This is a genomic window from Enterobacter cloacae complex sp. 2021EL-01169 (assembly GCF_020733125.1).
GTDB classification, from domain to species: domain Bacteria; phylum Pseudomonadota; class Gammaproteobacteria; order Enterobacterales; family Enterobacteriaceae; genus Enterobacter; species Enterobacter roggenkampii.
This window is the reverse complement of record NZ_JAJFTC010000001.1, coordinates 978257-1334500: the sequence shown is the minus strand read 5'-3', so window position 1 is coordinate 1334500 and position 356244 is coordinate 978257. Positions and strand designations below refer to the sequence as shown.

The 356244-nt window shown below is 55.3% G+C and carries 348 protein-coding genes, 9 pseudogenes and 1 other annotated feature (1 of these 358 running past the window's edge); of the genes and pseudogenes, 147 read left to right on the top strand and 210 right to left on the bottom strand.

The window, feature by feature from the left end:
• Window positions 1-363: 363 nt before the first annotated feature.
• The 4 genes from LLF79_RS06305 (at window position 364) to LLF79_RS06290 (ending at window position 3664) form a co-directional block, all read left to right on the top strand.
• Complete coding sequence (locus LLF79_RS06305) at window positions 364-1401, top strand: aldo/keto reductase (RefSeq protein ID WP_227879263.1); 1038 nt, start codon at window positions 364-366, stop codon at window positions 1399-1401.
• A 195-nt stretch (window positions 1402-1596) separates the two neighbouring features.
• On the top strand, window positions 1597-2550 hold the full coding sequence (locus LLF79_RS06300) for a LysR family transcriptional regulator (RefSeq protein WP_227879262.1): 954 nt from the start codon (window positions 1597-1599) through the stop codon (window positions 2548-2550).
• A 34-nt stretch (window positions 2551-2584) separates the two neighbouring features.
• On the top strand, window positions 2585-3079 hold the full coding sequence (locus LLF79_RS06295) for a hypothetical protein (RefSeq protein WP_227879261.1): 495 nt from the start codon (window positions 2585-2587) through the stop codon (window positions 3077-3079).
• Between the two features lie 15 nt (window positions 3080-3094).
• Window positions 3095-3664 (top strand): hypothetical protein, encoded by a 570-nt coding sequence (locus tag LLF79_RS06290; protein WP_008503225.1) that lies wholly within the window; start codon window positions 3095-3097, stop codon window positions 3662-3664.
• A gap of 41 nt (window positions 3665-3705) precedes the next feature.
• Here LLF79_RS06290 and silA read toward each other — a convergent pair whose 3' ends face one another.
• The 4 genes from silA to LLF79_RS06270 are packed head-to-tail and all read right to left on the bottom strand — an operon-like array spanning window position 3706 to window position 9868.
• Window positions 3706-6846 carry a Cu(+)/Ag(+) efflux RND transporter permease subunit SilA gene (silA, locus tag LLF79_RS06285; protein WP_227879274.1) on the bottom strand — a complete coding sequence of 1047 codons (3141 nt, stop codon included), beginning with the start codon at window positions 6844-6846 and terminating at the stop codon, window positions 3706-3708.
• A gap of 10 nt (window positions 6847-6856) precedes the next feature.
• Entirely contained in the window at window positions 6857-8104 is a 1248-nt protein-coding gene (locus LLF79_RS06280) for an efflux RND transporter periplasmic adaptor subunit (RefSeq protein ID WP_227879260.1), read from the bottom strand.
• A gap of 11 nt (window positions 8105-8115) precedes the next feature.
• Entirely contained in the window at window positions 8116-8454 is a 339-nt protein-coding gene (gene cusF / locus LLF79_RS06275; protein ID WP_227879259.1) for a cation efflux system protein CusF, read from the bottom strand.
• Between the two features lie 28 nt (window positions 8455-8482).
• Window positions 8483-9868 (bottom strand): efflux transporter outer membrane subunit, encoded by a 1386-nt coding sequence (locus LLF79_RS06270; RefSeq protein WP_227879258.1) that lies wholly within the window; start codon window positions 9866-9868, stop codon window positions 8483-8485.
• A gap of 162 nt (window positions 9869-10030) precedes the next feature.
• On the opposite strand from LLF79_RS06270, the gene LLF79_RS06265 reads away from it, so the two are divergent.
• Together LLF79_RS06265 and LLF79_RS06260 are read left to right on the top strand one after the other, a co-directional pair.
• Complete coding sequence (locus tag LLF79_RS06265) at window positions 10031-10714, top strand: copper/silver response regulator transcription factor (protein WP_008503517.1); 684 nt, start codon at window positions 10031-10033, stop codon at window positions 10712-10714.
• Entirely contained in the window at window positions 10704-12158 is a 1455-nt protein-coding gene (locus LLF79_RS06260) for a Cu(+)/Ag(+) sensor histidine kinase (protein ID WP_227879257.1), read from the top strand. Before LLF79_RS06265 ends, LLF79_RS06260 begins: the two co-directional genes overlap by 11 nt.
• A 3-nt stretch (window positions 12159-12161) precedes the next feature.
• On the opposite strand, the gene LLF79_RS06255 is transcribed toward LLF79_RS06260, so the two are convergent.
• On the bottom strand, window positions 12162-13067 hold the full coding sequence (locus tag LLF79_RS06255) for a LysR family transcriptional regulator (protein WP_126287921.1): 906 nt from the start codon (window positions 13065-13067) through the stop codon (window positions 12162-12164).
• 117 nt (window positions 13068-13184) lie between these two features.
• Here LLF79_RS06255 and LLF79_RS06250 point away from each other — a divergent pair, with 117 nt between their 5' ends.
• The gene (locus tag LLF79_RS06250; protein WP_227879256.1) at window positions 13185-14600 is read left to right on the top strand and encodes an MFS transporter; all 1416 of its coding nucleotides are present in this window, start codon (window positions 13185-13187) and stop codon (window positions 14598-14600) included.
• A 46-nt stretch (window positions 14601-14646) separates the two neighbouring features.
• Here LLF79_RS06250 and LLF79_RS06245 read toward each other — a convergent pair whose 3' ends face one another.
• The 3 genes from LLF79_RS06245 to LLF79_RS06235 are packed head-to-tail and all read right to left on the bottom strand — an operon-like array spanning window position 14647 to window position 17357.
• On the bottom strand, window positions 14647-15642 hold the full coding sequence (locus LLF79_RS06245; protein ID WP_227879255.1) for a DUF2891 domain-containing protein: 996 nt from the start codon (window positions 15640-15642) through the stop codon (window positions 14647-14649).
• 9 nt (window positions 15643-15651) lie between these two features.
• Window positions 15652-16638: a DUF979 domain-containing protein gene (locus LLF79_RS06240; protein WP_021240144.1), complete on the bottom strand. Its 987-nt coding sequence runs from the start codon at window positions 16636-16638 to the stop codon at window positions 15652-15654.
• Window positions 16635-17357: a DUF969 domain-containing protein gene (locus LLF79_RS06235; RefSeq protein WP_021240145.1), complete on the bottom strand. Its 723-nt coding sequence runs from the start codon at window positions 17355-17357 to the stop codon at window positions 16635-16637. The genes LLF79_RS06240 and LLF79_RS06235 overlap by 4 nt, the downstream gene beginning before the upstream one ends.
• 200 nt (window positions 17358-17557) lie before the next feature.
• Here LLF79_RS06235 and LLF79_RS06230 point away from each other — a divergent pair, with 200 nt between their 5' ends.
• Complete coding sequence (locus LLF79_RS06230) at window positions 17558-18103, top strand: winged helix DNA-binding protein (RefSeq protein ID WP_021240146.1); 546 nt, start codon at window positions 17558-17560, stop codon at window positions 18101-18103.
• Here the strand turns inward: LLF79_RS06230 and glgX are convergent, their stop codons facing one another.
• The 3 genes from glgX to treZ are packed head-to-tail and all read right to left on the bottom strand — an operon-like array spanning window position 18104 to window position 24447.
• Window positions 18104-20179, bottom strand: coding sequence for a glycogen debranching protein GlgX (gene glgX, locus LLF79_RS06225; protein ID WP_227879254.1), 2076 nt, complete (start codon window positions 20177-20179; stop codon window positions 18104-18106).
• 15 nt (window positions 20180-20194) lie between these two features.
• A complete protein-coding gene (gene treY / locus LLF79_RS06220) occupies window positions 20195-22663 on the bottom strand; it encodes a malto-oligosyltrehalose synthase (protein ID WP_227879253.1) in 2469 nt (822 codons plus the stop codon).
• Window positions 22660-24447: a malto-oligosyltrehalose trehalohydrolase gene (gene treZ / locus LLF79_RS06215; protein ID WP_227879252.1), complete on the bottom strand. Its 1788-nt coding sequence runs from the start codon at window positions 24445-24447 to the stop codon at window positions 22660-22662. Before treZ ends, treY begins: the two co-directional genes overlap by 4 nt.
• A gap of 132 nt (window positions 24448-24579) precedes the next feature.
• Between treZ and LLF79_RS06210 the strand changes: the two genes are divergently transcribed.
• The 4 genes from LLF79_RS06210 to LLF79_RS06195 all read left to right on the top strand — a co-directional run bounded on the left by LLF79_RS06210 (window position 24580) and on the right by LLF79_RS06195 (window position 27997).
• Window positions 24580-25107, top strand: coding sequence for an N-acetyltransferase (locus tag LLF79_RS06210; protein ID WP_008501660.1), 528 nt, complete (start codon window positions 24580-24582; stop codon window positions 25105-25107).
• A gap of 99 nt (window positions 25108-25206) precedes the next feature.
• Window positions 25207-25956 (top strand): 5'-nucleotidase, lipoprotein e(P4) family, encoded by a 750-nt coding sequence (locus tag LLF79_RS06205; protein WP_255642576.1) that lies wholly within the window; start codon window positions 25207-25209, stop codon window positions 25954-25956.
• 141 nt (window positions 25957-26097) lie between these two features.
• Window positions 26098-27084 (top strand): MBL fold metallo-hydrolase, encoded by a 987-nt coding sequence (locus tag LLF79_RS06200; protein WP_008501663.1) that lies wholly within the window; start codon window positions 26098-26100, stop codon window positions 27082-27084.
• Window position 27085: 1 nt separating this feature from the next.
• The gene (locus LLF79_RS06195; protein ID WP_227879250.1) at window positions 27086-27997 is read left to right on the top strand and encodes a LysR family transcriptional regulator; all 912 of its coding nucleotides are present in this window, start codon (window positions 27086-27088) and stop codon (window positions 27995-27997) included.
• On the opposite strand, the gene LLF79_RS06190 is transcribed toward LLF79_RS06195, so the two are convergent.
• Window positions 27988-28872 (bottom strand): LysR substrate-binding domain-containing protein, encoded by an 885-nt coding sequence (locus tag LLF79_RS06190; protein ID WP_044596458.1) that lies wholly within the window; start codon window positions 28870-28872, stop codon window positions 27988-27990. The genes LLF79_RS06195 and LLF79_RS06190 overlap by 10 nt on opposite strands.
• A gap of 113 nt (window positions 28873-28985) precedes the next feature.
• On the opposite strand from LLF79_RS06190, the gene LLF79_RS06185 reads away from it, so the two are divergent.
• Window positions 28986-30476 (top strand): UbiD family decarboxylase, encoded by a 1491-nt coding sequence (locus LLF79_RS06185; protein ID WP_008501666.1) that lies wholly within the window; start codon window positions 28986-28988, stop codon window positions 30474-30476.
• Between the two features lie 25 nt (window positions 30477-30501).
• Here LLF79_RS06185 and LLF79_RS06180 read toward each other — a convergent pair whose 3' ends face one another.
• From LLF79_RS06180 to opgC, 5 genes are read right to left on the bottom strand one after another with little or no spacing between them, the layout of a single operon-like run.
• A complete protein-coding gene (locus LLF79_RS06180; RefSeq protein ID WP_070532108.1) occupies window positions 30502-30927 on the bottom strand; it encodes an ATP-binding protein in 426 nt (141 codons plus the stop codon).
• Window positions 30928-31266 carry an STAS domain-containing protein gene (locus tag LLF79_RS06175; RefSeq protein ID WP_023292380.1) on the bottom strand — a complete coding sequence of 113 codons (339 nt, stop codon included), beginning with the start codon at window positions 31264-31266 and terminating at the stop codon, window positions 30928-30930.
• Window positions 31256-32470, bottom strand: coding sequence for a PP2C family protein-serine/threonine phosphatase (locus tag LLF79_RS06170; RefSeq protein WP_227879249.1), 1215 nt, complete (start codon window positions 32468-32470; stop codon window positions 31256-31258). Before LLF79_RS06170 ends, LLF79_RS06175 begins: the two co-directional genes overlap by 11 nt.
• A 9-nt stretch (window positions 32471-32479) precedes the next feature.
• Complete coding sequence (locus tag LLF79_RS06165) at window positions 32480-33379, bottom strand: hypothetical protein (protein ID WP_227879248.1); 900 nt, start codon at window positions 33377-33379, stop codon at window positions 32480-32482.
• Between the two features lie 11 nt (window positions 33380-33390).
• A complete protein-coding gene (gene opgC, locus LLF79_RS06160) occupies window positions 33391-34608 on the bottom strand; it encodes an OpgC domain-containing protein (protein WP_023327506.1) in 1218 nt (405 codons plus the stop codon).
• A 281-nt stretch (window positions 34609-34889) separates the two neighbouring features.
• Between opgC and LLF79_RS06155 the strand changes: the two genes are divergently transcribed.
• From LLF79_RS06155 to LLF79_RS06115, 9 genes are all read left to right on the top strand, one after another.
• A complete protein-coding gene (locus LLF79_RS06155) occupies window positions 34890-36707 on the top strand; it encodes a glycosyltransferase (RefSeq protein ID WP_023344169.1) in 1818 nt (605 codons plus the stop codon).
• A complete protein-coding gene (locus tag LLF79_RS06150) occupies window positions 36704-38023 on the top strand; it encodes a DUF3131 domain-containing protein (protein WP_023292377.1) in 1320 nt (439 codons plus the stop codon). The genes LLF79_RS06155 and LLF79_RS06150 overlap by 4 nt, the downstream gene beginning before the upstream one ends.
• Window positions 38020-39567 (top strand): DUF3131 domain-containing protein, encoded by a 1548-nt coding sequence (locus tag LLF79_RS06145; protein ID WP_008501674.1) that lies wholly within the window; start codon window positions 38020-38022, stop codon window positions 39565-39567. The genes LLF79_RS06150 and LLF79_RS06145 overlap by 4 nt, the downstream gene beginning before the upstream one ends.
• Window positions 39552-40946 (top strand): DUF3131 domain-containing protein, encoded by a 1395-nt coding sequence (locus LLF79_RS06140; RefSeq protein ID WP_163341928.1) that lies wholly within the window; start codon window positions 39552-39554, stop codon window positions 40944-40946. The genes LLF79_RS06145 and LLF79_RS06140 overlap by 16 nt, the downstream gene beginning before the upstream one ends.
• Window positions 40943-41368 (top strand): globin, encoded by a 426-nt coding sequence (locus tag LLF79_RS06135; protein WP_008501676.1) that lies wholly within the window; start codon window positions 40943-40945, stop codon window positions 41366-41368. The genes LLF79_RS06140 and LLF79_RS06135 overlap by 4 nt, the downstream gene beginning before the upstream one ends.
• A gap of 10 nt (window positions 41369-41378) precedes the next feature.
• Entirely contained in the window at window positions 41379-44045 is a 2667-nt protein-coding gene (locus tag LLF79_RS06130) for a response regulator (RefSeq protein WP_227879247.1), read from the top strand.
• Window positions 44042-46216: a glycoside hydrolase family 2 TIM barrel-domain containing protein gene (locus LLF79_RS06125; RefSeq protein ID WP_094942678.1), complete on the top strand. Its 2175-nt coding sequence runs from the start codon at window positions 44042-44044 to the stop codon at window positions 46214-46216. Before LLF79_RS06130 ends, LLF79_RS06125 begins: the two co-directional genes overlap by 4 nt.
• Before the next feature lie 94 nt (window positions 46217-46310).
• Entirely contained in the window at window positions 46311-46598 is a 288-nt protein-coding gene (locus tag LLF79_RS06120) for a VF530 family DNA-binding protein (protein WP_023292372.1), read from the top strand.
• A gap of 7 nt (window positions 46599-46605) precedes the next feature.
• Window positions 46606-47898 (top strand): glycoside hydrolase family 10 protein, encoded by a 1293-nt coding sequence (locus tag LLF79_RS06115; protein WP_055321371.1) that lies wholly within the window; start codon window positions 46606-46608, stop codon window positions 47896-47898.
• Window positions 47899-47936: 38 nt separating this feature from the next.
• On the opposite strand, the gene dsbG is transcribed toward LLF79_RS06115, so the two are convergent.
• The 6 genes from dsbG to LLF79_RS06085 form a co-directional block, all read right to left on the bottom strand.
• Window positions 47937-48695 carry a thiol:disulfide interchange protein DsbG gene (gene dsbG / locus LLF79_RS06110; RefSeq protein ID WP_023292371.1) on the bottom strand — a complete coding sequence of 253 codons (759 nt, stop codon included), beginning with the start codon at window positions 48693-48695 and terminating at the stop codon, window positions 47937-47939.
• Between the two features lie 41 nt (window positions 48696-48736).
• On the bottom strand, window positions 48737-49348 hold the full coding sequence (locus tag LLF79_RS06105; RefSeq protein WP_023292370.1) for a DsbA family protein: 612 nt from the start codon (window positions 49346-49348) through the stop codon (window positions 48737-48739).
• A 7-nt stretch (window positions 49349-49355) separates the two neighbouring features.
• Window positions 49356-51380 (bottom strand): protein-disulfide reductase DsbD, encoded by a 2025-nt coding sequence (locus LLF79_RS06100; protein ID WP_219999112.1) that lies wholly within the window; start codon window positions 51378-51380, stop codon window positions 49356-49358.
• Window positions 51381-51428: 48 nt separating this feature from the next.
• Window positions 51429-51797 carry a hypothetical protein gene (locus tag LLF79_RS06095; RefSeq protein ID WP_039266435.1) on the bottom strand — a complete coding sequence of 123 codons (369 nt, stop codon included), beginning with the start codon at window positions 51795-51797 and terminating at the stop codon, window positions 51429-51431.
• Window positions 51798-51884: 87 nt separating this feature from the next.
• On the bottom strand, window positions 51885-52445 hold the full coding sequence (locus tag LLF79_RS06090) for an RNA polymerase sigma factor (protein ID WP_039266436.1): 561 nt from the start codon (window positions 52443-52445) through the stop codon (window positions 51885-51887).
• 5 nt (window positions 52446-52450) lie between these two features.
• Window positions 52451-52870 (bottom strand): hypothetical protein, encoded by a 420-nt coding sequence (locus LLF79_RS06085; RefSeq protein ID WP_227879246.1) that lies wholly within the window; start codon window positions 52868-52870, stop codon window positions 52451-52453.
• Window positions 52871-53281: 411 nt separating this feature from the next.
• On the opposite strand from LLF79_RS06085, the gene LLF79_RS06080 reads away from it, so the two are divergent.
• Entirely contained in the window at window positions 53282-54478 is a 1197-nt protein-coding gene (locus tag LLF79_RS06080) for a hypothetical protein (RefSeq protein ID WP_227879245.1), read from the top strand.
• Between the two features lie 137 nt (window positions 54479-54615).
• Here LLF79_RS06080 and LLF79_RS06075 read toward each other — a convergent pair whose 3' ends face one another.
• From LLF79_RS06075 to LLF79_RS06040, 8 genes are all read right to left on the bottom strand, one after another.
• Window positions 54616-56166 (bottom strand): methyl-accepting chemotaxis protein, encoded by a 1551-nt coding sequence (locus tag LLF79_RS06075; RefSeq protein ID WP_227879244.1) that lies wholly within the window; start codon window positions 56164-56166, stop codon window positions 54616-54618.
• A gap of 98 nt (window positions 56167-56264) precedes the next feature.
• Entirely contained in the window at window positions 56265-57272 is a 1008-nt protein-coding gene (locus LLF79_RS06070) for a LacI family DNA-binding transcriptional regulator (RefSeq protein ID WP_059363062.1), read from the bottom strand.
• Between the two features lie 28 nt (window positions 57273-57300).
• Window positions 57301-58707 (bottom strand): sucrose-6-phosphate hydrolase, encoded by a 1407-nt coding sequence (locus LLF79_RS06065; RefSeq protein WP_227879243.1) that lies wholly within the window; start codon window positions 58705-58707, stop codon window positions 57301-57303.
• Window positions 58707-60077 carry a sucrose-specific PTS transporter subunit IIBC gene (locus tag LLF79_RS06060; protein WP_008501693.1) on the bottom strand — a complete coding sequence of 457 codons (1371 nt, stop codon included), beginning with the start codon at window positions 60075-60077 and terminating at the stop codon, window positions 58707-58709. The genes LLF79_RS06065 and LLF79_RS06060 overlap by 1 nt, the downstream gene beginning before the upstream one ends.
• Window positions 60078-60143: 66 nt before the next feature.
• Window positions 60144-61661: a carbohydrate porin gene (locus LLF79_RS06055; RefSeq protein WP_227879242.1), complete on the bottom strand. Its 1518-nt coding sequence runs from the start codon at window positions 61659-61661 to the stop codon at window positions 60144-60146.
• A gap of 172 nt (window positions 61662-61833) precedes the next feature.
• Complete coding sequence (locus LLF79_RS06050; protein WP_045415829.1) at window positions 61834-62724, bottom strand: aminoimidazole riboside kinase; 891 nt, start codon at window positions 62722-62724, stop codon at window positions 61834-61836.
• Between the two features lie 88 nt (window positions 62725-62812).
• Window positions 62813-64024 (bottom strand): diguanylate phosphodiesterase, encoded by a 1212-nt coding sequence (locus tag LLF79_RS06045; RefSeq protein ID WP_227879241.1) that lies wholly within the window; start codon window positions 64022-64024, stop codon window positions 62813-62815.
• Window positions 64025-64119: 95 nt separating this feature from the next.
• The gene (locus LLF79_RS06040) at window positions 64120-65601 is read right to left on the bottom strand and encodes a carboxylesterase (protein ID WP_227879240.1); all 1482 of its coding nucleotides are present in this window, start codon (window positions 65599-65601) and stop codon (window positions 64120-64122) included.
• Between the two features lie 266 nt (window positions 65602-65867).
• Here LLF79_RS06040 and LLF79_RS06035 point away from each other — a divergent pair, with 266 nt between their 5' ends.
• From LLF79_RS06035 to LLF79_RS06005, 7 genes are read left to right on the top strand one after another with little or no spacing between them, the layout of a single operon-like run.
• Window positions 65868-66722: a MurR/RpiR family transcriptional regulator gene (locus tag LLF79_RS06035; RefSeq protein WP_045410261.1), complete on the top strand. Its 855-nt coding sequence runs from the start codon at window positions 65868-65870 to the stop codon at window positions 66720-66722.
• 12 nt (window positions 66723-66734) lie between these two features.
• Entirely contained in the window at window positions 66735-67310 is a 576-nt protein-coding gene (ddpX, locus tag LLF79_RS06030; protein ID WP_063435428.1) for a D-alanyl-D-alanine dipeptidase, read from the top strand.
• Between the two features lie 15 nt (window positions 67311-67325).
• Window positions 67326-68858, top strand: a complete 1533-nt coding sequence (locus LLF79_RS06025; protein WP_045333803.1) for an ABC transporter substrate-binding protein — start codon at window positions 67326-67328, stop codon at window positions 68856-68858.
• 22 nt (window positions 68859-68880) lie between these two features.
• Window positions 68881-69903 (top strand): ABC transporter permease, encoded by a 1023-nt coding sequence (locus tag LLF79_RS06020; protein WP_032663482.1) that lies wholly within the window; start codon window positions 68881-68883, stop codon window positions 69901-69903.
• The gene (gene ddpC / locus LLF79_RS06015; protein WP_227879239.1) at window positions 69900-70793 is read left to right on the top strand and encodes a D,D-dipeptide ABC transporter permease; all 894 of its coding nucleotides are present in this window, start codon (window positions 69900-69902) and stop codon (window positions 70791-70793) included. Before LLF79_RS06020 ends, ddpC begins: the two co-directional genes overlap by 4 nt.
• A complete protein-coding gene (locus tag LLF79_RS06010; protein WP_227879238.1) occupies window positions 70793-71779 on the top strand; it encodes an ABC transporter ATP-binding protein in 987 nt (328 codons plus the stop codon). Before ddpC ends, LLF79_RS06010 begins: the two co-directional genes overlap by 1 nt.
• Window positions 71772-72701 carry an ABC transporter ATP-binding protein gene (locus tag LLF79_RS06005; RefSeq protein ID WP_008501705.1) on the top strand — a complete coding sequence of 310 codons (930 nt, stop codon included), beginning with the start codon at window positions 71772-71774 and terminating at the stop codon, window positions 72699-72701. The genes LLF79_RS06010 and LLF79_RS06005 overlap by 8 nt, the downstream gene beginning before the upstream one ends.
• Here LLF79_RS06005 and LLF79_RS06000 read toward each other — a convergent pair.
• Window positions 72698-73447, bottom strand: a complete 750-nt coding sequence (locus tag LLF79_RS06000; RefSeq protein ID WP_021240182.1) for an SDR family NAD(P)-dependent oxidoreductase — start codon at window positions 73445-73447, stop codon at window positions 72698-72700. The genes LLF79_RS06005 and LLF79_RS06000 overlap by 4 nt on opposite strands.
• Before the next feature lie 116 nt (window positions 73448-73563).
• Here LLF79_RS06000 and LLF79_RS05995 point away from each other — a divergent pair, with 116 nt between their 5' ends.
• Complete coding sequence (locus LLF79_RS05995) at window positions 73564-74469, top strand: LysR family transcriptional regulator (protein WP_044596480.1); 906 nt, start codon at window positions 73564-73566, stop codon at window positions 74467-74469.
• A 23-nt stretch (window positions 74470-74492) separates the two neighbouring features.
• Here the strand turns inward: LLF79_RS05995 and LLF79_RS05990 are convergent, their stop codons facing one another.
• Window positions 74493-74921: an OsmC family protein gene (locus tag LLF79_RS05990; protein ID WP_008501708.1), complete on the bottom strand. Its 429-nt coding sequence runs from the start codon at window positions 74919-74921 to the stop codon at window positions 74493-74495.
• Between the two features lie 115 nt (window positions 74922-75036).
• Here LLF79_RS05990 and LLF79_RS05985 point away from each other — a divergent pair, with 115 nt between their 5' ends.
• A complete protein-coding gene (locus LLF79_RS05985; protein WP_045352519.1) occupies window positions 75037-75996 on the top strand; it encodes a hypothetical protein in 960 nt (319 codons plus the stop codon).
• A 19-nt stretch (window positions 75997-76015) separates the two neighbouring features.
• Here the strand turns inward: LLF79_RS05985 and LLF79_RS05980 are convergent, their stop codons facing one another.
• Window positions 76016-76891 carry a LysR family transcriptional regulator gene (locus LLF79_RS05980; protein ID WP_032651913.1) on the bottom strand — a complete coding sequence of 292 codons (876 nt, stop codon included), beginning with the start codon at window positions 76889-76891 and terminating at the stop codon, window positions 76016-76018.
• Window positions 76892-77001: 110 nt separating this feature from the next.
• Here LLF79_RS05980 and LLF79_RS05975 point away from each other — a divergent pair, with 110 nt between their 5' ends.
• The 12 genes from LLF79_RS05975 (at window position 77002) to LLF79_RS05920 (ending at window position 90970) form a co-directional block, all read left to right on the top strand.
• On the top strand, window positions 77002-77853 hold the full coding sequence (locus LLF79_RS05975) for a Vmh family MBL fold metallo-hydrolase (protein WP_023292348.1): 852 nt from the start codon (window positions 77002-77004) through the stop codon (window positions 77851-77853).
• 231 nt (window positions 77854-78084) lie between these two features.
• On the top strand, window positions 78085-78300 hold the full coding sequence (gene bdm / locus LLF79_RS05970) for a biofilm-dependent modulation protein (protein WP_013096534.1): 216 nt from the start codon (window positions 78085-78087) through the stop codon (window positions 78298-78300).
• A gap of 95 nt (window positions 78301-78395) precedes the next feature.
• On the top strand, window positions 78396-78533 hold the full coding sequence (gene sra, locus LLF79_RS05965) for a stationary-phase-induced ribosome-associated protein (RefSeq protein WP_008501714.1): 138 nt from the start codon (window positions 78396-78398) through the stop codon (window positions 78531-78533).
• A 176-nt stretch (window positions 78534-78709) separates the two neighbouring features.
• Entirely contained in the window at window positions 78710-80407 is a 1698-nt protein-coding gene (locus LLF79_RS05960) for an NAD-dependent malic enzyme (protein ID WP_008501715.1), read from the top strand.
• Window positions 80408-80788: 381 nt separating this feature from the next.
• Window positions 80789-82498: an ABC-F family ATP-binding cassette domain-containing protein gene (locus tag LLF79_RS05955; protein WP_227879237.1), complete on the top strand. Its 1710-nt coding sequence runs from the start codon at window positions 80789-80791 to the stop codon at window positions 82496-82498.
• Between the two features lie 197 nt (window positions 82499-82695).
• Window positions 82696-83706, top strand: coding sequence for an alcohol dehydrogenase AdhP (adhP, locus tag LLF79_RS05950; protein ID WP_008501719.1), 1011 nt, complete (start codon window positions 82696-82698; stop codon window positions 83704-83706).
• Between the two features lie 149 nt (window positions 83707-83855).
• Window positions 83856-85475 (top strand): TIGR04028 family ABC transporter substrate-binding protein, encoded by a 1620-nt coding sequence (locus LLF79_RS05945; RefSeq protein ID WP_227879236.1) that lies wholly within the window; start codon window positions 83856-83858, stop codon window positions 85473-85475.
• Window positions 85476-85485: 10 nt separating this feature from the next.
• The gene (locus LLF79_RS05940; RefSeq protein ID WP_227879235.1) at window positions 85486-86430 is read left to right on the top strand and encodes an ABC transporter permease; all 945 of its coding nucleotides are present in this window, start codon (window positions 85486-85488) and stop codon (window positions 86428-86430) included.
• A complete protein-coding gene (locus LLF79_RS05935) occupies window positions 86427-87278 on the top strand; it encodes an ABC transporter permease (protein ID WP_227879234.1) in 852 nt (283 codons plus the stop codon). Before LLF79_RS05940 ends, LLF79_RS05935 begins: the two co-directional genes overlap by 4 nt.
• The gene (locus LLF79_RS05930; protein ID WP_227879233.1) at window positions 87275-88882 is read left to right on the top strand and encodes an ABC transporter ATP-binding protein; all 1608 of its coding nucleotides are present in this window, start codon (window positions 87275-87277) and stop codon (window positions 88880-88882) included. The genes LLF79_RS05935 and LLF79_RS05930 overlap by 4 nt, the downstream gene beginning before the upstream one ends.
• On the top strand, window positions 88879-89868 hold the full coding sequence (locus tag LLF79_RS05925; protein WP_227879232.1) for a putative FMN-dependent luciferase-like monooxygenase: 990 nt from the start codon (window positions 88879-88881) through the stop codon (window positions 89866-89868). Before LLF79_RS05930 ends, LLF79_RS05925 begins: the two co-directional genes overlap by 4 nt.
• Window positions 89869-89878: 10 nt before the next feature.
• Window positions 89879-90970: an alkylhydroperoxidase domain protein gene (locus LLF79_RS05920; RefSeq protein ID WP_023327543.1), complete on the top strand. Its 1092-nt coding sequence runs from the start codon at window positions 89879-89881 to the stop codon at window positions 90968-90970.
• A 6-nt stretch (window positions 90971-90976) separates the two neighbouring features.
• On the opposite strand, the gene araJ is transcribed toward LLF79_RS05920, so the two are convergent.
• On the bottom strand, window positions 90977-92152 hold the full coding sequence (araJ, locus tag LLF79_RS05915; protein ID WP_227879231.1) for an MFS transporter AraJ: 1176 nt from the start codon (window positions 92150-92152) through the stop codon (window positions 90977-90979).
• Between the two features lie 165 nt (window positions 92153-92317).
• On the opposite strand from araJ, the gene ppk2 reads away from it, so the two are divergent.
• Window positions 92318-93136, top strand: a complete 819-nt coding sequence (ppk2, locus tag LLF79_RS05910; RefSeq protein ID WP_008501727.1) for a polyphosphate kinase 2 — start codon at window positions 92318-92320, stop codon at window positions 93134-93136.
• 58 nt (window positions 93137-93194) lie between these two features.
• On the opposite strand, the gene fdnI is transcribed toward ppk2, so the two are convergent.
• From fdnI to fdnG, 3 genes are read right to left on the bottom strand one after another with little or no spacing between them, the layout of a single operon-like run.
• Complete coding sequence (gene fdnI, locus LLF79_RS05905; protein ID WP_008501728.1) at window positions 93195-93851, bottom strand: formate dehydrogenase-N subunit gamma; 657 nt, start codon at window positions 93849-93851, stop codon at window positions 93195-93197.
• Window positions 93844-94728, bottom strand: a complete 885-nt coding sequence (gene fdxH, locus LLF79_RS05900; protein ID WP_227879230.1) for a formate dehydrogenase subunit beta — start codon at window positions 94726-94728, stop codon at window positions 93844-93846. Before fdxH ends, fdnI begins: the two co-directional genes overlap by 8 nt.
• An 11-nt stretch (window positions 94729-94739) precedes the next feature.
• Complete coding sequence (fdnG, locus tag LLF79_RS05895) at window positions 94740-97787, bottom strand: formate dehydrogenase-N subunit alpha (protein ID WP_227879229.1); 3048 nt, start codon at window positions 97785-97787, stop codon at window positions 94740-94742.
• 221 nt (window positions 97788-98008) lie between these two features.
• Here fdnG and yddG point away from each other — a divergent pair, with 221 nt between their 5' ends.
• Window positions 98009-98887: an aromatic amino acid DMT transporter YddG gene (gene yddG / locus LLF79_RS05890; RefSeq protein ID WP_023292335.1), complete on the top strand. Its 879-nt coding sequence runs from the start codon at window positions 98009-98011 to the stop codon at window positions 98885-98887.
• Window positions 98888-99515: 628 nt separating this feature from the next.
• Window positions 99516-100625 (top strand): porin OmpC, encoded by a 1110-nt coding sequence (locus tag LLF79_RS05885; protein WP_023327550.1) that lies wholly within the window; start codon window positions 99516-99518, stop codon window positions 100623-100625.
• 52 nt (window positions 100626-100677) lie between these two features.
• On the opposite strand, the gene LLF79_RS05880 is transcribed toward LLF79_RS05885, so the two are convergent.
• Window positions 100678-101622, bottom strand: a complete 945-nt coding sequence (locus tag LLF79_RS05880; RefSeq protein ID WP_008501734.1) for a LysR substrate-binding domain-containing protein — start codon at window positions 101620-101622, stop codon at window positions 100678-100680.
• 170 nt (window positions 101623-101792) lie between these two features.
• On the opposite strand from LLF79_RS05880, the gene LLF79_RS05875 reads away from it, so the two are divergent.
• From LLF79_RS05875 to LLF79_RS05845, 7 genes are read left to right on the top strand one after another with little or no spacing between them, the layout of a single operon-like run.
• Window positions 101793-102743 (top strand): branched-chain amino acid ABC transporter permease, encoded by a 951-nt coding sequence (locus LLF79_RS05875; RefSeq protein ID WP_044596495.1) that lies wholly within the window; start codon window positions 101793-101795, stop codon window positions 102741-102743.
• A gap of 8 nt (window positions 102744-102751) precedes the next feature.
• Window positions 102752-103858 carry a branched-chain amino acid ABC transporter permease gene (locus LLF79_RS05870; RefSeq protein WP_227879228.1) on the top strand — a complete coding sequence of 369 codons (1107 nt, stop codon included), beginning with the start codon at window positions 102752-102754 and terminating at the stop codon, window positions 103856-103858.
• The gene (locus tag LLF79_RS05865; RefSeq protein WP_227879227.1) at window positions 103855-104622 is read left to right on the top strand and encodes an ABC transporter ATP-binding protein; all 768 of its coding nucleotides are present in this window, start codon (window positions 103855-103857) and stop codon (window positions 104620-104622) included. Before LLF79_RS05870 ends, LLF79_RS05865 begins: the two co-directional genes overlap by 4 nt.
• Complete coding sequence (locus LLF79_RS05860) at window positions 104615-105334, top strand: ABC transporter ATP-binding protein (protein ID WP_227879226.1); 720 nt, start codon at window positions 104615-104617, stop codon at window positions 105332-105334. Before LLF79_RS05865 ends, LLF79_RS05860 begins: the two co-directional genes overlap by 8 nt.
• 28 nt (window positions 105335-105362) lie before the next feature.
• Window positions 105363-106520, top strand: coding sequence for a branched-chain amino acid ABC transporter substrate-binding protein (locus LLF79_RS05855; RefSeq protein WP_087449383.1), 1158 nt, complete (start codon window positions 105363-105365; stop codon window positions 106518-106520).
• Between the two features lie 17 nt (window positions 106521-106537).
• Window positions 106538-107020, top strand: coding sequence for an L-2-amino-thiazoline-4-carboxylic acid hydrolase (locus LLF79_RS05850; protein WP_023619185.1), 483 nt, complete (start codon window positions 106538-106540; stop codon window positions 107018-107020).
• On the top strand, window positions 107017-108243 hold the full coding sequence (locus tag LLF79_RS05845) for a Zn-dependent hydrolase (RefSeq protein WP_227879225.1): 1227 nt from the start codon (window positions 107017-107019) through the stop codon (window positions 108241-108243). Before LLF79_RS05850 ends, LLF79_RS05845 begins: the two co-directional genes overlap by 4 nt.
• A 66-nt stretch (window positions 108244-108309) precedes the next feature.
• On the opposite strand, the gene LLF79_RS05840 is transcribed toward LLF79_RS05845, so the two are convergent.
• Window positions 108310-109797: an MFS transporter gene (locus tag LLF79_RS05840; RefSeq protein ID WP_227879224.1), complete on the bottom strand. Its 1488-nt coding sequence runs from the start codon at window positions 109795-109797 to the stop codon at window positions 108310-108312.
• Between the two features lie 117 nt (window positions 109798-109914).
• Between LLF79_RS05840 and LLF79_RS05835 the strand changes: the two genes are divergently transcribed.
• From LLF79_RS05835 to narI, 6 genes are all read left to right on the top strand, one after another.
• Entirely contained in the window at window positions 109915-110490 is a 576-nt protein-coding gene (locus tag LLF79_RS05835; RefSeq protein WP_196095871.1) for a TetR family transcriptional regulator, read from the top strand.
• A 207-nt stretch (window positions 110491-110697) separates the two neighbouring features.
• Window positions 110698-112086 (top strand): NarK family nitrate/nitrite MFS transporter, encoded by a 1389-nt coding sequence (locus LLF79_RS05830; RefSeq protein ID WP_100122076.1) that lies wholly within the window; start codon window positions 110698-110700, stop codon window positions 112084-112086.
• Window positions 112087-112113: 27 nt separating this feature from the next.
• Window positions 112114-115854: a nitrate reductase subunit alpha gene (locus LLF79_RS05825; RefSeq protein WP_227879223.1), complete on the top strand. Its 3741-nt coding sequence runs from the start codon at window positions 112114-112116 to the stop codon at window positions 115852-115854.
• Window positions 115851-117395 (top strand): nitrate reductase subunit beta, encoded by a 1545-nt coding sequence (narH, locus tag LLF79_RS05820; RefSeq protein WP_008501747.1) that lies wholly within the window; start codon window positions 115851-115853, stop codon window positions 117393-117395. The genes LLF79_RS05825 and narH overlap by 4 nt, the downstream gene beginning before the upstream one ends.
• Complete coding sequence (gene narW, locus LLF79_RS05815) at window positions 117395-118090, top strand: nitrate reductase molybdenum cofactor assembly chaperone (RefSeq protein WP_008501748.1); 696 nt, start codon at window positions 117395-117397, stop codon at window positions 118088-118090. Before narH ends, narW begins: the two co-directional genes overlap by 1 nt.
• Window positions 118087-118767 (top strand): respiratory nitrate reductase subunit gamma, encoded by a 681-nt coding sequence (gene narI, locus LLF79_RS05810; RefSeq protein ID WP_014883923.1) that lies wholly within the window; start codon window positions 118087-118089, stop codon window positions 118765-118767. The genes narW and narI overlap by 4 nt, the downstream gene beginning before the upstream one ends.
• An 86-nt stretch (window positions 118768-118853) precedes the next feature.
• On the opposite strand, the gene LLF79_RS05805 is transcribed toward narI, so the two are convergent.
• Together LLF79_RS05805 and nhoA are read right to left on the bottom strand one after the other, a co-directional pair.
• On the bottom strand, window positions 118854-119303 hold the full coding sequence (locus tag LLF79_RS05805) for a hypothetical protein (RefSeq protein WP_008501750.1): 450 nt from the start codon (window positions 119301-119303) through the stop codon (window positions 118854-118856).
• Between the two features lie 94 nt (window positions 119304-119397).
• The gene (gene nhoA, locus LLF79_RS05800; protein ID WP_206805115.1) at window positions 119398-120243 is read right to left on the bottom strand and encodes an N-hydroxyarylamine O-acetyltransferase; all 846 of its coding nucleotides are present in this window, start codon (window positions 120241-120243) and stop codon (window positions 119398-119400) included.
• A gap of 108 nt (window positions 120244-120351) precedes the next feature.
• Between nhoA and LLF79_RS05795 the strand changes: the two genes are divergently transcribed.
• The gene (locus LLF79_RS05795) at window positions 120352-120924 is read left to right on the top strand and encodes a flavin reductase family protein (protein ID WP_227879222.1); all 573 of its coding nucleotides are present in this window, start codon (window positions 120352-120354) and stop codon (window positions 120922-120924) included.
• Between the two features lie 35 nt (window positions 120925-120959).
• On the opposite strand, the gene fusA is transcribed toward LLF79_RS05795, so the two are convergent.
• On the bottom strand, window positions 120960-123059 hold the full coding sequence (gene fusA / locus LLF79_RS05790; protein ID WP_045333880.1) for an elongation factor G: 2100 nt from the start codon (window positions 123057-123059) through the stop codon (window positions 120960-120962).
• A gap of 160 nt (window positions 123060-123219) precedes the next feature.
• Between fusA and LLF79_RS05785 the strand changes: the two genes are divergently transcribed.
• The gene (locus LLF79_RS05785; RefSeq protein WP_008501755.1) at window positions 123220-123519 is read left to right on the top strand and encodes a helix-turn-helix transcriptional regulator; all 300 of its coding nucleotides are present in this window, start codon (window positions 123220-123222) and stop codon (window positions 123517-123519) included.
• On the opposite strand, the gene LLF79_RS05780 is transcribed toward LLF79_RS05785, so the two are convergent.
• Both LLF79_RS05780 and LLF79_RS05775 read right to left on the bottom strand, forming a co-directional pair.
• Window positions 123512-124153, bottom strand: coding sequence for a helix-turn-helix domain-containing protein (locus LLF79_RS05780; RefSeq protein ID WP_025910919.1), 642 nt, complete (start codon window positions 124151-124153; stop codon window positions 123512-123514). The two genes, LLF79_RS05785 and LLF79_RS05780, sit on opposite strands and share 8 nt — an antisense overlap.
• Before the next feature lie 121 nt (window positions 124154-124274).
• On the bottom strand, window positions 124275-125606 hold the full coding sequence (locus LLF79_RS05775) for a 2-hydroxycarboxylate transporter family protein (protein ID WP_023292316.1): 1332 nt from the start codon (window positions 125604-125606) through the stop codon (window positions 124275-124277).
• A gap of 415 nt (window positions 125607-126021) precedes the next feature.
• Between LLF79_RS05775 and LLF79_RS05770 the strand changes: the two genes are divergently transcribed.
• Window positions 126022-127707, top strand: coding sequence for an NAD-dependent malic enzyme (locus LLF79_RS05770; RefSeq protein WP_227879221.1), 1686 nt, complete (start codon window positions 126022-126024; stop codon window positions 127705-127707).
• Between the two features lie 44 nt (window positions 127708-127751).
• Here the strand turns inward: LLF79_RS05770 and LLF79_RS05765 are convergent, their stop codons facing one another.
• From LLF79_RS05765 to LLF79_RS05715, 11 genes and pseudogenes are all read right to left on the bottom strand, one after another.
• Window positions 127752-128753, bottom strand: a complete 1002-nt coding sequence (locus tag LLF79_RS05765; RefSeq protein ID WP_213802092.1) for a Kdo(2)-lipid IV(A) acyltransferase — start codon at window positions 128751-128753, stop codon at window positions 127752-127754.
• A 184-nt stretch (window positions 128754-128937) separates the two neighbouring features.
• The gene (gene pptA / locus LLF79_RS05760) at window positions 128938-129168 is read right to left on the bottom strand and encodes a tautomerase PptA (protein ID WP_008501760.1); all 231 of its coding nucleotides are present in this window, start codon (window positions 129166-129168) and stop codon (window positions 128938-128940) included.
• Between the two features lie 37 nt (window positions 129169-129205).
• Complete coding sequence (locus tag LLF79_RS05755; protein ID WP_227879220.1) at window positions 129206-129823, bottom strand: glutathione S-transferase family protein; 618 nt, start codon at window positions 129821-129823, stop codon at window positions 129206-129208.
• Between the two features lie 41 nt (window positions 129824-129864).
• Window positions 129865-130752 carry an ABC transporter substrate-binding protein gene (locus tag LLF79_RS05750; protein ID WP_213802095.1) on the bottom strand — a complete coding sequence of 296 codons (888 nt, stop codon included), beginning with the start codon at window positions 130750-130752 and terminating at the stop codon, window positions 129865-129867.
• 9 nt (window positions 130753-130761) lie between these two features.
• Window positions 130762-131535 (bottom strand): amino acid ABC transporter ATP-binding protein, encoded by a 774-nt coding sequence (locus LLF79_RS05745; protein ID WP_025910909.1) that lies wholly within the window; start codon window positions 131533-131535, stop codon window positions 130762-130764.
• Window positions 131519-132445 (bottom strand): amino acid ABC transporter permease, encoded by a 927-nt coding sequence (locus tag LLF79_RS05740; protein WP_023327573.1) that lies wholly within the window; start codon window positions 132443-132445, stop codon window positions 131519-131521. The genes LLF79_RS05745 and LLF79_RS05740 overlap by 17 nt, the downstream gene beginning before the upstream one ends.
• A gap of 9 nt (window positions 132446-132454) precedes the next feature.
• Window positions 132455-132964, bottom strand: coding sequence for a GNAT family N-acetyltransferase (locus LLF79_RS05735; RefSeq protein WP_008501765.1), 510 nt, complete (start codon window positions 132962-132964; stop codon window positions 132455-132457).
• A 9-nt stretch (window positions 132965-132973) separates the two neighbouring features.
• Window positions 132974-135237 (bottom strand): annotated as a pseudogene (locus LLF79_RS05730) (NtaA/DmoA family FMN-dependent monooxygenase).
• 16 nt (window positions 135238-135253) lie between these two features.
• Complete coding sequence (locus LLF79_RS05725) at window positions 135254-136375, bottom strand: amidohydrolase (protein ID WP_032674874.1); 1122 nt, start codon at window positions 136373-136375, stop codon at window positions 135254-135256.
• Window positions 136372-137373, bottom strand: a complete 1002-nt coding sequence (locus tag LLF79_RS05720; RefSeq protein WP_179367223.1) for an LLM class flavin-dependent oxidoreductase — start codon at window positions 137371-137373, stop codon at window positions 136372-136374. The genes LLF79_RS05725 and LLF79_RS05720 overlap by 4 nt, the downstream gene beginning before the upstream one ends.
• Before the next feature lie 110 nt (window positions 137374-137483).
• On the bottom strand, window positions 137484-138023 hold the full coding sequence (locus LLF79_RS05715) for an AAA family ATPase (protein WP_025910896.1): 540 nt from the start codon (window positions 138021-138023) through the stop codon (window positions 137484-137486).
• 341 nt (window positions 138024-138364) lie between these two features.
• On the opposite strand from LLF79_RS05715, the gene LLF79_RS05710 reads away from it, so the two are divergent.
• Window positions 138365-139900, top strand: coding sequence for a methyl-accepting chemotaxis protein (locus LLF79_RS05710; RefSeq protein WP_123922355.1), 1536 nt, complete (start codon window positions 138365-138367; stop codon window positions 139898-139900).
• On the opposite strand, the gene LLF79_RS05705 is transcribed toward LLF79_RS05710, so the two are convergent.
• Entirely contained in the window at window positions 139897-140295 is a 399-nt protein-coding gene (locus tag LLF79_RS05705) for a cupin domain-containing protein (RefSeq protein WP_021240234.1), read from the bottom strand. The two genes, LLF79_RS05710 and LLF79_RS05705, sit on opposite strands and share 4 nt — an antisense overlap.
• Window positions 140296-140403: 108 nt before the next feature.
• Here LLF79_RS05705 and LLF79_RS05700 point away from each other — a divergent pair, with 108 nt between their 5' ends.
• The gene (locus LLF79_RS05700) at window positions 140404-141318 is read left to right on the top strand and encodes a LysR family transcriptional regulator (protein WP_008501773.1); all 915 of its coding nucleotides are present in this window, start codon (window positions 140404-140406) and stop codon (window positions 141316-141318) included.
• Between the two features lie 304 nt (window positions 141319-141622).
• A complete protein-coding gene (gene ansP / locus LLF79_RS05695; RefSeq protein ID WP_008501774.1) occupies window positions 141623-143119 on the top strand; it encodes an L-asparagine permease in 1497 nt (498 codons plus the stop codon).
• A 92-nt stretch (window positions 143120-143211) separates the two neighbouring features.
• Here ansP and LLF79_RS05690 read toward each other — a convergent pair whose 3' ends face one another.
• Complete coding sequence (locus tag LLF79_RS05690; protein WP_039266490.1) at window positions 143212-144273, bottom strand: YncE family protein; 1062 nt, start codon at window positions 144271-144273, stop codon at window positions 143212-143214.
• A gap of 241 nt (window positions 144274-144514) precedes the next feature.
• Between LLF79_RS05690 and pqqU the strand changes: the two genes are divergently transcribed.
• Window positions 144515-146629, top strand: a complete 2115-nt coding sequence (gene pqqU, locus LLF79_RS05685) for a TonB-dependent receptor PqqU (protein ID WP_227879219.1) — start codon at window positions 144515-144517, stop codon at window positions 146627-146629.
• A gap of 119 nt (window positions 146630-146748) precedes the next feature.
• Here pqqU and LLF79_RS05680 read toward each other — a convergent pair whose 3' ends face one another.
• The 3 genes from LLF79_RS05680 to LLF79_RS05670 form a co-directional block, all read right to left on the bottom strand.
• Entirely contained in the window at window positions 146749-147417 is a 669-nt protein-coding gene (locus LLF79_RS05680; RefSeq protein ID WP_021240238.1) for a GntR family transcriptional regulator, read from the bottom strand.
• Between the two features lie 255 nt (window positions 147418-147672).
• Window positions 147673-148713: an NADP-dependent oxidoreductase gene (locus LLF79_RS05675; RefSeq protein ID WP_227879218.1), complete on the bottom strand. Its 1041-nt coding sequence runs from the start codon at window positions 148711-148713 to the stop codon at window positions 147673-147675.
• Between the two features lie 65 nt (window positions 148714-148778).
• Window positions 148779-149354, bottom strand: a complete 576-nt coding sequence (locus LLF79_RS05670) for a helix-turn-helix domain-containing protein (RefSeq protein ID WP_008501301.1) — start codon at window positions 149352-149354, stop codon at window positions 148779-148781.
• A gap of 148 nt (window positions 149355-149502) precedes the next feature.
• On the opposite strand from LLF79_RS05670, the gene LLF79_RS05665 reads away from it, so the two are divergent.
• A complete protein-coding gene (locus LLF79_RS05665) occupies window positions 149503-150021 on the top strand; it encodes a GNAT family N-acetyltransferase (RefSeq protein ID WP_023292298.1) in 519 nt (172 codons plus the stop codon).
• The gene (locus LLF79_RS05660; protein WP_163342191.1) at window positions 150018-150467 is read left to right on the top strand and encodes a DMT family transporter; all 450 of its coding nucleotides are present in this window, start codon (window positions 150018-150020) and stop codon (window positions 150465-150467) included. Before LLF79_RS05665 ends, LLF79_RS05660 begins: the two co-directional genes overlap by 4 nt.
• A gap of 3 nt (window positions 150468-150470) precedes the next feature.
• On the opposite strand, the gene LLF79_RS05655 is transcribed toward LLF79_RS05660, so the two are convergent.
• Together LLF79_RS05655 and LLF79_RS05650 are read right to left on the bottom strand one after the other, a co-directional pair.
• The gene (locus LLF79_RS05655) at window positions 150471-150704 is read right to left on the bottom strand and encodes a YdcY family protein (RefSeq protein WP_023292296.1); all 234 of its coding nucleotides are present in this window, start codon (window positions 150702-150704) and stop codon (window positions 150471-150473) included.
• Window positions 150705-150804: 100 nt separating this feature from the next.
• A complete protein-coding gene (locus tag LLF79_RS05650; protein WP_106105830.1) occupies window positions 150805-152403 on the bottom strand; it encodes an ABC transporter substrate-binding protein in 1599 nt (532 codons plus the stop codon).
• Between the two features lie 283 nt (window positions 152404-152686).
• Between LLF79_RS05650 and LLF79_RS05645 the strand changes: the two genes are divergently transcribed.
• The 3 genes from LLF79_RS05645 to LLF79_RS05635 are packed head-to-tail and all read left to right on the top strand — an operon-like array spanning window position 152687 to window position 159196.
• Window positions 152687-154036 carry an SrfA family protein gene (locus LLF79_RS05645; RefSeq protein ID WP_206805131.1) on the top strand — a complete coding sequence of 450 codons (1350 nt, stop codon included), beginning with the start codon at window positions 152687-152689 and terminating at the stop codon, window positions 154034-154036.
• A gap of 4 nt (window positions 154037-154040) precedes the next feature.
• Window positions 154041-157022, top strand: a complete 2982-nt coding sequence (locus tag LLF79_RS05640) for a virulence factor SrfB (RefSeq protein ID WP_206805133.1) — start codon at window positions 154041-154043, stop codon at window positions 157020-157022.
• Window positions 157019-159196, top strand: a complete 2178-nt coding sequence (locus tag LLF79_RS05635; protein WP_227879217.1) for a virulence factor SrfC family protein — start codon at window positions 157019-157021, stop codon at window positions 159194-159196. The genes LLF79_RS05640 and LLF79_RS05635 overlap by 4 nt, the downstream gene beginning before the upstream one ends.
• 70 nt (window positions 159197-159266) lie before the next feature.
• On the opposite strand, the gene LLF79_RS05630 is transcribed toward LLF79_RS05635, so the two are convergent.
• From LLF79_RS05630 to LLF79_RS05590, 9 genes are all read right to left on the bottom strand, one after another.
• Window positions 159267-160022, bottom strand: coding sequence for an alpha/beta fold hydrolase (locus tag LLF79_RS05630; protein WP_044596531.1), 756 nt, complete (start codon window positions 160020-160022; stop codon window positions 159267-159269).
• Window positions 160023-160108: 86 nt separating this feature from the next.
• On the bottom strand, window positions 160109-160282 hold the full coding sequence (locus tag LLF79_RS05625) for a GhoT/OrtT family toxin (RefSeq protein ID WP_013096478.1): 174 nt from the start codon (window positions 160280-160282) through the stop codon (window positions 160109-160111).
• A 183-nt stretch (window positions 160283-160465) separates the two neighbouring features.
• Window positions 160466-161890: an aminobutyraldehyde dehydrogenase gene (patD, locus tag LLF79_RS05620; RefSeq protein ID WP_021240249.1), complete on the bottom strand. Its 1425-nt coding sequence runs from the start codon at window positions 161888-161890 to the stop codon at window positions 160466-160468.
• A gap of 24 nt (window positions 161891-161914) precedes the next feature.
• Window positions 161915-162721, bottom strand: a complete 807-nt coding sequence (locus LLF79_RS05615; protein ID WP_227879216.1) for an ABC transporter permease — start codon at window positions 162719-162721, stop codon at window positions 161915-161917.
• Window positions 162711-163655, bottom strand: a complete 945-nt coding sequence (locus tag LLF79_RS05610; protein WP_023292289.1) for an ABC transporter permease — start codon at window positions 163653-163655, stop codon at window positions 162711-162713. Before LLF79_RS05610 ends, LLF79_RS05615 begins: the two co-directional genes overlap by 11 nt.
• A 1-nt stretch (window position 163656) precedes the next feature.
• A complete protein-coding gene (locus LLF79_RS05605; protein WP_023344245.1) occupies window positions 163657-164670 on the bottom strand; it encodes an ABC transporter ATP-binding protein in 1014 nt (337 codons plus the stop codon).
• 17 nt (window positions 164671-164687) lie between these two features.
• Window positions 164688-165833: a putative ABC transporter substrate-binding protein YdcS gene (gene ydcS / locus LLF79_RS05600; protein ID WP_023344246.1), complete on the bottom strand. Its 1146-nt coding sequence runs from the start codon at window positions 165831-165833 to the stop codon at window positions 164688-164690.
• A 271-nt stretch (window positions 165834-166104) separates the two neighbouring features.
• Window positions 166105-167514, bottom strand: a complete 1410-nt coding sequence (locus LLF79_RS05595) for a PLP-dependent aminotransferase family protein (RefSeq protein WP_021240253.1) — start codon at window positions 167512-167514, stop codon at window positions 166105-166107.
• Between the two features lie 82 nt (window positions 167515-167596).
• Window positions 167597-167785, bottom strand: coding sequence for a hypothetical protein (locus LLF79_RS05590; protein ID WP_008501286.1), 189 nt, complete (start codon window positions 167783-167785; stop codon window positions 167597-167599).
• A 459-nt stretch (window positions 167786-168244) separates the two neighbouring features.
• Here LLF79_RS05590 and LLF79_RS05585 point away from each other — a divergent pair, with 459 nt between their 5' ends.
• The 6 genes from LLF79_RS05585 (at window position 168245) to hslJ (ending at window position 172331) form a co-directional block, all read left to right on the top strand.
• Complete coding sequence (locus LLF79_RS05585) at window positions 168245-168616, top strand: hypothetical protein (RefSeq protein ID WP_227879215.1); 372 nt, start codon at window positions 168245-168247, stop codon at window positions 168614-168616.
• Window positions 168613-169107 carry a YbjP/YqhG family protein gene (locus LLF79_RS05580; RefSeq protein ID WP_227879214.1) on the top strand — a complete coding sequence of 165 codons (495 nt, stop codon included), beginning with the start codon at window positions 168613-168615 and terminating at the stop codon, window positions 169105-169107. The genes LLF79_RS05585 and LLF79_RS05580 overlap by 4 nt, the downstream gene beginning before the upstream one ends.
• 121 nt (window positions 169108-169228) lie before the next feature.
• Window positions 169229-170629 (top strand): cytochrome ubiquinol oxidase subunit I, encoded by a 1401-nt coding sequence (locus tag LLF79_RS05575; protein ID WP_008501285.1) that lies wholly within the window; start codon window positions 169229-169231, stop codon window positions 170627-170629.
• Entirely contained in the window at window positions 170629-171639 is a 1011-nt protein-coding gene (gene cydB / locus LLF79_RS05570; protein ID WP_032652069.1) for a cytochrome d ubiquinol oxidase subunit II, read from the top strand. The genes LLF79_RS05575 and cydB overlap by 1 nt, the downstream gene beginning before the upstream one ends.
• Window positions 171639-171767, top strand: a complete 129-nt coding sequence (locus LLF79_RS05565; protein ID WP_008501283.1) for a DUF2474 domain-containing protein — start codon at window positions 171639-171641, stop codon at window positions 171765-171767. The genes cydB and LLF79_RS05565 overlap by 1 nt, the downstream gene beginning before the upstream one ends.
• Before the next feature lie 126 nt (window positions 171768-171893).
• Window positions 171894-172331 carry a heat shock protein HslJ gene (gene hslJ, locus LLF79_RS05560; protein WP_008501282.1) on the top strand — a complete coding sequence of 146 codons (438 nt, stop codon included), beginning with the start codon at window positions 171894-171896 and terminating at the stop codon, window positions 172329-172331.
• On the opposite strand, the gene LLF79_RS05555 is transcribed toward hslJ, so the two are convergent.
• Window positions 172332-172598, bottom strand: a complete 267-nt coding sequence (locus LLF79_RS05555) for a DUF333 domain-containing protein (protein WP_008501281.1) — start codon at window positions 172596-172598, stop codon at window positions 172332-172334.
• Window positions 172599-172870: 272 nt separating this feature from the next.
• On the opposite strand from LLF79_RS05555, the gene nifJ reads away from it, so the two are divergent.
• A complete protein-coding gene (gene nifJ / locus LLF79_RS05550; protein WP_227879213.1) occupies window positions 172871-176395 on the top strand; it encodes a pyruvate:ferredoxin (flavodoxin) oxidoreductase in 3525 nt (1174 codons plus the stop codon).
• A 388-nt stretch (window positions 176396-176783) separates the two neighbouring features.
• On the top strand, window positions 176784-177893 hold the full coding sequence (gene ompC, locus LLF79_RS05545) for a porin OmpC (RefSeq protein ID WP_227879212.1): 1110 nt from the start codon (window positions 176784-176786) through the stop codon (window positions 177891-177893).
• 338 nt (window positions 177894-178231) lie between these two features.
• On the opposite strand, the gene LLF79_RS05540 is transcribed toward ompC, so the two are convergent.
• The 7 genes from LLF79_RS05540 to LLF79_RS05510 all read right to left on the bottom strand — a co-directional run bounded on the left by LLF79_RS05540 (window position 178232) and on the right by LLF79_RS05510 (window position 182051).
• Window positions 178232-178309 carry a hypothetical protein gene (locus LLF79_RS05540; protein ID WP_223239581.1) on the bottom strand — a complete coding sequence of 26 codons (78 nt, stop codon included), beginning with the start codon at window positions 178307-178309 and terminating at the stop codon, window positions 178232-178234.
• 68 nt (window positions 178310-178377) lie between these two features.
• The gene (locus LLF79_RS05535; protein ID WP_008501278.1) at window positions 178378-178800 is read right to left on the bottom strand and encodes a GFA family protein; all 423 of its coding nucleotides are present in this window, start codon (window positions 178798-178800) and stop codon (window positions 178378-178380) included.
• Window positions 178801-178802: 2 nt separating this feature from the next.
• On the bottom strand, window positions 178803-179000 hold the full coding sequence (locus tag LLF79_RS05530) for a hypothetical protein (RefSeq protein ID WP_008501277.1): 198 nt from the start codon (window positions 178998-179000) through the stop codon (window positions 178803-178805).
• Between the two features lie 39 nt (window positions 179001-179039).
• A complete protein-coding gene (locus LLF79_RS05525; protein WP_021240258.1) occupies window positions 179040-179489 on the bottom strand; it encodes a hypothetical protein in 450 nt (149 codons plus the stop codon).
• A 177-nt stretch (window positions 179490-179666) separates the two neighbouring features.
• Window positions 179667-180020: a DUF1294 domain-containing protein gene (locus LLF79_RS05520; RefSeq protein WP_021240259.1), complete on the bottom strand. Its 354-nt coding sequence runs from the start codon at window positions 180018-180020 to the stop codon at window positions 179667-179669.
• Window positions 180021-180115: 95 nt separating this feature from the next.
• Window positions 180116-181639, bottom strand: coding sequence for a cyclic diguanylate phosphodiesterase (locus LLF79_RS05515; RefSeq protein WP_227879211.1), 1524 nt, complete (start codon window positions 181637-181639; stop codon window positions 180116-180118).
• A 202-nt stretch (window positions 181640-181841) separates the two neighbouring features.
• Entirely contained in the window at window positions 181842-182051 is a 210-nt protein-coding gene (locus LLF79_RS05510; protein WP_126287803.1) for a hypothetical protein, read from the bottom strand.
• 288 nt (window positions 182052-182339) lie between these two features.
• On the opposite strand from LLF79_RS05510, the gene LLF79_RS05505 reads away from it, so the two are divergent.
• The gene (locus LLF79_RS05505) at window positions 182340-182750 is read left to right on the top strand and encodes an ASCH domain-containing protein (protein WP_021240261.1); all 411 of its coding nucleotides are present in this window, start codon (window positions 182340-182342) and stop codon (window positions 182748-182750) included.
• Between the two features lie 33 nt (window positions 182751-182783).
• Here LLF79_RS05505 and LLF79_RS05500 read toward each other — a convergent pair whose 3' ends face one another.
• Window positions 182784-183299: a GNAT family N-acetyltransferase gene (locus LLF79_RS05500; protein ID WP_065102470.1), complete on the bottom strand. Its 516-nt coding sequence runs from the start codon at window positions 183297-183299 to the stop codon at window positions 182784-182786.
• A gap of 286 nt (window positions 183300-183585) precedes the next feature.
• Between LLF79_RS05500 and LLF79_RS05495 the strand changes: the two genes are divergently transcribed.
• Window positions 183586-183954, top strand: a complete 369-nt coding sequence (locus LLF79_RS05495; RefSeq protein WP_084832007.1) for a hypothetical protein — start codon at window positions 183586-183588, stop codon at window positions 183952-183954.
• 54 nt (window positions 183955-184008) lie between these two features.
• Window positions 184009-184251 (top strand): annotated as a pseudogene (locus LLF79_RS05490) (transposase); the annotation flags it as partial.
• On the opposite strand, the gene LLF79_RS05485 reads toward LLF79_RS05490, so the two are convergent.
• Window positions 184216-184932: a YnfC family lipoprotein gene (locus tag LLF79_RS05485; RefSeq protein ID WP_204624892.1), complete on the bottom strand. Its 717-nt coding sequence runs from the start codon at window positions 184930-184932 to the stop codon at window positions 184216-184218. The pseudogene LLF79_RS05490 and the gene LLF79_RS05485 overlap by 36 nt on opposite strands.
• Window positions 184933-185083: 151 nt before the next feature.
• Here LLF79_RS05485 and LLF79_RS27035 point away from each other — a divergent pair.
• Both LLF79_RS27035 and LLF79_RS05480 read left to right on the top strand, forming a co-directional pair.
• Window positions 185084-185173 (top strand): annotated as a pseudogene (locus tag LLF79_RS27035) (hypothetical protein); the annotation flags it as partial.
• A 313-nt stretch (window positions 185174-185486) separates the two neighbouring features.
• The gene (locus LLF79_RS05480; protein WP_227879210.1) at window positions 185487-186161 is read left to right on the top strand and encodes an SOS response-associated peptidase; all 675 of its coding nucleotides are present in this window, start codon (window positions 185487-185489) and stop codon (window positions 186159-186161) included.
• A gap of 51 nt (window positions 186162-186212) precedes the next feature.
• Here the strand turns inward: LLF79_RS05480 and cspF are convergent, their stop codons facing one another.
• The gene (gene cspF, locus LLF79_RS05475; RefSeq protein WP_227879209.1) at window positions 186213-186425 is read right to left on the bottom strand and encodes a cold shock-like protein CspF; all 213 of its coding nucleotides are present in this window, start codon (window positions 186423-186425) and stop codon (window positions 186213-186215) included.
• Window positions 186426-186712: 287 nt separating this feature from the next.
• Between cspF and LLF79_RS05470 the strand changes: the two genes are divergently transcribed.
• Entirely contained in the window at window positions 186713-186931 is a 219-nt protein-coding gene (locus LLF79_RS05470) for a cold shock domain-containing protein (protein WP_045370991.1), read from the top strand.
• Window positions 186932-187179: 248 nt separating this feature from the next.
• Here LLF79_RS05470 and LLF79_RS05465 read toward each other — a convergent pair whose 3' ends face one another.
• A complete protein-coding gene (locus LLF79_RS05465) occupies window positions 187180-187344 on the bottom strand; it encodes a YnfU family zinc-binding protein (protein WP_214581253.1) in 165 nt (54 codons plus the stop codon).
• Window positions 187345-187492: 148 nt separating this feature from the next.
• Between LLF79_RS05465 and LLF79_RS05460 the strand changes: the two genes are divergently transcribed.
• Together LLF79_RS05460 and LLF79_RS05455 are read left to right on the top strand one after the other, a co-directional pair.
• Entirely contained in the window at window positions 187493-187720 is a 228-nt protein-coding gene (locus LLF79_RS05460; protein WP_025910815.1) for a hypothetical protein, read from the top strand.
• A 173-nt stretch (window positions 187721-187893) separates the two neighbouring features.
• Window positions 187894-188232 carry a hypothetical protein gene (locus LLF79_RS05455; RefSeq protein ID WP_126296580.1) on the top strand — a complete coding sequence of 113 codons (339 nt, stop codon included), beginning with the start codon at window positions 187894-187896 and terminating at the stop codon, window positions 188230-188232.
• A gap of 376 nt (window positions 188233-188608) precedes the next feature.
• Here the strand turns inward: LLF79_RS05455 and LLF79_RS05450 are convergent, their stop codons facing one another.
• The 12 genes from LLF79_RS05450 to LLF79_RS05395 form a co-directional block, all read right to left on the bottom strand.
• On the bottom strand, window positions 188609-189877 hold the full coding sequence (locus tag LLF79_RS05450) for a Y-family DNA polymerase (RefSeq protein ID WP_227879208.1): 1269 nt from the start codon (window positions 189875-189877) through the stop codon (window positions 188609-188611).
• A 2-nt stretch (window positions 189878-189879) separates the two neighbouring features.
• Window positions 189880-190299, bottom strand: a complete 420-nt coding sequence (locus tag LLF79_RS05445) for a translesion error-prone DNA polymerase V autoproteolytic subunit (RefSeq protein WP_020884462.1) — start codon at window positions 190297-190299, stop codon at window positions 189880-189882.
• Window positions 190300-190450: 151 nt separating this feature from the next.
• The gene (locus tag LLF79_RS05440) at window positions 190451-191848 is read right to left on the bottom strand and encodes a phage tail protein (RefSeq protein WP_227879207.1); all 1398 of its coding nucleotides are present in this window, start codon (window positions 191846-191848) and stop codon (window positions 190451-190453) included.
• Between the two features lie 61 nt (window positions 191849-191909).
• Window positions 191910-192143 carry a hypothetical protein gene (locus LLF79_RS05435; RefSeq protein ID WP_046092073.1) on the bottom strand — a complete coding sequence of 78 codons (234 nt, stop codon included), beginning with the start codon at window positions 192141-192143 and terminating at the stop codon, window positions 191910-191912.
• A 107-nt stretch (window positions 192144-192250) separates the two neighbouring features.
• Window positions 192251-192922: a hypothetical protein gene (locus LLF79_RS05430; protein WP_046092072.1), complete on the bottom strand. Its 672-nt coding sequence runs from the start codon at window positions 192920-192922 to the stop codon at window positions 192251-192253.
• Window positions 192923-193237 (bottom strand): hypothetical protein, encoded by a 315-nt coding sequence (locus LLF79_RS05425; protein ID WP_046092071.1) that lies wholly within the window; start codon window positions 193235-193237, stop codon window positions 192923-192925.
• A gap of 42 nt (window positions 193238-193279) precedes the next feature.
• Window positions 193280-196468 carry a host specificity protein J gene (locus LLF79_RS05420; protein WP_227879206.1) on the bottom strand — a complete coding sequence of 1063 codons (3189 nt, stop codon included), beginning with the start codon at window positions 196466-196468 and terminating at the stop codon, window positions 193280-193282.
• 53 nt (window positions 196469-196521) lie between these two features.
• Window positions 196522-197256, bottom strand: a complete 735-nt coding sequence (locus tag LLF79_RS05415; RefSeq protein ID WP_227879205.1) for a YnfC family lipoprotein — start codon at window positions 197254-197256, stop codon at window positions 196522-196524.
• Window positions 197257-197291: 35 nt separating this feature from the next.
• Window positions 197292-197882 carry a tail assembly protein gene (locus LLF79_RS05410; RefSeq protein ID WP_046092069.1) on the bottom strand — a complete coding sequence of 197 codons (591 nt, stop codon included), beginning with the start codon at window positions 197880-197882 and terminating at the stop codon, window positions 197292-197294.
• Window positions 197882-198604: a C40 family peptidase gene (locus tag LLF79_RS05405; RefSeq protein WP_227879204.1), complete on the bottom strand. Its 723-nt coding sequence runs from the start codon at window positions 198602-198604 to the stop codon at window positions 197882-197884. Before LLF79_RS05405 ends, LLF79_RS05410 begins: the two co-directional genes overlap by 1 nt.
• A 1-nt stretch (window position 198605) precedes the next feature.
• A complete protein-coding gene (locus LLF79_RS05400) occupies window positions 198606-199361 on the bottom strand; it encodes a phage minor tail protein L (protein ID WP_104948407.1) in 756 nt (251 codons plus the stop codon).
• Complete coding sequence (locus LLF79_RS05395) at window positions 199358-199705, bottom strand: phage tail protein (RefSeq protein ID WP_227879203.1); 348 nt, start codon at window positions 199703-199705, stop codon at window positions 199358-199360. Before LLF79_RS05395 ends, LLF79_RS05400 begins: the two co-directional genes overlap by 4 nt.
• Window positions 199706-200401: 696 nt before the next feature.
• Here LLF79_RS05395 and LLF79_RS05390 point away from each other — a divergent pair.
• A complete protein-coding gene (locus LLF79_RS05390) occupies window positions 200402-200662 on the top strand; it encodes a hypothetical protein (RefSeq protein ID WP_227879202.1) in 261 nt (86 codons plus the stop codon).
• A 64-nt stretch (window positions 200663-200726) separates the two neighbouring features.
• Here the strand turns inward: LLF79_RS05390 and LLF79_RS05385 are convergent, their stop codons facing one another.
• The 33 genes and pseudogenes from LLF79_RS05385 to LLF79_RS05225 form a co-directional block, all read right to left on the bottom strand.
• Entirely contained in the window at window positions 200727-203639 is a 2913-nt protein-coding gene (locus LLF79_RS05385; protein WP_227879201.1) for a phage tail tape measure protein, read from the bottom strand.
• A complete protein-coding gene (locus tag LLF79_RS05380; protein ID WP_309240678.1) occupies window positions 203639-203899 on the bottom strand; it encodes a DUF1799 domain-containing protein in 261 nt (86 codons plus the stop codon). The genes LLF79_RS05385 and LLF79_RS05380 overlap by 1 nt, the downstream gene beginning before the upstream one ends.
• Window positions 203900-203946: 47 nt before the next feature.
• Window positions 203947-204258, bottom strand: a complete 312-nt coding sequence (locus LLF79_RS05375) for a phage tail assembly chaperone (protein WP_023344275.1) — start codon at window positions 204256-204258, stop codon at window positions 203947-203949.
• 65 nt (window positions 204259-204323) lie between these two features.
• Window positions 204324-204995, bottom strand: a complete 672-nt coding sequence (locus LLF79_RS05370; RefSeq protein ID WP_096150918.1) for a phage tail protein — start codon at window positions 204993-204995, stop codon at window positions 204324-204326.
• 66 nt (window positions 204996-205061) lie between these two features.
• A complete protein-coding gene (locus LLF79_RS05365; RefSeq protein ID WP_227879200.1) occupies window positions 205062-205472 on the bottom strand; it encodes a DUF4128 domain-containing protein in 411 nt (136 codons plus the stop codon).
• Window positions 205469-206053, bottom strand: a complete 585-nt coding sequence (locus LLF79_RS05360) for a hypothetical protein (protein WP_227879199.1) — start codon at window positions 206051-206053, stop codon at window positions 205469-205471. The genes LLF79_RS05365 and LLF79_RS05360 overlap by 4 nt, the downstream gene beginning before the upstream one ends.
• Before the next feature lies 1 nt (window position 206054).
• Window positions 206055-206405 (bottom strand): hypothetical protein, encoded by a 351-nt coding sequence (locus LLF79_RS05355; RefSeq protein WP_227879198.1) that lies wholly within the window; start codon window positions 206403-206405, stop codon window positions 206055-206057.
• Window positions 206405-206887: a DnaT-like ssDNA-binding protein gene (locus LLF79_RS05350; RefSeq protein ID WP_070531243.1), complete on the bottom strand. Its 483-nt coding sequence runs from the start codon at window positions 206885-206887 to the stop codon at window positions 206405-206407. Before LLF79_RS05350 ends, LLF79_RS05355 begins: the two co-directional genes overlap by 1 nt.
• A gap of 36 nt (window positions 206888-206923) precedes the next feature.
• Window positions 206924-207151 carry an Ig-like domain-containing protein gene (locus LLF79_RS05345; RefSeq protein ID WP_375542340.1) on the bottom strand — a complete coding sequence of 76 codons (228 nt, stop codon included), beginning with the start codon at window positions 207149-207151 and terminating at the stop codon, window positions 206924-206926.
• Window positions 207152-207204: 53 nt separating this feature from the next.
• Window positions 207205-208158, bottom strand: coding sequence for a major capsid protein (locus tag LLF79_RS05340; protein ID WP_023344281.1), 954 nt, complete (start codon window positions 208156-208158; stop codon window positions 207205-207207).
• A gap of 11 nt (window positions 208159-208169) precedes the next feature.
• The gene (locus LLF79_RS05335) at window positions 208170-208940 is read right to left on the bottom strand and encodes a hypothetical protein (protein WP_227879197.1); all 771 of its coding nucleotides are present in this window, start codon (window positions 208938-208940) and stop codon (window positions 208170-208172) included.
• Between the two features lie 80 nt (window positions 208941-209020).
• Complete coding sequence (locus tag LLF79_RS05330; RefSeq protein WP_061098070.1) at window positions 209021-210118, bottom strand: phage minor head protein; 1098 nt, start codon at window positions 210116-210118, stop codon at window positions 209021-209023.
• Window position 210119: 1 nt separating this feature from the next.
• Window positions 210120-211508 carry a DUF4055 domain-containing protein gene (locus tag LLF79_RS05325; RefSeq protein ID WP_227879196.1) on the bottom strand — a complete coding sequence of 463 codons (1389 nt, stop codon included), beginning with the start codon at window positions 211506-211508 and terminating at the stop codon, window positions 210120-210122.
• A 1-nt stretch (window position 211509) separates the two neighbouring features.
• Window positions 211510-212817, bottom strand: a pseudogene (locus LLF79_RS05320) (terminase large subunit domain-containing protein).
• Window positions 212795-213793, bottom strand: coding sequence for a terminase small subunit (locus LLF79_RS05315; RefSeq protein WP_062729441.1), 999 nt, complete (start codon window positions 213791-213793; stop codon window positions 212795-212797). The pseudogene LLF79_RS05320 and the gene LLF79_RS05315 overlap by 23 nt, the downstream one beginning before the upstream one ends.
• Before the next feature lie 85 nt (window positions 213794-213878).
• Complete coding sequence (locus tag LLF79_RS05310; protein WP_227879195.1) at window positions 213879-214112, bottom strand: hypothetical protein; 234 nt, start codon at window positions 214110-214112, stop codon at window positions 213879-213881.
• A 203-nt stretch (window positions 214113-214315) separates the two neighbouring features.
• Window positions 214316-214573 (bottom strand): hypothetical protein, encoded by a 258-nt coding sequence (locus LLF79_RS05305; RefSeq protein ID WP_141237443.1) that lies wholly within the window; start codon window positions 214571-214573, stop codon window positions 214316-214318.
• A 100-nt stretch (window positions 214574-214673) separates the two neighbouring features.
• Entirely contained in the window at window positions 214674-215201 is a 528-nt protein-coding gene (locus LLF79_RS05300; protein WP_062729438.1) for a Rha family transcriptional regulator, read from the bottom strand.
• Window positions 215202-215490: 289 nt separating this feature from the next.
• Window positions 215491-215952 carry a lysis protein gene (locus LLF79_RS05295; RefSeq protein ID WP_227879194.1) on the bottom strand — a complete coding sequence of 154 codons (462 nt, stop codon included), beginning with the start codon at window positions 215950-215952 and terminating at the stop codon, window positions 215491-215493.
• 47 nt (window positions 215953-215999) lie between these two features.
• A pseudogene (locus tag LLF79_RS05290) lies at window positions 216000-216071 on the bottom strand (lysozyme); the annotation flags it as partial.
• Between the two features lie 2 nt (window positions 216072-216073).
• Window positions 216074-216289: pseudogene (locus LLF79_RS05285) on the bottom strand (terminase small subunit); the annotation flags it as partial.
• Window positions 216290-216739: 450 nt separating this feature from the next.
• On the bottom strand, window positions 216740-217153 hold the full coding sequence (locus tag LLF79_RS05280; RefSeq protein ID WP_127731159.1) for an Ivy family c-type lysozyme inhibitor: 414 nt from the start codon (window positions 217151-217153) through the stop codon (window positions 216740-216742).
• A 389-nt stretch (window positions 217154-217542) separates the two neighbouring features.
• On the bottom strand, window positions 217543-218061 hold the full coding sequence (locus tag LLF79_RS05275) for a hypothetical protein (protein WP_227879193.1): 519 nt from the start codon (window positions 218059-218061) through the stop codon (window positions 217543-217545).
• Window positions 218058-218594 carry a lysozyme gene (locus LLF79_RS05270; RefSeq protein ID WP_227879192.1) on the bottom strand — a complete coding sequence of 179 codons (537 nt, stop codon included), beginning with the start codon at window positions 218592-218594 and terminating at the stop codon, window positions 218058-218060. Before LLF79_RS05270 ends, LLF79_RS05275 begins: the two co-directional genes overlap by 4 nt.
• Complete coding sequence (locus LLF79_RS05265) at window positions 218594-218896, bottom strand: hypothetical protein (RefSeq protein WP_014832171.1); 303 nt, start codon at window positions 218894-218896, stop codon at window positions 218594-218596. Before LLF79_RS05265 ends, LLF79_RS05270 begins: the two co-directional genes overlap by 1 nt.
• Before the next feature lie 1081 nt (window positions 218897-219977).
• Entirely contained in the window at window positions 219978-220169 is a 192-nt protein-coding gene (locus LLF79_RS05260) for a hypothetical protein (RefSeq protein ID WP_047958756.1), read from the bottom strand.
• A gap of 193 nt (window positions 220170-220362) precedes the next feature.
• The gene (locus tag LLF79_RS05255; RefSeq protein WP_227879191.1) at window positions 220363-221196 is read right to left on the bottom strand and encodes an antitermination protein; all 834 of its coding nucleotides are present in this window, start codon (window positions 221194-221196) and stop codon (window positions 220363-220365) included.
• Complete coding sequence (gene rusA, locus LLF79_RS05250; protein ID WP_227879271.1) at window positions 221193-221555, bottom strand: crossover junction endodeoxyribonuclease RusA; 363 nt, start codon at window positions 221553-221555, stop codon at window positions 221193-221195. Before rusA ends, LLF79_RS05255 begins: the two co-directional genes overlap by 4 nt.
• Before the next feature lie 2 nt (window positions 221556-221557).
• Window positions 221558-221758 carry a hypothetical protein gene (locus tag LLF79_RS05245; protein ID WP_227879190.1) on the bottom strand — a complete coding sequence of 67 codons (201 nt, stop codon included), beginning with the start codon at window positions 221756-221758 and terminating at the stop codon, window positions 221558-221560.
• Window positions 221759-221762: 4 nt separating this feature from the next.
• Complete coding sequence (locus LLF79_RS05240) at window positions 221763-222365, bottom strand: DUF1367 family protein (protein ID WP_227879189.1); 603 nt, start codon at window positions 222363-222365, stop codon at window positions 221763-221765.
• 42 nt (window positions 222366-222407) lie between these two features.
• On the bottom strand, window positions 222408-222647 hold the full coding sequence (locus LLF79_RS05235) for a hypothetical protein (protein WP_227879188.1): 240 nt from the start codon (window positions 222645-222647) through the stop codon (window positions 222408-222410).
• 106 nt (window positions 222648-222753) lie between these two features.
• Window positions 222754-222978, bottom strand: a complete 225-nt coding sequence (locus LLF79_RS05230) for a DinI family protein (protein ID WP_014832176.1) — start codon at window positions 222976-222978, stop codon at window positions 222754-222756.
• A 366-nt stretch (window positions 222979-223344) separates the two neighbouring features.
• On the bottom strand, window positions 223345-223794 hold the full coding sequence (locus LLF79_RS05225) for a VOC family protein (RefSeq protein WP_227879187.1): 450 nt from the start codon (window positions 223792-223794) through the stop codon (window positions 223345-223347).
• A 487-nt stretch (window positions 223795-224281) separates the two neighbouring features.
• On the opposite strand from LLF79_RS05225, the gene LLF79_RS05220 reads away from it, so the two are divergent.
• The gene (locus tag LLF79_RS05220) at window positions 224282-225463 is read left to right on the top strand and encodes a diguanylate phosphodiesterase (RefSeq protein ID WP_023344298.1); all 1182 of its coding nucleotides are present in this window, start codon (window positions 224282-224284) and stop codon (window positions 225461-225463) included.
• Window positions 225464-225804: 341 nt separating this feature from the next.
• Here LLF79_RS05220 and LLF79_RS05215 read toward each other — a convergent pair whose 3' ends face one another.
• From LLF79_RS05215 to LLF79_RS05190, 6 genes are all read right to left on the bottom strand, one after another.
• Window positions 225805-226023 carry a hypothetical protein gene (locus tag LLF79_RS05215; RefSeq protein WP_014832178.1) on the bottom strand — a complete coding sequence of 73 codons (219 nt, stop codon included), beginning with the start codon at window positions 226021-226023 and terminating at the stop codon, window positions 225805-225807.
• A gap of 303 nt (window positions 226024-226326) precedes the next feature.
• Window positions 226327-226776, bottom strand: a complete 450-nt coding sequence (locus LLF79_RS05210) for a carboxymuconolactone decarboxylase family protein (RefSeq protein ID WP_014832179.1) — start codon at window positions 226774-226776, stop codon at window positions 226327-226329.
• Between the two features lie 276 nt (window positions 226777-227052).
• On the bottom strand, window positions 227053-227739 hold the full coding sequence (locus LLF79_RS05205) for a replication protein P (protein WP_227879186.1): 687 nt from the start codon (window positions 227737-227739) through the stop codon (window positions 227053-227055).
• Window positions 227736-228653: a replication protein gene (locus LLF79_RS05200; RefSeq protein ID WP_227879185.1), complete on the bottom strand. Its 918-nt coding sequence runs from the start codon at window positions 228651-228653 to the stop codon at window positions 227736-227738. Before LLF79_RS05200 ends, LLF79_RS05205 begins: the two co-directional genes overlap by 4 nt.
• 84 nt (window positions 228654-228737) lie before the next feature.
• On the bottom strand, window positions 228738-229289 hold the full coding sequence (locus tag LLF79_RS05195; RefSeq protein ID WP_227879184.1) for a toxin YdaT family protein: 552 nt from the start codon (window positions 229287-229289) through the stop codon (window positions 228738-228740).
• A gap of 2 nt (window positions 229290-229291) precedes the next feature.
• On the bottom strand, window positions 229292-229519 hold the full coding sequence (locus tag LLF79_RS05190) for a YdaS family helix-turn-helix protein (protein WP_096150114.1): 228 nt from the start codon (window positions 229517-229519) through the stop codon (window positions 229292-229294).
• 102 nt (window positions 229520-229621) lie between these two features.
• On the opposite strand from LLF79_RS05190, the gene LLF79_RS05185 reads away from it, so the two are divergent.
• The 10 genes and pseudogenes from LLF79_RS05185 to ttcA all read left to right on the top strand — a co-directional run bounded on the left by LLF79_RS05185 (window position 229622) and on the right by ttcA (window position 238734).
• Window positions 229622-230005, top strand: a complete 384-nt coding sequence (locus LLF79_RS05185; protein WP_227879183.1) for a helix-turn-helix domain-containing protein — start codon at window positions 229622-229624, stop codon at window positions 230003-230005.
• 78 nt (window positions 230006-230083) lie between these two features.
• Complete coding sequence (locus LLF79_RS05180; RefSeq protein WP_227879182.1) at window positions 230084-230941, top strand: hypothetical protein; 858 nt, start codon at window positions 230084-230086, stop codon at window positions 230939-230941.
• 324 nt (window positions 230942-231265) lie between these two features.
• Window positions 231266-231421, top strand: a pseudogene (locus LLF79_RS05175) (hypothetical protein); the annotation flags it as partial.
• Window positions 231414-231578, top strand: coding sequence for a YdaE family protein (locus LLF79_RS05170; protein ID WP_227879181.1), 165 nt, complete (start codon window positions 231414-231416; stop codon window positions 231576-231578). The pseudogene LLF79_RS05175 and the gene LLF79_RS05170, both read left to right, overlap by 8 nt.
• A gap of 140 nt (window positions 231579-231718) precedes the next feature.
• Window positions 231719-234856, top strand: a complete 3138-nt coding sequence (locus LLF79_RS05165) for a RecE family exodeoxyribonuclease (RefSeq protein WP_227879180.1) — start codon at window positions 231719-231721, stop codon at window positions 234854-234856.
• Window positions 234857-234865: 9 nt separating this feature from the next.
• Window positions 234866-235951 (top strand): RecT family recombinase, encoded by a 1086-nt coding sequence (locus LLF79_RS05160; RefSeq protein ID WP_227879179.1) that lies wholly within the window; start codon window positions 234866-234868, stop codon window positions 235949-235951.
• Window positions 235952-235989: 38 nt separating this feature from the next.
• The gene (locus LLF79_RS05155) at window positions 235990-236232 is read left to right on the top strand and encodes a DUF4060 family protein (protein ID WP_020882485.1); all 243 of its coding nucleotides are present in this window, start codon (window positions 235990-235992) and stop codon (window positions 236230-236232) included.
• Window positions 236233-236296: 64 nt separating this feature from the next.
• Complete coding sequence (gene xisR, locus LLF79_RS05150) at window positions 236297-236509, top strand: excisionase family protein (protein WP_014884030.1); 213 nt, start codon at window positions 236297-236299, stop codon at window positions 236507-236509.
• A 1-nt stretch (window position 236510) separates the two neighbouring features.
• Complete coding sequence (locus LLF79_RS05145; RefSeq protein ID WP_045371211.1) at window positions 236511-237749, top strand: site-specific integrase; 1239 nt, start codon at window positions 236511-236513, stop codon at window positions 237747-237749.
• 49 nt (window positions 237750-237798) lie between these two features.
• Window positions 237799-238734, top strand: coding sequence for a tRNA 2-thiocytidine(32) synthetase TtcA (gene ttcA, locus LLF79_RS05140; protein ID WP_023344312.1), 936 nt, complete (start codon window positions 237799-237801; stop codon window positions 238732-238734).
• A gap of 42 nt (window positions 238735-238776) precedes the next feature.
• Here the strand turns inward: ttcA and dbpA are convergent, their stop codons facing one another.
• The 4 genes and pseudogenes from dbpA to LLF79_RS05120 all read right to left on the bottom strand — a co-directional run bounded on the left by dbpA (window position 238777) and on the right by LLF79_RS05120 (window position 242889).
• Window positions 238777-240150, bottom strand: a complete 1374-nt coding sequence (dbpA, locus tag LLF79_RS05135; RefSeq protein ID WP_047745743.1) for an ATP-dependent RNA helicase DbpA — start codon at window positions 240148-240150, stop codon at window positions 238777-238779.
• 27 nt (window positions 240151-240177) lie between these two features.
• Window positions 240178-240342, bottom strand: coding sequence for a hypothetical protein (locus LLF79_RS05130; protein ID WP_304665500.1), 165 nt, complete (start codon window positions 240340-240342; stop codon window positions 240178-240180).
• Between the two features lie 291 nt (window positions 240343-240633).
• Window positions 240634-241617, bottom strand: coding sequence for a zinc transporter ZntB (zntB, locus tag LLF79_RS05125; RefSeq protein WP_023292275.1), 984 nt, complete (start codon window positions 241615-241617; stop codon window positions 240634-240636).
• Window positions 241618-241772: 155 nt separating this feature from the next.
• Window positions 241773-242889 (bottom strand): annotated as a pseudogene (locus LLF79_RS05120) (methyl-accepting chemotaxis protein).
• 457 nt (window positions 242890-243346) lie between these two features.
• Here LLF79_RS05120 and LLF79_RS05115 point away from each other — a divergent pair.
• The 4 genes from LLF79_RS05115 to LLF79_RS05100 all read left to right on the top strand — a co-directional run bounded on the left by LLF79_RS05115 (window position 243347) and on the right by LLF79_RS05100 (window position 247794).
• Window positions 243347-245470, top strand: a complete 2124-nt coding sequence (locus tag LLF79_RS05115; protein WP_227879178.1) for a bifunctional diguanylate cyclase/phosphodiesterase — start codon at window positions 243347-243349, stop codon at window positions 245468-245470.
• Window positions 245471-245562: 92 nt separating this feature from the next.
• Complete coding sequence (locus LLF79_RS05110; RefSeq protein ID WP_227879177.1) at window positions 245563-246798, top strand: sensor domain-containing diguanylate cyclase; 1236 nt, start codon at window positions 245563-245565, stop codon at window positions 246796-246798.
• A gap of 74 nt (window positions 246799-246872) precedes the next feature.
• A complete protein-coding gene (locus tag LLF79_RS05105) occupies window positions 246873-247013 on the top strand; it encodes an Ecr family regulatory small membrane protein (protein WP_059364481.1) in 141 nt (46 codons plus the stop codon).
• 217 nt (window positions 247014-247230) lie between these two features.
• Complete coding sequence (locus LLF79_RS05100) at window positions 247231-247794, top strand: DJ-1/PfpI family protein (RefSeq protein ID WP_008501260.1); 564 nt, start codon at window positions 247231-247233, stop codon at window positions 247792-247794.
• A gap of 89 nt (window positions 247795-247883) precedes the next feature.
• Here the strand turns inward: LLF79_RS05100 and LLF79_RS05095 are convergent, their stop codons facing one another.
• Window positions 247884-249500 carry an ABC transporter substrate-binding protein gene (locus LLF79_RS05095; protein WP_049122318.1) on the bottom strand — a complete coding sequence of 539 codons (1617 nt, stop codon included), beginning with the start codon at window positions 249498-249500 and terminating at the stop codon, window positions 247884-247886.
• Between the two features lie 185 nt (window positions 249501-249685).
• On the opposite strand from LLF79_RS05095, the gene mpaA reads away from it, so the two are divergent.
• Window positions 249686-250399: a murein tripeptide amidase MpaA gene (gene mpaA, locus LLF79_RS05090; RefSeq protein ID WP_227879176.1), complete on the top strand. Its 714-nt coding sequence runs from the start codon at window positions 249686-249688 to the stop codon at window positions 250397-250399.
• Here mpaA and ycjG read toward each other — a convergent pair.
• Window positions 250390-251355 carry an L-Ala-D/L-Glu epimerase gene (ycjG, locus tag LLF79_RS05085; protein ID WP_227879175.1) on the bottom strand — a complete coding sequence of 322 codons (966 nt, stop codon included), beginning with the start codon at window positions 251353-251355 and terminating at the stop codon, window positions 250390-250392. The two genes, mpaA and ycjG, sit on opposite strands and share 10 nt — an antisense overlap.
• 107 nt (window positions 251356-251462) lie before the next feature.
• Between ycjG and tpx the strand changes: the two genes are divergently transcribed.
• Both tpx and LLF79_RS05075 read left to right on the top strand, forming a co-directional pair.
• Window positions 251463-251969, top strand: coding sequence for a thiol peroxidase (gene tpx / locus LLF79_RS05080; RefSeq protein WP_008501256.1), 507 nt, complete (start codon window positions 251463-251465; stop codon window positions 251967-251969).
• Between the two features lie 275 nt (window positions 251970-252244).
• The gene (locus tag LLF79_RS05075; protein WP_227879174.1) at window positions 252245-253453 is read left to right on the top strand and encodes an aldose 1-epimerase family protein; all 1209 of its coding nucleotides are present in this window, start codon (window positions 252245-252247) and stop codon (window positions 253451-253453) included.
• Window positions 253454-253489: 36 nt separating this feature from the next.
• On the opposite strand, the gene tyrR is transcribed toward LLF79_RS05075, so the two are convergent.
• The 3 genes from tyrR to LLF79_RS05060 all read right to left on the bottom strand — a co-directional run bounded on the left by tyrR (window position 253490) and on the right by LLF79_RS05060 (window position 257590).
• The gene (gene tyrR / locus LLF79_RS05070) at window positions 253490-255031 is read right to left on the bottom strand and encodes a transcriptional regulator TyrR (protein ID WP_032652110.1); all 1542 of its coding nucleotides are present in this window, start codon (window positions 255029-255031) and stop codon (window positions 253490-253492) included.
• 112 nt (window positions 255032-255143) lie between these two features.
• On the bottom strand, window positions 255144-256196 hold the full coding sequence (locus tag LLF79_RS05065; RefSeq protein ID WP_227879173.1) for a YcjF family protein: 1053 nt from the start codon (window positions 256194-256196) through the stop codon (window positions 255144-255146).
• Entirely contained in the window at window positions 256193-257590 is a 1398-nt protein-coding gene (locus tag LLF79_RS05060) for a YcjX family protein (protein WP_227879172.1), read from the bottom strand. Before LLF79_RS05060 ends, LLF79_RS05065 begins: the two co-directional genes overlap by 4 nt.
• A gap of 155 nt (window positions 257591-257745) precedes the next feature.
• Here LLF79_RS05060 and LLF79_RS05055 point away from each other — a divergent pair, with 155 nt between their 5' ends.
• Window positions 257746-258756 (top strand): LacI family DNA-binding transcriptional regulator, encoded by a 1011-nt coding sequence (locus LLF79_RS05055; protein ID WP_008501251.1) that lies wholly within the window; start codon window positions 257746-257748, stop codon window positions 258754-258756.
• A gap of 35 nt (window positions 258757-258791) precedes the next feature.
• Here the strand turns inward: LLF79_RS05055 and LLF79_RS05050 are convergent, their stop codons facing one another.
• From LLF79_RS05050 to pspA, 15 genes are all read right to left on the bottom strand, one after another.
• Window positions 258792-259706 carry an OmpG family monomeric porin gene (locus tag LLF79_RS05050; RefSeq protein WP_227879171.1) on the bottom strand — a complete coding sequence of 305 codons (915 nt, stop codon included), beginning with the start codon at window positions 259704-259706 and terminating at the stop codon, window positions 258792-258794.
• Window positions 259707-259771: 65 nt separating this feature from the next.
• A complete protein-coding gene (locus LLF79_RS05045; protein ID WP_021240476.1) occupies window positions 259772-260854 on the bottom strand; it encodes an ABC transporter ATP-binding protein in 1083 nt (360 codons plus the stop codon).
• Window positions 260855-260867: 13 nt separating this feature from the next.
• Window positions 260868-261533: a beta-phosphoglucomutase gene (gene pgmB, locus LLF79_RS05040; protein ID WP_058653282.1), complete on the bottom strand. Its 666-nt coding sequence runs from the start codon at window positions 261531-261533 to the stop codon at window positions 260868-260870.
• Window positions 261523-263808 (bottom strand): glycoside hydrolase family 65 protein, encoded by a 2286-nt coding sequence (locus LLF79_RS05035; protein ID WP_227879170.1) that lies wholly within the window; start codon window positions 263806-263808, stop codon window positions 261523-261525. The genes pgmB and LLF79_RS05035 overlap by 11 nt, the downstream gene beginning before the upstream one ends.
• On the bottom strand, window positions 263802-264860 hold the full coding sequence (locus LLF79_RS05030; RefSeq protein WP_088728495.1) for a Gfo/Idh/MocA family protein: 1059 nt from the start codon (window positions 264858-264860) through the stop codon (window positions 263802-263804). Before LLF79_RS05030 ends, LLF79_RS05035 begins: the two co-directional genes overlap by 7 nt.
• Window positions 264861-264871: 11 nt before the next feature.
• Window positions 264872-265660 (bottom strand): sugar phosphate isomerase/epimerase, encoded by a 789-nt coding sequence (locus LLF79_RS05025; protein WP_021240278.1) that lies wholly within the window; start codon window positions 265658-265660, stop codon window positions 264872-264874.
• A gap of 17 nt (window positions 265661-265677) precedes the next feature.
• Entirely contained in the window at window positions 265678-266730 is a 1053-nt protein-coding gene (locus LLF79_RS05020) for a zinc-binding alcohol dehydrogenase (RefSeq protein WP_227879169.1), read from the bottom strand.
• Between the two features lie 28 nt (window positions 266731-266758).
• Entirely contained in the window at window positions 266759-267601 is an 843-nt protein-coding gene (locus LLF79_RS05015; protein WP_227879168.1) for a carbohydrate ABC transporter permease, read from the bottom strand.
• Window positions 267588-268469, bottom strand: a complete 882-nt coding sequence (locus tag LLF79_RS05010) for a carbohydrate ABC transporter permease (protein ID WP_008501242.1) — start codon at window positions 268467-268469, stop codon at window positions 267588-267590. Before LLF79_RS05010 ends, LLF79_RS05015 begins: the two co-directional genes overlap by 14 nt.
• Window positions 268470-268491: 22 nt before the next feature.
• The gene (locus tag LLF79_RS05005; RefSeq protein ID WP_227879167.1) at window positions 268492-269784 is read right to left on the bottom strand and encodes an ABC transporter substrate-binding protein; all 1293 of its coding nucleotides are present in this window, start codon (window positions 269782-269784) and stop codon (window positions 268492-268494) included.
• 14 nt (window positions 269785-269798) lie between these two features.
• Window positions 269799-271496, bottom strand: coding sequence for a sugar phosphorylase (locus LLF79_RS05000; RefSeq protein WP_255642574.1), 1698 nt, complete (start codon window positions 271494-271496; stop codon window positions 269799-269801).
• Window positions 271497-271692: 196 nt separating this feature from the next.
• A complete protein-coding gene (pspD, locus tag LLF79_RS04995) occupies window positions 271693-271917 on the bottom strand; it encodes a phage shock protein PspD (RefSeq protein WP_227879166.1) in 225 nt (74 codons plus the stop codon).
• Window positions 271918-271929: 12 nt separating this feature from the next.
• Window positions 271930-272289, bottom strand: a complete 360-nt coding sequence (gene pspC / locus LLF79_RS04990; protein ID WP_008501237.1) for an envelope stress response membrane protein PspC — start codon at window positions 272287-272289, stop codon at window positions 271930-271932.
• Complete coding sequence (pspB, locus tag LLF79_RS04985) at window positions 272289-272513, bottom strand: envelope stress response membrane protein PspB (RefSeq protein WP_008501236.1); 225 nt, start codon at window positions 272511-272513, stop codon at window positions 272289-272291. Before pspB ends, pspC begins: the two co-directional genes overlap by 1 nt.
• Before the next feature lie 49 nt (window positions 272514-272562).
• Window positions 272563-273231, bottom strand: coding sequence for a phage shock protein PspA (gene pspA / locus LLF79_RS04980; protein WP_021240283.1), 669 nt, complete (start codon window positions 273229-273231; stop codon window positions 272563-272565).
• A 166-nt stretch (window positions 273232-273397) separates the two neighbouring features.
• On the opposite strand from pspA, the gene pspF reads away from it, so the two are divergent.
• From pspF to LLF79_RS04935, 9 genes are all read left to right on the top strand, one after another.
• Window positions 273398-274375, top strand: coding sequence for a phage shock protein operon transcriptional activator (gene pspF / locus LLF79_RS04975; protein ID WP_070533063.1), 978 nt, complete (start codon window positions 273398-273400; stop codon window positions 274373-274375).
• Between the two features lie 76 nt (window positions 274376-274451).
• Window positions 274452-275333, top strand: a complete 882-nt coding sequence (locus LLF79_RS04970; protein WP_227879165.1) for a hypothetical protein — start codon at window positions 274452-274454, stop codon at window positions 275331-275333.
• A 91-nt stretch (window positions 275334-275424) separates the two neighbouring features.
• Window positions 275425-275640 (top strand): hypothetical protein, encoded by a 216-nt coding sequence (locus LLF79_RS04965; protein ID WP_139963448.1) that lies wholly within the window; start codon window positions 275425-275427, stop codon window positions 275638-275640.
• Between the two features lie 459 nt (window positions 275641-276099).
• Window positions 276100-277740 carry an ABC transporter substrate-binding protein SapA gene (sapA, locus tag LLF79_RS04960; protein ID WP_008501231.1) on the top strand — a complete coding sequence of 547 codons (1641 nt, stop codon included), beginning with the start codon at window positions 276100-276102 and terminating at the stop codon, window positions 277738-277740.
• On the top strand, window positions 277737-278702 hold the full coding sequence (sapB, locus tag LLF79_RS04955; protein WP_008501230.1) for a putrescine export ABC transporter permease SapB: 966 nt from the start codon (window positions 277737-277739) through the stop codon (window positions 278700-278702). The genes sapA and sapB overlap by 4 nt, the downstream gene beginning before the upstream one ends.
• Window positions 278689-279579, top strand: a complete 891-nt coding sequence (gene sapC, locus LLF79_RS04950; RefSeq protein ID WP_025913072.1) for a putrescine export ABC transporter permease SapC — start codon at window positions 278689-278691, stop codon at window positions 279577-279579. The genes sapB and sapC overlap by 14 nt, the downstream gene beginning before the upstream one ends.
• Window positions 279579-280571, top strand: a complete 993-nt coding sequence (gene sapD / locus LLF79_RS04945) for a putrescine export ABC transporter ATP-binding protein SapD (protein ID WP_008501228.1) — start codon at window positions 279579-279581, stop codon at window positions 280569-280571. Before sapC ends, sapD begins: the two co-directional genes overlap by 1 nt.
• Before the next feature lies 1 nt (window position 280572).
• Window positions 280573-281379: a putrescine export ABC transporter ATP-binding protein SapF gene (gene sapF / locus LLF79_RS04940; RefSeq protein ID WP_008501227.1), complete on the top strand. Its 807-nt coding sequence runs from the start codon at window positions 280573-280575 to the stop codon at window positions 281377-281379.
• Window positions 281380-281527: 148 nt separating this feature from the next.
• Window positions 281528-282469 (top strand): ATP-grasp fold amidoligase family protein, encoded by a 942-nt coding sequence (locus LLF79_RS04935; RefSeq protein ID WP_227879164.1) that lies wholly within the window; start codon window positions 281528-281530, stop codon window positions 282467-282469.
• Here LLF79_RS04935 and LLF79_RS04930 read toward each other — a convergent pair.
• Together LLF79_RS04930 and LLF79_RS04925 are read right to left on the bottom strand one after the other, a co-directional pair.
• Window positions 282450-283514, bottom strand: coding sequence for an ATP-binding protein (locus tag LLF79_RS04930; protein WP_021240288.1), 1065 nt, complete (start codon window positions 283512-283514; stop codon window positions 282450-282452). The two genes, LLF79_RS04935 and LLF79_RS04930, sit on opposite strands and share 20 nt — an antisense overlap.
• A pseudogene (locus LLF79_RS04925) lies at window positions 283511-284215 on the bottom strand (response regulator). The gene LLF79_RS04930 and the pseudogene LLF79_RS04925 overlap by 4 nt, the downstream one beginning before the upstream one ends.
• Before the next feature lie 271 nt (window positions 284216-284486).
• Here LLF79_RS04925 and LLF79_RS04920 point away from each other — a divergent pair.
• From LLF79_RS04920 to pdeR, 6 genes are all read left to right on the top strand, one after another.
• Window positions 284487-284873, top strand: coding sequence for a transporter (locus LLF79_RS04920; RefSeq protein WP_227879163.1), 387 nt, complete (start codon window positions 284487-284489; stop codon window positions 284871-284873).
• A gap of 95 nt (window positions 284874-284968) precedes the next feature.
• Window positions 284969-288064 carry a multidrug efflux RND transporter permease subunit gene (locus LLF79_RS04915; RefSeq protein ID WP_227879162.1) on the top strand — a complete coding sequence of 1032 codons (3096 nt, stop codon included), beginning with the start codon at window positions 284969-284971 and terminating at the stop codon, window positions 288062-288064.
• 270 nt (window positions 288065-288334) lie between these two features.
• A complete protein-coding gene (gene fabI, locus LLF79_RS04910; protein WP_003856831.1) occupies window positions 288335-289123 on the top strand; it encodes an enoyl-ACP reductase FabI in 789 nt (262 codons plus the stop codon).
• A gap of 158 nt (window positions 289124-289281) precedes the next feature.
• The gene (locus LLF79_RS04905; RefSeq protein ID WP_227879161.1) at window positions 289282-290268 is read left to right on the top strand and encodes a CMD domain-containing protein; all 987 of its coding nucleotides are present in this window, start codon (window positions 289282-289284) and stop codon (window positions 290266-290268) included.
• A gap of 88 nt (window positions 290269-290356) precedes the next feature.
• Window positions 290357-292291: an exoribonuclease II gene (locus LLF79_RS04900; protein WP_008501220.1), complete on the top strand. Its 1935-nt coding sequence runs from the start codon at window positions 290357-290359 to the stop codon at window positions 292289-292291.
• 323 nt (window positions 292292-292614) lie between these two features.
• Entirely contained in the window at window positions 292615-294606 is a 1992-nt protein-coding gene (gene pdeR, locus LLF79_RS04895) for a cyclic di-GMP phosphodiesterase (RefSeq protein ID WP_227879160.1), read from the top strand.
• Here the strand turns inward: pdeR and LLF79_RS04890 are convergent.
• Window positions 294603-295472, bottom strand: coding sequence for a crotonase/enoyl-CoA hydratase family protein (locus LLF79_RS04890; protein ID WP_227879159.1), 870 nt, complete (start codon window positions 295470-295472; stop codon window positions 294603-294605). The two genes, pdeR and LLF79_RS04890, sit on opposite strands and share 4 nt — an antisense overlap.
• 193 nt (window positions 295473-295665) lie before the next feature.
• Between LLF79_RS04890 and LLF79_RS04885 the strand changes: the two genes are divergently transcribed.
• The 3 genes from LLF79_RS04885 (at window position 295666) to osmB (ending at window position 297123) form a co-directional block, all read left to right on the top strand.
• Window positions 295666-295848 (top strand): hypothetical protein, encoded by a 183-nt coding sequence (locus LLF79_RS04885; protein WP_021240294.1) that lies wholly within the window; start codon window positions 295666-295668, stop codon window positions 295846-295848.
• Between the two features lie 44 nt (window positions 295849-295892).
• On the top strand, window positions 295893-296645 hold the full coding sequence (locus tag LLF79_RS04880) for a DNA-binding transcriptional regulator YciT (protein WP_021240295.1): 753 nt from the start codon (window positions 295893-295895) through the stop codon (window positions 296643-296645).
• A gap of 259 nt (window positions 296646-296904) precedes the next feature.
• Window positions 296905-297123, top strand: a complete 219-nt coding sequence (gene osmB, locus LLF79_RS04875) for an osmotically-inducible lipoprotein OsmB (RefSeq protein WP_008501216.1) — start codon at window positions 296905-296907, stop codon at window positions 297121-297123.
• A 105-nt stretch (window positions 297124-297228) separates the two neighbouring features.
• Here osmB and yciH read toward each other — a convergent pair whose 3' ends face one another.
• From yciH to pgpB, 5 genes are all read right to left on the bottom strand, one after another.
• Window positions 297229-297555, bottom strand: a complete 327-nt coding sequence (gene yciH, locus LLF79_RS04870; protein ID WP_008501215.1) for a stress response translation initiation inhibitor YciH — start codon at window positions 297553-297555, stop codon at window positions 297229-297231.
• Entirely contained in the window at window positions 297555-298292 is a 738-nt protein-coding gene (gene pyrF / locus LLF79_RS04865; protein ID WP_227879158.1) for an orotidine-5'-phosphate decarboxylase, read from the bottom strand. Before pyrF ends, yciH begins: the two co-directional genes overlap by 1 nt.
• Before the next feature lie 185 nt (window positions 298293-298477).
• Window positions 298478-299647 carry a lipopolysaccharide assembly protein LapB gene (gene lapB / locus LLF79_RS04860; protein ID WP_023617208.1) on the bottom strand — a complete coding sequence of 390 codons (1170 nt, stop codon included), beginning with the start codon at window positions 299645-299647 and terminating at the stop codon, window positions 298478-298480.
• Between the two features lie 6 nt (window positions 299648-299653).
• Complete coding sequence (locus LLF79_RS04855; protein WP_008501212.1) at window positions 299654-299962, bottom strand: LapA family protein; 309 nt, start codon at window positions 299960-299962, stop codon at window positions 299654-299656.
• A gap of 148 nt (window positions 299963-300110) precedes the next feature.
• On the bottom strand, window positions 300111-300878 hold the full coding sequence (gene pgpB / locus LLF79_RS04850; protein WP_227879157.1) for a phosphatidylglycerophosphatase B: 768 nt from the start codon (window positions 300876-300878) through the stop codon (window positions 300111-300113).
• 196 nt (window positions 300879-301074) lie between these two features.
• Here pgpB and ribA point away from each other — a divergent pair, with 196 nt between their 5' ends.
• Window positions 301075-301665, top strand: a complete 591-nt coding sequence (gene ribA / locus LLF79_RS04845) for a GTP cyclohydrolase II (RefSeq protein ID WP_008501210.1) — start codon at window positions 301075-301077, stop codon at window positions 301663-301665.
• A 183-nt stretch (window positions 301666-301848) separates the two neighbouring features.
• On the opposite strand, the gene acnA is transcribed toward ribA, so the two are convergent.
• From acnA to topA, 6 genes are all read right to left on the bottom strand, one after another.
• Window positions 301849-304524, bottom strand: coding sequence for an aconitate hydratase AcnA (gene acnA, locus LLF79_RS04840; RefSeq protein ID WP_227879156.1), 2676 nt, complete (start codon window positions 304522-304524; stop codon window positions 301849-301851).
• 161 nt (window positions 304525-304685) lie between these two features.
• A complete protein-coding gene (ymiC, locus tag LLF79_RS04835) occupies window positions 304686-304784 on the bottom strand; it encodes a small membrane protein YmiC (protein WP_032623144.1) in 99 nt (32 codons plus the stop codon).
• Window positions 304785-304921: 137 nt separating this feature from the next.
• On the bottom strand, window positions 304922-305092 hold the full coding sequence (locus LLF79_RS04830) for a hypothetical protein (protein WP_021240301.1): 171 nt from the start codon (window positions 305090-305092) through the stop codon (window positions 304922-304924).
• 2 nt (window positions 305093-305094) lie between these two features.
• Window positions 305095-305235: a YmiA family putative membrane protein gene (locus LLF79_RS04825; RefSeq protein WP_213374860.1), complete on the bottom strand. Its 141-nt coding sequence runs from the start codon at window positions 305233-305235 to the stop codon at window positions 305095-305097.
• 336 nt (window positions 305236-305571) lie between these two features.
• Window positions 305572-306546: an HTH-type transcriptional regulator CysB gene (gene cysB / locus LLF79_RS04820; RefSeq protein WP_008502814.1), complete on the bottom strand. Its 975-nt coding sequence runs from the start codon at window positions 306544-306546 to the stop codon at window positions 305572-305574.
• Window positions 306547-306733: 187 nt separating this feature from the next.
• Entirely contained in the window at window positions 306734-309331 is a 2598-nt protein-coding gene (gene topA / locus LLF79_RS04815) for a type I DNA topoisomerase (protein WP_227879155.1), read from the bottom strand.
• A 399-nt stretch (window positions 309332-309730) separates the two neighbouring features.
• Between topA and LLF79_RS04810 the strand changes: the two genes are divergently transcribed.
• Entirely contained in the window at window positions 309731-309982 is a 252-nt protein-coding gene (locus tag LLF79_RS04810) for a YciN family protein (protein WP_003856804.1), read from the top strand.
• Window positions 309983-310016: 34 nt separating this feature from the next.
• Here LLF79_RS04810 and sohB read toward each other — a convergent pair whose 3' ends face one another.
• Window positions 310017-311063: a protease SohB gene (gene sohB / locus LLF79_RS04805; protein ID WP_227879154.1), complete on the bottom strand. Its 1047-nt coding sequence runs from the start codon at window positions 311061-311063 to the stop codon at window positions 310017-310019.
• 251 nt (window positions 311064-311314) lie between these two features.
• Here sohB and LLF79_RS04800 point away from each other — a divergent pair, with 251 nt between their 5' ends.
• Entirely contained in the window at window positions 311315-312076 is a 762-nt protein-coding gene (locus LLF79_RS04800; RefSeq protein ID WP_227879153.1) for a YciK family oxidoreductase, read from the top strand.
• Window positions 312073-312663 carry a cob(I)yrinic acid a,c-diamide adenosyltransferase gene (cobO, locus tag LLF79_RS04795; protein WP_227879152.1) on the top strand — a complete coding sequence of 197 codons (591 nt, stop codon included), beginning with the start codon at window positions 312073-312075 and terminating at the stop codon, window positions 312661-312663. The genes LLF79_RS04800 and cobO overlap by 4 nt, the downstream gene beginning before the upstream one ends.
• Before the next feature lie 35 nt (window positions 312664-312698).
• Here the strand turns inward: cobO and rluB are convergent, their stop codons facing one another.
• The 3 genes from rluB to rnm all read right to left on the bottom strand — a co-directional run bounded on the left by rluB (window position 312699) and on the right by rnm (window position 315169).
• A complete protein-coding gene (gene rluB / locus LLF79_RS04790) occupies window positions 312699-313574 on the bottom strand; it encodes a 23S rRNA pseudouridine(2605) synthase RluB (protein WP_008502809.1) in 876 nt (291 codons plus the stop codon).
• 96 nt (window positions 313575-313670) lie between these two features.
• Window positions 313671-314291, bottom strand: a complete 621-nt coding sequence (locus tag LLF79_RS04785) for an L-threonylcarbamoyladenylate synthase (RefSeq protein WP_003856793.1) — start codon at window positions 314289-314291, stop codon at window positions 313671-313673.
• Window positions 314288-315169 (bottom strand): RNase AM, encoded by an 882-nt coding sequence (gene rnm, locus LLF79_RS04780; RefSeq protein ID WP_058653313.1) that lies wholly within the window; start codon window positions 315167-315169, stop codon window positions 314288-314290. Before rnm ends, LLF79_RS04785 begins: the two co-directional genes overlap by 4 nt.
• 139 nt (window positions 315170-315308) lie before the next feature.
• Between rnm and trpL the strand changes: the two genes are divergently transcribed.
• The 9 genes from trpL (at window position 315309) to LLF79_RS04735 (ending at window position 324069) form a co-directional block, all read left to right on the top strand.
• Window positions 315309-315353: a trp operon leader peptide gene (gene trpL, locus LLF79_RS27030; RefSeq protein ID WP_106993556.1), complete on the top strand. Its 45-nt coding sequence runs from the start codon at window positions 315309-315311 to the stop codon at window positions 315351-315353.
• Window positions 315330-315423, top strand: a sequence feature (Trp leader region). It overlaps the preceding gene by 24 nt.
• A gap of 25 nt (window positions 315424-315448) precedes the next feature.
• Window positions 315449-317011: an anthranilate synthase component 1 gene (locus LLF79_RS04770; protein WP_008502807.1), complete on the top strand. Its 1563-nt coding sequence runs from the start codon at window positions 315449-315451 to the stop codon at window positions 317009-317011.
• Window positions 317011-318606: a bifunctional anthranilate synthase glutamate amidotransferase component TrpG/anthranilate phosphoribosyltransferase TrpD gene (trpD, locus tag LLF79_RS04765; protein ID WP_069719055.1), complete on the top strand. Its 1596-nt coding sequence runs from the start codon at window positions 317011-317013 to the stop codon at window positions 318604-318606. The genes LLF79_RS04770 and trpD overlap by 1 nt, the downstream gene beginning before the upstream one ends.
• A gap of 3 nt (window positions 318607-318609) precedes the next feature.
• Window positions 318610-319968, top strand: a complete 1359-nt coding sequence (gene trpCF, locus LLF79_RS04760; RefSeq protein WP_008502805.1) for a bifunctional indole-3-glycerol-phosphate synthase TrpC/phosphoribosylanthranilate isomerase TrpF — start codon at window positions 318610-318612, stop codon at window positions 319966-319968.
• A 10-nt stretch (window positions 319969-319978) separates the two neighbouring features.
• The gene (gene trpB / locus LLF79_RS04755; RefSeq protein ID WP_008502804.1) at window positions 319979-321172 is read left to right on the top strand and encodes a tryptophan synthase subunit beta; all 1194 of its coding nucleotides are present in this window, start codon (window positions 319979-319981) and stop codon (window positions 321170-321172) included.
• Entirely contained in the window at window positions 321172-321981 is an 810-nt protein-coding gene (gene trpA, locus LLF79_RS04750; protein ID WP_045352391.1) for a tryptophan synthase subunit alpha, read from the top strand. Before trpB ends, trpA begins: the two co-directional genes overlap by 1 nt.
• Window positions 321982-322162: 181 nt before the next feature.
• Entirely contained in the window at window positions 322163-323374 is a 1212-nt protein-coding gene (gene yedE / locus LLF79_RS04745) for a selenium metabolism membrane protein YedE/FdhT (RefSeq protein WP_045352389.1), read from the top strand.
• On the top strand, window positions 323371-323604 hold the full coding sequence (yedF, locus tag LLF79_RS04740; protein WP_003856774.1) for a sulfurtransferase-like selenium metabolism protein YedF: 234 nt from the start codon (window positions 323371-323373) through the stop codon (window positions 323602-323604). Before yedE ends, yedF begins: the two co-directional genes overlap by 4 nt.
• Window positions 323605-323730: 126 nt before the next feature.
• Window positions 323731-324069, top strand: a complete 339-nt coding sequence (locus LLF79_RS04735; RefSeq protein ID WP_227879151.1) for a hypothetical protein — start codon at window positions 323731-323733, stop codon at window positions 324067-324069.
• A 46-nt stretch (window positions 324070-324115) separates the two neighbouring features.
• On the opposite strand, the gene ompW is transcribed toward LLF79_RS04735, so the two are convergent.
• Entirely contained in the window at window positions 324116-324748 is a 633-nt protein-coding gene (gene ompW / locus LLF79_RS04730) for an outer membrane protein OmpW (RefSeq protein ID WP_008502800.1), read from the bottom strand.
• A gap of 282 nt (window positions 324749-325030) precedes the next feature.
• Here ompW and LLF79_RS04725 point away from each other — a divergent pair, with 282 nt between their 5' ends.
• The 4 genes from LLF79_RS04725 to yciA all read left to right on the top strand — a co-directional run bounded on the left by LLF79_RS04725 (window position 325031) and on the right by yciA (window position 327300).
• A complete protein-coding gene (locus tag LLF79_RS04725) occupies window positions 325031-325435 on the top strand; it encodes a YkgJ family cysteine cluster protein (RefSeq protein WP_021240310.1) in 405 nt (134 codons plus the stop codon).
• A 25-nt stretch (window positions 325436-325460) separates the two neighbouring features.
• Window positions 325461-326204: a YciC family protein gene (locus tag LLF79_RS04720; RefSeq protein ID WP_023292236.1), complete on the top strand. Its 744-nt coding sequence runs from the start codon at window positions 325461-325463 to the stop codon at window positions 326202-326204.
• Between the two features lie 56 nt (window positions 326205-326260).
• The gene (locus tag LLF79_RS04715; protein ID WP_008502797.1) at window positions 326261-326800 is read left to right on the top strand and encodes a septation protein A; all 540 of its coding nucleotides are present in this window, start codon (window positions 326261-326263) and stop codon (window positions 326798-326800) included.
• A 104-nt stretch (window positions 326801-326904) separates the two neighbouring features.
• Entirely contained in the window at window positions 326905-327300 is a 396-nt protein-coding gene (gene yciA, locus LLF79_RS04710) for an acyl-CoA thioester hydrolase YciA (protein ID WP_008502796.1), read from the top strand.
• A gap of 38 nt (window positions 327301-327338) precedes the next feature.
• Here the strand turns inward: yciA and tonB are convergent, their stop codons facing one another.
• Window positions 327339-328061, bottom strand: coding sequence for a TonB system transport protein TonB (tonB, locus tag LLF79_RS04705; protein WP_023617069.1), 723 nt, complete (start codon window positions 328059-328061; stop codon window positions 327339-327341).
• A 220-nt stretch (window positions 328062-328281) separates the two neighbouring features.
• Here tonB and LLF79_RS04700 point away from each other — a divergent pair, with 220 nt between their 5' ends.
• Window positions 328282-328578, top strand: a complete 297-nt coding sequence (locus LLF79_RS04700; protein WP_008502794.1) for a YciI family protein — start codon at window positions 328282-328284, stop codon at window positions 328576-328578.
• Between the two features lie 39 nt (window positions 328579-328617).
• Here the strand turns inward: LLF79_RS04700 and LLF79_RS04695 are convergent, their stop codons facing one another.
• The 16 genes from LLF79_RS04695 to LLF79_RS04620 form a co-directional block, all read right to left on the bottom strand.
• Entirely contained in the window at window positions 328618-329571 is a 954-nt protein-coding gene (locus LLF79_RS04695) for a helix-turn-helix domain-containing GNAT family N-acetyltransferase (protein WP_045417965.1), read from the bottom strand.
• Window positions 329572-329791: 220 nt separating this feature from the next.
• Complete coding sequence (locus LLF79_RS04690; protein ID WP_227879150.1) at window positions 329792-330658, bottom strand: hypothetical protein; 867 nt, start codon at window positions 330656-330658, stop codon at window positions 329792-329794.
• A gap of 282 nt (window positions 330659-330940) precedes the next feature.
• Window positions 330941-331162, bottom strand: a complete 222-nt coding sequence (locus LLF79_RS04685) for a DNA-binding transcriptional regulator (RefSeq protein ID WP_149323800.1) — start codon at window positions 331160-331162, stop codon at window positions 330941-330943.
• A 76-nt stretch (window positions 331163-331238) separates the two neighbouring features.
• A complete protein-coding gene (locus LLF79_RS04680) occupies window positions 331239-332408 on the bottom strand; it encodes a phage late control D family protein (protein WP_227879149.1) in 1170 nt (389 codons plus the stop codon).
• Window positions 332405-332869, bottom strand: coding sequence for a phage tail protein (locus tag LLF79_RS04675; protein WP_227879148.1), 465 nt, complete (start codon window positions 332867-332869; stop codon window positions 332405-332407). Before LLF79_RS04675 ends, LLF79_RS04680 begins: the two co-directional genes overlap by 4 nt.
• A gap of 12 nt (window positions 332870-332881) precedes the next feature.
• Window positions 332882-335329 carry a phage tail tape measure protein gene (locus tag LLF79_RS04670; RefSeq protein WP_227879147.1) on the bottom strand — a complete coding sequence of 816 codons (2448 nt, stop codon included), beginning with the start codon at window positions 335327-335329 and terminating at the stop codon, window positions 332882-332884.
• The gene (locus LLF79_RS04665; RefSeq protein ID WP_240326290.1) at window positions 335319-335477 is read right to left on the bottom strand and encodes a GpE family phage tail protein; all 159 of its coding nucleotides are present in this window, start codon (window positions 335475-335477) and stop codon (window positions 335319-335321) included. The genes LLF79_RS04670 and LLF79_RS04665 overlap by 11 nt, the downstream gene beginning before the upstream one ends.
• Window positions 335474-335782 (bottom strand): phage tail assembly protein, encoded by a 309-nt coding sequence (locus LLF79_RS04660; protein WP_059290894.1) that lies wholly within the window; start codon window positions 335780-335782, stop codon window positions 335474-335476. The genes LLF79_RS04665 and LLF79_RS04660 overlap by 4 nt, the downstream gene beginning before the upstream one ends.
• 60 nt (window positions 335783-335842) lie before the next feature.
• Complete coding sequence (locus LLF79_RS04655; protein ID WP_023333115.1) at window positions 335843-336361, bottom strand: phage major tail tube protein; 519 nt, start codon at window positions 336359-336361, stop codon at window positions 335843-335845.
• A 12-nt stretch (window positions 336362-336373) separates the two neighbouring features.
• Window positions 336374-337567 carry a phage tail sheath protein gene (locus LLF79_RS04650; protein WP_227879146.1) on the bottom strand — a complete coding sequence of 398 codons (1194 nt, stop codon included), beginning with the start codon at window positions 337565-337567 and terminating at the stop codon, window positions 336374-336376.
• A gap of 123 nt (window positions 337568-337690) precedes the next feature.
• Window positions 337691-338287, bottom strand: a complete 597-nt coding sequence (locus LLF79_RS04645; protein ID WP_227879145.1) for a tail fiber assembly protein — start codon at window positions 338285-338287, stop codon at window positions 337691-337693.
• A complete protein-coding gene (locus LLF79_RS04640; protein ID WP_032652199.1) occupies window positions 338287-339273 on the bottom strand; it encodes a phage tail protein in 987 nt (328 codons plus the stop codon). The genes LLF79_RS04645 and LLF79_RS04640 overlap by 1 nt, the downstream gene beginning before the upstream one ends.
• Window positions 339270-339878 (bottom strand): phage tail protein I, encoded by a 609-nt coding sequence (locus LLF79_RS04635; RefSeq protein ID WP_227879144.1) that lies wholly within the window; start codon window positions 339876-339878, stop codon window positions 339270-339272. The genes LLF79_RS04640 and LLF79_RS04635 overlap by 4 nt, the downstream gene beginning before the upstream one ends.
• Window positions 339871-340779 (bottom strand): baseplate assembly protein, encoded by a 909-nt coding sequence (locus LLF79_RS04630; protein WP_032652203.1) that lies wholly within the window; start codon window positions 340777-340779, stop codon window positions 339871-339873. The genes LLF79_RS04635 and LLF79_RS04630 overlap by 8 nt, the downstream gene beginning before the upstream one ends.
• 6 nt (window positions 340780-340785) lie before the next feature.
• A complete protein-coding gene (locus LLF79_RS04625) occupies window positions 340786-341136 on the bottom strand; it encodes a GPW/gp25 family protein (RefSeq protein ID WP_000218498.1) in 351 nt (116 codons plus the stop codon).
• On the bottom strand, window positions 341133-341774 hold the full coding sequence (locus LLF79_RS04620; protein WP_032655471.1) for a phage baseplate assembly protein V: 642 nt from the start codon (window positions 341772-341774) through the stop codon (window positions 341133-341135). The genes LLF79_RS04625 and LLF79_RS04620 overlap by 4 nt, the downstream gene beginning before the upstream one ends.
• Before the next feature lie 190 nt (window positions 341775-341964).
• On the opposite strand from LLF79_RS04620, the gene LLF79_RS04615 reads away from it, so the two are divergent.
• Window positions 341965-343218, top strand: coding sequence for an HNH endonuclease (locus LLF79_RS04615; RefSeq protein ID WP_032652209.1), 1254 nt, complete (start codon window positions 341965-341967; stop codon window positions 343216-343218).
• A 66-nt stretch (window positions 343219-343284) separates the two neighbouring features.
• On the opposite strand, the gene LLF79_RS04610 is transcribed toward LLF79_RS04615, so the two are convergent.
• The 11 genes from LLF79_RS04610 to LLF79_RS04560 all read right to left on the bottom strand — a co-directional run bounded on the left by LLF79_RS04610 (window position 343285) and on the right by LLF79_RS04560 (window position 348998).
• The gene (locus LLF79_RS04610) at window positions 343285-343743 is read right to left on the bottom strand and encodes a phage virion morphogenesis protein (RefSeq protein ID WP_032652212.1); all 459 of its coding nucleotides are present in this window, start codon (window positions 343741-343743) and stop codon (window positions 343285-343287) included.
• Window positions 343736-344203 carry a phage tail protein gene (locus tag LLF79_RS04605; RefSeq protein WP_227879143.1) on the bottom strand — a complete coding sequence of 156 codons (468 nt, stop codon included), beginning with the start codon at window positions 344201-344203 and terminating at the stop codon, window positions 343736-343738. The genes LLF79_RS04610 and LLF79_RS04605 overlap by 8 nt, the downstream gene beginning before the upstream one ends.
• Window positions 344166-344411, bottom strand: a complete 246-nt coding sequence (lysC, locus tag LLF79_RS04600; RefSeq protein ID WP_074166796.1) for an Rz1-like lysis system protein LysC — start codon at window positions 344409-344411, stop codon at window positions 344166-344168. Before lysC ends, LLF79_RS04605 begins: the two co-directional genes overlap by 38 nt.
• Window positions 344299-344724 carry an Rz-like lysis system protein LysB gene (gene lysB / locus LLF79_RS04595; RefSeq protein ID WP_032652216.1) on the bottom strand — a complete coding sequence of 142 codons (426 nt, stop codon included), beginning with the start codon at window positions 344722-344724 and terminating at the stop codon, window positions 344299-344301. The genes lysC and lysB overlap by 113 nt, the downstream gene beginning before the upstream one ends.
• Window positions 344721-345230 carry a lysozyme gene (locus tag LLF79_RS04590; protein ID WP_227879142.1) on the bottom strand — a complete coding sequence of 170 codons (510 nt, stop codon included), beginning with the start codon at window positions 345228-345230 and terminating at the stop codon, window positions 344721-344723. Before LLF79_RS04590 ends, lysB begins: the two co-directional genes overlap by 4 nt.
• A complete protein-coding gene (locus LLF79_RS04585; RefSeq protein WP_032652221.1) occupies window positions 345214-345435 on the bottom strand; it encodes a hypothetical protein in 222 nt (73 codons plus the stop codon). Before LLF79_RS04585 ends, LLF79_RS04590 begins: the two co-directional genes overlap by 17 nt.
• Entirely contained in the window at window positions 345426-345629 is a 204-nt protein-coding gene (locus LLF79_RS04580; protein ID WP_023209074.1) for a tail protein X, read from the bottom strand. The genes LLF79_RS04585 and LLF79_RS04580 overlap by 10 nt, the downstream gene beginning before the upstream one ends.
• Window positions 345629-346135: a head completion/stabilization protein gene (locus LLF79_RS04575; RefSeq protein WP_047721322.1), complete on the bottom strand. Its 507-nt coding sequence runs from the start codon at window positions 346133-346135 to the stop codon at window positions 345629-345631. Before LLF79_RS04575 ends, LLF79_RS04580 begins: the two co-directional genes overlap by 1 nt.
• Window positions 346136-346234: 99 nt before the next feature.
• Window positions 346235-346990 carry a terminase endonuclease subunit gene (locus LLF79_RS04570; protein ID WP_227879141.1) on the bottom strand — a complete coding sequence of 252 codons (756 nt, stop codon included), beginning with the start codon at window positions 346988-346990 and terminating at the stop codon, window positions 346235-346237.
• Window positions 346991-346993: 3 nt separating this feature from the next.
• Window positions 346994-348088 carry a phage major capsid protein, P2 family gene (locus LLF79_RS04565; RefSeq protein WP_227879140.1) on the bottom strand — a complete coding sequence of 365 codons (1095 nt, stop codon included), beginning with the start codon at window positions 348086-348088 and terminating at the stop codon, window positions 346994-346996.
• Window positions 348089-348143: 55 nt separating this feature from the next.
• Entirely contained in the window at window positions 348144-348998 is an 855-nt protein-coding gene (locus tag LLF79_RS04560; RefSeq protein WP_032652229.1) for a GPO family capsid scaffolding protein, read from the bottom strand.
• Between the two features lie 166 nt (window positions 348999-349164).
• Between LLF79_RS04560 and LLF79_RS04555 the strand changes: the two genes are divergently transcribed.
• Together LLF79_RS04555 and LLF79_RS04550 are read left to right on the top strand one after the other, a co-directional pair.
• The gene (locus LLF79_RS04555) at window positions 349165-350934 is read left to right on the top strand and encodes a terminase ATPase subunit family protein (protein WP_227879139.1); all 1770 of its coding nucleotides are present in this window, start codon (window positions 349165-349167) and stop codon (window positions 350932-350934) included.
• A gap of 1 nt (window position 350935) precedes the next feature.
• Window positions 350936-351961 (top strand): phage portal protein, encoded by a 1026-nt coding sequence (locus LLF79_RS04550; protein ID WP_227879138.1) that lies wholly within the window; start codon window positions 350936-350938, stop codon window positions 351959-351961.
• Window positions 351962-352274: 313 nt separating this feature from the next.
• Here the strand turns inward: LLF79_RS04550 and LLF79_RS04545 are convergent, their stop codons facing one another.
• The 4 genes from LLF79_RS04545 to LLF79_RS04530 form a co-directional block, all read right to left on the bottom strand.
• A complete protein-coding gene (locus LLF79_RS04545) occupies window positions 352275-353339 on the bottom strand; it encodes a serine/threonine-protein kinase (protein ID WP_227879137.1) in 1065 nt (354 codons plus the stop codon).
• Window positions 353336-354400, bottom strand: coding sequence for a serine/threonine-protein kinase (locus LLF79_RS04540; RefSeq protein ID WP_227879136.1), 1065 nt, complete (start codon window positions 354398-354400; stop codon window positions 353336-353338). The genes LLF79_RS04545 and LLF79_RS04540 overlap by 4 nt, the downstream gene beginning before the upstream one ends.
• Entirely contained in the window at window positions 354393-355472 is a 1080-nt protein-coding gene (locus tag LLF79_RS04535; protein ID WP_227879135.1) for a PP2C family serine/threonine-protein phosphatase, read from the bottom strand. Before LLF79_RS04535 ends, LLF79_RS04540 begins: the two co-directional genes overlap by 8 nt.
• A gap of 312 nt (window positions 355473-355784) precedes the next feature.
• Window positions 355785-356244 carry the end of a replication endonuclease gene (locus LLF79_RS04530; protein ID WP_227879134.1) on the bottom strand. Its footprint extends 1835 nt past the window's final position, so the window shows 460 of its 2295 coding nt (coding positions 1836-2295); its start codon lies off the right edge, out of view; it ends in the stop codon at window positions 355785-355787.

Here is a 356244-nt window from a genome sequence, read left to right as displayed (position 1 = left end):
AGTAAACACTCCTGAGCTTTCTGCGCTCATGATATGCCTCCCGGTAGTTTAAACGGACCAGTGAAGCTTACCATAGCGCGGACATCTGAATTGAGCCACAGGCGGACATTACTATTGAGCCATTACAACGTTAGTGCGTATAATGTATATTATGTTAAATGATATCTGATAGCTAATCACGAGCCGATACATCAATCTGTTATTAATTCTGACCGCCCTCTCGCTTCTCGTCTTTCACTGTCGATAACGACGATTTGTGAAAAAAACTCAAAACACCATTCGATGGCGCATGCTGGTTCCCTTCATGTCAGTGCAATACCCTGTCACATACAGAATTGCTGGCAATAAAAGAAGGAACACCGAATGAAGTATGTGAATCTGGGTCGTAGCGGTTTGAAAGTCTCCCGTCTTTGTCTCGGTTGTATGAGCTATGGTGACCCCGAACGTTTGCCTCAACCCTGGTCCCTGGATGAAAAAGCGTCACGACCGCTCATTCATCAGGCGCTTGAAGCAGGCATTAATTTTTTTGATACCGCGAATATCTACTCGGGCGGAAGTTCTGAAGAGATCACAGGAAAAGCGCTGAAAGAAATGGCCAGACGCGACGAGATCGTTGTGGCGACAAAGACCTTCTTTCCGTGGCGCAACTCACCCAATACCGGGTTTCTTTCCCGCAAGGCCATTTTTCAGTCTATTGACGATAGCCTGATGCGCTTAGGTATGGATTATGTGGATCTCTTTCAGATTCACCGCTTTGACCACTCCACGCCTGTTGAAGAGACCATGGAGGCTCTGCATGACCTCGTTAAATCAGGAAAAGTACGTTACATCGGCGCATCATCTATGGAAGCCTGGCGCTTTGCAAAAATGCAGCATACTGCTGAGCGTAACGGCTGGACTAGATTTATCACGATGCAACCGCAATACAACCTGCTTTACCGGGAAGAAGAGCGCGAGATGCTGCCCCTGTGTGAAGACCAGGGCGTTGGAGTGATCCCCTGGAGTCCGATGGCGCGCGGCAGGCTTACGCGCGACTGGAGTGTCACGTCCCGACGAACGCAAAACGATGCCTTTGCATTAAAAATGTACGAGAACGCAGCCCTTCTGGATAAGCCCGTTATTGATGTTGTTGCCAGCATTGCTGAAAAGCACCATGTGCCAAGAGCCCATGTTGCACTTGCCTGGTTGCTATCAAAAACGGTCATCACAGCCCCGATCATTGGCGCGACCAAACCAGAACATCTTTCCACGGCTATCAGCGCACTGGACTTTTCACTTAGCGATGCTGAAATCACGGAACTCGAGGCACACTATCTGCCGCACCCCGTCGACGGGATCATTCCCCCGCTTCCTGATACGCCCCCTTCACTCACGCCGCCTTCAGCAATACAGAACCGTTAACACCCTTCCCTGGCCCGGCGTTGCCGGGTCTCATTATTTTCAAGAATAACGAAGCACACCGTTTTCAGTGAGAGGCGATGAGTGGATGGACTTGCGAAAAAAATTCAGCAACGGATTAGCGCTAATCGGTCTATGGTGTATATCATTTCCGTATCAACGCAGTCGGGCGTTAAGGCACAAGGAAAAGGATTCTGTATGCAAATAAGCAGAGCTGATGTTGCCGATCTCATTTATTTCATGGCTATTGCACGTCATCGCAGTTTCAGCCGTGCTGCCATTGAATTAGGTGTCAGTGCATCAGCGCTTAGTCATGCCCTGAAGGGACTGGAAACCCGGCTCGGGGTTCGCCTGCTTAATCGCACGACCAAGAGCGTCACCCCTACGGCAGCAGGTGAAGAACTGGTTCAGTCTGTCCTTCAGCCTTTCGACACGATAGAAGGCGCGCTTGAATCGCTTAACCGGTATCGTAATACCCCTACCGGACGTATCCGCATCAATGCTGCCGTTGAAGCTGCCAATCTTTTGCTTGCGCCGGTTATGCCCGCGTTTATGGATCGCTATCCCGATATTGAAATCGATATTGTGGCCAGCAACCGTATGGTTGACGTCACTGATGCGGGCTTCGATGCCGGTATCCGCTATGGTGGCACCGTCCCGGAAGACATGGTTGCCCGGCGTTTATCTGCCGATATTCGCTGGGTTATCGCCGCATCCCCAGACTACCTGGAACGTTACGGAACGCCTGAACATCCTGATGATTTATTACACCATCGCTGTATAAGCAATCGTCTCGGCGACGATCGGATTTATCGCTGGGAACTTGAGCGAGACGGCGAAACGTACCAAATCACTGTGCCAGGCTCTGTGACGGTCAATCAGGCTGAAACGGGCCTTGTGGCCGTCTTAGGCGGAGCCGGCCTAATGTACTTTCCGGAGCCTCTTGTTGCACCCTATGTGAAGGATGGACGACTCCGCCTGGTGCTTACGGAATGGTCCCCGCTGGAGGAAGGTTTTTATATCTATTATTCAAGCCGCCGGCAACTGCCGACCGGGCTTCGCCTTCTGATTGGTTACGCTTGTCATGGCGTTTGGTGCCGGTGCGGCAGTACCGTTTACCGCTGGCGGGTCTGGTGTGATTGCGGCGATTAGTCTGTCCGGTACACTGGCTACGGGAGCGCAATGCATGATTGGCGCGGGCCGTCTGCTGGCTATCCATAACGACCATGGTTCCGATGTTGCATGGCTTGACAGCCAGGACTGGTACGTTGCCACCACGACAGTTCTGGATGTCATTTCGCTTGCTGCGGCAGGAACCGCGCTAAGAGGTACTTTAGAAACGTACAAGCTGATGAAAGCGGTGTCTTCAAGTAAAGTTACCGCCTGGTTCCAGAGCCTGAGCCGTGCCGAACGTAAGCGCATCACGGAAGAGATTATTAAAGCGCAGAATCCAGGTATCTCCAGTGCCGGGGTAAAGGCCGCGATCCGCGCAGGTGTTTATCCGAAACGTTTCCCAAGCGAATCGTTACAAAAATCACTGCAGCGCGAGCTGATGAGTGCGGTCAACAACGCATCGGCCTTTGTGGGGAGCTCACTCACTGGGACTATCCGCAATCCACAAAATACCGTCCAGTCAGGACGCTATGTAGTAGGTGTGCTGCAATCATTTTTACCTAACTGAACGCTGAGTATTCAAATGTTTAAAGTTTTAACCCGTCGCCTGCAACACTGTAACGAGGTGGCTACCAGCATAAGCAATACCTCCCCGACACAGCTGCAACAGCTAAAGACTCAGTTGGCTGAAGAAATGGGCAAACCTGTGGGCCTACACACCATGGGTATTCCAGCGGCAATCAGTACTCTCGGGGTAATTGTCAGCTTCGCGATTCCTCAGCTGTGGTTGGGCTATGACGTACTCGCCGCACTCGGCCAGCCAGCCGAACGCGTATTCGTGTGGGTTGTGCTGATCGCCCTCCTGTTCGCAAGCATCAACGGCGTGACGATGTTTATGATTGGCAAAGGCAGCATGCGCGCCGTGCGGTTACATCTTACGCTGGCGGTGATGAGTCTGGTATTAACGGCAGCCTATTTGCTGGCCGCGCTGAGCGGTAGCGCTGCTCCGGGCGTCAGTCTGACCGCTGCGATGGTGAGTACTGTCATGCTGGGGCTTAGTGGCAGCTGCATCTTCTCTACCGCTTTCTATAAGATGCTGCTATTTACTCTGCATAACAGAGCCTGGCGCAAACTGATCAGCAAGGCGCGCTAAGCATTCATCCCGTAAAAACCCGCCGCTACCGGCGGGTTTTTTTATGGCTTTTTATGCCTGCGCAACCAAATTAACTTATACGCCGCAGGAATAATAAACAGCGACAGCAGCGGTGCCGTAATCATCCCGCCAATCATGGGCGCCGCTATCCGGCTCATGACTTCTGAGCCTGCCCCGGTCCCCCAGAGAATGGGCAGCAGACCGGCAATAATCACCGCGACGGTCATCGCCTTTGGCCGCACGCGCAGCACGGCGCCCTGATAAAGGGCGTCATCAAGCCCCTGTTCAGTGAACGTTTCGCGCTGGGACAGCGCCGGATGTGCTTCAACGGCATGACGCAAATACATCAGCATGACCACTCCAAACTCAGCTGCCACCCCGGTCAGGGCGATAAACCCGGTGCCGGTTGCCACGGACATATGGAAGCCCTGCCAGTACAGGAACCATATCCCGCCGACCAGCGCGAACGGCAGGCTCATCAGGATCAACAGGGCCTCATCCACGCGACGGAACGCCAGATAGAGCAGAACGAAAATGATCATCAGCGTCATCGGCACCATCAGCGTCAGTTTCTTGTTGGCGTGCTCAAGCAGTTCAAACTGCCCGGAGAATGACACGCTGGTACCCGGCCTGAGCTTCACGTTCTGGCTGATGGCCGTCTTAATGTCGTTCACCACCGACACCATATCCCTGCCGCGGGCATCGATATAAATCCAGCTCGCAGGCCGGGCATTCTCCGTTTTCAGCATCGTGGGGCCTGAAACAACGTTGATATCCGCCACATCACCCAGCGTAATCTGCTGTTTCATCGGCGTCAGGATCGGCATCTGCTTCAACGCGCTCGGGCTATTCCGGTAGTCCTGAGGATAACGAATATTAATCGGATAGCGGGCCACGCCTTCCACCGTTTCACCCACCGTCGCACCGCCGATGGCCGAGGAGACGAACAGCTGCACGTCGCCCACCGTCATTCCATAGCGGGAGGCTTTCTCCCGGTTGATATCGACATCGATGTAGCGCCCGCCTTCCAGACGTTCTGCCAGGGCAGACACCACGCCCGGCACCGTTTTGGCTACCGCTTCAATGCTTTGCGCCGTGGCGTCGATATCAGCCAGAACGGTACCAGACACCTTGATGCCAATCGGGCTTTTAATCCCGGTCGACAGCATATCAATGCGGTTGCGAATGGGCGGAACCCAGAGATTCGCAAGGCCAGGCAAACGAACGGTCTTATCAAGCTCCTCAACGATCTTGTCAATCGTCATCCCGGGACGCCACCGATCCTCAGGCTTAAGCTGAATGGTGGTTTCCACCATTTCGAGCGGCGCGGAATCCGTTGCCGTTTCGGCTTTGCCGGTCTTGCCGAAGACAGAGGCCACTTCAGGGACGGTTTTTATTAACTTGTCCGTGGTCTGTAAGAGCGCGGCCGCTTCTGCCGGAGAGATGCCGGGCAACGTTGACGGCATATACAGCAGATCGCCCTCATTAATCTTCGGCAGGAACTCGCCGCCCACCTGGCTCAGGGGCCAGATCACCGTGAAGATGGATAAGGCCGCAACCAGCAGGGTTGTTTTGGGCCAGTTGAGCACCCGAATCAGCAGCGGATGATAGGCGTTAATCAGCAGCCTGTTCAGCGGGTTACGACTCTCGGCGGGGATTTTACCCCGGATCCAGAATCCCATCAGAATGGGGATCACGATGATGGCCAGCGCGGCCGCTCCTGCCATGGCGTACGTTTTGGTGAAGGCCAGCGGACCAAACAGCCGCCCTTCCTGCCCCTCAAGGGTAAAGATGGGAATGAAGGATAAAGTGATGATCAGCAAGCTGATAAACAGCGCCGGTCCAACCTCTACAGAGGCGTTGGTAATCACCTTCCAGCGGGTGACGTTATCAATCTGCTCTCCCGGGTGCTGGTGATCCCACTCTTCCAGCCGCTTATGCGCGTTCTCAATCATCACGATGGCGGCATCCACCATCGCGCCGACGGCGATGGCAATGCCTCCCAGCGACATAATATTGGCGTTCAGCCCCTGGAAATGCATGACGATAAAGGCAATACACAGGCCAAGCGGCAGAGAGATAATCGCCACCAGCGCCGAGCGAATGTGCCAGAGGAACAGCGCGCAGACGATGGCCACCACGATAAACTCTTCGAGAAGTTTGCTGCTCAGGTTATCAATGGCCCGGTCGATGAGCTGGCTGCGATCGTAGGTGGTCACAATCTCAACGCCTTCCGGCAGGCTGGCCTTCAGCGTCTCCAGCTTGTCTTTTACCGCCGTAATGACCTCGCGCGCGTTTTTACCCGAACGCAGGATCACCACGCCGCCCGCCACTTCCCCCTTCCCGTTCAGCTCGGCAATACCACGGCGCATTTCCGGCCCCGCTTGTACGCGGGCAACATCACGCAGGTAAATCGGCACACCGTTCTCACCGGTTTTCAGGACGATGTGATTGAAATCATCGATGGTCTGCAGATAGCCGCTGGCCCGCACCATATATTCCGCTTCCGCGATTTCTACGGACGATCCCCCCGCTTCCTGATTAGACGATTCAAGGGCCTGCTTAACTTCCGGCAGGCTGACGCCGAACTGCGCCAGCTTTAACGGGTCAACCTGAATCTGATACTGCTTCACCACGCCGCCGACGGAGGCCACCTCAGCCACGTTCGGGATTGTTTTCAGCTCAAATTTCAGGAACCAGTCCTGCAATGATCGCAGCTCGGCGAGATCGTGTTTTCCGCTGCGGTCCACCAGCGCATACTCAAATATCCAGCCTACGCCCGTGGCGTCCGGGCCGATTTCGGAACTCACCCCGGCGGGGAGTTTGCCCTGAACCTGATTCAGGTACTCCAGCACGCGCGAGCGGGCCCAGTACAGATCGGTCCCGTCGTCAAAAATAACGTATACATACGAATCACCAAACTGTGAAAAACCGCGCACGGTCTTCGCGCCAGGAACAGACAGCATGGTGGTGGTGAGTGGATAGGTCACCTGGTTTTCAACAATCTGCGGGGCCTGGCCGGGATAGCTTGTTTTGATAATCACCTGAACGTCAGACAGATCGGGCAAGGCATCGACCGGGGTGTTGATGATGGTCCATGTCCCCCAGACGCTGAGAAACAGCGCGCCCATCATCACCAGGAAACGGTTGGCAACCGAACGCCGGATAATCCATTCAATCATCATCGTCTCCTTAATGGCCTGAATGCGCGTCGTCAGCGGCTTCAGCGTGGCGCATGCGCTCCAGCGCGCCGGTAATATTGGCCTCCGAGTCAATCAGAAACAGACCGCTGACCACCACCGACTCCCCCTCTTCCAGTCCGGTACCAATGCCGGACTGCTGCTGTGATTCATGCAGAACGTGGATCCTTTTCGGTACAAACTTCCCGTTCGCATCAACGGTAATAACGCGCTGTTCTTTCCCGGTATCGATAACGGCCTGAGACGGAATGAGCAACATTTCCTGACTTTGGGTATTCAGCTTCAGGTAGGCATTCATGCCCGGTTTCAGCAGTTCATCCTTGTTGGAGACCTGCAGGCGTACCTGCAGCGTACGGGTGGTTTGATCCACGCTCGGCAGAAGACGCCATTTTTCAACCGGGAAGGATTTATCCGGATAAGCCGGTACCGAAACAGTAAACTGCGAGGTATCTTTCAGCAGATAAGCAATGGATTCAGGGACCGCCGCGCCGATCCAGACCGGATCCATCCCCTGAATCTGCGCCACCACCTTCTCTTTGGAAATATTCATCCCGGTGCGCAGGTCAAAGGCCGTGATCACCCCGTCAATGGGCGCCTTGATGGTAAACCGGGTCTGGATAGTGCGGGTCGCACGCAGCCGCTGAATATCGTCATCCGGCATACCCGCCAGGCGCAGACGCTCCAGAACGCCTTTTATCTGCGTGGACGTTCCGCCGGTGCCGGAAAGCAGGAGGAACTCGCTCTGCGCTTCGACCCAGTCCGGAATGGTGATATCAACCAGCGGCGTGCCTTTTATCACCTTATCGCCAATCGTCAGCGAGTACACTTTCTCAACGAACCCTTCCGCACGCGCCTGCACAATGACAAACTGATAGTCGTTATAGCTGACGTTGGCCGGGATCGTCTGGGCATAATTCAGCTTTCCGCGCGTCACTTTTTGCGTTTTTAATCCCAGGTTCTGAACCTGGGTCGGATCGATACGGATACCGTCACTGTTTTTATCATTCTCATCGGCATATTTCGGCACCAGATCCATATCCATAAACGGTGATTTACCGGGCTTGTCGAATTTCACGTCGGGTTTCATCGGGTCATACCAGAAAAGCACCGTTCTTTCCGCAACGCTATTTGCTTTTTTTTCAGATGAATAAAGTGTCTGCCATGCCGTCACCGATATTAGCCCTCCGGCAATAAGGCTGCTGACTATCATGGCAGCGTATTTTATTTTTAATGAGGCCATGCCGTTTCTCGCTATTTAATGCTCTTGAGTAAAGAGAGATTGCCCTGCTGAACAAAGGAGAAATTCACGTGGCTGCCGACTTTTAAGGCAGTAATACTCGCGTCGGCCTGCATAAAAGTAAAACGCATGGTCATCGCGGGCCAGCCAATTTCCGGGATGGCTTCGTGAGAAATCGTCACTTTTTTATTCGTGAGATCAATATCCCTCACAATCCCAGTCCCGGTGATAACCTGCTCTGAGGCACCTTCGCTGGCGGCGCTCATCGCCTCGTGCTGATGAACCTCAGCCTGAAGACCGGCAGAAAACATAATGATTGCACCAAATACGACGGCGCTAAGTGAATTGCGCATGTTTAATATCCTTTTTAATTAAATGAGGTTATTCGGCCCAACCGCCGCCCAGCGCGGTGAAGAGGTTAATTTCATTAACCTGCCGGGCATAAATAAGGTCGAGAATATTTTGCTGCGTGGAAAACAGCGACCGTTCCGCGTCTAATACTTCGATATAGCTCACCGCACCGCTGGTATATAATCCTCTGGCCCGCTGCAGGGTAATGTTTAGCGAATCAAGATACCGTTCTTGCGCAGCAAGCTGCTGGTTGAGGCTGTCCCGCAGCGCGAGCGCGTCGGCAACCTGCCTGAAGGCAGCCTGTATTTTTTGTTCGTAATTCACAACCGACTGCTGCTGACGAATTTCAGCCAGCTTCAGGTTGGCCTTATTCCTGCCCGCATTAAAAATCGGAAGCTCAATTTTGGGGATGAAATTCCACATCCCACTGCCCGCGGTAAACAGGCTGGATAATTCCGTACTGCCTGTTGAAAGCCCGCTGGTCAGGGAAATTGACGGGAAGAAGGCGGCACGCGCGGCGCCGATATTCGCATCGGCCGCTTTAAGCTGATGCTCCGCCTCCATAATATCCGGGCGCTGCAGCAGTATCGCTGAAGAAAGATGGGGCGGGAGTTTTACCGGCGCAATATCGCGGGCGTTCATTCCGCTGTCGCCCGGCAATCCGCGATAGGTGCCGAGGAGCAACTGCAGAGCATTGTTGGCCTGCGCCAGCTCCCCCTCTCGTTTGGCAATCTCTGCCTGCGTGCTTTCGATCTGTCCCCGGGCCTGTTCCAGCGCCAGCACGTTGGTGCTCCCCGTCGCCAGCTGTTGCTCAACGAACGCATAAGACTGCCGGTAATTTTTCAGCGTTTCCCGCGCGATGCGCAGCTGTTTATACGCCAGCTGCTGGTTGAAGTAGCTCTGCGACACGTTAGAGACAAGCAGAATATGCACTGCGCGACGGGCCTCTTCGCTGGCGAAATAGTTTTGTCGGTCGGCCTCGCTCAGGTTCTTCAGCTTGCCGAAAAAGTCGAGTTCGTAGCTAAGCGCAAGACCGGCGTCGTACTGCCGTGAGGTCGGGTTGTCACTTTTTAGCCCACCGCTGTACGTGATACCCGCGGATCCATTCAACTGCGGATAACGATCCGCCTCCGTCACGTTGAACTGCGCCCGGGCCTCTTCAATCTTCAGGGCGGCCATTTTGATATCGCGGTTGTTTTTCAGGGCTTCTGTAATCAATCCAGCTACCTGAGGGTCGACGAAGAAGTTGCGCCAGCCGGTGTCCTGATACCCGGCCGCTGCGGGCGTCAGGCCGTTGCGCGAGAGCGAAAACTGCCGGGGTACCGGTGATGCCGGGCGCGGGTAGTCAGGCGCCAGCGAGACGCAGCCTGCCAGGATAAATACCGTAGTGATGCTGAGTCGTTTTAACAGGAACATAGCGGTTCAAATCAAGTCCAGAGGATTTTTAGGGCTACTCTACTGAACGCATCCTGTTTGACCGGTGACAGGATAATGACAATGCTGTCATTTATGGCGTAAGTCATTGTTAACGATCGCGGGCTCACTAGAATGTCATCAGCAGCCAGTCTGGGGAGCAAGATGAAAATACTGATCGTTGAAGACGAAATGAAAACCGGGGAATACCTCAGCAAAGGGCTGACGGAAGCGGGGTTTGTCGTGGACCATGCGGATAATGGCCTCACCGGGTACCACCTCGCCATGACCGCGGAATATGACCTGCTGATTCTGGATATCATGCTGCCCGACGTGAACGGCTGGGATATTGTCCGCATGCTTCGCTCTGCCGGTAAAGGGATGCCCATACTGCTTCTGACGGCTCTCGGTACGATTGAACATCGGGTTAAAGGGCTTGAGCTGGGCGCGGATGATTACCTGATTAAACCTTTCGCCTTTGCGGAGCTGCTCGCCCGGGTCAGGACGCTGCTAAGACGCGGAAATACGGTGATCGCGGAAAGCCAGCTTCAGGCGGCTGACCTGACGGTTGACCTTGTATCGAGGAAGGTCAGCCGGGCGGGCAATCGCATCCTGTTAACCAGCAAGGAGTTCAGCCTGCTGGAGTTTTTCATGCGTCATCAGGGCGAGGTGCTGCCCCGCTCCCTGATTGCCTCCCAGGTATGGGACATGAACTTTGACAGCGACACGAACGCAATAGATGTGGCGGTAAAGCGCCTGCGCGCAAAGATCGATAACGATTTTGAACCCAAGCTGATCCAGACGGTACGCGGCGTAGGCTATATGCTGGAGGTGCCGGATGCCCGTTAAGCCCCTCCGACGCCCGTTCTCGCTTGCGCTGCGGCTGAACTTTTTTATCAGCCTCTCCACCATACTGGCCTTCTTCGCCTTTACCTGGTTTATGCTGCATTCCGTTGAGAAGCACTTTGCCGAGCAGGATATCAGCGACTTACAGCAGATTAGCAGCGCAATGCACCGCATCCTCCAGTCTCCGGCCGATCCCGACCAAAAGAAAATCAGCAAGCTCAAAGAGTCGGTCGCCAGCTACCGCAACGTGGCCGTCCTGCTTCTGGATCCGCAGGGCAATACCCTGTTCAGCTCGGCGCAAGGCGCGGCATTGCGCCCGGCGATGAACACAGCGAACTTTAGCAAACACCGTCAGGCACAGGATGTGTTTCTCTGGACGGTAGAAGACCCGGTCAAGCCTATGCATGCCGGGTCCGACATGAAAATGGAAACGTACCGGATTATCGCCTCCTCAGGCAGGGCGACGCTGCAGGGCAAAACCCGGGACTACGTCATGCTGATCGGGCTCTCGATTAATTTTCATCTCCACTACCTTGAGGCGCTGAAGAAGAATCTTTTTGCCATTGCCGCGGCGATCAGCCTGCTGATTGTGCTGGTGATTCGTATCGCGGTGCGTCAGGGACACTTGCCCCTGCGTAACGTCAGCACCGCCATTAAAAATATCACCTCCGAAAATCTGGATGCGCGGCTGGAGCCGTCCCGCGTGCCCGTTGAGCTGGAACAGCTGGTGATCTCCTTCAACCATATGATTGGGAAAATTGAAGATGTCTTTACCCGGCAGGCGAATTTTTCCGCCGACATCGCGCATGAAATCAGGACGCCCATCACCAACCTGGTGACGCAAACGGAAATCGCGTTAAGTCAGAACCGCTCCCAGAAAGAGCTGGAAGATGTCCTCTACTCCAGCCTCGAAGAGTACAACCGGATGACCCGCATGGTCAGCGACATGCTCTTCCTGGCGCAGGCGGATAATAATCAGCTCATCCCGGATCGGGTGATGTTTGATTTAAGCGCTGAGGTGATGAAAGTCTTCGATTTCTTCGAAGCCTGGGCGGAAGAACGCCACGTCTCGCTGAAATTTAACGGGATGCCCTGCCTGATAGAAGGCGATCCGCAGATGTTCAGAAGAGCAATCAATAATCTGCTCTCCAACGCCCTGCGCTATACGCCGGAAGGGAAAGCGGTAACGGTCTCCATCAGAAAACGGGATAACGACGTTGAGCTGGTAACAGAAAACCCCGGCACGCCGATCCCACAGGCGCATCTGCCAAAGCTGTTTGACCGTTTTTATCGCGTCGATCCGTCCAGGCAGCGTAAGGGCGAAGGCAGCGGGATTGGGCTTGCCATCGTGAAGTCCATCGTCACCGCGCACCACGGAAAAGTCCGCGTGGAATCGGATGCGGTGTCGACGCGCTTCATCCTCACGGTGCCGGGGAAAGTGCTCTGAGCGTCAGCAAACCGCGCGGCACACTTCAAGGACCTTTTCCCTGAGCCAGCGATGCGCCGGATCCCGTTCCATGCGCGGATGCCACATCTGGGATACCGTAATAGTGCGGGTCTTAAAGGGCAGTTCAAAGACGTGCACGCGCTCGGTCATCGCCTGATTGAGCAGGTACAACGCCGGTACCATAGCAATCAGGTCGGAGGCCAGCGCTACGGATAACGCCGTCGGGAATCCAGGCACCACGCTGGCGATCTTTCGTTTCATCCCCCGCTCCGCCAGCGCGTCGTCCACAGACCCGTGTAACGCCCCATCAGGCGACGCCACCACATGGCCCCAGCCAACATAATCGTCAAGGCTGACCTCAGGCTGTGAAGAGAGCGGATGTCCCTTGCGCACCGCGCCAACAAACCGATCCTGAAAGAGCCTTTGCAGCCGTATTTCAGGCCCCATGTTGCTCTGCACGCCAATCTCCAGGTCGACAAGCCCCTCCCGTAAATAGCGCGACGTTTTTTCAGGTTTGGGAGCGAAGCGGATGCAGACCCCGGGCGCAACCCTCGCCACCGCGGCTATGAGCATAGGTCCAAACGCCACCACAAAACCGTCGTTGGCCCGAATAGTGAACAGCCGTTCAAGACTTTCCACCTTCAGCGTGTCGGTGGAGGGCTGCAGCACCGCCCTCGCCTCGTGCACGGCGCTTCTGGCGCGGTCCCGGGTGGCTTCGGCCCAGGGCGTCAGCACCATATGACGCCCGGCCCGCACCAGAATAGGATCGCCGGTCACCTCCCGCAGCCGGCTCAGGGTGCGGCTCATGGCGGAGGTGCTCAGGTTTAAACGTCGCGCCGCGCCCGCCACGCTGGCTTCGGCCAGCAGAACGTCGAGCGCAACCAGAAGGTTAAAGTCAGGATCGGACACGATGGCTCCTCAGATAAGGCGTTATATGCAACGATTAAGTGCAAATGCTGCGTCTTCCGCCCTGTATAGCGCATGATTATAGTTTCGTCATCACTATTCTTATCCGGAGTAACGACGATGACGCTATTTACCAACCAGCCCGGCGATGAAGGTTTACCCGGGCATGAACGCGCCCGGGTCCTGGCCGCCGTCATGACCACCACGCTGATGGGCGTCTTTGACGGCACCATGATCAACATCGCGCTCCCCTCTATGGCTAGAGCGATGCAGGTCCCCGCGAACGTTGCGGTCTGGTTCGCTAATGGTTATCTGCTGTCAGCGGCGATGACGCTGGCTATTTTCGCCGCGCTGGCGGCCCGCGTGGGCTATCGCCCGGTCTTTCTGAGCGGGCTTGCCACCTTTACGCTCACCTCGCTCGGCTGCGCGCTGGCAACAACGCCGGAAATGTTAACCGGGATGCGAATTCTGCAGGGCATCGGCGGGGCGGCGACCCTGAGTATCGCCCCGGCGATCCTGCGGTCCGTTTTTCCTGGCCGACTGCTGGGCCGTATTCTGGGGCTGCACGCCCTGCTTATCGCCTCCAGCACGGCGATTGCCCCGGTACTCGGTGGAACAATACTGGACGCCCTGAGCTGGCAATGGCTGTTCGCCATTAACCTTATTCCGGGCAGCATCGCCCTGCTGCTGGCGTGGCGGGCCTTGCCGCGGGAATCGGTTGCTGACAGACCGCCCTTTGATGCGCCGGGCGCCGTGCTCTCCGCCGTCCTGTTAGGTTCCGCGATCATGCTGGCCGACAGCCTTCAGCACGTGGCGCAACACATTAGTCTGCAGGCCGTCTGCTGGAGCGTTCTCGCGCTGGTTAGCGCCCTCGCCTTTACCTGGCGGATTCGGCGCGCGCAACATCCGTTACTGCCGCCGGTGATGTTCAGAAACGGGCGCTTCACCCTCGCCGCGCTGACCTCGCTGGCCTCGTTTGTCAGCCAGGGGATCACGTTTGTCGCGCTGCCGTTCCTGTTTCAGAGCGTGTATGGCTTCAGCCCGGTGGTGTCGGCGCTGCTGTTTACCCCATGGCCGATTGGCATCGTGCTGATCGCGCCGCACGCGGGTCGCTGGGCGGATACGATCTCCGCGCCGCTCATCTCGACCCTCGGGCTGATGGTCTTTGTCGGTGGGCTGGTCCTGCTGGCCACGTTGCCGGAGAATCCTTCCGTGTGGAATATCTGTCTGCGTAGCCTGGTCTGCGGGATGGGGTTTGGCTGCTTCCAGAGTCCCAATAATCGGGAAATGCTCGCTAACGTGGCGCGGGAACATGCCAGCTATGCCTCCGGCGTGTTGTCGATCGTCAGAACATTCGGACAGTGTCTCGGCGCCGCCGTGGTGGGGGTTCTGCTGGGAGCGGCGGCAGGATGGGACCATCAACATGCTATCCAGGTTGCACTGTGGTTAGCCGTCATCGCCTCGACGGGTTCGGTGGTATTTAGCCTGAGCAGGCTGCGCCCTGCGCGGTCTACAGGCAAGCGTTGCACAATGTAGGCCGGGTAAGCGCAGCGCCACCCGGCAAGAAAGACGGCGCGTTTGTTTACTCCAGCGCCAGCAGCGCAAAGCTCGCCAGCCAGTGCCCGCCGCTGTAGTGGCTGCCAACCACATGCTCGACGCTGGCGGCCAGATGTTTCGTCACCGCCTCGCGCAATGCCGGTTGCGCCGGGTGGCTGGCTGGAAGCGCTTTCGCAATGTGCTTCATACACCATGCGCGGCTGAGGTTTAACCCGTCCAGATGGGCAATTTTCGGGTCGGTACGATCGCTCACTTCCGCCGGGTTCATCAGTGCCGTAACGGCGCCCACCTCAGGCAGAAACGCGTCAAACCAGGCCGGGAAGCCCTCCGACACCTTGCTCATCAGCAGTGCCTCCGTCAGCGCGCCGGAAATATACTCGTCTCCGCCGGGCTCATAATGAGCCGGATAGCGCGTGTCGGCGAGATAAAACCGCTCAGCCGCCGCCAGAATTGCCTGCTCAAGCGCCTTATCGCCCACTGCGCGACCATAATCCAGCGCCAGCGCGAGGGCAAACGCGGTGTTGTAGTGCGTCCCGACGCGGATCGGATAGGTGAGCTTGCCGAGGTAGTCCACCAGCCGGTTGCGAATGTCCTGGGTGAGCGGCGCCAGCGTCTGGTACCAGCCTGCGGCCTGCGGCAGCGACGACTGTTTCAGCTCCTGGGCCAGCGCCAGCAGCCAGCCGTAGCCATACGGCCGCTCAAACGAGGCGCGGAACGGCGCGGTAAAATAGGCCAGCTCCCTCGCCACGTTCTCTTCGGTCAGGTGCTCGTCAAAAAGCGCGGCGATCGCGTCCCGGCACGGTAATTCTGGATAGAGGCGCACGCAGCGCAGCAGCAGCCAGTAACCGTGCACCGCCGAGTGCCAGTCAAAACAGCCGTAGAAAATGGGATGCAGCTCGCGCGGCGGCAGCACGTCACCATCATCATTCAGCAGGTGCATGATGTGGTTCGGGTATTCCTGACGCAAATAGGTCAAAGGCATGCGGGCAAACGCGTCGGCCTGATGTTGCGTTAATTCCATGACAGCTCCTTAGCGAAACACGAGGAAATACATTAAGAACACGTTCACCACCAGCAGGGTTAACGCGGTCGGGATCTGTATCTTGATCACCTGATATTTGTCTTTCAGCTCCAGCAGCGCGGCGGGAACGATATTGAAGTTCGCGGCCATCGGCGTCATCAGCGTGCCGCAGTAGCCTGCGTACATGCCAATCGCCAGCAGCGGCGCCGGGTTGCCGTGATGCACGTTGATCAGAAACGGCAAGGCGATCCCCGCACTCAGCACCGGGAAGGCCGCAAACGCATTCCCCATAATCATGGTAAAGAGCGCCATGCCCACGCAGTAAATCACCACCAGCATGAAGCGGTTATCCGGGTTCACAAACAGGCTCACCACCTTCTGCACCGAGTCACCCGTGTTGGCCACCACGAACACGCCGCCAAGCATGGCCAGCATCTGCGGCAGGATCACCGCCCAGCCGATGGTATCGACAAGACGGCGGGACTGACGAACGGCATGGAGCGGCGTGCCTTTGGTCAGCCACCAGCCGGTGAGGATCGCCGCGACGCAGGCCACGCACAGCGCCGCCAGGGTGAGCTGTTTCTGATCGAGCAGAAACACGCCGCCGACCGAAACGCCCTTCAGGAATAACGTGCCCAGCACCGTCACCACCGGGATCATCAGCGCCGGCAGGAACAGCCAGTTTTTAAGCCGATTTGACGATGCGACGCGCTCCTCCTCGGTGGACATTTTATAGTGCCCTTTCCCGACGAGACCAAAACCCGCCAGCAGCGCGATAACGATAACGCCGCCGCCGATAATCCGGTAAGCCAGCGATTTACCCAGCTCCTGGACCATCAGATCGCCAAACAGGAAGATCCCGCCAAACAAGAACCAGAACAGCGCGGTGGTAAAGCGCTTCGGGTTGGCGCGATCGCGCAGGGTCATGACAACCAGCAGCATTACGACAAAGCCAATCAGGTAGTACACGCGGTTAATGGTGATAAGCGTCATCATTGCGCGGCCTCCTGCGTACCCTGCTCTGCACGCCAGGCCATCACGTCGCGACGGATACTCGCATCGAGGCGCAGGAGGCGCGTCATATGAATAATTAATGCCGCAATGGCGGTCGGAATAGCCCACAGGCCGATATGCAGCGGTTCAATGCCCGGAATACCGTTCTCTTTCAGGAACGCGTCGATCAGCAGCACCGCCCCGAAGGCAATAAAGATATCTTCCCCAAAGAAGACCGCGATGTTGTCGCACGCGGCGGCGTGGGCTTTGATTTTGTCGCGGATGTGCTGCGGCAGTTCGCCGTATTCGTTCAGCGCCGCCCCTTCGGCCATCGGTGCCAGCAGCGGGCGCACCGTCTGGGCATGGCCGCCCAGCGACATCAGTCCCAGCGCGGCGGTGCCTTCACGGGCGACAAAGTAAAGCATCAGAATACGCGCCGAGGTGGCGCTGGCGATCTTCGCCACCCAGGCCTGGGCGCGCTCCTTAAGCCCGTAATATTCCAGCAGACCAATCACCGGCAGGATCAGGATGAAGGTGGCCAGCGATCGGCTATTGACGAACTTCTCGCCAAAGGTCTCCAGCAGCATCCCGAAATCCATGCCGACCAGCAGACCCGTCGCCAGCCCCGCCACCACGACCACCAGCAGCGGGTTGAAGCGCAGTGCAAAACCAATAACCACGATCGGTATCCCGATCAGCGGCAGCAGCGTAGTACCGTCCATAACGTTTACCCTATCGAAAGTGAGCGTTGCGCGCCGACGGCTATTTTTTTAATTTGCGGCGAGCGATGTTGTGTTTTGTTGGCAGGCTTCGCAAAACCTGCGCTAAAAAGCTATATCTGAACCTCAAAAACATGTAAACAAATTATCAATAAAATGTTCTTATTTTATCGATGAGTTTACATTTCTGGCTAAGGAACGTTATGACCTCAGAAAAGAGTGCTTCACCCGATCGCGACGATATCAACGAGGGCCGGATCGTCTCTTCCCGCCATCTGGTATCCGAGCGCTGCGCGGAGTTATCAGAGCTGGAATATGCGCTGATCATGACCGGCAACGCGTTTAACAAATGGATGGTGCGCTGCATGACGGCAGCCGGCGAGCCCGATATGGGCGCCTTTGACGTTTCGCTGCTGCATCACGTCAACCACCGCGACCGCAAGAAAAAGCTGGCCGATATCTGCTTCGTCCTCAACGTGGAAGACACCCACGTGGTGACTTATGCGCTGAAAAAGCTGGTCAAAGCAGGCTACGTGACGAGCGAGAAAGCGGGGAAAGAGCTCTTTTTCTCTACCACCGAGGAAGGGAAAGCGCTGTGCATGAAATACCGGGACGTGCGGGAGGCGTGTCTGATTGCGATCCACGCGGAGAGCGGCATTGCCGGGAAGTCGATTGGCGAGACCGCGCAGCTGTTACGCACGATCTCCTCCCTGTATGACACCGCCGCACGGGCGGCGGCGTCACTGTAACTAAGGACGGCGGAACAGCGTAATGCTCCGTCCGGCCAGCGCGTACTCAACGGTTTCGGTGATCGCTGTCCCGGTGGCGGCGTCATCCGCCGTAGACAGCTCCAGCACCCATCCCCCTTCGCCAAACTGCGGGATCTGGAACGGCACGGTGCCTTCAAACGGATTGAACAGCATCAGCACGTCGTGCCAGATGCCGTCCTCCTGCTGAAGATCCGGCCTGCTGATGGAGACCCCGAGCGTTGAGCCTTCATCCCACTGCTCGGCCTGCTGCGGACCGCCCCCGGCATTGAACCAGCGGATCTCCAGCCCGTCACGCCAGCTTTCACGGCGCAGCAGCGGCTGTTGCGCGCGAAGGGCAATGAGATGACGGGTAAACTCGCGCAGCGCGGCGTCGTTTTCGGAGAGCCCCTTCCAGTCGATCCACGAGATCTCACTGTCCTGGCAGTAGCCGTTATTGTTCCCCTTCTGCGTGCGGCCAAACTCGTCCCCCGCCAGCAGCATCGGCGTGCCGTGGGAGAACAGCAGCGTGGTGAGGAAGTTACGCTTCTGCCGTTCGCGGGTAGCAATAATATCCGGGTTCTCGGTTGGCCCTTCCTCGCCGTAGTTGTACGAGCGGTTATCGTTATGCCCGTCGTTATTGTCCTCGCCGTTGTCGGCGTTGTGCTTCTCGTTGTACGACACCAGGTCATTCAGCGTAAAGCCGTCGTGGGCGGTGATAAAGTTGACGCTGGCCCACGGGCGACGCCCACGCAGATCGTACAGATCGCCGGAGCCGAGAAGCCGCGCGGCAAAGTCCGTGGAGACGTTGTCCCCCTTCCAGTACTCGCGAACGGTGTCGCGGTATTTGTCGTTCCACTCCCCCCAGCCCGGCGGGAATCCGCCCACCTGATAGCCGCCGGGGCCAATATCCCAGGGTTCACCAATCAGCTTCAGTCGGGATAAGACCGGATCCTGGGTCATGGCGTCGAAAAAACCGCCGCGCGGGTCAAACCCTTCGGGCTCGCGGCCCAGGATCGTCCCGAGGTCGAAACGAAAACCGTCTATGTGCATTGATTCCGCCCAGTAGCGCAGGGAATCCATCACCATCTGCAACACGCGCGGGTGTGAGGTATTCACTGTATTCCCGGTACCGGTGTCGTTGATGTAGTACCGGTGCTGGTCCGGGAGCGTGCGGTAATAGCTGTAGTTATCAATCCCCTTAAACGAGAGCATCGGGCCAAGCTCGTTCCCTTCCGCCGTGTGGTTGTATACCACGTCCAGAATGACCTCGATGCCCGCGTCATGATAGGCGCGCACCATATCGCGAAAGCCCTGGATCCCCGCCGGGCCGTAGTAGCGCGACGCGGGGGCAAAAAAGCCCAGCGTGTTATAGCCCCAGAAGTTCTTCAGGCCGCGGTCGAGCAGGTGCTGGTCGTCCGGGAACCAGTGAACCGGCAGCAGCTCCACCGAGGTAATGCCCAGGCTTTTGATGTAGTCGACCGAGGCTTTGTGCCCCATCCCCTCAAACGTCCCGCGCAGCTCGGGCGGAATGGCCGGGTTCATCTGGGTAAAGCCTTTCACGTGGCTCTCATAGACAACGGTATGCGGCCAGGGGACGTTCGGCCGGTTGTTGTCCTGCCAGTCAAAGGCGTTCGGGTCGATAACCCTGCCTTTCGGCGTAAACGGCGCGCTGTCGCGGGTATCAAAGCTCAAATCCAGCTCGTCATGCCCCAGCTCATAGCCGAAATGGGCGTCGTTCCAGTCAATATCGCCCACCAGTTCGCGAGCGTAGGGGTCGATAAGCAGCTTATGCGGGTTAAAGCGATGACCATTTTCCGGGTCGTAGAGGCCGTAGACGCGATAGCCGTACAGCGCGCCCGGCTTCAGGTCAGGCACATAGCCGTGCCAGATCTCATGGGTATACTCCGGCAGCTCCAGCCGGGCGATTTCCGTTTTCCCTGACGGGTCAAACAGACAGAGCTCCACTCGTTCAGCGTGAGCGGAGAACAGCGCGAAGTTAACGCCCTTCCCGTCATAATTCGCCCCCAACTGCTGGCCATGACCGGCCCGAATTTCAAACGTTGTATCCTTTGCCATTTTCGTTCTCCACGATTATTCGCAGGTAAGCAGAACCAGTACACATCCCTTTTCTGACGTTAAATCCAGCGTCTTTTGCAGAATGCGGCTCTCACCGCTGAACAGATCCCGATAGCACTTCCCGGCCAGTTCGTCGGGTATCGCCACCGTGGTATTGACCCACAGCTGATGATTATCCGTGACGCCAAAAACCAGACGCGGCACGGCGACAATCAGCGCCTCCTCGTCCTTAACGCGCGCATAAACAATCAGGTTCTCCTCCCGCTCGCCGGTGACCTTAAGCGGCAGCCAGTCGCCGTAGCGGAAAAGCGCGTCGTAGTGCGGTCGAAGCCGCAGCAGCGTGGCGGTAACAAACTGTTTGACCCGTCCGTCCCGCCAGCAGGCCGGGTTGTCAAACACCCCGGCATCCGCCGCGCTGAGGTGTTGCACCAGGGCCGGAAAGTCAGGCTCGCGTCGGTTATCCGGGTCGACCAGGCTGAAGTTAAGCGCCTCGCTGCCCTGATAAATATCCGGCACGCCGGGCGCCGTCAGCTTGATCGCCGTCTGGCTGAGGCTGTTCATCAGCCCGGCGCGAATAAAGGGCTGCATCGCCTCGCTGAAATCGTGCAGGAACAGGCTATTGTCCGGCGAAAGCAGGTGCCGCGCGTAGCTCAACACCACGCTCTCGTAGCTCTCGTTGCTGTCGATCCAGTCGGTGCGCTGCTTCGCCTCGCGCAGCGCTTTTTCGAGGAAGCCGAGGAACCGCGTTTCGAGTGCTTTAAGCCCTTCAGCGTCGTCCGGTGACAGCGTGGCGGGCCAGACGCCCGCCAGCGCCTGGTAGATCATCCACGTATCGGCGGCGTTCGGCGCGGTACCGTCGTTGAGAAAACGCACCTGGGTCTGGTTCATCTGCCGCCAGCGGGTAAGGTTCTCGCCCCAGCGTTCCGGGGCTTCCGTCAGGGTGTAAAGGCGCGCCCGGGCATCTTCCCCGCGCTTGGTATCGTGCGTGGAGGTACCCAGCAGCGCGTCGGGCTGACGGGCCAGACGAATGCGCATCTCCTGGTGGAAGCGGGATAAGGAAAACGCGCGCGGCGTCGGGTCGGCCCCCACTTCATTGAGCGCAAGCTCAAGGTTGTGGCGAAAGAACAGCGTGTCTTCAACGGACTTCGCCATCAGTGGCCCGGTGAGCTGCTGGAAGCGGGTCCTGAACAGCGCGGCGCTCTCGCGGCATGCGTCCGGCAGGTCGCCGGTAAGAATGCGCACGATCAGGCTGAGCGCCGCTTCAGACGTCTCCACGCTGGCAACCACGCGGTTGAGCAGCGCCACGTCCGGCGGGGTTAACCCCTCGCGAGTGCCGTAGGTGCGGTAGACCGGAAACGCAATAAGCAGCTCGCGCAGCGCGTGGCGGATTTCCTCGCGCGGCAGCGCAACCTCATTGCGGCGGGCCAGATCCTCAGCAAGGTTTAGCAGCGTGGTGAATTCACCCTCGAAATTGCGATCGGTCATCAGGCCTTTGGCATCGCGCAGCTCCGCGTGGCGATCGACCGTCACGCCCAGCGTCTCGTCGTGGATTGTCTCCAGGCGCGAGAGGCTATCATCGTCGACCAGCACTTCCGCCAGCGAGGCGATAAACTCGTAGCCGGTGGTACCGGATACCGGCCAGTCAGCGGGGAGCTGTTCCCCTTTGGCGAGAATCTTTTCGACCGTGATGTAGCAGTCGGGCCCGGCGGCCTGCCGCAGGCGCTGCAGATAGCCCAGCGGATCCGCCAGGCCGTCGACATGGTCAATGCGCAGGCCGTCCACCACGCCCGCGTGGACCAGCTCAAGGATCAGCCGGTGCGTATCGTCGAAGACCGCATCATCCTCAACCCGAACGCCGACCAGCCCGGTGATCTCAAAGAAGCGCCGCCACGATAGCTGCTTCGGCGCCTCCCGCCAGGACATCAGCCGCCAGCTTTGCGCCTCGTGCAGCTCGGCAATGCTCTTCTCCTCGCTGTACGTGCCCGGGTTGAGCGGATACTCGGCGTCGTAGTAAACCAGCGCGGCCTTTTCCGTGACAGGGTCACGTTTTAGCGTGATGGCTCCCTTCTCCAGCTCCGCCTCAAAGGTATCGCCAAGAAACGGCAGCGTCAGCGGCCTCGGCCAGTCAATGTCAAAATAGTGCGCGTAGCGGCTTTGCTGGCCGTATTCAATCACGTCCCGCCACCAGAGGTTTTCCAGCGAGGTGGACATATGGTTCGGGACAATATCCAGAATCAGCCCCATACCGGCCTGCTTAAGCGCCGCGGCCATGCGGTCAAAGCCTTCCCGTCCGCCAATCGCGGGGTCGATTTCATTCGGATTGGTCACGTCATAGCCGTGGGTAGACCCCGTCGTGGCAGTGAACACGGGCGACGCGTAAAGGTGGCTGATGCCGAGGTCCTTCATATACGGCAGCAGCGCCACAACGCGGTCGAAGGTCATGCCGTTACGGAACTGAATACGGTACGTGGCGGAAGGGATCATAACGATGCTTCTCCATCAGCAAAGCGAACGACAATACCGTTCGGGGGTAAAACGTCGTTGACCTCCGGCCAGGCGAAGCGCGTCTCCCCCGCGAGCGCGGGCAGGTCGACGGGCTTCGTTCCAATGTTCAGCGCCAGAGAAAGCGTGCCTGACGGGAAGCGCCAGCTCACCGCCACCATGCCGGGCGCGGTCTTGAGCACATGGCCCTCAACGGCACCGCCCGGATGCAGAAGCGGAACGATATAGCGATGGCGCAGCGTCAACAGATGGCGCGTATAGCGCAGCCACGTTTTGCCCTCGTCGGTGGCGATTTTGTTCCAGTCGAGCTTTGAGCGGATAAACGTGTTCACGTCGTTCGGGTCCGGGACGGTTTCATCGTGCCCGGCATGGCCGGTGAACTCTTTCGCGCGCCCTTCCCGCACCGCCTTTGCCAGTTCGCCGTGAAAGTCGGTGAAGAACAGGAACGGGTGCGTTTCACCGTACTCCTCTCCCATAAACAGCAGCGGGATATGGGGGGAAAGCAGCAGCGCGGCCAGCAGTACCCGCGTCTTGTCGGCACCCGCCAGGGTGATAAGCCGCTCGCCCTGGGCGCGATTGCCGGTCTGATCGTGGTTTTGAATAAAATCGACGAAGAACTGCGGCGGCTGCGTGCGGCACTCCACCCCGCGGGATTCGCCGGTTTGCAGCGAAATCTCGCCCTGATAGACAAAGCCTTCCGCCAGCGCCCGGGCGAACTTTTTCTCCGGCTCAAAGGCAAAGTCCTGGTAATAGGCGTGCGTCTCACCGGTAGCAAACACGTGGGCAGCGTTGTGAAAATCATCGTTCCACTCGCCGGTAAACAGCGGCGTGTGGCCCTGTTCATCGCGCGGATGCAGAAAAATCACGTTGCGGCTGTCTTCCGTGGTCAGGTGAACGTGCCGGTGGGGGATCGCCTCGCGAATTTTTGCGGCAATCTCCTCGAGAATGTGCGTGTCCGAGCCGTCTTTAATCTGGTCGATGGCATCAAACCGCAGCCCGTCCAGACGGTACTCCGTCAGCCAGTAGAGCGGCGCGTCGGTCATGTACTGCCTCACCGGCTCGCGCTCGTAGGCGATGCCGTTGCCCCAGGGCGTCATCCGCTGTGCATCGAAAAACGCGGGCGACAGCAGAGGCAGATAGTTCCCCTCCGGGCCGAAGTGGTTGAGCACGATATCCAGCACCACGGAAAGCCCCAGCCCGTGCGCGGCGTCGATAAACGCGTGAAAATCCTCCGGCGTGCCGTACGCAGAGTGCGGGGCATACAGCAGCACCCCGTCGTACCCCCAGCCGCGGGAACCGCCAAACTGGGAGACGGGCATGACTTCAAGCTGGGTAATCCCCAGCTCCGCCAGATACGGCAGCTTGTCGATCGCCGCCCGGAAGGTGCCCTCCGGGGTAAACGTGCCGATGTGCAGTTCGTAAATGATCGTCTCTTCCCACGGCCGCCCTGCCCAGTCGCGGTTGACCGGCTGGTAACGCCGGGGATCGATCACGACTGAGGGGCCGTTAACGTCGCCCTTTTGCGCCCGCGAGGCGGGATCGGGCACCGCCGTGCCGTCCTGAAGAACAAACTGATATTCTGCACCGTGCCTGACGCCGGGGACGTCCGCCTGAAACCAGCCGTCGCCGGTTGCCGTCATCGGCACGTCGGTGGCGGCAAGACGTAGCGTAAGTTCTTTCTGTCCTTCTGCCCAGACGCGAAAACGTACAACGTCATCGGAAATAAACTCAGCACCCCACTGCTTTTGAAATGTCCTGAATTCCATTCATTGTCCTCGAATGACCCACATTTTACGCGGAACGAAGTACAAGCTTAGTTCAGGATTAAAAGTGCGTGAGCTCAGCGGATTTAACCGCTTCGTCTATTCTTTATGAAATAACTCACTAACGGGAATACTATGCAGATTCGAAAAGGACTCAATACCGACTTCGCTCGCCTTGAATGCTGTGACTTTTCTTTCACCATTAGCCACATTGCCCGGGAGCCGTTTATCCACTGTGATTTGCATATTGAAGCCGTGGCAGAGCCGTGGATAAAAACCTACGAACTCGACATTCAAACGCTTGAAAATCACTGCGTTAATCCGGACGCCATATTTCTTGTCGCGGAAACGGACGACGGTGAAATAGCCGGATTTATTACCGCGTCAGTCGGCTGGAACAAATTTATTTCAGTGGATTATATTGCCGTTGAGCGCACCAAACGCAGAACCGGCGCTGCGCATAAATTAATGGCCGCCGCGCACGTGTGGGCCCGCAGCGTAAACGCGCCGGGATTACGGCTTGAAACACAAAATGTGAACGTCTCTGCCTGCCTGTTTTACCGTCACTACGGATTTACCCTGGGCGGATACGATCGTTATCTCTACAACGCCCTACCGGAAAAAGACGAGGTCGCTCTGTTCTGGTATTACATGCTGGTCTAGCGGAAACACATTGCCACATCACGGTCATATTTCTGTCACTGAATTTCATTACGCTTTCGGGATTTTAACCACGGTGTTGAGGAAAGAAGTGTGAATTCAATGGCTAAGGCATTACTGCTGGCATTACCGGTTTTGAGTGCAACGGCAGCGGCGACGGCCGCGGAGCACGACCTGTGTGAACCGAAAGCGTACGAAATGGCGCTGCGCTATCAGCAGAAATCGGCAGAGATTATGGCCCTTCAGCTGCAAACCTATCGGTTTGCCACCGAGCGTTTCAACGAAAAGTTAAAGGATCTGAAAACGCCCGAAAATTACGCCGTGGTAATGGACCTGGATGAAACGGTACTGGATAACACCCCACTGCTGGTGCGCGACATGGAGCAGTGTCACGACTATACGAAATGGGACACCTGGAGCGACTGGGAGAAACAGGGAAAACCCGGCTTAGTTCCGGGGGCGAAAGCGTTTCTTGACCACGTGAATCAAAGCAAGGTCCGCATCTACTATGTCTCGGATCGTATGCAGGAAAACAAAGCCGACACGCTGAAGACGTTAAACGCTCTCGGCCTGCCGCAGGTATCTGACGAAAGCGTGCTGCTGGATACGGTCAGCAAGGAAGAGCGCCGTCAGAGCATCCTCAAAAAGCAGCAGATCGTGATGCTGTTCGGCGACAGCCTGCCGGATTTCGCCGTGCAGTTTAAAAACAAAAAGCCGAGCGAGCAGCAGCGTGAACTGGTTGAGGCCAGCGCGGAACACTTCGGCAACGACTGGATTGTGCTGCCTAATGCCGCTTATGGCTCATGGTCCAAAGCCACGCCGGACAGCTGGAACGCACCGCTGAAAAAATAATGTCTACGGGCCGGGAAAGCTATCGCGCGCCTTCCCGGCCCTTCAGTTTCCTATCCATCCCGTTTATAGGTCCTATCATTTCTGAGCAGGTTCTTATAATTTTACGGAGCAGTAAGATGAGCACTTTCAAAGGAGACTCGTATGCTTACCGTGAAAAAACTTGCTCTTTCCACGCTGATTTCCAGTTCACTTCTTTTCTACCCTGCGCTCCAGGCCTCTGCAGAAACGCCGCAGCACGTCGTTAAACAACCGGCGGGCGGTTACAGCGTGCAGGTCGGCGACGTGCTTGTCACCTCGTTTACCGACGGGACCGTCGCGCAGGATCTGCACAAGCTGCTGCGCCGGACAACGCCGCAAAACATTGATGCGCTGCTCGCAAAAAATTTCCAGACCAACCCGGCTGAGGTCTCCATCAACGCGTTTCTGATTGCGATACCCGGACATAAAATCCTGGTGGATACCGGCTCGGGCCAGCTCTTTGGTCCTGATACCGGCGGACGTCTGGTTGAGAGCCTCGCCACGCAGGGAATAAAACCCGAGGACATCACTGAAGTCCTGCTGACCCACGCCCACTCCGATCATGCGGGCGGCCTGGTGAAAGACGGCAAGGTAGTGTTCAGCAACGCGCGCGTTTTCGTTGGCAAACCGGACATCGACTTTTTCTTTAACGACGACAATCAAAAGAAAACCGGCTACGGCAAGAACTACTTCGACGTCGCGCAGAAGACCTTAAAACCCTACCTTGACGCGGGGAAAGTGGTGCCGTTTAGCGGCACATCGGAGATTCTTCCGGGGCTTACCGGCACGGTTCATCCCGGACACACGCCGGGTTCAGCCTTCTACACCCTGACAAGCAAAGGCGAGAAGATCACCTTTGTCGGCGACATCATTCACGCCGCGGCGGTCCAGTTCCCGCAGCCTGCGGTGACCATCACCTACGATGAAGATGAGAACAAAGCGGCAAGCGTACGCGAGCATGCGTTCGCTGACTTTGTGAAAAATAAGGACCTCATTGCCGCGCCCCATCTGCCTTTCCCGGGCATCGGCTATGTGACGAAAGGCGAGAAAGGCGGCTATGCCTGGGTCCCTGTGACCTATACCAACCGGGACGCCAGCAGCGCGAAATAAGATGACGCGGATATCTGACATGGACATAGACCTGCTCCTGACGCTGGATGCCCTGCTTCAGGACAGGAACATCACCCATGCGGCCGCGCGGCTGGGCATCAGCCAGCCCGCGCTCTCTGCCCGTCTCGCGCGTCTGCGCACGCTGTTTGGCGAACCGCTGTTCATTCCCTCCCCGCATGGGCGCGGGGTGTTACCCACGCCGCGCGCGGAAGCGCTCAGGCCGCAGGTGACAGGCGTGCTGCGCGGCATCAGCGCGATGTTTGCGCCCACCGCGTTTGACGCGCAAACCAGCAGCCGGACCTTTGTTATCGCGCTGCATGAAAACCCGGCGCTGATTCTCGGCACCGCGCTGCTTAACCAGGTGGGTACCGATGCTCCCGGTATTCGCCTGCGCTTCGCCCTGCCCGAGATGGCCGAACTGCCGCAGCAGCTGGAGAACGGCGATGTGGATCTCTACATCGGCGTGAGCGCGGGCGCCCATGACGGGTGGGTAAGGCGCAAACTCCTCGACGACGCGTTTGCCACCGCCCAGCGAAAAGGCCATCCGCGCGGAACGGGTGCGTTAGATCTGGAGATCTACTGCGCGCTTTCCCATCTGGTGGTGTCGTCGGCGGGCGATCCGTTTACCGGATTTGTCGACCAAACCCTCGCCGGGCTGGGCTATCAGCGACACGTTGCCATGTCCACCCAGAGCTACGCTATGGCGCCTGCGCTGGTTGCCGGTACCGACCTGGTGTGCACCCTGCCGGAACGGATGCTGAAGCAGTTCGCCAGCACGCTGGATCTCTTTGCACCACCGCTGCCGCTCCAGCCCATTACCATCAACATGTACTGGCACCCGAAAAACAGCCAGGATCCGGCGAACGCCTGGCTGCGCGAGCAGCTCCTGCGGGCAGCAGGACGTCAGGTGTGATCGAGCGTAACCAGAAACTTTTTTAGCACTTCTGAACGAATAATCCGGTGGCAAACCAGGGTGAGTTCGCTCTCCCGCAGCCGGTCAAGGATGTCCACGTAGACGACGTTCTCGACGCTCACCGCCTTTGCCGACGCGGGAAGCAGCGCCAGCCCAAACCCTGCCGAAACCAGGCTGATGACCGTGGGCACGTCGGTCGCGTTTTGCACCACGTCCGGCTGAAAGCCCGCCCCGCTGCAGGCGTCATAGAAGTACTGCTCCAGCCCCATTCCCTCCGGGTCGCGCAGGGAGATCCAATTTTCGTCTTTCACCGACGAAAGCGTCAGCGCGGCGGACCCGGCCAGCGGATGCTGACGATACAGCGCCAGCACCGTTTTCTCCGAGGCGAACGGGCGGCTTTGCAGATCGTCCGGCAGCGACGGCAGCGGCGCGCGGATGATGGCCACATCCAGCTGGTTGCTCTGCACGGCGGCGTAGAGCGTCTGCACGTTTCCCGTCATCAGCGACATGGTAATGGCGGGCCAGCGGCTGTGCATCTGGCGCAGCGCGGCGGGCAGCCTGCCGTCAAACATCGCGCTCGACACGCACCCGAGGTTTAACACACCCTGCTCGCCCCGTGCCGTTTGTCTGGCGTCCAGCACCGCCTGTTCGGTCAGCGAGATGGCAAGCCGGGCTTTCACGAGAAATGCTTCGCCCGCGGGCGTCAGGGTCAAGCGGCGGTTCGCCCGGCTGAAAAGCGTGACGCCTAAGCGTTCTTCCAGGGCCTTTATCTGCTGACTCAGCGCCGGCTGCGCCATGTTCAGACGCTCGGCGGCCCGGTGCATATGGAGCTCTTCGGCCACGACGATGAAGTGGCGCATCTGGCGAAACTGCACGAGACGACCTCCTGAATTGATATGAATTTACTTATCAATTTAACAGTAATGATGCAATTGATGCTATTGGTCATTGCCATAAAAATGGAGGTATTCAACCGAGGGAGGAAAATATGGAAAACCAGATTAACGATCTCCGCAGCGCCATCGCCTTACTGCAGCGCCACGAAGGGCAGTATATTGAAACCGATCGTCCGGTCGACCCCAACGCGGAGCTGGCGGGCGTCTACCGCCATATTGGCGCAGGCGGCACGGTCAAACGTCCGACCCGCACGGGCCCGGCGATGATGTTCAACAGCGTGAAGGGCTATCCGCACTCCCGCATCCTGGTGGGCATGCACGCCAGCCGCGAGCGCGCGGCGCTGCTGTTGGGCTGTGAGCCTTCGGAACTGGCAAAACACGTCGGCCAGGCGGTGAAAAAGCCGGTTGCGCCGGTTGTCGTTCCGGCCTCGCAGGCCCCCTGCCAGGAGCAGGTCTTTTACGCTGACGATCCTGACTTCGACCTGCGCAAGCTGCTTCCGGCCCCAACCAACACGCCGATTGATGCGGGTCCGTTCTTCTGTCTGGGGCTGGTGCTGGCAAGCGATCCGGAAGACAGCTCGCTGACGGATGTCACCATCCACCGCCTCTGCGTTCAGGAGCGCGACGAGCTTTCCATGTTCCTTGCCGCCGGGCGCCATATCGAAGTCTTCCGCAAAAAGGCGGAGGATGCCGGAAAACCGCTGCCGGTGACGATCAACATGGGTCTCGACCCCGCCATCTACATCGGCGCGTGCTTTGAGGCCCCCACCACGCCGTTTGGCTACAACGAGCTGGGCGTCGCCGGGGCGCTGCGCCAGCAGCCGGTTGAGCTGGTACAGGGCGTAGCGGTCAAAGAGAAAGCCATCGCGCGGGCGGAAATCATCATCGAAGGTGAACTGCTTCCGGGCGTGCGCGTGAGAGAGGATCAGCACACCAACACCGGCCACGCGATGCCGGAGTTCCCGGGCTACTGCGGCGAGGCGAATCCCTCCCTGCCGGTGATCAAAGTGAAAGCCGTGACCATGCGCAACCACGCGATCCTGCAGACGCTGGTGGGACCGGGGGAAGAACATACCACGCTGGCCGGACTGCCGACCGAGGCCAGCATCCGCAATGCCGTTGAGGAGGCTATTCCGGGCTTCCTGCAAAACGTCTATGCCCATACCGCGGGCGGCGGCAAGTTCCTCGGGATACTGCAGGTGAAAAAACGCCAGCCGTCAGACGAAGGACGTCAGGGCCAGGCGGCACTCATCGCCTTAGCCACCTATTCGGAGCTGAAGAACATTATTCTGGTCGACGAAGACGTGGATATTTTCGACAGCGACGACATCCTGTGGGCGATGACGACGCGCATGCAGGGCGATGTCAGCATCACCAATATTCCGGGGATCCGCGGCCACCAGCTGGATCCGTCCCAGTCGCCGGATTACAGCACCTCGATTCGCGGCAACGGCATTTCCTGCAAGACAATCTTCGACTGCACGGTGCCGTGGGCGCTGAAGGATCGCTTCGAGCGTGCGCCGTTTATGGAGGTTGACCCACGCCCGTGGGCGCCAGAGCTGTTTGCTGACAACACGAAATAGAAACAGCACGCGTATGGCCCGCAGGTCATACGCTGATTTTCTTTTCAAGCGTGGCAATATTTTCACCCGCCGCTCGCTCCACCGAGAAACGATCGACGCTCAGCAAAATGAGCATCAGCCCCCTGCCGCTCTCCAGCAGCGGTGAGATTTCACAAAAACGGTCTCGCCTGGCGGCCTCAAGCCGCGCCAGCGGGAACGCGTCGCCCGCGTCGGTAAAAACAATGCAGACGTCGCTGTCGCGGATATCGAAGCATACGCTGAATGCGCGCGTGGCATCCTCATGCAGCGCGTGCCGGATGATATTCGTCGCCACCTCACAGACGGCGAGATCGAGCGCGAAACGCCACTCATCATCTACGGGAAGCGCGCTCAGCCGCGCTTCCAGCCAGCCGGCCAGCGGCGTCAGGGAACCGAGCACCGCCGGAAATTCTGCCTGCACCGGCGTCTGCATCTACTGCCCCAGCTGCGCAAGCGCGCTGCTTTTGTCCGGATAGATGCGGAATATGCGGTCCATGCGGGTCAGGGTGAACATGTTCATGATCCCGGGGTTCAGGGAGCACAGCGCCATGTCGCCTTTCCCGTTCATCAGCTTAAACAACGACACCAGCATTCCCAGCCCGCTGCTGTCGATAAAATCCACTTTGCTGAAGTCGACAATCAAAGCCTTGCGATCGTCGCCAATTTCTTCCGTCACGGACGCTTTAAACGTCGCGGCAACGGAGGCATCCAGCCGCCGGACTGCGGGCGTGAGAATGTTGGCATGCGGTAGTCGTTCAGTGTTAATAATCATTCTGTTCTCCCTGACGCTCGATCACGAGCAGTGAAACGTCATCGGTTAAGGCGGTCGGTTCATCACGATTTGCGTTGCGCCAGCCGGTCAGGTGGTCACCGAACCGCGCCAGGAGCTGGTCAACCGGAAGTCGCGCATGGTCATGAAGCCAGCGTTCGAGACGCTGCGGGCCAAACTGCTCGCCGCTGACGTTCTCACACTCCGTAATACCGTCACTGAATAAGCATAAGCGATCCCCCGGATTGAGGGTAAACGCGACGTCCTCCCAGCTGAGGTCAGGCATCAGCCCGACCGGCGGGCCGCCGTTGCCCACGGACGTGACGGCGCTGTCTGCGTTCACAATGACGGGAGTAGGATGCCCGGCCTGACACAACACCCCTCGTCCGCTCTCGGGATCGATCACCCCGTAGATAATGGTGAAATAGCTGGTAATGTCGCTCTCTTCACTGCAAAAGCGGCTGTTCAGGATCCTGATCACCTCCGCAGGCGACTGAATGCCGCCCTGATCGGTAAACAAAAAACGGTCTACCACCCGGCCATGTAAGAACTGACGCGCCACCGAGAGGGACATCATCGCGGCCCCCACGCCGTGACCGGACACATCCACGCAATAGAACCCAATGTGAGAATCGAGTGGAAAAATATTGAACACATCGCCTGAGACCCACGCAGACGGCAAGAAAAGCCAGTCGGAAAAGTAGTTCCCAAAGCGTAAGCGGTGCGAAGGCAGCACGGAGTGCTGAACGCGCGCCGCGAGTTCAAGATCCTGTTCAATCTGGTGCAACGCTTCACTCAGGCGCTTGTTGTGCGCCGCGAGGGTCGCTTCCAGCGTTAAAATACGGACCCCGGCGTGCAGACGCGCCCGCAGTTCATCCTGCTCGACCGGCTTGCTTAAAAAATCATCGGCTCCGGCATCAAAGCCCTGCGTTAAATCCCCGGCATTTTCGCGTGCCGTGAGCAGAATGACATAGACGTAGTGGCCAAACTGACGGTTGCGGATGGTCTGACAGAGCGTGAGTCCGTCCATTTCCGGCATGTCCCAGTCGCTTATCACCATGCTGATCGGCTGGCTGGACAGTATTTCCAGCGCGGCGACGCCATTTTCCGCCTCGCTCACGATATACCCCCACTGGGTGAGCATTCGGGAGAGTAACCGACGATAAATCAGCGAATCTTCAACGATTAACACGTGCAGCGCCGACATACATCCCTCCTAAAGCGGTAAGAACCAGATGAGGCTCACGGTCCCTTCCCTGAATTTTGCATTCCCGTTGCCGTGCCCCGGATAGCGCGTTCCCGCATAGTTCGCGTACTGGATGGAGAACGAACCCGGCGTATAGCCGGCATAACCGAAGCTGTAGCTGTAATCGCCGTTCCAGGGCTGCTGCTGGCTGCTTTCCGGGAACCAGAATGCCGTCGCGCGAACGAAGAAATGTTGTTTGAAGGTGTAGCCGCAGCCGCCGAGCATGACGTTTTTATTTTTGCGGATGTCATCGCTGCTGAGGTCGTAGTAGCGCGGCACCCAGCTGTACCCGACCTGGCAAATGATGGAATCCCCTTTATTAATCAGGAGCGTGTTTTCGACCGGTTTCGGTAGCGAAAACTTGTAGGCCAGCGTGAAGGCGCCCTGTTCGAAATAGGTGTGTCGTCGGCTGCCCGATGTCCAGAAATGGTTATCGCCGTAGTTGCTGTAAACCAGACTGACGGTGTTGGCGTGCCAGTCATCGTAGCCGAAGCTGTAGCGAAAATCGGCGGTGTAGCGGCTGGTGTCTCTGACCGGCAGTCGGGACGTAATGTTGGCAAACCAGAAGCTGTAGGGGGAATACTGAAGGCTGAGATTCAGCGTCTGGTTAATCTTTTTCTTTTCCGTGGCGGTGTCTGAACTGTTAGGAATGCTCATCCACTGCTCTTTCAGTCCCGAGCTAAAGCTCAGCGCACCTGAGAATTTCTTGTCGTTACCCGAGAACAGGCGCCCCCAGCGGCTGGTAAAGACGCCAGCCTGAACAGGTTCACCGTTCTTATCGCGCAGGGATTCATTTTCACTGCTTTTCGCCGCCTCTGCGGCGGGGATCGCGGCGAGCAGCACGCCCGCCAGAAGCCATTTTTCGCGCATAACCGCCATCCTTAGTTAGGTATCCAGCGTGCGCCGACGTCGTATTTTGCCATCAGCCACAAAATACCCAGTGCCGCCGCATGCACTAACGTGTTCTCTATCCAGGCATGACGCCATAAGTCGAAGGTGATGAACTGGCTCACCAGCAGCACCACGTACACATGCAAAATAAAGGTATAAAGCGAGTGCTGGCCGAGCGGGATCAGGAACCATCCCAGCAGGCGATTGAGCGGCGTCCAGCAATACGTCAGCACCAGGTAGACGGTGACCATCAGGGCAATATCGTTTAACACCCTCACCGGGCCCAGCCCGTTCTTCGCCGCCCAGGTGTGATAAAACGAATTGAAGCTGTCAGGCGGGATGACGTGCATCAGCAGCGCGGGCGGCATAAACGGGTTGGTATGGTTCTGGGCGACAAATCCCAGCACCAGCGACACCATGACCAGCGCCACTACCACCCCTTTCCCCGGAGGCGTCCGGGCGAAAGAGAGCAGTTCGGCTTTATACCAGCCGCTGGCCATGCCCAGCACAAAGATGAACTGCCAGGCGAGCAGCGGGAAGGCAAATTCGAATTCCGACGGCGTCAGCCGAAGCGGCCAGCGCTGCCACAGGCTGTACACCAGCAGCGACAGCCCCAGCAGCCACCAGACTTTTCCTTTCTGCAGCATCCCCAAAAATAGCGGGCTGAGTAGCAGTAAAAAGATATACAGCCCCAGAATTTGCGTCTGATGAGGGCCAATCTGCAAATAGAGGATAATGTTGAACCAGGTCTCTTTAATTTGCGGCGTAACCGGATAAAGCGACCAGCTTTCACCCGAAAAACGGTCGGTAAAATGGGTGACCTCGAAAACGTTAATATGTGGAATATAGGCCAGAAGAATAAACGACACTATGATAATGATATTTACACGATATATTTTCCATGCCCTGAGATAAAGCCCCCAGGAAACCGTGAGCAAAACCACTTTTTGCAGACGCGCGCGGTTCAGCATGCCAAGCATAAACCCCGAGAGAATAACAAAACCTTCTGCACCGGTTGTTAACCCAAAACGCTCCCAGGAGAATATATTAAATACCGACATCACCTCCGTATGCGCCACGACCATCATGACGAGGGCAATGCCGCGCATAAAGTCGATTCTCAGGTCCCTGGCACCTGCAACGGCATACCGCCATGCTGTTGATTTAGCGTCATCTTCTTGCGCTACCGACGGCGCAACATGGCTCATAGGGTGTCCTTTGCCTGAAAACGAAAATTAAGGTCTAAATAAAGTAGATAGCCTAAAGGAATAGTAACCGCAATTTATCGACGGCCGATGAAACATCATTAAGCAGAATTTAAGCTGAATTAACCACCGCTAAATATTAATAAAAACGTGGCTGGACACTTTTATTCGGCGTTCTACACTTATCTTAAATCTTGTTTAATCGCTATTTTCTTTCGCTTTTGGGCAACTGTCTGCGCAGCAGAATGGGTCTGCATTTTCACGGAATCAGGAACGCCGGAACTATGGATTTTTATTTTTCCCGTTTTGAACATCGTCGTCCTCCGGAACCGTTAACAACACCGCGCTGGGTCATGTTCACCTGGCAGGTATTAGCGGTCGCGGCGCTTATTCTGGGTGCCAATTATATTTACTGGCGCTGGACCGCCTCCCTGAATACTGACGCATTATGGTATGCCATTCCGCTGGTCCTCGCCGAAACCCTGGCGTGGATTGGCACCGTGCTGTTTACCATCAATTTGTGGAAAGAACAGGATCCTCCTCAGAGTCCGCCGCCCGGCGAAATTAACGAATGCCTGTCGCCTGAGGAGGCCGTAGAGCCCCGTCCCGTCAAGGTGGATCTGTTCATTGCCACCTACTCGGAAGACACCGAGCTGGTCAGGCTGTCCATTCGCGATGCCCTGAAGATGACGTACCCGTTCCCGATTGACTACCGCATCCACGTGCTTGATGACGGCCGCCGCCCGGAGATGAAAGCCGTTTGCGAAGAGGAAGGCGTTAACTATATCACTCGCCAGACCAACATCGGCTTTAAGGCCGGCAACCTGCGCAACGGCCTTGAGCAAACCGACGGCGATTTTATTGTTATCTGCGACGCCGACACCCGGGTATTTCCCACCCTGCTCAGCCATACGCTGGGCTATTTTCGCGATCCGGACGTGGCCTGGGTACAGACGCCGCAGTGGTTCTTCGATCTTCCGGAAGGAGAAAACCTGTCGCGCTGGGGCCAGCGAAAAGCCGGAAAAGTGGGCTACGGTCTGGGCTGGCTGATTCAAAAGTGTGTTGGCCCGATCACGATTGGCCGCGACCCGTTTTTTAACGATCCGCGCATGTTCTATGACGTGATCCTGCGGCGGCGCAACTGGGCGAACGCGGCTTTCTGCTGCGGCGCAGCGTCCATTCACCGTCGAGAGGCGGTCATGCAGGCCGCGCTAAGAAGCTATGTCTGGTCCGTCGAAGAGGAGATCCATCGTCATACGCGCGACATTCGCGATGAGGAGACCCGGGACGCGCTGCAGAATGCAATGCGTCCGCACGTGGCGTTTGACACCGAGCTTACCCCCTACAAATTCCACGTTTCGGAAGATATTTACACCTCGGTGCTGCTGCACGGTGACGCCGCACGGCGCTGGCGCTCGGTTATGCATCCGCGGGTTGAGTCGAAGATGCTCTCTCCGCAGGATATGCTCACCTGGATGATCCAGCGCTTTAAGTACGCCGCCGGTTCGCTGGATATTTTGTTTCATGACAACATCTTCAGCCGTCGCCGCTTCAGGCTTTCACTCCCCCAGACGCTGATGTATGCCACCACCTTCTGGTCTTACATGGCCTGCGTGTGGAACACGGTGTTTTTGATTTCGCCCATTATCTATCTGTTCACCGGCATTCCGCCGGTGTCCGCCTGGTCGACGCCGTTCTATCTCCACTTTCTCCCTTTTTTTATCTTCTCTGAACTGGCGTTTATGTTCGGCACCTGGGGGATTTCGGCCTGGGACGGCAGGGCCTCTTACCTCTCCTTCTTTTCCATGAACCTGCGCGCGCTCAATACGGTGCTGCGGGGCGAACAGATCAAATTTCACGTCACGCCAAAAGAGCGGCAGACGGGCCGTTTTCTCTACCTGGTGAAGCCGCAGATTGCCATCGTGGTGCTGACCCTCGCGGGGCTTATCTGGGGCGGTATCCAGGTGGCGCGTGGACAGGTGGACGATCCCTCCGGCTACGTCATCAATATTTTCTGGGGAGGGGTGAACATCGCCGCCATGCTGCCGCTGATTTTCGCGGCCATGTGGACGCCCGCTGAAGAGGACGAGGTCACTCAATGAGGATACGTGATGCCCTGCTGCCCGCGCGCAGCTACCTCACCATTTTGCTCGGCTTCCTGATCGGCTTTGCCATTGTGGTCTGGGTGGAGAAACAGATGCCCACGCGCGTGGAAAGCAGCGGCGGCATCGCGCTCAGTAAAGATTTCCCGCCGCTGCCCACAACACGGGCGCTGACCTATGACGAAGCCATCTGGGCGCGGGTCGCCTGGCAATACTACGTCAATAATACCCAGCCAAACGGGCTGGCGAACGCCAGCGACGGTGAGCCCTGGCTGAGCCTCTGGAGCGTGGGAAGCTACCTCTTTGCGACCGCTGCCGCAGAGCAGCTCAATATCATTTCCGCCGATGAGTTTGACGAGAGGGTCAGCACCGCCGTGTTCACGCTGGGGCAACTGCCGCTCAATGACAAGGGTCTCCCCGCCGCCTATTACCATGCGGACACGCTCAAGATCCTGGGGAAACCTGACGCCTCCGCAATCGGTCTGAGCCGGCTGCTGACGGCATTACAGACCCTGCTGTGGCGCTATCCCCAGCACGCGGCGGCCATACGCGATTTGTTGAGCGTGTGGCGCACCGCGGCGCTGATTGAAAATAACACCCAAAGCCAGGCTGCGGTGCCGCTCCACCACTGGACGCTGGCCGACGATGAACAGCGGGACACTTTTGGCTACCGTCTCTATGCCAGCCATACGCTGCGCCTGATTGACAGCGCGGCAGGACTCGCGGTGACCAACCCGCCTGAAGGGCAAAAGATGATCGATCTGGATGGCGTAATGGTGCCCGATGAAGGGCTTCGCACGCCCTGGGGCAAGCAAACCTCGCTGATCAGTCTCCCCTATCTGTTAACCGGTCTTGAGCTGGGCTTTGATGCGCAGAGCGCTGAAATTGCGTGGCGGATTATGCAGATCCAGCAGCGGCGCCACGGCCTGCGCGCGCCAAAACCCCCCGTCAGCACGGATTATGCCGAGCCCGCGCCGGATTACGTTAACGATCTGCCGGACAGGCAGCCGGTACAGGCGCGCAACCTGCGCGACGAGGTGCCGGAGAAAGTGGCGATGACCTCCACCCGCACCGCGTTTGCCTGGTATGCCCTGTTCCGCAACAGCTGGAGCGAAGCGCTGCGCCAGCAGGTTCTGCCGCTTCAGGTGCCGGGTAAAGGCTGGCAGCGCGGGTTAAATCTCAACAACAGCGTCAATGCCGTCGTGGACGCCGATACCAATGCCATTGTGCTGGAAAGTCTGTCTTACATCGCGCATGGCCAGATGCTCTGTCTGGCCTGCCTCTACACATCCCCCTCAGCAGGAGCAACGCCATGAAGCCACGATCCCCGATCCTTTTCCACCTGCTCACGGGAATAACGATCTGCTGGCTGGCGCTATCGACCGTGCGTGCGGACACCGAGCTTCCTGCATCAGGTTACTCCCCGCGCAGCGGCGAGCTGACGGCCCGGGAGATGACCATCGCGAAAAACGCCTGGCAGTATTTCGTCACCAACTATCAGCCCACGACGGGCCTGGTGAATGCGGTCAACAAATATCCCTCCACCACCATGTGGGACAGCGCCTCCTATCTGGCCGCCCTGACGGCGGCGCGCGAGCTGGGGATCATTGATAAAGCGGAATTTGACCGCCGGATGCTGAAGTTTCTCGCCACGTTAAACACCCTGGTGCTGTTCCGCAACGAGCTGCCCAACAAGGCCTATAACACCATCAGCGGCCAGAAGGTGGACTACACCAACAAGCCCGGCGAAATTGGCTTCTCGGCGCTGGATATCGGGCGAATGCTGGTCTGGCTGAAAATCATCAAGGAGCGTTACCCGGAATACGGCAACAGCATTGATAACGTGGTGCTCGGCTGGGATTTCAGCCACGCGATCGACCCCTGCGGCACGCTGTACGGGGCCTATCTGGAGAACGGCCAGCCGAAGTACGTTCAGGAAGGTCGACTGGGCTATGAAGAGTACGGCGCGGCCGGTTTCCAGCTGTGGGGGTTCAATACCTGCAAAGCCAGCCGTCCGCAGCCTTACGAGTTGGCCGAGATCTACTGCGTGCTGGTCCCGTACGATACGCGCGACCCGCGCAACACGTCGCAGCATAACTACGTGGTGACGGAATCCTACCTGCTCTACGGGCTGGAGTTCGGCTTTGATAAACCGACCGACCGGGATAACGCCCCGCGCGACTACTCCCTGACGTGGATGAAAAACTTTGCCGACCGCGTTTATCAGGCTCAGGAGAACCGCTATACCATTACCGGCGTCCTGACCGCGCGCTCCGAGCACCAGCTCGATAAGGCCCCTTACTTCGTCTATGACACCGTCTTCAGCGACGGGTACAACTGGAACACCATTACCGATAAAGGCCAGTTCGTCCCTAACGCTGCCGCGATTTCGCTGAAGGCGGCGCTGGGCATGTGGGTGCTGTGGAACTCCCCCTATACTGACCGCCTGCTGAACACCATTGAGAATGCCAACGAAGAGGGAAAAGGCTACTACGAAGGGCTGTATGAAAACGGCGACGGCCCGATCAAAGAGTTCACCGCGAACAATAACGGCATCATGCTGGAGGCCCTGTTGTTCAAAAAAGAGGGAAAACTGCTGGCCTTCAATACCGACAACCCGAAGAGCAAGGATTTTGCCCCGTCTCTGTGGGATCGAAAGCTGCTCGATCAGTTTGAAGAGAACAACGCGCTGCGCAGCCGCCCGTTCCTTGCCAGCACCCCGGCCGTAAAAAGCTGGTGCGACCGGACCGGCGTCACGCAGCGTACAAAACCCGCCTGCCAGGCCTGTCAGTGCGCGTCATGCAGCGTGGACGAGCCCGTTAAACTGCCTCCGGTGACTGCGCAATGCTTAAAACCATAGCCAGAGGGCTTGCGGGATTACTCCTTGCAGGCGCGATCGTCTTTGCGCTGTTTGCCCATCAGGGCGCAGGCTGGCGCTGGCTCATCAGTGGCGGCTGGCACTCCAGCGCGCGTATTGCCGCCCTGACGCCGGAAGAGCAGACGTGGGCGGCGATCGCCTGGCGCTATTTCGTCAATAATACCCAGCCGCAAACCGGGCTGGTCAACGGCAGCGACAAACAGCCCCGCGTCACGCTCTGGCAAATGGGCGATACGCTTATCGCCCTGCTGGCGGCCAAAGAGCTGGGGCTGATTGAGGAGGCCGAGTATGACGCTCGCCTGACGCGGCTGATGGGCACCCTCAACCGCCTGATGCTGACCGAGGCCCGGACGCCGGGCCGACTCTATTCCAGCCAGACGGCGACGCCGATCGACTTTAGCGGCAAGCCCGTTAAAAATGGCTGGTCCGCGCGCGACATGGCGCGTCTGATGCTCGCCCTGCGCCTCACCGCAGAGCGGGAACCGCAGTACAGCGAATACCTGGATAAAATCATCCTGCGCTGGAATTTCTGTCCGGTTATCGATCGTGAAGGCGAACTGTGGTCATCTTCCCTGCAAAACGGCCAGCCGGTGGTACGCGAGGAGCTGCGCCTGGGCGAGAGCGAATATGCCGCAACGGCGTTTCAACTGTGGGGATTTTCCCCGGAGAAAGCGTTTACGCCCCCGGCGCACCACGTCATCATCGCCCAGCGGCGTCTGGCCGTCGATGCCCGGGATCCGCGCACCACGTGGCAGCCCTCTCTGATTACCACCCTTCCCTATATGCTGCCGGGCCTGGAGTTTGGCTGGGAGCCCGAAGGCGTTGCGGCCGATCGGCAAAAGCACCTGCGCAAGCAGGCCGAAAACGTTTGGCTGAGCCAAAAGACCCGCTGGGAGACCGATAAGATCCTGACGGCCAGGGCAGATTTCTCGCTCCCGCAGGCACCCTGGCATATCCAGGATACGGTCTGGGGAAATGGCTATGCCTGGAACTCTGTCGGTGACGATGGCCGGGACTACACCCGTTTCGCGCAGGTGTCGACCAAAGCGGTCTTTGCCCTGTGGGCCCTGTGGGACACCCCATACACCGACGTGCTGATGGCGGTGACAAAGCATCTTAACGATCCGCAAAAAGGCTGGTACGAAGGCCGCCAGGAAGCCACGGGCGATACTAACGCTGCGCTCACCCTTTCCACCAATGCCACGGTGCTGGAAGCCCTGTTCTTTAAACACAACGCGGGCCCCCTGTTTGACGCCCGCCGGGCTAAAAAAGAGAGCTACTTTACGCGCCGTGTGGCAGATGACTATACGCCCGTCGGGCACTGTCTACCGGGCGAAAATGCCGTAAGGAGGACGCCGTGAAATTTTACCGCGATCTGTTTGAATCCAGCCTGAACCGCGTCTTTCCGGATAATGATAAAACGGCGTTTTTTCAGACGTTCTATGACGCCTTCGTCCATATGTCACCCGAGACGGAGCAGCATTTTTCTCGCCTGCCGGATAGCGAGGGTCAGCAGACTCTGTTTAAGAGTTTCTTCGCCATGCTTGCGGTAGACGGCGCGTTAATCGTGCCTGATTTTCTCGAGCGCCTGGCACGGGAGCAAAGTGACGACGGTCTCCACCTCCCGCCGCGTTTTTTCGCCCTGTGGCGCGAAGCGATGTTGAACACCGTGAGCCTGCGCGATCCGCAGTGCGACGATGAGATCCTGACGGCCTGGGCCATGGCGATCGCGCCCGGGCTGGAATACCTGCGCCGACAGGCAGAACTGCACTACCGCGCGTAGGAGGATCACGATGAGCGCATTCACGTACGATCTTAACGCGCTGCCGGCCGCCGTCATGATTTATGACGCCGAGGAACGCCTGCAGGCCTGGAATCACAACGTGGCCCTTTTTTATCCGGTCATCACCCCGTGGCTGAAGGTGGGCACAACGCTGGCGTCGCTGGCGGAACGCTTTATCGACGCCGTTTACAACGTCGACCCTGGCCTTCGCCAGACGCTGCGCGAGTCGATCGTGCGCAACTGTCGGCAGGATAAACACTGCGAAGTGCGGCAGGCAGGCCAGCGGCGGATCTTCGTCCAGCACCAGCGCCTTGCGGACGGCGGCATTGTCAGCCTGCACAGCGATGTCACGGAGCTGGATGAAGCACAGCGGGCGCGTCATCTGCTGCATGACGATTTTCTGCTGACGGCGGAATCCATCCATATCGGGATCTGGGACTGGCAGGTGTCTGGCGACACGCTCCAGGTCAACGATACCCTGCTGGCCATGCTGGGCCAGTCGCGTACCCAGTGGCGATATCCGGTGCGTTTTCTGCTCAATCAGGTCCACGAGAACGATCGCGCTGCGCTGCGCAAGGCGCTGCACGCGTCGAAGCAGGATCATCGTCCGGTCTTTGAATGTGAAATTCGCGTGCATCACCCTACCGAAGGTCTGCGCTGGATGCTGCTCTCCGGCCAGGTGGTCACGCTCTCCATTGAGGGAAACGCCGAGCGCGTGATTGGCACGCTGCAGGATATTACGCGCCGCAAGGAGGCTGAAATTCAGGCGTTCGCCTCGGCCATTGAGGCACAAAAAGCCAATGAGGCAAAAAGCGCGTTCCTGGCGAATATGAGCCATGAAATTCGCACCCCCATGAACGGCATTATTGGCATGACCCAGCTGTGCCTCGATACGTCTCTCAGTGCCGATCAGCGCGATTACCTGACGCTGGTGATGAGTTCTGCCCAGTCTTTGCTGCATATCATCAACGACATTCTCGACTTTTCCCGTATCGAAGCCGGCAAAGTGGAGCTGGAGGCGGAGCCCGTCCCGGTCCGCCCCTTCATTCAGTCGCTCATTCGCCCCCACATGCCGGGGGCGAGCGAAAAAGGCATTGAGCTGCTGGTCGATATTGCGCCCGACGTTCCCGACGTGCTGCTGGTCGACGGCGCGCGGCTGCGCCAGATCCTGACCAATCTGCTGGGTAACGCGCTGAAATTTACCCATCAGGGGGAAATTATCCTGATTGTTGAGCCCGCGGATAGCGCGGATCGATGGCGTTTCCGGGTGTGCGACAGCGGCATTGGCATACCGGCAGATAAGCAGAAAGCCATTTTTGAAGCCTTCAGCCAGGCGGATAACTCAACCACCCGACGCTATGGCGGTACGGGGCTCGGGCTAACCATCTCTGCGCGACTGGTCGCGGCGATGGGCGGCGAATTAACGGTCTCCAGCGAGCCGGGGAAAGGCAGCGAATTTTCCTTCGTGCTACCGCTTGCGGCCCAGGCGCCCGGCCCGGAGGAACGCCGGCATAGCCATCGCTTTAACGGGGAACCCGTGCTGGTGGTTGATGATAACGCGACCAACCTGCGGCTATTGGCCGCCATGCTTAGCCAGATGGGGCTGAAACCCACCTGCGTTAATAACGCCAGCGAGGCCATCAACCGGGTTAAAACCGGAACGGCATGGCCCCTGATCCTGCTGGACGCGCAGATGCCGGATATGGACGGCGTGTCGCTGGCTCTCGAACTTTCGGTGCTGCCGCAGGTTGCTGAGAGCCGCATCATCATGCTGAGCTCCATGAGCCGACATTTTGATATCAATATGCTAAAGCGGATCGGTATCCAGAACTACCTGCATAAACCTATCGCCCAGAATGAATTGCATCAGGCGATTGCCGCGGCGTTTGAACGTGCACCAAAGACGGTGAGTGAAAGCGCGCCCGCGCCCACCTTCGCGCCGGACACGGCCGGGCTCAGGATCCTGCTTGCGGAAGATAATCTGGTCAACCAGAAGGTCGCCGCGCGCCTGCTTGAGCGGCTCGGGCACACCTGTCAGATCGTCGATAATGGCGTCGCACTGCTGGAACGCTGGCGGGCGGGCGTGTGGGACGTTTTGCTGATCGATCTTCAGATGCCAGAGATGGACGGTGAAACCGCCATTCGCCTGCTGCGTGAAGAAGAACGCGCCCGGCCCGGACCGGCGCAGCCCACCGTCGCCATGACGGCACACGCCATGCAGGGGGATAAAGAGCGCTGTCTTCAGATGGGGTTCGACGGCTACATTGCCAAACCCATCAGCCAGGAGCGTCTCGCTGAGGAGATTGCTCGCGTGCTCCCGCGCCACGATGACCCTTCCGCCTTCCCGGATGAAGCACGCCTGCTGAAGCAGTGCGCTGACGACCCTGCTCTGGTCCAGGAGCTGCTGGCCCTGTTTGGCGAAGGGCTGGAGGAGGCCATAAAGGCCATCACCCTGGCTATCGACAGCGACGATCGTGAAGCGCTGCGCCGCGCCGCCCACAAGCTGCGAGGAGAAGCCGTCACGCTGGATTTCGGGCGACTCGCCCGTCAGCTGCAGGCGCTCGAGAGCGAGGCGCACACGCTGGAGGGGCAACAGCTTGCGGCGCTAAACCAGCAGCTTCAAAAGGAATCGCTGCGCCTGATGGCGTGGCTCAACGCGCGCGGGGTAAACGCATGATCGCTCGCAACTGCGCGCTGCTCGTTGCCCTGTTGACCACCCATACGGTGGCGAACGCTGCGCCGGTCAGCTGGTCTCTGGCCGGAGAATGGCAGGTTCAGGATGCCAATGACACCGCACATCCTGCCGCATCAGGCTGGCGCCCGCTTCAGGTCCCCGCCAACTGGTACAGCGCCGGGTACGATCACCAGGGCGCGCTGTGGTACAAGCACGCGTTTTCCCTGCCCGTGCAGCCGCCCGACGTAATGAGCACCCTGGTGTTTGACGGCGTCGATTACCTGGCCGAGGTCACCCTGAACGGCCAGCCGCTGGGCCAGCATGAGGGCTATTTTCAGCGCTTTTCGCTGGATGCCAGTCAAGCGTTACAACGTCACAACCAGCTCGTGGTCAGGGTGGACAGCCCTTACGAAGATCCCACTAAGGTCTGGCCGCTGCATAAAACGGTCATGAAGGGGATCCTTAACCAGCATGACACCCGTCCCGGCGGGGCCTGGTCGGCGCAAGGACAGGACGCCAACTCGGGCGGCATCTGGGCACCGGTGAGGCTGCATCTTAGCCGGGGCGCCACCCTTGATGAGACCATCCTGCGACCAGACTGGTCACAGGGTCTGATGCACCCCGCGCTGAAAGCAGATATTCGCTATCGCGCGCTCGGTCAGGGCCCGGCGACCGTGCGGCTCACCGCCACGCCCGCCAACTTCAGCGGCAGGCGCTATCAGGCTGACTTTCCGGTTACCCTCGAAAGCGGCGCCCATTCCGTGCAGGTGACGCTGCCCATGCCGAAGGCAAAACTGTGGTGGCCCGTCGGCACGGGGAAACCCCACCTGTATACCATTCGCGTGGCATTGCGGGATGAGAACGGCCTGATGGACACGGCGGTCACCCGAACAGGGCTGCGCAAGATCGTCGAACAGCCCGACAATAAGGGCTGGCTCATTAACGACAGACGCCTTTTTATTAAAGGCAGTAATTACATCGGTTCCCCCTGGCTCAGCACCATGACGCGAGAAAAATACCGTCGCGATCTTCGTCTGGTGGAGGCCATGAACGCCAACGCCATACGCGTGCACGGACACGTTGCCGGACGTGCGCTGTATGACGTGGCCGATGAGATGGGCATGATGATCTGGCAGGATGTTCCGCTGCAGTGGGGCTACAACAACAGTGCGGCTTTCACGGAAAATGCGGTTCGACAGACGCGGGAGATGATCGAACAGTTTGGCAATTCCCCCGCCATCATCGTCTGGGGCGGGCATAACGAACCGCCGTGGAATTCGCCGTGGATGGAAAAACGCTTCCCGGACTGGAATAAAGATCTGAATCGCGCGCTCACGCAGCAGGTAGCGGATACGCTTGCCGAAGATACTTCGCGCATCGTGCATCGCTTTTCCGCCGTCGAGGAGCATTACTGGGCGGGCTGGTACTTCGGCACCGTACGCGACCTGCTGGCGCCAGCCAAAACGGGGATCATTACCGAGTTCGGCGCGCAGGCGCTTCCCCGCTTATCGACGCTAAAAACCATCATCCCGGCGGCGTCGCTCTGGCCAAAAACGACCGCCGCTGACGATCCCGGCTGGACCGTCTGGAAATACCATAATTTTCAGCCCTTCCAGACCTTTAAGTTTGCCGGTATTTCGCGTGGGGACAACATTCAGGCGATGATCCGCAATACTCAGGCGTACCAGTCGCAGCTGGTGGCCACGGCGGCAGAGAGCTACCGTCGACAGCGCTACCAGCCGGTGACGGCCCTGTTCCACTTCATGTTTGTGGAAACCTGGCCCTCCATCAACTGGGGCGTGGTGGACTACCTGCGTAAGCCTAAAGCCGGGTTTTACGCCTTAAAACGCGCCTACCAGCCTGTTTTGCCGTCCATTGAACCCGTCACGGCGCAGTGGCAATCCGGGGCGGCGGCGACCGTGCGTCTGTGGGCCATCAACGACACCTGGAAACCGTGCCGCGAATGCCGTCTGAGCTGGCGCATCACCCAGCGCGATAAGGTGCTGGCAAAAGGCACGACGACGATGACGATCGCTGCAGACTCGGGAACGATGATAAAAGCGGTCACGGCCACGCCCGTGGGCCAGGACGACGTGTCGATTCGGTTTACGATTAAAAACAGCGCGGGAAAAATTGTCGGCGAAAATCAGCGCACGGAGTCCGTTATAAGATGAGCGAGGGGAAAAGGAAAATTGCCGCTTCCCCTGCTTTCTTGTACCCTTTCAGCGTTTACCCCAATCCCCTAAAAATCGAGACTTCCGGACGCCTATGACTGCACATATTTCCAAAGATCCTTTGCATGGCGTAACGCTGGAGATGATGGTCAACGCCCTGGTGGCGAAATATGGCTGGAGCGAGTTGGGCGACCGCATCAAAATTAACTGTTTCAGAAAAGACCCCAGCGTTAAATCGAGCCTGAAATTTCTGCGCCGCACCCCGTGGGCGCGCGCGGAGGTTGAAGCCCTGTATCTGGACTCTCTCAGCGATGAGGGAAATACAGAGCAGGCGGCGCCCGCCTTTAATCCCTGGGCCAACAGCAGGATTATCAAGAGCTAATACGCAAATGACGCGACACGTAAAACGGATTGGTGCGCTGGCTGCCTGCGCACTTTTACTTGTAAGCTGCTCCTCAACACCACCCAAATCGCTGGTTACCCCTCTTCCCACCGTCAGCAAACCGACGCCGCAGGCAAACGCCCCGATGCGCGGGATCTGGCTGGCGACCGTCTCGCGTCTTGACTGGCCGCCGGTGGCCTCGGTGAATGGCCGCAGCGCGGACCAGCGCATCGCGATGCAAAAGCAGGCGCTGATCGCAAAGCTCGACAACCTTAAGCAGCTCGGCATCAACACGGTATTTTTCCAGGTGAAGCCGGACAGCACGGCGCTCTGGTCATCCAAAATTTTACCATGGTCAGATATGCTGACCGGCAACATCGGTGAGTATCCGGGATACGATCCGCTGCAGTTTATGCTCGATGAAGCGCACAAGCGCGGCCTGAAGGTCCATGCCTGGTTTAACCCCTATCGCGTGTCGACCAACACCAAACCGTCCACCATCGCCGCCCTGAACCGGACGTCATACCAGACGCCGTCCAGCGTTTATGTCCAGCACCCGGAATGGGTCCGCATCTCGGGTGACCGCTTTGTGCTCGACCCGGGCATTCCGGAGGTGCGCGACTGGATAACCAAAGTGGTGACCGAAGTGGTGGCGAACTACCCGGTAGACGGCGTGCAGTTTGATGATTACTTCTATGCCGAATCGCCGGGATCCGCGCTCAATGACGCGCAGAGCTGGCGGCAGTACGGCCAGGGGTTTGCCTCAAAAGCCGACTGGCGAAGACACAATACGCAGCAGCTGATTGTCCAGGTCTCCCGCGCGATCAAGCAGACAAAACCCAACGTGGAGTTTGGCGTCAGCCCGGCGGGCGTGTGGCGCAACCGCTCCTTTGACCCGGCAGGCTCCGACACCCGCGGTGCCGCGGCCTATGATGAATCCTACGCCGATACGCGTCAGTGGGTGCAGCAGGGCCTGCTGGACTACATCGCGCCGCAGATTTACTGGCCCTTCTCCCGGGATGCCGCACGCTACGACGTGCTGACCAGATGGTGGGCCGACGTGGTGAAGCCGACCCACACTCGCCTGTATATCGGTATTGCGTTCTACAAGGTTGGCGAGCCGTCGAAAAAAGAGCCGGACTGGACGGTTCAGGGCGGCGTGCCGGAGCTGAAAAAGCAGCTCGATCTCAACGATTCGCTGCCCAACGTCAACGGCACCATCCTGTTCCGGGAAGATTACCTGAACCAGCCGCAGACCCAGCAGGCGGTAAACTATCTCCGTGGACGCTGGGGTAGCTAAGTCACGAGCAGGCAGAAACGCCCGTTTCTGCCGGTTTTTTACGGCTTCGGCCCGAACATCGCCTCGAGCTGCTGCGCATCCGGCATCCCCACCACCTGCTGCAGCTCGTTTTCCGCATTCAGATAGTAAATTGCGGGCGTGGCGTTAGCGCCCAGGCTGTCCATCAGCGCCTGATTTTTCTGTAGGATCGCAACCGTTTCGCGGGAAGCCTCGCCTTCAGGCTTGGGCAGTTTTTTGCCGCCGGAAAGCTCGTATTCGCGCCAGGCCGAAACCGGATCTTTCGCATTCAGTATGGCGGCGGCGTTGCGCCCGCTGTTGGGGTTGAGGAACGCCACCAGCAGCGTATTGAGCTGCACCTTACCGGCCTTGACCCAAGGCTGCGCCTCGGACCAGAACTGCTTGCAGTACGGACAGAACGGATCGGCAAAGACAAAGACCTTGCGCGGGGCGCTATCCGCCCCTTCCTTCAGGGGATGCGCCGCGTTGAGGTTCTTCCACATCTCGCGTCCCATCGGGGCGTAGATCTCTTTCTGGAAGTAGCCCTCGCTGAGGTTCTTCCCTTTGTCATCATAAAGATAACCTGAGATCACGTGCTTGCCGTCCGGCGTGAGAAAGAGCGTCACGCCCATATCCTGATACTGCCCCAGCCAGGCTGGCGCCCCGCCCGGCGCATCCAGCTTCTTGATGATGTTGATCTGCTGCTGCTCGCTGAACTGCTTCACCACATCCGGTATGGCTTCAGCCGCCTGTACCAGCCCTGACGTCGCCAGCGCCGAAAGTAACAGTAATTTTTTCATTTCCCTCTCCGGTTTATCGGGGGCATTACGCCCCCTTCAGGTTAGCGGTTTTTCAGTGCTTCACTGACCATTTCGTCGAATTGTTCGAACGGCACCCAGCCGGGAAGCAGCCCCTCGCCGATAAGCGTGGCGGGCGTGCCCTGGATCCCCATTTTTTCCGCCACAATGAGGCTGCGCCTGATCGTCAGAAAACTCTCCTCGTCCGGCGTCGTCACGCTCACGCCCGCCCGCTTTTGCGCCTCCTGAATGCTGGCGTCATCGTGGTACCCCTTTTTCGCCATCAGGGTGTGGTTCAGCTTCATAAACTGCTCAGGATGCGCACGCCAGACGGTTAACGCGTCTCGTGCGGCGGTCAGCGAACTTTCCGAGCGGAAAGGTAAAAACTTAAAGACCACCGCCACGTCCGGATGTTTTTCGACAATCTTCTCCAGGTACGGATCGAATTTTTTACAGTACGGGCAGTTGTAGTCGGTAAACACCACCAGGGTGAGCTTTGGGTTTTTCGCGCCGATGCGCGGGGAGTTTGGATCGTTAAACAGGAAATCAGCGATCGTCTTCTGCGCGCGCTGCTCCTGGTCCGGCGTCAGCGGCTGCGCGGCGAATACCTGAAGCGGGGCCAGCAGGAGCAGAAGCGTAATAAGGAATTTTTTCATGACACAGTTAGCCTTTTGCGTTGTTCAGGGTGGTGACCAGGGTGCGCTTGTCCAGCAGCGGCGAGAGGATCTCGCCATCAGGCAGGCCGGGGCCATACACCGCGTTAAACGGAATGGCGTAGCGGTTTCGCTTCGCCAGAAAATCCGCGATAAACGCGGACGGCTGGCTCCAGTCCCCGCGCAGGGCCACCACGTCCGGCTGGCGCAGCGCGGCAATCACGTCCGGCTGACTGAGTACGCGGTGCTCGTTAACTTTGCACGTCACGCACCAGTCCGCGGAGATATCCACAAACACCCGTTTCCCCTGCGCCAGCGCGTTCTCGATAGCCTCTTCACTGAGCGGCTGCCACGGGATAGTCTGCGCAACGCTTTGTGCCGGAGCGTCAGGCGGCGCGTTAAGCAGACCGCGCACCTGATACCCGCCGAACGCCGACAGCGCGATGACCACCACCCAGAACAGCGGCGAAGATTTTTGCCCCTTTAGCGCAAACAGCACCAGCGCGACGGCAGTCAGCCCCAGCATCACGATCTGGCTGACCGCCTCGCCCAGATGCACGCTCAACAGCGTCGCCAGCCAGAGGCTGGAGGCCAGCATCATCAGGCCAAGGATGACCCTGAGCGTGTTCATCCAGCGGCCGGGTTTCGGCAGCAGCATGGCCGCTTTCGGCACCAGGGCAACGAACAGCCACGGCAGGCTCATGCCCACGCCGAGCATCAGGAAGATCAGCCACAGGGCGTGCAGCGGCGCGCCAAGGGCAAAGGCGACCGCCGTACCGAGGAACGGCGCGGAGCACGGCGTTGCCAGCAGCGTGGCGAACATCCCTTCGCAGAAGCTGCCGCCAATCCCCGATCCCCCTGCCGTCGCCAGCCGTCCTGCGGCGGCAGAAGGGAGCAGCATCTCAAACGCCCCAAACAGGTTCAGCGCAAACAGGAAGGTCACGGCAACCATCAGGCCGATAAACCACGGGTTCTGGAACTGAATGCCCCACCCCAGCGACGCTCCGGCCAGCTTCAGCGCGGTGACCATCCCGGCCAGCAGCATAAAGGAGGAGAGGATCCCGGCGCTGGTGGCGAGGAAGCGCAGCCGGATGGCGCGCCTGTCCGATCCCGCCTGCAGGATGCTGTTAAGCTTCATGCCCATTACCGGCAGCACGCAGGGCATCAGGTTGAGGATCAGCCCGCCTAATAACGCAAAGAGCACCATTTTTCCCGTCCCGTCCGGCACGGAGGTCTCTTCGGGCGTTGCCCCAACGATCATGGTGGTTTGCTGCGCCCGATCGCCGTTGGTCAGCACAAACGACAGCCTTTTGCCTGCCAGCGAAGCGGGTTTATCGCCCCATTCGTCGGTCACGGGCACCGCCACCCGAAGCGCAGTGCCGTCGTGTTTAATGACCGGCTCGCCGGGCAGAATATCGCCCTCCAGCGGGTCAAAGTAGATCCCCGGATTATCCCATTTTCCGTCCGTCGTCCCCGTCACAACCAGGTTACCGTCAGAAAGCCAGGCGGAAAGATCCGACGACACACCTGATGAGTCCGGCACGGCGCGCATCGCTTGCTCGAAGGCGCTGCGGAAATCCTGATCCACCGGCTGGGTAAAATCGAGATGCAGCGGGTAGTCCGTCAGCAGGCAGACGTTGCTGCACGTGGAGAGCGTGAGCGTCCCGTCGAGCGTGTCGCCCTTCACCCCGTCGAGAACGATCGGGATAGTGACCTTATCGTGATAGCCCTGCGTCGTCATGCCGGAGATATCGAAACGCGACGGTACCGGCCAGGACCAGCTGTCCGTTACGCCGTCCGGCCAGCTGATTTTCGGGGCCACGCCGCCCTCGCCCGGCGATCGCCAGTAGGTTTTCCAGCCGGGCTTTAGCTCAACGGTGAGCAGGCCTTTAACGTGCGTTTGTTCCCTCTCCGCCTGAAAGCGGATGCGGGCGTGATCGTTTTGTGGGGAGACCAGCCAGCCGGTGTCCGCCGCATGGACAATGCCGATGCAGGACAGCCACAGGAAGACGAATCCCCTGAAGAGGTTAACCATGTTGTACTCCGTGAACAGTGAAAAATTATCGTGCGGTGACGATGTTTTTCATTCACGGAAAACGCAGTTTTTCAGGTGTATTCGGGGAGGCGGTGCCTGAACGGGCTGTTCCGCCGGAGCCAGTGCCCGCCCTTGCGTAAACAGCTGCAGCAGCGCGAAGAAGATAATAATGGCCGGCAGCGCACCGTCGAAGAACAGCGGCTGGGCGCAGAGAAGCGAGTGCGCGCCTAGCTGACAGGGCGATGGCCCGGACTGCTCGGTGCTGGTTTGCGTTGGGGCATCTGCACTCAGCGAAATCTGCGGATCCAGTCCCTGTAAAAAATGGTTGAGCATCACCGCACGCTGCACGAGGCAAAGCGCCATCGCGAGACAGGTGATAATCAAAAGCCATTTTCCGAGGAGCTGACGGTTGCGCATAACATTCCAGAGTGACAAGACGCCCCGATCATAAACGATAGTGATGAATCTACAAGTGCCGGAAGTGTAAGGTTTTGTCTGTCGCCGCTATTCGCCCGTCAGCGCGTCATAGACGTCCCGCAGCCGCGTACGCAGAAACAGCACCGCCTTGTGCTTGCGGGATAACAGCGCCTGTTCGCTGGCGCCGGTCTCGTCTGCCAGCATTTTAATGCTGTAGCCGTGGAGCTCGGTCTTTTCAAATACCTCCCGCTGCGGCGGCGGGAGTTCTGACAGCGCCTGGCCCAGCTCTTCCCACAGCAGCGTCTTGAGGTACTCCTCCTCCGGCGTGTGCGGTACGCCGAACAGGGTTTCGGCCAGCTCGTCTTCCGGAAAACCCTCGTCGTCATCGCCCGTAAAATAGCCGGAGAGCGACACCTCGCGCTTCTTACGCGCCCGGTCGGTCATCTCGTTACGCGCCGCGCGGAACAGCCAGGCGGCAACGTTTTCGACCGGCTGCTCCACTTTCATCAGCTGATACGTCACTTCCTGCAAAATGTCGTCGGCATCATCGCGCACGGACGTCCGTCCGCGAATGAAGGCTTTCAGCCGGGCGCGACAGGCGTTTAGCGCCGACATCAGCATGGATCCGCCCGCCTCCCCGGCTTTCATCTCGCTCACTCCGCGTCCGGCGCTTTTGGCGTAGCGTCATCGCGCTTATCGTCACGATGGTCGTGCCAGCCGCAGTGACCGCGTCCGTGGCGACCAAACCCTTCGCGACGCTGCTGAATAAACGCCTCACGCTGTTCGGGCGTCATGTTCATCCAGCGCTCGTGCATGCGGCGGTGCGCGCCAAACATCCCGGGGCGGAAACCTAAGCCGCCAAACAGAATGCGGCTCAGCACCAGAATGCCCAGCGCCTGCCAGAATCCAATGGCCTTCACGCCCAGGATGGTCGGGAGCAAGGCGTTCCACAGGGACATCACCAGCAGGCCGAGCACGATGAAAATCACCGCGCCGATGACTAATCCCTTGCCCATACGGTGGCGACCGAATCCGCGCCCGTGACCTCTGCCGTGCATTTCAAAATCTCTCATGGTGTTTACCTCGTTTACAGTAATTGATTATGGCGTGTGATGAGGTAGACGGATGAGGGAGGGAAATATTGCTGGGGGGAATGAAAAATTTTGAGTGATGACGCAACTCCTCCCTCGCTGAGATCGATGTACATCATGATGTTGCAGATGCAGATGGGGTTAAGGAACGTGCATTATTTTTTACAACGAATGTAGCTTATCTATACTGAGAGAATTCATCCGATGAGTATCTCACTAGATGCATTCGAGTTTGATAACAACTCAAACAACAGTATTTCAATATATTAGAGCAACAAAATCAATCCTCATATTAAAAGTAGTTTGACAGGAAATTTCAACCCCACTCTTGCGAACTGAGTTACAGATGTTTAAAATGTCATATTCAACATAAAATCAACCGGAAAGATTTGTATGTTTGACTCAATAGTGCTAAACCGCTCAATAGATGGACCGGCATTGACGATTGGTGAGATTGCCGAGACGTTATTATTCTATCAAAATATTCATATTGTAATGGACACATCAACCGTTCTTAATCTTATAAGAGAAATTGGTCACCATAATGTAATTAAACTTATATCGTTACCTGATGTTAAAACCACATTCATTGAAGAATTTGTTGGTGTTTATGGTGAGGACACTTATAATGGAAGGCAGTACTCTTTAATAAGTGCGTACTTTTCCGGCAGTGAAACCGATGGTGAACTGAAAAGCTGGAAAAAAAGATTAGCGAACATGGTTTCACGCCAAGGTTATAGCAAAAATGAGTCTGATAATTTTGTTGAAAGGTTCAAAAACTACGTATCAGTGAAAAAACTTTCCAGCGATCATTTTATTAAAGGCGGGATTATATCAGCAGCACGTGAAGATTTAAATGATGATGACTTTGTATCCTCTGCTGCGCGCTTAATAACTGCTGATTTGCTATCTACAGAATCCTTATCTAATGATTATTTCTACAAAATACATCCAACTGGAGATTCCTTCCAAATCTCTACAAATATAGATTTTGATAAAATTAACAAACTTAATGCAGCCAAGATATCTGAAATGGGTGAAACAAATCCAGCAAGCATAGCGGCTGGAATATTGAGCGCGTCATATGCCCTTATACTTGCAGCTCATTACGGTGGAGATTTCCATACATCAAACACAAATTCAAAAATCATACAATATAAAAACAAGCAAATACTATCCAGAACAAACAAAAATAGAAATGAAATTAGCATTTTTAATGAGATCCTATTAAAGGACTGCCCAAATATATCCTCCATCATAAATAGCAAAGAAAGAACATTTGAGGAGTTTTTAGAACTACTTTCACAAGCCAAAAAGTTTAAAGTTTGGCTTAAGGGGAGCTCACCTGATAAAAACTTACTATCAAATTATCTTGAAGATATAGCTAAGACAGGTTGGCTTGGCAGTGGATATGGGAAAATAATTCGCTACATCGTAAGCACTGGCGCAGGATTAATTGGCCCAACAACTGGTCTGGCAGTATCGGCTTTCGATAGTTTTATATTAGATAGACTTAGTACTGGTTGGAAACCGAATCAATTTATAACTTCAAAACTAAAGCCATTTGTTGATACTTACAATGACTTTTAAAAATAAAATGCGGTTAGAGTTGCGGCTGTAGCATTGGGAAATGGTCGACCAGTAGTAAACCGTGAAGCCTTCTCTGGCACGCCCTTTCCTATCATACCAGACATTAAAAAGGCTCCCTGCGGAGCCCCCTTATTCAATCAAGCCTGCACCGGCAAACTAAAACTCGAAATACTCCGCGAAAGCTGCTGCGCCTGCTCTTCCAGCGAAGCCGCTGCCGCCGCGGACTGCTGCACCAGCGCGGCGTTCTGCTGTGTCACGCCGTCCATCTCGGTCACCGCCTGCCCGACCTGACTGATCCCGCGGCTCTGCTCTTCGGAGGCGACGGAGATCTGCTCCATCAGCGTATTCACTTTATTCACTGACGAAATGATCGAATCAATCACCTCGCCCGAGCGGCTGACCAACTCCGCACCGTTTTTCACGCTGGAAACCGACTGCGCGATCAGGCTTTCGATGTCTTTCGCCGCCACCGCGCTTTTCTGCGCCAGAGTGCGCACTTCGCTGGCTACGACCGCAAAGCCGCGTCCCTGCGTACCGGCGCGCGCCGCTTCAACCGCCGCGTTCAGCGCCAGGATGTTGGTCTGGAAGGCGATGCTGTTAATCACGCTGGTGATGTCTTCAATGCGCTTCGAGTTCGCCGCGATGGTATTCATCGTGTCGATGACTTCACGGGTTACCGCTTCACCGGTGTGGGCATTTTTCACCGCGTCCTGCACCAGCTTCCCGGCCTGATACACATTATCGGTATTGTTCGCCACCGTCGCGCTCAGCTCTTCCATGCTCGCTGCCGTCTGGGTCAACGCGGAAGCCTGCTGCTCGGTGCGTGACGCCAGGTCGATATTCCCGGAGGCAATCTCCTGGGCGGCGTGCGTCACGGTATGACTCGCATCGCGCACCTGGGCGATGGTCGCCAGCAGCGCCTGTCGCATCTGCTCCATCGAGCCCATCAGATGGTCGATTTCGTTGCCTGTACTCCCCTTCACCGGCACCGGAATGTCCAGCTTGCCTGCCGCAATCTGGCTGCAGTGCTCGCGCGCCAGGTTGATCGGCGCAAAGACAAAGCGCTTCATCAGCAGGCTAACGGCGATAATCACCACCACAAACAGGCTGGCGATAGCAGCAACGATCGCCAGGCCAGAGACGAAGCTACTGCTCGCATCTTCGTTCAGGCTTTTGGCGTATTTCTGGTGGACGGAAAGGACCTGGTCGAGAACGATCTCGTACTGGCGGTCGAGGCGGGAGACTTCCGGGATGAGCGCGTTAAATTTGGCGACATCGTGCGCCTCGGCGGCATCGATCAGCGGCGCCAGCCCCTGGTTGCGGTAGTTCTGCCAGGCGTCCTGATAGGCAGTCACCAGCGGCGCTTCATCGCTCAGACGCGGCGACGCCATAAAGGCCGCAAAGGCGTGGTCCGCTTTGGTCAGCGCCTCTTTCACGGCGGTCAGCTTTGCAGCGCCGTCCGCCGCGTTGCCCGCTTCCACCATCTTCACATACTCCATCACCCGCACGCGCAGCGTACGGCTGTGGTTGATGGGGTCAATAATGGACAGCACAACCTGGATCTCTTTGTTGACGTTATCCAGGGAATTATTACTTTTAATGATGAGGCCAACGCTGGTGACGGTGCTGACAACAAAGAAGAAAAGCAGCGAGAACAGGACAATCAGGGACGACTTTTTCAACGACATAAACCAATACCTCAAGGAGAATTATTCCTTATGGTTATCGGCCATTCCAAAACTTAAATTAATTAAAGTTATTGATGTATCGGTCCGGGCTATATTGCTCACTTATAGCGCCGCTGCAGGGTGGCCGCCAGCTTGCGTTGCAACGGTTCAGGAGCCTCTCCCTCGATCAGTTTGCTAATCAAATCAAAGCAGTGCCACGCCAGCTGTCGGTTATCCTGGCGGATGGTATCCACCGGGATCGTCAGCGAATCGTAGAGATAGTGATCGTCAAAACTGGCTAACCTGATATCGCTTTGCAGCAGGTTATGCTGGCCCATATAGCGCAGCACCCCTTCCAGCAGCCCGCAGGCGGCGGCGAAGAGCGCTTTCGGCGGACGCCCCAGGCGGGCGCAGAGTTCAGCAAACATCTCGTAACCGGAGCTCGGGTGATAGTTGCCGTGAATGATCCACTCGGGGCGCAGCGCCACACCGGCCTCACGCAGCCCTTGCTTAAAGCCTTCCAGGCGGTCGCGCGTCGGGGATAAACGGGGCTGGCCGCCGAGGAAGTAGAATTCATCAGGGTGCTGGCGCGCAATGTCCGCCACCAGTTCGGTCGTCGGGGTGATGGAATCGGTGATCACCAGCGGCAGCGCGCTGTCGTTGATGTGGCGGTCAAACAGGACCACCGGCAGCTGCTCGCTCAGCTTATGGTAGTCCGCGTCGTTGAGCATGCTGGAGGCCACAATCAGCCCGTCCACCTGACGCGCTACCATGTTGTTCACCACCACCGTCTCCTGCCCCGGGTTTTCATCGCTGCAGGAGATCAGCAGCTGCACGCCTGCCTCGCGGCACAGCGTTTCCAGCTCGTGAGAAAAGACGGCAAAACCGTAGTTGGTGATCTCCGGGACCACCAGACCAATGGTGTGGCTGCGGTTATCGCGCAGCGACCGGGCGTGAATGCTGGGCTGATAGTGGTGCTCTTTTGCAATTGCCAGCACGCGCTCGCGCGTCTCTTCCGCCACGCGAAGCTCTTTGCTGCGACCGTTCAGGACCAGGCTGGCGGTGGCTTTTGACACCCCCGCCAGCTCCGCGATGTCTTTAATGGTGACGCGTTTTGTTTTTCTCACAACGACTTAGATCCGGCTGCCAAAACCCTCATTCTATCATGCAGGCGCGCAGCGACCAGTAGCGTAATGTGATATCGGACGCACCTTCGAATCGCACCCGGGCCGGATGGTCAGGAAAATAGCGGCTGCTCATCACCCCTTCGCCGTGGTTAATGAAGATTTCAACGCTGGAGCGGTCGCACAGGACGCGCAAATGACGGACGTCGCCCTGCCAGTAGCGGGTCAGGGTTTCACCGGTTTTCAGGCTCGCGCGTTCAAGACGTATACCCTGCTCATCGACCATGAGACGCAGCGCGCCGCCAAAATCGACATTCACCTGCGATGCGCTCAGCTCAAACTCCAGACGCGTCGCGTCCAGTTCGGGCGCGTCGCTGGCGCGCCCCTGCCAGTGCTGCTCATCTTCACGCAGCGCCGCCAGCTCGCGCGCCGGGGTTTGCCAGAGCCGGCCGTCGCGGAAGCGCAATTCTCGCGGGCAGGTCATCTGGTGCATCCAGCCGTGCGCCTGCGTGGGCTGAAGCATTTCTTCCCCGTCCGGTACGCCCATCCAGCCGATCAGGATGCGGCGTCCGTCTTCCGCCAGCGTGGTTTGCGGGGCGTAGAATTCAAACCCCGCGTCCAGCTCGTGCAGCTCGCCGTGATCGAACGTCGCGCGGGCATAGTCAAACGCCCCGCTCATCCAGGTGGCCGGATAGGTATTGAGGTAGCGATGCGGCTCGCGCGCCAGCCCCTGCGGGCAGCAGATCAGGACGTGCGTCCCGTCGAGGGCAAACAGGTCCGGACACTCCCACATATAGCCCGCGTCCGTCAGGCCGTTAACCCCGTGACCGGCGATCTCCCCGCAGGATGTCCAGGCGTGCAAATCGGCTGATTTAAACAGCAGCACCTTGCCGCGCTTCTGCACATCCTGCGCGCCGAGCACCATGTACCACATCCCCTCGTGCTGCCACACCTTCGGGTCGCGCACGTGGCCGGTGTAGCCTTCCGGCAGCGCCAGCACCGGCCCCAGCTTCGTAAAGGTCCCGTCCGGCTGCTCCACGGCCAGGCACTGCCAGGCGGTGCGGCTGCCGTCATCGAACTTGACGTTGCCGGTGTAGCACAGGGTCAGTACGCCCTGGTTATTCACGGCGCTACCGGAGTAGCAGCCGTTGCGGTCATACGCTTCGTCGGGCATGAGCGCCAGCGGCTCATGCTGCCAGTGCACCAGGTCCGCCGAACTCCAGTGCCCCCAGCACTTAAAGCGATGCTCGCAGTCCAGCGGGTTCCACTGATAGAACAGGTGATAGCGGCCAGCAAACCAGATAAACCCGTTCGGGTCGTTCATCAGCCCCGTCACCGGCGCGGCGTGCCATTGCGGATAATGGCTGTCCGCCAGCGCCCGCGGCTGACCTGTCATAACGGCCTGCAGGATCGCAGGCCAGCGGGAAGGTAACGTCATTATTCAGAGTCCGTTTTATATTTCAGCAGCAGTGAGACGGTAAACGCCACGCCGAAGGCAATCACCATGCCGATAATATAGTTCAGCAGCGAGCTGGCCTGCACGATGGCCATGCCCGGAATGGCGGTCAGCCCGACGGCGGTCATGTACACGTGCACGGAGACCACCCAGGCCCCGCCCACCGCACCGCCGATTAGCGCGGCGATAAACGGCTTAACGAAGCGCAGGTTGATACCAAAAATGGCCGCTTCGGTGATGCCCAGCATTGCAGAGAACGCCGACGGCAGGGTAATGGCTTTGATTTTGGCATCTTTGGTTTTGAACCACACCGCCAGACAGGCGCCACCCTGCGCCACGTTCGCCATGGCCCAGATCGGCAGCAGGAAGTTAACGCCAATCGACGGATTCCCCAGCAGCCCGGCTTCAATCGCGTGGAAGCTGTGGTGAATACCGGTGATCACAATCACCGAGTAAAGTCCGCCGAACAGCAGCCCGGCGAGCCAGCCCGCGTGGGCGATCAGCGTGCTCAGAATAAAGGAGATACCGTCCCCCAGAGCGCGCCCCGCCGGGCCGATAATCAGCAAGGCGATAAAGCCGGAGATGACGACGGTAAGGAACGGCGTCAGGATCAGGTCTAACGCATCCGGGATCGCGCGGCGCAGGTTTTTTTCCACGATGCTCATGAACCAGACGGCCAGCAGCACCGGGAATACCGTGCCCTGATAGCCAATCATCGCAATCTCAAGGCCGAAGAAGTTCATGGTGTGGAAGCCCGACGCCACGCCCCAGGCGTTGGTCAGCGCCGGGTGGGTCAGAATCCCACCCAGCGTCGCGCCGAGGTACGGGTTACCGCCAAATTCGCGCGCGGCGGTAAAGCCAATCAGAATAGGCAGAATGATAAACGCCGCCGAGCTGCACATGTCCAGCATGATGTAGAGGGCGTTATCCGCATTGACCCAGCCGTAGGTTTTCACCATGCCGAGCAGACCCATCAGCAGACCGGACGCCACAATCGCGGGAATGATCGGCACAAAGATGTTGGAGAGTAAGCGGGCAATGCGCTGGAACGGGTTCAGCTTGCGCGCCGCCAGATCCGCGGCTTCCGATTTGCTGGATTCGCTAATTCCCGCCGCCTGAATAAATGCGGCGTACACCTTGTTGACCACGCCCGTGCCAAAAATCACCTGCATCTGCCCGGCGTTACGGAAGCAGCCTTTCACGCCGTCGACCTTGCCGATGGCCTGCTGATCCGCCAGCGCGTCATCAACCAGCACCAGACGAAGACGCGTTGCGCAGTGCGCCGCGCTGGCGATGTTTTCCTTGCCACCGAGCAGCGGAATAAGCTCGCGGGCGATTTGATTAAAATCCATAGATACCTCTGCCTGACTTCTTTTTATGATGTGCGAAACGCTCCCGCCAGGCGGGAGCGTGATGGGTTAAAACCAGGTTTCCATCTGGACCCCAAAGTTCCATTCCCCGCCGGCGTTGAAGCCGCTGCTGCCAAAGGCATCATCGCTGGCGTAATTATCCAGTTTACTGCTCCAGTCCATCCAGGTGGCAAACAGGCGCAGTTCAGGACGGCTGAAGAAATCGCCGATTTTGCTCGCTTTTAACGTCGGCGCAAAGGTCAGCTTGTAGAAACTGCCGTTCACGGCGTTGCGGTCCTTATAGCCCTCCGGGTTTAAATCCATGTACTGGTAGCTTCCCTCAAACGCCAGCGCGAAATTCTGGGTGACCTCTTTGATCAGGCGGGTATTGAGCGTTATCCACTCATAGCTATCGCCCTTGACGTAGCGATCTTTACTGCTCTGTGCCAGAACGGCGGGCGCAACGCTCCAGCCACCGCCGATTGGCGTGACACCGTAACTTGCGAAGCGCCAGGTATCCGCCTCAGACAGCAGCGCGCCGTCGGAGCCGATGCTTTTTACCTCCGCCCCCAGCCCGTGACCATAAAGCAGCGCCGTTTTGGCGGTCCCTTCACGCAGGCCGTAGAAGCTCTCATTGTGCAAGCCTACCAGGGCATGAACGCCGTGATTGGCGGCATCCGTTTTAATCAGATCGCCGTTAGTGTCTTTACGGTCGTCGTTATCCTTCGCCCGCAGCCCGCTCACCATCAGCTGGAACGGGCCGGCGAAGTGGTTCATGCTGAGGATATAGTTCTGAACGTTGTTGTCGGTCTGCTCCACGCTGCCGAAGTTGCGGCCGTAAATGGAGAAGTTGCTGCGCAGCGAATCGTTCCACTTCACGTCGTAAACGCCGCCGCCGGTACCGGCCAGGAACACCACGTCGGAATCCAGCCAGTGGATGTCAAAGTTGTCGCGGTCGAAGCGTTTACCCGCCCAGAAGGTGCTGCCCTTCAGCGCGCCGGTAAAATCAGGCAGGTTGCCCAGCTCCGCGAAGGCCTGACGAATATTGAGGTCGCTGGTATCGGCAGACCAGTCGTTATAGGTTCTCTGACCGTCGGCCAGCATCGCCTTGAAGCGCGTGGTCGCCCCGTTATCCAGGGTTTGCTTGTGCTCCAGGTTCAGCTCGACGTAGGTGTCGGCTTCGTTACCCAGACGCCCCACCGCACCGCCGGTTTCACCGGCTGGGGTCAGGTAAGGGCCGCTTTTGCTGCTGGAGGCGGCATCGTTCATCAGCAGGCCAGAGCGGGCATAGCCGTGGAACTCAAACCCGCCGGTCTGATCCGCCTTCTTCTCCAGCGCGGTGGTGCGCTGCGCCACCTCCTGGGTTGTCGTTTGCGCCTGCTGCTGAGCGGCAACCAGCTGCTGCGTTTTTTGTTCTGCTGCCGCAGCGCGCTTCTCAGCCACCTGCGCGCGCGTTTCCGCGTCCTGAAGGCGCTGCTCCATCGCGGCAAGACGCGCTTCAATACTGGATATATCCGTCTGGGCAAAAACAGAGGTACTTCCGGCCAGCATGCCTATCATCACGGCAAGTCTGCGTTTTTTATACATTTTGTCGCATCCCTAAAAGAAGTCATTAAACGTGCTAAATTGCTAAACCGGTTTAGGTTGCTGATACTAAACCTGTGAATTTTGGATCGGCAATCTTTTTTGCTAAACCGATTTAGTAAGTGTGATCGAGGCGACAATTCAGGCCGCCGGATGGCGGCCAGGAGAGGAGAAATTACAGGTCGTGCTGCCAGGGCAACGCGGTCATCGCCCCTTTGGCGGTGGTGGCCAGCGCGCCGCAGCGCTGGGCGAGCGCAATAACCGGCGTCAGGTCCTGTCCGGCGGCTAGCCCGTAGAGCAGCCCCGCCACAAAGGCATCGCCCGCACCGGTCGTATCGACGCACTGCACAGGCGTTGCCGGGTAGTGTTTTACGCTACCTTCATGCCACGCGGTTACGCCCGCTTTTCCCTGGGTAACCAGCACCAGACGCGCCGGGCAGCGCTGCATCAGCACCTCCAGACCAACGTTGACCTCCGCGCTGCCGGTGAAAAAGGCCAGCTCTTCTACCGAAAGTTTCACCACGTCGGCGCTTTGCAGGGCCTGCTCCAGGCAGCCATGCAGTGCGTTCTCATCCGGCCAGAGGTCCGGGCGAATATTGGGGTCGAAGCTGACGTAACCGCCCGCCTCACGAATGGCGGCCATCGCCTGAAACGTCGCAGTCCGGCTCGGCTCGGCGCTTAAGGCGATGGAGCAGACGTGCAGCCACTCCCCGGCGCTGAACGTCGGCAGGTCGTCGGGTTCGAGAAACAGATCGGCGCTTGGGCGCACCATGAAGGTAAACGAGCGCTCGCCGTGGTCGTCGAGATCGACCACCACCGTTGAGGTGCGGTGCGCCGGGTCAAGGCGCATCCACGTCACGTCAACCCGCTCGTCAGCGAGCGTTTTCGCCATAAAGCGCCCGAAAGGATCGTCGCCAACCCTGCCGATAAAGGCGCTCTGGCCGCCCAGCCGGGCAATACCGACCGCGACGTTCGCCGGCGCGCCGCCGGGACACTGCAGTAATCGACCTTCTCCAGCGGGCAGCAAATCCACTACCGCATCGCCAAGTACCCAGATTTTCTTCATGTGATCCTCGTAGCTAAACCATATTAAACCGTTTTAGCTATTTAAGCACAGGCCGGGCAAAGGGGAAATAACGGGAGGGAAAATTGGCTTACCGCACCAGATGCGGCCAGTGGATATCGCCGACGCCATTAAGCTGCGGCCGGGCAAACAGGAATCCCTGAAAGCGGCGGATCCCGGCCGATTCGAGCCAGCACCACTCCTCAATTTTCTCGATGCCTTCGGCCACCAGGGTGATTTCAAGATCGGAGCAGCAGCTGATGATGGAGCGCACAATCGCCTGTTTTGGGCCGCTCAGGTGGATGTTGCTGACAATCTCACGGTCGATTTTAATTTTGTCCGGCTGGAAGCGGGTCAGCAGCGAAAGCCCGGCATAGCCCGAGCCAAAATCATCGATCGCCAGGCCAATCCCCTCGCCGCGAAGCTGCTTGATGGCGCTGTTAAACTGGTTGAGCCCGGAGATCATCTCGTTTTCAGTGACTTCAATGACCATCTGCTCCGGCTGAAGGCCATGTTTTTTAATCTGATCGACCAGAAATTCCACCGCGCCTGGGACATTTACCAGCGACATGGGCAGCAGGTTGACCGCGATTTTATGGCTACCAATGCCCAGCTTTTCCGCCAGCGCAAAGGCATAGGCTTTTGTCTGGAGATCGACTTCGTAGACGTTGTCCGGGTCGACGGTGCTGAAGAAATGCTCCGGGCTGCCGCCGTCGTTGCCGCGGATAAGCGCCTCAAGGGAGCTGATTTTCCCTTCCGAGGGCTCGACAATAGGCTGCAGCGCAAACTGACAGGTTTGCCCGGCAATCAGGCCCAGATGTTCGCCAAAGGGAAGCGCTTCGGTCGAGAGCGTCCATTTGTCTGCCGTGTAGCGTGCCCCCGACGGGGCCGGACGTTTACCGGTTATGAAGGTCTGAATAAATTTGAACACCCGATCGTCGGAGGTCAGATAGCTGTCCAGCTTGCTGTAGCGCAGCACCGACTGCAGCACCTCTTTCGGCGACTGCGTTTGCAGGTCGAACAGCAGCATACCGACGTTTTCGAAGCGTCTGCGCGGACCATAGTCCCGCAGCAGTTCTACTACCCCGCTGTGCCGCTTGTCCTCACGGATGGTATGGAAAAGTTTGACCACACTCTCTTCCGACCCTTCGAGGATCTGCAGAACGTCGTTGCCTTTAGCAAGGAGGACGCCGGTAATGTCCAGTTTTACGTTGCGGCCCCTGGCGCGCTCCACCAGCTCCCGCAGTTCGGTGGACGGGCGGGATAAATTCAAGTGGCTTCGGTAGATCAGCGTCGTCAGCACAAAAAGGGGTTCCAGTGATAAAGAGAGGTGCCTTGAAGCTACTATGTAACATACTTAATCAATGCGACCTAACATATTCACGCCACAAGGGAACATTACTTTTTCTGGTCCCCGATCCGGCTGTTAATCCTCTCCTGCATATAGTCGTAGAACGGGTTCGAGGTGACCCGCATAAGCGCCTCTTTACCGACGCTCAACACGGACGTCTCTCCCCACAGCGCAATCGTCCCCAGGCTGATGCCATATCGGTTTTTCACGCGTGGTTCACGACCATAGAGATCGTCATCCGGCGGGAACGGCACCGCAACGTGCGACAGGGAATAAACATCCTGCGGCCAGGACTGGGCAAGCGGCACGACCGTCTCCTGCGTGCTGCCTGCCGGCGTGATTTTCGCCACCGTCGAGAAACTGTGCTCGCCGGCATTGGTGAGAATCGTGACACCGTAACGCCGCTGCGCGACCGGCAGCAGCGCCGTGGTGGCCGTCCAGGGCGACGGTTTAAAGAGCGGGCGGAAGCTCGCCGCCTGGTTGATATCAAACACTACCAGCTCGCTGCCGTTTGCCGGAAGCTGGTCAAACAGGCCGCTGACCACCGCGCGGGTACTGACCGTGGAGTCCATCACCGACTGGAACGCCAGCACCGGCGGCAAATTCGCCAGCCTGTTTTCCCGCGCCTCACGGCCAATCTGCTCCTGCAGGGCCTTCGTCAGCAGCCACGACTGGCGGGCGGCGTTCACCGGGAACGAGTTATATTTATACGGATTATATTCCGGGGAGATATTCAGCCAGGCCGCTTTGGCAAACGGCGGCAGCAGCGCCGGTAGCCCGGCGAATCCGGCGAACCGCGCAAAGGACGTCACGCCGATCATCGGTGAGAGCAGGATCATCTGTTGAGGCTTACGCAGCGCAGGGTCTTCCAGCGCATCGAGGGCATACTTCATCGCCAGCGCCCCGCCGTTGGAGTAGCCCACCAGATGCAGCGGCACGTTATTCCCCGTCAGGCGCGTGGCTTCCCGCACGGCAAGCCGCGTCGCTGCCAGCCACATTTCCCAGTCCACGTCCGTCAGCGCGCCGGGCGCGGTGCCGTGTCCGGGAATACGCGGGACCACGGCCACAAAGCCGTGCTGCTGATAGTTCACGGCAAGGTGCCTGACGCTGTAAGGCGAATCGGTCAGGCCGTGCAGCAGCACCACCGCGCCGCGGGGCTTCCCGGCAGGCATCAGCACAAAGGAGCGGTTGGCATCGGGGGCAAACTGGCCGGGCCACACCAGGCTCTGGCGGTAGTAGCGGTTTAACGGAGTTTGATCCTCGCCCGCTGTTTTCGCCGTCACCGCGTTATCCAGATCGGTGAAAATCGCCTTTTCACGGGCGAGGTACCCGGCGAAATCGGCGTTATCCAGCTCGCGCACGGACATCTCATCTGCCCGCCAGGTGTGCCACGGGTGCAGTTCCGGCCCCTGCTGCGAGAGATAGACCCGCACCGCCAGCAGGACGACCAGGACGATTCCCACGACCATCCCTGTTTTCTTTGCAAGCGCCACCAGGCGCACGCTGACTCGCCAGGGCCAATTCGCCATGCCGGGATCCCTTTTATGTTCACTGTCTTTCTATCTTATCAAAAATGTGAACGGGCTGACGTATTCACCAAATTCATCCCTGCCAGGTCAGCCAGTGCACCAAAAGTGAACTACGCTGCACAAATGTTGATCATTGGTTAACCAAATATTGCATGAAGTTTATTGCGCAGCGGGTTTTCGCCCGCCTGTGAACATGGCACGCGTCATGCATTGTTAACCCGGTAACACATATTCAGCTTTTGACAGCCTGTTAACAGCGAGGCGGTATGACGACGAAACCCGAGATGTTAAGCCGTATCGAGGCGACCTTCAGCCAGCTCACGCCCAGCGAAAAGCGGGTCGGAAGCTGGCTGCTGGCGCACGCCGCGCAAATCCCGTTTGAAACGGCGGAGAGCGTCGGGCTGGCGAGCGGGACCAGCGGGATCACCGTCGGACGCTTCCTGCGCAAGCTGGGATATCGCAACCTGGAGGATGCCAAAAAGAGCCTGCGCGATCCGTACCAGCCCTGGGGCATGAACGAGCGCCTCGACTCCTGGCAGCAGCAGCGCCCCCTGCCCAACCGCCTTCAGCACGCCCTGTCGCTGGAAGTGGACGCCATCACGCAGGTGTATCAGCTGGCGCAAACGGACGCTTTTCGTCAGGTGGTGCACCATCTGGCCCACGCGGACGCGGTCTTTGTGCTGGGGATCCAGTCCACGCGCGGGATCGCCAACGCCTTCTTCAGCCACCTTGAATACCTCCGCCCGCGCGTGAGCTATTCAGAGGGTGCATCCGGCAGCTGGGTGGAATCCCTTAACTCCGGGTTTGCGCACCCTTATGTCGTGCTGACCGATACGCGCACCTACTCCACGATGGCGCGCCAGTACTGCCGCGTCGCGAGCGAGAAAGGCATTCCGCTGGCCTTAATCACCGACATCTGGTGCCCGTGGGCGCGGGATTATCCGATTGATTTACTGCAGGTGAAAACCGATACCGGTCATTTCTGGGATTCACTTGCCCCTGTGAGCTGTTTGTTCAACCTGCTGCTGTCGGGCGTGGTGGAAGCGCTGGGCGATGCGCTCCCGGCGCGCCTGGCGGTAAACCGACAATTACAACAAGAGTTTGGTCAATTCGAACGCTAAAGGAGCGGAGCTATGCCCGTAGAAAGTGAACTGATTGATGTGGCGAAGACGTTCCCCACGCTGCATATCGATCTGAAGTACGCCACCGCCGACAACATCACAGGCCGCCCGATCTATCAGGAGGCGCTGTGCCTGCTGCATACCGATGCCGCTACCGCGCTGGCAAAAGCCATCAGCATTGCCACGCTGGCCGGGCTGAAGCTGGTGGTCTACGACGCCTATCGCCCGCAGCAGGCGCAGGCCCAGCTGTGGGAGGCCTGCCCGAACCCGGAATATGTGGTCGACGTGGCTATTGGCTCTAACCACAGCCGCGGCACGGCCATCGACGTCACGCTGATGGACGAGCATAACGTCGTGCTGGATATGGGCGCCGGTTTTGACGAAATGCATGACCGCTCGCATCCGTATCACCCTTCCGTGCCGCCCCACGCCCAGCGCAACCGTCTGCTGTTGAACGCCATCATGTTCGGCGGCGGTTTTGTCGGGATCGGCAGCGAATGGTGGCACTTCGAACTGCCGAACGCCGCCAGCTACCCGCTGCTTGATGACCGTTTTGCCTGTTTTCCCCTGACGCACACCCCTCTTTAAACCTGGAGCACTGCCATGAAAACATCGCTTCTCTCGACCGTCATTGCCGCCACGCTGGCCCTGAGTGCACCGCTGGCGCTGGCCGCCGTTCCGAAAGACATGCTGGCAATCGGTAAAGCCGCCGACCCGCAAACGCTCGACCCTGCCATCACCATCGATAACAACGACTGGACCGTCACCTATCCGTCCTACCAGCGTCTGGTCAAGTACAAGCCCGGCTCAACCGAGGTGGAAGGCGATCTGTCGACGGGCTGGAAGGCGTCCGACGACCAGAAAGAGTGGACCTTTACCCTGGCGGATAACGCCAAATTCTCCGACGGCACGCCGGTCACCGCCGAGGCGGTCAAACTCTCCTTTGAGCGCCTGCTGAAGCTCGGCCAGGGGCCGTCTGAGGCCTTCCCGAAAGATCTGAAAGTGGAGGCCGTTGATGAGCACACGGTGAAATTCACCCTCAGCCAGCCGTTCGCGCCTTTCCTCTACACCCTGGCGAACGACGGCGCCTCCATCATTAACCCGACGGTGCTGAAGGCCAATGCCGCGGACGACGCGCGCGGCTTTCTGGCGCAAAACACCGCTGGCTCCGGGCCGTTTATGTTGAAGAGCTGGCAGAAAGGCCAGCAGCTGGTGCTTGTGCCAAACCCGCACTGGTCGGGCGACAAGCCGCACTTCAAGCGCGTCTCGGTGAAAATTATCGGTGAGAGCGCGTCGCGCCGTCTGCAGCTTTCCCGCGGCGATCTGGACATTGCCGACTCCCTGCCGGTCGATCAGCTGGCGGCCCTGAAGCAGGAAGGCAAAGTCGCCGTCGCCGAATACCCGTCTCTGCGCGTGACCTATCTCTACCTCAACAACAGCAAAGCGCCGCTCAATCAGGTGGATTTACGCCGCGCGGTCTCCTGGGCGACGGACTATGAGGGGATGGTGAAAGGCATTCTGAGCGGCAACGGCAAGCAGATGCGCGGCCCGATCCCGGAAGGCATGTGGGGCTTTGACGCCACGGCCATGCAGTACAGCTTCGACGAAGCCAAAGCTAAAGCAGCCCTGGAGAAGGTCAAAGACAAGCCCGCCAGCCTGACCTTCCTCTACTCGGACAACGATCCAAACTGGGAGCCTATCGCCCTTTCGACTCAGGCCAGCCTCGGCAAGATCGGCATTAACGTCAAGCTGGAGAAACTGGCCAACGCCACCATGCGCGACCGCGTCGGCAAAGGCGATTACGACATCGCCATCGGCAACTGGAGCCCGGATTTTGCCGACCCGTACATGTTTATGAACTACTGGTTCGAATCGGACAAGAAAGGTCTGCCGGGCAACCGTTCGTTCTATGAGAACAAAGAGGTCGATTCCCTGCTGCAGGCCGCGCTGAAAACCACGGACCAGGCGGAACGCACCAAAGATTACCAGCAGGCGCAAAAGGTGGTCATCGACGAGGCGGCCTACGTTTATCTGTTCCAGAAGAACTACCAGCTGGCGATGAACAAAGAGGTCAAAGGCTTCACCTTTAATCCGATGCTCGAGCAGGTGTTTAACATCGCCACCATGAGCAAGTAACCGTTTCGCCGGGGGAAAGCGTATGACGTTCTGGAGCATCGTGCGCCAGCGCTGCTGGGGGTTACTCCTGGTGGTGGCCGGTGTCTGTATTATCACTTTTATTATTTCACATCTGATCCCCGGCGATCCGGCCCGTCTGCTGGCCGGCGACCGCGCCAGCGACGACATCGTGCAGAACATTCGCCAGCAGCTGGGGCTGGATCAGCCGCTCTACGTTCAGTTTGGCCGCTACGTGGACGCCCTGGCCCACGGTGATTTAGGCACCTCTATCCGTACCGGACGCCCGGTTGCGGAAGACCTGAAGGCCTTTTTCCCCGCCACGCTGGAGCTGGCCTTTTGTTCCCTCCTGCTGGCGCTGGTCATCGGCGTGCCGCTGGGGGTTTTATCGGCGGTGTACCGCAACCGCTGGCTGGATCACCTGGTGCGTTTAATGGCGATGACCGGGATCTCCACCCCGGCCTTCTGGCTTGGGCTGGGCGTCATTGTGCTGTTCTACGGGCACCTGCAAATCCTGCCGGGCGGCGGCAGGCTGGACGACTGGCTCGATCCGCCGACGCACGTCACCGGCTTTTATCTGCTGGACGCGCTGCTGGAAGGCAACGGCGAGGTCTTTTTCAATGCGCTGCAGCACCTGATTTTACCCTCGCTGACGCTGGCATTTGTGCATCTCGGTATCGTGGCGCGTCAGGTCCGTTCCGCGATGCTGGAGCAGCTTAGCGAGGACTACATCCGCACGGCACGCGCCAGCGGCCTGCCCGGCTGGTATATCGTCCTGCGCTACGCCCTGCCGAATGCGATGATCCCGTCGATTACCGTGCTCGGGCTGGCGCTGGGGGATCTGCTGTACGGCGCCGTGCTGACCGAAACCGTCTTTGCCTGGCCGGGCATGGGCGCCTGGGTGGTGACGTCCATTCAGGCGCTCGATTTCCCTGCCGTGATGGGCTTTGCCGTCGTTGTTTCGCTGGCCTACGTGCTGGTTAATCTGGTGGTCGATCTGCTTTACCTGTGGATTGACCCGCGAATCGGGCGCGGAGGTGCCGAATGATGTTAACGCAGGAAACGCCCGTCCCGGTGAAAACCGCCAGACAACGCGTCAACTGGGCAAAGCTGTTCTGGAAGCTGCGCCAAAGTCCGCTCACGATGGTTGGCGGCGTCATTATGCTGGTGATGCTTTTCATTATGGTGGCCGCACCGTGGATCGTGCCGCACGACCCGAACGCGCTGGATCTGACCGCGCGCCTGCAGGCGCCGTCCGCGCAGCACTGGTTTGGTACCGACGAGGTGGGCCGCGATCTGTTCAGCCGCGTGCTGGCGGGCAGCCAGCAGTCCATTACCGCCGGGCTGGCGGTGGTGGTAATTGCGGGCGGCATCGGTTCGCTGCTGGGCTGTCTGTCCGGCGTGCTGGGCGGGCGCGGCGACGCCGTCATCATGCGGGTGATGGACATTATGCTCTCGATACCTTCCCTGGTGCTGACCATGGCGCTGGCCGCCGCGCTCGGGCCAAGCCTGTTTAACGCCATGCTGGCGATTGCGATTGTCCGCATTCCGTTTTACGTCCGCCTGGCGCGCGGCCAAACCCTGGTGGTGCGCCAGTTTACCTACGTGCAGGCGGCCCGCACCTTTGGCGCATCCCGCTGGCATGTGATCCGCTGGCATATCCTGCGCAACGCCCTGCCGCCGCTGATTGTGCAGGCGTCGCTGGACATCGGCAGCGCCATCCTGATGGCCGCCACGCTGGGGTTTATTGGCCTGGGCGCGCAGCAGCCGACCGCCGAATGGGGCGCGATGGTGGCCGTCGGCCGTAACTACGTTCTGGACCAGTGGTGGTACTGCGCGTTTCCCGGAGCGGCGATTTTGATTACCGCCGTGGGCTTTAACCTGTTTGGGGATGGCATCCGCGATCTGCTGGATCCGAAGTCAGGAGGTAAACAGTGATGACCGATCCGGTTCTCAAGATTGAAGACCTGCATCTGAGCTTCCCGATTTTCCGCGGCGAGGTCCACGCGCTGAACCACGTCTCGCTGGAGATCGGCAGGGGTGAAATTGTCGGCGTGGTGGGCGAATCCGGTTCGGGTAAATCCGTGACCGCCATGCTCGCCATGCGTCTGCTGCCGGAAGGCAGCTACCGCATTCATCATGGTCAGGTGAAATTACTCGGCGAAAATGTCCTGACGGCGTCCGAGAAACAGCTTCGCCAGTGGCGCGGTGCAAAGGTCGCGATGATTTTTCAGGAGCCCATGACCGCCCTCAACCCGACGCGGCGGATTGGCAAACAGATGGTAGAGGTGATCCGCCAGCATCAACCGCTTTCCCGGCGTGAGGCGCAGCAGAAGGCGATTACCCTGCTGGAAGAGATGCAAATCCCGGACGCGAAAGCGGTCATGGCGCGCTATCCGTTTGAACTCTCCGGCGGCATGCGCCAGCGGGTGATGATTGCCCTTGCCTTCTCCTGCGAGCCGGAGCTGATCGTCGCCGACGAACCAACCACGGCGCTGGACGTCACCGTTCAGCTGCAGGTGCTGCGCCTGCTGAAGCACAAGGCGCGGGCCAGCGGCACCTCGGTGCTGTTTATCAGCCACGATATGGCCGTGGTGTCACAGCTCTGCGACAGAGTGTATGTAATGTATGCGGGCAGCGTGATCGAGAGCGGAACCACGCAAACGCTGATCCACCAGCCCGTGCATCCCTACTCTATTGGTCTGCTGCAGTGCGCGCCGGAAAACGGCCAGCCGCGCACCCCGCTTCCCGCCATCCCCGGCACGGTGCCCAACCTCAGCCAGCTTCCGCAGGGATGCGCATTCCGCGAGCGCTGCTTTGCCGCCGGGGCGAAATGCAGCGAAACGCCGCGCTTAGCGCCCACTGGCGCAGAGGGCCAACAGGCCGCCTGCTGGTATCCACAACGGGAGAAAGCCCATGTCTGATGTACTGCTGGAACTGGATAGCGTGCACGTGAACTTTGCGGCGCGCAAAAACTGGCTGGGCCGCGTGACGGAACGGGTCCATGCGCTCAACGGGCTCGACCTTGAGATCCGTCGGGGAGAAACGCTTGGCATTGTCGGGGAATCCGGCTGCGGGAAAAGCACGCTCGCCCAGCTGCTGATGGGCATGCTTAAGCCCAGCACCGGCGCCTGCCAGCGGGCGCACCACGCGGGCGGCATGCAGATGGTGTTTCAGGATCCGCTCTCCTCGCTTGACCCGCGCCTGCCGGTCTGGCGAATCATCACCGAGCCGGTGTGGGTGCAAAAGCGCAGCAGCGAGCGCGACCGCCGCCAGCTGGCTGAAAACCTGGCGCTGCAGGTGGGCATTCGCCCGGAATATCTCGACCGGCTTCCGCACGCCTTCTCCGGCGGGCAGCGCCAGCGCATTGCCATCGCCCGGGCGCTCTCGTCCGATCCGGATATCATCGTGCTCGATGAACCCACCAGCGCGCTGGATATTTCCGTGCAGGCGCAGATCCTCAACCTGCTGGTGACGCTACAACAGCAGCGTAATCTGACCTACGTGTTGATCTCACATAACGTCTCGGTGGTCCGGCACATGAGCGACCGCGTGGCGGTGATGTACCTTGGGCAGATTGTGGAGCTGGGCAGCGCCGCGCAGGTGCTTGGCGAGCCGCGCCATCCTTACACCCGCCTGCTGCTCGATTCGGTTCCGCGCACCGGTGAACCGCTGGATGAAACGCTGGCGTTACGCAAAACCGAGCTTCCCGGCAACCGCCGTCTGCCCGAAGGCTGTTTTTTCCGCGACCGATGCCCGATGGCCGCGCAGGGGTGCGAGCGTCCTCAGCCGTTACAGCCCTCTCGCGAGGGCCGTGACGTCCGCTGCTGGCGCAGTCTGGGTTAGATTTGCGCCATGCCGCCGTCCACGAACAGCTCGGTGGCGTTAATAAAGCTGGCCGCATCGGAGGCCAGAAACGCCACCGCTTTACCCACCTCACCCGGCGCGCCTAAACGGCCCAGCGGCACCTGAGCGGCCAGCGCGTCGTACAGCCCCTGGCGGTGTTCTTCCGGCACGAGGTCGCCGAGGCCAGGCGTTTTGATTGGGCCCGGGCTTACCACGTTGACGCGGATCCCGCGGCCCTGCAAATCCAGCGCCCAGGAGCGGGCAAAGTTGCGCACGGCGGCCTTGCTGGCGCTGTAGACGCTAAAGTTTGCCGTCCCCTTAATGGACACCGTCGAGCCGGTCAGAATAATCGAGGATCCGGCGGAGAGCAGCGGCAGCGCCTTCTGCACCGTGAACAGCACCCCGCGAACGTTAGTGCCGAAAATCCGGTCAAACTGCTCTTCGGTAATCGCGCCTAGCGGCAGCATATCGCCGCCACCCGCATTGGCGAACAGAATATCGAGGCGGCCTTCTTCTTTGGCTATCCGGGCATAGACCTCGTCCAGGTCCGACAGTTTTGACACGTCAGCGCGAATGCCCACTGCCGTTGAAGCGATTTCAGCCACCGCCGCGTCCAGCTCGGCCTGACGTCGTCCGGTGATGTACACCTTCGCGCCCTGTGCCGCCAGCTCCTGCGCCGTGGCAAGACCGATGCCGGTGCTGCCGCCGGTGACCAGTGCGATTTTTCCTGAGAGAGTCGTGTTCATGTCATTTACCTTTTGTTGGGTTTGCGTTGGACAAACTTTAGCCCTTGCGGGATTAGTGAAAAACCAGCAAAAATGAAAATGACTATTCACATACAGAAATAATCAGAGGGAGTCTCATGGATCAGCTCATGGCGATGCGCGCCTTTACCCGGGTGGTGGAAACCGGCAGCTTTACCCGCGCGGCGGACTCGCTGAACATGCCCATCGCCACGCTGAGCAAGCTGGTGAAATCGCTTGAGACGCACCTGGAGATACGCCTCCTGCACCGAACGACTCGCCGGGTGGTCGCGACGCCGGAAGGGATGGAATACTATGAAAAAGCGCTCAGGGTCTTGATAGATATCGAAGACATCGACACCGCGTTTCGCGTTTCCCGCGCGACGCCCAAAGGGCATTTGCGGGTTGACGTGGGCGGCTCCACCGCCCGGGACGTGCTCATCCCCCTGCTGCCGGATTTTATGCGGCGCTACCCGGATATCCGCATCGACCTTGGCGTGGCCGACCGGCCGGTCGATCTCATCAGCGGTAACGTAGACTGCGTGATCCGCGGCGGCCCGCTGGACGATTCGACCCTTATCGCTCGCCATATTGGTAACGCCGAAATGGTCACCTGCGCGACGCCGGGCTACCTGAAAAACCATGGCGTTCCAGCCTATCCACAGGAGCTGTGCAACGGCCACAAGCTCATTAGCTACCTCTCGCCCGTCACCGGGCGGGCGTTTCCCTTTCGCTTCAGGCGGCATGGCGAGGCGATGGAAATCAATATCCCCCATTATCTCGGCATAAATGAAAGTAATGCCCACCTGGCGGCGGCCGTGGCAGGATTGGGGATCGTGCAGACGTTTGAGTATTCGGCAAAGCCGTATTTACAGGCGGGAACGCTGGCGGCGATCCTGAGCGACTGGCGCCCTGCCGCCTATCCATTTCACGTGGTATACCCTCAGAATCGCCATCTGACGCACCGTCTGAAGGTGTTTATTGCCTGGCTGGCGGAGGTGTTTCCCGCCGCGCTGAAGGGATAGCCGGGCGCCAGCCCGGCTGAGGCTTAGTTAAGCGTATAGTCCAGCGTAATTTCGGCTTTCAGTAGCTGCGAAACCGGGCAGCCCGCTTTGGCTTTCTGAATAATACCGTCGAACTGCTGAGGGGCGATGCCGGGAACGGTCACCTTGCTCTTCAGGGCAACCTTGGTGATGGCAAAACCGCCGTCCGTTTTATCGAGGGAGACATCCGCGGTGGTATCAATGGCGTCGGCGGTATAGCCCGCTTCGCCGAGCATCAGCGACAGCGCCATCGAGAAGCAGGCCGCATGTGCCGCGCCGATAAGCTCTTCGGGGTTGGTCCCCTTTTCACCCTCAAAACGGGTATTAAAGCCATAAGGCTGTTGATTGAGAACGCCGCTCTCGGTGGAAACCGTTCCTTTACCGCGCTTAATGTCGCCAGACCAATGTGCCGAACCGTGCTTATGAATAGTCATTCTTGCTCTCCTTTTGGCTTACAAAGGGTTAAGTATAGACTACGCATCTGACTGCCCCTGGAACACAGACAATTCCGGGACTTACACCTGCTGTACCGACAAAAAGGATAAACCTATGGCGCTAAAAATCAGGATGGCCGTTGCGATCGCTACCCTCGCTCTATCGTTGTCTTTGCAGGCGAAAACGCCCGAGAACTTTATCTATACCAGCTCCGGCGAGCTCGACGCGGCGTTCCCGCTCGTTGTGCGAAGCGATATCGGCGGCGTACAGATCGTCTACAACTGGCGCGCGCTTGAGCCTGAGAAGGATCGCTACGATTTCTCGCGCATTGAACGGGATCTCGCGCGTCTTAAGGCTGCCAGGAAAAAGCTCTTCATCCAGATTCAGGACCGTTTCTTTGAGGCGGACGCCCGCTACGTGCCGGACTATCTGATGCACGATAAGCAATATGGTGGCGGGATTGCGCCGCAGTTCGATAACCCCGGCGAAGGCAAGCCGGTCGGTTCAGGCTGGGTGGCGCGTCAGTGGGATCCCGCGGTGCGCCAGCGCTACCAGGCGCTGCTGGCCGCCCTCGCGAAACGCTTTGATGGCGAGGTATATGGCGTAAACCTGCCTGAAACCGCCATCGATCTTGACGAAAAAAATCCGCCCGCCGGATTTACCTGCGACAGTTATTTTGCGGGAGAAATGGAAAACCTGGCCTTTGCGCGCAAGGCTTTTCAGAAATCACACGTGGTGCAATACGTGAACTTCTGGCCGTGCGAATGGGATAATGACCGCAACTACATGGGGCGTCTTTTTGCGTATGCCAGCGCCAACAATGTCGGCCTCGGTGGGCCGGACATTGTTCCCAACCGCAAGGCGCATATGAAGAATGCCTATCCTTTCTTCCATAAAAATAAACAGACGCTGCCGCTTATCGCCATGGCGGTTCAGGAACCGACCCTGACCTATAAGAACCCTGAGACCGGCAAGCCCTTCACCAAAGCAGAATTTGATCGGTTCGCGGAAAATTATCTCGGGGCGGATATTATTTTCTGGAGCACAGCCTCCCCCTGGCTAAAGGCTAAGTAAACGACGGCAAACGCCGCGCTCATGCCAGATAGCGGGCCAGCTCATCAAGGAACGCCCGCAGCGCGGCAGGCTGGTATTCCCGGGACTGATAAATACCATGGATGGCCAGCGGCTTCGGCTCCAGCGCCGCCAGTACCGGCACCAGCCATCCCTGCTCCAGCGCGGCACGCGCTTCACGCTCCGGCAGCATGGCGATACCGCAGTGCTTAATCGCCGCGTCCATCAGCAGCGAAGAGATGCTGGCGCTTAGGTTGCCGCTGACGGCCACGCTCAGGCTTTCGCCCTCCGGCGTCAGGAAGTGCCAGGACTGCCCGGCAAAAAAGCTGTAGTGCAGGCAGTTGTGCCGGGCTAGTTCTTCGGGGCTGCCAGGCGTGCCGTGCTGCGCCAGATAGTCCGGCGAGGCGCAAAGGACCGAGCGACACTCCCCCAGCCGACGGGCAATCATGCCGGGTTCAGGGTTATCGGTAATGCGTACGGCGACGTCAATGCGCTCTCCCACCAGGCTGACCGGATGGTTGTTCACATCCAGTTCGATGCGCAGCTGCGGGTAGCGCGAGAGCAGACCGGGCAGGACCGGCGCAATCAGGTGCATGGCGGTAAAGTGCGCGCAGGCCACCCGCAGGGTGCCAGACGGGAGATCTTTTTCCGACTGGCCTTCAATTTCCTGCGAGATCTGCGAGAGCGTCCGCGTTTTTTGCAGCACCTTTTCGCCTGCCGCGGTCAGCGTCAGCTTGCGCGTGGAGCGGTTTACCAGCCGCGTGCCCGCCCATTTCTCCATCTGTTCAAGGTAGCGGCTCACCATTGGGCGGGAAATACCCAGCGCCCGGGCCGCCGCGCTCAAACTTCCCAGCTCGCATATTCGGTTGTAAACCTGAGCGGCAATCACGCGATCCATATCAACTCCATCTGCTCGATTTATGAAACTAAGCATGTCTTGTTTCAGGAATTCTGGCAAATGCGAATTTCCGTACAATAGAGACATTCCTGAACAACAGAGACAACAGCATGAAATTCACTCACCTTGCCCTGCTTTCCACCCTTTTCACGCCGGCTGTTTTTGCCGCGCCGTTAAGCATTGATACCTATAACCCGCAGGAGAAAGGCATTTTCGCGGTCTCCTCCACGCTGGTCTCCGGCCCGAAAGAGGCGGTGCTGTTTGACGCGCAGTTCAGCGTGAAGGATGGCGAAGCGCTGGTAGAGAAAATTCGTCAAAGCGGTAAGACTCTGAACAAGATTGTGATCACCTCCGGCGATCCGGATTTCTATTTTGGCCTGCAGCCGCTGGTCAAAGCCTTCCCGAACGCCAAAGTGGTGGCCACGCAGCACGTGGTTGATCACATCAAGGCCACTAAAGACGCCAAGCTCGCCTTCTGGGGTCCGCAGATGAAAGACGGCGCGCCAACGGAGCTGGTCGTCCCGCAGGTTCTCGCCTCCACCACGTTTATGGTTGACGGGGAGAAGATCGACATCGAACAGCCTGACAGCTATGCGGCCTATGTATGGATCCCGTCCGCAAAGACCATCCTCGGCGGCACTGGCGTAGCCTGGGGGATTCACGTCTGGACGGCGGACACCCAGACAGCGGAAAGCCGTAAGCAGTGGCAGGAAACGCTGGTGAACATGGCGGCGCACAAACCCGAGCGCGTGATCCCGGGTCACTATCTGGGTACCCCGCCAGCCGGGACGGGTGCGATTGATTTTACCCGTGACTATCTCCAGCGCTTTGAAAAGGCCTTGTCCGTTCATAAAGATTCTGCGGGCGTCATCAGCACCCTGAAAAAACAGTATCCGAATCTGGCTGAAGAGAGCTCGCTGGAATTAAGCGCTAAGGTGAATACCGGCGAAATGAAGTGGTAATGTAAACGCTGCTCCTGCTATTTTTTCGAGATAGCAGGAGCACCGTCATAATATTCTCTCAGCGCCACGTCGATTTACCCCCCATTTCAAAAGCACACAAAAGCATACACTTATGTCATTTTTATTTCTAAGATGAATCTGAGCCACAACCGGGAAAATATTTGCCATTCTGTTTGTGAATTAAATTTTTTGCGAGCCGTACCATTAAACAGACAACGACACGGAGGCAGCATGTTTACTTATTACCCGGCAAATACCGCAGCAGCACAACCTGAACTCGTTAACGCGATTGCACAGGGTCTTCACGCCGAGCACGGTGCTGTGACTGAAGATGACATTTTGATGGAACTCACCAAGTGGGTGGAATCCACAGATAATGACATCCTCAGTGACATCTACCAGCAGACCATTAACTACGTCGTCAGCGGGCAAAACGCACCCTTGTAAAAAACTGCTAAGCTGGATCTGCAACCTAAGGGGTTACATTTCGTTTGCGTAAGCAAACTGGTCCTTAAAACTATCAACAGGATTGAGGAGTTAATATGAAATCGAACCGTCAGGCACGCCATATTCTGGGACTGAACTACAAGCTTTCTAATCAGCGCAAAGTGGTGATTGAAGGCGACCACGAAACCCAAGTCACTCACGCCACCGGCAGAAAACGCCACGCGGGCAAGTAAGTTCCAGACTGAGATCCAGAACACCATCGGTAATCCCGGTGGTGTTTTTGTTTATGTGTTGCGGTAATTAATATTTAGCTCCTTTATAATACCGCCGGACCGCACCCCATCGCACAGGCCAGAAAGATGACAAACAGCAGTGTCAGGGACGGATCTTCATAAAAAGAGTGAGTGACATGGACAACAAACTGAAAAAACATCGTTCCTTATACATCCCATACGCCGGACCGGTTTTACTCGAATTCCCCCTGCTCAACAAAGGCAGCGCCTTCAGCATGGAAGAGCGCAGCAGCTTTAACCTGCTGGGTTTACTGCCCGAAGTGGTTGAAACCATTGAAGAACAGGCAGAGCGCGCGTGGATCCAGTACCAGGGTTTCAAAACTGAAATCGACAAACACATCTACCTGCGCAACATTCAGGACACCAACGAAACCCTCTTCTATCGCCTGGTACAAAACCATCTTGAAGAGATGATGCCGGTGATCTACACCCCGACGGTGGGTGCCGCCTGCGAGCGTTTCTCCGAGATCTACCGTCGCTCCCGCGGGGTATTCATCTCTTATCAGAACCGTCACAACATGGACGATATTCTGCAGAACGTGCCGAACCACAACATTAAAGTAATTGTGGTGACCGACGGTGAACGTATTCTCGGCCTCGGCGACCAGGGCATCGGCGGGATGGGGATCCCTATCGGTAAACTCTCTTTGTATACCGCCTGCGGCGGCATCAGCCCGGCGTATACCCTGCCGGTGGTGCTGGACGTCGGCACCAACAACCAGCAGCTGCTCAACGACCCGCTCTATATGGGCTGGCGCCATCCGCGTATTACCGACGACGAGTACTATCAGTTTGTCGACGACTTCATCCAGGCCGTGAAGCACCGCTGGCCGGACGTGCTGCTGCAGTTCGAAGACTTCGCGCAGAAAAACGCGATGCCGCTGCTGAACCGCTATCGCGATGAGATCTGCTCCTTTAACGACGATATCCAGGGCACCGCGGCCGTGACGGTGGGTACGCTCATCGCCGCCAGCCGTGCGGCGGGAAGCCAGCTGAGCTATCAGAAAATCGTCTTCCTGGGCGCAGGCTCCGCGGGCTGCGGTATTGCCGAGCAGATTATCGCCCAGACCCAGCGCGAAGGGTTAAGCGAAGAGCTGGCCCGCTCCCGCGTCTTTATGGTGGACCGTTTCGGCCTGCTGACCGACGGCATGCCGAACCTGCTGCCGTTCCAGACCAAGCTGGTGCAGAAACGCGAAAACCTGAAAAACTGGGATACCGACAACGAAGTCCTTTCCCTGCTGGACGTGGTGCGCAACGTGAAGCCGGATATTCTGATCGGCGTTTCCGGGCAAACCGGTCTCTTCACCGAAGAGATTATTCGCGAGATGCACAAGCACTGCGAGCGCCCTATCGTGATGCCGCTGTCTAACCCGACGTCCCGCGTGGAGGCGACGCCACAAGACATCATCGCCTGGACCGAAGGTAACGCGCTGGTTGCCACCGGCAGCCCGTTCGATCCGGTGGTGTGGAAGGATAAAACCTATCCGATTGCCCAGTGCAACAACTCTTACATCTTCCCGGGCATTGGTTTGGGCGTTATCGCCTCCGGCGCGTCCCGCATCACCGATGAAATGCTGATGTCGGCGAGCGAGACCCTGGCGGGCCACTCGCCGCTGGTCAACGACGGCGAAGGTCTGGTTCTGCCCGAGCTGAAGGACATTCACAAGGTGTCGCGCGCTATCGCGTTTGCAGTGGGTAAAATGGCGCAGCAGCAGGGCGTGGCGGTGAAAACCTCTGCCGACGCGCTGCAGCAGGCCATCGACGACAACTTCTGGAAGCCTGAATACCGCAGCTATCGCCGTACGTCGATTTGATCCGCTCCGCCCGGTGGCGCTTCGCTTACCGGGCCTACGGGCTGGGTGTTTCCCTCTCCCTGTGGGAGAGGGTCAGGGTGAGGGCAACAAACCGCACCCTCGAATACCCACTAGCCAAACCCCTTTTCCCCCGCTACACTCCTTTCATCCATTAACCCACTGAATATATAAGGAGGCCAATTATGCTGTATCGTGAAATTTTCAATGTTTCACATACATTTGGTGATCGCACCCGCTCAAGCGTTATCGGTATCGTGCTGCGATAACTTCGGCTTGAGCGAAGACACCCCCCCCTGAAATCCCTTCTCTCGGGCTTACTGAGTTATCGTCAGCGATGTTTGACGAGGCATAAACATGCCTGTAACTCTTGGGTAAGCAACAATGAGCACTTTACTCACTGCACAATCTTTACGCGTTGATACGGCGTTTGGCACGCTCTTCGACTCACTCTCCTTTACGCTGAAAAAAGGCGACCGCATTGGCCTGCTGGGCGATAACGGCTGCGGCAAAAGTACGCTGCTGAAGGTGCTGGACGGCACGGATTCCCCTGCTGCCGGAACGGTAGCGCTGGCCGGGCATTGCCTGATGGCGCGCGTGGAGCAGCATCTCCCGGACGTTATTTTACCGCTCACCATGCTGGATGCCGTACTCGCACAGCTCCCTTTTGCTGAGCGCGATAGCCTGCGCTGGAAAGCCGAAACGCTGCTGGCAGGCATGGGCTTTACGCCGCAGGATATGGCGCTGCACTCCGCCACGCTGAGCGGCGGGCAGCACACCCGCCTGCTGCTGGCCCGGGCGCTGATTCACGAGCCGGACCTGCTCCTGCTGGATGAACCCAGCAACCACCTGGACCTCCCGACCATGCTCTGGCTGGAGCACTTTTTACAGACCTGGTCGGGCAGCTTTGTGCTGGTCTCGCATGACAGACAGCTGCTGGATGCCGTCACCAACGGCAGCTGGATCCTGCGCGATAAAACGCTGCACTACTTTGCCCTTCCCTGCACGGCGGCACGTCAGGCGCTGGAAGCCAAAGATGAGACCGACGCGCAGCGCCACAAGGCGGAGCAAAAGGAGATCGACCGCGTGACCGCCAGCGCCAAACGTCTGGCGACCTGGGGCAAGGTTTACGACAACGAAGACCTGGCCCGCAAAGCCAAACAGATGGAAAAACAGGTCGAACGGCTCAAAGAGAGCCAGACCGCGCTCACGGCGGGCAGCCCGTGGACGTTAACCCTGCGCGGCGACGCGCTGCGGGCTGACCGTCTGCTGGAGATGGAAAACCTCGGCGTCCCGCCCGCGCCTGGGCTACCGCCGCTCTTTAGCATCGAAACGGCGCGGCTGAAAAGCGGCGATCGCGTGGCGATTGCCGGTCGTAACGGCTGCGGTAAATCGTCGTTGATGAAGCTTATCTGGCGACATTTTTCCGATGAACCGGCGGACAGTGGGCTGAAAATCCATCCGCGCGTCTCGCCGGGCTACTACGACCAGACGTTGCATCAGCTGCCGGATGACGCCACGCTGCTCGACGCGCTGGAGCCTTTTGCACCGGATCCGCAGAACCGCAAAATGGCGCTCATCAGCGCCGGGTTCCCGTGGTCCCGCCATGGGCAGAAAGTCAGCACGCTCAGCGGCGGCGAACGCTCGCGCCTGCTGTTCGTGGGCCTGACGCTTGCCCGCTACAGCCTGCTGATGCTGGATGAGCCCACCAACCACCTGGACATGGAAGGCAAAGAGGCGCTGACGCACACCCTTCAGCAGTTCGAAGGCGGCGTGCTGCTGGTCAGCCATGACCGTCAGTTAATTAGCCAAAGCTGCAACCGTTTCTGGCTGATTGAGGACGGTACGCTGAGCGAATGGCACGATGCAGAAGCGGTGTTTGAGCGGCTGCGTGAACGCGCGGGGCTGGTGACAGCCACTGCGCCCGCTGTCGCCGCGACGGTTCACCCCTCGCCGCATGACGATCTGCTTGAGCGGCTGATCGCGCTGGAAACGCTGCTGGAAGACGATCTGGCGCGCAAGCCGAAGCATCAAAAGCCGCAGCTCCAGGCGCAATGGCGTAAAGAGATTGAGGAGATAGAAGCCCAGCTGTAAGTCTGCGCCCGGCGAGCGACTCGCCGGGCCAGCATTTTCCCCCCTTAATTATTAGAGGATCGCCGTATTCTTAATCTGAAATCGAATCAAATGATGACATTATGTTGCCGCAGCCTTGCATTACCAGGCTAATGTATTAATCCTTAAGGGGTATTACACCTGCTATGCAGATTCTTATCATGAACAAGGAGATACACATGAAGGCTGCTGTTGTCACTCAGGACCACCAGGTCAACGTCACCGAAAAAACCTTACGCCCGCTTAAGCATGGGGAAGCCCTGCTGAAGATGGAGTGCTGTGGCGTATGCCATACCGATCTTCACGTGAAGAACGGTGATTTTGGCGACAAGACCGGGGTTATCCTGGGCCATGAAGGAATTGGTATCGTGAAAGAAGTCGGCCCTGGCGTGAAGTCGCTGAAAGTCGGCGATCGCGCAAGCGTGGCCTGGTTCTTTGAAGGCTGCGGCCACTGCGAATACTGTAATTCCGGCAACGAAACCCTGTGCCGTGACGTGAAAAACGCCGGTTACTCCGTTGACGGCGGCATGGCGGAAGAGTGCATCGTCACCGCGGATTACGCGGTAAAAGTGCCGGACGGTCTGGATTCGGCGGCGGCCAGCAGCATTACCTGCGCTGGCGTGACCACCTACAAAGCGGTGAAGGTGTCGGGTATTAAACCGGGCCAGTGGATTGCGATTTACGGTCTCGGCGGGCTGGGCAACCTCGCGCTGCAGTACGCCAAAAACGTCTTTAACGCCAAAGTCATCGCCCTTGACGTGAACGACGAACAGCTGAAGCTGGCAGCCAGCATGGGCGCGGACCTCACCATCAACTCCCGCAGTGAAGATGCCGCTAAAATTGTGCAGGAAAAAACCGGCGGCGCGCATGCCGCAGTCGTCACTGCCGTCGCAAAAGCGGCCTTCAACTCGGCGGTAGATGCCGTGCGTGCCGGTGGCCGCGTGGTCGCCGTTGGCCTGCCGCCGGAAGCGATGAGCCTCGATATTCCGCGTCTGGTGCTGGACGGCATTCAGGTGGTGGGTTCGCTGGTTGGCACCCGCCAGGACCTGCAGGAAGCGTTCCAGTTCGCCGCTGAAGGTAAAGTGGTGCCGAAAGTAACGATGCGTCCGATCGAGGACATCAACGCCATCTTTAAAGAGATGGAACAGGGCCAGATCCGTGGCCGTATGGTGATTGACCTGCGTTCGTAATCACCCACCGTACATCGCCGCTCCTTACCGGGGCGGTTTTTTTATAGCCATTTTCCGGCAATCCTTATCTTAATTCCTTTGTTCCCTTGTTTTCCCCCGCGCCCGATGATGAATCCGACGCTAACAAGAAGATAACAAAGGAATTCACCATGCAAACCCCATTTCGTCTGCCGCTGCTGACGGCGCTGATTCTGACGACCACCGCAGCCTGGTCCGCCGATGCGCCGGTCAAAGGCGGCACGCTGATTTATCTGGAGCAACAGGCGCACACTAACCTCTATCCGCCCGCCGGCGGCTTCTACCCGAACGGCGGCATTCTGAACCAGATCACCGACAAACTGACGTGGCAAAATCCAAAGACGCTGCAGGTCGAACCGTGGGTGGCCGAAAGCTGGACCACCAACGCCGATAAAACCGAATACACCTTCAAAATTCGCCCGGGGATCACCTTCTCCGACGGCACGCCGCTGGACGCCAACGCCGTAGCAAAAAACTTTGATACCTACGGCTTAGGTAACAAGGCGCAGCGCCTGCCGGTGTCAGAAGTGATCAATAACTACGATCGCAGCGAAGTGGTCGACCCGCTGACCGTGAAGTTCTACTTCAAAAAACCGTCGCCGGGGTTCCTGCAGGGCACCGCCACGATTGGCTCGGGTCTGGTCTCGCTCAGCACGCTGAAGCGCAACTTTGAAGAGCTGGGTGACGCCCGGCATATCATCGGCTCTGGCCCGTTTGTGGTGAAGGACGAGAAGCTGGGGCGCGAAGTGACGCTGGAAGCCCGTAAGGACTACCAGTGGGGGCCAAAAAATCTGGCGCAACAGGGGCCAGCCAATCTTGATGGCATCAAGTTTATCGTGACTCAGGAAGACAGCGTGCGCGTCGGCGCCCTGCTGGCCGGTCAGGCCGACTTTATTCGCCAGGTGCAGGCGTATGACGAAAAGCAGGCGACAGACCAGGGCTATAAAATCTACGCCGCCCCAACGCGCGGGGTGAACGACAGCATCAGCTTCCGCCCGGATAACCCGCTGGTCTCCGATATTCGCGTGCGCCAGGCGCTGCTGCATGCCACGAATGCAAAACAGGTGGTTGAGACCCTCTTCTCGGCTAACTATCCGCAGGCGAAGTCGGTGATTGCCGATTCCGCCGCTGGCTTTGTCGATCTCAGCGACAAATTGTCCTTTGACCCGGCTAAAGCTAACCAGCTGCTGGACGAGGCGGGCTGGAAAGCGGGCAGCGACGGCATCCGCGCCAAAGACGGCCAGCGGCTGGCGCTAACGGTGTATGAATCCCTGCCGCAGCCGCAAAACAAAGAGGTGCTGCAGCTGGTTGCCCAGCATTGGCGTCAGGTGGGCGTGGCGCTGAGCGTGAAAGCCGGTGACGCAGGCAGCCGCACGCTGGATAACCTTGACCCGCTGAAAACCCCGTTAACCGTCTCCGAAGTAGGCCGCGCCGATCCTGACGTGGTGAAAAGCATGTTCTACCCCGCTAACCGCGACGCGCTGCTGCAAAAAGGCGGCTCCAGCGACAAGGTCAAAAGCTTCCGTGACGACAAGCTGAATGCGCTGCTGGTGGATATCTCCGCCGAAGTCGACCCGCAAAAACGCCTGCAGCTGACCGGCGATGCCCAGCGCTACCTGCTGGATAACGCCTACGTCATTCCGATTTTCGAGGAGCCGCAGGTCTTTGCCGGTGCGCCATGGCTGAAAGGCGTGAATTTTGAAGCGGTCGGCCGCCCGTCGTTCTACGGCGCGTGGCTTGAGAAACACTGAGGAGCTGACGATGCGCCACGCACTTCTTCAACGCTTTGGGCACGGGCTGCTGGTGCTGTGGGCCGCCTTTACCCTCTCGTTCGTGTTGCTCCAGGTGCTGCCGGGCGACGCGGTGCTGATTAAATTTCAGAACCCCGACCTGGGCTTAAGCCCGGCGCAAATCGAGGAGATGCGCGTGGCCTACGGCGCGGACAGCCCGCTGTGGCAGCAATACGGCCATACGCTGCTGGCGATGCTGCACGGGGATTTCGGCTATTCGTTACAGGCCGGGGTGCCGGTCAGCGAGCTGATTGCCAGCAATCTGCCGGATACCCTGAGCCTCGCCCTGCCCGCCTTTTTACTCGCGGTTCTGCTGGCGTTTGCGCTGGCCTTTGCGTCGCGTCTGCCGGGTCTGCGCTGGCTAAGTAATACCCTACAGTCGCTGCCGGTCCTGTTTATCTCCTTACCGACGTTCTGGCTGGGGATTGCCCTCATCCAGCTCTTTTCTTTCCAGCTGCGGCTGATCCCGGTGATTAACCCGACGCCGCTGCAGGGGTTGATCCTGCCGATCGTGACCGTCGCGATCCCGATCTCCGCCCCGCTGGCGCAAATCCTGATGCGCAGCCTGGACCAGGTGGCGACGCAGCCGTTTGTCGCCGTGGCCCGCGCCAGAGGGCTGAGTGAAACCGCCGTCCTGTGGCGCCACGTCACCGGCAACGCGCTGCTGCCGGTACTCAATATTGCCGGGCTGCTGCTGGGCGAGCTCATTGCCGGAGCGCTGATCACGGAAACCGTTTTTGGCCGCAGCGGGCTCGGGCAGCTGACCCAGCAGGCGGTAAATAACCAGGACATCGCCGTGCTTCAGGCGGTGGTGATGATTTCCGCCCTCGGCTTTGTCCTGATCAATCTGCTGGTGGACCTGCTGATGCCGCTGCTGGATCCCCGTCTGCAAACCGTTACCGGAGGTGCATCATGAGCCTGGTCGATTACGCTGCCGCGGCGCGAAAACGCGTTCCCGGCTGGCAGGGCATCGCGTGGCAGCCGGGACTGTGGCTGGCGTGGGCGGTGATTATTCTCGCGGTTTTTGCCGCCGTGGCGCCCGGCTTGTTAACCCACTACAGCCCGATTGAGGGCATCGCCGGAGCGCAACGTCTGGCGCCGCAGGCGGGCCACTGGCTCGGCACCGATCAGCTTGGCCGCGATGTTTACACCCGTATCGTGTACGGTGCGGCCCACTCCCTGAGCGCGGCGCTCGCTGCCGTCACGATGGGGCTGGTGGTGGGCACCGGTCTCGGGGTGATCGCCGGGGCGTTCGCAGGACGCGTCGAGTCTTTCCTGATGCGTTTTGTCGACGTGCTGTTGTCCATTCCGTCTCTGCTGCTCTCGCTGACGGTCATTATTCTGCTCGGGTTTGGCACCGTTAACGCCGCCATTGCCGTCGGCGTGGCCTCCATTGCCAGCTTCGCCCGCCTCGCGCGCGGTGAAGTGGTGCGCATCCGCCATACGGATTATGTCGAGGCGGCGTTCGGCAGCGGCGGGACGTTCCTGGCGGTGCTGTGGCGACACATCCTGCCCAACGCCTTAACCGCCGTCCTTGCCTTTGCCACGCTACAGTTTGGTCAGGCCATTCTGGCCCTGTCCACGCTGAGCTTTCTCGGCTACGGCACCCCGCCGCCCGTTCCGGAATGGGGCTTATTGATCGCCGAAGGGCGTAACTATCTCTCTACCGCCTGGTGGTTAACCACCTTCCCCGGCGTGGTCGTCATCGCCGTCGTGCTGGCCACCAACCGTATCAGCCAGCAGTTCAGCGGAGGCCTGAAATGACCGTACTCTCGGTAGAAAACCTGACCATCAGCTACCGTACCGCGCGCCGGTGGCGCGAGGTGGTGCATAACGTCAGCTTCGCCCTTCAGCGGGGGGAAATGCTGGCCTTTGTCGGCGAATCCGGTTCCGGCAAAACGACCACGGCGCAGGCGATCATCGGCCTGCTGGCGGATAACGCCCGTCGGGATGCGGGGAAAATCGTGCTCAACGGCGAGGAGATTAGCCGGTGGTCAGCGAAGCGACTCGATACCCTTCGCGGGGCGCGAATCAGCCTGGTTCCGCAGGATCCGGGTAATTCACTCAATCCGGTGAAGACGATCGGCGCGCAGGTCGGGGAAATTATTCAGCTGCACCAGAAGGTGACTCACGCCCAACGCGACGAGCAGGTGCTCGCCCTGCTGAAAAAGGTCGGCCTGAGCCACCCCGAACAGCGCATGACGCAGTATCCGCATCAGCTCTCCGGCGGGATGAAACAGCGCGTGCTGATTGCCATCGCCATTGCCCTGAGCCCGGACGTCATCATTGCCGATGAGCCCACCAGCGCGCTGGACGTGACGGTGCAAAAACGCATTCTCGACCTGCTGGATATCCTGCGCCGGGAATCGGGCACCGCCGTTCTGTTTGTCACCCACGATCTGGCCCTGGCCGCCCAGCGCGCGGACAGGCTGCTGGTGTTTCGCAACGGTGAGGTTCAGGAGCATGGCGACACCGCCGATATCGTCCGCACGCCGCAGCACGCCTACACTCGTCAGCTGCTGAGCGATCTTCAGGGCCAGCGCCTGACCATCGCCCCGGTAGCCGGTCTCCCGCTCGCGTCACCGGCCATTCGCGCCCGCGCCATCAGCAAACGGTTCTCGCTGGGTAAAGGTCATCAGCTTCAGGCGTTGGATCGGGTGACGTTTGACGTCAGACGCGGCAGCACCCATGCGCTGGTCGGTGAGTCCGGCTCCGGGAAGACCACTCTCGCCCGTATTTTGCTGGGTTTTGAACAGGCGGATAACGGACAGGTCATTATTGATGACATTGATGCCACCGACCTCAACCGCGAGGCCCGCCGTCAGCTGCGCCAGAAGATCCAGTTTGTTTACCAGAACCCGTTCGCCTCTCTCGACCCGCGTCAGACGCTGTTCGAGATCATCGAAGAGCCCCTGAAGAACTTTTCTCGCCTCGCCAAGGCGGAGCGAAAGGCCCGGGTGGAGACGGTCGCGCAGCGGGTTGCCCTGCCCGTCGAACTCCTGACCCGCACCGCAAGGGAGCTTTCAGGCGGACAGCGCCAGCGCGTAGCCATCGCCCGGGCGCTGATCCTGGAACCGACCATTCTGGTGCTGGACGAAGCCACCTCCGCGCTGGACGTCACCGTCCAGGCGCAAATTCTGGCACTGCTTCAGCAGCTGCAGCAGCAGCTGGGATTAACCTACCTGTTCATCACGCACGATCTCTCTACCGTTCGCCGGATCGCCCACAGCGTCACGGTGCTGCGCAGCGGTCAGGTGGTCGAACACGGTGACGTCGAGACCTTATTCACGTCACCACAGAACGACTATACCCGCGAGCTGATTGCCGCCATTCCCCATTTTTCACCCGCTAAGGAGGAGTTCGCATGACGCGAAAACGCCTGGGATTTTTCACCCGCCTGCTTGACGACGCCACGCCGAAAGAGCGCTATCGACTGGCTACAGAACAGATCCGCCACGCTGAACGCCACGGTTTTGACAGCGCCTGGATTGCGCAGCACCACTTCCATGAGAATGAAGGCGGCCTGCCATCGCCGCTGTTGTTTCTGGCCCACGTTGCGGCGTATACCGAAACCATTCGGCTGGGCACGGCCATCATCACCCTTCCGATGGAAAACCCGCTGCGCGTGGCGGAAGATGCGGCGGTGCTGGATTTACTCGCCGATGGACGTATCGAAGTCGGCTTTGGTTCGGGCGGCACGCCGACCTCTTTCCTGCCGTTCGGACTGACGTTTGAACAGCGCGGCGCGGCCTTTGCCGACCATTTACATTTGATCCAGAGCGCCTGGCGCGGGGATTCGCTTACCCATCCGGATAACCACCTCTACCCGCCAGCGCCACAGCTGGCTGACAGGATCTGGATTGCCACCTTTTCCGTCGACGGCGCCGTTCGCGCCGCGCGGGCCGGACACGGTTTGATGCTCTCCCGCACGCAGCCGCGTCCGGCAGACCAGTTGGATCTCACGCTCGACGCGATCCAGAACCCGATTGTGGATGCCTACCTTGAGGCTCTGCCTGCCGGTATCGCACCGCGTATTCTGGCCTCCCGTACGGCATTCGTCGCCGACAGCGATGACTATGCGCTGAAGGTTGCGACGCCGGGTCTCACCAGACAGGCCCAGCAGCATCGCGCTGCCGGACACGCGGTTAAAGGTGACACCGTCACCGATTTTCGTCGCCAGTTCGACGCCCACATCGGTTCGCCCGAGACGGTGCTGCGTTCGCTGCAGGCCGATTCCGTTCTCCGGCGCGCCACGGACATCTCATTCCAGGTCCATTCGGTCGAGCCCACCCATCGAGACACGCTGCGCTCCATCGAACTGATCGCCGAACATATTGCCCCCCACATCCTTTGAGGAGACACCTATGTCATTAAGTCACGACATTCTCGCCGAGCTGGCGGAAATCAAACCCGGTTCCCCTCTGGCAGAGGCGCGCGCCACGCGGGACGCCGCCACGCGCCACGCCCAGGGCAGCTACGAAATCTTATTTACCCAGCAGGATAGCGATTTTGCGCTGGACGAGCGCTTCGCCGTCGCGGCAAAAGTTGCCAGGTGGCACAACGCGGAGGCGCTGGCCGCGCACTATGCGGGATTTGGCCTGGCAGACCCGACCTCAGACCGTCTGACCCCGGCGCTGAATTTCGCGCGCCTGCTGACCTTCTCCCCCGTCGAAGCCACGCCGACATCGTTAAGGGCGCTGACCCAGGCGGGTTGGAGCAAGGAAGGCATCGTGACGCTGGCGCAGCTTATCGCCTTTGTCAGCTTCCAGAGCCGACTGATTGCCGGGCTGCGGCTGCTGAACGACAGGCCCGTCGCCACAAGCGATGCGCCGGTGGCGGCGGGCGTCTGGCACACGACCGCCACCACGGCCACCGGAAAGGCGGCTCCCGTCGCCTTCACCCAGCAGGAGCTGGGCTGGGAGCCGTGGATCGCCGCCAAACCGCTGGCGGATTTTCGTGATGACGAGGTTGCGATCCTGGCGAAGTTTGGCCACACCGATTCCGACTATTTCCGCCTGCTGGGGCGCAACCTGCCGGTGCTTGAACAGCGCACGCTAACGGATAAAGGGATTTTTTATACGCCGGGGGGGTTGCCGCGCGCCGAGCGCGAGCTGGCGGCAACGGTCGCCAGTAAAATCAACGGCTGCATTTACTGCGCATCTGTCCATGCGCGGAAAGCCAGCCAGCTGTCTAAGGATGACGCGGCGGTAGAGGCCCTGCTGGCCGTGCGTCCGGGACAGTCCCTGAGCGAGGGGCAGTCTGCGCGCTGGCAGGCGGAGATTAATTTTGCGGCAGCGCTGTCGGTTACGCCGCCGGCCGCCACGCCGCTGCACCTTGCCGCGCTGGAAAAAGAGGGGCTGGACACCTTAGCCCAGCTTGATCTGGTGCAGTCCGCCGCGTTCTTCGCCTGGGCCAACCGCCTGATGCTGACCCTGGGCGAGCCCTGGCTTGCCTGACTTCCATCAGGCTAGCGCGCGAGCGTTAGCCTGAGCCTGCCTGGCCCGCAGGTAACCGTAGATCAGTAATGCACTCATGGCCGAGAACGAGAGTAACGCCGCAGGCAGCGTGACGTAGCGCCAGCTAAAGCCGAGGGTAATCATCATCCCGCCAAAGTACGCCCCGATCGCGCTGCCGAGATTAAACGCCATCTGCCCTCCGGCCGCCCCCAGCATCTCGCCGCCCTTCGCATTTTGCAGAAGCAAAATTTGCAGCGGTGCAGAGAGCGCGAACAGCCCGGCGCAGCAGATAAAGCCCATCACCAGCGAGGCCGTTTTCAGTTCGCCCAGGGCGAAAAGCAGCAGCAGCGAGGCGACAATCACCATGTCGGTAGTCGCCGCAATGCGCAGCGGGCTAAAGCGCCCCGAGAGATTGCCGCTCAGCAGATTGCCCAACACCATGCCAAGGCCCATCAGCATCATGATGATCGTCATCATGCCTTCGGAAAAGCCAGAAACGTTGACCATAAACGGCTTAACGAAGCTGAACCACGCGAACACACCGGCGTTACCAAACATGGTGGCGGCAAAAATCAGCCAGGGCTCCGGTTTCTTCAGGAACTGGAACTGCTCGGTCAGTTTAATTTCTGATTTGTCATGGATGTCCGGCACCCAGATCAGCACCGAGAGGATCACCAGCGCATCGAACAGGGCTATCAGGAAAAAGGTATAACGCCAGCTGAACTGGTGCCCCAGGCAGGTGCCGAGCGGCACACCCACCAGGTTGGCGACGGTCATTCCGGCGATCATCCCGGCCACCGCGACCGTCACCTTTCCCGGTGGCGCAATTTTGGAGAGGATTATCGCCCCGACGCCGAAAATGGCGCCGTGCGGAAAACCGGAAATCAGCCGCCCCAGCGCCAGCCAGAAATATGACGTAGAAAACGTAAACAGGGCATTGCCAACAGCGCACATCGCCACCAGAAACAACAGCGTGGTTTTTAACGAGAACTTGCCTGAGAAGAGCGCCACAATCGGGGCGCCAATCACCACGCCGAAGGCATAAAACGAGATCATATTCCCGGCGGAGGGAATCGAAATACCGGTGTCATGCGCCAGCTCGGTTAACACGCCCATGATGCCAAATTCAGCCATGCCCAGGCCAAATGTGCCAAGCGCCAACGAAAATATTGTCTTTTTCATACCTCAACCACGGGTTAATCACTCGCAGCGGGCATTATTGAATAATCTTGTATGGTGAGCCAGTTCAAATCAGATGGCTGACAGGTTAATCCATTAATTCAGGTGGATTACACTTCATAGTGCGGCCTCGCTTTTTCCGCACCGGACAACCTGAGGATGACAATCATGGGAAGCAAAAAGAAAACCCCTGTCGCTGTTGATGTCGTATCGAATGCACCGCTTAAGACCAAAGAGTATGAAAAAGAGCTCCGCCGCCTGCACGTCGAACTGGTTAAGCTCCAGCAGTGGGTCGTCGCCAAAGGGTTAAAAGTGTGTATTGTTTTTGAAGGACGCGATGGTGCTGGCAAAGGCGGCACCATTAAAGCGATCACCGAGCGCGTCAGCCCGCGCGTGTTTCGCGTTGTTGCGCTCCCTGCCCCAACGGAAAAAGAAAAAAGCCAGCTCTACTTCCAGCGCTATGTGCCCCACCTGCCTTCGGCGGGTGAAATCGTGATCTTCGATCGCAGCTGGTATAACCGCGCGGGCGTGGAACGAGTGATGGGGTTCTGCACGGAAGAACAGGCGGAGAAATTTTTAGACGGCGCGCCGGTCATGGAAAAAGCGATGGTCGATGCCGGGATTATCCTGCTGAAGTACTGGCTGGAGGTGACGCCGAAAGAGCAGGAGCGCCGCCTGCGCGACCGTATTAACGATGGGCGTAAGATCTGGAAGCTGTCGCCGATGGATATTAAATCCTTTAACCTCTGGGATGAGTATACCCTTGCGCGCGACGCCATGTTTGAAGCCACCGATACCGCCTGGGCGCCGTGGTTTGTGGCGCGTTCAGAGGATAAAAAACGCGTGCGCCTGAATATTATTTCGCATCTGCTTTCGCAGATCCCGTATAAAGAAATTCACGTCGACAAGGTGGATTTACCGAAGCGCAAAATCGGCAAGGTCAAACCCACGAAATACCCGTTCCGGTATGTGGAAGAGCGGTTCTGATTTGAAGAGTAGGCCCGCGCAAGCGCAGCGCCGCCGGGCAAAGCCGACGGCGCAGGTTTTACTTCATCCCTTCCGTACTTTCCTGTTTTGCTTCCAGTCGCTCCACGTCACGATACCAGCGCGGGTGGTGTTTCTGCGCCCAGCGGCGGCTCACCTTCCCTTCAATCATGCCTTTAATCGATCCTTTCACCCAGAACGCCATATACATATGGATCAGGATGGCGTGAATCAGAATGATGGCCGACGTCGCGTGGATCAGCAGCGCGTAGCGAATCACCTGTATCGGGAAGTAGTGTGCAAAATACGGACGCCAGATCATCACCCCGGTCACCAGCAGCACAAAAATCATGCTCATGATGGTCCAGAACATCATCTTCTGCCCGGCGTTGTATTTCCCCACCTTCGCGACTTTGTGCTCGTTACCCTTCAGGACTTCAACGATCCCTTTCACCCACGGGATATCCTGCTTGTCGGGAATATTGTGATGGACGAAGCGCACGAACATAAACATCAGCACCACGAAAATCAGCACGCCGAAGAACGGGTGCAGAATGCGCCCCATCTGCGGCGTACCGAAGGTTTCGGTCAGCCACTGCAGCGTCGGGAAGAAGAACGAAATTCCCGATACCGCCACCAGGAAGAAGCAGATCACTACCGTCCAGTGACAGGCGCGATCGACAAATTTGGTGCGCACTATCATTTTCGACTTACTCATGATGCTCCTCCTCGTCGTCATCCACCTCTTTGTTTGGCCCGATACCGATGTAGTGATAAATCAGCCCGGCAAAGGTGGTGATAAAGCCCGCCGCGGAGAGCGGCTTGAGCGCCCCTTTCCACAGGTTGATGGAAGTATCGATCGCCGGATCCTTCGGCAGATTGTGGTACAGCTCCGGCTGGTCGCTATGGTGCAGCACATACATCACGTGCGTACCGCCCACGCCCTGCGGGTTGTAAACGCCCGCTTTGTCGTAGCCCCGCGCTTTGAGCTTATCGACGCGTTCCTGCGCCACGTCCAGCATCTCTTTTTTGGTGCCGAAGTGAATGGCGCCGGTTGGACAGGTCTTCACGCAGGCAGGCTCCTGCCCGACGCTGACGCGGTCCACGCACAGGGTGCATTTGTATACCCGGTTATCCTCTTTATTGAGGCGCGGGATATTAAACGGACAGCCCGCGATGCAGTACCCGCAGCCGATGCAGTTGTCCTGCTGGAAATCGACGATCCCGTTGGCATACTGAATAATTGCCCCGGCAGACGGGCACGCCTTCAGGCAGCCCGGATCTTCACAGTGCATGCAGCCGTCTTTGCGGATGAGCCACTCCAGCCTGCCGTTCTGGTCGGTTTCGCTAAAGCGCATCACCGTCCAGGACTTGGCGCTCAGATCCGCCGGATTGTCGTACACCCCAACGCAGTGCCCCACCTCGTCGCGAATATCGTTCCACTCCGAACAGGCCACCTGACAGGCCTTACAGCCCACGCAGGAGGAGACGTCGATAAGCTTGGCGACCTCTGCCTTGTAGTCCCGTGCGCGAGGCGCGGGCGTTATCGGGTTGGTCGCGGAGCGTTTAATAATGTCTTGTGTTTCCATCGCCATTTAATCGCTCCTTACGCTTTCTCGATGTTGACCAGAAACGCTTTATACTCCGGCGTTTGCGAGTTGGAATCGCCGACGTTTGGCGTCAGGGTATTGGCGATGTAGCCTTTCTGCGCCACCCCTTCAAAGCCCCAGTGCAACGGGATACCGACGGTTTCCACCCGCTGGCCGTGCACGTTCAGCGACTGCAGGCGGCGGGTGACCACCGCCACCGCGCGGATAAAGCCGCGCTTGCTGCTCACCTTCACGCGGTCGCCGTTGGCAATGCCCTTCGCTTTAGCCAGCGTTTCGCTTATCTCCACAAACTGTTCCGGCTGCGCGATGGCGTTAAGCCGCGCGTGCTTGGTCCAGGTATGGAAATGCTCGGTCAGGCGGTAGGTCGTCCCTACGTACGGGAACTTGTCCTTTTTGCCCAGGCGCAGCACGTCCTCTTCGTAGATCCGAACCACCGGGCTGGAGACCACGTTCGGGTGCAGCGGGTTGGTGCCGAGCGGCGTTTCCATCGGCTCGTAGTGTTCCGGGAACGGCCCTTCCGCCAGCTTGTTGAGGGCAAACAGGCGCCCCAGCCCTTCCGGCTGCATGATAAACGGCCCGGTGTTGCTGCCCGGCGCGGCGGTGCTGTAGTCCGGGATGTCGTTCCCCGTCCACTTCGTCCCGTTCCACTGGATCAGCATGCGCTTCGGATCCCACGGCTTGCCGTTCACGTCGGCGGACGCACGGTTGTACAGCACGCGACGGTTCAGCGGCCATGCCCAAGCCCAGCCCAGCGTGTTGCCCAGGCCTGACGGGTCAGCGTTGTCGCGGTTGGCCATCTGGTTACCCTGCTCCGTCCAGCTGCCGGTGTAGATCCAGCAGGATGATGCCGTGGTACCGTCGTCACGCAGCAGCGCGAAGCTGTTCAGCAGCTGGCCTTTCTTCGCCACCAGATTGCCGTTCGCGTCATACAGATCCGCCAGCGCCACGCCGTTGTTCTCTTTCGCGACCTCTTCGGATTCAGGACGATCCGGCTGCTTGTAGTGCCAGCTCATCTTCAGCAGCGGCTCAGCGCCTTTGCCGCCTTCGGTGCGGTACATTTCGCGCAGGCGGTGGTAAATCCCGGCCAGGATCTCGCCGTCGTTACGCGCTTCGCCCGGGGCGTCCTGGCCTTTCCAGTGCCACTGCAGCCAGCGGCCGGAGTTGGCAATAGAGCCGTCCTCTTCCGCAAAGCAGGTGGACGGCAGGCGGAACACTTCGGTCTGAATCGAGGCCGGATCGACATCGTTCGACTCCCCGTGGTTCTGCCAGAAGGTGGAGGTCTCGGTCACCAGCGGATCGATAACCACCATGTACTTCAGCTTGCTCAGGCTGCGAACGACTTTGTTTTTGTCCGGGAAGGAGGCCACCGGGTTGAAGCCCTGGCAGATATACCCCGTGACGTCGCCCTTATCCATCATGTTGAAATACTTGATGACGTCATAAGCCTGATCCCACTTCGGCAGCCACTCAAAGCCCCAGTCGTTCTCTTTCTGCGCCGCATCGCCGTAGAAGGATCTCATCAGGCTGACGTAGAACTTCGGATAATTGCTCCAGTAGTTCACCTGATCCGGCAGCGTCGCTTTTGGCGTGTTCGCCGCCAGATAGCTTTGCAAATCTGTCTGTTTTTCAGACGGCAGCGTCAGATAGCCCGGCAGGCTGGTGGAGAGCAGACCGAGATCGGTCAGGCCCTGAATGTTTGAGTGGCCGCGCAGCGCGTTCACGCCGCCGCCTGCCATCCCCATGTTGCCGAGCAGCAGCTGGATCATCGCCATGGTGCGGATGTTCTGCGCGCCCACGGTGTGCTGCGTCCAGCCCAGCGCGTACAGGAACGTGGTGGTTCTGTCGGCGGCGCTGGTGGAAGCCAGCACTTCACACACCTTCAGGAAGTCTGCTTTCGGCGTGCCGCAGATGTTCTCCACGACGTCCGGCGTATAGCGGGAGACGTGCTGCTTCAGCAGGTTCCACACGCAGCGCGGATGCGTGAGCGTTTCATCGCGCATCGCATACCCGTTTTCATCGAACTGATAGTTCCAGGACGTTTTATCGTATTGACGTTTTTCGGCGTCATAGCCGCTAAACAGCCCGTCTTCGAAGGCAAAATCATCCCGCACCAGCAGGTTCGCGTTGGTGTAGTGCTTAACGTAGTCCGCGTTGATTTTGTTGTTTTCGATCAGGTACAGCAGCACGCCGGACAGGAACGTAATGTCCGTACCGGAGCGGATCGGCGCATAGATATCGGCCACCGATGCCGTACGCGTAAAGCGCGGATCGACGACGATAAGCGTCGCATCGTTGTTGTTTTTCGCTTCCATCGCCCAGCGGAACCCCACCGGATGGGCTTCAGCGGCGTTACCGCCCATCACCACCACGACGTTCGCGTTTTTGATATCAACCCAGTGGTTGGTCATCGCACCGCGACCAAATGTTGGAGCAAGACTTGCTACCGTTGGTCCGTGTCAGACGCGCGCCTGGTTGTCTACCGCCAGCATGCCGAGCGAGCGCACAAATTTTTGCGTCAGCATGCCGGTTTCATTACTGGCCGCCGAGGCGCATAGCATGCCGGTGGAAAGCCAGCGGTTGACCGTCACGCCCTGCGCGTTCTTTTCAATAAAGTTGGCGTCGCGGTCGGCTTTCATCAATTTCGCAATACGGGAGAAGGCCTCATCCCAGGAGATACGCTGCCATTTGTCGGAGCCCGGCGCGCGGTATTCGGGGTAGCGCAGGCGGTTTTCGCTGTGGACGTAGTCCAGCAGCCCCGCCCCTTTCGGGCATAACGCCCCGCGGCTCACCGGATGATCCGGATCCCCTTCAATGTGATAAATCGCTTCTCTGGCGTTCTTCGCGCCATCGCCCAGGCTATACATTAAAAGCCCACAACCCACGGAGCAGTATGTGCAGGTGTTACGGATCTCTTTGGCGCGCAGCAGTTTATAGTTGCGTGCCTGAGCCAGCGCCATTTTGGGAGCAAATCCCAGCATTGCGGCTGTTGTTCCGGCCATACCGCCCGCGCAGATTTTAAAAAATTGTCTGCGGCTGACGTCCATTGCTGTCCTCGTTATCTGAAAAGACTTCGCGCCGCAAACTAACAGCAAAGCCCCTGATTTTTTTGCGTCAAATCAAGGTCATCAGCCTTCCCCCCCTTAATAGTCACCTCCGCAACGTTTCATTACCCCTTTTTGATTAACGGCTTAAGAGAATAATTCACGACAGCGACAGGCGTAATGCGATACATTTTTCCTTTAGTTTTTATTGCGATGGCGAAGTAATGGACAGAAAGAGAGCAACGCTTATTGGGCTGGCGGCAATACTGCTATGGAGCACCATGGTCGGCCTTATTCGCAGCGTGAGTGAGGGATTGGGCCCTGTTGGCGGTGCCGCGATGATTTACACCCTCAGCGGATTACTGTGTCTGGTGACGGTAGGATTTCCTGATATCCGACGGTTTTCTCCCCGCTATCTTATTGCCGGCAGCGTTTTATTTGTCAGTTACGAAATATGTCTGGCGCTGTCGCTGGGCTATGCCGCAACGCGATCGCAGGCGATTGAAGTGGGCATGGTCAATTACCTTTGGCCGAGCCTGACGATCGTATTTGCGATTTTGTTCAACGGGCAAAAGTCTACCCTGTGGGTGATCCCCGGCTTGCTCATTTCGCTGCTGGGCGTGTGCTGGGTATTGGGCGGCGAAGAAGGATTACACCTTGAGGAAATAACCCGGAATGTCGTTTCCAGCCCTCTGAGCTATGCGCTGGCGTTTGCCGGGGCCTTTATCTGGGCCGCCTATTGCACCGTCACCAGCAAATTTGCGAAAGGGCAAAACGGCATCACCCTGTTTGTTTTGCTGACCGCGCTGAGTCTGTGGGTGAAATATGCCCTGAGCGATCAGCCCGACATGGTGTTCACGCTTCCGGTAGTAGTGAAGCTGGTTATGTGCGGTATCGCGCTTGGGTTTGGTTACGCCGCCTGGAATATTGGCATCCTGCACGGTAACGTCACGGTTCTGGCTGCCGTATCCTATTTTACCCCCGTGCTTTCTGCCGCGCTTGCCGCCGCGGTGCTAAGCTCCCCCCTGTCATTCTCGTTCTGGCAAGGCGCGCTGATGGTCTGCGCCGGGTCGTTGCTCTGCTGGTACGCCACACGAAAATAACGCTGCTCGACTGGCCGGGGGAATTTCAACCCGGCAACATAATTAACATAAATTTAAAATGTGATCAGACATCAGAATATTTATCATGATAATAGAGCATCTGTTTAAGTTCGGTTTATATTGAACGCCTTCTGTAAAGCCACCTGAAGCGAGTTGACACAAACTGACAACCCAATGAAATTAGTGAGTAATGAATATTAACGCTCAGGATAGCATGGCGTGCAATAATTCAGCTCTGACAGTTTTATGATAATATGCGGAATAGACGCTGAAAAATTAAATAACCCATTGTTTTTAAAGAAAAGCAGCAATACCACTCTCATTAAACCCTCGGAAATTGCGAAATTTAACGCGATAAACAAAAACCATCAGAAATTATAGTAAAAGCAATAATCCCACTGACTAAATAACTATTAATCGTATAAATTCCGACCACATTGTTTGAATAATCGCCTTCTCAGACGATCGAGATCACACTAATTGAAATTATCTCTAATATTTTGAAACTTATTATTGAAATAAGACTACGAGATTTTTAAGAATAGCATGCCATTGACGAACAGCCTCGTTTAGAAATCGTTCAAAGTGGTTCAGGAAATACCGAAAAAAATTATAAGGAACATTTAAGATGAAACTTAAATTAGTTGCAGTGGCAGTCACTTCCATGCTGGCAGCAGGCGTTGTTAACGCTGCCGAAATTTACAACAAAGACGGTAACAAACTGGATCTGTACGGTAAAGTGACAGGTCTGCACTATTTCTCTGATGATGCTGGCGCAGATGGCGATAAAACCTACATGCGTATCGGCTTCAAGGGTGAAACCCAGGTTAACGATCAGCTGTCCGGTTACGGCCAGTGGGAATACCAGATTCAGGGCAACAAGGACGAAGGCGACAACCAGTCCTGGACTCGTGTGGCGTTTGCAGGTCTGAAGTTCGCGGAAGCAGGTTCATTCGATTACGGTCGTAACTACGGCGTGATTTACGACGTGACCTCCTGGACTGACGTTCTGCCAGAATTCGGCGGTGACACCTACGGTGCCGACAACTTCCTGCAGTCTCGTGCTAACGGCGTGGCAACCTACCGTAACCAGGACTTCTTCGGTCTGGTTGACGGCCTGAACTTTGCTCTGCAGTATCAGGGTAAAAACGGCAGCGTAAGTGGTGAAAACACCAGCGGTCGCAGCCTGCTGAACCAGAACGGTGACGGCTATGGCGCATCCCTGACTTACGATCTGGGCGAAGGCTTCAGCGTAGGTGGTGCAATGTCCTCTTCCCGTCGTACCGCTGACCAGAATGCGGCTGGCGTATACGGTGAAGGCGACCGCGCAGAAGTGTACAGCGGCGGTGTGAAATACGACGCGAACAACATTTACCTCGCGGCGCAATACTCTCAGACCTACAATGCAACCCGTTTCGGTACCTCTAACAACAAGCGTACCGACATTTACGGCTTTGCAAATAAGGCGCAAAACTTCGAAGTTGTGGCCCAGTATCAGTTCGACTTTGGCCTGCGTCCGTCTATCGCTTACCTGCAGTCTAAAGGCAAAGACATCGAAAACTTCGGCGACCAGGATCTGGTGAAATACATCGATGTTGGCACGACCTATTATTTTAACAAAAACATGTCCACCTACGTGGATTACAAAATCAACCTGCTCGATGACAACACGTTCACTCGCCAGGCAGGCATCGGTACCGACAACATCGTAGCGCTGGGTCTGACCTACCAGTTCTAAATCTTGTCTCTCCTAAAGCCAGCTGAACAGCTGGCTTTTTTATCGCCCTCTTTTACCCGCCAGACGACTCCCCGCCCGCTGCCCGCCGCAGCCAGTTTTGCAGCAGCTTGCCGTCCTCGGTCATCTCTGAATCTGAGCGCACGCAGAGGTAGTAGTCGCGTCCGTCATCAATCGGTAGGTCAAAGATCTTCACCAGCTCGCCGCTCTCAAGATACGGCGCAATCAGCGGCTCCCGCATCAGCGCACACCCTAGACCCGCCTGTACGCCCGCCAGCGTCAGCAGACCGTCCTCAAACATTGGACCACTGCGGCGAACGGGACGCTTCACCCCCTGCTGTACAAACCACTGCGCCCACGTCGTGCGCTCCTCATCGTGCAGCAGCGGCATCTGCAGCAGTTGCTCAGGCGTGTCGATATGGCCGTGAATACGCAAAAACGCGCGGCTGCACACCGGCACCATCTGTCCGGAAATCAGCTTTTCACTCTGATAGCCCGCCCACTGGCCGTTGCCAAAACGAATCGACATATCCGACGCGTCGCTCAGATAGTTACGATGGTTGGCATACACCACGTTAATCTCGGTCTGCGGGTTGGCGCGCATAAACGCAGGCAAGCGCGGGATAAACCACCCCATACCAAAAAGCGGGATCAGGCTGATGGTGACCTGACGCGTTTGCGCCTGCTCCGCCAGATGCTCCGTCGCCTGGCGCAGCACGTTAAACGCCGCACGGATCGAGCGGTAATATTCCCGCCCGTGCTGGCTCAGCACCAGCCTGCGCCCCTGACGCTCCGTCAGCGGCATTTGCAGGTACCCTTCGAGCACCCTGAGCTGATGGCTGACGGCCGACGGAGAAATGTCCAGCTCCTGCGCGGCCAGCGTGACGCTGCCCAGCCGGGCGATGGCCTCAAAGGCACGCACAGCCCGAAGCGGCGGATCGTTTGCAAGGCGACTTTCTGCATACGCAGGCAGGCCAACCAATTGTTCTGTTTTATTCATATGTTGATTTCTTTAGGCTTTTCACCCAAAAACAGGTCTTCATTATATTTATATAAATCATAAAGATAGAACAATATCTATTTATCATAAGAAATAATAGATGCGTATTTTACAATTTAATTCATTTATTGGATGGTAGCCGCAGAACGGGCACTTTGCGGGTACAGACGTTGGATACACTCATACAACAACTGATCAACGGTGTGATGCTGGGAAGCATCTACGCGCTGATCGCGCTGGGCTATACCATGGTGTATGGCATTTTGCGCATTATTAACTTTGCTCACGGCGATATTCTGATGGTCGGCGCGCTCACCACGCTCTCCGCCAGTAACGCCCTGAATACCACTTTTCCGCATATGCCGCAGCTGTTGCAGCTCGGCGTTGCCCTGATGATTGCCATGGCCGTCTGCGCCCTGCTGGCGATGGCCGTGGAACGCTTTGCCTACCGTCGACTGCGCAACGCGCCGCGCCTCGCGCCGCTGATCTCGGGTATCGGCGTTTCGGTCCTGCTGCAAACCGTGGCGATGATTATCTGGACGCGCAACCCGCTGATGTTCCCGCAGATCCTGCCGATGGACCCTATCGGCGTCACGTCCGGCAGCGAAGCGCATCCTCCTGCCATCGTCACCGTCACCGGTATCGTCACCGTTGTCCTGGCGCTGGCGGTGATGACCGGGCTCTGGCTGCTGGTGGAATACACCCGTCTGGGGCGCGGCATGCGCGCCGTGGCGGAAAACCCGCGCGTGGCCACGCTGATGGGGGTTAACCCAAACGCCATCATCACCCTGACGTTTGCGATTGGCGGGGCGTTTGCCGCGCTGGCAGGCGTGATGATGGCCAGCAATTACGGTAACGCCAGCTTCTCGATGGGCTTTTTGCCCGGGATAAAAGCCTTTACCGCCGCCGTGCTGGGGGGCATTGGTAACATTCGTGGCGCCATGATTGGCGGCATCCTGCTCGGCATTATCGAAGCGCTGGGCGCAGGCTACCTGGGTGAACTGACCCACGGCGTATTTGGCAGCAACTATCAGGATGTCTTTGCCTTTATGGTGCTGATCCTGGTGCTGGTCTTCCGTCCGGCTGGCCTGCTGGGCGAGCGCGTGGCGAACAGGGCGTAAGGAATTCCATGACAACACTTCAACTCCAGACCCCGGCGACGACGCGCAAATTCTGGTCAGGCATGAGCCTGTTCTGCCTCGCGCTGCTGATTGCGCCCGTGGTGGCCACGCAGCTTGGCGGCAACTACTGGGTGCGCGTCATCGACTTCGCCCTGCTCTACATCATGCTGGCGCTCGGGCTTAACATTGTGGTGGGCTATACCGGCCTGCTGGACATGGGCTTTATCGCCTTTTACGCGGTCGGCGCCTACCTCGCGGCACTGATGGCTTCCCCGCACCTGCTGGAGGTGTTCCCGATCCTCGGCGTCTGGTTCCCGGAGGGGCTGCATACCTCGTATCTGCTCATTATTCCGCTGGCCGCCCTCGTCGCGGCCGTCTGCGGGATTTTACTCGGTGCTCCTACGCTCAAGCTGCGCGGGGACTACCTGGCGATAGTGACCCTCGGCTTTGGCGAAATTATCCGCATCCTGATGCGTAACCTCGACCGTCCGGTAAACATTACCAACGGCGCAAAGGGCATTACCGGGGTGGATACGCTGAACCTGTTCGGCCTGAAGTTCAGCGGCGTATACCACTGGTTTGGTTTCAAAGTGCCTGCCCTGTGGCTGTGGTACTACCTGCTGATGCTGGTCATTGTGGCGATTATTTTTGTCTGCCTGCGCCTGCAGCATTCCCGCATTGGTCGCGCCTGGCACGCCATCCGCGAGGATGAAGATGTGGCGCGCGCGATGGGCATCAACGTGCGTAACTATAAGCTGCTCGCCTTTGCGATGGGCGCCTCCTTTGGCGGCGTGGCGGGTGCGCTTTTCGGCGCGTTTCAGGGCTTTGTCTCCCCGGAATCCTTCACGTTACAGGAATCGATTGCCGTACTGGCGATGGTGGTGCTGGGCGGCATGGGGCACATTCCGGGCGTGATCCTGGGCGCGGTACTGCTTACCGCCCTGCCGGAACTGCTGCGCAGCCAGGCAGCGCCGGTGCAGCAGGCGCTGTTCGGTACGGTGCTGATTGACCCGGAAGTGCTGCGTCAGCTGTTTTACGGTCTGGCACTGGTACTGGTCATGCTGGTACGCCCGTCCGGGATCTGGCCGGTACGCCACAAGGAGGCGAAGGCATGAGCCTGTTAACCGTACGCAACATGACAAAACGCTTCGGTGGGCTGACTGCTGTAGATGACGTTTCGATAACCGTGAACAGAGGCGAGATCTACGGGCTGATCGGCCCCAACGGCGCAGGAAAAACCACCTGCTTTAACCTCATCACTGGCCTTTATCCGGCGGACAGCGGCGAGTTTTCGATAGCGGATAAGCCCTATTTCCCAAAACACATAGAGAAAGTGACCGCCGCCGGGATTGCCCGCACCTTCCAGAACGTGCGCCTCTTCAACGAGATGTCGGTACTGGAAAACGTGATGGTGGGCCGCCACGTACGCACCCGTAACGGCCTGTGGGCCGCGCTGAGCCGCCACAAACGCGCCCGCGAGGAAGAGAAGCAGACCCGCGAACTGGCCTGGCACTGGCTGGACTATACCGGCATTGCGCAGTTCGCCCACTATCGCGCCTGCGATCTGGCCTATGGTCATCAGCGTCGGCTTGAAATCGCCCGCGCGCTGGCAACGGATCCGCTGCTGCTGGCGCTGGATGAACCCGCTGCCGGGATGAACGCGGCGGAAAAAGTGGCGCTCGGCGAGCTGCTCATCCGCATTCGCGATGACGGCAAAACCCTGCTGATGATTGAGCATGACGTCAAGCTGGTGATGGGCATCTGCGACCGCCTGACGGTGCTTGATTACGGCAAAACGCTCGCCAGCGGCACGCCGGAAAGCGTGCGGCGCGACCCGGCAGTGGTCGCCGCCTGGCTTGGAGGTCACGCCCATGTCTGAATTACTGAAGGTGGAACGTCTGGACGTGCATTACGGCGGCATTCAGGGCGTACGCGATGTCTCCTTTACCCTGCGCGAGGGCGAACAGGCTACGCTGATCGGCGCGAACGGCGCGGGGAAAAGCTCCACCGTGCGCGCCATTACCGGGCTGGAAAGCTTTAGCGGCAGCATTGACTTCAACGGTAAAGCGGTACGTAAACAGAGCCCGGAGACCCTGCTTCGCGACGGGCTGGTGATGGTCCCGGAGGGCCGCGGGATCTTCTCCCGCATGACGGTGCTGGAAAACCTGCAGATGGGCGCCTGGCTCAGGCGTGACACTGTCACCGTCAGGCGCGAGATGAACGAAATTTTCGAGCGCTTCCCGCGTCTGGGCGAACGCCAGCATCAGCTTGCCGGGCTGCTGTCCGGCGGCGAGCAACAGCTGCTGGCCCTTAACCGCGCCCTGCTCAGCCGCCCGCGCCTGCTGATCCTCGACGAGCCGTCAATGGGCCTTGCCCCGAAGATGGTCGAGAACATTTTTGCCGTTATTGCCGGGCTGCGCGAGCGCGGCGTCGCCCTGCTGCTTATCGAACAAAACGCCCGGCTCGCGCTGGAGGTGACCGACAGCGCGTGGGTGATGGACAGCGGCAGCATTGTTCATCATGGCGAATCGACAGCGCTGCTCAACGACGACCAGATTGCACAGATTTATTTGGGTGAAATGCCCGTTTAAACACACCAGCCAACATCAGGGAAATACAATGAAAACAGTAAAAATCAGTGCGCTCAGCGCCGCTATTCTGCTCGGTGGTTTTGCCTCAACGTCCGCGTGGGCCGCCGACGGTGAAACCGTGGTCATCGGACTAGCAGGCCCGCTGACCGGCCCGTCTGCCCGTATCGGGAAAGATCTGGAGAACGGCGCGCAGCTGGCTATCGATGACATCAACAAGCAGCACCCGACCATCGGCGGCAAAGCGGTGACCTTCAAACTGCAGTCCGAAGACGATCAGTCCGACCCGCGCACTGCCGTAGCCGTCGCGCAGCGTCTGGTGGATAGCGGCGTGGCAGGCGTGGTCGGCCACTGGAACACCGGCACCAGCATTCCAGCAGCCCGCATTTATCACGATGCGGGTATTGCCCAGGTGGCGCCGGTCGCAACCGGTCATGCCTATACCCAGCAGGGTTTTGACACCAGCTTCCGCGTGATGGGCCACGACGATGACGGCGGTCAGCTCGCCGGTCAGTACGCGGTTAACACCCTGAAAGCCAAACGCATTGCGGTGATCGACGACCGTACCGCCTTCGGTCAGGGTCTGGCAGACCAGTTTATAAAATCGCTGGAAGCCCAGGGCGTGAAAATTGTCGATCGTCAGTACGTGGATGACAAAACGGTCGATTTCAGCGCCGTACTGACCGCCATCCGCAGTAAAAACGCCGATGTGATCTTCTTCGGCGGCGTCGACAGCCAGGCCGCACCGCTGGCGCGCCGCATCAAACAGCTGGGCATGAACGCCACGCTGATGGGCGCAGGCGGATTCGTCAGCCAGACGTTCCTCAAGCTGGCGCAGAAAGAAGGCGAAGGCGTTGTGGCGCTGGAGCCGGGTCTGCCCGTTGATCAGATGCCGGGTGGTAAAGCGTTCGAGCAGGCGTACCAGTCCCGCTACCACACCCATATCGAACTGCACGCCCCGTTCGCCTATGACGCCACCCGCGTGCTGGTGGCGGCGATGGAAAAAGCAGACTCCGTTGAGCCGTCCGACTATCTGCCCGCCCTGCGCGCCATCAGCTACTCCGGCGTCACCGGACAGATCGCGTTTGATAAAGAGGGCAACCTGAAATCGCCGTCGTTCACGGTCTATAAGGTTGTCGACGGCAAATGGCAGCCGCAGACCGTGCTGGGCGGCGCAAAAGCGAAGTAACGCAGCGAGGCAATGTGATGAGTGATAATAACGAGCTGGGCATTCTCGCCCGCCGCAAAATTGAAGCCGAAATTATTAAGCCAATTTATGAAATCCTGGTGCGCGAGATAGGGAAAGCCCGCGCCCAGGCGGTGATTGGTGAGGCCATTGAGCAAGCCGCGATTGATGCTGGCAAAGCGTTTGCCAGCAAAGAACCCAACGGCGCGAACATCAAGAGCTTTATCGCCCTGCAGTATCTGTGGGAGAAAGATAACGCCCTGGAGGTGAAGGTGATTGACGCCGACGACCAGCAGTACAACTACAACGTGACCCGCTGTCGCTACGCGGAGATGTACCACGAGATGGGGCTGGGCGAAATTGGTCACCTGCTCTCCTGCGCGCGCGATGAAAAATTCATCGTGGGCTATGCGCCCGACGTAGAGCTAACCCGCACCACCACCATTATGCAGGGCGGCGCGTGCTGTGATTTCCGCTACCGCAGCAGTAAGGACAAGCCATGATCCGCGTCAACGCCGAACGGCTGTGGTCAACGCTTGAGATGATGGCGCAGATCGGCGGTACGCCCGCCGGTGGCGTCACCCGTCTGGCACTGAGCGAGGAAGATCGGATTGCGCGTGACCTGCTTCGCGACTGGGCGCTGGACGCCGGTTTTACCTGTGACGTCGACAGCATGGGCAACATGTTTATCCGTCGTGCGGGGAAAAATCCGCAGCTTGCCCCGGTCTTGACCGGTTCGCACGTGGATACGCAGCCGCTGGGGGGCAACTACGACGGGGTTTACGGCGTGCTGGCCGGGCTGGAGCTGCTGCGAACGCTCAACGACCATCATATTGAGACGGAACGTGACGTTGTGCTGGTCAACTGGACCAACGAAGAAGGCGCGCGCTTCGCGCCAGCCATGCTCTCTTCTGGGGTCTGGACGGGGCAATTTAGCGAAGCGTACGCCCATGCCCGCGCGGATAGGGACGGTATCAGCGTGGGTGAAGCGCTGGAAAGCATCGGCTACCGGGGGGAAGCCCCTGCCCGCGCGTTTCCGGTTTACGCCTGCTACGAGCTGCACATCGAGCAGGGCCCGATTTTGGAAGACGAAGGTCTGGATATCGGGCTCGTCCGCGCGGCAATGGGCCAGCGCTGGTTCACCCTGACGCTGGACGGGTTTGCCGCCCACGCGGGCACCACGCCGATGCACAGCCGCCGCGACGCGCTGACCGCCTTCGCGGAGCTGGCGCTGAAGGTGGAGGAGATTGGCTATCGGCATGCGCCGGACGGACGGGCGACGATCGGTATGGCGCAGGTTACGCCAAACTCGCGCAACGTCGTGCCGTCTCGGGTGGTCTGCAGCGTGGAGTTTCGCCATCCGGCGCAGACGGCGCTGGAAGCCATGGAGGCAGCGCTGCATAAGGTGGCTGAAAGCCTGAGCCTGCGCGGGGTGGCGGCTGTCGTTGAGCGCATCTTTGACTACGCGCCCATCGCGTTTGATGCCGAATGTCTGGCCCGCACGGAGAAGGCCGTGGCGGAACTGGGCTACTCGGCGAAACCGATGGTCTCCGGCGCGGGACATGACGCCTGCTATGTCAGCAAAATTGCCCCTGCCAGCATGATTTTTATCCCCTGCGTGAAGGGCATCAGCCATAACGAAGCGGAAAGGATCCTGCCGGAGTGGTCGGAAAAAGGGGCAAACGTGCTGTTGCACAGCGTGTTGGCCGCGGCCCAGGAAAAATAAACCGGGTGGCGCGGCTCGGACAACCGCGCCCGTAGGCCCGGTAAGCGCAGCGCCACCGGGCGTGTTTTACCCCTTCGGCACCTTCGCCAGGCTGAACCAGATCCCCACTGCCAGCAACAGCAGCATTCCGCCTGCACTCCCCAGCGCCACGCTGTGAGAGGTAATAAAGGCGCTTTTCGCCGCCTCAATCACCGGCTCCGCGAGGGACGGCGTCAGTTCCTGCGCCACCTTCATCGCTTCACCAATCGATGACGAGGCTTTGTCGACGAGCGAGGCATGCAGCCCCTGCGGCAGCGCAATCGACGCCGAGAAGCTGCGGGTCAACAGCAGACCAAAAATGGCGATCCCCAGCCCGGCCCCCAGCTCATAGGACATGGTTTCAATGGCTCCGGCGGCAGCCGCCTTCTCTTTCGGCGCGGCCGCCATAATGGCCGAGGTCGAGGCCAGCAGCGCGCTGGCGGCACTGAAGCCGAGCAGCACCATCAGCCCCCACGCCTGCCACTGCTGCGTGCTGAAGTCGAGCGTCGACAGGCCGATAAAGCTGACCGCGCTCAGCCCCATGCCACCCGCAGCGACAATGCGTAGCCCCAGACAGCCCACCAGCACACCGGCAATCGGTCCGCTGAACCCGCTGGCCACCATTACCGGGAGCATAAACATGCCCGCCTCGAACGGCGTAAAGCCATGGACAAACTGCAGCTCCTGCGCCATCAGCAATTCAAAGCCCACCAGGGCGATCATCGCCGTCATCGCCATTACCACGCCGCTTAAAATGATGCGGTGACAGAACAGGCGCATGTCGATCATCGGCACGCGGGCGCGCAGCTGGATGCGCACAAAAATAAACAGCATCACGGCACCCGTCAGCAGGGTACACGCCACCAGCCACGGCGCCAGAGCGCCCTTAAGCGCGGTTTTGGCGCTGTAGACCAGCAGCAAAATCGCCACAATCAGCATGATGGCATGGCTGATATTCAGCGGCTGCTCCGGTCGGCCCTGCTGACGGGGGACAAAACGCGCGGCCAGCGACACCACCACCAGCACAATCGGTACGTTGATCAAAAACACCGATCCCCAGTAAAAATGCTCCAGCAGCATACCGCCAATCAGCGGGCCAAACGCTGCCCCGCCGGAACCGACCGCCGCCCAGACGCCGAGCGCGATGTTGCGATCTTTCGCGTCGGTAAAGAGCGTGCGGATCCCCGCCAGAGTGGCAGGAATGATCATGGCCGCACCAATCGCCAGCGAGGCGCGCGCCGCGATCAGCCACCCTGCTGAGGGAGCAAACGCTGCCGCCAGCGATGACAGGCCAAACAGCGTGCTGCCGATCATCAACAACCGTTTAAAACCGATGCGGTCACCCAGGGCGCCCATCGGCAGCACCATTCCCGCCATCACCAGCGAGTAAATATCGATGATCCACAATAATTCATTGCCGCTGGCGCCCAGCGTCATGCTCAATGTCGGCGCCGCTACGTGCAGCACCGTCGCGTCAATCGCCACCGGAATATACACCAGCACGATAATCACTAACGCTAACCACTGACGAAACATAAATTTCCTTTTCATCTCAAACCTGGACACATGTCCAGATTGCGATCCTACGTAAAGTTGAACGCGTGTCCAGCTTTTTGTTACACTCGTTTCATTCCTATTGAGAGTAGTGAAAAAATGCAATATTTGAGCAAGGAAGAGAGACGGGAAGCGATCCTGCAGGCCGCGATGCGCGTAGCGCTGGCCGAGGGGCTGGCAGCCATGACGGTACGGCGAATTGCCGCAGAAGCAGGCGTCGCGACCGGACAGGTCCACCACCACTTCGCCTCCGGCGGCGAGCTAAAATCGCTGGCCTTTGTGCGCGTGATCCGCGAGCTACTGGATGCCGACGTGGTGGGTGAAAACGCCAGCTGGCGGGAACGGCTGCACAGCATGCTCGGCAGTGTCGACGGCGGGCTTGAGCCTTACATTCGCCTCTGGCGGGAAGCTCAAATTCTCGCCAGCCGGGATCCTGAAATCAACGCGGCTTACGCCCTGACCATGGAGATGTGGCATCAGGAGACCGTGGCGATTATCCGCGCCGGGGCGGAGGCCAACGCCTTTACGCTTACCGATCGCGCGGAAAATATTGCCTGGCGATTGATCGGGCTGGTTTGTGGGCTTGATGGGATCACGATTTTAAATATGCCCGAAATGGACGATGCGGCGTTTAATAAGCATCTCGATAAACTTATCTCCCTCGAATTGGGTTAATACTCCCAACGGAGTATTATTTACCGCGAGTTTTACAATTAGTAACACATTAAGCGAACCCATATTTCCTTTCGAATCTCAGGGGTTCGCTTTTTTATCTATCCTTTCAGTTGTATCCAAAAACATCCAATAAACCAACCAGCGCACTCACATCTATCTAACTGTTTTCATTTGTTTTCTCTTCATTCTGGCGAGCAAGAGGGTGATATGTCACAACAAAGTGAGAAGAGTAATCCGCATCTGTTAAGTAACTGGAAACCGGAAAATGTGCAATTTTGGGAAAACAAAGGAAAACATATCGCGCGAAGAAACCTGTGGATTTCTGTCGCCTGTTTGCTGTTAGCATTTTGCGTCTGGATGTTATTTAGCGCCATTGCCGTCAATCTGAATAAAGTCGGATTTAATTTCACCACCGATCAACTTTTTATGCTAACGGCATTACCTTCTCTCTCCGGCGCGATATTGCGCGTCCCCTATTCGTTTATGGTACCCATATTTGGTGGACGATACTGGACGGTATTGAGTACCGTCATCCTGATCATTCCCTGCGTCTGGCTGGGGATTGCCATCCAGAACACCGCGACGCCTTACTGGATCTTTATCGTGATTGCCCTGCTCTGCGGCTTTGCAGGCGCCAACTTTGCCTCCAGCATGGGCAACATCAGCTTCTTCTTCCCCAAGGCAAAACAGGGTAGCGCGCTCGGTATTAACGGCGGGCTCGGCAACCTGGGCGTCAGCGTGATGCAGCTGGTCGCGCCGCTGGTGATCTTCCTGCCGATGTTTACCTTCCTCGGCGTGCACGGCGTACCGCAGGATGACGGTTCCACCCTGTGGCTGGCCAATGCGGCCTGGATCTGGGCGCCGCTGCTATTGCTGGCCACCCTTGCGGCCTTCTTTGGAATGAACGATATCGCCAGCTCTAAGGCCTCTATCGCCAGCCAGCTCCCGGTGCTGAAGCGCTTTCATCTCTGGCTGCTGAGCCTGCTCTATCTGGCGACCTTCGGCTCGTTTATCGGCTTCTCGGCGGGCTTTGCCATGCTGTCAAAAACCCAGTTTCCGGACGTCAACATTCTGCACCTCGCCTTCTTTGGCCCTCTAATCGGTGCGCTGGCGCGATCAGCGGGCGGGATGATCTCTGACAAACTGGGCGGCGTGCGGGTCACGCTGATTAACTTCGTTTTTATGGCCCTCTTCAGCGCCCTGATCTTCCTGACGCTCCCAGGCTCTGGCTCCGGCAGCTTCGTCGCGTTCTACCTGGTCTTTATGGGGCTGTTCCTCACCGCCGGGCTCGGCAGCGGGTCGACCTTCCAGATGATCGCGATTATTTTCCGCCAAATCACGCTCGACCGCGTCAAAAAGCAGGGCGGCACGGACGAGCAGGCGCAGCACGAAGCGGTGACAGAGACCGCCGCCGCGCTGGGCTTTATCTCCGCTATCGGCGCCGTTGGCGGGTTCTTCATTCCCAAAGCCTTTGGCACCTCGCTGGCAATGACCGGATCGCCGGTCGGCGCCATGAAGGTGTTCCTCGTGTTTTACATCGTCTGCGTGCTCGTTACCTGGCTGGTGTATGGCCGCAAATCCGCAAAACAAGAATAACTACACGTCCGAAGCAGGAGAAATGTCATGAGCAAACTGTTGGATCGCTTTCGTTATTTCAAAACAAAGGGGGACAGCTTCGCCAACGGGCACGGGCAGGTATATAACACCAACCGCGACTGGGAGGACGGCTACCGTCAGCGCTGGCAGTTCGACAAGATCGTGCGCTCCACCCACGGCGTGAACTGTACCGGTTCCTGCAGCTGGAAGATTTACGTTAAAAACGGCCTCGTGACCTGGGAAACCCAGCAGACCGACTATCCACGCACCCGCCCTGACCTGCCCAACCACGAGCCGCGCGGCTGCCCGCGTGGCGCAAGCTACTCGTGGTATCTCTATAGCGCCAACCGTCTTAAATACCCGCTGGTGCGCCGCAGGCTGATTGAGCTGTGGCGCGAGGCGCTGGCGCAGCATACCGATCCGGTGCTGGCCTGGGACGCCATCCAGAGCGATCCGCAAAAGGCGCAAAGCTACAGGAAGGCGCGGGGTAAAGGCGGGTTTATCCGCTCAAACTGGAAAGAGCTGAACCAGCTGATCGCCGCCGCCAACGTCTGGACCATCAAAAACTACGGCCCGGACCGCGTGGCCGGTTTTTCCCCTATTCCGGCGATGTCGATGGTCTCCTACGCCGCCGGCACGCGCTATCTTTCCCTGCTGGGCGGTACCTGCCTGAGTTTCTACGACTGGTACTGCGACCTGCCGCCGGCGTCGCCGATGACCTGGGGCGAGCAGACCGACGTGCCGGAGTCAGCCGACTGGTACAACTCCAGCTACATCATTGCCTGGGGCTCGAACGTGCCGCAGACCCGAACCCCGGACGCCCATTTCTTCACCGAGGTGCGCTACAAGGGCACCAAAACCGTCGCCATCACGCCGGACTTCTCGGAAGTCGCGAAGCTGAGCGACCAGTGGCTGTCCCCCAAACAGGGCACCGACAGCGCCCTCGCCATGGCGATGGGCCACGTGATCCTCAAAGAGTTCCACCTCGATAACCCGAGCGATTACTTCCTTAACTACTGCCGCCGCTATACCGATATGCCGATGCTGGTGCTGCTGGACGAGCAGGAGGACGGGCGCGTGGTGCCGGGACGTATGCTGCGCGCCTCGGACCTTGTCGACGGGCTGGGGGAAGCCAATAACCCGGAGTGGAAGACCGTCGCCTTTGACATTGCCGGAAACCTGGTGGTGCCAAACGGCTCCATCGGCTTCCGCTGGGGAGAAAAAGGCAAATGGAACCTGGAGCCACAGGCTGCGGGCCACGACACCGAACTGACGCTGTCGCTGCTCATTACCCACGACAGCGTGGCCGATGTCGCCTTCCCCTACTTTGGCGGCAACGAGAACCCGCATTTCCGCAGCGTGAAGCAGGAGCCGGTGCTGACGCGCCGCGTGCCTAGCAAAACCCTGACCCTCGCCGACGGCAGCGAGAAACGCGTGGTCAGCGTTTACGATCTGGTGCTGGCGAACTACGGTCTCGATCGCGGTCTGGAGGACAGCAACGCCGCAGAGAGCTATGACCAGGTCAAAGCCTATACCCCCGCCTGGGGCGAGCAGATCACCGGCGTGCCCGCCCGGCTGATTGAAAAAATCGCCCGCGAGTTTGCCGACACGGCGCACAAAACCCACGGCCGGTCGATGATCATTCTCGGTGCAGGGGTGAACCACTGGTACCACATGGACATGAACTACCGCGGGATGATCAACATGCTGGTCTTCTGCGGCTGCGTCGGGCAGAGCGGCGGCGGCTGGTCGCACTATGTCGGCCAGGAGAAGCTGCGCCCGCAAACCGGCTGGCTGCCGCTGGCCTTCGCGCTGGACTGGAACCGTCCGCCGCGCCAGATGAACAGCACCTCCTTCTTCTACAACCACGCCAGCCAGTGGCGCTACGAGAAGCTGACCGCGCAGGAGCTGCTCTCCCCGCTGGCGGACGCCTCGAGGTTCACCGGCCACCTGATTGATTTCAACGTCCGCGCCGAGCGCATGGGCTGGCTGCCGTCGGCGCCGCAGCTCAACCTCAACCCGCTGCACATAAAGGCCCGCGCGGACGCGGCGGGCATCACGCCGCAGGAGTACACCGTTCAGGCGTTAAAATCGGGCGATATCCGCTTCGCCTGCGAGCAGCCGGACAACGGCAAGAACCATCCGCGCAACCTGTTCGTCTGGCGCTCTAACCTGCTCGGCTCGTCCGGGAAAGGCCACGAGTACATGCTGAAATACCTGCTCGGCACCGAGAGCGGGATTCAGGGCGAGGATTTAGGCTCAACCGACGACGTGAAGCCTGAGGAAGTGGAGTGGCAGACCGCCGCCATTGAGGGCAAGCTCGACCTGCTGGTGACGCTCGACTTCCGCATGTCCAGCACCTGCCTGTTCTCGGATATCGTCCTGCCGACCGCCACCTGGTATGAAAAAGACGATATGAATACCTCGGACATGCATCCGTTTATTCACCCGCTCTCGGCCGCCGTCGACCCGGCGTGGGAGTCCCGCAGCGACTGGGAGATCTACAAGGGCATCGCCAACGTCTTCTCCGAGGTCTGCGTCGGGCATCTCGGCACCGAAACGGACGTGGTGCTACAGCCGCTACAGCACGACTCCCCCGCGGAGCTGTCGCAGCCGTTTGACATACAGGACTGGCGCAAAGGGGAATGCGATCTGATCCCCGGTAAAACGGCGCCGAACATCGCGGTCGTCGAGCGTAACTATCCGGAAACGTACGAACGCTTCACCGCTCTCGGCCCGCTAATGGACACGCTCGGCAACGGCGGGAAAGGCATATCGTGGAACACGCAGAACGAGGTTGATTTCCTCGGCAAGCTCAACTACGTCAAGCTCGACGGCCCGGCGAAAGGCCGCCCGCGCATTGAAACTGCCATTGACGCTTCAGAGGTGATCCTCGCCCTTGCGCCGGAAACCAACGGTCAGGTGGCGGTGAAGGCCTGGGAAGCGCTCGGCGAGCTGACCGGGCGCAATCACACCCATCTGGCGCTGAACAAGGAAGACGAGAAGATCCGCTACCGCGATATCCAGGCGCAGCCGCGTAAAATCATCTCCAGCCCGACCTGGTCCGGCCTGGAGAGCGAGCACGTCTCCTATAACGCGGGCTATACCAACGTTCACGAGCTGATCCCGTGGCGCACGCTGTCTGGCCGCCAGCAGCTGTATCAGGATCATCCCTGGATGCGCGCGTTCGGAGAGAGCCTGGTGGCCTATCGTCCACCGATTGACACCCGCAGCGTCACCCATATGCGCGAGATCCCGCCGAACGGCTTCCCGGAAAAAGCGCTCAATTTCCTGACGCCGCACCAGAAATGGGGCATTCACTCCACCTACAGCGAAAACCTGCTGATGCAGACCCTGTCGCGCGGCGGGCCGATTGTCTGGATCAGCGAAACCGACGCCCGCGAGCTGGGCATTGAGGACAACGACTGGATCGAGGCCTTCAACGCCAACGGCGCCCTCACCGCCCGCGCGGTGGTCAGCCAGCGCGTGCCGCCGGGCATGACCATGATGTACCACGCCCAGGAGCGCATCCTGAACATTCCGGGTTCCGAGGTGACCGGACGGCGCGGCGGGATCCACAACTCTGTCACCCGCGTCTGCCCGAAACCGACGCACATGATCGGCGGCTACGCCCAGCTGGCGTACAGCTTCAACTACTACGGCACCGTCGGCTCCAACCGCGACGAGTTCATCATGATCCGCAAAATGAAAAACATTAACTGGCTGGACGGCGAAGGTCGGGATCAGGTACAGGAGGCGAAAAAATGAAAATACGCTCACAGGTTGGCATGGTTCTGAATCTCGATAAATGCATCGGCTGCCACACCTGCTCGGTCACCTGCAAGAACGTCTGGACCGGGCGTGAAGGGATGGAATATGCGTGGTTCAACAACGTGGAGACCAAACCGGGGATCGGCTACCCGAAAAACTGGGAGGATCAGGAGGAGTGGCAAGGCGGCTGGATCCGCGGCATTCACGGCAAGCTGACCCCACGCCTCGGCGGCAAAATGGGGGTGCTGTCGAAGATTTTCGCCAACCCCGTTCTGCCGCAGATTGACGATTATTACGAACCCTTCACCTTTGACTATCAGGATCTGCACCGCGCCCCGGAGGGGGATCATCTCCCTACTGCCCGCCCCCGCTCGCTGATTGACGGCAAGCGGATGGACAAAATCGTCTGGGGGCCAAACTGGGAGGAGCTGCTGGGGGGCGAGTTCGAAAAACGCGCCCGCGACCGTAACTTCCAGAAGATCCAGAAGGAGATGTACGGCCAGTTCGAAAACACCTTCATGATGTACCTGCCGCGCCTGTGCGAGCACTGTCTCAACCCGAGCTGCGTGGCCACCTGCCCGAGCGGCGCGATCTACAAGCGCGAAGAGGACGGCATTGTGCTGATCGACCAGGACAAATGCCGCGGCTGGCGCCTGTGCATCAGCGGCTGTCCCTACAAGAAAATCTACTTCAACTGGAAGAGCGGCAAGTCAGAAAAATGCATCTTCTGCTACCCGCGCATTGAGTCCGGCCAGCCGACCGTCTGCTCGGAAACCTGCGTCGGGCGCATCCGCTACCTCGGGGTGCTGCTGTATGACGCGGACCGTATTGAAGAGGCGGCCAGCACAGAGCATGAAACCGATCTGTACGAGCGCCAGTGCGACGTGTTCCTCAACCCGAACGATCCGGCGGTCATTGAGGAAGCGCTGAAGCAGGGTATTCCGCAGAACGTGATTGACGCCGCCCAGCGTTCCCCGGTCTACAAAATGGCGATGGACTGGAAGCTGGCTCTGCCGCTGCACCCGGAATACCGCACCCTGCCGATGGTCTGGTACGTGCCGCCGCTGTCGCCGATCCAGTCCTACGCGGATGCGGGTGGCCTGCCGCAGAGCGACGGCGTTCTTCCCGCAGTCGAAAGCCTGCGCATTCCGGTGCAGTATCTGGCGAACATGCTCAGCGCGGGCGATACCGGCCCGGTGCTGCGCGCGCTGAAGCGCATGATGGCAATGCGTCACTACAAGCGTTCCCAGACCGTGGAAGGCGTGACCGATACCCGCGCCATTGAAGAGGTCGGCCTGACCGAAGCGCAGGTTGAGGAGATGTACCGCTATCTGGCGATTGCCAACTACGAAGACCGCTTCGTGATCCCGACCAGCCACCGCGAAATGGCGCGCGACGCCTTCCCGGAGAAAAACGGCTGCGGCTTCACCTTCGGCGACGGCTGCCACGGCTCCGATACGAAATTCAACCTCTTCAACAGCAGCCGCATCGACGCGATCAACATCACCGAGGTGCGCGAACATGGGGAGGGAGAGTAATGCAGATCCTCAAAATCATCGCGCTGCTGATCGAGTATCCCGATGAGACCCTGTGGGAAAACCGTGATGAAGCGCTTTCGTTAATTGCGCAGGACGCGCCCTTGCTGCTGCCGTTTGCCCGGCAGCACCTGAGCGCCCCGCTGCTGGATAAACAGGCCGAATGGTGCGAAGTGTTTGAGCGCGGTCGCGCGACGTCGCTGCTGCTGTTCGAGCACGTTCACGCCGAGTCCCGCGATCGCGGCCAGGCGATGGTCGACCTGATGAGCCAGTATGAGAAAGCGGGTCTTGAGCTGGACTGCCGCGAGCTGCCGGACTACCTGCCGCTCTACCTGGAATACCTGAGCATCGTATCCGATGACGAAGCGCGTGACGGGCTGCAAAACGTCGCACCAATTCTGGCGCTGATTGGCGGCCGCCTGAAACAGCGCGGCGTGGCGCACTATCAGCTGTTTGACGCTCTGCTGGCGCTGGCGGGAACGCGGCTTTCCAGCGACAGCGTGGCGAAACAGGTGTCCGGTGAAAAACGGGATGATACCCGTCAGGCGCTGGACGCCGTGTGGGAAGAGGAACAGGTGAAGTTTATCGAAGACAACGCCACATCGTGCGACAGCTCGCCGATGCAGCAATATCAACGACGCTTTAGCCAGGACGTCGCGCCGCAGTACGTGGACGTCAGCGCCGGAGGCCCAAAATGACACACTACCTGAACGTGTTTTTCTATGACATTTATCCGTACATCTGCGCCACCGTGTTTTTCCTCGGCAGCTGGTTGCGCTACGACTACGGACAGTACACCTGGCGCGCCTCGTCAAGCCAGATGCTCAGCAAGCGCGGGATGAACTGGGCCTCTAACCTGTTTCATATCGGGATTCTGGGGATCTTCTTCGGGCACCTGTTCGGCATGTTAACCCCGCACTGGATGTACGCCTGGTTTTTACCCGTCGCGGTTAAGCAGCAGTTGGCCATGATTGCGGGCGGAATTTGCGGCGTGCTGACGCTGATCGGCGGGTCGATGCTGCTGATTCGCCGCTTGTTCAACCAGCGGGTGCGTGCCACCTCCACCACACCGGATATCATCATTATGAGTATCCTGCTGATACAGTGCATCCTCGGGCTTTCAACCATTCCTTTCTCCGCGCAATATCCTGACGGAAGCGAGATGATGAAGCTGGTGGGCTGGGCGCAGGGGATCGTGACGTTTAAGGGCGGTTCATCAGAAATGCTGAGCGGCGTGGCGCCGATCTTCCGCGTGCATCTGGTGTTGGGGATGACGATCTTCCTCATCTTCCCCTTCACCCGCCTGGTGCACGTGTGGAGCGCGCCGTTTGAGTACTTTACGCGGCGGTATCAGGTGGTGAGATCGCGCCGTTGATTTGTCGGGTGGCGGCTACGCCTTACCCGACCTACGTTCACACGCATGTAGGCCCGGTCAGGTGTAGACGCCACCGGGCCGCAATGTCAGAACAAAGTACTTCCGCTGACGACTGAAATAACCAACAGCAGAAGCAACACTGCGACAATCAGACCAAAAGCCAGTAACGCCGCATGAAAAGCGAGCGTGGCCCCGGAAAAAAACAGTGCACCACTCACCCCCCATCTGTTCTCTTTGCGCATCCCAGCCGTGAAGGCAAGCCCTAATGCCACAACGGATAAAATGATTCCGCTATTGATAAGAATGCTGTCGATATCGAACGCTTTCTTTTTTGCCTCAACGACCGGCTGTTCTCCCTTTATGCCAGCAATGATCCCTTTTTTTACCGCCGAAACCTTTTCAGCCACAACAATTTCAAGCGCCGTCGACTTTGTCGAAAAAGGACCAAAGGTGAACTGCACTAATGAGAGAAGCAGTGCAATAACCCCGAGTAACATTCCCACTGAACTGAATTTATTCCGCAACAAGATTTCCATATCAGCATGCCTTTGACGATGTTTAAACTAACCTGCCGGGTGGCGGCCTGTGTTCGGTCACCCGTAGGCCCGGTAAGGCGTAGCCGCCACCGGGCTATTTCCCGGCCTGCGGATGCGTATCAAACCCCGCCATCACCGCCGTCAGCTCGGCCAGGGTAAAGCCGTGCTTCGGGTCATCAACGCCCAGGCCAAACCGCTCCTGCAGCAGCTTATACAGCGCCTCCGCATCCGGCAAATGGATCTGCTCCTCCACATGACCGTTCTGCCACTGGGTAAAGTTGAAGTTGGTCAGCGTCAGCTTGCCGCCGTCCGGCAGATGGCGGCACATCAGCAGATGATGGCGGAAATGCGACTGCGGCCAGTGCGCCGACCAGAAATTCCCCATCACGTAATCGCTGAAATACTGCATCGTCAGGTCAAAGTGGTACATCGACTGCCAGTGCTCGTGGTGGCGGTACTGCAGCACCCAGTCGTTGCCCTCGCTCAGCAGACGATACAGACCGTGCGGCGTTTCCTGCTCCTCGTTAGCGAGTAAACGAATCGGCGCCGTCAGCGTCTGGCCGCCAAACCCCACGTCCGCAATCCAGCGCTCACCGTTAAGCTCCACCAGCAGCAGGCGGTGCGTGCGCGGCGGCATTTGCGGCGGGCTCGCTAATACCACGCGTCCCAGCACGCTGCGCACCGTAAACCCGACTTCACGTAATACCCGCTCGAAAAGGCCGTTTTGCTCAAAGCAATATCCTCCGCGTCGCGCCGTCACCAGTTTGTCGACCAGGCATTGATCTTCAAGATGGATTTCCCGCGGCAGGACGACATCAATATTCTCAAAAGGGATCGCACAGTTGTGGTGTAAATGCAGCGCGCGCAGGGTTTCGATATCAACCCGTGTCGGTTGCGCCCACCCGATGCGGGCAAAATAGTCAGTCAGAAAGGGGGACATGCATCAGATTCCTTTGATTGTGATGTTCTGTTTATAAACTAATTTTACGCGCTCACTTTGATTTACGTGCTTTTTCGTCATACTCATCGTTACAGATGAGGAGATCCTATGAGCCACTTTCGCCCTGTTGAATTACGTCATGCCAGCCGCCTGCTGAACCACGGCCCTACCGTGCTGATTACCAGTCGTGATGAAGCGATAGACAGACGCAACGTAATGGCCGCCGCATGGTCCATGCCAGTTGAGTTTGAACCGCCGCGTATCGCAATAGTAGTAGATAAAAGTACCTGGTCGCGCGAGCTGATTGAGCGCAGCGGGAAGTTTGGCATCGTCATCCCCGGCGTGGCGGCGGCCAACTGGACATACGCGGTCGGTAGCGTCAGCGGGCGCGATGAAGACAAATTCAACTGCTACGGGATCCCGGTCGTGAACGGTCCTGAACTTGGCCTGCCGGTAATTGAAGAAAAATGCCTGGCGTGGATGGAGTGTCGGTTATTACCCGTCACCTCCACGGCAGAAAAATACGATACGCTGTTTGGGGAAGTGGTCTCGGCTGCAGCCGATGAACGCGCGTTTGTCGCCGGACGCTGGCAGTTTGACGGGGATAAGTTGAATACCCTGCATCATCTCGGCGCCGGGACGTTTGTGGCGAGCGGGAAGATGGTGAAGGCGCTGGATTGAGAAAACCCTCCCCCTATTGGGAGAGGGTGACCGTACTACTTCGCACGCCGTGCAATAATCTCATCCGCAACATTCCGCGGGGCTTCCGCAAAATGATGGAACTCCATCGTATACGTCGCGCGTCCCTGGGACATCGAGCGCAATGTCGTGGCATAACCAAACATCTCCGCCAGCGGCACGTCAGCGCGAATAATCTGGCTGCCGTACTGCTCTGCCATCCCCTGCACCATGCCGCGGCGGGAAGAGAGATCGCCCATGATGTTACCGGCGTACTCTTCCGGTGTTTCCACCTCCACGTGCATGATCGGCTCAAGGATCGCCGGATCCGCCCTGCGGGCGCCCTCTTTAAAGCCGAGGATCGCCGCCATGCGGAACGCCATCTCCGAGGAGTCGACGTCGTGATACGAGCCAAACGTCAGCGTCGCTTTGACATCGACGACCGGATAGCCCGCCAGCACGCCGCTGTTCATCGCTTCCCGCAGCCCTTTCTCAACGGAAGGGATATACTCGCGCGGCACCACGCCGCCCTTGGTGGCATCTTCAAATTTAAAACCACTTCCGGGCTCCAGCGGCTCCAGACTCAGGACCACATGGCCGTACTGGCCTTTACCGCCGGACTGTCGGACAAATTTGCCTTCGATGTCCTTCACCGTTTTACGCAGGGTTTCACGGTAGGTCACCTGCGGACGACCGATATTTGCCTCGACGCCAAACTCACGCTTCATGCGGTCGACGATAATCTCGAGGTGTAGCTCACCCATCCCGGAGATAATGGTCTGACCGGACTCTTCGTCAGTGTGCAGGCGGAAAGACGGATCTTCCGCCGCCAGACGCTGCAGCGCGATGCCCATTTTCTCCTGGTCGCCTTTGGTTTTCGGCTCAATCGCCAGCGAGATCACCGGGTCCGGGAACTCCATGCGTTCAAGCGTAATGACGGCGTTCGGATCGGTGAGCGTGTCGCCGGTGGTCACGTCTTTTAACCCGACACAGGCCGCGATATCCCCGGCGCGCAGTTCATCCACCTCGTGGCGATCGTTGGCATGCATCAGTACGATTCGCCCGATGCGCTCTTTCTTCCCTTTTACCGGGTTATACACCGCGTCGCCTTTACGCAGCACGCCAGAGTAGACGCGGATAAAGGTCAGCTGCCCGACGTACGGATCGCTCATCAGCTTGAACGCCAGCGCCGAGAACGGCTCATCATCGCTCGGGTGACGCTCCGCGTGCTGCCCTTTTTCATCCACGCCATCAATGGCCGGCACGTCCAGCGGCGACGGCATCAGCTCGATCACCGCATCGAGCATGCGCTGCACCCCTTTGTTTTTAAACGCGCTGCCGCAGAGCATCGGCTGGATTTCGCCCGATATGGTGCGAATACGCAGCCCTTTAATAATTTCCGCTTCCGTCAGGTCGCCGGTTTCCAGGTACTTGTCCATCAGTTCATCGCTGGCTTCCGCCGCCGCAGAGACCATTTTTTCGCGCCACTCTTGCGCGGTACTGGCTAAATCGTCCGGCACGGGCGCATAGGTAAACACCATGCCCTGCGTCGCATCGTCCCACAGAATGGTGCGCATTTTGATCAGATCCACCACGCCGGTGAAATGATCTTCGGCCCCCACCGGGATGACAATCGGCACCGGATTGGCCTTCAGGCGTTCCTGCATCATCCGCACGACGCGGAAGAAGTCGGCACCCGGACGGTCCATTTTGTTGACGAAGGCCAGACGCGGTACGTGATATTTATTGGCCTGACGCCAGACGGTTTCCGACTGCGGCTGCACGCCGCCCACGGAGTCATACACCATCACGGCACCGTCGAGGACGCGCATGGAACGTTCCACCTCAATGGTGAAATCCACGTGCCCCGGGGTGTCGATGATGTTAATCCGGTGCGGCTCATAGCCTCTGTCCATGCCTGGCCAGAAGCAGCTAACCGCCGCGGAGGTAATGGTGATCCCGCGCTCTTGCTCCTGCGCCATCCAGTCAGTGGTTGCCGCGCCATCGTGTACTTCACCCAGCTTGTGGCTCATCCCGGTATAAAACAGGATGCGCTCGGTGGTGGTGGTTTTACCGGCATCGATATGCGCGGAGATACCGATGTTGCGATAACGTTCGAGAGGGATGGGTCGGGGCATGATATTTCCTTAGTCAGTATGACGTGTTTGTGACGACCAGGATGGTCGTGCATTCGTTCGTTTGCTATAATAGTCCTATTGTACGAGTATTATCGAACTATTTTTTAAGGGTTGACCTATTGTTGATATAGCTCAATCTGACGCCATACGCAGGAAAACGATGATCCCTAACCACCCTGAAACTGAACAAATACTGCTGGAAAATGTGCTATTTGCCCTCGGCAACCCGCTCCGGCTATCGATTATTCGCCGGCTCGCCGACGGCAGCGAACTGAGCTGTAACGCGCTGCGCCCGGAGGACGTGGTGAAGTCCACGATGACCCATCACTGGCGCGTATTGCGCGACAGCGGGGTCATCTGGCAGCGTCCGCAGGGACGCGAAAACATGATTTCATTGCGACGAGACGATCTGGATACCCGTTTTCCGGGGCTGATGGCGATCCTGCTGCAGGTTAAGTAATTTGAGTCTCTTCCAGGCGATAGACCGGGACCTGCCGGGTTGTTTTGGTAAGCGTATCGAACACCTCGGCGTTGGACGTCACGATCCGCATCCCTGTTTTGCGTAACCGTTGTACATCAGCCGCGATGCGCTGAATGCCAAACCAGAAAAGCCCGTCAAGCGCGGTTACAGACAGCCCGTTGTCCAGCGCCAGTTTGAGGCGTTCCTTTGGCGCTTTCACCTGCTGGGCAATTTGCCGGTAAGACGCTTCCGTCGCGCCCGTGGCGTCACTGCGCTGGATCCGCGTCTTCAGGTGATAGGTAAACTCGTCAGGTATGCCGTCCAGATCCCGTTTAAGGCTGTAGACGCAGCCAAAGCGCTTGCCGTTAAAAAGAACATTTTTCTGACTGAGCTGAAGCTCTTTCCTGACGGCATCAATCAACTGGGGCGCACGGGTGAGAAGCAGCCTGAAGGGCAGCTCGAAGCTGGTGACGTAATCCACATTAAGCAACGCGAGGCGCAGCCGCTCCTCTGCACCGGCCTTTTGCTCACGACACTCCTCCAGAACCTCTGCCCACTGGCGCGTCAGGCGCTCCGGTTCGGCAGCTTCGGTCAGGAGATATTTTTCAATCTGATAATCAACTCTTCCGGTCATCGTGTGGTATCCCGTCGCTGTGGCTGCGGTAATTCTATACAGCGCGGTGAGTTTTATAAAGGACTGAACCGCAGCGATACGCTGTAAATGTCGTTGCGATTCAGTATCCTGCCGATTCGAATCAGTGCGCCATAATCCAGCCCATCAACAGCGTGGCGAAAATCACCGTTGAAGCACCGCCAATACGCGTCGCGATCTGCGCGAACGGCATAAGCGACATGCGGTTGGAGGCGGATAGAATGGCCACATCTCCCGTACCGCCCAGCCCACTGTGGCAGCAGGTCACAATCGCCGCTTCCACGGGATACATATTCAGACGCGACGCAATCACGTAGCCGCTCAGCGCCATCGCAATCACCACCGATCCGCATACCACTACATAGCCCACCGAGAAGACCGACACCACGCTTTCAAGCGGCACGTATAGCATCCCGAGGCCGATCATCAGCGGCCAGACCAGCGCAGCCGAAACGAATTTATAGCAGCTGTGCGCTCCCTGCTCCATTGAGGCTGGGATCACCCTGAAGTATTTACACAGGACGGCAATCAGGATCATCAGCACCGGGCCGGGAATATGGACCAGTTTTTCAAACAAACCTCCGACGATGAAAAACGCGCACACCATCAGCAATCCGCCGCCCATCAGATGAAAATCCGTCTGCTGAGCGCCAGGCGCCCCGGCGAACAGGCTGGCGTCGTCTTTACTCCGCGTGAGCATGCCGTTTCCCGAAAGCGAAGGACGTTTCGTCCCGAGACGCGCCAGCGAGCCGGCACAAATAATGGCGAAGATATTTCCGACGACCGCAGCGGGAGCCAGCTGCGCCACGTAGACGTCCGGCGTCTGCCCCAGTATGGCCGAATAGGCCAGAGACAGGGGCAAAATCCCCTCGCCAATTCCGCCGCCAATGATGGGCACAATGATAAAGAAGAACGTATGGTAAGGCGTAAACCCAAACAGCGTTCCCACAATAAGCCCGCTCAGCACGGCCATCAGTGTTCCCGCCACCAGCGGAACAAACATGCGCATCATGCCCTGGATCAGCAGCACCCGGTTCATCCCCAGGATGCTGCCGACCACCAGGCAGGCGATGACGAAATAGAGCAGATTCGCCTCCTTCATCAGCAGATGCACCGTATCAAGGGTTTGTTTCCCGAATGCGCCAAAATAGACCAGCACGGAAGGCACCATCAGACACAGGATCGCCGGGCCGCCGATGTCCTTCAGCACGGGGATTTGACGCCCCACTTTGGCAAACGCAAAGCCAAGGGTCATGATGACCGCCAGTCCGCCTATCATATTTTTCGGCAGCAGCCCTGCCCAGGCGGACGTCGCCACAATCGCGGCAATCCCGACGAACAGCATCAGCGGAACCGCGCCCACCTCGGTCGTGTTAAGCCCAAAAGCAAAACGCGAGGTCGACAGCGCGGAAGTCGGTACAGGATTATCTTTCATATAATCACCTGAAATTTGTGTTCGGATATACAGAGAAAGGAATAAGCGGAAAACTATTCCTGTTTCGAATAAATGTTCTTAAATAGAAAATAATGACTTTGGTAGCCTTTTCTCAAAAACAGGCTCAGCGTGAAATTAACATGGGCTTTCGAAGAGAAATGTGAACACAACAGCCCTTTCCTTTTAAATAATTTAATTCATTATTATGTAACTAAAGTTATTCATGGCGTTCAATGCAATTCTTTTGAAATTAATAAAACCAGAAATAATGTGACCCTTATCACTCCTGCTACGTTAGCTAAGCGCTAAATTAGCTCCCCAACAAAACACAGAAAACTCCGTGTCTTTATCATCCTTAAAGTCACTGTTTCTGCTCGTCTTATTTCTGTTTCGTTTAAATATTCAGGAGTTAACCATGTCTCGTAAAGACGTTCTGTACACGCCCTATAATGGCGCCGTACTGCTGGAAAATCCGTTATTAAATAAAGGCCTCGCCTTTATTAAGGAAGAACGGGATAATTTTAATCTGCATGGATTATTGCCGCATAACGTTGAAACCATTGAGGAGCAAACGGAGCGTGCCTGGGTGCAGTTCTGCCATTTTAAAAGCGATATTTCCCGCCATGTTTATTTGCGCAATATTCAGGATACCAATGAAACCCTCTTTTACAACCTCTTGCGTTCGCATCTGAAAGAGACGTTACCGATTATCTATACCCCGACGGTGGGTGAAGCCTGCGAGCATTTCTCCACGATTTATCGCCGCGCGCGCGGCTTGTTTATTTCATGGCCTAACCGCCACCGCATTGATGAGATGCTGCAAAGTTTCTCGCGCAACGACGTTCGGGTGATTGTGGTAACGGACGGAGAACGCATTTTAGGCCTCGGCGACCAGGGTATCGGCGGTATGGGCATACCGATTGGCAAGCTGTCGCTGTATACCGCCTGCGGAGGGATCCATCCGGCCTCCACCCTCCCGATTATGCTGGATGTCGGCACCAATAATCAGCAACACCTCGACGACCCGATGTACATGGGCTGGCGTCATCCGCGCATCAGCGACGATCAATACGCTGAATTTATGGATATGTTTATCAGCACGGTTAAAGCGCGCTGGCCCGACGTTCTCCTGCAGTTTGAAGACTTTGCACAGAAAAATGCCACCCGACTACTCCAGCGCTACCGCGATCAGCTGTGCTGCTTCAATGATGATATCCAGGGCACGGCAGCCGTCACCGCGGGGACGCTGATCGCAGCGGCCCACGCGGCGGGGACGCGCATTCGCGATCAGCGCGTGGTCTTCCTCGGCAGCGGCTCTGCGGGATGCGGGATCGCTGAAAAAATTGTCGCGCTGATGGTCGATGACGGCCTGAGCGAGTCGGAAGCCCGCAGCAGGATCTTCATGGTCGATCGCTTCGGCCTGCTGACCGACGACATGACCAACCTGCTCGATTTCCAGAAAAACCTGCTTACCGCGCGCGACGCCGTAAGCCGCTGGCAGGTAGACGCGAAGAATATTTCCCTGCTGGACGTGATGAAGAACGCACATCCAACGGTGATGATCGGCGTTTCAGGTCAGCCGGGGCTGTTCAGCGAAGAGATCGTCAAAGAGATGCATCGCCACTGCCCGCGCCCGATTATCATGCCGCTCTCGAACCCGACGTCGCGGGCGGAGGCCCAGCCGCAGGATCTCATCGCCTGGACCCAGGGAGCCGCGCTGGTGGCCACCGGCAGCCCGTTCGCCCCGGTATTCTGGGAGAATGCGCACTATGAGATTGCCCAGTGCAACAACGCCTATATCTTCCCGGGCCTTGGGCTTGGCGTGCTGGCCTGTAACGCTCGCCGGGTGACGGAAGAGATGCTGATGGCAGCAAGCCGCAGCCTGGCCGCGCAGTCTCCGCTCGTGACCACGGAAAGAGGAGGATTACTGCCGCCGGTAGATCAGATTGAAACGGTCTCACGCCAGATTGCCGTTGCCGTCGCCCGGGCCGCTATTGAACAAGGCGTGGCGCCAGCGTTAGATGATGAAACCCTGATGGCGCGTATCGAGAAAACCTGGTGGCAGGCGGACTATGCACCGTACCGCCGATCCGCGCTGTAGCGCCGGTCATGCCCTCACCGCAGGGTGAGGGCATCGCTGTGGTGTCAGTGCTGTACGCCTGAGCGGTCAGAAAAATCGCTGGCGGAGAGACTATCACCCCGAGGTGCCCCCTGCTTCAGACAGGCATACCGGTCAGGTACCCCTTCAGGACGGGTTTTGAAGCGACGGTGCAGCCACATATATTGTTCAGGCGCCATGCGTACGGCCTGCTCAATTGCCCTGTTCATCTGCGTCGCCACGGCTTCTTTATCGCCGCCCTGCAGCGCCTCGCTGATATCCTCCAGAATAATCAGCTCGTAACCGGTGCCATCCGCCCTGCGGCGCGGCACAAAGGGAATAACGGCAGGGTTAGCGCTTTTGACCAGCATATAGCTGCCCGCCGTCGTCGCGGCATCCGGCACCGCAAAGAACGGCACAAACACGCTGTTGGTTTTGCCATAGTCGTGATCCGGGGCGTACCACAAAATTTCATTCTGCTTCAGCGCGCGGATCATGCCCTTTAAATCATGGCGATCGAGCATGGTTTTGTTGGAGCGCAGGCGCCCGCGCGTCTGAAGCCAGTCCAGCAGAGCATTGTTATTAGGACGATAGACCCCGATACCGGGGTTAAGCATGCCAAATATCCGCGCGCCCAGCTCAAGCGTCAGAAAATGCATCCCTACCAGCACCACGCCTTTTCCCTGCGCCCTCGCCTTTTCCATGTGCTCATAACCCTGCACGGTAAAGCATTTCTTTACCCGCCACGCAGGCCAGAACCATGCCATTCCGGTTTCGATTACCCCCATTCCTACCGATTCAAAATTACGCTGCAGCAATGACTCGCGTTCATCCTTTTCCATCTCCGGGAAACAAAGTTCCAGGTTGCGGCGGGCAATCTCGACGCGGCGAGGCAGTAAGCGCATCGCCAGTCGACCCAGGCCATGACCGATTCTGAACAGAAGCGGATAAGGGAGCAGCATGATGAGCCACAGAGCCGCAATGCCGGCCCAGCTTAGCCAGTAACGGGGATGAAGAAAGGCGAATGAAAAACGGGGTAATTTTGTCATCAGAAAATTATCCTTTAACGTGTCTGTCCTTAATTGATTCTGTTGGAGATCTTTCCTAAGGATGAATAATATGCCAGTCAGAAACGTTAATTGTAGCGGATAAGACAAAACGCATTTTTATCGATTTTTGCGAAAAACGGGAAGTCGAGCCGGGAAGGATTTATCCGCTCCCCGGCAGAAGATCTTACATCGAATACCCGGGCTTCTTAATAAGCTCCTCCAGCTTCGGTCCAATTTCGGTATCCCAGACCTGCGCCTTCCAGTCTTCAGGCGCGATCTGCTTCAACGCCACCGACACGGAACTGTCTTTGCTGTTGAAATGGCGAATAATCACGTCAGCAATATCTGCCGCCAGGGCAGCTTTCTGTTCGTCGTTTAAATCACGGGGAAAACATTTAATATCTACGTGTGGCATGTGCAGGCTTCCGGTTGTGAATGTGGGTTCCACGTTATCAGATAATTTTGTTTGCCTTTAACACCTTGTGCAGTTCCGGTCGCTGGCATACGGCGTCCGCAATCGCCGTGAATTTAGGGGTATTTTCGGCAAACCAGGCGTGACGGGGCCCCCAGGTGCGCGCCACCGCAATATACACATCCAGCAGCGTCAGCCGTTCCCCCAGCGCAAACGGGGCAGCCTTAAGCTGGCTTTCGAACCACAAATAGAGGGATTTCCGGTATTCGATGCAGTTTTTCTGCAGCTGTTCCGGCGCATCCGGCACCCAGCGTTCGGGATAGTCTGCATAGGTAAACGTGGGATAGACGTTGGCTACGAACCAGATGAGCAAACGCTGAAACTGCTGACGCTCTGCCTGCCCCACGGGTGGAGCAAGATCGGGACATCTGTCGAGCACCATCAGGGCAATCGCCGCCGTTTCGGTCATGATGGCGCCATTTTCCAGCTCCAGCGTCGGCACCTGACACAGCGGATTGAGCTTGTGCAGCAATTCACGCTGCGGACCGGGCTGGTCAAACCCGTCCACGTTGATGAATTGATAAGGGATAACAGCCAGGGTCAGCATCACCTCACTGATTGCCGAGCCCCAGCCGGGTACGCCATAAAGTTTAATCATGTTGCCCCCTCAGGAGTGAAAATCCTAAGTGTAGAGCACCATTAGTAGGTTATCCCAGGCGGGTTGACCTCCGATTGCGTCACCGCTTCGCCCTGCTCGCCCCAGCGCGCCAGCACCTTCTGGTACTCTCCGCGCTCAATCGCGCCGTTCAGCGCGGCCTGCAGGGCATAAACCAGTTGATTGCCTTTTTTGGTCGTGGTGGCGACATAAGCTTTCTTCGGCCCTAAACCGACCACGCGGGTTTTGCCGGTGAGCGCCGCTTTCCAGGATGAAACCGACTGGGGGCCAAAGAACACATCCGCCCTGCCGGACTGGATATAGAGATTGCCCGAGGCATCGTCGTGAAGATAGACCGGCAGCGCAGGCGCCCGCCCCGCCTTTTTATTCTCTTCGTTCCAGCCCAGCAGGATACGCTCCTGATTGGTACCCGAGCCGACAATCACCCTTTTCCCGGCCAGATCTTCCGCGCTTTTGATTGACTGAATCTCGTTGGTGGATTTCACCGAAAATGCAAGCGAATCGACGCGGTAGGTCGCAAAATCAAACTTCTCTTTACGCTGTTCGGTCACCGCAATGTTCACCAGCGCCACGTCGTAGCGCCCGGAGGCGATCCCCAGCGGCCAGTCTTCCCACGCCGTCGGCACCAGCTTTAGCTTCAGCCCCAGGCTGCCCGCCAGCAGGCGGGCGATATCCGGGTCGCTGCCGATCCGCGTGCGGTTATCGCTGGCCAGCAGCGCCAGCGGCGGGGAGTTCAGCATCGAGACGGCGACCGTCAGCGTACCTGGCTCAACGAATTTATAACCGGAGGGGATCTTCGCCACGGCCTGCCGATCCACCGTCACCGGCAGCGGCTGCTCGTTGGCTTTCAGATCGATGCTGGCGTGGCTCGCCGTCGTAAAAAGCAGTCCTGCCAGAAGTCCATATTTCATCTGCGCTCCTTACAGCACTTTTGACAGGAACTGGCGCGTTCGCGCGTGCGACGGGCGGTTCAACACCGCGTCGCTGCTGCCCTGTTCCACGATTTTTCCGTCGACCATAAACACCACCTGATCCGCCACTTCCCGGGCAAAGCCGATCTCGTGAGTGACCACCACCAGCGTAGTGCCGGACCGGGCCAGTTTTTTGATTACGTCCAGCACTTCCCCTACCAGCTCCGGATCCAGCGCCGAGGTGGGTTCATCAAACAGCATCACGCGGGGACGTAACGCCAGCGCGCGGGCAATGGCAATGCGCTGCTGCTGGCCGCCGGAGAGATGGCGGGACCAGGCGTCGGCTTTATCCCGCAGCCCGACCACGTCCAGAAGGCTGTACGCGCTTTCCACCGCCTCTTTTTTGCTGAGCTTTTTATGCGCGATGGGCGCCTCAATCAGGTTTTCCAGCACCGTGAGATGGGGAAAGAGATTAAAGTTCTGGAACACATAGCCCACGTTGACGCGCTGTTTGAGGATCTCTTTCTCCTTCAGCTCGTAGAGCTTGTCGCCCTGACGACGGTAGCCAATGTAGTCCCCGTCGATCTGAATAAAGCCTTCGTCGACGCGCTCCAGGTGGTTTATGGTGCGCAGCAGCGTCGATTTTCCCGACCCGGACGGCCCGAGAATGACCGTCACGGACCCGGGCGGGATCTCAAGCGATACGTTGTCGAGCGCCTTATGGCGACCAAAATACTTGCTGACGCCGGTAATCGAGATATGTCCTTCAGGAGAGGCTTGCATGGATAGGCTCCTGTGCTGGCGTGGTGGTGACGGAACGGGTGCGACGGGCGGCACGGTTCTGATTAACCGCAGAGCGGCGTTCGCTGCGGGCAAGTGCGCGTTCAACACCGTACTGGATAGCGGACAGGACGGTGGTGATCGCCAGGTACCAGGCGGCACCGACCATCAGCAGCGGGATCACCTCCTGCGTGCGGTTGTAGATCATCTGGATGGTATAGAACAGCTCCGGCATCGCCAGGACGTAGACCATCGCCGTGCCCTTGGCGAGGCTGATGATTTCATTGAACCCCGACGGCAGGATGGTGCGCAGCGCCTGAGGCAAAATGATGCGCACCGTGCGGCGCCAGGCCGGCAGGCCGAGCGCGGCGGCGGCCTCATACTGCCCGTGATCGACCCCGAGGAAACCACCGCGAATGATCTCGGCGGTATAGGCGCTCTGCACCAGCGTTAGCCCCACCACGGCGGTAGAGAACTGCCCCAGCACGTTGATGGTTTCAAAGCTGCCCCAGGTGATGCCGGTGAACGGCACGCCGAGCGAGAGCGTGTCGTAGAGATAGGAAAAGTTGTACAGGATGATCAGCACGACGATCAGCGGCAGCGACCGAAACAGCCAGATATACGCCCACGCCAGGCTGCTCAGCAGCCAGGATGACGAGAGTCTCGCCAGCGCCAGCATGCCGCCAAACACCACGCTCAGCGCGGTGCCGATCAGCGTCAGCAGCAGGGTCTGCCCGACGCCTTCGAGGATCACCGGGTCGAAGAACCAGCGGGCGAACACCGCCCACTCCCAGCGCGGGTTAAAGGCGACTGACTGAATCACGACCGCCAGGACAAACAGCGCCACCGCGGCGCCGACGGCCCGCAGCGGATAACGCGCCGGGACCACCTTAATGGTTTCAACGTTGCTCATCGTCGTTCCTCATGCGGTTTTGCTGAACGCTTCACGTACCAGCGTTTTGGTAAAACGCAGCCGACCGTCAAACGGCGGCTGGCTATACTCTTCCGGATCGCGGTTCAGATCGAACTGCGGCTGATAGCCCTGACTGAGATAGAGCCTGACCGCCTCCGGCTGGCGAAAGCCGGTTGTCAGGTAGATCTGACTGTACCCTGCCAGCACCGCCCTGCGCTCAAGCTCCTGCACCACGCGCCCGGCAAGCCCCTGCTGACGCAGGGTTTTGTCCGTCCAGATGCGTTTGATTTCCGCGGTGCGTTCGTCGAAGGGTTTGTACGCGCCGGTGGCAATAATCTTCCCGTCGCGCTCCAGGACGATAAACAGCCCCTGCGGCGCTAAATACCACTCGGTGAGCTCCACTTCCGCGTCTTTAGAGAAGTAGTCCCCGTAGCGGGCCGCATATTCCCCGAACAGCCCCTCGATAATGGGCTGAAGTTCGGCGTCTTCCGGTGAAACATCACGAAATCGTTCGCTCATCACGCCTCCTTAATCGCCCAGGCCCGCCGGGTTCACTTCGGACTGCGGAATGCGCTCAACCCCTTCACCCCAGCGGTTCAGCACTTTGTCGTAATCGCCGTTTTTGATGACGCCGTTCAGCGCGGTTTGCACCGGCTCAACCAGCCCGCTGCCTTTTTTCAGCGTCACCGCGATGTGCGCCGCCTTCGGCCAGCCGCCGTCGACGCTGCCCACCAGTTTGGTTTTCCCGTTCAGCGCCGCTTTCCATGCGCCAATCACGTTCGGGCCAAAGTAGGCATCCGCGCGCCCGGACTGCAGCGCCAGGGTTTGGGCCGCATCGTCTTTGGTGTAGATCGGGGTAAAGGGCTTCAGTCCCTTCTTCAGGTTTTCAGCATTCCATGCCAGCAGAATGGCCTCCTGGTTGGTGCCGGAGCCCACGATAATCTTCAGCCCGGCGATGTCTTCCGCCTTCTGAAGCGATTTGATCGGGCTGGTCGATTTCACGTAGAAACCGAGGGAATCCTTACGGTAGGTGGCAAAATCAAACTTCTGTTTGCGCTCTTTAGTGACGGTGATGTTGCTGATGGCGGCATCGTATTTCCCGGACGCGACGCCCAGCGGCCAGTCTTCCCAGGAGGTGGGCACCACGTTCAGCTCCAGCCCAAGGCTGTCGGCCACCAGACGGGCGACGTCAACTTCACTCCCCAGCAGCGTTTTGTTGTCGTCGGAGAAGACCGTCAGCGGCGGCTGATTGAGTCCCGCCACCGCAACGGTAAATTTCCCCGGCACGGCAAAGCGATAGTCTTTCGGCAGCTGTGCCACCGCCTCGCTATTTTTCGCGGTGTTAATCGGCGTTTTATTGGCCTCGATGCTTACGCCGGTGCCGTTAATAGTGACGTTCTCTGCCCAGACGGCAGGGGTAAAGGCCAGCGCGAGCGCCAGAACAAGCGATGATTTCTGCATAGCGGGGTTCTCTTTTATTGTTGTGTGTACTGGTTTTTCGGTTGGTCTAAGCCAAGGCTTTCGCGCAGCGTGGTGCCCGGGTAGTCGGTACGGAACAGGCCGCGAGACTGCAGAATCGGTACCACCTGGTCAACAAAGCGCGGGAAGGTGTCCGGCGTACCGCCCTGAATGATGAAGCCGTCTGCGGCATAACCTTCAAACCAGGCCTGAAGACCGTCAGCCACCTCCTCTGGCGTGCCGGAAAAGCGCGGGCGCGGCGAAGCGGCTTCAAGCGCCACCTGACGCAGGGTTAAGCTGCGTTCGCGGGCGTTACGCTTGATTTCATCCGTGGTGCTGCGGAAGCTGTTTTTGCCTAAGTCGCCGATATCCGGGAACGGCTCGTCGAGCGGATACTGGCTGAAATCGTGATGTTCGAAATAACGCCCGAGGTAATTGAGGGCGTCATTAATCGACACCAGCGCCGCCGTGGTCTGGTACTGGTGTTCCACGTCATCGGCATCTTTCCCCACAATCACGCTAACGCCCTGGAAAATATGGAGATCCGACGCGCGGCGGCCGTTTGTTTCCAGCTGCTGTTTTACGTCCTGATAAAAGGCTTTTGCCTCGTCGAAGGTCTCGTGGTGGGTAAAAATGGCGTCGGCATGTTTCGCCGCCAGCTTTTTCCCGTCGTCCGACGCCCCGGCCTGAAAGACAATTGGTCGCCCCTGCGGCGTGCGGCCAATATTCAGCGGACCGGCGACCTGGAAGAAGTCACCGTGGTGATCGAGGGTATGCAGTTTGGCCGGGTCAAAAAACTGGCCGCTTTCTTTGTTGCGGATAAACGCGTCCCCTTCCCAGGAATCCCACAGCCCTTTCACCACGTCGAGATACTCATCGGCAATCCGGTAGCGCAGCGCATGCTCGGGGTGTTTTTCACGGGAAAAGTTCTTTGCTGACCCTTCCAGCGGCGAGGTCACCACGTTCCAGCCCGCGCGGCCATTGCTCAGGTGATCGAGGCTGGCGAACTGGCGCGCCGTGGTAAAGGGCTCGCTGTAGGAGGTGGATAGGGTTCCCACCAGCCCCAGGCGCGAGGTGATGCTGGCCAGTGCGGAAAGCACGGTTAACGGTTCAAACCGATTCAGAAAATGGGGGATCGATTTCTCGTTGATATAGAGACCATCGGCCACGAAGAGAAAATCGAGCTTCCCTTCCTCGGCCTTTAACGCCGTCGCTTTCACGAAGTCAAAGTTAATACTGGCGTCGGCAATCGCCGCAGGATGGCGCCAGGCGGACATATTCCCGGATGCACCATGCAGAATGGTGCCCAGCCGCAGTTGTCGGGTTGCTGACATCTTTACCTCTCCTGAATTAAACGTGTTGCAGGGCTTTTTCCGCAAGCTGTGCAAAATAGCGGGCGGCGGGCTCAATTAAGGCTTCATCGGGATTAAACGACGGATGATGTAAACCATACGGGCTGTTGCTGCCGATGCTGACAAACGCCCCCGGGATCTGCTGCAGATAGACCGCAAAATCCTCCCCGCCCATATGCAGTTCCGCGTGCCGGGTTTCATATCCGGCCTCACGCGCGACCGAGGTGGCGAAGTCGGCCCAGCGCTCGTCATTCACCAGCGCGGTAGGCCCGGCATACCAGGTGATATCAATCTGCGCGCTGAAGGCGCTGGCAAACCCGGCGGCGATTTCGCCCACGCGGGCTTTCACATTCTGCTGCACTTCCGTGCGATGGGTTCGCAACGTGCCTTCCAGCTCGACGCTTTCCGGCAGCACGTTCCAGGTGTTGCCGCCCGCAATGCGGGTGACGCTCAGCACCACCGAATCCAGCGTGTTGACGTTGCGGCTGGCGACGCTTTGCAGCGCCGTTACCAGCTGGCTTGCCAGCACGATGGCGTCGTTACCTTCATGAGGACGTGCGGCGTGCGCGCCTTTACCGGTAATGCGGATCACGAAGCGGTCGACGTTGGCGTAGAACGGCCCGCCGCGGGTGGCGAACTCACCGACCGGCAGGCCAGGCTCGTTGTGCATACCGAAAATCGCGCTGACATCGCGCAGCGCACCGGCCCGCACCATGCTCTTCGCACCGCCAAAGTTCTCTTCAGCAGGCTGAAACAGGATGCGCACCCGGCCGTTAAGCGAGGCCTCCCGCTCTTTCAGCTTTAACGCGGCGCCGAGGATGACGCTGGTGTGAATATCGTGTCCGCAGGCGTGCATCACCCCGGCATGCTGTGAGCTAAACGGTACGCCGCTGCGCTCCTCGATCGGCAGCGCGTCAATGTCGGCGCGCAGCGCAACCAGCCTGCTGCCCGTCCCGATTTCCGCCACCAGCCCGGTCGACAGATCGTAAGGCTGCGGGGCGATCCCGGCATTCGTCAGCCACTGGCGCAGGCGCGCGGTGGTTTCGACCTCCTGGCCGGACAGCTCCGGGTTCTGGTGCAGTTCGCGGCGCCAGGCAATCAGTTGTTCGCCAAAACTCATACGGTGACCTCCTTGTTAAGACGCGCCCCGGCAAGCAGACGCAGCGACGCGACGCGCGTAGCCCCCTCCGCCACCGGCGTGTCGATGATAAATTCGTCAATGCCCCACTGCTGGTGCAGCGCGTTGAGCTGTTCCACTACCGACTCAGCGGTGCCCGCCAGCAGCGACTGCGCCCGGCGTGCAATGCGCACCGGCTCACTGCCCGCCTGGCGCGCAAACGCGTAGGCCTGCTCTTCGCTGGCCACGGTGACACGCTGCCCGTTTGCCAGCTCAACGCCCCACACTTCGACCTTCTGCGCCAGCGCGTCTGCCTCGGCCTGCGTCGGCGCGACAATCGCCTGCACCGCCACTATCACGTCCCGCGCGCTGTTCTCACGCCAGGTCGATACCACCTCGCGCAGCAGGTTCGGGTCACCGTTCAGGTGTGCGGCAAACACAAAGTGCCAGTCGAGCCTGGCGGCCAGCAGCGCGCTTTCGGTACTCGCGCCCAGCAGGAAAGCCTCAGCAGGCAACGGCGGCAGCGGCGTGGCGCGGACGGCCTCTTCAATAGCGTGATGCTCAGGACGGATCCAGCGGTCGAGCTGGGCCAATTGTTCGGCGAAGCTGCCCTTTTCCTGTTGATTCAGGCCCTGCTGCAGCGCGCGGGTTGAGAGCGGTAATCCACCGGGGGCTTTCCCGACGCCGAGATCGACGCGGCCAGGCGCCAGCGCGGCCAGCACGTTGAAGTTCTCGGCGACTTTATAGGGGCTGTAGTGCTGAAGCATTACGCCGCCAGACCCGACGCGGATGCGCGTGGTTTGCCCGAGGATCCAGGCAATCAGCAGCTCCGGCGAGGGGCTGGCAAGCTGTGGGGTGTTGTGGTGTTCGGCAATCCAGAAGCGGTGATAGCCCAGATTTTCTGCCTGCTGCGCCAGCGCCAGGGTACGCGCCAGTGCATCGGCAGCCGTTTCGTTTTCAGCGATGGGGCTTTTATCCAGAATGCTGATTCGCCATGACATGTTGCGTTCTCGTTTGACTTAACATGTCGACATTATTAAAGGCGCATTTCACCTCTGAGAAACAATTAATTTACATTTGGTTTGCCGGAAAACAGATATATAAAACCCTGCTAAGAATAAGATTTTAAGGAGGCAATCAGCGTTTCCACCTGCTCCCGACGGGTAATGCGGACGAAGCGAATATGGCTATATTGCGGGTTTTGCAGGTCGGCTTCATAGCGCGTACGGTTATTACGCCAGGTTTTCATCGTCCAGATGATAATGGATTCTCTGCTGAAGAACGCGCGCCGGAAACTCTCTTTGTTTCCCGTTCCCGGCCAAAGCTCGTGTTTATGCCAGGCCCGCTTTATTGCTCGGGTGACGGCCTGCCAGAGGGTGCGGGTAAACCCGTAATCCACCCACACCACCACATCGACATCGCGCCATTTCAGCGGTCGCGTGCGGTTGTAGTTACCGTCGAGCACCCAGTCTGGCGAAGCCTGTAGCGCCTGCGCCAGCTTTGCCTGAAACTCGTCGTCCGGCGTGCCCTGCCAGTTAGCCTGCCAGTAGAGTCTGTCCATCTCGATACAGGGAATAGACAGCGCGGTCGCAATCTGCTTCGCCAGCGTGCTTTTTCCGCTCCCGCTGGTACCGATGACGTTAATTTTCACCTCAGCCTCCCTGTATTTACGAAAATGTGACCAAATGATAGCGTTTTCATCCTGTTAACGAAACGCTATTTCAGCATGACAATTTTTCCAGAGAGACGATCTCCCTCTTGCAGTTTGGCTTATGTCATTTATTTAAGCCGATTCAACATAACACCCAGTAAAATATTTTCAATTTTATTACATTCGACAACATTAACAGATTAAAAATAATGAATGCCGGGTATTTCGGAGAGTCTCAATTTCAGCGAGAATATATCCAGGCCGTTATTAAAATAATCATACTTATCTTGCCGGAGCGCTTTCCGGATTTTTTATTCTTGCACAACATCATGGAGTTACTCATGAGGCGTAACACCCCCGTTACACAAAACGAGTATTTACTTAACGCCGGTTCGACGTTAATGTCCACTACCGATATAAAAAGTCATATTACCTATGCTAACTCGGCTTTTATAGAAGCCAGCGGATATAAAGAAGAGCATCTTCTGGGGGAGCCGCATAACCTCATCCGCCATCCCGACATGCCTGCCGAAGCGTTTGGCGACATGTGGTTTACCCTCCAGCAGGGTGAGACCTGGACAGGTCTGGTGAAGAATCGTCGACATAATGGCGATCACTACTGGGTGCGGGCCAACGTGACGCCGGTCTGGCAGGGGGAATCCCTGACCGGCTATATTTCGGTGCGCAATATCCCCTCACGGGAAGAGATCGCGGCCAGTGAAAAACTGTATGCAAAAGTGCGTAATAACGAATTAAAACATCATCGTTTTTATAAAGGACTGTTCGTTCGGCGCGGTATATTTTCCTTTTTGTCGCTCTTTAAATGTCTCAGTACCGGAAAACGAATTCAGCTTGGTATTACTGCGACGGCGTTACTTTCCTGCCTGGCGATGTATTTATTCCGCGATCGTCTCGTTCAGGCCGCCACTCTGGTGCTGCTTTTTTCTGCGCTGTCCTGTTATCTCCATGCGCAGATCGCCCGGCCGTTAAAATCCATTGTTCAACAGATGCAGCGCGTGGTTTCAGGGCGTAAAACGGACTATTACCATTTTGACAGGATCGATGACATCGGGTTGATGATGCGCCTGGTGAATCAGTCTGGTTTAAACCTGAACTCGCTGGTTGATGATGTCGGGGCGCAAATCAGCGGTATTGGCACCATCAGCCAGCAGGTCGCGAAAGAAGGCGCGGCGCTGCAGGCGCGTTCTGAAGAAACCGCCGATTTCTTGCAGCAAACCGCATCTGCGGTGGAAGAGATCGCCAGCGCCGTGAAGCAGACGGCCGAAACCGCGAACGAGGCGATTCAGATGGCGGATCGCACCCGCGACAGCGCCCACTGCGGGGAAGCGATGATGAAAGAGACCATCGGTATGATGCAGTCCGTTTCGCAGGATAACGGCCAGATCGTCGATATTATTAGCGTTATCGATCGTATTGCCTTCCAGACCAATATTCTTGCGCTGAATGCCGCCGTGGAAGCGGCGCGCGCGGGTGAAGCCGGCCGCGGCTTTGCCGTGGTCGCGGCTGAGGTGCGCAATCTTGCGCAGCACTCCGCGACGGCGGCGAAAGAGATCAAAGCGCTGATCGAGAAAAACGTTGCCAGCGTCAACGCTGGCGTGGAGAAGGTGGGACAAACCGAATCACAGCTGACGGTTATGATCGACCATGTTCTGCAGGTTTCCACCCTGATTAAGGAGATTGGCCTCGCCACGCAGGAGCAAACCCAGGCGCTGACGCTCATCAACGCCTCCCTCTCCCGTATCGGCGCAATGACCCAGAGCAATACGGGGATGGTGGATAACGTCACTCACGCCGCGAATCACCTGACGCAGCGGACGACGCGCCTGCAGCAGGCGATTGCCGTTTTTGGCGGTTAGCCGTTCGGGTACTGCTCGTCGGTCACTTTTTCCAGCCATGTTACCGGGCTGCCGTTTACCGCTTCGGCGATGGCAAGATGCGTCATCGCCGTTTGCGCACTTGCGCCGTGCCAGTGCTTCACGCCGGGTGGGATCCAGGCGATATCGCCCTGATTCAGGATTTCCGCCTCTTCGCCCCACGCCTGTAGCCAGCCGCGACCCTGCGTCACAATCAGCGTTTGTCCCAGGGGATGCGTATGCCAGGCCGTGCGCGCGCCCGGCTCAAAGGTTACGGTTGCCCCGCCGACGCTGGCAGGTTCGGTCGCCTGAAAGGGCGCGTCAATGCGAACAGCCCCGGTGAACCAGGCTTCCGGTCCTCGTACTGAAGGTAATGAACCGCTGCGGATAATTTTCATCTTTTGCTCCTCGTTGACTGTTGCGTTAACAGTAGCGCAAAGCACTCCGCAGCATTAGGGTGCATAATCAGATAGGACACATGACTGAAACTCATAAATAGAACCGCGATGCTAAAAGATAATTTCAACGATCTGCTCTCCTTTATGGTGGTGGCCCGCGAGCGCAGCTTTACGCGCGCAGCGGCGCAGCTGGGCGTCTCGCAATCGGCACTGAGCCATGCGATGCGCAAGCTTGAAGCGCGATTAGACGTTCGCCTGTTAACCCGCACAACCCGCAGCGTGGTTCCGACACCCGCGGGTGAGCAGCTTTTTTCGCGCCTCAGCCCGCATCTGCTGGAGATCGAACAGGAACTCACGGCGCTTCGCAGCAGCCGCGACAAACCCGCAGGCGCTATCCGCATCGTCGCCGGCGAGCACGCGATGGACGCCGTCCTCTGGCCGGTACTGAAGGCTTTTATGCTGCAGTATCCTGACATTAACGTCGAAGTGACGGTCGACAATGGCCTGACAGATATCGTCGATGGCCGCTTCGACGCAGGGGTTCGCCTGGGTGAACAGGTGGCAAAAGACATGATTGCGGTGCGGATTGCGCCGGACATGCGCATGGCGGTTGTCGGCTCCCCGGATTACCTGGCTCGTTTTGGCGTGCCGCTCGTGCCGGAGCAGCTGGGTGAACACCGCTGTATCAATCTCCGCCTGCCCACCAGAGGGGGATTGTATGACTGGGAATTTGAGCGCGACGGGCGCGAGCTTCGCGTGCGGGTTGACGGACAGCTTACGCTGAATAACCTGTCGCAGCGCATCGACGCCGCGGAGAATGGTCTCGGATTAGCCTACGTGCCCGAGTCCTCGGTTCTGGACGCTCTGAATCAGGGACGGCTGGTCAGGGTCCTTGAATCGTGGTGCCCCACGTTTGAAGGATACCACCTCTATTATCCGAGCCGTCGGCAGCACACAACCGCGTTCAGGTTACTTCTCGATGCCCTGCAGCAGCAAAAATTTATACCATCTGGTAATAATTAAGAGAATCTGATGATTAAATAATCAACCCCACCATTGTTTTGACTAAAAACTCATCACGTTTCAGCGTGTTGTGATCCCCGTCTGCTCTGACCACACGATTTCCTTCGACGTGCATCACTTTCGGCACGGTTATATTTTGCGTCGCTTATGAATTGCAGGTAGGATGCCTCGCCATGTTTCGCCTTATCCATACGCAGAATGACTGGGAAGGCGACATGTGTTTGCGCAGAAGCAATCGTTTGTATTGCGCTCTGCCAGGCAGGACTATCACGATAATGGTTCAGACAGGCAAACAGGTAACTCAATGAAAACAAGCAATAAAAGCGCAGCCGATCATCACGCTGCTAAACGTCGCTGGTTGAACTCCCACGAAGAGGGCTACCACAAAGCGATGGGCAACCGTCAGGTTCAAATGATCGCCATCGGCGGCGCTATCGGAACGGGTCTGTTTTTAGGTGCGGGTGCACGTCTGCAGATGGCTGGCCCGGCTCTCGCCCTGGTCTATCTGGTGTGCGGGATCTTCTCTTTCTTCATTCTCCGCGCGCTGGGCGAGCTGGTACTGCATCGCCCTTCCAGCGGCAGCTTCGTCTCTTACGCCCGTGAATTCCTCGGTGAAAAAGCCGCTTACGTCGCGGGCTGGATGTACTTCGTCAACTGGGCGATGACCGGTATCGTCGACATCACCGCCGTTGCGCTGTATATGCACTACTGGGGCGCGTTTGGCGATGTGCCGCAGTGGGTCTTTGCGCTTGGCGCCCTGGCGATTGTCGGCACCATGAACATGATCGGCGTGAAGTGGTTCGCGGAGATGGAGTTCTGGTTTGCGCTGGTTAAAGTGCTGGCCATCGTGGTGTTCCTGGTCGTGGGTACCGTCTTCCTCGGCAGCGGTAAGCCGCTGGATGGCAATGCCACCGGCTTCCACCTGATAACCGATAACGGCGGATTCTTCCCGCACGGTCTGCTGCCTGCGCTGGTGCTGGTTCAGGGCGTCGTGTTCGCCTTCGCCTCCATCGAGCTGGTGGGCACCGCAGCAGGTGAATGTAAAGATCCGCAGACGATGGTGCCAAAAGCCATCAACAGCGTGATCTGGCGTATCGGTCTCTTCTACGTCGGCTCCGTGGTGCTGCTGGTGCTGCTGCTGCCGTGGAACGCCTATCAGGCGGGCCAGAGTCCATTCGTCACCTTCTTCTCGAAGCTGGGCGTGCCGTACGTGGGCAGCATCATGAACATCGTGGTCCTGACCGCAGCGCTCTCCAGCCTGAACTCCGGCCTCTACTCGACCGGCCGTATCCTGCGCTCCATGTCCATGGGCGGTTCTGCGCCGAAGTTCATGTCGAAGATGAGCAAGCAGCACGTGCCGTACGCCGGTATTCTGGCGACGCTGGTGGTCTATGTCTTCGGCGTGTTCCTGAACTATCTGGTGCCGTCTCAGGTATTCGAAATCGTTCTGAACGTGGCGGCACTGGGGATTATCGCGTCCTGGGGCTTTATCGTGGTCTGCCAGATGCGTCTGCGCAAGGCGATTAAAGAAGGCAAAGCCGCTGACGTCAGCTTTAAGCTGCCTGGCGCGCCGGTGACCTCCTGGCTCACCCTGCTCTTCCTGTTCAGCGTGCTGGTGCTAATGGCGTTCGACTACCCGAACGGCACCTACACCATCGCGACCATTCCGCTGCTGGCCGTGCTGCTGATTGCGGGCTGGTTCGGCGTGCGTAAACGCGTTCATGAAATTCACAGCACCGCGCCGGTTCATCCTGACGATGAAAAACACGACGCCCCGCTGGTAGAAGAAACCTCGCGTTAATAAAAAAGCCGGGTGGCGGCTTCGCCTTACCCGGCCTACATTTCATGGTTTTGTAGGCCCGGTAAGCGGCAGCGCCACCGGGCAATCCCATCTTACAGCGCGATACGCATCACATCGTCAGGCTGGGTAGCTTCCTGCTGGCGGGTAGATTTCTGTTTCACCGTCACGTACAGGGTTTTGCCATCCGCTGAAAGCGCCAGGCTGTTCGGGTAGACCGGCGTGTCGAAGGTTTTAGTGACCTTATACGATTTCGCGTCAATCACGCTTACCTTGCCGGCTTCACGGTGCGTCACGTAGGCTTCATTGCGGGCCGGGTTAAACAGGACCGCCAGGGATGCCGGCGCGGCGATTTTCTCGATCACGCTACCGTCTTTCAGGCTCACCACCAGCACTTCCGGCTGTTTTGAATCGGTCAGGAACGCGCGCTGACCGGCAGTGTCGAGGCTCAGGTTCAGGTAGAAGTGCTCTTTACCGTCATCCTGCACCTTTTTACGGGCAATAATTTTATTGCTGGCCGTATCAATCGTCACCAGTTCGCCGTCCGCATTCGTGGTGTACAGACGTTTCGCCTGCGCATCCAGCGCCAGGCCGGTGCTGTAGGTGCCCGTATTGGCAATGGTTTCTTTCAGCTTCAGCGTGGCGCCATCCACGACCCAAATCACGCTCTCTTTACCGACACCGGTAATGTAAATCGTGTTGCTCGCGTCATCTGCCACCAGCTGGCGCGGCTGCAGCGGTTTGACGGTTTCGCTGCGCTGACGCCCGTCCAGCACCAGTCGCCCTTTTACGTCACCCGTTTTTGCATCAATCGCGGTTACCGCGCCGTTGATCGTATTGCCGAACCACAGCGTTTGAGTCGCCTTGTCAAAGGTGGCGCCAAAAGGTTTCAGATCGCTATGGATTGCCTGCGTCACGTCCAGCGTGACCGGATCAAGACGGTAGACAACCCCGCCCTTGTCGGTTTTACGGCTTTGCGAGGTTGCCACCCACAGCGCATTCTCCTGCTGGCTCACGGCCATTTCATACGCCCCTTTGCCCACCGCTTTACGCAGTACCTCTTCGGCGGCATGCACCTGGAACGTCCCGGCAAGCAGTAAAGTGGCAGACAGCAGCGACAGGCTCAGACGCGGCGAGCACAGTTGACGTAAAGACATATCAATTCCTTTTCTGAAAAGTGGGGTTGGGCTGACATCACTTCCGGCAGACAACGTCATGGCATTGCCTTTTGATAATGAGAATAGTAATCATTAATGTGTTAAATGTGGAGTTTTTCTTTCCCGCTTCGCCTTCCATTAACGCAATGTGCGGTTATAGTTTTCAAAACTTTTACAAAACCTTTAACATATAAGGACATGTTCCATTTGGTTCGTTTATACACCACAACCGGTTTTATTCATGAAAATCATTTCTGCCCGTAAGGCTTCTCTCCCGCTGCTGCTGGTTCCTGTTATTTTTGCGCCGCTCACCGCCGTGAGCGCAGAGGAACAGACCATGATCGTCAGCGCCACGCCGCAAACCGTATCGGAGCTTGATACTCCGGCCGCGGTCAGCGTCGTCAATGGCGACGATATGCGCCAGGCCGCGCCCCGCATTAACCTGTCTGAATCCCTTGGTAGCGTACCCGGGCTGCAAATTCAGAACCGTCAAAACTACGCCCAGGATCTCCAGCTTTCGATGCGCGGATTTGGCGCCCGCTCAACCTTTGGGGTGCGCGGTATCCGTATGTACGTCGATGGTATTCCAGCCACCATGCCGGATGGACAGGGTCAGACCTCCAACATCGACCTTTCCAGCGTGGAGAGCGTTGAAGTGCTGCGCGGTCCCTTCTCTGCCCTGTACGGCAACGCCTCTGGCGGCGTAATCAACATCAACACCCAGACCGGGCAGCAGCCGCCGACCATTGAAGCCAGCAGCTATTACGGCAGTTACGGGACCTGGCGCTATGGCATGAAAGCCACCGGCGCGATGGGTGACGGCACCCACGCCGGGGACGTGGATTACACCGTCTCCACCACCCGCTTCACCACCAAAGGCTACCGCGACCACAGCGGCGCGCGTAAAAATCTCGCTAACGCCAAACTGGGTGTACGCATTGACGACGCCAGCAAGCTGACGCTGATTTTCAACAGCGTGGACATGAAGGCCAACGATCCGGGTGGACTGAATTACCAGGAGTGGCGGGACAACCCGCGTCAGTCGCAGCGCGGCGATCAGTACAACACCCGTAAGACCATCAAGCAGACCCAGGCCGGCCTGCGCTACGATCGCCAGCTCAGCGTTCAGGACGACCTGAGCGTGATGATGTACGCCGGCGAGCGTGAAATGACGCAGTACCAGTCGATTCCGTATCAGCCGCAGCTAAAAGCCACTCACTCCGGCGGGGTGATTGATATGCAGCGCCACTATCAGGGCGTGGACACTCGCTGGACACACCGCGGCGAGCTGCTGGTTCCGGTGACCTTCACCACCGGTCTGAACTACGAAAACATGAGCGAAGACCGTCGCGGATACGAGAACTTCGTGATGCGCAACGGCGTGCCGGACTACGGCGTCAAAGGCGATAAACGTCGTGACGAACGCAACCTGATGTGGAACGTCGATCCTTATCTGCAAACGAGCTGGCAGCTGACGCAGAAACTCTCTGTCGACGCGGGTGTCCGCTACAGTTCGGTCTGGTTTGATTCCAACGACCACTACGTTACGCCGGGCAACGGCGATGACAGCGGTGACGCGAGCTACCACAAGTGGCTCCCGGCGGGCGCCGTGAAGTATGCGGTGACGGATGCGTGGAACCTCTATGCTGCCGCAGGGCGTGGCTTTGAAACGCCAACCATCAACGAGCTCTCCTATCGCGCCGATAACCAGGGCGGTCTGAATATTGGCCTGAAGCCGTCCACGAATAATACGTATGAAGTGGGCAGCAAAACCCGAATCGGCAACGGCCTGCTGACGGCGGCGTTGTTCCGCACCGATACGGATGATGAGATCGTGGTGGACTCCAGTTCCGGCGGCCGTACAACCTATAAAAATGCCGGGAAAACCCGTCGTCAGGGTGTCGAAGTTTCCCTGGATCAGCAGTTCGCGGAGAACTGGAAGCTGAAGATGGCGTGGACGTACCTGGATGCCACCTACCGGACTAACGTCTGCAGCGACGCAGACTGTAACGGTAACCGTATGCCGGGGATTGCGCGCAACATGGGCTTCGCCTCGTTTGGCTGGCAGCCTGAGGAAGGCTGGTATGCGGGGACAGACGTGCGCTACATGAGCGATATCATGGCCGACGACGAAAACACCGCGAAAGCGCCGTCCTATACGGTAGTCGGGCTGAATACCGGGTATAAATTTAACTACGGCAACTGGGGAATGGACGTCTTTGGCCGCGTCGATAACCTGTTCGACAAAGAGTACGTGGGCTCGGTAATTGTCAACGAGTCCAACGGTCGTTATTACGAGCCTGCACCAGGCCGAAACTATGGCGTCGGGCTGTCGGTCTCTTATCGCTTCGAGTAAGCAAAAAGAAAAGTTTATTTTATAAATGAAATAACCCTCCTGATGGCATTAAGCCATCAGGAGTTATTCACCAGATAAATAATTAGCGGCGGTATATAGTCGCTCTAATAAATAATCTCTCAGTTAAAATATTGTCGCTGTAAAAGAGAATCTGCTTCATCAATCAACTTATCAATCGCCTTCTGGCTCGCATCAACATCTCTCCGCTCAAGGGCCGAAAGAAGCTCGTCATAGTGATACGTTGCCGTTTTGATGTCGTTAAGTTCGTGATGCAGGTAGTTCATGCAGGGCCCGATGCGGACCCATAGCTGTTCAATTAAGGCATTAAGCGTAGGCATTTCCGCATACTGATAAAGCGTAAACCTGAAGATACGATTCGCATGCAATGCCTGCTGAACATTCCCATTGCGCATGGCCTCATGGAAAGCCTCTGACATTTTGCGCAACGCCTCCAGCTTGCCGTCTGACATCTTCTGGCATGCTGCGGCGACCGCCATTGGCTCAAGCTGTTTTCTGATGGCGTTAATCTCGTTATAACGCTCCAGCGTCACTTCAGGGACCAGAAACGCCTGTGCGGGCGTGGCGTGAAGCGCGCCTGAGGAGACCAGGCGCAGCAGCGCTTCGCGGACCGGCGTAATACTGGTGCCTAATTTATCAGCAATCTCTTTCGTAATCAGTCGTGCTCCTGGTTTGAGAGAGCCTGTAATTAACGCCCCTTTCAAACTGTGTTCAACCTGCATGGTAAGGCTAACCCTTTGGGCTTTTTCTAAGTGATCCAAATCAAGCATGTGGAATTCCTGTAGCTAAAACTTAATGCTATTTTTAAACGCCAGTTTTAATAAAACGGCGCCGGTACGATATATCCTGTATCGTCATGCCTGGTGGTGGGAAGTACAAAAAACAGCAAAAAAAGTAAACGTCATTTTTTTTATCGTTTTCGGGCTCATCGGGGATGATGGCGCGAAAAGTCATGTCCAGTAATTAAAGACAATATATCGTATCTTCACAAATAAATATGGCGGGAAACCCCGCCATATTGCGCTTTATTTATTGTCACTCGCGACGCGAATCACGACTTTGCCGAAGTTTCGTCCTTCCAGCAGGCCAATGAGCGCCTCGGGGGCGTTTTCCAGCCCGTCCGTGACCTGTTCGCGATAGTGGATTTTTCCCTCCTGCACCCAGCGCCCCATCTCTTCCTGGAACTCATGGATGCGATGTCCATAGTCCTGGCCGATGATAAAGCCCTGCATCCGAATGCGTTTCTTGAGAAGGGTCGCCATCAGAAGCGGCAGGCGGTCTGGCCCGTCAGGCAAGCCCGTCGCGTTGTAGCCGCTCACCAGGCCACACACCGGCACGCGCGCGGAGGTGTTGAGCAGGGGCAGCACGGCGTCAAACACTTTCCCGCCGACGTTTTCATAGTAGACATCAATGCCGTTCGGGCAGGCCTGCTTGAGCTGGTCGGCAAAATCCGCGGCGTGGTGATCCAGACACAGGTCAAACCCGAGCACCTCAACGGCATGGCGGCATTTCTCTGGGCCACCGGCGATGCCGACCACCCGGCAACCTTTGATTTTGCCGATCTGCCCAACCGTCGCGCCCACCGGGCCGGTCGCCGCCGCCACCACCAGCGTTTCACCCGCTTTCGGTTGCCCGATATCCAGCAGCCCCATATAGGCGGTAAAGCCCGGCATACCCAGTACGCCCAGCGACCAGGAAGGATGCGACGGATTTTCGCCCAGCTTCACCAGGCCGCTGCCGTCCGAGAGTTCATACTCCTGCCAGCCGCTGTAGCCCAGCACCCACTCACCGGCTTTGTAGTCGGGATGGTTTGACTGCTCAACGCGGCTGACCGTTCCCCCCACCATCACCGCACCGAGCTCAACCGGCGGTGAATAGGATGGCGCGTCGCTCATGCGACCCCGCATATAAGGATCCAGCGACAGCCAGACGGTACGAAGCAGAAGCTGCCCCGCCCCTGGTTCCGGAACAGGCTGCGTTTCCAGACGAAAATTTTCCGCGACCGGTGCGCCCTGTGGACGAGAGGCCAGCACCCAGCGGCGGTTATGCGAAACAGAGTGATTCATCAGGATCTCCTTCTGGTACAAATGTCATTACAGCCTGGCTCACGTTCAGCGTTATCGCATTAGCATTACGAGCCAGACTGATTAAGCCGTACAACCAGATAGATGCAGGTTTCATTCGTCTCGTTGATGAACCGGCAGTCATTAGGCGGCCCCAGCTCAAGACAGTCTCCGGCGTGCATCTCGTGGCGCGTATCGCCCTCCTGAAACACCAGCTCACCGGACTGCAGCCAGATAAGCTGACGCGCCAGCGCGTAAGAAGAGGCCGGCATCGGAACGTCGCTGCCCGCAGGCAGTTCCACCTGAACAAGGTCGATGGGCAGATCGGTACGGGGAGAAACATGGCGGCGGAGGTAGTGCGTCTGCGGGTCGCGCCAGACGGGCTGATTTGCCAGGCGCAGCAGCTTGCCCTCCTGCATTTCGGCCCGGGCAATCAGCGTTGACATGCTGATGCCAAACGCGCCCGACAGGCGGGCAAGCAAGGTGGCTGTCGGGCTACTGTCCCCGCGCTCGATTTTATGGATCATGGCGCGGGAGACGCCTGCCCGGTCCGCCAGCTCGCTCAGGGACCACCCGCGAGACTCGCGTTCAAGGCGAATTCTCGCGCTAATCCGTTGATTCATTGTGTCTGTTATGGTGTTCATGACGTCATACTATAGTGTATGAACGGCAATTCAATGGGCTTTTGATAACAAAAAAATATGGCTTATGCCGTAGCGATCGGGCGATACAGTTGTGTAATATCGTAGCGATAACGTAACACTATAGTGAACAACACACAGAGGCTTCATCATGATCGTTCGTCATGCCTGCAAAGAAGACTGCGCTGCGATAGGAGAGATTTACAACCACGCGGTGCTGCACACTGCCGCAATCTGGAACGATAAAACCGTCGATACCGATAACCGAATCGCCTGGTTTGAGGCGCGCTCGCTTGCGGGCTATCCGGTTCTGGTGAGCGAGGAAGACGGCGTAATCACCGGCTACGCCTCTTTCGGCGACTGGCGCGCCTTTGACGGCTTCCGTCATACGGTTGAGCACTCGGTCTACGTCCACCCGGCCCATCAGGGCAAAGGGATTGGCCGCACGCTGATGAAGGCGCTGATTAACGAGGCCCGCGCCATCGGTAAACACGTGATGGTGGCCGGGATTGAAGCGCAAAACCATGCCTCGATTCATCTCCATGAAACGCTCGGCTTTGTGACGACGGGACAAATGCCGCAGGTGGGAACCAAGTTTGGCCGCTGGCTGGACTTAACCTTTATGCAGCTGCAGCTGGACGAGCGCAGCGACCCGGACGCGATCCCATGAATCAGTCACTGACGCTGGCGTTTCTGGTGGCGGCGGGCATTGGCCTGGTGGTGCAAAACACCCTGATGGTGCGTATCACCCAGTCCTCCTCCACCATTCTTATCGCGATGCTGCTGAATTCGCTGGTCGGCATCGTGCTGTTTGTCAGCATTCTGCTGCTGAAACAGGGCGTCGCCGGGTTCAGCGAGCTCGCCGCAACGGTGCGCTGGTGGACGATTATCCCGGGGCTGCTGGGGTCGTTTTTTGTGTTTGCCAGCATCAGCGGCTATCAGAACGTTGGCGCGGCGACGACCATCGCCGTACTGGTGGCAAGCCAGCTGATTGGCGGGCTGGTGCTGGACGTGCTGAGGAGCCAGGGCATCCCGCTGCGCGCCCTGATCGGCCCAGTGTGCGGCGCGGTGATGCTGGTGGTCGGGGCCTGGCTGGTGGCGCGACGCCAGTTTTGATGGTTACAGTATGGTGCCGCCTTTCGTCAGCTGTTCCTCACGCGCGTCCATCTCCTCTTTATGCTGCTTACCGTGGTGCGAAATCGCGGTGCGCAGACGCTGCTGCTGAGTGTAGCGCTCTTCACGGCTCAGCTCCGCATCATCGCTTAATTCAATCAGCAGTTCGTTCATGTGGGTAATCACGCTCTCTTCGATGGCGGCATCGACGCGGGCGATAACTTCGTTTAAATGTGACATTGTCACTCCTCGTTATGTGCCCGGTGGCGCTACGCTTACCGGGCCTACAGGTGCCAAATGTAGGCCGGGTAAGGCGGAGCCGCCACCCGGCTAAAAAGGCTTAGTTCAGCTTCGCTTTTGAGAAATCGCTGCCCATCAGGCTTACGCTGTACCCGGTCACGTTGCTGCGGGTCGCGTAGAACGTTTTCCCGTTTGCGAGCGCAATCCACGGTGCCTGCTGATAGAAAATCTCCTGCGCCTGGCCATAGAGCTTCGCGCGCTCGGCCGGGCTGCTGGTCAGCTTCGCTTTTTGTACCAGGGCATCATACCCCTTATCGCACCAGCGCGCGGCGTTTGAGCCGGTTTTAATGCTGTTGCAGCCGAGCAGTACATCGGCAAAGTTGTCCGGGTCGCCGTTGTCGGACATCCAGCCAAACAGCGCGGAGTCATGCTCGCCTTTACGCATTCCGGAGAGATATTCGCCCCACTCGTAAGAGACAATTTTGGCTTTAACGCCGACTTTCGCCCAGTCGCTCTGGATCATCTCCGCGATACGACGCGAATTCGGGTTATACGGACGCTGCACCGGCATTGACCACAGCGTGACTTCCGCGCCCTTCTCCAGACCCGCCTGCTTCAGCAGGGCTTTCGCTTTTTCAGGATCGTAGCTGTAGTCCTTCAGGTCTTTATTGAAGCCCAGCATATTTGGCGGGATCGGCGATTTTGCCACCGTGCCCGATCCCATAAAGACCGCATTAACGATGGCCTTCTTGTCGGTCGCGTAGTTGAGCGCCTGACGCACCAGCACGTTATCAAACGGTTTTTTCTCGGTGTTAAACGCCAGATAACCGACGTTAAGCGCATCGACGGCGTGCAGCGTCAGGTCTTTGTTGTTCTTGATGGCGTCAAACTGAACCGGGGATGGCGCAGGAACGATCTGGCACTCGTTGGTCTGCAGCTTCGCCAGGCGGGTTTCCACGTTTGGCGTAATGGAGAAGATGAGATGCTTCGTCGGCACCTCGCCTTCCCAGTAGTTCGGGTTCGCGACGTAGCGGATCAGCGAATCCACTTTGTACTGCTGCAGCACGTAAGGCCCGGTACCAATCGGCCAGGTGTCCACATTCTCAGGCGTGCCTTTTTTCAGCATTGCGTCGGCGTATTCCGCGGAGAGAATCGAGGCGAAATCCATCCCCCAGTCGGCCAGAAACGCGGCGTTGGGTTCGCTGAGGGTGAACTGGACATGGTAATCATCGACCTTTTTAACGTCCTGGATCAGCTTATCGAGACCGACATCATTAAAGTACTCGTAGTTGCCCTGCGACACGTTGTGGTACGGGTGTTTAGGGTCTTTCTGACGCATGACCGAGAAAATAACGTCATCGGCATTAAAATCGCGCGTCGGTTTGAAGTATTTGTTGCTGTTGAACTTCACCCCTTTACGCAGGGCAAAGGTATAGGTCTTGCCGTCCGGCGAAATCGTCCAGGACTCCGCCAGCGACGGCACCGGGGTGTTTTTCACCGGGTCGAAATTGATCAGACGGTTATACAGCACCTGAGAGCTGGCCACAAAAGACGGGCCAGAGCTGGCGATTTGCGGGTTGAAGGACTCGGGGGAGGCTTCTGAACAGTAAATAAGGGTGTCGTTATTTGCCGCCCATGCGGCACCGGCTGGTAACAGCGCGCTCAGCGCAAGGGCGAGCAGTGTTTTCCCTGTAGACATGGTTATAACCCTGACAGTTTTATTATATAGGACAGTAATAACAGCACAGGCGTTTTGACCTGGCAAATAACGAAACACTATCAGGTTATTCTAAAGCCGCGGTTTTTGCTGTTTTAACCGCCAGCACCCAGAAAGACGATTTGTCTTAAGTGCCATTATTCGTCAAGCACAACCGTCATTTTCTATGCCGCAAGAAATCGGCGCTTTTAGCGTCTCTTCCTCCGTTTGGTTGCGTCCTCGGTTCGTTAAAGTAAGGGTGTGAAGAAGTATATGGGATCAAATCGTGGCAAAAACTCTTTTACGCAGCGGTAATCTGGATGATTTTCAGGCCGTTGGCGGCGGCGGACAAGCCGTTTTCGAATCAGCGTTGCAAATCCGGGAAGCGCTCCGGTTGCGCAAACAACAGGCCATCGTCGACTGTCTGGCGATTCCTCAGGTCAACGACAGCGGCGACCGCGTGGACTGGTATTCCCCGGTTGAAGGGAGCGTAACCAGCTGGAAAGCGGCCGATGAAGATGATCGCTATCGCGCCCTGCGCTATCTGGAAAACACGCTCGCCAGCGTCGAGTCATTAAGCAAGAAATGCCTGCAGTCGCCTAAAACCGCGCAACAGCTCTTTGGCTCTCTGCTGTCGAAGGCATTTCAGTTCCCGGGCGAAAACTTCCTCTTCCTGGTGGACGGAAAGCCGGTCATCAGCTTCTGGGGATTTGTAAACCTCAACGAGAACGCGCGCGACGATGTCCTCGACTGCCTGCGTGAGTCCCTGATCCCTGAGCCAGCCCCCGTTGTGATTGACGATCCTGAACCCGAGCCTGAGCCAGAGCCGGTGATGACCTTTGAGCACGCTGACGAGCCGCTGATCGCCCCGTCCACGGTAGTGCGTATTACGCCGGAGGAGCTGTATGAGCCCGAACCGGCCCCCGTCGTTGCGCAACCAGTCCAGGAACCTGCTCCGGCGAACATCGTGAAAAAGCGCCGCGTTCCCCTGTGGGCCCTGCCGGTTGCCGCCGTGATCGTCGCCGCCGTTGCCGCCCCGCTGCTGTGGCCGAAACAGGCGCCTTCCGCTGAGCCCGCCCCGGCGCCCGCACCTGAACCCGTGGAAATTGCGCCAAAGCCGATCAAGGCGGTTGAACCGCTGGCGATGAAGCTACCGCTGCATCAGGCGGAGGTCGTGGCCAGCAAAGAAAAAGAAGCGGCTCCGGCTGAAGCTGCGCCACAACCTGCTCCGGTGGTGATTGTCGCCATTCCGAAAGACGCCATGGTGATGGAAGCGAATCAGGTGAAAGCGGGATCGACGCGCTTCCTGAACGGCACCTGGCGCGCCATCCTCGACGTGAAGGATCCAGTCACCGGCAAGCCACCGTCGCTGCGCTATCAGATCCAGAACAATAAAGGTTTCGCCCGCGTTGTCCACGGCGACAACATTGTCTGCCGCGCGGAGGTCTTCTCCGGGCTGCACAGCAATGGCGAGCTGATGATTAAGAGTCGCGGTACTGCCCGCTGCACCGACGGTTCCCGCTACCCGATGCCGGAAATTGCCTGTAAAGCAGGCACCAGCGATATCGCAGAATGTCGCGCCCGTTATGATGCCAACACCGTCGTCCCACTGACGTTCAAGAAAGCAGGTGCCTGATCCTATGCTGGTAAATCTTTGCGACTATAAACAAAGCGTCACGCTTATTGCCAACAGCGGCGTGCAGTTCCTCGATTTCGGTCTGACGCCGCAGGACTCCGCCAGCAACGGGCGCTTCGTACGTAAAACCGCGAACGGCCCGCTGTTGCGCCTCGATTTCGACCTGGTCAACGGTCGCTATACCCTGCCCGGCATGAACGGCGGCCAGCCTGAAGTGGTCAAGCCGGAAACCACTATCCCGCTGCATCAGTCGCTGACGGTACTGGATGGCGTCTGGCTTCCGGTTCCTTTCCTGCGCTTCAACCCGCCGCGGACGTTTGTGGAAGGGCCGGATAACTGGGCGCGCGTTCAGGTGCGCAAGCTTGACACCCCGGACGCGGCAGGCAATACCCACCGCGTCACCCTCGCGCTTGACAGCCAGATTGCCGACCATGCCACGTCCGCGCTCTCTCCGGTGGAAAACGATATTCTGAACGGCACCCGCTTCGCGCTGGCCTGGCGCGATAGCGAGGTAGACAGCTTCCTCGATCAGACCTGGATTGACGGCTGGCTGCGCGAGGCGTTTACCCAGTATGCCGACGGCGTTGAGAACCGCTCTGAACGCGACCTGCAGCAGGCGATGCGCAGCTTTGAGTATCAGGCCCACTGGCTCAACCTGCTGACCATGCTCGGTGAACAGCTCACCGTGCCGGAAGTGAAATTTGTCACCCATACGCTCAGCACGCCTGCCATTCCGGTCGACCTGATCCTCGACGTGGGCAATACCCACACCTGCGGCGTGATTATTGAAGACCACGGCGATGCCAACGATGGGCTGCGCCAGACCGCCGAGCTGCAGGTCCGCTCGCTCAGCGAGCCGCAGTTCCTGAACGAACCGCTGTTCACCAGCCGTCTCGAGTTTTCGGAAGCGCGTTTTGGCAAGCAGCACTTCTCGGTGGAAAGCGGTCGCGAAGATGCCTTTGTCTGGCCATCGATTGTCCGCGTCGGTGATGAAGCCCGCAAGCTGGCGATGCAGCGTCTGGGAACCGAGGGCAACAGCGGTATCTCCAGCCCGCGTCGCTACCTGTGGGATGAAACCCCGGTCGTGCAGGACTGGCGCTTTAGCCAGATGAACAGCAAGACCCAGCGTGAACCGCTTGCCACCGCGTTCCCGCTGATGAACCTGATGAACGATGACGGCGAGCCGCTCTTCACGCTGCCGCAGGACGAGCGCCTGCCGGTCTTCTCACCGCAGTACAGCCGCAGCACCCTGATGACCCATATGCTGTGCGAGCTGCTGGCACAGGCGCTGGGGCAGATCAACAGCGTCGCCACGCGCCTGCGCCTGGGCTTCCCTGCCTCGCCGCGCCAGTTGCGCACGCTGATCCTGACGCTGCCCTCCGCCATGCCAAAGCAGGAGCGCGAGATCTTCCGACGCCGCATGTTTGAAGCCATCGCCATTGTCTGGAAAGCGATGGGCTGGCACCCGCAGGATGAGGATTTTGTCACCCGCAAACAGCAGGAAAAAAGCGTGGTGCCGGTACCGGAAATCCAGATGGAGTGGGATGAAGCCAGCTGCGGTCAGCTGGTCTGGCTGTATAACGAAGCCATCTCCCGCTTTGGCGGCCAGACCGAAGCCTTCTTCGCCTCCCTTGCCCGTCCGGACCGTGAGCCTGAGCCGGGCAGCCAGCCGGGACGCGCGCTGCGCGTCGCGTCCATCGACATCGGCGGCGGCACAACGGATATGGCGATCACCCATTACCAACTGGACGACGGCTCCGGCAATAACGTCAAAATCACCCCGCAGCTGCTGTTCCGGGAAGGGTTTAAGGTGGCGGGCGACGACACGCTTCTGGACGTGATTCAGCGCTACGTATTGCCCGCCCTGCAAACGCAGCTGCAAAAATCCGGTATCGCAGACGCCTCGCTGCTGATGGCCTCGCTGTTCGGCGACTCCGGCCGCATTGATACCCAGGCCGTACTGCGCCAGCAGACGGCGCTGCAGCTGTTTATGCCGCTTGGCCATGCGATTCTTGCCGGGTGGGAGTCCAGCGACGTTGACGATCCGCTGGCTGGTCTGCACGCCACCTTTGGCGATCTCCTGCCGCAGAAGCCGACCCGCAACGTGATGAACTATCTGCAGCAGGCGATCGACCATGCCCTGCCTGCGGGTTCTGACGCTTTTGACCTCTTCGCCGTGCCGCTGCACGTCAATTTCCGCGAAATGCAGGATGCGATGCTGGCCGGGCAGTTTACGCTGGCCTCCCCGCTCCACGCGGTGTGTGAGGCGATCTCCCATTATAGCTGCGACATTCTGCTGATCACCGGACGCCCGGGCTGCCTGCCTGGCGTTCAGGCGCTGATTCGCCACCTGCAGCCGGTGCCGGTCAACCGCATCGTCTGGCTGGATAAATACCAGGTGCATGAGTGGTATCCGTTCAGCCAGCAGGGGCGCATTGGCAACCCGAAATCGACCGCTGCCGTGGGGGCCATGCTCTGCAGCCTTGCGCTTGACCTGCGTCTGCCGCGCTTCAACTTTAAAGCCGCGGACATTGGCGCGTATTCCACCGTGCGCTATCTGGGCGTGCTGGATAACACCGTCAATACCCTGCGCGAGGAAAACGTCTGGTATCAGGATATCGATCTTGATAAACCCGGTGCGAAGCTTGACGCGCGTCTGCACTTCCCGCTGCGCGGTAACGTCACCCTCGGCTTCCGCCAGCTGGCGAACGCGCGCTGGCCTGCCACGCCGCTCTACACGCTCAGCATTAACTCGGCCGAACTGGCAAAAGCGATTGCCGGCGACGGCGTGCTGAACGTGCGGCTCAAACTCTGCGGCGGCAGCAAGCATGAAGGCCCGGAGGCCTTCGAGCTGAGCGATGCCTGGCTGCAGGACGGCACGCCGGTGGCGCCTGACGCCTTAACCTTCAAACTGAATACCCTGGCCGACCGCCGACACAGCGGCAGCCACTACTGGATCGACAGCGGGAGCGTATACCTGAAATGACAGCGACGACCACCACCACTCAGGCCTTAATCGGGTGGATCAACGAGACGCGCCTGAACGCCCCCGTGCTGGATAATGATGCCGACGCCCTGCTTGCCCGCATCAACGCGGCGCAGGCGCGCGAGCAGGCCATTGAACGCGCCATGACCCGTCAGAGCAGCATCGGGCTTTACGGCCATTCGCAGAGCGCGAAAGCGCACCTGCTGTTGTCGCTGTGCGGCAGCGGCAATGGACGCCTGAACGTGACGCCAGGCCAGCGCACCTTTGACTATTTTTCGCATATCAATCCGGGACATGCCCTGACCAACATGGCCGTCCGCTTCACCCGGGAAACCCCGGAAGCGCTTGACGAGGCGTTTCCGCTGCGCCTGAGCCTGGTCACCGAGGCCGAGCTAGTGCAGCTGTTTATTGCCCGCACGACGCTGCACCCGCAGATGCGCGCGGTGGATAAGGCGGTCATTGAGACCCGCCTGGAGAAATGGCGCGGGCTGCGCCAGCCGCAGAGCGTGCCCGGCATCACGGCGCAGGACGTGGGAGCGATTGCCCGCTTCTGGCAGAGCACGGTACCCGCCGCGAAACAGCAAATTGATGATGCCCTGTGGCACGAGTTCGCCCAACTGGTGCCTTCGCTCGATCTCAGCACCCGCGCCAGCGTATGGTCGCTGCTGTGGGGCGAGCAGCAGGAACTGACCCAGCAGTGGTTAAATCTGGCCCATGTGCTGCACCAGACCAGCCATGCCAGCGAGATTGCGGCCCCCCTTAGCCTGCTGGTGGACAGCTTCGGGCTGCCTGGCGAAGGGTTCCTGACGCACGACGGCTCGGTAGCGCTGCAGAATACGCAAGAGACGCTTCTCCATCCGCTGAACAACGGTGAGATGCTGAACGCCATCAGCCTCCCCGTCGATGTGCTGGCCTTCCTGACCCGCGAGCTGGTGCTTCCGGTTGAGAACGGCGCGCTGGATAATGTCGATATCATTGATATCCCGGTGTTTGAAGACCGCCATGCCGATCCGCTACGCCAGGCAAAATCCCAGTGGCTGCTTGAGCACTACCGTCAACAGCTCCAGCCGGATGTGCTGGTCATCTGCAACGCGACGGCGCAGCACGAACAGACGGCCAAAAAAGCAAAAGTGTTAATGAACTGGGTCAGGGAGACGCAGCCTGCTGAAGAATCTGCCCTGCCGGGTCTGGTGTGGGCGATCACCCCGCACGACGCGCGCTTTACCACCCGGCAGAATCTCGATGAAGCCGTACAGCATCTGCTCGGGAAGCCCGGCCTGCGCTGGGGCACGCTACAGGCTCTGGACAGCCACAGCATGCAGCGCGTCATTGAGTGGCTGTCTCAGGCCACGCTGCCCGCGCAGCGACAGAAACGTCTCGGCACGCTCAAAAACGCGCTGCGTCTGGAGCTCTCGGCGATGATGCAAAGCTACCTGGCACCGCTGGTTGAGGAGCCAGGTATCCGACGCGCTCAGGCTGAAAACATGGTGCGCACGCTGCAAAGCAGTGCCGCCCGCCACGGCGAGCTGCTTGAAGGCCTGCTGCCGCCGCTGAAGGCCTTTGAAACGCTGTTGGCCGTTCAGCAGCCGCGCGAGGAGCAGGTTAACGGGCTATTTACGGATACCATTGACCTGTTTGCCGAGAACGCCCAGGAAAGCGCCGGTCTGTACCAGACCAAAGACAAAGCGCGCCTGGCGCATAAAGTCTGGATAAATCATCTGCGCCAGTGGAGCCGCAACGAGGCGACAGCCGCCCGTCTTGGGCTGGATCCTGCGGTGTTACAGCAAATTGCGGATGTGCTGGTGGTCACCAGCTACCGGCTGGATCTGCCTCAGCAGCTGCAGCGAATTGTCGAAGCGGATAAGAGTAGCGCTGCGCAACTGCATGCCGTGATGGGCAATTTCATTGGCTGGCTGGGTTACGACAAGACGCCCGTGGCGACGCGCCCGGCAAGCCGCATCCGCAAGGGGCAGGCCATCTTCGTCACCCCGGTGGTGAGCAGCGCCGAGCCCCGCCTGACGCGTCTGGGTGAACAGCCGGTCCATGCGGCTACCGCGTACGTTTACGACTGGCTGGTCGCGCTCTATAGCCGCGCGATCGAGAACATTGATTACCAGCACCCGCATGATGTTCAGCCTGACGCTCGTCAGGCACTACGGGCTTTAATAATGTAGCCGCCTTCTTGCCGGGTGGCGCTGCGCTTACCCGGCCTACATTTCGCCACGATGATACATTGCACAATAATCACATCGTCATACATTCGGCTAATGCCTGCGCCAGCGCAGAGGGGTTTTCCCACGACATAGAGTGCCCCGCCGCAGGGATAATTTTTACCTCAACGCCTTTCTGTTGCAGATTTTCCACATCGTCATCCGGCAGAGAGAGCTCGCCAAAAATCAACGTTACCGGGCAAGGAAGTGACAGGAACTGCGCTTCCCATTCCGGTTCAACGCCGGCCACCAGGCTGGATGCACCGCGCCAGACGGCATAAGCCGCATTGCTCTGCAGGCACCCTGCCCACGCCGTTTTTTCTGCGCTGAGCATGGCGTCGTAACCCTGCTCCAGAAACTGTTGCTCGCTTTGCGCCGCGATTGACCGGCTGAACATGCCCCCACCCGCGTGAAAATTGGGTTCTGACACCATCAGCCCCTTCACGCGCGTAGCCAAAAGCCCCGCCGTTTCGATAGCAATACTGCCGCCCATGCTGTGGCCGTATAACCAGAAGGAATCCAGTTTAAGATGGTCAATCAGCTCCGCCACAACGTGCGCCTGTTCAGTGGTTTTGTAGCTGTAGTGCTCAGGCTTATCGCTGTAGCCGCTGCCGGGCAAGTCGATGAGAATGGCTCTGCGTGCGCCAAACAGCGGGTCACGAACGACGCGGGGATATTCATAGGAAGAGGCGCAGCCCAGCCCGTGAATGAACACCACGGGATCGCCGGAGCCGGGCAAGTCGTGCCAGCGTACGGTGCAACCGGCCTGCTGCGAGTAAAAACAGTTCATAAGCACTCCTTTTATGATGCACTGTGTATTTATACAGTTATCACCTCAGGAATGCTATGTTCATCTTTTCAAACTGGAAGCGTGCTTCAGAAAAGCGAGACCAGCAGCGCAACGGGAAAGCTCATTGGCCAGGTTGACCCCACCAGGAAAGCGCTCAGCAGGCGGATACGTTTGCGGTCTTTTGAGAGGAACCAGGTGATTAACGCGCAGATGGAAGCCATGATTGCGTAAAAAACCAACATCTTTTGATACAACGTCATTCTGTATACCAGAGCCGAAAAAATAACCGCACGCAATATGCGTCATATGTTGACACAGATCAAGTTTTTTCGTTACAGAATAACCACTTAAAAATTACGGCTAATAACAATTGAGTATCTTACGTAACACATCTGGCGGGCAAAGAGAACGCCTGACCGCGCAAGCGGCCAGGCTGGACGGGCTTAGTGTTTGATCATGACATGCCGGACAACCGTATAATCCTCAAGCCCGTAGACCGACATATCTTTCCCGTAGCCCGATAATTTCATGCCGCCGTGCGGCATTTCGCTCACCAGCATAAAATGGGTGTTCACCCAGGTGCAGCCGTACTGCAGGCGCGCGCTCAGGCGATGGGCACGCCCCACGTCTTTGGTCCAGACCGATGACGCCAGGCCGTATTGCGAGTCGTTTGCCCAGGCCAGCACCTGCGCCTCGTCATCAAACTCGGTGACGCTCACCACCGGGCCAAACACCTCGCGCTGAACGATGGCGTCGTCCTGTTTTGCCCCCGCCAGCAGGGTTGGCTGGAAGTAGTAGCCCGCCCCCTCTTTTTTGCTCCCGCCGGTGACAACCCGGATATGGCCGAGCGCTTTCGCCTCATCGACGGCCTGACAGACGCGTGACAGATGGGCGGCCGAGCTGAGCGGTCCCAGTTCGGTCGAGGTGTCTTCAGGCGCCCCCATTTTAAGGCTGGCGACTGCGGCACCCAGTTTTTCTACCAGTTGGGCATAGATTCCCTTCTGGGCATAAATGCGGCAGGCTGCCGTACAGTCCTGCCCGGCATTGTAGAAGCCAAACGTCCGCACCCCTTCGACCACCGCATCCAGATCGGCATCATCAAACACGATCACCGGCGCTTTGCCGCCCAGCTCCATATGGGTGCGTTTAATCGAGGACGCCGTATGGCCGATGATATGTTCCCCGGTCGCGATCGAACCGGTCAGCGAAACCATGCGGACCTTCTCGTGCCCGGTGAGCGGGTCGCCGACCGTTTTCCCGCGACCAAACAGCACGTTCAGAACGCCCGCCGGGAAGATATCTTTTGCCAGCTCTGCCAGCTTCAGCGCGGTCAGGGGCGTGATCTCAGAGGGCTTTATCACCACGCAGTTCCCTGCCGCCAGCGCGGGGGCCAGCTTCCAGGCTGCCATCATCAGCGGGTAGTTCCACGGCGCGATAGAGGCCACCACGCCCACCGGATCGCGGCGAATCATCGACGTGTGACCGTCAAGGTACTCGCCCGCTGCCAGACCGTTCAGGCAGCGGGCGGCCCCGGCAAAGAAACGGAAAACGTCGACCACCGCCGGAATTTCATCCCCCAGCGCGCAGTGCAGCGGCTTGCCACAGTTGAGGGACTCGAGCCGGGCAAACGCCTCACCGTGCGCTTCAATCGCGTCCGCCAGCTTCAGCAGGCACTCGGCGCGGGTTTTCGGCGTCGTTTGTCCCCACGCCGCAAAAGCACGGTCAGCCGCCAGCACCGCCGCGTCGACCTGGGCCGCTGACGCCTCAGCAATCTCCAGCAGCACCTCTCCGGTGGCCGGGTTATAAACCGGCTGTTTTTCACCTTCTCCGGCAACCAGCTCACCGTTTATCAGCAGATGTTTTTGCATAGCATTTTCCTGTTGAATTCACTGTTATTTCCCGCTGCCGGCAATGTTTTCGCCGTCGCGGGTTAGCCACCAGGCTCCCAGAATGGGGATAGTTGTCACCAGCATCACCAGCAGAGCCACGACGTTGGTGACCGGCACGTCGCGTGGACGCCCGAGCTGGTTGAGCAACCACAGCGGTAACGTGCGCTCGTGTCCCGCCGTAAACGTTGTGACGATGATCTCGTCAAACGACAGGGCAAACGCCAGCATTCCCCCGGCCAGCAGCGCGGAACCCAGATTGGGCAGCACCACATAGCGAAAGGTTTGCCACCCGTCAGCCCCGAGATCCATCGACGCTTCCACCAGGCTCCAGGAGGTGCGTCTGAACCGGGCAATCACGTTGTTAAACACCACCACCACGCAGAAGGTGGCGTGTCCGACCACGATGGTGAAAAACCCCGGCTCCAGGTTAATCGTTTTGAAAGCCGTCAGCAGCGCCAGGCCGGTGATGATCCCCGGTAACGCAATCGGTAACAGCAGCAGCAGAGAGATCGCATTCTTGCCAAAAAACGCGCTTCGCCACAGCGCTGCTGCAGCAAGCGTGCCAAGCACAAGGGCAATGGCGGTGGAAAGCGCGGCAATTTGAAGTGACAACGTCACGGGCTCGATAATATCGCCGCGCCCCGCCGCCACGCTAAACCACTTCAGCGTTAACCCCTGCGGCGGAAAGCTGAAAGCGGCGTCTTCGGTGTTGAAGGCGTAGGTCGCGATAATCAGCAGCGGGAAGTGCAGGAAGATGACGCCTCCCCACGCTGCCACTTTCAGGAACAGCGGTGCGCGTTCAGAGTGCATCGAATGCTCCCAGACGTTTCACGAACGCCAGATAAAGAGAAATCAGCACGATGGGTACCAGCGTGAACGCGGCGGCCATGGGCATATTGCCGATAGCGCCCTGCTGGGAGTAGACCATGTTACCAATGAAGTAGCCCGGCGGGCCGACCAGCTGAGGAACGATGAAATCCCCCAGCGTCAGGGAAAAGGTGAAGATTGAACCCGCCGCAATGCCCGGGATGGCCAGCGGCAGAACGACATAGCGGAACGTCTGCCGGGGACGCGCGCCGAGGTCGGCTGAGGCCTGCAGCAGCGAGGCCGGAAGGCGTTCCAGCGCCGCCTGGACGGGCAGGATCATAAACGGCAGCCAGATGTAAACGAAGACCAGAAACCGTCCCAGCCCGGAGGTGGACAAGGTGTTGCCGCCAATTGCCGGGAGCGTCAGGATTGAGGTCAGAATCGGCTCCAGGCCGAGATGGCTGAGAAACCACTGGGCCACGCCGTCCTTCGCCAGCAACAGCGTCCAGGCGTAGGCTTTGACGATGTAGCTCGCCCACATTGGCAGCATCACGGCGATATAGAAAAACGCTTTCCACTTGCCGCTGGTGTATCGCGCCATGTACCAGGCCATCGGGAACGCAAGGATGGCGCTGGCAATGGTCACCGCAATCGCCATCGTTAACGTGCGCAAGATGATGTCGTAGTTTGCCGGGTTGAAAAGCGCCTGAATGTTCGCCAGCGTGAGATCCGGCGTGACCGCCATGGTGAAATCGTCAAAGGTATAAAACCCCTGCCACAGCAGCGTAAGCAGCGACCCTAAATAGACGATGCCAAACCACATCAGCGGCGCAAGCAGAAGCAGGAACAGACCGAGCGACGGCTTTCGCCAGAACAGGGCCGTCATGCGGCTCAGGCGGCCGCGCGGGGCGGGAGGATGCGCAACGCTCATATCCATTTCACCTCTCCTCGTGAAGGCGGATCATCGCCTCGCGCGACCATGACGCCATGACCGCCTGCCCCGGCGCAATGCCGCTCAGCGGCGAGGCGTCACTGAAATTAGCCTGGCTCACCAGCAGTTTGGCGCCATCGGCGAGCTTCAGCTCCAGACGCGTAGCAGCCCCCTGATACTGTACGGCCTGCACGACGCCCTGAACCTGAACGTCACCCTGTTCATTAAGGCGAATATGCTCCGGGCGCAGGGAAAAGGTGCCCTCCATGCCGCAAAGCGTCTGCGCAAGGCCCGCATCAAAAACGTTGGAGGTGCCGACAAAACCGGCGACAAACGGCGTGCGCGGACGCATGTAAAGATCGCGTGGGGTATCCACCTGCTCGATGCGCCCGTTATTGAACACCGCCACCCGGTCAGACATGGAAAGGGCCTCGCCCTGATCGTGGGTGACAAAAATAAAGGTGATGCCGAGTTCTTGTTGAAGCTTCTTCAGCTCGAACTGCATTTGTTCCCGCAGCTTGAGATCGAGCGCCCCTAAAGGCTCGTCCAGCAACAGGACGCGCGGTTCATTCACCAGCGCGCGGGCAATGGCGACACGCTGACGCTGGCCGCCGGAAAGTTGCGACGGTTTGCGGGCGATGGCAAAGCTCAGGCCCACTTTTTCCAGAGCATCGCGGGCCTGCGCATGGCGTTTTTTCTTGTCGACGCCTTTGACCATCAGCCCGTAGGCGACATTGTCGAGGATCGACATATGCGGGAACAGCGCATAGTCCTGAAACACGGTGTTCACGTCCCGCTCCCAGGGGGGCAGTTCGCTCGCCTCTTTGCCGAAGATGGAAATCGTCCCGCCTGACAGCTGTTCAAAACCCGCTATCAGACGCAGGCAGGTGGTTTTGCCGGAGCCCGAAGGCCCCAGCATGGAGAAAAACTCTCCGTCGCGGATCGCAATGGTGACCCCATCCACCGCCCGGACGTCGCCGTACAGACGGGAAACATTGTTAAACTCGACTGCGTACGTCATGTTCTGCTCCCGGGCAATTAACGACCGCCCATGATGGCGATGTAATCCTGCGTCCAGCGGCTGTAAGGGACAAATTTGCCGCCTTCTGCGATGGGGGTTTTCCAGAACATGATTTTGTCGAACTCGTTATACCCGTTTGTTTCGCAGCCTTTATCGCCCAGCAGCGTGCTGGCTTTACACCCTTCCGGCACCACGGGCAGGGAGCCAAACCATGCGGCCAGATCGCCCTGCACTTTCGGCGTCAGCGACCAGTTCATCCATTTGTAGGCGCACATCGGGTGTTTAGCCTGCGCGTGCAGCATGGTGGTGTCCGCCCAGCCTGTCACCCCCTCTTTCGGGAAGACGGTGGCAATGGGCTGGTTCTCGGCCTTCAGGGCATTCGCCTGATACGGCCAGGCGCTGGAGGCCACCACGCCCTCGTTTTTGAAATCGCTCATCTGGACGGTGGTGTCATGCCAGTAGCGGTGGATCAGCGCATGCTGGTCGCGCAGCACTTTCAGCACGGCGGCATACTGTGCTTCGGTGAGCTGGTAAGGGTCTTTGATACCCAACTGCGGCTGGGTCGCTTTGACGAACAGCGCCGCATCGGCGATATAAATCGGGCCGTCATAGGCCTGCACGCGTCCCTGATTGGTTTTACCGTCCGGCAGATCCTGTTTGGTAAAGACGACGCTCCAACTGTCCGGCGGCGTCGGGAAGGTTTTGGTGTTGTACATCAGCAGGTTTGGCCCCCACTGGTACGGCGTGCCGTAGACTTTACCGCCGACGTTAAACCATTCCCCTTTCACAATCCGCTCGTCGAGGGTTTTCCAGTTGGGGATAAGATCGGGGTTAATCGGCTGAACGCGTTTCCCCATGATCAGCCGCAGGGAGGCATCGCCTGAGGCGGTCACCAGGTCATATCCTCCTTTCGCCATCAGGCTGACCATTTCATCCGACGTGGCCGCCGTTTTGACGTTGACTGCACACCCGGTCTCTTTTTCAAACTGGGTGACCCAGTCGTAGTTTTTATCCGTCTGCCCCCGCTCGATGTATCCCGGCCAGGCGATAATATCCAGTCGACCTTCCCCGTCGCCAATGGCCTTTGGTGGTTCTGCGGCTTGCGCTGTCATAATAGTCATGCCGAGCGCGCACAGGCTGCTGCGGGCAAATTTTTTGCTCATAAGAGTTACTCCTGTCGCAATGAAATTTAGCGGCAGCCGTGCCGTAAAAATATCTCCCTTATTAAACGTAGACCGCGCAAATGCGCCGCACCGTTCGGCTTCAGGAAATTTCATCAAGGTGTGACCGAGGGCGCATTCCCCGTTAACTGGATTATAGACAAGGGGTTAGGCGCGAGAGACGGTATGCAGATTTCCTATGACGGGTCACCGCGAAATAGTCGCAGCGCCGTCATCAGGATAAGAATTGATTATTTAAATAACGGAAAAAGGATTATTCCAGCATCGTGCTAATTAATTTTCCTAACTGAATGACGGCCTGCTCTTCCCGCTCTCCCCAGGCCCAGGAGGTATTAAAACGAAAGAACGGCGTCCACGCGTCAGAGGTGGAAAACATTTTTCCGGGAGCAATGCTGATGTGGTGCGTTAAGGCCTTTTCGCTCAGCAGCCCCGCGTCCAGCTGCGCCGGCAGTTCCAGCCATAAAAAGTAGCCGCTGTCGTTATGGTGAATTTTAACGCCTGCAGGCATATGGCGAAGAAGTGACTGCCAGGCCTGCTGCTTTCGCTCGGCCAGCGTACGCCGCAGGCGGCGTAGGTGGGCGTCGTAGCGTTTGGTCGCCAGGTAATCCACCAGCGCCAGCTGCATGGGAGAACTGGTTGAAAGCGTGCTCATCAGCTGCAGCTGCTGAATGCGCCGCGCGTGTTTTCCTGCCGCCACCCAGCCGATGCGAAAACCGGCCACCAGACATTTTGAAAAGGACGAGCAGTGTAGCGTCATGTCCTGACGATCCCACGCTTTCGCCGGGAGCGGCTTTTCGCGGCCAAAATAGAGTTCGCTGTAGACGTCATCTTCAATCAGCGGGACGTTGTGCTGCGTTAACAGCGCGACAAGCTGCGCTTTTTTCTCCGCACTCAGCGTGAAGCCGAGCGGGTTTTGGCTGTTGGTCATGATCCAGCAGGCTTTAACCGGGTACTCATTCAGCGCCTGTTCAAGAGCGTTGAGATCGATCCCCTCGCGGACGTCTGTCGCAATCGACAACGCTTTAAGCTTCAGGCGTTCCAGTGCCTGCAGCGCACCGTAGAAACAGGGGTTTTCGACAATCACCCAGTCACCCGGCTCGGTTACCGCCTGAAGGCTAAGATTCAGCGCTTCGAGCGCGCCTGCGGTGATCACGATCTCTTCCGGGGAGATGTTCATCCCCTGCTGCGCGTAGCGGCGGGCAATGGCGTGGCGGAGATCGACGTTTCCCGGCGGCAGGTTCTCAATCACGCTCATCGCCGTCGCGGTTTTGCTGACGTTTGCCAGCGAACGGTTGAGCTGCTGAAGCGGGAAAAGCCTGGGGTCGGGAAACGCGGAAGCAAAAGGAACAACGGACGGGTCGCGGCTGGCCTGTAAGACGTCGAAGATGTAGGTATTGATATCCACCGCTTCGTCACGCATCACCTGAGCGGGTGGCGCAGGCTGTTGTGCGGTCGGGCGCGAGGCAACGTAATAGCCCGACTGCGGTCTGGCGACAATGCGCCCCTGACTTTCCAGCATCTGATACGCGTGGCCAACGGTCATAAAACTCATGCCGCTGCTTGCCACCTGCTCTCGCAGGGAAGGCAGCTTATCGCCCGGCAGCCATACGCCAAGCTCAATCTGCGAGATAATTTGTTGCGCCAGACGCTGGTATTTTTTCATCAGATTCTCCTTAAGACCGACAGTGTATATCAGCAGGAGAAAAAGAGAAGATTTAGCGAACTGTTATAGTCTGGAAGAGGAATTACTTACGGTATTCGGTCACGTGGCTCTGAGCGGAACGCGCGGCGGCCAAGTGGTCGAGCGTGATCATCGACGATTTGCAAAAAATGCATTTCGCGCCAAACGGGTTTTTCTCAGACACGTCAAAGGCTGAGGTACGGTACTGCGAGCCATGACAGCATGGGCAGCGAAAATGGATATATGAAGTCATAGGTTTCTCCTGAAACGTAAAAACGTAAATTACTAATGGGCCGATTGGGCATAATGGTTTTAAACAAAACGAATCGGAATGTAGATAAAGACCCAAGAGAGGCTGCGGAGAGGCACAACGTGATGAGAACTGCTTTATAAAACTACGTCAGATATTTATTTGGACTCAAAACCAGAAGGCCATTAACGCACGACGCTGACGACAAAGCAAGCGGTTTAATGCGGAAAAATCATAAAAAGAATGTTTTTATTCCCTGATGCTCGTCCATGTTATTAAATATTGATGTTTACAATCCCCGGCCATACATACATAACCACATGAAATATAAATATAATATATAACATTTTTTGCCTACTCATATCATCAACCACAGAGTATTAACAACAGGCTAATGAACACTCTGCTACTTGTCTTGCTCAAGCAGGAATTTCGCTCTTACCTTACAGAAAGGAACTATCAATGAGTTGGAATAAAGACGCGGCTGTTTCTTACCTCCGCTCGTATGCGCTTGGACACTCTCATAACGAATGCGCGAAGTTTACACGTCGTGCCATAATCGCTGGCGGCATTACGCTTGAACGTACACATGATGCAAAGGATTATGGACCAAAACTTTTGCGTGCAGGATTTAAAGAGGTTCCTCCTGGTTCAACGTTGCTTAGCGGAGATGTGGCTGTAATTCAGCCCTATCCCGGGGGAAACTCAAGCGGCCATATGACAATGTTCGACGGCACTCGGTGGATCTCAGATTTTACCCAGCTCAGTATGTACCCCGGGCCGGGTTACCGCCGCGCACAACCAACCTATAAGATTTACAGGATGAGTCGATGATGAAGGGGATTATAATTACTCTGGCGTTATTGTTATCAGCTTGTACGTGCGTACCTCAGCAGAGTGCTGCCGAACGGGCGGAAGAATTTTACTCCAACTATCTGACATTTTTTGCGGAAAGTGATGGGGAATACCCTCAGCTTAGAGAGTACGTTGCGGCAGATACGCTATCCCGACTTAACGAGATAGAGTCTATTCCTGAACAGGAAATCCTGGGGGCAGATTATTTCGCTTATGTTCAGGATTATGATCCCTCTTGGGTGAAGCGGCTCGAGGTTGGTGCGCCGCATCAATTCATCAATGGCGAAGTTCTTCCTGTCCGGATTGGTATTGAGAACGGCGGGTTTCTTAATCTTGAAGTCTATATGCGTCGTGAAGACGGAAAGTGGAAAATTTACCGCGTGAGTGACGTAACCGATCGCTACGAGCACCGCATATTTAATGCCGGAGCAATTACTCGGGCAAAGTCATTAGCGAAAAGTGGACTTTAAGCACATCTATAAATAATACACTGGGCAAACTGTTATAGGTAAATATGCCGGGTCTGTTTCTGCAACCCAGAGCTGGCGCGGCTTAGAATGGCATCGACATAATTACATCGCGGAGTTTTGCATGTTTGGTTTGGATGCTTTTCACCTTGCACGGATACAGTTTGCCTTTACCGTATCCTTCCACATTATTTTCCCGGCCATCACCATTGGTCTCGCAAGCTATCTTGCCGTGCTCGAAGGGCTGTGGCTGAAAACAAAAAATCCGGTCTGGCGCTCGCTATACCATTTCTGGTCGAAGATTTTTGCCGTCAATTTTGGCATGGGCGTGGTCTCCGGGTTGGTGATGGCCTACCAGTTTGGCACCAACTGGAGCGGCTTTTCGCAGTTTGCGGGCAGTATTACCGGCCCGCTTCTGACCTATGAAGTGCTTACCGCCTTCTTCCTCGAAGCCGGGTTCCTCGGCGTGATGCTGTTCGGCTGGAATAAAGTCGGGCCGAGGCTGCACTTCTTTTCCACCTGCATGGTGGCACTGGGGACCATTATTTCCACCTTCTGGATCCTCTCCTCCAACAGCTGGATGCAAACCCCGCAGGGCTATGAGATCGTCAACGGTCAGGTGGTACCGGTGGACTGGTTCGCCGTGGTGTTTAACCCCTCCTTCCCTTACCGCCTGCTGCATATGTCGATAGCCGCGTTCCTGAGCAGCGCCCTGTTTGTTGGCGCATCCGCGGCATGGCATCTGCTGCGCGGGAATAATACCCCCGCCATCCGGGCAATGTTTTCAATGGCGCTGTGGATGACGCTGATTGTCGCGCCCCTCCAGGCCATGGTGGGTGATATGCACGGGCTGAACACCTTAAAGCACCAGCCCGCGAAAATTGCCGCCATTGAAGGGCACTGGGAAAATCCACCGGGCGAGCCGACCCCGCTACTGCTGTTTGGCTGGCCGGATATGGAACAGGAGCGCACCCGCTTTGGGCTGGAGATCCCAGCGCTGGGAAGCCTTATTCTGACACACAGTCTGGATAAACAGGTTCCGGCGCTCAAAGAGTTTCCAAAGGAAGACCGCCCAAATTCCACCATCGTCTTCTGGTCGTTCCGCATTATGGCGGGCCTGGGCATGCTGATGCTGCTGCTTGGGGTGACGGCACTCTGGCTGCGCTATAAAAAGCGCATTTATTCTTCCCGTCCTTTCCTGTGGTTTGCCCTGCTGATGGGGCCATCCGGGCTGATTGCCATTCTGGCCGGGTGGATCACCACCGAAGTGGGCCGCCAGCCGTGGGTGGTCTATGGGCTCCAGCGCACGAAGGATGCGGTTTCTGCCCATGGCGATTTGCATATGAGCGTGAGCCTGCTGGCCTTCTTCGTCGTTTACACCTCGGTATTTGGCGTGGGTTACAGCTATATGGTGCGCCTCATCCGAAAAGGCCCGCAGCCGCATGAATCTTTCGCCACCGAGTCCGACGGACGTCCGGCGCGCCCGCTTTCTGCCGTCACAACTGAACATAAGGAGCAGCCGTAATGGGTATCGATCTTTCCATTATCTGGTTTGTGATCATCGTCTTTGCCACGCTGATGTATATCGTGATGGACGGTTTTGATCTGGGGATTGGCATTCTGTTCCCGGCCACGCAGAACGCCGACGATCGCGATGTGATGGTTAACAGCGTCGCGCCGGTCTGGGACGGGAATGAAACCTGGCTGGTGCTTGGCGGGGCCGCCCTGTTCGGCGCCTTTCCGCTGGCCTACGCCGTGATTATCGATGCCCTCACCATTCCGCTCACATTAATGCTGATCGGTCTTATTTTTCGTGGCGTAGCGTTTGAGTTTCGCTTTAAAGCCACGCCAGCACACCGTCCTTTCTGGGATAAGGCGTTTATAGGCGGTTCCATTCTGGCGACGTTTACCCAGGGCGTGACGGTGGGCGCCGTCATTAACGGCTTTACCGTCACCGGCCGGGCCTATACCGGCGGCCCCTTTGACTGGTTTACCGCGTTTAATCTGTTTTGCGGCGCGGGCCTGGTGGTGGCCTACGCGCTGTTAGGCTCGACCTGGCTGGTAATGAAAAGCGAAAATGCATTGCAACAGCGGATGCGTCAGGTATCGAAGACCCTGTTACTCGTACTGCTGGCGTTTATTGCGGCGATCAGCCTCTGGACACCGCTGGCGCAGCCGGCCATCGCGGCGCGCTGGTTTACGCTGCCGAACCTGTTCTATCTGCTGCCCGTCCCGGCCCTGGTGGTGATTTTTAGTTTGTATCAGTGGCGCTGCCTGAATAATCCCGACAGCCATAGCCGACCGTTTATCCTCACGCTGGGGCTGATCTTCCTCGGCTTTAGCGGGCTTGGGATCAGCATCTGGCCGCACATCATTCCACCGTCAATCACCCTGTGGCAGGCCGCCGCACCGACGCAAAGCCAGGGCTTTATGCTGGTCGGCGCGCTGTTGATCATTCCCGTTATTCTGGTCTACACCTTCTGGAGTTACTACGTTTTTCGCGGCAAAGTTCAGCATGGGGAGGGTTATCACTGATGCAACAACCGGTCTGGAAAAGATTACTGTGGCTGGCCATTATCTGGGGCGGCAGCGTACTGGCGCTGGCTGCGGTCAGTATGCTCTTCCGTATGCTGATGACGGCGGCAGGGTTTAAATCACATTAACGTCATCCCGGGCAACCGCTGCGTTGCCCGGCTCCTCCCCGCACTTTCAGATAAACCCCATTAACGCATGGCAGAGTATCGTTACACTGGAAAAAGATTCACAGTGTTTATAGTTTGAGAAGAAAAATGAAAAAGCTCATTGCGTTAAGTGTTATCAGTCTTGTCCTTACCGGCTGCGTTAATCCGGGTAAAGCCTCCGTTCAGCCGGAGCAACTTAAGAACCACCGCTTTGTGCTGGAAAGTGTGGACGGTAAGGCCGTGAAGACCGCGACAACGCAACCTGAGATCGGTTTTAGCGCACTGCCAGATATCAGTCTGGTGAATAACATCAGCGTTTCTGGCCAGATGTGTAACCGCTTCAACGGACAGGGGAAATTGTCCGAAGGCGAGCTGAAGGTGAAAACGCTGGCCATGACGCGCAAGCTCTGTAGTGAGCCGCAGCTTAACGAGCTGGATCAGGCCATCGGCGACATGCTGCGCAAAGGTGCGCAGGTCGACCTGACTGAAGACCAGTTAACGCTGGCGACAGCCGATAAAACGCTGATGTTTAAGCGTGCAGAATAATCAGTAGTTACCGCAGGTTCCAACGGCAAGCGACTGTTCACTGCAGCGTTTGCCGTTTGGCAAGGCGCACATCCCGATAGCTGAACCATCAAGCTGGCGAGCTACCGACAGCGAACCGCCAATCATCGCGCAGTTGGCCTGACCGGAGCTGGACATCGCGGCTTTCATACCCGGCACCACGTGCGCGGCCGTTGCCTGCTGGACAGGTTCACTGCTGCATGCCGACAACAATAATGCGGCACACCCTACCAAAAATGCTGAGCGCATGCTCTCTCCCCCATGAATAATGCGAAACCTATGCATAATAGGCATCCCATCCCGTGTCGTCGAGAGCGGAAGTGCGTATTTATGCGCTCCTGAAACAATTTCTCGCAATTTTTCTGCCAAAAGTTTGATCTACTCATTGATGGCAGGAATAACGAGGACACAAAAGCGAAAATCGAAAAATCCCCCGTTTGCTAGAATACACAGATAATATTCAGGGTTTGTTGCCGTAATACAGACCCCTATTTTTTTGCGCAATGTAAGGGTGTTGTCCTATGCAAACTATTGACGGTAATGGTGCAGTTGCCTCAGTCGCGTTTCGCACCAGTGAAGTTATCGCCATCTACCCGATTACGCCAAGTTCTACCATGGCTGAGCAGGCGGACGCCTGGGCGGGTAACGGGTTAAAAAACGTCTGGGGCGATGTCCCGCGAGTGGTTGAAATGCAGTCGGAAGCCGGTGCGATTGCCACGGTCCACGGCGCGCTTCAGACCGGCGCGCTTTCCACGTCGTTTACCTCTTCCCAGGGATTGTTATTAATGATCCCGACGCTGTACAAACTTGCCGGACAACTGACTCCCTTCGTTCTGCACGTCGCTGCGCGTACCGTTGCCACCCACGCGCTCTCTATCTTTGGCGATCATTCTGACGTGATGGCCGTTCGCCAGACCGGCTGCGCGATGCTGTGCGCCAGCAGCGTTCAGGAAGCCCAGGACTTTGCCCTGATTTCGCATATCGCCACGCTCAAAAGCCGGGTGCCGTTTATTCATTTCTTTGATGGTTTCCGTACGTCCCACGAAATTAACAAAATCGTCCCGCTGGCTGACGAGACAATTCTGAATCTGCTTCCGCAGGCGGACATTGACGCGCATCGCGCCCGCGCTCTGAATCCGGAACACCCGGTGATTCGCGGCACGTCGGCGAACCCGGATACCTATTTCCAGTCCCGCGAGGCCACCAACCCATGGTACAACGCGGTTTACGACCATGTTGAACAGGCGATGAATGACTTTGCTGCCGCAACGGGTCGGGAATACAAACCCTTTGAGTATTACGGCCATCCGCAGGCGGAACGGGTCATTGTGCTGATGGGATCGGCCATTGGCACCTGCGAGGAAGTTGTTGATGAGCTGCTGACGCGCGGCGAAAAAGTTGGCGTGCTGAAAGTGCGTCTCTATCGGCCGTTCTCGGCGAAACATCTGCTCACTGCGCTGCCGGAAAGCGCGCGTACCGTTGCGGTGCTCGATCGCACCAAAGAGCCGGGCGCGCAGGCGGAACCGCTGTATCTGGATGTGATGACCGCCCTGGCCGAGGCCTTTAATCATGGCGAACGTGAAACGCTGCCGCGCGTGATCGGGGGGCGTTACGGTTTGTCCTCCAAAGAGTTCGGACCGGACTGCGTGCTGGCGGTATTCAACGAGCTCAGCGAAGCGAAGCCCAAGCCGCGCTTTACCGTCGGCATTTATGATGATGTGACGAATCTGTCCCTGTCGTTGCCGGAAAACACCCTGCCCTCAACCGCCAAACTCGAGGCGCTGTTCTATGGTCTGGGCAGTGACGGCAGCGTCTCCGCGACCAAAAACAACATCAAAATCATCGGGAACTCCACCCCGTGGTACGCCCAGGGGTACTTCGTCTATGACTCCAAGAAAGCCGGCGGCCTGACCGTTTCCCACCTGCGGGTGAGCGAACAGCCCATCCGCTCTGCGTATCTAATTTCTCAGGCTGATTTTGTTGGCTGTCACCAGCTGCAGTTCATTGATAAGTACCAGATGGCCGAGCGCCTGAAACCTGGCGGTATTTTCCTCCTGAATACGCCATACAGCGCGGATGAAGTCTGGTCGCGCCTGCCGCAGGAAGTGCAGGCGGTGCTGAACCAGAAAAAAGCCCGTTTCTATGTGGTTAACGCGGCGAAAATTGCCCGCGAATGTGGCCTTGCCGCGCGTATCAATACCGTTATGCAGATGGCCTTCTTCCATCTGACGAATATCCTGCCGGGCGACAGCGCGCTGGCGGAACTGCAGGGCGCGATTGCCAAAAGCTACAGCAGCAAGGGCCAGGAGCTGGTCGAGCGTAACTGGCAAGCGCTGGCCCTGGCGCGCGAGTCGCTGTTTGAGGTCCCGCTGCAGCCGGTCAATTCCGCAAGCCCGAACCGCCCTCCGGTGGTATCCGATGCGGCACCTGATTTCGTGAAGACCGTGACGGCGGCGATGCTGGCCGGTCTGGGTGATGCCCTGCCCGTCTCTGCCCTACCGCCGGATGGCACCTGGCCGATGGGCACCACCCGCTGGGAAAAACGCAACATCGCCGAAGCGATCCCCATCTGGAAAGAAGATCTGTGTACTCAGTGCAACCACTGCGTGGCGGCCTGCCCGCACTCTGCCATTCGTGCCAAAGTGGTGTCGCCGGAAGAGATGGAGGCCGCCCCGGCCAGCCTGCATTCCCTGGATGTAAAATCCCGCAATATGCGCGGACAGAAATACGTTCTGCAGGTCGCGCCGGAAGACTGCACCGGCTGTAACCTGTGCGTCGAGGTTTGTCCGGCGAAAGACAGGCAGAACCCGGAGATTAAAGCCATCAATATGATGTCGCGTCTGGAGCACGTCGAAGAAGAGAAAGTGAATTATGACTTCTTCCTGAATCTGCCGGAAATCGATCGCAGCAAACTGGAACGCATTGATATTCGCACTTCGCAGCTGATCACGCCGCTGTTTGAATACTCCGGCGCCTGCTCGGGCTGCGGTGAAACACCGTATATCAAGCTGCTTACCCAGCTGTACGGTGACAGGATGCTGATTGCCAACGCCACCGGCTGTTCGTCTATCTATGGCGGCAACCTGCCCTCCACGCCGTATACCACTGACGCCAACGGCCGCGGTCCCGCGTGGGCCAACTCGCTGTTCGAGGATAACGCCGAATTTGGTCTGGGCTTCCGCCTGACCGTTGACCAGCACCGCGCGCGCGTGATGCGCCTGCTGGAGGAGTTTGCCGGGCAGATCCCCGCCGGGCTCAATGACGCGCTTCACGCCGACGTGACGCCAGAGGTACGTCGTGAGCAGGTTGCAGAGCTGCGTCAGGCGCTTCAGGGCGTGGCGGGCGCTGAACAGCTGCTGACCGACGCGGACGCCCTGGTCGAAAAATCGATCTGGCTGATTGGCGGTGACGGCTGGGCTTATGACATCGGCTTTGGCGGCCTGGATCACGTGTTGAGCCTGACGGAAAACGTCAATATCCTGGTGCTGGATACGCAGTGTTATTCCAACACCGGTGGTCAGGCGTCGAAAGCCACGCCGCTGGGTGCCGTCACGAAATTCGGTGAGCACGGGAAACGCAAGGCACGCAAAGATCTCGGGGTGAGCATGATGATGTACGGTCACGTTTACGTCGCGCAAATCTCGCTGGGGGCACAGCTTAACCAGACGGTAAAGGCGATCCAGGAGGCGGAAGCGTATCCCGGCCCGTCGCTGATCATTGCCTACAGCCCTTGTGAAGAGCATGGCTACGACCTGGCACTCAGCCACGATCAGATGCGACAGCTAACCGCGACCGGCTTCTGGCCGCTGTACCGGTTCGATCCGCGCCGTGCGGACGAGGGTAAATTACCGCTGGCGCTGGATTCGCGTCCGCCGTCAGATGCTCTGGCCGAGACGTTAATGCAGGAACAGCGCTTCCGCCGCCTTAACGCGCAGCAGCCGGAAGTGGCCGAACAGCTATGGAAAGACGCTGCGGCGGATCTGCAAAAACGGTATGACTTCCTGGCGCAGCTGGCGGGTAAAGCCGAAAAAGCGACCAACGACTAGTCTCTCTGCCCGGCGCGTCCGGGCATTTTTTTGCCATAAAAAAACCCGGTGTATTCACACCGGGCGAATCCAGATAATCATTAAATATCTATTTAGTTCCCTAAATATTATTCATGCGAATTATGGATAAATAATCTTAAAGGCATATAACGCCATCAAGAATAGCTTAATCCATACCTGATTAATAATTTTAATTTAATATATTTAGCCTTAAAGTATTCACCAAACCAATGACCATTACCGTTGATGTATTCAGTTTAGATTTTACTTAGTTCGTAACAATTATAATTTATTACTCTTACACGGGAGTGATTTAGCATGAGACAACTTTCGTATTCGGAAAGTTCAACAGGTAATTAAATAAAAACAACCGCAAAGGAATATCAAAATGCAAAGAAAAGTACTGGCCCTGATGATTCCGGCTCTGTTAATGGCTGGCGCAACTCATGCAGCAGAGATTTATAATAAAGACGGTAACAAATTAGATCTGTACGGAAAAGTAGATGGTCTGCACTATTTCTCCGATGATAAAGGCGCTGACGGGGATCAAACCTACATGCGTCTGGGCTTTAAAGGCGAAACCCAGATCAACGACATGATGACTGGCTACGCACAGTGGGAATACAACATTCAGGCCAATAACACCGAAGCGTCTGATAACCAGTCCTGGACGCGTCTGGCCTTCGCCGGTATCAAAGTGGGTGACTACGGTTCCTTCGATTACGGTCGTAACTATGGCGTACTGTACGACGTAGAAGGCTGGACCGATATGCTGCCTGAGTTCGGCGGCGACTCCTACACCAAAGCCGACAACTTCATGACCGGCCGCGCCAATGGCGTAGCAACCTACCGTAACACCGACTTCTATGGTCTGGTGCAGGGTCTGAACTTTGCGCTGCAGTATCAGGGCAAAAATGAAGATGCCAGCAACAATCAGGAAGGCACCAACAATGGTCGCGACACGCGTCACGAGAACGGCGACGGCTTCGGTATCTCTACCACCTATGACTTCGGCATGGGTATTACCGCAGGTGCAGCCTACACCTCTTCTGACCGTACCAACGAGCAGGTGATGAATACCACTGCGGGCGGTGACAAAGCAGATGCATGGACTGCGGGCCTGAAATATGACGCCAATAACATCTACCTGGCAGCCATGTACTCTGAAACCCGCAATATGACGCCGTACGGTGATAACACCGACGCCGTGGCGAACAAAACCCAGAACTTCGAAGTGACCGCACAGTACCAGTTCGACTTCGGCCTGCGTCCGTCCCTTTCCTACCTGCAGTCTAAAGGCAAGGACCTTGGCAACGGCCAGGGCGACCAGGATCTGGTTAAGTACGCTGACGTCGGCGCAACCTATTACTTCAACAAAAACATGTCCACCTACGTTGATTACAAAATCAACCTGCTGGATGAAGATGACAGCTTCTACAAAAACAACGGCATCGGCACGGATGATGTCGTGGCACTGGGCCTGGTTTACCAGTTCTGATTGCCAGAGCCCGCATCAGTATGCGGGCTCACCCATCTCTTGACGTTCGTCACAAAAAGCAGGTTCTGAAATCACGTGGTTGAGGGTAAGTTGAGGTAAAGCTGTTTAAACTCAGGTGATAGCCTTTCCATCACTAAGGATAACAGCGTTGTTTGGTCGTGTATCTGTTGTCGTACTAACTCTTTTAGCGCTCATCTGGATGGCGTTAATTTTTGATTTTGCTGATATTGTCGGGCATCTCAGTGCTGTGTTGAACCACCTGGATGGTGGTTAACATTATTGCCTGAGAAATGAAAAGCCACCAGCAGTGCCGGTGGCGGGAAAACGCACAGGTTGCGTTATTTTTTTACGGGTTGAGGCTTTTTATCACCTGATTCAGGGGCCTCACGCGGATCGTCTTTTTCAACACAAAGCATAGTTTCTCCTGTTTCAGATAACCACCCTCCACTATAGCCAGGCTGATTACAGAGTGGCCAGGCGGCAATTACGCCTGACCTGTTCCTTTCTTGCGAAAAGAGAGGTAGCCAAACACCCCGCTATCTCCATCCGAGGGATGGTTAACCCCGTCCATCACCGTCACTTCAGGGAAATCGAACGGTGAGACGTTATCAAAGCAGGCCACATTCACGCCGTATTCGTTTGGATTAGAACGCCGCTGATGGAACGTGTAAATTCCGCACACCGAGCAGAAAAAGTGTCGTGCCGTTCCCGTATTGAAGCGGTACTCCGTGAGCTTATCCTCACCTTTGGTCACGGTAATCCCTGACAGCGGCGCAGAGACGACGACCGCACCCCGCATGCGACAAAAGGAACAACTGCAGCGCCGCGCGGTATTCAGGCCATCCGTTAGCGCAACGGTAAAGGCCACCGCGCCACAATGGCACTGCGCATGACGAATATCAGCCATGGCTAGATCCCCTTCCTCACCAGGTCAGCAGCCTTGACGAAAACCTCATCTTCTACACCATCGCCTTTCTGCCTGCCGAGCCTGACCAGCTCATCAACAATGCTGTCGCGATCGATTGGTTTCTGGGCAGAAACCAGCCCAATAACGGCCGCCCCAATCGCCAGCCCCACTAATCCTGTTTGTTCGTCTTTGTTCTTCATACTCATGCTCCTGATACAACAAACAAGCGTAGCATGATTTTAAAAGCGCGGGGTTAGCCCGTATTTTGGCGCTTTGATATTTGCTGCCCAAATTTTGATATCGTTTTGCAGGAGAATAGTGAAATCAGATTTCAGATGCGTCACCATGCCATTAACGCTGTCTGCATCCACCACTGAAAAATGTTCAATTCTGTTCTTTCCTATTTGGACACAATTATATTTGGCGGGCAGCACTTTACCATTCACATTAAGCGGTAGATTATTCTCACCACAGCGGCCTTCCGTAATATATGACACCAGCAAATTAGCGGATTTTCTCCCAGGCTGGGATACGCTCACCATGACGGGAAAACCTTCCGAGGTCTGCGTCATATCATAAAGCACCGCATTTTTCATATACCAGGTATTATATTCCCGCTCCTGAAAAGCGGACCAGGCAGGTGCAGAATAAAGCACCAGCGCTGCCAGCGTAATAGAGACTATTTTCATGGGATGTTGTCGTCCGTGTAGTTGCACGTATTATTCAGATTGTGCAAAAAACAGCAACAACTTAAGAATAGTCCTACTACTATTGGCAGTGATGGAGGATTTATTCACGACGCGCTATCCGAATGACCGTCTTATCAACGTAGTGCTGGCATCTGAAAAACTCAGGTTAACTTGATGTCAAAACGGCCATAAAGAAGAAACAGGCGAGAAATGGTAAACCGCCGCCATCACGGCGATGCTAACGACAATGCTTAAGAAAAAGTAGGTTTTAAACGGCTGCTTTTGTGTTTTATGGCGAAAGAGCTGTTGGCCCACAATCGCGCCAGGCCAGCCGCCCGTTACGCCAAATACCAGCAGCGTGGCTTCCGGCACCCTGCGCATGCCTTTCCTTGCCGCCATTTTATCGGCACCATACATGACCAACGTCAGCATATTGATGAGCAGAAACCACATAGCCAAAGGGCTCGAGGTAAAAAGACTGCCGATCGCAGCAAAGATCAGAAGTAAATAACAAACGCGATTGAGGGTCATAGTACTGGCCAGAGAAGTGTTGAGCGGTTTTCGACGCCGCATTATACGCTACTTATGAATGTATCGGGCGGGAATTGCTGACAACAGGACAAACGTCACTCCACCCTCACTTTAACCTTTGGCTTCGATAACAGAATTTTTATCAACTCCTTAAAAGGAACGGGTTTGTAGAAGAAGTAGCCCTGTAAAAACGTGATGTTATTGCGCATGAGGTAATCAAGCTGTTCCTGGGTTTCAACCCCTTCCGCCACAATACGGATTGACAGTTTTTTTGCCAGTTCCAGTACCGAATCCAGGATCAGGGTGGAATCCTCATTCTCATTAACCCTGGCAACAAAGCTTTGGTCGATTTTGATGTAATCAATGTGCAGGTCCTGCAGGTAGGACAGGCCGGAATATCCCGTTCCAAAATCATCCAGGGCAATGGCAAACCCTATTTCATGTAGCGCATTCAGGGTCTTAACGAGATGTTCATCTACGTGGAGAGGTTCACGCTCGGTCACCTCCACAACGAGGTTAAGATCCTGTTGCACAAAGCTGCGCTTGTAATTCAGACACTCTTCAAAAAAGGTAGAAGCAACGATATGAGACGCGCTGAAATTAATCCCGACATGAAATCCTTCCGGCAGCAGCGTAGAAATAGCATTCATCTGCGTTGCAACCTGACGCATTAAGCTTTGAGTTAGTGGAATTATTAGCCCTGTTTTCTCAGCAAGAGGAATAAATGACGAGGGAGAAATAAACCCGGATTGCGGATGCTTCCATCTGGCCAGCACCTCTACACCGCGCAAGGTGCCCTCTTTTCCGCTCACGACGGGCTGGTAATAGGGAATAATTTCATTTCTGTAGATGGCGGTACGCAGCGATTCTTCCGGCGAAATATCCTTAGACAGATATCGCTGCAGAAGATAAGCAGAAAGAGAGGAAACGAGCAGCAGAAATAACACCACTCCACCGGCCTGGTCGAATAATCGCGTCAGGCTAAAAATAGGCGGAGCGTTAAATTGAATCGCGAAGGCATAATCAACGTCTTTTACCGTCAGAACATCGTTGTTTGAATGGGCTGCCGTCAAGACATCGCCTGATTGGCCTAAACGACGATTGCCGACCAGCAGCGAATACGCCACGCCCCGTAGTGGCATATTCAGCGCATCCCGGATATGGCTGTCGCTGATGCTCACCATGATTCGGCTTCCGGCATGATTTGTCTGGTATAACAGAACCGGCAGGCCGTTGACCGTACTTTTCGATGGAACAAGTAACAATGGCGCTTCAGGCAGCGCTGACCCGTTAACCAACAACACGCGGTTTCCCGGCAAGGAGGAACACCAGACCACATCTTTTTTCAGAATAACGATCGTTCTCAGATGGGGTTGTAATGCCGCTTCGGTGCCGAGCCGATACTGTCCTTCAGCATCACACTCATTCTCAGCAAGCCGCATTGCAACCTGGGTCGCATGATGCGCTTCTGTAAGAATGACGTGCATATTCCTGACGACGTAGTGCGCCCCGGCAAGGCTGTCAGCCCGCGCCGAGTACCAGACCTGGATATTGATGATAAAAACGCCCAGCACAAAAATTGCCGTGGCTGCAGCTATGGAGATAGGTGCATGGCGCATTCAGGGTTCTCGACTCGAGTGACGTTGCCGCTTCGGTGATGCTGAAGTGATTGAATTATCTTCGCCTTAAGCATGGTTGATAAAGAAAGAAATACCATGTCCGCCGTCAGAAATTTTCCCCAAACCAGGCTCCGTCTTTGCACCTTCTCAAATGGGTAAATAAAAAGGCCGCCGAACGGCAGCCCTGGTTGTTAAGTGCTTATTAGTATTGCTTTATTGTCTTGACCGGCGTTCTTTCTGACCAGTCAGGCCGCTCGCCAGCCATGATTGCACGCTGTTGTGATGGCGTCACAGACTGCGTTATTTCAGGCATCGACTTGTATTCAGGTTGCTTAGGTGGGTTGAGAACCAGATCGGAGCTACAGCCTGACAGCAGCAAAACCGCCAGTAGAGATGTATTAAGCTTGAACACGCTAACCCCTTCCAATGGGATAAAAGTTACAGAAAATGCGTGGTGCCGATAGCATCCCGATGACTCGTTACTGATTATAACGTCACGCGCCGGGGTGCAGGCAGCAGATACACCACACAGATACCCCCATAAGAATATATTTACACAACCAATGCATGCAACCCTTTGTATTCCAGGCAGCCTGTGTACAAAAGTAGAAGGAAAGCCGATTACGCTTCAAATATCGAGGGAGTTTATGCTAAAACCGCTATTATGTTTCTTATGGTCAAGGATTCAGAAGGGATTTGAATGGTTAAGGTTGAAGAATTAAAAACGAAGTACCCAGGCGCAGCGGCCTGGCAAATGGGTGACAGCCCGGAACTGGCGAACGCGCTTGCGGACCTGATTAAAAAAGGGCTCAAAACGGCCACCTGCGGATCTTTTGCCTCGTACTCGCAGGATGTATCTGCTCCACGGATAGGAAGCTACAACATAATCCTTGATGGTCAGAATGTCCCGGTCTGTGTGATCCGGCTGGTTTCCATGCGGCTGGTGCGTTTTTGCGATGTTAATGAGGAATTCGCTCGCAAAGAGGGTGAAGGTGATTTAAGCCTTGAATACTGGCGGAAAGAGCATCAGCGATTTTTCTTCCGCGAAGGCCATTTTTCTGAAGATATGGAACTGATCGCAGAAGAATTTGAATTGGTTGAGGTGCTGTAAGCTGAGATAAAGTGGCAGAGATGTGTCGCTTAATTAAGCAGGCTTACTCATGTTAAGCTCGTACACAACGCATTCCGTATCGTAATGCCGCTCTATGGCTTTATAAGACATACCTACCCTTTTCATTACACGCTGCGATGCGATATTTTCTGGATCGGCCACGGCCACCAGATAAGATGCTCCCACCCGTTCTACAGCGTAATCAACGATCGCTTTCGCTGCCTCTGTAGCATAGCCTTTGCCATTGTGTTCAGGCACGAGGCGCCAGCCAATCTCTAATGGTGCCCCCTCCACGTTCGCCAGGTGCTGGAGGCATGCTGCACCAACGATCGCACCAGAAGATTTCTCTCTGATAGCCCACCACGAGAAGTGATACTTATCCCAGCGAGCCTGCACCCTTCTGATGCCCTCCCAGGTTTCTTCGGGCGTTTTAACGATACCCTTATTGATATAGCGCATCACCTCAGCATCACTATCCATTACCCTTAAGCCTTCATAATGTGAATCATTAAAGGGTTCAAGGATTAAGCGGACCGTTTCTACATTCATCTTAAATTCCTCTTGCATTCAGCCAGTACCTTCGTTGAACTCGTCCCGATAAAACACCCTAGCACAATGTAAGTTACTTCCGCTTTGGCACACAGGGATCATGGGTGGCGCTGGGCTTGTGCTTTGGTTTACGTCTTGTCGAAGATTTTATATCAAATAATGTCTGCTTTATCCCATGGAAGGAAAATCAATGGCGTTATGCGCTAGCGGTGATATTAACCATTGAATGGATCTAATCTCGCTAATTGCCCTACAATGCCTGACTTACAAGCTAAAGGAAAATGACATGTTCCCCTTTCTGAACACATTTAAGCGATTAATAAGCAAACAGCAAGAAACACATACCGCTCCTCAGAAATATTCAAATGAACAGCTTATCCAGTGGGCTACCGGTTGCATGCTGGAAGGGCTCCCGGATGACTTCTACCAGGCCAGACTGCTATGCACTCGCCAATCCGATCCTGAAAACCCCGATGGATGGATAGTCAACGTTAATCATGATGTGATGCTTAACCCTGACTCCGAATATGAGCGGTTCCAGCCAGCCGATGACCTCTACCCTACCCAGTGTGTGGAAATGTTACTTGATGGCAAGGAATGGAGTAATGCATCAATAACATTCAATAAAGAAAACGCATCGTTTAAATGGAGTTAGCCATTATGAAGCCCAACCGCAGATGAACATTGTAATGGTTTATCCGATAAGCAAGTCAAGCCGGGTAAGCCGACGCAGAATGCGTTTATCGAACGGTTCAACCGGACGTACCGGACAGAAATCCTGGATTTTTACCTGTTCTGAACGCTGAATGAAGCACGGGAAATCACTGAACGCTGGCTGAATGAATACAACAGAGAGCGTCCTCATGAATGCCTGAATAACCTGACGCCGCAGGTAGCTTATTGGAATCGTTTAAGTCTAGTAGAATTCAACTTTCGTATGCGCTGTCATTGAAACTGGTTTCGGCGCCGGATTACCTGCGTTCTGTACTGTGGCATTACATATTTCAGGCACAAGCATTTCGTTATAATGACAAGAACTGGTTGCTGTATACCCCTCCGAGAAAACTGATGAGTTTATCAGTTTATAATCAAGAGGCTTTCTTTTTTTATCAACATAAGATATTTCATTTTTAGACATAACGCTTTCTGAACTATAAAATTCAGAGCGCGTCAAATTATCGTCTTCATCATAAAAATGTTCAGATATTTTTTTGCCTAAAAAATAGGTGTCTTTAATTAATCCATTCGGGTATAGAGTGTAACGCAACTCGTCACCGTTTTCATTTTTACTCAAAATGTGACATTTTTCATCAAGTTGTATTGAGAAAGGCTTGCCATCTCTATGGCCAATAAGACTTCCATTTGTATATTTTAGAATAGTTTCATGCCCAGAAGAAACATTATCAAGGTTTAAGCTATCAACACAACCATTTTTATTCAGTCTGATGGAGATTTTATAAGTAATTTTTCCATTCTCCTCAACATCAGTATCTAAGGATTTAACAGTCCCCTTAACTGGATTGAAATCAAATATAGTCGATAAGTTATAAAGTAGAGGTATGTAGTTATTTTCTGCAAAAGCCATGCTTGAAAATAAGGAAGTACAAAGGAAAAGAGTAGAAGTTTTTATCATTTTTAAATCCTAGCTCAAGTTACCCTCAAATTAAGTAAGCTCATTACAGCATGCTTACTGCTAATCTTCAACATTGATACTGGCGGAGATGATTGCGCCACAACTGCGCCGTTTGCCGTAAAGTCGCTATCGTATCCAAACGTCTGAACGCTACCCTTTATCACGTATCGGCGCCAGATTTCACGCAGCAGTAAAACGTGCTGGCATTCGCCGCCGGAATCCGTACCATACGCGGCATACAATTTTTGCCCCTGCTGGCTCCGAAGGTAGTACTCAATGCAACAGAATCAAGAGATTAACAAAAAAGAGCAATACAACCTGAATAAGCTACGCTGATTTTGCCAACTCATTGATATCATTTGCTTTACCATTGAATTCAATTAGTTATAGCATAATAACTTCTCCCTAAAGCTACCCAGAACTACATTTTTAATGCCCTTTTTTTGCCCCTATTTCGCATTTTTGCCCCTAAATTTGCCCCTAACACTAGCCAGTGCGCCACCCTTCTTCTCCCTGCCCTATACTTTAAGTCTGACATCTGGGTGGAGGTTTCTATGTGTGGGCGTTTTGCACAAGCTCAAACGCGTGAAGAATACCTGGCTTACCTGTCCGATGAAGCTGATCGCGACATCGCATACGACCCTGAACCTATTGGCCGATACAACGTCGCGCCCGGCACCAAAGTGCTGCTGTTGAGCGAACGCGACGAGCAGCTGCATCTTGATCCGGTTTTTTGGGGTTATGCGCCCGGATGGTGGGATAAGCCGCCAATGATTAACGCTCGCGTCGAAACCGCGGCCGCAAGCAGAATGTTTAAACCTCTGTGGCAACATGGCCGGGCGATCTGCTTTGCAGATGGATGGTTCGAATGGAAGAAAGAAGGTGACAAGAAACAACCTTATTTTATCCATCGGGCAGACGGTCAGCCGATTTTTATGGCGGCTATCGGCAGCACACCGTTTGAGCGAGGCGATGAGGCAGAAGGTTTTCTGATAGTAACGTCTGCCGCTGACAAAGGCCTAGTGGATATTCACGACCGCCGGCCCCTGGTCCTATCGCCAGAAGCGGCCCGGGAATGGATGCGCCAGGACGTTGGAGGGAAAGAAGCGGAAGAGATTGTATCTGACGGCTCTGTACCAGCTGAGATGTTTATCTGGCATGCTGTGACCCGTGAAGTAGGAAATGTAAAAAATCAGGGGAGAAAATTGATAGAACAAATAGATATATAATCTGATGTACTTTTGATGTGTACTTTATATTTGGTTCAATATTATCTCACCTTAAGAAAGAAATATATTTTCAGCCATCGGACCACTAAGCCCATTTATACGATAAAATTCAACACGAACGCCAGGTTTTAACGTTTGGCTTTCATTATTTCTTAATGCAGAAATATGTAAAAAAACATCTTTTCTGCCATCTGATGGGATAATCAATCCCTTTCCGCTCTTGAAGTCAAAACTTTTGACAATTCCTGTCATTTTACGAGACAAATATTTTCCTAATGGCAATCCAGATTTGACTATACAGGATTGGTTAATAATAGCTAATCCTATCTTATTGGCCTTCCGGAAGGCTAAAATAAAATTTGCTTAATCTTTCAACACGTGCCTTAATGGTTTGACTGATTCGTTGCGATGATGAATCTAACTTTTCCAAAAGCCGTTCTCATAACCAGGTGTTATCTCTGATACCTCCTCCTCTTGAGTCCATACATATACCAGCATACGTTTCTTATCATGAGCTTGCTTGTCAGTTGAAATGTTCAAACGGAGTTTGTATGTCATCTAAAATCATAGGTCTTGTTAAGTGGTTTAACGAAGATAAGGGGTTTGGTTTTATCTCCCCACTCGATGGAAGTAAAGATGTTGTTGTTCACACTTCTTCCCTGCTGGGAGAAACATTTAATACTCTATTTGAAGGACAAAAAGTCAAATTCGCTATCATAGCTGGAACTAAAGGTCCAATCGCTGCCAATGTAACACTTTGCGATAGATAATTTTTAGATGGTTGACTTAACTTAAGCCAGCATGACTTTATCAGTGGAAGGTGATTGTTCGGTTACGCACATCATTACAACAGGCCAGCATGTTTACTTACCATCAAGTTTGCTGACCGATGTGATGAAATGCAGGACTGCTGCATGAACAGTCTCAAAGGAGAAGCTAACTGCTTATAAAATATTAAAGTGCGTAAGAGGTTAGGCAGCCTCTAAAAGCATCACTTCTTATTTTTTTATTAATTTTTTTAGAAGCGCTGGGGAGATTTGAATAAAGCACAGCAGTATGGGCACACCAATTGAGCCCCCTTTTGTACACGATTGTAACTATGTTCGGAATCTTTTGAGCAGTTTGGACAAGGGCATTTTACTAAATAATTTCGGCGGAATTGAGTGTTTTTATGTGCTGACATAGATTTCTCCAGTTCAAATGGACCGTTACAGTACACGTTAAGTCAGTATAATGCTTGTTTTAATTTCGAAAGAGGCAAAAAAGATGAACAAACAGCCCCCTTTCGAACACCTGCAGGGGCTAAAAGCCTTCAAAATACATGGTGATATATGAAAAAAGTAATCATTTTTTTTAATGGTAAGCCAAGTAAAGTTATCACTGTGCTTAAAGGTGTGACATCAATACGCGAAGAATATCCTAATGGAGAAGTGATAAACCTTCAGATAATGTCAGCAGGTTTTCCTTCTTTAACAGGTGACCATGAAGTGGTCTATGTGGCTTCAGATCGAGAGCTTACCTCTCAGGAAATATTAGATGCGGCGCAGAAGTATCTTTGACGCTTGGGATTCAACGCCAACATTCATGAAATCATTATTATAACTACGTTTAATTATTATAGCCTGCTTAACGCAGGCCTTTTTTTACCCCCACACAAACATTTATAATTAAGACTTGTACATCCAACGCCATGGCAATATGACTTTATTGCTGAAGCAACCATAAGGCTTCCATGAAAATCCTACATTACACAGTATTAATAGTTATTGAAGCCCCATTCTCAGATAATAATATCAACCCTCTTATCTTAGGTCTCTTGCATGACCGAAACTATTCAAGTAAGTCAAACCGAGGCGTTAAACTACCATCCCATGCATTCATTGGTTCAGAGGGTCAGGCAGTTTTAGAGTGGGAGTCTGAAAAAGATGGAGCAGAAAAACTAAAAAAAAGACTCTACCAGATGCTGCATGGAATTACACGTTTAGAAGAGTCTCCCACAGCAATTTTTCTAATGATTTGCCCAGAAGATAAAACCTTAACCTTTGTTTCAAGACTTAAAGTAAAAAAATGAACATCGATATTTTAACCTTCACCATCTGAAAATACCGTGACCGTGAAAACTGCGAAAGAAAATCATGAGGCACATCAGTAAATTTTGTATCATTTGCTAAGCATTGCTGTTACATTCGGCTTTATGATGAATCCTCCTCAGCGGCAGGGCTAACTAACCTGATGATTTGTATATCAAGCGGCTCATCGTGAATTTCTGAAGCAGCGAGTCACGAGTGGTTAGCTCAATGACTCACCGGGAGGCACCCGGCATCATATCCATAAGCCCCTGTATAATTGCAGGGGCTTATTTACATTACAAAAGCATAGTAGTAGACATATTACTCTTAATACTCATAGCCGATAATTAGGTTCGAATGAATATACCGTTTAAAGAATCATCTGACTTTTATTAGGTCTGAATACCTCGTAGTATATCGTGGAGATAACATATCCCGTTTCATCTGCCATTGCTGCTGTATGCCCTGCCCGGCAAAATAAAGTGTTCCCTTTCCATCTTTCGCGTTCAGATAATCCAGAACTTTCATCAACCTATCGCTACCAGCGCGCGGCGCGTTCTCGTCGAACAAGTTGAGCTGGGCCACACCATGGCTAAAGAAGTCACCCAGCATAATGCCGGCTTTCTGGTAACGGTGTCCGTCTTTCCAGATTTTGTCTAGGCACTTTACCGTGGCGTTAATGATGTCGCGTGAATCCTGAGTGGGGGTAAGAAGCTTGATGGACGCACTGTTACCATAATACGGCTCGTTAAGCGCAAAGGGAGAGGTTTTCACGAACGCAGAGATAAACCGGCAATACTGGTGCTCACCACGAAGCTTTTCAGCACCACGGGCCGCATAGCTGCAGATGGCCTGACGCATCTGCTCATATTCTGTGACGCGTTCACCAAAAGACCGGCTGCAGACGATTTCCTGCTTAGCTGGTGCAAACTCCTCCAGCTCGAGGCATGGCTCGCCGCGCAGCTCCCTGACCGTTCGCTCAAGTACCACGTTAAAGTGCTTGCGGATAATCCAGGTGCTTTGTTCTGAGAGGTCCAAAGCCGTTTTGATGCCCATGGCGTTAAGCTTCTTGCTGATACGCCTTCCGACGCCCCATACGTCTTCTACTGGTACCAGAGCCAACAATCTGCGCTGACGGTCGATATTGGACAGGTCCACTACCCCGCCCGTCTGCCGCTGCCATTTCTTTGCGGCGTGGTTGGCGAGTTTAGCGAGTGTTTTTGTCTGGGCAATGCCAACGCCAACGGTAAGGTGCGTACGCTTCAGAACCGTAGCGCGGATCTCTTTGCCAAAGTCAGTCAGATCCCGGCAGTTCCTAACACCCGTCAGGTCACAAAAAGCTTCATCGATACTGTAAATTTCGACGCGAGGACTCATTTCCTCCAGCGTTGTCATTACCCGGTTCGACATGTCTGCGTACAGCTCGTAGTTACTGCTGAAGCAAACAACCCCAGCGCGCCGGAATAGATCCTTTTGCTTAAAGAAAGGCTCTCCCATGGTAATTCCGGCGGCTTTGGCCTCGGCGCTGCGCGCGATTACGCAGCCGTCATTGTTCGAAAGAACAACCACTGGCCGCCCTTTCAAATCGGGACGAAACACCGTCTCGCATGATGCGTAGAACGAATTCACGTCACAGAGCGCAAACATATTCAGCTCGCAGATTTAACGATGAAAGTCACGACGCCGAAAACGTCCAGCGTGTCTTCGCTACCAACAACAATCGGACTGTAGGCGCTGTTCATAGGATTGAGTTGCACGGTTGGGCGCAGCTGCAGGCGTTTAACAGTGAACTCCCCTTCTACAGCGGCGATAACAATGTCTCCATGCTCAGCAGTGCGCGAGCTGTCGACTACCAGCAGATCGCCGTCGCTGATCCCGGCTTCGATCATAGAATCCCCCGCGGCTTTGACGAAATATGTGGAACTTGGGTGAGCGACAAGTAACTCATTGAGATCGATACGCTGTTCAACGTAATCAGCAGCAGGGCTTGGAAAACCACACTGTACTAAGTCACTGAAAAGCGGGAGAGCGATAATTTCTCGCAGTTCTGTTGGCCTGATGAATTCCATTGTACACACCTCAAAGACTGTTTTTATATACAGTAGTTTTATTTGTAAGTGTCCGCAAGATGCAGGCCCAGCAGCGGCTGCTTAAAGCTTCGCCGTTTCGTTTCTAAGTTTCTCACGCGCTTCGAATTATGCCGTTTGTAAATTTCTCAACTTAAGTCGGGGCTGTCTCAGCAACTTTAATTTTTTGGTTGAATAAACAATCAGTCGGCATTTCTACCCGAACGCAGACGAACTGATCAGCAGGGATATCAACAGGATCTCCATCGTTTATGCCGTCCTGTTCGTTCCTGGCGAATGCTGGTGCATCAGAGTGTGTACGATGATAGGTTTTGACCAACACAGAACCATCGGCATTAACCTCATAATCCAGCCAAATCAGCGGTTGTTTATTCCGGTCTGTGGGAATCTCAAACCCTCCGTCGATACCGCCCCAGGCAGCGTCTGAATTGAGAGATTCACACCCATCAATGAGATATTGGCCTACATCCAGACGAGTGACCGTAACGCCTTCTGATTCATCGTTAGTTTCATATCGTCCGTCACCGTAAATCTTCACAATTGGTGACGCGATTTTGATAAACCCGTTGCTATCTACGGTTGTGTTGCTTGTATCACGCACTACGGCGAGATTGTACCAGGACTGAGAGTTGGGGTTATAAACCTTATAACCGAACCCACGTTTACCATTATTGTCGCCATAAAAACCTATTAGCTGCATTCGGGCGGCTTCATCGGCAGAGGTAATATCAATCCATGCCCCTACGGCTCCACCTTCAACCTGGCCAGTAATGAAGCCGGTACTGTTTTTCCAGTAAATGTTCGTCGGTGTATCACCAGGCGCAAACCGTGCTGTCTTTTGTCTTATGGCTCCAATGTTAGTACAGGCTCCCCAGTAATCTCCGGTGGTTGCCCCCGTTCCGCCATAACGGGTTCCGAGTGGTACCGGATTACCATTATCCGAAACAACGACGCCCCATTCGTCTTTTCGTACGACAAGCGCATGATCCTGCGACGGGCCATAGACGATGCTCTGATCTTCCTGGGTAACGAATGTGCCTAAACCGAGGTTTGTGCGAGCGCCTGATGCGGTTGTCGATCCGGTACCACCCTGGTTAACAGGCACGGCCCCGCCGCTCTTGGTTGCCATATTGTCAGACAGATATTTCCATGATGGGCCGGTGAAGGTAGTGCCGTCTGGCAGTTTCACCGTGATGTTTCCGGCTGTGCTGTAAACCTGCTGCCAGTTCTGTTTTTCGTAATTTAGTCCACGCAGCGCTTCAGCACTTTGCGCCACCAGCGCGGCAGTGACCATGTTCAGCGCCACACGGGGAACCGCTGACCAGGCCGCACCGGATTGAGTAGGCCCGGTATAGTTGCTGACCAGCGTCAGCTGGGTATTACTGTCGACCGTTTTCACCGGCAGCGTGTACGGCACACCGCCCACAGTCGAAACAATGAAATCACCTGCGGCGAGTTCGGTTGCGAATGAGGTTCCGGAACCGCCAACAATAGCGGACCCGTTTGTCAGGGCGATAGTTCCTGCAGACATTTGTGCTCCTTACAGGCATAAAAAAACCCCGCCGGAGCGAGGTTTATTCAAATATGACTGCCTATTGGCAGGTGGTACTACTGAACGTGTTTGCGCTGACCCATGACCAGTTAAATGGGTAACCGGCGCGGTACTGGGTCTGATTACTTTGCTTCCGCACTCCGTAAATCTGGACGATGTTCTCCTGTCCGCCGATCAGGGCCGTTCCGGTACATATGGGATGCTGCTTCTGAAGAACGCCAGCGCAACCAGAGAGCAATGCAGCCACCGCCAGGCAAAGAATCATGTATTTCATAGTGGTTATATCCCAGGGTATTCAAGAGGTTAAACAATAACAAGATGAATCAAAGGGATATAATTGATTCTGTAGATCAATTTCATAAGATTGATCGCTGAAAACGATCAATCGTAGTTGGCGCAGTTGATGGCCATAATCACGTTTCTCAGATTTGAATACGAGACGTTCTGAAGGTTTCCGCTGGGCGTTGTTTGTGGTCTGGCGAATATTCGCGTATTGCCTCCCTCAAGTTTTGCCATGCTCTTGTAAATCGCCGAGTAGGGCTGCGGCTGGCCGCCGGCCGATATAACTCCAGTAATTAGACCCAGCATGGCAGGCATACAGGCCCATTTCCCCGCCAGCGTGGTATTGATGTTATAACCTGAACTTGCATCTACTCCGGCAGTACCGAGGGTTACCACATCACTGAGTGTGCGCGTTTCGTTTGTCAAAATAAGCGTCCCTGACGCATCCCAGACGGCCAGCCCGTAGTCAGGCTTTGTCTGTGGGAAAATAGAGAAAAAATAAACGTACGCTGTGCCGGTTGCATTTGGTCTGAGGAAATCAACCGAGATAGTGTTCCCGCTTATCGTCTGGGTGATTTCCGCCTCAACCGTGCAATGAACGAAGGCGGCAACGGGCTGCCCTGAGGGAAATGTGTGCGTCACTTTGGTATTGAAACCCGATGTCCCCTGTAGTTCTGCTGTCTTCCGTGCCTGCAACGAAATAGGCGAACTGTTAGCGGTGACCCATACTTCTCCGGCCGTAGTCGTCAGTAAAACGCCATACTGCGCCATTTATGCCCTCTCTATCTGGAAAATGAGATACGCCGCAGCCGCAGGCTCAGTCCCTTCGGAGTAGTCGGTATCGCCTACTGCCGATACCGTTGCGGTGCCACCTGAAATAGTGATCTTCCTCCGGCTCGTTCCCCACTGATCACCGTTCATGATCTGAAAATAAGTAAGCTTACACCCCGGTGGAAGCACGACTGAGTAAAAGCCTGTTTTCTGGTTCTGAGCCAGCTGAAGATATCCACTTACACTGACTGGCTTAATCCCATAGTTGTTCGCCCTGCCTGAGGTGTCCCAGGTTTCAACTCCGTACTGAGCCATAGCTGTTCATCCTAAAAAAGGACCCCACCTGAGGCCCAATGTTTACCATGTTCCCGTGATTCTCCCGATCTGCACCCTCAACACATTGTTGGCGTCACGCACACTTATTGTCTGGTTTGTCTGTTTCATGGCCCCCTCTCCAACTGTCGAACCGTAGTTCTCGAATGTTCCTGATTTATCCAGCCTCCATCCGACAGACCCAGCAACGTAGTTATTGGACTGGATGAAGTCGCCGATTTTGGCATTGGTGATCGTGCCATCCTGAATAAATGCGGAGCTCATAAAGACTTGACCATTGATGACAGCGAATGGAGAGTACTGGGTATCACCGCTGCCGCTCATCAGTACAAACTGGTTAGCGTTGAAACCAACTCGGGTGACTACCGGCTTCCCCGCCTCTGCAAGCACCGCAATAGACATCCCGGCGTTGTACATCACCCCGTTTATTCTCACACCTGTTTTGAGGGTGTAGATTGCCGAAGCACCGGAGGCATCTACGACGGCTGTAAGCTTGTCTTCCAGGGAAGCGGTGACGTCCTCTATCTGCGCCTGTACCTGCGTCGAAAGTTCGGCCATTGCCTTATCAACTTCAGCAATCGTCGTTTTAACAACCAGAATATCGGCGCGCACTTCCCCGTATTGTGCCCACTGGTGCTCAACTGTTCCGTGGTTCGCCAGGGCGTTTTGTAGTATTCCCTCAATGTTTGTATCTATGTCACCAGTGAGGCGCTCCCCATCAGCAGAGGTAAGAAAATCGTTAGCGATATCACCCAGATAATCATCGGCGTTATCGTTAGACATCCCCCGGATCCAGTCGGTATACCCGGACTCGTTACCCGTTCTGTCGACAAGCTGTGCGCGGTACCAGAATTCCTGCCCTGCTTTAAGGCCGAGCTGGGTGTATTCCGCAGATGGATAAGGCACGTCTGAGAGCAAAAATGGATCTGAAAAGTCACTGTTTGCTGTGTACTGAATTTCCGTTTTTAGCGTATCGCCGGTGTTTGCCGGGAAACCCCAGTTAAGACGAATCCCCCAGTTAATGCCCGTGGCTGTGAATCCTACTGGCTTAGGTGGATTGCCAACTTTGCCGGTCAACGTCTTCTCTTCTGAATATCCCCATCCTGAAGATATTTCGGCAGCATTGATGGCCCGCACGCGCACAAGATAACGTCCGGCATAAATTCCCGGAACGTCGAATGACGTGGTGGAGCTGCGCGGCACGTTAACCCAGTTCCCGTCGTTGCGGCGCCATTGCGCCTCATAGGCGATAGCATTTTGAGCCTGGTCCCAGCTCACGCGCATGGTTTCGACGCTGATATTCTGCTGCACCACGGAAAACGAATTGATCGCGATGTTGCCTGGTGGCGACTGGTTACCAGGAGGAATGACACTCACCGGCCGCTGATCTATAACGGCACCTGTATCGATACGGGCATATTTATCCGGATCGTGATTTGCCCCCGTGATGGTATATGTCCCGTCATTGTTATCGGTGACACTAACCACCCTGTACTGCTGCGCATAGAGTTCATCACTTTCAATAACCCATACAGCCTCGGCCTGTGGAAGCTCGCTAAAAGCGGTGGTCACGGTGACCATTTCACCTGACAGGGACTGAATCGTTCGGGATTGGGTGATACCCGACGGCAGGTTTACCATTATCCTGTCACCGGCCTTAGCACTTGGTACCCGGTCAAGTTTGAGTACACGACCATTAACCGCGGATAATCGACCGCCTAAATCTCTCCCTGAAAGATTTCGGTCAGAAACAGCAATTATGTAGCCCGGCTGAGGAATATTGCCGTCCAAGCCAACGTCAAACGTTACAACCCTGTCTTTATTGTTGGTCAGGATCCCCCAGCGCCCTTTTCTGTTAGCCTCAGACTGCCGGGTGCAACCGATGGCGGTGATCTCAAGCTGGTTGAAACCATAGCGCGCCACCAACTCCTGTTCGAAGACTGGCTCCATTGCATCAGCATACCCATTTGCCGGATCAGACCAGGAAACAAGAGCGTTTGTGTAGCGACTTTTGGTTGTGCTGCTGGAATATACAAATTTGCCGTCGACTACGTTAGCGTGCGTGTAGGTAAAATCAACATCTCTGGGCATGTCTGCAAGGGCAACAATCTGGTCGTCTCCCCAGTAGGTCATGCCTCGAAAAATGGCGGCAAAGTCACGCAGGACGGTGTAAGCGTCATTTCGATCCTGAATGTATACGTTGCAGGTGTAACGAGGTTCAGTTCCGCTACCACCCTTACCATCCGGTACCGGTTGATCACAATATTGAGCGACCTGATAAAGCGTCCATTTGTCGATATTGGCTGCCGTTAGCCGATTACCAAGGCCGAAGCGGTCAGTGACCACCAGATCGTAAAATATCCACGCAGGGTTATCCGTCCATGCCCACTTAAAAGCGCCCGTCCAGGTACCGCTGTACGTTCGTGTTTCGGGGTCATAGTTATCGGGCACACGAATAACACGCCCGCTGGGCTCGCAGGAAATTTGCGGAATTGAACCATTGAACTGGCTCGAGTCAAATTCAATGTACAGAAGCGCGGTATTCGGATAACGCAGTTTCGCGTCGATTACTTCCGTAAAGCTTTGCAGCGTCATCGTGTCGCCAATCTTCGCGCTATTGGCATCGGCTGTAATCTTGCGCAGCCTGATGGTCCAGGTGCTGCCCGCCTGAGGTAAATCAATACGGTGGCTGCGTTCATAACCAGAGGTGGTTTTCCCGGTCACGCTGGTATTTAGCACCGTCAGCCAGGTGCCACCATCTGTCTGCAGGTCAATTGCGTAGTTGACCGAATAGCCAACCAGATCGCCATCGTCCTCCTGTTTGAAGAGAGAAGGCCATTTTAGACGCAGGCGAACAGCTGAAAGCTGCGTATTGGTGAACGTGCGCGTCCATGCAGTGGTGCTGGAAACTTCGGTACCCACGTTAATTTCGTTTTCAGTACCCGGGATCCCTTGAATGTATTTTTGCGCCTGAGTTCCAGAACGAAACTCCCACGCCACACCGCTGAAGTTCTGCGAACCATCTGCGTTTTCAAGTGCAGTGCCATCGAGATAAATATCGCGCGCAGTAAGGCCACCAGCAAGTTCACCCTCTCCCAGCGCGAGAAGGATTTTTGCCTTGGCTACTGACTGCAGATCGTCTGGCTGTTCTGTAGGAGTTCTTGAGCTTGAACTGCCGCCCTTGCGGCCTTTAATAGCGGTTGCTATAGCCATATTGCGCCCATAAAAAAAGCCACCCGGAGGTGGCTTATTGAAATGTGTTTAATCTAGTAGAATTCAACTTTCGTATTCGCTGTCATTAGTACTGGCTTCGGCACAGGATTCCCTGCGCTCTGCATTGTTACTTTACATATTTCTGGAACAAGCTTTTCGCTATAATGACAAGTATTCGTTGCTGTATAACCTTCCGAGTAAACTGATGTGTTTATAATTTTATAATCAAGAGGCTTCCTGTCTTTATCAACATAAGATATTTCGTTTTTAGAGAGGACCTTACCAGAACCATAAAACTCAGAACGTATCAAATTAGAATTATCATCATAAAAATGCTCAGATATTTTCTTACCCAAATAATAGGTGTCTTTAATTAAGCCATTCGAGTAAAGACTATATCGCAACTCGTCACCATTTTCATTTTGAGTCAAAATATTACATTTTTCATCGAGCTGTATAGAGAAAGGCTTACCATCTCTTTGGCCAACAAGACTTCCATTACTATTTTTTAGATTTGTTTCATGACCAGACGAAACGTTATCAAGATCTAAGCTTTCGACACAACCATTCTTAGCTAGTCTGATGGAGATTTTATAAGTGACCTTACCATTTTCTTCAAGATTAGTATCTAATGATTTGACAGCTCCTTTAACTGGATTGAAATCAAAAATAGTAGATAAATTATAGAGGAGAGGTATGTAATGGTTATCAGCTAAAGCCATGCCTGAAAATAAGGAAGTACAAAGGAAAAGAGTAGATATTTTTTTCATTTTTGAATCTAAGCTCAAGTTACCCCATATTAAGTAAGCCCATTACAGCATGCTTACTGCTGATCTTCAACATAGATACCGGCGGAGATGATCGCGCCACCTATACGGCGCCGTCCGTACAAGAGCGGTACCGGATTGCCCTGAGCTGTCGTATTTGTTACTCCACCAAAGGCATAACTAGCCTTGTTGTCTGCCGATTGCTTGCTGGCAAGTCCGGTTGTCTGTGGAGAAAGCATTTGAACGACACCGCCAAGGGCCATCGCAGCGCCAAATTGCATTAGAGGAACGCCGACAGCACCACCGCCAAAGTATGACGCCACAGCACCAACTGCGACCAAAGCCACGCCTAAGATGGTCTGGAATACTCCACCACGTTTACTCCCGAGGATAACCGGAGCAATACGGATATCAGCACTACTCTGATCCATAGAGAGTTCGTCATCGTTCAGGTTACGCTTTCCACTGAATACAGCGTAAGTAAGCCCACGCTGCTTGCTGGTATTCAAAAACCGCTCGAAGCCTGGCACGATAACGCACAATGCGCGGATGGCTTCTTTTGGTGAAGCTACCGAAAGTTGGAATTCGCGGCCAAACGTAGTACCCAAAACACCATATAGGCGAACAGTACGGACGGATTCGCACATTATCCCTCCTGCATGATTAGGCTTTTATGCCTGACAATTTTCATGGTTCTCTCCATCCAGTAACCTCCATATGGCACACGTTGACTGAGGTGACCATAAAGATGGTGGAGAAGCATGTTCCCCTCCAGCAAGATCCCTGAATGGTTCCACTTATTCGATTCCACCTGCATGATGATCAAATCGCCCGGCATTGGTGATCCACTAAATTCGCGGAAACCACATTCGTACCAGCAATCCTGATAGAAATTTTCCGGATACTCCTTTTCCCACCAGTGGTAATCCACCCGATAATCGTTCAAGTCAACGCCGTGTTTCTGCCTGAAATAGCTCATCACCAGCCCCCAACAGTCGTAGTGTCCGAGCACAAACGGGCGCCCGAGTAGAGGCAATTCGCCGCGGGGAGTAATGGTACGAAAGTCTCCTTCCGGCCAACTGACAATATGCCAGGGCAGCAACGTTGCATCGCATTGAGCCTTGTCCAGTTCGCTTGGTTGGGTTGTCGCATCAGGGTGACTATGTACGATTCCCGTTATCGTCCCCCAGTCTTCAGCAGCAGCGTAGTCCTCTGGCGAAAGGTGAAACTGTTCCGTTGCTTCGACAGCCAGATTACGGCATGGGAAATAGCGTTCCACCCGGCTTTTCTGCGCTATCACGCCGCAGCATTCGTGGGGATAGTCTTTCGCTGCATGCGCCAGGATGTCCTGAATTGTTTTCTGACGCATATTAGCTCCTGATCAAAGATGTTCCCGGAAAACCACCGAAAGGAAGTTCATTGTGTTCACCAAACCGAAGCTTGCAGGCGGTGAGCGTGCCGTTGCATTCATCCAATGAGGGATCGCTTACCGGATTGTTGTTTCTGTCGAAGTAAAGCGTGCCGGCATAATCGCACCCATCGCCGGTGCGGTACCTATTCCGGATGCACCATGTGCAAAGGGAATGCAGCTGCCTGGTCGGGATCATCAACCCCTGAAGATCCATCGGGCTGGTAAGAACAAACTCGATACTTTCACCGGGAAGCTCGCTATTTTTACCGTCGATATAGAAAACCCGCTTTCTCACCTGCAAGGGATCTGCTGTTGGATTTCCATCAGGGAAATTGCGCTCATCCAGGTAATGCGCAAAAGTGTCATGAATCGTAACTTTGGCCTGCAGCATATCGTCATAGGCCAGACAGAGCGCAGTGATAGAGCTGTCAATGTTGGCAACGGTGAGCGTCGGCTGGGCGCTGCTGCCATCGGTTGAAGCTTCCAGTCCCTCGAGCTTATATGGCCAGGCACCATACTCTTCGCCCTGCCACCAGATACTCTTCGCCTTTAACTTTGATTCGTCGCCACCAGCAGCCGCAATCTCTTCTTCAGTATGCGGGAGGTTATAAGCGTGAAAGCGCAGAACGTCGTCCAGACCAAACGCAGAACCGTCTACCTCAAGAAGACGTATTTTTTCACCCGGTTCGAGGCGTTGATAATCTTCAGTAATCATGGTGCGTATGCCTGTTTGAAGGTTGCTTTTATGGTCATCACTTTGCTGGATAGCGGCTGGGCTTTAATGGAATCAGCTTCAATCCGGTAGAAACCGGTTTCGCCTACAGGAGTCGTCCAGATAAAGGATTTTGTGATGTGCTTGCGGCAAAAACTCAGCGCATCGAGCATCTCTGCCTTTTTTCCCGTTAAGGTCATCGGCCATGACTGTTTTTCAGGGTTGATGCCTTCACCGGCGATCTGCTCAAATCCGTCTCCAAAGGATGCGGAGCGTGTTGCGTAAGTGAACTCCCCTTCCATTCCCGCCTGAATCTGGGTTCGCCAGGTAAATGTTTCGATCGCCAACTTTCCTCCGGGTATAAAAAAACCCGCCGAAGCGGGTCAATTGCTTATCAAAAATGATTTGGTCTTAATTGGAGTAACATTGAAGTGCTGTCTGGCCATAAAATCAATAAGGTAACATCGCGCGGATTTCAGCATACCATTCGTTGACAGCGGGGATATCCCTTAAGAGCCAGAATCCTACGCCAATTAGCAAGAAGCTCGCTCCAAACTCAAAGATAATGCTGAACCAGTATTCAAAGGGCCTGGCATCCTTGTGAATGTACTCCTTTCGACTCGTTCCCTTGAATGTTTTGGTATAGATTCCCTTGCGCAGGTAGCCGAAAGATTGAACCAATGTTATAGGACCAATCAAAAAACAAGCACATACGGTAAACCAATATGAAAATCCCATCGCCCTTCATCCATTTATTGCATTAACACTATTATCGCATAGAAAGAATGCTAAATACCTACGATTGAAGGGTTAGTTATCACAAAGAACAGTAGTGGGATTCGTTTAATATTAATCTTTTGAAATGTTGTCGACGAACCGTGCGTTTTTGTGATTTGATAAAGAAACTCAAAAAAAGTCGAAGCGGTCACCCCTTCACATATCTAGCAAAATGCGGGTTATGGAAAGATACCTGTCTCAGGCAGTTAAAAATACCCCACTATAAATTTAGGTTAGAGCAACCCAATATTCGCGATTGAAGTCCTATGAACAGACTGACGACACTATATATTAAAGCGCGGGCCGGGCTGTCTCCCTATGAAAAGACACCTGAAGCATCACTGATTAAAATGGCTAAGAAATGTGGCCGCAATGAAATAGCCGCCATTAACATCAGGCTCAAACAGTTCCGCTCTGAACTAGCGATGGTTGGAGAGTGGGATGGAGATCAGCAGGATATGATATGGGATGCAATTGACGAGCATTGTAAGTTATTACAACTGATCACCGACAAACAGCCCACCTGAGTAGGCTGTTTGTCGTGCTAATCGTTAGAGCCATGGAACGGTATTTCGAAGGACTGACTAAGCTTCATCGCGTTCCTTTTATTGCATTCCATAAAGGCGTCCCCGGCCGCTGCGCCTGCTCAGATATTACGTTAACTATTGCCGGCTTGAGCTGTTTGATGATATCCACATTATTTGCTGGAGCCGACCTTGTCGTTGGTTGCTCACGTCCCTGAATCACAACACCACCGACATTAACATTTATAGCGGAACTACCTCCCTGTAACCCGAACATCGGTGCGTTTCCGACGTAGCCGCCGTTTGCATACCCCTGAGCTCCACGCATAAGCGCATAGAGATTGCCAACACCAAGTGCACTGGTCGCTTCCTTCGTAAATACAAACTCACCACCATGAACTACGCCTTTCGGTTGGTATTTACCGCCATCACCGGTGTAACCGCCGCTATCGAATCCCGGCACCAGACCACCACCAGAGAAACCAAAGAACGCACCGATACCCGTTCCACCAAACGCTGACTTCATTCCATTAACCAAAGCCAGTTGTGTCAGCATCTGGGCGATGCCCTTGAGGAAAGTAGAAAGGAAGTCTGAGAAGTTAGATTTACCTGTAGTAAAAAAGTCGGTGAGCGTGCTGGCCATCCCGGCGAACGCATTGCTGGTAATCGTCTGCACCTGCGAGTAAACATTAGTCGCGCTGTCCTCAAATTCAGCCCAACCCTTTTTCACGCCGGTCAACCAGTCGCCACGCAACCTGTCCTCTGCATCATAGTAATCATTCGCCGCCTTAAGCTGCTTCTGATAGCCCTCGTCGTCAAGCGTGCCGCCGGAGTTGAACCAGCCAGAGGAAAGCTGGCTCTTTGCCAGCTCACGTTGAGCCTGACGGTCACTCATCCCGGCACCGTTCACTAATGCAGCCTGCTTCTCTGCCATCTGTGTGACGTATTTCTGCAAGGTATCCATTCGCTTGTTCAGCTGTTCCTGTGCGGTAATCTGATCACCTAACAGGGCTTTCTGCCGTGCCAACTGAAGCACCTGGTCTTTACTCGCCAGCAGGGATTGCTCCTGCTTTGTCAGAGAGCGAGCTCGGGAGGCCTCCTCCAGCACCTGAAATTTCGCTTCAGTCGTCCACAGATCTTTGCGCTGCTGGCTGATAGTGTCGTTCAGCCCTTTATGCTGCTGCAGCGCGCGTAACTGAGACTGAAGCGCCAGCAACTCGGCCTGGGCAGCATCTGTGCTGCGATCGCCAGCCGATAAAGTGCCCTGCTTTCCGGTTTGCGTCTTTTTACCAAAAGAAGCGACTCCTTCCCGATCCTTCTGGGTGGTTGCGGTACTTATCTTTCTGGTCGTATCGAGGTATTTACCTGCACTGATATCAGCGGCATCCCAGTCTTTTTTCAGCTGAGAGACGCTGTCGCCATAAGCGCCGGCCATTTGTTCGTTGTAGTCCTGCCATCCCTGCAAAGTATCTGTTTTCGCCCAGTCGGGAACGAGGTTAATCGCGGCAGCGATAGAGGATGAAATGATCTGGTTCAGCTTCTGGAAAACGATCGCTACGCTGTAATAAATTGCGTTGAATTCCTTCAGAGTGTTTGATGCCAGCTCAGCTACCCACTGACCGATACTCTGCATGGCCTCAGACGCCCAGCCTTTGATATCCAGCCACAGGCGACCAAACGGTGTCAGCGAGTCATAAGCCTGCTCTCCGCGCTCAGCCATTGTGTCGCCAAACAAATCCATGGCCTGTGTAACTGCAGCAGTCTGGTCCTTCTGCTTCACCAGCTCATCAATGTGCTTAAGCTGCGAAACGGTCAGGAAATTATATTGTTCGTTGAGACTCTGCAGCGCTTTAACAGGATCTTTTTCGATGTCCTTGTAGGCTTTGGTGATGTCCTGCGCTGAGACTATACCGGTCTGAACCGCCAGCGCCGTGGAGTCCGCTGCTTTTTCAAGTTGCTGCTGTGTCAGCGATCCCATGCCAACCAGCTCAGTCATCAAACTCTGAACGGTTCCTACAGTAGCGCCAGTAGAGGCAGCAATAGACTGGGAGGAAGCCATGATCTGGAGCGCTGACGTGCCGGCAATGTTGCCAGTTCTGATAATAGCCTTGTTGATTTCGTCGTAGGCGGTGAAATAGTCCGCTCCCGCTTTGGCCGCAATCAGAACGGCACCGGCCAGGCCACCAATGGCCACTCGGGCAGGAGTCACCATCGACAACATTGCTTTGAGAGCATTGCCTACACCGCCAAACGAATCGCGCAGCTGGCCGCCCTGCTGAATGGCTACCATATAAACCGGCATACCGGACGCCAATGAAGTCACGATATCGGTCATTTGCATCGGTAGATAACGCATCGCGTTGCGGTATTGCCCCGCGCTGATCGCTCCTGACTTCCACGCTTCCTCCTGCTCTTTCAATCGGGCGATCATCGGTGCAGCACGATCGGACACGCCAAGTTGGGCTGCTTTTAGCTCTAACAATTCTACGCGCGTTTTTCCGATTGCTGTGACCTGCTCTTCCAGCGAATCGATAAAGGTTTTGCCCGCTGCAGCTGCACGCTGCGCTGCCTGAGCCTGCTCAATGCGAGCCCGCCCCTCTGCGGTTTCAGACTCCATTACCTGTGCCAGTTTTGCACGCGTCGTCTCAAGCACGCTGTTGTAACGAGAAAAATCCTCGTCTCCCACCAGCCCTTTACCGCGAAATTTCGCCAGGCTCTCCTGGATAGTGTCCAGTTCATCCAGCGCCTTGTTTACCGGGCTGATTTTATTCAGCAGGTTCTGCAGCTCCTGGCGCTGTTGCTTCAGGCTTTCGCTATTTTTCTTTTGGTTATCGATACCGGTGCGGAACGTACTGTTAAGGTCATCCGCTTTACCTGCCGCGGCGGACGCGGTCTCCTGAAAGCGATCAAGTGCCTGATTACCGCGCTCCAGCTCACTGGTATTTACACGCAGGGAAATCGTGGCGATATCGTTACTCATTACGCCCTCTCTTTATGCATAATTTTTAGCGCAGCACTTTCCATCACCCGGATGTCCGAAAGCGCGGTTGCCTCGTCGTCGACGTTGTGCAGACGCATTACCCAGGGCAGCACGTTGTAATCAAGCCCTGATGCGCCTCCCATGCCCGTGCGCCACTGCGTACTGACAGCCTGAAACACCAGGAATGACGGCCAAACATCTGGCCAGACGTCGATTAATTGATCGTCGTAGTCATCCGGCGTAAGCCCATAGGGTGCCAGGTCTGCCGCTGTGGGTTCAGGCGTATAGAATGCAGAGGCAACCGCTATCAGTTTTTTTCGCGCTGCCCCATCAGTTCGCGATAGTAGGTTTCAGGGATAGCCTTCATTGCAGCCGGATAATTTTCCAGCAGCACCGACAGATTCTCCGCGTTGAATGCATCGGGGAGCGCCCAGCCAGAAATAATTTCCATCAGAAAATCAGTGGCGGTTTTACCTTCGAGTTTTTCGAGATCAGCCAGTTCTTTAAGTGGCTTGTGGTTGAACGTGAACGTCAGCACGCCATCCTCATCGCCAGCGCGGGGAATCGAGACATTGGCCTTGAATGTAGGTTTGGGCTGAAGGGTGAATTTGGTCGCCATCGATACCTCTTAACGAAAAAAAGCCTCCGTGATGGGAGGCATTGAATGGTGAAAGCTCTGACGGGTCAGGCAGCAGCGTCAGTCGCCTTGTAGAACGTCATCGCCGGTGACTGCAGGTTCAGCACCACACTCACTGTCTCTACCTCGTTAACTGCAGTAGTTGGCGTATCGTCAAAGGACGCCGTGGCCGCCCAGTAACGGTTTTCCTTCGCCTTCGGCACGTACATGTAAGCCGCAACCGTCTCTTCGTCTTCATCCAACTGGCGAAGAAGCGGATATACAGGGAGAGAGGAGTCATGCGCGATCGAGTAGGTCTGGGAGACTGCGGATTTATAGGTATTCAGGTTGCGCTGGCGATCATCGCTGAGGAACTGAATCTGCGTGGTGTTCTGATCGCCACCAGATTTCGACACCTCAGTTATTTGCGGCAGCTCGGTCCATTCAAGCACCTTTCGGATCGAACCGGCACCGCCACCAGCGGCATATTTGTTCTTGTTGGTGGTATTGATATTGCGAAGGGTTACGGCGCTTTCTGCAATCGCATCAATTTTTGCAATGACGTTATCAACACCGGACCAGTTGCAGTTCACATGAACAATATCACCCACCTTGAGTGCGTCCGCTTCACTCACGGTGATCACCATATTTTCGGCGTTCGTCGCCCCGGTGAAAGTAATGGCTGGGCCATAACCCGATGCCAGATAGACGTGAGCGCCGTTAGGCAATGCAAAGCCCATATTGATTACTCCTTTAGAAACGGGAAAACCGGCAAAGAGCCGGTCAGGTTTAGAAGGTTGCAAGCATTAGCTGGAGATATCAGCTCGATAATTGAGACTAACGGGAACGGTATAAGAGACAGATGTAGTGATACCGCGGAAAACACCAGGCGTTTGATCTATCCAGCATGTAAAACCCATGCCTTCAATCTCCTGCCCTTCGGGGAACAATTCAGCCACGCGGTCAGCCAGAGCCACGACATCGGTACGGCCTGTGCCGGCTGGGGCAACAACGTTAATCTGGTAAACACCTGAATAAATGCGGCAGCGCAATCCAAGGTCCAGCGTACGCGGCGTGGCGGGCATGTCATGGACTGCAAGATAGAGCCCATCAGACGGCGGTGTAAAAGGCACGTTTTCCCAGGCAACCGGGATACCTTCAGCATCAGCCCACTCGCCGAGCCTGGCGGCCAGCGCCGCCGCGATATCGGGAATCATTTAGTCACCTCCCTTACTGCTTCCTCAAAAAATCGCTGAAACTCAGCAGCAGTAATGCGTACCATCCCTCCCGGAGCCTGGGAAGAGTGCCCCATCTCCAGTCGATACGCGTAAGGGACGTTGTTGCAGAAATAAATATCATTCATCCCGACTTTGAACAGCGACAGTGTGTAATTGCCGGCGGCTTTTGTCAGATTTCCGGTTTTATCGACACGGCCCGTTTCATCTGTGGTCGGTGCATCAAAAGACACCTGCCAGTTGCCCCGAAACCGTCCACCCGTATATCCGGGCGGCGCTTTGATATCCATCCCATCCACCAGTCGAGCCTTCTTCTTAAGTCGTCCGGTTTTAGTCAGGTTTGCAGGGTCCGATTTTTGCGCTTCGTTATGGTCGTATACCGCCTGATTGTAAGAAGCTGCCGTCTGGTTGATGCCCCAGAGCTCGGGGTTGCCGACAGGTGACATCATCACCAGTTGATTAAGAATCCGAATGCCGACAGCACGTACGACCGCTTCCTGATTCGCTTTGGCTTTGTCCACGAACGCGTTGATGGCAGCCGTAAACGCCTTATTATCGCTCATGCTATGTCCTCAACTGAGATTTGTAGCAGAGCACTACCGCACCCGGTTTCACGGGGTTAGGTTTAACTACGCGGTGGCTTACGCCGTCCACGACGATCAGATCGCCGGTTTTAATTTCCTTCTCAGCGGTGAAGACAATCCGAATATCGCCGTTTTCAATGACGGTTCCATCAATTTCGGCTGGCGCGTAATCCGTCTTCACTCCTGTGGCGGTGAACTGGATATCATCGGAACGATGCTCCACACCACCGATGACGATTAACGTGCCCTTACGCGTGACGTTGTATGCAATGCCGTTCTGCTTGAGCATACGAGTCGTTGTCGCCTGCATTCGCTGATAGTTGATGGCCATTACGCGCGCTCCGCGAAAGCATTGATTGCATATCCACGCCCACCAGCCAAGTCGCCGAGAATAGCCATTACCGCCGGGTAGGATGGTGTGAACACCTCACCATCGGCAACCGCATAGGTCATGGTTACGGCGCCTTCGACACGTTCGGTTTTAACCGCGGCCTCACGAACGCTTGAAAGCAAATCGCCATCAATTGCCTCGATAGCCAGCATACATTGTGCGGTGATAACCTGCCGCGGCACCTGGTCGGGAGGGAAGTCGTGTCCATCCAGAACGACATTCACGCGTGGCCATGCCAGTGGCTGTCGAGGGTCTGCTTTGGAACCTACCCAATCTAGCCCTTCCAGATAGTCCATCCCCTTAATCAGTAACGGCGCGAGCTTTTCAGGCAGCTCAATCCCTCTCAGCGCGGCAAATGACGCCAGTTCATCTTCGCTGGCGTAACTGTTAACGTCAGCGGCGGTGATATCAGTATTAATCATCTGAGCATCCGTTGAATGGGGCTTACGCCCCATCGGTTAGCCTGCAGCAGGTGCGGTGAAGGTGATTTCCTCACTCGATTTAGCAATACCATCAACAGTACCAGTGACCGTGAAAGTACCAGCCGTATCGGAGGTAAGCTTGACCGTCGCCCCACCAGCAGAGCCGGTTTGAGAACTGGCAGTGCTGAGCGTGCCGCCGCTTGAATTCCAGGCAACGGTTTTGCCGGAAACACCTGCGCCGTTTAGCATGTACTTCAGGGAAATGGTGACCGCATCGGTGCTGTCAGCGGTAGCGGAGGTTTTATCCGCTGACAGCGTTACTCCCCCGCTGCGGATCCCAGCTTAATCAGCACGCCAGCCGTAGATTTGTTACTGGTGAAGTGCTTCTTCCAGTTACCTGCAGTGCCGATTTTGGTCAGGTCCGGGTTGTCACCTTTGGAGGTATCCCAGCTGTAACCCAGCAGGTCGACATTCACCACGCCTTCAGCACGGTACCCGATCGCCAGGTTTTCCTGATCGTTGATGTCGTAGGAACGGAACCCCGGAGCCTGAGACTCAGTAACAGTCACCGCCCCGGTCACCAGCCCGAGAATCGCATCCGCGTCCATGGTGTCGGTCACCAGCACAGGCTTACCCAGCGTGCCCGGCTGCCCGCCGTAAACCACCACACCCGCTTCTTCATAGATTTTGTTGGCAATCGCCTCATCCACGATGTCGAAGTAAGTGGCGGAGTGCATAACGAAGAGCACGACACGGTTGAACTTATCGCCGTACTTACGCAGGCCGCGCGTCAGGGTCTTCTTGCCGTCTGTTTCGATATCGGCGGTGACCACCATATCCGCGTTGGCGCCAATAGCAGCCGTCAGCGCCTTCAGGCCGTATTTCACGTAGCCTTCCAGCGTCGCGTCAGCCACATCAGTGCCGATCACTTCGGAGAACTCGTCAACCGAGCGGCCGCGGCGTTTGAACGCTTCTTCAGTAGTTTCGTATGGACCGTATTTCCACGGCGCTTTGACGGATACGGCTTCACCGGCGCCAATCTTCTTACCCGTCACCTTTTCGGTGGAGTTAACGTCACGCGATTCGATTGAGCCGCCCACCTTGTAGAAGGCACGCTTGCGGAAGTCGCCTTCAATCAGTTCGTTATCCAGCAGGATCGCGCCGTTGGAGGACGCGTTGAAAATTGCCAGGTTGTCCTGGCGACGCTCGAGGAAAGCGGTCTGCGCCAGATCGTCATAAATGATCAGGTCACTATTAACAGTGGTAGACATGGGTTAATCCCTTATTTCGGAAGTTTGAGGAAGGCCTGCTGGCCATGCTTGCGGATGTAGTCCGCTTTGTCGCTGGCGCTCATTTCGGAACGTTTCAGGCTGCCAACGCCGTTTGGTTTGTGTCCGCCCGCGCCGGTGCCTTCTGCGCGTGGGAACAGATGCGGAGCCGTCTCCTTAAGAGACTCCGCCCACTCAAGCGGGCTTAGTGGGGTTTTGCCGTCTTTACCGAACAGAACATCGCCATTTGCATCAACTGCTACGGCCTCGCCTTCGTCGTTGAGCTGGAATGTGCCTTTGGCACGCAGAATCAGATCGTCGGATGCTTCCGGCAGCGCGCCAGCTTTTGAGGCTGCTGCACGGATTGCATCGCCCAGAACTCGATCCCGGAATTTGTTGGAGAACGCTTCGGCTTTGTCCGCGCGTTCATTTGCGGCTTTAATCTGCTTATCAACGTCAGCACGCAGACGCTCGGTGCGCTTATCGAGCACCTCATCGATTTTTCCGGCGGCAATCAGCTTTGCCTCTTCGTCGTCGGAAAAACGCTGGAGAATGCCGCGCACAGCATCAGGATCGATACCATCGAAGCGTGACAAGGTTTCTTTTTGCTGCTTGATGGTACCCAGCAGCTCAGAGTTTTTCGATTTCAGGCCCGTGACTTCGCTGGTCACACGCTCATCAATCAGCTTCTGGATTTTTGGGGTGATTTCGATACCACCGCCACCGCTGCCCTCGCCGCCGCTTTCAGGTGCGTAATATTTCAGAAGCATGTTTCGAATTAACATAATTTCCCCTCGGGATTTTGCCGGGCCTCGCCCATAAAAAAGCCCCGGCGGATGCCAGGGCGTGGAGTAAGATGTGATTGTTAGTTGTCTGTGCCTGAGAGCTGCTTCAGCCGTTCCAGGCTGATCCACTCGCCTTTGTCAGTGAACATATCAGCAAGGTCGATTTCACCCGCGCGGAACAGACGTCCACGCTCGGCACCCAGAACCTGATCCTGGCGTTGTGCCGACTGGCGCGCGAGCCATTCCAGATACGAGGTTTTAGCTGGCACCTGGCCATCCATGCTGGCACGAGTGCCCTCGTCCATCTCATCAATATCAATGCCGAGTTCGCGCCAAGACTTGAGAATCAGAGTTTCAGTAGAACGGCAGCAGAAATGAATCTTCCCGGGTCCCTGCAGGTAAGGCACCTTATGCCCGACCGGTTTGTTATCCAGGGTGTAACGCAGCAGGTCACGAATAATGCAGTCGTGGCTGGTTTTATTGTCCAGCGTAGACAGCCACTGTTTGCCTTTCACGATATCGCTGTTGGCACTGGTGAAGCTGTTGCGCGCTGTGGCAGCCAGATGATTCACAGCTGTTTTAGCGATGCTGGCGGCGTTTGCCCTGCTCATCTGCAGCGCCCCGTCGCGATAGTCTTTGTTGGCGTGGCCACGAACATTGCGCGCGATAGTTTCTACCGTGTCGCCAGCAAGATACCCCCTGCGGACGGCGTTCACGATACGCGCCAGCCTGTCCGATTCCAGATTCTCCGCCCACTCACTCAGCAGCCGCCCCTGAAAGGGTTGCGCCATCGCCGCGGCATACACCATATCGGCGGTGATGCCCTGCAACGGATAGTGAGACAGGACCTGTGATGGCAGAAGGGAATCGAACAGGTTCAGCTGATAACTGGCTTCGTTCTTTGCCAGCGCCACCAGCTCACTCTCGAGCCCTGCCTGCATGGTGGCTACGGCCTGATGGTTAAGATCGCGCACGCTGCCCAGTAAACTCTGCAGGCGATTAACTGTGAAGCTCTCCGGCGGCAATCTGTCCAGCGCATCCAGCAGGCGTGCCGACAGTTCTGCGTCCGTCTCGCTGAGCAACTTCACCATCCGGTTTGCCACTCCAGTGGCGTAGCGGCTTAACCAAACGGAATGCGCGATAGATTCATCACGCAGGCTTTCGTTAATGGTGGGCATATCAGCCTCCCGTCAACGTTGGTGCCTGATTGCGAAGCGCATCAATAACCTCGTCCGGGCTGTCTGCCGGGTCAATGAGATCGAGCTTCTGCAGCGAGCGAATCATATCGCTATCGCGCAGCGCACCGGACTGCCAAGCGTTGACAATTGCCGTCACCATGCCCGACTCGGCAACCTTAGCTATGAATTCCTGATTGATGGTGTAACTCGTCGTTTCGCCCTTGATGCCGAGGTATTTCGCACACCAGCCAAGCGCCAGCGTATAGGCCTCAGAAACGTTCGAAACGCAGATACCGAGCACCGATGTGGAAGATGTTTGCTCACCACTCGCCTGCGTCGCAGTCTTCGCCGTGGCGTTCTGCTCAATCAGTCGGGCGCCCAGCTGCACCATGTAATCGCGCTTACTGTCCATGGCCTCTTTAGCCAGCATGTTCGGCTGCGCCTGGGCATAGCCAAACGAGCCCTCCTTGGGAAGCAAAAGCGGTGATCGGGAACCAATTTTCACGCCCTTCTTCTCGAGGTGGTCGCGCCAGTTGGTATCGAGCCCAGTCATGTACGGCTGCACCTGGCCACAAAACCATACGCTGTCTTCATAGTCAGCGCTGTTTCGGTAATGTCCGTGGTTTATCTCCACCAGCGCGGCCAGGGGGGAATCATCGATAGTGGGATCGTTGTTCTGAGCACCGACAAAGGTGAACGGGATTTCGTCCCAGTAGTCCTTTCCTTTCGGCTTTGGGTGGTACTCACTATCAACAGTGTAGGTTCCGCTCGCGGTGCCACCAGCCCGGCGCCACACTCGGCAGATGAACCGGCCTTCTTCCAGCGCCAGTTCGCGGTACTGGATTTCATCCTTATAAGCGTAACCATCCGGTTCTTCTACGCATTCGCGCAGGACCACCAGCACCAGCTGATCGCGTCCGTTAATTCGCTTTGTTCGCCAGTTAATAATGTTCTCTGCCGGATAGCGGAGGATGATCGCCTCATCGGATGCTTCTGCGTAGTCAACATAAAGCCCCTCTCGCGCAACTTCCAGCACGTTCTCGGTCACCAGTTGTGACTGCTGATAGATGCTGGTACCGGCCCCGTCAGCATTGTCCAACAGGTATTTCAGTTTTTCAGGACCGTTAAACGTGGGGTCCTTGCGATATGCCATCCCAAGCATACCGATCTTCGTATTACCGGCAATGGCGTAGAACACCGCTCGGCTCAGATAGTCCTCATTACGCTTTTTATTGCGTAATGATTTATCGGTTGGGTCGAGATACGGCAGATACTTATTACCTGCCGCTTTTACGGCCTCGGCCCCTTTGCAAAAGTCCCTGTATTTCCGCCAGGCAGCAGAAGCCGCCCGGTGTTCTGGTCGAACCCAGGTGATGTCGTCGTTTGCCATATCAGAAAGTGGTGTCCATGGTGATTGAGTATGCCGGTTTCACGATCGGGTAATCCTTCACGATGAAATACCCGCCAGCATCATTGGGGTGATCGTTATCCGCTGATTTATCCGGTTCGCCATTTGCCGCCCAGATTTGCTGCTCGAGGCTCTCGGTATAAACCGGGCAGTTCTGGACGTTGACCAGATAGCGGCGTTCGCCGTTGGCGTTACAGAACATGGCGTTCATCGAGTTGATACGGTCTTTAACCGGCGGGTTAGCATCATCAACAATGACGCTGAATCCGGCTTCGTTGAGCTGGGCGATATCGGTCTTACTGGCGTTCTGGGATTTACGGGAGTCGCCTGAGGCATCCGGATAGATGTAAATCTCTCGGCTCTTCACATATCGCCCCTCCTCGTAGCGCCAGAACTCTTCCTGAATGCGCTTAATCATTGCCGGTGTGTCGTAGACCTTCACGAGTTCACGAACCGCACGCGGCAGGCCGTTACGCTTTACGTGAACAATCGCGGCCATTTTCCCCACGTTGAAGTCCATACCGATGAAGAGCGGATCCCCATCCTGAATCTCTTCAGAACAGTTATTCAGCTTGCGGTTAAAGGTGTGGTAAATGGTCCCGCTGTTGAGGTTGGTGAATTTCCCGCGCAGGTATGCCTGAATCAGTTCGTCAGGATAAGAACTCAGCAACGATGGGATGTAATCAGGCGGTAGATTCTTCGCATTGTCGAACGTGCTGGCCTGTATGAGACCGTACAGGGCCGAGAGCTCTGGTTTTTCACGCACCGCCTTCACGAACTGCTGGTAGACGAATTTAAACCCTTCCGGCGTGGTAGTGACGTCAATACCGTTACGCAGCCCATCAACCTTATAACGCATACGGGCTATGATTTTTCGCCACGCCTGCTGCGCTTTGGCAGCCGCCATGACGTCCAGCTCATCCACCATCGCGTTACCGATTTTAAAGCCGACTATCGAGCCGGGCTTCTCCATCGAACGGCAAATTGTCGTCCCGCGGTACCGTCGCCCCTCGTAGAAGTGAACCTCTTTGTTCCCCTCGTTAATTTTGACGCTTAAACCCCAGTCAAATGCCACCTATTCAATCGTCGGGTAGAAGATGTCACGGATCTGCGGGTACGTCGGCGCGAAATAACCCTGGTTAATCTTCGGGTGTTCCCACATCCCTTTGCAGATCCCGCCACACCCCACCCATGTCTTACCGGAACCGAACCCGGCAACATAGGCTTTGAATTTGTGCTGCATCGCGAGGAAGCGCGCCTGAGGAATGTTAAGTGTCGGGCTGATCCCCATCGTCTGCCCTCGCATCCACTACGTTGATATTGATCTGCACTGGGGTCGGTTCATCGTCCTCACCATCACCGGCCAGCTCTTTACGGAGTTTCTCGACCTCAAGCTGCCGGCGTTCGATTTCAATTTTCTGCAGGCGCTGCGCGAATTCGCTATCGGCCAGGCCTAGGCGCTTCATTACCGCTTCGTACATGCGCTCGCGGCTTATGGCCGTAATCTCCACGCCACTCTTCCCCACCTTGACGCCGGAGTAAGCCAGCGCAGCATCAGGGGAAAGTTTCCTTGTGTCAGCGAAGTAAGGCTGGCCAATGCCATCGCCGTTGCAGCGCGGGCATTCTGGGTTTGGTTCTCGGTTGTGGTCGTAGCCATAGCCGCCGGAATCTTCGGGTTCACGTCTGTCACGCTCAACAGCCTCGAGCCTCTTCTCTTCGAACTCAACTGCATCGCGCCACTGGTAATGGTGACCGAAACCCCAGCAGTAACGACACGCACCGCGGCGATACTGTGAAAGCTGGTTTGCATCGAAAGTCGCGAGCTGCCACATCTGCGCCAGGACTTCATCAGCACAGCCAAGCGTGCGCGCAATGGAGGCTTTCTGCTGCTGCGCAATGGCCTGGGCAACGTTAGGATTCGTTATGAGCTGACGACCGTAGTTTGGGTCACTATAGCCAGCACGTGCAGCGGCAGCGGTGGCGTTGTTGTCCTTAAGGTACTCCGCGACAAATATGCGCTGCTGAGCGGTAAGTCCATCATCATCCACCAGCTCAACTGCGCTTTTATCTTTCTGCGCAGTGCGCATTTTTTTCTGCGCAGGTTTTTGCGCAGTTTGCGCAGTTTGCGCAGAAGGTTTTTTAATATATCGGCGGGCAGTCGCGTAGTTCAGTCCCTGCGCTTCACACCATTCCTTTGGTGATACGCCGTTTACGGCATGTTCGGACAGGAACCGTTGCTGAAGCTCGCCCCAGTCCGGCTTTGCCATCTTGATGTTCCTATTTTTAAAGCCATTAAAAAAGCCACTCGAAAGTGGCCTTTTTAATGACTACGAAAAGTGCCATGGACGCACTCTATACTCTTTTGGAGGACAGAGCCGATTCCCAATCAAATTTATTTTTCAGGCCTACACTTCGTTCAAGCGCCCTTAGTTTTATCAATAGATCCGCTTTCTTTGCTGCGTCAAATGACTGATAGTAAGGCGAATATTGCTCAGCCATTTTTGTGAATATCAGAGAGGAATGCTCAAGCCCTCTTAATCGCAATTCTTGTTTTATCTCGGCAACTAAATGTTCAAAGCTACGCATAAGCCCTCCGCATATCTGTTTAGGATTTTAAGCATAGCCTCGTTGGTTTGTTTACAGCTAATTAAAAAAGTTACCTCTTAGTGGTATGTTTTCCCTCTAATTACCCCCTGCGGGGTTATTCTTGGTTTATCCGCTATGGTCATTACAATGGGTCTTCCCATTGCGATGATCATAAAAAACCGCCCTTAGGCGGCTTATGTAATTTATTTACCAAGAAAATTGTTCCGGCAAGAATCCACTATGTCTTCAATTGTATTACCAGGAATTCGTTGGTAAGTAGTAGGAATTCTATGCCAGACGTATATGGTATGGCCATTAGGCCCCTGAGAATTCACGCGGGCAATATGAAAAATTTCTGCATGATAAACAGACGAAGCTTGGTCAAAGTAGATGTCGTATTTAGCCTCATGCCCATTAGAGTTTTCAAATTTGACTGTGCTAACCAGATTAAAAGTGCTCATACATCCTCCTTTTCAGATAGAACTGGAAGTATCGACTTTTTGAAGATTTTCTTTAGCATTCATTATCAAGCCCACCCGCAGATGAGCTTTGCAATGGCCGTCATTCTGTGAAAATCAGTTTTGGCTGCGTCAGCGAGAGGATATGACTGAACTCCAGCGCAAGCAGTTTCTTTTCTCGCTTCCTGGCATTCATCATCTTGCTGCCGATTCGCGCCTTTACTTCAGATTTGGCAACCTTCAGCGCATGTCGATGCTGGGCCTGCTCACCCATTTCATGCCAACGAGTCAGTTGGTCCGCCATCCAGTTAAATGCCTGTATATATCGCACCTTGATTAGTGTGGCGGCCGCACCAGTAAAGCCCATGACCACCAACATGTAACCGTCCTTTGTAAGTTTGAACATGGGCTGAGCATCGCCATTTTTATCAATGAAATCAGCCTCCTCAAAATTGAGGGCGGCGAATTCTGGCGGGCACTCTGATTTCACCTGCCTGATTTTCCGAAGTACGTTGTCATGACGCTTACAGAAGTAATCAGCAATCTTCTGACTGGTAGTGAACGCTTTCCCCTGAATAGCCATCACCATCTTCGAAAAGTCGAACTCTTGGACTAACACTGCTTCTTTCATAGCGTTTTACCTGCTCTTTGAGATGAACCGTTGCCGCATAGGAAGTCAGCTCACCGAGGCTCGCCAGCACTAACTGACATCCTCAACGGCTCATTCGAAAGGGTCTGGTTCGGTGGTTAATTTGCGCATGCGGTGCACGTTTTGCTGCGGCTATAAAAAAGCCCTGCATTTCGCGAGGCTTGATTAAATCATTTATATTCAGATAGATATAATCACTCATTGAATAGATATTCGTTGAGATGAATAGCAATAAATAGATATGAACAACTGAAATATTTTTTTCTTTTGCTTATTTGAGGCACTGCGCTTTGATGTAGTCCTGCAGGTAGCCTACCTGCTTCGTCACAGTAGTGATTCGTTTTCTGAGGGTGAAATAATCCCGTTCAGCGGAGTCAGTAAGTCGGGGGCCGGAAGCATCGCCCAGGCCGCCGGCGCTGGTCTCTCTGTTCGCGGGACATCTGGCGTTGACGTGCAGCCCACACTTACCAGAGCTAACGCAACGCTGCAGATCTTCAAGCTGAGATTTCGCATCGGACAATTCCTTCGTGTATTTAGCATCCAGCGCAGCGACATCTCGCTGTCGGGTCTGCATGTCTTTGATAGTGGCGTTCGCCAGGATGAGTTTCTCAGTGGCTATATCGCGCTGGTCTTTATAAGCGATGGCGTTGTCTCGGTAGTGGTTAATCGCCCATGTCATAGAAACCAGCAGGCAGATAACGACAGCGCAGATGATGGCTGTTATTCGACTCATTTCTGGCCCCACTCGCAGACTTCGCGCTCAATCTCCCGGCGCGTTACTCACCCTTTCCACTGTTTGCCTCCAGCATGAGTCCAGCGCCGCAGCAGATCGCATGCGCCTTTCTGGTTCCCATGTCCACCAGCTCATCTGCGCTTTTTTCTTTCTGCGCAGTGCGCGCTATCTTTCGCGCGTAAATTTTTGTATTTTGCGCAGTAGCTTTCTTGATATAGCGGCGAGCTGTTACATAATTAAGGTTATGTGCCTCGCACCATTCCTTAGGGGATATGCCAGTAGCAGCGTGATCAGACAGGAACCGCTTCTGCAGCTCGCCCCAGTCCGGCTTAGCCATTGTTACCTCTAAATTGAATGAATTTTAGACGTCACTGATAGCTTCATTATTTGAAGCAACGACGTATTTATCTCAAATAAATCTTGAAATGAGGATTTAAGCTCATGAAATATGTATAACTACGATGACGTACAGAAAATCAAGGCCAATCTCGAGTGGATAGTGCATCAAGCCTCTGCACGGACTCATCTGCACACTGAGCATGACCAAATAGTCATTTCTGATCTAATGGAACTCATCCAGACATATGAAGCTCTTCTTGACCTCGTAAGCAAATTTGGTGCTTCTGTCTTAAATTCGGAAATCATTGCGGGTCTAACGATCACAGAGGAATTCATTGCTAAAGTTAAGCGAAATGATGGTGCAATGTGAGCGACCAACACACTGAGTGACGATTGATTTGTGTTTGAAGCTTCAAACTGGTGGATTACAGTTTGAAGCTTGGGTTATTTAATTGCCGTACAGCCGGTTGAAAAGCGCATTTTTCATCGCATCAGAATCAATCGGATCCACGTTTAACCAGGTCAATGTCTCACGATTCTTTTCTGCATTGAAATCAGAAAACACACCATGGATATCACCGTTATCAGGTGAGTAGAGAACAGCAATATTCTGTTCTGGACAGCTGTGTGGTTTACATCCTGACAGAGCAATATACTTTTTGCCCGCAACTGTTACTTCGGTTGATGGCGTGCTCGTACCACCACTTTTTACCCATGCAGGTAATTTGTTTTTACTAATAAGCTGGGAGTAGCTTTTAGACGTACTTTTTGCACTGGCGAAGTCAGAAAGATACTGCCCCTCATCAGCGACAGCATTGAACGAAACTAAAGCCATAGCAGCGATAATCACTTTACCTTTCATGTTAATCCTCATTCCATAAAGACACCTCAACTTTATACCTTTGCAGTCGCCATGTCAGCCCTATGGATAATCAGAGCATTTGAAGTTACTGCCCGGCCCAAATGATTAGGTAAGGATTATCTTAATCACTAGCGCTTATGCTTGTTGATTACTGCCTGGCTGCCAGACTGTTCAGGACTCTGATGCGGAGAATGCCAACTCCAGGGAATCATCGATAAAAAGAGCATGTGAAACTGAGACTCCTTTAGCTCTCCTTGCGAGGGCTTTTTTTTGGATAGTGGCGCTTCGCTTGCTAAATATTGTGTGTTTTCTAAAGTTAAAAGGTGGCTTTGCTATGTCAGGTAAAGCCGTCGTTCAGAAATACCCGTGTGCTCAAGGACGAGCCATCCCTAGTTCTTTCTTTCCAGCTCGATCTGCCTTATGCCAGCGAAATTATTGTTGCCCTTCTCAATAACGGCCAGTAGCGGCTTAATCCACAAGACTGCCTGGCAGTACGTCATTGAGCTGGCGGCAGCGGCACGATCATCGGCTGTGTCAGGTCTGTTGGTATCGGTGTGCAAGGCGCTGGCACGTAAACGGTGCGCGTATTTGAGCAGCCCACCAGCAATGTCAGCAGGAACAGGCAGATCACAGGTTTTTTCACGGCGGAGAATCTCCCGGTATTCGATTACGGTTTCTTCGGTGCTAGTGTCTATCAGGGCGTTAAGCCGGTAGGCATGTTCGGCTACCTGATTGAACCGATTAAAGTTGAATGCCTGGGTGGCGATCACCTGCTCCTGCAAAGAGTTGTCGCTTCGCAGAACGTCGTTATCGCTCTGAAGGTTCCTGGCGTCCGAGCAGCTCTTAACGAGGGCGACCGAAAGGCCAGCAACAACGACTAGGAAGATTAGAGACGGGTTAATTTTCACTGGTCTATCCCCCAGCACGTCAGTGCGCTTTCCTGATCCCGCCGCTCAACCTGACCATAGCAGCCATTCTTCTGGCCTTTAGTCAGGCGACAATCACGGCCGCCGTCTTTAATCCACCAGCGAATTGCCTCGCATGCCCCGTGGCGGTCACCAGCATTAATGCGCTTATAGAACGTGGACGGGAAGCATTTACCCGGCCCGATGTTGTACGGACAGAAAGATGCGATTCCAGCCTTCTGGGGTTCGGTTAGCGGTACCGAAATATTGCGGTCAACCCATGCCAGAGCCTTATTGCGTTCGATAGCATTCACCTGATTGCATTTGGCCTGAGTCAATTTCATGCCCTGCACAACCGGTTTACCATCAACCATCGTTGCGCCGCGGCAAATAGTCCAGATACCACCGCCATCTTTGTAGGCCGTGAGGCTGTTACCTTCTTTCTCATTCAGAAACTGATCGAGAATGACGGATGCAGGAGCACCAGCCAGTACCAGCCCCAAAACTGCAGTACTCAGCTTTGCTCTGGATCCCATCACTCACCTTCCTTTTGTAATGCCTCAACGACCACGCTTGCAGCGGCAGGACGCTCGTGAAGGGGTTTATCACCAACGCCTTTCAGGTAGTCATTGACCATTTTTGTTCGCTTCTCATCCTCTCTACGCCTGCGGTTTGCATCTACCCGCCCGTTAATGTAGGAGGCAAGCGAGATAAGCAGACCAGCAGCGCCAAAGAACATGAACACTAGATCCTGAGTGGTAAATCCAATGGCTGACGCCAGAGCTGCTACCCACGCGAAGAACTGCGTGAAGATGTTCCCTGAATCATTCATTTTCATGGTCTCTCACCTCGCTAGGCGCGGGTGCTGATTTTGGAATAAAAAAAGGCTGCCAAACGGCTGCCTTGTGAGGATTTAAATCTGCTGCAGCTTCCTTCTCCTGAGAAGTGCAATAGATTAAATAATCCTTAAGAAGATCTATTTAACTCCTTAAAATAATTAACTTTTCACATAATTTTTAAATGTTATCATTTGCGTTAAGTTAATGACTTATCCTCGCAGGGAAAAAAGAGATACAAGCAGGTAGCACTGGCATTATTCATGCGGAGAAGATTGATGTCGTTCTCCGCACTTTTTTTGTGCACTGAGCTAGCTATCAAATGTCCACCAGCCATTACATTAGTGACAGAAACATGATCAGACATTTAGCCCCCTCTTTCCTTGGCTACCCCATTCAGAAAATTTGAATGGAGAGAAAAAAAGCCCGCTCTTTTGAAGCGGGCCAATGAGTTGACTATTTGTAAGGTAGGTGTGAGTGAAACCAATACCTCAGTAGTGAGACTGTATCGACTGATTCACATTAGTATCAGGAGAACCACCGGGCATTCAGTAACTTCTCACGACTTAAAGAGTAGCAGTAGTTTTCCAAGCCATAAAAAAAGGCCTGCTTTTTATGGCAGGCTCTCAAGGAATTTGAAACTTGTATTGTTGTTGTCATGGTGCCGGGTGCCTCCCGGTGACTCTACCCCAGTCAGCAAAGACGCGTGCATACCTGCAGATAGCAGTTGACTGGAACGCCCTTTCGCTTAGAAAGGATTCACCACGTGAATAAATTACGATTAATTCATTCACCCGGTCAATACTGTTCACCATTCACAAAAAAAAGCCTGCTCGGACAAGCAGGCATAAATAGCTAAGTTGGCAATAACTGAGGGAGTGGTGCCGGGTGCCTCCCGGTGGAAATGATCACAGCATTCATTTCCGCGCGCTGGTTGGACACTCTGGAGAAATGTCCTGCTGAACCGCCCCTCCGCTTAGGGGGATCCACCACAAAAACGCTTTCAGAAACATCCATTCCGCAGGATGCTTAAGAAGCATATGTGCAGTATGAAGAATCTGCCACATAATCAGATGAATATATTCATCTAAATGGTAGAGGGAGAGGGCCTTCAATCACCTCGGCCTCTCCGTTGTCGCAGATGTCGTCACCCTGTGTCAGATGCCAAATACCATTAAAAGTAAGTCCCGTCTCAAGGTCTTCAGTAACGCCATTGCTGAAGTAAGCAACCTGAATCCTGCCGTTGTGCTGAATCCAGTAGAAACCTTCTTCCATATTCCCTCCTGCGTTGTTGGGGAAATTCTAAGTCACCGCAGGGTTGAATGGTTTTAGATATTCTTAAGTCGCTATTAAGCAAAATAGCCCCACGGGGTTAACCGCAGGGCTTTAAACGAAGGCAATAACCCATCGTTAAAGCAAAATTACCACAGATTCGGGAAAAGTAAATAGCTCACGATAAAATAACGCCCTATTTTGTTATCTGCTTAAGCTGTGCATCAGCCCATGCCTCTTCGATGTCAAACTTGGTGATTAGCTGATCGTAAAAGGGCTTAACTGACTTCTTCCAGGTATCGAGGCTGATTGCATCCGTTATCCCACATACAGCTGCGTAAGCCTCAGTTGATGGAATTCGTTCATAACCTCGGCCACTGCAGCGTTTGCAATTAGCCAGAACCGGAACGCCCTGCTGCTCTGTAAGAGCCTGATTAACAGCTTTCCCGCGGCCATGACAATCTTTACAGGCACAGCTTACTACCTTCTTCCCCTTACACTGAGGGCAGAGAACGCGCGCTACCTCCCTGACCTGCCTGTGCACCTCATACTCAGAAGGACGAATATCCTCCGCGCCCATGTTCAAAGACATCTTCACGAATTTCTTCTCTTTTGCCGGAGTGTGAGACTTCATGCTGTAGACCTCAGCATCAATAAACCCTTCCCCATTGCAGCCATCGCACTGCTTCACGCTGGCGGCGCTGCGGGAATAATCCTCAAACGCGAAGGTGGCCAGCTGGTGCATTACTAATGGCTTAACCCTAGCATCCAGTTTGCGAAGCGCAGCAACCCGGTCGCACTTGGTCAGCGCATACTGGGCCAGCAGTTCGATCGCCCTCTCCCGATCGTTACTGCTGATCCCCATCTTTCCGAGAAAAGCGCTGTATCCCAAAGCTGCCCGTTCCTGCGTCATGCCCATCGCAGCCATGATATCCGTTCCGGTTAATGCATCTGATGCCGTAGTACGGGGAGAGTCGCTAATCATTGTCGATTTGGCGAAGTGATATTTGAGGGTGCTTTCAAGATTCATGCGGACTCCAGCTCGGTGATAGTGAGTTCTAATTTCCCGCCCTTAATGACAGGCATTTTCACAACGCGATAATCCACAACCTGGCAGTCATCCAGCCAGAATCCCGCCTTGGTTAAAGCGTCAAATGCAGCTTTCTGCAGGTTATCCAGATCGCGGCGCCGGCGGTCGGGCATGTAACATTCAATGCGGATTTTAATTGGTGCGGCCGTGCGGATATTAAGCCGGGCGCTTCGAATGACACTTGCGACCGCATAGCGGTACGCGACGCCATCAGCGCTAATATGTGTACGCCCGCGGTTGTGCCGGTAATACCGGTTGTTGCTCGGCGGCCAGGGCAAAGTGATTTGATATGTATTCACGTTCATCCCCACGTCCGGTTTCTCCAACGGCTATCCGGGCGCGCTGGTGTATTTGAGGTCGGAAGGAATGCACTGACAGTCCAGGTCACGTAATCCTGGTTAAGGCAGCGCTCTACTCTCACGCCACGAGCTTTGTAACGCTTAACCAGTTCGTCGGCCTGTTCGGTGCTGCAATCGGTGTGATGGAACCAGGTAAACTTCATATCATCACCCCGCGAAGCCAAGCAGCTGCGCGGCGACATTTTCGGCCTCATCGCGACTGCGGAATGAACGGGACAGGACCCAGCGCCAAAGAACATCGAGCGCAGCTTTATAGAGTTGCTGAAACTCGAGCTCGTCCATGTTGGCAAACGAGATGCTGCGAGGATGTTTTTTGAGTGTTCCGTCTGGCAGTTGAATGGCATCAAAGTGCCCTGCCTCAACGATAACCCAGGAGCGGTAAGCATCGAAAGATTTGCACAGGCTAATGCCATTCGTGACCCGGCGGTATGCCACCTGTTCCAGATACTGCTCAGCAGCATCGATCAGCGCGCCCTCATTCCCGCCATAAGAAGCCAGGAATTTTGCGTAGCCGGTGATCAGCTTCCGCTCGTTGCTAGAGATAGCCCCGCCGGTTGGTTCCCAGTATTCAAAACCGAGATTGAGAAGCGCGAAAAAGCGCCGGTAAAATGCCGGGTTACGCACCCGCCTAAACTCGGCAACAAGAACATCGCCGAGCCGGGTTTTGGATTGCAGGATATCGCTGGTCTCGGGTGTGGCCGGGATCAGTATTCCTGAGTGGTGTTTGATAAGTTGTAATTCTAGCGCCATGGTTCTCTCCGTGGCGCATCAGGTATAGGTTGTTCAGGCCTATTAAAGAATAATATCAGACGGTGGTGTAACTCGGTACCCCAACCGTTTTGCAAATTGCATAAATCCGTTGAGAGTGAATATTTCTTCCTCTTCGAGTAACGGTCTTAATGAAACTATTCCATTTACTCGATAAACCAGATATCTCCCTTCCGCCGGGAAGCTATAGATAACTGCTTTATCGGCCCTTCTGACCACGTCGTACCATTGATCATCTGCATTAAAGGCATCTGCATTACACACTATTTCCCCCAGAGCGACTTATTGACGCGGTAAACAGTAATCGGGAACAGCCAGGGGAACGCAAACAGCGATACTCTTTGAAACTGCTCCAGTGAAATTCACGCGATTAATAAAACCACTCGTCGGCGCTTTCCCAGGTCTCCTGCACGATTTGCTCAACCTCTTTCTTGTCGCCCCCGAAAACACTCAGACCATCATTGCTGGCACGCTTGATCGTTAGCTGACAATTATCAAACTGCTTGCTGAGCCTTTTGAGCAGTTCTGACTCTAGTGCAGGTATAGCTCCATCAGGAAGTTTCTTCATGCGATCAATGGCTAACTCGATTTTCATTTTTCCCTCCGCAACAAACACCTGTATGTATATACAGTATATTTATAAACGTATCTTACGGATTTTGCAACGATTAAAGAGTGTTAGAAGGATGGAGCGCTTCCAAGCTTGCAGGTATCGGTTTTAAGAACGATTTGGGCCAGATCTCAGATTTGGTGGTCTACACAATAGTTATGTTGAATAGATTTCAGAGGAGTTTAGTGCAGTTTCACTACTAAATTGTGGTTTCGATATGAGATTTATAAAATGAAAATTCGTAAAGGCTATTATGGAGCTTGCTGTTACTAAGCAACAAATTTGTCAGCAAGCTCTAAAACGACATGAAACATTACCAGTGCGTAATGTAATCCAACCGGTTATCGAAATTTACTGAGATGCAGGCACTCTATCATCTTGACGGAAAGCCTCGATCCCGGCTTTCTGACCATAAGAAAGTTCGAGTGTGTTGCCATCAGGATCAGCGAAGAAGACATAATAACCTACCGGTTCGCCTGCCTGAGCCGGTTCTTTTCGCAAGATGCCTTCCATTCTGGCCATCGCTACTTTATTGTCGATTTCTTCAATGCTTGAACAAGCTACTCCCAAGTGACCAAAATTACCTAAAGGGGTGTCAGTCACAGCATCAACCTGGACAAGGACAAGCGCAAAAGGGCGAGTTCGGTCACTTAACCATGCGACTTTACGTGCCTCCGGAAGGTCAGGCTCTCGCCTGTGTACGACTTCCATGCCAGCATAACGGCCGTAAAAATCGATACTTTTTTCCAAATCTCTAACAACAAACGCAACGTGCGTAAAACCGACATCAATCTCTTTCATTAGGCTAATCCTTTGACTATCTCCAGAATCGCCATCTTAAAAGCTCAAGTTAACTTGAGGTCAAGAGCCTTTCAATCAATGATTTTGCTGGATTTCTTGCACGTATTGTTCAATGTCGTTCAGGGTTGCAGCCTATGCTAACTAACTCCAGCAAAATGAAGATAAGGCCCGCTACACACAGAAGAAAAGATAAAGTTAAAGCCGCAATAAAAACCATTCGAAACTCCATGTAATCATTTTCACTACCAAAATCTTAGAATCAATTTTTACTTTGTCACGTGCGCATACCAGGCAATTTTTATGTTGCAGAGCCAAACATATCTCGCGGGCTTTAACCACGGTTATTGAATGGTTTTTTGTGAAGCATTTTACTCTTCATGGACAATTTTAATGTTACCGGACTCTTTTTTGTAAATTTTTCAGTTAAATAGCCCTAACTGACCTTTCGCATGCTACTTTAGTAGAAAATCCTTTAAAGTGTGCAACTATGCTTACCACTCTCATCTACCGAAGCCACCTGCGAGCTGATACACCAATTCAATCCATAGTTGACATGGTTAGTGAAGCCAATTCCCGAAATGAACGTGCGGGGGTAACTGGCGTTTTACTTTTTAATGGCGTTCATTTCTTACAGCTTCTGGAAGGAGATGAAACCGCTGTAATGCAAATCTATAAAAAAATTTGTATGGATGCACTTCACTTTAACATTGTAGAACTCTTATCCGATTATGCCCCCTATCGACGATTTGGTCGCTCAGGCATGGAATTAATTGATATAAGACTATTCAGTAAAGAAGAGTGTCTGGACAGGGTTCTTCAACGTGGAACAACCCAACATAAATTGCTTTACAACGACAGAGCATTACGGTTTTTCCGTACATTTATAGATTCTGCTGAGACAGACAGCTATTATGAACTTCCTGATAGATTCAGTTGGTTTTTTTCATCCGATCAAATAAATGTATCATCGGTTGATCCCGATATTATCGAAGACATGCATGCAGTTATAGACCCTCTGGCTGCTCAAATTCATTCTTTTGTCTTGAGTGCAAAATCAGATAAAGGCGATATTAAAGCCAATAATTTATTTTTTGATTTGGAATCGAAGAGAGACTTGTTAAAAATCGTAGGGAGTTTCATTACCTCTTCACAACGAGTATCAATAACACTCCTGCCTTTAACCTTACTGAGGGTGCCTGATGCGATTGAAATATTGCTCGATTATATCAGAGAAAGTAACTTATACCCAGAACAAGTTATAGTTGAGTTTTCAGAGAGCGAAATAATCCCTGAAATTGATGAGTTCGCGCATTCAGTGCAGATACTCAAAAGTTGCGGATTAAGCGTTGCTATTAATGACTTTGGTATGGGTAATGCAGGTTTATTGTTTCTTTCGAAATTCCAGCCTGAGAAGCTCAAAATACACCCGCAACTGATACACAATATACATAAAGAAGGTTCCAAGCAGGCTATACTCCTAAGCTTAATCCGCTGCTGTGAACTTTTGGAAATAAGAATCTGTGCTACAGGAGTCGAGCAGACAGAAGAATGGATGTGGCTCGAATCCGCTGGGATATTTTGCTTCCAGGGCAATCTTTTTTCAAAATATGATAAAAATGGATATTTGAAGATCTTCTGGCCAGAATCTAATGAATTCAGCGAATGTTAAAAAGAACTTGTAGACTTATTACTTTTTCATAGGATTAACGCAGTCATACTCGGTGGGTGTCAAGCTGGAAGCGGGTGAACTAATACATAGGGAAAAGTCAGCGGGCCCGGCGGGTGCAAAGGCAATGCTTCAGTACTCAGTAAGATGCGGTAAACCGAGCAGGCTTAGATTGTTGGCCTCATTTTCGCTCACAGGAACCAGTTCATCTCTATCCCCTCCCACCAGCATTGATCCAATTAAATTTGGCTCTAAAAGCTCAGCTGGTATCGAACGGTCAGCGATACTTGCGCAGCAAACGTGCCGCGCATATACAGTGCTGGCTTACCTTTTATCAAACGTGCTCACGCCTGCATACCCTTCCCCCTTGCGATGTTAATTCTGTCAATGCATTCCCTTAATGCTTTGACTTGCTCAGGGGTAAGTTCAGATTCATCGATTGTGGCCAGAAGAGCGTTGAGGGAGCGCTCAATATCGTTTTTAGTCAACCGTAAACAGATAACCTTAACCCAACGTGGCGAGAACTTGCTGAGGCCGATTGCTCTTGTGATACGTAGTTTCATGAGATGCCTCTTAACCGCCAGTGGTGGCGATTTCAAACTCGCTTATAACACACGTGGAGCAGACTTATGTGATTATTTCGCCATAGAAATTTCTAAGGGTCGTTTCACTTGAGGACAACCAGGCTTTCAGTAAACGCCTAAATTGGTTTTCCAGCATGTCACACAAGCGCCTCGTCATAACCCGAAGCGGCTTATCAAGTGAAGGTAGTTTTTACGGTCATGCACAGGCTGGGATGTCATTTGTGTGCCAGAAGCAGACTTTAATATAGCTCCAGAGTCCCTTATGGGAGCTATTTACATCTGTCAAGCTTTAGCAAGCGGCTTCATTCGAAAACTAATACCCATACGATTAATGGCATTCATGGTGGCAATAACAATGGTAAGTTCAACCAAATCTTTTTCACCGAATACAGAAAGCGCTGCGGAATATGCTTCATCGGAAGCATGTGTTTCACTAACACGGGTAACTTCTTCCGCCCATGAGAGGGCAGCTTGCTCTATATCCGAGAATAAATAGGTAGCTTCTCGCCAGACAGGCACCAATACAATCTTTTCGACGGACATGCCACTCTTGATAAGATCGCGAGTATGTATATCTATGCAGTGTGCACAACCATTGATCTGGGAAACTCTTAAAAAAATTAAATGGATCAGCTCGGCAGGTAAACCTGTACCAGTAGTGGCGTAATGATGGAGCGCTGCTATAGCCTTGCCACCTTTATCGGAAACTTGAAACCAGTTTGGACGCTTCATCGTTATTTCCACCTTTTTGAGTTGTTTAAAATAAAAAGATGCCTCACAGAATCGCTACGACTGAATGACAGAATTTAAATTAGTACGTCTGCTCAGACGTTGTAATCTTAACCATTGATGTCATAGATAAAAGAGACAAAAAATGAGTAAAACGGTAGGACAATTATGGGATACCTCATGCAGTAAAACTGGATAACAATTTTTAAAAGCAAACCCTGAGTGTTGATAAAATCCACGGTAGAGTCCGCTTCTCGCTCATAACAGACCATTTCCTCACTATGCCCTGCCATCTGCTTTCATCCGTTGATATTTAGCTTTCAAAAGCTCCGCCGGTGTCGGCCCTTTCGGAGCAACTGGCGCAGCCAACGCCCGACGAATAGGCGGAATCGGCTTCCCGGCTAGCACCCGCTTTTCCCACCTATCCAGAATATCACCGGCCTCACGCTCAAGCTCTTTCTGGCTTAGTTGGCCGTCAGTTCCGCGGCGCCGTAGCTCGAGGCAGATATGGTAATAAACCGGCTTTGGCCAGGGATACTGCTCACTGCTCGGGTACCGGAACACCAGTTTGCGCCACTTCCAGTATTCAGCCATCACGTCAGCGGTGGTAATCCCCAGTACGCTGCGCCCTTCCCTGCACCACCTGATAAACTGGCCTGGCGAAGGCAGGAATGGGCGCTCCTGGCGACGCACCATTCGCATGCCCGCTTCAACCTGTTCCAGGGTGGTGATCCCGTTTTCTTTGAAGGCCAGCACCCACTGACGGCGGATCTCATTCACGTCTTCCTGACTGCGATTAACCAGGATTGCCGGGAACGCGGCCGCCAACTGTACGAAAAGCCCGTTGATAATCTGCGCCACCTGCTGCGTTTGTTCGCGTTCGGTGTACTGCTCAGGCATGTTGTGCGCAACGCGGCGAGCCTGTTCCCGGTCAAAATTGCGAATGTTCTCGGCAAGATTTTTCATTCCAGCACCCCGTCAATCCAGTCGGTGTTATGCAGGTCGATGCTGCCCCGGGATGGCTTTGCCGTTCCGGTAGCGCGCAGCCGTTTGGTGGTGAGCTGATCCCACTGCTTGCGCAGACTCGAGGGGCTCAAGATGTTGTCTTTCCAGAACTCGTCCCGGTTTGCCCACTGGAACAGGTCACAAATTTCGTAGTGCGTGCGCTTGTCCTGCACACGCATAAGCCTGATGGTGTTTGCCCATTCAGCCCAGTTGGGTTCGGAGAGCGATGCGTTGACGGTGAGGAGCCTGTCGTAAATCCAGCGGGCGGCCTTGAGGTCGTCAGCGGATCCCCATGATTTACCTGCCGGGGTGTATATCCCGTCGGCAGCTTCAGGATGGCGAGAGAGAAACTTTTGAGTTTTCTGGTTTCGGGATTCGTCAGAATTCCGAGACGAGGATATTTTATTATTGTTCTTGTTATAGTCTTGGGTGTCTACCGTTTCCGGGAAGGTTTTTCCCGTTTTCGGTAACATTTTTCCCGATTTCGGGAAGACTTTTCCCGTTTTCGGTTTGTCTAAAATCCAGGCGGAAAGGTCAGTATTTATACCGACCGTTTTCATCACGCCCTGCTTCTGACTGAAGATAATTTTGCGTTCAGCAAGTGATTTGAGCGCATCCGAAACGTGGGAATCACTCAGCCCTGTAAGTTCGGCTATCACCGTGTTCGTCACACGGTCCTGCTTCTTGTTCCAGCCGTAGGTAAGCCAGATCACTGCTTCAAAACACTGCCACTCCCGGCCTGACATTCTCAGACGAGGCTTGAGCTGTTGGATCTCGTTAGCGACCTTGGTATACCCGTTCGACAGGTCAGCCATACGACCTCCCGGTTGTTCGGTTCTGTGGGGGAAATTGATAATTTCAGCTGTGTTTGACATACTTAGCTCCGCAATTACACTCCGTTTTTGCACCTGAAAGCCGTTGGTGTTCGAGCACCGCGGCTTTCGCCTTTTCTGAAGTTTTCACATTGCCCCCAACATGGTTGTCACCATCGCCAGCAGCGGCGCCGTAAGGTCCGGATCGATTCTGAACATTTCGAAAATTCCCTCGCCTAACTCCTTCAGCTTTTCCTTCTTTGGTGCATCGAGCATCAGAGCTTGCTTCGCCTCACTCACCTCTTTTTCCAACCTGGCCATGCGATAAGCGAACGAGTCGTTCTTTATGACACGGTCGCGGTATCGAAGCGGCAATACAGACATGATCGCGGGCACCAGCTGTTCGACGTTCTTTCGGTACGATGCGGAGTCTTCTTTGTTGTCGAGCCAGCGGAACAGCTTTACGTTCCAGACATCGGCCTGGCCTGAGAAATCAATTCCATCAAGTTGAAGTTCTTCCGCCGCTTCTTGGATTTGAAGCGCAACAACTACGCGCCCTTCTGCCGCTGCCCACGCCCGGACTGCAGAACAAATATCACGATGATCAATATCCTGCGCTGCCGATTCGCTTTGATGACATGGGAATATCATTGGATCAGAGGAAGCTCTGCTACTCTGTTGAACTGAAACAGTTTGCATTGTTAAGGCTCCTGTTTAGGTAAACCGTCTGTTGGGTTTGGATAGAGATCTGGGCGTAGTTCATGGGGGGTTACACCTGTCATCTTGAAGATAGGCAGAATGTGGGTGGGCGGGACGACCCCGTGATCACGATTTTTCCAATGACTAACAGACATACTCGTCACGCCAAGTGCGAGACTGAGCTTTCTGGCTGATCCAGCTGCTTTAATTGCTTTATCGAGTGCGGACATGTGCTTCTCCTGCTTATTGACAGCGGAAGTAAACCATAGATTTACAATCTATGCAAACTCAGAATTTATTGTGCGTATAAACCAAATATTTACAATGACCCTATGAGAAAAGAAGAACCCAACCACGTTTTGGTACAACGACTTTCTGAGATCACCGATCGTGGCGTTACCAAAGCAGACATGGCACGTATAGCCGGAGTTACCCCTCAGGCCGTTAACGGCTGGTTTAAAAAAGGTGTTATTAGTAAAAAGTCGGCGCTGGCTATTGCCGACGCTGTTGGCATCTCTGTCGCTTGGCTACTCGGTGAAGACGTTGGAGAGAAAGATGGGCTCAAGCCGGATGAACAGCGCCTACTGGAACTTTACCGTCAGTTGCCCGAAGAAGAGCAGAAAAACATGCTCCGCATCTTTGCTATTCGCCTGAAAGAGCTTGATGAGCTTTATGAACGCTACTTGAAGGGGCGGATTCGGTCACAGGACCAGTGAAGAATCTATTCAGCGGGTAATGGGCATCAGCATGTCTTAGCACAGGAAGCTTAGCGTATTATTTGACAGGATTATCAGATGGATCATATTCGAGACAATACGATTACCCTCCGATTTGATGGTAGAGACGCTGAAAATCACGAAGTTGAATTAAATATTCTAGGTGAATCTTTTCAGGGTTTTGCGAAAATATTATCTACAGCAGGTAATTTTGCCGTAACTCAAAAGTATTACAAGAGATCCGATCTTCAAGAGGTTAAGGTGTATGCCAGAGATCCTCGCTGTAATTGTTTTTCGATAGATGCTGTTACAAGTTTCGTATCTCAACAACAATTGTTCTCTGGGTTAGCCGCCGCTATACTTCCTTTGCTTATACAGTACATTTTTTCTCGTAACGCTCAGAAAAAAGAGGAAATGAAACACTTAAAAGATTCCTTGGACAAGGCAATTGAGGCCTTGGGAAACAAAGACAAAGACACCATTCAAGGATTGCTTAATGTGATCGATAAGATGGCGACTGAGTTGCGTCCATCTGTTCGTCAAGCCGTTAGTCCTATCGGAAATACCTGCTCAACAATCAGCATAAAAGCAGGAGAAGGAATTTCTCCTCTTGTCATAAATGAAGCAGATAAAGAGATAATAGATAGACTTGAGGATGATGAAGTTATTCCCCTCAGAGAATACCAAGTTTTGATTACCGAATTTGACGGTGTAAAAAAAACAGCGAAAATTGTTTTCGTGGGTGACGAGCAAGCCAGAAGAATTACTGCAGAAATCAGTGACCCGGCAGTGATGAAAAGAGATAATCCATACATCATGGCACTACAGGCATTTATGCACGCACCCAACGATTCTTCAGCCAGTGTTACAGTTACCGCCAAGGCAGTAGCCAGAAAAGGTGCCATAAGTAAACTATACATAATGGATATCAATTAATTGCCCTTTCACCCGGCCGTCGCGCCGGGTTTTTTTATCCTCACTAATCAGCTCTGTCGTCTAGCTCCACGCCGAACCCATTGTTCCCGTCCGTAGAGTCGGCTTTTTTTGCCTGCACTTCGTCAGCTACCTCACAAAAACTCAAAATATAAACCGAAGATTTACAATCACAAAAACCATGGGTTGACACACCTATAAACCAGTGATTTAATCTATATCACCAGGACGCACTACGAACCACCAAGGCAGGACGCCCACGAAGTAGCCGCCGACGGCATACGAACAGTCGGATGAGGTGGAGAGATTAACGCGCATCAGGTGTAAACGTTCCGCTGGCCGGCGATAAGGCAAACGAGGGTGAGAATGATTGATTTCGCACGCAAACCAGGACGGCAGCAGGCCGTAAAGCTGAACTTCTTCGAAGTGATTCTTCGCCGCCTGTGCTACTTGCTGGCGCAAAAGGGGAATCCAGATGTGTAACTCAACGAAATGCGGGTACTGCGGCAAGCCGGTTGAACCGGAGAAAGTAGTCAAAATTACCCTTCTCTATCGCAACGGCTCACAGCTGGCGCGCAAAGAAAAAGAATACTGCTCTGAACGTTGTGCTTCGTACGACCAGATGGCCCACGAGGCATAACGTAAAAGCCGCGCAAGGCGGCCCGTACGTCCGGTGCTCCCGACCAAAGTTACACCGGAAAACTACTTAAAAAACCAAAGTTCACCCAATGGGCGCTATCTCTGGCCCGGGGATCTTACATCCAAAAAAGAGGATCTCACATGGAATTTTTCTATGTAGTGAAGGCTACGCAGAAATCTGGCAAAGAAGACGCAGTGATTTGGTTCACTGCGAAATCAGAAGCCCGTGCAAACCTGCAGCTCGATGTCGAGCTGGAAGATGCTGGTATTGAAACCGGACGCGGTAAGGATTATGCCAAACCGGTTCGCACCGATTTCCCGGTGTATAACGACCTCCCGGAAGAAAGCACCGTGGATTACACCTGGTACAAACGCTACGAACTGCAGGACGATGGACGCACCTGGCTGCCAAAAGCTGGTGCTGAATCTACAGGAGCTCTGGACAACACTGCCGCACCGGAACTGACTGTTAAAGTCGAAACTACCGTCGAGAGTGTCCCGCTTGAAAACCGCACTCCAGCGGTCCGTTTTGCCGTCCACCTGACCAGCGACAAATACCAGTCACATATCACTAAAGAGCAGCAGCTGGCTGCCAGCGAAATGTCACTGGATGAAGGCAACACTTATCTCCATAACCTGCTGCTGGCGAAGAACGGCATCCCAGAAATTGCCGAACTCAGCCTGAACGCTGAGTGGAAACTCGTTCAGGCGATAAAGCAGGTCTTCTCGCCAGATGAAACGCACGAAACTGAAGTTATCGCTGCATTCATGGCAGACTGGGCGAGATCTGATGCTGGCGACCGCAATCAGTTAGTAGAAGAGTGGAGAAGCGGAAAGCTTTCTCTTCTCAAATCAAAAAGCGCCAGCGAGACCGGCGTAACAACCGGTCATGATCCAGAACCTGATAACGGTATCCAGATTGACGAGAATGATGACGAAGCCACACGTTATCCAGTCGTTCGTATGCCCTTCCGCAAGCAGCTACTCGCCCAGTTCACCGGTGAAGAATTGCGCCACCACTTAACCCGCAAAGAATACGAAGGTATCTGCGCGCTGGAGATGGACACTGACAACAGCTATGTCCAGAACCTGCTGCTGGCGGCAGAAAACTGCGAAGAGGTGAAGGGTTACGATACCAAAGACCTGTGGCGCTATACCGACGCCATTCGCAAAGTGTTCAGCCAGGATAAGCGTCACGAACTCGCTTTGGTTCTCCGATTAACCAGAATCTGGGCGGCGACTGATTATATCGATCGCGGCATTCTCGTTCGCGAGTGGGCAGCCGGTAATCGCATCAGTAATGTTCAGCGCACCGATTCTGGTACTAATGCCGACGGTGGTTATGTAACGGATCGCGGCGAAGGCGCTCATCACACTCTGGACACTCTCGATCTTGAGATCGCATGTGCCCTGCTGCCTATGGATTTCCATCACTTTGAAATCCCCTCAAGCGTGTTACGACGTGCCAAAGAAATCGTGGCGAAGAAAGAAGAACCATGGAAGTCATGGAGCTCAATCTTACGCAATCAACCAGGCATATTGGCGGTGAACCGTGCGGCAATCTTCAATCTGATCCGTATCGCACCAGAGAATATCCACCACACGCCAGCGGCTCATCTTGAGTTTGTGAATAAAACCATGACGGTTGAATTTAACTCTGCTGTTGAATTACTGCAGTTGCCTACTCCTGTAGTTGAGACTGAAGCCCCAGTTGAACAACCGCAGGTTGAAAATCTCGGCAGTGGCGTGTTCTCCATCGATGGCCTGATTGGTGGAAATAACAATCCGGGCATCAATACCACCTCAAATGAAGTCGAAAAAACGGAAAACGCAGCGGAGACCACCAGTGATGTCCAGATGGAAACGGCTAAGCCAGAGAAAGACGAAGATGTTGGTTCGGTACCACCGAGCGAAAGCACTGATGCAGCTAATTCGCAGACAGATTCCGTAGCGTTGGAAGAACAGCAAGCAGAACCGGTAATCGAATACCCGGCTTACTTCGAGCCTGGCCGCTACGAAGGTCTGCCGAATGAGGTTTATCACGCAGCAAACGGTATTAGCTCAACCCAAGTAAAAGATGCCCGCGTCAGCCTGATGTACTTCAACGCGCGCCATGTGGCTAAAACTATACCGCGCACAGCATCCAAAGTTCTTGACATGGGGAACCTGGTGCACGTCCTTGCACTGCAGCCGGAAACCCTCGATGCAGAGTTCAGCGTGGAGCCTGAGATCCCAGAGGGTGCTTTCACTACCACCGCAACCCTGCGCGAGTTCATTGACGCGTACAACGCCAGCCTGCCGGCACTGCTGAGCGCAGACGAGATTAAAGCGTTGCTTGAAGAACACAACGCAGCCCTTCCCGCTCAAGTGCCGCTTGGCGCCAGCCTGGAAGAAACGGCTCAAAGCTATATGGCTCTCCCTGCTGAGTACCAGCGTATTGAAGAAGGCCAGAAGCAGACAGCAACGGCGATGAAGGCCTGCATCAAAGAGTACAACGCCACCCTGGCCGTACCGGTTAAAACCAGCGGCAGCCGTGATGCGTTACTCGAGCAATTAGCGATCATCAATCCTGATTTGGTCGCACAGGAAGCGCAGAAACCGACGCCGCTGAAAGTGTCCGGCACCAAAACGGACATGATCCAGGCTGTTAAGTCGGTTAAGCCCGATGCCATATTCGCCGACGAACTTTTGGATGCCTGGCGCGACAACCCTGGCGACAAGATTCTGGTTACCCGCCAGCAACTGGCCACAGCGCGGGCAATTCAGTCTGCACTCCTGGCGCACCCTACCGCTGGCATGCTGCTGACACATCCAAGCCGCGCTGTTGAAGTGAGTTACTTCGGCTTTGACGACGAAACAGGTTTAGAAGTGCGTGTACGCCCTGACCTCGAGATTGAACTGGACGGCGTGCGTATCGGTGCTGACCTGAAAACCATCAGCATGTGGAATGTGAAGCAAGAAAGCCTGCGCGCCAGGCTGCATCGGGAAATCATTGACCGGGACTACCACCTCAGTGCGGCTATGTATTGCGAGACCGCGGCGCTGGACCAGTTATTCTGGATTTTCGTCAACAAAGACGAGAACTACCACTGGATTGCCATCATCGAGGCGTCAACCGAACTGCTGGAACTGGGCATGCTCGAGTACCGCAAAACGATGCGCGCCATCGCAACCGGATTCGACACGGGCGAATGGCCAGCGCCGATCACTACCGATTACACCGATGAACTGAACGACTTCGACCTGCGCCGCCTCGAAGCGCTGCGCGCTCAGGCTTAAGGGGGATATATGCATAACACAAACGTTACCGTTGCTGACCAGAACACCGTTATTAACTCCAACGTGGCTTTGTTCGATTCCCAGTATCTGAACGCCATCAGCACGTTCGCGCAGATTATGGCCCAGGGCACCGCTACTGTTCCTAAGCACCTGCAGGGCAATCAGGCCGACTGCATGGCTGTAGCGATGCAAGCGGCACAGTGGCAGATGAATCCCTTTGCCGTGGCCCAAAAAACGCACCTGATTAATGGTGTACTCGGGTATGAAGCGCAGCTGGTTAATGCAGTCATTTCGCGCAGCGGCGTGCTGGCCAGTCGTTTTGAATATGAGTGGTTTGGGCCATGGGAAAAGGTCGTTGGAAAATTCCACATCCGTAAAAGCGATAAAGGCGAGTACCGCGTCCCGGGCTGGACCCTCGCTGACGAAGCCGGGATTGGCATCATTATCAGCGCAACCCTGAAAGGCGAGGATAAACCGAGAGAACTCAATTTACTGCTGGCTCAGGCCAGAACCCGAAACTCTACCCTATGGGCTGACGACCCTCGCCAGCAGCTGGCGTACTTGGCCGTCAAACGCTGGGCGAGACTGTTCTGCCCGGATGTGATTCTGGGCGTTTACACCCCGGATGAGCTCGATGATCGCCGTGAAGAACGAGAGGTAAACCCCGCACCAGCGCAGCACGTTAGCCTCGCTGATATTTCAGGTGACAACGTCACTACTACTCAAACGGCTCATGAATCGGCACAAAACATCGATGCTCTAGCTGATGATTTCCGCGACCGCATCGAGGCGGCTCAGGATGTGGATAGCGCTAAAGCTCTGCACGCAGATATTGAAACCGTGAAAGCAACGCTGGGTTCTGCCCTGTTCACTGAGCTGAAAAACAAGGCCGTGAAGCGTTATTACCTGGTTGATGCACGGAACAAAGTCGAAGCAGCCATCAATTCCTTGCCACCTTCAGATGAACCCGATGCAGCTGCGCGGTTCGCAGAGGTAGAGCGCGTTCTTGCGTCGTCTAAACGTCATCTGGGCGATGAATTGCATGGTCAGTTCAGCATCACTCTGGCGGATATGAAACCGGAATACGTGGACTAACGAGATCGGGAGGGGAAACCCTCCCTCAAGGAGAAGAAATGCGACTGATTAATCGAGGCAGTAAGCAATCCCCTTTGGCTCGCCAGGCATGTGAAATCGCACTCGCAGCCCACCAGCAAAGATATGGTGACTATGGGCGCAGCAAGATGAAAGAGACCTATACGGTGAGAGTGGAAGGCGTGAAGGTCTGGGTTGAAGTGGTCAACTGCAAGGCAAGCTACGTGGCCACAGCAATGACCGGTATGCGCCGACTGCGTTCCCTGCCCGGCCAGGCAAACTGAAACTGAAATATCAACGACTACATACCGGCATATCTATACTCATGCCGGTTACCTGAGGTGAACCATGTCGCAGGTAATTTTTAACGAAGAATGGGTTGTTGGTGCAAGGCTCACAGAAAAAACAGGCCTGACCGAACGACAGATAGAGAAGTATCGTCAGGGCTGTTGGGTGGAAGGTGTCCATTTTAAACGGGTATCCCCATCTGGAGAAAAAACCTTGCGTGGCACAACCTGGTACAACTATCCGAGAATTAATCAGTTAATAAGGGATGCGTAAGATGGCAGCTTTGCCTACAGGTGTCGAAATCAGAAACAATAAGATTTGTATCTGGTTTATGTACCGGGGAAAGCGTTGCCGCGAAATTCTCAAAGGTTGGATTAACACCCCGGCGAACATCAAAAAAGCCGGGAATCTTCGGGCTGTGATCGTTAGTGAGATCAACCTTGGAGAGTTTGATTACCACCAGCGCTTTCCTTCATCGACCAGAGCAAAAAAAACCGTAACCACTGTTTCAGTTCAAACCTTTTCAGAACTGTGTGAACTATGGACGAGCATTAAAGAAACCGAAATTAGCGCGAACACGATGCGTAAGACTCGCTCACAACTCGGTACGTTAATGCACATCATTAACGGAGATACGCCTGTTTCAACTATACGCCACAGCGACATTCTTAAATACAGAAAGGAGCTGTTGAACGGTGAGACACTTTACCTGGCAAATCCCAGAAGTAACAAACAGGGGCGCACTGTGCGTACCGTGAACAACTATATATCGCTTCTTTGCTCGCTTCTTCGGTTTGCACACAAATCTGGCTTTATCAGTGGCAAACCCTTTGAAGGGATCAAGAAACTACATAAAGGGAAAGTAAAACCGGATCCTTTAACGAAGCAGGAGTTTAGTTTGCTTGCCGAATCCGAGCGTGGCCAAAGCCTCAATATGTGGACATTCGCAGTTTATACTGGTGTCCGTCATGGAGAGCTTGCAGCTCTTGCCTGGGAAGATATCGACTGGGAAAAAGGTACGGCTCATATACAGCGCAACCTTAATGCGCTAGGAATGTTCGTCCCACCAAAAACCGATGCAGGTGATCGAGTTATCACGCTATTAGAGCCAGCACTAGAGGCCTTGAAGGCACAGCGTACGCTGACTTCGTTACAGCCCAAAACCGAGATTGTTTTCCATCACCGCGAGTATGGTGCGATGGAATATCAAAACCTGCGATTTGTTTTCATGCCCAGGATGCGCAAGGGCAAACAGAAAGCCTACTACTCTTTATCGAGTATCGGCTCCAGATTTAACGCAGCTGTAAAACGTGCTGGTATTCGCCGCCGGAATCCGTACCATACGCGGCATACTTTTGCCTGCTGGCTTTTATCTGCCGGCGCTAACCCGTCTTTCATAGCCAGCCAGATGGGGCATGAAAACGCGCAAATGGTTTATGAAGTCTACGGTGCGTGGATTGAAGAAATGAATGGCGAACAGGTGCTGATGCTTAACGATAAGCTGGCACGCTGAAAAATTTTTGCCCCTATTATGCCCCTACTGGCTCCGAAGGTAGTAATAAATGCAAGAAAATCAATCAAATACAAAGAAAGAGCAATACAACCTGAATAAACTGCAAAAGCGACTGCGCCGTAACGTGGGCGAAGCCATTGCAGACTTCAACATGATTGAAGAAGGCGACCGCATCATGGTTTGCCTGTCAGGGGGTAAAGACAGCTACACCATGCTGGAGATCCTGCGTAATCTTCAGCAAAGCGCGCCGGTGAATTTTTCCCTGGTGGCGGTCAACCTTGACCAGAAACAGCCGGGCTTCCCGGAGCACATTCTGCCGGAATACCTCGAAAATCTGGGCGTTGAGTACAAAATCGTCGAAGAAAATACCTACGGTATTGTGAAAGAGAAAATTCCTGAAGGGAAAACCACCTGCTCTCTGTGCTCTCGTCTGCGCCGCGGTATTCTGTATCGCACCGCGACCGAGTTGGGCGCGACCAAAATTGCCCTGGGCCATCACCGCGACGATATCCTGCAAACGCTGTTCCTCAATATGTTCTACGGCGGCAAGATGAAAGGTATGCCGCCTAAGCTGATGAGTGATGACGGTAAACATATTGTGATCCGCCCGCTTGCCTACTGCCGTGAAAAAGACATTGAGCGTTTCTCTCAGGCGAAAGGGTTCCCGATCATTCCATGTAACCTCTGCGGCTCTCAGCCTAACCTGCAGCGTCAGGTGATTGGTGACATGCTGCGCGACTGGGATAAGCGCTATCCAGGTCGTATCGAAACCATGTTCAGCGCCATGCAGAACGTCGTCCCTTCCCATCTCGCGGATGTGGAACTGTTCGACTTTAAAGGCATCAATCACGAGTCAGAAGTCGTGAACGGCGGCGATCTGGCATTTGACCGGGAAGAGATCCCGATGCAGCCAGCAGGCTGGCAGCCGGAAGACGATGACAATCAGTTTGAAGCGTTGCGTCTGAACGTGCTTGAAGTGAAGTAAGCGGTTAGCGTCTCAGAAACACCTCCTGAGACGCTTCATGCTTTATTTCAGCAGACGTACGCGGCAGGTTTTACCCTTAATTTTCCCGTTTTGCAGCTGCTTCCATGCCTTATGGGCAACCGCCTGGCGAACCGCGACGTAGACATGCGCCGGATGGACAGCAATCTTACCGATATCCGCCCCGTCCAGCCCCACATCCCCGGTCAGTGCACCGAGTACATCACCAGGACGCATCTTGGCTTTTTTACCGCCATCAATGCACAGGGTCGCCATTTCGGCCTCCAGCGGCACAAGGCTGACGCCGGCTGGGGGATTCATCCAGTTCAGCTTAATCTGCAGCATCTCAGAGAGAATATTGGCGCGCTGCGCCTCTTCCGGAGCGCAGAAGCTGATGGCCAGACCGCTGTTCCCGGCGCGCGCGGTGCGGCCAATACGGTGCACGTGTACTTCCGGATCCCACGCCAGCTCAAAGTTCACGACCAGCTCAAGCGATTTGATATCCAGACCGCGCGCAGCGACGTCGGTCGCCACCAGCACGCGGGCGCTGCCGTTGGCGAAACGGACCAGCGTCTGATCGCGATCGCGCTGTTCAAGATCGCCATGCAGCGACAGTGCGCTCTGCCCGGCGGCATTCAGAGCATCACAAACCGACTGACAGTCTTTTTTGGTGTTACAGAACACCACGCAGGAGCCAGGCTGATGCTGGCTCAGTAATTTCTGCAGGAGCGGGATCTTCCCCTGCTGCGAGGTTTCAAAGAACTGCTGTTCGATGGCCGGCAGCGCATCTACGCTGTCGATTTCAATGGTAAGAGGATTTTTCTGCACGCGCCCGCTGATGGCGGCGATAGCTTCCGGCCAGGTTGCGGAGAACAACAGCGTCTGGCGATCGGCCGGTGCGAAACGGATCACTTCGTCAATGGCCTCGCTGAAGCCCATATCCAGCATCCGATCGGCCTCATCCATCACCAGCGTTTGTAGCGCATCCAGCGAGACCGTGCCTTTTTGCAGGTGATCGAGCAGGCGTCCCGGCGTCGCGACAATAATGTGCGGCGCATGCTGAAGCGAATCACGCTGGGCACCGAACGGCTGCCCGCCGCAGAGGGTTAAAATCTTGGTATTTGGCAGGAAACGTGCCAGGCGACGCAGTTCACCCGCAACCTGGTCTGCCAGCTCGCGGGTCGGACACAGCACCAAAGACTGGGTCTGAAAAAGCGCCGCATCGATATGCTGCAACAGGCCAAGGCCAAAGGCCGCCGTTTTCCCACTGCCCGTTTTCGCCTGCACGCGCACGTCACGGCCCTCAAGAATGGCGGGTAAGGCGGCCGCCTGAACAGGCGTCATCGTGAGGTATCCCAACTCGTTGAGGTTAGCGAGTTGGGCATCGGGCAGAACATTCAGGGTAGAAAAAGCGGTCACAATTGTCTCTCGTGGTGATCTTTGCGGTCAGATGGCGCGTATCCTCGCAGATCTCGCGGTCCGATGCGACAATTTAATCGGTTCTTCATCGGGCGGCGGGTCGGGCATCGGCTGGGGACGCGGGATGGGATCGGGCATAGGTACCGGATCGCTGGGGATAGGATCGGATTGACGCGATTGTGGCAGTAGCAGAGCCTTAAGGATGCTCATCATTCCCTCCATAATTTGCTGTCATCCCTTTTAGGGTAGACGCTCAGAATCAGGAGGCAAAAAAAAGCCGACTATGAAGTCGGCGTCGTACGAATCAATTGTGCTATGCAGTAATTCAAAAAAGGAAGTAAGACAATATGGAGCGCAACGCCCATCGCTTGACGTTGCATTCACCTGCGGGAGTAATATTGCACCTTACGGGGTAGATGTTTATTGACTTCGCTCAATTAAAAGAGCGTTTTAATCCCGGAAAAAGATGAAAAAAGCGTAAATTTACAGCCATTTACTACGATGCAACCACCATGCAACACCCCCAATCAAAACAACTAACATCACGCAAAACGCCGTAAAACCGTAGCGATAAGCGCCACCCGGAATTCCGCCCAGGTTGACGCCAAACAACCCGGTCAGAAACGTGCTCGGTAAAAACACCATCGCCATCAGGGACATCGTATAGGTTCTTCGCGCCAGCGACTCCTGCATCACCTGCGCGATTTCGTCCGCCATCACCGCCGTTCTGGCAATACAGGAATCAATTTCATCCAGCCCGCGGCCCAGCCTGTCGGCAATATCCTGCATTCTGCGCCGATGGTCGTCGTTCATCCAGGCGAGCCTTTCGCTAGCCAGCCGCGCATACACGTCGCGCTGCGGCGTCATGTAGCGGCGCATAACAATCAGCTGCTTGCGCAATAAGGCCAGAAAACCGCGCGGCGGGATCTGCTGATCGAGCAGGTTATCTTCCAGGTCGATGATTTTGTCGTGCAGCTCTTCAATAAACTCACTGGCGTGATCGGTAAGCGCGTCACAGACGTCCACCAGCCAGCTGCCGCAGTCGATCGGCCCGGTGCCCTCTTTCAGATCGTTGACGATGTCATCCAGCGCCAGGACCTTACGCTGTCGGGTGGAGACAATCAGCCCATCGTCCATATAGACCCGCATCGCCACCAGCTGATCCGGACGTTCATCCGTGCTGCCGTTAATACAGCGGAGGGTAATCAGCGTCCCGTCACCCATGCGGCTTACGCGGGGCCGCAGGCTTTCACCCGCCAGCGCATCGCGCACGTTATTGGGCAAGAGCGGGGTCGACGCCAGCCAGTCAGCGCTGTCCGGATGGGTATAGTTCAGATGCAGCCAGCAGGGATGCGCACTGTCGATCACATCATTATCTTCCAGCGGTCGGGCACCGCCGCGGCCGTCCAGCACCCACGCAAAAACTGCGTCAGGAACGTTAAGTTCAGATCCTTTAATGCTTTCCACAGCACCTCCACCTTTTTAACTCTTTCGGTGTCAGTCTAGCTTTCATGAGGGGTTAAGCAACAACTATGTATTCCATCGCGCTGAAATCGCTCGGGAAATGAGCTGGGTGGGCAAATGTATGCAAAAAGCCTGGCATGCCAGGCTTTGTGTCGCTTTCAGAGAGAGTGCTCTGGCTGCTGGAGGAAGGAGGGTGAGCCGGTCGGTAATGGGGACGAAGACCCGTGATCCAATCTAAAATTCCGCGTGCGGGCGTACATCCGAGGAGCCGTTGAGTTCCTCCGCCATCGCCACGTTGCTTTGCGTGACCCGCTCCAGCTCCGATAGCGCCAGCGTGATCTGGGAAATACCTTTCTCCTGCTCAGACGTCGACGCGGAGATTTCATCCATTAAGCGACTGACGTTTCCCGAGCCCGTCACGATTTCATGCATATTCTTCTCTGCCTGCGACACCACGGTCGCGCCCTGCGTGACGTTACTGCTAGTGACTTCAATCAGCGCTTTGATATTCTTCGCGGCCTCTGCGCTTCGGTGCGCCAGGTTTCTGACCTCTTCCGCAACGACAGAAAAACCTTTTCCATGGTCGCCCGCTCTTGCCGCCTCAACGGCCGCGTTGAGCGCCAGAATATTGGTCTGGAACGCAATGCCGTCAATCAGCGAAATGATCTCCGTCATCTGCTGGGCGCATTCGGTTATGGACTGCATATTGTTGGCAACCTGCCCCATCAGCTCCCCGCCCTTACGCGCCTGCAGCGTCGCCATATTCGCCTGTTCACTCGCCAGGCGGGTGTTATCGGCGTTATTTTTAGTGCTCGCCGCCATTTGCTCCATGCTGGCTGCGGTTTGCACTAAAGACGCAGACTGCTGTTCGGTTTTTACCGAGAGCTGAGCGCTACGTGTCGAGAGCTGATCCGATAAGGTCATGGCGGTTTGCGATGACGCCCTGATCTCACGCACCAGCGTCGCAATGTTGCCGGACAGGCTGTTGATCCCGGGAATGAGTCGCCCCGCACAGTTATTGCCAAACTCCGGGATAGAAACCCCCAGGTTGCCGGCAGTCACCTCTTCAATACTTTTCTTCACCGTATTGATCGGCGTCACAAGATACCGGGTCATATAGACCCAAAGCAAAAATAGCGCAACGAAATTGATAGCGTTAAGGGAAATAAAGATAGAGGGCTTGCTGGAAATTAGAACAACGACACCTGCGTTTACCAAAAATAGCGATAAAAGGAACCCGATAATAAAGGTTCGGACACTAATATTTCTTAGCATGATGATACCCACATTTTATATTTTGGTCGGCATCTAGACTTATAGCATTGGCACAAACGTTTTTCCTCGGAAACTTCACGGGTTTGTTGTTTCGCCGTTAGCAACCTGGGATTTAGCTTAAGTCAGATAAAAAAAGCGTATTAGTGAAAATGTTCTTCGCAGCATGCTGTGATACTGGTCTACCGCCACGTTAAGCGATACCATCCGCTGCGGCGAACCGATACAATCGCCGTTATATTTAAGGAGCTTTGCTACTTTTATTCGCTCTTGTTTAGCAATGCTTAATACGTTAACAAAGAGAATATATTTTATATTCTTAATGCGATGTAGAGTATTAATATGACTGGTCATGCTTCACGATAAATAACTAATATTGTTTGAATGCGCATGTTCGTTGCCAGATTAAGATGTGCCCGGCAGGCGAAATCGGTAACCCTCTCAGGCGTGGGATTGCATAATGCTCAATATATCGTGGGACCCTGTGTTAATCGCTATCTCTTATCTGGTGGCATTTATCGCCTCCTTTGTGGCGCTGGACAGTGCCGGAAAGATTCCCCTTTCCAGCCGAAAGGCTGCCCTGTTCTGGCGCATTGCCGGGGGTATGACGCTGGGGATCGGCATCTGGTCGATGCACTTTATCGGCATGCTGTCGATGCAGATGCCGATGATGATGCGCTATGACCTCTGGTTAACCCTTGCGTCTCTGGGCGTCGCGATTATTGCGTCGACCACGGCCCTTGATATTGCCGTCGCGGGAAAAAAACGTTCTTCGTTTCGACCGATCGTTGCCACGGCTATCCTGAGCGCAGGCGTGGTATCTATGCACTATATCGGTATGGCTGCCCTGATGCTGGATGGCAGCATTATCTGGGATCGCCGCATTGTGGGGTTGTCGGTGGTCATTGCCGTGGTGGCGTCCGGCACGGCGCTGTGGCTGGCTTTCCGCCTGCGAGACAAAGGGGTTTTTATCGAGCGCCTTCTCGCCGCCCTGGTCATGGGCGCCGCCATTTGTGCGATGCACTATACCGGCATGAGCGCCGCGCATTACCCGGAAATGTCGCATACCCTCCCCGGCGGGATCGGCGAGCTGGGGTTATCCATCTGGGTTTCTGTCACCACGCTCTGCCTGCTTGGCGTGATGTTAATTATTTCCCTTATCGATTCTCACCGGCGCACCGGCCGGCTGACGGATAATCTTCGACAACTCAATCGGCAGCTTGAGCTCCAGGCGCGCTTTGATGCGCTAACCGGACTCGCGAATCGCCATCAGATGGATCTCCGCATGCAGGACTGCCTGCGCAGCGCGTTGCTGAGCAACAGGCAATTTGCCGTTATTTTCCTGAACGTCGATCACTTCAAACGCGTCAACGATACCTGGGGTCACAGCGTCGGCGATGAGTTATTGATCACCGTCGCACAACGCATCACTTCCCGGCTCTCGCGTGAGATGACCCTGGCAAGGCTGGGAGGAGACGCTTTTATCCTGCTGGTGCCCGAATGTGACGACGACAAACTCAACGCCCTGCTCGCGTCGCTGCTCGAGGATGTGCGACGTCCTCTTTCGATCTGTGGTCATACGCTTAACACGACAATGAGTGCGGGCGTCAGCCTCTATCCTCAGGATGGCGAGACGCTGCATGAACTGAAACTCAAAGCAGATGCAGCCCTGCATCACGTCAAAGACGACGGCCGCAACGGCTGGGCGCGTTACAGAACCGAGATGTCGACAGCAATCCCGGCAAAACCCGGTTTTCTTCAGGAGCTCTCTCAGGCGCTTGAGCGCGATCAGTTTGAACTGTGGTACCAGCCAACCTGGTATGCGCAAGAGAAGACTATCCATGGTTTTGAAGCCCTGCTGCGCTGGCGGCACCCTGAGCAAGGCGTTGTGCTGCCTGGTCTGTTTATCCCCTCGCTGGAGCAAACCGGCTTAATTATTCCGGTGGGCAACTGGGCCATTGAAGCGGCATGCCGACAGCTGCATTTCTGGACTGAACAAGGGTTCAGCCAGTGGACGTTATCGCTCAACTTATCCCCCGTCCAGTTCGAGCAGCCGGACATTTTCCACATCGTATCGTCGATGCTGGAAAAATATAACTTGTCCCCGTCCAGGCTGATCCTTGAGGTCACGGAGAGCACCGCGCTGAAAAATCTCGATCGCAGCATTGAGTTGCTCAACGCTTTTAATCATGCGGGGATCACCGTCTCGATTGATGATTTTGGTACGGGCTACTCCAACCTGCTGATGCTGAGCGTGCTGCCGGCAAAAGAGCTCAAGATTGACAAAAGCTTTGTAACATCGATGCTGGAAAATGAAAAAACCTACAAGCTGGTTGGAACCATTATGAGTATCGCCCGCACCATGGAGATGAACGTGGTGGCAGAAGGGATTGAAACGGAAGAACAGCAGGCGGTTCTCACCCGTCTCGGCTGCGACTACCTGCAGGGTTACCTCTTCTCCCGCCCCTTACCTGCCGAACAGGTGCCGTGGCTGCTTCTGCAGATAAACTCAGAAAGGCAAATTATCCCCCTTAATAAAATTCAAACGGACGCCGCATTTATTTCACAAAAAAACCATGCCTGACGGGGTTTAGTAGAGTATGTTTCAAAGCAGAACACACGAGTCACGTCTGTCATGATTGTCAGGCGTATTAAGCCGATGAACAGGAAATGCCTATGTCGCAAAACGGTTTTGAAGCGCTGAACGTCATTAAAACACCCGTGTGGCTTATTTCACCCGTTTCGGAAGAGATCGTTTTTGCGAACGTGGTCGCAACGCAGCTTATGGGAGATAAGACGCTCGATCAGCTGCGTAAAGGCATCTATTCCGCGAATGCACAAGCTCTCCTGTCGATGTATGTACCAGAACTGAAAGCCGAGCAGGAGATCGTCGAAATCTGGACAATAAGAAGCCGGGATGGGCTGGATACGCCGTTAAGCTGTCGTCTCTCGCTTGCCCGTTACGCCCCCTGGGGAGATGTGATTGTCTTCGAGGGGATCGCCCAACATATCCTCTCAGGACTGAAGGCCAGCCGCTCCGCAACCTACCGGCGAAAAAAACAGGGGTTTTACGCCCGTTTTTTTCAGACCAACAGCGCGCCGATGCTGTTAATCGATCCTGCCCGCGATGGTCAGATTGTTGATGCCAACCTGGCTGCGCTCAATTTTTACGGTTACTCGCATGATGGTATGTGCAGCAAGCATACCTGGGAAATCAATACCCTGGGGCGAGACGTTATGCCCATTATGACCGCGATTGCCGCGCTGCCCGGCGGCCATAAGCCGCTCAACTTTGTTCACCGCCTTGCCGATGGTTCCACCCGCCATGTTCAGACGTATGCCGGACCCATTGAGATCTACGGTGACAAGCTGATGCTGTGCATCATCCACGATATCACCGAGCAAAAAAGACTGGAGCAAGAGCTGGAACATGCCGCGTTACGTGACTCCATGACCGGGTTACTCAACCGACGCCAGTTCTACGCGATTACCGACGCCAACAATCTGAATAATCGACCTGCCCAGCAGCAGTTTAGCCTGCTGCTGGTTGACACCGATCACTTCAAAAACATCAACGACCTGTTTGGTCATTTGAAGGGCGATGAGGTGCTTATTGCCCTCTCCCGAACGCTGGAAGCCTGTAGTCGGGAGAACGACATGGTGTTCCGCTGGGGGGGCGAAGAGTTCGTCATCCTGCTGCCGCATACCTCTCTCGACACCGCGTTGCAGATTGCCGAGTCGATCCGTGCAGCCGTTGCCCGCATTACGATTCCGGGCTTACCACGGTTTACCGTCAGCATTGGCGTGGCGCGACATAACCCGGGGGAGACGATTGATGAGCTGTTTAAGCGTGTAGACGATGCGCTGTATCGCGCTAAAAATGATGGGCGCAATAAAGTCCTTGCAGCATGAAACTGGAGTATACGGGAAAGCCCCGCTACAATGCCTGCCTCGAATAAATTAACGTCAGGTGGGTAAAATCTGCAATGGGCAAAACAGAAATAATACTCACCTTAATTATTTTGCTCCTTATTATATTTGGCTTCTGGTTTATTTTTAGCGGGGAAATCTGGTATCTCGTCGAGTATCTCGAAAATAGTCTTTACCCGACCTTCGACGCCCCTTAACGCACGTTTAATATCGTGTTTCACCTACCGAATTTGTCAGGTATCTGCCAGCCTGACGGCCGCGTAAGATACGCGTCGTTATCCTCCAACTACGTTGATAACGAATCATTTATTCACTTGCTTATGTTGCCCGTGCTCTGACGGGCTTTTTTATTTCCGGCATTTCAGCCACGCCAGGCTATATCTTAATCATCTTTAATGACAAGGGAGAGAAATGATGAGCAAGAAGATCCTGATGCTGGTTGGCGATTACGCCGAAGATTACGAAACCATGGTGCCTTTTCAGGCGTTACAGATGGTTGGTCATCAGGTGGATGCCGTCTGCCCCGACAAACCGAAGGGCGACTACATCATAACGGCAATCCATGATTTCGACGGCGCCCAGACCTATAGCGAAAAACCCGGTCACCGCTTTACCCTCAACGCCGACTTTTCCGCCGTAAAGGAGCAGGACTACGACGCGCTGCTCATCCCCGGCGGGAGAGCGCCCGAGTATCTGCGGCTAAATGAGGATGTGTTAAAGCTGGTACAGGCGTTTGACGCCGCGCGCAAACCGATTGCGGCGGTGTGCCATGGCCCGCAGCTGCTCGCTGCCGCGGGCATCCTGAAAGGCCGTACCTGTAGCGCCTACCCGGCCTGTGCTCCTGAGGTCCGTCTCGCGGGGGGACACTATGCCACGATCGGCATCGATCAGGCACATGTCGACGGCAACCTGGTGACGGCTCCCGCGTGGCCCGCCCATCCGCAGTGGCTGGCGAAGTTTAATGCGTTGTTAGAATAATACGTTCCGGTCTTATCGCTGCCGAAAAGCACAGCGCGGTATCATCCATGGCAAAACTGGCGCTCACGTGCGCCAGTTCGCATTAACCATCAGTGCTTCTCAATATACATCGTCCGGCTATAAGCCACGTCTTCCGGGTTATTAATCGGATACCCTTTCACCCACGGCTTAATCAGACGGCCGTTGGTGTACTGGTAAATAGGCGCGATCGGCGCTTTCTCCATGAGGATTTTCTCCGCCATGTTGTAGTCCGTATTACGCGCTTTCGCCGTGGTTTCGAGCGTCGCCTGGTGGATAATTTTATCGTAAGCCGGATCGTTGAAGCGCGAGATATTGCCGCTGTGGGTAGAGGTCAGCAGGGACAGGAAGGTCGAGGGCTCGTTGTAATCCCCCACCCATGACGCGCGGATCACATCAAAATTGCCGGTGTTGCGGCTGTCGATGTAGGTTTTCCACTCCTGATTTTGCAGCTTGACATCCACACCGAGGTTTTTCTTCCACATGGACGCCACCGCAATGGCGATTTTCTGGTGGTTTTCCGACGTGTTGTACAGCAGGTTCAGCTTCAGCGGACGCTGAGGGCCGTAGCCTGCGGCCTGGAGCAAGGTTTTGGCCTGAGCGTTCAGCTCCTGCTGGGACATCTGCTCAAACGGCGAAGGTTCAGGCGTGAAGCCCGCCGTCACGTCAGGGGTGAAATGCCAGGCCGGTTTTTCGCCGGTACCCAGTACCTTTTCCGCCATAATGCGGCGATCGATAGTCATGCTCAGCGCAAGACGGACCCTGGCATCGGCCGTCGGCCCCTTTTGCGTGTTAAACGCGTAGTAATAGGTCCCGAGCTGAGGCGGCGTATACACCTGGCCAGGAATATCCTTCAGGAGCTTCTGATACATGTTTTTCGGGAACGATTCGGTAATATCGATATCCCCTGCCAGATAGCGTTTCGTGGCGGACGATTCCTGATTAATCGGAATAAAGGTCACTTTTTGCAGGACAGTTTTCGCATTGTCCCAGTAGTGGGTGTTCGGCACGACAACCAGTTTTTCATTCACCACGCGCGCGTTCAGAACGTAGGCCCCGTTACCGACCAGCGCTCCTGGACGCGTCCACTCTTTCCCGCTTTCAACATTGGCTTTTTGCACCGGATAGAAGGCGAAGTTTGCCGTCAGGTTGCTAAACCACGGTAGCGGTTTATCCAGCTGGACGCGCAACGTTCTGGCATCCACCGCCGCCACGCCCAGGGTATCTGGCGCCGCTTTACCATCAATAATGGCCTGCGCGTTGCTGATGCCTGCCAGCGCCGCAAACCAGGCAAACGGAGAGGTCGTTTTCGGATCAACCAGACGCTGCCAGCTGTAGACAAAATCCTGCGCGGTAACCGGCGTACCGTCAGACCATTTTGCGTTATCGCGCAGGGTGAACGTCCAGATTCGGTTATCGTTGCTCTGCCAGCGCGTCGCCACGCCCGGAGTCAGTTCCCCTTTCTCATTCTGATTTACCAGCCCTTCGAAAAGATCGCGAATCACCTGAATCTCGGGCAACCCCACCGCTTTTGCGGGATCGAGCGAAGCCGGCTCGTCTTTAATGTGTCTGACCAGCTCCTGTTTTTGCGCCAGCACCGTGCCCTGTGGCACATCAGCAGCATATGAGAGTGAAGAGAGTCCGCACAGGCACAGTGCGGCAAAAAGACGCGAAACAGGATGCTTCATAAGATCCCCTTTAAAAAATTCAGGTAAAAAGCAGATGCGTAATTATTTGTTTCGACAATAAGAAATGCAAACAACTTACGCCTGAATAGTGATTTAAGGCAATTCTCAGCCGTTAATGAAACTATTTGATTAACAGCGGCTTTTGCACAACACTGCCTGTAGAGACTTCGTTATCAGGAAATCGTATGGCAACCACCCGACCCCGCGCGGAACGCGGCGCCTTCCCTCCGGGCGCTGAACAATATGGCCGCTCATTTTTAGGCGCATCGCTGATCTGGTTCCCGGCCCCCGATGCCGATCGCGACAGCGGTTTGGTTATTGCCGGCACGCACGGAGATGAGAACTCGTCTGTCGTCACGCTCTCGTGCGCGCTGCGGACGCTGACCCCGGCATTGCGACGTCACCACGTGATTCTTGCCGTGAATCCGGACGGCTGTCAGCTTGGATTACGGGCGAATGCGCGAGGAATCGACCTGAACCGTAATTTCCCTGCGGCAAACTGGCGCGCAGGGGAAACGGTATATCGCTGGAACAGCTCCGCCGAGGAGCGGGACGTGGTGCTGCTCACGGGCGATAACCCCGGCTCGGAGCCGGAAACGCAGGCGCTGTGCCAGCTTATCCATAAGATCCACCCCGCCTGGGTTGTCTCCTTCCACGATCCGCTGGCCTGTATTGAAGATCCGCGCCACTCTGTCCTGGGCGCGTGGCTGGCCCAGGCGTTCGCCCTCCCGCTCGTCACCAGCGTGGGCTATGAGACACCCGGTTCATTCGGCAGCTGGTGCGCCGACTTGAGCCTGCCCTGCATCACCGCTGAGTTCCCGGCGATCTCCTCCGACGAAGCCAGCGAAAAATACTTAAAGGCAATGATGGATCTGTTGCGCTGGGAGCCTCAGAGGTGAAGTACGCCGCTGGTAAAATTAAGCGCCGGTGAAACGTCAACGGCCAGCCACGTCGGGCCATCCAGATCGGCGAAACGGACCTGATTGACCAGCGGCAGCGCCGCACCGATCGCCCGCGAGGTGCAAAGCATGCATCCCAGCATCAGGGCGAACCCCTGCGCCCGGGCGTCCGCCGCCAGGGCCAGGGCTTCAGTCAGTCCGCCAGTCTTGTCGAGTTTGATATTGACCATGTCATAGCGGCCCTTAAGCGCGCTCAAATTCTCACGGGTATGACAGCTTTCATCCGCACAGACGGGCAACGGATGGATAAAATTCTTCAGCGCCGCATCCTCTTTTGCCGGCAGAGGCTGCTCCAGCATCGCCACGCCCAGATCGGCCAGCAGCTGGCATCGCGCGGCCAGCCCTTCGGGATGCCACGACTCGTTGGCGTCAACAATGAGCGTGGCTGACGGCACCGCCGAGCGAATGGCGACCATCCGCTCGCTGATCAGACGATCGTCGAGCTTCACTTTTAACAGCGTGGCCCCGGCGTCATAGAGCGCTTTCGCACTGGCGGCCATCTGCTCGGGCTCCCCAATCACGACCGTTTGCGCGGTCACGACGGACTCCGGCACGACCACGCCCAGCAATGACGTCAGCGATTTTTGCTGCTTAGCGGCTTCAAGGCTCCAGAGCGCACAGTCGATGGCGTTGCGCGCCGCCCCGGCGGATAAGCGCTGCTGTAACGCCTCGCGCGTGAGGCCTTTTTGCAGGTCAGGTACCAGGGTCATGATCTGCGCCATCACGGATGGCAGACTTTCCCCATAGCGCGGGTAAGGCGTACATTCCCCGACGCCTTTAAACCCCTCTTCTTCGATTTCGACCACAACCACGCTGGCTTCACTTCGGCTGCCGCGAGAGATCACAAACGGGGTATGCAATGGCCAGGCTTCTTCATAGACCTTAACGCTTCTCATCACTGACTCCTTGCGGCCCGGAAAGGCGAAAAATTTGGTTTGCCGTGTTATCTGCTGATGGCATACACTAGCCACGACGTTAACTATATGTAAACAGGAAGATATCTATGTCACAACTCGTTCATTTCCAGGGCAACCCGGTTGCTGTAGCAGGTTCCATTCCGCAGGCTGGCAGCAAAGCGCAGGCTTTTACTCTGGTGGCTAAAGATCTGTCTGACGTCACACTGGCTCAGTTTGCGGGCAAACGCAAAGTACTGAACATTTTCCCAAGCATTGATACCGGCGTTTGTGCCGCATCCGTGCGTAAATTCAACCAGCTGGCGACTGAAATGGACAACACCGTGGTGCTGTGCATTTCCGCTGACCTGCCGTTTGCCCAGTCCCGTTTCTGCGGTGCCGAAGGCCTGAGCAACGTTATCACCCTTTCCACCCTGCGCAGCGCTGATTTCCTCGAGAACTACGGCGTCAGCATCGCGGAAGGCCCACTGAAAGGTCTGGCAGCACGTGCTGTACTGGTTCTGGACGAAAACGACACTGTCGTTTTCAGCGAACTGGTTAACGAAATCACCACCGAGCCGGACTACACTGCCGCGCTGGATGTGCTGAAAGCATAATAAGTCCTTAGCATTCTATACAACTTATTCTCAACCTCGCCACGGCGGGGTTTTTTATTAGAAAATAGCTGAATCGTTAAAGCTAAAATATTCATCGATCACAAAAATCATGCAATAAAGACAGCAACATGTAACTTCCGCGTGATCATTAACGCATTCTAATTGTTATAATCACCTAATTTTAACCTCAGTGAAGCCCATCACATTTCCCTTTTTGTCTAAACATTAGATTTGCTTACGAAAGTAAATAATCGTTTCAGCAAAAAGGATAAAATATGAAGATCAAATTCGCTTTTACGCTCCTGGCGGTCCTGGTTTCTGGCCATGCCGCGGCTAAAACCTGGGTGCTGACAAGTGCTGAAAACAGCGTAGAGAAAGGAAACTGGAAGATTTCCAGTAATGAGCTGAAAGTTAAAGATCAGACGTTCAGCATTGAGCAAAAAGTCTTGCACGGCGGCAAGCAGGAAGGCAGTAAAGTCATCATTATTAGCAGTAAAGATGGCCTGACAATTACGCTGAGCCCGACCCGCGGCATGAACCTTCTACACGTTGAAGGGTTTGGCACCCGATTGGGGTGGGATTCCCCCGTCAAAGAGGTCGTGAATCCGGCTTATATCAATCTTGAGAGCCGAAACGGTCTCGGCTGGCTGGATGGTTTCAACGAGATGATGGTGCGCTGTGGCTACGAGTGGACAGGTCACCCTGTCACGGCGGACGGGCAAATTTACACCCTGCACGGCAGAGCCGGGAATACCCCGGTATCGCAGGTGGAAGTTGAGGTGGCGGATGCCGCCCCGCATGAGATCCGCGTTCGGGGTTTGATCAAAGAGAGCACGTTCAAAAAAGCGGATCTGCAGACCATGACCGAACTGCGCTACGTTCCCGGAACCAACCAGTTCAGCCTGCATGATGTTCTCACTAACCATGCCGATTACCCTCACGATTACCAAATCATCTATCACAGCAACTTCGGGACGCCGATCCTCGAAGAAGGCGCACGTTTCCTTGCGCCAGCGGCGAGCGTGAGCCCATTCAATGACTACGCCAAAGCGGGCGTTAACGACTGGCAAACCTATGCCGGGCCGACAAAAGGCTTTGATGAGATGGTCTTTAACATTCAGCCGCTCGCCGACAACAACCACGAAACGCTCGCGGCGGTGGTCAATAAAGCCGGCGATAAAGGCGCATCCATCCAGTTTGATACGCGCCAGCTGCCCGTGCTGACCTTATGGAAAAACACCGATACGCTGAAGCAGGGTTATGTCACGGGCATTGAACCGGGCACCAGCTACGCCTACCCCGTGACGATTGAACGCCAACAGAAGCGGGTTAAGCAGCTGGAGCCGGGTGCCAGCGCGCGGTTTGATCTGACCTATACCCTGCTCCACAGCCCGCAGCAGGTGAAAGAGGTTGAAAGCAGGATTGCGTCGATTCAGGGCGAGACAAAAACAGACATCGTTAACACGCCGCTGGCGAAGGAATAAAACAAAAGTAAAAAGCCTCTTTGCAGAGGCTTTTTGTTATTCGTCACCTTTCTTATGATTCAAACCGTACTCACGCAGCTTATTGGCGATCGCGGTGTGCGAGACGCCCAGGCGTTTTGCCAGTTTGCGGGTGCTGGGATAGCTGCGGTACAGCTGCGTCAGCACAGAACGCTCGAAACGGCTGGTGATGTCATCCAGCGACCCTTCCATCGCCTCTTCGCCTACCGATACCGTTCCGGCGTCGTAATCCGGCAACAGGATATCCTGCGGGCGCAGTTCATACCCTTCAAGCTGGGTCAGGGCGCGATAAACGGCGTTTTTGAGCTGACGAATATTGCCCGGCCAGCCGTAGCGCATGAGCACCGTGCCCAGATCGGCTGACAGCTTAGGACGCGGAACCCCCTGCTCGTCGGCAAAGCGGGCGACGAAAAGCTCCGTGAGCGGCATGATGTCCTGGGGACAATCGCGCAGCGGCGGAATGTTCAGCGTCAGGACGTTGAGGCGGTAATAGAGATCCTCGCGGAAGATCCCCTTTTGCACCAGTTCCACCAGGTTCTTCTGGGTGGCGCAAATGACGCGCACGTCCACATGCACTTCGTGATCCTCACCAACGCGGCGGAACGTGCCGTCGTTCAGGAAACGCAGCAGCTTAGCCTGCATACGCGGCGACATTTCGCCGATCTCGTCCAGCAGTACGGAACCGCCGTTAGCCTGCTCGAAGAACCCTTTCTTGCCCTCCGGCGCGTGACCAAACAGCTCGCTTTCAACGGCATCTTCCGGGATAGAGGCACAGTTAAGTGCCAGATAAGGCTTAGCCGCACGCGGGCTCGCCAGATGCACGGCGTGAGCCAGCAGGTCTTTCCCGGTGCCGGTATCGCCGGTAATCAGCAGCGGCGCGGTCAGGCTTGCGAGCTTACGCGCCTGATCAACCACATGACGCATTTTCGGGCTGACGGCAATAATCTGGCTGAATGCGCCAACGTCCTGACTGGAGAGGTTTTGCAGCTGACGACCCATGCGTAGCGTCGAGCGCAGCATGATCACCGCCCCGGTCAACACGCGGGTATTCCCTTCCCCTTTCAGATAGACCGGCGTGATCTCCATCAGGAAATTCTGCCCGTTAATCACCACATGCTCGCTGTGCGTGTTCTGCGGATTGCTGTCCAGCCAGCGCTGGAAGTTAAAACCGGGGATCAGCTGCGCGGCGTTATGATTGCTGAGCTTCTCCTGGCTCTGCGCGAAAAGCTGGCAGCTCGCGTGGTTAACGCGCTCAACTTTGCTTTTCAAATCCAGAGAGAGGAACGGTTCAGGCATGGCTTCCAGCAGCGCGCTCAGCGCCAGGTGCTCACGCTCGGACGGCATCCAGGGAATGGTGCGTACATCCGTAACGCCAGCGATACGGCGGATTTCCGCCATCAGGCTGCTGAAGGTATTAAATTCAATTTCGGCAAAATTGAGGTAAATTCGCCCGACAGGATCGATCTCAATGCCACGTAAATCAATGCTACGTAAAACAAGAAGATCGAGTAATTCGCGGGTCAGACCGAGACGGTCTTCACAGAAGACTTCAAGACGCATGGGAAATTCACCGTTTTAAGCCAATAACAGTAAAATGATATGTCAGAACACGGTGATCCGGAAGATGGCTGTCAACAAATATTGACAGCCAGCACGATTAGTGAACAAAACCTCACGGCGAAGGTTTTTTATTGAGCGTCTCTTTGAGCTGGCCGATCAGTTCACGCCTGAAATCCCCCAGCCGGGGCTTATCGCCGTCAATCCAGGGCAGCGGACGGCAGACTTCCATCGCTTTAATCCCCAGGCGTGCGGTTAATAATCCCGCACCGATGCCCTGAGCCGCACGGGCAGAAAGACGCGCCGCCAGATCCTGCGACATCCAGTCCATGCCCACTTCGCGCACCAGCTCACTCGCCCCGGCAAACGCGATATTGAGCAGAACCAGCTTAAACAGTCTGATCCGACTGTAGTAACCCAGCTCTATGCCGTAAAGGTTCGCAATACGGTTGATCAGGCGCAGGTTACGCCAGGCGATAAAAGCCATATCGACCAGCGCCAGCGGGCTGACGGCAATCATCAACGTGGATTCCGCCGCAGAACGGCTGATTTCGCGCCGCGCCTGAGCATCCAGCACCGGCTGTACCATGTGGGAATAGAGCGTCACCACTTCCCGGTCATTCTGGGTCTCATGGATGGCGGCATACCAGCGCTGAAGCGCCGGATGCGACTGGTCGATTCCGGCCTGGCTGGCCAGCTTTTGACAGAACGCGCGCCCTTTCCCGGTGCCGTGACTGTGGAGCAGATCCCGCGCTTCATCACGCTCGTGCGCGCGCTGTCGCAGACGCCAGAGTCGACGCCATTCGGTGGCAACCGACCCGACGCCAGCCCCCACAATCAGCGCGCCTGCGGCACATCCGCCCAGCGCCACCCAGTCCTGCGTGTGCCAGGCATTCATCGTCCACTGCACGCCCTGACCCACCACGCTTACGCCAAACAGCGCCAGACCGGCGGTGACCATCCTGCGCCACAAGCTGCGTTTTGGACGCAGCGCGGCGTCCACGGCCGCCTCCGCCGGACCATCCTCAACAACCGGGTCGTCCTGCAGCGCCGGGGCAAAGTTATCGGCCTGGGTACCGCTGAACGTCTGCGCCGTTTTGAACGCCTCCTGAGGGTTCTGCTCAAGCGTTCCGGTAAAGTCAATGCGCGGTTTTAACGGTTCCGTCATCGCAATTTATCTCCAATCAAAAACTCCAGCGCCGCATCCAGACGGATATGCGGTAAAGGCCTGTCGACGCTCATGGCCTGCGGGCGAAAGGCTTCAAACTGGAAGCCCTGATTCTGCCAGAAGGCCTGGCCCGGCAGCCGCGCAGGCACTTCGCCTGGGTAGACAGTAAGCGGTTCACCGTCGCTGAGCCGGTTCCCGCGTAATGCCGGTATTTTCTCGCCGTTAAGGTCAATCAGCCCGCTTTGCGTCGCCTGCACCGACGCGAGCCCAAGGCAATCCATGCCGATCCCTTCGAAGGCGGCGTTTTGCCAGGCGTCCTGTACCAGCTGCTGTAGCAGCGACACCATATTGGCATGCTGGTCGACGGTGACGTGATCGGCTTTTGTGGCCGCAAAGAGCAGTTTGTCGATCACCGGTGAGAAAAGACGGCGGAACAGCGTCCGCTGCCCGTAGTGAAAACTTTGCATCAGCTGCGTCAGGGCAAGGCGCATGTCGTTGAATGCCTGTGGCCCGCTGTTGAGCGGCTGCAGACAATCCACCAGCACAATCTGACGGTCGAATCGTAAAAAGTGGTTCTTATAGAATCCCTTGACCACCTTCTCACAGTAGTAATGGTAGCGCTCGCGCAGCATACCGGCGTTAGTGTGCTTATCAGCCTGCGCCAGCATCGACTCGCCAACCCCGTCCACATCCGGCCAGGGGAAAAACTGAAGCGCAGGCGCGCCCGCTAAATCACCCGGCAGAACAAAGCGCCCCGGCTGAATGAAGTGTAACCCTTCCTGTTTACACTGGTGTAAATACGCCGTCCAGGCGTCGGCAATGGCCGCCAGACGGTTTTCATCTGCTGGCGCAAGCGGGTCCAGCCCTTCGCACAGCTGTCGCCATTTGGCCGACCACCCGGCGCGTTGCCCCTGCAGCAATCCCGTCATCTGGCGTGACCAGCTGAGGTAATCCTGCGCCAGCATCGGCAGGTCGAGCAGCCATTCGCCGGGGTAATCGACGATTTCAAGGTATAACGTGGAGGTATCCTTGAAATGGCGCATCAGGGATTCATTCGAGCGGAAACGCAGCGCAAGGCGAATTTCACTGACCCCTCGCGTCGGCGTCGGCCACGCGGGCGGGTCGCCATACAGCTGTGCCAGCCCTTCGTCATAGGTAAAACGGGGAATACCAAAATCACGCTGTGGAACGCGCTTAACGCCCAGCAGACGCTCTTCCCGCACCGCGCCAAGCAACGGCAGACGCGCCCCGGCGTGCAGGTTCAGGAGCTGGTTCACCATCGCGGTGATAAACGCCGTCTTACCGCTTCGGCTCAACCCCGTCACCGCCAGTCGAAGATGACGGTCAACGCCGCGGTTTACCAGTGAATTGATTTCGTTTTTAAGTCGCTTCATCGCCGTCCTTCGTTGCCTGGAAGCCTTGAATGCATGGCTTCAGAATACAATAAATGGGGGCAGATCGTTGATTATCAATTCTTATTTATTGCTATTGCCGTTTTTTCTCCAGTAAGATGAACGCCATTGCTGTCAGTCCTGAGTGAGTAAGGTGTATGTCACCCACCATTTATGATATCGCACGGGTTGCGGGCGTATCGAAATCAACCGTTTCCCGCGTTCTGAATAAACAAACGAATATTTCTCCTGAAGCGCGTGACAAAGTGCTGAAGGCGATTGACGAATTAAATTATCAGCCCAACAAACTGGCCCGTGCCCTGACCTCTTCAGGATTCGATGCCATTATGGTTATTTCGACCCGTTCAACCAAAACCACTGCCGGCAATCCTTTTTTCTCCGATGTTCTTCATGCCATTACGGCAAAAGCGGAAGAAGAAGGATTCGATGTTATTTTACAAACCTCAAAAAGCAGTGAAGACGATCTCCTGAAATGCGTGAGTAAAATAAAACAGAAGATGATCAAAGGGATCATCATGCTGAGTTCACCCGCAAATGAATCCTTTTTCACCACGCTGGACGCGTATGGCGTACCGGTAGTGGTTATCGGCAAAGTGGAAGGTGAGTATCAGAATATTTATTCCGTCGACACGGATAATTTTCATGACAGCGCCACGCTGACGGAAACCTTTATCAAAAACGGCCGCCGGAAAATTGCCTGCCTGCATGCGCCGCTTGAATATCATGTTTCGATCGATCGCCTGGCGGGTTATAAAGCCAGTCTGGAAAAGCACCATATTGCGATTAACCCGGACTGGATCATGGATGGCGGTTATACCCATGAGAGTGCGCTTAAGGCGGCTCTGGAACTGCTCTCTTCACCCACGCCGCCTGATGCCGTATTTGCTACCGACAGCATGAAGTTACTCGGCCTTTATCGCGCGGCGGACGAGTTAAATCTGATGATACCGGAACAGGTGGTGATAGCCGGATACAGTGACCCGATGCTGTCTCTCATTTTAACGCCCGCACCAGGCGGCTTTGATATCCCAACCCGCAAACTGGGGGAAGAGAGCTGCGATCTTCTCTTCAGGCGTATTGCGGGTCACCCCGCCCCGCAAAAAGTGCTGGTTGATACCCATTTTTTACTGGCGGCCTCGCTGCGCTAAAACCAGGGGCACCAGGCCCCTGGAAGACCCACGGGTCAGAACGCGTAATTTACCCCAACGCCCGCATAGTGGAAGCGGTCGTTTTTACCCTCGTCATGGTTTTCCCATTCATAGGCGTATTCAAGCGTCATGGATAAACCGTTGTTGAAGTCATAGGCGTACTGCATACCCAGACGGTTGAAATCATGTCCTTCACGCTCAGGATCGTCCTGCCAGTCCCAGTTCGACCAGCGATCGAGCCCCAGTCGGGTGTAAGGCGTTAAGGTCGTCTGACCCAATGAAATAGGCAGGTAGGCGCGAATTTCCTGAGTGGAGAACTCGCCGTTATTACGTGAACCGTCCATATTGAAACCGCGCTCTAAATAGTAATTCACTTTAGCGGCAAAGGTGTCGTTAATGGTCCAGGTAAAGCCCGTTTCGGTTTCGACGCGGCTGTCTGAATAGCCGGTTTTTTCCAGATCGTTGGCAAACTGATACATGGCAAACCAGCCGCCGAAACGCCAGTCGTCGGTTAATTTAATATCCCAGTCCGGCTGAATTTTGTAGCGCTGCATATTTGCGCTGCCGTCTCTGGCGCCGTGTTCATCCTTAAAGTGATAGCCATAATTACGGAAACCACCGGTCAGACCGAACGTGAAATCATCGGTACCAATAAAACGATAGCGTAACTCAAATTCCGGGCGATCGAAATAGGTCCCACGGGTCATGCTGCTATAATCAACCGGTCCTTCCTGATACATCGCCAGCGAAATAGTCCAGGCATCCCAGGTCGCATTAAACCACACGGAGGGTTCATATAATCCGTCTTTATCTTCTCCCTGGCCTTCGACGTTTTCAATTTCATACATCGCGCCAATATTAAATTCCCATTGCTTAGCCGTTTCTGTTGCATGTGCGCAGCTCACCCCTGCGCACAGCACGATCGCAGCACTTTTTAGTAGAGTACTCATAAAATATTCCCTTTATAATTAACAAACAGAAAACCGGAAATTTGCATTTCCGGCAAACACCTTTCTTATCTAATAGCCGCTTCGGTATCGGCGTCGAAGAAATGGCACTTATTCATATCGAACTGGATGCCGATATTATCCCCTGCGGCATAATCATTCGCTGCTCCCGCGCGAACCACCAGCTCATGGCCGCCAACGGTGGCGTAGAGCATGAACTCCGCACCGGTCAGTTCGGCTACGCTGACTTTCGCCGCGATATTTTCACCGCTACTCTGCTGGGTGAGAATATCTTCCGGGCGGATCCCAAAGACCACAGCTTTACGCTGATATCCAGCGGCTTGCAGTGCAGCGAGCTTGTCTTCCGGGATCGCCAGGCGCAGCGTTTCCGTGACGAAATAGCGGTCGTCGATGGCACCACGAACAAAGTTCATGGCTGGCGAGCCAATGAACCCCGCGACAAACATGTTTGCCGGCTCGTTGTATACCTGCTTCGGTGCACCGACCTGCTGAATAATGCCGTCTTTTAAGATCACAATGCGGGTCGCCATCGTCATGGCTTCCGTCTGATCGTGGGTCACGTAAATCATCGTGGTATTGAGCTTCTGGTGAAGCTTGCTGATTTCAGCCCGCATCTGCACGCGGAGCTTGGCATCGAGGTTGGAGAGCGGTTCATCCATCAGGAACACGCCCGCTTCCCGCACTATCGCCCTGCCCAACGCCACGCGCTGACGCTGGCCGCCGGACAGCGCGCCGGGTTTACGCTTGAGGTACTCCCGTAAGCCGAGGATCTGTGCGGCCCAGTTGACGCGCTCTTCGATAACCGCCGGAGCGATTTTCTGCATCTTCAGGCCAAACGCCATGTTGTCGTAGACCGTCATATGCGGGTAAAGCGCATAGTTCTGGAACACCATAGCGATGTCGCGTGACTTGGCGGGCACATCGTTCATACAAACGCCGTCGATCACCAGTTCACCGGCGGAAATCTCCTCCAGCCCGGCAATCATGCGCAGCGTCGTCGATTTACCGCAGCCAGACGGGCCGACAAAAACGATAAACTCCTTGTCCTCGATTTCGAGGTTAAAATCCTTCACCACGTGGACCTGGTTATCGTAAATTTTCTGAATATGTTTCAGTGACAGTTGTGCCATTTTTAATTCCTTATCAATACGCCCGGGAGGCCCAGAAATCGGTCAGGCATTTCCAGGTCAGTTCCTGCGTTGAATGAAGCTGTAATCCCGCATGGGTCAGGCCTGAGCCAATCCCGACCGACAGCATGCCCGCCGCGTTGATCGCTTCCACGCCCGCGGGCGCATCTTCGACCCCAATGGCCGCCTCGGGGCGGACGTTCAGGCCAGCACACGCGGCGAGGAAGATCTCCGGGTCCGGTTTTGAACAGACGATACGGGAGGCATCGGCGCAAAAATCAAAGGCGTCATGAATACCCAGGGCATGCAGTATTCCAGGAGCGTTGAGGGAAACGGAGGCGAGCCCAATTTTGACCTTCGCCGCCCGAATGTCCGCCAGCACCTCCCGGATGCCCGGCAGCAGTGACGCCTCGGTCAACGACGACAGCGATGCGACGTAGAGCGCATTTTTCTTCCCCGCCAGCGCCAGGCATTGTTTGTCGTCAAACGCCCCCTCTTTCCCACCGTGTCGCAGGATCCGCTGCAGGGATTCCATGCGGCTAATTCCCTTCAGCTCCTCGTTGAACACCTCATCGATAGTGATGCCGATCTCCTGCGCGACCGAACGCCAGGCGAGAAAATGGAGATGCGCCGTATCGGTGATGACCCCATCAAGATCGAATACAACAGCTTCAGGCTTCATGGCTGGCCTCCGTGGTAGCGGTCCCATTAAAAGACGTAAGAAATTCCCTACGAGACAGTGCCTGCCGCTCCGATACGCATACCGTTTTTCCCCACAGGGTTAACGTGACGGGCGCGGTGGTCTCGATGGTTAAAACGTCATTTTCAAACGTGAAGCGCAGGCGAGCGTTCTGCCAGCGCAGCGGGAAGGCAAGTTTTCGCCAGCGAGCGGGTAGCTTCGGCGCAAGGTGCAGCTCGCCCTCAACAATCTGCATGCCGGCAAACCCCTGAATAACGCCGGACCAGATAGCCCCCGTGGCAGCGGCATGAATGCCGTCATCGCTGCTGTGCGGATCGTCGCCCAGATCGATAGCCACGCCAGCGCGCCAGAAGGCGTAGGCCCCTTCCGTATCGCCACAGCGGGCGGCCACAATGCCGTGAATGGCCTTGCTCAGCGAAGAGTCATGGATCGTACGTGGCTCGTAAAACGCCAGGTTGGCCGCGCACTGGGCGGGGGTAAATTTCTCCGGCAACAGATAGTTAAGCATCACCACGTCAGCCTGCTTGAGGATCTGCATCTCGTTAACTTCCGCGCGAGAGTAATCCAGCAGGATGGTCTGCTTACCCGCTTTGGCTTTATAGCGGCTTAAATCGATCGCCGGTTTCGCCATGAACGAATCGTCCTGCGGGATAACTCCCCCGGCGTCGGCTTCCGGCAGCCACAAGCGGGCCAGGAAGGTGGTCGCCTTCTCCATGAAGCAGGCATCTTCACGCTCAAACATCGACATAAACCGACATGCGCTGGCCACGTTGTACCAGGCCAGATAGTTGGTGTAGGCGTTGTTATTCACATGTTCGGTGTATTCGTCCGGCCCAATCACATCATGAATTTCCAGGCGCCCGTTAATCTCCGTAGCGCGGCCCATCCAGAACGTTGCCGTCTCTACCAGCAGGGTCAGCCCTTCATTGCGCATAAATGCGTCATCACGCGTGGCCTGCCAGTAGGCCACAACGGCCCAGGCAATGTCCGCCACGATGTGGTGTTCGGCCAGGGCGGAGGCCACTTTCTGCCGCATGCCCGTACGGATGTTGATGGCTGCAAACTCCGGCGTCTCCTCTTTGCCGCTTGCGGCGCTCTCCCACGGGAACAGCGCGCCCGGCCAGCCGTTGCGGCGGGCTTTTTCCCGGGCCCCGGCCAGGTTCAGCCAGCGATAGCGCAGCAGACTGCGGGCCACCTGCGGACGAGTGAAAAGATGGAAAGGCAGCATGAATATTTCGGTGTCCCAGAAGACATGGCCTTTATACCCCTCGCCGGTCAAGCCCTTAGCGGCAATGCTGCTCCGCTCATCATGGGCTGGCGTCATGGTGGTCAGATGCCAGACGGCATAGTCCAGCGCCATCTGATCGTCAGGAGATGGAGATGCAGAAGCCACTTCCACCCTGGCGTCACGCCATACGTCTTCCCATGCGCAGGCTGAACTCTCCAGCAGCGAGGCATAACCCCTTGCTGCACAAACCTTGAGATCCGCCAGCGCGCCGCGCGCGAAAGATTCCTGCGACAGGGCTTTATCGCTGCGATGGGCCACCCAGACCAACTTATCCAGCGTGACAGTGTCACCCTGCGGTATCGTCAGGGAATAGTGAGCAGAGAGCCGACGATTTTTAGCGGTAAAGCAGCTTTCGCTATCTGCTGATAGCTGACAAAAAGCCGAGATAACAACGTCAGAGGCCCGGTCCTGTGTTTCATACACACCCTGCATATAGTGCTGGTCGAATACCCTGACAGAAATTTCATCCAGATGCTGACGGCCGGTATTGGTTTGTGTGGCATCAATACCGGTTTTCATCACCACCTGCGAGGCTGCATCCAGCGGGGTGATCGCAAGCTGCATGGCCACAAGCGGCAGCTGATCGAGAGAGACAAAACGACGACTCTCCAGGCGATAGCGCTTTCCGTTGGGCGAGCGCCAGACAACGCGGCGATGCAGCTCGCCGTTGGCAAACGCCAGCTCGCGCTGCCACTCAAGAATGTCCCCGGACAGAAGGGTAAAATTCACCCCGTCCAGCTCAACCTCGATACCGGTGATATCGGGCAAATTGATCAGCTCAGTGGTCTCATTAAGTCCCGCCTGGTGATACAAACCCGCAAGATACATCCCTCGGGTTTGCTGGGTGTAATCTTCTTCATGCGCAGCGCGAATGCCCATGTAGCCGTTACCGCATGCCATAATGGACGCGTACTTATTCAGACTGTGCGGACAAAAGCCCGGATCGGTTAATACAGACACGCTCAGCATAATGTTACGCTTTCTCCTGTTTCTGCCGACTGATAAAGCGCCGCGACAAGCTGCTGAATCACCAGCCCCTGTTCAGCATCTGCAATCATTACGGGCTCTCCCTGCACGTGGCGGACAAAGGCCTCCATGCTGCGTAAATGGCGCTGATCGTCAGCCTCTTCACGCTGAATCAGGGTTTGTAACGCCCCGGCGTCATCCTGATAAATATGTGCCGGGAAAAGCGTCGCCCCCGCTTTTTCACCGCAAAACGCGACATTCATGATCGACTGCTCGCGGATATTCAGCGCAAACGAGGTGTCCAGACGCAAAATGCCGCCGTTGCAGAATTCGATGGTGCCAAACAGGGCATCTTCCACCGTAAACTGAGCAGGATCCCACTCGCCAAACTGGCCGCTGCTTTTCCGGGTTCCCAGCCTCTGGAAACCGTGCGCCGTGACCCTTTTGACCGCCGGGAAACCCAGCACGTACATCGCGGCATCCAGCATGTGAATACCGATGTCAATCAGCGGCCCACCGCCCTGCAGCGCTTTATTGGTGAAGACGCCCCAGCCCGGCACGCCGCAGCGCCGCAGCGCCTGCGCCGAGGTGAAGTAGATTTCGCCCAGCGTTCCGTTCATCACGGCCTCGCGCAGCAGCTGCGTATCGAGCGCAAAGCGGTGATGGAAGTCATATGCCAGCACTTTGCCCGCCTTGCGTGCGGCCATCCGCATCTCATCGGCCTCTTGCGGCGTCATGGCGGGCGGTTTTTCGCACATCACATGACAGCCAGCCTCCAGCGCCGCCATCACATGCTCAAAATGAAATCGGTTTGGCGAACAAACGCTCACCACGTCCGGCTTAACCGCCTCCAGCATGGCGCACGCGTCCTGCCACGCCGACGGTATGGCATGACGCTCCGCAAAAGCCTGTGCCTGTTCGAGGCGGCTGTCCATGACAGCCACCATCTGAACATCACTGCGCGTGGCGTAATACGAGGCATGCACTTTGTCCGCAACCTGCCCGGCGCCAATGATGGCGACGCGCAGTGGCGACGTTGTTGAAGCACTCATCACGCTCGTCATCCTTAGCATTCGCGTAAATAAGTGAGTGAATCCCGGTAAGCCTGAGCGGGGTCCTCAGCGCGTACGCGGCACTCGTATACCACATAGCCCTGGTAATTATCCGCACGCAGCTGATTGAACAGGCTGGCAAAATCGAGGCTACCGCTTCCCGGCTGATAACGGTGATTATCGGCGATGTGCACATGGCCCAGCAGATCGCGGTGCTGATGCAGCGCCTCCGTCAGCGAATCTTCTTCAATGTTCATATGATAGAAATCGCCGATGATCTGCACGTGCTTGAGGCCGTTCTCTTCGATATAGCGTCGTGCGTCAGCCAGGGTGTTGATCATATGATCCTGATAGCGGTTCAGCGGCTCCAGGTAGACGGTGGTTCCGGTGCGCGCGGCCACCTCATCCAGCCAGCGCAGCGACGCACTCACCGCTTTGCGGTCGCCTTCCAGGCTGCGTGGAGAGGTCATCGGCGGCAAACGGAAGGTAAACATTCCCCAGGCTGCAGGCACGATAATGCCCTTGCCGCCCACTTCGGCCAGGGCTTCCAGAATGCGTTCAATCTGCGCTAAACCGTTCAGACGACGCTCTTCGATAAAGTCACCAATCCAGCCATCGTATCCGCCGCAGGCGGTCGTGACCGGCAGGCCGGTGGCCTTAATCGCCGCTTTCACCTCGGCGAGATTTTCCACCAGCAGCTTGCCGTCAATCTCATAGCCATCAAAACCCATCGCCTTGATGTACTCGAATTTTTCCAGGATGTTGGACGGGAAAAAGGCCTGATTTTGTGTTGCGATTTTCATGAGTTGCTTTCCTTAGCTTAAAAAGTGACGCCCATTTTGATGCTCAGTTCCGGATGCTGATCCACATATTTCATGTAGCTTTCAGCGCTGGTGGTGAAGGTCACGACCGGGTCGATCAGATCTTCACAATTCAGATAACCGTTCATCAGCAGTTCCCAGCAGGTCTCTTCGATACGCTTGCGGCTCCAGCGCGGGTAATCCGGGTTTGGCTCACTGCAGGCGCGAGAGAAGACAATCTTCGCGTTGTTGAAATGCGCTTCACGCCCCAGGTTAAAGCCTGCTGAGAACGGTTTAGCGAACGCAACGTAGGATATGGTGCCGCCGTAGGCGAGGCCGCGCAGCGCGGACTGCAGCGCATCGGCAAAGCCGCTGGTCTCGATGATCACGTCTGCGCCCTGCTTTCCGGTCAGCTTTTTAATTTCCAGACCAACGTCTGTGCCGATTGGGTTCAGGCAGTGGTCCGCACCGTGACGACGGGCGATCTCGCAGCGGTGTTCGATCGGATCAACGCCGATAACAACTGACGCGCCCGCTTTTTTCGCCAGCTGAATCGCAATCTGTCCAATGGCTCCCAGGCCGACCACGACAACAAAGTCGCCCACGCGGACGTTGGCATCACGCACGCCGCTCATGGCAAACTGTGCCGGATCGTAGCAAACGGCGTTCTTCCACGAGGCGCCCTGCGGCATTTTACGCAGCTTGTAGTTGTTGACGGCATTCACGATAACCGTCTCCTGCAGCGGACCGTAGCAGCAGACGCGATCGCCAGTCTGGTATTCCGTGACGTCCGCACCGCATTCAATAATGTCGCCAACAATCATGTTACCCAGCTGGAACTTACCGAACTCGATTCCGCGCGCTGCGCCCTCTTCACGCGGCGTGAACATCTGCCACTCCGCGTTGAACTCTTCATCGATAAACGGGCTTGCGGCGCGGAAATCGACCACTTCAGTGCCGTGCTTCGGGGCACCAAAGCGGGCACGAATTTTCACTTCATGTGCTTCCACAGTACGATCTTCATATTCCACAAGCGCCGCCACACGTGGCGCTGTCGCAACTAATTTTTTCATGATTGACTCCTTGTTAAAATTGGCCGCCTCAGCCCTTCACGCCACCGGCGGTCAAACCACTTTTAATAAAACGTTCGGACAGGGCGTACATAATGACCACCGGAAGTGCCGTCACCAGCGATGCCGCCATCATGCGACCCCAGATATAATCGGGTGTGCTAAAGAGCGTGTTCAGCCCGACCGGCAAGGTGAAGTTGCTGGCGCTGGACAGGAAAATGGACGCAAACAGATAGTCGTTCCACGCCACCATGAAGCAGTAGACAAACACCGATACGAGCCCGGATATCGCCAGCGGAACGGTAATACGGAAGATGATTTGCAGGCGGTTAAGGCCGTCCATCATTGCGGCTTCTTCTATTTCGTCCGGGATGGTGTCGAAGTAGCTGCGCAGCATGAACACCGCCGTCGGTAACGTCTGCGTCACCATGGTGATAATCAGCGCCAGTTCGGTGTCGTAGATCCCCAGCGCGGTGATGATTTTGAACAACGGCACCACCAGCAAGATGCCGGAGAACATGTAGACGGTGTAAAAACTCGCGTTGATCGTCGTGCGGCCCTTAAAGCGCAGCTTGGACAAGGCGTAAGCCCCCAGCGTACCGAGAAACACGGCAATCACCGATGAGATCAGCGACACCACCATGCTGTTTCGGAAGTAATCCACAAACGGGAAGATCAGCGGGTTAAAGATGTCGATGTAATGCTGCAGCGTCCACGCCTGCGGCAGAATGGTCGGATGGAGCGAGATCGCCTCTTTGGCGCTCTTGAATGACGTCATCAGCATCACGAAGAACGGGAAGAGCGTGATGATCAGAAATACCGCCAGCCCGAGATAAAAACCAATACGGCTCAGTACGCGTTTATTTGTTGCCATTGAGGTTCACCCTTTTTCTGGTCAGCAGAATCACAGCGAAGATGATCACGAACAGCACCACAGAAATGGCCGCTGCTTTACCCAAGTCGTTGAAAGCGAAAGCGGTTTTGTAAAGATAGACGCCCAGAATATCGACCTTCGTGGTCAGCAGGTAGACGTCAGCAAACATGTAGAACATCCAGATGGTGCGAAGCGTGACCACCGTGGCCAGCACCGGCATAATCGCGGGCAGCGTGACGATCCGAAAACGTTGCCAGGCATTCGCGCCGTCCATTTCCGCCGCTTCATACAGGGATTTATCAATGGTCTGTAAAATCGCCAGGAACGAGATAAACGCGTACGGGAAGTAACGCCAGATCGCGAACAGCACCACCAGTACGAAGCTGCTGTTCGGGTTGTCGAACCACAGCGGCGCCTGGTCATACAGATGCAACAGGTCTACGCCCAGATAGTTCACAATGCCGTAGCCGTTGTTGAACATGTATTTCCAGGCAAACACCAGCGAAATAGACGGCGTGACGTAGGATAAAATCACCAGTGAACGTGCCGTCTTACGCAGGCGAAACTCGCGATTAAAGAAGATGGCCACGGCCAGCCCCAGCACCGTGCTGCCAATCACCACCAGCGCGGTGTACCAGAAGGTCATCCACAGCGAGTGCCAGAAAGCGGCATCGCCGAGGATGCGAATGTAATTGTCCAGGCCGACAAACACGGCGCTAATGCGCGGATTGAGCGGCAAGCGTAAAAAACTGATTTCAATATTGGAAATCATTGGCCAGGCCACCAGGCCCCCCAGCAGAATCAGGCTGGGGGCCAACAGCAGCATGGCGAAAGGCATATCTGAACGACCAGAAAACAACGTCTTCATAATTTCCTTCCGCAGAGCGCTCCTATCGTTGTGTAATGAGATCAGTCAGTCGCTTCTGGCTGCTGCTTAACGTTGTGTTAAGGTCCTTCTGCCCCACCGTGACGTTATGCACCATGGAGCTGATAATGCCGGAGCCCGTCACGTCGCCCATGCGGGTGAAGTTTTTATCCCCAACCGCGCCAAACACCTGCACGTTCGGGAACTGTGCAATCAGCTCATAAGGCAACTGCCCAAACGCTTTAATCACGTCGTTGTTTTTCCAGGTATCCGTGCCCACCACCCCTTTGTTTACCGGCAGCGCCGCGCCCGGCGACATCATGACCCAGTCCGTCGCGTTTTGAGCCCGTTCCATCCAGGTAACAAACTTCTCGGCCGCTTTGGTCTCCTCTTCGGTTTGTCCGGTGGTGATCGTCAGCGAGGTGATCATGCCGTACACCGCCGATGAGTTTTCAGTCGGGACAACGAAGCCCAGGTTGGCAGGGTTTCCGTCCTTGTAGACGGCGGGCAGGATGTAGGTGGAGTAAACCGCCATCGGCGCAGAACCGTTCATGAAGGCGTCTTTGATCTCCATAACATCGTTCGAACCCGGCATGGTGTTCGCAGCCAGCGCTTTATAAAACGCCAGCGCTTTGGCCATTTCCGGGGTATCGATGTCGACATTCCCTTTTGCATCAAACACGTTCGCGCCACCGGAAAGGGCAAACTGAGAGAACGACTGTTCGGTCATCACGCTTTCCGCAGTCGGTAACGCAATGCCGTAATGTTTTTTAGCCGGGTCGTTCAGGCGCTGGCTGGCTTGCAGAAGCTGTTCCCAGTTATGCGGCTCCTCAATGCCCGCCGCGGCCAGCACATCTTTGTGGTACCACACGCCGGAGAGCCAGGCGCTGATCGGCACGCCCGTCCAGGCTGCGCCGTCTTCCGTGCGGACAACGCGCAAGATGCCATCATAGAAGGTGTTTTCCCCCACCGCCTTAATTGCTTCAGCGATTGCGTCACGATCCAGAAGCTGTTCTTTATCCATCACCTTTGCATAGTCATGGCTGACCTCAATCACTTCAGGCAGCGCGCCGGTTCGCGCCAGCGTAATCACCTTGGTGTTGTAGGCATCCTCTTCTACCGGTACCTGTTTTATCGTGATGCCCGGGTTCTCTTTCTCGAATTTATCGATCAGTTTCGTAATAACGGCCTGACGCTCCTGCTCTACCGACGAGTGCATAAACTCAATGGTGACAGAGGACGCTTTGTCATCCTTACAGCCTGATAACAGGGCGCACGAAACCAGTGCTGATATCAGCACAATTCTGGGTATTTTCATGTTTAAGGTCCTTTTTAGTTTTCTTTAATCCACAATACCTGCCATGGATTTAGGATCAGAGTCGTGTCGGTAATATCTTTTCCGCTAATCAATTCCCTTCCCGAGTGAATATCGGACTCAACCGTTTGAGAATTATCACTGAAATTAAACAACGCTGTTATTTTCTCACCACAATCCGCCACGCGGACAATTTTTAAAACATGCTTCCCTGACGCACTGAAATAAGCCTCACTGTCAGGATGGAATGCTTTTTCCGCCCGGCGCAATACGATTAACTGACTTAACGCACTGTAAACCTGATAACGGAGACTATTTTTATCTTCAAGCGCGCAATCAATTTGACCCGCGGCATATTTCTCACGATTTATCGCACGGTTATATCCAAGACGCTCTACGCCATCATAATCATTACGGGAGCCGAGAATACTTTGAATATAAACCGCAGGCACACCGGGGAAGCTTAACAGGACAGCATGGGCCAGAATAAACCGGGCAATGCGTTCGCTATCATGACTTTCTCGCGTACTTAAGGCATCAAGATAGGTCACGTTAATTTCATACGGGCTTCGTGTGCCATCCGGGTTATTTTTCCAGTTAACCAACGCACCTTCGGTCTGGAGCTTTTCTACAAGCGAAAGGATCTCCGACTCCGGTAAAATTCCGCGCAATGGGTTAAGACCAATGCCGTCATGCGAGGCCAGGAAGTTGAACCAGGTGGTTTTGGTGGAAGGCAACGCCAGCGACGCAGCCCACCGGCTCAGCGTGCTGACATCCTGGCTGTGCACCGCATGCAGCACCAGCGGAGGCAACGAGAACTGATAAACCATCTGCGCTTCATTTTCGCCGTTACCGAAGTAAGAGACGTTATCTTTATGCGGAACGTTCGTCTCGGTGATAATCACCGTGCCGGGGGCAACCGCCTCGGTAATGGCGCGGAAAAGCTGGATGAGCTGGTGGGTTTGCTCAAGGTGAATGCAGCTCGTTCCCGGTATTTTCCACATGAACCCTACGGCATCCAGTCGAATATACCGCGCCCCTTCAATAAGGTAATGCAGCAGCACGTCGACCATCGCAATCAGCACCTGCGGAGAGGCGAAGTTGAGATCGATCTGGTCTTCACTGAAGGTGGTCCACAGGTGTCGTACGCTGCCATCATGAAGTGTGAAAGGCGTAAGAAGCGGTAAGGCACGCGGACGCGTCACCGCGGTTAAATCTGTCTCAGGATCGACAGAAATGAAGAAATCATCATATCCCGGCATTTGCTTCAGATAATTAGCAAACCAGGCACTTTTGGCCGACATATGATTGCAGACGAAATCAAACATCAAACTGGTTGACTGTTTTAATTCAGCAACGTCTCGCCATGTTCCCGTTTCAGGCGCAACTTCATGATAATCAATAACAGAAAAGCCATCGTCCGAAGACCACGGATAAAAAGGCAAAAGATGGACATGAGAAAAAGAATGCGAAAGCCATTTGTTATAAAAACGTGTAAAAACAGGGAGTGCTTCCCCCCCTTTCGCGGAAAACTGATCGGCATAGGTTATCAGAACGATATCTTTTTCATCCCAGCCCATTTTACGCCTTTCCGTAATAACAGAGGCGGCCTTTTCAATATTTTCCAGCAGCATATGAAGATGTGCTTCAGAAAACGTTTTTCCATAAACAAGATTAATGAGTGCTTTAATTTTTTCGTTCACTTTATTTTCCATGGTAGCGGTCCCACGGAATGGCAATCTACTCCCATGAAAAATATCTGTCAACGGACCGGGCAGGAGAAAAATGCGATTGCAAAGCAGCTCAGCGCAATATTGTGAGCTGCCGCAAAGAAAGCAGGTGAAATGAGGAAGTGCGGGTCATCATCGCCAGCCCCTCTCCTGGAAGAGAAAGGGCTGCTGCGAGCGGAAACTACTGTGATAAGTAGCGGCGTGACAGCCGTTTCGCCACCTTTTGCAACAGCGGTTCGAGCGCCACGGCCAGTACCATTCTGACCGGCTTGCGGGCAACCGATTTAATCGCCCACCCCGCTACCCCAGCCGGACCGTAACGTAACGCGGTCATCAGGACCAGCTTACCTGCGATTTTCAGGCCGGGTTTTACCTTCTGACCGGCCTGTTGCCAGCGTTGTTTCATCTCATTTCTCTCTTAAAGCTGACGGAAACGACTTCTCAGCGTAAAGGTATCGGATGTGACATAACGTTCCATTTCCCGTAACCGCTTCTCACCGGCGGCGAGTTGCGCATCCACAGCATTGAGGAGATCGCTGCTGGTGGGAGCGCCTTCCGCCGCCAGTTCTCCTTCCGGCATCGGGTCAAGCACAAACGACAACACGATGTACGCAACCAGGGTAATAAATGCCAGACCGAAGAAGATCGACAGCACCGTCACCACGCGTACCAGCTTAACCGGGACGTCAAGATAGTGAGCCAGCCCGGCGCAGACGCCGCGCACCATGCCCTGCTGTGGAATTCGCCACAGCTTTTTGTTCAAATTCAGTCCAGACATTAACGGTCCCTCCAGTTTGGATGTTCAGCATCCAGGATGGCTTCCAGCGCCTGAATGCGTTCACGCATTTTGTTCGCCTCATCGGAGAGCTGTATCAGACGCTGTTGTTCACTCTGGGAAAGTTCGCCCCGTGAGGAACGGTTGCTGTAGTGCAGCCATAACCAAATCGGCAAAACGAACAGCACGAAAATCGTCAGGGGAATAGCCAGAAAAAGCGCGCTCATGTGTACTCCTTGTCTTACGATGCGGCACGTTCAGGTGCCGCAGGCATTATTATTGGTTGTCTTGCTTCATTTTGGCTTTCAGTGCCGCCAGCTGCTCGCTGATTTCATCATCGGCCTTGAGGTCAGCGAACTGTTGATCCAGGGACTTCTGCTTACCGATGCCGTGGCTTTCGGCTTCCGCTTCCATCTGGTCGATACGACGCTCAAACGATTCAAAACGGGCCATCGCTTCATCCAGCTTACCGCTGTCAAGCTGACGACGCACGTCGCGGGAGGAGCTTGCCGCCTGGTGACGCAGGGTCAGCGCCTGCTGACGCGCGCGGGTTTCGCTCAGCTTGTTTTCCAGCTCGCCAATCTCTTTCTTCATGCGGGTGAGCGTGTCATCCACCAGGGTCACTTCATGCTCGAGCGTCGCAACCAACTCTGCCAGCTTCTGTTTTTCGATCAGCGCCGCACGGGCCAGATCCTCTTTGTCTTTGCGCAGCGCGAGTTCTGCTTTTTCCTGCCATTCATTCAGCTGAGCGGTGGCCTGTTCAATACGACGCGTAAGCTGTTTTTTCTCAGCCAGCGCGCGGGCGGAGGTAGAGCGGACTTCAACCAGCGTGTCTTCCATTTCCTGAATCATCAGACGCACCAGCTTCTGCGGATCTTCCGCTTTCTCCAGCAGTGAGTTGATGTTGGCGTTCACGATGTCGGCAAAACGAGAAAAAATACCCATAATTGACTCCTCATAGTTCTGTTATCGGGCAATGCCCTGCTGTATGGATAATACAATTCCCGTGCCAATTTTTTATCTTATTGATTTAACGAGAACTGATTGATTTTTATGCAGCAAAGAACTATTCTTACCTGGTGAATATCGCTAAGGAGTGGTTAATTTCATCATGCCCGGATACAAAGACAATTTACTCGGCGAAGCAAACAGTTTTCTGGAAGTGCTGGAACAGGTGTCTCGCCTGGCGCCGCTCAATAAACCGGTGCTGATTATCGGCGAGCGCGGTACGGGTAAGGAACTCATCGCCAACCGTCTGCACTACTTATCCGGGCGCTGGGACGGCCCCTTCATTTCCCTTAACTGCGCGGCGCTGAATGAAAACCTGCTCGACACCGAGCTCTTCGGCCATGAAGCGGGCGCGTTTACCGGCGCCCAGAAACGCCATCCCGGACGCTTTGAGCGCGCCGACGGCGGTACGCTGTTTCTTGATGAGCTGGCCACCGCGCCCATGCTGGTGCAGGAGAAACTGCTGCGCGTGATTGAGTACGGCGAGCTGGAGCGCGTCGGCGGTAGCCAGCCGCTCCAGGTGAACGTGCGCCTGGTGTGCGCCACGAATGCCAACCTGCCGGAGAGGGTGGCAGAGGATAAATTCCGTGCCGACCTGCTCGACCGCCTGGCCTTTGACGTCGTGCAGCTTCCTCCGCTGCGCGAGCGAAGAAGCGACATTATGCTGCTGGCAGACCAGTTTGCGATTCAGATGTGCCGCGAGCTCGGACTGCCGCTGTTCCCCGGCTTCAGCGATTATGCACGGGAGACGCTGCTCGCGTACCACTGGCCGGGCAATATCCGCGAGCTGAAAAACGTCGTGGAGCGTTCCGTCTATCGCCACGGCAGCAGCGAGACGGAGCTGGACAACATCATTATCGATCCTTTTCAGCGCAGCGCCCCGCCCTTGCCCGCACCAGCATCTCCAGGCGACGCCCCTGCTCTTCCCCTTGATTTGCGCCAGTTCCAGCACGACCAGGAGAAACAGCTGCTGGAGCAAAGCCTGAAGATGGCGAAATACAACCAGAAACGGGCGGCTGAACTGCTGGGTTTGACCTACCATCAGTTAAGGGCATTGCTTAAAAAACATCAAATGCGCTAACAATATCAGCATTTAACAGCAGACATTTTACAAAACCAAGCTTGGATAACTGCTCCACTCCTTAGGACAACATACAATGCCATTCAATAATAAAAACATACTTATTACTTTCCTATCCCTCTGCTCATTTCAGACTTATGCCGCACAATGCACAGCGGAAACTTTCGCTAAAAACAAATTGAACAACCTCATCCTCCTGAACCAGCAGACAAGAACCGAAATCCCTAAGTCAGTCGAAATCACTGTTGATAGCCCTGATGGGTATATCCGCGCATCGGCTCAAAGCAACTTTGATCAATGCGGTGAACTCACTGGCAGCAGTGTTAAAGAGGTCAAAACCTCACCGGGACCGAAAAATGTTTTCACGACTACCAATGAAATTCAGTTAAACAGAACGGAATTTGGCTGGCGCATTCAGTTGGATGCGAACGGCGTAATAGTCGATAACAACAGTCAGAAGGCCACACAATTATATCGGCAGACGCTGGAGGGGATGTACCAGCTGAACAACAATGGACTTATCAGCCACGTGGTTAATCGTTCGATTATTGCGGCCACAAAACCAGGAGATAAAGATAAAACCACAGTGGGCGCAATAGACTACGTATTCAATTCATCAGGGTTGCTGGCAAGGGTGGTAAGCAAAGGAAGTTTGGCGATAGATAACTATACAACTGTATACAGCTATGATGACAATGATCGCCTGATCAAAACCGAGTCCCCCTCAACCATAGAAGAGTATACCTACGATAACGAGGGCCGTGATCTGTCCCTGAGCAAGACCCAGACGTATTTCACCATTGAAAAAAACCTGACAACGTGTGAGGAGTGGAACTCGCATGGAGAATGCACACGCGCCAATATGGATACCACGATTGTCCCAGCCGATCGGACGGGTAAACAGTATGTGGAAAAACATAAGGCCGTGATGACGACGAAATATGTATACTGGAACTGACCATTCAACCCGCCAAATAGGGTAGCCAAAATGGTATTGGAATCGAAATTGATGTTCGTGGTGTACCTGACTTCAGTAAATGTGGTGTGAGATGAAAATCATAATATTCGTTGTTTTACTTATTGCCAGTTTTATCCTCGTCCCGGACAGCTGGATTAATGATGTTTTCATGCAACATATCCAGATATCAGGCGATGGTGAAGAAGCCATGAATAACTATGATTTCACAGCAATTCTGATCAATTTTGGCCTATCTGCAATGATAGCGTTTGTACTGATGATGCTTATTAAAGTGCTGAAAAAATGAACCAGGGTGGCAGGTACGCACGTAACAACAAAGTGAGCATTTTTACTCTATGCTATTTAGACTGTTCGTATGCCATTGCCTTACCCGTACTTGATCTGCTCTCAGATCTGGTGATAAACGGCCGCATTTTACCGGCTATTTTTCTTCAGAAAGTATGATCCCAGATCTGATAGCGACAACATGTCTTCCTGTCATTCACGGCATACATTCACAAGCTTGATGCTATCCGCCGGAGCGAATCCTTCGTTTATAGCGAGTCAGATACGCCACGAAAATGCTAAGATAGTCCATGAGGTATATTCAAAGTGGATTGCAGGTATGAACGTGCATCGGGTTGTGACGCTGAGTGACCGACTGTAAACGTTACTGCCCCCATTATGCCCTCAGGCTTAAACGACACTGGATAATGTCGTTTAAAATTAGTAGGATAGCCACTTCATATTTAATACCTTAAAAATTATGCGTCTGGTTTTATCGTCCTTTTTTGCACTTGGTCTGTTTAGCAGCCAGGCCTTTGCCGCGCCCGGGCAAACGCCGCAGCCTGACATTCGTGACAGCGGCTTCGTCTATTGCGTAAGCGGCCAGGTGGATACCTTCAACCCGCAAAAAGCGGGCAGCGGCCTGATTGTGGATACCCTTGCCGCGCAGCTTTATGATCGTCTGCTTGATGTAGACCCGTACACTTACCGTCTTGTGCCCGAGCTTGCGGAAAGCTGGGAAGTGCTGGATAACGGCGCAACCTACCGTTTTCACCTGCGCGATGATGTCGCGTTTCAGCGTACGCCGTGGTTTACCCCCTCGCGCAAGCTGAATGCGGATGACGTGGTCTTCACCTTCCAGCGTATCTTCAACCGCAATCACCCGTGGCATAACGTTAACGGCAGCAATTTCCCCTATTTCGACAGCCTGCAGTTTGCCGACACCGTGAAAAGCGTGCGCAAGCTGGACAACCGCACTGTTGAGTTCACGCTGACGCGCCCGGATGCCTCATTCCTGTGGCACCTGGCAACCCACTATGCGTCCGTCATGTCGGCCGAATACGCGGCGAAGCTGACGAAAAAAGATCGTCAGGAACTGCTCGATCGTCAGCCGGTCGGCACCGGTCCGTTCCAGCTGGCCGAATACCGCGCCGGGCAATATATTCGTCTGCAGCGCCACGAGCATTTCTGGCGGGGTACGCCGCTGATGCCGCAGGTGGTGGTCGATCTGGGTTCCGGCGGGACGGGACGTCTGTCAAAACTGCTCACCGGGGAATGTGATGTGCTTGCCTGGCCTGCCGCCAGCCAGCTCACGATTTTGCGCGACGATCCGCGCCTGCGTCTGACGCTACGCCCGGGGATGAACATCGCGTATCTGGCCTTTAACACCGATAAGCCGCCGTTGAATAACCCTGCCGTTCGTCACGCCCTTGCGCTGGCCATCAACAACCAGCGCCTGATGCAGTCGATTTATTACGGTACGGCGGAAACCGCCGCCTCAATTTTACCGCGCGCCTCGTGGGCCTACGACGGTGAGGCTAAAATTACGGAATACAATCCGGCAAAAGCACGTGAACAGCTGAAAGCGCTGGGCGCAGAAAACCTCACGCTGCAGCTTTGGGTGCCGACCAGCTCCCAGGCGTGGAACCCGAGCCCGCTCAAGACCGCCGAACTGCTGCAGGCGGATATGGCGCAGGTGGGCGTAAAAGTGATCATCGTACCGGTAGAGGGCCGTTTCCAGGAGGCGCGCCTGATGGACATGAATCATGATTTAACCCTCACCGGCTGGGCCACCGACAGCAACGACCCGGACAGCTTCTTCCGGCCGCTGCTGAGCTGTGCGGCGATAAACTCGCAGACCAACTACGCCCACTGGTGTAACCGGGAGTTTGACGCCGTGCTGCAAAAAGCGCTGGCTTCCCAACAGCTGGCCTCGCGCATCGACGCCTATGATGAAGCGCAGAAGATCTTAGCCCAGGAACTCCCGGTGCTGCCGCTGGCCTCTTCCCTGCGCCTTCAGGCGTATCGCTATGATATTAAAGGCCTGGTGCTGAGCCCGTTTGGCAACGCCTCGTTCGCCGGCGTGTCGCGTGAAAAAGAACAAGAGGTGAAAAAACCATGATTATTTTTACCTTGCGCCGGCTCCTGTTGCTGCTGGTGACGCTCTTTTTCCTGAACTTTGTCGGCTTTAGCCTGAGCTATTTCACGCCCCACGCCCCGCTCCAGGGATCGTCGCTGTGGGATGCCTGGCTCTTCTGGTTTAACGGGCTGCTGCACTGGGATTTCGGCGTGTCCAGCATTAACGGGCAGCTGATTTCCGAGCAGTTGAAAGAGGTTTTCCCGGCCACGATGGAGCTGTGCATTCTGGCCTTCGGTTTTGCCCTGATGGTCGGGATCCCCGTGGGCATGCTGGCCGGGATATATCGCAACAAATGGCAGGATAAGTTTATCAGCGCCCTCGCCCTGCTTGGCTTCTCCATCCCGGTCTTCTGGCTGGCGCTGCTGCTGACGCTTTTCTTCTCGCTGACAATGGGCTGGCTACCGGTTTCGGGACGTTTTGACCTGCTCTATACGGTTAAATCGGTGACGGGCTTTGCCATTATCGACGCGTGGCTGTCCGATTCCGTGTGGCGGCATGAGATGATCGTCAGCGCCCTGCGCCATATGGTGCTGCCGGTACTGACGCTGGCGGTTGCGCCAACAACCGAAGTGATCCGCCTGATGCGCCTGAGCACCATTGAGGTGTTTGACCAGAACTATGTCAAAGCCGCCGCCACGCGCGGACTGTCGCGCCTGACCATCCTGCGCCGCAACGTCCTGCACAACGCCCTGCCGCCGGTTATTCCGCGTCTGGGATTACAGTTCTCCACCATGCTCACGCTGGCCATGATCACCGAGATGGTCTTTAGCTGGCCTGGCCTTGGGCGGTGGCTGATTAACGCTATCCGCCAGCAGGACTACGCCGCGATTTCCGCAGGGGTGATGGTGATTGGTTCGCTGGTGATTATTGTTAACGTGTTGTCCGATATTCTGGGTGCCATGGCCAACCCATTGAAGCATAAGGAATGGTATGCCCTACGATAACGTATACAGTGAAAAGCGCACGCCCGGTGTGCTGCGTACCGTGTGGCGTAAATTCTATGGTGATACCACGGCAATGATCGGCCTTTATGGCTGCGCCGGTCTGGTGTTGCTCTGTGTCTTTGGCTCCTGGTTTGCGCCGTACGGCATTGACCAGCAGTTCCTTGGCTATCAGCTGCTGCCGCCGTCCTGGTCGCGCTACGGAGAGGTCTCTTTCTTCCTGGGAACGGACGACCTCGGACGTGACGTGTTAAGCCGCCTGCTGAGCGGTGCGGCCCCGACGGTGGGCGGCGCGTTTGTGGTGACGCTCGCGGCCACGATCTGCGGGCTGGCGCTGGGTATTTTTGCGGGATCCACGCATGGCCTGCGCTCGGCGGTGCTTAACCACATTCTGGATACGCTGCTGTCGATTCCGTCACTGCTGCTGGCGATCGTTGTGGTTGCCTTTGCCGGTCCGCACCTGTCGCATGCCATGTTCGCCGTCTGGCTGGCTATCCTGCCCCGCATCGTGCGCTCGGTTTACAGCATGGTGCATGACGAGCTGGAAAAAGAGTATGTCGTCGCTGCGCGTCTGGACGGCGCGACCACCTTCAATATTCTGTGGTTTGCCGTGTTGCCTAACATCGCGTCCGGGCTGGTCACCGAGATCACCCGCGCCCTGTCGATGGCGATTCTGGACATCGCGGCGCTCGGCTTCCTCGACCTCGGCGCGCAGCTGCCGTCGCCTGAATGGGGCGCGATGCTCGGTGACGCGCTGGAGTTAATTTACGTGGCGCCGTGGACGGTTATGCTGCCGGGTGCGGCCATCATGGTGAGCGTGCTGCTGATCAACCTGCTGGGCGACGGTATTCGCCGTGCAATTAACGCGGGGGTGCAATAATGCCGCTTCTTGATATTCGCAACCTCACCATTGAATTCAAAACCGGTGAAGGCTGGGTTAAAGCCGTCGATCGCATCAGCATCACCCTCGCGGAGGGTGAAATTCGCGGGCTGGTGGGGGAATCCGGATCAGGCAAAAGCCTGATCGCCAAAGCCATCTGCGGCGTGGCGAAAGATAACTGGCGCGTCACCGCAGACCGTATGCGGTTTGATGATATCGACCTGCTGCGCCTCTCTCCCCGCGAGCGGCGTAAGCTGGTCGGGCACAACGTCTCCATGATTTTCCAGGAGCCGCAGTCCTGTCTCGACCCGTCCGAGCGCGTGGGCAAACAGCTGATGCAAAACATCCCCGGCTGGACCTATAAAGGCCGCTGGTGGCAACGCGTGGGCTGGCGCAAGCGTCGCGCCATTGAGCTTTTACACCGCGTCGGGATCAAAGATCACAAAGATGCGATGCGCAGCTTCCCGTACGAGCTGACCGACGGTGAATGTCAGAAAGTGATGATTGCCATCGCGCTGGCCAATCAGCCGCGTTTGCTGATTGCGGATGAACCGACGAACGCGATGGAGCCCACCACGCAGGCGCAAATTTTCCGCCTGCTGTCGCGTCTTAACCAGAACAACAACACCACCATTTTGCTGATCAGCCATGACCTGCAAATGCTCAGCAAATGGGCGGATAAAATTGATGTGATGTACTGCGGACAAACGGTCGAAACCGCGCCGAGTGAAGACCTGATCACCGCGCCGCACCACCCGTATACGCAGGCGCTAATCCGCGCTATTCCCGATTTTGGCAGCGCCATGCCGCATAAGAGCCGCCTGAATACCCTGCCCGGGGCGATTCCGCTGCTGGAATCGTTGCCGATAGGCTGTCGTCTGGGGCCGCGTTGCCCGTATGCGCAGCGTAAATGTATCGAGACGCCACGCCTGACCGGGGCCAAAAATCATCTTTACGCCTGTCATTTCCCGCTGAACATGGAGAGAGAGTGAAATGGTCGAAACCTTGCTGGAAGTCCGCAACCTGAGTAAGACCTTTCGCTACCGCACGGGGCTGTTTCATCGTCAAACTGTCGACGCGGTAAAACCGCTCAGCTTTACCCTGCGTGAAAAACAGACCCTGGCAATCATCGGCGAGAACGGTTCCGGGAAATCCACCCTGGCGAAAATGCTCGCCGGCATGGTTGAACCTACGGCTGGCGAAGTATTGATTGACGATCACCCTCTCACGTTCGGGGATTACTCTTTCCGCAGCCAGCGCATCCGCATGATCTTCCAGGATCCGTCGACCTCGCTCAACCCGCGCCAGCGCATTTCGCAGATCCTCGATTTTCCGCTGCGTCTGAACACCGACCTGGAGCCCGAGGCGCGCCGCAAGCGTATCTTCGAAACACTGCGCATGGTTGGGCTATTACCGGACCACGAAAGCTACTACCCGCACATGCTGGCTCCCGGCCAGAAACAGCGTCTGGGTCTGGCGCGTGCGTTGATTTTGCGCCCGAAAGTGATCATTGCTGACGAAGCGCTTGCCTCGCTGGATATGTCGATGCGTTCGCAGCTGATTAACCTGATGCTGGAACTGCAGGAAAAACAGGGCATCTCGTATATCTACGTCACCCAGCATCTGGGGATGATGAAGCACATCAGCGATCAGGTGATGGTTATGCACCAGGGTGAAGTGGTCGAACGCGGCAGCACGGCGGATGTGATGGCCTCCCCGCTTCACGAGCTGACAAAACGGCTGATAGCCGGGCATTTCGGTGAAGCATTGACGGCCGATGCGTGGCGCAAAGATCGGTAAACAAACGTTGCACCGCTTAATAAGGATTAAATAGCCTTAACACGCTGTTTAATCCTTAACTTTTTCATCTCCATAGCTGCTCCATATTCTCAGCAAAATACATCAACAGTTCTTCTCCAGAATATCCGGACATTACGGAGGAGAAGAAATGAACAACGCCACTTACGTTCTCAAATATACCGAGTACCTCATCAGAAAATGTCGTTCATTTTTAATGACGGACCTGTACTTTCATACTGTGAGGCTCAAGAAAACATCGGGGAAGCACCCTGACATTAAATCCCCCACGACGTTGAGTGAAAAAATATGTCATCGTCTGGTTTATGACCACAATAACGTCTATACCCTGCTTGCCGATAAACTCGCCGTTCGGGAATACGTAATCTCCAGAACAACGCGTGCGAAAACGGTGCCATTACTTGGCGTGTACAGCAAGGTGTCCCAGATTGATTTTTCGACGCTCCCTGAAAAATTTGTCCTTAAGTGCAACCATGACAGTGGCAGCACAATAATATGTACGAACAAAGCGCAATTTAACGCCAGGGAGGCGTGTAAAAAACTCAGTCTCGCGTTAAAGAAAAATATGTACTACACCACGCGCGAATGGCAGTACAAAAACATTACGCCAAAAATACTTTGCGAACCGTATGTCGATCTCTTCGATGATGCAGACAGGAACACAGCGCCCGAAATGCTAAGGATCCATTGCTTTCATGGCGTTGCCCACTATGTTGAAGCGGATTTTACGGATGACAGCGGCAAAGGTTTCATCAACGTTTACGACAGGTACTGGAACTTACAACCCTTTCAGATGGAATATCCGAATACACCGTTGGCGCCAGGCGAACCGGCCTTGTTCCGACAAGCGTTGCTGGCATCCCAGGAGCTGGCGGATGGCATTGACTACTGCCGCGTTGACCTCATGCTAAAAAAAGATGAAATCTATTTCAGTGAAATAACCTTAAGCCCGAGACGCGGTAAACTGTCGATTACCCCGCAGGAATGGGATGCTAAGCTAGGAAAAATATGGCATTTACCGCCGGCAGACACATTTGACCTGCCGCTGACGCTCACGAGTCGGGCCAGGTGAGTTTAAATATCGAATGGTTTTGCGTTGATAAGGTATAGGTAACATCGCCACCATGCGCCAGCATGATGGCTTTTACCACCGACAAGCCCAAACCACAGCCTTCAGGGTTCAACTGTCTGGCGCCGTTATCGCGCTGAAAGGGCTGAAACAGGAAGTCATGAAACTCCCTGGGAATACCCGGTCCCCCATCCTGAATCAGGATAAAATTGCCTTTATCCGAAACACCATTTTTAACCGTGAGCTTGCGCGAAGTTGAATAGTGTAAGGCATTGTCAAATAAAACGGTCAGACACTGATTGATGCGTAAGGGATCGAATACGCACTGCTGCTCCCTCAGTTCAGTATGGACGGTAAATGCCTTACGGTTGAACTCGGGCATGAAGGTATCGAGCGCGTCCTGTATTGTCCCTTTCAGATCCGTTCTGGCCTGGTATAACGTGTATCCTGCCCCGCCATCCGAACTGATAACCCGGAGATCTTCAATCAGACGGGTTAATCCTTCCGTCTGTTTAAGGAGGTTAGTAAACAGCACCGGATCCGGGGTAAACACCCCGTCAACCAGCCCCTGAAGCCTTCCGCGTAAAATGGTGACCGGGGTTCTCAGTTCATGCGCAATCGCAGCATTCCAGGATTTCCGCTGGATATCCAGCGTTTGCAGCTTTTCTGCCATTTCATTGAAATCCGTAACCAGGTGATTGATCTCTCCCAGCCGGGAACTGGCACAGAATGCCCTGGCGTCCAGATCGCCCTGAGAAATTTTTTTCAGGCTGGACGCGACCGCGTTTAGCGGGGTGAGTATTCGCGATGAAAGTTTGACCGTAAAGAATACGGCAATGATCAGGCTGATCGTTGTCGCGGTCCCAATCCATACCCAGTCCCACATCGTCATCTGCTCGTCATCGCCCGCAGCAGGGCCGCCGGGAAGATGATCCAGAATAAAGGAGTAAAAAAACCAGGAGCCCAGTATGGCGATGGCAATTATCGTAAACGTCAGCAACAGCATATACGTTAAGATCTGACGACTCAGGACAGACTCTTTATTCATTTCTTTTCCCCAAGCCGGTAACCCATGCCCCTGATGCTCTCGGGAACGCCATAAAGACCGGCCAGCTCCAGTTTTTTTCGCAGCTTGCTCATATGGCTGTCGACGGTTCTGTCGAGCGTATCGCCTTCCGGCAAACACGCGTTGAGCAACTCTTCACGGGAACAGACCTTGCGCGGATACCGCACCAGGTAAGAAAGCAACTTAAATTCGGTCGTCGTTAAGAGCGGGGAGATAACCTCGGGCCCCGCAGTAACCTCCACGTAGAAATCATCCGGATAGACCGTAATGAATGGCGTTCTGAGCGGCAGGGCGCCCGCCTGCTAAAGCGCAGGCTTTGTTCTACGCAGCACCGCCTCAACCCGCGCGACAACTTCCGAAGGGTTGAAGGGTTTGATGACGTAATCATCCGCGCCGAGCCTCAGACCCATAAGTTTATCGACGTCCTGATCGAGAGCGGAAACCATAATGACGGGGACGGCGCTTTCATGGCGAAGCGTGGTAAGCACGCTCCAGCCGTCACACACGGGCAGGTGAATGTCCAGCAAGATGAGATCCGGTTTATGGAGGCGATTGAGCGTTATCGCCTGCTCGCCCTGCCTGGCCCTGAGCGTTTTCATTCCCGAACGCTCTAAGTAGCTCATCAGTATATCGGCGATTTCGTCTTCATCTTCAACAACAAGGATCAGCGTATTTTTGTTCATATTATCTCCGCGGGTGAAATCCCTTTAAGCACGCTATCAGATATTTTGAGCACAATAAGACACAGCCTCCGGGAAAAAGTGCCGTAGTCACGAAAATTTCCCGGTTGATTTAAATGCCCGGTTATTTCTCCACACAGCCTACACATTCAGTCAATAAAGACTCGACAATGTCCGTTCAAAATCGCTAATGAGGCATAACGCGTTGTGCATTGCGGGCTGCAAATTACCACTGTTTCTTAAAGATTTTATGAAGTTGGCTGAAATAATGAACATGGAACTTTCTAAATATTTTTCTCCTAAAAAACTGGGTATATATTTCCTGTTTCTGCTGCTGTCGTGGGGATTACTTTATACCTGGCTGATGCTGGTACACAGAGTGGATGAGAAAGTCGCCTCGACGCTGCTCTCTTCACCTCTTATCTATGGCTGCATCGCATTGTCAGTGGTTTCTCTGGTCATACAAAATAAAGCCGGCGCGTTCATTGAGCTTCTTATCATCGCCTTCTGGCTGATGGTGATTTTTGTTTATCTCATTATTACGTTCACCGTGCTGTTAAACGCGATGCCCGATATTGAGGATCTGATCTTTTACTATGAATGTTATTTGATCATTTTTTTTGGTGGAGCACCGCTGTACCTCATTAAGAGAATGATCTGAGCCCTTGCTCCACACATCCTCCATAAACCGCCCACTTCCGCTAAACAGGTGCGCGGTAGAGTCTCTGCCTCACTCTTTTACACAAAAATAACCCAATGCCTCATTTTTTTATTGACCGCCCTATTTTCGCCTGGGTCGTGGCGCTGTTTATCGTCCTGACGGGTCTCCTGTCTATTCCTCGTTTGCCGGTTGCGCAGTATCCGGCGGTGGCACCGCCGGGCATCATTATTTCCGTCAGTTACCCGGGGGCCAGCCCCGATATCATGAATACGTCGGTAGTATCGTTAATCGAGCGCGAAATCTCTGGCGTAGACAATTTGCTCTACTTCGAATCATCCAGCGACACAACCGGTTCGGCGTCTATTACCGTCACGTTTAAACCCGGCACGGACATCAAGCTGGCGCAAATGGATCTGCAGAACCAGATTAAGATCGTCGAGCCTCGTCTTCCTCTGGCGGTAAGACAAAACGGCATTAACGTCGAGGCCGCTAATTCTGGATTTTTAATGATGGTGGGGTTGAAGTCCACCAGCGGTCAATTCGAGGAAGCCGACTTAAGCGACTATTTTGCCCGAAACGTCAGTGACGAGCTTCGTCGCGTGCCCGGCGTAGGGAAAGTTCAGCTGTTTGGCGGCGAAAAAGCGCTGCGTATCTGGCTGGATCCGATGAAGCTCCACAGCTACGGCCTCTCGGTGAGCGATGTTCTCACCGCTGTTGGCCAGCAAAATGCCCTGGTTTCGCCCGGCAAAACGGGAGATGAACCGGCATCTGCGGGACAAGGCGTAACGTATCCCATCACCGTGAAGGGGCAACTCACTTCGGTAGAGGCGTTCAGAAACATTACCCTGAAATCAGATGCATCGGGCGCGAGGCTGAAACTGTCCGACATCGCGCGCGTTGAGTCCGGCCTGCAAAGTTACGCTTTCGGTATCCGCGAAAATGGCGTGCCCGCAACGGCGGCGGCAATCCAGCTGTCGCCGGGTGCCAACGCAATGAGTACAGCTTCAGGCGTACGCGCGCGCATCGACGAGCTTTCCCTGGTGTTACCGGAAGGAATGGCGTTTACGGTTCCCTTCGATACCGCGCCGTTTGTGAAACTGTCTATCATGAAGGTGGTTCAGACCTTTGTAGAAGCGATGGTGCTGGTCTTCCTGGTGATGCTTCTGTTTCTGCACAAGATACGCTGTACGCTTATCCCGGCGATTGTTGCTCCCGTCGCACTTCTTGGCACCTTCACGGTGATGTTATTGAGCGGATACTCCATCAATATTCTGACGATGTTCGGCATGGTGCTGGCAATAGGGATTATCGTTGATGATGCCATTGTGGTTGTGGAGAACGTCGAACGACTGATGGCGGAAAAAAGCCTCTCCCCACGGGACGCTACCCGGCAGGCCATGCAGGAGATCGCCCCGGCGATTATCGGGATCACGCTGGTGCTCACTGCCGTCTTTATCCCCATGGGGTTTGCTGAGGGTTCGGTCGGGATTATCTATCGACAATTTTGTATTTCTATGGCGGTCTCCATACTGCTGTCCGCGTTTCTGGCCCTGACGCTAACGCCTGCCCTGTGCGCAACGTTACTCAAGCCGCACAAGGCAGGAAAGAGCGGAAGTGGAAGGTTCGCGGCCAAGTTTAACGCGCGCTTCCGTTTGCTCACCGTCTGTTACGAAGCCGGGCTGGGTGCCGTTCTGAAGCGAACCGGGCGTATGCTGCTCCTGTACGTTGCGCTCTGCACGGCGCTGTTTGTTGGATTGTCTTCGTTACCGACGTCCTTTCTGCCGGATGAAGATCAGGGCTACTTTATGTCCTCTATCCAGCTGCCTTCTGATGCCACGATGCAGCGCACCCTCGACGTGGTCAAAAAATTTGAAGCGGAAATTGCGGCCCGGCAGGACATTGAAAGCAACATTATGATCCTGGGGTTTGGCTTTTCAGGTTCAGGACCGAATTCGGCTATGGCCTTCACCACGCTGAAGGACTGGAAAAATCGGCAGGGCTCGACGGCTCAGGATGAAGCCGACCACATACAGGCCAGCATGACGAACGTCTCTGATGCCGTCACGATGAGCCTGCTCCCGCCGGCCATTTCGGATATGGGCACCTCCTCGGGCTTCACCTGGTACGTTCAGGACAGAGCGGGAGCGGGCTATGACGCTCTAAAGAGGGCCGCCGACGCGCTGGTTCAGCAGGCTAATCAACGCCCTGAACTCAGCGATGTCTATATAGACGGTCTGCCGGAAGGATCCAGCCTTGCGCTCCAGGTTGACCGGGAAAAGGCGGAAGCGATGGGCGTCTCATTCGATGAAATCAACCAGACGCTCTCCGTCACCCTGGGCTCAAATTACGTCAACGACTATACGAACAACGGCCGCGTTCAACAGGTGATTATTCAGGCCGATGCCCCCTATCGAATGCAGCCCGAGCAGATACTGAAACTATCAGTGAAAAACCGGATGGGTGAGATGGTGCCGGTATCAACGTTTGCGACGATATCCTGGAACGTTGCGCCGCAGCAGTTGACGCGCTACCAGGGTTATTCTGCTATACGGATTACCGGAAGTGCGGCGTCAGGCGTATCCAGCGGCACCGCAATGAAGGCCATGGAGGGCTTGTCCAGGACTCTACCTCAGGGCATGGCGGGCGAGTGGGCCGGGAGTTCGCTACAGGAGATAAAATCGGAATCGCAGCTTCCGGGCCTGATCGCCCTGTCGATACTGGTCGTGTTTATGGTGCTCGCCGCCCTGTATGAGAGCTGGTCTATTCCTTTTGCGGTCATGCTGGTCGTTCCTCTGGGCCTTATCGGCGCGGTGATAGCGGTGTTTATTGCCGGCATGACCAATGACGTGTTCTTTAAGGTCGGTCTGATTACGCTCATCGGCCTGTCGGCCAAGAACGCCATTCTGATTGTGGAGTTTGCCATGCAGCTGCATCGCGAAGGACAACCCCTGCTGGCGGCGACCATTCATGCAGCCAGTCAGCGCCTGCGCCCCATTCTGATGACATCGTTAGCCTTTACCTTAGGAGTTGTTCCTCTGATGCTGGCCACCGGTGCAAGCGACAGTACGCAGCATGCCATCGGTACCGGCGTATTTGGCGGCATGATTAGCGGTACGCTTCTCGCGATCTTCTTCGTACCGGTTTTCTTTATCGTTATTGCGCGCTTCATCGGCAACATCAGGAAAGCATGAACACCCTTGCGGGATCGCGCCTCCTCGCTGGTTGGATGAGGCGAAGCTGTTGCCGGGTGATATACTGGACGAATGCTGAAATTTCGCGCCCCCGCGAGTCCGCGGCGCATTCTTCGGGGCATGCGACTTCGGAGAAGTGCGAGAAATATCGTGACACAAAGGGCCGTGAGTGGGCTATAATTTCGAGCTAATTTCGAATGATTTTGAAATACTGCCTGTAACGCTATGAATTACAAGGCAAAATAAGCAATGAATATAAGGATTAAAGCTATGGGTTTTCTTTCCGGTAAGCGCATTCTGGTGACTGGCGTTGCCAGCAAACTGTCCATCGCATACGGCATCGCACAGGCAATGCATCGCGAAGGCGCTGAGCTGGCGTTCACCTACCAGAACGACAAGCTGAAAGGCCGTGTTGAAGAGTTTGCCGCGCAGCTGGGTTCCAGCATTGTTCTGGAATGTGACGTTGCACAAGACGAAAGCATCGACGGCATGTTTGCTGAACTGGCAAAAGCATGGCCGAAATTCGACGGTTTCGTTCACTCCATCGGCTTCGCGCCTGGCGACCAGCTGGACGGCGACTACGTGAACGCGGTAACCCGTGATGGCTTCAAAATCGCGCACGACATCAGCTCCTACAGCTTCGTTGCGATGGCTAAGTCCTGCCGCGCGATGCTGAACCCGGGCGCAGCCCTGCTGACCCTGTCCTACCTGGGCGCAGAACGTGCGATCCCTAACTACAACGTAATGGGTCTGGCTAAGGCGTCTCTGGAAGCCAACGTACGCTATATGGCGAACGCAATGGGTCCTGAAGGCGTGCGCGTTAACGCCATCTCTGCGGGTCCAATTCGCACCCTGGCCGCTTCCGGTATTAAAGATTTCCGTAAAATGCTGGCACACTGCGAAGCGGTTACCCCGATTCGTCGTACTGTTACCATTGAAGATGTGGGTAACTCTGCAGCATTCCTGTGCTCTGACCTTTCCGCGGGTATCTCCGGCGAAGTGGTTCACGTTGACGGCGGCTTCAACATCGCTGCAATGAACGAGCTGGAAATTAAATAAGCTGTGACTCTCTTCCCGCCCGGGAAGAGAGTATTTCCCCCCCCCCGCGTCACCCCTTCGTTATTCCGTTCTGCTATTTGTTATCACCTAACAATATTTTTCCCTTTATCTGCCTTACGCCAGGATATTGATCGCCATTTTGAGATCAAGGAACGCACATGGAACAACGCCGTTTTTCCGGCAAAGGCCACTGGTATCATGAAACCCAGTCAAACCACGCGCAGACGGATGTTCTGCCCCTGGTGCCCGAAGCCGCTAACGTCGACGATCGTTTTTTGCTCGATTTAGCCCTGCCTGATGAGATTGTCGCCGCCTGTTCTGGCTGGCTTACCCCTGCCAGAGCCTTATGCCACCAGCTGTTTCCGCTCTCAATTCCCGTGAACCGCCTGCATACGCTCAGCGCTTACGATCGGCTCAGTACCGCGCTGACGGTCGCACAGGCCTGCGGCGTTCAGCGGCTCTGTAACCACTACGCCGCCCTCCTCGCCCCGCTTCCCGGCCCGGACTCCTCGCGCGAAAGCAACCGCCGCCTGGCACAGATCACCCAGTATGCCCGCCAGCTCGCCAGCTCGCCTGATGTCATTGATGATAAAGCACGGAACCAGCTTGAGGAGGTAGGCCTGTCCACGTACGACATCGTGGTGATTAACCAGATTATCGGCTTTATCGGTTTCCAGGCGCGCGTGGTCGCGATTTTTCAGGCCCTGTTGGGACACCCTGTTCGCTGGTTGCCGGGGCATCATATTCAGCCGCACACGCTTCCCGCGAGCCACGATGCGTGGATGCCGCTTTTACCCGTCGTCGAGCTGCGCTACGCGAATGCGCATCAGCTGGAGTCCCTGTCCCGCTGGCAGGCCGAACCCGCGCTCGAGGCGTTGACGCCGGTGCTTTGTCATGAGCCGACGCTGCTCGACCTGACCGGAGAACTCCTGTTAAACAGCCGCGCGGAGATCCCGCAGACGTCACCCGCACTTTCGGCAGCGGTCGAACTGCTGACCCGCTCGCCGGACCGCTTCAGCGCCGCGCAGTTTACCCCGCTCACGGATCAAGGACTCCAGGGCGAATATGCCATCACGCTGCTTACCCAAAGTGCGTTTGATGGCTGGCTTAATCGTCTGAAAGTGGCGTTTGGTAAAGAGGAATAACCACACTCATTACCCAAAGACCGCTTGCTGAGACAGTGAGAATCGCGTAAAACTGTCAGCCGCTCAATGGCTACGAAAATAGAACATTATGTTTCAGGACAACCCGCTGCTAGCGCAGCTTAAACAGCAACTGCATTCCCAGACGCCGCGTGCAGAAGGGGTCGTAAAAGCCACGGAAAAGGGCTTTGGCTTCCTTGAAGTTGACGCGCAGAAAAGCTACTTCATTCCGCCACCGCAGATGAAGAAAGTGATGCATGGCGACCGCGTCATGGCCGTCATTCATACCGAAAAGGAACGTGAGTCCGCCGAGCCGGAAGAACTGATCGAACCGTTCCTGACCCGCTTTGTGGGTAAGGTGCAGCGAAAAGACGATCGTCTTTCTATCGTGCCGGATCACCCTCTGCTGAAAGATGCCATTCCCTGCCGCGCCGCCCGTGGCGTTGAGCATGATTTTAAAGAAGGCGACTGGGCCGTAGCAGAAATGCGCCGTCATCCTCTGAAAGGCGATCGCGGTTTTTATGCGGAACTGACCCAGTTCATTACCTTTGGCGCCGATCATTTCGTGCCATGGTGGGTTACGCTGGCACGCCACAATCTTGAAAAAGAAGCGCCGAACGGCGTGGCAACCGAGATGCAGGACGAAGGTCTGACGCGTCGCGATCTCACCGCGCTGGAGTTTGTCACCATCGACAGCGCCAGCACCGAAGATATGGACGATGCGCTGTACGCTGAAGAGAGTGCCGACGGCAAACTGCACCTGACCGTTGCCATTGCCGATCCCACCGCCTGGATTGTTGAAGGCAGCAAGCTTGACGAAACGGCGAAAATCCGTGCGTTCACGAACTACCTGCCGGGCTTCAACATCCCAATGCTGCCGCGTGAACTGTCAGACGATCTCTGCTCGCTGCGTCCGAATGAAGTGCGTCCGGTCCTTGCCTGCCGCATGACCATTGCCGCGGATGGCGCGATTGAAGACGATATCGAGTTCTTTGCTGCCACCATCGAGTCGAAAGCCAAGCTGGCCTACGATAACGTCTCCGACTGGCTGGAAAATACCGGTAGCTGGAAACCAGAATCAGACGCCATTGCCGCGCAGATCCGTCTGCTGCATCGCATCTGCCTGAACCGCGGCGAGTGGCGTCAAACCCATGCGCTGGTGTTCAAAGATCGCCCGGATTATCGCTTTGTTCTGGGTGAGAAAGGCGAAGTGCTGGATATCGTGGCCGAGCCGCGACGCATTGCGAACCGCATCGTTGAAGAAGCGATGATTTCCGCCAACATCTGTGCCGCACGCGTGCTGCGCGACAAGCTGGGCTTTGGCATTTACAACGTCCATACCGGCTTCGACCCGGCGAATACCGAAGCGCTGGCAGCCCTGCTGAAGAATCACGACGTGCACGTCGATCCGGAAGAAGTGCTGACCCTGCCGGGCTTCTGCAAGCTTCGCCGCGAACTGGACGCGCAGCCATCGGGCTTCCTGGACAGCCGCATTCGTCGCTTCCAGTCCTTCGCTGAAATCAGCACCGAGCCTGGCCCGCACTTTGGTCTCGGCCTCGAAGCCTATGCGACCTGGACGTCACCGATCCGTAAGTATGGCGATATGGTTAACCACCGTCTGCTGAAAGCGATTATCAAAGGCGAAACCGTTGCCCGCCCTCAGGAGGAGACCACGCTGCAGATGGCCGATCGTCGCCGTCTGAACCGCATGGCAGAACGTGACGTTGGCGACTGGCTTTACGCGCGCTTCCTGCAGGATAAAGCCGGTACGGATACCCGTTTCGCCGCCGAGATCATTGATATTAGCCGCGGAGGAATGCGCGTCCGTCTGGTCGATAACGGTGCTGTCGCGTTTATTCCGGCGCCATTCCTGCATGCTGTTCGCGATGAAATGGTCTGTAGTCAGGAAAACGGTACGGTGCAAATTAAAGGTGAAACAGTTTACAAAGTCACCGACGTGATTGACGTCACTATCGCTGAAGTCCGTATGGAAACCCGCAGTATTATCGCGCGTCCTGTCGCCTGATAACCTGTTCAATTGTCGGTCATTTCCTTTCCGGAAAGGCCGACAATTTTTCTTTTTATCCCCGCCACAAAATCATTATTTTTTCTTACTATTTTCAGTCTCCCCTCGCCCAAATTCGCCATAATTATCTACAGTAAAAGAGTGTTGTTATATTCGGTTACGTGAATTTTTATACGCTCAGTATCCTTTTAAATCTGACTCGTTTTATTATAAGAATTCAGGGAAAAACAATAAGTTCACTTCGGTTTTGCCGCTGCTTCTCAACGGAAAAGTCGACTGCAAATGAATAATTGGTGCGCTACTGAACAGCTGCGGGAGAAAACATGATGGACGATCTGGAGCAGAATTTGCTGTTTCGCTACATGGGAACCCACAGCCCATGGTGGCGCTTGTCAGCTGACAGCAACGCTCTGCACCTTGCCGCCAGTGAAAATGCCGATGTCACTCAGGTGATTGCGCTGGACGACGATCAGGCCGATCTCATCCGTCATTTAACCGTTATTACCTCCAGCATTTCCATGACGCTCTCGTTATTCGGGGAAGATGTCCCAGTTCACCTTGTGGGCCGTAAAATTACCCGTAACGAGTGGGCCGGTACGGCTTCCGCCTGGAACGATACGCCCTCCGTGGCGCGCGACCTGGCTCAGGGACTCTCTTTTGCGGAACAGGTGGTGTCAGAGGCTAACTCCGTGATTGTTATTCTCGATCAGAACGGCAATATTCAGCGTTTTAACCGGCTGAGCGAAGAGTATACCGGCCTCAAAGAGCAAGAAGTGATTGGCCAGAACGTGTTTAAGCTCTTTATGAGCCGCAGCGAAGCGGCTGCCTCAAAGCGCAATATTACCGGTTTCTTCCGCAACGGCAGCTCCTACGAAGTCGAACGCTGGATCAAAACGCGTAAAGGGCAACGACTGTTTCTGTTCAGAAACAAATTCGTTCACAGCGGCAGCGGTAAAAATGAAATTTTCCTTATCTGTTCCGGTACCGATATTACCGAGGAACGCCGCGCTCAGGAGCGGCTGCGCGTGCTGGCCAATACCGATACCATCACCGGCTTACCAAACCGCAATGCGATCCACGACCTGATCTCTGACGCCATCAGTCACCGCGGCGACACGCAGGTTGGCGTGGTGTATCTCGACCTGGATAACTTTAAAAAGGTCAACGACGCTTACGGGCATATGTTTGGCGATCAGCTGTTACAGGCTGTCGCGCTCGCCATTTTGAGCTGTCTGAATGAGGGACAGGTGCTGGCACGACTTGGCGGAGATGAGTTTATCGTCATGGCCACCCATACTTCTCAGGGTTCTCTGGAAGCGATGGCGTCGCGCATTTTAACCCGCCTGCGCCAGCCGTTCCGAATCGGCCTGATCGAAATTTACACCGGCTGTTCCCTGGGCATCGCCCTCGCCCCGCAGCACGGTAACGACCGGGAAAGCGTCATTCGTAACGCCGATACCGCCATGTACACCGCTAAAGAGAACGGCCGGGGCAAGTTCTGCGTCTTCTCGCCCGAGATGAACCAGCGCGTGTTTGAGTATCTCTGGCTGGATACCAACCTGCGTAAGGCGCTGGATAACGACCAGCTCCTGATCCACTACCAGCCTAAAATCACCTGGCGCGGCGAGGTCAGAAGTCTTGAAGCGCTGGTCCGCTGGCAATCGCCCGAACGCGGGTTGATCCCACCGCTGGAGTTTATCTCTTATGCCGAGGAGTCAGGGTTGATTGTGCCGCTGGGCCGCTGGGTGATGCTGGATGTGGTTCGCCAGGTGGCGAAATGGCGCGATAAGGGAATTAACCTGCGTGTGGCCGTGAACGTCTCTGCGCGTCAGCTGGCCGACCAGACTATCTTTAGCGACTTAAAGCAGGCGCTGAAGGATCTGAACTTTGAATACTGCCCGGTCGACGTCGAATTAACCGAAAGCTGTCTCATCGAGAACGAAGAGCTGGCGCTCTCCGTGATCCAGCAGTTCAGCAGGCTGGGGGCGCAAATTCATCTCGACGATTTTGGTACCGGCTACTCCTCCCTTTCTCAGCTGGCCCGCTTCCCTATTGACGCCATAAAACTCGATCAATCGTTCGTCAGGGATATTCATAAGCAGTCCATCTCCCAGTCTCTGGTGCGCGCCATCGTCGCGGTGGCGCAGGCGTTAAACCTGCAGGTGATTGCCGAAGGGGTCGAAAATGCAAAAGAAGACGCCTTTCTGACCAAGAACGGCGTCAACGAACGGCAGGGTTTTCTGTTTGCTAAGCCGATGCCCGCTGCCGCATTCGAGCGATGGCTAAAACGATATCAGGCGCGAAAACAGCATTAACTGGCTTTACGCAACCCCGCCGCGTGATGGCGGTTTTGCAGCATCACCAGACGTTCCATGTAGGCGATATCTTTCGGTTCCAGGCAGAAAGCCGCGTCCACCCAGTCTTCCGTGATGTCCATCAATTCACTGCGCGGCAATTGCAGAACGCGCGTACGGGCGCGCAGCATCGCTCTTACGCCATTCAGTTTTGGCCGTAGCGTGTCGATGAAGGTTCGTGTGGAGACATAGCTTTGTCCGGGTTCAAACAGGAGATCCACCAGGCCATGCTGTTCGTACCATTCCGCCGTATGGGATTCCCGCTTGTAGATGAGTTCCTCCGCCAGCTTCATTCCTGAACGGCGAGCTACCAGGGAATATCCCCCCATGCCCGGGAACAGGTTAAAAGCAATCTCGGGAAAACCTAAACGTGCATCGCGCTGCGCCAGAACGAAATGGTGCGCAAGAGCGGCCTCAAATCCGCCCCCTAACGCGCTGCCTTCGACCATGGCCAGCGAGATGGCCCCCGTATCAAACCCCCGGGAGGCCGCATGCACGCAATCGACACAGGCGCGCGCATAGGCCCGTAACGCTTCACGTCGACCGTGCTGAATGCACTCGACGAAAAACTGCAGGTCACCGCCCACATTGTACATCTCAGGCACCAGCGATCCGGTCACCCAAAAATCGACCGCAAAACCAGACTGGCGGACGAGCCATGAAAGGTTCATGATCTCCTCTATTAACGCATGGTTGAAGCAAGGACGTGGCTGAGCCCGCAACATCATCCAGACTGTATGTCGCTCTGCCTCATAATAGCCTGACAGCTGGGTGAACCGTTCAGTGTCGGTAAACAGTGTGCAGGTAGGCTGATTGATAACTGTCATAGTCTAATTCCTCTTATAAAAAAGCGCGTTGCGCGCAGTTTTAGACTAATCCACTCAATAAGCCCGCTGCATGAGGGGGAATAATTTTATCACTTCCGTTTATGTAATTTGGTTATTGCATTTTTTCCCTTCTCTTTTGAAGCCAATTTCTGCATCATTGAAAATATTAACTTTTCGCGCCTGGGGTGAGATTATGTCAACTATTGACGCACAAGCTGTAGCACAACGAATTGATACCGTGCTGGATATCCTGGTGGCGGGCGATTATCACTCTGCTATCCGTAATCTTGAGATCCTGAAGTCTGAACTTCTTGCTCAGAATGGCGCTGACGATGCACCCGAAAACAGACAGCCAAAAGCGCCGTGGGAAGTTTAACCCCCACCGTTTCCGACCTCGTTTCGCTTTATTAAATGGATGCTATGAATTCCCGACAACAACTCATTTTGCAGATGGTCATCGATCAGGGACGCGTAAGCGTAGTCGATCTCGCTAAAACCACTGGCGTTTCTGAAGTCACCATCCGTCAGGATCTTAATCTGCTGGAAAAACAGAGCTACCTGCGTCGCGCGCACGGCTATGCGGTCCCGCTGGACAGTGATGACGTTGAGACGCGCATGATGAACAACTACGCGCTCAAACGTGAACTGGCGGAATTTGCTGCGTCCCTGGTGAACAACGGCGAGACCGTCTTTATTGAAAACGGCAGCAGTAATGCCCTTCTGGCGCGAACGCTTGCCGATCAAAAAGACGTTACCATTATCACCGTCAGCAGCTATATCGCGCATTTACTTAAAGAGACGCGCTGCGAGGTGATTCTGCTGGGCGGCATCTATCAGAAAAAAAGTGAAAGCATGGTTGGCCCGCTGACCCGTCAGTACGTCCAGCAGGTTCATTTCAGTAAGGCCTTTATCGGGATTGACGGCTGGCAGCCGGAGACAGGCTTTACCGGCCGGGATATGATGCGCTCTGACGTGGTGAATGCCGTACTGGAAAAAGAGTGCGAAGCCATTGTGCTCACCGACAGCTCTAAATTTGGTGCCGTTCACCCTTACACGATGGGTCCCGCTTCACGCTTTAGCCGCGTGATTACCGATGACCGTTTGAGCGAAGCGCATCGCAATAAACTCGAAGAGAGCGGTTTGATCGTCAATATTATTAAAGCCAGCGCCTGATTTCCCTCCGCGCCCGTATTTCGGGCGCACATGTCTTTCTCTGAGATGATTCTTAACCCTGCTTTAAGAGTTTTTACCTGTTTAACCTGCCCTAAAGTCGTAAAATTACTATTAGCGATATAACAGGAAGTGACTATCACCTGCGTGATGAAGTAACGCCTGCGCGACCAGCTTTCACGGGGAAAAGAATTAAGTATTCGATTAGTCTATACTTAACGTGTACATCTTTCCGTGAATCGATAATTCAGGAGAAAGTATTATGACCTTAACCAGCAAAAAATTAGCCGCCGCTGTTCTGGCAATCACTGTCGCTATGTCCCTGAGCGCATGCTCTAACTGGTCTAAACGTGACCGTAACACCGCGATTGGTGCCGGTGCCGGTGCTCTCGGTGGTGCAGTATTAACGGATGGTAGTACGCTGGGTACATTAGGTGGCGCTGCTGTCGGTGGTATTATCGGTCACCAGGTTGGCAAATAACTATTATCTAAGCCTTCCTCGATATTGCGATATTTAAACGCATTTCAGGTCTGACATACGCACGTATATAACACGAGCCACGGCATTTGCCGTGGCTCATTTATTTTAGCCGCCTGCCAGTTTGACTTTCATGCCTTTGGCTTCGAGCAGTGATTTAATTAAATCACGTTTATCACCCTGGATTTCGATAATGCCGTCCTTCACGGCCCCGCCGCATCCACATTTCTTTTTCAGCTCGGCAGCCAGCTTTGTCAGTTCAGCATCATCCAGATCAATACCGGAAATAAGGCAGACCCCTTTCCCCTTACGTCCGCTGGTCTGACGCTGAATGCGCACGATACCGTCCCCCTTAGGACGTTCCACTTTCGTTTTCGGTTCGTCGATACGCCCGCTCTCGGTTGAGTAGACCAGACGGCTGTTGGAATCGGTCATTACGCCCCCTTTTTCAGCGATGCGTTGATAGCCTTAAGCGTCTCTGCCGGGTTTGCAGACTGCGTCACCGGACGTCCAATGACCATATAGTCAACGCCCCCCGCCAGCGCCTGCTCAGGCGTCATGATGCGGCGCTGATCGCCCACGTCGCTGCCCGCAGGACGGATACCCGGCGTAACGAGTTTAAAATCCTGGCCCAGCGCTGATTTGAAACGTACCGCTTCCTGCGCGGAGCAGACTACGCCATCCAGGCCGCACTGCTGCGTCAGACGCGCGAGACGTTCGGCATGTTCCGCAGGTGACAACGTCACGCCAAGGTCGCGTAAATCATTTTCGTCCATACTGGTGAGCACGGTGACGGCGATAAGCAGCGGCGCGTCGTTACCGAACGGCAGGAGCGCCTCACGGGCAGCGGTCATCATTCTTGCCCCACCCGACGCATGGACGTTGACCATCCATACGCCCAGCTCGGCGGCTGCAGCAACGGCGTGGGCCGTGGTGTTCGGAATATCATGGAATTTGAGGTCGAGGAAAACGTCAAAGCCGCGCTGTTGCAGATCGCGAACGATTTGCGGTCCAAACAGCGTGAACATCTCTTTGCCAACTTTCAGGCGGCAATCGCGAGGGTCGATACCGTCGACAAACGCCAGTGCAGCGTCACGCTTATTGTAATCAAGCGCAACAACAACAGGAGAATCCGTAATTACGCGGGAAGTGGAGGATGTAACAGACGTCATGACCAGCCCTTTTCGTCTATGGGCGCGCAGCGGCGCGGAACAGATAAACGGCCAGCATTCTACCTGCCGACGCCGCAAATTGACAGAATCCATTTATCTGCCTGCCAGGCCGGCAAACCGCACGGTGCTCAGAAAACGTTAAATACCATCAGTATGTTGTAACTAAAATGAAGGCTTTTAAAAAATTACTGTCCGTCCAGGCCGCGGATGGGCTTGATGGTGGACCAGGCCCGGCAGGACGGACAATGCCAGTAGAGCGTGTAGGCGGTAAAACCACACTTCTGGCAACGGTAGCGCGGTTTGCTGCGCACCTGCTCGCCAACCATGTCGCGCAGCACCATCAGGCTCTCTTTCGCGCGCCCTTCTTCCGCGTCGTTCAGGTGGTAATCCATCAGCTTATGGAAGACCCGCATGGTCGGATGACGCTGAAGCTGTCGGGTGATATAGACCTGCGCGGTGTCGCCCCCCTCATACTGCTCAACAACGTCAGCAAGCATCAGTTCCGCGGTTGCGCCGGTATTCTCTTCCACGCAGCGACGCAGGAACGCCACCCACTCTTCCCGCTTGTCCAGCTGTTGATAGCAGGTTTGCAGCATTTCCAGCGTTTCACTGACCAGCTCTTTGTCCTGGTCGATAACCCGCAGCAGGCTTTCAACGGCTTTGGCGTAGTCGCCATTCGCCATAAAAACGCGCCCCATCATGATGGAGATACGGGCGCTGTTGCGGTCCGCGGCGGCACCTTTCTTCAGCAACGCCATGGCTTTGTCCATGTCGTCATTGCCCATCTGCTGAAGGGCAAGCTCACAGTAGAAATGGGCGATCTCAACGCGCTGCTTATCTTTACCCAGCTTCACCAGACGTTCAGCCGTATCAATGGCTTTCTGCCAGTCGCTGGTGGCCTGATATATCTGCAGGAGCTGCTGCAGCGCGCCGATGCGGAAATCTGTTTCATCCACCAACTGTGCGAACATATCTTCCGCGCGATCGTACAGTCCCGCAGCCATGTAATCTCGTCCCAACTGCTGTACGGCCAGCAGTCGTTGATCGTAGGTCAGCGAGGCGCTTTCCATCAGGGTCTGGTGAATACGAATGGCGCGGTCAACCTCGCCGCGAGAGCGGAACAGGTTACCGAGAGTGAGATGGGCTTCTACGGTCCCCGTGTCCTCTTTCAGCATGTCGAGGAACAGGTCTACCGCTTTGTCCTGCTGATTGCTCAGGAGGAAGTTCACCCCCGCAACGTAGTCGCGGGAGAGCCGGTTGGCCTCATCCTGTTTTGTTTGTTGCGCACTTCTGCGGCCCATATACCAGCCATAGGCTGCGGCGACAGGCAAAAGCAGAAACAACAACTCCAGCATCGTCGATTATTCCTTCACGACCGGCACGCCAGAGCTTTCCGGCATGTCGGACGCAGGCGCAATGTGATGTTCGAGTCGTTTGATTTTACGTTCAGCGCGCGCAAGCGAAACACGGACTTTTAACCAGAACAAACCGCAAACCAGCCAGCCAATGGCAAAGCCTGCAGCAAATAAGACCGCGAGCAGGCTCGACACGCGATACTCGCCCTGAGCCAGCAGATAGTTAAACGTCACCTGCTGATCGTTTTGTGCACCCAATGTGACTGAAATGACAAAAATCGCCAATACCAGTAAGAAAATGAGTAAATATTTCACATTACTTCCCGTTATGTGGTTCAAGCGAATAAAGTATGTTCAACTTACCGCAATCAGCCTTATAAACTACCATTTTAGTGACGGGCGCGAAACGGAAAAAGTGACGCGCCAGTCATGGATCTATGGGCAAAATGCGCAATATCAACCTTCAGGAGTCCGTTTGGTCCCTTTCGGCTATTTCTTCTTTCTCTTCCGGCGGTGGCGTTAGCGGGCCGCAGAATCGTTCAGCCAGCCAGGTCGCCAGCATCACCAGCATCCACGAGATGAGCGTGGCGACGACCAAGTCCCGTGGCCAGTGCATCCCCAGCAGTAAGCGGCTGCCCATCACTCCCGTCGCCCAGACCAGTAAAATCACGATGGTGACCGTTCGACGTCTAGGCCAAAGCAGCCCAACCCCCAGCAGCGCCCAGCTGGCCGCAAACATGGTGTGGCCGGAGGGAAACGCGAACCCGGTCTCTTTCTGCCAGTGTTTACGCAAGAATTTCGGGATATCCTGCTGTTCCGCAAGCTGTTCTTTCACCAGTGCGCCACGATCTTTACGCTTTAAAGTGTAGAACTCATCCACCGGAACATGGTGCGTTTTTTCCAGCCAGACGACAAAAGGACGCGGCTCCTGAACGCGATCTTTCACCCAGGATTTTACGCCCTGACCGATAAGGATAGCGCCACCGAGGATCGCAAAGAGCATTAGCGCCGCGCGCAGACGAAAGCGCAGGCACCACAGAAACCAGGCGCACAGGAGGACGTGGGTGATAATTCCCCAGGGCTGGGTGACCGTTTCCGTAATCCAGTATAACGTTTTCAGCCACGTGGCGTTCTGCCCGGGCTGCCACATCCACCCTGAAAGCCATACGGCCAAAGGCATAATCAGTAAAATGGCCGCACCTGCTGCCGTACGTCTGGCGATTGAATGCATGTCTTCTCCTTTTTGCTAAGCGTCACAATCATAACTGAAATTTGTTCGCTGGGTGGAGATGTCGGATCGTGCTTTTAACGGTCATATCGCATGGTGCCCATTAGGCGAACCTGCTGAGCTTGTGGCAAAATAAACTGATATAGAAAGCAAAACAGGGCACAGGCACGAAACGTGTCAGCCTACTCTGGAGAATCACATGCAGCTTAAACGTGTGGCAGAAGCCAAACTGCCAACCCCATGGGGCGATTTCCTGATGGTGGGTTTTGAAGAACTGGCAACCGGACAGGATCATGTCGCACTGGTATATGGCGACATTTCAGGGCAGACGCCGGTGCTGTCCCGCGTCCATTCAGAGTGTCTCACCGGCGATGCGCTGTTCAGCCTGCGCTGTGATTGCGGTTTCCAGCTGGAAGCGGCCCTTTCTCACATTGCTGAAGAAGGCCGCGGCGTGCTGCTTTATCACCGTCAGGAAGGGCGTAACATTGGTTTGCTGAATAAAATTCGCGCCTACGCGCTTCAGGACCAGGGCTACGATACGGTTGAAGCCAACCATCAGCTCGGTTTTGCCGCTGACGAACGTGACTTCACCTTATGCGCCGATATGTTCAAGCTGCTGGGCGTAGACGAAGTTCGTCTGCTGACCAATAACCCGAAAAAAGTGGAGATCCTGACCGAAGCCGGGATCAACATCGTTGAACGTGTACCGCTGATTGTCGGCCGTAACCCGAAAAATGCCCACTACCTTGATACCAAAGCCGCCAAAATGGGCCATCTGCTGAAAGAGTGATGCTACCTGAAATTGATGACAAACCCTGTTATCAACAACTTCGCCGTTTTTTGCCGGGTGACGCTGCGTTTACCCGGCCTACTGTAATTTGTAGGCCCGTGCAAGCGTAGCGCCGCCGGGCGAAACGTACATCAAGCACTTTGTCAGCAGTCTGAGCCCGGCACGCGTGCCGGGCTCGTTTCATCAATCCAGCATCTTACGAATCACGTAATGTAAAATGCCGTCGTTCTGGTAGTAGGTCAGCTCGGTTGCCGTATCAATACGGCACCGACAATCCAGCACCTCGGTTTTCCCGTCTGCCCGCGTTAACGTTACCGGCACCGTTTTACCCGGCTGCAGGTTTTGCAGGCCGCTAATGTCAATCTGCTCTTCCCCGGTCAGGCCCAGCGTTTTACGCGTCACGCCCTGCGGGAACTCAAGCGGCAGGATCCCCATGCCGATCAGATTCGAACGGTGAATACGTTCGAACGATTCGGCGATGACCACCCGAACGCCAAGCAGGCGCGGGCCTTTCGCCGCCCAGTCGCGGCTGGAGCCGGAACCGTACTCTTTCCCGGCAATCACCGCCAGCGGCGTCCCTTCCTGTTGGTATTTGACCGCCGCATCATAAATCGACACGACTTCCGTCCCCGGCAGATGGCGCGTCATGCCCCCTTCCACGCCCGGCACCATTTCGTTACGAATGCGGATGTTGGCAAAGGTCCCGCGCATCATGACTTCATGGTTACCGCGGCGCGAGCCGTAAGAGTTAAAATCGCGGCGTTCGACACCCCGGCTTTGCAGGTAGCGGCCTGCCGGGCTATCGGCTTTGATGCTCCCCGCCGGAGAGATATGATCCGTCGTGACAGAATCCCCCAGCATGGCCAGGATGCGCGCGCCGTGAATATCCTTAAGCGGCGCCGGCTCGGCCAGCATCTCATCAAAGAACGGCGACAGACGAATATAGGTCGAGTCATCCTGCCAGCCATAGGTATCCGAACCTGCAACGTTGATGGCTTTCCATTCCGGCGTGCCTTCAAAGACCTCCGCGTACTCTTTGCGGAACATCTCGGTAGAAACCTTCTCAACAGCCAGCGCGATTTCACGTGAAGAAGGCCAGATATCTTTCAGATAGACAGGATCATTCTTACGATCGTGACCAATCGGATCGGTCACCAGGTTGATATTCATGTTCCCGGCCAGGGCATAAGCCACCACCAGCGGCGGCGAAGCAAGCCAGTTGGTTTTCACCAGCGGGTGAATGCGCCCTTCAAAGTTTCGGTTACCGGACAGGACGGCGCCGACCGTCAGGTCACCCTGCTTGATCGCCGTTTCGATAGGTTCGGGCAGTGGCCCGGAGTTACCAATACAGGTCGTACAGCCGTAGCCCACGAGGTTAAAGCCCAGCTCGTCCAGGTACGGCGTCAGTTTGGCCTGAGCCAGGTAATCCGACACCACTTTGGAGCCCGGCGCCAGCGAGGCCTTAACCCACGGTTGAGGTTTTAGCCCAAGCTCTACCGCTTTCTTAGCCAGCAGACCGGCTGCCATTAATACGCTGGGGTTGGACGTGTTGGTGCAGGAGGTAATGGCGGCAATCACAACCGCGCCGTCCGGAAGCTGGTACTGATGTCCGTTCAGAACATAGTCGACGGGACGATGGTCTTTCTGCGCCACGTTCACTTCAAGAGCATTGCTGTCGGCAAACGCTTTCGGCACGTCGGTCAGCGCAACCCTGTCCTGCGGGCGTTTCGGCCCCGCGAGGCTCGCTTCGACGCTTCCCATATCGAGTTCAAGCGTGCTGGTGAAAACAGGCTCATCGCCCGGATTGCGCCACATGCCCTGCGCTTTGGTGTACGCTTCCACCAGCGCGACCTGCTCTTCGCTGCGGCCGCTGAGGCGCATGTACTCCAGCGTGACGTCATCAATGGGGAAAAAGCCGCAGGTGGCACCGTATTCCGGCGCCATATTGGCAATGGTGGCGCGGTCGGCCAGCGGCAGTGAATCCAGTCCGTCACCGTAGAATTCGACAAACTTGCCTACCACACCATGCTTGCGCAGCATCTGGGTGACGGTCAGCACCAGATCGGTGGCGGTAATGCCTTCAGACAGTTTTCCGGTGAGCTTGAAGCCCACCACATCCGGAATAAGCATGGATACCGGCTGGCCGAGCATGGCGGCTTCCGCTTCAATACCGCCGACGCCCCAGCCCAGCACGCCCAGACCGTTGATCATCGTGGTATGTGAATCCGTGCCCACCAGCGTGTCCGGATAAGCCACCCACTCTTTATCCTGCAATTCGCTCCAGACGGCTTTACCCAGATATTCAAGGTTTACCTGGTGACAAATGCCGGTGCCTGGCGGGACCACGCTAAAACGGCTGAACGCCTGCTTTCCCCACTTCAGGAAGACGTAGCGCTCGTGGTTACGCTCCATCTCGAGACGAACGTTTTCACCAAAGGCATCGTCATCACCGAAGTGGTCAACGGTCACGGAGTGGTCAATGACGAGGTCAACGGGGGAAAGCGGGTTAACCTTTGCCGTATCTCCGCCGAGACGCTTCACGGCTTCGCGCATCGCGGCTAAATCAACCACGGCCGGAACACCGGTAAAGTCCTGCATCAGCACCCTTGCCGGGCGGTAGGCGATTTCTCTGTCGGCATGGGCCTTCTCAAGCCACCCTGCCAGCGCCTGGATATCATCGAGCGTGACGGATTCACCGTCCTGCCAGCGCAAGAGATTTTCAAGTAAAACTTTCAAGGACTTGGGTAAACGCGAAATGTCCCCAAGCGTTCTGGCAGCCAGCGGCAGGCTGTAGTAATGCCAGGTTTTATTTTCTGCCTGTAATGTGTCCTTACTGGCTTCGCGTAGGGTTAACGACATAAGCTCCTCCTTAATCACAGAGATGTCCCGACAATCATCAGGGCTGTAATTAAAGATAACACAAAGATTTCGTAACGTTTTGATAACAACCCAAATTGATAAATTTCGGATTGGTCCACAAGGGGGAAACAAAAAACCCCGCCGTAGCGAGGTTTTACAATTTAGTGGAGCGCCAGCCAGATGAGCTGACTCCAGAACAGAATCGACACGGTAAAAACGCCGATCCACGACCAGTATTTGTGAGACGTCATGTTATTCATCATAGGGACACCAGGCATTATTTATAAAAATTCCGAGGTTGTTCCTCAGTGCTATATTGCTGATGTGTATTTATTAAAGAGTACAAAAGTGCAGAGTCGATATTCAGACTATTTGCATCATTACGCAATAAACTAAATTATTGTTTTTTGGGTTCGTCTTCTGCGAACACATCAATAAACGCTTGCTGCTGCGGCGTCAGTTTCCAGGACGCAGGTACAACAGTTGCAGGTGCTTTACGCCCTCTGTGGCCGTTGTCACGATGCTGACACATCTGTTTTACCGAAGCGGTACGTACCGTCACTGCCATATTTAACCCCAATATCTCCAGGCCAGGAGAGCAACAGCCACCCAAAACAAGGCGGAGACGAGAAAGACCGCCAGCCAGGCTTTACGCTTGAGCGCAGGATCCCTTTGCGGTTCTTCACTTCCTGAAGGCATTGCTAACCTCATACAATCGACATCGCTTATCATTTAGGACCAAACAATTGGTACAATTAATCATCTGTTGAGATAAATCCTAAAGAAACTTTAGCCGAAAAGCCAGTGAATTTACGCACCGGGAGGTATGAAATATTCAATCTTTTGACCAGAAATAAATTATTGAAAAGAAAAATTTGCGGAGGCGTAAATTAGTTTCTACTTTTGTCGCCAATTCACGACATTAAAACCTTACAAAGCAAATGGCTAATGACATTATATGGCAGGGAAAGCAGATGATGATAATTCTAATTTAGCTTTGAGGCGTTATTTCGGTATCTTTCCCTGGGGGAAAGATACCGGGTGTGATTATTTTTCGGGGAGTTTGATGTCTTTAAACATCTCTTCAATATCTTCATTTGAGCGTAATGCCACGGCGGTATCAACCACGTCACGCGTTAAATGAGGGGCAAAGCGCTGAATAAAATCATACATATAGCTGCGCAGGAAGGTGCTGCGGCGGAACCCAATTTTTGTGGTGCTATGGCTGAAAACGTCGTGCGCATCAAGACGCACCAGGTCAGGGTCTGACACCGGATCGACCGCCATGCTGGCGATGACGCCCACGCCCAATCCAAGCCGGACATAGGTCTTAATCACGTCGGCATCGGTCGCGGTAAAGACAATGCGCGGCGTTAACCCTGCCCGGTTAAATGCCGTATCAAGCTCGGACCGGCCGGTAAAGCCAAACGTATAGGTCACCAGAGGATACTGGGCCAACTCTTCGATAGTGACCGACCCTTTACCCGCCAGGGGGTGATCGGGGGTCACCACAATAGAACGGTTCCAGTGGTAGCACGGGAGCATCACCAGATCGTCATACAGGTGAAGCGCTTCGGTGGCGATGGCAAAGTCTGCATTCCCCTTAGAGACGGCTTCAGCGATTTGCGTTGGCGAGCCCTGGTGCATATGCAACGAGACGCGAGGATAACGCTCGATAAAGCCTTTGATCACGCCGGGCAGCGCATAGCGCGCCTGAGTATGCGTCGTGGCAATATACAGCGAGCCTTTATCCGGCCAGGTATGCTCCCCCGCCACAGACTTGATCGCATCGACTTTAGAGAGGACTTCACGCGCAATGCGGATGATTTCCTGCCCTGCAGGCGTCACCTGAGTGAGATGCTTACCGCTGCGGGCGAAGATCTGAATGCCTAACTCATCCTCCAGCATACGAACTTGTTTGCTGATGCCCGGTTGCGAGGTATATAGCCCCTCGGCGGTAGAAGAGACGTTAAGGTTATGATTCACCACCTCAACGATATAACGAAGCTGCTGTAATTTCATGCCAGACCATCCGATTTAGCGCATGCGGTCATTCGCTTAAGACGATTTAATAATAAGAAACAGGTTAACTATAACCACTATATCATTTATAGCCTGACTGTATAGTACGGAACAAAAAATAATAACAAGGTAATAAAAAAGGGCCGGAAATCCGGCCCTTTTACAGGTAAGTTACGGTTAGGAAAGATTATTTCTTGCCTTCAACCCATTTGCCATCGACAAAGAAGGCTGACCATCCGGTCGCTTTACCCTCTTTCTCTGCCGCAACATACTGCTGCTTTGTTTTACGGCTAAACCGCACCACGGTTTTGTTGCCTTCCGGATCCTGCTGCGGCGCATCGGCCAGATAACGCAGTTTCTCCGGCAGACGATCGCGGAAGCGATATAGCTCTTCCACCAGCGGCGCGCGGGTTTCACGCGATTTCGGGAAGGTGTTGGCGGCCAGGAAGACACCTGCCGCGCCGTCACGCAGCACGAAGTACGCGTCGGATTTCTCACACGGCAATTCTGGCAGCGGAACCGGATCTTCCTTCGGCGGGGCCACTTCACCGTTACGCAGAATTTTGCGCGTGTTTTTACATTCGTCGTTGGTACAGGCCATGTACTTACCGAAACGCCCCATTTTCAGGTGCATTTCAGAACCACACTTCTCGCACTCCACAATCGGGCCGTCATAGCCTTTAATGCGGAACTCGCCCTCTTCAATCTCATACCCGTCACACGTTGGGTTATTACCGCACACGTGCAGCTTGCGTTTTGGATCGATCAGGTAGCTGTCCATTGCCGTGCCGCATTTTTTGCAGCGGCGCTTGGCACGCAGAGCGTTCGTTTCCGCATCATCACCTTCCAGCACGTTGAGAACTTCGTTCTCCGGCACCAGGTTGATGGTGGTTTTGCAGCGCTCTTTTGGCGACAGCGCATAGCCGGAGCAGCCCAGGAACACGCCCGTCGTGGCAGTACGGATCCCCATCTTGCGACCACAGGTTGGGCAGTCGATGCTGGTCAGCACCATCTGGTTAGGCAGCATGCCGCCCTCTTCAGGGTCTTTCTCCGCTTTTTCAAGCTGGTCGGTGAAGTCGCTGAAGAAGCTGTCGAGGACCTTTTTCCATTCCGCCTGGTGGCTGGCAACCTGGTCGAGACTGTCTTCCATTTGCGCGGTGAAATCGTAGTTCATCAGCTCGCGGAAGTTGGCTTCCAGACGATCGGTGACGATCTCACCCATTTTTTCTGCATAGAAACGACGGTTTTCAACACGGACGTAACCACGATCCTGAATCGTCGAGATAATTGACGCGTAGGTCGACGGACGGCCAATACCGCGTTTTTCCAGCTCTTTTACCAGGGAGGCTTCACTGAAGCGTGCCGGTGGCTTGGTGAAGTGCTGAGCCGGGATCAGCTCAACCAGAGACAGTTCATCACCTTTGTTCACCGCAGGCAGCGTTCGGTCTTCATCACCTTTACGCAGCGCAGGCATCACTTTTGTCCAGCCGTCGAAACGCAGAATACGACCGCGCGCCTTGAGACGGAAATCACCCGCGCCAACGGTCAGCGTGGTGGAGTCGTACTGGGCTGGGGTCATCTGGCACGCCACGAACTGACGCCAGATCAGCTGATACAGCTTCTGCGCGTCGGCCTCCATATCTTTCAGCGATTCAGCCAGCACAGAGACATCAGAAGGACGAATCGCTTCGTGCGCTTCCTGAGAATTCTCTTTACTGGCGAACTGGTTAGCGCCCTCCGGCAGGTATTTCTTACCAAAGTTGTCGCTGATGTAGCCACGCACCATGTTGACCGCGTCCTGACTCAGGTTGGTTGAGTCGGTACGCATGTAGGTGATGTAACCCGCTTCATACAACCGCTGGGCCATCATCATGGTCTTCTTCACGCCGTAACCCAGACGGGTGCTGGCCGCCTGTTGCAGGGTGGAGGTGATAAACGGCGCACCAGGCTTGCTGCTGGTCGGCTTGTCTTCACGTTCCAGCACCTGATAGCGTGCCTTTTCCAGCAGCGCCACGGCGGCCATGGTCTGGTCGCGGTTTTCCGGGCGGAAAGGCTTATCGTTCTGGTGGGTAACCTGCAGCGGCAGAGCGTCACCGCCCGGCGTGGTCACACTGGCATCGACTTCCCAGAACTCTTCCGGCACGAAGGCTTTAATTTCGCGCTCGCGCTCAACGACCAGACGCACGGCGACGGATTGCACACGACCTGCGGACAGGCCACGGGCAATCTTTTTCCACAGCAGTGGAGAAACCATGTAGCCCACAACGCGGTCCATAAAGCGACGCGCCTGCTGGGCGTTAACACGGTCGATGTTTAGCTCGCCCGGCTTCTCAAACGCCTGACGAATCGCATTCTTCGTAATTTCGTTAAACACTACGCGGCTGTAGCGTTTGTCATCACCCCCGATCACTTCCCGCAGGTGCCACGCAATGGCTTCCCCTTCGCGGTCAAGGTCGGTTGCGAGATAGATGTGGTCTGCTTTTTCAGCCAGCTGCTTCAGCTCGTTAACGACTTTTTCTTTCCCTGGAAGCACTTCATATTGTGCATCCCAGTTATGCCATGGGTTAACACCCATGCGGTTGACAAGCGCGCTACGTTCATCCTTTTTAGGCTTTTTAGCCCCTTTGGTGGAGGTAGAGTCTGCGCTCTTTTTGCTGGCTGAGCCACTGGTCGGCAAATCGCGGATATGACCAACGCTGGACTTAACCACGTAGTCATTACCCAGATACTTATTGATCGTTTTGGCTTTTGCCGGGGACTCAACGATGACGAGAGCTTTACCCATATTCACCTTTACCTAATTTAATTCTTCCAGGAATACGCCGCACGTTGATTTCCCTTCCGCTGACGACGAGCCAATGATATTGCGACTGCGTCAGGAGATATCAACCCCTTTGTCTTACCGGGCGTTAAAGAAAAGACGCCCAGGTGATTGAGTTCTCGGGTATTTTTCTCACATCTCGTGTAATTCGTGACGAATTCCCGGTTGAATGTCAAGCAATTCTGTTGCCAGAATGACGAAAGCGCACACTCTACCTGATAAAATTCGTTACGCAACTTTATTAGCATGCAAAAGCAAATCCTGCCAGCCAGGCCCCTGCACCTTATCCCCTCACATTACAGGGAAAATTTGCCCCCAAAGCGCCCTCGGCGTAGACTATTGTCACTGTTTAAGGAGTGGATTATGCAGAATACGACCCAACCTATTGACCGAGCCTCTCTGCTTATCGAAGCAAACAAGCTTATTCGTGACCATGAAGATACGCTGGCAGGCATTGAAGCCACCGGCGTTGAGCAGCGTAATGGCGTGCTGGTTTTCAGCGGCGAATACTTCCTTGATGAACAGGGCTTACCGACCCCGAAAAGCACCGCCGTGTTTAACATGTTTAAATACCTGGCACATACGCTTTCCGAGAAATATCACCTGGTCGATTAACGTAAAACGCGAGGCATAAGCCTCGCGTTTTTGTTTACAGCAGCGGTTTTTGTCCCCGCTGTAGCCAGCGGAGCAGCAGGCGGTCCGCGCTTTCTGCCGCACTGTTGGTAAAGCGGTCAAGGAGTCGCTTGCGCTGGGCAAAGCGGACGCCCACCAGTTCCCGGCCTTCCATCAGGTTGAGCAGCAGATCGTCGCTGGTTCCGACTTCATCCACCAGCCCTTTCTCCTGCGCCTGAACGCCGTACCAGTGCTCACCCGTTGCGACCTGCTCAATGTCCAGCGTCGGGCGCATACGGTGCACAAAGTCTTTAAAGAGATGATGTGTTTCGTTGAGATCCTCACGGAATTTTTGGCGCCCTTCTTCCGTGTTTTCCCCCAGCAGCGTCAGGGTACGTTTGTACTGACCCGCGGTGTGAAGCTCGATATCAATCTCTTTATTTTTCAGGAAGCGGTTAAAGTTCGGGATCTGTGCGACCACGCCGATCGAGCCAATAATCGAGAACGGTGCGGCCACAATTTTGTCCGCCACGCAGGCCATCATGTAGCCACCACTCGCCGCCACTTTATCTACGGCCACGGTCAGCGGGATCTGTTTTTCACGCAGGCGCTGCAGCTGAGAGGCCGCCAGGCCGTAGCCGTGCACCACACCCCCCGGGCTTTCAAGACGAACAACGACCTGGTCCTGCGGCGTCGCCACGGCCAGCACGGCAGTGACCTCTTCGCGCAAAGACGCGACTTCATGCGCATCCATGCTGCCTTTAAAATCGAGCACGTAAACCCGTGGCGTGACCTTATCCTGTGGCGTATTGAGCTTCGCCTTTGCCTTTGCCGCTTTGGCTTCCTGCTTATGCTTTTTCTTCTGCGCTTTGAGCCACAGCTTCTGTTGATGACTGTCAAGCAGCGCCAGAGACATCTCTTCCTGCATCTCTTTATACTGCTCGCTCAGGCGGGTGATGCGTAACGCCCCACGCTGACGCTTGCGCTGCGTCAGGTTGACAATCAGAACGGCAACCACCGCAATGGCAATCACCACCGTCGCGATTTTCGCCAAAAACAACCCATATTGAGAAAGTAATTCCACGCGTTCCACCTTGATTTAACCACGAATCTTTCACGGCAGTGTACAACACCCCTGCCCATGCGTCTCGCTCGTGACACTACCTCTGCGAGGCGCCTTCAGGAATCCCCGGTCTGGCGCTTAAATATTTGCAAATTGTTAATTTTACAGCAATGCGTCCTGTAGACTGATTGAATTATCAGGCGAATTCGGGCATAAAGCCGAAAAGTCACAAAAGCAGGCGTGTTTAAGTCACCGTGCGCCGAGGAGTCACCTTGCATTATCAACCGCAAAAAAATCTGCTGCAGAACCGCATCATTCTTGTCACTGGGGCCAGCGACGGGATTGGCCGTGAAGCGGCGCTGACCTACGCTGAGTATGGCGCGAGCGTCATCCTGACCGGCCGCAACGAAGAAAAACTTAAAGGGGTGGCGCAGGAGATTGAAGCCGCAGGTGGGATTCCTGCTCGCTGGTACACGCTCGATCTGCTCACCTGCACGCCCGCGTCATGTCAGGAGCTTGCTCACCGCATCAGCACCCATTACCCGCGCCTGGACGGCGTACTGCATAATGCCGGCTTGCTTGGCGAAGTTCGCCCGATGGATGAACAGGATCCCGAGCTCTGGCAGGAGGTCATGCATGTCAACGTCAACGGGACGTTTTTCCTGACCCAGGCACTCCTTCCTTTATTACTCAAATCGGATTCGGGTTCACTGGTGTTCACCTCCTCCAGCGTAGGCCGTGAGGGGCGCGCAAACTGGGGTGCCTATGCCGTATCAAAATTCGCAACCGAAGGCATGATGCAGGTGCTGGCAGAGGAGTACCAAAGCCGCCATCTGCGCGTAAACTGCATTAACCCGGGCGGTACGCGCACAAAAATGCGCGCCAGCGCCTTCCCGACGGAAGACCCGCAGAAGCTGAAAACGCCGGCAGACATTATGCCGCTCTATCTCTGGCTGATGGGCGACGACAGCCGCCGCAAAACCGGGATGACCTTTGACGCCCAGCCGGGCCGTAAACCAGGAATCTCGCAATGAGTGAAGAACGTCATCAGCAGCGCCAGCAGCGGCTGAAGGAACAGGTCGATGCACGCGTCGCGGCCGCTCAGGACGAGCGCGGGATCGTCATCGTCTTTACCGGCAACGGCAAAGGGAAAACCACGGCCGCATTCGGCACGGCGACACGCGCCGTCGGCCACGGGCAGAAGGTCGGCGTTATCCAGTTTATTAAAGGTGAGTGGCCTAACGGCGAGCGTAATCTGCTTGAGCCTCACGGCGTTGAGTTCCAGGTGATGGCGACCGGCTTTACGTGGGACACCCAGAACCGCGAAACCGATACCGCAGCCTGTCTGGCCGTCTGGGAGCACGCTAAAAGAATGCTGGCCGATCCTTCATTCAATATGGTTCTGCTGGATGAGATCACCTATATGGTCGCCTACGACTATTTGTCGCTGGACACCGTGCTTAATGCCCTGAAAAACCGTCCCGCCCATCAGACGGTCATCATCACGGGGCGCGGGTGTCATCGGGATATTCTGGAGCTGGCAGATACCGTCAGCGAGCTGCGTCCGGTTAAACATGCGTTTGATGCGGGCATCAAAGCGCAGATGGGTATTGATTACTAAAGAAAAAAGCCCGGTGTCTTCACCGGGCTTTTACATTAACCGTTGTTATTACGGCTGCCAGAGCGGCGGTTGCTGCTCACCTGGCTGTGACGCTTCACCGCACGGCGAATCTGGTTCGCCTTCATGCGGCGACGATCTTTCTCCACCGCCACTTTAGAGGTGGTTTCCGGCGTCAGGCCGACCAGCTCGCGCAGGTAGTTGGTCTGGGTCAGATCCAGTTCGGTATATCCCCCACGCGGCAGGCCTTTTGGCAGCAGGATGTCGCCGTAACGGACACGGATCAGGCGGCTAACCTGCACGCCTACCGCTTCCCAGAGACGACGCACCTCGCGGTTGCGGCCTTCGGTCAGGGTCACGTTGTACCACTGGTTGATGCCTTCCCCACCGGTAAATTTGATGGTTTTGAACGCCGCAGGACCGTCTTCCAGCTGAACGCCACGCGACAGGTCGCGCAGTTTATTCTCGTCAACCTGGCCGAACACGCGCACGGCGTACTCACGTTCCACTTCACGGCTTGGGTGCATCAGACGGTTTGCCAGTTCACCATCGGTGGTAAACAGCAGCAGACCGCAGGTATTCACGTCCAGACGACCAACGGCAATCCAGCGAGCGCCACGCAGTTTAGGCAGACGGTCAAACACCGTCGGGCGACCTTCCGGGTCATTGCGGGTACACAGCTCGCCTTCCGGCTTATAGTAAGCCAGCACGCGGCAGATCTGCTCAGCGGACTCTTTCACGGAGATAAGATGACCGTCGATGCGGATCTTCAGCCCCGGTACGATTTCTACGCGGTCACCCAGCGTGGCGATTTTACCGTCCACACTCACGCGGCCCGCTTCAATAATGGCTTCGATTTCACGGCGTGAACCGTGGCCGGCACGCGCCAGCACTTTCTGTAACTTCTCGCTCATTGAGCTTCCTCAGGTGTCGCCTTCACAGGCGTCGAATCAGGTCAAAAGAGGGCCGAGCCCTGCTTTGATGGCCGCGTAGTATATCTGCTTATACCATTACAAGAAAGGCTTTACATCGCCCACGCCTTCACGAATCACTTCCGGTGCATCTTCGGTTAAGTCGACCACGGTGGTCGGCTGCTGGCCGAGATAACCGCCGTGAATAATCAGCTCGACCACCTTCTCCAGACGATCTTTGATCTCTTCCGGATCGGACTCGGTAAACTCGCTGCCGGGCAGCATCAGCGAGGTAGACAGCATCGGTTCACCGAGGGTTTCCAGCAGCGCCTGCGCAATCGGGTTCGACGGCACGCGCATGCCGATAGTCTTACGCTTTTCCTGCAGCAGACGGCGCGGCACCTCTTTCGTTCCTTTCAGGATGAAGGTGTAGTTGCCCGGCGTGTTGTTCTTAATCAGGCGAAACGCTACGTTATCGACATAAGCATAGGTCGACAGCTCAGAGAGATCGCGGCACATCAGGGTAAAGTTATGGCCGTCCGGCAACTGGCGAATGCGGCAAATGCGTTCCATCGCCCCTTTATCTTCGATTTTGCAGCCCAGCGCGTAGCCGGAATCGGTCGGGTAGACAATCACGCCGCCTTTGCGGACGATCTCCACGGCCTGGTTAATCAGGCGTGGCTGCGGGTTATCCGGATGGATATAGAAAAACTGACTCATACTTCCCTCTCTTCAAATTGCTGCGGCTGTTCCCAGAGCTGCCAGACCGGCTCAACGCCAGCGGGCAGCCAGAGCTTGCGCCCCAGTTCGATCCAGGCGCAGGGCTGATGGAAATCAGAACCCTGTGAGCCAAGCAGGCCGTACTGTCGGGCATAGGTCGCGAGCTGCGCGCGCTCGTTGGGCGCCTGCTGACACTGGGCGACTTCCATCGCCTCTCCACCGTTTTCGGCAAAGTGCGCCAGCAGCCTTTTCAGCCATTTAGCAGAAAGATTATACCGCCCCGGATGGGCCAGCACGGCCTTACCGCCAGAATGATGAATCACATCAATAGCTTGTTTTATTGTACACCACTGTGGCGGAACGTATCCGGTTTTCCCGCGCGCCAGATACTTTTTAAAGACATCCGCCATCGTCGTGGCTTTACCCGCCTCTACCAGAAAACGGGCGAAATGACCGCGCGTAACCGCCCCGCCGTTCGCCAGCTTTTGCGCACCTTCCAGCGCGCCAGGAATATGTGCCTTTTCCAGACGCTCGCCGATCATCTCTGCGCGCTGGTTGCGGCGCGTTTTTTGTTCTTGCAAAAACTCAATAAGTGCCGGATGGTCTATATCGATGTTCAGGCCAACGATATGAATCTCATGGTTTTCCCAGACGGTCGAAATCTCGACGCCGGGCACCAGATTGAGTGCCAGCCCGCAGCGGGCAATCTCGGCGCGCGCTGCCGGAATGGCATCCGTCGTATCGTGATCGGTTATCGCCAGCGTGCCGATGCGCATTTCAACGGCACGATGAACCAGGGCTTCGGGTGTCAGCAGGCCATCAGAGGCCTGAGTATGGCTGTGTAAATCATAAATAATCGCGTAGGTGGTATCGCTCAAAGCACTTCCCATAACAGGTTGAAGACATCCGAAACCGCCATGATACCGACTTAACGTGAAATTCTGAAATCAAGGGTTGACAACACGCCATTGAACTAGTTAACTAGTACGCAAGTTCACACGAGAAAGGTATCTGAAAATGACAGCACATTTCACTCTGCACGGTTGGTGGCGTACTTCCTGATCTTCGGGCAGTGTCACGCGTCTGCGAAATGCAAACAGATACCCGCCCGCTACTCAGCGGGCTTTTTTTTGAACAGAATAAATGAGAACACCAACATGCAAACAGCCAAACCCCATCTCGAATTGCTGACCTGCGAGGCGGCCTATCGCCACAACCCGACCGCGCTGTTTCATCAGGTGTGCGGGGCTCGCCCGGCAACGCTGCTGCTGGAATCTGCGGACATCGACAGCAAGGACGATCTGAAAAGCCTTCTGCTGGTCGACAGCGCGTTGCGCATTACCGCCTTAGGTGACACTGTCACTATTAAGGCTTTGTCAGACAATGGCGCATCGCTGCTGCCGCTGCTGGATGCCGCCCTGCCTTCAGGCATCGAAAACGAGCGTCATCCGGAAATGCGCATTCTGCATTTCCCGCCGGTTAGCCAACTGTTAGATGAAGACGCGCGCCTCTGTTCCCTGTCCGTCTTTGATGCCTTCCGCCTGCTGCAAAACCTGGTCACCGTTCCGCACGATGAGCGTGAAGCGATGTTCTTTGGCGGGCTGTTTGCTTACGACCTGGTCGCGGGATTTGAAGATTTGCCGGAAACCGAGCAGGGCAATCGCTGCCCGGACTATTGCTTCTATCTGGCCGAAACCCTGCTGGTGATCGACCATCAGAAACAATACACCCGCATTCAGGCCAGCCTGTTCACGCCTTCTGGCGCTGAGAAAACCCGTCTGGAGCACCGCATTGCCCAACTGCAGCAGCAAATGACGGAAGCGCCGCCTGCGCTACCGGTGCAGCGCGTGGAAAAAATGACCTGCGATGTGAACCAGACCGACGATCAGTACGGTGCCGTGGTTCGCCAGATGCAAAAGGCGATTCGCGCCGGGGAAATTTTCCAGGTTGTACCGTCCCGCCGCTTCTCTCTGCCCTGCCCGTCCCCGCTGGCTGCTTACGATGTGCTGAAAAAGAGCAACCCAAGCCCGTACATGTTCTTTATGCAGGACAACGACTTCACGCTGTTCGGCGCCTCGCCGGAAAGCTCGCTGAAATATGACGCCACCAGCCGCCAGATTGAGATCTACCCGATCGCCGGAACCCGTCCGCGCGGACGTCGCGCAGACGGCTCGCTGGATCGCGATCTCGACAGCCGCATCGAGCTGGAAATGCGCACCGACCATAAAGAGCTCTCCGAGCACCTGATGCTGGTTGACCTGGCGCGTAACGATCTGGCCCGTATTTGCACCCCAGGCAGCCGCTACGTGGCGGACCTGACTAAAGTCGACCGCTATTCATTCGTGATGCACCTGGTCTCCCGCGTGGTGGGCGAGCTGCGCCACGACCTCGACGTGCTGCACGCCTACCGCGCCTGCATGAACATGGGCACCCTGAGCGGTGCGCCGAAAGTGCGCGCCATGCAGCTGATTGCCGCCGCCGAAGGACGCCGTCGCGGCAGCTACGGCGGCGCGGTGGGCTATTTTACGGCCCACGGTGACCTCGATACCTGCATCGTGATCCGCTCCGCCTATGTCGAAGACGGTATTGCCACCGTCCAGGCGGGTGCCGGGATTGTTCTTGATTCTGTTCCGCAGTCTGAAGCTGACGAAACGCGCAGCAAAGCGCGTGCGGTCCTTCGCGCCATTGCTACCGCACACCATGCACAGGAGATTTTCTGATGGCTGACATTCTGCTGCTCGATAATATCGACTCCTTTACCTATAACCTGGCAGATCAGCTGCGTGCGAATGGCCATAACGTCGTTATCTATCGCAACCACGTCCCGGCGCAGACCCTGATTGACCGTCTGGCAACCATGCAAAACCCGGTGCTGATGCTCTCCCCCGGGCCAGGCGCACCGAGCGAAGCGGGCTGTATGCCAGAGCTGCTGACCCGCATGCGCGGCAAGCTGCCGATTATCGGTATCTGTCTCGGCCATCAGGCGATTGTGGAAGCCTACGGCGGCTACGTCGGCCAGGCGGGTGAGATCCTGCACGGTAAAGCGTCCAGCATTGAACATGACGGCCAGGCGATGTTTGCCGGGCTGCCGAATCCGCTTCCGGTCGCGCGCTACCACTCGCTGGTCGGCAGCAACATTCCCGCCGGGCTGACCATCAACGCCTCGTTTGAAGGGATGGTGATGGCGGTACGTCACGACGCGGATCGCGTCTGCGGGATGCAGTTCCATCCGGAATCCATCCTGACCTCCCACGGTGCCCGCCTGCTGGAGCAGACCCTCGACTGGGCGTTACAGAAGCTGGAGCAGACCAACACCCTGCAGCCGATTCTGGAAAAACTGTATCAGGCGCAAACCCTGAGCCAGCAGGAGAGCCACCAGCTCTTCTCCGCCGTGGTTCGCGGTGAGCTAAAGCCGGAACAGCTCGCAGCCGCGCTGGTGAGCATGAAGGTCCGCGGTGAAAGCCCGCAGGAGATCGCCGGTGCCGCCACGGCCCTGCTGGAAAATGCCGCCCCGTTCCCGCGCCCGGACTATCCGTTTGCCGATATCGTCGGCACCGGGGGAGACGGCAGCAACAGTATCAATATTTCAACCGCCAGCGCCTTTGTGGCGGCGGCGTGTGGTTTAAAAGTGGCTAAGCACGGTAACCGCAGCGTTTCCAGCCGGTCAGGCTCGTCTGATTTGCTCGCGGCATTCGGCATTAATCTCGATATGAACGCCGAACGTTCCCGTGAAGCGCTGGATGACCTGGGCGTCTGCTTCCTGTTTGCGCCGAAGTATCACACCGGTTTCCGCCACGCAATGCCGGTTCGTCAGCAGCTGAAAACCCGCACGCTGTTTAACGTGCTCGGCCCGCTGATCAACCCGGCCCATCCGCCGCTGGCGCTGATCGGTGTCTACAGCCCGGAACTGGTCCTGCCGATTGCCGAGACGCTGCGCGTGCTGGGTTACCAGCGTGCCGCCGTGGTGCACAGCGGCGGAATGGATGAAGTGTCTCTGCATGCCCCGACGCTGGTAGCCGAACTGCACGACGGTGAAATCCTGAGCTACCAGCTCGAAGCCGCTGACTTTGGTTTAACTCCGTATCACCAGGAAGCGCTGGCAGGCGGTACCCCGGAAGAAAACCGTGACATTCTGACGCGCTTATTACAAGGTAAGGGAGAGGTCGCCCATGAGGCCGCCGTTGCCGCCAACGTCGCCATGCTGATGCGTTTGCACGGTGAGGAAGACCTTAAGGCCAACGTTCAAAAAGTTCTGGATGTACTGCGCTCCGGTGCAGCTTACGATCGCGTTACCGCACTTGCGGCAAGAGGGTAAAGAATGCAGACCGTTTTAGCGAAAATCGTTGCCGATAAGGCCATCTGGGTGGAAGCCCGCAAGCAACAGCAGCCGCTTGCCAGTTTCCAGAATGACGTCGTCCCGAGCAGCCGTCGTTTCTATGACGCCCTGCAGGGTGCGCGCACCGCGTTTATTCTTGAGTGCAAAAAAGCGTCCCCGTCCAAAGGCGTTATCCGTGACGATTTCGACCCGGCGCGCATTGCCGGTATTTATAAGCATCATGCCTCAGCCATCTCCGTGCTGACGGATGAGAAATATTTTCAGGGCAGCTTCGATTTTCTGCCGATCGTCAGCGGCATCGCGCCGCAGCCGATCCTGTGCAAAGACTTTATCATTGACCCATATCAGATCTGGCTGGCGCGCTTTTACCAGGCTGACGCCTGCCTGCTGATGCTCTCGGTGCTTGACGACGAGCAGTACCGTCAGCTCTCTGCCGTCGCGCACAGCCTGAAGATGGGCGTGCTGACCGAAGTGAGTAATGAAGAGGAGCTGGAGCGCGCGATTGCGCTGGAAGCCAAAGTGGTCGGCATTAACAACCGCGATCTGCGTGACCTGTCCATTGACCTGAACCGCACGCGCCAGCTGGCGCCGCGTCTGGGCTCTGGCGTCACGGTGATCAGCGAATCCGGCATTAACAGCTACGCCCAGGTGCGCGAGCTGAGCCACTTCGCCAACGGTTTCCTGATTGGCTCCGCCATGATGGAACATGACGATCTCAATGCGGCAGTACGTCGCGTGCTGCTGGGTGAGAACAAAGTCTGCGGTTTAACCCGCGAACAGGACGCCCAGGCCGCATATGAAGCCGGAGCGATTTATGGCGGGCTGATTTTTGTGGATTCCTCTCCTCGCGCGGTCAGTGAAGAGCAGGCGCGTAAGGTCATCGCCGCGGCTCCACTCAGCTATGTTGGCGTGTTCCGCAATGCGGATATCGCCGAGGTGGTTGAAAAAGCCGACGCGTTATCCCTGAGCGCGGTGCAGCTTCACGGCGATGAAGATCAGGCCTATATCGATGCCCTGCGCGCCACGCTGGCGCCGCAGGTACAGATCTGGAAAGCGCAACGCGTTGACGATACGTTGCCCCCGCGTAACCTGAACCACGTGGATAAATACGTTCTCGATAACGGTCAGGGCGGAACTGGCCAGCGTTTTGACTGGTCCCTGCTGAACGGCGAAAAGCTGGACAACGTTCTGCTGGCGGGCGGATTAAGCCCGGATAACTGTGTAGAAGCCGCGAAAACCGGCTGCGCAGGCCTCGATTTCAATTCAGGCGTAGAGTCCCAGCCGGGTAGTAAAGATGCCAGCAAACTGGCCTCGGTTTTTAAAACTCTGCGTGCATATTAAGGAAGAGAAGATGACGACATTACTTAACCCGTATTTTGGTGAGTTCGGCGGGATGTACGTCCCGCAAATCCTGATGCCCGCGCTGCGCCAGCTGGAAGAAGCGTTTGTGAGCGCGCAGAAGGATCCGGCATTTCAGGCGGAATTTACCGACCTGCTGAAAAACTATGCAGGCCGCCCAACGGCCCTGACCAAATGCCGCAATCTGACGGAAGGCACGAAAACTACGCTGTATCTTAAGCGTGAAGACCTGCTGCACGGCGGCGCGCACAAGACTAACCAGGTGCTGGGCCAGGCGCTGCTTGCGAAGCGTATGGGCAAAACCGAAATTATCGCCGAAACCGGCGCAGGCCAGCACGGCGTGGCCTCGGCGCTCGCCAGCGCCCTGCTCGGCCTGAAATGCCGCATCTATATGGGGGCGAAAGACGTTGAGCGTCAGTCTCCGAACGTCTTCCGTATGCGTCTGATGGGTGCGGAAGTGATCCCGGTGCACAGCGGATCCGCGACGCTGAAGGATGCCTGTAACGAAGCGCTGCGCGACTGGTCTGGCAGCTACGAAACCGCGCACTATATGCTCGGTACCGCGGCGGGCCCGCACCCGTTCCCGACCATCGTGCGTGAATTCCAGCGCATGATCGGGGAAGAGACCAAAGCGCAGATCCTCGAAAAAGAGGGTCGTCTGCCGGATGCGGTCATCGCCTGCGTCGGCGGCGGGTCAAACGCCATCGGTATGTTCGCAGACTTTATCGACGACACCCGCGTGGGTCTGATTGGCGTCGAGCCTGCGGGTCACGGCATTGAATCGGGTGAACACGGCGCGCCGCTGAAGCATGGCCGCGTGGGGATCTACTTCGGCATGAAATCCCCGATGATGCAGACCGATGAAGGCCAGATTGAAGAGTCTTACTCTATCTCCGCTGGCCTCGACTTCCCGTCCGTCGGGCCGCAGCACGCCTATCTGAACAGCACCGGTCGTGCGGACTATGTCTCCATTACCGATGACGAAGCGCTGGAAGCGTTCAAAACGCTGTGCCGCAGCGAAGGGATCATCCCGGCGCTGGAATCTTCGCACGCTCTGGCCCATGCGCTGAAAATGATGAAAGACAATCCGGAAAAAGAGCAGCTGCTGGTGGTCAACCTTTCCGGACGCGGTGACAAAGATATCTTCACCGTTCACGATATTCTGAAAGCACGAGGGGAAATCTGATGGAACGCTACGATAACGTATTTGCAGAACTGAAATCCCGCCAGGAAGGCGCGTTCGTTCCCTTCGTCACCCTGGGCGATCCGGGCCCTGAACAGTCGCTGAAGATCATCGACACCCTGATTGAATCCGGTGCCGATGCGCTGGAGCTGGGGATCCCGTTCTCTGACCCGCTGGCGGATGGCCCGACTATCCAGAATGCGACGCTGCGCGCGTTTGCTTCGGGCGTGACGCCAACCCAGTGCTTCGAAATGCTGGCAGCGATCCGTCAGAAGCATCCCACTATCCCGATTGGCCTGCTGATGTACGCCAACCTCGTGTTCAACCGCGGTATCGATGAATTTTACGCCGAGTGCGCACGCGTGGGCGTCGACTCTGTTCTGGTCGCCGACGTGCCGGTCGAGGAGTCCGCGCCGTTCCGCCAGGCGGCGATGCGTCACAACGTCGCCCCGATTTTCATCTGCCCGCCGAACGCCGATGACACACTGCTGCGCCAGATAGCCTCTTACGGGCGCGGTTACACCTACCTGCTCTCCCGCGCAGGCGTGACCGGTGCCGAGAATAAAGCGGCCCTGCCGCTGCATCATCTGGTGGAAAAGCTGGCCGAGTACCATGCCGCGCCGCCGCTACAGGGCTTTGGGATCTCTTCTCCGGATCAGGTCACCGCGGCGATTGACGCGAAGGCTGCAGGTGCCATTTCCGGCTCTGCGATTGTGAAGATCATTGAGAAGAACGTGGACAAGCCCGAGCAGATGCTGGCCGAGCTGAAGGCGTTTGTGACCGCCATGAAGGCGGCGACGCGTAAAGTCTGACCCCTCCACCGTCTGGCATCCCTGCCAGACGGTTAGCCTTTATTCCCCGTCTTCAACAAAGAATGACATCAAAATTGATCCTATCGATATTTTCGGTGTGAATGGCTTTTCAAACTGTCATGTAAGCGTATGATCTGGACTCTTTTTTATCTTTAATCCTTCTGAGTTCAGAGGCTTATTCATGTCATGGCAATCCTTCAAACAGGCTTACCTGGTTAAGTTCTGGTCACCCGTTCCGGCCGTTATCGCGGCAGGCATTCTCTCTACTTATTATTTTGGCATTACCGGCACCTTCTGGGCCGTGACCGGCGAGTTCACCCGCTGGGGTGGTCAATTGCTGCAACTCGCTGGCGTGCATGCCGAAGAGTGGGGTTACTTTAAACTCATTCATCTGGACGGCACCCCGCTTACCCGCATCGACGGGATGATGATTATCGGCATGTTCGGCGGCTGTTTCGCGGCCGCGCTGTGGGCAAATAACGTTAAGTTGCGTATGCCCAAAAGCCGGATCCGCATTTTGCAGGCGGTTGTCGGCGGCATGATTGCCGGTTTCGGCGCGCGTCTGGCGATGGGGTGTAACCTTGCCGCCTTCTTTACCGGGATCCCGCAGTTTTCGCTTCACGCCTGGTTCTTTGCCGTCGCCACGGCCATCGGCTCTTACTTTGGCGCAAAATTCACCCTACTGCCGCTGTTTCGTATTCCAGTGAAAATGACAAAAGTCAGCGCAGCGTCTCCGTTAACCCAGAAGCCCTCTCAGGCCCGCCGCCGTTTCCGCCTCGGAATGCTGGTCTTTTTCGCCATGGTGGCATGGGCGCTCTGCACCGCCCTGAACCAGCCTAAGCTCGGTCTGGCGATGCTGTTCGGTGTGGGTTTTGGTCTGCTCATTGAACGCGCGCAGATCTGCTTCACCTCCGCGTTTCGCGATATGTGGATCACCGGGCGCACGATGATGGCGAAGGCGATTATCGCCGGGATGGGGGTCAGCGCCATCGGCATCTTCAGCTATGTCCAACTGGGCGTCGAACCGAAAATCATGTGGGCCGGTCCTAACGCGGTCATTGGCGGCCTGCTGTTCGGCTTCGGGATCGTGCTGGCTGGCGGGTGTGAAACCGGCTGGATGTATCGCGCCGTCGAAGGCCAGGTGCACTACTGGTGGGTGGGTCTGGGTAATGTGATTGGCTCGACGATCCTGGCGTACTGCTGGGATGACGTGTCTCCCGTCCTGGCCACCCGCTGGGACAAGGTCAACCTGCTGAATACCTTCGGGCCTCTCGGCGGCCTGCTCGTCACCTACGCCCTGCTGTTGGTCGCTTTTTTACTGGTCGTCGCACAGGAGAGACGTTTCTTCCGCCGTGCGGGCGTTAAAACAGAAACGCAGGAGAATGCAGCATGAAAGAGATCGTGCCTGATTATCGTCTGGATATGGTTGGCGAGCCCTGTCCATATCCGGCGGTGGCTACGCTTGAAGCGCTGCCGCAGCTTAAGAAAGGTGAAATTCTGGAGGTGGTCAGCGACTGCCCGCAGTCCATCAACAACATACCGCTGGATGCGAAAAACCACGGTTATACGGTGCTGGATATCCAGCAGGATGGCCCGACCATTCGCTATCTGATTCAAAAATGATCGCTAAGGGCCTCGTCAGGGGCCTTTATCGTATTGAATTATAAGAGATCTTGATCCACGGCAAAAAGGTTATTTATGACTTAAGTAAAATCTCATTTCCCTTTTGAAGGAGGTTTTCGCGGTTTGATGTATTTACGAGCTTTACTGGTCTTCGCCTTATTGATTCCCTTCCACGCGCTGTCCCTGAATTTCTCTTCTACTTTCCTGCGTCTTAATTGTCCGCAAAGAGGACTTGTCGAGGTTATTCTGCACGTTTATGACCACACTCAGGAACGGTGGCGCGGCCATTTTGAAACCGGTGCGGGGCATAAACGTGTGGGTGATACCGAAATGATCCCGTTTGCCAACGGCGATATTCTCTTCCATTCCGTATCCAGCGACGCTTTCAGCTATTTATATGATGGGGAAACGATCCTGAGGCACTGCGTAAAGCTCGATGAGCGGCCGGTTTATCCGTCGTTTTGACGTGAGCAAAGCAAACTGGCCACCCTGTGGCCAGTTTGACGGGGAATCAGAAACGATAACCCGCAGAGAACATAAACACCCACGGATCCAGGCGAGTGCTGATACTTTGCTGCTGGCCGCCCGCCTTGAAGCGTACGTCCGTATCAATATCCATATACCAGACCGAGGCGTTGATCAGCCAGTCGCGGTTAATCAGATAATCCAGGCCAACCTGCCCCGCCATGCCCCACGAATCTTTCAGGCTGAGATCCGTCAGACCCGCCTCTTTACCGGTATCGTTGAATTTCTCATCAAAGAAGGTGGTGTAGTTCACACCGGCGCCAATATAAGGACGCACCTTGCTGCTTGAGTCACCGAAGTACCACTGCGCCATCAGCGTTGGCGGTAAATGGTGAACCGTGGCGATATCACCGGTTGGCCCGAGGCCCACGCGATGACGGAACGGCGTTGCGGCCAGAAGCTCAACGCCCACGTTATCCGTCGCCATATAGGTGAAAGTTAAACCTAACTGGGTGTTATTACTGACGTTAAAACCGCCCATTCCCAGCACGTTATCCGAACCTTCAGTTGGGCGAGCCGTAGCCGAACCGGCACGAATAAAGAATTCGCCTGCTTCATGCGCATACGCGCCGCCAGAGAGACTGCTTAATACAAGGGCTGCCACCGCTAATTTTTTCATATCCGCTCCATCGTTGTGGTTTTAATCGCGGATGAGAATATACTCACAAAAGAGTAATAAGTGATCTGCCACAGATCACATTAAAACCAGTAACTTAACATTCATTGATCTGGATTAATTTTTTGTTACGCACTCAAAACCAATAAGTTGTTTCCATGTCAATTTTTGGCATTTAGCGGTTACAAAATTTTCCCTTTTCCCCCTCTTGCTCTTCCTCTGGCGGCTGGATAATTTATCGCTCTCACAAATTGATTTGATGCGTTCTTCTTTTGCAGGTGTGCCATGAGTGATATCAACCCGTGCATGACGTGCGGAGCCTGTTGTGCGTATTTTCGAGTCTCTTTCTACTGGGCCGAAGCCAGCGATGGCGGTGGTACCGTTCCGGTTCATCTTACCGAGCCGTTAACCCCCTTTTTGCGCTGCATGAGCGGCACGAACCAAAAGCAGGCCCGCTGTGTGGCGCTACAGGGTGAGCCTGGGGTCTCGACCCGATGTTCCATCTATGAGGATCGCCCCAGCCCGTGCCGGGAATTTGCCATGTCGGGGGAGGATGGCCAGGTCAATGAAGCCTGTAACCGCGCCCGCGCGCGGGTTGGATTACCGCCGCTTTACAAAGATATGCTTTTCCATACAAGCCTTGATGCTGCCACAGCAGGTGCATCCGGTGTACAATTGCCGGCTAATTAACACCTGCAATACTCAAGGAGAGTGCATGTCTATCACGGCGAAGTCTGTCTACCGTGACACGGGAAACTTTTTCCGCAATCAGTTCATTACCTTTTTACTGATCGCGTTGCTTTGCGCCTTTATCACGGTGGTGCTGGGCCATGCCTTCTCACCGAGTGAAGAACAGATTGCCAGCCTGAGCCAGGGCGACCATCTTGCGGGTAGCGTGGGGTTGTTTGAGCTGGTGCAAAATATGACGCCAGAGCAGCAGCAAATCCTGCTGCGCGCCTCTGCCGCGTCCACGTTCTCAGGCCTGATTGGTAATGCAATTCTGGCGGGCGGCGTTTTACTGATGATTCAGCTGGTATCGGCGGGTCACCGCGTCAGCGCCTTACGCGCGATTGGTGCGAGTGCACCGGTCTTACCTAAGCTGTTTATCCTGATCTTTTTAACCACGATGCTGGTGCAAATGGGGATTATGCTGGTCGTGGTGCCGGGCGTTTTACTGGCTATCGTGCTCGCATTTGCGCCGGTGATGGTTGTGCAGGATAAGATGGGGATTTTTACCGCGATGCGCAGCAGCATCAGACTGGCATGGGCTAATATGCGTCTGGTGGCGCCCGCCGTGATCGGCTGGCTGCTGGCCAAAACGCTCCTGTTATTGTTTGCGCCGAATTTTGCGGTATTAACGCCTAACGTCGGCGCCGTGGTGGCGAATACGCTGAGCAACCTCATTTCAGCGGTACTGCTCGTCTATCTGTTCCGCCTGTACATGTTAATTCGTCAGTAATCCCGAGGCGGGGGGCATCTCTGTCTCCCGCCCCGCTCAGAAGATGGAATCACAGAATGAAGCAGTTTCTTGATTTTTTACCGCTCGCGGTGTTTTTCGCTGTCTATAAGTTGTACGACATTTTTGCTGCAACAAAAGCGTTAATCGTTGTGACCGCCGTTGTGCTGATCTACAGCTGGATTCGCTATCGCAAAGTCGAAAAAATGGCGCTTATCACGTTCGTTTTAGTAGCGGTGTTCGGTGGATTGACCATCGCCTTGCATGATGTTGAATTTATTAAGTGGAAGGTGACTGTTATTTATGCGTTGTTTGCAGCAGCGCTGTTGTTCAGTCAATGGTTCATGAAAAAGCCCCTGATCCAGAGCATGTTAGGTAAAGAACTAACGCTTCCGCAGGTGGTCTGGTCGCGTCTGAATACCGCCTGGGCAATCTTCTTTATTCTTTGCGGTCTCGCTAACATCTATATTGCCTTCTGGCTGCCGCAGGATATCTGGGTCAACTTTAAGGTCTTTGGCCTGACCGCGCTGACGCTTATCTTCACGCTGTTAAGCGGCGTATACATTTATCGCCATATGCCCCAGGACGACAACCACTGATTACTGACTGACCAGAACGTCAACGACGGGCGTTCTGGTCTATTCTCTCCGCACGCGAATCATAGTAGCATCCCGCCTGAAGTCTTCCGTTACGAGTTAAAACAATGACAACAACTAACGCCCCTCAGGGCGAACTGGTTTTACGCACACTGGCAATGCCCGCTGACACCAATGCCAATGGCGATATTTTTGGCGGCTGGCTGATGTCGCAGATGGATATGGGCGGCGCAATTCTGGCAAAAGAGATTGCCCACGGGCGCGTGGTCACCGTGAGAGTGGACGGCATGACCTTCCTGCGCCCGGTTGCGGTGGGTGATGTGGTTTGCTGCTACGCGCGCTGCGTGAAGCGCGGTAATACCTCCATTTCCATCAACATCGAAGTCTGGGTGAAGAAAGTCTCTTCTGAGCCGATTGGGCAACGCTATAAGGCCACTGAAGCGCTGTTTATTTATGTCGCCGTGGACAGCGAGGGCAAACCTCGTCAACTTCCACAGGCCTGATCGACAGGCAAAAAAAAGCCTCCTTTCGGAGGCTTTTTTTATTCCATCTGCGCCCCGCCGTTCAGGCGGAAAACAATATTGACGATCAATCCGCTACCCGGCTTGCCTGGCTCATAGCGCCATCTGCGCATGGCAGATTTCACTTCGCGCTCAAACATATTAGAAGGTTGCGCAGACAAGATTTCCACATTATCCACGCGGCCATCCGCAGTTACGTCAAATTTCACCCGTACGCGCCCTTCAATACGCAAGGCCTGAGCTCGCGCCGGATACTGAGGCTGATTGCGGCTTACGGCGCGCGGGCCCGCTGGCGCGGTTACGGTTGGCTTTGACGTCGTTGCCGTATTGTTCATCACCGGACGTGAAGGCGCTGCATTTTCGACCGGCTGGGTCGCGCGCGGTTCAACCGGACGTTCCTCGCGTTTCGGACGCTCCTCGACCTTCTTGACCGGCTTTGGCTTTGGCTTAGGTTTTGGCTTTGGTTCAGGTTTGTGGATCACCACCGGGGCTTCCTTTGGCGGCTCCGGAACGGGCTCGGGTTCTGGCTCCGGTTCAGCCACCGGCTGTGGCGGCGGAGGGGCAACCTGCGGCGGTTCAAGATCCGCTGGCGAGACCATCGTCACCGAAATCGGCTGCGCGGGCGCGGGCATTTCAATAACCTGATGAACCGAGGTATACAGCAGACCCGCCACAACGGCACCGTGAATCACGACAGAAAGCAGCGTCGGCCAGGGAAAGCGGCGAGGTAAATCAAGGGTCATCGAAGTCATAGTCATCAACGTTAAAAAACCGAACCCTGATTTTAAATGCAAATAGCAATCATATTCAATAAGACACTTTGCTCTGGCGCAATTTTAGCGCCCGAGAGGCCAAAAAAGGCGCATACAGATCAGGGTATTAACATTGTTTTTATTTTACATTGCAGTCGTTTGCCCTTTCACATAACGTAACTGACACTTTTACCGGTTAAGGAGCTTCGCCGTGTTTTACGTGATTTACTCTGAAGATGTTGCTGATTCGCTCGAAAAACGCCAGTCTGTGCGCCCTGCGCATCTGGCACGTTTGCAGTTGCTTCAGGATGAAGGCCGATTACTGACCGCTGGCCCCATGCCTGCAGTAGACAGCAACGATCCGGGTGCTGCCGGTTTCTCCGGCTCCACGGTCATTGCTGAGTTTGAATCCCAGGAAGCCGCTCAGGCCTGGGCTGACGCAGACCCGTACGTTGCAGCGGGCGTGTATGCAAAAGTGACGGTCAGACCGTACAAGAAAGTGTTCTGATACCAAAGCGGCTCCGAAAGGAGCCTTTTTTAGGCGCGATTACGCCCCTCTGTACCGGGTAAACTGCTGCTCTGTAATAAGGCTTCCCCACTGTTCGCCTTCCCACTCTTTTACCAGCGTAAACCCATACGACTCGTACAGACGCCTGGCGGCGGTCAGCTTATTGAACGTCCAGAGGTGCACAGCTGAAAAACCGGCGCTGTCGCAAAACCGCATCGCTTCATTCAGCAGTTTTTTCCCTACGCCGTGCCCCCGGCAGCCATCATCAAGAATAAACCAGCGAAGATGGGCTTCACCCGGCGCCAGATCCTCGCCATCGATCGCTACCGAGCCGACAATTTTGTCGTTGAGCACTGCCAGCCAAATCTGGTTACAGGGCTTCTCCAGTCTTTCACTAAACTCAGCCAGCCCCGAAGCCACTTTGGCCTCGAAGAAGCGACCAAAATTATGCTCCCGCGAATAATAACTGCCATGCATCTCCGCGATACGGCCAATCATGCCCGGGATATACCCCTGCACTATCTTCAGCTCATCGGGCTGCATATCGTTGCCCGCCTCGCGGCATGCCAGCAGCGCGTTGGCATAAAGGGAGAGCCCCTCAGAAATGGTCTGCTGCTGGGCAGGAGCAAGACGTTTTATTGCTGTGACCACGCGCTCATTGCTGAAGGTATTAATTTTGCTGACCGTCTCGTGACCTTTCGCGGTCAGCCTGAGGCTCTTTGCTCTCGCATCCTCGGTAGAAATGACCTCCTCGAGTTCGCCTGCGGCAATCAGGCGAGCCAGCATCCGACTGACGCTGGACTTTTCCAGGCCCAGCAGCTGTACCAGCTGACTCGCCGTCATCTCTTTTCGTAGGGCAATTTCGACCAGAGTATGGACGGCCGAAGGCGAGTAATTCGTTGAGGCCAGGGTAGAACCCATAAAACCTAACTCTCGCACCATCAGGCGCGAGGAACGTCGAATAACACTGACTACCGGGGTTTCGCTGTGCATGTTATGTCCTCACCATTTAGTTGTACTATACAACCAAATGGTGAGGGAGTGTCAAACACAATGAAAAAAGGCTCCCTCCGGAGCCTTTTTAAACGCTTCAACCAAATGAAATAAAAGGATTTATTTCATGCCACGTCCACTCATTGACCACATCGATACTTAAAGCCCCGCAAACGCGGGGCTTCTTATTGCGAATAATTAATAAGTTAATATAATAGTATCAGCAATCGTCTAATAAACCTGGAAGATACTTATTTATAAGGGCTAAGTGCTGTGTTATGCGTGATCCAATCAATGTCCCAGGGATATTACCTTTTTCTTTTTTATATTCAATTGTTATAGCAGAAAGTTTAGGTCTCTCTATTTTTGGTTTAATACACAACTTATTTAAATCAAACGAACTAAATTTAAAAATAGCACCACCACTGAAGCCTTGCGGTGTCGGAGAAAGAGTAAAAATGCCATTTTTAAGAAGATTTTTTTCGTATGCCAAAGAGAGATGCCATTCTCTATCAATACCTAACAACTCATAGTCTTCTTTGAGCAACTCCCTAGAGCCAAAACTTTCACGTTTACAATTGATAGTGCTGTTACGTAACTTAGAATTTTTTGAATAAAATCCACTAACTATATACGAGTGGTCGAAACTGTCCGAGACCGTTCTATCAAGATCATCATAGTTTAAAGCAAGTTTTTTTATGTTATCGCTTATCGAATCTTGTATATGAAATACTGATGAATCGTAAGGATCATCATTATGCGTTCCAGATACCCCCCTTGCTGTACTGAACCTATCACCTTTAAACGTCGTTACCCTCTCTTCACCTTCACACGACATTAATAACTCATGTTCACCTATAGCATCAAATACATGCGATGCAGAAAACACGAAGTACTCACCTTTTATATTAACAAATACACCACTTCCAATTTGCTCAGGCCGACTTTCATGTTTCAATGGAAACAGAATTGCATTAACAGATTTTTCAATCTGAAGTGTATTATCCAAACATATTGCAAAATGTGTTTGGATGCGCCCTATTACTTTCTTTGTAAGCGGATTTTTGAGATCTATTTTTTCTTTCATAACACTTCCCATTTAGTAAACACAAAGCATAATAAAATTGCTCACTTAAGTATATTTTGTTGATTGTATGGATGCGATAAATACAATGCCAATATTTTAACAGTTAATTACATTAACACAATTTATCACCACAGAAAACTATTGATTTTATTTAAAATAAATCAGGCGTATTGGGGATAATTAATTTGAGTTAAGTCTGTTTTGCATTTTACGGTATTAAATTATACCGCAAGTGCAAACTAATTATTATCAAAAACCCGCATCTGCGGGTTTTATGAAGAGTCACATCCATTGAATCTGTTGCTGTCCTGACCTAGACGGGTGCGGTGCTGCTGGTACTACCACCCCCGGCGATACGATAAAGCGCTCGACCGTTTCGGTGGTCACAAATGTCGCGCTGCAGTTGATGTTTGTGCACTGGTGATAGCGCTCTTTGGTCGTGTCGGTAAAATAGCGACTTGTGCGGGCGTGAGCGGCAAAATGGCATTTTGGACAGTGAAACATGGTGAGCACCTCATTTAATTTCCGATGCGCTAATTTTACTCAATTTATCCTTATATAACAAATACATAAAAACAAATCACTGCGTTAATTCTTCGCTTTCGTACTCCACATCCGAAACCTTAACCTCAAGCTCTAAGCCCGTCGTGTAGCCGTTGCTGTTGAGGTTATGCACCACCCGGCTGATTATCCACGCCTGCTCGTCTATGACGCGCTTAAACCCTTTCACCACGATTGGCGTTTCAGGAAATAAATCTGCCCGGCCAATCGCCAGCGTGATTGAAAACTCCGCGACACCTCGCTGCTGCTTGTCCCACTTCGCCTGAGCGGCGCGCATGGCCTGCGCCTTTGTCGCGTAAATGGTCGTAAGCTCCAGCACGTTGTCAGCTTCACCGGCCATATACTCACCCTCTCGCGCTTCCTGCTCTTTTTTAGCTTTGGCCTTTGCTGTGGCTTTGGCCGCTTTCGGGTGCTGCAATGCGCGGAGGTGTTGCTCTTTCGGTTTACGCTTGAGCTTCACCTTTTGCTTTTGCGGCTTCGGGTCTTTGGTGTGCAGCCATTTTGCCGTCACGCCGGTATAGGCTTCCCGGTCAGCAATGGCAAACTGATGACGATCACCGTCGCCTCGCTCAAGCGTCATCTGAGGAATGGGCTTCCCGCTGGCCGTCTTACCGCTTCCGGCTTTCAGGAATAATAATTTCCCCGCTTTTACCGAAACCGCCGCCCCGTTCCGGTCAGCCAGACGGGACAGAAACACCGCGTCGGATTCCTGCGACTGGTCAATGTGAGGTACGGCGACGGCTTTCAGCGCGTCGGCCACGCTGGCCGTCAGCTTATTGCGTGACGCAATCGTCTCCACAATTTGCCCGAGCGTGGTGTCATGCCATGACTGTTCCCGGCGAGAGTTCAGCGTCCCGCGAAAATCGGCGCTGCGCCCCCGGATGGTCAGCGTATCAGGTGCGCCCCTGTGCTCGATTTCATCGACCGTGAACGTCCCTTTTTTTATCAGCGCGGAACCCTGCCAGCCTAACCATAGCGTCAACGTTGCGCCACGCGGTGGCAAAGCTATCTGGCCGTCAGTGTCATCAAGCTCGATATCGAGCTGGTCGGCCTCGAATCCGCGATTATCGGTCATGGTCAGACTGATAAGACGGTCACTAAAATCCTGCGTGATATCATCGTTATCCAGCTTGAGCATAAACGCCGGGGCAATCTTCGCCCCGGCCTGAATATCCATTCCTGTAATCATCCTGCCAGCCCTCCCAGCCAGTCACCGGCAGACGTGACCAGATTGTCGGCCTGCGTTTTCAGGTCGCCATAAATGGCCGCCAGCGATTTATCGACCCGCTTAAGAGAAAGGCTAAACTCGATTTTTCTCGCCGCTCCGTCGCTGAATAACTCGGTGTGCGTATGCGTCACTTTGTCGATGACATACATGCCGTGGATCATGCCCGTTCCGTCAATCAGCGGCCACGCGCGCCCCTCGTCTGCCATCAGCTCGATGGCAGTCAGTGACAGACGTCCGCCGGTAATTTCGGGATAGAGCACGCCCGACAGCGTGCGCGTGGTTTCCCCTTCCCCGAGATACTGGTAAGCCGGTGGCTTGCCGATACGGCCGTTTGACGCCCAGCGGTAATCCTTCGAATACTGCATGGACTGATAGGGCAGCGTGCGGCGCTCAAACACAAACAAACCTAAAACCATTAACATGCTTTATCTCCCTCAGTCATGGCGCATACTTGAGCGCTGACGCGCACGGTTTTCACGGTCGAATTTATCGACAGCCTCGCGGAGTTGCCGGTCAAGGTCGCTGCCCGGCGCGATGCCACCATTCAGATTAATGTTGTATTCAGGCTTGCTCTGGTCGACGTAAGTCTTACCCGTGGGTGCCGTTACCGGCTGATATGCTTGATAACCGCCATATGCTGAGGTTGCCGGAATATAAGACCCATTTTGCGAGCCGGTGGCGGCACTGGCTTTAGCGGCCTTCTGGTCAAGGTCGCTCGATTCTTTATTGATAACCCCGAGTTTTTCCAGCAGCCAGTTAACGCCGGCGCGCAATGTATTAAAGCTTTTGAGCGGTAACATCAACGCTTCAGCCAGCATCTTACCGAACATCACACCCGCATTTTTGCAGCTGTCGAGCGTCTCCTGCGTCGACTTAACCGGTGCGATCAGGTCTTTAAACCACTGCCACGCCGCTTTCAGTTTGTCACCCAGCCAGTCAAAAACCGGCTTTAACGGTTCGAATAGTTCCACTACAGGGGCAAAAGCCTGCTTTAACCCCTCCATTACGCCTGAGAAAAACGCACTTATTGGCTCCCAGTATTTGCGGATAAGCAGCGCACCTGCGACGATGGCAACGCCAATAGCCACTATCGGCCACGTAAGCGCCCCGAGCACGGTCATGATGGCGCCGCCCACCACAGAGAAAACCGTCCCGAGCAGCGACGCACCGGCAATCAAAATATTAATGCCGGTAATAACCGGCCAGGCGACCAGACCAATTGCCCCGAGGATGCCAATAATTGCCAGTGCGCCGCCAGCTATGATGCCGATGGTCTGCGCCAGCCCCTGATTTTTCTGGATCCAGCCGTCGAGCTTTAACACATATTTCGTGGCTGTCTGGGTGAGCTTACGCAGTGCCCCCTCCTGCTGGTCAAACAGGTCAGTACCGACGGCCTCATAGGCTGACTGGAATTCTTTGAAGTCACCGCCGAGGTTGTCCTGCATGATTTTAACGAGCTCAGCGGTTTTCCCGTCCGAGGCTTTAAACGCCGCCGTGAGCTGGTCGAGTTTGCCGCTTGATGCCGCGGTCATCAGTACCGCCGCCGCGGAGCTGGCTTCCTCACCAAAGATGGTTTTCATGTACTCGCCTTTCTGGCTTGTTCCGAGATTGTTTTTCTCAAAACTGCGCTGCATTTCTTTCAGAATGGCGAATATCGGGCGCGTGTTGCCCTTGCTGTCAGACGTTTTAACGCCGAGCTCTTTGATGGCCTCGTATGCCTTACCGGTCGGAGCCTGCAGGCGACTCAGCACGGCACGGCTGCCCGTCCCCGCCATCGAGCCGGTGATTTTGGCGTCATGGAGCGCGCCGACCATTGCGGCGGTCTGCTCGATGCTGACCCCGGCATTTTTTGCCACCGGCGCAGCATACGTCAGTGCGTCGCTCAGCCCGTCAAAGTCAGCAGCCGTTTTGTTCATGGTCATCGACAGCACGTCGCCGATGTGTGCGATCTGGTCGTTTGACATCTGAAACGCGGATTTCATACCCGTCAGCAGCGCGGCGTTTTCTTCCATCGAGCGACGGTTAGACAGCGCCATATTCAGCGTGACCGGCGTCGCCGCCTGAATCGCTGCGGCGTCCCCGCCGCTTTTCGCAATGATAATCTGCGCGCTCGCCGCATCATCTGCAGACGCAGCGGTATTGTCCCCGAGCTGGCGCGCCTGTTTGCGCAGCGCCTCCATTTCGGGTGACTGTTTATCGACGCCGAGCACGGCCTGCAGCTCAGAGTTTTTCTGTGCAAACTCATAACCGGGCGTGAGTAATTTCACTCCGGCCATCGTTCCCGCCGTGGCAATACCGACTCCCGCCGCGCCTGCCGCAGCAGCGCCTCCGGCAAGGGATTTACCGGCCTGATAACGCTCTTTAACGCGACTCAGTCGCGCCTGCTGTTGACTGACCCGCGCCAGCGCCTCGCGCTGCCGGTTTAGCTGCGCGGTCGTCTCACTGATGCTGGTTTTCAGGCGGCGCTCATCCGCCGAGAGAGTACGGGTATTAATACCGGCCTGCGCGAGCTCGGTACGCTGGCGCTGTACCGACTGCCTGAGGCTGTTGTATTTGAGCTGCAGGTCAGCGGAGGATTTTTTTGCCGCCTCCATCGCGCGCGCCTGCGCGGTTGTAGGGTTCTGCGTATTTTTAAACTGAACTGCCAGCGCGGCGGCTTCCTGTTTGGCCTTGTTAAGCGACTGGCCGGTCACGGCAAGCTGTGCGCTCGCTTTCCTGAATCCGTCAATTCGGCCAGCCTGCGCATTCAGATCGCGCAGACTGTTTTGAGAAGTGCGGATATCGCCAGCAAGGGTCTTGCTGGCAGTCTGGATAGCTTTGAGCGGTCGGCTTGCCCGGTCGACTGCGTTCAGCAGTACCTCAAGTCTGACGTTATTGCTCATGGTGGTGTCCGCTTCGCTGCAGCGCCTTTTCGCGCCATGTGATGAGCTCGGTCACGCTCAGGGAATTCAGCTCTGATGGCGGCCAGTGAAATATCACCGCGATATCCGCCATCAGGTCATCGACCGAAAGGTTATCCGGGAAGGTCAGCGTGCCGAAGATGGCGACAAAAAACCGACCACCTTACCGGCGAACAAAATGAGGTCTGACGCTTCCAGACGCATAACCTCGGGCTCGGTCAGCGCCGGGTATGTCATGCGCGGCAGCACCTTAATCAGCGCGTCGACGTCAGAGTTTGCCAGCGAGGCCAGACTCACGCCGCGCAGAGTCCCGGCGTTGGGTTTGGACACGGTCACCTGTTCGATTTTTTGCTCACCGCGCATGATGGGATTATCGAGGATCACAATGTTCGGGTTTTCGGTTTCGGTGGTGGCGGTTTCGTTGATGTTTTCCATGATGTTGCTCTCTTTGAATGTGAGTAAGCGACCGGCCAGCCTGGCTGACCGGTTAACGGGTTACAGGCCAATCGCCCGGCGGTGCTCAGCGAGACGGTCGACGCCGTCGACCTTCATCACCATGTTGACGACGTCAATCTCGATGACCTCTTTGCCGTCGATCGTGAGCTGGTAGTACGAGCACTCGGTCGCGATTTTGGTCGTGCCGCTTTCACCCTGCTTGTTCTCGCCGCCGTCGTACTCCTTGTGACGGCCACGCATGACCACCTCAACGGCGGAAATTGCGCCGGTGTCATCGCGCTGGAAAGAGCCGGTGAAGCGCAGCGGCACGCTATCCGCACCCGGTGACGCGTACTGAGCCCACAGCTCAACGTCAGGCAAACCGCCCAGCGTCCACTCAAGCGACAGCGCGTCGTCGTCGAGGCCTAGGTCAATCGACACCGAGCCCGGCATCCCGCCGCCACGATATTTCTCAAGCTTGCGGGTCAGCTTTGGCAGGGTGACGGATTCCACGACGCCCATGTAGCTGAGACCGTCGTTAAACATGTTCAGGTATTTCAGTTTGCGTGGTAACGCCATGCTCTGAGCTCCTTAGCTGTTGACCGAGTCTGACAGGTCTGCCAGATAGGTATCGGTGATGCGCTGGCGCAGGGTCAGGTTTTCCAGCGGCGGGACGGGGGTGTAGTCGTAATCGATATACAGTTTCCCGGCTTTGAGGGTTTCCACGCTGTTTGACTCCGGGTCGTACCAGCAGGAGCCGTCAGCGATATAGCCGTTGTTTTTCAGCTCGCGGAATTTGGCATTGATACCGGCGACGATGTCGCGGATGAGCGTTGCAGAAACGGGCTTATCCATCGCCCACGCGTGCGCTTCCGCCATCGTGTCGGCCAACACCTGCGCCGTGCGGGTGTAGTTTTCAAACACGAATAATGGATCGTCCGAGCAGGTTCGGTTACCCCAGAATTTAAAGCCATCGTTGCGGATGAGCGTTGTCACCCCGGCCTGATTCAGCAGGTTGGCGTCGGTGGCCTGCTCCTGCAAATCCCATGAGACCGAGGCGCTGACGCCGGTGACGCCATTCACGCCGACGTTGGACAGCGTTTTGTGCCAGCCGGTATCCTGGTCGATTCTGGCGCGCAGGCCGAGCGCGCGGGCGGTCGCCCATGCAATATCGGTTTCGTTCGCCGTGGTGTCCCATGCCAGAAAATCAGGGTGAATGACCATGAGCTCGCGCTGGTTGAAGTTCTCACGGTATTTAATGGCGTCGGAAATGGTCTTGCAGCCCCACGCGCTCACATAGCCGAACGCGCGCAGGCTCTGGCAGGTCGACGCAAGCGCGGTCGCCACTTCCTGCGTATCCAGCCCCGGCACGCCGAGAATGCGCGGCTTAACACCGGTGACGGTTTTCGCTGTTAACAGCGCTTTCAGCCCGGTGTATTTGCCGTTTTCGTCGGTCGTGCCGATGATGTTGGAAATGGTTTCTTTCTGCGCCGCTTCCGGGTCTGACGGGTCGTCGACACCTTCGGGAACGCGCACCACCACAATGACCGGTTTGCACTGGTCGGCGATGGCCTGCAGGGATTTTGACAGCGTGCCTTTTTTACCGGCCTTACCGATCGCCGTTTGCACGCTGGTAATCAGCACCGGCTCGTTCAGGGGGAATGTCTTTGCGTCAGCATCGCTGGCCGTGCAGACCATGCCGATGATGGCCGTCGAGACGGTGGAAATGGTGCGCGTGCCATCATTAATCTCGATGACCTCGACGCCGTGATGATAGTCGCCCATCTGTTTAACTCCGTGGTTAGGGGTGCGACTATTTTCTGTTGTGTGTCGCGCAGGCGCGATGCAATGCCGTTGGTGGAGGGATAACACAACATACAAAAAAGCCCTCCGGGTGGAGGGCTTCGTTTATTCTGGTTTTTCCGGCCACTCAATATCCGGCGCCGTAGATGTGTCGATCGCGTTCAGCGCCTGAATGTATTTCATCCACGCAATCAGGCTGGCCTTGTCATCGTCTCTGATGATGCCGAGCTGCAGCTCAGTCTGCCACAGGCTGATAGCGCTTTGCGCCTCTGACAGCAGCGCGGATTTTTTCTGTTCAGCCTCCTTAACCTGACCGTTTTTCTGCGCGTCCTTATCCGTGACCCATTCGCCACCGTTCCAGCGGTCATAGGGGGTCGACGGTGCAATCGTAGTTACGCCGACGGCATAGTCACCGGGCGCGGTAATGTTGGCCGGCTGACCGGTTTCCGTGTCATAAACCGTCTCACCGCGATGGTCTGCGACATACTCCCACCCGTCAAGACTGGCCGCGCGACACACCGCGAAACCTTCTTTTTCTTCGACCGGTGCATCGGTGCAGGAATTAGCAGGAATCCCCACGCCCAGCGCCAGAAACTCGACAGTGGACGTCAGATATTCGCGGGTTTCACCGTCATAGTTATAAACCGTCATATCACCGGCTTTTGTGGTAATGCCCTGTTTGTTAAGTGTCGCTTTTGCCATTATGCCGCCCTCACGATGTAGTTAAATGCAATGTTGCGTGGGCGAGCGCCGAATGATGACCGTTGACCACCAATTGAAGAAATCAGCCCTGCGGTATTTATGTGTGACCATGACGGGCTGTTGTCGACAACGCTGTCGAAATCACTCAATGGGATATATGCGGTCCCATCTGAATGCCCCCCGATGAACATCCCAACTCCAGAGCCGACCTGAGCGGATAATAGCGCTCGTCCATTATCTATCCCGCGCCCGTCATCCCACCCTCGCAAAAACTCACTGCGCAAGTCAGGCAATTTACCGGATGGATAAGCGACAGCCAGCTTTGGATATTTCACTTTGTCAAAAACCGCGCCGTTGCATTTAAGCCAGCCCTCCGGCGGAGTTGCCTGTGGCCACGGCAGCGGAAAACCGACCGGAATATATTTATCAATATCCGCCGTTTTGAGGTATTGCGTGTGCGGGTCTGCAGCGGCGAGGTGTGCGGCCAGCAGATTATCGGCATAGGCTTTCACCTCGATAACCTTATCCTCGACATACTGGCGCGTTGCCAGCACCACCGACGGGTCGATTTTCAGGGTAATGGCCGACGTGCTCGACACAATCAGAATCATGCGAATGGTCTGCGTGCGGCCGCTTCCCTCCTGCAGCTGCGGCTTGTAGGTCTCCGGGCAGTTTGCCACGGCAATCAGAATCCCCTCATCGTCGTAGAGACCAATCTCGCGTATCCAGAAACCGCCCTCATTCTCGGGAATAATCTGTTCCGCGATAATCTGGCTGGTATTGGCCGGGTCAACGGTCAGCAGGTTTATCGGTGCGATGCGCTTCTGGTTAATGAGCTTCGTCTGCGCCGGGTCAGGGGTCGGCAAAGTACCATTCGCATCGCCGACGGCCATCTGCGTCAGGTTTAGTCTGGTTCCGAGTGCCGCCGCGTTCGCCAGCCGCGCCGCGCCCTGATTGGTCAGAATGGCAAGATATTTTGCGGTCATGCGTTCACTCTCAGGTTATCAATCAAATGGATGGCCGAGGCCGGGTAATATTCACCGCCGACGACAATTTCCTCGGGGGTGTAGGGGTAAACGGTGAGCGCGTCGCCGTCGTAGCATCCCGCGCCGACATATAGCTCACCGGTCGCACTCAGGCTGATAGCCAGCCCCGTCAGGTGGCGGCTTGCCGGTTTGGCGTCTTCAATCAGGCGCTCGAGCTCCTGATACATTTCATCAGTGATGCCGCTGTCGAGCACGCCGACAACGAGGCGGAAAGTGCCTAGCGCCTCGTTGAGCTGCCACCACTCGCGCACCTCAATCAGAAAGCCGAGCGGCTCAACCACCCGACGCAATGCGCTGATGGTGCCTTTGTGCTGATGGACGAAAAACGAAGATGCGCAGACGCTGCGCTTTGTCGCCTCCGGCCACTTCTCATCCCACCGGTCGACCGACAGCGCCCACGCCAGATACGGCAGCAGGTTTACCGGGCAGGTGCGCCAGTTCCACAGAGTGCGCAGCGTTACCGGCACGCGCTGAATCTCAGAGAGCGCGGCAGCGGCGGCAACCTCCAGCGGCGACGAGCCAACGGGTAACAGCCGGTCACTCATCCGAGCCCCCGATAGTTATCTGGTACTCGGTACAGTTCGACGCCTGCGACTTGCTCAGCACAATATCGGCCTGTGGTGATGCCAGCTCGACACGCTGTACCCCCTCAACATGCAGCACCGCGTAAATGGCTGACAGCCGGATATCACGCCCGAGGCGGTGCTGCGCGCTGATGTAGCTCTGAAGCCTCTGCTCTGATGCCTGCCTGATGGGCTCAGATTCGGGGCCGGGGTAAACGTAGATCGTCGCGTCAATCTGGTACGGCACAATCTCGGCTGACTGGACGGTCACACGGTCAGCCACCGGTCGCACATCTTCGGCGTTCAGTGCTTTTTCAACGACTGCCAGTAACTCAGGGCTCGCGGTGCCGTCACCCTCACGGGATAACACGGAAATCGTCACGCAGGCGGGCGACGGGCTTTCGACCGACACGTCGGCGACCCGTCCGTCAGCGCTTCGACCGTGATACTCATAGGCACCAACCGGACCCGCCACGCTTAATCCTTCAAAAGCTTGTTGTGTGCGCAGTCGCAGGTCAGCATCTGATTCCATAACGGCAGGCGTTGGCGGTATGGTGGTGTCATCTGCAGGGGTAATGGTCAGGCGTCCGGTATTATTGTTCCCGGCCACGACGTCAAGGTCGCGACCGGTTGAATACGCGAGCGTTACCGCCTGCGCGGCTTCGTTCACACGCTGACGCCAGATAACTTCACGATAGGCGTTTTCCTGCAGCAGCTTCACAATCGGCTCTGACTCAAGTGCCAGCGTCCGGGCGATAGCCTCCTGCTGATTTTCGGGATAAAGCGAAATTAGCGTCGCAATGCGTTCGGCAAGAATGGTTTCAAAGTCCAGTTCTTCCACCACATCGGGAACAGGTAACTGATTCAGGTCAACGGTTGCCATAGTGATTTAGCTCAGTGGAATGGTGATGGAAAATGGCTGGCCGCCGGTCGAGCGGGTGCCAGTGATGTCGACATACAGCCCGCCGTCGGTCTCCGACCGTTCAAAGGTAATGGTCGAGAGGTCTACGCGTGGCTCCCACTTCTGGATCGCGGAATAGCACGCGGCCATAATCTGCAGGCGCAGCGCCGGGGTCTGCGGCTGGTCAATCATCTGCGACAGGAGCGAGCCATATTCACGGCGCATGACGCGTGAGCCAACCGGCGTGACCAGAATGTCGCGCACGCTTTGCCGGATATGCTCAACCTCAGAGATACTGAGGCCGGTCCGGCTGTTCATTCCCAGATAACGCACCGTCATTGCGTCCCCTTAGTCCAGCTTCCGCCGCTCTGAACGTTGCCGTGTGCGTGGTTGTCCACCTGCACGCCGTTTGATTTCAGTGTCCCGCCGGTGTGCTCAATGTTCCCGGACATAGTCCCGCCTTTCTTTACTTCGAGCGTGCCGGTCGTCAGTTTGTTGGTGCAAACCACCTCCGGCGTATCAAGCGTGATACTGGTCGAGGCTTTCACCAGCACCACCGGCACGGTTGCCGTAATGGACTCAGACGCGATGATGTCAGCGGTTTTGATGCCTGACACGGTGAGCGCGCCGTTTTCGGGTTCGTACTCGATAACCGCCCCGTCAGGAAAGGACGCATGAAATGCATCAGGTGAGGCAGACGGCGCGGGATGGTCGTCAGAGAAAATGCCGGGCAGCACAAAGGCCGTGTCGAGCTCGCCGCCGATCGCCAGCAAAAGTACCTGCTCGCCAACGGACGGAGCCCACCATACGCGCGAGCGACCGGCGCGACAGGTTAGCCAGTTCAGCCAGGTGGTTTCCATGCCGCCAGTCTGGACACGACAAAGCCCCTCGTCGTGGTCGACCTCGGTCACGATGCCGGTGCGGATAAGGTTGCGGATCGCGCGTGTGATTTCCTGCAGAGAATTTAGATTATTCATGGAGAAAGGATGCCTCTGACAGCTAAATAACTCAAAGCCAAGCTCACGGCTAGTCCATGACACAACATTGAAATAATTTGTAATAAACACTTCCATCATGAAAATCAAAAGCATATATTATTCATGGGTAAACACCCTCACCTAAGCCAAATTAAATCCTTCAACCCAATCATTTAAAATGGAATTATTTATGACCACATGCATTATTTGCAGATTAGAAAAAGATAACATGTCAGATGAACATGTTATCCCTGACTCGCTTGGCGGTTACTATCACGTACACACAGTATGCAGAGATTGCAACTCTCTATTGGGAACAAAGGTAGACACTCATTTAATAAATAATAAATTTGGTGAGTTATATCGTAGCCGATACAATCTTAAGGGGAAAACCGGTGGCATTCCTAACCCATTAGGTGGAATCTTTACAAATGAAGAAGACCCAGAAATAAAGGCAACCTATAGGAGGAAAAAAGATGGGAGTTACGAACCTTATTTCATGCCGTATTCTAAACTCATAAAGGATAACGCAGGAAATGTTATTGGATTAACCATGTCATTAGATGAGTCTGATCTAGACCAGCAAGAATTAATTTTAAAAAAAATACTGGAGAGAAACAATCTAAAAGAATCTGATATTGTAAAGACAGACACAAAAAAAGTTGAAAATAATTCAGCATACAAATCAACATGGAGTATGAACTTTGAAAAAATGAAAATTGGAGCATTGAAGATCGCATATGAGTTCGCAGTTGACTCTATTAATGGATACTTCCATGATAAGACCGCAATAAAAATCTCTCAAATACTACTCCAAGGTGATATTGAAGCTGCAGCAAAATATGTAAATATTGGTGACGGACTAAATGAAGAAATCATTAAACCATTCGAACCATATATCGACATGGAAAGAAATAGACATCTTTTAATTCTTACAACCAACAATAATTCACTTTTTTGTCTAGTGCGAATCAATGGTGTTTACACCATTGGCATCACACTATCAAAGAAAAATTACTTAACCATCCAACAGTCAATTATTGGTATAAATGATGTTGAAAACAAAAGATTTGAAAAAGTAAAGTTTATTGACGGCCTAAATGCCATTCAAGGACCTATTACATTGAGTTTTTTATTTAAAGGAAAAAATATCACTGAATTTGAGCAAGGATTTGAGCCATTTGAGCACTCGATTGCCAACACTCCAAAAGATGTAATCCCCTTATATGACCAACATGAAACCTACATTACTCTATTACATGAGGTAATTGAAAAAACCGACCCATACAAAGACATACTTGCAAATGTTTGTAAGAAAGGCTCAACTTTTAAAGTTCCATTACCACGCTCTTACATAAAATATCACGTACTATCCAAGCACACAAATAAATACTATGAAATAGATGAGATTGAACTTAAACAAAATTGGATTGGTTTTTTATAAAGCCCTTCACACATCGTAATAAGCCCACTGAGATTAGTGACTGCGTTATAAAAGCAATCACTAATCTTAAATTCCATTATTTGACAAACACATATAGACTTCCTTCATAATCATCTTGATATCATAATCACTTACTCCAACTAACTGGCGAACTGGATAAGTTATAGTTTTACTATTTTTGTTTGGTGCGTCTTTTAACCCAAATTGATGCACCCGCGCAATCCGTTGTACCTTTCCGGTAAATTCCACCACAGCCGCATCATTGCGGCAACTGGCTTTCATGTAGCGGTTAGTACGCAACTTCGTAAACATCGTCCGTTTAATCCGCCCGCTTTTAGCCCTGAGAGGCTGACGCTTTCGCGCATGATAGGGGGAGCCGTCAGGGGCTTTTTGCAGTTTGATGCGTTGCTGTTGCGACTTGCGCAGCTCTTTTGCTATCTCCCCGGCCAACTTCCGGCGCGCTGCTGGTGACAGGGCAGCGATCAGACCATTGAGCCGGTCGTCAAAGGGCTTAAATTCACTCATCCCATTTACTCGCCAGCTCCCCATCAAGATAGAGCTCTTTTGGTGGGGTTACGGGCACCGGCAGCGGCGGCTCAGGGGCATAGCTCACGTGCAGCGCGCCGTTTTCCTCTTTGATGATAGTGCGCTCGGTGAGCTGCAGGCTGATGCTGATATCGACGCTGTCCCCGTCGTTCAAATCCATCTGGAAACGGTAGCCCTTTTTGCGGCCGTCATCGAGCGTGCAGATATCCGGCTGGTTTTCCCTGAGCCATGCGGCGACCGGCACGAAAATCAGGTCAGGGTCGCCCACAAAGTCACACACGATCACATTCAGGGTGTAAATTTTCTCATGCGACAGCGAGGCCGCGAGACGCGCATCGATATTCCCCTCATCGACAAAGATGCGCATCATTTCGGGGTTTGTTTCAAGCTGCGGTACGGCTTTAATCAGCGCTTCGCGCAGGCTGCGTGCTTTCTTCATCGAGTTTGTCCTGACAGTCTTTGACGGTTTCAACCTGCAGCGCGCAGGCGGCGAGCGCGTGCTCAAGCCTGCGAATATCGGCGCTCAAGTCGCCGTTAGTGGCCGGGTCGCTTCCCGGCATCGGGCAATAGCTCACCTTCGGGCAGGCGCTGTAAACAATGACCGGCGGAGGCGCAACCGGCGCGGGTGTGCAGCCTGCGCACAACATCAGGCAGCTCAGCGCTATACCAGCGGCGTAAGGTTTCATTCTCATTAATCAGCCTCGTAATGGTTTCTTCACGCCGCACGGCCATCGCACCGGCGGCCAGCAGTTCGCCGCGTAAACTGACCTGCGCGGTTTCATTTCGCCTGGCAATTCCCTGCGAAACGGAAAGCTGATTTTTCAGCATTCCGATCGCGGTTTTTTGTTCCGTGGCGACCCTGTTCGCCCGTTCAAACGAGCGAGTCAGGTTGCCGGTTTCATGACGCTGCCAGAGCACTACCGCAATCAGCGCGGCCAGTAAAAACAACATCAGTTTCATTCAGTCCCCCTGAGGCAGTAAGCACGCTCGCGCGCGCGGCGGTTTTCCAGCCCTTTGTTAATTTCGCCGTTCACGTAAACCCAGCGGGTAAGCTGGTCGCACGCCTGCGGCCACTGCTGGCGTTTGATAAACGAGACCAGCGTCGACCGGCAGGCCGCGCCGGTTCCCACATTGAATGAGAAACTGACCAGCGCGTCGTAAACCTGCGGCGGCATTTTCACCGGCGCGCATACGGCCAGACGTTTCTCGACGTTCAGCACATCCGCGACGAGATTCGCCGCCGCCTGCCGCTCGGTGATTTCCCCCTTTGGCACGACGCCTGCAGTGTGGCCGATGCCCGACGTCCACACTCCCGCGCTGCACTGGTAAGGCGTCAGGCGACAGCCTTCGAGGTCGGCAATCAGCGCCAGCCCCCCGGGCGAGGTGTTAAGCAGACGAAAGTCAGGCATCAGCGCTGCCAGCGCCAGCACGGAGGCCACACTGCACTTTTTAACGATTGATTTCACGAATAGCCCCTTTATCGAGTCCGAGGGACGTCAGATAGATATAGGTTTTGCGCTTAAACCAGTAGTTCGTCAGCGCGGTAAAAATGGCGCATCCGCCGCCCACGTAAAGCGCCATCTTTTCGGGGGACATTGCCCCGACATACGCCAGCCCCACGGCCAGCCAGTAGGCGATAAACGTGGTGATTTTTTCCATACTCAGTCCCATAGATTCACCGTTTCGGTTCTGGCCGCGCTCTCGGTCTCAGGCAGCTCAATTGCCGTGCCGTGCGGGAGGATGACGCCGAGCTCAGACAGGCCGGGATTTGCCTCTAAGACGGTTTCGACCACGCCCTCAGTGCGCCCGTAGTACCGGGCGCAAATCGCGTCGAGGGTGTCGCCCTGCAGCGCATATGCTTTCATCAGATTTGCCCCACAATGCAGCGCGCTTTGTCCTGGATGCGCGCCACAGACCAGCGCATATCCCGCCACATTTCATCGATAGTGCTGTCGATGCTGTCGGCTTTTTTGTCCCCTTTGGCGGTCGCATCCACGCCGCGAAAACGCTCATAAAGCGTGGCCGTCGTCATCGAGCACACGGCGTTGAAGTAGTGGAAAACGCGCACGCTCTCGCCGTCGAGCTTGTCCGTTGGGACATCCGCCAGCGTGGCATAACCGGCATCGAGCTGACTTTCGCGCCAGTCGCTCAGCTCCGCATTAGTCTCCGCAATGGCGGTCTTAATCGCCCGGCGCAGGCGCACGGGGGAAACGGTCTGCTCCAGTCGCATTTCTTCCCGCACGCGCTTCGGATCAACGTCAGGAAAAAACGGGGTGTTTTTGATTACCGGCTCGCTCACGCTCGGTGGCGGTATCACCACGCCCGGCACATCCTGCGGCTCTTTTTTTGGCTCAATAATCAGCGTCGTCATGACAACCTCGGGTAATGGGTGGGCGGTGGACGCCGGTCGCAGTCAGGGCAATTGATACCCGCATTGACCGGCGTGCCGCCCGGCTCGGGGAGCGCTCGGTTAACCTGCGGCTTTTGCCGCCTTTGGTGGACGCCCGCGCCGTGCCGCTGGTTTGGCGGCAGGCTTGCGCGTGCGCGGTTTAGTCGTTTTGGTTTTCGGTGCCGGTTCGGGTTTTGGCCTGAGCTGGCGCTCTAACTGCTCGATATCCTTTTTCACCCCGATAGTGCTTTCTAACTGGATCGCACGCTGCAGGTGCGCCAGCGCCTCGGGCAGTTGCTCCGCTTCACGCAGCACGTAGCCGGTGATTTTGTGCAGCTTCGCACGCACGATATCGGGCATATCCGCGCGTTCAGTCAGCGCGATAGTGTCGAGCAGGTTCGCCAGATTGACCGGCTGTTTTGCCGCCAGCAGGCGCTGCGCTGCGAGCGCGACCTCTTCGGCCAGCAGGCACGGCGTCGGACGGCGACCGACCGGCATGGTGAGGCCGTAGGTCATGGCGTAACGGGCAATTTCCAGCGCCCCGGCGATATCGTCAGCATCGAGACGCCAGAGCATCACCGTCATGACGATGTCATCCTGTGCGCCTTTGCCGTTTGCGAGGATGCCAGCGACCCACGGCAGGTAGAACGGCAGCAGCTCGCGCTTTTTCGCGGCTTTGCGCTCTTTGGAGCTGATTTGTTTGAGCGTGCGGTTGTCTGCGGCCAGCTTAACGAGCATCTGCTCATAGGCAGTTGCATTGCGCAGCGGGACGGCAGCCCGCTGCGCTGTTTCAGAGGCCGAGACCCGCATCATGTGACGCGCTGCGGGACTCGTCATGGCTTACTCTCCGCCTTCGTTATTTGCAGGCGCGGAAGCGCTTTCCGGCGCTGCCGGTGGGGTAAAGTCACCGAGCTTGATGTTTTCAATCAGGCAACCGGCGGCATAAGCCTCGACCACATAGTCAACATTCATTGACTCATAGTTTTCGATGCGGTCTTTCTTCGGGTTTTCGATGATGCTGCGACGGTGCGCGTCATCCATGAAGTAGATAGACAGGTTGTCGAGACGCGTCACCATCAGTCCATCTGCCGGGAAGTAAGGCACGCGCACGGCTGGCAGGTTGCCGATGCGTTTCTGGCTGATGATGATGTCAGCGGCCAGCGACTCGGTGTTTGCCTGCTCTTTGTTGACGATCGGGAAATATTTATCCGCCATCAGCTTACGCCCGGTGATGACAACCAGCTCCGGGTCATCCTGATAAATCTCGTCAATCAGGTTGCCGGTGGCATCCATGACCAGCGCGTCGAGGTTCGCATAGTCGCCGTTTTTACCCACGCGGATCACGTCTGAAATCACCGCACCTTCTTCGTCGGTGATTTTTGACATCACGCGCGCTGGCGCTTCATTGCGGTACTTCTGCAGCCAGCCGATCGCCACGTCCTGCAGCATCGGATTCTTTTTGCGGTCGGACGTCGCCGCGCGCTCGATGCCGTTGAAACCGGCCATGATGAAATCGAGGGACTGACGTTTGATGATGGCGTCACGGATACGGGTCTGGAAGTCCTGGAATCGCGCCCACAGGTCGAGCTGTTTGTAGCGGATATGGAAATCAAAGTTAATCTGCGCACACTCGTATTTATTGGACTCCAGCGCGGTAAAGTCTGCGGTTTTACGCTCATCATCACCGGCGGTGTCGGCAGTGCTCGCAATCGTGCCGTTGACGCCCACCCCGACTTTTTCGCCTTTCAGCTCGTCGACCGGCACGATGTTGATTTTGGTCAGAAACGCGGATGACATCTGCAGGGTGGTCATCAGGGTTTGCGTGACCGACGGCTCGACGGTGAATTTTTTCGCCACGTCATCAGTGGAAACGCCGTTCAGCTCCGCAACGCGGGACAGGTAGGCATTAAATTTGAAGCGGGTATCTTTACGCATGGTTTTTCCTGTTCGGGTAAAAGGGTTCAGGCCGGACAACGCACCCGGCGCGTTATCAGCAGTTGGTCAGCAGCTCGTCGCCCGTACCGCCTTTTGAAAGCTCGCGGCGCGGCTGGCGCTGGCTTTCGGTGCTGTCGAGGGAGCTTTTCAGGGAGGTAAACGCCTGCGCGTTTTCATCGACTTTGCTGGTCACGTCCTGCTTAAGCTGCGCAAAAGCGGTCTCCAGCTCGGTGACGCGCTTATCGGTGGCGTTGAGATTGGTTTGTACCTGCTCGGTAACGGTGGTCACCGCCTCATGTACATCTGCGAAACGGGCGTCATCGCTGGCCTGCTTACGGCCAAAAATGGCTTTGACCTTATCGGTCAGGCTGTTGAGCATGGTGTCGGGAACGTCCTCAAACTCCAGCTCAGCCAGTGAAGCCACAGAAAAAACGTCGTCCGGCTGGTCTTTTTTACCGGCGAGCGGGTTCTGCGTGGCGCGACTGCAGAATTCGAGGTATTCCGTGCCGAGGCTTGCCGGGTCATCGGTGACGGCCAGGCCAACGAGGTAACACTTGCCGCTGTTGGCAAAGTTCGGACGGATCTCCATGGAGGTGTAAACCTTCTGCCCGGCCTTAACCATGCTGACCAGCTCGTCGAGCGGCTGGATTTTGCCAAACAGCGCTTTTTTGCCATCGAGCGCAGAGCCATCGCTGATAATCTCCGCCTTAAGCTCGGTTACATCGCCATAACGTTTAAACTGGCTGTCAGGCATCAGCCCCCGGATATGTTCGAGGTTAATGCGGCAGCCGTAGACGCGCGGGTCGAACGTGTCGGCCATATCCTGAATATCATCGCCGCTGATGACGCGGCCATCGCAGGTGTCACCCTCGACGCCGATGCGAAACCATTTAGAAACTTTCTTTGCCATTGTTCAGGTGTCCTGATGTTGGGTTTTCGGGTCGGGTTTAGTTTCCCGACTCTGACCCGTATCAGCCACCGCTTGCGCTCCTGTTAGAACTGATACAACAAGCACTTAGCGCGAATAACCCCCTATTTCCTTAGCCTTGCCACGTCAGACCAAAAACGAGGCAAGCATGACCATTTCAACTGACCTTTCTCTGATAAATGACCCGCGACGACAGGCGCGGCTGTTGTACTGGCAGGGGTTCGCCGTGCCGCAAATCTGCGACATACTGCAGCTCAAGCGCCCGACCGTACAGAGCTGGAAACAGCGGGATAGGTGGGAAGAAACCGCGCCGATTAACCGCGTGGAATCGACATTAGAGGCGCGGCTTATCCAGCTCTATGCTAAGCCAGACCTGACCGCGCATGACTTCAAAGTCGCGGATTTTTTGTCGCGCCAGATGGAGCGGCTTGCGCGCATTAACCGCTACGGCCAGACCGGAAACGAGGTGGATTTAAACCCCAATATCGCCAGCCGTAACAAAGGGGATCGCAAAAAGCCGAAACGCAATTTCTTCAGTGATGAAGCGATTGAAAAGCTGGAAGAGATTTTCTTCGACCAGTCGTTTGACTATCAGCTCCGCTGGCATAAAGCGGGATTAGAGCACCGCATCCGCCACATCCTGAAATCCCGCCAGATTGGCGCGACGTTCTACTTTGCGCGCGAGTCCCTCCTGCGCGCACTCAGGACCGGGCAAAACCAGATATTTTTGTCGGCCAGTAAAACGCAGGCTTACGTTTTCCGTAAGTACATCATCGCCTTTGCCCGTCTGGTTGACGTCGACCTGTCAGGCGACCCGATCGTCATCGGCAACAATGGCGCTGAGCTGATTTTTCTCGGGACCAATTCCAACACCGCGCAGAGCCACAACGGCGACCTGTATGTCGATGAAATTTTCTGGATACCCAATTTCCAGAAGCTGCGTAAAGTCGCATCGGGCATGGCCTCGCAGTCACACCTGCGCACAACCTATTTTTCGACCCCATCGACGCTGGCGCACGGCGCTTACCCGTTCTGGTCAGGCGAGCTGTTTAACCGTGGCCGCAGCAACCGCGACGAGCGTGTCGACATCGATATCAGTCATCAGGCGCTCGCCGGTGGCGTGCTGTGCGGTGATGGACAGTGGCGGCAGATTGTCACCATTGAGGACGCGCTTGCCGGTGGCAGCACCCTGTTTAACCTCGACCAGCTTAAGCAGGAAAACAGCGCGGATGACTTCCGTAACCTGTTTATGTGCGAGTTCGTCGACGATAAGGCATCGGTATTCCCGTTCGAGGAGCTGCAGCGCTGCATGGTCGACGCAATGGAAGAATGGGATGACTTCGAGCCGTTCGCCGACCGTCCGTTTAACTGGCGACCGGTCTGGATTGGCTATGACCCGTCACACACCGGTGACAGCGCCGGGTGCGCGGTACTGGCTCCGCCGCTGGTTGCCGGTGGCAAGTTCCGCATCCTTGAGCGTCACCAGTGGAAAGGCATGGACTTTGCCGCGCAGGCCGAGGCCATCCGGGCGCTGACCGAGAAATACACCGTCGACTATATCGGCATCGATGCGACCGGCATCGGCCAGGGTGTTTACCAGCTCGTGCGCTCATTCTTCCCGGCGGCGCGCGCCATCCGCTACACGCCAGAAATGAAAACCGCAATGGTGCTGAAAGCAAAAGACACCATTCGCCGCGGGTGTCTGGAATACGACGCCGGGGCGACCGACATCACGCAGTCATTTATGGCAATCCGCAAAACCATGACCAGCAGTGGCCGCAGCGCGACCTATGAAGCCAGCCGTAGCGAGGAAGCCAGCCACGCGGATATCGCGTGGGCGACCATGCACGCCCTGTTAAACGAGCCGCTTTCCGCCGGTAGCGGTATGCAATCAAGTTCAATTCTGGATATTAACTAAGATGAAAAAACGCCAAAACAAACAGCTAAAACAGACCAGCACGATCGCCAGCGCGCCGCAGAAAATGGAGGCGTTCACCTTTGGTGAGCCGTCACCCGTTCTGGATCGCCGCGACATCCTCGACTATGTCGAGTGCATCAATAACGGCAAATGGTACGAGCCGCCGGTCAACTTCTCGGGACTGGCAAAAAGCCTGCGCGCAGCCGTACACCACAGCTCCCCGATTTACGTAAAGCGCAACATTCTGACCAGCACCTTTATCCCGCACCCGTTGCTGTCTCGTCAGGACTTCAGCCGCCTTGTGCTTGATTATCTGGTGTTTGCAAACGGCTATCTCGAAAAGCGCATGAGCGTGACCGGCCAGCTCATGAAGCTTGAAACCTCACCGGCAAAATACACACGCCGTGGCGTGGAGGATGGCGTTTACTGGTACGTGTCGGACTATACGCACCCGCATCAGTTCGCCCCCGGCTCGGTGTGCCATCTGCTTGAGCCCGATATCAATCAGGAGCTCTACGGGATGCCGGAATACCTGAGCGCGCTCAATTCTGCCTGGCTGAATGAATCCGCCACGCTGTTTCGTCGCAAGTATTACCAGAACGGCGCGCACGCGGGTTACATCATGTACGTGACCGACGCGGCGCAGAGCAGCACCGACGTCGAGGCGCTGCGCTCCGCGATGCGCGACTCGAAAGGGCTCGGGAATTTTAAAAACCTGTTTTTCTACGCCCCGAACGGGAAACCGGACGGCATTAAGATCGTGCCGCTGAGTGAAGTCGCCACGAAGGATGATTTTTTTAACATCAAGAAGGTGAGCGCCGCTGACCTGCTCGATGCGCACCGCGTGCCGTTCCAGCTCATGGGCGGCAAGCCTGAAAATATCGGCTCGATGGGCGATATCGAGAAGGTGGCGCGGGTATTTGTGCGTAACGAGCTGACGCCGCTGCAGGAGCGTTTCAAAGAAATAAACGACTGGCTCGGGATGGAGGTGATCCGCTTTAAGGATTACAACATCGAGACCGACTAAACCCGCCCAAAATGCCGCCTCCGGGCGGCACACCCTCAGAGCAAGCCAGACGCCACACACGCGACGCAAGCGCCCCGACATCAGCTTGACCAACTTCACATCACAGCGAGCCAGCATGACGCGCACAGACGCGCAAAATAAATCCCGTCACCACGTCTGGCGCGCAGTGCTATCCCCGCCTCGCCTGCGCGCTTAACGTGTGGCTTTTGATGCAGTTGTATTAAAAAGAAAAAGCCCACCAAGACTGGAGGGCTGTACAATTATAGTTCGTAAATTGCTCATGCAAATTCATGCGTTATGATGCAAAAAAACATTACTTTGCCTTCACAACCGGATGCGCGCGATCATGCCCACCGCCACGATGCTTAGAAAATATAACCTTTTCATTAATAAAAGGTTTTTGACCATAAACACTGTCATAGTGGAAAAAAACTTGCGGAAGATTAGGCACACGGATGAATCCATACTTCATTTTAGTATCACCGATGACCCCAAAGACCCTTGTACTCACTGGATAACATAGTTCGCCACATTGCTTCACCAATTCGTCTGCTGTAGGGCGCTTAGAAGGATCCAATTTTAAACAGTCTTCTATAAGTTTGATTATTTCATTTGCCAATGGCGCATACTGTCTATTTGAAAATATAAAGTCTGGATAAGGTGCATGTGTACCAGAAAGTATATTTGGTATAGCCATATAACCAATACCAAAAGGGTATTTACCAGTAAGTATTCTGAACATCATCGCACCCAATGCCCAAATATCTGTGGGTTTCGAAACCTTACCTTGACTCTGAATGATTTCCGGAGCCATATATGGTAAAGCGCCGATAGCAGTTTGCGAAGAACTTATTGAATCTTGGCCATTTCTTGCAGCCTCATCGATTTCATCACCCGCCATCTTTGAGATGCCGAAATCCGTGATTTTTATCTCAGTAGCATTGATACCACCGCCGACCATTATATTTGAGGGTTTGAGGTCTCGGTGTATGACGTCAACATGGTGCGAAGCAGATAGAGCCTTAGCTAAATTATGAAATATTTTAGCAGTTAAATATGGATCAACACTTGTATAAGTATCTAAAATAGCCTTATCCAAGTCCACTCCATCAATAAACTCTTCCGTTAGAAATTCTCTACCTTCATCGTCAATGAAATAATCTAAGGTCTTCGCCACATTTGGATGGTTTACTCTTGAGGCTAGTATTGCACTTCTATGAAACCTTTTTTCTGCAGATTTATTTTTTGGAGTCTTGAGAGCCACATGCCTTGAAAGAATATTATCCTTTGCCAAATAAACTTTTTGCATCCCCCCCTCACCAATTTCTCTCAGGATTGTATATCTGCTAACTTGAGTTCCTTGAGTCAAATTTATCATAACACAACCTCCGGATGAGAAAGATCAAAAGTAATAAAAACCCTCTCTTTTCTTGGCCTAGACGATGCCCCCAATATAATGACACATGAATCAGGCAAAATATTATATTGCCTTGCAGTTATATTGTTCACATAAACCTCACCACTCAAGCTCGATATATAAAACTCTGATCCAGAATATTTAACCTCAACATTCCCGACACCTGAATTATTAAATGTTGCGGATTTGTTTTTTGAAGAAACAATAATAGGAGAAGCATTATCAGCAATTAGCAATGCTCTATGAGAGTTGAAAAGAACAAATTTTTTAAGAGTTTGGCATACATGAGCCATGTCAGGCCTTTCATCTGGACTCGTATTTAAACATTGAAAAAATAATTCTTTTAGCTGTGCAGGTAACTGTATATTAGAGTTATCAAAAGGATTAGAGACTAATTTTTTTGGTAAAACACTCATTTCCGCTGGTATTGGTGTCTTAGCCAAAAACATTGCCGTTACAGCAAATGCATATGTATCTATGGATTTCGTAAACGCTACTTGATGTAAAAATAATTCAGGTGCAGCATATATGGGAGTTCCTTTGAAACCTATTGTATTAGCTTCTTCAACATTTCTAGAAAGTCCAAAATCATAAATTTTCACTACTCCCTCAGAATCAATTTTCATGTTTCCAGGCTTGATATCCCTATGAATAATGTCATGAAAATGTATCTCAGAAATACCTGAAGAAATTTGCCACAGAATTTTAATTAAATCTTCAGAATCTAATATCCTGTCCTGTATTTCCACCAATGAAGGCCCGTTAACGTACTCTTCAACTATTGCAATCCCATTACCCTGACAATTAATAACATCATAAAGCTCAACTACATGTTTCGATCTTAATTTCATTAAAGCTGATAACTCATCCTTCATTCGAGGAGAATCATCAGGGTCACTTATGGATTTTATTGCAACAAATCTTTCGAGATGAGTATCCAAGCATTTGATCACGCAACCAAATCCTCCTGACGACTCTTCTTCAGTCCTCTTATACCTTGCCGGGAGAGTAAAATCAGTCATCTTTATCTCCTTTTGTGGAGTTTTTCTCAGAGAATGAAATATCTAATTGTGAAATGTTTTCCAACTTGTCATTATTATTGGCTTCTATAATTTTCCTTTCTTCATCGCCTTTCATATTAGTGATTTTTTTCTTTGCCCGGGTTTTCCTTTTAGATACATCTTTTTTACTGGCAATTTTATTGTTGCATTCTAAATCAGTATCTTTACTATCACCAACATTTTTAACAGGAACAGAGTTAGAAACATTTAGCGGTGCAGATTGCACACTAATTACTTTCATTTCACCAAAAGGATCCCATAAATTAATAACATCCCCAGATGAAACATCCAACGCACTCAGTATATTCGCAATTTCAACTACCGCAATTGATGCATTATCAAAACCACCAAACCAACTAGCTAAGTCTATAACTCTCTTAGCAAACACACCCGTATTGTTAGAATGAGAATATAGTTTTCTCAAATTATTACTATCGATGGTATGAGCACCATCTGAAGTTAATGCAACCACTCCCCCAGGGGAAAGTCGAATATCGTGAAAATGTATTTCCAGAACACCATCAAGACCTATAAACTGTACTAACTCGCCACCTAGCCTAGAATCAATAGCACCTGACTCACTGCCAAGATATTCATTGTATTTTTTTGCCAATACAGCTAACGTATCATCTTCACTAATTTGGCTTATGCGCTCAGCGTTAATGGAATATATACGACTATCGCCGACATTTATTGCGGTAATGTTATCAGACTCATCAACAGCCAAAGCTGATAATGTAGCTCCACCGTTACCTTTATATACATTCAAAACTGATTCATTTGCTTTTAAAACGGCTATTTCAAGACATTGCCTAATTGGCAAACCTGAATGTTTAATTATCTCAGTAAAAAAGGTTGATACGGTCAGTGAAGCAGCATTAGCCCCCCCTTCCATTCCACCCATGCCATCGGCTAAAGCGATGACAATCATGTCCTTACTCTTACTAAAAGGACGAAATTTTAATACAGCCACCCGGTCTTGGTTCTCTTTCCTGACTAGACCTATGTCTGTAGCAATAGCTGCAGGTAGCATAGACACTCTTCGCACTGATGAAGCGATATTTTTTCTATGCAACCAAGCGTGTATCTGTTCATGAAGGATCTCGTAAGAGTCTCGACTCACAGCGCCTCCTCAAGCAAGCATTTATCCGAAGCTATAGATTACAAAACACTAACGGCGATTCCTAGCATTAACCACTCAAATTCATTAGAAAATTTATGTAGTACAGTTAGTTGAATATTATTGGGATGGCGAATACTAAGCCTCTGACCAATCTGATTTCAATATCACTGTTACCCCGGTCTCCGATTCACAGCATCTAGTGATACAAAATCTTACTTCGAACTATGTGTATCGTTGATTTGTCGGAAATCCCGGCCACTCATCAGCAACCGGATACGTAAATTTTTGCCCGTCATATGTCAAAACCGCCCCGCGCGCCAGCACCTCAAGCTCCCAACGTTTCGGCAAAATGTTGTGTTGTAAAAGATCAAAGTGGATTCGCGGTATTAGCGAACGCTCGGATTTTGTCAGCCTGCCTGATGGAGCTGCGTCATGCAGTTTTAAAGGCTCCCTGCTTCTTTGCTGTCGGTTTTGCTGCTGCGCTCCTTCTTTTAATGCGCCCCTGAGCACCTTCATGACTTCGGGGTCATCCCATACAATAACTCCATCAACAACAAGATTGAGCACCGCTGCGGCTTGCTCAGACGGTGTGGGGGTCATAACTGGGTCGCCACCGCCGGTGAGCTTTCCACAGTTATTGACAGGACTCCGAGGCGCGGCAGAGCCGCTTTTTAAGGTCAAA

Excerpts from the sequence above, each read along its gene's own strand:
- LLF79_RS05200 (WP_227879185.1), bottom strand. The coding sequence starts at position 228,653 with ATGTCAAACACAGCTGAAATTATCAATTTCCCCCACAGAACCGAACAA.
- LLF79_RS05735 (WP_008501765.1), bottom strand. The coding sequence starts at position 132,964 with ATGAGCGAACGATTTCGTGATGTTTCACCGGAAGACGCCGAACTTCAG.
- LLF79_RS05220 (WP_023344298.1), top strand. The coding sequence starts at position 224,282 with ATGCTTACCACTCTCATCTACCGAAGCCACCTGCGAGCTGATACACCA.
- LLF79_RS05675 (WP_227879218.1), bottom strand. The coding sequence starts at position 148,713 with ATGAATCACTCTGTTTCGCATAACCGCCGCTGGGTGCTGGCCTCTCGT.
- LLF79_RS04770 (WP_008502807.1), top strand. The coding sequence starts at position 315,449 with ATGCAAACAGCCAAACCCCATCTCGAATTGCTGACCTGCGAGGCGGCC.
- LLF79_RS05305 (WP_141237443.1), bottom strand. The coding sequence starts at position 214,573 with ATGAGCACTTTTAATCTGGTTAGCACAGTCAAATTTGAAAACTCTAAT.
- LLF79_RS04885 (WP_021240294.1), top strand. The coding sequence starts at position 295,666 with ATGTCAACTATTGACGCACAAGCTGTAGCACAACGAATTGATACCGTG.
- LLF79_RS05355 (WP_227879198.1), bottom strand. The coding sequence starts at position 206,405 with ATGGCCATCAACTATCAGCGAATGCAGGCGACAACGACTCGTATGCTC.
- LLF79_RS05055 (WP_008501251.1), top strand. The coding sequence starts at position 257,746 with ATGTCACCCACCATTTATGATATCGCACGGGTTGCGGGCGTATCGAAA.
- LLF79_RS06180 (WP_070532108.1), bottom strand. The coding sequence starts at position 30,927 with ATGCAGACGCCGGTGCAGGCAGAATTTCCGGCGGTGCTCGGTTCCCTG.
- LLF79_RS04620 (WP_032655471.1), bottom strand. The coding sequence starts at position 341,774 with ATGAATAATCTAAATTCTCTGCAGGAAATCACACGCGCGATCCGCAAC.
- LLF79_RS04570 (WP_227879141.1), bottom strand. The coding sequence starts at position 346,990 with ATGACGAGTCCCGCAGCGCGTCACATGATGCGGGTCTCGGCCTCTGAA.
- LLF79_RS06125 (WP_094942678.1), top strand. The coding sequence starts at position 44,042 with ATGATCGCTCGCAACTGCGCGCTGCTCGTTGCCCTGTTGACCACCCAT.
- LLF79_RS05365 (WP_227879200.1), bottom strand. The coding sequence starts at position 205,472 with ATGATTCCCGATATCGCGGCGGCGCTGGCCGCCAGGCTCGGCGAGTGG.
- narH (WP_008501747.1), top strand. The coding sequence starts at position 115,851 with ATGAAAATACGCTCACAGGTTGGCATGGTTCTGAATCTCGATAAATGC.
- sapF (WP_008501227.1), top strand. The coding sequence starts at position 280,573 with ATGGTCGAAACCTTGCTGGAAGTCCGCAACCTGAGTAAGACCTTTCGC.
- LLF79_RS05350 (WP_070531243.1), bottom strand. The coding sequence starts at position 206,887 with ATGATTAATACTGATATCACCGCCGCTGACGTTAACAGTTACGCCAGC.
- LLF79_RS05880 (WP_008501734.1), bottom strand. The coding sequence starts at position 101,622 with ATGAATAAAACAGAACAATTGGTTGGCCTGCCTGCGTATGCAGAAAGT.
- LLF79_RS05400 (WP_104948407.1), bottom strand. The coding sequence starts at position 199,361 with ATGATTACTGAAGATTATCAACGCCTCGAACCGGGTGAAAAAATACGT.
- tonB (WP_023617069.1), bottom strand. The coding sequence starts at position 328,061 with ATGACCCTTGATTTACCTCGCCGCTTTCCCTGGCCGACGCTGCTTTCT.
- cysB (WP_008502814.1), bottom strand. The coding sequence starts at position 306,546 with ATGAAATTACAGCAGCTTCGTTATATCGTTGAGGTGGTGAATCATAAC.
- LLF79_RS05540 (WP_223239581.1), bottom strand. The coding sequence starts at position 178,309 with ATGCTTTGTGTTGAAAAAGACGATCCGCGTGAGGCCCCTGAATCAGGT.
- hslJ (WP_008501282.1), top strand. The coding sequence starts at position 171,894 with ATGAAAAAGCTCATTGCGTTAAGTGTTATCAGTCTTGTCCTTACCGGC.
- LLF79_RS05185 (WP_227879183.1), top strand. The coding sequence starts at position 229,622 with ATGAGAAAAGAAGAACCCAACCACGTTTTGGTACAACGACTTTCTGAG.
- LLF79_RS05245 (WP_227879190.1), bottom strand. The coding sequence starts at position 221,758 with ATGAAGTTTACCTGGTTCCATCACACCGATTGCAGCACCGAACAGGCC.
- LLF79_RS04565 (WP_227879140.1), bottom strand. The coding sequence starts at position 348,088 with ATGCGTAAAGATACCCGCTTCAAATTTAATGCCTACCTGTCCCGCGTT.
- rluB (WP_008502809.1), bottom strand. The coding sequence starts at position 313,574 with ATGAGCGAGAAGTTACAGAAAGTGCTGGCGCGTGCCGGCCACGGTTCA.
- LLF79_RS05610 (WP_023292289.1), bottom strand. The coding sequence starts at position 163,655 with ATGGATATGAGCGTTGCGCATCCTCCCGCCCCGCGCGGCCGCCTGAGC.
- LLF79_RS04685 (WP_149323800.1), bottom strand. The coding sequence starts at position 331,162 with ATGTTTCACTGTCCAAAATGCCATTTTGCCGCTCACGCCCGCACAAGT.
- LLF79_RS06025 (WP_045333803.1), top strand. The coding sequence starts at position 67,326 with ATGAAAACATCGCTTCTCTCGACCGTCATTGCCGCCACGCTGGCCCTG.
- LLF79_RS05155 (WP_020882485.1), top strand. The coding sequence starts at position 235,990 with ATGCGACTGATTAATCGAGGCAGTAAGCAATCCCCTTTGGCTCGCCAG.
- yciH (WP_008501215.1), bottom strand. The coding sequence starts at position 297,555 with ATGACCGATTCCAACAGCCGTCTGGTCTACTCAACCGAGAGCGGGCGT.
- pdeR (WP_227879160.1), top strand. The coding sequence starts at position 292,615 with ATGATGGACGATCTGGAGCAGAATTTGCTGTTTCGCTACATGGGAACC.
- silA (WP_227879274.1), bottom strand. The coding sequence starts at position 6,846 with ATGATTGAATGGATTATCCGGCGTTCGGTTGCCAACCGTTTCCTGGTG.
- LLF79_RS06290 (WP_008503225.1), top strand. The coding sequence starts at position 3,095 with ATGTTTAAAGTTTTAACCCGTCGCCTGCAACACTGTAACGAGGTGGCT.
- LLF79_RS05190 (WP_096150114.1), bottom strand. The coding sequence starts at position 229,519 with ATGTCCGCACTCGATAAAGCAATTAAAGCAGCTGGATCAGCCAGAAAG.
- LLF79_RS05945 (WP_227879236.1), top strand. The coding sequence starts at position 83,856 with ATGCAAACCCCATTTCGTCTGCCGCTGCTGACGGCGCTGATTCTGACG.
- LLF79_RS04655 (WP_023333115.1), bottom strand. The coding sequence starts at position 336,361 with ATGGCGTTACCACGCAAACTGAAATACCTGAACATGTTTAACGACGGT.
- LLF79_RS05385 (WP_227879201.1), bottom strand. The coding sequence starts at position 203,639 with ATGAGTAACGATATCGCCACGATTTCCCTGCGTGTAAATACCAGTGAG.
- mpaA (WP_227879176.1), top strand. The coding sequence starts at position 249,686 with ATGGCAACCACCCGACCCCGCGCGGAACGCGGCGCCTTCCCTCCGGGC.
- narI (WP_014883923.1), top strand. The coding sequence starts at position 118,087 with ATGACACACTACCTGAACGTGTTTTTCTATGACATTTATCCGTACATC.
- LLF79_RS05300 (WP_062729438.1), bottom strand. The coding sequence starts at position 215,201 with ATGAAAGAAGCAGTGTTAGTCCAAGAGTTCGACTTTTCGAAGATGGTG.
- ddpC (WP_227879239.1), top strand. The coding sequence starts at position 69,900 with ATGATGTTAACGCAGGAAACGCCCGTCCCGGTGAAAACCGCCAGACAA.
- trpD (WP_069719055.1), top strand. The coding sequence starts at position 317,011 with ATGGCTGACATTCTGCTGCTCGATAATATCGACTCCTTTACCTATAAC.
- LLF79_RS06270 (WP_227879258.1), bottom strand. The coding sequence starts at position 9,868 with ATGTTCCTGTTAAAACGACTCAGCATCACTACGGTATTTATCCTGGCA.
- LLF79_RS05325 (WP_227879196.1), bottom strand. The coding sequence starts at position 211,508 with ATGGCAAACGACGACATCACCTGGGTTCGACCAGAACACCGGGCGGCT.
- LLF79_RS05755 (WP_227879220.1), bottom strand. The coding sequence starts at position 129,823 with ATGATTAAACTTTATGGCGTACCCGGCTGGGGCTCGGCAATCAGTGAG.
- LLF79_RS04735 (WP_227879151.1), top strand. The coding sequence starts at position 323,731 with ATGTATTTACGAGCTTTACTGGTCTTCGCCTTATTGATTCCCTTCCAC.
- tyrR (WP_032652110.1), bottom strand. The coding sequence starts at position 255,031 with ATGCGTCTTGAAGTCTTCTGTGAAGACCGTCTCGGTCTGACCCGCGAA.
- LLF79_RS05780 (WP_025910919.1), bottom strand. The coding sequence starts at position 124,153 with ATGACCGGAAGAGTTGATTATCAGATTGAAAAATATCTCCTGACCGAA.
- LLF79_RS05360 (WP_227879199.1), bottom strand. The coding sequence starts at position 206,053 with ATGAGCGATAATAAGGCGTTTACGGCTGCCATCAACGCGTTCGTGGAC.
- LLF79_RS04880 (WP_021240295.1), top strand. The coding sequence starts at position 295,893 with ATGAATTCCCGACAACAACTCATTTTGCAGATGGTCATCGATCAGGGA.
- LLF79_RS05615 (WP_227879216.1), bottom strand. The coding sequence starts at position 162,721 with ATGCACTCTGAACGCGCACCGCTGTTCCTGAAAGTGGCAGCGTGGGGA.
- LLF79_RS04930 (WP_021240288.1), bottom strand. The coding sequence starts at position 283,514 with ATGAATAAAGAGTCTGTCCTGAGTCGTCAGATCTTAACGTATATGCTG.
- yciA (WP_008502796.1), top strand. The coding sequence starts at position 326,905 with ATGACAACAACTAACGCCCCTCAGGGCGAACTGGTTTTACGCACACTG.
- LLF79_RS05985 (WP_045352519.1), top strand. The coding sequence starts at position 75,037 with ATGGCGCTAAAAATCAGGATGGCCGTTGCGATCGCTACCCTCGCTCTA.
- LLF79_RS05455 (WP_126296580.1), top strand. The coding sequence starts at position 187,894 with ATGAAAATCCTACATTACACAGTATTAATAGTTATTGAAGCCCCATTC.
- nifJ (WP_227879213.1), top strand. The coding sequence starts at position 172,871 with ATGCAAACTATTGACGGTAATGGTGCAGTTGCCTCAGTCGCGTTTCGC.
- fdnI (WP_008501728.1), bottom strand. The coding sequence starts at position 93,851 with ATGAGTAAGTCGAAAATGATAGTGCGCACCAAATTTGTCGATCGCGCC.
- LLF79_RS04675 (WP_227879148.1), bottom strand. The coding sequence starts at position 332,869 with ATGTTAATGGTTTTAGGTTTGTTTGTGTTTGAGCGCCGCACGCTGCCC.
- LLF79_RS05665 (WP_023292298.1), top strand. The coding sequence starts at position 149,503 with ATGATCGTTCGTCATGCCTGCAAAGAAGACTGCGCTGCGATAGGAGAG.
- pspA (WP_021240283.1), bottom strand. The coding sequence starts at position 273,231 with ATGGGTATTTTTTCTCGTTTTGCCGACATCGTGAACGCCAACATCAAC.
- LLF79_RS04605 (WP_227879143.1), bottom strand. The coding sequence starts at position 344,203 with ATGAAGAAAGCACGCAGCCTGCGCGAAGCGCTGATTAAAGCCGTACCG.
- LLF79_RS04635 (WP_227879144.1), bottom strand. The coding sequence starts at position 339,878 with ATGAGTGACCGGCTGTTACCCGTTGGCTCGTCGCCGCTGGAGGTTGCC.
- LLF79_RS06245 (WP_227879255.1), bottom strand. The coding sequence starts at position 15,642 with ATGGAATTAACGCAACATCAGGCCGACGCGTTTGCCCGCATGCCTTTG.
- ydcS (WP_023344246.1), bottom strand. The coding sequence starts at position 165,833 with ATGAGCAAAAAATTTGCCCGCAGCAGCCTGTGCGCGCTCGGCATGACT.
- LLF79_RS06185 (WP_008501666.1), top strand. The coding sequence starts at position 28,986 with ATGGAAAACCAGATTAACGATCTCCGCAGCGCCATCGCCTTACTGCAG.
- LLF79_RS05440 (WP_227879207.1), bottom strand. The coding sequence starts at position 191,848 with ATGTCTGCAGGAACTATCGCCCTGACAAACGGGTCCGCTATTGTTGGC.
- treZ (WP_227879252.1), bottom strand. The coding sequence starts at position 24,447 with ATGGAATTCAGGACATTTCAAAAGCAGTGGGGTGCTGAGTTTATTTCC.
- LLF79_RS04725 (WP_021240310.1), top strand. The coding sequence starts at position 325,031 with ATGAGTGATATCAACCCGTGCATGACGTGCGGAGCCTGTTGTGCGTAT.
- LLF79_RS05495 (WP_084832007.1), top strand. The coding sequence starts at position 183,586 with ATGTTCCCCTTTCTGAACACATTTAAGCGATTAATAAGCAAACAGCAA.
- patD (WP_021240249.1), bottom strand. The coding sequence starts at position 161,890 with ATGCAAAAACATCTGCTGATAAACGGTGAGCTGGTTGCCGGAGAAGGT.
- LLF79_RS05920 (WP_023327543.1), top strand. The coding sequence starts at position 89,879 with ATGTCATTAAGTCACGACATTCTCGCCGAGCTGGCGGAAATCAAACCC.
- trpA (WP_045352391.1), top strand. The coding sequence starts at position 321,172 with ATGGAACGCTACGATAACGTATTTGCAGAACTGAAATCCCGCCAGGAA.
- ymiC (WP_032623144.1), bottom strand. The coding sequence starts at position 304,784 with ATGAATAACATGACGTCTCACAAATACTGGTCGTGGATCGGCGTTTTT.
- LLF79_RS04695 (WP_045417965.1), bottom strand. The coding sequence starts at position 329,571 with ATGCACAGCGAAACCCCGGTAGTCAGTGTTATTCGACGTTCCTCGCGC.
- LLF79_RS05270 (WP_227879192.1), bottom strand. The coding sequence starts at position 218,594 with ATGGGATCCAGAGCAAAGCTGAGTACTGCAGTTTTGGGGCTGGTACTG.
- yedE (WP_045352389.1), top strand. The coding sequence starts at position 322,163 with ATGTCATGGCAATCCTTCAAACAGGCTTACCTGGTTAAGTTCTGGTCA.
- LLF79_RS06305 (WP_227879263.1), top strand. The coding sequence starts at position 364 with ATGAAGTATGTGAATCTGGGTCGTAGCGGTTTGAAAGTCTCCCGTCTT.
- LLF79_RS05010 (WP_008501242.1), bottom strand. The coding sequence starts at position 268,469 with ATGAAGACGTTGTTTTCTGGTCGTTCAGATATGCCTTTCGCCATGCTG.
- LLF79_RS06145 (WP_008501674.1), top strand. The coding sequence starts at position 38,020 with ATGAAGCCACGATCCCCGATCCTTTTCCACCTGCTCACGGGAATAACG.
- LLF79_RS06295 (WP_227879261.1), top strand. The coding sequence starts at position 2,585 with ATGATTGGCGCGGGCCGTCTGCTGGCTATCCATAACGACCATGGTTCC.
- LLF79_RS06055 (WP_227879242.1), bottom strand. The coding sequence starts at position 61,661 with ATGTATAAAAAACGCAGACTTGCCGTGATGATAGGCATGCTGGCCGGA.
- LLF79_RS04905 (WP_227879161.1), top strand. The coding sequence starts at position 289,282 with ATGGAACAACGCCGTTTTTCCGGCAAAGGCCACTGGTATCATGAAACC.
- LLF79_RS05585 (WP_227879215.1), top strand. The coding sequence starts at position 168,245 with ATGAGTTGGAATAAAGACGCGGCTGTTTCTTACCTCCGCTCGTATGCG.
- LLF79_RS06235 (WP_021240145.1), bottom strand. The coding sequence starts at position 17,357 with ATGGACGGTACTACGCTGCTGCCGCTGATCGGGATACCGATCGTGGTT.
- LLF79_RS05180 (WP_227879182.1), top strand. The coding sequence starts at position 230,084 with ATGGATCATATTCGAGACAATACGATTACCCTCCGATTTGATGGTAGA.
- lysB (WP_032652216.1), bottom strand. The coding sequence starts at position 344,724 with ATGAAACTGATGTTGTTTTTACTGGCCGCGCTGATTGCGGTAGTGCTC.
- LLF79_RS06240 (WP_021240144.1), bottom strand. The coding sequence starts at position 16,638 with ATGATGACGCTTATCACCATTAACCGCGTGTACTACCTGATTGGCTTT.
- LLF79_RS05060 (WP_227879172.1), bottom strand. The coding sequence starts at position 257,590 with ATGAAGCGACTTAAAAACGAAATCAATTCACTGGTAAACCGCGGCGTT.
- LLF79_RS05100 (WP_008501260.1), top strand. The coding sequence starts at position 247,231 with ATGAGCAAGAAGATCCTGATGCTGGTTGGCGATTACGCCGAAGATTAC.
- LLF79_RS04825 (WP_213374860.1), bottom strand. The coding sequence starts at position 305,235 with ATGAGGTTAGCAATGCCTTCAGGAAGTGAAGAACCGCAAAGGGATCCT.
- LLF79_RS05690 (WP_039266490.1), bottom strand. The coding sequence starts at position 144,273 with ATGTCTTTACGTCAACTGTGCTCGCCGCGTCTGAGCCTGTCGCTGCTG.
- LLF79_RS04680 (WP_227879149.1), bottom strand. The coding sequence starts at position 332,408 with ATGATTACAGGAATGGATATTCAGGCCGGGGCGAAGATTGCCCCGGCG.
- LLF79_RS06200 (WP_008501663.1), top strand. The coding sequence starts at position 26,098 with ATGCTTACCGTGAAAAAACTTGCTCTTTCCACGCTGATTTCCAGTTCA.
- LLF79_RS05105 (WP_059364481.1), top strand. The coding sequence starts at position 246,873 with ATGGGCAAAACAGAAATAATACTCACCTTAATTATTTTGCTCCTTATT.
- LLF79_RS05050 (WP_227879171.1), bottom strand. The coding sequence starts at position 259,706 with ATGAGTACTCTACTAAAAAGTGCTGCGATCGTGCTGTGCGCAGGGGTG.
- LLF79_RS05860 (WP_227879226.1), top strand. The coding sequence starts at position 104,615 with ATGTCTGAATTACTGAAGGTGGAACGTCTGGACGTGCATTACGGCGGC.
- LLF79_RS04890 (WP_227879159.1), bottom strand. The coding sequence starts at position 295,472 with ATGACAGTTATCAATCAGCCTACCTGCACACTGTTTACCGACACTGAA.
- LLF79_RS05500 (WP_065102470.1), bottom strand. The coding sequence starts at position 183,299 with ATGAATGTAGAAACGGTCCGCTTAATCCTTGAACCCTTTAATGATTCA.
- LLF79_RS06000 (WP_021240182.1), bottom strand. The coding sequence starts at position 73,447 with ATGAACACGACTCTCTCAGGAAAAATCGCACTGGTCACCGGCGGCAGC.
- LLF79_RS04610 (WP_032652212.1), bottom strand. The coding sequence starts at position 343,743 with ATGAGTGAATTTAAGCCCTTTGACGACCGGCTCAATGGTCTGATCGCT.
- pyrF (WP_227879158.1), bottom strand. The coding sequence starts at position 298,292 with ATGACGTCTGTTACATCCTCCACTTCCCGCGTAATTACGGATTCTCCT.
- LLF79_RS04915 (WP_227879162.1), top strand. The coding sequence starts at position 284,969 with ATGCCTCATTTTTTTATTGACCGCCCTATTTTCGCCTGGGTCGTGGCG.
- LLF79_RS04670 (WP_227879147.1), bottom strand. The coding sequence starts at position 335,329 with ATGAGCAATAACGTCAGACTTGAGGTACTGCTGAACGCAGTCGACCGG.
- LLF79_RS05160 (WP_227879179.1), top strand. The coding sequence starts at position 234,866 with ATGCATAACACAAACGTTACCGTTGCTGACCAGAACACCGTTATTAAC.
- LLF79_RS05445 (WP_020884462.1), bottom strand. The coding sequence starts at position 190,299 with ATGGAATTCATCAGGCCAACAGAACTGCGAGAAATTATCGCTCTCCCG.
- LLF79_RS05555 (WP_008501281.1), bottom strand. The coding sequence starts at position 172,598 with ATGCGCTCAGCATTTTTGGTAGGGTGTGCCGCATTATTGTTGTCGGCA.
- LLF79_RS06300 (WP_227879262.1), top strand. The coding sequence starts at position 1,597 with ATGCAAATAAGCAGAGCTGATGTTGCCGATCTCATTTATTTCATGGCT.
- LLF79_RS06020 (WP_032663482.1), top strand. The coding sequence starts at position 68,881 with ATGACGTTCTGGAGCATCGTGCGCCAGCGCTGCTGGGGGTTACTCCTG.
- LLF79_RS05230 (WP_014832176.1), bottom strand. The coding sequence starts at position 222,978 with ATGAAAATCGAGTTAGCCATTGATCGCATGAAGAAACTTCCTGATGGA.
- LLF79_RS05095 (WP_049122318.1), bottom strand. The coding sequence starts at position 249,500 with ATGAAGCATCCTGTTTCGCGTCTTTTTGCCGCACTGTGCCTGTGCGGA.
- LLF79_RS06065 (WP_227879243.1), bottom strand. The coding sequence starts at position 58,707 with ATGACGTTACCTTCCCGCTGGCCTGCGATCCTGCAGGCCGTTATGACA.
- LLF79_RS05795 (WP_227879222.1), top strand. The coding sequence starts at position 120,352 with ATGAGCCACTTTCGCCCTGTTGAATTACGTCATGCCAGCCGCCTGCTG.
- LLF79_RS05025 (WP_021240278.1), bottom strand. The coding sequence starts at position 265,660 with ATGAAAATCGCAACACAAAATCAGGCCTTTTTCCCGTCCAACATCCTG.
- LLF79_RS05215 (WP_014832178.1), bottom strand. The coding sequence starts at position 226,023 with ATGAAACTACGTATCACAAGAGCAATCGGCCTCAGCAAGTTCTCGCCA.
- LLF79_RS05785 (WP_008501755.1), top strand. The coding sequence starts at position 123,220 with ATGATCCCTAACCACCCTGAAACTGAACAAATACTGCTGGAAAATGTG.
- LLF79_RS06165 (WP_227879248.1), bottom strand. The coding sequence starts at position 33,379 with ATGCGCGAAAAATGGCTTCTGGCGGGCGTGCTGCTCGCCGCGATCCCC.
- LLF79_RS05775 (WP_023292316.1), bottom strand. The coding sequence starts at position 125,606 with ATGAAAGATAATCCTGTACCGACTTCCGCGCTGTCGACCTCGCGTTTT.
- LLF79_RS05710 (WP_123922355.1), top strand. The coding sequence starts at position 138,365 with ATGAGGCGTAACACCCCCGTTACACAAAACGAGTATTTACTTAACGCC.
- LLF79_RS05460 (WP_025910815.1), top strand. The coding sequence starts at position 187,493 with ATGAAAAAAGTAATCATTTTTTTTAATGGTAAGCCAAGTAAAGTTATC.
- ppk2 (WP_008501727.1), top strand. The coding sequence starts at position 92,318 with ATGGGAAGCAAAAAGAAAACCCCTGTCGCTGTTGATGTCGTATCGAAT.
- LLF79_RS05505 (WP_021240261.1), top strand. The coding sequence starts at position 182,340 with ATGGTTAAGGTTGAAGAATTAAAAACGAAGTACCCAGGCGCAGCGGCC.
- xisR (WP_014884030.1), top strand. The coding sequence starts at position 236,297 with ATGTCGCAGGTAATTTTTAACGAAGAATGGGTTGTTGGTGCAAGGCTC.
- LLF79_RS05115 (WP_227879178.1), top strand. The coding sequence starts at position 243,347 with ATGCTCAATATATCGTGGGACCCTGTGTTAATCGCTATCTCTTATCTG.
- ompC (WP_227879212.1), top strand. The coding sequence starts at position 176,784 with ATGCAAAGAAAAGTACTGGCCCTGATGATTCCGGCTCTGTTAATGGCT.
- LLF79_RS04900 (WP_008501220.1), top strand. The coding sequence starts at position 290,357 with ATGTTTCAGGACAACCCGCTGCTAGCGCAGCTTAAACAGCAACTGCAT.
- LLF79_RS05625 (WP_013096478.1), bottom strand. The coding sequence starts at position 160,282 with ATGACGTTGTATCAAAAGATGTTGGTTTTTTACGCAATCATGGCTTCC.
- LLF79_RS05310 (WP_227879195.1), bottom strand. The coding sequence starts at position 214,112 with ATGCGTAGCTTTGAACATTTAGTTGCCGAGATAAAACAAGAATTGCGA.
- cusF (WP_227879259.1), bottom strand. The coding sequence starts at position 8,454 with ATGCGCAATTCACTTAGCGCCGTCGTATTTGGTGCAATCATTATGTTT.
- bdm (WP_013096534.1), top strand. The coding sequence starts at position 78,085 with ATGTTTACTTATTACCCGGCAAATACCGCAGCAGCACAACCTGAACTC.
- LLF79_RS06210 (WP_008501660.1), top strand. The coding sequence starts at position 24,580 with ATGCAGATTCGAAAAGGACTCAATACCGACTTCGCTCGCCTTGAATGC.
- LLF79_RS05925 (WP_227879232.1), top strand. The coding sequence starts at position 88,879 with ATGACGCGAAAACGCCTGGGATTTTTCACCCGCCTGCTTGACGACGCC.
- LLF79_RS05405 (WP_227879204.1), bottom strand. The coding sequence starts at position 198,604 with ATGCGTCAGAAAACAATTCAGGACATCCTGGCGCATGCAGCGAAAGAC.
- dsbG (WP_023292371.1), bottom strand. The coding sequence starts at position 48,695 with ATGAAAAAATTACTGTTACTTTCGGCGCTGGCGACGTCAGGGCTGGTA.
- LLF79_RS05390 (WP_227879202.1), top strand. The coding sequence starts at position 200,402 with ATGAACAGACTGACGACACTATATATTAAAGCGCGGGCCGGGCTGTCT.
- LLF79_RS06230 (WP_021240146.1), top strand. The coding sequence starts at position 17,558 with ATGACCTCAGAAAAGAGTGCTTCACCCGATCGCGACGATATCAACGAG.
- ribA (WP_008501210.1), top strand. The coding sequence starts at position 301,075 with ATGCAGCTTAAACGTGTGGCAGAAGCCAAACTGCCAACCCCATGGGGC.
- LLF79_RS05075 (WP_227879174.1), top strand. The coding sequence starts at position 252,245 with ATGAAGATCAAATTCGCTTTTACGCTCCTGGCGGTCCTGGTTTCTGGC.
- LLF79_RS05980 (WP_032651913.1), bottom strand. The coding sequence starts at position 76,891 with ATGGATCGCGTGATTGCCGCTCAGGTTTACAACCGAATATGCGAGCTG.
- LLF79_RS05000 (WP_255642574.1), bottom strand. The coding sequence starts at position 271,496 with ATGGAAAATAAAGTGAACGAAAAAATTAAAGCACTCATTAATCTTGTT.
- nhoA (WP_206805115.1), bottom strand. The coding sequence starts at position 120,243 with ATGTCCCCCTTTCTGACTGACTATTTTGCCCGCATCGGGTGGGCGCAA.
- LLF79_RS06130 (WP_227879247.1), top strand. The coding sequence starts at position 41,379 with ATGAGCGCATTCACGTACGATCTTAACGCGCTGCCGGCCGCCGTCATG.
- LLF79_RS05425 (WP_046092071.1), bottom strand. The coding sequence starts at position 193,237 with ATGGCTCAGTACGGAGTTGAAACCTGGGACACCTCAGGCAGGGCGAAC.
- LLF79_RS05260 (WP_047958756.1), bottom strand. The coding sequence starts at position 220,169 with ATGGAAGAAGGTTTCTACTGGATTCAGCACAACGGCAGGATTCAGGTT.
- LLF79_RS06075 (WP_227879244.1), bottom strand. The coding sequence starts at position 56,166 with ATGTCGTTGAAAAAGTCGTCCCTGATTGTCCTGTTCTCGCTGCTTTTC.
- LLF79_RS05840 (WP_227879224.1), bottom strand. The coding sequence starts at position 109,797 with ATGTTTCGTCAGTGGTTAGCGTTAGTGATTATCGTGCTGGTGTATATT.
- LLF79_RS06080 (WP_227879245.1), top strand. The coding sequence starts at position 53,282 with ATGTTTGACTCAATAGTGCTAAACCGCTCAATAGATGGACCGGCATTG.
- LLF79_RS06085 (WP_227879246.1), bottom strand. The coding sequence starts at position 52,870 with ATGAGAGATTTTGAAATGCACGGCAGAGGTCACGGGCGCGGATTCGGT.
- LLF79_RS05315 (WP_062729441.1), bottom strand. The coding sequence starts at position 213,793 with ATGGCAAAGCCGGACTGGGGCGAGCTTCAGCAACGGTTCCTGTCCGAA.
- LLF79_RS05410 (WP_046092069.1), bottom strand. The coding sequence starts at position 197,882 with ATGTGCGAATCCGTCCGTACTGTTCGCCTATATGGTGTTTTGGGTACT.
- LLF79_RS06205 (WP_255642576.1), top strand. The coding sequence starts at position 25,207 with ATGGCTAAGGCATTACTGCTGGCATTACCGGTTTTGAGTGCAACGGCA.
- LLF79_RS05930 (WP_227879233.1), top strand. The coding sequence starts at position 87,275 with ATGACCGTACTCTCGGTAGAAAACCTGACCATCAGCTACCGTACCGCG.
- fabI (WP_003856831.1), top strand. The coding sequence starts at position 288,335 with ATGGGTTTTCTTTCCGGTAAGCGCATTCTGGTGACTGGCGTTGCCAGC.
- cydB (WP_032652069.1), top strand. The coding sequence starts at position 170,629 with ATGGGTATCGATCTTTCCATTATCTGGTTTGTGATCATCGTCTTTGCC.
- LLF79_RS05525 (WP_021240258.1), bottom strand. The coding sequence starts at position 179,489 with ATGAAAATAGTCTCTATTACGCTGGCAGCGCTGGTGCTTTATTCTGCA.
- LLF79_RS06175 (WP_023292380.1), bottom strand. The coding sequence starts at position 31,266 with ATGATTATTAACACTGAACGACTACCGCATGCCAACATTCTCACGCCC.
- pqqU (WP_227879219.1), top strand. The coding sequence starts at position 144,515 with ATGAAAATCATTTCTGCCCGTAAGGCTTCTCTCCCGCTGCTGCTGGTT.
- LLF79_RS05590 (WP_008501286.1), bottom strand. The coding sequence starts at position 167,785 with ATGACTTCATATATCCATTTTCGCTGCCCATGCTGTCATGGCTCGCAG.
- LLF79_RS05845 (WP_227879225.1), top strand. The coding sequence starts at position 107,017 with ATGATCCGCGTCAACGCCGAACGGCTGTGGTCAACGCTTGAGATGATG.
- LLF79_RS06260 (WP_227879257.1), top strand. The coding sequence starts at position 10,704 with ATGCCCGTTAAGCCCCTCCGACGCCCGTTCTCGCTTGCGCTGCGGCTG.
- LLF79_RS05565 (WP_008501283.1), top strand. The coding sequence starts at position 171,639 with ATGCAACAACCGGTCTGGAAAAGATTACTGTGGCTGGCCATTATCTGG.
- LLF79_RS05480 (WP_227879210.1), top strand. The coding sequence starts at position 185,487 with ATGTGTGGGCGTTTTGCACAAGCTCAAACGCGTGAAGAATACCTGGCT.
- topA (WP_227879155.1), bottom strand. The coding sequence starts at position 309,331 with ATGGGTAAAGCTCTCGTCATCGTTGAGTCCCCGGCAAAAGCCAAAACG.
- LLF79_RS04575 (WP_047721322.1), bottom strand. The coding sequence starts at position 346,135 with ATGACGACGCTGATTATTGAGCCAAAAAAAGAGCCGCAGGATGTGCCG.
- LLF79_RS05210 (WP_014832179.1), bottom strand. The coding sequence starts at position 226,776 with ATGAAGCGTCCAAACTGGTTTCAAGTTTCCGATAAAGGTGGCAAGGCT.
- LLF79_RS05865 (WP_227879227.1), top strand. The coding sequence starts at position 103,855 with ATGAGCCTGTTAACCGTACGCAACATGACAAAACGCTTCGGTGGGCTG.
- LLF79_RS04650 (WP_227879146.1), bottom strand. The coding sequence starts at position 337,567 with ATGGGCGACTATCATCACGGCGTCGAGGTCATCGAGATTAATGATGGC.
- pgpB (WP_227879157.1), bottom strand. The coding sequence starts at position 300,878 with ATGCATTCAATCGCCAGACGTACGGCAGCAGGTGCGGCCATTTTACTG.
- LLF79_RS05205 (WP_227879186.1), bottom strand. The coding sequence starts at position 227,739 with ATGAAAAATCTTGCCGAGAACATTCGCAATTTTGACCGGGAACAGGCT.
- LLF79_RS06250 (WP_227879256.1), top strand. The coding sequence starts at position 13,185 with ATGACGCTATTTACCAACCAGCCCGGCGATGAAGGTTTACCCGGGCAT.
- LLF79_RS06265 (WP_008503517.1), top strand. The coding sequence starts at position 10,031 with ATGAAAATACTGATCGTTGAAGACGAAATGAAAACCGGGGAATACCTC.
- sapB (WP_008501230.1), top strand. The coding sequence starts at position 277,737 with ATGATTATTTTTACCTTGCGCCGGCTCCTGTTGCTGCTGGTGACGCTC.
- LLF79_RS05995 (WP_044596480.1), top strand. The coding sequence starts at position 73,564 with ATGGATCAGCTCATGGCGATGCGCGCCTTTACCCGGGTGGTGGAAACC.
- LLF79_RS05430 (WP_046092072.1), bottom strand. The coding sequence starts at position 192,922 with ATGGCGCAGTATGGCGTTTTACTGACGACTACGGCCGGAGAAGTATGG.
- LLF79_RS06120 (WP_023292372.1), top strand. The coding sequence starts at position 46,311 with ATGACTGCACATATTTCCAAAGATCCTTTGCATGGCGTAACGCTGGAG.
- LLF79_RS05975 (WP_023292348.1), top strand. The coding sequence starts at position 77,002 with ATGAAATTCACTCACCTTGCCCTGCTTTCCACCCTTTTCACGCCGGCT.
- LLF79_RS05580 (WP_227879214.1), top strand. The coding sequence starts at position 168,613 with ATGATGAAGGGGATTATAATTACTCTGGCGTTATTGTTATCAGCTTGT.
- LLF79_RS05680 (WP_021240238.1), bottom strand. The coding sequence starts at position 147,417 with ATGCTTGATTTGGATCACTTAGAAAAAGCCCAAAGGGTTAGCCTTACC.
- opgC (WP_023327506.1), bottom strand. The coding sequence starts at position 34,608 with ATGAGCCATGTTGCGCCGTCGGTAGCGCAAGAAGATGACGCTAAATCA.
- LLF79_RS05575 (WP_008501285.1), top strand. The coding sequence starts at position 169,229 with ATGTTTGGTTTGGATGCTTTTCACCTTGCACGGATACAGTTTGCCTTT.
- LLF79_RS05960 (WP_008501715.1), top strand. The coding sequence starts at position 78,710 with ATGGACAACAAACTGAAAAAACATCGTTCCTTATACATCCCATACGCC.
- LLF79_RS05145 (WP_045371211.1), top strand. The coding sequence starts at position 236,511 with ATGGCAGCTTTGCCTACAGGTGTCGAAATCAGAAACAATAAGATTTGT.
- LLF79_RS04555 (WP_227879139.1), top strand. The coding sequence starts at position 349,165 with ATGACCATTTCAACTGACCTTTCTCTGATAAATGACCCGCGACGACAG.
- LLF79_RS05465 (WP_214581253.1), bottom strand. The coding sequence starts at position 187,344 with ATGTCAGCACATAAAAACACTCAATTCCGCCGAAATTATTTAGTAAAA.
- adhP (WP_008501719.1), top strand. The coding sequence starts at position 82,696 with ATGAAGGCTGCTGTTGTCACTCAGGACCACCAGGTCAACGTCACCGAA.
- LLF79_RS05935 (WP_227879234.1), top strand. The coding sequence starts at position 86,427 with ATGAGCCTGGTCGATTACGCTGCCGCGGCGCGAAAACGCGTTCCCGGC.
- LLF79_RS06100 (WP_219999112.1), bottom strand. The coding sequence starts at position 51,380 with ATGGTTAACCTCTTCAGGGGATTCGTCTTCCTGTGGCTGTCCTGCATC.
- LLF79_RS05630 (WP_044596531.1), bottom strand. The coding sequence starts at position 160,022 with ATGAACTGTTTTTACTCGCAGCAGGCCGGTTGCACCGTACGCTGGCAC.
- LLF79_RS05265 (WP_014832171.1), bottom strand. The coding sequence starts at position 218,896 with ATGAAAATGAATGATTCAGGGAACATCTTCACGCAGTTCTTCGCGTGG.
- LLF79_RS06035 (WP_045410261.1), top strand. The coding sequence starts at position 65,868 with ATGACGACGAAACCCGAGATGTTAAGCCGTATCGAGGCGACCTTCAGC.
- cobO (WP_227879152.1), top strand. The coding sequence starts at position 312,073 with ATGAGTGAAGAACGTCATCAGCAGCGCCAGCAGCGGCTGAAGGAACAG.
- LLF79_RS04640 (WP_032652199.1), bottom strand. The coding sequence starts at position 339,273 with ATGACCGCAAAATATCTTGCCATTCTGACCAATCAGGGCGCGGCGCGG.
- LLF79_RS04715 (WP_008502797.1), top strand. The coding sequence starts at position 326,261 with ATGAAGCAGTTTCTTGATTTTTTACCGCTCGCGGTGTTTTTCGCTGTC.
- LLF79_RS05635 (WP_227879217.1), top strand. The coding sequence starts at position 157,019 with ATGACAGCGACGACCACCACCACTCAGGCCTTAATCGGGTGGATCAAC.
- LLF79_RS05340 (WP_023344281.1), bottom strand. The coding sequence starts at position 208,158 with ATGTCTACCACTGTTAATAGTGACCTGATCATTTATGACGATCTGGCG.
- LLF79_RS05530 (WP_008501277.1), bottom strand. The coding sequence starts at position 179,000 with ATGAAGAACAAAGACGAACAAACAGGATTAGTGGGGCTGGCGATTGGG.
- LLF79_RS05885 (WP_023327550.1), top strand. The coding sequence starts at position 99,516 with ATGAAACTTAAATTAGTTGCAGTGGCAGTCACTTCCATGCTGGCAGCA.
- LLF79_RS05170 (WP_227879181.1), top strand. The coding sequence starts at position 231,414 with ATGTGTAACTCAACGAAATGCGGGTACTGCGGCAAGCCGGTTGAACCG.
- ddpX (WP_063435428.1), top strand. The coding sequence starts at position 66,735 with ATGCCCGTAGAAAGTGAACTGATTGATGTGGCGAAGACGTTCCCCACG.
- sra (WP_008501714.1), top strand. The coding sequence starts at position 78,396 with ATGAAATCGAACCGTCAGGCACGCCATATTCTGGGACTGAACTACAAG.
- tpx (WP_008501256.1), top strand. The coding sequence starts at position 251,463 with ATGTCACAACTCGTTCATTTCCAGGGCAACCCGGTTGCTGTAGCAGGT.
- LLF79_RS06005 (WP_008501705.1), top strand. The coding sequence starts at position 71,772 with ATGTCTGATGTACTGCTGGAACTGGATAGCGTGCACGTGAACTTTGCG.
- LLF79_RS05740 (WP_023327573.1), bottom strand. The coding sequence starts at position 132,445 with ATGAGCAACGTTGAAACCATTAAGGTGGTCCCGGCGCGTTATCCGCTG.
- LLF79_RS04935 (WP_227879164.1), top strand. The coding sequence starts at position 281,528 with ATGAACAACGCCACTTACGTTCTCAAATATACCGAGTACCTCATCAGA.
- LLF79_RS04785 (WP_003856793.1), bottom strand. The coding sequence starts at position 314,291 with ATGAGTCAGTTTTTCTATATCCATCCGGATAACCCGCAGCCACGCCTG.
- LLF79_RS04690 (WP_227879150.1), bottom strand. The coding sequence starts at position 330,658 with ATGAAAGAAAAAATAGATCTCAAAAATCCGCTTACAAAGAAAGTAATA.
- LLF79_RS05015 (WP_227879168.1), bottom strand. The coding sequence starts at position 267,601 with ATGGCAACAAATAAACGCGTACTGAGCCGTATTGGTTTTTATCTCGGG.
- LLF79_RS05520 (WP_021240259.1), bottom strand. The coding sequence starts at position 180,020 with ATGACCCTCAATCGCGTTTGTTATTTACTTCTGATCTTTGCTGCGATC.
- fusA (WP_045333880.1), bottom strand. The coding sequence starts at position 123,059 with ATGCCCCGACCCATCCCTCTCGAACGTTATCGCAACATCGGTATCTCC.
- LLF79_RS05990 (WP_008501708.1), bottom strand. The coding sequence starts at position 74,921 with ATGACTATTCATAAGCACGGTTCGGCACATTGGTCTGGCGACATTAAG.
- treY (WP_227879253.1), bottom strand. The coding sequence starts at position 22,663 with ATGATCCCTTCCGCCACGTACCGTATTCAGTTCCGTAACGGCATGACC.
- pspD (WP_227879166.1), bottom strand. The coding sequence starts at position 271,917 with ATGAAACAACGCTGGCAACAGGCCGGTCAGAAGGTAAAACCCGGCCTG.
- pgmB (WP_058653282.1), bottom strand. The coding sequence starts at position 261,533 with ATGAAGCCTGAAGCTGTTGTATTCGATCTTGATGGGGTCATCACCGAT.
- LLF79_RS05370 (WP_096150918.1), bottom strand. The coding sequence starts at position 204,995 with ATGGGCTTTGCATTGCCTAACGGCGCTCACGTCTATCTGGCATCGGGT.
- LLF79_RS06155 (WP_023344169.1), top strand. The coding sequence starts at position 34,890 with ATGGATTTTTATTTTTCCCGTTTTGAACATCGTCGTCCTCCGGAACCG.
- LLF79_RS05435 (WP_046092073.1), bottom strand. The coding sequence starts at position 192,143 with ATGAAATACATGATTCTTTGCCTGGCGGTGGCTGCATTGCTCTCTGGT.
- trpCF (WP_008502805.1), top strand. The coding sequence starts at position 318,610 with ATGCAGACCGTTTTAGCGAAAATCGTTGCCGATAAGGCCATCTGGGTG.
- LLF79_RS04615 (WP_032652209.1), top strand. The coding sequence starts at position 341,965 with ATGACCACATGCATTATTTGCAGATTAGAAAAAGATAACATGTCAGAT.
- LLF79_RS05110 (WP_227879177.1), top strand. The coding sequence starts at position 245,563 with ATGTCGCAAAACGGTTTTGAAGCGCTGAACGTCATTAAAACACCCGTG.
- LLF79_RS06010 (WP_227879238.1), top strand. The coding sequence starts at position 70,793 with ATGACCGATCCGGTTCTCAAGATTGAAGACCTGCATCTGAGCTTCCCG.
- LLF79_RS05650 (WP_106105830.1), bottom strand. The coding sequence starts at position 152,403 with ATGTCTACAGGGAAAACACTGCTCGCCCTTGCGCTGAGCGCGCTGTTA.
- LLF79_RS05720 (WP_179367223.1), bottom strand. The coding sequence starts at position 137,373 with ATGTCATGGCGAATCAGCATTCTGGATAAAAGCCCCATCGCTGAAAAC.
- pspF (WP_070533063.1), top strand. The coding sequence starts at position 273,398 with ATGCCCGGATACAAAGACAATTTACTCGGCGAAGCAAACAGTTTTCTG.
- LLF79_RS04720 (WP_023292236.1), top strand. The coding sequence starts at position 325,461 with ATGTCTATCACGGCGAAGTCTGTCTACCGTGACACGGGAAACTTTTTC.
- LLF79_RS05825 (WP_227879223.1), top strand. The coding sequence starts at position 112,114 with ATGAGCAAACTGTTGGATCGCTTTCGTTATTTCAAAACAAAGGGGGAC.
- LLF79_RS06150 (WP_023292377.1), top strand. The coding sequence starts at position 36,704 with ATGAGGATACGTGATGCCCTGCTGCCCGCGCGCAGCTACCTCACCATT.
- LLF79_RS06095 (WP_039266435.1), bottom strand. The coding sequence starts at position 51,797 with ATGCGCAACCGTCAGCTCCTCGGAAAATGGCTTTTGATTATCACCTGT.
- LLF79_RS04970 (WP_227879165.1), top strand. The coding sequence starts at position 274,452 with ATGCCATTCAATAATAAAAACATACTTATTACTTTCCTATCCCTCTGC.
- acnA (WP_227879156.1), bottom strand. The coding sequence starts at position 304,524 with ATGTCGTTAACCCTACGCGAAGCCAGTAAGGACACATTACAGGCAGAA.
- LLF79_RS05485 (WP_204624892.1), bottom strand. The coding sequence starts at position 184,932 with ATGATAAAAACTTCTACTCTTTTCCTTTGTACTTCCTTATTTTCAAGC.
- LLF79_RS04625 (WP_000218498.1), bottom strand. The coding sequence starts at position 341,136 with ATGACGGTGCGTTATCTGGGAATGAACAGCCGGACCGGCCTCAGTATC.
- sapC (WP_025913072.1), top strand. The coding sequence starts at position 278,689 with ATGCCCTACGATAACGTATACAGTGAAAAGCGCACGCCCGGTGTGCTG.
- LLF79_RS06050 (WP_045415829.1), bottom strand. The coding sequence starts at position 62,724 with ATGAAGAAAATCTGGGTACTTGGCGATGCGGTAGTGGATTTGCTGCCC.
- LLF79_RS06140 (WP_163341928.1), top strand. The coding sequence starts at position 39,552 with ATGCTTAAAACCATAGCCAGAGGGCTTGCGGGATTACTCCTTGCAGGC.
- LLF79_RS06040 (WP_227879240.1), bottom strand. The coding sequence starts at position 65,601 with ATGGCGAATTGGCCCTGGCGAGTCAGCGTGCGCCTGGTGGCGCTTGCA.
- LLF79_RS06060 (WP_008501693.1), bottom strand. The coding sequence starts at position 60,077 with ATGGATTTTAATCAAATCGCCCGCGAGCTTATTCCGCTGCTCGGTGGC.
- LLF79_RS06090 (WP_039266436.1), bottom strand. The coding sequence starts at position 52,445 with ATGAAAGCCGGGGAGGCGGGCGGATCCATGCTGATGTCGGCGCTAAAC.
- LLF79_RS05020 (WP_227879169.1), bottom strand. The coding sequence starts at position 266,730 with ATGAAAAAATTAGTTGCGACAGCGCCACGTGTGGCGGCGCTTGTGGAA.
- LLF79_RS04560 (WP_032652229.1), bottom strand. The coding sequence starts at position 348,998 with ATGGCAAAGAAAGTTTCTAAATGGTTTCGCATCGGCGTCGAGGGTGAC.
- narW (WP_008501748.1), top strand. The coding sequence starts at position 117,395 with ATGCAGATCCTCAAAATCATCGCGCTGCTGATCGAGTATCCCGATGAG.
- LLF79_RS06195 (WP_227879250.1), top strand. The coding sequence starts at position 27,086 with ATGACGCGGATATCTGACATGGACATAGACCTGCTCCTGACGCTGGAT.
- LLF79_RS06115 (WP_055321371.1), top strand. The coding sequence starts at position 46,606 with ATGACGCGACACGTAAAACGGATTGGTGCGCTGGCTGCCTGCGCACTT.
- LLF79_RS05670 (WP_008501301.1), bottom strand. The coding sequence starts at position 149,354 with ATGAACACCATAACAGACACAATGAATCAACGGATTAGCGCGAGAATT.
- LLF79_RS04830 (WP_021240301.1), bottom strand. The coding sequence starts at position 305,092 with ATGGCAGTGACGGTACGTACCGCTTCGGTAAAACAGATGTGTCAGCAT.
- LLF79_RS04660 (WP_059290894.1), bottom strand. The coding sequence starts at position 335,782 with ATGGAAAACATCAACGAAACCGCCACCACCGAAACCGAAAACCCGAAC.
- LLF79_RS05335 (WP_227879197.1), bottom strand. The coding sequence starts at position 208,940 with ATGTTAATTCGAAACATGCTTCTGAAATATTACGCACCTGAAAGCGGC.
- LLF79_RS05940 (WP_227879235.1), top strand. The coding sequence starts at position 85,486 with ATGCGCCACGCACTTCTTCAACGCTTTGGGCACGGGCTGCTGGTGCTG.
- LLF79_RS05870 (WP_227879228.1), top strand. The coding sequence starts at position 102,752 with ATGACAACACTTCAACTCCAGACCCCGGCGACGACGCGCAAATTCTGG.
- LLF79_RS05280 (WP_127731159.1), bottom strand. The coding sequence starts at position 217,153 with ATGAAAGGTAAAGTGATTATCGCTGCTATGGCTTTAGTTTCGTTCAAT.
- pspB (WP_008501236.1), bottom strand. The coding sequence starts at position 272,513 with ATGAGCGCGCTTTTTCTGGCTATTCCCCTGACGATTTTCGTGCTGTTC.
- LLF79_RS04535 (WP_227879135.1), bottom strand. The coding sequence starts at position 355,472 with ATGCTACCTGCAGCTATTGCTACAGACATAGGTCTAGTCAGGAAAGAG.
- LLF79_RS05660 (WP_163342191.1), top strand. The coding sequence starts at position 150,018 with ATGAATCAGTCACTGACGCTGGCGTTTCTGGTGGCGGCGGGCATTGGC.
- LLF79_RS04545 (WP_227879137.1), bottom strand. The coding sequence starts at position 353,339 with ATGATAAATTTGACTCAAGGAACTCAAGTTAGCAGATATACAATCCTG.
- LLF79_RS05515 (WP_227879211.1), bottom strand. The coding sequence starts at position 181,639 with ATGCGCCATGCACCTATCTCCATAGCTGCAGCCACGGCAATTTTTGTG.
- LLF79_RS05295 (WP_227879194.1), bottom strand. The coding sequence starts at position 215,952 with ATGAGTCGAATAACAGCCATCATCTGCGCTGTCGTTATCTGCCTGCTG.
- LLF79_RS05750 (WP_213802095.1), bottom strand. The coding sequence starts at position 130,752 with ATGAAATATGGACTTCTGGCAGGACTGCTTTTTACGACGGCGAGCCAC.
- LLF79_RS06280 (WP_227879260.1), bottom strand. The coding sequence starts at position 8,104 with ATGGCCTCATTAAAAATAAAATACGCTGCCATGATAGTCAGCAGCCTT.
- araJ (WP_227879231.1), bottom strand. The coding sequence starts at position 92,152 with ATGAAAAAGACAATATTTTCGTTGGCGCTTGGCACATTTGGCCTGGGC.
- sapD (WP_008501228.1), top strand. The coding sequence starts at position 279,579 with ATGCCGCTTCTTGATATTCGCAACCTCACCATTGAATTCAAAACCGGT.
- LLF79_RS05045 (WP_021240476.1), bottom strand. The coding sequence starts at position 260,854 with ATGGCACAACTGTCACTGAAACATATTCAGAAAATTTACGATAACCAG.
- LLF79_RS05765 (WP_213802092.1), bottom strand. The coding sequence starts at position 128,753 with ATGACAAAATTACCCCGTTTTTCATTCGCCTTTCTTCATCCCCGTTAC.
- LLF79_RS05595 (WP_021240253.1), bottom strand. The coding sequence starts at position 167,514 with ATGAAAAAATACCAGCGTCTGGCGCAACAAATTATCTCGCAGATTGAG.
- LLF79_RS04810 (WP_003856804.1), top strand. The coding sequence starts at position 309,731 with ATGCAGAATACGACCCAACCTATTGACCGAGCCTCTCTGCTTATCGAA.
- ttcA (WP_023344312.1), top strand. The coding sequence starts at position 237,799 with ATGCAAGAAAATCAATCAAATACAAAGAAAGAGCAATACAACCTGAAT.
- LLF79_RS04540 (WP_227879136.1), bottom strand. The coding sequence starts at position 354,400 with ATGACTGATTTTACTCTCCCGGCAAGGTATAAGAGGACTGAAGAAGAG.
- LLF79_RS05745 (WP_025910909.1), bottom strand. The coding sequence starts at position 131,535 with ATGCAAGCCTCTCCTGAAGGACATATCTCGATTACCGGCGTCAGCAAG.
- LLF79_RS06170 (WP_227879249.1), bottom strand. The coding sequence starts at position 32,470 with ATGTCGGCGCTGCACGTGTTAATCGTTGAAGATTCGCTGATTTATCGT.
- LLF79_RS05605 (WP_023344245.1), bottom strand. The coding sequence starts at position 164,670 with ATGACGTACGCAGTCGAGTTTAACAATGTTTCCCGTCTGTACGGCGAC.
- LLF79_RS05835 (WP_196095871.1), top strand. The coding sequence starts at position 109,915 with ATGCAATATTTGAGCAAGGAAGAGAGACGGGAAGCGATCCTGCAGGCC.
- LLF79_RS05035 (WP_227879170.1), bottom strand. The coding sequence starts at position 263,808 with ATGCTGAGCGTGTCTGTATTAACCGATCCGGGCTTTTGTCCGCACAGT.
- LLF79_RS05375 (WP_023344275.1), bottom strand. The coding sequence starts at position 204,258 with ATGGCGACCAAATTCACCCTTCAGCCCAAACCTACATTCAAGGCCAAT.
- LLF79_RS05005 (WP_227879167.1), bottom strand. The coding sequence starts at position 269,784 with ATGAAAATACCCAGAATTGTGCTGATATCAGCACTGGTTTCGTGCGCC.
- LLF79_RS05955 (WP_227879237.1), top strand. The coding sequence starts at position 80,789 with ATGAGCACTTTACTCACTGCACAATCTTTACGCGTTGATACGGCGTTT.
- LLF79_RS05805 (WP_008501750.1), bottom strand. The coding sequence starts at position 119,303 with ATGGAAATCTTGTTGCGGAATAAATTCAGTTCAGTGGGAATGTTACTC.
- LLF79_RS04965 (WP_139963448.1), top strand. The coding sequence starts at position 275,425 with ATGAAAATCATAATATTCGTTGTTTTACTTATTGCCAGTTTTATCCTC.
- LLF79_RS05065 (WP_227879173.1), bottom strand. The coding sequence starts at position 256,196 with ATGACGGAACCGTTAAAACCGCGCATTGACTTTACCGGAACGCTTGAG.
- sapA (WP_008501231.1), top strand. The coding sequence starts at position 276,100 with ATGCGTCTGGTTTTATCGTCCTTTTTTGCACTTGGTCTGTTTAGCAGC.
- LLF79_RS04645 (WP_227879145.1), bottom strand. The coding sequence starts at position 338,287 with ATGGCAAAAGCGACACTTAACAAACAGGGCATTACCACAAAAGCCGGT.
- LLF79_RS05770 (WP_227879221.1), top strand. The coding sequence starts at position 126,022 with ATGTCTCGTAAAGACGTTCTGTACACGCCCTATAATGGCGCCGTACTG.
- LLF79_RS05830 (WP_100122076.1), top strand. The coding sequence starts at position 110,698 with ATGTCACAACAAAGTGAGAAGAGTAATCCGCATCTGTTAAGTAACTGG.
- LLF79_RS05855 (WP_087449383.1), top strand. The coding sequence starts at position 105,363 with ATGAAAACAGTAAAAATCAGTGCGCTCAGCGCCGCTATTCTGCTCGGT.
- glgX (WP_227879254.1), bottom strand. The coding sequence starts at position 20,179 with ATGGCAAAGGATACAACGTTTGAAATTCGGGCCGGTCATGGCCAGCAG.
- trpB (WP_008502804.1), top strand. The coding sequence starts at position 319,979 with ATGACGACATTACTTAACCCGTATTTTGGTGAGTTCGGCGGGATGTAC.
- ycjG (WP_227879175.1), bottom strand. The coding sequence starts at position 251,355 with ATGAGAAGCGTTAAGGTCTATGAAGAAGCCTGGCCATTGCATACCCCG.
- LLF79_RS05240 (WP_227879189.1), bottom strand. The coding sequence starts at position 222,365 with ATGGCGCTAGAATTACAACTTATCAAACACCACTCAGGAATACTGATC.
- LLF79_RS05700 (WP_008501773.1), top strand. The coding sequence starts at position 140,404 with ATGCTAAAAGATAATTTCAACGATCTGCTCTCCTTTATGGTGGTGGCC.
- LLF79_RS04580 (WP_023209074.1), bottom strand. The coding sequence starts at position 345,629 with ATGAAAGCATATGCGCTGCAGGGCGACACCCTCGACGCGATTTGCGCC.
- ansP (WP_008501774.1), top strand. The coding sequence starts at position 141,623 with ATGAAAACAAGCAATAAAAGCGCAGCCGATCATCACGCTGCTAAACGT.
- LLF79_RS06105 (WP_023292370.1), bottom strand. The coding sequence starts at position 49,348 with ATGAAAAAATTCCTTATTACGCTTCTGCTCCTGCTGGCCCCGCTTCAG.
- LLF79_RS05255 (WP_227879191.1), bottom strand. The coding sequence starts at position 221,196 with ATGAATCTTGAAAGCACCCTCAAATATCACTTCGCCAAATCGACAATG.
- yedF (WP_003856774.1), top strand. The coding sequence starts at position 323,371 with ATGAAAGAGATCGTGCCTGATTATCGTCTGGATATGGTTGGCGAGCCC.
- LLF79_RS05225 (WP_227879187.1), bottom strand. The coding sequence starts at position 223,794 with ATGAAAGAGATTGATGTCGGTTTTACGCACGTTGCGTTTGTTGTTAGA.
- fdxH (WP_227879230.1), bottom strand. The coding sequence starts at position 94,728 with ATGGCGATGGAAACACAAGACATTATTAAACGCTCCGCGACCAACCCG.
- ompW (WP_008502800.1), bottom strand. The coding sequence starts at position 324,748 with ATGAAAAAATTAGCGGTGGCAGCCCTTGTATTAAGCAGTCTCTCTGGC.
- yddG (WP_023292335.1), top strand. The coding sequence starts at position 98,009 with ATGGACAGAAAGAGAGCAACGCTTATTGGGCTGGCGGCAATACTGCTA.
- LLF79_RS05450 (WP_227879208.1), bottom strand. The coding sequence starts at position 189,877 with ATGTTTGCGCTCTGTGACGTGAATTCGTTCTACGCATCATGCGAGACG.
- LLF79_RS05705 (WP_021240234.1), bottom strand. The coding sequence starts at position 140,295 with ATGAAAATTATCCGCAGCGGTTCATTACCTTCAGTACGAGGACCGGAA.
- LLF79_RS04630 (WP_032652203.1), bottom strand. The coding sequence starts at position 340,779 with ATGGCAACCGTTGACCTGAATCAGTTACCTGTTCCCGATGTGGTGGAA.
- LLF79_RS05470 (WP_045370991.1), top strand. The coding sequence starts at position 186,713 with ATGTCATCTAAAATCATAGGTCTTGTTAAGTGGTTTAACGAAGATAAG.
- LLF79_RS05850 (WP_023619185.1), top strand. The coding sequence starts at position 106,538 with ATGAGTGATAATAACGAGCTGGGCATTCTCGCCCGCCGCAAAATTGAA.
- lapB (WP_023617208.1), bottom strand. The coding sequence starts at position 299,647 with ATGCTGGAGTTGTTGTTTCTGCTTTTGCCTGTCGCCGCAGCCTATGGC.
- LLF79_RS05330 (WP_061098070.1), bottom strand. The coding sequence starts at position 210,118 with ATGCCCACCATTAACGAAAGCCTGCGTGATGAATCTATCGCGCATTCC.
- lysC (WP_074166796.1), bottom strand. The coding sequence starts at position 344,411 with ATGTTGTGCGCAGGCTGCACACCCGCGCCGGTTGCGCCTCCGCCGGTC.
- LLF79_RS04920 (WP_227879163.1), top strand. The coding sequence starts at position 284,487 with ATGGAACTTTCTAAATATTTTTCTCCTAAAAAACTGGGTATATATTTC.
- LLF79_RS04550 (WP_227879138.1), top strand. The coding sequence starts at position 350,936 with ATGAAAAAACGCCAAAACAAACAGCTAAAACAGACCAGCACGATCGCC.
- osmB (WP_008501216.1), top strand. The coding sequence starts at position 296,905 with ATGACCTTAACCAGCAAAAAATTAGCCGCCGCTGTTCTGGCAATCACT.
- LLF79_RS05165 (WP_227879180.1), top strand. The coding sequence starts at position 231,719 with ATGGAATTTTTCTATGTAGTGAAGGCTACGCAGAAATCTGGCAAAGAA.
- LLF79_RS05655 (WP_023292296.1), bottom strand. The coding sequence starts at position 150,704 with ATGTCACATTTAAACGAAGTTATCGCCCGCGTCGATGCCGCCATCGAA.
- LLF79_RS05535 (WP_008501278.1), bottom strand. The coding sequence starts at position 178,800 with ATGGCTGATATTCGTCATGCGCAGTGCCATTGTGGCGCGGTGGCCTTT.
- pptA (WP_008501760.1), bottom strand. The coding sequence starts at position 129,168 with ATGCCACACGTAGATATTAAATGTTTTCCCCGTGATTTAAACGACGAA.
- LLF79_RS05640 (WP_206805133.1), top strand. The coding sequence starts at position 154,041 with ATGCTGGTAAATCTTTGCGACTATAAACAAAGCGTCACGCTTATTGCC.
- LLF79_RS05420 (WP_227879206.1), bottom strand. The coding sequence starts at position 196,468 with ATGGCTATAGCAACCGCTATTAAAGGCCGCAAGGGCGGCAGTTCAAGC.
- LLF79_RS05195 (WP_227879184.1), bottom strand. The coding sequence starts at position 229,289 with ATGCAAACTGTTTCAGTTCAACAGAGTAGCAGAGCTTCCTCTGATCCA.
- pspC (WP_008501237.1), bottom strand. The coding sequence starts at position 272,289 with ATGTCTGGACTGAATTTGAACAAAAAGCTGTGGCGAATTCCACAGCAG.
- LLF79_RS04585 (WP_032652221.1), bottom strand. The coding sequence starts at position 345,435 with ATGGGACTGAGTATGGAAAAAATCACCACGTTTATCGCCTACTGGCTG.
- LLF79_RS05725 (WP_032674874.1), bottom strand. The coding sequence starts at position 136,375 with ATGAGTTTTGGCGAACAACTGATTGCCTGGCGCCGCGAACTGCACCAG.